Here is a 432,971-nt window from a genome sequence, read left to right on the forward strand (position 1 = left end):
CGGCACGGTCGGATAGTTGATCGGCTGCACATAGACGCCGTGGTCGGCCAGCAGCATGTCGCTGATCAGCTTGGTGTGGACGGGGTCGCCGACCAGCACCGGAACAATGTGGCTGTCGTTTTCCATGACCGGCAGGCCGGCGTCCTGGAACATCTTCTTCAGGGTGGCGGCGCGCTCCTGGTGGGCGTCGCGCACTTCGGGGTGCTGCTTGAGCCACTTGACGCTGGCCAGGGCCCCGGCGGTCAGGGCGGGCGGCAGCGAGGTGGTGAAGATGAAGCCCGAGGCCATCAGGCGCACGGCGTCGATCACCTCGGCGTCGCCGGTGATGTAGCCGCCCATGACGCCGAAGGCCTTGCCCAACGTGCCTTCGATGATGTCGATCTCGCCCATGACGCCGTCGCGCTCGGCGACGCCGCCGCCGCGCGGACCGTACATGCCGACCGCGTGGACCTCGTCCAGATAGGTCATGGCGCCGTATTTCTTGGCGAGAGCGGCCGTGGCGCCGATGTCAGCGATGTCGCCGTCCATCGAATAGACGCTCTCGAAGGCCACCAGCTTGGGCGCGTCGGCCGGGGCGGCCGCCAGCAGCTCTTCCAGGTGAGCCAGGTCGTTGTGGCGGAAGATGTGACGCGGACCGCCGCCGTTGCGGATGCCGGCGATCATCGAGGCGTGGTTCTGGGCGTCGGAGAAGATGATCAGGCCCGGCAGGATCTTCTGCAGGACGCTGAGCGTGGCTTCGTTCGAGACGTAGCCCGAGGTGAACAGCAGCGCGGCTTCCTTGCCGTGCAGGTCGGCAAGCTCGGCTTCCAGCTCCACGTGGTGGTGGTTGGTGCCCGAGATGTTGCGGGTGCCGCCCGAGCCCGAGCCGTGCTCGTCGATCGCCTGGTGCATGGCGTCCAGCACGACGGGGTTCTGGCCCTGGCCGAGATAGTCGTTCGAGCACCAGACCACGACTTCGCTCTCGCCGCCGTCGGCGCGAGTCCAGGTCGCGCGCGGGAAGGCGCCGCGATGGCGCTTCAGGTCGGCGAACACCCGGTAGCGGCCTTCGTTGCGGATCTGGGAGACAGCAGCGGTGAACGCGGCTTTGTAGTCCATGCTCGTATCTTCCCCCCGGACCGAGGCCCGGCGGTCCTTGTTCTTCTAGCCCGGCTTTTCGCACCGCGCCGACGTAGTGTCCACCTAAGGGCCTCTACCTACAAATTGGAATTAGCCTTGGTGTCGCATCGATTGGTTCTATGAGCGGCCAACTCAACCCTGCCTTGTTCAGGCAAGCTCCGCAAGACGTCCGCGCAACAGTTGCAGCACGGCCGAGAAGTCCTTGCCGCCGAAACCGTTGGCGTCGAACAGGGCGTAGAGGGCCTCGGCCTGGGCGCCCATGGGCGTGCTGGCCCCGGCCCGGGCGGCCGCTTCCTGGGCCAGCTTCAGGTCCTTGAGCATCATCGCCGTGGCGAATCCTCCCTCGTAGCCGCGGTCGGCCGGGGTGGCGGGGCCGACGCCTGGCACGGGGCAGTAGGTCGAGACCGACCAGCACTGGCCCGACGACTGGCTGGCGATCTCGAAGAAGCGGTCGGCGGCCAAACCGAGCTTCTCGGCCAGGGCGAAGGCCTCGCAGGTCCCAAGCATCGACACGCCCAGCAGCATGTTGTTGCAGATCTTGGCCGCCTGCCCCGCCCCGTGGCCGCCGGCGTGGATCACCGCCCGCGCCATCGGCTTCAGCGCGGCCTCGACGGCGGCGAAGTCGGCGTCGTCGCAGCCGACCATGAAGGCCAGGCTGCCGGCCTCGGCCGCCATGATCCCGCCGGACACCGGCGCGTCGGCGAAACGGAAGCCCGCCGCCCTCGCCTGCTGGGCCACGGCGCGGGCGCTGTCGACGTCGATGGTGGAGCAGTCGATCAGCAGGGCCGATTTCGGAGCGCTGGCCAGCACCTGCTCGCCATAGACCGCGCGGACGTGCGGCCCCGCCGGCAGCATGGTGATGACGATCTCGGCGTTCTTCACCGCGTCGGCCACCGACTCGGCGGCCGTGCAGCCCGCGCCGACCGCGCGCTCCAGCGCCAGGGCCGACAGGTCGAAGGCCGCCACGGCATGGCCGGCCTTGGCCTGGTTGGCGGCCATGCCGCCGCCCATGTTGCCCAGGCCGATGAAGGCGATCCTGGTCATCGCTACGCTCCCTAAATGCGAACCGCGCCTACGTGGGCGCGGTCCTTGTCGTTGCAGTCCGATGTCGGGGGCGCTTAACGCGCCCCGGCCGGCTTGCGGAACTTGTAGATGAACTGGTCGGTCTTGCCGCGGATCGACGGGTCGAACACCGAGACGTTGCGCTTGTCGGCGGCGTCGCGAAGCACGCGGCTCTCGCCCTCGAACACGAAGCCGGCGGCGGTGACCTCGGCCTTCACCGTCTCGGGATCGATGCGGTGCAGCTTCTCGGAGTCGCGCAGGCCCGAGCCCGGCTGGGCCGAGTGGTCGAGCACCAGATAGACGCCGCCCGGCTTGAGGGCCTGGAAGATCTTGCGGTTGACCACCGACAGGTCGGCCGGCCCCATCAGCGGGGTGTGCATGTCGTGATAGTTCTGGGCGGTGAACACCAGGTCCAGCTTCTCGGGTGCGTTGAAGTTGGGCAGGGTGTTGAGGATCACCGAGACGTTCTTGTAGGCCGGATCGGCGGCGATGGCGTTCACCGCCGGCTCGCGCTTGGCCAGCTTGGTCAGCTCGTCGGGCACATAGGCGTAGACGTGACCGCGCGGCCCGACGGCCTTCGACAGGATGCGGGTGAAATAGCCGCCGCCCGGGATCAAGTCGGCCACCTTGGCGCCGGTGCGCACGCCGGCGAAGGCCAGCACCTGGGCCGGCAGGCGATCGGCGTCGCGCTTGCTGTCGACCTCGGGACGCAGCGGGTTCTCGACCGCGGCGACGATGTTGGCCGGAATGGCGACGGGCGCGTCGGCCGGAGGCGGCGGCGGCGGCTCGGCCGGTCCCATCGGGGTCGTGGCGCAGGCGGTCAGGGCGAGCGCGGCGACGAGGCTGAGAAGCGGCTTACGCATGGTCTTCCTTCCGGAGGGTCTTCTTAGTTGCGGGCAAGCTAGCGACGCGAACCGCCACCGGCAATGCCGTTGGGGCATGTCTCGCCCCCGAACGCCGTCAGGCCTCGGCCAGGGGCGTCCACTCCTCGTCGGCCGGCAGCGGGGCGAAGAGCGCCTGGATATCGCCGTCATCCACCGCATCGACCGTCGGCGGGTCCCAGCGGGGGGCGTTGTCCTTGTCGACGATCACCGCCCGCACGCCCTCGATGAAGTCGTGACGGCGCACGACGCGGGAACCGATCCGGTACTCCATGGCCATGTGCTCGGCGAAGTCGGTCATGGCCTCGCCGCGCTTCAGCTGCTCGAAAGCGACCTTCAGGGTCTGGGGCGACTTGGTCTTCAGCACCGCCAGCTGGGCCTTGCCCCAGTCGCTGGAGTCGGCCTCCAGGAACTCGAAGATCTCCTCGACGCTTTCGCCGACGAACAGGCGGTTGAGGTCCTGCTCGAAACCGACCAGCGGCGCCTTGCCGGCGTCGGCGCGGTACATGCGCAGGGTCTCGTCGATGCGGCGATGATCGGCCAGGATCGCCTTCTTCAGCCCCTCGACCGCGCCGAACTCGACGAAGTGGGTGGCGATCCCCAGGCGCATGCAGTCCGCGCCCTTGATCCGCGCCCCGGTCAGGGCCAGCCACAGCCCCGCCTTGCCCGGCAGGCGCGGCAGGTACCAGCCGCCACCGACGTCGGGGAACAGGCCGATGCCGGTCTCGGGCATGGCGAAGGTCGTGCGCTCGGTGGCGATCCGGTAGTGGGCCGGCATCGAGATCCCGACGCCGCCGCCCATGACCACGCCGTCCATGATCGCCACGACGGGCCGGTCGTAGTGGAACAGCAGGTGGTTCAGCCGGTACTCGGTATGGAAGAACTTCCGCGCCTCGACGCCGTCGCCCGCCCCGCTTTCGGCGAGCATGCGGATGTCGCCGCCGGCGCAGAAGCCGCGCTCGCCGGCGTGATCGATCATGACCATGTCGATCTCGGGATCGGCCTGCCATTGCAGCAGGGCCTCGATCATCGTCTCGCACATGGAAAGCGTCAGGGCGTGCAGCGCCTGGGGCCGGTTCAGCGTGATCCGGCCAACGTTCTTCTTGGCGCTGATGAAAACTTCGCGGGCTTCGGTCATCTGGGATCTCAGGCGAATTCGGGGTCTTCGACGGGCGCGCAGTCGAAGCGGTCGATCTGGCCGGCCATCAGGCGATAGACCGCGTCCTGCGGCACCTCCTGGGCCAGGGTGTCGGCGCGCGACAGGCCGGCATAGGCGCCGCGCAGCAGCCGGCCGGCGACGCCGTGGCTGACCACGATCAGCCGGCGCTCGCCCTCAGGAGCCTGCTCGGCCAGCCAGCCGGCGACGCGGGCGGTGACGTCCTCGAAGGTCTCGCCGCCGGGCGCGCGGAAAGCCCATTCGTAGCTGGCGAACAGCTCCGGATTCTCGCGGCGGATGTCCTCGCGCAGACGGCCCGACCACTCGCCGACGCTGATCTCCAGCAGGCGATCGTCGAAGCTCAGCGAAAGACCGGTGCGCTCGGCGATGGCCTCGGCCGTATCGCGCGCGCGGCGCAGCGGGCTGGCGACGATGCGCCAGGCGTCGGACGGCTCGCGGGCGACCAGGTCGGCCAGCAGGTCGCCCATGGCGCGGGCCTGGGCGCGGCCGAGCACGGTCAGGTCGGACTCGGTCTGGCCCTGGAAGCGGGCCTCGCGATTGAACTCGGTCTGTCCGTGGCGGCAGAGATAGATCATGGCGGGTCCCGACGCTGAAACTGCGGCCTCGCGACGAAGCCTGCTCGGGCCTAGCCCGCTCGGCCTCGCCGAACAAGTCGCCTACTGCCGGAACATCTCGCGGGCGATGATCACCCGCATGATCTCGTTGGTGCCTTCCAGGATCTGGTGCACCCGCAGATCGCGGACGATGCGCTCCAGCGGATAGTCCTGCAGGTAGCCGTAGCCGCCGTGCAGTTGCAGGGCGTCGTTGGCGACCTGGAAGCCGGCGTCGGTGGCGAAGCGCTTGGCCATGGCGCACAGCTTGGTGGCCTGCGGGTCCTTGTTGTCGAGCGCATGGGCGGCGCGGCGCACCATCAGGCGGGCGGCCTCCAGCTCGGTGGCCATGTCGGCCAACTTGAACTGCAGGGCCTGGAAGTCCTTCAGCGGACGGCCGAACTGATTGCGGGTCTCCAGATAGGCCTTGGCGGTGTCGAGGGCGAACTGGGCGCCGCCCAGCGAGCAGGAGGCGATGTTCAGCCTGCCCCCGTCGAGGCCCATCATGGCGAAGCGGAAGCCCTCGCCCTCCCCGCCGATGCGGTTCTCGACCGGCACGCGGCAATCGTCGAAATTGACCTGGGCGGTGGGCTGGGCGTTCCAGCCCATCTTGCGCTCGTTGGCCCCGAACGACAGGCCCGGCGTTCCCTTCTCGACCACAAAGGCCGAGACGCCCTTGGGGCTTTCGCCGCCCGTGCGGGCCATGACGACATAGACGTCCGACACCCCACCGCCCGAGATGAAGGCCTTGCCGCCGTTCAGCACATAGCAGTCGCCGTCCAGGCGCGCCGTGGTGCGCATGCCCGCCGCGTCGGAACCCGAGCCCGGCTCGGTCAGGCAGTAGCTGGCGATCAGCTCCATCGTCGTCAGTCGCGGCAGGTAGCGCTGGCGCAGATCCTCGGAGCCGAAGCGGTCGATCATCCACGAGGCCATGTTGTGGATGGTGAGATAGGCCGCGACCGGCACGTCGCCGTAGCTGAGGGCCTCGAAGATGATCGAGGCGTCGAGGCGCGAAAGGCCGCTGCCGCCCAGGTCGTCCTGCACATAGATGCCGGCGAAACCCAGCGCGGCCGCCTCGCGCAGCACGTCGACTGGAAAGTGCTTCTGCTCGTCCCACCGGGCCGAATGCGGGGCAAGGCGTTCCGCGGCGAAGCTGGACGCCATCTCCTGAATGGCGCTTTGATCGTCGTTCAGCGCGAAATCCATGCGCCGTTTCCTCCCATGCGGGGCAGATCCGCCCTCATCGTCTTGGCCGCTGACGTGCCTCGCCGGGCGGAGTGTGTCAATCATATCTCAGTTGGCGAATATGAATGCGGCGCCGCAGCGAAATCGGGTGCGAAACGTCGCACCTCCCTTGATCCGGAACCCTCTCGGTATCAGATCGTCGCTGTCGGAGGCGTCGTCTCGGTTCCATGCAAAAGTTCATTACCGCTCTGGCCGCGGTCGCGGCCCTGTTCACCTTTGTGTCCGCGCCTGCTCACGCAGAGAATCTCGGCGTGTGGCGCAACCCCAAGGACAACATCCGCCTGCACATCACCGACTGCGGCAAGAGCATGTGCGGCTGGGTCGTCTACGCCAGCCGCAAGGCCGAGGCGGACGCCAAGAAGAGCGGCTACGACACCCTGGTCGGCCAGCAGGTGCTGCGCGACTTCGCGCCCACCGGCAACGGCAACATGCGGGGCCGCGTCTTTGTTCCGACGCTGAAGGTGACGCTGAACGGCACGGCCGAGTTCATCGACGCCCGCACCATGCGCGCCAAGGGCTGCGTCCTGGGCGGCCTGTTCTGCAAGTCGCAGGTCTGGACCCGCGTCGACGGCGTCCAGCAGGCCAGCGTCAACAAGACCGAGTAGTCGTGCATTCTCGCGCGGCTGGCGCCGCGCGGGTCCCTTAAGGGCCTTCCGGCCTTGCCTCCCGGGACAACGCGCGCGAAACCGTTCGCATGACCGTTCCGCCTCTCGCCCCCTACCCCGCCTCGCGCCTGCGCCGCCTGCGTCAGGCCGACTGGACCCGCCGCCTCGTCCGCGAGACCGAGGTGCGGCCATCCGACCTGATCTGGTCGATGGTGGTGCACGAGGGCGAAGGGACCGTTCCGGTCGCCTCCATGCCGGGCGTCGAGCGGCTGAGCGTCAAGGAAGCGGCCAAGGCCGCCGTCCGCGCCCGCGACCTGGGCATCCCCGCCATCGCCATCTTCCCGCACATCGATCCGTCGCGGAAGGACGCCACCGGCTCGATCGCCGCCGATCCTGACGGGGTGATCCCCCGCGCTGTGAAAGCCATGAAGGACGCCGCCCCCCAGGTCGGCATCATGTGCGACGTGGCGCTGGACCCCTTCACCGACCACGGCCATGACGGCGTGGTCGAGGGCGGCAAAATCCTCAACGACGCCACCATCGAGCGCCTGATCGAGCAGGGCCTAATGCAGGCCGCCGCCGGCGCCGACATCCTGGCCCCTTCGGACATGATGGACGGCCGCATCGGCCGCCTGCGCGGGGCGCTGGAGGGTCACGGCCACCACGACACCCTGATCATGTCGTACGCAGCCAAGTACGCCTCGGCGTTCTACGGCCCCTACCGCGACGCCATCGGCTCGGCCAAGCTCAGCGCCGGCCAGGGCGACAAGAAGACCTACCAGATGGATCCCTCCAACACCGAGGAAGCCATCCGCGAGGTCGCGCTCGACATCGCCGAGGGCGCCGACATGGTCATGGTCAAGCCCGGCCTGCCGTACCTGGACATCCTGCGCCGCCTGGTCGATGAGTTCCGCATGCCCACCTACGCCTTCCAGGTGTCGGGCGAGTACGCGATGATCAAGGCCGCCGGCGCCAATGGCTGGATCGACGAGGAGCGCGCCATCCTCGAAAGCCTGGCCGCCTTCAAGCGGGCCGGCGCGGCCGGGATCATTACCTATTTCGCCCCCTGGGCGGCGGAGAAGCTGGGCTGAGATGACCGCGCCGAGAACCGCCTTCGCACCGGGACGGTTCTACGGCGCGCCCACCGTCGAGCGTCAGCTGCCGGGCGTGCGCCTCGCTCACCTGGCGGCCACCACCAGCGCCGAACACGTGCACGAGCACAGCCACGACGACGCCCACTTCGTGCTGGCCACCCACGGCCGCTACGAGACCACGGCCTGGGGTCCCGCCACCGAGGGTCCGGTGCTGGTCTACAATCCGCCGGGCGTGATCCATCGCGACCGCTTCGTCGACGAGGGCGGCTACTTCCTGGCCGTCAGCTTCGGGGCGGGCGACTGGCGGGGCCTGGCCGACGGCCGGGCGGCGATCGACGCCCTGCGGCTGACGGGGCCGATCGCCCGCCGCGCGGCCCTGCGCCTGACCCGCTCGCTGCTGTCGACGGATCCCGAAACCCTGTCGCTGGAGGCCCTGAGCCTGGAACTGGCGGCCGAGGCCCTGGCGCCGGCGCGCGACAGCGACCATCCTCCGCCCTGGCTGGCCCTGGCCGAGACCTTCCTGGCCGACGCCTTCGACCAGCCGATCGGCGTGGCCGACCTGGCTCGCGTGGCCGGGGTGCATCCAGTCCACCTGGCGCGCGGCTATCGCCGCTGGCTGGGCGCCGCGCCGGGCGAGCGCCTGCGGACCCGGCGGCTGGAACGGGCGGCCGACCTTCTGATGCAGGGCCGCGTCTCCATCGGCGAGATCGCGCTCAGCGCCGGCTTCTGCGATCAGAGCCATCTCAATCGCCAGTTCCGCCTGGCCTATGGCGTGACGCCGGGCGAGTTCGCGCGGCTGTGCGGGCGGCGGCCATATGTTTCAAGCGTCCAAGACGAGGCCCCGGCCCTCGCCTAGAGCTTGGGCGTGCAAGTCGGAGTCGCTTTGTCGTGAAACGCTTTCTGTTCGCCGCCGCCCTGACGCTGGCCCCGCTTTCGTATGCTCACGCCGCCCCGGACTGGGCGACCGCCACGCCGGCCGCCGAGGGGATGTCGGCGCAAAAGCTAGAGGCCATGTCGGCGGCCATCAAGGCCGGCCAGTTCCAGAAGATCACCAGCGTGCTGATCGCTCGCAACGGCAAGCTGGTGTTCGAAGCCTATTACGATGACGAGGGCCCGGAAGCCCGCCGCAACACCCGCTCGGCCACCAAGACCGTCACCGCCATGCTGGCCGGCGCCGCCATCGCCCGCGGCGCCATTCCAAGCGTCGACGCGCCTATCAGGCCCTACCTGAAGGGCCGCCCGCCGGCCGCCAATCCCGATCCACGCAAGGACAAGGTCACGGTCGAGGACCTGATGACCATGAGCTCGATTGCCGAATGTGACGACGAGAACCAGTTCTCGCGCGGCAACGAGGAGCGGATGTATCTGATCGAAGACTGGGTCGGTTTCTATCTCGACCTGCCGGTGCGCGGCTTTCCCGAGTGGGCGCCCAAGCCCGAGGCCTCGCCCTACGGCCGGGCGTTCTCCTACTGCACGGCCGGGGTGACGACGCTGGGCGCCGTGGTGCAGGGCGCGGTCGGCAAGCCCCTGCCGGTCTTCGCCCACGAGGCGCTGTTCGGGCCGCTGGGGATCGAGGGCGAGCGCTGGCAGATCTCGCCCCTGGGCCTGGCCCAGGGCGGCGGCGGCCTTGGCCTGCGCAGCCGCGACCTGCTGAAGCTGGGCCAGCTCTATCTCAACGGCGGCAAGTGGGACGGCAAGCAGGTGCTGCCGGCCTCGTTCGTGGCCGCCGCCACTGCGCCGCACGCCAACGTCCGGCCGGATGTCGACTACGGCTATCTGATCTGGCTGCAGACCCTCAAGGGCCCCGATGGCGCCGGCCACAAGACCTGGCTGATGAGCGGTTCGGGCGGCAACAAGGTCGCCATCGTGCCCGATCTCGACCTGGTGGCGGTGGTCACCACGGTCAATTTCGACGTCCGCCAGCCGCATGCGATCAGCGAAAAACTGCTGGCCGAGCACGTGCTGGCGGCCGCCCAGCCCTGAGGTGCCGAATCTTCGAAGCGGCTATGCTGGGGCCATGACCAAGGTCCTCGACATCGTCACCGCCGTGATCCGCGACGAGGCCGGCGCCATGCTGCTGGTGCGCAAGCGCGGCACGGCGATCTTCATGAAGCCGGGCGGCAAGCGCGATCCCGGCGAGGACGACCTGACGGCCCTGGCCCGGGAACTCGACGAGGAACTGGGCTGTCGGCTGGTCTCGGCGACCTTGCTTGGCCGCTTCTCGGCTCCGGCCGCCAACGAGGCGGGCTTCACGGTGCAGTCGGCGACCTATCTCGCCACCGTGAAGGGCGACATCGCCGCCCGGGCCGAGATCGAGGAGCTAGCCTGGATCGATCCCGCCGCCCCGCCCGCCGGTCTGCCCCTGGCGCCGCTGCTGAAGGACGAAGTGATCCCCGCCCTGCTGGCCCTGGCCTGACACCGCACAACCCGTGCTATAGGGCGGCCATGACGACGATCTACATCGACGCCGACGCCTGCCCCGTGAAGGACGAGACCTACAAGGTCGCGGCCCGCAACGGTCTGAAGACCTATGTCGTCTCCAACAGCTGGATCCGCGTTCCCGCCACCCCCGCCATCGAGCAAATCGTGGTCGACGCCGGCCCCGACGTCGCCGACGACTGGATCGCCGAGCGCGCCGGTCCCGGCGACGTGGTGGTGACCAACGACATCCCCCTGGCCGACCGGGTGCTCAAGGCCGGCGGCGCGGCCATCGCGCCCAACGGCCGGGTGTTCACCAACGACATGATCGGCTCGGCCCTGGCCAGCCGCTCTATCGGCGAGCACCTGCGCTCGATGGGCGAGGTCACCAACGGCCCCAAGGCCTTCGGCCCGCAGGACCGCAGCAAGTTCCTCCAGGCGCTCGACCAGGCCGTGGTCAAGGCCCGCCGCGTGGTCCCGCGATGATCGAGATCACCTCCTGGCTGCGCATCGACGAGGACGAACTGGTCGAGCGCGCCGCCCGCGCCTCGGGCACCGGCGGCCAGCACGTCAACAAGACCTCGACGGCGATCGAGCTGCGCTTCGACGTCGCCAACTCCCCGACCCTGACCGACGAGATCAAGGCCCGGCTGACGGCGCTGGGCGGCAGCCGCATGACCCAGGAGGGCGTGCTGGTGCTGTTCGCCCAGGGCCATCGCTCGCAGGAGCTGAACCGCCAGGACGCCCGCGAGCGCCTGGTCGAGCTGATCCGTCGCGCCACCGAGAAACCGAAGCCGAGACGGCCGACCAAGCCGACCTATTCCAGCAAGCTCAAGCGGCTGGAGAGCAAGACCAAGCGGTCAGGCGTGAAGTCGATGCGCGGCCGCGTTCGTCACGACGACTGACCGCGCCGAAGTCGCCTAGTCGTTGACGCCCACGCCCAGACGGGTCCCGTCGGCCTGCTGCTGGACGAAGAAGGCGGCGTCGCCCTGGTTCAGTTGGGTGAGCTGGCCGCCCTCGATGGTCCCGGCGAGATTGGCCAGGACGATGTCACCCGACTCCGGGCCGCCGTCCTGGATCATCGTGTTCCAAGCCATCATGCGATAGGTGCTGCCGCCGGCCTGCACGTCGAAGCCGATGCTGCTTTCGGCGTAGGATCGGATGTGCTCGAAAACCTGTTCGACCGTCATGTGATAGACCTCCCCTTCGCGGCCCCTAGCGGCCGGAGAGCTCCACCATGGAGCGCAATCACTTAATCGGAGATTGCGCTCCAGACATGATCGGGAGCCGTCAGGCCATCGACGGGATCGGCGGGCCGAACGAGAGGATCTCGTCCTTCCAGTCGGGTTCCGGGATCAGGCCGCCCAGCATCTTCTTCAGATAGAAGGCCAGGGCCGACTGCTCGTCGGCGCTCAGCTCCGAACAGGCTTCCTGGTGCAGGGGCGCGAGCTCGCTGCGGATCTGCTCCAGCAGCGCCGCGCCGGTCTCGGTCAGGCGCACCACCACCTTGCGGCGGTCGTTCGGGGCGCCGCCGCGTTCGACCAGGCCGTCGCGGATCAAACCGTCGATCGAGCGGGTGAGCGTGGTGCGGTCGGCCGCCGAAAGCTTGGCCAGCCGCGTCATCGAACACTCGCCGAAGCGGGCCAGCGACAGCATCGCCACCCATTTCGGAAACGACAGACCGTGACTCGCAACATGGTCGGCCGCCAAGGCGCGCCGATGCTGCTCGGTCTGATACATCAAATAGCTCAAATAGCTGGGCAGGGGCATGGATTGCCCCTCCCTCAGGTCATGCTGTGGCATGGTGTCCCCCCGCGCCGTGCGTCTTGATCTCACAACCTCTGCTGTTGCGCAATCGCCGCGAGGTCCCTAGCCAACGCAGCGTTCACCATCTTAGCAAACGCGGCCGTGAGAACCGCGTTCCGGATGATGTTAGCGGAACCGCTTGGCGGTCAGTGCTTGGGGCGGTCAGTGCTTGGGATAGACGGGCGGGGCCGGAGGCGCGGGCGGCGCCGGCGGGGCGGGCATGCCCTGGATGATCGAGATCCGCGAACGGCTACGTCCGCAGGCCTTGATCGACAGGCCCGGCGGCAAGCGCGTGGCGGTGTCGCCGCAGGCCTCGTCGAGCTGATCCTGGGTCAGGCCCTTGGCGCCGCTGAGATCGACGCCGAACAGGCGCACGCCCGAGAAGTCCGCGCCCTTGAAGTCGGCGCCCGTGAAGCTGCCGCCGCGCAGGTTGGAAGCCGTCAGCGAGGCGTTGCGGAACTGGGCGCGGTCGAAACGGCCGCCGGTGAGGTTGGAGCCATTGATCTCGGCGTTGCTGAAGTCGGCGCCGCGGGCGTTGACCGAGACCAGGTTGCTGCCATGCATCTCGGAATTGGCCAGGCGCGCGTCGATCAGGCTGGCGGCCTCCAGATTGGCGCCGTGCAGTTCGGCCGAGGTCAGGTCGGCGCGGGCCAGGTTGGCGTTCTGGAAGTTGGCGGCGCTGGATTCCACGCCCGACAGGCGGGCCCCGGAGAAGTTGGCGTTCTGGAAGTTGGCGCCGCGCATCTCGGCCCCGCGCAGGTCCGCGCGCGTCAGATCGGCGGACTGGAAGTTGGAGCCGAAGAACACCGCGCCGCGCAGGTCGGCGCCGATCAGGTTGGCCTTGGCGAAGTTGGCGCCGGTGAACTTGGCGCCGGTCATCTTGCGACCGGCCAGATCGCAGCTGACGCACATGCCACCGAGCGACACCAGGCGCGCCACGTCCTTGTCCTCGATCGAGGCCTTGGCCTGGGCCTGTCCGGCCAGGGTCGTCAGACCCATGACCAGGGCGGCGGCGAGTGTCATGCCCATGCGGGCCATCGGCGGTCTCCGTGCGGTCCAATAAGCGACCTTGCTGGTTACGGTTTGAGCCGCCGACCGCCGCAAGACCACTTAAATCGCGGTAATGACGGGGATTCGTCATCCCCGTCGCCCGCCGAACGCTTGTTCCATTGGGGAGACAAGCGCTCGCCGCGTCAAACCGCCACGCCCCCGAAATCCGCCTGACGGACCTCGGAGAGACCTGCGAAACGGACCTCAGTAGAAGGTCACGTCGTCCAGTTCGAACCACAGCTTGGCGCCGGCCGGGCGCTCGCCCTCCACGCCCACCTCGAAGAGGTCGGTTCCGGTCCAGGCCTTCTTCTCGGCCTTGGTGGAGGCCGGCGTGAAGGCCGAGAACGGCAGCGTCACCTTGGTCCATTGCGGACCGGCCTTGACCTTGGCCTGCCAGCGGCCGCCGGCGGTGTTGAAGCCCACCACATAGGTCCCGCCGTCGCCGCGCAGGGACAGCGACAGGCCCTTGAACGCGCTGGCGTCCACCGGCGTCATCGAACCTCGGGTGAGCGGCAGCAGCACGCCGGCCGAGGCGTCGTCCTTGGTCGCCATGCGGGCGCCGACGCTCAGCACCTTGCCGCCGCCCTCGCGCTCGATGACCTGCGAGACCTCGAGGCTGCGGTCTCGGCCGCCGTCGAAATCGTCCAGGCGCAGGGTGTCGAGGCTGGTGCGGCCGTCGGCGCGCTCGAAGTCGTCGATCAGGGCGGTCGCCTTCACGGCCGGCGGCGTCATGCGGTCGTTGGCGGGCGAGCGCGCCAAGCCGGGGCCGAAGGCGGCCTGGCCGTCGATGAACACCCGCTCGACCTTGTAGACGTCGGCGATCGTCTCCCAAGGCTTGCCGCCGAGCAGCACGAAGTCGGCGCGCTTGCCGGCCTCCAGCGTGCCGCGATCCGCGATCAGGTTCATGGCCTTGGCGCTGCCGGCCGTGCCGACGGTCAGGGCCTGGGCCGGGGTCAGGCCGGCCTGGACCAGCAGTTCCAGTTCGCGCTGGCTGGACGAGCCGTGCGGCGTGCCGGTCATGCCGGCGTCGGTGCCGAGCGCCAGTTGCACGCCGGCGTCGTAGAGGGTCTTGGCGTTGGACAGCGCGTAGCCGAACTTGGCGCGGGCCTGGCGCGCGCGCGGGCTGTCGGGATCCGCCGGCGGCTTGGCGCCCGGCTTGACCGGCTCGTAGACGGCCAGGGTCGGGGCGTAGGCCATGCCCGAGGCCTTGATCGCCGCCACGGTCGCCACGTCGATCGGCTCGTCCTGCAGGCTGTGGGCGATGACGTCGACGCCGTTCTTGGCCGCGACCATGCCGCGCTCGACCGTGACGGTGTGGGTCAGGACCTTCAGGCCGTACTTGTGGGCCTCGTCGGTCAGGGCCTTCAGGGTCCAGGCGTCCATGCTGGTGTTGTCGGGCGCCGAGCCGTAGCGCCAGCCGTCGGTGAAGGCCTTGATGGCGTCGGGCTTGTAGGGGGCGATGGCGTCCACCGCCGCCTTGGCGCTTTCGGGGGTGTCGACCCAGCGGGTGGTGGCCTGGTCGGCCCAATCGGCGCCGTGGCCGCCGGGCGTGCTGATGCGGGCGACGAAGTTGACGTGCGGCGCGGTCAGGGTCCCCAGCCACTGGCGGCGCGGCGCGAAGGATTCCGGCTGCTGGTGGAAGTCGTTCACCGTGGTCACCCCGGCGGCGACATAGGCGTCGGCGATCTTCGGCACGAGACTGGGAATGCCGTTCGGGGTCCAGTGGGTGTGGACGTCGAAGAAGCCCGGCAGCAGGGCCGCGCCCTTGGCGTCGATGACGGTCGCGCCCTTGGGCGCCTTGACCCCCGCGCCGACGGCGACGATGCGGCCGTCCTTGACCACTAGCGTCCCGTGATAGGGCGCCGCGCCCGTGGCGTCGAAGATCTCGGCGTTGACGACGGCCAGCGGCCTGGTCTGGGCGACCGCCAGGGACGTCGAGAGCGCGGCGGCGGCGAGCCCTCCGAGCAGGATGCGGGGCAAGGTCATGGACGGGCGTTCCTCGTGCGGGTCGGGGTCCCCTCAGGGACGCTCACACCTCATGACGAACCAGCTTCGCAAAACCAGCAGTCGTCGGCGCCGATCGGCATGCCGGGCGGCAGGGTTTCGACCGCGCCGGCGCGTGGGGCGGCCAGGGCCTTGCGGTCTCCCGAGGTCAGCAGGCGCCAGATCCGCGCCACCTGGGCCGCCTCGGCCCCCTCGCCTTTCCAGGCGCCCAGGCGCTTGGCGTAGGCCAGCAGGGCCGCGTCGATCTGGGCGGCCGCGGTGGGCGACAGGGCCTTGTCGTCGAGCACCGCGACCAGGTCGCCGACCAGCCGCGCCCGCACCCGGCGGCGAAGCTCGCCCGTGCGCCCGCTAGCCTGGGGACCGCCGGGGGCGACCGCCGCCAGCAGGGTCTCGACCGTCTCGGCGACGTCCAGCTGGCCCGGATCGCGCCGGTTCTGCTCGACCAGGCGGTTGAGACGCGCCGGATTGAGCAGTTGCGACAGGGTGTGGTCGGCGGCGGTCTCGGTCGCCGTCGGCAGGTCGAACACCGCAGCCCCCGAGGTCGGGAAGATCTCGATGTCGTAGGCCTTGTCGCGCGAGCCCGACTGGCCCTGCGACAGCAGCGAGATCAGCGGGTCGGGCAGGTCGAGCACGGCCGGGTCCAGGGTGCGCACCAGGGCCGCAAGCGCCCGGCGCTGGTCGGCGGCCGGGGTGGCGGGCGCGGCTTCCTTGCCGTCGCCGACCACCGCATAGCCGTAGTCGACGCCGCCGACGAACTTCACCGCCGCATCCACCTGATAGCGATGGAAGAGATAGATCGGCACAAGCGCGCGGCGCAGGTCGGCGACGGGCGCGCCGGCCGGCACGCTGTTCAGGCCAAAACGCGACAGGGCGATGCGGCGCACGGCCAGCACGTTGTCCAACTCGACGACCGGATCGGCGCCGTTGTCCCACAGCGAGCCGTAGGGCTGGGCGGCCGACGCCCCTCGGGCGTCGGCGTCGGAGACGTAGCGATAGCCCTTGGCCTGGGCCTCGCGCGCCAGGGCGTCCAGACGCTTGGCCTCGTCGCTCCCGGGCGCTCCTTCGGAGTAGAGCCAGTCGATGGCGAAGGCGTCCCAGGCCCCGACGCCCTTCGCATAGGCTTCGGAGAGATCCAGCCGGTCGCCGTCGACCTTCACCAGCGGCGCGGGGTAGTCCATCACCGAGGCGCGGCCGTACACGCTGCCGGCGAAATTGTGCGACAGGCCGATGGCGTGGCCGATCTCGTGGGCCGACAGTTGGCGGATGCGCGACAGGGCGATCTGGATCGGATCGTCCGGCCCGCCCGTCCCCGTCTTGTCGGCGCCCACGAGGCCTTCGAAGATCATCCGGTCCTGGCGGATGCGCAGCGAGCCCAGTTGGACGACGCCGCGCACGATCTCGCCGGTGCGCGGATCGACCACCGTCGTTCCGGTCGACCAGCCGCGCGTCTGGCGGTGGATCCAGTTGACCACGTTGTAGCGGGCGTCCATCGGGTCGACGCCCTCGGGCAGCGGCTCGACGCGGAAGGCGTCGACATAGCCGGCCGCCTCGAAGGCCTGGTTCCAACAGCGTCCGCCCTCGACCAGGGCGCTGCGCACCGGCTCGGGCGCGCCGCGGTCGATGTAGAACACGATCGGCTTCTTGACCGGCGACCGGGCGGCCGTCGGATCGGTCTTCTCCAGCCGGAAGCGTCGCACCAGCCGCTGCACGGTCGGCTTGTCCAGCGGGGCGGCGTAGTCGGCGAACAGCACCTGGGCCGAGGTGCCGGTGCGCGGATCGAAGACACGCGGCGTAAAGCCCGGCCCCGGCAGGCGGATGAAGCTGTGATGGACGCCGAAGGTCACCGAGCGGGCGTCGGGCACGATGCCGACGACCTCGCCGCCCGCGTCGTCGGCGGTGAAGGTCTGGCGGGTGTCGAACTCCAGATTGTCGGGGAAGACGCCGACATGGGCCAGATCGACATAGCTGAGGGTCGGGGCGGGCTTGAAGCCGCCCTGCTTGGCGTCCTTCATCGCGCCGGGAATGTTGAAGGCGTCGCGCAGCAGGAAGCCGGCGATGTCGACGCTGAAGCCGCCACCGGCGGCTTCCTCGGCCACCTCGCCCGACCACACCACCGAGCCCGGGAAGCTGTCGCGGACCGTCCGCCGCTCTTCGGCGCTGCCGTCGACAGCGCGGAAGCCGAAGTTCTCGAACTCGGCCAGGACCCGCTTGCCGACGCGGCGGAAGACCAGCACCTGGGTGTCGCCGGTCGCCGCGCGGTCCAGGCCCACCGGCGTCGCGCCGAGGCCGCCGCTGAGGCTGGGCTGATAGAGGAAGCGGCCCGAGACGCCGTCCGCGTCGGGCGCCGGCAGGGTGACCAGCACGACGCCCTTGGCCGCGTCGGTCTTCACCGGCAGCAGGCCCGGCGCGGCGGCGGGACGTGCAGCCTCGACAGCGGGAGCGAGCGCCAGCGCGGGCGACAGGGACAGGCCGGCCATCGCGCCCGCCAAAGCCAGGACGCGCCACGAGGCGCCGCCGAAACCCGATTTTCTCATGCCCTGCTCCGTTTCCGCCCAGCCTGACGATGCTTGCCGGTTAGCACGCCGTCGCGTCGCGGCTCGCGGAATCGCGACGCCGCCCTCCTGGACGCCCCGGGCCGGACGGTTTCGCCCGGCCGGCATGCAGGCAAGCCACTTTTTGAGCGTGAGCTAGTGGATTTCCCGGGCCAGGGCGCGGGCGACCAGTTCGCTGGCCTGACGGCAGCGATCCAGCGGGGACCCACGGCGGGGCGCGAAGACGGCTTCGGCGCGGTCGGGGCGCTCCGCCCCTCGCTCCTGGCTCGGCGTAATCGTCGAACGGCCCGCTTCCGGAGGAGAGATCGACCTCATGGGCAGGCCGCGTCGAAGGCGCGGGTCTCGGCTTCGAACTCGCCCAGCGCCGCCTCGGCCTGATCGGCCATGCGCCGCCAGGCCGCCAGCACGCCGTCGATGTCGGCTTCAGCGGTCGCGGGCGCGTCGAGGCCGGCTTCCAGGTCGTCGAGCACGGCGTTCCAGTCGCCCCGCAGGCCGCGAACGCCGGCCACCGTGCGGGCCAGCTCCGCCGCCGAGGCGATCAGGTCGTAGAGGCCGGTCTCGCGGCGCGAGCGCGGCGTAGGCGTAAAGGCCCATTGCTGCGACGGCAGGCCGGTCTTCTCCCACAGCCGCAGCGCCGCCCCGGCCTGCACACCGCCCTCGCCGCCGACGTCAAGCGCGTGGCTGGGAAAGGCGACGTTCTCGATGCAGGCGCCCTGGCGCGGCGGGATCAGGAAGAGATCGGCGCGCTGCGGCAGGCCGTCCAGCGGCCCGACGCGCGGGCGCGGCCCCTCGCTGACCAGCGGGAAGCCGAACGGCGTCGAGGCGTTGGCCAGGGTCCACAGCTTGTCGTCGGGCGCGATGTGCAGGTGCAGCGCCGGCTCGGCCGCCGATTGCAGGCGATGGGAGTCGGAGGCCGCGTCGTGACGCAGGCGCCAGAACTGGCGGGCCGCGCCGCCCTTCACGGGCTCCAGATGGGCCTGGCCGTCGTCGTCATAGGCCAGGCAGAGTTCGGGAGCCTCGCGTAGCGAGATGCGCACGGCCGGATCGCGCTCGAAGGCGGCGAACAGGGCGGCGAAGGCCCCGGCGCGGGTGGCGAAGTCGCGCATGCGGGCGGCGAGCGCCGTGGCGCGGTCGGCGCGCATGCGCACCTGCAGGCGCAGGGCGTCCAGCGCGGCCTCGCGCTCCTGGCCTAGCAGCTTGCGATAGGACAGCGGCGCGACGTCCCGGCCGTAGGAGACGAGGTCGCGGGCGAAGGCCGCCATGCCCAGCTGCAGGTCTAGCCCCTGCCCTTCCAGCATGGCGTCGAGCTCGGTCCAGGCGTCGAACAGGCGCTGGCCCTCGGCCGACAGGTCGCCCGGCTCGATGCGCTCGGCGCCGCGGCGCGGCTCCAGCGCGGGGCCGACCACTTCTCCCAGGAAACCCACGATGTCACGGCGCTGGCGCGAGGCCTTCAGGGCCGCGCGGGTGTCGGCGGCCACACGGCCGAGGGCGGCGACGTCACGCCAGTCGGCGAGGCCCAGGTCGAACAGGGAACCGACAGCGCCCGACCGTCCGCTGGCGTCGCCCGCGAAAAGCAGCAGGCCGGTCATCCCCGCCCCCGCGTCTGGTCCTGAACCTGTCGCAAACCCCTCGTCTCCGCACTGGAGTCGGCGATGGGTCGCTCACGGCGCGCCGCAAGCGACCCCCGCCCCGCATGCGAGAAGCCCCCCAAGACTGTCTCGCGCGCCAATGGCCTGGAAAACCCGGAGCCGTCATGGCGGGACGGCTCCGGGTCCCTTCGATCGCGAGACGTCCGCTCTGGAGGCTTTTGGCCCGGCCGTCCGTGATCTGCGACACGATGTCTCAACCGCCGCTAGGCAGCTGTGCAATTTGTCACAGGGCCGAAGCTTCGCGCTCAGCGGCGCGAAAGATTGAAGATCGAGAGCGGCGGAAAGCTCTTACGCAGCTTGGTTCTGCCCACGTAGCCGCAGCGGAATCTGTCGGCGTGGCTGGTGGCCAAAGCGCCCGCCATCGCCTCGCTGACATAGACCGCGCCGGGGGCGACGTCCGGCTCGATTCGGGCCGCGACCACCACGTGGGCGCCGACCACAGCCTGGGCGCCGGTGATCGGATTCACCCGCAGGTGCACCGGTCCGTAGTGGCCGCCGATGCGCAGGCCCAGGTGACGGGGCAGACCCCGGGCGCGCAGGTTCAGCCGGCGGTGGGCCTCAAGCAGGCAAAGCGCCGCCTCGGCGGCGTCGGACGGCTGGCCGAACACCAGGAAGACGCCGTCGCCCCAGGTCTCGACATGCTCCGGCGGCGCGGCGAGGCCGCCGATCGCCTCGGCCATGCCGGCCATCACCACCTCGAAGAAGGCCGGCACCTGGTCGTCGCGCAGCGCGCCAAAGCCGCGCACGTCGATGAACAGCATGGCCTTGACCCCACGGCCGTCGGCGCCCCCTGCGGTTACGGCGCCGCCGACGTCGGATTCGGGACGCTCGAAGGGCAGGATCGCCTGTGGCCGGCCGGTCTCGCGCCAGTAGGCGACGTCGGCGGCGGCCCCGGCGGGGCCGACGGCCGGACGTCCGTCCCAGACCGCGAGCTGCACGGCCCGGGTCGACAGGCCCTCGGCCCGCAGAATGGCGCAGCCGGCGGCGAAGCGGCTGGCGTAGGCGAAGACCTCGTCGTCGCCGGCGTAAGGATCACGGGACGCAAAACGCACCGAGGCGGCGCGGGCCAGGCAGGCGTCGAATCGCTCCACCCAGCGCTCGCCGAACGGACGCACCGAGGTCTCCACATAAGAGGCCAGCGACACCGGCGCGACGACGTGCAGTTCGGCCCCGGCCTCCAGCAGGGCCTCGGCCCACAGGATGTCGGCCCCGGCGGCGAGGCCGCCATAGCCGAAGCCGATACGCTCGGCGCTCAGAACCTGCGCCATGCGGGCCTTCAGCCCCGCCTCCTCGGCGGGATCGCGGGCGGCGAACATGTGGCCGGTGAACTGGGCGGCGGCGGGCGGGCGCAGGATCTCCAGCCAGGCGGTCGGCCCGCCGGTCTCGGCGGCGATCATGGTCAGCTGCCGCAGGGTGGAGGCGTGGGACGAGACGCTGGCCGGCGCACAGGCCACGGCCTTGGCCAGCATGTCGGCGGCGGCCTCGCGCTTGCCGAGCAGGAACAGCGCCTCGGCCCGGCTGGCGCGGTCGAAATAGCCGGCCTCGCCCTCCCCCGCCTCACCGGCGTGCTCCAGGGCCAGGGCGGCAAGTTGGGTGGACAGGCGCGCGTCGCCAGCGACGAGGCTCATGGTGGCGGCGTTGACGAGGCCATAGCGCCCCCCGCCCTGGGCGGCGGCGGCGGAGTAGCCTCGGGCGGAAGCGCGGGCGAAGGCCCTGCGGCGCGCCCCGGCGGCGCCCAGCGCCACGTCCTTGAGAAGTCGTGCGCCGAGCGCAAGCGCTTCGGCGTCTTGGGAAGCGGCCAAGCCTAGCCGCACATATTCGGATCGGGCGAAGTCGGTCGCCCCGGCCCTGGCCAGCGACAGCACGGCGGCATGCGCCAGGACCAGCGAGCGGTCGCCGTCGTCCAGCGACCGCCGCGCCAGATCATAGGCCTGAAGATGCTCGCCGCGCCGAAGCAGCGCGGCGAGCTCGTCGAATGACGTCAGGTCGGACAGATCAGTTGCCGGTGCCGTTTTCGATCAGCGGATCCAGGTCGATGGCCTGGCCCAGCGCGTCGAGCATGAACAGGCTGTAGACGAAGATGCCCTGACGCTTGGCTTCGAAGACCACCTTGAACGCGGCGTAGGGAATGCCCTCCGCGTTCGGATCAGGATTGTACTTGGTCCAGGTGTAGCTGGAGAAGTTCTGGCCCCAGTCGTTCTCGAACGAGATCGGCGTCGGCTGGAAGCGCCAGCCCTTTTCCAACAGGTCGTCGCTGAGGCGGAACTTCAGGAGGCAGCGCTCCGAAAGGTCCAGGTCCAGGAGTTCGGGCGGGTTGGGCCCGACGTCCATGAAGCTCAGATTGTCGGGATTGAGACCGACGATGACTTCGACGATCTTATCGGGCTCGGGCCCGGTCACAGTGCTGCCTTGCATAGAAAAATTCCCCCTTGAGGCGAATTAACCTAGGGCTGAATCGCGCCAGAACGCAACAAAATCGGGTCTCGCATAACCTTGTGCGCGGAGTGAGCGAACGATCGCCGCAGCCTCGTCGGCGCGTCCCAGGCGGTGCAGTGCGCGGGCCAAGGTGTCCCGTCCCTCCGGGGTCAGACTATCCTGACGAGGACCCAGCAGGCGCTGCACCTCGTCCGGCCGCCCCTGCGCCAGATGCGCCGCGCCCAGCAGCAGGGCTTCGCGATCCGCATCGCCCTTCACGCCCGGACGCGCCGCCAGCGAGCGCTCGATCTCGGTCGCCGCGGCCTTGGCCAGATCGGGCCGGCCGTCGATGTCGGCGAGCCTGATGGTCTGGGCTCGCAGGCGACCGCTCAGCTTGGCGGTCCAGGCGTAGACCTCCGGATTCAGCGCCCGCAACTTCGCCGCCCGCTCGCTGGCGCGAACGTGAGCCGCGCGCGCCGCGGTCAGGTCGCCGGCCGCCACCGCCACGTCGAAGGCCTCCATGTCCGCCGTTGCGGCGAACTCCAGCCAATTGGCGTTCTGGGGGTCCAGCGCCACTAGTTCCATGAAGCCGCGACTAGCCTCGTCGATCAGCCTGTCAGCCTCCTCGACCCGTCCGAGATCCAGAGCGCGCCGCGCCAAGGCGAGTTGGCCGGCGAGGACCTTGGCCATCAGCGGCCGGTCGTCGGGCTGCTTCTTCAGCAATCCCGTCATCAGTTCGTGCACCGCCACCCGCTCGGCATAGGCCTCGCGGACCCGCCCCATTCGCAGCAGGCTGTCGGACACCCAGGCCCGGGTGTCGGCCAGGTCGAGCACGTGGGCCTTGACGTCGGGCGCGGCCTTGTAGGCGACCGTGAAGCGGTCGCGGGCGTCGATGAACGCCGCCAGGGCGTCCTTGGGCCTCCCCTGCTCGAACAGCAGGGTGCCCAGGTTGCTGCGGGCGTAGGCGACCTCCAGCCGCCAATCGGCGTTGGACGGATCCAGGCGCGTCAGCCGCTCGGCCAGTTCGCCGTAGCGCCGGAACCCGGCCTCGGCCTCGGTCGCCCGCGCCAGCCGCCAGTCCACATAGGCCAGCCAGAAGACGTTCTGGGCATGATCGTAGAGCCGCGCGCCGTCGTTGGGCTCGCGGTTCGACAGGGCCTCGGAGGTGCGCGCCGCCTGCGAGAAGGCCTGGCGCGCGCCCTTCAGATCGCCTCGCTTGACGCGGACCTCGCCCAGCAGGGTCTGGGCCTTGGCCTGCTGGGCCAGTTCCGTATCGTCCAGGTCGCCGGTGCGCACATGGGCGTAGTGGGCGAGCGCCCGGGCGCCGACGCCGTCGAGCACGTCCAGCCGGCCGACAGGCTCCAGCTTCTTGCGAAGATCGCCCAGCATGTAGGCCACCAGGTCTTCGGCCTCGGCCCGCTGGGCGTCGGCCTCGCGGCGAGCGTCGACGGCGATCAGGGCCAGGGCGCCGGTCACCACCGCCACGCCGAGCGCGCCGGTGGTGATCGCTGTCATCCAGCGCGTGCGACGGCGCGCGTCGCGTTGGATCAGGCTGTCCAGCCGCGTCCCCAGCAGGGTCGCGGCGATCTTCATGAAGGCCAGCCGGCGTCCGTCGCCGCCTGGGCGGATGTCGGCCGCCAGAGGTTCTCCGCCCGGCGGCAGGGCCTCGCGCAGGGCCTGCGGCAGACAGTCGACGACCTCTCCGCCGCCCTCGGGACTGTCGACCAGCAGGCAGATCACCCGCTGGGGTCCGTGGGAGGAGAGGAAATGCCGGATCTCTTCGCCGACCCATTTCGAACGGCGCGCCGCCTCCGAACAGACGACGATCAGGAACTCGGAATGGTCCAGGGCGGTGCGAATCGCCTCGCCCAGATCGGCGGCGGCGGAGAGTTCGGCGCGATCACGGAAGATCGGACGCAGCGGCCGGCCAGCCGCCGCCCCCACGCCCTTGGGAGGACGATAGGCCTCCAGGCCCTTGTGCAGCCAGTCGACGAGCTTGCCGTCGCCATGGCTGTAGCTGATGAAGGCCTTGTAGTTTAAGTCCCCCATTGCCCCTCGACTCTCCCCGTACGCGAACTCTGGAGCGGCGATTATGGACTCATCCGTCCCCGCGAGCACCCCGCACGCTGCAGCTTATGGCGATAACGCCTTTCGGCTGCAGGCGCTGACGGACAGTCGGCTCCTGCGCCACATGAGCCCGACCGAGATCGAAGCCCTGGTGCCGCGGGTCGAAATCCTGTCGGTGCGGCGCGGCGCGCGGCTGGTCCAGCGCCACGATCCGGGCGGCGCGGTCTACATCGTGATCAACGGCCTGCTGCTGGTGAATCAGTACGCCCGCTCGGGCCGCGAGGTCGGCTATCGCCGCCTGCAGCCGGGCTCGTACTTCGGCGAGATCGCCGCCATCGACCGCCTGCCGCGCTCGGCCAACGTCACAGCCCTGACCGAATCCACCGTCGGCCGCCTGCCCGAGCCGCTGGTCGCCGAACTGATGGCCGGCGCGCCCAACTTCACCCGCGCGGTGCTGGAGGACCTGGCGGCCATGGTCCGAGCGCTGAGCAGCCGGGTGTTCGAGCTGAACGCCGTCTCCGCTCCCTGCCGCGTGCAGATGGAACTGGTGCGCCTGGCCACCGAGGCCGGCATCGAGGACAATCAGGCGGTGCTCGGCAAGGCTCCGACGCACGCCGAGATAGCCGTCCTGGCGGGCGCCCAGCGCGAGGCCGTGACCCGCGAGCTGAACCGCCTGGAGGCCCGCCGGCTGATCGCCAAGCAGGGCCGCACCCTGACCATCCTCAACGTCGACGGCCTGGTCGAGGAGATCGAGCGGCTGGGCGGCGACGAGCCGGAGCTTTAGTTCGCCGCGCTCTCCTGGAGCGCCCGCGTCACGCCGTTGGTCCAGCCGAAGCCGTCCTGCAGCGGGTACTCCCCGCCCCCGCCGGCCTTGGCCTCCTCGACGTCGTACTTCTCCAGCATCTTGCCGCTGGCCCGGTACTCGCGCTCGACCGTGGCCAGCCAGCGATCCGAGATCTCCGACGCCAGGGCCGTCTCGCCGTAGCGGCGCAAGCCGGCGACGGCCACCCACTGCAGGGGCGCCCAGCCGTTGGGCGTATCCCACTGCTGGCCGGTGCGGCGGGTGGTGGTGCGCAGGCCGCCCGAGGCCAACAGTTGCGCCCGGGTCGCGATCGCCACCGCCTTGGCCTGCTCGGGCGAGGCCGCGCCGACGAACAGCGGATAGAGGGTGGCGGCGCTGAGGGCGTCGATCCGCTCGCCGCCGGTCCAGAGATAATCCAGATAGACGCCGCGCGAGGCGTCCCAAAGCACCGCGTCCATCGCCGCCTTGCGCGCCTTGGTCCGACCGTCGAACTCGGCGACGCACGGGCTGTCGGCGATCCGGGCGCAGCCGGTCGAGATCGCCATCTCCAGGCCGTACAGCAGGCTGTTGAGGTCGACCGGCACGATGGCGGTCGTGCGGATGGTCTTCAGATGTTCGCCGTCGGCCATCCAGCGCGAGGAGAAGTCCCAGCCGCTCTCGGCCCCGGCCCGCAGGTCGCGAAACACCTCGGCCGGCGGACGCCCCGTGGCCAGCGAGGCCTCGCGGGCGGTCTCCAGATCCTCGCGATAGGACTCGTCGCGCGGCGTGACGCGGTCGTCGTAGTAGCGGTTCAGCACCGCTCCGCCCGGCAGGGAGACCACGCGGCGATACGCCTTGCCCGGGGCCAGCGTCTTCTCGCCGTCCATCCAGAAGGCGTGCTCGCGCCGCATCAGGTCGACCCGGGCCTTGACCACCGCCGGGTCGGTCGCTTCGGAGAGGCCGACCATGGCGTAGAAGAACGGCGGCTGCGAACGGCTGAGATAGTAGGTGCGCGCGCCGTTGGGGATGTGGCCGTAGCCGTCGATCAGCCCGCCGAAGTCGTCGATCATGCTCTCGACCAGGTCAGAACGCCCGTCGAGCTTCAGACCCAGCATCGTGAAGTAGCTGTCCCAGTAGTAGATCTCGCGAAAGCGCCCGCCGGGCACGACGAAGGGCTTCTCCATCGCCAGAGCCGAACCGCCGGCCACCGGCCTGACGGGCTCGCGGGTCAAGTGCGGCCACAGGGCGGCGACGTGGGCTTTCAAGGTGGTGCGCTCGGCGCTGGGCGCGGGCGCCGCGCCGGCCTCGGGCACGACGAAGTTGGCCCGTACGAAGCGCTTCAGCTCGGCGTCGGTGAAGCGGGCATGGGCGCGGTAGGCCTTCAAGATGGCGGCCGGGTCGCGCTTCGGCGTGGCGTCGACGAAGGTCTTGCCGTCCGGGAACAGCCGCCGTGTCTGCACCTGGTGGAAAAGCTCCTGGTAGGTGTCGGCCGGCGTCGGGACCTCCGCCGCCGGGGTCTGCGCCAGGGCGAGCGGCGTCAGCGCCGTCCAGGCCGCTGCGGAGACGACGGCGAGCAGGCGGGCGCGGATCATCGGGGCCTCATCGAAAAAGACGCGGACCGGCAGGGAGGAAGCCGGCCCGCGCGCAGGAACCGTTGCAGGACAGAACCCGCGAGATGGCTAGAAGTTGTAGCCGACGCTCAGCCGCACCGACCGGCCCAGGATCGGCCGGGCGTTGGCGCCGCTGGTCGAGCGCGGGTCGCCTTCGGTCAGGCCGTGGCTGTCGGTGAGATTGTCGCCGGCCACCTGCACGTCGAAGGCCCCCACCCGGAAGATCGCGCCCAGATCGAGCTTCTCGTAGCCCTTCAGCACCTGGGTGTTGGCGTTGTCGGCGTAGCGGTCGTCGACGGCGCTGAGCGTGCCGTAGAAGGTGGCGTCCACCGTGCCGAGCGCGACGTCCCAGCTGGGCGTGAAGCGGATCTGCCAGTCGGGCTGACGCTGAGCGCTGTTGCCGGCGTTGGCCGGGATCGACGACTGCTTGATCTCGGTCTTCTGGAAGGTGCCGTTCAGGGCCAGCGACAGGCCGAAGTCCGACTTCCAGCGGCCGTCGAGCTCGACGCCCCGGGCGCGGTTGGTGTTGCTTTCCTGGATGCCGCCGACGTCGGCGAACTTGGCGCCCTTGAACTCGTTGGCGAAGCCGGTGGCGTAGAGTTCGAACGGCCCGCTGCGCAGCTTGTAGCCCAGCTCGTACTGGTCGACCTTCAGGGTGTCGGTAAGGTTTTCGCGGAAGTTGTCGAAGCTGGGGAACTTGTAGCCCCGCGAATAGCGCACGAAGACGCCCGAGACCTCGTTGAGGTCGTAGTTGGCGCCGGCCGTGTAGGACGTCTTGCTGTGGCTGTAGTCGGTGGTGCGGATGGCCAGGCCGTCCGGATAGCCATTGCCGTCATCGACGACATAGTCGGTCTTGAACCGCTCGCGACGGACGCCAAGGTCGATGCGCAGCTTCTCGGTGGCTTGCCAGGAATCAGCCAGGTAGAGCGCGTCCACCCGCCCGTCGCCGGCCGAGACCAAACCGTAGTTCCAGCAGCCCGAACCGCTGCCGGCGGTCGCCAGATTGGCGCAGGTGATTCCGGTCGCCAGGTAGTCGCCGTTGGCCTTGACCTGCATCGGGCGAAAGTTGCCGATCGTCCAGAAGTCGTCCGACGAGAAGCTGGAGGCGTAGTAGCCGGCCGAAAGCTCGTGCGTTCCGAAGCTCTTGGAGACGCTGAAGTCGTTGGTCAGCGCCTCGATCTCCTTCTCGACGATCCAGGCGCCCCAGTTCTGCACATAGTCGCTGGAGCCGAGGGTCGCGCCGCCGCGCGTGGTCACGGCAGAACCGGTGACCGCCGCCACCGACGCCGCCGTCACCGCCCCGCCGTCGGGCACTAGGCCGTAGGTATTGGCGTCGCCCTTGGTGAAGCTGAAGCGGTCGCGCACCGTCCAGCCGTCGCCGAACTCGTGCTCGAAGCTGCCCCCGACCACGTAGCCCTTCCAGCCGCGCCCGTCGGCCAGGTCGAACTGGCGGGTCGTGCCGTCGGCGTTCACCTGCAGGGTCTGGTGGCGCGAAAGCTCGCCGATCTGGGTGTAGGTCCCCTTGTCGACGCCCGGCACATTGATGGCGAACGGCAGGTACCAGGCGCCGTGGTCGTCGGTGGCGCGGGCGTAGAGGTTGATCTTGCCGTTCTCCAGCTTCCTGGTGAGGTTCACCGTGAACTGCTGGCCCTTCTCGCTGTCGAACTGGGTGTCGCGCACGCCGGGCGAGCGGGAGACGTAGCCGCCGACCATGAAGAAGAGGTCGTCGGCCAGCTTGCCGCTGACCACGCCGTCGACGCGGCGCAGGCCGTAGTCGGAGGTCGAGGCCTTGATCAGGCCCTTGGTGTCCTCGCCGCCCTCCTTGAGCATGAAGTTGGTCGTCAGGCCCGGCTGGCCGTTGGAGAAGATCGGGTTGGGACCGCCGCGCAGGGCCTCCATCCGCGAGATGGTCTCGTCGACGCGGAAGATCGACGAGTTCTCGAGGAACGACAGGGTCGAGGGCGGATAGATCGGCGCGCCCTGCAGCTGGATGGTCAGGAACTCCGCGTCGCCGGTGGCGGGGAAGCCGCGCACGAAGACGTTCGCGCCCGCAACGCCGCCCGAGGTCTCGACCCAGACGCCGGGCACCAAGGCCAGGAGCTCGGCGCTCGACTTGGGCGAGGCCTTGGTGATGTCGGCGGCGTTGACGGTGCTGACCGCGAAGCTGGCCGACAGCTTGTCGATGCCGGCGCCGCCGGGGGTGCCGACGACGATGACCTCTTCAACTTCGGACGGCGCTTCGGGCGGAGCGGCCTGCGGCTCGGTGACGACGGCCGGCGAGGCCTGGGCCGTGGCGCTGGCGGCGACCAGCAGGCTGCGGCCGCGGATGGCGTAGACGCCGCTGGCGGTGGGCTGGGCCACCATGTCGGAGCCGGCCAGCAGGCGCTTGAGGCCCTCATCGGCCGAGAAGCTGCCCTTCAGGCCGCCGCTGCGCTTGCCGCGGATCTGGGTCTCGTCGAAGGCCAGTTGCTGGCCCGACGCACGACCAAAGGCGCGCAGAGCGCCGCCCAGGTCCTGGGCCGGAATGTCGAAGCTGTAGGTCGCGCGCTGCTGGGCGTAGCCGGCGGTCGGCGCGGTCAGGGCCGCCAGGACGGCGGCGGTAGCGGTGGCGCCCCAGACGAGGCGGCGGTCGAAGCTCTTGCGCATCACTTCCCTCCCTCGCGCCGATCATTGTTCTTTGGCGGCGCTTTGGTGAGTGAGACGCCTCAGTCTGCGGAAGACTCACCAGCGCCGCTGATCTTTTTTTGCCCCCGGTCGTTTTGGCCCCGGTCGATCCGCAGCACCGTCTCGCCCGGCGACGGCTCGGCGCGCACCGGCAGCACGGCGGTGACACCGTCGACGAAGGCCCGGGTGTCGCCCGAGGTGAAGACGCCGCTGATCTTCAGCCGGCCCACGGCCGGATCGGCGATCCGCAGCTTCTCGCGGGCGTAGCGGTTCACCCGCTCGACGGCGAGATCCATGGGCTCGTCCTGGAACACCAGCTGGCCGTTCTCCCACGAGGCGGCGCGCGACGGGTCGGTGGGCGAGACCACCGTGGTGTCCGACGTCGTCGAGGCGACCAGTTCGTGGTCGGGGGTCAGCAGCCGCTCGGCAGGCGCACCATCGACCTTGACCGTGGGCGGCGGGCGACCGCGCGCCCCCTCCCCGTCCAGCACCGCCACATGGCCCTCGTAGAGCACCACGCGCATCTGGCCGGGCAGCTTCTCGACACTGAAGGTCGTGCCAGTGGCGACCACCAGCTTGCCGTCGGCGGCCACGGAGAACGGCCGCAACGGATCCTTGGCCACCGAGAACTTGGCGCGGCCCTCCTCGAGCCACAACCGCCGGCGGCCGCCGTCGTAGCGCACGCGCAGCACCGTGGCCGCGTCGAGCGAGGCGCGCGAGCCGTCGGGCAGTTCGACGATACGGCGCTCGCCCTCTGTGGTGCGGTAGACGTCGGGCAGGCTGGCGCGCCAGGCCACGCCGCCGCCGGCCAAGGCCGCGACGAAACAGGCGGCCAGCGCCGCGCCGATCACCGCACGGCGGCCGGGCCTGCGCGACCAGCGGCCGCGCTGGGCCCGGCGCAGGTCTTCCAGGGCCTCGCCGCGCAGGGCGACCATGCCCGGGCTCATCGCCTGGTCATCGACCGCGCGCCAGGCCGACACGGCGTCGTCCAGCAGCGCGCGATGCTCGGGATCGGCGGCGAACCAGGCTTCCAGCTGCGCCTGCTCGACGTCGGTCAGCTCGCCCTCCGCCAGGCGCACGCACCAGGCGGCGGCGACGTCCAGGGGCTCTTCATGCGGAGCGCCGGTCATGTCGTCGGGACCGTTCATTCGCCGGCCCTCGTGCGACGCGTCAGATGGCCCATGGCCTTGAGGATATGCTTTTGCACGCCGCTGGTGGTCATGCCGTAGAGTTCCGCCAGCTCGGCCTGCTTCATGCCCTCCAGGCGAAACAGCAGGAAGATGGCGCGGGTGCGGTCGGGCAGTTCGCGCAGGGCTTCGGACACCTCGCCCAGCCGCTCGCGGCCCATCAGCACCCGGGCCGGGTCCAGCGGCTCCAGGTCGATCGGCTCGGCGCGGACGGCGGCGGTGTAGCTCGACCGCACCCGCTCGCGCCGCGCCCGGTCGCGCAGCAGGTTGGCGGCCATCTGGAAGATGTAGGCGTCGGCGTTGTCCATGGTCCGGCCGGCTTCGGTCAGGGCCAGCTTGGCGAACAACTCCTGGGTCATGTCCTCGGCGTCGCTGTGGCTGGCGGCGCGACGCATGAAGAACGCCATCAGCGCGGGCCGATAGCGCCGATCGAGGCTCCCCAGGTCATGTTCGCTTTTCGGCCGCACGGTCCGTCTCGACAGGTTTCCCGGAGTGCATGACGCACATCCTGGCCCGAGGCACACCGAACAACGATGATTTTTCTTCAGAGCGCGTGCGTGACGCGCTTGAGCCAGGTGCGCAGCGGCGTCTCCACCCAGCGCCAGGCCGCCCACGAGGCGGCCGGCAGCACGAAGAAGGCCAGCACGCAGAACCACAGCGGCAGGTCGCGCTTCCAGCCGTTCGGATAGATCGAGATCATCACGTACCAGAACGCCCAGTGCAGGGCGTAGAGCGGGTACGACACCCCGCCCAGCCGCTCGCACCAGCGCGCCAGCCGCCCGCCGGGATCGTAAGCGCCCAGCAGCACCAGGACCGGGAACAGCAAGGTCGCGCAGGCGAAGTCGTAGAGGCCGTTGGCCACGCGGCTTGGCCACACCGGCAGCACCAACACGAACAGCAGCAGCGCCGCTGGAACCCAGGCCTTCCTCGCGGCGAAACTTCCCCGATGCCGCCAGCACAGCCAGCCTATGGCGAAGGGGAACGAGGCGCGCAGCACGCCCAGGCCGAAGGTCGCCTGGTCCCAGCCGGTCTGCAGCCCGCCCATGCCCACGGCGACGAACAGCAGGGCCGCGCCGGCCAGCAACACGAACATGATGATCGCCATGTCCGGCGCGCGGCGCAGCGGGAACCAGGCCAGGCTGACCAGCACCTCCAGGCACAGCGACCAGGCCAGCGGGTTGAACGGGAACAGCGACGGGAAGGTCCCCGCCACCATCGGCGCGAACTTGGGGATCAGCAGCAGGCCCTTGAGGACGTCGACCGCGGTCTCGACGTTCGGCCGGCCCGTCAGCAACGCGCCAGCCACCGTGGCGATGAACAGCATCGGCCAGACCCGCACCCAACGGGCCACCAGATAGGGCCAGAACCCGATCTTCCGCCGCTCGAAGGCGTGGGCCAGCACGAAGCCGCTGAGGCAGAAAAAGAAATCCACGGCCAGATAGCCGTGCGCGAAATGGCCGCGTCGGCCCGACCAGTCGGCAATGTGGTAGAGCAGCACGCCCAAGGCCGCGACGCCGCGCAGCCCGTCCAGCGCGGTGAACCGTCCTTCGTCCTTGGTCGTCGCAAGCGTCACCAAGCGGTGGTGTCATGGTGCGGGAGAAGGGGCAAGGGTTGCTCCCCCTATTCTCCGCTCCCCAAACTCGTCATCCCGGAAAGCGCGCAGCGCTTATCCGGGACCCAGGGGACTGGGCTCTGCGGCGCGCTCAGGCTGCCTGCGTCGCCAGCGCGTTGCGGCGGCCCCTGGGTCCCGGCTCTACGCTTCGCTTCGGCCGGGATGACGAAAGGGGGAGCGCGATAGTGATCACCCCAGCCGCTTGATCGCCGCCTTCAACGGCTTGCCCGCCTCGAAGTAGTCCGCCCAGGCCGTGCTCCTGGCGATCAGGTCCGGCGCCGTGCGGATCGTGAACCGCGACGGATCCAGCCCCGCCTTCACCTGCGTCCAGTTCAACGGCATCGACACCGTCGCCCCCGGCCGCGCCCGGGCCGACAGCGGGGCCACCGCCGTGCTGGTGCGGTCATTGCGCAGGTAGTCGAGGAAGATCCGTCCCGCCCGCGCCTTCTTGCTCATGGTGATCAGGTAGCGGTCCGGGTCGTCGGCGGCCAGGCGGGCGCAGACCTCGCGGGCGAAGGCCTTGGCCTGGTCCCAGGGGACCTTGTCCGACAGCGGCGTGACCACGTGCAGCCCCTTGCCGCCGGTGGTCTTGCAGAAGCTGGCGAGGCCCAGCTCCTCCAGCCGGTCGCGCATCTCCCGCGCCGCCTCGATCACCGCCTCGAACCCGACCTCCGGCGCAGGATCGAGGTCGAAGACCAGCCGGCCGGCGACCTCGGGATCGCCCGGCTGGCAGTTCCAGGGATGGATCTCGACGGCGGCGATCTGGGCGGCGGCGACCAGGGCCTCGACGCGGTCGAACCTGATGTAGGGCTGGCGGTCGCCGCTGACGGTGACCGTCTCGATCAGCGACGACATCCCGCGCATGGCGTGGCGCTGGAAAAAGGTCTCGCCGTCGATGCCGTCCGGGACGCGGATCACCGAGGCCGGCCGGCCCTGGATATGTGGCAGCATCCAGTCGCCGACGGCGGCGTAGTAGCGGGCCAGATCGAGCTTGGTCCCGGGCTCGCCGTCGCCGGCGTCGGGCCACAGGGGCTTGTCGGGCTTGGAGATCGGCACGCCCAGCACGACGCTTTCGCCCTTGGACCTCGCCGCCTTGACGGCCTTGCGCGTCGATTTGGCCAATTCCGCCTTGGCGGCCGGCACGGCGTCTGCCTCAACCTCCGAAGCCGGCTTGTCCTCGCGCAGGCCCTTGAAGGCGGCCTGGCGGATCGCGCCCTCGCCAGTGAAGCCGGCATATTCGATCTCGGCGACGAGTTCGGGTTTCACCCAGTGGATGTTGGCGGCCTTCTTCGGCGCGCCCTCGCCTTCGAATGGCGAGCGGTCGGTCTCCAGCGCCTTCAGCTTGGGCAGGAGTTTGGCGACCTTGTCCTTGCCGAAGCCCGTGCCGATGCGGCCGACATGCACGAGCCTGCCGCCGCGCATCACCCCGGCGATCAGCGAGCGGAAGGCCGTCCCCGTCGTCGTCCAGCCGCCGATCACCACCTCGTGGCCGGCCCGGCACTTGGACTTGGTCCAGGTCTCGCTGCGGCCCGAGCGATAGGTTGCGTCCAGCCGTTTGGAGATGATCCCCTCCAGCTCCAGCTTGCAGGCCGACAGCAGCACGGCGTCGCCCGCCGTCTCGAAGTGATCGACATAGCGCAGGCGGGGCTCATCCTGCCCCAGCAGCGCCTTCAGCCGCGTCTTGCGCTCGCGCAGGGTCTGGGACCGCAGGTCTTCGCCGTCGGCGAACAGCAGGTCGAAGGCGAAGAAGATGATCTCGCCCTCGCCGCCCTCGGCCTCCCCTACCTTAGCTAGCGCCGCCTGCAAGGCCGCGAAGTCTGGCTGGCCGGCCTCGTCGAGCACCACGGCCTCGCCGTCGATCAGGGCGTCGGGCAGGTCGGCGGCGGCCTCGGCGATCCCGGCGAACCGGTCGGTCCAGTCCAGGCCCTTGCGGGTGCGGAGCACAGCCCGGCCGTCCTCGACGCGCAATTGCAGGCGATAGCCGTCGAACTTGATCTCGTGCGCCCAGCCCGCCCCGGCCGGCGGCCGCTCGACCGACTTGCACAGCTGCGGCTCGACGAAGCCAGGCATGGCCGCGGGCTTGGCCTTTGATTTCGCGGTCGTTTTCTGGGGCTCGAAGCTGCGGGTCTCCTCGGCCTCCCTGGCCAGCGCCTCGCGCTCGGCCTTGGTGCGGGATTTCCAGACCGCGTCGGCCTTCCCCTTGGTCTTCAGGATGAAGGGCTTGGGCGACTTGCCCTTGCCGGCGGCGATGTCGGCCATGGACCGGTCCGAGGCGATCGAGCGGTCCTCGTCGAGGATCGCCGCGCCCTTACCCGGCCGCGCGGCCTCGTCCTGGTGCTTGATCAGCAGCCAGTTGGCGCGCTTACCCTTCCCGTCCTTCGCGTTGCGGTCCCAGTTCATCCGCACCAGCACCCAGCCGCCGTGCAGCCGCTCGCCCTCCAGCACGAACTTCAGCTCGCCCTTCTTCAGCGCCTTGCCGATATCCTCGAAGCCCGGTTCCGGCGCCCAGAAGCCGCGGTCCCACAGCTGCACCGTGCCGCCGCCGTACTGGCCCTTGGGGATCGTGCCCTCGAAGTCGCCGTAGTCGAGCGGGTGGTCCTCGACCTCGACCGACAGCCGCTTGTCGGCCGGGTCCAGCGACGGTCCCTTGGTCACGGCCCACGACTTCAGCACCCCGTCGACCTCCAGCCGGAAATCGTAGTGCAGCCGCGTGGCGTCATGCTTCTGGATGACGAATCGCAGGTGCGGTGACGCGGCCACCGCCCGCTCGCCGCTGGGTTCGGCGGTCTTCTGGAAATCGCGCTTGCGGCGATATTCGGCCAGCTGCGGCTGCATCATTTCCCGTTCCTCCGCTGAAAACAAGAGTCTCCGAGTTCGAGAACGGTTCCCCTAGCCCGTCCGACGTGTTTCAGTGGACCAATTGTCAATGACACCGGTTTCCATTAGAGACAGCGCAGGTCCGATCAACGGGCCGGCATTGAGTAATTCGAGGGAGGGTACGCGGCGTGACCGTTTCTGAGGCGCAGAGCGACCTATTCGCACCGGCGTCCATCGCCCCCCAATTCGTCGAAGCCCGCCGCAAAGGCGTCTCGGTTCCTGGCTATCCCGGCGGGGCCCTGCCCCAGACCATGGCCGACGGCTACGCGGTGCAGGACATCGCCATCGACCTGTGGCCCGACGAGCTGGTCGGCTGGAAAGTGGGTCTCGTCCCGCCGCAGCACCGCGAGCGCCTGGGCGTCGATCGCCTGGCCGGCTGCATCTTCAAGAACAACGTCTGGGACGCCGGCGCCGAGCCGACCCCGTTCCGCGCCATTCCCGGCGGCTTCTGCGCCGTCGAGGCCGAGTTCATCATCCGCCTGTCCAAGGACGCCCCCGAGGGCAAGACCGAGTGGACCGCCGAAGAAGCCGCCGACTATGTCGGCGAGCTGATCCTCGGCGTCGAGATCGCCGGCAGCCCGCTGAAGACCATCAACGAACTGGGCCCGCCCATCGTGGTCTCCGACTTCGGCAACAACGACGGCCAGATCCTGGGTCCGGTGATCGCCAACTGGCGTGAGCTCGGCTGGGAGGCCATGCCGGCCGAGACCTTCATCAACGGCGTCAGCGTCGGCAAGGGCGGCGCGACCTCGATCCCCGGCTCGCCCCTGGCGGCCCTGGCCTTCCTGCTGGGCCACGTCGCCTCGCGCGGTCGCCCGCTGAAGAAGGGCATGATCGTCACCACCGGCGCCAGCACCGGCATTCACGACATCGCCGCGGGCGAGGAATCGACCGTAAGCTTCGGCCCGCTGGGCGAGGTGCGCTGCAAGGCGGTCCCCGCCTGACGGGACCCCGCGTCCCAGGTCGAACAACGAAAAACAAAACTAGGGTAAGGAAGACGACGTCGATGGACATCCCCGCGGCTCCCGCGCCATCCGAGAAGATCGGTCGCTATCGCTGGGTGATCGTCAGCCTGCTGTTCGCGGCGATGGTCATCAACTATGTGGACCGGCAGACGATCGGGCTGCTGAAGGCCGATCTCTCCCATGAGTTCGGGTGGAACGAGAAGCACTACGCCGACCTCGTCTTCTACTTCCAGCTGGCCTACGCCGTGGCTTACCTCGCCTGGGGCAAGATCATGGACAGGATCGGAGCCCGCTGGGGCTTCGGCGTGGCCTTCGCCATCTGGCAGATCGCCCACATCGCCCACGCCGCGGCCAAGGGCTTCGGCGGCTTCGTCTTCGCCCGCATGGGTCTTGGGATCGGCGAGGCCGGCGGCTTCCCGGGCGGCATCAAGGCCGTGGCCGAGTGGTTCCCCAAGAAGGAACGGGCCTTCGCCACCGGCATCTTCAACGCCGGCACCAACATCGGCGCCATCGTGACACCCTTGGTCGTGCCCGGCATCGTCCTGGCCTTCGGCTGGCAGATGGCCTTCATCGTCACCGGCGTCGCGGGCCTGATCTGGCTGCCGATCTGGCTCCTGGTCTATCGCCGTCCGCGCGAGCACAAGAAGCTGGGCGCGGCCGAGCTGGCCCACATCGAGCAGGACCCCGCCGACCCAGTCGAGAAGATCGGCTGGAGCAAGCTGCTGACCAAGCGCGAGACCTGGGCCTACGCCCTGGGCAAGTTCCTTATCGACCCGATCTGGTGGATGTTCCTGTTCTGGCTGCCCGACTTCCTGGGCAAGCGCTACGGCCTGGATCTCAAGACCTTCGGCCCGCCGCTGATCGCCATCTATCTGCTCAGCGACGTCGGCTCGGTGGCCGGCGGCTGGCTGTCGTCCAACCTGATGAAGCGCGGGGCCACCATCAACCGGGCCCGCAAGCTGACCATGCTGATCTGCGCCCTGCTGGCCGTGCCGGTGATGTTCGCCTCGTTCGCCAGCAGCGTATGGGTCGCCGTGCTGATCATCGGAGTGGCCACCGCCGCCCACCAGGGCTTCTCGGCCAATCTCTACACCCTGCCGTCGGACGTCTTCCCGCGCGGCGCCGTCGGCTCCGTCGTCGGCATCGGCGGCATGCTGGGCGCCCTGGGCGGCATGGTGTTCTCCAAGTACATCGGCCAGGTCCTCGAGACGATCGGCACCTACACCCCGATCTTCATCGTCGCCGGCAGCGCCTATCTCGTCGCCCTGCTCGTCGTGCACCTGCTCGCGCCCAAGATGGAGCCGGTGAAGATCTGATCTTCGCGACCTGACTGAAACCCAAGCCCCCGGACGCAGCCGCGCCGGGGGCTTTTTCTTGAGCCTTTTCGGGGGATCATTCGTTCCTGGCGCCGTGACCTCGCCGCGATCACGGCCTAGATTGGATGTCATGACAACGTTGTCTCCGACCACCACCGCCCCGCTCAACGTCGCCCTCGTCGGCTACGGCTATGTCGGCAAGACCTTCCACGCCCCGCTGATTTCCACGACGCCGGGTCTGGTGCTGCACACCGTCGTGTCCAGCGACCCGGCCAAGGTCGCCGCCGACCATCCCGAGGCCAAGGTGGTCGCCGGCCTCGACGAGGCCCTGGCCGACGCCGAGATCGACCTCGTCGTCATCGCCACCCCGAACGAGTTGCACGCCCCGCAGGGCCAGGCCGTGCTCGCCGCCGGCAAGCACCTCGTCGTCGATAAACCGTTCACCGTCACCCTCGACGAGGCCCGGGCGCTGGTCGCCTCGGCCGAAACCGCCGACCGGCTGCTGTCGGTGTTCCACAACCGCCGCTGGGACGCCGACTTCCTGACGCTCAGGGGCCTGATCGCCGAGGGCGCGCTGGGCGAGGTCACGCAGTACGAAAGCCATTTCGACCGCTTCCGCCCGACCGTGCGCGACCGCTGGCGCGAGCGGGCCGGCCCGGGCGCGGGCGCCTGGTTCGACCTGGGCCCGCACCTGCTGGACCAGGCCCTGCAGCTGTTCGGTCAGCCGCTGGCGGTCAGCGCCGACATCGGCGTCCAACGCGAGGGCGCCGGGGCCGACGACTATTTCCACGTCGTGCTGCGCTATGACGCCCTGCGGGTGATCCTGCACGGCAGCCTGCTGACCGCCGCCGCCGACCTGCGCCTGGCCGTGCACGGCACGAAGGGCAGCTTCATAAAGCAGGGCCTCGACGCCCAGGAAGACGCCCTCAAGCGCGGCCTGACCCCGGCCGACGAGGGCTTTGGCCTGGATCCCCGCCCTGGAACCCTGACCCGCGCCGACGGTGACGTCCTGACCACCGAGACCGTGGCCGGCGCGCGCGGCGACTACGCGGCCTATTACGCTGGGATCCGCGACGCGATCCTGACCGGCGCCCCCAACCCCGTGCCGGCCCGCGAGGCCCTCCAGGTGATGGAGCTGCTGGACCTGGCCGCCCGCTCAGCCGCCGAGCGCCGCGAACTGAGCGTCGAGACCGCCTGATGAGCCACGAAGAAGACATCGCCCGCATCGCAGCCCAGGAGGCGGCGCTGGTCTTTCCGCACTTCGATCTCGACACCGCCTGGGCCCTGGGCGCTGGCCTGCGCGACGCGGCCCTGGCCCGCAAGGCGCCGCTGGCCATCGACGTGTCGTTGCGCGACCGGGCGCTGTTCCACGCCGCCCTGCCCGGCTCGACCGGCGAGAACGCCGATTGGCTGCGCCGCAAGCGCAACACGGTGCTGCACTTCTCCAAGAGCTCCTACGGCGTCGGCCTGGCCCTGGCCGCCAAGGGCGAAACGCTGGAGGCCAAGCACGGCCTGCCGACTCGCGACTACGCCACGCACGGCGGCGGCTTTCCGCTGCTGGTGCGGGGCCTCGGCTGCATCGGCGCGGTGACGGTCTCGGGCCTGCCCCAGCGGCAGGACCACGTGCTGGTGGTCGAGGCCCTGGCCCTGATGCTTGGCAAGGAGCTGGACGAGCTGGCGCTGGGGTAGAGATGGACGAACCTCCCCCTGTGGGGGAGGCGATCGCGTAGCGATCGGTGGGGGGGGTGTTCTCGCGGACTCCGCCACTGCCTCGAAAGCTGAAAACGTCCCCCCTCCGGCCCTCCGGGCCACCTCCCCCAGAGGGGGAGGATCTCGTCCGACGCCCAGCAGAGCAGATGCTCCCCCTCTGGGGGAGCTGTCGGCGAAGCCGACTGAGGGGGTCTTTCTCCCGCCCCCACCCACTTTTCGCGCAACGCCTAGCCTCCCTTCCCGGCCGCCCCTAGAAACGGACTCGCCGTTTTCGTGGGGATCTCGCTATGCGCCGCCGCACCTTCTTCGCCGCCCTGCCGGCCGCCGCCTTCGCCGGACAGGCCTACGCCCAGTCGCAGATCCTCGCCGGCCCCAATCCCAACCGGAAGCGGCCCGACGTGCACGGCGGCGACCGCGTCGATGGCGCGAGCTTCGCCTCGCGCTCGGCGGCCTGGGGGATCCACGGCGCGGCGGCCACGGCCCATCCGCTGGCCACCCAGGCGGCGATCGCGGTGCTCAAGAAGGGCGGCTCGGCCGCCGATGCGGCCATCGCCGCCAACGCCATGCTGGGCCTGTGCGAGCCGATCTCGTGCGGGATCGGCGGCGACTGCTACGTGCTGCTCTGGGATCCCAAGACCCGCAAGGTCGTGGGGCTGAACGGCTCGGGCCGCTCGCCCAAGGGACTGTCGCTGGAGACGGTGCGCAGCCGCGCCAAGGACGGCAAGATCCCCAGCTGGGGCGCGGTCAGCGTCAGCGTGCCCGGCGCGGTCGACGCCTGGCGGACCCTGCACGAGCGCTACGGCAAGCTGAAGTGGGCCGACCTGTTCGAGCCCGCCATCGCCACGGCCGAGGAAGGCTACCCGGTCACCCAGAACGTCGCCTATTACCTGGCCGGCAGCTATCGGCGCTTCACCAACCCGACCTCGAACATCGAGGAGGTCGAGAACTTCAAGAAGGTCTGGGCCCCCACGGGCAAGACCCCCGTCGAAGGCGAGATCTTCAAGAACCCGGCCCTGGCCCGCACCTACCGCCTGATCGCCCAGGGCGGCGGCCGCGCCTTCTACGAGGGCGAGATCGCCACCACCATCGAGGCCTATTTCAAGCGCATCGGCGGCTGGATGACCAAGGCGGATCTGGCCGCCAACAAGGCCGTCTGGACCAGCGTTCACACCACCGGCTATCGCGGCGTCGACGTCCACGCCCTGGCCGACAACACGCAAGGCCTCGCCACCCTGCAGATGCTCAATATCCTCGAGCAGTTCGACGTGGCCGGCATGGGCTTCCAGTCGGCGCAGGCGATCCACCACGCCGTCGAGGCCAAGCGCCTGGCCTATGAGGACCGCGCGCGGTTCTACGCCGACCAGGACTTCTACACCTCGCCGATCGACTGGCTGATCTCCAAGGACTACGCCAAGGAGCGGGCGAAGCTGATCCGTCCGGACAAGATCTGGACGCCGTCGTTCCCGGGCACGGCGCCGAGCAAGGGCGACACCACCTATTTCACGACCGCCGACAAGGACGGCATGATGGTGTCGATCATCCAGTCCAACTATCGCGGCATGGGTTCCGGTTTGTCGCCCGACGGCCTGGGCTTCATGTTCCAGGATCGCGGCGAGCTCTTCGCCCTGACCGATGGACATCCCAACATCTACGCGCCTGGCAAGCGGCCCTTCCAGACCATCATCCCCGGCTTCGCCACCCGCAAGGGCGAGCCGTGGCTGAGCTTCGGCGTCATGGGCGGCGACATGCAGCCCCAGGGCCAGACCCAGATCATCAGCAACATGGTCGACTTCGGCCTGGGCGTGCAGGAAGCCGGCGACGCCCCGCGCTGGCACCACGGCGGCTCGCCCGAACCGACCGGGATCGCGGCCGAGGACGTCGAGATGCTGGACCTGGAGAGCGGCGTGCCGGCGCAGACCCGCAAGGCGCTGGAGGCCATCGGCTGGAAGCTTAAGACCGACGCCGGCGGCTACGGCGGCTACCAGGCCATCGAGCGCTGGCCGGGGCGATATGCGGCGGCGACCGAGATGCGCAAGGACGGGGTGGCGCTGGGGTATTGAGGACGACTGCGGCTCGCCTTACCCCCAATCCGTAAAACCCCCGCGAAAGCGGGGGCCCAGGCGTTTTATCGTCGAGCGCTGTGGGTTGCAGAAAAAGCCTGGGTCCCCGCTTTCGCGGGGATTTTACGGAGGAAGTGAACCTCTGTCCGGGCCGCTTTCTCCAACCGCCCAGCAAGCGCCACAAGAATTAAGACCCGAATCCGGCAGAAACGGAACCATTCCGCGACAGTCGGAACCGTGATCGCAACCTCCCGTTACTTATCCCGACAAGGATAGCTGAGGAGGATCCAAATGCCTGCCTTGAATCTCGATGGTCCTGAGCCCGCAATCGCCGCTACCGGCGACGGTTCTGCACTGTTTCCGCAAGCGCCCGTCTATGCGCGCACCTCGACCCGCAAGCGGAAGACTTCGAACAACCTGCCGCTGCTGGTCGGCGTGCCGGTTCTGGCCCTGGCCGTCGGCGGCCTGGCCTGGGGGCTGATGAGCCAGCCGGCCCAGACGCCGGCCAGCCAAGACGAAAGCCTGAAGGTGGCTGAGGCCGAACCGATGGTGACGCCCGCCCCGGCGCCGACCCCGGCGGCCATGCCCGAACCGGCCGCCGCGACGCCCGCTCCCGCCCCGGCGCCGGTCGCGCGGACGGAAGTCGCCCGCGCCGAGCCGCGTCCGGCCGCCCGCCGCGTCGCCCGACCAGCGCCTTCGGCCCCGTCGGCTGAAGAGGCCTCGACCAATGTGAGCGCCACGGCCCCGGCCCCGACGCCGGCTCCGGCCGCGCCGACGGCGATCGTCGCCGAGCCGGCCCCGCTGGCCGTGCCCGCCCCGACGGCCCCGGCCGCGCCGGTCCCGGTCGTCCCCGCGACGCCCAACACGCCCCAGTAAGGGCTTGGCCAGTAAGGGCCTGGAATGACGAAGGGCGGCTCCATCGCTGGAGCCGCCCTTTTTCTTTTGATCTAGCCGAGGCTAGCTCACCACCACTTGTCGGCCTTGGCCGTGAAGCCGGCGGCCTTTTCGATGGCGCCGGCCACCGAGAACACCGTGCCTTCGTCCAGCGGCTTGCCGATGATCTGCAGACCCAGCGGCAGGCCGTTGGCGTCCAGACCGGCGGGCAGCGACAGACCGGGCAGACCGGCCAGGTTGGTCGTCACCGTGAAGACGTCGTTCAGGTACATGGCGATCGGGTCGTTGCTGTTCTCGCCCAGGCCGAACGCCGCCGAAGGCGCGGTCGGGGTGAGGATGGCGTCGATCTTCTGCCAGGCGTTGTCGAAGTCCTCGGCGATGCGGCGGCGCACCTTCAGGGCCTTCAGGTAGTAGGCGTCGTAATAGCCGGCCGACAGCACATAGGTGCCGATCAGGATGCGGCGCTTGACCTCGTCGCCGAAGCCCGACGCGCGGGTGTTCTCGTAGATCTCGGTCAGGTTGGCGCCGTCCTCCCGCAGGCCAAACCGCATGCCGTCGTAGCGGGCGAGGTTCGACGAGGCTTCGGCGGGCGCGACGATGTAGTAGGCCGGCAGGGCGTACTTGGTGTGCGGCAGGCTGATCTCGACGATCTCGCAGCCGGCGTCCTTCAGCCAGGCGATCCCGTCGGCCCAGAGTTTCTCGATCTCGGCCGGCATGCCGTCGACGCGGTATTCCTTGGGAACGCCGATCCGCAGGCCCTTGACCGACTTGCCGACGAACTGGGTGAAGTCTGGAACGGCGATGTCGAGGCTGGTGGAATCCTTCTCGTCGTGACCCGACATCGAGTTCAGCAGCAGGGCCGCGTCCTCGACGGTCTTGGCGATCGGGCCGGCCTGGTCCAGCGAACTCGCGAAGGCGACGACGCCCCAGCGCGAGCAGCGGCCGTAGGTCGGCTTGATGCCGACGGTGCCGGTGAAGGCCGCCGGCTGACGGATCGAGCCGCCGGTGTCGGTGGCGGTGGCGCCCAGGCAGAGGTCGGCGGCGACCGCGGCGGCCGAACCACCCGACGAGCCGCCCGGGGTCAGGGCCTTGTTGCTGCCCTTGCCGCGCCAGGGGTTGGTGACCGGGCCGAAGTAGCTGGTCTCGTTCGACGAGCCCATGGCGAACTGGTCGAGGTTCAGCTTGCCCAGCATCACCGCGCCGTCGCGCCACAGGTTCGACGTCACCGTCGACTCATAGGCCGGGACGAAGTTCTCGAGGATCTTCGAGCAGGCCGTGGTGCGCACGCCCTTGGTGCAGAAGAGGTCCTTCACGCCCAGCGGCGCGCCGTCCAGCGGACCGGCCTCGCCCTTGGCGCGACGGGCGTCCGAGGCGGCGGCCATCTCCAGCGCCTGCTCCGGGGTCTCCAGGATGTAGGCGTTGAGGCCGCGCGCGCCTTCGATGGCGTCGATGTGGGCCTTGGTCAGTTCGACCGAGGTGAACTCCTTGGCGGCCAGGCCGTCGACGGCGCCCTTCAGGGTGAGCTTGGTGAGGGCGCTCATTATTCGACCACCTTGGGCACGACGAAGAAGTTGGAGACGGATTTCGGCGCGTTGCCGGTCACCACTTCGGGCTCGCCGCCCATGGTGACGACGTCGTCGCGTAGCGGCAGGCCGGCGGCCACGACGCTGGTCAGCGGCTCGGCGCCGTCGGTGTCGACCTCGGCCAGCTGCTCGATCCAGGTCATGATCCCGTTGAGCTCCTGGGTCAGGGCCTCGATGCGCTCTTCGGGTTCGGCGATGCGGGCGAGCCGGGCGACCTTGCGGACGGTCGCGGCGTCGATGGCCATGGGGCCTTCTCCAAGCAGTAGTGTTGTTTGTCTGCAGTTACAGACAGTCGAGGGGTGGGTTACCCGCCTAGCGTCGTCTTTGACAAGCCCAGCCTCCCCTTCCCAGGGCCTTTTCGCATCGGCGGCGCTCTCGCTTCGGCGGGCGCAAAGGCGTAGAAGCCGCCCATGCCCGTTCTCGACATCGAAGAATTCACCGCCGCCATCCCCGACTACAAGCCGATCATCGGCCTGGATCCGGGCGAAAAGACCATCGGCGTGGCCGTGTCGGACGTCACTCTGACCGTCGCCAGCCCGCTGACCGTGATCCACAAGACCAAGTTCACCCAGGACGCCGAAGCCCTGTTCGACATCATCGACTACCGCAAGGTGGCCGGGATCGTCGTCGGCCTGCCGGTCAATATGGACGGCACCGAAGGCGTGCGCTGCCAGTCCAACCGCGCCCTGGCCCGCAACCTGCTGCGCCTACGTCCCGACCTGACCATCACCTTCTGGGACGAACGCCTGTCGACCGCCGCCGTCACCCGCGTCCTGATCGACGAGCACGACGTCAACCGCAAGCGCCGCGGCGAGGTCGTCGACAAGATGGCCGCCGGCTGGATCCTGCAGGGCGCCCTGGAGCGGATGCGGGGGATCCGGGGGGAGTGAGCATGGCCCCTTCTCCCCTTGCGGGAGAAGGTGTCGGCGAAAGCCGACGGATGAGGGGTCTCTCTGACCTCGAAGCTTCGCCCCGTCGATCCGCCCCAAGGCGGCTGACAGCGTCTTCAACCCCTCACCCGACCTCGCTCCGCGAGGCCACCCTCTCCCGCAAAGGGAGAGGGACCAGACTGTCCTTCCCTTCCCGCCCAAAGCCGCCTATGACGCGGGCTCATGACGGCTTCAGCCCATGACCCCAGCGCGGCGATCGAGACGATCCGCAAGCGCCTCTTCTCGTTCCCCAAGCGGCACTTCCTTTCGGCGGGCGATCTCAACGCTCCCCAGGCGGCCGACCTCCTGGACCTGGCCGACGCCTTCGTGGCGTTGAACCGGCAGACGTCCAAGTCCCTCGACCTGCTCAAGGGACGGACGCTGATGAACCTGTTCTTCGAGAACAGCACCCGCACCCAGAGCTCGTTCGAGCTGGCGGGCAAGCGGCTGGGCGCCGACGTCGTCAACATGAACCCCAAGACCTCGTCGGTGGCCAAGGGCGAGACCCTGATCGACACCGCCGTGACGCTGAACGCCATGCGGCCCGACCTGCTGGTCGTGCGCCACGCCTCGTCGGGCGCGGCCTCCCTGCTCAGCCAGAAGGTCAGCGGCAGCGTGGTCAACGCCGGCGACGGCCAGCACGAGCACCCGACCCAGGCCCTGCTGGACGCCCTGTCGATCCGGCGGGCTTTCGGCCGCGTGTCGGGCCTGACCGTGGCCATCTGCGGCGACGTGCTGCACAGCCGCGTGGCGCGCTCGAACGTCGCCCTCCTCCAGATCCTCGGCGCCAGCGTGCGCCTGGTCGGCCCGCCCACCCTGATGCCGGCCCAGGCCGAGCGCTGGGGCGTGACCGTGCACCACGACATGAAGTCGGGCCTGGCCGGGGTCGACGTGGTGATGATGCTGCGCCTTCAGCTGGAGCGGATGCAGGGCGGCTTCGTGCCCTCGACCCGCGAATACTTCCGCTTCTACGGCCTGGACCGCGAGAAGCTGTCGCGCGCCGCGCCGGGGGCCAAGGTCATGCACCCCGGCCCGATGAACCGAGGCGTGGAGATCGACAGCGACGTCGCCGACGACCCCGCCGTCAGCCTGATCCAGGACCAGGTCGAGATGGGCGTCGCCGCCCGCATGGCCGTGCTCGCCGCCCTCGCCCACCGTCTCGAGGAGGAAGGCCGATGAACGCGCCCCAGCCGCTCGCCTTCGTCAACGCCCGCCTGGTCGATCCGGAAAGCGGCTATGACGGCCCCGGCGGCGTCATCGTCTCCGAAGGCGTCATCGCCGACGTCGCCAAGGGCCGCGAGTTCGGCAAGCTCGGCAAGGGCGTGCGCGTCGTCGACTGCGGCGGCGCCATGCTGGCCCCGGGCCTGATCGACCTGCGCGTCAAGACCGGCGAGCCGGGCGCCGAGACCAAGGAAACCCTGGCCAGCGCCGCCCGCGCCGCAGCGGCCGGCGGCGTCACCAGCTTCGTCGTCCAGCCCGACACCGATCCGGCGGTCGATGATCCCAGCACGGTCGACTTCCTGCTGCGCCGGGCGCGCGACATCGACAGCGCCCGCATCCTCTGCGCCGGCGCGGCCACCAAGGGCCTCAAGGGCGAGGAGATGGCCGAGATCGGCCTGATGCGCGAGGCCGGCTGCGTCTACGTCACCGACGCCGACCGCCCGATCGCCGACAGCAAGGTCATGCAGCGCCTGCTGACCTATGCGAAGGGCTTCGACACCATCCTGGCTCACCGCCCGCTCGACCCCTGGCTGGCCAAGGGCGGCGCCGCGACCGGCGGCGAGTTCGCCGCCCGCATGGGCCTGCCGTCGATCTCGCCGATGGCCGAGCGGATCATGCTGGAGCGCGACGTCGCCCTGCTGGAAGCCACCGGCGGCCGCCTGCTGGTCGACCAGGTGACGAGCGCCCAGGCGCTGGAGACGCTCGGCCGCGCCAAGGCCCGGGGCCTGCGCATCCACGCCAGCGTGTCGATCAACCACCTGTGCTTCAACGAGCTGGACATCGGCGACTACCGCACCTTCGCCAAGCTCACCCCGCCCCTGCGCGGCGAGGACGACCGCCAGGCCCTGATCGAGGCCCTGGCCGACGGCCTGATCGACATCGTCGTCAGCGCCCACGCCCCCGCCCCCGCCGAGGACAAGCGCCTGCCGTTCGACCAGGCGGCTCCCGGCGCCGTGGGCCTGGAGACCCTGCTGCCGGCGCTGCTGGGCCTCTATCACGACGAGCGCCTGCCGCTGATCGACCTGATCAAGGCCGTAACCCTGTCGCCGGCCTCGTTGCTCGGCCTCCAGACCGGCCGCATCGCGCCGGGGGCTCCGGCCGACCTGGTGCTGTGCGACCTCGACGCCCCGATCATCGTCGACGCCGCCAAGCTGCTGTCGAAGTCTAAGAACTCGCCGTTCGACGGCCGCCGCCTGCAAGGCCAAGTGCTGATGACCGTGGTCGACGGCCGGGTGGTGCACCGCGCCGAGGGGTGAGGCCCGGCTAGCCCGGGCAACCCTCGGCAGGAACCAGGGCGACGCGGGCGTGGTCGAGCTTGATCTGGCGGGCCTCGCCCATGTCGCCATAGACGCCGACCTGGGCAGAGCCGGAGACGCCGACCGCCGAGGCGTCGCCAGCGACGACCTCGACCAGGGCAAGGCCGCGCAGGTCGCCGATATGGTCCCGGTCGAGGAAGGCGGCGCCGACCGAGGCCTGGCCGTCCAGCCCCGCTCCGCCGCGCGCGGGATCGACGGACCAGCCGGTCGGCTCACGGCAGACCTTGGTCACCTTCGCCCCGGAGAGCTTCAGACCGAAGGCGTCGACATAGTCGTCGGGTCCCAGCACGATCCCCTGGATCGACAACAGGAAGGTGCTCGGCGTAGCCGGCTCCGTGGCGACGTCAGCGGGCCTGGCCGGCGCCGGCTTGGGCGCGGGCGTCTCCGCGGGCTTGTCGGCGGAAGACGGCCCGCCCAGGAAATGGGCCAGGGCCAGGGCTCCGCCCACGCCGAGCACGGCGGCGGCGAGGATGGGAATCAGACGGGCGTAGCGCGGATCCTTCATGACGCCGTCCATTAGAGCACGCCGGCCCGGCCGCCCAAGCCCCGCTTCCTAAACGGAAGCATGAACCGGCGCGCGAAGCGGCTATAAGGAGCGCAAACGGGCTTGCCAGCGCTGGCAAGCTTGGCCATGGTTCGCTCGCGCAAAGGTAGCATTTCTTGGAAAGCCTCGCCCCCGTCGTCTATCTGACCCTCGCGATCGCCGTGATCGGGGGCTACCTGCTCGGCTCGATCCCGTTCGGCCTGATCGCCACGCGCCTGGGCGGGGCCGGCGACATCCGCAAGATCGGTTCGGGCAACATCGGCGCGACCAACGTGCTGCGTTCGGGCCGCAAGGACCTGGCGGCCATCACCCTGCTGGGCGACGGCGGCAAGGGCGCCGTCGCGGTGGGCCTCGCTCACCTGCTGAGCCACGGCAATCCGGCGATCGTCGCCCTGGCCGGCGGCGCGGCCTTCGCCGGCCACATCTTCCCCGTCTGGCTGAAGTTCAACGGCGGCAAGGGCGTGGCCACCTTCTACGGCGTGCTGCTGGCCGCCGCCTGGCCGGTGGGCCTGCTGGCCGCGGCGACCTGGCTGGCCGTCGCCGCCCTCTTCCGCATCAGCTCGCTGGCCGCCCTGACCGCCGCGGCCCTGGCCGCCCCCTTCGCCCTGGCCACCGACCGCCCCTATCCGATCCTGGGCCTCTGCCTGTTCATGGCGGTGCTGATCTACATCCGCCACAAGGACAACATCCGCCGACTGCTCAAGGGCGAGGAGCCCCGCATCGGCAAGAAGAAGACGGCCGAAACGCCGCCTCCGGAAGCCTGATGACGCGGGGCCTCTCGGACAAGGAACGCCTGGCCTGGCTTCGCCTGGCGCGCACCGAGACGGTCGGCCCCGTCGCCTTCGATCATCTTCTTCAGCGCTTCGGCTCGCCCGAGCGGGCGCTGATCGCCCTGCCCGACCTGGCCCGTCGGGCGGGCCGCGCGGCCCCGCTGCGGCCGCCGCCCGAAGACGAGGTCCTGCGTGAACTCGATGACGGCGCGCGCCTCGGCGCCCGCCTGATCTGCGCCTGCGAGCCTGACTTTCCGCACCGCCTGGCGAGCCTGGATCCCCCGCCGCCGGTGATCTGGGCGCTGGGCCACTACGAGCTCCTGCCCCAGTCCAGCATCGCCATCGTCGGCGCCCGCATCGCCTCGGCCGCCGGCCAGCGCTTCGCCCGCCAGCTGGCGGCGGAGCTGGGCCAGCACGGCCTCGTCGTGGTTTCGGGCCTGGCGCGCGGCGTCGACGGCGCGGCCCACGAGGGCTCGCTGTCGACCGGCACGATCGCCGTGCTCGGCGGCGGCGTCGCCGACATCTATCCGCCCGAGCACGCCTCCCTGCACGCCCGGATCGCGCAGGCCGGCTGCATCGTCAGCGAGAGCGCGCCCCTGCGCCGCGCCCAGGCCAAGGACTTCCCCCGCCGCAACCGCATCATCTCGGGCCTGTCGCTGGGCGTCGTCGTGGTCGAGGCCGAGCTGAAGTCGGGCTCGCTGATCACCGCCCGCCTGGCCGCCGAGCAGGGCCGCGACGTCTTCGCCGTGCCGGGATCTCCGCTCGACCCGCGCGCCAAGGGCCCCAACGACCTGATCCGCCAGGGCGCGATCCTGTGCGAGGGCGTCGAGGACGTACTGCGCTCACTGTCGGCCTCGCCCTCGATGCGCGAGCGCGACCGCACCTGGGATCCCGACGCCGCGGCCGACGACCTCGACCACGACGCCCTGCGCGAACGCCTGGCCGCCCTGCTCTCGCCCACGCCCGTCTCGCGCGACGAACTGGTGCGGGCGACCAAGGCCCCGACCTCGGCGGTTATGGCCGCGCTGGTGGAGCTGGCCCTGGCCGACCGGGCCGAGCTGCTGCCCGGAGGGATGGTGGCGGGGGTTTGAAAGACATTTGATTGCCCTAAGTACTGGATACCCGTACTATGGAAGTCACCTTCGATTGGGACATCGAGAAAGCTCGCACCAATCTCACCAAGCATGGCGTCAGCTTCGAGGACGCCTGTTTCGCGATTCTGGACGAGCACCGCATCGAGGAAATCGACGACCGTTCCGACTACGAGGAAGAACGACTGCGGATCATCGGCCTGAGTTCGCTAAACCTGTTGTTCGTGGTGACCATCGCCCATGACGAAACCCACTACCGGCTCATCTCGGCCCGCACCGCCTCCCGGGACGAAGCGGATCGTTATTTCAGCGGAAAATCCAATCCCACCCAAAGGTGACACGGACTGGGCGCGCCTGCGGTCGATGACCGAGGAAGAGCGGATGGCCGCGGCCCTGTCCGATCCCGACGCCCAGCCGCTCACCAAGGAGGAATTGGCGCGCTTCAAGCGGGTGAACCTGATCAAAGGCATCAGGATGAAGCTCTGCATGACCCAGGTCGAGTTCGCCGAGGCCTTTCAACTTCCGCTGGCCACCGTCCGCGACTGGGAACAGGAGCGCACGACGCCGGACGCGCCTGCCCGAGCCCTGCTGAAGGCCATCGCGGCCGATCCCGAAACCGTGCGCCGACTGATCAACGGTCAAGCCGCATGACGGTCTCTCTCTAAAGAGAGAGGTCGACAGGCGACACTTGGGCAATTGCGAAGGTTCGCACAGCCGCCGTTGACATTGTCATAGGCTCGCCCCCACTTTCCGGCGCTCGTCCCCTGGTTCGCTTCGGGGGCGATCCAACCTCCCAAGCCCAGAGTCGTAATGAACGTCGTCGTCGTCGAGAGCCCGGCCAAGGCCAAGACCATCAACAAGTACCTCGGGTCCGACTACACGGTTCTGGCCTCCTACGGGCACATCCGCGATCTGCCCAGCAAGGATGGCTCGGTCGAGCCCGACAACGACTTCGCCATGAGCTGGGAGGTCGACGCCAAGTCGTCCAAGCGCATCTCCGACATCGTCGATGCGCTGAAGAAGGCCGACCGCCTGATCCTCGCCACCGACCCGGATCGCGAAGGCGAGGCGATCAGCTGGCACGTGCTCGAGGTGCTGAACAAGAAGAAGGCGCTGAAGGACAAGCAGATCCAGCGCGTCACCTTCAACGCCATCACCAAGTCGGCGGTGACCGAGGCCATGCGCGCCCCGCGCGACCTCGACATGGAACTGGTCGAGGCCTACCTGGCCCGCCGCGCCCTCGACTATCTGGTCGGCTTCACCCTCTCGCCGGTGCTGTGGCGCAAGCTTCCCGGTTCGCGCTCGGCCGGCCGCGTGCAGTCGGTGGCCCTGCGCCTGGTCGTCGACCGCGAGATCGAGATCGAGCGCTTCCGGACCCAGGAATACTGGACCGTCGACGCCGACGTCTCGGCTGGCTCCGATCCGTTCCTGGCGCGCCTCGTCAAGCACGACGGCAAGAAGCTCACCAAGTTCGATCTCGGCAACGAGACCTCGGCGCTCGCCGCCAAGGCCGCCGTGCAGGCCGCCACCTTCAAGGTCGAGGCCGTCGAGAAGAAGCCCGGCAAGCGTTCGCCCGCCCCGCCCTTCACCACCTCGACCTTGCAGCAGGAAGCCTCGCGCAAGCTGGGCTTCTCGGCCCAGCGCACCATGCAGGCCGCCCAGAAGCTGTACGAAGGCATCGACATCGGCGGCGAGACCGTGGGTCTCATCACCTACATGCGTACCGACGGCGTCTCGATCGCGCCGGAAGGCATCGCCGACGCTCGCGAGGTGATCGGCAGCGTCTACGGCAAGGACTACGTGCCGGACGCCCCGCGCCTCTACAAGTCGAAGGCCAAGAACGCCCAGGAGGCCCACGAAGCCATCCGTCCGACCAGCATGCGCCGCAACCCCGGCTCGCTGCGCCTGGATCCGGACCTGGGCCGCCTGTACGAGCTGATCTGGAAGCGCACCATCGCCTCGCAGATGGAAAGCGCCCGCATCGAGCGCACCACGGTCGACCTGGAAAGCCACGACGGCCGCACCGGCCTGCGCGCCACCGGCCAGGTGGTGCTGTTCCCCGGCTATCTGGCCGTCTACGAGGAAGGCCGCGACGACGAGGAGGGCGAAGACAGCGCCCGCCTGCCGGCCATCGTCGAAGGCGCCGCGGCCAAGGTCATCGAGGCCCGCGCCGACCAGCACTTCACCGAACCGCCCCCGCGCTATTCCGAAGCCAGCCTCGTCAAGAAGATGGAAGAGCTGGGCATCGGCCGTCCGTCGACCTACGCCTCGGTCCTGACCGTGCTGCGCGACCGCGAATACGTGCGGATGGAGAAGCAGCGCTTCATCCCCGAGGACAAGGGTCGCCTGGTCACCGCGTTCCTCGAGCAGTTCTTCCGCCGCTACGTGGAATACGACTTCACCGCCTCGCTGGAAGAGCGGCTCGACCTCGTCTCCGACGGCCAGCTCGACTGGAAGGAATTCCTGCGCGAATTCTGGAAGGACTTCCACGCCGCCGTCGGCGAGATCGCCGAACTGCGCACCACCAACGTGCTCGACGCGCTGAACGACGCCCTGGGCCCGCACATCTTCCCCGACAAGGGCGACGGGTCGAACCCTCGCCTGTGCCCGACCTGCGGCACGGGGATGCTGTCGCTGAAGACCGGCAAGTTCGGCGCCTTCATCGGCTGCTCGAACTATCCGGAATGCCGCTACACTCGCCAGCTGGGCGTGGCCGAAGGCGACGGCGAGGCCGAGAGCGCCGACAAGGAACTGGGCATCAACCCCGCCACCGGCCGCGCCGTGTGGCTGAAGAACGGCCGCTTCGGCCCGTATGTCGAAGAGGTCGCGGCCGAGGGCGAGAAGCCCAAGCGCTCGTCCCTGCCCAAGGGCTGGACGCCGGCGGCGCTGGACCTGGAGAAGGCCCTGCGCCTCCTGTCCCTGCCGCGCGAGGTGGGCCAGCATCCGGACGACGGCAAGACGATCACGGCGGGCCTCGGGCGCTTCGGGCCGTTCGTGCTGCACGACGGCACCTACGCCAACCTGGAGAACGCCGAAGAGGTGTTCGACGTCGGTCTGAACCGCGCCGTCGCCATCCTGGCCGACAAGCGGGCCGGCGGCGGGCGTCCGCAACGCGCGGCCGCCGCGGCCCTGGCCGAACTGGGCGCCCACCCGGAAGACGGCAAGCCGGTGCGCGTGCTGTCGGGCCGCTTTGGTCCGTACATCAAGCACGGCGACACCAACGCCAACGTGCCCAAGGGCGCGGATCCGGCCGCCCTGACCCTGGCCGAGGCCGTGACCCTGCTGGCCGAGCGCGTCGCCAAGGGCGGCGGCAAGAAGCCGGCCAAGAAGGCGGCCGCGCCGAAGAAGGCTCCGGCCAAGGCTGCGAAAGCCGCAAAGGCCGAGGGCGACGACGCCGAGGCCAAGCCGAAGAAGGCCGCTGCAAAGAAACCGGCGGCCAAGAAGCCGGCCGCCAAGAAGGCCGCGGCCAAGACCGAAGCGTGACGAAGGGCAGTCGGGGGGAGTAGACTTTGGCCATGACCACGCTCGAACGTCCTCTGCCGCTGCCGCTGGTGGTGGTCTTGCTGTCGGCGGTCAGCGTCGTGGGCTTCGTCCTGGGGCTACGCGGCGCGCTGGACACCGGCAAGCCGGCCGACGCGGTCTCGACCGCGCCGCTGGCCGAAGTGTCGGGCGTGCCGGTCAAGGACGCCCTGCCGGCCGCGGTCGAGGTGGAGGCGCCGCCTCCCCCGCCCGTGACCAAGCCGGTCGAGGAGACCCCCGAGCCGGTGGCGGCCGAGACCCCGCCGGTGGTCGAGGCCCCGCCGGCCCCGACGACGCCCGCCCCGGCCGAGAAGAAGCCCGAGGTCCCGCCGGCCCAGCAGGCGCCGCAGCGGATCGAGGACCTCTACTAGGTTCTCCTCGTTTCCTTCGCCCGGGAAACGGCTTAGACGAGGGGAATGGCCAAACCTCGCCTTCCCAAGACCGCTTCTCCGAAGACCGCGCGCCCCAAGACCGCCTCCCACAAGGTCGCGGCCAAGGACCGTCCGCCCGCCGGCCTGCCCGACAAGGAAACCCTGCTGGCGTTCCTGCGCGACGCGGGCGAGGCCGCCAAGGCCGACATCGCCCGTCACTTCGGCCTGAAGGGCGCCGATCGCCGCGCCCTGCGCGAAATGATCCGCGAGATGGAAGCCCAGGGCCAGTTGGGCAAGCGCGGCCGTCGCGGCCTCGCCGAGGCCGGCGCCCTGCCCCCGGTCGGCGTGGCCGACGTCATCGAGCGCGACGCCGACGGCGACCTGTTCGTCAAGCTGACCAAGGCCGATGAGGACGTCCCCCTCGTGCGCCTGGCCCCCGACCGCCGCGAGGCCGCCGCCGGCGCGCCCGGCCTCGGCGATCGCCTGTTGGTGCGCTTCGAGAAGCTGGAAAGCGGCGAGTACGAGGCCCGCCTGATCAAGCGCCTGGGCCAGAGCGCCCACAAGGTGCTGGGCGTCATCCGCAAGGAGCGCCGCGAGATCCGCGTCCAGCCGGTCGATCGCAAGTCCAAGGACAGCTACGTCCTCGATCCCGGTCAGCCGGGCGTGACAGACCTGAAGGACGGCGACTTGGTGGTCGTGCAGCAGGCCGGCCACGCCGGCCGCTATGGTCCCAAGCCGTGCCGCATTCTGGAGAAGGTCGGCAACGAGGAAGACCCACGCGCCGCCTCGCTGATCGCCATCCACAGCCACGGCATCCCCACCGGCTTCTCCGAAGAGGCCGAGGAAGAGGCCAAGGCCGCCAAGGAACCGACGCTGGCGGGCCGCGAGGACCTGCGCGACCTGCCGTTCGTGACGATCGACCCGGTCGACGCCCGCGACCACGACGACGCCGTCTACGCCCATCCCGACGACGCCGAGAACAACAAGGGCGGCTGGATCGTCTGGGTCGCCATCGCCGACGTCGCCGCCTATGTGCGCCCGGGCTCGGCCCTGGACCGCGACGCCCGCGACAAGGGCAACAGCGTCTACTTCCCCGACCGGGTGGAGCCGATGCTGCCCGAGACCCTGTCGAACGGCCTGTGCTCGCTGCGCGAGGGCGAGAACCGCGCCACCCTGGCCGTGCGGATGGTGTTCGACAAGACCGGCCGCAAGACCAGCCACCGCTTCGTGCGCGGCCTGATGCGCAGCGCCGCCAAGCTGTCGTACGAGCAGGCCCAGGCGGCCATCGACGGAACCCCGCCGCCGGCTGGCCAGGATCCCGACAAGGCCCCGCCCCTGCTGGACGCGATCCTGACGCCGCTGTGGGAGGCCTTCCGCCTGATGGGCAGGGGCCGCGAGCAGCGCTCGCCCCTGGCCATCGAGAGCGACGAGCGCCGCATCGTCATCACCAAGGACGGCGAGATCGCCTCGATCACCCGCCGCGCCAGCCTTGAGGCCCACAAGCTGATCGAGGAGATGATGATCCAGGCCAACGTCTCGGCCGCCGAAAGCCTGGAAGCCAAGCGCTCGCCGCTGATCTACCGGGTGCACGACACGCCCAGCCTGGAGAAGCTGCAGAACCTCGCCGACTTCCTGCAGACCCTGGAGATCCGCTGGAACAAGGGCGAGGCGCCGCAGACCTCGCGCTTCAACAAGCTGCTGGAAGACACCCGCGAGAGCGCCCACGCGGCGATCATCAACGAGGTGGTCCTGCGCACCCAGATGCAGGCCCACTATTCCAGCGACAACATCGGCCACTTCGGCCTGAACCTGGCCAGGTACGCCCACTTCACCAGCCCGATCCGGCGCTATGCCGACCTGATCGTCCACCGCGGCCTGATCCGCGCCCTGGGGCTGGGCGACGACGGACTGACCGACCAGGACATCGCCCGCATCAAGGACACGGCCGAGGTCATCACCCATGCCGAGCGCCGGGCCATGGCCGCCGAGCGCGACGCCACCGACCGCTACATCGCCTCGTTCCTGGCCGACCGGGTGGGCGCGACCTTCAGCGGCCGGATCACCGGCGTGACCCGTTTCGGCCTGTTCGTGAAGCTGGACGAGACCGGCGCCGACGGCCTGGTGCCGATCTCGAACCTGGGCGAGGAATACTTCGTCCACGACGAGCGCCTGCACTCGCTGGTCGGCGAGCGCACCGGCAAGCGCTGGCCGCTGGGCCTGTCGGTCGAGATCCGCCTGCGCGAGGCCACGCCCGTGACCGGCGGCCTGCTGTTCGAGATGCTCAGCGACCCGGTGCCGGCCGATCCGAACCTGCCCCGGCCGAGGCTGGGCGCACGACGTCAGGCGGCGGTGAAGCCGCGCGGCGGATTGCCCAAGGGGGTAAGGCGCGGGAAGCGGCGGTAATCTCCTTCTCCCCTTGCGGGAGAAGGTGTCGGCGAAGCCGACGGATGAGGGGTCGCCCCCACGAAAAACGCCGCGACAGCCGATCAGCTGTCGCGGCGTTTTGCTTTTGAGAGACCCCTCACCCGACCTCCCTTCGGGAGGCCACCCTCTCCCGCAAGGGGAGAGGGATCAGTCCAGGGACTTCTCGATCTCGTAGACCACGTCGTCGAGCTTCTGCAGCATCAGGGTCTGCGCGTCGCGGACGCCCTGGTTGAAGAAGGCCGGGCCGAGCGTTTCGGACAGGAAGTCGAGCAGGAAGCCGACTTCCAGCCCGCTGACCGGCCGATCGAGCTCGTCGCGCATGTAGAGCGTCAGTTTGCGCAGGACAGCCTCGCGGACGTCCTTGTCGAGCTCGATCCTGGCCATGGTCAGCCGATCGCGCCGAAGCACCAGGCCAGGACGGACTTCTGGGCGTGGATGCGGTTCTCCGCCTCGTCCCAGGCCAGCGAGCGCGGGCCGTCGAGGACGGCGTCGGTGACTTCCTCGCCGCGGTGGGCCGGCAGGCAGTGCAGGAAGACGCCGTCGTTGGACAGGTCCATCAGGGCGTCATCGACCTGGTAGGGCTCCAGGGCCTTGAGGCGCTCGTCATGGTCGGTGTCGCCCATCGAGACCCAGGTGTCGGCCACGACCACGTCGGAACCGCGCACGGCCTCCTTGGGGTCTTCCATCATCGTCACCTTGCCGTTCAGGCCGGCGGCGCGGGCCAGGTCGTGCAGGTCGGCGTGATAGACGCTCGGGCAGGCGATCTTCAGCTCGAAGCCCAGCAGCGGGGCGGCGTGGATGAAGCTGGAGCAGACATTGTTGCCGTCGCCGACCCAGGCGATCGTCTTGCCGCCGATGTCGCCGCGATGCTCCTCGATGGTGAGGATGTCGGCCATGATCTGGCAGGGATGGCTCTTGTCGGTCAGGCCGTTGATCACCGGCACGGTCGAGACCTGGGCGAAGCGCTCGACGTCGGCATGGCTGTTGGCGCGGATCATCACCGCGTCGACCATGCGCGACAGCACCTTGGCGGTGTCCTCGATGGTCTCGCCGCGGCCCAGCTGCATGTCCGACGACGTCGAGATGATCGCCGAGCCGCCCAGCTGGCGCATGGCCGCGTCGAACGAGAAGCGGGTGCGGGTCGAGTTCTTCTGGAAGATCATCGACAGCACATGGTCCTTGGCCGGCGCGTCGGCGTCGACGCGGCCCTTGGGCCAGCCCTTGCGCGCGGTCTTGCGGGCCTTGGCGTCCTCCAGGATCAGGCGCAGCGTGGCGCCGTCGAGCTTCCAGAGGTCGATGAAGTGGCGGGGGGCGGTCATCTCAGGCCACCTTTCCGGAATGAGCTGAAGTGGACGCCTCCGCCGCAGGGACGGAGGCGTCGGGTCAGGGATGCGATCAGGCGGCCGCTTGGGCGCGGACGACCTCGCAGGTCTTTTCGAGCTTGGCCACGGCCTCCTGGGCCTCGGCCAGCGTCAGGTTCAGCGGCGGCAGCAGGCGCACGCAGTTGTCGCCGCCGCCGGCCACCAGCAGCTTCTGGTCGCGGGCCAGGGCCATGAACTCGCGGTTGTTCGAGGCCAGCTTGATGCCGATCAGCAGGCCCTTGCCGCGCACGTCGAGCACGACGTCCGGGAAGCGGTCCTTCAGGCCGTTCAGCTGCTGGGTGAAGTAGCCGGCGATGGTCTTCACGTTGTCGAGGATCTCGGGCGTGTTGATCGCATCGAAGGCCGCCGCGCCGACCGCCATGGCCAGCGGGTTGCCGCCGTAGGTCGAGCCGTGGGTGCCCGGCGTCATGCCGCGCGCGCCCTCGGTCGAGGCCAGGCAGGCGCCGACCGGGAAGCCGCCGCCCAGGGCCTTGGCCACGCACATGATGTCGGGCTCGGCGCCTTCGGCCCACTCGTGGGCGAAGAGCTTGCCGGTCCGGCCCATGCCGCTCTGCACCTCGTCGAAGATCAGCAGGACGCCGGCTTCGCGGGTGATCTCGCGCAGTTCGACCAGCTGGGCCTCGGTCAGCGACCGCGCCCCGCCCTCGCCCTGCACGGGCTCGATGATGACGCCGGCCGTGGTCGGGCCGATGGCGGCCTTCAGGGCCTCCAGGTCGCCGAACGGCAGCTGGATGAAGCCCGGCAGGCGCGGGCCGAAACCGTCCAGATAGCCGGCGTTGCCCGAGGCGTTGACCGCCGCGTACGAGCGGCCGTGGAACGAGCCGTCGAAGCCGATGATGTCGATCCGCTCCGGATTGCCGGCCACGGCGTGATAGCGGCGGGCGGCTTTCAGGGCGCACTCGATCGCCTCGGTGCCCGAGTTGGTGAAGAACACCACGTCGGCGAAGGTGGCCGCGCACAGCTTGTCGGCCAGCACTTCCTGCTCGGGGATCGTGTAGATGTTGGAGACGTGCCAGAGCTTCTCGCCCTGGGTCTTCAGCGCCTCGACCAGGGTCGGGTGGGCGTGGCCCAGGCCGCAGGTGGCGATGCCCGCCACGCAGTCCAGGTACTCTTCGCCGGTGGTCGAGAACAGGCGCGCGCCTCGGCCTCGCTCGAACGCCAGCTGGGCGCGGCTGTAGACGCCCATGATGTGGTGTTGCGAGGGGTTCGACGACGTCGCAGTGCTCAAAGCGGCCTCCCAAAAGGCAAGAAGCCCCCGGGCTTTCGCGCGGGGACTGGAAGGCCCGACGTTGTCGGCGGGAAGTCCCGGTCTGTCAATGAAATGACCGTGAATTTTGGACGTCAGGGCGCCGGAGACACACCCTGGCGACGCGGGACCGCTACCTTGCCACCGCCGAGCGATCCGTCCTAAGCCTTGGGCAGGGGGAGATGCTCGGAGGATCCGCGATGAAGGCCGCCCTCGCCCTGACCCTGCTCGCCTCGGCCGCCTTGATCGGCTGCGCCTCGACGACCGCCCCGCCCGCTCCGGCCGCCGTCACCGGGACCGTGGTCTGGCGCGAGCGGCTCATGCTGCCGCCGACGACCAAGGTGATCGTCCGCCTGCAGGACGTCAGCCTGGCCGACGCCCCGGCCAAGGTGCTGGCCGAGGACGTGATCGAAGGGACGCGCGCCCCGCCCGTGGCGTTCAAGCTGGCCTACGACCCGGCGTCGATCGTTCCCAACCACCGCTACTCGGTGTCCGCCCGCGTGGAGGTGGACGGCCAGCTGCGCTTCATCAACGACACCCACATCGCCGTCATCAACGACGGCCCGACCAGCGGGGTGGAAGTGCTGGTGAAGGGCGTGGGGCGGTAGGTTCACAACCCCTTCGCCCGCCAAAACGCGTCATCCCGGGCGAAGGCGCAATGCGCCGCAGACCCGGGACCCAGGGGCCGCCGCACCGCGACGGCCACCGCCCACAGCGCCTGACTTGACTGCTGAGCCCAGTCCCCTGGGTCCCGGATAAGCGCTACGCGCTTTCCGGGATGACGAACGTGGGGGTCTTTTTGGAGAGAGCCGCCTCAGCTCTTCAGACGATATCCGCTGCGGAACAACGCCCAGCACCACAGGAAGAGACCGACCGTCAGCACCGCCGTGACCACCACGCCAATGGCGATGCTGCCGTCCGCGTGGCCGATGAAGCCGTAGCGGAAGCCGTCGATCAGGTAGAAGAACGGGTTGAAGTGGCTGGCCGTGCGGAACGGCTCGGGCAGCTTGTCGACCAGGTAGAAGGTGCCCGACAGGAAGGTCATCGGCATGATGGCGAAGTTGGTCACCGCCGCCAGCTGGTCGAACTTCTCGGCCCACAGGCCGGCCAGCACGCCGGCCAGGCCCAGGATCAGGGCCGCGCCGATCGCGAAATAGAAGATCGCCCACAGGTGCGAGATCTGCAGGCCAGCCCCAGGCAGCACGCCGATCACGGCGGCCGTCACCGCGCCGACCACCACGCCCCGCGTCGCCGCGCCCAGGCCGAAGGCCGCCACCTGCTCCAGCGGGGTCAGGGGCGGCGTCAGGAAGTCCGAGGTCAGGCCCATCATCTTGGCCTGGATCAGCGACGAGGACGAGTTGGCGAAGGCGTTGTTGAGCACCGCCATCATGATCAGGCCAGGCGCCACGAAATGACCGAAGGTCACGCCCTCGACCGCCGGGCGGCTGGCGCCGACCGCGACCACGAACACCAGCATGTAGAGCAGCGTGGTCACCACCGGGGCGGCCACGGTCTGCATGCCCACCTTCCAGAACCGGCGGATCTCGCGCTGGTAGAGGGTGAGGAACCCGCTCCAGTTCCAGCCATGATAGTCGCGCGGCTGCGGCGGAACGACGCTGTCTGCCATGTCTCTCATCGGCTCGATCCTGGAAATTCCTTCGCCATGTGCGCCTGGGAAGGGTCGGGCGCAAGCGTCCCGCTTCGAGAATCAATATATTGTTTCTGTGGACAGAGTACCTGGCGCCTATTGTGCGTCTTAACGCATTCTTTACACTATGTGGTAGGTCAGCCGCCGGCGGGGCGTGCTGTACACCAGATGTAGGGTCATGGCGAGGTGGGGTTCTCGTCGTGGCGCCTTTTTTAGGCGGAGAAGGCCATGAGCTGGACTGACGAACGGGTCTCCACCCTCAAGAAGCTTTGGCTGGACGGGCTGTCCGCCAGCCAGATCGCCAAACAACTCGGCGGGGTCACCCGCAACGCCGTGATCGGCAAGGTCCATCGTCTGGGCCTGTCGGGTCGCGCCGCGCCGTCGCAACCGGCTCGCCCGGCCTTCAAGGCGCCGCGCCCGGCTCGTCCGGCCGCCACCGCCATGCCGGCCGCGCCGCGCCGCGTGGTCGCCGCCGAACCGGTCGCTCCGGCCCCGGCTCCGGTCGCCGCCCACCAGCAGCCGTCGGTTCCGGTCCTGCGCAACGAAGCCCCGGGCTCGGCCACCGTGCTGACCCTCGGCGCCCACATGTGCAAGTGGCCGATCGGCGACCCGTCGTCGGACGGCTTCACCTTCTGCGGGCGTCGCTCGTCGGAAGGCCCCTACTGCGTCGAGCACGCCCGAGTGGCCTACCAGCCGCAGCAGACCAAGAAGAAGGGCGGCGCCACCGAGCTCGCCCGCTCGCTGCGCCGCTACATCTAGAGCGCGCCAGGGTTAGGTGTAGGCGGCTAACCCGCCCGGGCGTGCTCTGCCTCAAGAGCGCGCCGAAGGCCCGGTCCGCCGGGCTTTCGAGAGGGATACGAACAAGAAGAGAAGCGTCGGCAAGGCGCTCTCGCCATGCAGCCCTCCCCGTTCCGCGGGGAGGGCTTTATGTTGTCCGCGATGACCGACCTCGCACCCGATTCCAACGCGCCCGCCTATTCCGTCTCGGAACTGGCCTTCGCGCTGAAGCGCACGCTGGAAGACCGCTACGGCTTCGTGCGGCTGCGCGGTGAACTCAGCAAGGTCACCCACCACTCCAACGGCCACGTCTACCTGACCATCAAGGACGACAAGGCCGCCATCGACGGCGTGGTCTGGAAGGGCAATGTGCGGGGCCTGGGCGTGCGGCCCGAGCACGGGCTCGAGGTCATCGTCACCGGCAAGATCACCACCTATCCGGCCGGCTCGCGCTACCAGATCGTCATCGACAGCATGGAGGCCGCCGGCGTCGGCGCCCTGCTCGCGCAGCTGGAGCGGCTGAAGGCCAAGCTGACCGGCGAGGGCCTGTTCGCGGCCGAGCGCAAGAAACCCCTGCCCTCGATGCCGGCCGTGGTCGGGGTGATCACCAGCCCCACGGGCGCGGTGATCCGCGACATCCTGCACCGCATCCGCGACCGCTGGCCCTGCCGGGTCATCGTCTGGCCAGTGGTCGTGCAGGGCGACGCCGCCGCCGGCCAGGTGGCCGGGGCGATCCGCGGCTTCAACGCCCTGCAGCCGGGAGGCCCGGTCCCGCGCCCCGACATCCTGATCGTCGCGCGCGGCGGCGGCTCGGTCGAGGATCTCTGGGCCTTCAACGACGAGGCCCTGGCCCGCACGGTGGCGGAAGGGACCATTCCGCTGATCTCGGCCGTCGGCCACGAGACCGACACCACCCTGATCGACTTCGTCTCCGACCGCCGCGCGCCCACCCCGACGGCGGCCGCCGAGATGGCCACGCCCGTGCTGGCCGAGCTGCGGGGCCTCGTTTCCGACTACGACCGCCGCCTGTCGCGCTGCGCCGGCCGGGTGGTCGAGGAGCGCCGCACGCGTCTTCAAGCCGCCGCGCGCGGCCTGCCCCGCCCCAACGACCTACTGGCGCTGGCCCAGCAGCGGTTCGACATCGCCGCCGGCCGGCTGGACGCGGCCCTGGCCCGCAACACCTCGGTCCACGCCCAGGACCTGCTCAAGGTCACCGCCCGCCTGTCACCCGAGGCCCTGGCCCGCCAACGCCAGGCCAAGGCCGAGCGCCTGTCCGACCTGTCGCGCCGCCTGGATCTCGCCGCCCGCCGCGCGCCCGAGCGCGCCGCCCAGCACGCCCGCCTGCCGGCCCTGTGGGATCGCCTCAACGCCGTCGCCCGCCGCCGCCTCGACCGCGAGGCCGACCGCCTGGCGGGCCTGGACAAGCTGCGCCAGTCGCTGAACCCGGAACGGCCGCTGGAGCTTGGCTTTGCTTTGGTCCGCAAGATGGACGGGACCCTGGCCCGCTCGGCCGCCGACCTGGCCGCCGGCGAGCGCGTGAACCTGAAGTTCAAGCTGGGCGAGCGCGACGCGGTGATCGACGGCGAAGGCTCGACGCCGCCGCCTCCCCCGCCCGCTCCCGCCGCGCAGGCGGCGCCCAAGCCCGCTCCGCGCCCGAAACCCGCGCCCCCGCCGTCGCCCGGCCAGGGCGATCTGTTCTAGTCCCGCGCTTTGGCGTAGAAGAGTCCCATGAACGCTTACGATCGCGACATCGGCAAATCCGGCCTGGCCGTCCTGCATTATGGCGACGGCGACTTCGCCGTTCTCAGCCCCGGCCAGTACGTGGTCTGCGCCGTCACCGGCGCCAAGATCCCGCTGGAGGCCCTGCGCTACTGGAGCCCCGAGCTGCAGGAAGCCTACGCCACGCCGAAAGAGGCGTTGAAGCGCTGGCAGGAGACCAAGGCCTGAACCGCCGGGGGCTTCTCGCCGTCCTGGTCGGCGCCGCCCTTCCCCTCGCCTTCTCCGCCCGCGCCGCGGCCCCCGGCCTGACGCTGAACGGCCGCCTGCAACAGGGCGGCTATGCGGTCGGCCGCACCGCGCCCCGCGCCGACGTGCTGGTGGACGGCGTTGCGGTCGCCCAGAGCTCGGCCGACGGCTGGTTCGTGGTCGGCTTCGACCGCGACGCCCCGCCGACCGCCGAGATCACCGTGCAGACGCCCGACGGCTCAGCCAGCCATCGCGTGGCGATCGCGCCCGGAACCTTCGACATCCAGCGCATCGACGGCCTGCCGCCGTCGCAGGTCACGCCCGACGATCCGGCCCTGCTGGCCCGCATCGCCGCCGAGGGCGCGCGCAAGGCGACGGGCTTCTTCAGCCGCGCCGACGGCGACTTCTTCCGCACCGGCTTCATCTGGCCAGTGAAGGCCACGCGCCGCTCCTCCAGCTTCGGCGGCCAGCGCATCCTCAACGGCGAGCCCAAGCGCCCGCACTACGGCGTCGACCTGGCCGCGCCGGTCGGCACGCCCGTGGTCGCCCCGGCGGCCGGCGTCGTCGCCTTCGCCGAGACCGGCCTGCACTTCGAGGGCGGGCTGATCCTGATCGACCACGGCCAGGGCCTGATCAGCGCCTATCTGCATCTTTCCCGCATCGACGTGACTCCCGGCCAGCGGGTGGCCCAGGGCGAGCGGATCGGCGCGGTCGGCAAGGAGGGTCGGGCGACCGGTCCGCACCTCTGCTGGCGCCTGAAGTGGCGCGACCGCAATCTCGACCCCAGTCTGTGGGTGGCTGACGCGGGAATGCGACAGTGAACGGCGCAAACTTCACCATTTGGGGACAGCCCCTATCGACAGCCCCCTGTCGTTATGGTTATCCCCAGCCCGCCCTGAATTTCGCGTATGAGGCGTAAACCCGCATGTCCGCGGTGCTAGACAAGCTCCGTTTCCTCCTGGTGGACGATAACCACCACATGCGGGCCATCGTCAGCACGATCCTGAAGGGCGTGGGCGTGCGCCACGTGCACGAGGCGATCGACGGGGCCGAGGGCCTGCAGATCCTCAAGGATCGGCAGATCGACATCGCCATCGTCGACTTCAAGATGTCGCCGCTGGACGGAGTGCAGTTCACCCAGCTGGTGCGCAACTCGCCCGACAGCACCGACCCGTTCCTGCCGATCATCATGCTGACCGGCTTCGCGGAGCGCCACCGGGTGTTCGAGGCGCGCGACGCCGGCGTCACCGAGATCGTCGTCAAGCCGGTCACGGCCCGCTCGCTGCTCGACCGCATCGACATGGTGATCTTCAAGCCTCGGCCGTTCATCCGCAGCAGCGACTATTTCGGCCCCTGCCGCCGCCGCCGCCAGGACCCGCACTACGGCGGCCCGTTCCGCCGCGGCACCGACAAGGGCGCGATCGAGCTTTAGCTCGACAGCCACCTACCTATTTTCCCGTCATTCCCGCCACAAGGGCGGGAATGACGGGAGTATAAGGTCTCAGTTCGTCGGGATCTCACCCGCCAGCAGCGCCGCATAGACCTCGTTGGGCCAGCGGCGGTGGACCCAGAACCACTCTTCCGGACGCTCGCGGATGCGGTCTTCCATGAAGGCGTTGATCATCCGCACGCCGGCCTCGATGTCGGCCGTGCGATCGCCGGTGCTGGGCGGGACGATGGGATCGTGGACCACGGCCCGGAAGCGCGCGCCCTTGGTGCGCTGCACCGACATCGGCTGCAGCACGGTGCCGAAGCGGATCGCCAGGCGCGTCGGCCCCGGCGCGGTGCGCGAGTCGTGGCCGAAGAACGGGGCCGCGACGCCGCCGTTGAACTTCTGGTCGTTCATCAGCGCCACCGACTCGCCGCGCTTCATGGCGTCGAGCAGCTCGCGGGCGCCGTCCCCGCCCTTGGGGGCGAACAGCCGCACGCCGTAGCGGAACCGGCTCTGCTTGATGCGCTCGTCGATATAGGGGTTGTTGGCCGCCCGGTAGGTCATCTGGCAGGTGACCCCGGAATCGACGATGGCCGCCGGCATCACCTCCCAGTTCGACAGGTGGCCCGAGACGAACACCACCGGCTCGCTGTCGCGGGCGATCTGGGCCAGGCGCTCGGCGTTGACCACTTCCACCCGTCCCGTGGAGGGCAGCAGCTTGTCCATCAGCGGGAACTCGCCGAACGTGCGGCCCAGCCCGTCCCACTGCTTGCGCAGCATGCCGGCGCGCCAGGCGGCGTCCTTTTCCGGGAAGGCCAGGCGCAGGTTGCGGTCGGCGACCTTGTGGGCCCCGCTCAGCGGACCGAAGGTGCGCCCGAACCAGCCGCCCAGGGCCGAGGCCGCGTCCACGCCCAGCATCCGGAACAGGCCCATGAACAGGTCGTAGCCGATGGCCTCGATACGCCACAGGAAATCTTGGGTGCGGGAAGCGCGGACTTGGGACATCGCCCCTTACTAGAGCGGGACAGCGCGGAACGGAAGTCACCCCAAGGCAACACCCGATCTTAAGTCTTTGAAATCGTCTGATTTTATCACCCAGAAATCGCCGCAATCGGGACCATGACTGGCTCCTTTCGGTGCTTTCAGGCGACTCGGCCTCGCTTGGCGCGCGACTTGCGGCTGTCAGGGCAGACCGTTCCGTTTCGGGACGGGGGAAAAGCCATCGGGGGTCAAGGGTCCATCATGGGCAATGACATCGACACTCACCTGGGCAAGCGTCTTCGCCGCCGTCGCCGGCTGCTGGGCCTGACCCAACAACAACTGGCCGGCGCCGTGGGCGTCCGTTTCCAGCAGATCCAGAAATACGAGTGCGGCGCCAACCGCATCTCGGCCGCGCGCCTGTGGCAGCTGTCCGAAGCCTTGGAAGTGCCGGTCGGCTACTTCTACGACGGGCTGTCGAACGTCGCCGCCCGCGAGACCGCGCCGGCGCACAACGACTCCGAAGGCGGCGAGATGTTCGCCCGCAAGGAGACGATCGACCTGATCCGGGCCTACTACCTGCTCGGCGAGCGTCCGCGCCGCCGCCTGCTGGACCTGGCCAAGTCGCTGAACGGCGTCGAGCAGATCGAAGCCTGACCCACGCTTCAGTTGGGCGGTTCAGTGGAGTAGCGTCGCGGGCCAGGGCAGGCTAAAGCCCTGCCCATGACGCTCTCCGCCGATCGCATCGCCGCCCTCGACGCCTTCATCGTCGAGCTCAACAGCGCCTCCGCCGGAGCGATCCTGCCGCTGTTCCGGTCCGACCATGGGCTGGAGGACAAGGCGGCGGGCAAGAACCTGCCGCGCGAAAGCCACGCGGCGTTCGACCCGGTGACCGAGGCCGACCGCGGCGCGGAAGCGGCGATCCGCAAGCTGATTTCCGAGCGCTATCCCGAGCACGGGGTGATCGGCGAGGAATACGGCGAGGACCGCCCGGACGCCGAGTTCGTCTGGGTGCTGGACCCCGTCGACGGCACGCGCGCCTTCATCTCGGGCCTGCCCCTGTGGACCACCCTGATCGGCCTGCGCCATCAGGGCCGTCCCGTGCTGGGCTCGATCGGCCAGCCCTATATCGGCGAGCTCTATGTCGGCTCGCCCGCCCTCGGCTCGCGCCTGCTGGCGCGCGGTGGCGAAAAGGCCCTGCGCGTGCGTCCGTGCGCCGTGCTGACCGACGCCATCATCGCCACCACCGATCCGGAAGCCTGCTTCGACGGCGCCGAGCTGGGCGCCTGGCGCCAGGTGCGCGCTGCCGCCAAGCTGGCCCGCCTGGGCTGCGACGCCTACGCCTACGCCATGGTCGCGGCCGGCACGATGGACATGGTCATCGAGGCCGGCTTGAAGAGCTGGGACGTCGAGGCCGCCATCCCCCTGATCGAAGGCGCCGGCGGCGTCGTCACCGACTGGCGCGGCGCTCCCATCGGCCAGCACGGCGGCCAGATGGCCATCGCCGGCGACCAGCGCGTGCTCGACGAGGCGCTCGTGGCGCTGAAAAGGTCGGCGAAATAAAGATCCTCCCCCTCTGGGGGAGGTGTCGGCGAAGCCGACGGAGGGGGGTGTGGCTGATGAGCCCGCCGCCGCCTCGAAAGCTGAAAACGTCCCCCCTCCGGCCCTCCGGGCCACCTCCCCCAGAGGGGGAGGATCTCAGAGCTTGAGCCCATCCGGCAGCAGCCGCTCACCGGCGGCGAACCGCTCCACCGCCAGCCATTCGACCCAGACGTCCTGGCTGTTCTCGTTGATCAGGAAGCGGTCGCGCTCGATCGCCTTGGGATCCGAGGTCGTGATCTCGTAGACGAACATGATCTCGTGGCCGATGTGGCCCTCATGCTCGTAGAGGTTCTCGATCACCGTCGGCGGGCCGGCGATCTCGATCGCAAAGCCCGTCTCCTCCAGGAACTCCCGGCGCAGCGTCTGTTCCGAGGTCTCGCCGAACTCGACGCCGCCGCCCAACGGCCGCCAGCCCTTCACCGAGCCGTCGTCGTTGCGCACCTCGGCGACCAGCAGCCGGTCCTCGAAGCGCAGCAGGCCGATGGCGACGACGCGCACCGCCTGCTTGGGCCGCCACGTGCTCATCGCGGAGCGACCGGATCGACCGTCTCGTCGAACGCCGCCCAGAAGCGGGCGCGGCGGTCGTCGGTCTCGATCAGGATCTCGTGGAAGGCGTCCTCGATCTCGAGGTAGCGGCCCTTGGGAATGCGGGCGGCGATCGCCTTCTGGGCCGAGGTCAGAACCCGGGTGTCGATCCCCGCCCCGACGATGGTCACCGGGATGGCGATGGCCTCGATGCCCGGCGCGCGGGCCAGCCAGTCGCAGGCGGTGAACGCAAAATCGGTCCAGCCCCAGGTGATGCCGCCGAGCGCGATATCCGGGTTGGCGCGGATCTGGGCCTGATGACGGGCGTAGCGAGCCGCATCGTGGGTCAGGGCGTCCTGCGGGAAGACGTGCTTGAACGGATCGCCCACGTCGCCCAGCACATAGTCGCCCCGCAGCGGCGTGCGGGCGGCCAGCCAAGCCAGGCCCCGCGCCAGGAAGGCCGGCGTGGCGCCGCTGTTCAGGCCCAGCATCGGGGCCGACAGCACGCAGGCGGAAAAGCGGGTCTCGCCATGGGCCAGAACGAGGCTCGTCAGGCAGCCGCCCATCGAGTGGCCGAGAGCGATCCAGGGCTTGGGCAGACGCGCCTCAAAGGCGGCCAGCAGAGCCTTGTAGTCGCCGAGAAAGTCGTGAAAGCCCGCCGCGTGGCCCTTCAGCCGGTCGGGCAGCATGCGGTGCGAGAGCCCCTGCCCTCGCCAGTCGTGCACCAGCACGACGAAGCCGCGCGCCAGAAGGTCGGAGACGACCTCGTAGTACTTCTCGATCGGTTCGCTGCGGCCGGGGCTGACGACCACCGATCCGCGCGCCTGGCCTTCAGGCGAAAAGATCGCGGCGCGGAGGGTCGCCCCATCCGCGCCGCGAAACCATTCGGCCTGGCCGTGATCGGGAACCGGCGCCTCGGGAATCGAGACCAGAGGCGCGGGCTCCCCCATCGGCTTAGCGCAGCTTGGAGAACAGCGCCGCCATCTTGGACTGCAGCGCCATCGCCGCGCCCATGTCCGACAGCTTCAGCTTGCCGGTCATGACGGCCATGGTCGGGTCCAGCGAACCGGCGCCGATAGCCAGGAAGTCTTCCTTCGACAGGGTCATGGTCAGGTCGGCCGGACCGTCGTCGTTGGTGACCGAACCGCCATCGATCAGGATGACGCCTTCGCCCTTCAGGTCGAACTTCAGGCTCTTGCCGAGGCCGCTGTCGTCGCCGACGGCGGTTTTGATCTTGTCGGTGATTTCCTGCAGAGTGGCCATGAAACGCGATCTCCCTCTTATTTGCGCGTTCAATAATGCGCGTGAGAACTTGGCGTGCACCCTGGCCGGGCGCGGCGCGCAAGTAAACACCGTTTAGACGCTCTCCACCCTATTTTTTGCTCTGGATGAAGCGCACCTGCGAAGGCGCGCCGGACAGGCGAATGCGGGTCGCGCCCTTGAAGTCGGAAAGCCGGTAGATCGGGGCTTTGCCCGACAGCGGCAGGGCCTGCGTCTTGCCGTCGGCGCCGACCACGACCCCGCCGGAAGCGCCCGGAAAGCTGAAGCCGGTCATCTTCGGCGCCAGCATGGCCATGGGCCCGGCCGCCCTGCCGATGACGCCGTTGGTGGAGTCCAGGACCACCTTCAGCTCGCCGGCCTCGTACTCGGCCGCCGGCTTCAGCACCGGTTCGATGATCAGGGTCGAACCGAACTTGGCGTCGGCCGGCGCGTCGAACTCGACCTTCGCCCCGCCCTGCAGCTGGGCCAGGGTCGGCAGGCGCTCGAAACGGCCGTCGGCGCTGATCGGCAGCGGCGTACGCGCCCCGCCCGCCTCGACCAGCATGGCCTTCAGACCCTCGGCGGGCTTGCCGTCGCGGGTCACGCGGTAGGACACGCGGGTGCGCGAACGCTCCGGTGCCGGGACCTTGAGGAAGTTCTCCAGGTAGCCGAACACCTTGTCCGCCGGGGCGACCTTGTTGCCCTGGGCCAAGGCGACCGAACCGGCCGCCAGGGTCAGGACGGCGGCGGCGACCAGCGCGCGCCTGGCGATGCGGCGGCTCATTTCGGCTTCACGAACTTGAGGGTCATGCGGTCGCTCTCCCCGATGGCGTCGTACTTGGCGTGGTCGAAGTCGGGCTCGGCCGGCTCGCCGCGCGGCGCCGACAGGCGGGTCGGCGGCAGGGTCCAGACGCCGAACGGATGGTCCTTGGTGTCTTTCGGATTGGCGTTGATCTCGCTGGATCCGGCCAGTTCGAACCCGGCCTCCTTGGCCAGCTGCTCGACATAGGCCTGCTGCACATAGCCGTCGGCGGCCAGCACATCCTGCACGCGGCCGGGCTCGCCCCGGTGCTCCTCGACGCCCAGGATCCCGCCGGGCTTCAGCGCCGCCAGCGCGTCCTTGAAGGCCTTTTCGGCGATGCCGCCGGCCATCCAGTTGTGCAGGTTGCGCAGGAACAGCACGCGATCGACGCTTCCCGCCGGCGCGACGGGGCCGCTGCCCCGGCCGAAGGTGGTGATCTCGACCTTGCCGTAGAGCCTGGGCTTGTCCTCCAGCTTGCGGCGATAGGCGGCGACGATCTCGGCGGCGGCGGGATCGGCGGGATCAGCCTCGAGCACAGCCTCGTAAAGCTTGCCGCCGGTGGACGCCAGGAACGGGGCCAGGATCTCGGTGTACCAGCCGGCGCCAGGCCAGAACTCGACCACGGTCTGGCCGGGACGGACGTCCCAGAACTCCAGGCTCTGCACCGGATGGCGCGCAGCGTCGCGGGCCTTGTCGGCGGGCGTGCGCCATTCGCCGGCCACGGCGCCGGCCAGGGTCGAGGCGCCGCCCTTGGGTTCAGCAGGCTTGGCGGCGGGCGCCTTGGCTGGTTCGTCCTTCTTGCGGCCGCAACCGACGAGGCCCGCCGCGCCGGCGGCTCCGGCAGCGGCGATCAGGCCGCGACGCGACCACGAATACGCTGGATCCATCACTCCCCCTCTACGCATGGATCCAGCCTAGGCCGCGACCTTGGCCAAAAGACGCCCGCCTCGACCGATCACGCCGGCTTCCGGAAGCGCAGGGTCATGCGGTCGCTCTCGCCGATGGCGTCGTACTTGGCGCGGTCGAAGTTCGGATCGGCCGGCTGGCCCGAGGGGGCCGACTGGCGCACCGGCGGCAGGGTCCAGACACCGAACGGGTGATCCTTGGTGTCCTTGGGATTGGCGTTGATCTCGGACTTGGCGTCGAGCTTGAAGCCGGCCCGTTCGGCCAGGGCCACGACGGTGGCGGTCGACAGATAGCCGTTGGCCCCGGCGCTCTTCTCGTCGGCCGGATCCGCGCGATGCTCCTCGATCGCCAGCACGCCGCCCGGCTTCAGCACGGCGAAGAAGTCGGCGAACAGCTTGTCGGCGACGCCCGGCTGGATGGTCCAGTTGTGGACGTTGCGGGCGGTGAGCACCAGGTCGGCCGAGCCCGGCGCGCCCAGCGGCGCGGCCACCGGTCCGAAATCGACGAACTTGACCTTGCCGTACTTGGCCTCGTCGGCGAACCGCGCCTCGAAAGCCGCGCGGCCCTTGCGGGCGCCGTCCGAGGTCTTGGGATTGGCCAGGTCGGCGACGCCGGCCACGTAGGTTCCCTTGGTGGCCTTGGCGTAGGGCGCTAGGATCTCGGTCCAGTAGCCGCCGCCGGGCGAGACCTCGATCACCGTCTGGCCGGGCTTCAGCCCCCAGAACACCAGGCTCTCATAGGGGTGACGGGCGCCGTCCCGGGCGACGCTGGCGGGTGTGCGGTCGGGCGCGGCGATGGCGGTCTTCAGAGCCGCGTCGGCGGCCAGGGCGCCGGTGGCGGGCGCGAGCGCGGCAAGGGCGGCGAGAATGAGCAAGTGGCGGCGGGCGGGCATGGCGTCTGTCTCCGTCGTCGGCCCGCGTTCCGGGCGCGCCGACCTTAGCCGCACGCGAACCGCGATCAAGCGATTCCGAAACTGAATGACGCACCCCTTGAAGTCGAAAATCGACCTCCCAACTATTCAACCGAAGGCGCTGGAAAACCGGGCCTTCCGGATCGCAGACGAGGCCGAGATCGGGTCGTCGAAGGTCCGAACACACATCGCAACCTTGCTTGAAGAGAAGGTTCTATATCTATGCGTACGATCGACCTGTCGCCCCTTTACCGTTCGCTCGTCGGCTTCGACCGCCTGGCCGCGCAACTCGACGCCGCCGCCAAGACCGAAGCCGCCTCCGGCTACCCGCCCTACAACATCGAGCGCACCGACGAGAATTCCTACCGCATCGAGATCGCCGTCGCCGGCTTCAAGCCGGAAGAACTGTCGATCGAGGCCAAGGAAGGCCTGCTGACCGTCTCGGGCCGCAAAGCGGCCAATGACGAAGCCAAGCGCTACCTGCATCGCGGCCTCGCCGAGCGCAATTTCGACCGCCGCTTCCAGCTGGCCGACTACGTGGTGGTGACCGACGCGGCCCTGGCCGACGGCCTGCTGACCATCTCGCTGAAGCGCGAACTGCCCGAAGCCCTCAAGGCCCGCACCATCCCGATCAACACCGGCGCCGACACCGCCAGCCTGATCGAGGGCGAGCAGGCCGCCTAAGGGCGCGCGACCACTTTCTTCCCTCTCTGTTCTAAGTCCCCTCCGACTTCGGGCGGCGCAGCGATGCGCCGCCCTTTTTCGTCTCTGCACCAGTTCTGCACGGCGATCGGGCGGGCCGTGCACGGCCTCGCCGCCGGGGCTGCAAGCCGCGCGGCTATCGGGAAGGCTCCGCTGATGGGGACCTCCGATGAAAGCCTTCCGCCCGCCGCCCGCCGCCGCGCCCTTCTGGATGAAGCCGGTGGCCGCCGCCCTGCTGGTGCTGGCGGCCGACCAGCTGTTCTGGGGCTATGCCGCCGGCGCCACCCTGGGCGGCTTCTGCCTGCTGGCGACCATCGCCGTCGTCCTGGTCCATCCGGCCGCGCGCCGCGCCTGGGCCTGGCTGCTGGCGGCGACGGTCTTCGGCGTCGTGATGATCGAGGCGCCCGGCCTGCTGGCCTTTGTCCTGTGGGCGATCGCCATCGCCGTGGCGGTGCTGTCGGCCCGCGCGGGTCGGCATGAGGACACCTGGCGCTGGCTGCAGCGGCTGGCAGCTCTGCTGGTCCTGGGCTTCGTCGCCCCGTTCCGCGACGTCCTGAAGGCCCGCAAGCGCGCGCCGGGATCGGGCGCGGCCCTGCGCCGCCTGCCCGTGCTGGTGCTGCCCATCGTCGGCGGCGCGGTGTTCCTGGCGCTCTTCACCATCGCCAATCCGGTGATCGCCCAGGCCGTGGCTCAATGGCGCGTCCCCCGGATCGACCTGCCCCGCATCGGCTTCGCCGTCATCGTGCTGTTCGGCGTCTGGATGCTTCTGCGGCCCAGCTTCAAGCGTCCCCTCTGGGGCCTGCCCGCCGCCAGGCCGGGCGCCGCGCCCCTGCCCGGCCTGAGCGTCGCCTCGGTGGGCCTGTCGCTGGTGGTGTTCAATACCATCTTCGCCCTGCAGAACGGCCTGGACCTGGCCTTCCTGTGGTCGGGCGCGCCGCTGCCGCAGGGCGTGACCCTGGCCGAATACGCCCATCGCGGCGCCTATCCGCTGATCGCCACCGCCCTGCTGGCCGGCCTCTTCGTGCTGGTCGCCCTGGCGCCCGGCTCGGCCACGGCGCGTTCGACCTGGCTGCGGCGGCTGGTGGTGCTGTGGGTGGCGCAGAACCTCTTCCTGGTCGCCTCGTCGATCCTGCGCACGGTGGACTATGTGGAGGTCTACGCCCTCACCCGCCTGCGGCTGGCGGCCCTGATCTGGATGGCGCTGGTCGGCCTTGGCCTGCTGCTGATCTGCTGGCGGATGCTGCGCGCCAAGAGCGCCGGCTGGCTGATCAACGCCAATCTCGCCGCCGCCGGCCTGGTGCTGGCCGCCTGCACGGTGGTGGACCTCGGCTCGGTCGCCGCCGCCTGGAACGTCCGCCACGCCCGCGAACTGGGCGGCGACGGCGAGGCGCTGGACGTCTGCTACCTGGAGCGCCTGGGCCCCGCCTCGGTCGTGGCCCTCAGCCAGCTCCGCGCCACCGCCCTGCCCCCGCTGCTGGCGGCCCGCGTGGCCTGGTCGCGCGAGACGGTGCTGAACGACCTTTCGCCCCGCCAGGCCCAATGGCGCGGCTGGTCCTGGCGCGGCCAGCGACGCCTGGACGAGGCCCTGCTGATCGCGCCGCGCGACCGGACAATCCTGGTTCCGGCCGGCACGCTGGACTGCCGCGGCCAGCAGATCGGCCCCAGCGCCCTCGAAACGCCGCCCCAACCCTACAGCGAACCGTTGACCCCGAACGTCGCAAGCGGAACATCTGCGCCATGACTCAGCCGATCCTGATCGTCGACGACGAGCCCCACATCCGCGAGCTGCTGGCCTTCGCCCTGGGCAAGGCCGGCTACGCCACGGTCGAGGCCGCCGACGGCGAGGCGGCCCTGGAGGCGATCGCCGCCCACAAGCCGGCCCTGGTGGTGCTGGACATCAACATGCCGCGCCTCAACGGCCTGGACGTCTGCCGCCGCATCCGCGCCGAGGGCCAGCTGCCGGTGCTGCTGCTGTCGTCGCGGGACGACGAGATCGACCGGGTGCTGGGCATCGAACTGGGCGCCGACGACTACGTGGTCAAGCCGTTCAGCCCGCGCGAGGTCACCGCCCGGGTCGCCGCGATCCTGCGTCGCGCCTCGGCCGCCGCCCCGCCGCCGGTCGAGGAGGCCAAGCTGGTCAGCCATGGCCGCCTCAGCCTCGAAGCCGACGCCTGGCGGGCGGCCTGGGGCGAGACCGAAACGACGCTGACCGTCACCGAGTTCGGCATCCTCTGGACCCTGGCCAGCGCCCCGCGCCGGGTGTTCACCCGCGACGCCATCATCGACCGCCTGCGTGGCCCGGGCTTCGCCCTCACCGACCGCACCATCGACAGCCACGTGCGCAACCTGCGCGCCAAGTTCGCCAGGCTGGGCGGGGTCGACGTCGTCGAGACCCGTCCCGGCGTCGGCTATCGCCTGGGGGCCTGCCAGGGCCAGGACGCCCAGGCGTGATCACGGCGCTGTCGGCCTTCAAGGACGCGGTCAAGCGCCGCTGGCCGGCCCTGCGCCTGCGCTCGATCCTGCTGGCGGTGCTGCTGTTCGCCGCCGCCATGCCGGCCCTGGGCGGGATCTTCCTGCGCAGCTACGAGAACACCCTGGTGCGCCAGACCGAGGCCGAGCTGAACGCCCAGGGCGCGGCCCTGGCGGCGACCGCGGCGGCCCTGTGGCCTGACGCGCCGCCGGTTTCCGCCCTGCCCGAACCGGATTCGGAAGACCCTGCCTACTACCGCCCCGAAAAGCCCAGCATCGACCTGTCGGCCGCCCGTATCCTGCCCGAGCGACCGACGCCGAAGCCCACCGGCGCGCCCCAGCCCGACGCCGTCTCAGCCGCCGCGCGCCTCGACCACATCTTCGCCGACACCACCCGCAGCACCCTGGCCGCCATCGTCCTGACCGACGCCCATGGCCGCGTGGTTCGGGGCCTGGGGACCGGCGGCGACCTGTCGGCCCTGCCCGAGGTGCGCGACGCCCTGTCCGGCCGGTCGGAGACCGTGCTGCGGCGGATCGGCCAGTACCGCCCACGCTATGTCTGGGAGTGGCTGAGCCGCGCCTCGGCCGTGCGCCTGCACCACGCCCGGCCGGTGGTGGTCGGCGGCCGAACCGTCGGCGTGCTGCTGCTGTCGCGCTCGCCGCGTGGCCTGTTCAAGGGGCTGCACGAGGATCGCGGCAAGCTGGCCCTGGGCGCCGGGATCATCGTGCTGGTGCTGTTCGGCTTGGCGGGCCTGGTGTCGCGCGGGGTCAGCCGGCCGATCGAGCAGCTCAGCGCCGCCACTCGCGCCATGGCCCAGGGCCGCGGCGAGCCGCCGGAGACCCCCACCACCGCCGCCGTCGAGATCCAGGCGCTGTACGACGACTTTCGGGCCATGGCCGCGGCGATCGACAAGCGCTCGCGCTATCTGCGCGACTTCGCCGCCGCCCTCAGCCACGAGTTCAAGACGCCCCTGGCCGGGGTGCGCGGGGCCATCGAGCTTCTGCAGGACCACTATCCGACCATGAGCGAGGCCGAGCGCGAGCGCTTCCTGGCCAACATCGCCGCCGACAACGCTCGCCTCTCGGCCCTGGTCGGACGGCTGCTGGAGCTGGCCCGCGCCGACATGGCCACGCCCGAGGCCGGCGTCGCCGCCGCGCCCGCCGCCGCCGCCCGCTCGGTAGCCGCCGCTCTTTCCGGCCCCGACCTCGCCGTGGCGCTGGACCTGCCGGCCGACCTGCCGCCGGTCGCCGCCCCCCTGGCGGTGATCGAGACGGTGCTGACCGTGCTGGTCGAGAACAGCCGCCAGGCCAGCGCCCGCACGGTGACGATCGCCGCCCGCAAGGACGGCGCCGAGGTCGTGCTCGAGGTCGCCGACGACGGTCCCGGCGTGACGCCCGCCGACGCCGCCCGCCTGTTCGAGGCGTTCTTCACCACACGCCGAACGCAAGGCGGCACGGGTCTTGGCCTGTCCATCGCCCGCTCCCTGGCCCGCGCCCACGGCGGCGAGACGGCCTATGTCGCTGGCGGGCCTGGCGCGCGCTTCACCCTGTCGCTGCCGAGGGCCTGAAGCCCCCTCCGCGCGTCTGCACGGAATCTCCACAGGCGGTTCATCACCGCGCCTTGGGCCGCGTTCAAAGTCTGATCTCGCCCCTACAGGAGATCACCCATGCTGACCGCCGCCCCGCCCGCTTCCGACTGCCAGGTCGAGCTCGACATCGCCGCCGGCCGCTACACCTGGAGCGTCGTGCGCCCCGACGGCATGCGCCTGTCGGGAACCGCCAGCGACCCGGCCTTCGCCCAGAGCCAGACCGCCCTGGCCGCCGTGATGCTGGACGCCTTCGCCTCGCTGAAGCGGCGGCGTTTTTAGAAGGGCCTGCCTCGTCTTGGCCATGGGGCGGGTGTAAGCGTCGCCTTCGCTTGTTTCGCAAAGGCCTTCCATGCGCGCGCTCGTTTCTCCCGCCCTGGCTCTCGCCCTGACGCTCGGCGTCTCGGTCGCCGCCCTCTCCTCCGCCCCGGCCCTGGCCGCGCCCGAGACCTACGCGACCATCCGCATGAAGACCGACACCGCCTTCCTCAGCCCCGAGGAGCGCAAGGTGGTGAACCTGCTGATCCAGGCCGCCGACCAGATGACGGCCATCTACGACAAGCAGGCGGTCGCCCAGGGCGGCCCCGACGGCCCCGGCCACGGCTTTTACCCGCCGGGCATGACCAAGGACGCGTTCGAGACCTATCTCGCCGCTCATCCCGACCAGAAGGCGTCGCTGATGGACGCCTACACCGTGGTCCGCCGCGACGGCGACAAGCTGGTCGCCGTGCCCTATTCCGAGGCCTATAAGCCCGAACTGACCAAGGCCGCCGCCCTGCTGGACGAGGCCGCCAAGGTCACTACCAACGCCAGCCTCAAGCGCTTCCTGACCCTGCGCGCCCAGTCGTTCCGCTCCAACGACTACTTCCAGTCCGAGATGGCCTGGATGGACCTGGAAGGCACGCCGATCGAGGTCGCCATCGGTCCGTACGAGACCTACACCGACGAGATGATCGGCCAGAAGGCCGCCTTCGAGGCCTTTGTCACCCTGAAGAACCCGACCGAGAGCCAGGCCCTCGACAAGTACAAGGCCTATCTGCGCGACATGGAGGCCAACCTGCCGGTCGCCGACAGCTACAAGAACTTCAAGCGCGGCGGGGCCTCGCCGATCGCCGTGGCCGAGCAGATCCGCGGCGGCGGCGACAATCTGCATGGACCCCAGACCGTGGCCTTCAACCTGCCCAACGACGAGCGGGTGCGCGAGGCCAAGGGCGCCAAGAAGGTGATCCTGTCCAACGTGCTGGCCGCCAAGTACGAGGGCATCCTCTCGCCCATCGCCTCGCGGGTGCTGGTCGCCGACCAGGCCGCCCTGGTCAGCCAGAAGTACATGACGCTGGAGACCCTGTTCCACGAGCTGTCGCACAGCCTGGGCCCGGGCTCGATCACCGTCGCCGGCCGCGCCACCACCGTCTCGGCCGAGCTGAAGGACATCGCCGGCACCGCCGAAGAGGCCAAGGCCGACGTCATGGGCGCCTGGAACATCCTGTTCATGATGGACAAGGGCGAGATCCCGGCCGCCGAGCGTTCGCAGCTGTTCGCCACCTACACTGCCGGCATCTTCCGCGCCGCCCGCTGGGGCGACGAGGAGGCCCACGGCCGGGGCGCGGCCCTGCAGTACGGCTACCTCAAGGCCAAGGGCGCCTTCGTCTACGATCCGACCGCCAAGCGCTACCGCATCGACGACGCCAAGATGGCCGCCGGCATCCGCGACCTGGTGGCCGACATCGTCAAGCTGCAGGGCGACGGCGACTATGCCGGCATGGTGGCCTTCTTCGACCGCTACGCCCACCTCGACGACGACGCCCGCGGCGTGATCGCCACGCTGAAGGACATCCCCGTGGACATCACCCCGGTCTATCCGGCGAAGGTGTGATGATCAGATGCTCCCTCTGAAGGGGGAGCTGTCGCGGAGCGACTGAGGGGGAAGTGATTGCGGCATCTCGGCAGCCGCTTCCCCCTCCGGCCCTTCGGGCCACCTCCCCCTTCAGGGGGAGGATCTTGCTAAGCCGCCGGCGCGAACTCCACGCCCTGCACCTGGTTCAGGTCGCAGTCGCGGAAGCTGGCCTTGGCGATGCGGGCGCCGGTAAAGTCGGCGCCGCGCAGATCGGCGCCGTCGAGGATGGCTTCGGAAAGGTCGGCGGTCTGCACCATGGCGTAGCGCATCCGGGCGGCCGCCAGGCTGACCTGGGTCTGGCGCTGGGGACCGAGCGGCAGCGGCGACAGATAGGCCTGGCGCAGGTCGGCCTTGGTCAGGTTGGCGCCGGTCAGCTTGGCCCCGCGCAGGTCGGCCCCGCGCAGATTGGCCGCGCGCAGGTCGGCGTTCTGCAGGTTCGCGCCCTGAAGCTGGGCGCCCGACAGGTCCATGCCGACCATGCAGGCGCCCTTGGCGGTCATGGCGGTCAGGCGCAGGCCCTTCAGCCGATCGCCGAGCGGACGCAGGTCCTCGCCGTCGAGACGGGCCGCCTGCCCTTCCTTGCCGCCGGTCTGGCACCATTGCTGGTTGGCCAAGCACCGGGCGTAGAGTTCGCGGGCCTTGTTCACGGCTTCCGGCGTCGAGGCCGTCAGGGCGCCGGTCATGTGCGCGCCGCTGGTCCGCGCGGTCGAGGTGTCGACCCCGGCCATCACCGAGCCCTGCAGGTTGGCGCCTTCCAGGTTGGCGCCCTTGATGTCGGCGTTATCGAGGATGGCGCCGGCCAGGTTGGCTTCCTTCAGGTTGGCGCCCGACAGCTTGGCCCCACGCAGGGAGCAGTCGGAGAAGTCGGCCTTGAAGGCCGAGACGCCGGTGAACTGCGAGCCGTCCAGGGTGGCGCCCGAGAAGTTGACCTCGTCGACCTCGCCGTTGCGGGTTTCGTGCTTGAGGGTGTCGAGCCCCTTGCGGGGGTGCGGGATGGCGATCTGGCCTTCGCGGAAGTCGGCCTGGGTCAGGTCGGCCTGCGAGAGGTTGGCGCCGCGCAGGCAGGCCCCGCGAAGGTCGGCGCGTTGCAGGCTGGCCTGGCGCAGGTCGGCCTTGCGCAGGTCGCAGCCGAACAGGCTGGCGCGGTCCAGCTTGGTGCGCACCATGCGGCAGCCGTCGAGGATAGAGGCCGACAGGTCGGCGTCGGTCAGATTGCGGAACGACAGGTCCAGGCCCGACAGGTTCATGAACCGCAGCGAGGCGCGCTTGCCGCCCTGCTTGCCGGTCACGAACTTCTCGTGGGCCGTGACGAGCATGTCGAGTTCGGCCTGGCTGAGCTTGCGGCGGCCCGCAAGATTCTGCACGGCGTTCATTGCGGGACCCCCTCCCGACTCTGCGTAAGTCTCTTGAATTTCATCGGATAACAGGAATCGACGAGCGAACGGTTAAGGCCGCGTCTTTTCGTCACAATTGCTCAGATGACGTCGTCCAACCCCCGCGCGCCCAGCCGGATCGCCCCGGTCAGGTCGACATCCTTGAGGTTGCCGTTGGTGAAGTTGGCGCGCGACAGGTCCGCGCCGGCCATGCAGGCGCCGCGCAGGTCGGCTCGGGCCAGATCGGCGTTGGTCAGCAGCACGCCGGTCAGGTCGGCCGGCAGCAGCCGGTCCTTGCCGATCAGCAGCGGACCGAGTTGGGCGTCGCGCAGGTCGGAGCCGGAAAGCTTGGCGCCCTTCAGGCGCGCCCCGCGCAGGTCGGCCCGGCGCAGGTTGCAGGCCCGAAGGTCCGCCCCTTCCAGCTGGGCGCCCTGCATCTGCACGCCTTCCATGTCGAGGCCGTAGAACACCGCGCCCTTGGCCGACAGGGCCGTCAGGTTGAAGCCGCGGATGCTCTTCAGATTGCGCAGGTCGGCCCGGTCGAACGACGAGGGCTTGCCCTCGGCGCCGCCGGTCTCGCACCAGCGGGCGTGGTCGGCGATCATCTGCTCGTAGGGCATGTCGGAAACGTCGACGCCCGAGGCCTTGTCGGTCAGCGCCCCTTCCATGCTGGCCCCGGTGACATTCCAGGACAGGGTCTTCACCCCCACCAGCACGGTGTTGCGCAGGTCGGCGCCGGACAGGTTGGCGCCCGAAAGGTCGGCCCCGGCCATGTTGGCGCCGTTGAAATTGGCCTGCTTGAGGTTGGCGCGCACCAGCTTGGCGTCCTTCAGGATCGCGTCGCTGAAGTCGGCCTTGGTGGCGACGATGCCCGACAGCCGCGAGCGCTCGAGGTTGGCCCCCGAGAGGTTGGCGCCGGCCGCATAGGCCTCGCGCTGCACCGGCTCGATGATGCGGAAGCCTTCCTTGCGGTCGGCGGCGGCGATCTGGCCTTCGCGCAGATCGGCCTCGAACATGTCGGCGCCGGTCAGGTTGGCGCCGCGCAGGCTGGAGCCGCGCAGGTCCGAGCGCCGCAGCGAGGAGTCGGTCAGGTCCGCCCCCTGCATGTCGGCGCCGTAGAGATTGGCGTTGTCGAGCTTGCAGCGGCGTAGGTCGGCGCCGACCAACAGCGCGCCGGTGAAGTCGGCGTCGCACAGGTTACGACCCGCCAGCACCAGTCCGGACAGGTCGCAGAAGGCGAACACCGCGCGCGCGCCACCGAGCCGAGCCGACCACAGGCGGTCGTGCTTGGCGCAGATCACGTCCACTTCTTGTTGCGTCAGGCGCCGGTATTCCTGGCCTGCCGCTGCCGGGGTGTTCATGCAAGCTCGCGTCTATTCCCCCTAAGGGTACGCCTACTTGATGCGCCTGGCAGCATTAACGTCGTGTTTCCAGGCACTTCCTGCGCGCAAGAAGCACCTGAAACGACCTAGGGTTCCTTTCGCCCTCGGACGAAAGGAACCCCGGAAGATCTTGCGTACGACCTGGATCAGCCGATGGCCGGCAGCTTCTCGGCGCGGGCCTCGTCGAGGTAACGGGCGCCCACCGGCTTCAGATCGGCGTCCAGCTCGATGGCCAGCGGGTTGCCGGTGGGGATCTCGACCTTGACGATCTGGTCGTCCGGCACCGCGAACAGGTGCTTGACGATGGCGCGCAGCGAGTTGCCGTGGGCGGCGACCAGGATGTTCTCGCCGGCCTTCAGCTTGGGGGCGATCGCCTCTTCCCAGTAGGGCAGCACGCGCACCAGGGTGGTGGCCAGGCTCTCGGTCGAGGGCAGGCTCGCGCCCTTGTAGCGGCGGTCGCTGGCGAAGTCGTACTCGCCGCCCGGTGCGAGCTCCGGGGGCGGAACATCGTAGGAGCGGCGCCAGATGGTGACCTGCTCCTCGCCGTGCTTCTCGGCGGTCTCGGCCTTGTTGAGGCCGGTCAGGCCGCCATAGTGGCGCTCGTTCAGGCGCCAGTCCTTGGTCACCGGCACGAAGCTTTGCGCGGCCGCGTCGAGCGCCAGGTTGCAGGTGCGGATGGCGCGGGTCTGGACCGAGGTGAAGGCCTCGTCGATGTCGAGGCCGGCGGCCTTGATCAGTTCGCCGCCCTTGCGGGCCTGGGCCTCGCCCTCGGCGGTGAGATCCACGTCCACCCAGCCGGTGAAGCGGTTCTCGAGGTTCCACTGGCTCTGGCCGTGGCGAAGCAGGACGAGGACGGGCATCGGAACTCCCTTGATTGGTCCAGCGCGGGCTAAGGCCGCGCGGGGCCGCCGTCAAGCGGCGCGACGCCCGGTGGCGCAAGGGCGGATGACGCCGCGTAAGCATCTGGCCGAGCATCGCCCCTGTCCCGCCACGAACGACGTGCTATAGCCGGACCATGCCCGATCGCATCTTCATGCCCCTCTGCGCGCTCGTCGCCCTGGCGATGATCGCCTTCGCCATGGTCTGGCCGCAGGGCTACGGCGACCGTTCGCCCGGCCCCTTCGGCTCCACGCCCCTGCAGCAGACCCCGGAGATGAAGGCGCTGATCGAGCGAGAGAAGGATTCGGCCCGCCGCAGCGACCAACGCCGCCAGCGCGAAGCCGACGCCGCGGCCGCCGCCACCGGCGGTCTCGCACAATAGGCGCCCGACGCGACGCCAAATCTCGATCAACCGTCACATTGATCGATCATCGTCATACGAAGAGGGTGGCAAGCAACCACTCCGACAGCTAAACGCACCCCACCACTCATTGAAGCGAGCTCCTATGTTCTCGACTCCCCGCGCCGATCTGGTTCCGAATACCGCCGCTTATGAAAACGAGCCGCTGGTCAAGGCGACGGGTTTCCGTGAATACGATGCGCGCTGGCTGTTCGGCCCCGAGATCAACTTGCTGGGCATTCAGGCCCTGGGCCTGGGCCTGGGCACCTACATCCAGGAACTGGGCCAGTCGAAGATCGTGGTCGGCCACGACTTCCGCTCCTACTCCTCGTCGATCAAGAACGCCCTGATCCTGGGCCTGCTGAGCGCCGGCTGCGAGGTGCACGACATCGGCCTGGCCCTGTCGCCCACCGCCTATTTCGCTCAGTTCGACCTCGACATTCCGTGCGTCGCCATGGTCACCGCCAGCCACAACGAAAACGGCTGGACCGGCGTGAAGATGGGCGCCCAGAAACCGCTGACCTTCGGCCCGGACGAGATGGGCAAGCTCAAGGACATCGTCCTGAACGCCAAGTTCGTCGAGCGTGACGGCGGCAAGCTGATCCGCGTCGAAGGCCAGGCCGAGCGCTACATCGCCAACGTCGCCACCCGCGCTCAGATCAGCCGTCCGCTGAAGGTGCTGGCCGCCTGCGGCAACGGCACCGCCGGCGCCTTCGCGGTCGACGCCCTGCAGCGCATGGGCGTGTCGGACGTCGTCGGCATGGACACCGACCTCGACTACACCTTCCCCAAGTACAATCCGAACCCGGAAGATCTGGAGATGCTGCACGAGATGGCCAAGGCCGTCCGTGAGCACGGCGCCGATCTGGCCTTCGGCTTCGACGGCGACGGCGACCGCTGCGGCGTGGTCGACGACGAGGGCGAAGAGATCTTCGCCGACAAGATCGGCCTGATGCTGGCCCGCGATCTCGCCCCGCTGCACCCGGGCGCGACCTTCGTCGTCGACGTCAAGTCGACCGGCCTCTACGCCACCGACCCGATCCTCAAGGAGCACGGCTGCAAGGTCATCTACTGGAAGACCGGCCACAGCTACATCAAGCGCAAGAGCGCCGAGACCGGCGCCCTGGCCGGCTTCGAGAAGAGCGGCCACTTCTTCATGAACGCCCCGCTGGGCTACGGCTACGACTGCGGCCTGACCGCCGCCGCCGCCGTGCTGGCCATGCTCGACCGCAACCCGGGCAAGAAGCTGTCGGACCTGCGCAAGGCCCTGCCGATCGCCTTCACCTCGCTGACCATGAGCCCGCACTGCGACGACGAGAAGAAGTACGGCGTCGTCGCCGAGGTGGTGAAGGAATACGAGGACCTGTTCGCGGCCGGCGGCTCGATCCTGGGTCGAAAGATCACCGAGGTGATCACCGTCAACGGCGTGCGCGTGCACCTGGACGACGGCTCGTGGGTGCTGGTCCGCGCCTCGTCGAACAAGCCCGAAGTGGTGGTCGTGGTCGAGAGCACCCAGTCGGAAGACGACATGAAGGCCCTCTTCCACCAGGAAGTGAAGCCCCGCCTGGGCGCCCGGGTGGGCAAGTACAACCAGGAAATCTGATCGGCCCCACGGCCCTGACGAACGAAAGGCCGGGGAGCGATCCCCGGCCTTTTTGCTATTTGGCTCCGGCATCCGCCAAGCGATAGCAACTCGCTTGACGCAACCCTGAGCTTTTGATCAAGCTTGACCTTGACATGCAAGGGGGCTGGCATGACGCGAAGGCTGGGCGTTCATATATCTGCGCCTCTGGCGATGGTTGGCCTGATCCTAAGCGGCGGTCTCGACCAATCAAAGGCGCAGGAACGCTTTCAACCTGTGCCAGCGATCGGCCCTATCAATCAGTTCGACAACTGGCATGGAGATACGGCCGGCTTCGACGCCATCCAGGCTGAGACAGCGCCTGCGGTCCTGCAACTGATGCAAACAATGACTGGCTCAGGCGCCATCAACCGCATCACCCGCTGGCGAGGTCAGGCCTACGAAGGCAGCGGCATCATCTATCCGCCGGAATTGAAGAACGGCCGCTGGGTGTTCAGTTACAATTTCGACGTGATCCCGACCCGAGGTCCGATGGGCGGCGGCCTCTATCGGATGCGGCTGCTTGGCGAACTGTGCGCGGAGGATCGCGCAGGCGGCGGCCTAGCCTACTGCGGGCGTCGCGATCGCCTGCTCTATGGACCCAAGCAGACCACCCAGACCTATGACGCACTCCTGGAGGACGCGCTCCACCGCACCACCCTCTTCTGGCAGCCGCGCTATGTCTATGACGCTGGCAGTCTGCGAGAGGTCGAGGTCCAGGCCAAGGACACCGCCGGACGTCCGGTGACGATCAGCCTGAAGGCAAGTTTCGGCAATAAGGCCTATACCCAGAATGTCCGGGTCAGCCTGTCCGAGGGACGCGTGACATGCCTGGACGTCGGCTACATGGGGCGCTGCAAGACGACGCCGCCCATGACCGACGACGTGCAGATCATCGCGGCTCGGCAGGAGCGCGAACGACGCGAAGCCGCCGCCGACCAAGCCTCCCGGGCCGCTCAAGAGGCGCAGCGCCTCAAAGATCTCGGCCCCTGCTTGCGTGACGCCGGTGTGCGGACACCCCAAGAGACTGTTCAGATCGTCGACGGTTACGGCGACCTCAAGCGCTTTGAAACCCGGGCCGGAACACCCGTTCAAGCCTATGAGAACATCTGCACGCGACCGGTGCGCTACACCGTGTCCTGCCTCGGCTTCCGCCAAGACGGCGCCGTCAGCGCCAAGTCGTCTTTCACGACGCCTTTGTTCTTCTGCCAGGTCGTCGCCAAGAACTAGACGCGGTCGGGAGCGGCCCTCTGACGACCCTACGCCTCGGCCCTCAAGACCTCGCCGATCCGGTCCAGCAACGCCTTGCCCGTGAACGGCTTCATCACGTAGCCGGCCGCGCCCAGCTGCAGGGCCTGGACGATGCGGTCCAGCCGCCCCTCCCCCGTCAGCATCAGCACCGGAATCTCGGCCCCGCCCGGCACGGCCTTCAGGCTGCGCAGGGCGTCCAGGCCGGAAAGCCCCGGCATGCGCACGTCGAGCAGGATCAGGGCCGGCGGCGCAGCCTCGACCGCCGACAGCAGGTCTTCCACCGTCGGATAGGTGCGCACGGCGTAGCCGCCGCGCCCGAGCTGGATCTCGACCAGCTCGCGCGTCAGGGCGTCGTCGTCTGCGACATAGATCAGCGGCGGCGTGACAAGCATGGCGTACCGAAAGGTTAACGCCGTTGCTTAACCCGCCTGAGGAGTCGCGCAAGTGCGCAGACGCACAAACAGCCCCGCTTTGGGGCCGACGCGCGCCGTCCGGTCAGCGGGTGCCGAAGGTGCGGTCCCCCGCGTCGCCCAGGCCCGGCACGATATAGCCGTGGTCGTTGAGCGAGGCGTCCACCGCCGCCGTCCAGATCTGCACGTCCGGGTGGGCCGCGCGCAGGGTCTCCACGCCCGGCACCGAGGCCAGCAGGCAGACGAACCGCAGGTCGCGCACGCCGCGCTTCTTCAGGAGGTCGATGGCGGCGACGGCCGTGTGGCCGGTGGCCAGCATCGGATCGACGACGATGACCAGGCGGTCGGCGATGTCTTCCGGGGTCTTGAAGTAGTACTCGACGGCCTCGAGGGTCTGCGGATCGCGATAGAGGCCGATATGGGCCACGCGGGCCGACGGCACCAGGTCGAGCATGCCCTCGGCCATCCCCAGGCCCGCGCGCAGGATCGGCGCGAACACCAGCTTCTTGCCGGCGATGACCTTGGCCTTGGTCGGGGCGACGGGGGTCTGAATCTCGACCTCGTCCATCGAGAGCTCGCGCGTAACCTCGTAGCAGATCAGGGTCGCGGTCTCGCGCATCAGGGCGCGGAAGGTCTTGGTGGAGGTTTCCTTGTCCCGCATCAGGGTCAGCTTGTGCTGCACCAGCGGGTGATCGACGATCGTGACGCCCTGGGCGGATTGGGTGGGCATGGGCGGCGGTATCCTGGTCTTGAAACGGCTTTGCCGCTCAAGTGCCGCCTTCTGGCCCGAAGGCCAAGCGATAATCAGCCGGCCAGACCGACGATCGTCCTGAAGGCCCACACGGTGCAGGCGATGCAGACCAGCAGCGTCATGAAGTCGGCCATTCCCGACCTCCGCTTGACTGCTTTGTCCTTCTTCGCCACGCCCGCCTCGCTGTCCCCTGCGTGCGAGCATCTTCGCGCATCAGGCTGAACGTGATGCTTCCAAACGCGGTTAAGCCGCCGTTTTCCAAAGAAAAACCGCGCCGCGCTTCCTGGGGGGAGGATGAAGCGCGACGCGGCGGTCAGGCCAGGTCGGGATGGGGGAGGAACCTGGCCCGGTCTCTTAGCCGTGCAGCTTGATAGCCGCGGCGGCGATCAGTTCGCCCTGGTGGCGGGCGCCGTCCAGGTCGATCTGGGTCGGCTGGCGGCTGCCGTCGCCGCCGGCGACGGTGGTGGCGCCGTAGGGCGCGCCGCCGACGATCTCGTCGTTGCTCATCTGGCCCTGGTGGCTATAGGGCAGGCCGATGATCGTCATGCCGAAGTGCAGCAGGTTGGTGATGATCGAGAACAGAGTGGTTTCCTGGCCGCCGTGCTGGGTGGCGGTCGAGACGAACGCGCCGCCGACCTTGCCGTTCAGCGCGCCGCGGGCCCACAGGCCGCCGGCCTGGTCGAGGAACGCGGCCATCTGCGAGCTCAAGCGGCCAAAGCGCGTGCCGGTGCCGATGATGATGGCGTCGTAGTCGGCCAGTTCGGCGACGGTGGCGATCGGGGCCTCTTGATCCAGCTTGAAGTGAGCGCCCTTGGCGATCTCTTCCGGCACGGTTTCCGGAACGCGCTTGATGTCGACGGTCGCGCCAGTGCTGCGAGCGCCTTCGGCGACGGCCTTGGCCATCGTCTCGATGTGGCCGTACGACGAGTAGTAAAGGACCAGAACCTTGGCCATGAGAGTCTCCTAGGGAAGTCTTCTTTGAGGTTGGGGAGGAAAAGACGCGGCGACCTGCGCCGCGTCTTGAAGGTTTAGGCGGCGTCGACCAGCACGAGTTCGGCGTCTTCCAGAGCCTTCACCCGGATGGTGTTCTCGTTGGCGATCGCCGCGCCGTCGCGGGTGTTCAGCGCCACGCCGTTGACTTCGACCTTGCCGGTCGAGGGCACGAGGTAGGCGTGGCGGCCGTCGCCCAGCGAATACTCGGTCTCTTCACCCGCCTTCAGCGTCGCGCCCAGGACGCGGGCGTCGGTGCGGATCGGCAGGGCGTCGGTGTCGCCTTCGAAGCCGCTGGCCAGGGCCACGAACTTGCCGGAGCGGTCGCCCTTGGGGAACGGCTTGGCGCCCCAGGCGGGCGGTTCGCCGCCGCGGTCCGGAATGATCCAGATCTGGAAGATCTTGGTCACGCCCGGCTCGAGGTTGTACTCCGAGTGACGGATGCCGGTGCCGGCGCTCATCACCTGCACGTCGCCCGCTTCGGTGCGACCCTTGTTGCCCAGGCTGTCCTGGTGGGTGATCGCCCCCTCGCGGACATAGGTGATGATCTCCATGTCGTTGTGCGGGTGCGGCGGGAAGCCGGTGCCGGCGGCGATGGTGTCGTCGTTCCAGACCCGCAGGGCGCCCCAGTGAACGCGCTTGGGATCGTGGTAGCCAGCGAACGAGAAGTGGTGCTTGGCGTCGAGCCAACCGTGATTGGCGCCGCCCAGGCTGTCGAACTTGCGAACTTCGATCATATCGATCTCCCGGTGTGTCAGGTGGGGAAGCCGTGTCGGCGTCTCCGTTGACGAGGAAGATGGAGACAGATCGCCCGAACCGAAATAGAAATGGTCGAAAGAAACCATTTCTAAAATTGACATGATGAAGCTTCCCGACTTCGAAGCCTGGGCCGTGTTCGCCAAGGTGGCCGAGACCGGCTCGTTCGCCCGGGCCGCCAAGGACCTGGGCCTGTCGAACGCCACCGTCTCCAAGGCCGTCTCGCGGCTGGAGCAGCGGCTGGGCGCCACCCTCTTCCACCGCACCTCGCGCCGGCTGTCGCTGACCGACAGCGGTCAGAGCTCGCTGGAGGCCGCCAGCCGCCTGCTGGCCGACGGCGAGGCGCTGGAGCTGGAGGCCTCGGCCCAGTCGGCCGTCCCCCGCGGCCTGGTGCGGATGGCCGCGCCGATGTCGTTCGGCATCGGCTATCTGGGCCCTGCCCTCTCCGACTTCTTCGCCCTCTATCCGGAGGTGTCGGTCGAGCTCTCCCTGTCCGACCAGCTGGTCGACATCGTCGAGGACGGCTTCGATCTCGCTTTGCGGATCTCGGCCCTGGAGGATTCCAGCCTGCTGGCCCGACGCCTGTGCCCGGTGCGGGTGATGCTGGTCGGCTCGCCGGACTATTTCGACCGCCACGGCCGGCCCCAGCACCCGAAAGACCTGACCGGCCACCGCGCCCTCTTCTACACCGGCGGCCGCTCGCGCGACGCCTGGCGGTTCGAGCACCCCCAGCAGGGCCAATACGCCATCAGCGTGCCGGCCCAGTTGCGCGCCAACAACGCCGACGTCTTCCGCGCCCTGCTGCTGGAGGGCCAGGCCCTGGCCATGCAGCCCGACTTCATGGTCTGGAACGACGTCGCCGACGGCCGCCTGGAGCAGGTCCTGGCCGACTGGACCCCGCCCCCCATCGCCATGCACCTGGTCACCCCGCCCAGCGCCATCCGCCCGGCGCGGGTGCGGGTGCTGATGGAGTTCCTGGCCGAACGGCTGGCGAAAGCGCCGTGGCTGGGGTGAGTGAAACGCCTCTGGAACTTCCGGGCGACCGCTGCTAGGAAGTCGCCTCTTCGCTTCGCCCCCGGGCAAGCAGCGAAGCGCGGGCGTGGTGAAACTGGTAGACGCGCCGGACTCAAAATCCGGTTCCGAAAGGAGTGTCGGTTCGACCCCGACCGCCCGCACCAGCTTATCTGACAAGAGTTTTGTGTCGTCAGGCGGTAGGCTTCCGCGAGGAGGCGCGCCTGTATGCGGCGCGTCCTTGCCCCCGATCGCCTCCCTCGCCCTCGTGGCGAGGGCCCATGCCGGCGACCGCTCAGATCCAGGCCGTCCTGCGAAGATCTGAGCAGCGGAACCATGGATCCTGGGCACAAGGCCCAGGAAGGCGATAGATGAATAGGCCCGACCGGCGAACGTCGCCCAGTCCAGGCCCCAAGCCTATTTCAGCCAGACCCGGACCTCCCACGCCGCGCCGTCGTCCTCGACGAACTCCGTCGCCCAGGCCAGCACGTCGGGGTGGGTGATCCAGAAGCCGTAAGGCGGCGAATGGCCGGTATTGCTGAAGCTCAGGTCATGTTCCCGGCCTTCCGGCACGTCGGCGTTAGGCATGGCCCATTGCTCTTCCGGCGGGGGCTCGATGGCGTCGACGAAGTGCAGGCTCGCCCGCAGCAGCCCCGCCTCCGTCGCCTCGGTCGCCACCTCGCGCGTGGCCGGATGGCGCTGCAGGAAGGCGACGCCGGCGTCGGTGGTCAGGACGATGGGCTTGAGGGCGGAAAGCGGCGTGGTCATGCCGGCAAGCTAGTCGAGCCCGCCGGCCGACGCCAGCACACGCCAAAGCGCGCCAAGGCCGCCAGCATCGGGCGGCCTTGGCGATCGATCAGATGAAATCTCGAAAGACTAGTCGAGGTCTTCCTCGGCCGCCGCGGGCGCTTCGCGCCAATTGCGGACCAGAATCACGCCGCCCCAAACCACGACGCCGACCGCCAACGCAATCAGCGCCGGCCATTGGACCAGTTCCATTCGTTCCTCTCCCCTTATTTTTCTCGATGCAATCACAGCTTGGCGAACAGCGCTACTGGGTTTGATCGTATGGGGACGAATTCGAAGATCGGCGTTACGAGCATCGGGACAGCCCGGCGGCCGATGAGGGCGGCCGCGGAGTTCCGGCTGACATGGGCTTCCCGCCATGCTCAAGCTGCACCATCCCACGTCCGAGACACCCAATGCCGCCCGCCCCCAAGATCGAGTTTTCCGGCCTCTATTCGCGCTGCGTCTTCGCCGACGGCCAGGCCGAGATCAGGATTCATCCGTTCGGCTACATCCAGGATCCGGACGCCAAACCGGTGTGGTCGCTTGTCTTCGAAGCTCCCGATTTCGACGCCTCCGCTCTGGAAGGGTTCTCGGACGAGGAACTCGAAGTCGAAATCTTCGAGCGACACGCCGTCCTCCATGACATCTGGAGCGACAGCCGGCGGACGCTCGGCGCGGAAAGGCTGACCGCGACAGAGACGGCCTACGACGCCGCCGACCTGCGTGACTATGTGCGAGCCTTGGAAGAACAGCTCACGCATCTGCACGAAAGCCTTCGCACCGGGCGCGCCAAGGACGATCAGGGCCGGGTCATTCTGCGCGAACTGCTGCGTCGCGCGGAGATCAAGGCTGCGGCTTCCGACCACCTTCGTGAGCGGCAGGCAGCCGCGATCGAGGTGTTGAAGCGCCTGACGAACCATTTCGGCGACTAGGCCGACCGGCGCGCTCCCCTACCCCGCCGACCGCAGCCCCTCGGCGTCCTGCGCCGGCGCGCCCCGCTCCGCCGCCAGATAGCCCGCAACCGCCTCGCCCGGCATGGGCCGCGCGAACAGGAAGCCCTGCACCACGCGGCAGCCCAGGGGCTGGAGCAGCACCAGCTGCTCGGGCGCCTCGACGCCTTCGACCACGCAGTCTAGGCCCAGGTTGCGGCAGAGGTCGAGGATGGTCTTGACGATGGCGCGGCGCTTGTCGGCCGCCTCCAGGCCGCGCATGAAGCTGCCGTCGATCTTCAGCTTGTCGATCGGCAGGCGGTGCACGTAGCTGAGGCTGGAATAGCCGGCCCCGAAGTCGTCGAGCGCGATGCGCACGCCCAGCGCCTTCAGCGCCGCCAGCGAGCGGGCCGCCTGGTCGAAGTCGCGCATGACGGCGGTCTCGGTGACCTCCAGGTCGATGCGGCCGGGATCGACGCCGCTGGCCTGGATGATCTCGATGATGCGGGCGATCTGCTCGGGCGAGGCGATGTCGCGGACCGACAGATTGAACGACAGCCGGATGTCCTCCGGCCAGGTCGCCGCCGCCTCCAGGGCCCAGCCCAGCAGCACCGGCGACATCCGCGCGATCAGGCCCGAACGCTCGGCCACCGGCACGAAGTCGCCCGGCGAGACGACGCCAAGCGTCGGGCTCGTCCAGCGGGCCAGGGCCTCGAAGCCGATGGTGCGCTCGTCCTTGATGTCGACCAGCGGCTGGAAGGCCAGGCGGAACTCGGCGTCCATGTCGGCGTGGCGCAGGGCCTGCTCGATCAGGCCGGCGGTCTTGATCGCCGTCTCGTGGTCGGCCGAGAACACCACCGCCGCGCCGCGAATGTTCTGCTTGGCGTGATAGAGGGCGTAGTCGGCGCGCTCGTAGAGCAGGTTGGGCGCGCTGGCGGCCTGCGGATAGACGGCAAAGCCCACCGAGCCGGAGACCTGGGCCGTGACGCCTGGAAAGCAGTAGGGCTCGCGCAGGGCCGCGCAGAGGTCGGCGCCCAGGCGCTGCAAGGCTTCGGGATCGAGGTCGGCCTCGATGATCAGGCCGTATTCGTCGCCGCCCAGCCGGGCCACGAACAGCGGCTGGCCGTGGTCGCGGGCCAGGCGGTCGCCGGCCTCGACCAGCACGCGGTCGCCCACGGCGTGGCCATAGGCGTCGTTGACCGGCTTGAAGCCGTCCAGGTCGATCACGCCGACGGCGAAGCGGCGGCCTTGGGCGGCGGCCTCGTCGGTCACCCGTTGCAGGCGCGCGAAGAACTGCCGGCGATTGGGCAGGCCGGTCAGGCCGTCCATGTTGGCCAGGCGCAGATAGTCGTCGCTGAGGCTCTGGATCTCGGCCTGGCGCTCTTCGAGCCCCCGTTGAGATTCCACGAGATTGGAGAAGTCGCGGTACGAAATCAGCAGGATGACCAGCATGGCCACCGCCACCAGGGCCATGTTGAAGCCGATGGCGGTCAGCACCGGATTGCCGCTGGCCAGCAGGAAGACGGTGATCGGCCCGACGACGATGGCGGTCAGCAGGAACGCCGCCGCCCGCATGTGCATCAGGCAGAACACGCAGCCGATGGCCGTGATGGCCATGTAGAACACCACGTGCGCCTTGGCGAAGGCGTCGCCGTAGGGAAACAGGTTGAACGCCCAGAAGGTGAAGCCCAGGCCCAGCAGCCCGGCGAACATCAGGGTCTGGCGCAGCATGCGCTTGGCCCCGGCCTGGTCGATGGCGGTCTTGCGCGCCCGCCACCAGGTCACCAGCCGCATCAGGCTGATCACGGTCAGCAGGCTGGGAAAGCCCAGGGTCAGCAGCAGCGGCGTGTTGTCGATGTGGGTCGCCGACAGGGCGATCGTGTTGACCAGCACCAGCGCGTACATCATCGGCACCTGCCTGGAGAAGGCGCGCACCTGCGCCTTCATCAGTTCAGGGGTCGAGGGTACGGGGCGGAACCAGGGCAATCGGGACATCGCGGCGGCTGCGGACGAGAACCGCCACCTCTGCGCCCCGTACGTTTAAGGCTTGCTTATCAGAGGCTTGTAGCAGGCCGCGTCGCTACGCCGCAGCCCCCAGTCGCTACAGCCGGCGGTAGCCCGCCACCCGCCGCGCCCAGGTCGGGTGATCGTCTATGGCCATATCGTCGGGCAGGCCCGGCGCCAGGGACTCGGCCTCCAGCACCCAGCGGGCGGCGTCGGCATAGCGGTCGGCCCGGCCGTAGCGCACCACGTCGTCGACCATGGCCCGCAGCAGCACGGTGGCGGCCAGCGGATGGCGGTGCTCCAGCAGGCGCGCGGCCGGCTCCAGCACCTGCGTCCGTTCTCCATGCAGCGCCGGTCCCCGCTCCATGACCAGCCGCGCCGCCCCGGCCGCCGAGGGCCAGGCGGTCAGGAAGGCCAGCGCCTTGTACGGATCGGGATAGCCTTGCGCGTAGTCCAGGGCCTGGTCCTCGGCCTCGACGTCCTCGAAGTCGGGCAGCCCCTTGAGGAAGGCCCGCAGCATCTCGACCGACAGGGTGGCCTTGAAGCTCGCCCAGCGCACGGCCTGGGCCTCCAGCGGCTCGCCGGCCGCTTCAAGAACGGCGATGCGGGCCTCGTTCCAGGCCACGGCCCCGACATCGGCCTGCTCGACGATCCCCGGGCCGGGGGCCGAGACGTCCAGCGCCGCCAGGGCGTCGGCGATGCGGCCGACGGCCAGGTAGCGGCGGGCGACCTGGGCGCCGATCGGCGGCAGCACCAGCTGCGAGGCCGTGAACAGGTCCGCGAAGCCCTCGACGTCGCCTTCCAGGTCGGCCAGCACCTGGGCGGCGGCGCGCAGGCGCGGGTCGGGACGGCGCTGGGCGGCCAGGCGCTCGCGCACCTTGCCCCGCAGCACCGCCACGGCGTCGCCGGCCAGGGCCGGGGCGGCGGCGCGCAGCAGATCGACCGACAGCTTGGTCGAGGCCCCCTCGACGAAGGCCAGCAGGGCGTCGGCCAGCGAGCGGCTGTCCAGCGTCAGGGCCTTGGGCGACAGGGCCGCGACGTCCACGACCGCCTGGTCGAACACCGCCGCCAGTTCGCCCTTGGGATCCTTGATCCGGCCTTCCAGGTCTTCCGACACCCGCACCAGCCGCACCAGCACCGGCACGGCGAGGTTGGGATCAAGCTCCCCCAGCCGCCCCGCGGCCGAGGCGCGGTGGGCGTCCAGATCGCGGACGAATTCCTTGAACTTGCGCCAGTTGATGCGGGCGCGGCTGTCGGCGATGGCGTCGATGCGCTTGTCGATCTCGGCCGCCAGATCGGCCGCCCCCACCTCTCCCAGCAGGGCCAGCTTCAGCCGGCGCTTGATGGCCGCGTGGCCCTCGGCCACCTCCATCAGCAGCTCGGCCAGGGCCTCGGGCCCCAGATGCGCCAGGTTGGCCGCGTTCACCGACTTGCGCGGCGCGGCCTTCTTGACGGCTTTCGGCTTGGGTTCGGCCATCCCCGCCCCTAGTGCGCCTTCTTGCGCGGAATGAAATGCAGCACGCCGGCGATGACGCCGCCGATCACCAGGCCGACCACCGCCGAAGCCAGGGCCATGGCCAGCCAGCCCGTCACCGGACCGACTGCCGGAACCAGGCCGGCCCAGTGCTGCACAGCCTCGACCCAACCGGGGATGGGCGTCAGGTGGAAGTGGTGCAGGCCGTGCACGATGATGCCGCCGCCGACCCACAGCATGGCCGCCGTGCCGATATAGCCCAGGCTGCTCATCACCACCGGCATGGCCTTGACCAGGCCGCGGCCGAACTTCTGCGTCGCCGCGCGCGGACTCTTGGCCATGTGCAGGCCGATGTCGTCCATCTTCACGATCAGCCCGACCACGCCATAGACCAGGATGGTGATCACCACGCCCACCACCGCCAGGGCGGCGGCCTGCACGGGGATCGACTGGTCCGACACGTCGGCCAGGGCGATGGCCATGATCTCGGCCGACAGGATCAGGTCGGTGCGGATCGCGCCGCCGACCTTCTCCTTTTCCAGTTCCGGACCGCTGAGCGCCAGTTCCTCGGTCTCCACCGCCTCGTCGTGATGGACGAAGATCTCAAGGATCTTCTCGGTCGCCTCGAACGCCAGATAGGCGCCGCCCATCATCAGGATCGGCGTCACCAGCCAGGGCGCGAAGGCGCTGAGCAACAGCGCGCCCGGCAGCAGGAACAGGAGCTTGTTGCGCAGCGAGCCGACGGCGATCTTGGCCACGATCGGCAGCTCGCGGTCGGGGGTGAAGCCCATGGCGTAGCCCGGGGTCACGGCCGCGTCGTCGACCACCACGCCCACGGCCTTGGTGCCCGCCTTGCCGGCGGCGGCCCCGACGTCGTCGATCGAAGCGGCGGCGATCTTGGCGATGCCGGCGACGTCATCCAGAAGCGCGACGAGACCCGAGGGCATGAAAGGACCTTGCGTGGATTCGGCCGCCCGTCGCGGCCGGTAAAGAGCGCCCTGCGTAAGGGCTCGCCGCCTAGTGGTAAAGGGGGCCGGGCAAAGGAGGAACGACGATCCGGCAGGAACGCGCGCCGCCAGCCCGCGTTGCTGCGCCATGGCCTCGACCGCGAACCGCAGCAGCGCCCACATCGTCGTCTACGCCGCCCTGGCCGGAAACCTGGCCATCGCCGCGACCAAGTTCGTCGCCTTCGCCCTGACCGGCTCGTCGGCCATGCTGACCGAGGCCATCCACTCCAGCGTCGACACCGGCAACCAGGGCCTGCTGCTTCTGGGCCTGGCCCGCGCCCGGAAGAAGCCCAGCGCCAGCCATCCGTTCGGCTACGGCATGGAGGTCTATTTCTGGTCGTTCGTCGTCGCCCTGCTGATCTTCGCCCTGGGCGGGGCCTTCTCGATCTACGAGGGCGTATTGAAGATCCGCAGCCCCGAGGCCATCGACCGGCCGTGGATCAACTTCGTGGTGCTGGGCCTGGCCGCCCTCTTCGAGGGCGGCTCGTTCCTAGTGGCGCTGAAGGAGTTCAAGACCCTGCGCGGCGACGCCCCGTTCTTCACCGCCATCCGCCGCAGCAAGGATCCGTCGATCTTCGCGGTGCTGCTGGAGGACGGCGCAGCCCTGGCCGGCCTGGCGATCGCCGCCTTGGGCGTGGCCGGCGCCATGCTGGGCCTGCCCTGGGCCGACGGCGCGGCCTCGGTGGCCATCGGCGTCCTGCTGGTGGTGGTGGCGGTCTTCCTGGCCAACGAGACCCGCAGCCTGCTGACCGGCGAGGCCGCCTCCCCGCGCATCGTCGAAGCCGTGCGCGAGACGCTGGAGGCCGACCCGCGCATCGAGAGCGTGACCGAAGTGCTGAGCATGCACCTCGGCCCCCAGGAGATCCTGCTGGGCGTCACCCTCGACTTCCAGGACGACCTGACCGCCGCCGACATCGAGGCCGCCAGCGATCACTTCGCCGACCTGATCCAGGGCGTCGACAAGCGCATCACCCGCGTCTTCGTGCGCTCGGGCCGAGCGCGCGAGGCCTACGCCAGACGCGCGGGCCTCGCCTGAGGCCCCTACTTGCGAGCCGAGGCGCTGGCCGCGCGGACCGGCTTGAACTCCGAGCCGGCGTTCCAGTCGGGCCAGGTGCGCGAATTGGCGATCGCCTTGCCGGCTTCGTAGACCAGGGCCACGTCCTGGGCCGCGCCGCGCAGGTCCCAGTCGGCGCTCCAGGCGTCGCAGGGCTGGTGGTAGCAGCGGCTGGTGTAGTCGGCGACCCAGGCGTCGCCGGCCGCGCGGCCGCCGTTCAGCAGGTCCGCCCCGCCGCCCAGCCCCATGACCAGCAGCACCGGCACGCCGCGCTTGGCCAGCGAGAAGTGGTCGGCGCGGTAGAACAGCGCCCGCTCCGGCTTGGCGTCCGGCGTCACCGTGCGCCCCTGCGCGGCCGCAGCCTTGGCCAGGCCCTGCTCCAGTTCGTTCTGGCCGGCCCCGACCAGCACGATGTCCTTGGCCGGCCCGGCGGTCTGCAGCACGTCGAGGGTGTAGTTGGCGGCCATCTTGCCCAGGGCGGCGTCGCCGGCCTTCACGGCATAGTATTCCGAGCCCAGCAGACCCCGCTCCTCGCCCGTCCAGGCGGCGAACAGGATCGAGCGCTGCGGCGCCGGGCCCTGCTTGAAAGCCCGTGCGACCTCGATCACGCCCGCCACGCCGATGGCGTCGTCGGCCGCGCCGGCCCGGATGGTCTTGCCCTGCGCGTCCGGCGCGCCGACGCCGTAGGCGTCCCAGTGGGCGGCGTACATCAGGCTCTCGTCGGCATGGGTCGTGCCCGGCAGGCGCGCGACCACGTTGTGGCTGACCATGGCCTCATGGGCCACCTTGTAGGCGGCCGAGAAGCTCGCCCCCTTCAGCGTGACGGGCTTGAACGACGGATTACGGGCGGACGTCTTCAGGGCCTCGAAATCCAGGCCCGAGCGCTTGAAGAGATCGACGGCCGTGTCGCGCTGGATCCAGCCTTGCAGCTGCAGCTTCTCCTTGGCCGGGTTCGGGCGGACGATATCGTAGCCCTCGCCGTTCGAGGCCTTGACCGTGCTCCAGCCGTAGCCGGCGCCGAGGGTCTCGTGGACGATCAGGGCGCCGACCGCCCCGCGCCGCACGGCCTCTTCGTACTTGTAGGTCCAGCGGGCGTAGTAGGTGGCCGCCTTGCCGCCGAACTTGCCGAAGGCGGGCTCGCCCTCCACGGCTTCCAGGTCCGGATCGCTGATCAGGAAGACGGCGACCTTGCCCTTCAGGTCCGCGCCCTTGAAGTCGTCCCAGCCGCGCTCGGGCGCGCTGACGCCGTAGCCGACGAAGACCAGCGGCGCGTCCTTGATCGCCACGGCGTCGACCGGCAGCAGGGTCATGACCTGGGCCTGCTCGCCCTGGGCGAGGGGCACCGCGCCGCCGGCGGTGGAAAAGCTCATGGCGATCGGCCCGTCGATGCGGGTGTGCACCAGCGGCACCTTCTGAGTGTAGGACCCTGCGTCCCCGGCCGGCTCCAGGCCCAGCGCCTTGAACTGGGCGGCGATGTAGTCGGTGGTCTTCTGCTCGGCCGGACCGCCGGGCGCGCGGCCCTGGAACTCGTCCGACGCCAGCACCCGGGTGATCTCCGACAGCCTGGCCGGATCGATCGGGCCGCTGTCGACGCTCTGCGCCAGGGCGAGACCCGGCAGGGCCAGGGCGGCGGTCAGCAGAAGGGCGGCGCGGGACATGGGCGAACTCCGAAAACTTGCGGGGCCGACCCTAGGAAGCTTGGCGAGCCAGGGCAAACTTCGCACGCTGTTCGGTGGATAGTGTCGATTCCCCGCCAGAAACAGAACAGGAACATGCTATAGCCCCGTCGATGGTTCCGGCCGACCTGCTTCCTCCGCGCTTTCAAGACTGGTTCGCCACCAGGGGCTGGGCCCCACGCGCCCACCAGCTGGCGATGGTCGAGAAGGCCAAGGCCGGCCGCGACGCCCTGCTGATCGCCCCGACCGGCGGCGGCAAGACCCTGGCCGGCTTCCTCCCCAGCCTGATCGCGCTGGCCGAACGGGCGCCCCGCAACACGCCGGCCGGCATCCACACCCTCTACATCTCGCCGCTCAAGGCCCTGGCCGTCGACGTCGAGCGCAACCTGATGACGCCCATCCGCGAGATGGGCCTCTCCATCGTCGCCGAGAGCCGCACCGGCGACACCGGCGAAAGCCGCAAGGCCCGCCAGCGCATCCGCCCGCCCGACATCCTGCTGACCACGCCCGAGCAGCTGGCCCTGTTCTGCGCCTGGGAAGGCGCCCGCGAATACTTCGCCGACCTGTCGTGCGTGATCATCGACGAAGCTCACGCCATGTGGCCCTCCAAGCGCGGCGACCTGCTGGCGCTGGACATCGCGCGCTTGCAGCAGTTCGCGCCGAGGATGCGCCGGGTGGGACTGTCGGCGACGGTGGATGATCCGGATCTGGTACGGAAGTGGCTGGGTAAAAACCCTCCCCCTGAAGGGGGAGGTGTCGCCAAAGGCGACGGAGGGGGAAGTACATCCACCTCAACAGTCCCTTCCCCCTCCGGCCCTCCGGGCCACCTCCCCCTTCAGGGGGAGGGTCTGGAAACCAAGGAACCTCCCCCCCTGGGGGAGGCGGCGCAAAGCGCCGGTGGGGGGGCGGTTTCAGCTTCCGAAACGCCGGACGCCCTCCCCCCTCCGATCGCTACGCGATCGCCTCCCCCACAGGGGGAGGTTCCTCTTTCCGTCGACCTCGTCCTCGGCTCCGGCGGCGCCCAGCCCGTGGTCGAGGTCCTGGTCTCCGGCGGCCGCGTGCCGTGGGCCGGCCACACCGCCCAGCACGCCATGGCCGAGGTCTATGCGATCATCGCCGCCAGCCGCACGGCCCTCGTTTTCGTCAACACGCGCTTCCAGGCTGAATTTGCGTTCCAAGAGCTCTGGAAGCTCAACGACGAGGGCCTGCCGATCGCCCTGCACCACGGCAGCCTGTCGGCCGAGCAGCGGCGCAAGGTCGAGGCCGCCATGGCCCGCGGCGAGCTGCGGGCCGTGGTCTGCACCTCGACGCTGGACATGGGCATCGACTGGGGCGACGTCGATCTCGTCATCCAGCTGGCCGCGCCCAAGGGGGCCTCGCGGATGGTCCAGCGGATCGGCCGCGCCAACCACCGCCTCGACGAGCCCAGCCGCGCTCTCTTCGTGCCGGCCAGCCGCTTCGAGATGCTGGAGTGCCGCGCCGCCGCCGACGCCATACTGGAGAACCACCTCGACGGCGAGCCGGCCCGGATCGGCGCCCTCGACGTCCTGGCCCAGCACATCATGGGCTGCGCCTGCTCCGAGCCCTTCAAGCTCGTGGACCTCTATGACGAGGTCCGCTCCGCCGGCCCCTATGCCGACCTCTCGTGGGAAGACTTCGAGACCGTCGTCGATTTCGTCTCCACCGGCGGCTACGCGCTCAAGACCTACGACCGCTTCCGCCGGATCGTGGAAGACGCCGACGGCTTCTGGAAGGCCCGCAACGCGCAAGTCATCCAGCGCCACCGCATGAACGTCGGCGCCATCGTCTCACCGGCCGTGGTCAATGTGAGGATCGGCGGCGGCAGAAGGCCCATGGGCGGCCGCAAGATCGGCGAGGCCGAGGAAGGCTATTTCGAGCAGCTGACGCCCGGCGACACCTTCATCTTCGCCGGCCAGGTCTGGCGGTTCAACAGTCTGGTGGGCGCCGACGCCTTCGTCACGCCCGCGCCGGACAAGGACCCGAAGATGCCCAGCTGGGGCGGGTCGAAGTTCCCGCTCTCGACCTATCTGGCGTCGCGCGTGCGCAAGATGATGCACGACGAAGCCGAGTGGCTGGCCCTGCCCCCCGACGTACAGGAGTGGATGGCCTACCAGAAGCTCCGCTCGCTGATCCCGGACGAGGACGAGATGCTGCTGGAGACCTTCCCGCGCGGGAAGCGGTTCCATATGGTCATGTATCCGTTCGAGGGGCGCCTCGCCCACACCACCCTGGCCATGCTGCTGACCCGCCGGCTCGACCGCCTGGGCGTCGGGCCGCTGGGCTTCGTCTGCAACGATTATGCGCTCAACATCTGGTCGCTGCGGCCGATGGACGAGCTCGACCTCTCAGACCTCTTCGACCAGGACATGCTCGGCGACGACCTCGAGGACTGGCTCAACGAAAGCTTCCTGATGAAGCGGGCCTTCAAGGCCTGCGCCCTGGTCGGCGGCCTGATCGAGCGACGCTATCCCGGCGAGGAGAAGTCCGGCCGCCAGGTCACCTTCTCGACCGACCTGATCTACGACGTGCTGCGCAAGCACCAGCCCGACCACCTGTTGCTGCGCTGCGCCCGCATGGATGCGGCGACCGGTCAGCTGGACGTGGCGCGGCTGGGGGATCTACTGGCCCGCATCAAGGGCCGCATCCGCCATGCGGCGCTGGACAAGGTTTCGCCCTTCGCCGTGCCGATCATGCTGGAGATCGGCCGCGAGCGCGCGCCCGGCGACGCGGCCAGCGACATGATCCTGGCCGAGGCGGAGGAAGACCTGATCGCGGAGGCTCTCTCTTGAGGTGTTCGGCTTGACGAAGTTCCAGCTCAGCGACTGCGGCGGCCTGACGGTCATGGTGTCCGAGCGGTTGGTGCTGCTGCGCGGCTCTGGCGCCCTGTGGCTGGAGGCAGAGCGCGCCCTGGTGGTCGCCGACCTGCACTTCGAGAAGGGCTCGTCCTACGCCGCCCGTTTCGGCCAGATGCTGCCGCCCTACGACACCCGCGAGACCCTGACCCGGCTTGAGGCCGAGGTGGCCGCGCTGACGCCCGCGACGCTGATCTTCCTGGGCGACAGCTTCCACGACGGCGCGGCCGAGGATCGCCTGGCCGCCGACGACGCCGAGCGCCTGCGCGCCCTGTCCGTCGGTCGCGACCTGGTCTGGGCGGTGGGCAACCACGACGCCGACGGCCCCCGCGCCCTGCCCGGCCAGGTCATCGACGAGCTTTCCATCGGCGGCCTGATCCTGCGCCACGAGCCCGAGCCCGGCGTCCAGCCCGGCGAGGTCGCCGGCCACCTGCACCCGGCCGCCCGCGTCTCCAGCGGACGCGGCAGCGTGCGCAAGCGCTGCTTCGTCACCGACGGGCAGCGCCTTATCCTGCCGGCCTTCGGCGCCTATACCGGGGGCCTCAACATCCTCGACCAGGCCTTCTCCAACCTGTTCGCCGCCCCGCCGCTGGCCGGGGCGCTGGGCGGCAAGCGGGTGCATGCGGTGGGTCCGAAGTCACTGCGGCCGGATTGAGACCTCGCCCAAGCCTCCCCCCACGTTCGTCATCCCGGAAAGCCCGCAGGGCTTATCCGGGACCCAGGGGCCGCCGCTACGCGCTTGCAACCGCCGGCGGATGAAGCCACCACCCAGCCCAGCCCCCTGGGTCCCGGCTCTCCGCTACGCTCCGGCCGGGATGACGATTTGAGGGGGCTACCCCTTCGCCAACCGCCGGCGGTTGGCCCTCACCTTGGCGCGGTAGTGCTTCACGACCGCCCGCGTCGCCGCGTCCGGAGCCTGAGGCAGGCCGCCGGTCCAGAACTTCAACCCGACGTCGGCGGCGGCCGCCATCTTTTCGGTGGTCATGCGGATCGCCTCGCTCTGCGCCCGCGCCCCTCCGCCGGCCAGGACCATGGTCCTAAGGCCGATGACGGCCGAAGCCTCCATCCCGAGCGCCCAGGCGTCGAGCATCGTCGAGGGCCAGTCTTCCTTGCGGCGCGCCATTGCGAACTCCCTTTTTCGTAAAGGGATCGCGCGAGCCGCCTGGCCGGTTCCGCGCCAAGTGCGACATCACAGAACTCGACGGAACAAATAGAGAACTATAGACTGTGCGGATGGCCGTTCTCGATATCCGCCGCAAGCTCTCCATCCTCGCCGACGCCGCCAAGTACGACGCCTCCTGCGCCTCATCGGGCGGGGAAAAGCGCGACTCCGTGGGCGGCAAGGGCGTCGGCTCCACCGAAGGCATGGGCATCTGCCACGCCTACGCCCCCGACGGGCGCTGCATCAGCCTGCTGAAGATCCTGCTGACCAACTTCTGCATCTACGACTGCGCCTACTGCATCAATCGGGTGTCGTCGAACACGCCCCGGGCGCGGTTTTCGGTGCAGGAAGTCGTCGACCTCACCCTCAACTTCTACAAGCGCAACTATATCGAGGGCCTGTTCCTGTCGTCGGGCGTGATCCGCAACGGCGACTACACGATGGAGGAGATGGTCCGTATCGCCAAGGCGCTGCGGCTGGACCACGACTTCCGCGGCTACATCCACCTCAAGCTCATCCCCGAGGCCTCGCCTGAACTGGCGGCCGAAGCGGGACTCTATGCCGACCGGGTGTCGATCAACATCGAACTGCCCCAGGACGAGAGCCTCAAGTCCCTGGCCCCGGAGAAGGACGTCGGCGACATCAAGCGGGCCATGGGCCGCATGCGTCTGGCCATCGACGAGCGCGCCGAGCCGGCCCGCACGGCGCCGCGCAAGACCTTCGCCCGCAGCCAGTCGACCCAGCTGATCGTCGGCGCCGACGCGGCCAAGGATGGCGACATCCTGGCCCGCAGCGCCTCGCTCTACGGCGCCTATCGCCTCAGCCGCGTCTATTACTCGGCCTTCAGCCCGATCCCGGACTCCAGTCACCGCCTGCCGTCCAGCCGCCCGCCCCTGCTGCGCGAGCATCGCCTCTACCAGGCCGACTGGCTGATGCGGTTCTACGGCTTCGAACAGCCCGAGATCATCGGCGCCGGCGAGGATCTCGACCTCTCCGTCGATCCCAAGACCGGCTGGGCGCTGCGCAACCGCGACAGGTTCCCCGTCGACGTCAACGCCGCCGACCGCGAGACCCTGCTGCGCGTGCCGGGCCTGGGCGCCAAGGCCGTCGACCGCATCCTGCTGGCCCGGCGCCAGGCGCGGCTGACGATCGACGACCTCAAGCGCGTCGGGGCCGTGGTCAAGCGCGCCAAGGCCTTCGTCGTCGCCGAGGGCTGGACGCCGGGCATGGCCACCGACGACGAACGCCTGAAGGCCCGCCTGGTCGAGCCGGCCCAGCTGAGCCTCTTCTGATGCGCGTGGTGCGGCTGGCCTCCGAGATCGACTTCGACGGCTGGCGAACGGCCGCGCGAGCGCTGCGGGCCGAAGGCGTTCCGCCCGAGACGGTGATCTGGACGGTGGAGCGCGACCTCTTCGAAGCCGCGCCCGTCACCCCGACCGCCGCGCCCACCGCCAGCGCCTTCACCGTCCCGCCCGCCTTCGTCGAACTAGCCAAGTCCGTCGTCCTGCACCGCTCGGGCGAACGGTTCGCCCTGCTCTATCGCCTGCTCTGGCGGCTGGAGCGCGAGCCCCGCCTGATCGACAACCCCGCCGATCCCGATGTCGCCAAGGCCCGCGACATGGAAAAGGCGGTCAGCCGGGCGATCCACAAGATGCACGCCTTCGTGCGCTTTCGCCTGATCGAGACCGAGCCGGAAGCCTACGCCGCCTGGTTCGAGCCGGCCCACCGCGTCACCGAGGCCGCCGCGCCGTTCTTCGCCCGCCGCTTCACCACCATGACCTGGACCATACTGACGCCCGACGCCTGCGTGGCCTGGGACGGCGAGAGCTTACAGGTCTCCGACGGCGCCGATCCGGCCGACGCGCCCGCCGAGGACGCCCAGGAAGAGCTCTGGCGCACCTACTACGCCTCGATCTTCAACCCGGCGCGGCTGAACGAGAAGATGATGCGCCAGGAGATGCCCAAGCGGTATTGGCGCAACCTTCCCGAGGCGCGGCTCATTCCGCAACTGATCGAAACCGCCCAGGAGCGCGCCGCCGCCATGGTCGCCGCCCCGCCCTCGCCCGCTCCCGACCGCGTGCTGAAGGCCGCCCTGCGCCAGGCCCGCGACGGATCCTACAACGGCGACGTTCCCACGAGCCTCGAAGCCGTGGCCGCCGGCGTGCAGCTGTGCCGCCGCTGCGACCTGTGGCGCGACGCCACCCAGGGCGTGCCCGGCGAAGGCGCGGCCCATGCCCGGCTGATGTTCGTCGGCGAGCAGCCCGGCGACCAGGAAGACCTCGCCGGCCGCCCCTTCGTCGGCCCCGCCGGACAGGTGTTCGACGAGGCGCTCGAACAAGCCGGCGTCCCGCGCGCCAAGACCTACGTCACCAACGCCGTGAAGCACTTCAAGCACGAGCCGCGCGGCAAGCGACGCCTCCACAAGACCCCCGACCGGGGCGAAGTCCAGGCCTGCCGCTGGTGGCTCGACGCCGAGCGACGCCTCGTCCGCCCCCGGGTGATCGTTGCCCTGGGCGCGACGGCGGCGCACGCGGTGATGGGCAAGTCCACCCCCATCGGCGCCAATCGCGGCAAGGCGCTGCAACTGCCCGATCAAACCCAGGCGGTGCTGACCTACCACCCGTCCTTCCTGCTGCGCCTGCCCGACCACGACGCCCGCGAGCGGGCGCGGGCCGAATTCGTCGAAGATTTGCGCCTTGCGGGCGAGCTCTCCGGACTGCTCGACCGAAGGAGGCGCGAGCGCCCGCCTGACGGACAGGCCGCGCAAAAAATCTGCTGAATCTTTTGGCGTCGCCCCACCGGGCGCAAGTCCTTGCCCCACCTGGCAATGTTACCTGCGGAAACACGGCGCATAAGCCCTCTCCGCCGTCGGGGCGCGTGTTCGCCTCTTGCCACGACGGCTTCGCCGGGGTTGGTTCCCGGCCGGGGAAACGAGGGCGATGACACCAGAAGACGAACAGCGCCGAGCTTGGTTCCGCAGGGAGATCCTGCCTCTGGAACCGCGCCTTCTGGCCTATGCGCGCAAGTTTTGCCGCAACGGCGAGGCCGATCCGGAAGATCTGGTCCACGACGCCTTCGCCCGGGTGATCGCCTGCAAGACCTGGCGCGAGATCACCAATCCCGCCGCCTTCGCCTCGCGCACCATCCGCAACATCGCCTTCGACGGCCTGCGTCGCCGCAAGGTGCTGACCATCACCGCCGTGGCCGATTTCGAGCAGATCGGCGGCATGGACGAGACCCCCGGACCCGAGGCCTCGCTGGTCTCGCGCGACGAGCTTCGCCAGCTGCGCGAGGCGATCGCCGAGCTGCCGACACAATGTCGGCGTGTATTCACCCTCAGGAAAGTCTATAGCCTGTCGCCGGGCGAGATAGCGGTTCGCATGGGCCTGTCCGTCTCGACTGTCGAGAAGCACCTGATCAAGGGGCTTCGCTACTGTTCCGAAAAGCTGGGCCGCCCGGGCGCGACCCAGCCAGTGCGTATCGACGAAGGACGTTCATGGGTCGGGAAGCGGGATCGCGACGCGAAGCAGTGAGAGCGGCCGCCGCCCAGTGGGTGGTGCGGCTGTCCGATCCTGCCTGCGCGCCTGACGAACGGGCCGCCTTCGAGGCCTGGCGCGCCGAAAGCTTCGAGAACGAGGCTTCCTTCGAGCGCGAGCACGCCGCCTGGGAGCGGGCCGATCGCCTGCGCGTCTTCAAGCCTGTGGCCGCCAAGCCTGACGCCGACCTGTTCGCGCAGGAAGAAGCCCGCCGCGTCTTCGACCGCCGCTCGCCCTGGACGATGATGGCGGCGGCCGTCGCCATCGCCGGCGTCCTCGGGGCCGGCATGCTCAGCGCCACCGCCTCGACCGCCTACGCCACCGACATCGGCGAGCGCCGCGTCGTGGTCCTGGCCGACAACAGCCGCATCGAGCTCAACACCGACAGCAAGGTCGTCGTCCGCTACCGCAACGGCGTGCGCGAGGTGAAGCTGGTCAAGGGCGAGGCCCTGTTCGAGGCCGCCCCCGACGCCCGCCCCTTCGTGGTCAAGGCCCGCGACGCCCGCATCGAGACCGGCGGCGGCGAGCTTTCCGTCCGCCTGGGGGCCGAGAACGCCGCCGTCACCGTCCGCCGCGGCGCGGCCGACATCGAGCCCGACGGCAAGGGTCCGGCCAAGGAAGTGCGGATCGCCGCCGGCACGGCCATGGTCTACGGCCCGCATGGCGGCCACGCCCAGCCGCTGTCCGACGCCGAGATCGACCGGGCCCTGGCCTGGCGCCAGGGGGCCATCGCGCTGAACGGCCAGTCGCTGAGCCAGGCCGTGGCCGAGTTCAACCGCTACAATCGCCAGAAGGTCCGCATCGCCGACCCTTCGATCGCCGACCTGCGCCTGGCCGGCTACTTCCAGAGCACCGAACCCCAGGCCTTCGTCACCGCCGTCACCAGCGCCTTCCCGGTCCGGGCCAGCGAAGGCGACGACGGCGTGATCCGCCTGGCGCGCAAGGGGTAGCTCGAGATCCTCCCCCTCTGGGGGAGGTGGCCCGAAGGGCCGGAGGGGGGCCGTTTTCAGCTTCCGAACCGCCTGCCGCCCTCTCCCCCGTAAAATCCCCGCGAAAGCGGGGACCCAGGCTTTCCCCGATCCCTCTCCCCTTGCGGGAGAGGGTGGCCCTGCGGAGCAGGGTCGGGTGAGGGGTCTCTTAGACCTCGAAGCTGCGTGCGGCGGTCAGGCCGGGTGAGGCGTCTCAAATTTGAGAGACCCCTCATCCGCCGGCCTTCGGCCGCCACCTTCTCCCGCAAGGGGAGAAGGATCTCGGACGGGGATAGAGCGCAGCCAATCCCCATCGCGCCCGAACCAAACCCCAACCAATCCAGTCCCTTGCAACTTTCTCACCGTCCTGGATCAGACGCGCTCAAACCACCCGCATAATCACTGGGTCTCGCCGCACCGAAGGGGCGCGCGGCCAGCGACCATGCGGCGGCGGGATGCGATCGAGCGGGACTGGGGCGGATTGGGAAGATCCGTCGCGTCCGGGGACCTGGCGCTGGCCAGGCCCGCCCGCCGTCGGCTTGGGCGAGGATTACAGAGCACACCCCCTCTCCTCGTCGCCGCCCGAAGAGGAAACTCCAAGGACGGTCCTGGTAAGGCGTTAAGAGCGCCGCCGCCCGGGAAGCCGGCAGCCAAACGACCGCGCGGAGCGTCTTGGCTTCGTCGAAACGGTATCCGTCTACACACCTCCGGGCGTAGCCCGGGCGCTCCGCTCCCCTTCATCAACTCAGCGGCCCGCCGCGTGAGGATGAGATCGCGCGCCTCTCGCCCCAGCGTTGCCTATGCGCCACACCCGTCACACCTCCGCCACAAATTTTACTCGGCGACTGGAGGTTTCCGTAACGCCCCCCGTCGAAGCCGGTAAGAACGTCGCGTCGAGGGGGCGCGGCGGACAAAGGGGACTCGAGAGCTTGTCCATGCGTACCGATCAACGCCGCCGGACCGTCCGCGGCCTGCTGCTGGCCTCGGCCGCCGTCCTGACCATCGCCGGTCAGGCCGCCGCCCAGGGCTCGCGCCACACCTTCAACATCCCGCCGCAGGACGCCATCTCGGCCCTGCAGACCTACGCCAAGCAGACCGGCAAGCAGGTCCTGTTCCCGTACGAGGCCGCCGCCGGCCGCAAGACCCCGGCCGTGACCGGCGAACTGCCGGACGCCGAGGCGCTGAAGCGCCTGTCCGAGGCCGCCGGCCTGGTCGTCGCCTCGGACGACGGCAAGACCATCACCCTGCGCGCCGCCCCGGCCGCCCGCCCCCAGTCGGAAGCCGCCGCGACTGAAGCGGCTCCCGAAGAAGTCGCCGAAGTCGAAGCCATCGTCGTCGTCGGCAGCCAGATCGAAGGCGCCAAGACCACCGAAGCCCTGCCGGTGACCGTGGTCGGCGAGGCCGAGATCGTCGCCACCGGCGCCGTCTCGGGCGACGAGCTGTTCCGCTCGATCCCGCAGGCCGGCGACGTCCAGTTCCAGGAAGCCCGCACCACCGGCAACCTCAACGACGCCCGCGGCGACGTCTCGTCGATCAACCTGCGCAACCTGGGCACCGGCAACACGCTGATGCTGCTGAACGGTCGCCGTCTGGTGCTGCACCCCGGCACCCAGACCGAGAACTTCGTCCCGGTGCAGACCGCCAACACCAACGCCCTGCCCGTCTCGGGCGTGAAGCGCGTGGAAGTCCTGCGCGACGGCGCCGCGGCCATCTACGGCACCGACGCCGTGGCCGGCGTGGTCAACACCGTGCTCGACACCAAGTTCCAGGGCCTGAAGATCGAAAGCCAGGTCGGCGGCTCGGAAGGCACCGGCTATCGCGAAGGCTCGTTCAACGTGAAGGCCGGCACGCGCCTGGACGACGGCACGCGCCTGACCTTCTTCGGCAACTACACCGCTCACAGCCGGATGATGGCCACCGAGCGCGACTACGCCGCCAGCGAAGACCACCGCAGCCAGATCGAGGACGAGCTGTTCGCCGGCTCGACCAGCTTCGACAACCGCTCGACCTCCAGCCCCTGGGGTTCGTTCACGGTGATCCCGTCCTCGACGGTGGTTCGCCAGAACGGCACGGCCCTGACCTCGTCGGGCGTGTTCCATATCGAGCCGGTGTCCAACACCGCCGCCGGCTGCAGCAGCGCCACGCTCAGCGGTGATATCTGCATCAAGTCGGGCACGATCACCGGCACGGCCGACCGCGTGCTGCGCTATGACGAGAACACCCAGCGCACCCTCAAGGGCGGGCTGGAGCGCACCAACCTGTTCTCGACCGCCGAGAAGGACCTGGACAACGGCCTGACCCTGTTCGGCGAAGCCGGCTTCTACCACGCCCTGTTCACCGGCCAGCGCGAGCAGTCGGCCCCGCTGTCGTCGGCGCCGATCAGCATCGCCGCCAACGCCTACTGGAACCCCTTCGGCCCGACCACGCTCAGCGACGGTTCGGCCAACCCCAACCGGCTCTCGGGCCTGACGGGCGTGCCGACCACGGGCCTGGCGATGACCATCAACACCTATCGTCCGGTCGACGCGGGTCCGCGCACCTACACCGTCACCGACAACAACTACCGCCTGCTGGGCGGCGTGAAGGGCAAGTGGAACGGCTGGAAATGGGAATCGGCGGTGCTGTATTCCGAGGCCAACACCAAGGACGCCACCCACAACGCCATCAGCAACACCCTCTTCCAGGCGGCCGTGAACCGCACGGACTCGACCGCCTACAACCCGTTCAACGGCGGCTCGCTGACCAACTATTCGGGTGAGGACGGCACGCCCAACAGCAAGGCGACGGTCAACTCGTTCCTGATCGACGTCTACCGCATCAGCAAGACCTCGCTGGCCCTGGCCGACTTCAAGGTCAACAAGGCCGACCTGTTCAGCCTGCCCGGCGGCGACGTCGGCGTGGCCCTGGGCGCCGAATGGCGTCGCGAGACCTTCAGCGACGACCGCGACGACCGCATGGACGGCACGATCACCTACACCAACTCGGTGACGGGCGTGACCTACGGCAGCGACGTCATGGGCGCCTCGGCGGCTCCGGACGTCTCGGCCCACCGCCAGATCTCGTCGATCTTCGGCGAACTGGCCGTGCCGATCATCTCGTCGGACATGAACATCCCGTTCGTCGAGGAAGTGACCCTGCAACTCGCCGCCCGCGACGAGTACTATTCCGACTTCGGCAACGTGCTGAAGCCCAAGGGCGCCCTGCTGTGGAAGGTCGGCCAAGGCCTGTCGTTCCGCACCTCGGTGTCGCAGAGCTTCCGCGCCCCGAACCTGCCGCAGTTCTACAGCGAAGGCGCGACCGTCTCGAACAGCCGCACCGACTACGCCGCCTGCCGGATCAACGCCGTCACCTGCTCCAGCGCCAGCACGCTGGAAGTGCGCATCGGCAACAAGGACCTGAAGCCGGAAGAAGCCGACAACGCCTCGATCGGCTTCGTCTACCAGCCGCGCTTCATCCCGATCGAGTTCGGCAAGGTCACCCTGACCACCGACTTCTGGTCGATCCGCGAAAAGAACGTCATCGGCATCCTGGGCGGCTACAACCAGATCGCCTACGACTACCTGCTGCGCCTGCAGGGCAGCTCGAACCCCAACGTGGTGCGTGAGGCCGCGACCGGCACCAACACCGTCGGCACGATCTCCTACATCAACGACACCTACATGAACCTGCAGCCGCGGGTCCTGCAGGGCGTCGACTTCAGCCTCGACTACGACCTGGACGACACCCCCTGGGGCGACTTCGGCGTCTCCGTCAACGTGGCCAAGCTGACCAAGTACGACCAGGCCGCCAGCCCGATCGAGCAGATCCTGATGAAGGCCGTCGCCGACGGCACGCTGTCGGGCCTGACGATCTCGAGCGCCGGCAGCCAGATCCGCCTGGACGGCAATCCCGAGTTCCGTGGCAGCGTCAGCATGACCTGGCGCAAGGACGGCTGGGGCGCCGGCGCCTTCGTCAACTACGTCGGCTCGGTCTACGACACCGGCGTGACCCAGGTGAACGGCCGCTACTACGAGGTTGATGACTGGACCACGGTCAGCCTCTACGGCCAGTACGCCTTCAAGAACGGCGGCCGCATGGACGGCACGACCTTCCGCGTCGGCGTGCGCAACATCGCCGACAAGGATCCGCCGCTGAACTCGTCGAACTTCGGCTACTACGGCTCGCTGGCCAACTCGACCGGCCGCTACTGGTACCTGAACGCCAGCAAGAAGTTCTGATCCTCCACCCAAGGGTGATCACGCAGGGCCCGCCCGTCGCCAGACGAGCGGGCCTTTCCGTATTCGGACCATGGCGGTCGGGATTTGCGTGACCCGAAAGTTGTTTTAGGAAATAGTTCCGCCAACGGCGACGTGAGCTTTCGACGCCGTACGAGTCGGGGCCTTTTCGAAAATCATGTCGCGCGTGGGCTCGTCCTCGATCGCTTTGCGCTACGCCTTGGCGGTCGCCGCCGCCGCGGCCGCCTTCTTCGTGCGCCTGGCGCTCAACAGCTGGTTCCCGCCCGGCTTTCCGTACCTGACCTTCTTCCCGGCCATCGTGCTGACCGCCTATTTCGCCGGCCGCGGTCCCGCGATCCTGTGCGCGACCCTGTCGGGCCTGGCGGCCTGGTACTTCTTCATCCCGCCGTACAACAGCTTCCGGTTCGACTTCGCGACAATGGTGGCGATCTCGTTCTACGTCTTCGTCACGGCGGTCGACATCTTCTTCATCGACGGCATGCGCCAGGCGATGAGCAAGCTGGCGGTCGAGCGCGAAAGCCTGGCCGACCTCGCCCGCAGCCGCGACCTGCTCTATCGCGAGATGCACCACCGGGTGAGCAACAACATCCAGGTGGTCGGCGCCCTGCTGCGCCTGCAGTCGTCGGGCATGAAGGACGAGGACGCCCGGCACGCCCTGACCGAAGCCGGCGGCCGCATCGAGACCATCGCCAAGATCCAGCGCCAGCTGCACGACCAGACCGGCGAGCCGACGCCCTTCCGGTCCTTCGCCGAGGCCCTGCTGGACGACGCGGGGCAAGCGGCCGGCGCCCGCCACGCCGTGCGCGTCGAGGGCGGCGAGACGGCCCTGCATCCCGAACAGGCCACCCCCGTCACCCTGGTCATGCTGGAGTGCTTCAACAACGCCCTGGAGCACGCCTTCGCGTCCGGTTCGGACGGCCGCATCGTCGTGGCCCTGGAGCAGGACGGCGCCGACCACGTGCTGACCATCTGCGACAACGGCGCCGGCCCGCCGGACGGCTTCGAGCCGGCCAAGTCGCAGAGCCTGGGCCTGCGCATCGTCCACGCCATGGCCCGGCAGCTCGGCGGGGCCTTCACCATGGCCCGCATGGACGGCTGGACCGTCTGCCGCCTGACCTATACGCCTATGCCCGCCTAGAGCGGAGTTCAGCCCCATGCCCCGTCCCGGTCCGCGCAACCTGATCACCGACGTCGCGGGCCTGACGGTGGGCCACGCCCAGGACGAGGCCGTGGCCTCCGGCGTCACCGCCCTGCTCTGCCCCGAGGCCTGGACGGCTGGCGTCGATGTGCGCGGCGGCGGGCCCGGCACGCGCGAGATCGACGTGCTGAGGCCGGAGAACAATTTCAGCAAGGCCCACGCCATCTGCCTGTCGGGCGGCTCGGTGTTCGGCCTGGGCGCCGCCGACGGCGTGGTCACGGCCCTGTCGGCGGCCGGACACGGCATCCGCCTGGCCCCGACCTCGCCGGCCATCCCGATCGTGCCGGCGGCCGTGCTGCACGATCTGGGCAACGACGGCGACAAGGACTGGGGCCTGGATCCGCCCTACCGCTGGCTCGGCATCGAGGCCGCCGCCGCGGCGAGCGAGGACTTCGCCCTGGGCTCGGTCGGCGCCGGCGTCGGGGCGATGGCGGGCCTCTCCAAGGGCGGCGTCGGCAGCGCTTCGCTCGACCTGGGCGAGGGCCTGGTGGTCGGCGCCCTGGCGGCGGTCAATCCGGTCGGCTCGGTGCGAATGGCCGACGGCGAAACCTTCTGGGCCTGGCCCTGGGAGATCGACGGCGAGTTCGGCGGCGTCCGCCCCGCGCCCGACGCGCCAACGCAGGTCGAGCCGATCCCGGACGATTCCAAGCTGGCGGCCCTGGGACGGCTGACGCAGGGCGCCAACACCACCCTGGCCGTGGTCGCGGTCACCGCCGACCTGACGACCGCCGAGTGCACCCGGCTGGCCATGATGGCCCAGGACGGGCTGGCCCGGGCCATCAGGCCCGTTCACACGCCCTTCGACGGCGACGTGGTCTTCGCCCTGGCTTCGGGCGCTCAAGCGCTGGGAGACGGCCCCGGCCGCGCCGTGGCGCTAACAAGACTGGGCTCGGCGGCGGCCGACACCCTGGCGCGGGCCATCGCCCGCGGCGTCTTCGAGGCTCAGTCTTCGGCGGGCGGCGCGGCGGCGGCGTCAGGCGGCGCGTCGGCGCCGTAGAGCTGCACGGCGGCGGCTTCGAGCCGGCCCATGAGCCGCTTCAGCGTCGCCACCTCGCCGGGGGCCAGGCCGGCCAGCAGGGCCGCCTCGTAGGCCAGCGCCAGGGGGCGGATCTCGGCGAACAGGCGACGGCCGGCGGCGGTCAGTTCCAACGTATGCGAGCGGCGGTCGGTGCGATTGGTGATGCGGGCCACCAGGCGGCGCTCGACCAGGTCCTGGGCGGCGCGGCTGACGCGGACCTTGTCCATAGCGGTGCGCGCCACGGCCTGGTGCTGGGTCAGCGGCCCCTCGATCAGGGTCGACATCAGCCGCCACTGCGGGATCGACAGGCCGAAGCGGTCTTCGTAGGCGCGGGCGATCAGGCGGCTGACGGCGCTGGAGGCCGTGGCCAGGCGGTACGGCACGTAGTCCGAGAGCGACAACTGCTCACTGGCGGCGTCCGGCGAACCCGGCGTCAGGGATGAGACCGTCGCGGCCATGCCTATTCCTTTCCTCCTGCTTCGGCCCGCGGCCCGCGAAGACGGAGCCGTCTCTACGCCGAATCACGCTCTGGCGACACACCGCGAGCGCCGATCGATCTGGCGCCGCGATGGAAACGCTCTCAATCGTCCGCCCTCGACCGTGGCGGAAACCGGGTATTTCGCCCTTGCCGTGAGCATACGCACCTAATCGCGCCCAACCAAGCGGCGCCGTTCAGTGGCCGTGGCCGCCCCCATGGCCGTCGTCATGTCCGTGGGCGGACTTCGGGGCCGGCTCGGTGTGGGTCAGCTGCTTCTGGCAGCGTTCGAGCAGGCGCAGGTTGTCGGGGCTGTTCCAGACGTCGGCGAACTCGACCACCACCAGGCGCAGGCGGCGCATGTGCTCGTTCCACTCCAGCGGCGGCTCGGGCTTGTCCTCGTCGTGCTCGTGGTCGTCGTGATCCTTGCCGTGGGCGTCGGCCCCGCAGGTGCAGCGATGCGGCGCGGCGGCCTGGGCCGGGCTGGCGCCGGCGTTGATGATCACGGTCTGCTTGCTGCTGATCTTCACCTGCGGCGTCGCCAGGGCCAGGCCGCCGACGGTGACCGGCGCGCAGCAGATCACGCACTGGCAGGGCGCGGGCGCCTTGCAGGTCGCCGGCTCGTGCGGCTTGGCATGGGGATCGTGGCCCGCCTTGGCCTCGTCGTGGCCGCCGCAGGTGCAGATCTTGGGCTTGGGTTTCGGTTTGTGCTCGGCCTTGACCTCGGGCTTGGGGAACTCGCCGACGCAGGCCTTGCTCAGCGCCTTCAGCGCCTTGCCGCCGGCGCCGAACTCGATCAGCGCCCCGACCCGGGCGTCGACCTCGGCGACCAGTTCTTCGGCGCGGCGCAGCAGTTCGCCCGTCGGCGCGCTGGTGGCGGCCACGCAGCGGGCCAGGATCGCCTTGTGAATGGTCTTGGGCACGTCGCGCCAGCGCTCGTCCCGGCCCTTGCGACCCGTGAAGCGCCCCGCGCAATAGGCCAGGGCGGCGACCGCGAGCGCGATCAGGACGATGCCGGCCAGCAGGGTCGGATCGAAGATCGGGACCGGCGTCTCGACCGGAAACTCGGATTGATACACCCCACCCCTCCCGCAAGCGCCATTCGACGAGCAGCGTTATGGTTAACGCATGCGCGCGACGCTTGCACGGCGAAGGTTGAGTTCAGCGGCGGGAAATCACGCCTCGGGCGCGGGCGCCCTGGTCATAGCGGCTCTCGCCGCCATAGACGGCGACTTCGCACAGGATGTCGCCGCCTTCCTGGGCGGCCCACAGGTAGTTCCGCTCGACCTCGACGTGGCGGCCGGCCGGCGAAATGCCCTCGAAGGTGTCTCCCCAGGGAATCACCTTCGAGAGCTCGCGCCAACTCAGGGTCATGCCGCGCGACAGCTCGTCGTCGGCCATGGCCTGGAGATCGGGATCGCTCACCCGCGTCCTACTCGGACGGGGCTTCGAGGTCGCGGAAGTACGGCACGACCTCGCCTTGCAGCTTGATGGTCATGGCGTTGCCCTTGCGGTCGACGGTCTTGCCGGCGGTCACCCGCACCCAGCCTTCGCTGACGCAGTACTCGTCGACATTGTTCTTCTCGACGCCCTTGAAGCGCACGCCCACGCCCCGCTCCATGGCGGCTTCGTCGTAGAAGGGGCTGTCGGGATTGGCGGACAGACGGTCGGGAGGGGTATCGCTCATCGGGTCGGCTTTCGAAGTCTGGAGGCGAGCAGGCCCGCCGAAGCGGGCGTGATAGCGAGGAAAGGCGGGAAAACCAAGCGCTTGGGGCTAGAGCCTCAGCGCGAGGCCGGCGCCCGGCCGGTCGACGGCCCCTTCGAGGGGCCGGCCGGGGGCTTGGCGGGCGCGGTCGCCGTGTTGGCCGCCTGGCGCACCGGCGGCTTCTCCAGCGCGTGATAGACCCACTTGCGGGTCTCGGCGTCGAGGCCGGGGCCCACCCCGCCAAGGCGCTGGATCATGCCGATGAAGAAGAGGTCGTTGGCCGGGTCGATCCAGAACCAGGTGCCGGCGCTGCCGCCCCAGCTGATCGTGCCCGGCCCCACCGGCGCGCCCGAGGCGGCCGGATCGACCGCCACCGCCACGTCGATGCCGTAGCCCATGCCCAGGGCGAACGGGAAAGCCTTCTGCTGGCCGGGCTTGAGCACGCCGGAGGTGCCGTCGGTGGTCACCTGGAAGCTCGGCGGCAGGTGGTTCAGCCGCATCATCGCCACCGTCTCCGGCTCGAGGATGCGCACGCCTTCCAGGTCGCCGCCGTTGAGGATCATCTGGGCGAAGCGGGCGAAGTCCTGGGCGGTGGAAAGCAGGCCCCCTCCCCCCGACGGCGCCAGCGGCGGCCGGGAGACGTCGCGCCAGCCGCCCTCGACGGCGGGCATGAGCTTGCCGGTGACGGGGTCGGCGTCATAGATCGCCGCCAGCCGCGCCAGCTTGTCCGGCGGCGTCCAGAAGGCGGTGTCCTTCATTTTCAGCGGCTTGAAGATCCGCTGGCGCATGAACTCCGGCAGGGCCTGGCCCGACAGCCGCTCGATGATCAGGCCCTGGATGTCGGCCGCGACGCTGTAGCGCCACAGCTTTCCGGGCTCCGAATACATCGGCAGGCTCGAGATCTTCTGCACCATCGAGAACAGCGAGTCCGACTGCAGCACGCCCGCCCGATAATAGGCCTGGTCGGCGAGGCTGCCCGGATCGTCGGCGATGCCGTAGGCGAAGCCGGCCGTGTGGGTCATCAGCTCGCGCATGGTCGGCGGACGGCTGAGCGGCGACAGGACCGGCCGGCCGCTGGCGTCGACGCCGTTGGCGACGCGCAGGTTCTCGAACTCGGGAATGAACTTGGTGACCGGATCGTCCAGCTTCCAGCGGCCCTCGTCGTAGAGGATCAGCATGGCCACGCCGGTGACCGGCTTGGTCTCCGAGCGAATGCGGAAGATGGCGTCTAGCGGCATCGGCTGGACGTCTTCCAGCGCGCGCTTGCCGAAGGTCTGCTCGCTGACGATCTTGCCGTGGCGGGCCAGCAGGGTCACGCCGCCGGCGATCTGGCCCTGGTCGACCAGGCGCTGCATGGTCTCATCGACCCGCTTGAGCTTCTCCGACGAGAAGCCCGCGGCCTCGGGCTTGGCGCGCGGCAGGCCGCCCGCCACCCCGGGATGGGCGGCGGCCAGACCCAGGAACCCGGCCAGGGCTCCGACGGACTTGCGCCACAAGCTCATAAGTCGACTTATCTCACAGGTGGTTGGCGAGAGCATGGCGCCTACCTACGCGCGCTACGCCCTCGCCGATATCACATCACTCAAGCCTACTTGGGCTTGAACCGCTTGGACGTCGGGAAGCCCTTGGGCGCCAGCTTGCCGGCGCCGGCGCGGCGGCCGACGAAGGTCTGCCAGTCGGCCCAGTCACGACGGCGCAAAGCCGAGTCGATCCAGAAGCCGCCGGTCTCGGCGTTGAACGACAGGCCGTCGCGCAGGCCGCCCTCGCGATAGGCCTGCAGCTTGACGCCCTTGCCACGCGGCATCTCCGGCAGCTCTTCCAGCGGGAAGATCAGGATCTTGCCGTTGTCGCCGATCACCGCGAACTGGTCGCCCACCGCTTCCAGGCAGAAGGCCGCGCCCGAGGCGTCTACGGTCAGCACCTGCTTGCCCGCCTTGCGGTTGGCCAGGGCCTCCTCCTCCGGCAGCAGGAAGCCGTAGCCCTGCTTGGAGGCCAGGATGCGCTTGCGGCCGGCCTTGAACGGGAAGACGTCGATGATCTTCACCTTGTCGTCCAGCTCGATCATCATCCGCACCGGCTCGCCATGCCCCCGCGCCGACGGCAGGTTGGCGCAGCCCAGCGTGAAGAACCGGCCGTCCGAGGTGAACAGCAGGAGCTTGTCGGTGGTCTCGGCCGGCACCAGGAAGCCGAGCTTGTCGCCTTCCTTGAACTTCAACTCCGACGGGTCCTCGATCTTGCCCTTGGCGGCGCGGATCCAGCCACGCTCGGACAGGATGATGGTGATCGGCTCGCGCACGATCATCGCCTCGATGGCGGCGTCGGCGTCGACCACCGGGGCCACGTCGAACACCGAGCGGCCGGTCACGCCGGTCGGGCGCGGCTTGTCCAGCGGATGCTTGATCTTGATCAAGGACGCGCGCACCTGGCGCAGGCCCGTGCCGACCAGGTCCCACTGCTTCTTGTCGCTGGCCAGCATGGCCAGGATGCCGTCGCGCTCTTCCACCAGTTCGGCGTGCTCGCGGCGGATCTCCATCTCTTCCAGCTTGGCCAATTGGCGCAGGCGGGTGTTGAGGATGGCGTCGGCCTGGATGTCCGAGAGCCCGAAGGTCTCGATCAGCTTTTCCTTCGGCTTTTCCTCGTAGCGGACGATGCGGATCACCTCGTCGAGATTGAGGTAGGCGATCAGCAGGCCGTCGAGGATGTGCAGTCGGGCTTCGATCTTGGCCAGGCGGTGGCGGGCCCGGCGGGTCAGCACCTCGCGACGGTGGGCCAGGAAGGCCATCAGGGCCGACTTGATGCCCATGACGCCCGGCGTGCCGCGCGCGTCCAGCACGTTGATGTTGACCGAGAACCGGCTTTCCAGCGCCGAGAGCTTGAACAGGCTCTCCATCAGCACTTCGGGTTCGACGTTCTTGGACTTGGGCTCGAGGACGAGACGGATGTCCTCGGCGCTCTCGTCGCGGACGTCGCCCAGCAGGGCCGCCTTCTTGCTCTCGATCAGGTCGGCCAGCTGCTCGACCAGATCCGACTTCTTCACCTGATACGGGATCTCGGTGACGACGATCTGGTAGGTCCCGCGGCCGGTCTCTTCCTTCTCCCACTTGGCGCGGGTGCGGACGCCGCCACGGCCGGTCTCGTAGGTTTCAAGCAAGGACGCGGCCGGCTCGACGATGACGCCGCCGGTCGGGAAGTCGGGGCCCGGCACGCGCTCGAGGATCTCGGCGGTCGTGGCTTCCGGGTTGCTCAGCAGCAGCAGGCAGGCGTCGATAAGTTCGGCCGGGTTGTGCGGCGGGATCGAGGTGGCCATGCCGACGGCGATGCCGGCCGAACCGTTGGCCAGCAGGTTCGGGAAGCCCGACGGCAGGACCACCGGCTCCTCGTCCTGACCGTCGTAGGTCGGGCGGAAGTCGACCGCGTCCTCATCGATGCCGTCGAGCAGAAGCGTCGCCGCCTCCGTCATCTTGCATTCGGTGTAACGCATGGCCGCGGCGTTATCGCCGTCGATGTTGCCGAAGTTGCCCTGCCCCTCGACCAGCGGGATGCGCTGGGAGAAGTCCTGGGCCAGGCGCACCAAGGCGTCATAGATCGACTGGTCGCCGTGCGGGTGGAAGTTACCCATCACCTCGCCGACCACCTTGGCGCACTTGCGCGCGGCGGACTCCGGGTTCAGGCGCATGTTGCTCATGGCGTAGAGCACGCGCCGGTGCACCGGCTTCATGCCGTCGCGCACGTCGGGCAGAGCCCGCGAGCCGATGGTCGACAGCGCATAGGCCAAGTAGCGCTTGGACAGCGCCTCGGTCAGCGGCTCTTCGAGGATGCGGTCGCCGTCGCCGGGACCGCCGGGGGGAGGAAGGACGGGCTTGTTCATCAATCAGATTCGTTTCGGCCCGCCAGCCTAGCAGATGTCGGCCGCTCGATTCGAGGCCGTGGGGGCTTTTTACGGCCTAACCGGCCGCCGGCGCCCCGAGAACGGCCCCGGCCCGCTCGACGAGGTCGATCACCGCCTCGTCGCGCCACACCTCGACGGCCTGGGCGCTGCCGTGGTCGCGCAGCAGCGACAGGGCGTGCCGGCGATAGCCGCCCTCGTCCAGGTCCTGGATATCGACGGCCGTGGCGACCTGGTTCGCGGCCAGACAGACGAACGTGTAGGTTTTCATCAACAGCCCTCGCCGTGACCCTAACAGATCGGCGCAGCTTGTTGGTCGCCTGGTCGACCGATCACGGGATTGGGATCGGCGCGTCAGCCCTCGGCGGTTTCGCCGATGCGCGCCGGCAGGGCCAGGGTGGCGCGCAGGCCGCCGATCGGCGCGCGCCCCAGGGTCAAGGCCCCGTCATGCAGCTCGGCCAGTTCCAGCGCGATCGGCAGGCCAAAGCCGTGGCCGGCTCCGCGTTCGTCCAGCCGGCTGCCTGGCACCAGGGCGGCGGCGGCGGCCTCGTCGGTCAGGCCCGGGCCATCGTCGTCGATGACCAGCACCGCCCTGCCCCCGTCGCGACTGGCGCTCACCCGCACGGTCCGCTCCGCGAACTTCCAGGCGTTGTCGAGCAGGTTGCCGGTCATCTCGTCGAAGTCCTGCGGATCGCAAGCCACGAACAGGTCGTCGGGTATGTCGAGCTCGGCCCGCACGCCGGCGGCGGCGTGGATGCGCGACAGGGCCGCGACCAGATCCTCGAGGCGCGGCCTGACGTGCAGGGCCGGACGCCCCGGCGCCCCCGGCGAGGCGGCGCGGGCCCGGCCCAGGTGATGGCCGATCGCGCCGTCGATCTGGGCGATCAGGCTGGCCAGGCTGCCGTCGGGATCGCGCCCCGGCTCGGCCAGCCTCACCGCCAGCGTCGCCAGCGGGGTCTTCAGGCCATGGGCCAGGTTGGAGACATGGCTGCGCGCCTTGGCCAGGGCCGCCTCGTTGTGGTCGAGCAAGGCGTTCAGCTCGGCGACCACCGGCTCCAGCTCCTTGGGTTGGCGGTCCTCTATGCGCTGCTGCTCGCCGGCCCGCACGGCGGCCAGCGAGGTTCCGAGCTTGCGTAGCGGCCGTAGGCCTAGCTCCAGCTGGCCGATCATCGCCGCCAGCAGGCCAACGCCCAGCACCGACAGCGACAGCAGTAGCGGCCGCAGCCCCTCGTCGCGCATGCGGTCGCGGATGTAGCGCGGCGCGCCGGCGGTGATCACCACCGGGCCGCGGCTGGAGTTCACCGTCAGGGTGCGGAAATAGAAGCTCTCGTTCCAGCCGCTGCGCGAGCGCCAGCGGCGCGACTCCTTCAGCGGACCGGTCGGCGGCTTTTCGAGATGGGCCTCGCGAGGCGGGCGTTCGCCTTGCGGGCCTTGGGCGCTCTGCGGTCCTTGAGGGCGATCACGATCGGGGCGCGGCCCCTCGGCCTTGGGCCAGGGCGACGGGCCCGCGCTCTGGCGCGGATCCATCATGGCCACGGTCTGCGAGCGCAGCGTCCCGGCCGGTCCCTTGACCACCCAGGCCCAGCCCGCCCCGCGTCGCACGAACGGTCCGACCGACTGGATGCGGTCCTGGTCCAGCGAGCCGTCGGGCTTCACCGCCCGGGCCAGCACCGAAATCTGGGATTCCAGGCTGGCGTCGACGTTGCGGCGGACGAACTGGTCGAGGGTCGGGCGGATGGTCAGGGCCGCCAGCACCACCGCCAGGATGGTGAACAGCACGCCGCTGATCAGCAGCCGGGCGCGGATCGAGGTCAGCGACGCGATCACGACGGCTCGCCCCCGGCGGTCAGGCGATAGCCCCGCCCGCGCACCGTCTCGATCATCTCGTGGCCGATCTTGCGCCTGAGGCGCCCGACGATGACCTCCAGCGAGTTGGAGTCGCCGCCAGCGTCGCCCTCATAGGCCTGTTCCAGAATGTCCATCCGCTCGACCACCACCTCCTTGCGCAGGATCAGGCACGACAACACCCGCCACTCGAAGCTGGTCAGCTTCAGCGGCATGCCGTCGAACTCGAACCCGCCCAACTGGGCGTCGTAGGTCAGCCGCCCGCAGGCGATCTTCGGACCATGATGGCCGGCCGCCCGGCGCATCAGAGCGCGCAGGCGCATGACCAGCTCCTCCACCCGAAACGGCTTGGTCAGGTAGTCGTCGGCGCCGGCCTTGAAGCCCTCGACCTTCTCGGTCCAGCCATAGCGGGCGGTGAGGATCAGCACCGGCAGCGGCCGGTTCTGCTCGCGCCAGGAGCGCAGCACCGACAGCCCGTCCTGCTTGGGCAGGCCCAGGTCGAGCACGGCGGCGGCGTAGGTTTCGGTCGAGCCCAGGTGCGCGCCGGTCTCGCCGTCGGCGGCGATATCGACCGCGAACTGCTCTTCGCGCAGGGCCTGGGCGATGCTCTCGGCCAACGGCGCGTCGTCTTCGACCAACAGGATGCGCATCCCCCATCCTTAGCCGATGAACCCAAACCGAACCTGAACCAGTTCGTTCAGGCTGCGTCGGGGTTGAGTGCGTTACAGAGGCTGAACTCGAGGGATTCGGCCTAGCCGTGGGGATTTAGGAAATGACGAGGAAGATGGCCCTGCTGGGCCTTCTGGGCTGCATCACGCCGTCGATGCTGTACGCGCAGGAGGCCGCCAAGCCCGCCCCCCAGACGCGCCAGGTCGCCCAGGAAGCCGAGGACGTCGAGGTCGAGGGCATCGTGGTCACCGGCCAGCGCCAGTACGGCGCGGTGCTGGGCGACATCCAGCCGGAAGAGACCTTCACCGCCGCCGACGTCCGCTCCCTCGGCGTCAGCTCGGTGACCGAACTGCTGTCGGAACTGTCGGCCCAGACCACCAGCGCCAGCGGCGGCTCGCCCGTCGTGCTGCTGAACGGCCGCCGGATCTCCGGCATGGGCGAGATCCGCGACATCCCCACCGAAGCCATCCAGCGGGTCGAGATCCTGCCCGAGGAAGTGGCCCTGAAGTACGGCTATTCGGCCGACCAGAAGGTGGTCAACGTCGTGCTGCGCCAGCGCTTCCGCGCCCGCACCGGCGAGGTCAGCCTGGCCGGTCCCACCGACGGCGGCCAGACCACCGAGCAGTTCGACTCCAGCACCCTGCGTCTCAACCGCCAGGGCCGCCTGAACAGCGCCTTCAAGTACAGCCACAGCGACAAGCTGCTGGAAAGCGACCGCGACCTCGAGCCGACCGAGACCGACCAGCGCTATGACGGCGACGTCTCATCCTACCGCACGCTGAAGCCGCGCACCGACAGCCTGTCGTACAACACCGTCTACAACCGCGTGCTCGACAACGGCGTCTCGGCCACGGTCAACGGCAGCCTGTCCTACGACCAGAGCCAGTCGCTGCAGGGCCTGTCGAAGGCCCGGCTGAACGTCCCCACGACCAGCCCGTTCTACGCCGGCGACACCACCCTCTATCGCTATGTGACCGACCTCGGCGCCATGGAGCAGTGGAACCGCTCGTGGAACGCCCACGGCGGCTTCACCCTGGACGGCGCGATGAAGTCGTGGCGCTGGAACCTGACCGGCAACTACGACCACGACGAAAGCCGCACCTCCAGCGACCGTGACGCCAGCGTCGTCGACCTGCAGGCGCGCCTGACCGCCCTGGATCCGACCTTCGATCCCTATGCCGACCTGCCGACCGGCAGCTTCCAGCGCAACACCGCCCACTCGATCAACGACACGGTCAACACCCAGCTGGTGATGAACGGCGCGCTGTATCGCCTGCCGGGCGGCGACATCTCCTCGACGGTCAAGCTTGGGGCCGAGGGTGCCTGGGTGGATTCCTGGTCGCGCCGTCTGGGCGTCGAGACCGACGCCGACCTGTCGCGCGGCACGGCCAACGCCCAGGTCAGCTTCGACGTGCCGATCACCAGCCGGAAGAACAACTTCATGGCCAAGGTCGGCGACCTGTCGGCCAACCTGAACCTGGCGGTGAACCAGCTGTCGGACTTCGGCACCCTCAGCACCGTCGGCGGCGGCCTCAACTGGTCGCCGATCAAGCCGGTCAGCTTCATCGTCTCCGGAACCCGCCAGGAGAACGCCCCCAGCATGTCGCAGCTGGGCGGGGCCCAGGTCACGACCACGGGCGTGCAGGTGTTCGACTACGTCAACGGCGAGAGCGTCGAGATCACCCGCGTCAGCGGCGGCAATCCCGACCTGAAGTCCGAAGAGCGCAACGTCCTGAAGTTCGGCGTCACGGTGAAGCCGCCGGTCATCGACGGCCTGTCGATCAACGCCAACTACACGCGCACCCGCATCGACAATCCGATCTCATCGTTCCCCAGCGCCACGGCGGCGACCGAGGCGGCCTTCCCCGACCGCTTCTTCCGCGACGGCGACGGCACGCTGATCCGCATCGACGCCCGCCCGGTGAACTACGCCAAGCGCGAGAGCGAGCAGATCCGCTGGGGCTTCAACTACTCCCACCAGATCGGCAAGACCCCGCCGCGTCCCACCCCGACGCCGGAAGAGATGCAGCGCTGGCGTGAACGCCAGGACGGCCAGGGTCGCCAAGGTCAGGGTCAAGGCCAGGCCGCTCAAGGCCAGCAAGGCCAAGCCCAGACCGCGGATCGCTCGACCCAGCCTCCCGGCATGGATCTGCTGCAAGGCCTCCAGCGCCAGGGCGGCGAGCAGCGCAGCGGCGACAACGCCAACGCCCAGACCTCGTCCGACCAGACCCGCACCGCCGGCGACCAGGCTTCCAGCAGCGGCGGCGACCGGGGTCCCGGCGGCGGCGATCGCGGTCCGGGCGGCTTCGGCGGCGGACCGGGCGGCGGCTTCGGCGGTCCCGGCGGCCCGGGCGGTCCCGGGGGCGGCGGCCTGGGCGCGGCGCGCCTGCAGCTGGCCCTGTTCCACACCGTGCGCCTGCGCGAGCGGATCTACATCTATGACGGCGGAACCCCGCTCGACCTGTTGAGCGGCGACGCCATCGGCAGCAGCGGCGGCACGCCCCGCAACGAGGTCGAGGCCCAGGTCGGCTTCACCAAGCAGGGCATGGGCGCGCGCCTGACCGCCAACTGGCGGGAGGCCACGCAGGTCGACGGCGGCACGACCGGCAGCTCGACCGGCACGCTGAAGTTCTCGGACCTGACGACGGTGAACCTGCGCCTGTTCGCCAATCTCGGCGCCCGGCGCGAACTGGTGGCCAAGTATCCGGTGCTGCGCGGCACGCGGGTGACCTTCGGGATCACCAACCTGTTCGACGAGAAGCAGACGGTGCGCGACGCCACCGGCGAGATCCCGACCAGCTACCAGGAGGACTACCTCGACCCCATCGGCCGCAGCGTGAAGCTGAGCGTCCGCAAGGTGTTCTTCTAAGACCTGGAAACGGCGGGCTCCTCGGATCCCGCCGTTTTTATTTCTCCGCCGGACATCCCCGGGCGGACGCAGGGGTCTAGGGTTCGAGCGTCCGGGCCGACTCCCATCCTCCGAAAAGGATATCCCGCCGATGACCACCCCCGCCGAAACCGCCGAAGCGACCGACCGCTGGGCCCTGCGCCGTGTGCGCCACGAGATCCGCCGCCGCGCGCTGACCGTCACCGCCGTCGAGCGCCTGTCGCCCGGCATGCTGCGCCTGGTCTTCGCCTCGCCCGATCTGGCCGATTTCGTCAGCGCCGGCTTCGACGACCACATCAAGCTGTTCTTCCCGGTCGAGGGCGGCGAGCCGGTGATGCGGGACTACACGCCCCGCAGCTTCGACAACGCCGCCCAGAGCCTGGTCATCGACTTCGCCGTGCACGAGGCCGGCCCGGCCACGGCCTGGGCCCTCTCGGCCAAGGTCGGCGACACGCTGAACATCGGCGGCCCGCGCGGCTCGGTCCTGCTTCCCGAGAACCTGCCCTGGCTGGTGCTGATCGGCGACGAAACCGCCCTGCCCGCCATCGGCCGTCGGCTGGAGGAAGCGCAAAGCGGCGAGACGATCACCACCCTGGCCATCGTCGACGCCGCGGACGACGCCCTGGCCGTCGAGACCAAGGCCGCCTGGACGCCGCACTGGCTGGTCCGCGACGGCGGCGAAGACACCGAAGCGCTCATTGCCGCGCTCGACGCCGTGCTGCCGGCCGACAAGGAAGGCTTCATCTGGCTCGCCGCCGAAGCCCGCGTGGCCAAGGCCCTGCGCGCGCATCTGGTCGAGGTTCGCGGCTTTTCGCCCAAGCAGATCAAGGCCGCCGGCTACTGGGTGCGCGGCGCCGAGGGCGTCCACGAGCGGATCGAGTAGCGAAACACCCTCTCCCCTTCTCCCGTCATTCCCGCCCTTGTGGCGGGAACCTCTCTGTCAGCCGCAAGTGCGGATGAGGCGGCGTGCCAAGCACGCCGCTGGCGCTTCACATGCGAGCGGAACCAGGGGTTCCCGCCACAAGGGCGGGAATGACGGGAGGTTGGAGTAGCGCGGCGTCGAAACCTAAAGCCGCCCCGCCTCGCCCAGCCGGTCCAGCAACCACATCCTCGCCGGCGGTAACGGCCTGTTCAAAGGCCCGAACACGAACTGCTCGAGGAAGTGGCCGGTGATGTCGAGGCCCGCCTTGACGTCGCCGTCGCTCAAGCCGCCCTGCGACGACAGCAGAAACGGCGGCAGCGGCAGCAGCTTGTCCTGATAGGGCGCGCCGGCCTTGCGGCTGACGGCCCGCCCCGTGCGCGGACTGACATAGACCAGGTCATCGACGTCGCCCGTGGCGGCGCACTTGGAGAGATCCAGGCCAAAGCCCAGGTCCTGAAGCAGACCCGCCTCGTAGCGCACATAGACCGCCGGCCAGATGTCGGGCATCTCCAGCACTCGGATCAGGGTCTCCAGCGCCAGGAACGCGCCCGGATGCGGCTCGCGCTCGGGCAGCGCACCAGCTGCGACCGAAGCGGCTGATTGCAGCCCGGCCAAAGCCAGGCGGTCGTCGAACAGCGACGAGGGCCCCTCGCCCATCGGCTCCAGCTGGGCCGAACCCATCTGGTCGGGACCGCGGGCGCGATAGCGGACGATCACCCGCGCCCCGGCCTGCAGGAACGGCTTCATCCGCCGCGACGCCGCCCCGGCCACGTGGGCGACGAACTTGCCCCGGTCCTGGGTCAAGAGCTCGACGATCGCCCCCGTCTCGCCGTGGGCGCGGGCCGACAGCACGAAGGCGTCGTCCTCCCATTCCATTTAGCGTAACCGGGCCATTTAGGCGGGCGTCCCCCAGCCCACGACCTTCTCCAGCACCGCGCGCCATTCCGGCTCGACCGGCAGGCCGATGACGTCGCGCAGCATCGTCTCCAGCTCGTCGACCGAGAGGTCGCGCTGCTCGACCAGAGCGCCGGTGGCGTCGCGGTGGGTCAGGCGGTTGTTCTTCAGGGCGTAGCGGGCGGTCGGCGTCGTGCGGCCCACCGTCATGCTCCAGGTGAAGTGGGAGCTGGGGTGGGTGTAGGTGAAGAAGTTGGCCGGCTCGTAGTCGACGTCGTCCCACGGCCCCAGCGCCACCTGGTAGAGCGGCGCCCACTTGCCCGACAGGTCGGCCAGCACCAGACGCTCGCCGCCCATCTCCGGCGCGGCCGGCTCGATGCGGAAGGCGCCGTTGGGCGTGGCCTGGACCTCGTCCGAGAACAGATCCAGCGGCGCGGTCAGCACGCAGCCGCCGAAACCGGCGTCAGCCAGCCAGTCCCTGCCGTCGATCGTGACCTTCAGGATCATGTGCGAGCGGGCGCGGGTCGGCGCTTCCGGCGGCTTCATCCACCAGACGCGCGCCATCAGCGACTGGACCTCAAAGCCCAGCGCCTTCAGCACCCGCTTCAGCAGTCCGTTCTGCTCGAAGCAGTAGCCGCCTCGCCGGGCCGTCAGCAGCTTGGCGTCGATGTCGGCCGGGATGATGCTGATCCCCCGGCCCAGCAGCACGTCGAGGTTCTCGAACGGAATGGCGTCCGGATGCTTCTGGCAGATCGCCCGCAGGGTCTCGAGCGTCGGCTCGCGCGGGCCGGCGTAGCCGATCCGCGCGAAATAGGCGTCGAGGTCCACGCTGGGAGCGACCTGTCCGTCAAACATCGAAATCGAGACCCATGTCGCTGAACAGGCCGCGTTCCTCGGCCCAGTTTTCCTTGACCTTCACGTGCAGGAAGAGGTGCACCTTGCGGTCCAGGATGTCCTGCAGTTCTTCGCGCGAGGCCTGGCCGATCCACTTCAGCACCTGGCCGCCCTTGCCCAGCACGATGGCCCGCTGGCCGTCGCGCTCGACATAGATGGTCTGCTCGATGCGAGCGCTGCCGTCGGCCCGTTCCTCGAACGAAGTGGTCTCGACGGTGGCCGCGTAGGGCAGCTCCTCGTGGACGCGCAGATAGATCTTCTCGCGGGTGATCTCGGCGGCCAGCAGGCGGGCCGGCAGGTCGGCGGTCTGGTCTTCCGGATAGAGCCACGGGCCTTCCGGCATCGCCTCGACCAGCTTGGCCATCAGGTCGTCGACGCCCGCGCCGGTCTCGGCGCTGATCATGAAGACGTCGGTGTAGACGCCGGCGTCGAAGAAGTCCTTGGCCACGCCCAGCAGGGTGTCGCGCTTGATACCGTCGATCTTGTTGAGCGCCAGGATCACCTTGCGCCCGCTCTCCTTGAGGGCCTCGATGATGGTCTGCACGTCCTGCACGGCGCGGTGCTCGGCCGGCGTGGCGTTGCGGGCGCGGTCGGCCAGTTCGGCCTGCACGTCGACGAGGTGCACGGTGACCTCGGCCTCTTCCGAGCCGGCCCAGGCCGAGCGCACCATGGCGCGGTCGAGCCGCCGGCGCGGGCTGAAGATCCCGGGGGTGTCGACGAGGATGATCTGGGCGTTGCCCGACAGGGCGACGCCGCGCACGGGGAAGCGCGTCGTCTGCACCTTCTGGGTGACGATCGAAACCTTGGCCCCGACCATGCGGTTGACCAGGGTGGACTTGCCGGCGTTCGGCGCGCCGATGATGGCGGCGAACCCGGCGCGGGTGTTCTGGGTGGAGTCAGTCATTGCGCGTGCGTGTAGCACAGCAGCGCCCAAAATCCTCCCCCCGAAACCCCCTCCGGCCCTTTGGGCCACCTCCCCCAGAGGGGGAGGATCTTCGCCGCGCCAGATGCTCCCCCTCTGGGGGAGCTGTCGCGGAGCGACTGAGGGGGTTTAACCCGCTCCCACCTGCTCCAGCAGCGCCTTCGCCGCGGCCTTCTCGGCTTCCTGGCGCGACTTGCCCTTGGCGATGGCTGGATCGACGTCCTTGACCAGGACCTCGACGGTGAACACCGGCGCGTGGTCGGGGCCGGTGCGCTCGAGCACGCGGTAGGTCGGCAGCGGCTTGCCCTTGCCCTGCGCCCATTCCTGCAGGGCGGTCTTCGGATCACGCGGACGCCCCTGCCCGGCCCGGTCGAACTCCTCCGACCACAGGTCGAGGAACACCTTGCGGGCCAGTTCCAGCCCGCCGTCCTGGTAGAGCGCGGCCATCAAGGCCTCGCAGGCGCCGGCCAGGATCGATTCCGTCTCGCGGCCGCCGATCTTGCTGGACGAGGCCGACAGGCGCAGGGCGGGACCAAGATCCGCGCCCTTGGCCACGCGGGCGCAGGTCTCGCGGCTGACCAGGGCGTTCAGGCGCGGGGCGAGCTCGCCCTCCTTGGCCTTGGGGAAGCGCTCGGCCAGGGCCTCGGCGGCCAGGAGCCCGAGCACCCGGTCGCCGATGAACTCCAGCACCTCGTTGTCGCGGACCTTGGCCTTGGCGCCGTCGCCGACGCTGGCGTGGGTCAGGGCCCGCTCGAGCAGTTCGCGATCTTCGAACCGATGACCGATCCGGCGCTCCAGGTCGCCGACGGCGGCGACCCGTCTGTCCTTCACGGCCATGGTGTTACTTCAGCACGCGGAAGAAGCGGCTCGGACGGGCGTCCAGGAACCAGGTCCAGGGCTTGAACAGGTGCGCGTCGGCGTTCCACGACAGCAGGATGATCTGGGCCTTGCCGACCAGGTTCTCGGCCGGGACGAAGCCCACGCCGATCGAGTCGCCCGTGTACTGGTCGTTCTCGTAGTTCCACTTGCAGGCGCCCGGATCCGTCTTGAACGGCGAGATGCCCGGGTTGAAGCGGCTGTCGGCCGAGTTGTCGCGGTTGTCGCCCATGAAGAAGTAGCAGTTCTCGGGAACGACATAGACCCCGGTGTTGTCGCCCTGGGTGTCCGGGCCGGCGTCGGCCTGGGTCAGGTAGGTGCGGCCCTCGGGCGTGGTTTCCTGGATGCGCTTCATCGGCTGGGTGAAGCCGTAGCCGCTGTCGACCAGCACGTCGGCCAGTTCCTGGCGCTTGACGGGCTTGTCGTTGATGTAGAGCGCGCCGCCGCGGACCTGGATGCGGTCGCCCGGCAGGCCGACCAGGCGCTTGATGTAGTCGACGTGGCCGTCGCGCGGCAGCTTGAAGACGATGATGTCGCCCCGCTTGGGCGTCGAGCCCAGGATGCGGCCCTTGAACAGCGGCGGGCTGAACGGGATCGAGTGCTTCGAATAGCCGTACGAGAACTTCGAGACGATGATGTAGTCGCCTTGATAGAGGTTGGGCTCCATCGAGGCCGACGGGATCGTGAACGGCTGGAACAGCAGAACCCGCAGCACCAGGGCGATGGCCAGGGCGTAGGCCACGGTCTTGATGATCTCGATGAATTCGTTGACGGCGCCGCCCTTTTCTTCTTCGGGGGGCGTGGTCTCGACGGCTTCGGTCATGCGCGCGGGGCTCTTTGCGAATGGGGTTCGGGCGAGCCCGACAGGTCTTGCTAGACGCGGTTGCCGCCGCGAGCAAGCATCGGCGCGATAGTGACGCTTCATGGCGACGATTGGGCGAACCGAACGATGGTCGCCTTAAAGATTATTCATTGGCCGCGACAGTCGACGAATGATGTTCTCCGGCGCGGTTCGTCAGGGGATCCGCCATGCGCCCGTCCATCCCGCTTCTCGCCCTCGCCGCCGGCCTGTGCGCCGTCTCGGTCGTCCAGGCCGCGCAGGTCGCGCCCCGCTCCGTGGTCGACGGCGTCGCCAAGGCCATCGCCGACAACTACTACGACGCCGCCAAGGGCGCGGCCGTCGCGGCCCAGCTGCGCGCCGAGGCCGCCAAGGGCGCCTACGACCGCCTGACCGACCCGCGCGACCTGGCCACCACGCTCAGCGAGCGCCTGCGGCCGCTGGATCACCACTTCAGCGTCTCCTGGTCGCCGCCCTCGGCCGACGGCCCGCCGCCGGGGGGCGCGGGATCGACACCTCGCCCCGCTCCTACCCAGGCGGGCTCGGACGTCACCCGGCCCGACCCGTTCCGTCGAGCCAACTACGGCGTGCGCCGGGTCGAGATCCTGGGCGGCAATCTCGGCTATATCGATCTGCGGATGTTCGCCGACTTCGAGTTCGGGCAGCCCGACCAACCTGCCCGCAAGGCCATCGAGGCGGCGCTGCAGACGGTGGCCAACGCCGACGCGGTGATCATCGACCTGCGCGACAACGGCGGCGGCTCGCCGGCCATGGTCGGCTACCTCTCCAGCGCCTTCACGCCCAAGGGCGCCGACATCTACAACACCTTCAAGTACCGCGAGGGCACGGCCAGCGAAGCCCCGACCGACTGGTACGCCGCCCCGCGCCTCGACGTGCCGCTCTATCTGCTCGTCAGCCCGCGCACCGGCTCCGCGGCCGAAGCCTTCGCCTACACCCTGAAGAACGCCAGGCGCGCCGTCATCGTCGGCGAGGCCAGCGCCGGGGCGGCCAATCCGGGCGGCCCCGTGCCGGTGGCCGGCGGCTTCGCGGTCTTCGTGTCCAACGGTTCGCCGATCAGCCCGATCACCAAGACCAACTGGGAAGGCGACGGCGTGCAGCCCGACGTCGCGGTTGTGCCCGCCAAGGCGCTGGAGACCGCCCGCGCCCTGGCGCTGGAGACGGTGCTCAAGACCGCCGCCGGCCCCGACGCTCAGGACGCCCGCTGGGCGCTGGAGGCGATCCGCGCCGAGGCCTCGCCGCCTGCGGCCAAGCCCCTAGCCGACTATGTCGGCGGCTACGGCGGCATCGATATCGTCCAACTCGACGGCCGCATCGGCATGAAGCGCGGCAAGCGTCCGGTCACCGTGCTGCTGCCATTGGGCGGCGAGAGCTTCACTGTTCTGGACGAACCCAGCCGCCGCGTGGTGTTCGAACGCGACGCCAAGGGCGCGGTGACAGCTTTCGAAGCCGTCAGCTCCGACGGCCGCAGCGCGCGCTATCGCCGCGAGGCGGCGCCGGCGAGCTGAAAGGCGGCGCCATCAGCAGCAGACGACTGGGCGCTCAGTCTTCAGTCCGGCCCCTAGTCGCAAACGATGTGAAATTGGCCGTTGGGCAACTTCACGACGTGGCATGACCCGCCCGCGACCCGGTCCGTTCGATTGACTGTCATGGCGCTGATCCGCAGATCCCCAAGGCCAAGCCCAGCCAAGGCCTGGTGCAGGTCCTGCATCTGTTTCTCCGACAATTCTGACGCTTCCGCGCTAGCGACGCGCGGTTCCCGTTTCTTGGACATGCGGCATCCTTTGCTCACTAGGGAATAGTCGTGACGGTCAGCGTCGTGGCGGTGTTAGACGGCGCCGTGTTCAAGGCCTGCATCTGCCGCAGGAAATTGAATACGTCCTTGGTGCTGTCGGCCGCACGAGGCACGCAATAATCGGCCTTTCGATACTCGACCTTCGTGAAGCAGTCCGCCTTGTCGGTGGTGATGTGCAGGAAGTTGGGATCGGCGGTAAGGTTGTCGATCGGCGCAGCACGGCCGTCGTAGAGGCGACCGATCAGGCCGAGATACGCGTAGATGCCGAAGATCGACCGCGTGTAGATTTCGTAGGTCATCCCATTGTGCGCGACCTTGAAGGCTCGCAGAGGCGAAGGTTTGGGGGTCTCCGCCTTTTTGGGCACGTTGATGTCGTAGTAATCCGTCTTCCCATCGCGGACGCGGACGAGCTTCCTGCCGCCATCGAGCGCCATCCAGGCCGCCCCATCGGCGGTCGCCACGATCGTCGGGGCGCTCGCGGTCCCACCACCGCTCTGCGAAGCTGAACCAGCGACAGCTTCCAGCCAATCGGCCTTGTCGCAGGTGGACGCCGCCGGATCAGCGACCCATGGCGTCTTCGACGTCAGCGCGTAGTACGGGGGGATGATCACCCCGTCGAAGCACAGGCGACTGCGCGGCAGCGAGCGCCCCGTCGGCATCGCCGTGACATCGATCTCCGCGGTCAGGCCCTGCCTGAGAAGTGAGAAGAGAAGTGCGCCAAACTCTACAAAATCACTGTCGCTGGAAGGGTCGTTCCGGAAGTCTTTGACGGTTGTTCCATCATCAACGCGGATGTGGTCGATGGCGAGCAGGAACAGCAGACTGCGATCGTAGCCCTGGTTGATGAAGAGGGCCAAGGAGGCGGGCGTGGTCGGCGTGAGCAGAGCGACGTACGACTCGGGCGTGTCGATCACGCTGACATTGACCGTGCTCTGCCCCGAACGGGTCAGCGTGTCCGGCCCGAGGAGAAAGCTCCTGGGATTGGTATGGAGATGCGGGCCGAGATTGAAGCCGCCAAAGCCAGCCTGTCCCGAAAGCGTGCTCGCGCCCTGCGCGGTCGTGATCGACACGAATGTCAGCGGCTCGTGGTGTCGCGCTCGGAGCACGTTCAGAAGAACGGCTTGGTTGCCGTAGTCGGCCGCCTGGTTGTTGATGGTACTGACCCGCGTGTCCTGAGGCTGCACAGTCGTGCAACCGGCCAGCACCGCCATCGCAAGCGTTGAAGCGATCGTTCGCGTGAATGCGGAAATGAAAGCCACGATCCGTCCCCCAACGGCGCGCCGGGCCTCTGGCGCTGAGCATTAACCATGCCGGAACAGAGGCCAAAATTCAACCTTAAGTTAAATCGAGAAGGAAAATTGCGAGATCCCGCTCCCCCTTTGGCCGACGTCGGATCGCCAAAGCCATCCTTGGATAGACTTTAGAGCGTCAAGGTCGCCAGGATCGCCACCAGCACCAGCGCCAGGAAACCCCAGCCGATGGCCAGCCAGGCGAACGGCCGCTGCTGCCAGGGCGCCAGATTGGAACGCTTGGGTTCGACGTCCTCGCCGGTCCAGATGGTCATGTTGCAGTCCCCCCGTTTCGAAACGGCGCAACGGCCGTTCCGGAAGGGGATCGCTGCAAGCCGCGCGCCGTCAGGACGCCGGCAGGGCCTCGATGATCACGAAGGCCTGGGCGTAGGGGTGGTCGTCGGTTAGCGAAAGATGGATCACCGGGACCATGCCCTCCGGGATCAGCTGCGCCAGCTTGGCCGCCGCCCCGCCGGTCAGGGCCATGGTCGGCTTGCCCGACGGCAGGTTGACCACGCCCATGTCGGCCAGGTGCACGCCCTGCTTCAGTCCCGTGCCCAGCGCCTTGGAGCAGGCCTCCTTGGCGGCGAAGCGCTTGGCGTAGCTGGAGGCGCGGTCGGGCTTGCGCTCGGACCGTTTGCGCTCGATCTCGGTGAAGACCTTGTTGGTGAAGCGCTCGCCGAAGCGTTCGAGGGTCTTCTCGATCCGGCGGATGTCGCTGAGGTCCGAGCCGATCCCGATAATCACGCCGCCAACTCCAGCCGCGCCGCGTCCATCAGAGTCCGCATCCGCAGGATCGCCTGCGGCAGGCCCACGAAGATCGCCTCGCCGATCAGGAAGTGGCCGATATTCAGCTCGACGATCTGCGGGATGGCCGCGATCGGCTTGACCGTGGCGTAGTCGATGCCATGGCCGGCATGCACCTCCAGCCCCAGCGAGGCGGCTAGGGCCGCGCCCGCCTTCAGGCGCTCCAGGATGGCGGCGGCGCGCTCGGTTTCGCCGGCCCGGGCAGCGTCGCAATAGGCGCCGGTGTGCAGTTCCACCACCTGGGCGCCGGCGTCGGCCGAGGCCTGGATCTGGGCGGGATCGGCCTCGATGAACAGAGACACCCGCGACCCAACACCGCGCAGGCGGCCGGTGGCGTCGGCGATACGGTTGGCGCCCTTGACCACGTCGAGACCGCCTTCGGTCGTCACCTCCTCGCGCCGCTCGGGCACCAGGCAGGCGGCGTGCGGCCGCGCCCCGATCGCGATGCCGACCATCTCGTCGGTGACCGCCATCTCGAAGTTCAGCGGTTTGCCGCGCTTGAGACAGAGGTCGGTCAGCACGACGATGTCGGCGTCGCTGATGTGGCGGCGATCCTCGCGCAGGTGCGCGGTGATGCCGTCGGCGCCCGCCGCGAGCGCCAGCTCGGCGGCCCGCACCGGTTCCGGATAGCTCGACCCGCGCGCGTTGCGGATCGTGGCCACGTGGTCGATGTTGACGCCGAGCCGCAGCATGGGTCTCAGCCCTTCAGCCGGCGGCTGCCCGGATCCTCGATCGGGATCGCGGCCAGTTCGGGCGGCAGGGCGTCGGCCGGATAGGCCGGCACGTCCAGGCTGGCCAGGGCGATCAGCGGCACGCCGACATCGGCCTTGCCGCCTGAACGATCGACGATGCAGGCGGCCGCCACAACGTCGCCGCCGGCGTCCTTGATCGCCTGGATGCATTCGCGCGACGACAGGCCGGTGGTGACGATGTCCTCGACCATCACGACCTTCTGGCCCGGCTCCAGGTGGAAGCCGCGGCGGAACTTGAAGCCGCCGCCCTCGCGCTCGACATAGATCGACGGCACGTTCAGATGACGGGCGGTCTCGTAGCCCGGGATGATCCCGCCGACGGCCGGCGAGACGGCGACGTCCACATGGCCCACCGTGGCGACGATCTTGTCGGCCAGGGCCTTGCAGAGGCGCTCGCACCGCTCGGGCCGCATGAACACCAGGTTCTTCTGCAGAAACACGGGGCTGTGCAGGCCGCTGGACAGCACGAAGTGACCTTCGCGCAGGGCGCCGGCGGCGCGGAATTCTTCAAGGACGTCGTCGTTGGTCATGAGCCGTGGATATAAGGCCAGCGCGGCGAGTCTACAAACCATCGACGAAGGGGCGTAGGACAGCGCCATGAGCGACTCCCCTCTCCGCCCCCGCGTCGGCTGCGGCGCGGCCATTCTCGACGGCCAGGGCCGCATCCTGCTGGTCCGGCGTCGCCGCGAGCCCGAGGCCGGCCATTGGGGCCAGCCGGGCGGCAAGCTCGACTGGGGCGAACCCGGCCGCGCCTGCGCCGAGCGCGAGATCCGCGAGGAACTGGGGATCGAGGTCAATGCCGGTCCGGTGCTGGCCGTCACCGACATGATCACCGCCGACAGCCACTGGCTGGCCGTCACCTACCGCGCCGACGGCTGCGTGGGCGAGCCCGCGATCCAGGAGCCGGACGCGATCGCCGACTGGGGCTGGTTCGCGCTCGACGCCCTGCCCTCGCCCCTGACCCAGGCCACCCGCGATGCGGTGGCGGCGCTGCGGAACGCGGCCTGAAACTTTTTTCGCGAGGCCGCGTCACACGCGCGGTCCTCGCCTCGTCATGACGGCGCAACCCTCTCAAAGGAGACCCGCCATGACCGCCAAGCTCGATCCCTTCGCCGCCGCTCCCGCCGTGATGAAGTCGTGGTTCACCGCCTCGACCGTCATCGCCGCCAGCCTGGAGCCCAGCCTGATCGAACTGGTCAAGATCCGCGCCTCGCAGATCAACGCCTGCGCCAACTGTATCAACATGCACACGGCCGAAGCCCGCGCCCAGGGCGAGACCGAGCAGCGCATCTACCTGCTGTCGGCCTGGCGCGAGGCGCCCTGCTACACGCCCCGCGAACGCGCCGCCCTGGCCTGGACCGAGGCCCTGACGCGCCTGTCCGAAGGCCACACCCAGGAGGCGGCGCACGCCGACCTCGCGGCCCAGTTCAGTGAAGAAGAGCAGGTCAAGCTGACCCTGATGATCAACGTCATCAACGGCTGGAACCGCCTGGCGGTGGGCTTTGGCCTCTGGATCGAGCAGCCGGTGAAAGCGGCTTGAAGAACCCTTCTCCCATAGGGAGAAGGAGGGGCCCGCGCCGCAGGCGTGGGAGGATGAGGGGTTACGAAGCCGGCCGGCGTGCCGGCACGGATCCGGGGCAATGCGGCGAGGGTGTACCCCCTCACCCTCCCATGCTTCGCATGGGCCCCTCCCTCTCCCTATGGGAGAGGTTTTCTAACCCCGCGTCCGGTCCACCGTCTCGACCGACGGGCAGGTGCGCAGCGCCGCCGAGATGTTGGTCAGGTGCTTGGCGTCGCGCACCTCGACATCGATGTCCGTGTCGAAGAAGTCGCTCTGCCGGTGGTGCATGCGCAGATTGACGATATTGCCGCCCGCCTCGCCGATGATCGTGCAGACCTGCCCCAGCACGCCCGGCGCATTGCCGATGGTGGCGTGCAGGCGGGCCAGCGAGACGGTGTCGCGCTCGGCTTCCGGCGTCCAGTTGAGGTCGCGCCAGAGGTCCTCGCGCTCCTCGAACTCGGCCAGCTTCGGGCAGTCGATGGTATGGACGTCCAGGCCCTCACCATCCTCGCGCAGGATGCCGACGATGCGGTCGCCCGGCACCGGGCTGCAGCAGTGGGCGAAGTGCAGCGACACGCCAGGGGTCAGCCCCCCGCCGCGCACATAGAGCCGCGCGCCCTTGCCGCCCTCGATCTTGCGACGGGCCGTGGCAGCCTCGCGCTCGGCGTCCTTCATGCCGGGGAAGGCAGTCTCCAGAACCTGGCTAGGCGTCACGCGGCCGCGGCCGACGGCGTCGAACAGGGCCTCTTCGCTCTCCAGCGCGAAGCGTTCAAGGATCGGCCGCAGCGACACGTCCTTCAGGCTCTTGCCGGCGCGCTCGAAGATCTGCTCCACCGAGGCCCGGCCCAGGCGCAGGAACTCTTCCTTCTCGGTCTGGCGGATGTGCCGGCGGATGGCCGAACGCGCCCGGCCGGTCACCGTCAGCGAGCGCCAGTCCGGCGGCACCACGGGCTTGGAGCCGCGGATCACCTCGACCACGTCGCCATTGGTCAGGATGGTGCGCAGCGGCTTCAGCTCGCCGTTGATCTTCACGCCGATGCAAGTGTCGCCGACGCTGGTGTGGACGGCGTAGGCGAAATCGAGCGGCATCGCGCCCCGCGGCAGGCTGACCAGCTTGCCCTTGGGGGTGAAGACGAACACCTGGTCGAGGAACATCTCGAGCTTGGCGTGCTCGACCAGCTCTTCGCTGTCGCCGCCGTGCTCGAGCACCTGGACCAGCTGGCGCAGGTTGGCCAGCGGATCGCGGCCGCCGGCGGCCTCCATGCCTTCCAGGTCGAGGCCGTACGAGGCGTCCTTGTAGCGGAAGTGGGCGGCCACGCCCTCTTCGTTCACCCGGTCCATCGACTCGGTGCGGATCTGCATCTCGATGCGCATGCCGCGCGGGCCGACCACCGTCGTGTGCAGCGAGCGGTAGTTGTTGCGCTTGGGAGTCGAGATGAAGTCCTTGAAGCGATCGGGCACGCTGGACCAGGCGCGATGGACGACGCCGAGCGCGCGGTAGCAGTCCTCCTCGCTGTCGACGATCACGCGGAAGGCGTAGATGTCCGACATCTGGGAGAAGCCGATCGATTTGCGCTGCAGCTTGCGCCAGATCGAATAGGGCGCCTTTTCGCGACCGAAGACGCGGGCCGGCAGGTTGGCCGACTCCAGGCGCGCCTGGATCTCCTGGCTTACCAGCTGGACCGCCCCGCCCTGCTCCTCGCGCAGCTTTTCCAGCCGGCGGACGATGGCGTCGCGGGCGACCGGGTTGGTGTGCTGGAAGGACAGCTCCTCCAGCTCGGTGCAGATGCGGTGACAGCCGATGTTGCGGGCCAGCGGCGCATAGATGTCGCGCGTCTCGCGGGCGATGCGCTCGCGCTTGGCCTGGGCCTTGATGAAATGCAGCGTCCGCATGTTGTGCAGACGGTCGGCCAGCTTGACCAGCAGGACGCGGACGTCCTTGGAGATGGCGAGGATGAACTTGCGCAGGTTCTCGGCCTGGCGGGTGTGCTCGGCCTGGAGTTCCAGCTTGGAAAGCTTGGTGACGCCCTCGACCAGCTCGGCGATCTCCTCGCCGAACAGCTTGCCGATCTCCTCCTTGGTGACCGGCGTGTCCTCGATCACGTCGTGCAGCAGCGCCGTGACGATGGTCGCGGTGTCGAGCCGGTATTCGGTGAGGATGCCCGCTACCTCGATCGGGTGGGCGTAGTAGGGGTCGCCGCTGGCCCGCGTCTGGCTGCCGTGCATGCGCATGGCGAAGACGTAGGCGCGGTTGAGCAGGGCCTCGTCGGCCGTCGGGTCGTAGGCGTGGACCCGCTCGATCAGCTCGTACTGGCGAAGGAACTTGCGCGGCTTGGGCGCGGGGGCCGGTTCGGCCGGGGTCTCGGCGCCATTGACGGGCGCCTGAGACGACGACGCGCCCGATTCGGAATCGGGCGCGCGTTCGGACGGAGCGGCGGCGGGCGCCGCTTCAATGATCAGAGGGTCTGCGCCGTCGGGGCTCAGTACCGCTCCTCCTGACCGCCGTCGCGGTCGCTTTGCAGCGCGCGAACGAGTTCCAGTTCGCTCATCTGCATGTGGGTCGGATCGGCCAGCAGGGCGAGGGTTTCGGCCTCTTCCTCGGCTTCCGAGTGCTCGTCGACGCGCTGCAGCGTGGTGATCAGGTGCTCCTTGAGCCCCTCGTGATCGATCACGTCGTCAGCGATCTCGCGCAGGGCGACGACCGGGTTCTTGTCGTTGTCGCGATCGACCATCAGGGCCGCACCGGCCGAGATGCCGCGAGCGCGGTGCGCCGACAGCAGGACGAGCGCGAAGCGGTTCGGAACCTTCTCGACGCAATCTTCGACGGTGACGCGGGCCATGAATTCCTCGGGCTGAGCGTTGGCTCTTGCAAAATAGGGCTCCGTGCGGCGTCACGCAACGCCGCTTCGGCTGTAACCCAGCTTTCGCGAGGCGGCGTGTATGCCCCCTCCCCGGCGCAAAGTCCAGTCGCAACAACGGTCACGATCGGGAAGTCGCTTCGATACAGGCCCGCGACAAGGTCCAGAATCCCGAAAATCGGCCGCAACAGCGTTCGCCGACCCTGTCGCCATGATCATTTCGCACCGCCACCGCTTCATCTTCATCAAGACTCGCAAGACCGCCGGCACCAGCATCGAGGCCTATCTGTCGGGCCTGTGCGGTCCGGACGACGTCGTCACCCCCGTCCATCCGCCCGAGCCCGGCCACCAGCCGCGCAACGCCCAAGGCTTCACCAACCACATGTCGGCGGCCCAGGTCGCCGCCAGGGTTCCCGACCTCTGGCGCGACTACTTCACCTTCTGCGTGGAGCGGAACCCGTGGGACAAGACGCTGTCGCACTACTTCATGAAGCGGAACTCGGCCTCCCACGGCGGCGATCGCGAGCTTTGCCTGGACCGCTACCTGGCCTCCGGCGACTACGCCCTGAACCTGCCGCTCTACGCCAGCCGGCTTTCCGGCAAACCCTTGGTCGACCGGGTGCTGCGCTACGAACACCTCGACCGCGAACTGGGCGACGTGTTCGAGACACTGGGCGTGCCGTGGTCCGGCCGCCTGCCGGTGAAGGCCAAGAGCGGCTGGCGACCGGATCGGCGATCCTACCGCGAGGTGCTCAGCCTGCGCCAAGCCGTGCGGATCGAGAAGATCTTCGCCCGGGAGATCCGCCTGCACGGCTATGCGTGGTGAGAGGCCCTCCCCCGTAAAATCCCCGCGAAAGCGGGGACCCAGGTGTTTTATCGTCGAGCGCCACGGGCTTCAGAAAAAGCCTGGGTCCCCGCTTTCGCGGGGATTTTACGGGTTAGGTGCGACTAAGCAGGCCGCGCATCCGCCCCCACGCTCGCCTCGGCCGCCAGCTCAGCCGCCGACCGCCCCAGCACCGGGTGAACCCACTCGGCCGCCACCTCCGCCAGCGGTCCCATGACGAACAATCGCTCGTGCGCCCTCGGATGCGGCAGGACGAGGTTTCCGTCGGTCACCGTCCGCCCATGGGCGATGAGATCCAGATCCAGCGTCCGGGCGGCGTTGCGCTCGGCCCGGGCGCGGCCGAACTCGGCCTCGATGCGATGCAGGGCCGCCAGCGCCTCGGCCGGCGCCAAGTCCGTCTCCACCAGCACGACGCCGTTCAGATAGGCCGGCCCGGTCGGATCGGGCCAGGCGGCCGAGGTCCACCAGCCCGAGCGGGCGACCACCGCCATGCCCTCGCCGGCCAGCGCCGAAACCGCCGCTTCCAACAAGGCCTCGCGACTCGTATAGGCTCCAGGCAGATTGCAGCCGAGGGCGACGACCACGGCCGCGTCCAGACCATTTCGATCAAGCCGATATTTCAAGGATTTACCCGTGACCTTCTATCCGACCGAGCGGTTGGCGCTGTTCATCGACGGGGCCAATCTCTATTCCGCCGCCAAGGCGCTGGGCTTCGACATCGACTACCGCAAGCTCCTCGACGAGTTCAAGAAGCGCGGCCTGCTGGTGCGGGCCTACTACTACACCGCCATCGCCGAGAACGACGACTATTCGCCGATCCGGCCGCTGGTCGACTGGCTCGACTACAACGGCTTCACCCTGGTGACCAAGCCGGCCCGCGAATACACCGACAGCCAGGGCCGCAAGCGCTGGCGCGGCGACATGGACATCGAGATCGCGGTGGACATGATGCAGATGGCCGACACGGTCGATCACCTGGTGCTGTTCTCGGGCGACGGCGACTTCCGCGCCCTGGTCGAGGCCGTGCAGCGCAAGGGCCGCCGGGTCACCGTGGTCTCCACGATGAAGAGCCAGCCGCCGATGACCAGCGACGACCTGCGCCGTCAGGCCGACAACTTCGTCGACCTCAACGACCTGGGCAACATCATCGGCCGCCCGCAACGCGCGCCGCAACAGCGCTACACCTCGACCGACGCCCGCACCCCGGCCGAGCGCGAAGCGGAAGACGAATACTAGGGGCCGCCGACATGCAGCATTCCAACATCGTCGGCGAGGTGGTCCCCTCCCCGGCCGAGCCGCCCCGCGACTGCCCGCTGTGCCCGCGTCTCGTGGCCTATCGCCGTGAGAACGAGGAACTCTATCCGGACTACTTCAACGGTCCGGCCCCGTCGTTCGGCGACAAGGACGCGCGCCTGCTGGTCGTGGGCCTGGCCCCTGGCCGCAAGGGCGCCAACCGCACCGGCCGCCCGTTCACCGGCGACTACGCCGGGACCCTGCTCTACGAGACCCTGATCAAGTACGGCTTCGCCACCGGCAAGTTCGAGGCGCGCATCGACGACTCGCTGAAGCTGGTCGGCAGCGCGGTGACCAACGCCGTCCGCTGCGCCCCGCCCGGCAACAAGCCCGAGACCTCCGAAGAGAACACCTGCCGCCCCTTCCTGAAGGCGCGGCTGGACATGTTCCCCAACCTCAAGGCCATCGTCACCCTGGGCGACGTCTCTCGCCGCAACGTGCTGAAGACCCTGGGCCTGAAGGCCTCGGCAGGGATCCCCGGCCACGGCTCGGAGTTCCAGGCCGGCCCCTATCGCATCTTCAACAGCTATCACTGCTCGCGGCTCAACACGAACACCGGACGCCTGACGACGCCGATGTTCGAGGAGCTGTTCGCGCGGGTGAGGGCTTACGTGGACGCGGCCGACTAGGAGAGTAAGTGACGGTCTTCACTGCCGGGATACAGCACGTCGCCAGAACTCACCCGCTCAACAATGCTGGCATTCATTCGATCGATCGTCGTTCTCAACACCTTTACGGGATCGGCCCCTAGGGCCTGAAACTGAACTAATACGCCTTGACCCGCCTCAGCGGTACCGCATTCAACCCAGAGACCCTCGCCTCGAAGCGTGACGGCCGTCGGAACGAGTCGCGACGCTGCATAAGCTTGAACTTCAGCCAACTGTGCCGGAGACGGCGGAATGGATGGTTCAGGTGGAGGCTCAACATTGACTCCACCGCCAACCCGGTCTGCTACCGCATCAATTTGGCTTTGGAAGGCTTTGAGCAAAACGCCCTCGCTCGGTGGCGTCCAAGGCTGAAAGCGCCATTCGAACGGCTCATCCCGTTCCAATGGCGAGTAGATATATCCAATCCCAGCATTCAGAACCATCGCGCCAGCAACCCCGACGCCCCGTAACCTGGCTCCCATTGCGTGGAATGCCCACTGCGTCATGCCGCTACGTTGATCGGCTAGATGTCGATCCGTCAAACCTGTGGACATATCGACTTTGTCCCAGTTCGCAACGGCGACGTGGGGCAGATAGCAATGCCCATATGGTGAGCCCAACAGCAGAAAGCTAAATCCACCCACGCCATCGTCTACGAATACGCCGTCGAAAAGGCGGAGGAAGGCCGACACAAAGACCCTTTCGGCCTCCTGGTCATGAGGAACAAATGAAAATGGCCCCCTCTTCTCTTCACTCGCCAATCGGCCGTTTAGATCCCGTTTTCCGATGCAGACATCATCCAAATCGAACGAGATTCTACCTTCCCAGACCCGCTTCAGGCTTGCCCCATGGCTGTGGGAGGCCAAAACGAATTCCAGATCACCACAGTGTTTTTTTGTAGCTTCAACAAGAAGCTGTTCGACATCCGATTGCGATCCACCCGCATCCAAACATTTCTTAGCGGCGCGCACTGTATCAGCACCTTGATTGGCGCCTCCTGCATAACCCACTGACATGCAAGAGTTGAGTATAACGGCCTTTAGCCGCCCTGGGATCATGTCGTGGCGCGCATCCTGGCTAGCTGAGATCATGGTGTCCGAAGCGATCACGATCCGCTCCCCAAAACGTTTGGCAGCGATAAATGTCATATTGTATTGATCCGCCCCTTTAGCGGCAATTGCACGGGATATGTCGTTTCCTGCTCTCGTCGCACTGGGTGAGTGAGCGTATGAGATCGCGCCAGAACATGTGCGGTATACGTCAGCGCGTCATCAAGGATATTAATTGCTGCGGACCGAGCATGACCGCTCTACAGCTTTTACCGACACGCGCCCCCGAAGTATTGCCCACCGAAACACGTTTACATTAAAAATGATGACCCCGAATGTCGAAATGTCCTAGCGCTTGCTCGTCCAGCCGTTGTCGGCCAGCCAGTCGCGCAACCGCTCCGGCCAGGCCTTGATCGCGGCCTTGTCGGTGCGGAAGCCCATGTTGAAGGCGTGGCCGCCGCTCTGGAACAGGTGGAACTCGACCGGGACCTTGGCGGCCCGGAACTTGGCCAGCAACTCCACCGGCGGCGCCGAGCAGCACTCGTCGTCGTCGGCCGCCAGGATGAAGGCCGGCGGCGTATCGGCCGGGATCTTGTCGGGAATGCCGGCCGGGCCGGGATAGATCAGCACCTGGAAGTCGGGCCGCCCGCTGACGGCGTCGACCGCATCGACCTTCGGGTCCTTGGCCGTGGAGCCGTAGACGGCCAGATCCACCACCTCGCCGCCGCCGGAAAAGCCCATCAGGCCGATCTTCTTCGGATCCACCCCGAACTCGGCGGCGCGCGAGCGCACCAGCCGCACGGCCCGCACCGCGTCCTGGCGGGCGTGGTCGATGGTGTAGGGCGAGCCCTCCTCTTGGCTGAGGCGGTACTTCAGCACGAACACCGCCACCCCCATCGGGTTCAGTACCTTGGCGACGTCGGTCCCTTCCGGATGGATGACCAGCATCTTGTGGCCGCCGCCCGGCAGGACGATCACCGCCGCGCCCGTGGCCTTGTCGGCCGGCGGCAGATAGGCCGTCACCGACGGATCGTTGATCGACTTGGCCCAGTATTCGGCCGCCTGTTCGGGGATGGCCTTGCGCGCCTCGAAGCCCGGCGCACCATTGGGCCACAGGGCCACGCGCTGCTGGGCGTGCGCCAGGGCGGGAAGCGACAGCGCGATACCCGCGGCGAGGATCAGGCGGCGCATCACAGCTTCACCGTCCGGCCTTCGCGGGCCGCCTGGTAGATCGCCTCGATGATCCGCAGGTCCTTCAGCCCCTCCTCGCCTGGCACGATCGGATCGCGATCGGTGAGGATGCATTCCGACAGGTGATCGAGCTGGCCGGCGAACTGGCTCTTCTTCACCGCCGGCGGCGTGCGCGGTTTGGCCTGGCCGTCGAGATTGGCCCGCATGGTCTGGCCCTCGTAGCTGGTGGCCGGATCAATCTCGACCCAGCCCTTGGGCCCCGACACCCGATAGCGGTTGCAGTTGGCGCTGTAGGTCGAGACGCAGTTGGCCGTCGCTCCCGAGGGGAACAGGAGCTGGAAGTTGATCGTGTCCTCGACCTCGGCGAACACCGGGTTGGAGCGGTCGGTCGACTCCATGGCGTTGACCGCGATCGGCTCCTCGCCGGTCAGGTAGCGGGCGGCGTTGAGGCTGTAGATGCCGATGTCCATCAGGCTGCCGCCGCCCGACAGCGCCTTCTTCACGCGCCACATGGTCGGATCGCTGGCGGTCCAGCCGTGGTCGGCGACGATGGTGCGCACCGGTCCCAGCGCTCCGCCGCGCGACAGGGCGATGGCGTCGAGGTTGTGCGGCTCGAAGCGGCTGCGGTAACCGATCATCAGCTTGCGGCCGGCGGCCTTGCAGGCGGCGATCATCGCCTCGCAATCGGCGACCGAAGTCGCCATCGGCTTTTCGCACATCACGTGCTTGCCGGCCCGCGCCGCCCGCTCGGTGAACGTCCGGTGCAGGCTGTTGGGGGTGATCACATAGACGATGTCGACCGCCGGATTGTCGGCGATGCGATCGAAGGTCTCGTAGGAATAGCGATTAGCCTCGGCGATCCCGTACAGGGCGCCGTATTTGGCCAACTTCTCCGGCGAGCCGCTGACCAGGGCCACCAGCTTGGAATGCTCACATTCGGCGAAACGCGGCATGATGATCTGGGTGGCGTAGTAGCCCAGGCCCAGCACCGCATAGCCCAGCTTGCGGTCCTCGGCTTTCGCCTGCGCCAGGGCGGCGGCCGGAGCCGTGGCGGCCATGGCGCCGGCGGCGAGGCCGGCGTGAAGGAACGTGCGCTTGTTCATCACCCAGCCCTCCATGGCTACCAGACCAGCCCGGTCGTCTTGAGCCGCACCCGCGCCAGGGTCTTGTCGGCAGTCAGGAACAGGGTCTTGCCGTCCTCGCCAAAAGCGCAGTTGGCGATCGGACCGCCGGTCTCGATGACGCCGATCAGCTCGCCCGCCGGGGTGATCACCAGCACCCCGCCCGGTCCCGTAGCGTAGAGGCGACCCTCGGTGTCCAGGCACATGCCGTCGGGCAGGCCAGGACCGCCGGCCTTGTGCAGGGCCGAAGCGTCGAAGAACACCTTGCGCGAGGTCGGCAGGCCGTCGGCGCCCAGGTCGTAGGCCATGATCACCGGCCCTTCCGGATCCGAGACCGCCACATAGAGGCGCTTCTCGTCAGGGCTGAGCGCGACACCGTTGGGGAAGGTCAGCTTGTCGTCGATCACCGCCAGCGAGCCGTCGGACCGCAGCAGATAGACGCCGTTGAAGCTCAGTTCCTTGGCCGGCGAGGCGTCCAGGCCCTCCAGGCCATAGGGCGGATCGGTGAAGTAGATCGCGCCGGACTTGGCTACGGCCAGATCGTTGGGGCTGTTGAAGCGCTTGCCCTGGTAGCGGTCGACGACGACCGACTTGGCCTTGGTCTTCAGGTCCAGTTTCGTGATCGCCCGATAGCCGTGATTGCAGACCAGCAGGTCGCCGTGCGCGTCCAGCGCCATGCCGTTCGAGCCCGGCTCGCGGAAGATCTTGGTCGGCGGGCCGTCATAGCCCGAGGGCTGCAGGAAGACGCTTTTGCCGTCCTTCTGGCTCCAGCGGTACATGATGTTGGCCGGCACGTCGGAGAAGACCAGGTACTGGCCGTCCTTCACCCAGACCGGCCCCTCCGACCAGACGAAACCGTCGGCCAGGATCTCGATCTTCGTATTGGGAGCGATCACCGCGTCGAGGGCGGGCGAGAGGCGACGAATGGCGCCCACGGTCGGGGCGGCGGCTTGGGCGGACATGGAAAGGCCTCCGGCGGCGAATGCGGCGCCGGCTCCGAGAGCCAGCGTGACGGTGCGGCGCGTCGCGGTCATGCGTGAGGCCTCCCTTATGCGGTTATTGCTTTTGACAGCGATGTCATAGCAATGCCCGCCCAGGTTGGCGAGACGCTTGTCGACACGTCTTGAGATTTGCGGCGCTCCCCTAGGAGCGCACGCGCGGCACACAGTCCAGCCAGCGGGCATAGGCCGCCTCGCGGGCGTGGACGGCCATGGCCGGCTTCAGGTCCTCGGCGGCCGGGCGCGCCTTGGCGGCCGTCTCCAGCGAATCGTAGACCCCAGCCCCCAGCCCCGCGAACAGGGCCGCGCCCAGGGCCGTGGTCTCCTGGTAGCTGGCCCTCGCCACCGGCAGGCCGGTCAGGTCGGCCAGGCGCTGGCTGAACCAGGCGCTCTTGGACATGCCGCCGTCGATGCGTAGCTGGGCCTCGCCGAGGAAGGCGTCCGGCGCGTCGGCGCGCATGGCCTCGATCAGGTCGCGGCTCTGCAGGGCGCAGGCGTCGTAGGTGGCCGAAGCGATCTCGGGCAGGCCGGCGTCGCGGGTCAGGCCGAAGATCGCGCCCCGCGCCTTGGCGTCCCACCAGGGCGCGCCGAGACCGGTGAAGGCCGGCACCACGACGACACCGTGATCGGCCTTGGCCGCACGGGCCAGGGCCTCGGCCGCGCGCGGACCGCCGGTGATCCCCAGCCCTTCGCCCAGCCACTGGATCGCCGCACCCGCCACGAAGATCGAGCCTTCCAGGGCGTAGGTCGCCTGGCCGTTCACCCGCGCCGCCACCGTCGTCAGCAGCCGCGAGGCCGAGACCGGCCGGGTGGTCCCGGTGTTGATCAGCATGAAGCAGCCGGTGCCGTAGGTGGCCTTCATCTCGCCGGGCCGGATGCAGCCCTGCCCCATCAGCGCCGCCTGCTGGTCGCCGGCCACGCCGCGGATCGGCAGCGGCTGACCCAGCACCTGGGCGCTCACCTCGCCGAAGTCGGCGGCGCAGTCCAGCACCTGCGGCAGCAGCGAGCGCGGCACGCCGAACAGGTCGAGCATCGGCTGCGACCAGTCCTGAGCCTGGATGTCGAACAGCAGGGTGCGCGAGGCGTTGGTGGCGTCGGTCACGTGCCGCGCGCCGCCGGTCAGCTTCCAGATCACCCACGTATCCATCGTCCCGGCCAGCAGTTGCCCAGCCTCGGCCCTGGCGCGGGCGCCGGGCACGTTGTCGAGCAGCCAGGCGATCTTGGTGGCCGAGAAATAGGGGTCGAGCAGCAAGCCGGTGACGGCCGTAACCTCGGCCTCCTTGCCGTCCTTGCGTAGCTTTTCGCAGGCTTCGGCCGTGCGGCGATCCTGCCAGACGATCGCCGGATGGATCGGCCGGCCGGTGGTCTTGTCCCACACCACCACCGTCTCGCGCTGATTGGTGATTCCCAGGGCCACGACCGCATCGAGGTCCGCGCCGGACTTCTCGACCGCCTCGCGGATCACGGCGACGCAGGCGGCGGCGATCTCGTCAGCGTCGTGCTCTACCCAGCCGTCCTTGGGGTAGCTCTGGCGCAGCGGACGCCCGGCCTCGGCCACGGCGGCCCCTTCGCTGTCGAACAGGATCGCCCGCGTGCTCGTGGTGCCCTGGTCCAGCGCCAGGATCAGTGCTCGCCCCATACGCGTTTCCTCTTTCAAGACGCCCGCTTCACCTGCGACAGAGCGCCGCTATTCTCTCGGTTCCGTGGCTTGACCTGTTTAAGCATGTTTTCATCTGGAAACACCAAGGTGCCCATAGTCTCGTTTGGCGCCCGAGGAGGGTCGTGAGCCAAGCCGTACAGACCGCCGAACTTCTAGCCCTGGCCCGCAGCCGCGAGCCGGAAGATCGCGAACGGCTGCTCTCCGGGGTGATCGATCTCTGCGAGACCGGCGAAGCCCAGGGCAAGCCCGCCGCGCCCGAAATCCAGATCCTGCTCGATTCGATCTTCATGACCCTGGTGGTCGAGGCCGAGCGCGACATCCGTCAGCGCCTGGCCGAACGCCTGGCCGACGCGGCCTGGGCGCCGTCGGCCCTGGTCAACATCCTGGCCCTCGACGAGATCGAGATCGCCCGCCCGATCATCGCCCGCAGTCCCGTGCTGCAAGACCACGACCTGATCCGCCTGCTGGTGCAGGCCACGCTGGAGCACCAGATCGAGGTCGCCCGCCGCCCCGGCCTGCGCGCCCCGGTGGTCGAGGCCATTCTTTCGCAGGCCGAGCCTGCCGTGCTGACCGCCCTGGCCGGCAACACCACCGCCCAACTCAGCCAGGACGCCATGGGCCGCCTCGTGAGCCACGCCAAGGACGTGGTGGCCCTGCGCTCGCCCCTGGTCCGCCATCCGGGCCTGTCGCCCCTGCTGGCCGAGCAGCTTTATCTGTGGGTCGGCCGCGCCCTGCGCGACTCCCTGGCCGAGCGCTTCGAGCTCGACCCGGTCAAGCTGCGCGCCGCCGTCGACGAAGCCACCCACGCCGCCCACCTTGGCCTGCAACCCACCGCCGTCGGCGCCCTCTCCGTCGAGGACGAGGCCGACCGCGAGGAGATGGAAGCGGCCCTGGTCGAAAAGCTCGACTCCGCCGGCCAGCTGCGCCCCGGCTACCTGCTGCGCGTGCTGCGCGAAGGCCGCCTGCCGCTCTTCGTCTTCGCCATGGCGCGGTTGGGCCGCTTCGACGTGCGCCAGGTGCGCCGCGCCATCGACAGCAACCGTCCCGAACTGCTGGCCCTGGCCTGCTCGGCCGTCGGCATCGACCGCAGCGTCTTCCCGACCATCCTGGAGCACGTGCGCCAGTTGAACGGCGGCCGTCCCGGCGGCGGCGCGGAAGCCGCCCGCAAGGCCAGCGGCGCCTTCGGCCCGTTCCGTCCGGACATCGCCGCCATGGCGTTCCGCCAGGCCGTCAGCGCCGCCTGACCTCGGTGCGCCTCCCCCGCCCCGCTTCGCTCGCACACGACGATCGGTACGGCTGGATGCTTCAATTCCGGGGCGAAGCCTGCGACTTCACGATCCCGTTTCGCGCTTGGCTGGACGAGATCGCGCGTCGGCTCGGCGGCGCGCTGAGCCTGCCCGCCCAGGTTCCCGACGAGGACTTCGTCGAAGGCTCGCTGACCGTCGAAGGCGAGACGATCGCGGTCTATTACGAATTCAGCCTGGGCTATCTGTCGCTCGCCCACCCCGACAAGGCGACGATGAACGCCATCCGCCGGCGCCTGGCGCAGCCTGCCAACGCCGCCTGACGAAGGCTTCGCCGCCTGTTGTTTGACAAGCACCCGGCGATCCCGCCACTTGGGCCGGCATGTTCCAAGCCCAGCCTTATTCGACTCGCCTGACCTTCCAGGCCAGCGACCGCCCCGAGGCCCAGGAGGCCCGCGAGCGCCTGGCCGCCCGCTATGGCGACGCCGGCGACGACGCCCAGATCGTCGTGGCCCTTGGCGGCGACGGCTTCATGCTGGAGATGCTGCACGAGACGCTTCTGAACCAGAAGCCGATCTACGGCATGAACCGCGGCTCGGTCGGCTTCCTGATGAACGAGTACAGCGAGGACGGGCTGCTCGAACGGATCAACTCGGCCGAGCGCGCCGTCATCCATCCGCTGGCCATGGTCGCCATCGATTCCCGCCGCCGCCAGCACCGGGCGCTCGCCATCAACGAGGTCTCGCTGCTGCGCCAGACCCGCCAGACCGCCAAGCTGCGTATCTCGATCGACGGCAAGGTGCGGATGGGCGAACTGGTCTGCGACGGGGCCCTGGTGGCCACTCCGGCCGGCTCGACCGCCTACAACCTGTCGGCCCACGGACCGATCATCCCGATCGGCGCCCAGGTGCTGGCCCTGACCCCGATCAGCGCGTTTCGACCCAGGCGGTGGCGGGGCGCGCTTTTGCCGCAGAACGCGAGGGTGACGTTCGAGGTCCTGGAATGCGATAAGAGACCCGTCAGCGCCGTGGCCGACAACTATGAAGTCCGCGACGTCGTCGAGGTGCACATTTCCGAAGACCGGGGTTCGACCCTGTCGATGCTGTTCGACGCGGGCCGCAGTCTCGAGGAGCGTGTGCTGACCGAACAGTTCTCTGCGTAAGCTTTCGTGTGGGTGAAATCGCGATCTCACTCATTCTTAACGCCTGGCATGTGACCGTTCCCGAAGTAACGCCGACGGGGAGGCGACCCGATGAATAAGCCCGCTGAGGTTATCCAGGTGCCGAACATGCTCAAGCTCAAGGTGGGCGGGCGTGGCGGTATCGACATGGCCGCCATCGCCAAGGCCGAAGCGGCCTTGAAGAGCCTGTCGGGCAATTTCGCCCAATGGCTCAACGACGAGATCACCAAGCTCGAAGCCGCCCGCCAGGGCGTGCGAGCCGACGGCCTCACCGCCCAGACGGTCGAGACCCTCTATCTCCGCGCCCACGACCTGAAGGGCCTGGGCGCCACCTACGAATTCCCGTTGATCACCCGCCTGGCGGCCTCGCTGTGCAAGCTGATCGACGATCCGGCCACCCGCCTGCAGGCGCCGATGTTCCTGGTCGATGCTCACATCGACGCGATCAAGGCCTGCGTGCGCGACGAGATCAAGACCGACGAGCACCCGGTCGGCCGCGCCCTGGCGGTCGAATTGGAAGGCCGCGTGGCGGAATATCTGGCCGGATAACACCGGCCAGAATCCCCATTTGCGTCAATGTCGTAACAAGCTCGACTGACGTCCGATACCAACACAACAAACTGCCGGCAGAGTTCTCCGGGAACCTGACGCTCCTTCCAACGGAGCGCCGTTCCCATGGGTCAGCACACCACCACCATCCGTCCCGCGCGCCGTGCCGCCTCGCCCGCGGCCGCCGACTGGAACCGGCCGCAGGTCTCGGTGGTCATCTGCACCCTCGACGAACATGAGGCCATCGGCGGCGTGCTCGAGGCGCTGAGCGCCGACCTCGCCGACGTCTTCCATGAGATCATCGTCGTCGACGACTCCGCCGACGACCTCACCGCCCGGGCCGTGCTGGACGTGGCCCTGCGTCGCCCCGCCATCCGCCTGCTCAAGCGCGACGGCGTCGGGGGCCTGGCCTCGGCCGCCATCGCCGGCTGGGACTCGGCGCGCGGCCAGACCCTTGCCGTGATGGACGGCGACGGCCAGCACGATCCGCGACTGATCGGCGCCATGCTGCGCCGGATGAGCGCCCAACAGCCCGACCTCGTCGTGGCCAGCCGCTATCTCGACGGCGCGGGCTCGGGCCTGTCGGGCGTGCGCCACGCCATCAGCCGCGGCGGCGTCAATCTGGCCGGCCTGCTGCTGGGCCTGCGCCTGGCCGATCCGATGAGCGGCTGCTTCATGATGAGCCGCGACTGGTATGAGGCCGTGCGCTCGCGCCTGTCGGGTGTCGGCTTCAAGATCCTGGTCGACGTGGCCGCCTCGGGCGCGCGCCGCCCCGCCGTCGTCCAGATCCCCACCTCCCTGCTGCCGCGCGCCGGCGGCGAGTCGAAGCTCGACCTGCGGGTGATCTTCGATCTTGCCGGCCTGCTGGCCGAAAAGCGGACCAACGGCGTACTGTCGGCGCGGCTCTTCCAGTTCCTGGCGGTCGGGGCCAGCGGCCTCGTCGTCCATTTGGGCGTGCTGGGCGCGACCCAAGCTGCCGACATGGCCTTCTGGAGCGGCCAGACCCTGGCCATACTGGCGGCCATGACCTGGAATTTCGGGCTCAACAACGTCCTGACCTTCCGCGACAAGCGCCTGCGCGGCGCGGCCCTGTGGCGCGGCCTGCTCAGCTTCTACGCCGCGTGCCTGGGCGGCGCTCTGATCAACGACGCGGCCGGCGCTGGCCTCAACGCCATCGGTGCGTCCTGGGCGCTGGCCGGGGCCGGCGGCGCGGTGCTGGGCGCGCTGTGGAACTATCACGCCTCGCGCCGGGTCACCTGGCGCGACGTTCCCGAAAGTGCCGAGACCGAGACCCAGACCGCCTCGCCCCTGGCCGGGGAGAGCCGCGCCTGACCTTCTCGCCCGCCCCCGACCGCCGCGCCTGGTTCCTGGCCGGCGGCCTGCTGCTCGCCGCCGCCTTCGCGATCCGCGCCTGGCAGTTCGGCAATCCGCTGCTCCATGTCGACGAGAACTTCTACCTGCTGGTCGGCGACCGCATGCTGCACGGGGCCCTGCCCTATGTGGACATCTGGGACCGCAAGCCGGTCGGCCTGTTCACGCTGTTCGCCGCCATTCGCCTGCTCGGCGGCGACGGCATCGTGCAGTACCAGGTCGTCGCGACCCTGTTTGCAGCCGCAACAGCCCTGCTGATCGCCCGCCTCGCCGCCCCGGCGGCCGGGATCGTCGCGGCGACGGCGGCGGGCGTGGTCTACCTGCTGATGCTGCCGTTGGCCGGCGGCTGGGGCGGTCAGGCCCCAGTGTTCTACAACCTGCTGGTCGCCGGCGCGGCCCTGGCGGCCTATCGCGCGCTCAACGCCGACCCGCGCAGGATCCGCAGGCTCGGCTGCCTGGCCATGCTGCTGATCGGCCTTGGCCTGCAGCTGAAATACACCGTGGTGTTCGAGGGCTTCGCCTTCGGCGTCTTGCTGCTGGGCGTCTCCTGGCGCGCCTCGCGGTCCTGGACGCGCCTGGCGGCCGACGCCGCGCTCTGGATCGGCCTGGCCCTGGCGCCTACCCTGCTGGCCCTGGCCTACTACGCCTGGCGGGGCGAGGCCCAGGCCTTCATCTACGCCAACTTCCTGTCGATCGGCGCCCGGGCCGAGGCCAGCGACGCCGAGCTGGCCCCGCGCCTGCTGAAGGCCGCCCGCCTGCTAGTCCCGCCGCTCCTGGCGGTGGGCCTGGCCGCCTGGATCGGCGGCTGGCGCACGCGTCCCGGCGGCCGGACGGCGTTCGGCTTCGCGATCGGCTGGCTGGCGGCGGCGCTGGGCGGCTACCTGATCTTCGGCACCTATTTCGACCACTACGCCCTGCCGCTGCTGGCGCCGCTGGCCCTGGCCATGGCCCCGCTGTTCGCGACCCGCTCCCGCCGGCTGGGCCTGGCGATCGCCGCCGTCTTCATCGCCCTGGGCGTCACGGCCGACGGCGTCGCCTATGTGAAGGGCAAGGCCAAGCGCGGCGACGCGCACGAGATGGAGCAGTTGCTGGCCGCCATCCGGCCGGGCCTGTCGCAAGGTCTGTGGGTCTGGAACGGCGACAGCATCCTCTATCACCTGACCGGCGCGCCCCTGCCCTCGCGCTGGCCCTTCGCCGGCCACCTGAACCTGCTGCGCGAACACGGCGCCGTCGGCATGGATCAGGAGACCGAGGTGCGCCGCGTCCTGGCCACCCGTCCCGGCGTCATCGTCGACCGCACGCCCCGCGCCAAGGACTTCAACTTCACCGTCGTGAGGATCGTCGACGCGCAGCTGGCCGCGCACTACCGGCCGGTGAAGACCGTCAAGCTCAGCAAGTCTTCGCTGATCGTCTATCGGCGGGCCGATTGAAGAAGATCCTCCCCCTCTGGGGGAGGTGCCCGGAGGGCCGGAGGGGGGGCCGTTTTCAGCTTCCGAGGCGCTGACAGTCCTCAGCCCTTCCCTCTCCGTCGGCTTCGCGGACACCTCTCCCTTCAGGAGAGGGTCTCGATCTTATTCCCCGATCCCGTTCAGCCGCTTGGCCGCCAGCACCGTGTTGGCCAGCAGGCAGGCGATCGTCATCGGCCCGACGCCGCCCGGCACCGGCGTGATCGCCGAGGCCACGGCCTTGACCTCGTCGAAGGCCACGTCGCCCACAAGGCGCGTCTTGCCGTCGTCCTTGGGGATGCGGTTGATGCCGACGTCGATGACCACCGCGCCCGGCTTGACCCAATCGGCCTTGACCATCTGCGGGCGGCCGACGGCGGCCACGACGATGTCCGCTTCGCGGACGACGGCCGGCAGGTCCTTGGTGCGCGAGTGGGCGATGGTGACGGTGCAGTCGGCGGCTAGCAGCAGCTGGGCCATCGGCTTGCCCATCAGGTTCGAGCGGCCGATCACCACGGCGCGCTTGCCCGACAGCTCGCCCAGTTGGCCGCGCAGCAGCATCATGCAGCCGGTCGGGGTGCAGGGCGTCAGGGCCGGCAGGCCGCTGGCCAGGCGGCCGGCGTTGGCCACGGTCAGGCCGTCGACGTCCTTGTCGGGCGAGATGGCGGCGACCACGGCGGCCTGGCTGATGTGGTCGGGCACCGGGAACTGCACCAGCACGCCGTGCACGGCCGGATCGGAGTTCAGGCGCTCGACCAGGGCCAGCAGCTCGGCCTGCGAGGTCTCGGCCGGCAGGCGGTGGGTTTCCGAATGCATACCCGCTTCCAGGGTCTGCTCGCCCTTGCTGCGCACATAGACCTGGCTGGCCGGATCCTCGCCCACCAGCACCACGGCCAGGCCGGGGGTGAGGCCATGCTCGGCCTTCAGGCCAGCGACCTCGGCGGCGATGGTCTCGCGCAGGCGGGCGGCGAAGGCCTTCCCGTCGATGATGGCGGCTTCTGTCATGTGGGGGCGCTCCTGTGCGCGCTCCCCTATCCCCTCGCCCGCCCAGGTGCAACCGGTGAACCCGCGCCAAGTTCATGCGAACGCTCTGGCGTGGACGTCGTTCTTTCGTGCTAGAGCCGAGGGGATGGAATCTCCGTCCGCCGCGTTGCGCGCCGACGTCGTCCTGGTGGGCGGCGGACTGGCCAACAGCCTGATCGCCCTGCGCCTCAAGGCGCTGCGGCCGGGCCTGCGCGTGCTGTTGCTGGAGCGCGGCCCGACCATCGGCGGCCAGCACACCTGGTGCCACTTCGAGACCGACGTCGACGCCGCCATCGGCGGCTGGCTGCGCCCTCTGATCGCCCATCGCTGGACCGGCTACGAAGTGCGCTTCCCCGCCCACAGCCGCCGCCTGCCCACGCCCTATCTGGCCATCACCTCCAGGCGCCTGCACGAGGTGGTCTCCCGCGCTCTCGGCCTCGACGCCTGGACCAACATCGCTGTGGTCGACGTCAATCCGCACCAGGTGACGCTGGCCGACGGCCGCCGCATCGTCGCAGGCGCGGTGATCGACGGCCGCGGCGCCCGCCGCAGCAAGCGCCTGGCCCTGGGCTGGCAGAAGTTCGTCGGCCAGGACCTTCGCCTTTCCGCGCCCCACGGCCTGACCGCCCCGATCATCATGGACGCCACGGTGCCGCAGACCGACGGCTACCGCTTCGTCTACGTGCTGCCGCTCGACGCCCGCCGCCTGCTGGTGGAAGACACTCGCTATAGCGACGGCCCCGCGCTGGACCGCATCGCCCTCTCCGAAGCCATCATCGACTACGCCAAGTCCCAGGGCTGGACCATCGAGGCGGTCGAGCGCGAGGAGCACGGCGTGCTGCCCATCGCCCTGGGCGGCGACATCGACGCCTATTGGGCGGAAGCCCGGCCCCAGGTGGCCGAGGTCGGCCTGCGCGCCGCCCTCTTCCAGCCGACCACCGGCTATTCCCTGCCCGACGCCGCGCGCCTGGCCGACAAGATCGCCGCCCTGCCCCGTATCACCAGCGCCAGCGTGCGCGTCTGCGTCGAAAGCCAGTCCAAGGCCGCCTGGCGCAAGCGCCGCTTTTTGCGCCTGCTGAACCGCATGCTGTTCCGCGCCTGCGCGCCGGAAGAGCGCTATCGGGTGCTGGAGCGCTTCTACCGGCTATCGGTCCCGCTCATTCAGCGCTTCTATGCAGCCCGACTGACCTGGCGCGACCGGGCGAGGATTCTGATCGGCAAGCCGCCGGTGCCGATCCCGGCCGCCATGAAGTGCATTCGCGAAAGTTCCGTGTTCGGAGGACAAGACGCATGAACGCCCACGCCTCGCTCCCGCCCCGTCCAAAGGCGGCCGTGATCGGCGCCGGCTTCGGCGGACTGTCCCTGGCGGTGCGGCTGCAATCGCAGGGCTTCGACGTCACCCTGTTCGAGGGCCGCGAGAAGCCGGGCGGCCGGGCCTATGTCTGGGAGCAGGACGGCTTCACCTTCGACGCCGGCCCCACCGTCGTCACCGACCCCGACTGCCTCAAGGAGCTGTTCGAGGTCTCGGGCAAGCGAATCGAAGACTATGTCGAGCTGCTGCCGGTCGATCCGTTCTATCGCCTGCTGTGGGAAGACGGCGACGTCTTCGACTACGTCAACGACCAGGAGGGCCTGGATCGCCAGATCGCCGCCCGCAACCCGGCCGACGTCGAAGGCTATCGCCGCTTCCACGACTATTCCGAAGAGCTGTACCAGAAGGGTTATGTCGAGCTGGGCGCCGTGCCGTTCCTCGACTTCGGCAGCATGATCGCCGCCGCCCCGTCGCTGATGAAGCTGCAGGCCTGGCGCAGCGTCTACGACAAGGTCGCCGGCTTCGTGAAGGACGAGCACGTCCGCCAGGCCCTGTCTTTCCACAGCCTGCTGGTCGGCGGCAGCCCCTTCGCCACCTCGTCGATCTACGCCCTGATCCACGCCCTGGAGCGGCGCGGCGGCGTGTGGTTCCCGCGCGGCGGCACCCACGCCCTGGTCCGGGGTCTGGCCAAGCTGTTCCAGGACCTGGGCGGCAAGCTGCACCTGTCCCTGCCGGTCGAGCGCATCGCCGTGCGCGAGGGTCGCGTCACCGGCGTGGTCACCAAGGAAGGCTTCGAGGCCTTCGACACGGTCGCCTCCAACGCCGACGTCATGCACACCTACCGCCACCTGCTGCGCGAGGACCCGCGCGGCAAGAAGGTCGGCAAGGCGCTGGAAGCCAAGCGCTGGAGCCCGTCGCTGTTCGTGGTCTATTTCGGCCTCAAGACCCAGCACCCCGAGATCCGTCACCACACCATCTGCTTCGGCAACCGCTATCGCGAGCTGATCGGCGAGATCTACGGCAAGAACGCCCTGGCCGAGGACTTCTCGCTCTATCTGCACCACCCCACCGCCAGCGACCCGGCCATGGCCCCGGAAGGCTGCTCGACCTTCTACGCCCTCTCCCCGGTGCCGAACCTGGAGACGGCCGACATCGACTGGTCGGTCGAAGGGCCGAAGTACCGCGACCGCATCCTGGCCTATCTGGAAAAGCACTACATCCCGGGGCTTTCGGCCGACCTAGTGACCAGCCGCTTCATCACCCCGGACGACTTCGTGAAAGATCTCAACGCCTGGAAAGGCGCGGCCTTCTCGCTGGAGCCAATCCTGACCCAGAGCGCCTTCTTCCGCACCCATAACCGCGACGACGTGATCCCCAACCTCTATTTCGTCGGCGCCGGCACCCATCCGGGCGCGGGCATCCCGGGCGTGGTCGGCAGCGCCAAGGCCACGGCCGGGCTGATGATCGACGACTTCGCCACCCTGGCCCCGGCCGCCGAATGAGCGCGCTCGAAGCCCAGGACATCGAGGCCCAGAGCCGCGAGGCGATCCAGAAGGGGTCCAAGAGCTTCGCCGCCGCCGCCGCCCTGTTCGACGCGGAAACCCGCGCCGACGCCGAGATGCTCTACGCCTGGTGCCGCCACTGCGACGACGTCATCGACGGCCAGACCCTGGGTCACGGCATGAGCCCAGTGGCCGACGCGCCGGCGCGCCTGGAAGCCCTCTACGCCCAGACCCGCGCCGCCCTGGCCGGCGAGACGCCGACCGATCCGGTCTTCGCCGCCTTCCAGGCCGTGGCCCTGGGGCGCGGCATCCCCGAACGCTACGCGCTCGACCTGATCGACGGCTTTTCCATGGACGTCGAAGGCCGCAGCTACGAGACGCTGGAAGACCTGCTGGCCTATTGCTGGGGCGTGGCCGGCGTGGTCGGCGCGATGATGGCCATCGTCATGGGCGTGCCCGCCGAGGACCTGCCGACGCTGCGCCGCGCCCAGGACCTGGGCCTGGGCTTCCAGCTGACCAACATCGCCCGCGACATCGTCGAGGACGCCCGCAACGACCGGGTCTACGTGCCCCGCGCATGGCTGGCGGAACTGGACCTTTCGGTCGAGCAGCTGACCGACCCGGCCCGTCGGGACGACGTCGCCATCCTCGCCCGCCGCCTGGTGGACGCGGCCGAGCCATACTACGCCTCGGCCCGCTGGGGCCTGCGCGACCTGCCCGTCCGCTCGGCCTGGGCCATCGCGGCGGCCCGCGGCGTCTACCGCCAGATCGGCCTCGACGTGGTCGCCGCCGGGCCCTCGGCCTGGGACGAGCGCGTGGTCGTCAGTGGACGAATGAAGGCCTGGCGGGCGCTGGAAGGCGGCGTCGTGGCCCTGCGCTCGGCGACGCTGGACCGGTTGGGACGAACGCCCGAGCGGCCAGCGATGTGGTCGAGGATCTAGGCTCCACTCCCCTATCCGCCCGTCATTCCCGCCCTTGTGGCGGGAAACCCTGGTTCCGTTCGCATGTGAGGCGCAAGCGGCGTGCTCAGCACGCCGCCTCATCCGCTCTTGCGGCCGATAGAGGGGTTCCCGCCACAAGGGCGGGAATGACGGGAGAAAAATTGGGGCGGCCGGAAGTAAGAACCCCCCCTACCGCTCCAGCTCCCGATCCGGGAACGCCAGCTTCGCCGCCAGGGCCACGAACAGCACCCAGCGGAAGTCGTTGTAGGCCACCGCGATGCTCTCGGTCAGGGCCACCAGGCTGTAGACGACCAGGAACGGGAAGGCGAGCAAGGCCCCCCGGTCGCGGAACACCGCCAGCAGGGCCAGGGCCATGGTCTGGATGTAGAACAGCCCCCAGGCCGCCAGGCCGAACAGGCCCATGCCCAGCCACTGCTCCAGCCACGAATTGTGCGCGTGCTGGGCCTGGAAGCCGGCGTTCTTGCTGATCCAGGCGAACGGCCCCCAGCCGCTCTTGTCGCCCCAGACGGCGTGATAGCCATAGCCCAGCCAGGGCCGGTCCTGGATCTCGACCATGGCCGCGCTCCAGATCTTGGTGCGGCCGGTCAGGGTGGCGTCCTTGCCGAGGATGGCGAAGAAGACGTCCGAGGCCAGCAGCAGGAAGGCCGCCAGCAAGACGACGCCGGTCACCGCCGTCCAGGTCGCCGCCGCTCCCGCCGCCGGTCCGCGTCGGGCGATCAGCACGAAGCCCAGCGCCGCCACGCCCAGCATCAGCGACACCAGCGAGGTCTTGGAGGTCGACATCAGCACCAGGCCCACGGCCAGGGCCGCGAAACCCCACCACAGCTTGGCCCGCGGCGGGTTCAGCAGGGCCGCCGCCGACAGGATGCAGAAGCCGAAGGCCATCATGCCGCCCAGGCCGTTCTTCTCGCGCCACAGGCCCCGCCAGGCGCCTGGGAAAAGCTCGGTCATCACCCCGATGCGCGGCACGGCGATGCAGACCACGTAGGAGGCGACGATCAGCACCGCGAAGGTCGCCGCCATCACCTCGGCCAACTCCCGCCAGCGGAAGCGTCCGGCCAGGGCGACGCCGCACAGGGTGGTGCAGGTCACGGCGAAGGCCCGGCGGGTGGTGACGTCGGGCGCGATCGACCACAGCACCGACAGGCAGACGATGCCGATCAGGGCGAACAGGAACGGCTGGCGCACCGAGACGCGCAGGCTGTTGCGCGGGTCGAGAGCGATCAGGCCGAAACCGGCCGCGTAGGCCGGCAGATAGGCCACGCGCAGGATGGCCGAGCCGGCCTCGTCGGCGTTCTCGCCCACCAGAGGCAGTTCCCAGCCGCCGCTGAACAGCAGGAGCAGCAGCACCGCGCCGGCGAAAATGGCGATCTGGGGGAAGAGGAGTCTCGGCGGCGCGACGCTGACCGGCCCGCCGTAGGACGAAGTCACGGCAGGATGGCCCGCAGGAAGCTCGGCGGCGTCACCGAGGCCTGGTTGAAGAACACCCCGGCGCAGCGGCCGCCCGCCGAGGCCAGGGCGTCGCGCAGCAGGCCCGGTGGCCGCACGTCGGCTTCCTGGGCGCTGACCACGAGGACCGTCTGGTCCATGTGCTGGGCGATGGTCAGGGCGGCCTGCGAGCGGTCGGCCGATGGGCAGTCGACGACGATGATCTCGGCATGCCGGCGCAGGGACGCCCAATATTCCACGCCGGGCAGGATGTGGGCCTTCTGGCGGCCGCGCAGGGCCTCGCGCTTGAAGCGGGTCACCCAGAAGCGCGGCCCGCCGACGCTGTGGGCGGCCACGTACTTGGCGTCGGGCCACACCCCGCCGTCCGGCTTCGGCGCCGGAGGCTGGACGGTGAAGAACATCGAGCCGTCGGGGCTGGCGGCCGCGCCCGAGCCCAGCGGACCATAGCGTTCCGGATCGGCGGCGATGGCCTGGTATTGCGGCGAGGTGGTCAGATCCAGGTCGATCAGCCAGGTGCGCCGGCCGGCGCGCTTGGCGGCGAAGCGGGCGAATTCGCGGGCGGCCGTCGAGGTCCCCTCCCCCCGCCGGGCCGAGACGAACTGGACGACGTGCGCACGGCCGGCCGCGGGGGCGCCGAGCGACCCCCACAGTTCAGCCATCTCGACGTTCAAATCCACCATTCGTCCGAATCGCCGCGCGTTGAAGACCGTAGAAACTAATGCCTAACCATGTTCGCGCGAAAGGCGACCAAATCGCCCATGCCGGAACGAACCTCTAGGCCGCTCGCTTGACGCCGGCCGTGGCCAGCACCGGCAGGCCCAGGGTGCGGGAGGCCGAGGCCGGGGTCTGCAGACCCGGGCGCAGCAGCATCCGCACCAGGCCCGCGCAGGCGGCGGTGAAGGCGGCGAACAGGATGGCCAGCACCAGCACCGGCTTCTTCAGGCTCTTGCCCTCCGACGGCGCCACCGCGCGCTGGACGATGCGGATGTTGTCGCTGCTCTCGGCCGACATCTGCCGCTGAGCCTCGTCCTGCTGTTCCTTGACCGTGAAGTCGCGGACGTTGGACGACAGCACGTCGCGGTCGCGGGTCAGCTGATTGAACTCCGGCTCCAGCTCGGCCAGGCGCAGCAGACGCTGGTTCACTTCCTGGGCCTGGAGGGCGTAGGCGCCCTGCGACTGCTTCAGGGCCGCGACCTCTGCGGCCAGGTCGTTGCGGGTCGAGGCCAGGGTCTGCCAGATCGGATTGGGGCCGCTGCGACGCGCGCCCTCGCCGTTGGTGCGGCCGCTGGCCACGCCCTGCTCCAGTTGGGCGATCTGGGCGTCGATGTCGCGCACCGGCTGGGCGGTCGGCAGGTAGCGCGACAGCAGGCCTTCGCGATCGAGCTTCAACTGCGCCAGCTTCGTCGAGGCCGACATGTCCTGGTCGCGATAGAGCACGGCTTCCGACGGCGTGCGCGCCAGCTCCGACTGCACCGAGGCCAGACGGCCCTCACGATCCTGGAGCTGGGCCTCGATCGAATACTTCTGCCCCTCCACCTGGGCCTGAAGCTGGGTCAGGGCCGTCTTCTGGGCGGTGAAGTCGCCGATGTCGTTGCTTTGCAGGAAGGCCTGATAGGCGGTGTCGGTCTCGGCCAGGCGCTGCTGGAAGCTGTCGCGCTGGCGCGACAGCACCTTGTCGTCGTCGTTGATCAGCAGGCTGCGGCGATAGATCAGGTACTCTTCCAGCAGGGTGTTGAGCACCTTCTCGGCCGTTTCCGGATCCTGGTGCTGGTAGGCCAGGCGGATGATCGAGTTGTCGGGCGCGGTCTCGATCTTCAGGCTGCGGCCGACGCTGTCGCGCCCCTGGGCGATCATCTTGCGCTTTTGCTCGGGATTGGCCGAGGCGAACTTGACGGCGGCGTCCGGGAACACGGTGGCGAAGCCCAGCTTGCGGATCACCCGCTCGCGCAGCTCGCCGCTGCCCAGGATCTCGCTTTCCGACTGGATCACCTGGTCGACGTCAGGCACCGCGCCGCGGGCGGCGTCGCCGGCGCGCGGCTCGTAGACGTATTCCTGGCCCAGGCGAACGAACAGGCTGGAGCTGGCGGTGTAGGTCTTCTTCAGCGTGAAGGCGAAGGCCGCCCCCAGGAACAGGATCACCAGGAACACGCCGAGCATGAGCCAGCGCTCACGCCACAGCAGCGTGATGAAGTCCGTCGGCGCATAGCGGGCCCGCGCCGCCCAGTCGCGTCGCGACGGCGGGTCGTGCGGCACGCTGGTCCAGGCGCTCGTCGACATGCGAATCCAATGGGTCCAATCTTCAATCGAACCCTGGGGCTTCCGGGCTTAAGGTTTGGTTACCTATGTTTGGTAAGAACCGTCGCATGGATCGGCGCATCGCTCTCTCCACCGCCCTGGCACTGGTGCTCGCGAGCACCGGCCTCTCGGCTTGCGGCCACATCGACGGCGAGCCGATCACGCCCGCCGCGCGCCCCACCGGCCAGTTTCCCAATATCGGTTACGCCGACTGGAGCGAGGCCGAGCCCGCCTACCGGTTCTATCCGGGCGACGAGATCGAGGTGAGCGTACCTTCGGCGACGGAGCTTAATAAGTCGGCCGTGATTCAGCCGGACGGCCGCGTCGCTTTGCCGCTGGTCGGTCCGGTCATGGCCGCCGACCGCACGATCGAGGAACTGGAAGGTTCGCTGACCCAGGCCTATGGCCGCCAGCTGCTGCGTCCGCAGGTGCAGGTCTCGGTCAAGAGCACGGCGCCGCTCAAGGTGTTCGTCGGCGGCGAGGTGGGCAATCCCGGCGTCTACGACATGACCGGCGACGGCGACGCCCTGCGGGCCGTCATCCAGGCCGGCGGCTTCAAGAGCTCGTCCAAGCGCAGCCAGGTGATCATCATCCGGCGGGGTCCCGACGGCCGGGCCATGATGCGTACGGCCAACCTGTTGCAGGGTCTGACCGATCCGCGCGGCGTGGACCTGGTGCCTCTTCGCCGCTTCGACATCGTCTACGTGCCCCGGAGCGGTGCGTCCGAAGCGGGCCTCTTCATGCAGCAGTATCTGCGAGACCTGCTGCCGATCAGCTTCAGCTACGCCATCAACGGGCTGAGCAACTAGTCACTTAAAGTCACGGCCGGATCCAGAGGCGTCCGGCCCGAGAGTTAGAACGGCTGAACCGTGGTTCAGCCGTGAGCCAGCCATTCGCGCGCCTGGCGCTGGGCTTCGGCGACGTCTTCGCTAGCCATCTCTTGCGACAGTTCCTTGCGATAGACCTTGGCCTCGACCGAACCGCGCATGGCGGCCAGGTTGAACAGCATGTGCGCCGAGACGTAGTCCAGCGGGGCGCCGCCCTGGCCGGTCGAATACAGCATGCCCATGCGGAACAGTTCGTCGCCGGTCGACTCGGCGCTCGGCAGCGGCAGGCCCATCACGGCGGCGGGCGGTTCGATGCTCATCATCATGACTTCAATTCCCCAGTCCTCCCGAGCTCACCCCAGTGGTTCAGCTCGGCCATGAACACAGAGAAAACCTCGCTCGCTGAACATATAGTTAAGCGCGCAGAGATCATGAATCGAGGCGCGAATACACGCCTCGTTCATTGAAGTTACGCCTGATAAACTCCGGTATATGGTTGGTTAACGCGCCCGTTGGCCAAACAGAACACTGCGGGCCTGTTCCGCAGCTTTTCCAGACGCTTGCAGGCCTCCGGCGCGAAGCTCCGCCCCCAGCTTGAAGCCGCGCTGCACGGCGTCGCGCTCGCCGACCCGGTCGAACCAGGCCTTCAAATCCGGAAATTCCTCGATCTGGATGCCCTGATTTTTCCACGGCACGACCCACGGCCAGATCGCGAAGTCGGCGATGGACAATTGGCCGCAGACGAAATCCTTCCCCGCCAGCTGCTTGTTGAGCACGCCGTACAGGCGGTGGGTCTCGTTGGTGTAGCGGATCGCGCCGTAGGCCAGCTGCCTCTGGTCGGCGATGATCGCGGGGGCGTACTGGCGGAAGTGGTGGGTCTGGCCGGCCATCGGGCCAAGGCCGCCCATCTGCCACATCACCCACTGGTCGATGCCGACCCGGTCACGCTCGGTCTCGCCATAGAACTGGCCGGTCTTGCGGCCCAGATACTGCAGGATCGCGCCGGACTCGAAGATCGAGAGCGGCTGGCCGTCGGGTCCCTGGGGATCGACGATGGCCGGCATGCGGTTGTTGGGGCTGATGGCCAGGAATTCCGGCTTGAACTGCTCGCCCGTGCCGATGTTCACCGGGATCATCTCGTAGGGCAGCCCCATCTCCTCCAGGGCGATCGAGATCTTCCAGCCGTTCGGCGTGGGCCAATAGTGCAGCTCGATGGGGCTGGTCATGCGCGTCTCCCGAGAACCTCTGTTCTTGCGCGCCAACATGGCCATGCGCGCGCGCGACGCCAAGACGCATCCTGACATGACCGTTCAGCGAGGGTTCAGACGGCGGAGCTCATCGTGGTCATCAAGGTCGAGGGACTTGGCCGCCGGAAGGCGACCGCTGACCACAAGGAGACGTCCACATGAAACGTCTGTTGCTCACCATCGCCGCCGTGGCCTCGGTCGCCGGCCCGATGGCCGCCATGGCCACCGACGCCTCGGCGCAGGGCCGCGGCAACTGGGACCGTCATGACGACCGCGGCGACCGCCGCGATGATCGTCGGGATGGCCGCTGGGATCGCCGCGACGACCGTCGTGATGACCGCCGCGACAGCCGCTGGGATCGTCGGGATGACCGTCGCGACAACCGCGGCTGGGACGACCGTCGCTACAACGGCTACTACTACCAGAACCGCTGGTACTACGGCGCCCCGCCGGCCCACTACTACGGCCGTCAGGACTATCGCCCCGGCTACAGCGCCTGGCGCCGCGGCGGCTACCTGCCGCCCTACTATCGCGGCGGCGGCTACGTCGTTCACGACTACGGCCGCTACCACCTGCGTCATCCGCCGCGCGGCTACTACTGGTACCGCACCGGCAACGACTACGTGCTGGCGGCCATCGCCACCGGCCTGATCTTCGAGATCATCAACAACTAGATCGTCGTTCACTGAACGGCATCTAGAAGCTCTTGCGGCGCCCCGGGAACTCCACCTGGGGCGCCGTTTTTGCGCCACGCTCGCCGCGCGTGCGTCACGCATGCGGCCGCAAAGCCCGATTGCGGGGTCATTTCGGCCGCAAGCCGCCCCCAGCGTTCGCTCCGCGTCACAGTCCGACGCCGCAGCCACGAAGGCGCTTACCGATGAAGAGCTTGCGCATTACCGCCGCCGTCCTCGCCCTCGCCGCCGCCGGTTACGCCGGATCGGCCCTCGCCCAGCAGACCCCCGCCGACCCGTCGTCCCAGACCCCGCCCTCGACCGGCGCCGGCAGCTGGGGCTCGTCGACCACCACGACCACCGATCCGTCGGCCTCGACCACGGCGCCGGCCACGACCGACAGCACGACGCCGCAGGCCGACAGCGCCGCGAGCGCGGGCTCGCCCACCTCGGCCACCGCCACGGGCGACACCTCGACCACCACCGCCCCGGCGGCCGAGGACGCGGCCAAGCCCGCCAAGAAGGCCAAGAAGCACAAGAAGTCGGCCGACGACGCGGCCGCCTCGTCGTCCGCGACGCCGCAGGACCCGTCCACGCCTCAATAGAGCGCGTCTGTTCGAGTCCCCCAAAGAGAAGGGCCCGCCGCTTTCGCGACGGGCCCTTTCGATATTCACCAAACTCCTCCCCCGTAGCGAAGCGTGCGGGGGAGGTGGCGCGGCGCGGATACGCGACGCGACGGAGGGGGCGACGGCCGGCACTGAGCCCAGTCTCGCCCCCTCCACCGCGGAGCCTGTCCTCGGGCGCGCGCTTCGCGCGACCCGGGGGCGGCCCCCTCCCCCGCAAGCGGGGGAGGAACAGGCCGTAAATCAGAGACCCAGCTTGGCCTTCAGCAGGTCGTTGACCGTGCCCGGGTTGGCCTTGCCGCCGGTGGCCTTCATCACCTGGCCGACGAACCAGCCGATGGCCTGGGGCTTTTCCTTCACCGCCGCGGCCTTGTCGGGATTAGCGCCGATCAGCTCGTCGATCGCCGCCTCGATGGCGCCGGTGTCGTTGATCTGCACCAGGCCGCGCTTCTCGACGATCTCGGCCGGGCGGCCCTCGCCGGCCCACATGTGCTCGAAGACCTCCTTGGCGATCTTCGACGAAATCGTGCCGTTCTCGATCAGCTCGACCAGCTGGGCGATGTCCGAGGCCGGCAGCGGCGAGGCGGCGATCTCGTGGCCGCCCGACGACAGCTTCGACAGCAGCTCGTTGGTCACCCAGTTCGACACCAGCTTGGCGTCGCGGCCCTTGGCGGCGGCTTCGAAGTAGTCGGCGCGGTCGCTCTCGATGATCAGCACGCCGGCGTCATAGGCCGACAGGCCGTACTGGCTCTGCAGGCGGGCCTTCTTGGCGTCCGGCAGTTCCGGCAGGGTCTCTTCGATCGACTTCACCCAGGCCGGGTCCAGCACCAGCGGCAGCAGGTCCGGATCGGGGAAGTAGCGATAGTCGTGCGCCTCTTCCTTCGAACGCATCGAGCGGGTCTCGCCCTTGGCCGGGTCGAACAGACGGGTTTCCTGGTCGATCACGCCGCCGTCTTCCAGAATCTCGATCTGCCGACGGGCTTCGTACTCGATGGCCTGCTGGATGTAGCGGTAGGAGTTGACGTTCTTGATCTCGCAGCGCGTGCCCAGGTGCTTGAAGCTGCCGGTCTCGCGGAACTTCTCGTAGTCGCCCGGACGGCAGACCGACACGTTGACGTCGGCGCGCAGGTTGCCCTTCTCCATGTCGCCGTCGCAGGTGCCCAGATAGACGAGGATCGTGCGCAGCTTCTTGACGTAGGCGGCCGCCTCTTCCGAGGTGCGCATGTCGGGCTTGGAGACGATCTCCATCAGCGCCGTGCCCGCGCGGTTCAGGTCGACATAGGTGGCGTTGGGGTCCTGGTCGTGCAGCGACTTGCCGGCGTCCTGCTCCAGGTGCAGGCGCTCGATGCGCACGTCGAAGGTCGTGCCGTCGTCGCGCTCGACCACCACCACGCCCTCGCCAACGATCGGCTGGTCGAACTGGCTGATCTGGTAGCCCTGCGGCAGGTCGGGATAGAAGTAGTTCTTGCGGTCGAAGCGGCTCTTCAGATTGATCTGCGCCTTCAGGCCCAGGCCCGTCTTCACCGCCTGCTCGACGCAGAAGCCGTTCAGCACCGGCAGCATGCCCGGCATCGCCGCGTCGACGAGGCTGACCTGCTCGTTGGGACCGGCGCCGAAGCCGACGGCCGCGCCCGAGAACAGCTTGGACTTGCTGGCCACCTGGGCGTGGACCTCAAGGCCCAGCACGATTTCCCAGTCGCCGGTGCGACCCTTGATGGTCTTGGAAGCAGCTTCGGTCATGTCTCTTATCCTCCCTCCGTCGCCGGAAGGCCGGTTAGTGCGGGGCGGCGAAGCAGGCCTCGCCGTTTCAGGGGTTCCTCATGCACCGTGGGGGTCGTTGAGCGCAAGGTTCAGAGCGGAATTCTCCTGCCCGCGCCGGCCGCGCCAACACTACTTGGCGGCGGGCTTGGCCGCCTCGTTGATCAGACCCTCGAACGCCTTCTCGTCCATGAAGCCCTGCAGCTCCGCCAGGCTCGCAGCGACCTTGGGGTCGCTCATCAGCCCTTCCATGGCCGTCCCGCCCAGAACCTCGAAGGCCTGCCCGATTGCGTCGGTACCATCCTCGCGCAACGCCTGGGCGGTTTCCTTGCGGCAGTCGACGAGCATCAGCCGCTGCATCATGGTCGCGGTCCGCTGCGACATCGCTGTCCGCTGTTCCGGCGTGATATTGGCGTAGGCCGCCACCGAGGGGTGCGTGCTCATCGCCGCGAAGATCCACACGACCAGCGCCTCGCGATCCTTCGGCGACGTCGAGTCGATCAGGCATTTTCCCATCGCGTCGCCTTGCTCGCCGGCCTGAGCCGAAGACACAGCTCCCGCCAGCGCCGCCACGACGCTCAGCGACATCAGAAACCTACGCATCCAATCCCCCAACGCTCCACGAACACGAAAGCTTAGCCATAAGCGCGCCCCAAGGTGGTGTCGAGCCCACGCTCGCTCCGAGGTGTAAGCCCGCGCCAGACTGACTGTCGCGATTGGACACTTTGTCCACGACACCTGAGCGAACAAAGTTGATAGACACCCACGCTTCAGAAAAGCGACACACGGCGCCTTTCGAAAATCCTGGTGGAGTGAAGTCGTGGACTGGGAAAACCTGTTTCCTATCGTTTTCTTCCCACTCAAGATCATAGTGCTGGGCGTCGGCATGTTCTTCTCGATCAAGTGGCATCACGACCAAGCCAAGAAGGACAAGCAGAAAGAGGCCGATCGCCGCGACGCCATGGACGGCGCTCCGGACGCCGGCGTGAAGACGACGCTGACCGCCGATCAGGCGCAATAGCGCAGGCGTTCACCTAGGCCGGCGCCGTCGGCCGCCCCTCACGTCCCCCGAGGCTTGGCCCGCGTCGTCGGCGCCGCGCTGGCCGGATCGTCCGGCCAGACGTGGCGGGGATAACGGCCCTTCATCTCGACCTTCACTTCGCGCCAGGAGCCTTTCCAGAAGCCCGGCAGATCCTTGGTGATCTGGATCGGGCGGTGGGCGGGCGACAGCAGGGCCAGGGTCAGGGGGACCTTGCCGTTCGCCACCGACGGGTGCTCGGCCAGGCCGTAAAGCTCGCCCACCCGCACCTCGACGCGCGGACCGCCCTCGGCGCCATAGTCGATGGCGAAGGTCGAGCCGGTGGGGGCGGTGAAGCGCGCCGGGGCCTGGGCCTCGATCTTGCCCTGCATGTCCCACGGGATCAGCGTCTTGATCGCCGCCTCCAGCGTGGCCTCGTCAAGGCTGACCAGCGACGAGCGGCCGGCCAGCAGCGGTTCCAGCCATTCGTCCAGCCGCGCGACCAGGGCCGCTTCCGACAGGTCCGGCCAGCTCTCTCCGTCGTGCGCGCGCAGGAAGGCCACGCGGTCGAGCAGCCCCCTGCCCCGCTCGCCCAGCTTCAGGGCCGCAAGGCCGTCGGCCCGCACCTGATCGGCCAGGGCGCCGGCGATCAGGGCCGGGTCGGGCCTGTCGATGATATTCTCGTCGACCACCAGCTTGCCCAGGCGCAGCAGGCGCTTGGCGCGCAGCTTGCCGCCGCCGCTGGTCTCCAGCCGGTCCTCGGCGACCAGGCGGTCGGCGAAGGCGGCGCGCAGGGCCTCCTCGTCGAGCGGCGCGGCCAGCAGGATGCGGTCGCGGGCCTCGCCCCCGCCCAGTTCGCCCACGGCCAACCAGGTCTCGCGGGCCAGGGCGTCGGTCGGCTCCAGATAGACGCCGCGGCCGCTGGCCAGCTGGTATTCGCCGGGCTTGCCGCGTGCGCGGGCCACCCGCTCGGGATAGGCCTCGGCCAGCAGCAGGGCGTCGTCCAACGGATCGGCCCCGCTGGGCTTGCCGGCCTGGCGCGACCAGCGCTCGGCCAGGGCCCGGGCGTCACGCGCCCGAGGCGTGCGGTCGCGGCCGAAGCCCTCCAGCCGCTGGCGCAGATCCACGCTGCGCCCGCCCAGACCCTGCTCGCTCAGCACGGCGGCGATCTCGGCGGCGCGGTGCGCTTGTCCGGAAGCGGCGGCGCGGGCGACCATGTGGGCCAGGCGCGGGGCCAGCGGCATGTTCGACAGCGCCTTGCCATGCGCCGTCAGCCCGCCGGCCGCGTCCAGCGCCTGCAAACGGGTCAGCAGCGAGCGCGCCTCGCTGAAGGCCGCGCGCGGCGGCGGGTCGAGGAAGGCCAGGCCCTCCGCGTCCTTGGCGCCCCAGCGGGCGAGGTCCAGGGCCAGACGCGACAGATCGGCCTCCAGGATCTCCGGCCGGGCGAAGGGCGTCAGGGCCCGGGTCTCCGGCTCGTCCCACAGGCGGTAGCAGACGCCGGGCTCGGTGCGGCCGGCGCGGCCCCGGCGCTGGTCGGCGGCGGCGCGGGCGACGCGCACGGTCTCCAGCCGGGTCAGGCCGCTGGACGGGTCGAAGCGCGGCACGCGCGAGAGGCCCGCGTCGATCACTACCCGCACGCCCTCGATGGTCAGGCTGGTCTCGGCGATCGAGGTGGCCAAAACCACCTTGCGGCGGCCGGCCGGCGCGGGCTGCACGGCGCGGTCCTGCTCGGCCGGGTCCAGCGCGCCGTAGAGCGGCGCCAGGTCGACGTCCGGACGCCGCAGCCGCTCGGCCAGCCAGCTCTCGGCCCGGCGGATCTCGCCCTGGCCGGGCAGGAAGACCAGCACGCTGCCGGTTTCCTCCGCGAGCGCCCGCTCGACGGCGCGGCCGACGCGCTCCTCCAACCGCTGCCGCTCGTCGCGGCCCAGATAGCGGGTCTCGACCGGGAACATCCGCCCCTGGCTCTCGACCACCGGCGCGTCGCCCAGCAGGGCCGAGACGCGGGCGCCGTCCAGGGTGGCCGACATTACCAGGATCTTCAGGTCGTCGCGCAGCAGCCCTTGAGAGTCGCGCGCGAGCGCCAGGCCGAGGTCGGCGTCGAGACTGCGCTCGTGGAACTCGTCGAAGATCACGCAGGCCACGCCGTCCAGGCCCGGATCGTCGAGAATCATCCGCGTGAAGACGCCTTCGGTCACCACCTCGACGCGCGTTCTGGCCGACACCTTCGACTGCAGGCGCACGCGGAAGCCCACCGTCTCGCCGACGGCCTCGCCCAGGGTCTGGGCCATGCGCGCGGCGGCGGCGCGGGCGGCTAGGCGGCGCGGCTCCAGCATGACGATCTTGCCCTCGCCGACCCACGATTCCCCCAGCAGCGCCAAGGGAACGGCCGTGGTCTTGCCCGCCCCGGGCGGGGCGACGAGAACGGCGGTCTCGCGGTGGCTCAAGGCGCCTTTGAGCGCGGGAATGGCCTGAAAAATGGGCAGCATCGCGCCGGCTTTAGCTGGGCTGGGGATCAACGCCAAGCAGGACTGGACTAGCCTGCCCCCGGGAGAACATTTACGCGCTTCGGCGGCGCGGCCTTGACCCCATGCTCATAAACGGGTCACCGTCCGCAAAATTTTCTAAAGGCGACCCCCGGGGGGGAGTCTTGCCTATCCAGGAGGAACTATGTGGCGCGTAAAATCGCTTGATGCGATCCTAGCGACGGCTGAGAAAAAATCCCTTCATCGCTCGCTCGGACCGGTCCAGCTGACGCTGCTGGGGGTAGGCGCGATCATCGGCACCGGGATCTTCGTTCTGACCGCCGCCGCCGCCCAGAAGGCCGGCCCCGGGATGATCTGGAGCTTCGTGATCGCCGGCGCCGTCTGCGCCATCGCCGCGCTCTGCTACTCCGAACTGGCCTCGATGGTCCCCGTCTCGGGCTCGGCCTACACCTACTCCTACGCCGTGATGGGCGAGCCGCTGGCCTGGATGGTCGGCTGGGCGCTGATCCTGGAATACGCCGTCGCCGCCAGCGCCGTGTCGGCCGGCTGGTCGGGCTACTTCCTCGGCCTCATAGAGAACGCCCTGGGCTTCCAGTGGCCAGCCCTGCTCAAGGCTGGACCGGCCTGGTCGATGCACGGCTTCCTGCCGGTGGCCGACTTCAGCGCCGGCATCGTCAATGTTCCGGCCATCATCGTGGCCCTGGCCGTGACCGCCCTGCTGGTCATCGGCACCACCGAAAGCGCCCGCGTCAACGCCGTGCTGGTGGCCATCAAGGTCACCGCCCTGACCGCCTTCATCGTGCTGACCATCCCGGCCATCAAGAGCGGCAACTTCTCGCCGTTCGCCCCCAACGGCTGGTTCGGCCCGCACGGCACCACCGGCATGGGCATCGTCGGCGCCGCGGCCTCGATCTTCTTCGCCTACGTGGGCTTCGACGCCGTTTCGACCGCCGCCGAAGAGACCAAGAACCCGCAGCGCAACGTCCCGATCGGCCTGATCGGCAGCCTGGCGCTCTGCACCGTCTTCTATCTGCTGGTGGCCTCCGGCGCGATCGGCGCCATCGGCGCCCAGCCGGTGCTCGGCGCCGACGGCTCGGCCGTCCAGCCCGGCTCGGCCGCCTTCCAGGCCGCCTGCGCCCTGGCCTCCAACAAGGACAGCCTGGTCTGCTCGAACGAGGCCCTCGCCCACGTGCTGCGCGAGATCAACTGGCCCGTGGTCGGCAACCTGCTGGGCCTGGCCGCCAACCTCGCTTTGCCCTCGGTCATCCTGATGATGATCTACGGCCAGACCCGCATCTTCTTCGTCATGGCCCGCGACGGCCTGCTGCCGGAGAAGCTCGCGGCCATCCACCCGAAGTTCAAGACGCCGCACATCGTGACCATGGTCACGGGCGTGTTCGTCGCGATCGCGGCGGCCTTCTTCCCGGTTGGTCAGCTGGCCGACATCTCCAACTCCGGCACCCTGTTCGCCTTCTTCATGGTGGCGATCGCGGTGATGGTGCTGCGGGTGAAGGATCCCAAGCGCCACCGTCCGTTCAAGACGCCGCTGGTCTGGGTCGTGGCCCCGCTGGCCATGGTCGGCTGCGCGGCGCTCTACTTCAACCTGCCGCTGGAAGCGATGCTGGTGCTGCCGATCTGGGGCGCGCTGGGCCTGGTGATCTACCTGGCCTACGGCATCCGCAAGAGCCACCTGGGCCGCGGCCTGATCGACGTGCCGGAACTGGCCGTCGAGGCGCCGGGCACCTCGGTGCCGCCGATGCCGGGCGCTCCGGCCCCGGGTTCGCCCGAGGAACGGTCTTGATCTTGAGGCCATAGCCTCTAGTTCAGACGGGCGGGATCTTCGGATCCCGCCCGTTTTCGTTTGGAGCTCGCCCCCGTGACCACCCAGTCGCCGATCAGCGCCGTCATCGCCCCGGTCACGCCGCTGCAGCAGAACTGCACGATCGTCTGGTGCTCCAAGACCAAGAAGGCCGCCGTCATCGATCCGGGCGGCGAGGTCGACCGCCTGCTGCGCGCCCTGGCCGACCAGGGCCTGACGCTGGAGAAGATCTGGATCACCCACGGCCACATGGACCACGCCGGCGGCGCGGCCGAGCTGAAGGTCCGGACCGGCGTCCCGATCGAGGGGCCGCACAAGGACGACCAGTTCTGGATCGACCGCATCCAGGAGAGCGGCGAGATGTACGGCGTGCCCGAGGCCCGCATCTTCGTGCCCGACCGCTGGCTGGAAGACGGCGACGTCGTCACCCTGGGCGAAACCCAGTTCGAGGTCCTGCACTGCCCGGGCCACACGCCGGGCCACGTGGTGTTCTTCCACCGCGAGACGAAGTTCGCCCAGGTCGGCGACGTGCTGTTCCAGGGCTCCATCGGGCGGACGGACTTCCCGCGTGGCAACCACCAGGACCTGATCGACGCCATCACCGGCAAGCTGTGGCCGCTGGGCGACGACGTGCGCTTCGTGCCCGGCCATGGCCCGATGTCGAGCTTCGGGGCCGAGCGCCGCAGCAATCCCTTTGTCGGCGACCGCGCGGTCGCCGCCATGAAGGGGCCCGGCTACACGGCTCCGGTGAACCGCTCGCCGGGCTGATCAGCGCCTACTGGGGCGGCCGGCCGCCGGGCGGACCCATGCGGAACTCGTCGCCGGTCAGCTTGCCGTCCGTGTTGCCGTCGGACTTGGCGAACTGCTCGCGGGCCGCGGCCAGGGCTTCGTCCTTGGTGATCTTGCCGTCGTGATCGGCGTCCTGCGCGGCCAACTGGGCCAGCATGCGCGCGCCAAAGCCGCCGCCCGCGCCTTCACGTTCCTCGAAGCGCTTCTTGATCGCGTCGATCTCGGCCGAGTCGATCACGCCGTCCTTGTTGGCGTCGAAGCGCTCGAAGCGCTGCAGAGCGAAAGCGTCGTATTCCGCGGCGGTCACGGCGCCGTCGCCGTCGGCGTCTGGACCGCGCCCCCCAGGCCCTCCCGGCCCGGGCTGGGCGAAGGCCGCGCCGGCGGCCAGCAGGGACAAGCCGAAGACGGCGGTAGCGAGTCGGTTCATGGAAAATGCTCCGTGGCGATTTGACGCTAGGGAGTCACGATCAGGTTGCGCGCCTGTTGCAAGCGTGAAATCTGACGGTGACAGGGGCATGAAAGGACGACCGTCATGGACACCTCCCCGACCACAGCACAGTCCGCCGCTGTCGCGGACACCACCAAGGGCGCCGGCGCCCGCATCCTGATCGTCGACGACGATCCGGGCATTCGCGACGTCGTGTCCGACTTCCTCGTCCGCCATGGCTATGTCGTCGACACCGCCCAGGACGCCCGCACGATGGAGCAGGCCCTGGCCAAGGGCCCGGTCGACCTCGTCGTGCTCGACGTCATGCTGCCGGGCGAAGACGGCCTGGCCATCTGCCGCCGCCTCGCGGCGCAGGACGGCCCCGCCATCATCATGCTCTCGGCCATGGGCGAGGAGACCGACCGCATCGTCGGCCTCGAGCTCGGCGCCGACGACTACCTGCCCAAGCCGTGCAACCCGCGCGAACTGCTGGCCCGCGTCCGCGCCGTCCTGCGTCGCCGCGCCGAGCCGCGCTCCAGCGACGACACCATGGGCGCGGCCTGCGAATTCGCCGGCTGGCGCCTCGACCTCGTCCGCCGCGAACTGCGCTCGCCTCAGTCGGTGGTGGTGAACCTCTCCAGCGGCGAGTTCTCGCTGCTGCGCGCCTTCGTCGAGCGTCCGCAACGGGTCCTGACCCGCGACCAGCTGCTCGACCTGGCCCGTGGCCGCGACAGCGACGCCTACGACCGCGCCATCGACGTCCAGATCAGCCGCCTGCGGCGCAAGCTGGACGACGGCGGCGGCGGCGAACTGATCCGCACGATCCGCAGCGAGGGCTACATGTTCACGCCCAAGGTCACTCGCACGCCATGAAGTTCGCAGTCCCGGGGCGACGCGACGCTCCCCTGTTCGCCCAGGCCCTGGGACTTGTGATCGTCACCCTGGTGGCGGCGCAGCTGATCGCCATCGGGGTCATCTTCAACCTGCCGCCGCCCCCGCCCGAGTTCTATCGCCTCAGCGAGATCACCCGGGCGCTGAAGACCGGCCAGATCGTGCATCCGCGCGACGGACGCCCCCTGGTCATCCGTCATCGCTCGGGCATGAAGCTCGACAACGACGACTCCCCGCGCCGGGCCGAGTTCAAGGCCGCCGTCGGCCGCGAACTGGGCGTGCCGGTCGAGCGCATCTCGATCCTCACCGACAACGGCCCGCGCTTCTTCGTGCGCACCCAACGGCAGAAGACCCCGCCGCCCCAAGGCGGCCCCGGGGGTGGTCCTGGCGGACCCGTCGGTCCGGGTCCAGGCCCCGGCCCAGGGCCGGATGGCGTGGGCGGCATGCCCGGTCCCGGCGGTCCTCCGCCAGCCGCCTTGCAGCGCAACGTCTCGCCCGTCGAGCGCCTGGCCGCGATGATGCGCGACGAGCCGTTCCTGTTTGGCGACTTCGAGCTGGGCGTGCGCCAGGCCGACGGCCGCTGGATGGTGGTCGAGCCCAAGCCGACCTTCCGCTTCGACAGCTGGCAGCAGCGCATCCTGCTGATCCTGGCCCTGTCGGTGCTGGCCGTCTCGCCGCTGGCCTGGCTGTTCGCGCGCCGCCTGGCCGGTCCGATCACCGCCTTCGCCGCCGCCGCCGAGCGCCTGGGTCGCGACCCGCGCGCGCCGCCGCTCAGCCTGTCGGGCTCGGCCGAGGTCAACGCCGCCTCGAACGCCTTCAACAACATGCAGGAGCGCCTGCGCCGCTACGTCGAGGACCGCACCGCCATGATCGGCGCGATCGCCCACGACCTGCGCACGCCGCTCACCCGCCTGCGCTTCCGCATCGAGGCCGCGCCGGAAGACGTCAGGAACAAGCTCGAGGTCGACATCGACCAGATGGAGGCGATGATCTCGGCCACCCTGGCCTTCGTCCGCGACACCAGCCGGGAAGCCGAGCGCACCAAGCTCGAACTGGCCTCGCTGCTGGAAAGCGTCATGGACGAGACGGCCGAGACCGGCGGCGACGCCACGGCCGAGGAGAGCGAGAAGATCGTCGTCGAAGGCGACCCGATCGCGCTGAAGCGCCTGGTCACCAACCTGGTCGAGAACGCCCTGAAGTACGGCGGCGCGGCCCGCGGCCGGGTCTATCGCGAGAACGACTGCGCCGTGATCGAGATCGACGACGACGGTCCTGGCGTGCCGGCCGCCGAACTGGAGCGGGTGTTCGAGCCCTTCTTCCGCGGCGAGCCCTCGCGCAACCGCGAGACAGGCGGCATCGGCCTTGGCCTGGCCGTCGTGCGCTCGCTGGCCCGCGCTCACGGCGGCGACGTCTCACTGTCGAACCGTCCCGAAGGCGGCCTGCGCGCCAAGGTCACCCTGCCGGCCTGAAGCCAGAGGCTTCAGGCCGCTATCGGGCGCGTGGCGGACGCCGAAACCGCCGACGCTTTCGGCCGCCACGCTCCGAGCCGCACTGTTGCGGCGGCGACATCAGAGCGCAACGCGGCGCGGCTTCAAGCGGTGGGAAGGAGTTCTTCCATGACCGCACGCGCCCTGCCTCTTCTGGCCCTCGCCGCCTTGTCGCTCGCTGCCTGCGCCAGCGCGCCCCCCGGCGGCGGTCCGGGCGGGCCCAATGGCGGCCCCGGCGGTCGCCCCGGCTTCGGCCCGCCTCCCGGCGAGGGCGGACGCGGTCCCGGCGGCCCGGGCGGTCCCAACGGGGGTCCCGGCGGCAAGCAGGTGTTCATCAGCCCGGCGGGCGAGCCGTTCCGCGCCGATCCTGGCCAGCCCTATCCAGTCGCGGCCTGGTTCGCCGGCGCCGACGCCAACCACGACGGCGCCCTGACCCGCGACGAGTTCGTCGCCGACTCCCTGCGCTTCTTCGACCGCCTCGACGTCGACAAGTCGGGCGTCGTCGACGGCTTCGAGGTCTCGGCCTACGAGCGCAACATCGCGCCCGAGATCGTCCAGGCCTCGGCCATGCCGCAGCAGGCCGTCGAAGCCCCGAGCGACGGCGAAGGCGGCGGTCCGGACGGCGACGGCCCGCGCCGGCGTCCCAATGGCCTGGGCAACATGCTGCTGGGCGCCACGCCCTTCGCCCTGCTGGCCGAACCCCAGCCGGTGATGGGGGCCGACGCCGACTTCAACCGTCGTATCACCCGCGACGAGGCGACCAAGGCGGCGATCTCGCGCTTCAAGCTCCTCGACAAGGACGGCGACGGCAAGCTGACCCTGGCCGAGCTGCCCAAGACAGCGATGCAGAAGATCCTCGACGGCGAAGGCGACGAGCGCGGCGGCAAGGGTCGTGGTCGCGGCCGCGGCGGTCCCCCGCCGCGGGGCTAGGGCCGGTCCGAAATACGTCCGATCGTCACGCCCAAAGAAACCGTTCCTCCCCGCGAAGGCGGGGATCCAAGCTGGCTTTCAGGATGTGGTGCGGCCGCGGATCATCTCTGACCTCGGCTTGGATCCCCGCCTTCGCGGGGACACTCGGGTAAGGGGGCAGAATCCCGGGGTGTCGATGAGCTCTAACCGCTCACCACCCCGGCGATGATGTTGATCCCCAGCGCCAGGATCGCGGTGTTGTAGAAATAGGCCGTCACCGCGTGGGCGGTGACGAGGTTGCGCAAGCTCCCGGTGCGCACGTCGTTGTCGGAGACCTGGAAGGTCGCCCCGATGCTGAAGGCCAGATAGACGAAGTCCTTGTAGGTGCGGGCCGGCTCTCCGGGAAAGCCGAACCCGCCCTTCCCCGCCCCGCCGCCGAAATGGCGGTGAGCGTAGTGCAGCACGAACACCGAGTGCAGCACGATCCATGACAGCAGCAGGGTCACCCCCGCGCAGGCCGCCGTCAGGTCCTTGACCGCGGCCGCCGCGGAGCGCGCGCCGATCATCGCCGCCACCACCGCCGCGAGGCTGGCGGCGATCGCCGACAGCACGATCAGCAGCATGATAGAACGTCCCTCGTCCTCGGCCGCGGCCTTGGCGCGAACCTTCGCCTCGTCAGCCGTGAGGAACAGGCGCCACAGCAAAACGGCGTAGATCAGCGCCCCGACGTCCCAGCCGATCAAAATATGCGTGCTTCCGGGCAGATTCATTTGGCGGGCCAAACCCCACCCTAAAAGCCCTGCCAGAAACCCCGCCAGAAGCTTCCAATGCCTTGTAAACACTGAAGTCTTCTCCACCCTCAAGGCGCCTTTGCTCATCACTCTCAACCTGCCTTCTCGCGCGACAATCGTCCCTAACGCCGCATTTGTCTCGCCTGACACGTGAAACCGAACTCGGCTTCACCGGTTACTTCACCGGAACACCGGAACGACGCCATGACCGACCCCGACTCCCCGCCGCCTCTGGAGCCGCAAACGCCGGACGATCCGCCGGGCTCGACGCCCGACGAAGTCCCGCAGCAGCCGCCTCCGGTGCAGCCGGGAGACGATCGGCCCTACGGCGCCGGACCGGGCCTGTTTCCTCCCGTGACCAGTCCCGATTAGGAGCAAGACATGGACCTCGACAGCGAACGGCCCCGGGGCCGCCGAGGCTTCGCCGCCATGGATCCGGAACGCCGCCGCGAGATAGCTCGCAAAGGCGGCGCCAGCGTCCCCAGCGAGAAACGCAGCTTCGCCAAGGACCGCGACCTGGCCGCTAACGCCGGCCGCAAGGGCGGTTCCTCGTCGCGCGGCGGCGGCCGCCTCGGCGCTCGCGACCTCTAGCAATGCCGCGGCCGAGGGGGGGACGGGCGGCGCGGCAGAGCGTAGCGGCGCACGTATCAGGATTTTAGGGCCCGGATCGGCTGACCGATCCGGGCTCTTGGGCTGTCTGCTCTCCAGAGCGCGCCAGCGCGCTCCGGATATTTGAACGCAAAGCCTGCAGGCAGGCTTTGGCGGCCAGCCGCAGTTTGCTGTTCTTCGTATTGAGGCCGTCTCTCCGGCCAATCCTCAGGACCGTAGCGCGAAGACGCCGAAGGCGGGATTCTCGCTGATCCAGCGCGCCTCGACGCGCCAGCCGGCCCGGCCCGCCATCTCGGCGAAGGTCTCGGGGTCGTACTTGTAGGAATTCTCGGTGTGGATGGTCTCGCCGGCCGCGAAGGCGATCGGCCGGCCCGCGACCTCCACCGTCTGGTCCTTCAGACTGACCAGATGCATCTCGATCCGGCTCTCGGCGGCGTTCCACACCGCCCGGTGCGCGAAGGCGTCGAGGTTGAACCGCCCGCCCAGCTCGCGATTGATCCGGACCAGCAGATTCTTGTTGAAGTCCGCCGTCACCCCGGCCGCGTCGTCATAGGCCGGGATCAGCACGTCCTGCCCCTTGGCGATGTCGGCTCCGACCACGAACAGCGCGCCGGGCCCCAGCAGGTCGCGCGCCGCCTTCAGGAATTCGACCGCCTCGTCGGTCGGGAAGTTGCCGATCGTCGAGCCGGGGAAGAAGCCGACCGTGGGCCGTCCCCGCGCCGCCGCTGGCAGGCCCAGCGGATGGGTGAAGTCGCCGAGGGCCGGCGCGACCTCCAGCTGCGGATAGTCGGCGCGGATCGCCGCCGCCGCCGAGTCCAGGGCCGAGGCGCTGATGTCCATCGGCGCGTAGACCGAAAGCTGCGGCGCGGCGTCCAGCACGATCCGCGTCTTGGTGCTGGCCCCGCTGCCGAACTCGATCATCGCCGCGCCCTGCGGAATGCGGGCGGCGATCTCCGGCGCGATGGCGCGCAGCAGCGCCGTCTCGGTGCGGGTCGGATAGTATTCCGGAAGCTCGGTGATCGCCTCGAACAGGCGCGAGCCCTCGGCGTCGTAAAAGTACTTGCTGGGCAGGCTCTTGGGGCTGGCGCCCAGGCCGGCCAGAACGTCGTCTCGAAAACTCGTGTCCATCGTCCGCTCGCGCCCGCCGGCCCCGTCGCGCGCCAGGCGCACGCCGGCGAACATCCAGCGCTGGCCGGGATGGAAGAAGTTGCGATAGCTGGCCCGCGCATGGCCCGGCGGCGTGCCGGCGGCCCCGCCGCGCAGCACCATCTGGCCGACCATGAACTTGCCGTTGTACTCGCCCAGCGCCCCGGCGCCCGGCCGGAAGCCGGGATAGGCCGCATAGGCGCTGGCCGTCCATTGCCAGGCCTCGCCCGACATCTGCTCCAGCCGCTCTCCCGAGCGCGCGGCCAGCTCCCACTCGGCCTCGGTCGGCAGCCGCGCGCCAGACCACACGGCGAAGGCGGCGGCCTCGTAATAGCTGACGTGCGCCACCGGCGCGGCCGGATCCACCGGGCGACGACCGGAGAGACCGAACTCGGTCCAGCCGCCGTCCTCCTCCCGCCGCCAGTAGAGCGGCGCCTCCCAGCCCTGGGCCTGGACCATGGCCCAGCCGTCCGACAGCCAGAACTCCGGCCGCTCGTAGCCGCCGTCCTCCATGAAGCCCAGCCATTCGCCGTTGGTGGTCAGTCGGTCGGCCAGGCGGAAGGGCTCGATGAACACGCGGTGGCGCGGGCGCTCGTTGTCGAAGGCGAAACCGCCCTCCTCCGCGCCGATCGTCGCCAGCCCGCCCTCGAAACCGACAAAGCCCAGGCTCTTGGCCGCCGGACGGGCCGGACCGGGCCGCTCGCGATAGGCCGGCTGCAGCGGCGACTGGGCGAAGAGGTGCTGGATGTCCATCAGGAGCAGCTCCTGATGCTGCTCCTCGTGGGCCAGGCCCAGTTCCAGCCGCTCCAGCATCTCCGGCGACAGCGGACCCGACAGCAGGCGGGCCATGGCCGCGTCGACATGGCGGCGATAGGCCCCGACCTCGGCGCAGGACGGACGGGTGATCAGGCCGCGCTGGGGCCTAGGTTGCCGCGGTCCCAGGGCCTCGTAGTAGGAATTGAAGATGTAGCCGAAGGCCGGGTCGTATGGCTTGTAGCCTGGCTGGAACGGCGCCAGCAGGAAGGTCTCGAAGAACCAGGTCGTATGGCCCCGGTGCCATTTGACCGGGCTGGCGTCCGGCATCGACTGCGCCGCCTGGTCCTCGGGCGACAGCGGGGCGGCCAGGGTCTCGGTCCGCTCGCGCACGGCGCGGTAACGGGCCAGAGGCGTGTCGGCGGTCGCGGCGACGGCGGACAGGACCAGGGTGTCGTCGGGACTCATGCACGCTCCTGGCGAAGACGCTCCGCTCGCGCGGACAGTTGATCACAACGGACCGGGAGCTTGGGCGTTCCGCGGGACGAGGGCAATGCGGTCTGCTGCCAGCGTGGTGTCATCAGCAGTTCTCAATTCCTATTGAATTGATCTGAATTGCTCCACGCGGCCTGCGAGAGCGACAAGCGGACAAAACCCGCTCCGGCGGCGCCCCGTCTTGAAGAGTTTAGCGATGTCCTTCGCCTCGCCGCCCTTTCCTCATTCGTCCCGCCCCGGCGACACGCCGTCGTCATCGATCCCGGACGATCCGCCGATCCTGATCGTGCCGGGCCTCTACAACTCCGGACCGGACCATTGGCAGAGCCACTGGGAGCGCGCCTTGCCCAACGCCGAGCGGGTGGACCAGACCGACTGGGAGCGTCCCACCCTCGGCGACTGGACCATCAGCTTGGCCGAGGCCGTGCGCAGCCGTCCCGGCGCGATCCTGGTGGCCCACAGCCTGGGCTGCGCCCTGGTCGGTCACCTTGCCCAGGTCACCGGCGGGCGCGGCGTGCGAGGCGCCCTGCTCGTGGCCCCGGCCGACGTCAATCGCGAAGGTCCGGCGGGCCGGCTGCTGATCGGCTTCTCGCCCATTCCCCGCAGCCGCCTGCCCTTCCCCAGCCTGGTGGTCGCCAGCCGCGACGACCCTTACGTCGCCATCGACCGCGCCGAGGCCTTCGCCCGCGGCTGGGGCTCGCGCTTCGTCGATCTGGGCCGGGCGGGCCACATCAACGTCGAGTCCGGCCACGGCGCCTGGCCGCGCGGCCGCGCCCTGCTGTCGGAGCTGATCCGCGCCACGGCCGGACACTCGAGCGCGCAGCCGCGCGACAATCCCGCATAGATTGCATTCTCAAAACATTGCGGCATAGTCGAACCCAACGACCGCAAAACGGGGGGATCGGCCATGGCCACGCGTCGCAACATGCTCAAACTCGTCGGCTTCGGCGGCGGCGCTGTCTTCGCCGGAACCGCGCCTGGCCTGTCGGCGCTGGCCGCGCCGCTGCCGGTGCGCAAGGAAATCAATTCTCTGAAGCTGAACGACCCGACGGTCGTGGCCTTGCGCGACGGGGTGCGGATCCTGAAGGCCCGCACCGCCGGCCAGGGCCCGACCTGGACCGACATGGCCAACATCCACGGCACCGACCGCGGCTTCAACAAGTGCCCGCACGGCAACTGGTACTTCCTGCCCTGGCACCGCGGCTACGTGACCATGTACGAGCGGATGATCCGCTCGGTCACCGGCTATCTCGGCTTCGCCATGCCCTACTGGGACTGGACGGCCAACCGCAAGGTGCCCCAGGCCTTCTCCGAGCCCACCTACAACGGCCAGACCAATTCGCTTTACGAGCCGACGCGCAACAACGGCGTGGTCCTGACCGACGACATCGTCGGCCAGGGGGTGATGGACCGGATCTACAACGAAACCAACTACGAGCTGTTCGGCACCTCGCGCCCGCGCGGCCAGAACAACCTCGACCCCAGCTGGATCACCACCCGCACCGGTACCCAGGGGGTGCTCGAATCCACGCCGCACAACCTCGTTCACGTGCGGCTGGGCGGCTGGATGCCGACGACCCGCTCGCCGATGGACCCGATCTTCCAGATGCACCACGGCAACATCGACCGCATCTGGTGGCGCTGGAACGGCCTGGGCCGCCAGAACACCCAGGAAGGCCTCTGGCAGAACATGGTCTTCCAGAACAACTACCTGGCCCCGAACGGCTCGTGGTGGTCGACCACCCCCAACCAGGTCCAGCAGGTCACGGCCCTGGGCTACACCTACGGCGCGACACCCACCCGCCTCGGCGTGGCCGCGGCCAGCCAGATCTCGGACAAGCGCGTCACCCAGATCTTCGCCCGCGGCTCGGCGACGGCGGCCTCCGACCTCGGCGTGCGCTCCCTGGCCGCCCGCAAGCGCTCGACCGACAACGGCGCCCAGTTCCTGGCCAGCGCCCAGGCCGGCGGCGACCGCCAGGCGCTGCTGGGCGCGACCAAGTCCCAGCCGGCGAGCACGCCGCAGGCCCTGCTGGGCTCGCGCGTCCTGGCCCTGATCAGCGGCCTGACCCCGTCGTCCGACAATGTCGAGGTGAAGGTCTATATCGACGGCCCGGGCAGCGGCGGCGGCTCGCGCGAAGGCGATCCCGGCTATGTCACGACCATCGGCTTCTTCGGCTCCGAGGGCCATGCCGGCCACGGCGGCGGCGGCGAAGGGATCTCGGCCTCGGCCGACCTCACCCCGTCCCTGCAGGCCCTGACCGCCGCGGGCGTCACGGTCGGCGACGACATCCGCGTGCGGCTGATCGCGATCGACACCAAGTCGGGCGCGGCGGCCCCCGAGACCGTCGCCAACGCCAAGGTCGAGGTCGTCATCGTTTGACCACAGGCGGGGGCGAAGCTGAGGCAGGAGACAGGATCATGTCGCGCTTCCTCGCCCTCGCCCCCACCCTTGCCGTTTCACTCGGCTTCTTCGCCTGCTCGGCGAGCGCCAACGCCACCGCCGTCGTCGGCCGCCCGGCCGAAGCGGCCCTGGCCCGCGACGCCGCGGCCGAACGCTGTCCCGGCCTGCAACTGGTGGCCCGCGTCGACGGCTACACCCCGCCCCGCTCGGGCCAGGTGGACCTCGTTTTCGCGCTGGTCACCGCCCAAGGCGTGCAGACCCTGGGCCGCACGGCCGTCTTTCCGCAGACCGCCTTCTCGACCGGCAAGGGCGACCCGGCCCAGAGCTTCGGCTTTCGGGTCGATCGCCAGGGCCTGGACGCCGTCAAGGCCCGCCTGCGCCTGACCCTCGAGGCGGTGTCGGGCGACGGTGCCGGCGCGACCGCGGTGCTGGGCGAGGCGCGCCTGGCCGCCATCGCCGAAGGCGGCTGCTGAGCTCACCCAAAAACGAACAAGCCCCGCGAGCCAGAGCGGCTCGCGGGGCTCGTACTGATACGGATACTTCGGCCGGGGTCGCGATCCTCAGCGCCTGCTCAAGCCTCCCTACGGGCGAGCGCGCTGTTCCGCGAAGATCCGGTCGTTACGCTATCTCACTAAGCAGCGGCCTGGCGGCTGCGCACGCGGCTCATCCAATCGTCCGGATAGGTTTCGCGGACGACGATCGACTTGAACTGGCCGACCGGGATACGGGCGGCGTCGCCCGGCTGCAGGTCGCGCGAGATCGAGTGACCGGCGAACTCTTCGATGATCGTGATCACCTGGCTGCTGCCGGCGGCGTTCTCGATGAGGATCATGGGATGTCCCTGAATTGGGAGGGTTTGTGAGAAGCTGTCGAGGCGCGTCAGAGGACGCGGCGTTCCTGCGGCAGGCTCTGGCGGGTCCAGGCGTCGATGTCGGACGGCGACTGGAAGCGGCGGAAGGCCCCCTGGGTGTGATCCGGGCAGTAGGAGGCGCGCTTGCTGGCGGTCTCGCGGCCGCAGAAGCCGAAGTCGCCGGCGTCCGGATTGCCGATCGGCCAGCGGCACGAGTGCATCGACAGGTCGAGAATGCCGGCGGTGGGGGTCAGGTCTTCCATCACCGCGGCCTGCGGGCGCAGGGACGGGCGGGCCTGGGCCGGAGCCGCGGCGCGAGCGCGCGGCGCCTGGCGGGAGACACGGACGGCGACGGTGCGCGGCCGGACCGGGGTCTCGCGGGCGGTGATGCCCAGACGGTGGATCTTGCCGATGACGGCGCTGCGGCTGACGCCGCCGAGCTGCCGGGCCACCTGGCTGGCGCTCAACCCTTCGAGCCACAGCTTCCTGAGCGTGGCGGTACGTTCCTCGTTCCAGTCCATGACGCTTTCCGCTTGTTTTGGCGCGGGATCAGCTCCCCGCCTCTCTTGGGTAGAATCATGGTTAACGGTGGTCAAATTCTTCCGTGCATACCCACGGTTCTCGAAATCACATTTCTCCTGCGAATCTCGCTAGATAGCGTGCGTTGTCGCAGGGAGCCCCAAAAGACTGCGGCAAGACCTTGACCGAATAACGTCGTTCCACGATGAATTCACGGGTCAGAAACCGGCTTGGATTTGAATGCGGCGCGGCGTCGCAAGCCTTGCGACATAACGCCTATCGGGGATTGTGATGCGTACCCTCACCGTCGTGGCCGCGGCCATGCTCTGCGTCTCTCTGGCTGCCTGCTCGCCCAAGGGGGAGACTTCCGGCGAAACCGCCTCGCCCCCCGCCGCGCCCGCGACCCCGCCGCCGACCGACGCCGAGAAGGCCGCCGCCGTGGCCGCCCTCCCCGCTCCCTACAACACCGGCGACCTGCTGAACGGCCAGAGCAAGTTCGCCCTCTGCCGCTCGTGCCACACCATCACCGAGGGCGGTCCCAACATGACCGGCCCCAACCTCTACGGCGTCTTCGGCCGCAAGGCCGGCGCGCATCCGGGCTACGCCTATTCCGACGCCGTGAAGGCCGCCGGCTTCACCTGGGACGCCGAGCATCTGGACCACTGGCTGGCCAATCCGCGCACCGCCCTGCCCGGCACCAAGATGACCTTCGCGGGGCTCGCCAATCCCAAGGACCGGATCGACCTGATCGCCTATCTGAAAGTCGAGACGGGCTACAAACCGACGCCCCCGGCCGCTCCCACTCAATGAACGACCGCATCGCCCTCCTGACCCGGCTCTACGCGGCCTTCAACCGCGGGGACTTCGAGGCCTTCTGCGCCGAGCTCGATCCGGCGATCGACTGGCCCGACCAGATCGGCGGCGGCCGCGTGCAGGGTCTGGAGGCGATGCGCGACTTCTGGTCACGGCGCGACGAGATGGTGCGCGTCGAGGCCAATCCGGTCGATTTCGTCCCGCTCGACGACGGCCGCATGGCGGTCGCCGCCAAACAGATCGTCACCAATCTGCAGGGCCGTCTCTGGTCCGACATCCTCGTGCGACATATCTACACCTTCCATGCGAGCCGGGTGGCGCGCATGGATGTCGCCGAAGAGCGTGACGAGGCGTGAGGCATGGCAAAGGCTGAAGTGTTGCTGACCCGGCACTTCGACGCGACGCGCCGCCGGGACCTCGAGGCCGTCGTCTCCCAACTCCACCCCGACATCGCCTTCGCCAACATCCTCGAGGGCGGCGACGTCGTGGGGATGGAGGCCGCGCGCGGCTATTTCCAGCGCCAGTTCGCCATGGCCGGCGTCGACATCGGCCTGATGCGCGTGCGGCCCCAGGCCGACGGCTGGGTCCACGCCGACGTCGAGATCACCCTGCGCCGCCCCGACGGCCGCCTGTGGTCGCAGAACAGCGCCGTGATCGCCTACCTGCTACGCGACGGCCTGATCGTGGGGATTGATCCTCAGCCGGATCCTGGGACGCGCTAAGGCGTCCACCTTCACGACCGATATTGTTCGTCATCCCGGCCGTAGCGAAGCGAAGAGCCGGGACCCAGGGGCCGACGCAATGCGCCGGCGACCGCTTGGGCGGTAAAGCAGCCACGGCGCCCAGTCCCCTGGGTCCCGGATAAGCCCTGCGGGCTTTCCGGGATGACGGCCTTTGTTGGCGCTGAAGCCTAAGCCAGCAGATCCGCGCAGGCGTCCAGCACCGCCTCCGCATCCAGCCGATACTTCCCATAGAGATCCGGCAGATCCCCCGACTGCCCGAAGGTCTCCAGACCCAGCGCCCGCAGGCGATGGCCGCGCACCGAGCCCAGCCACGACAGCGCCGCCGGCGCCCCGTCGATCAGGGTCACCAGGCCCGCCTCGCGCGGCAGGTCGGCGAGCAGCCGCTCGATCGTCGAGGTCCGCGCCGCGCCGTCGGTCCAGCGCGAGCGTCCCGCGGCCGTCCAGTCGCGGTGCAGCACGTCGGGCGAGGTGACGGCCAGCAGGCCCGCGCCCGGCTCGTCCTCCAGCAGGGCCGCATGGGCTTCCAGCGATTCAGGCGCCAGAGCCCCGCAATAGACGACCGCCAGCCGCGTATCGGGCGCCGGGCGCTTCAGCCAATAGGCCCCCTCGACCACGCCCTGCTTCCAGGTCTCGTCCGCCCGCTCGGCCTGGGCGATGGCCCGGGTCGAAAGCCGCAGATAGGTCGAGCAGCCGTCGGCCGCCTGGATCCGCTCGAAGGCGTGGGCCATCAGCACCGCCGTCTCGTCGGCGAAGGCGGGCTCGTAACTGTCCAGCCCCGGCTGGCTCATGCCGATCAGGGGCGACCCGATCGACTGGTGCGCGCCGCCTTCCGGTGCCAGGGTCAGGCCGGACGGCGTCGCGACCAGCAGGAACCGGGCGTCCTGGTAGCAGGCGTAGTTCAGGGCATCGAGGCCGCGGGCGATGAAGGGGTCGTACAGCGTGCCGACCGGGAACAATCGCTCGCCGAACAGCGGCGCGGTCAGGCCCAGGGCCGCAAGAGCGATGAACAGGTTGTTCTCGGCGATGCCCAGTTCGACGTGCTGGCCCGTCTCGCCCATCGACCACACCTGGGCCGAGGGGATGCGCCGACGCTTGAAGACGTCCTCGTGCGCGCGACGATGGAAGACGCCCCGCCGGTTCACGAAGCCGCCGAGATTGGTCGACACCGTCACGTCCGGCGAAGTGGTCACCACCCGGCCGGCGAACTCGTCCTTGCGGGCGGCGATGTCGAACATGACCTTGCCGAAGGCCGCCTGGGTCGACTGCTCGCCGCCGCCAGTCACGGCCGCCAGCAGCTCGTCGGCGGTCGGCGTCGCCACGCTCGGCGCGTCGTAATGGCGGTTGTTGGCGACCGCGAAGGGCGCGCGGGCCACCAGGCCCTTCAGGGCCGTGCGCTCGGCGGCGGACAGGCCCGACAGGGCGTCCCACTCCTCGCCCTCGACCACGCCCAGCCGCTCGCGCAGCTCGGCGACCTGGGTGGGGTTCATCAGGCCGGCGTGGTTGTCCTTGTGGCCCTGGAACGGCAGCCGCAGGCCCTTGACCGTGTAGGCGATGAAGAACCGCGGCGCGTCGTCCTGCGAGGCCCGCTCGAAGGCCTCCAGGATCGTCTCCAGGCAGTGGCCGCCCAGCTCGGTCATCAGCTCGCCGAGGTCGACGTCCTTGTAGCCGGCGATCAGCGCCAGGGCGTCTGCGTCGCCGGCCAGGTCGGCGGTCAGCCGCTCGCGCCAGGCCGCCCCGCCCTGATAGGTCAGGGCCGAATACAGGTCGTTAGGCGCCGTCTCGATCCAGGCCTTCAGCGCCGCCCCGCCCGGCCGCTCGAACGCTTCGCGCTGGCGCTTGGACCACTTCAGCGTCTCGACCGTCCAGCCGGCGGCCTCGAAGATCTCGCCGTAGCGGGTGAACATCCGGTCCTTGGTCGTCGCGTCCAGGCTCTGGCGGTTGTAGTCGACGATCCACCAGGTGTTGCGCAGGTCGTGCTTGCAGGCCTCGATCAGGGCTTCGTAGATGTTGCCCTCGTCCAGTTCGGCGTCGCCCAGCAGCGAGATCATCCGCCCCATGCTCTCGGGCTTCACCGAGCCCCGCGCGGCCAGATAGTCCTGGGCCAGCGAGGCGAAGGCCGTCACCGCCACGCCCAGCCCGACAGAACCGGTCGAGAAGTCGACGTCGTCCACGTCCTTGGTGCGCGAGGGATAGGACTGCGCGCCGCCCAGGGCGCGGAAGGCCTTCAGCTTGTCCAAGCTCTGGCGGCCGAACAGGTGCTGGATGGCGTGGAACACGGGGCTGGCGTGCGGCTTGACCGCCACCCGGTCCTGCGGCCGCAGCGCCTTCATGTAGAGCGCCGTCATCAGGGTGGTCATCGAGGCGCACGAGGCCTGGTGGCCGCCCACCTTCAGCCCGTCGCGGCTTTCGCGCAGGTGGTTGGCGTTGTGGATCGTCCACGACGCCAACCAGAGAATGCGTTCCTCGAGACGCCGCAGCAGCGCTATTTCCTGCCGCCTGGCCGTCAGAGACCCGTCAGCCATGCTTCCTCACCCGTTTTATACGGGTGAGGTATGCCCCTCGCCCGCCTTTTCGCGCGCTTCATAGTCCTCGATCTGCCGCGCCGTCCACTCCGGAGATTTCGTGAAGCGGGCGAGCAGGTTGTAGAACACCGGAACGATGAACAGGGTTAGCAGGGTCGCCACGATGGCGCCGAAGAAGATCACGGCCCCGATCGTCTGGCGGCTTCCCGCCCCCGCTCCTGTCCAGAGAAGCAGCGGCAAGGCGCCCATGGCCGTGGCGATCGAGGTCATGATGATCGGGCGCAGGCGCAGGGCCGCCGCCTCGATCACCGCCTCGGTGACCTTCAGGCCCTCGTCGCGCAGCTGGTTGGCGAACTCGACGATCAGGATGCCGTTCTTGGCGGCGATACCGACCAGGATGATCAGGCCGATCTGGCTGTAGGTGTTGATGGTCGAGCCGGCCATCAGCAGGCCGAACAGGCCGCCCAGCACCGCCAGCGGCACGGTCAGCATGATCACCGCGGGGTGGATCCAGCTTTCGAACTGCGCGGCCAGCACCAGGAACACCAGCAGCAAAGCGAGACCAAAGGCGATGGCGATGCCGCCCGAGCCTTCCAGATAGTCCTTGGCCTGGCCGCCCCACTTGACGCTGACGCCGGGGGTCGGATGGGCCGCGGCCTGGGCCTGGAAGAAGCTCACCGCGTCCTCGACCGTGAAGCCCGGCGACAGCTGGGTGGTCAGGGTCACCGAGCGCAGGCGGTCGACGCGTGGCCGGTCGGGGGTGTCGCCCCGCAGCTGGGTCTTCACCACCGTCGACAGCGGCACCAGGCCGCCAGAATTGGTGCGCACCTGCAGCTTGTCGAGGTCGGCCACGCTGCGACGCTGGTCGAGGTCGGTCTGCAGGATGACGTCGTATTCCTGGCCGTTCTTGATGTAGGTCGTCGCCTGGCGCGAGCCGAACATGGTCTCCAGGGCGCGGCCGACGGCCTGGGCCGAGACGCCCAGGGTGGCGGCCTTGTCGAGATCGATCTGCACCGACAGGCGCGGCGCGGTCGGCTCGTAGTCGATGCGCGGACGCGAGAAGCCCGGGTTTTCCTGAGCGGCCGCCAGGATCGGCTTCAGCCAGTCGGCCAGCTGGACATAGTCGTTGCCGACGGCGATCAGGTCGACATTGGTGCCGCCGCCACCGCCGCCGCCGCGCTGGAAGGCGCCGCGCACGCTGGCCACGGCCCGCACGCCGGTGATCTTCGAGAGGTCCTTGTTGAGCTCGGCGGCCACCTCGTCGGCGGTCTTGTTCCGCTCGCCCCAGCCCTTCAGCACCACCACGCCGTTGCCCGAGTTGAACTGGCTCTGGCCAAAGCGCGGGATGGTCAGGATGGTGCGCTCGGCGACGCCGTCCTCGCGATAGCGGCCCATGATCTTCTCGATCCGCGAGCCGATCGCCGAGGTGTAGTCGAAGCCGGCGCCTTCCGGGGCGCTGATCTGGATGTCGACGCGGCCGCGGTCCTCGGCCGGCACCAGTTCCTTGGGCAGGCTGACGAACAGCAGCGCCGCGAAGCCGGCCAGCAGGATCACCGCTCCGGCGGCCGCAAGTGAAGCCGCGCGCACGCCCAGCAGGCTTTCGAGCGAGGCGCGGTAGCTGTCGCGCAGCTTGTCCATCGCCCAGTCCATGCGCTTGTTGAACCAGCCGCCGCCGTGGGCGCCCTTCAGCAGCTTGGAGGCCATCATCGGCGACAGCGAGAGCGCCAGCAGGGCCGAGAAGGCCACGGCCGCGGCGATGGCCACGGCCAGCTCGACGAACAGCCGGCCGATATAGCCCGGCAGGAACATCAGCGGCGCGAACACCGAGATCAGCACGATGGTGGTGGCGACGACGGCGAAGAACACCTGGCGCGACCCGCGCTGAGCGGCGATCAGCGGCGGCTCGCCCTCGTCCACCCGGCGCTGGATGTTCTCGACCACGACGATGGCGTCGTCGACCACCAGGCCCACGGCCAGCACCAGGGCCAACAGCGTCAGGAGGTTCAGCGAGAAGCCCAGCGGGGCAAGGATGATGAAGGTCGACAGAATGCAGATCGGCGCGACGATCGAGGGGATCAGCGCCGAGCGCCAGCTGCCCAGGAAGATCAGGTTGACCAGCGCCACCAGGGCCACCGACATGCCCATGGTGATCCACACCTCGTGGATGGCCTCGGCGGTGAACACCGAGTTGTCCACGGCCACCACCAGCTTGGTGCCGGCCGGCAGGGTCTGGTTGATGACCTCGACTTCCTTGGCCACGGCCTTGGAGATGGCCACGTCGTTGGCCTGCGACTGGCGGGTCAGGCCGATGCCGACCTGGTCGACGTCGTTGCCGCGGAACAGGCGCCGGCGCTCGTCCGGCCCTTCCTCGATGCGGGCCACGTCCGACAGGCGCAGCACGAAGCCGCTGGCGTCCGCGGGCCGCAGCGGCAGGCGCGCGAACTCCTCGGGCTTGGCGTAGGCGCGGGCCACGCGGATCGTGAAGTCCTTGGCGCTGCTCTCCAGCGAACCGGCCGGCAGTTCCAGGTTCTGGGCGTTCAGCGCATCCTCGACGTCGCTGACCGTCACGCCGCGGGCGGCCATGGCGTCGGCGTTCAGCCAGATGCGCATGGCGTAGATCTTGGCCCCGAACAGGTTGGCCTGAGCCACCCCGTCGATGGTCGACATCCGCTCGACGAGATAGCGGTCGGCGTAGTCGGCCAGCTCGAGCGGGTCGAGCGTGGTCGAGGTCAGGTTCAGGATGATGATCGGCGAGCTGTCGGCGTTGGCCTTGGCGATCTGGGGCGGGTCGGCCTGGTCGGGCAGGTTGGCCGAGACGCGGCTGACGGCGTCGCGCACGTCGTTGGCGGCGGCGTCCAGGTCGCGGTCCAGCCGGAAGGTGATGCTGATCTGCGAGCGGCCGTCGCGCGAGCTGCTGTTGACCCGGTCGATGCCCTGGATGCCGGCCACCTGGCGTTCGATCACCTGGGTGATGCGCTCCTCGATGACCTCGGCCGAGGCGCCGCGATAGGCGGTCGAGATCGACACCACCGGCGGATCGACATTGGGCAGTTCGCGGATCGGCAGCGAGCCGAACGCGGCCAGGCCGATGACGCACAGGATGATCGCCGCGACGGCGGCGAATACCGGGCGGCGGACGGAGATGTCGGAAAGCATCAGCCGGCCTTGTGGGCTTGGGCGCCAGGCTGGCCCGCCGGCTTGTTGACGTCACGCACGGCGCCGCCGTCCTGCACGCGGTTGAGGCCGTCGGCCACGATCACGTCGCCGGCCTTCAGGCCCGAGCGGATCTCGACGAAGCCGCCGGCGGTCAGGCCCGTGGTCACGTTGGTGCGGCGGGCCACATGGCCCTTGTCGCCCTTGGCGACGACGAACACCGAGGCCTGCTGCCCCTCGAACTGCACGGCCGCTTCCGGCGCGGCCAGGCCCTGGCGCACGCCCTGGTCGATGGCGACCTTGACCAGCATGCCCGGCTTCAGCCGGCCGCCGGGATTGGGGAACTCGGCGCGGGCCTTGATGGCGCGGGTGGCCTCGTCGATGCGGGTGTCGATCTGGGCGATGCGGCCCTGGAAGGTCTCGCCCGGCAGAGAGTCCGGCGCGGCCTGGATCGGCAGGCCCTCGCGCAGGGTGGCCAGGTAGCGGTCCGGCACGGCGAAGTCGACGCGCACGACCGAGGCGTCGTCCAGGCTGACGATGGCGGTGCCCGGCGCGATCAGCGTGCCCGGGGCGACGTCGGAGATGCCCACCCGGCCGGCGAACGGCGCGCGGATCACGCGGTCCAGCCGCTGGGCCTTGGCCGAGGCGACGCTGGCCTTGGCCGTCTCGTAGGCGGCCTGGTACTGCTCGGCGGTGGCGCGCGGAGCGATGCCCTTGTCGGCCAGGGTCTTCCAGCGCTGATAGTTGCGCTCGGCCTGGTTCAGATTGGCCTGGGCCTCGGCGATGCCGGCGTTTTCCTGGTCGTCCTTCAGAGTCACCAGCACCTGGCCGCGGGCCACCTGCTGGCCGTCGCGGAAGTGGACGGCGGTGATCATCTCGGTGGTGTTCGAGGTGATGGTCACCGACTGGCGGCCCTTGGCCACGCCCAGCACCTCGATGCGGTCGGTGAACGGACGGCTGTCGACCTTGACCTGCGAGACGGCGGTGGCGCGAGCGCCCGGACCGCCCTGCCCCTCGGCCTTGCCGCCCAGCAGAAGCTTGGCGCCGCCGGCCACGATCATCAGAAGCAGGGCGACGCCGGCCGCCATGAGGAAGAAGTGCCTGCGGATCACTAAGCTACGCTCCGGCCCCGTTGAACCGGGCCTCAAAGTCTAGGTTGCGGCGACATATGACCTCACCCTAGACCCGCGTCTAGTGACACTAGAATTACGGTTTATTTCACTACCGCAACACTTTCATGGCGGCGCCTTGACGTAACGTCGGTCGCCAAAGCGCCGCCTTGAAGGCTCTAGTCCGCGTAGCCCGGGGACTCGCGATCCAGCTGCCTCAGGCAACCCGGCCAGGCCAGGCCCGCGATCATGCCCAGGCCCATGCCGGTCTGGCTGCGCACTTCGGCCTGGGCCGCCTCCGGAGCGAGCAGCACGTGCTCGCGTCCTGCGCTCAGCGCCATCACCTGCTGGGCGCAGGCGCGCTCCAGAAAGAACATCCCAAGCCAGCATTCGGCCGCCGTGCGGCCGGTCGACAGGGTGCCGTGGTTGCGCAGCATCATCAGCCGCTTGTCGCCGAGGTCGGCCACCAGCCGCTCGCGCTCGTCGAGGTTCAGGGCGATGCCTTCATAGTCGTGATAGGCCAGTTGCGGCGTCACGATCAGGGCGTGCTGGCTCAGCGGCAGCAGGCCCTCGGCATGGGCGGCCACGGCCACGCCCTGGTCGCTGTGCAGGTGCATGACGAACTGGGCGTCCTCCCGCGCGGCGTGGATCGCCGAGTGGATCGTGAAGCCCGCCGGATTGATGAAGTACGGCGTCTTGTCGATGACATTGCCTTCCAGATCCACCTTCACCAGGCACGAGGCGGTCATCTCGCCGAAGAACATGCCGTACGGGTTGATCAGGAAGTGGTGCTCGGGCCCCGGGATGCGGGCCGAGATGTGGGTGAAGATCATGTCGTCCCAGCCGTGCAGGGCGACCAGGCGATAGAGGGCCGCGAGGTCCACGCGGGCCTGCCATTCGGCCTCGCTGACCTTGTCCTTGATCGATGCGGCGATCGCGCCGGTACCGTCGGCCATGACGCTTGCTCCCGTAAGTTATCATTGTTGAGTTGAGCGTCGCGCCGACGGGCGCCCCCGTCAAGAGATCGGGTCAAGCGACCCGTGTTCCACGGGAACGGACTTGCCAGCGCCGCCGGCCCGTCGGACGGTCCATCCAGATTCGTATACGGGGGACGGCCGGCATGTTGCCCTTGATCGGCGTGGGCGTGATCGTCCTGGGCTTCGCCTTGAGATTCAATCCGTTGCTGGTGGTGGTCTGCGCCGCCATGGCCTCGGGCCTGGCTGCCGGTCTCGGCCCGCTGGAGGTGCTGGCCGCCTTCGGCAAGGCGTTCAACCAGAACCGCTATGTCAGCATCGTCTGGGTCGTCCTGCCGGCCATCGGCGTGCTGGAACGCTCGGGCCTGCAGGAGCGCGCCCGCACGGCCATTCGCGCCATGAAGGCGGCCACCGCCGGACGGATCCTGGTCGCCTATCTGCTGGCCCGCCAGCTGACCGCGGCGCTCGGCCTGATCTCGATCGCCGGCCACGCCCAGACCGTCCGCCCGCTGGTCGCCCCCATGGCCGAGGCCGCCGCCGAGGGCCAGGCGCCGCTGGACGAGCCGACCCGCGAAGAGGTCAAGGCGATGAGCGCGGCCACCGACAATGTCGGCGTCTTCTTCGGCGAGGACATCTTCATGGCCATCGGCTCGATCCTGCTGATCGTCGGCTTCCTCGACCAGAACGGCCTGATCGTCGAGCCGCTGCACCTGTCGGTCTGGGCCATCCCCACGGCGATCTGCGCCTTCCTGGTGCACGGCGCGCGCCTGCTGCTGTTCGACCGCAAGCTTTCGCGCCGAGGAGTGAAGGCATGATCGGCCTTCCCCTCGTCTATCTGCTCGCCGGCTTCATGTTCACGGCCTTCGCCGCCATGAGCGCCGGCGACAAGACCAATCCCAAGCGCTGGGGCAACGCCGCCTTCTGGGGCCTGTTCGCGATCAGCTTCCTGTTCGGCGACCGCCTGGGCGACCTCGGCAACGGCTTCCTCGTCGTCGCCCTGGCCCTGCTGGCCGGCACGGGCCGCCTCGGCGTCGGCCAGCCCAAGACCACCTCGGCCGAGGAACGGGTCGAACTCGCCCAGCGCTTCGGCCTCAAGCTGTTCCTGCCGGCCCTGCTGATCCCGGTCATCGTCCTCCTAGGCACCTTCGCCTTCAAGGCCCTGACCTGGCACGGCCAGCACGTGGTCGATCCCAAGCAGGCGACCCTGGTCTCCCTGGCCATCGCCGCCGTCGTCGCCGCGATCCTGGCTCAGCGCCTGTTCAGGCAGCCGGCCAGCGCGCCCCTTCAGGAAGGCCGGCGGCTGATGGACCTGGTCGGCTGGGCCGCCCTGCTGCCGCAGATGCTGGCGGCCCTGGGCGCGGTCTTCGCATTGGCCGGCGTGGGCCAGACCATCGGCGACATCACCCTGGCCATCACGCCGGTCGACAGCCGTCTGGCCGTGGTCGTCGCCTATTGCCTCGGCATGGCGATCTTCACGGTGATGATGGGCAACGCCTTCGCCGCCTTCCCGGTGATGACCGCCGGCATCGGCCTGCCGCTGGTGATCAACCGCTTCGGCGGCGACCCGGCCGTGGTCTGCGCCATCGGCATGCTGTCAGGCTTCTGCGGCACCCTGCTGACGCCCCTGGCCGCCAACTTCAACCTCGTTCCCGCCGCCCTCCTCCAGCTCAAGAACCGCTACGCCGTCATCCGCGCCCAGGCGCCGACGGCGGTGCTGATGCTGCTGATCAACATGGTCCTGATGTATGTCCTCGCCTTCCGCTGAGACCGCTTCGCGCTTCACCCAGGCCGCCCTGGGCCACGTCGTCCGCGAATATCCCAACAAGCTCGACCACGTGATGACCGGCGACGCCGACGCCCTCGGCCCGCGCGCCCTGCACCCGATCTTCTACGGCAGCTTCGACTGGCACTCCTGCGTCCACGGCTACTGGACCCTGGCCACCCTGCTGCGCCTGCATCCGGACCTGCCCGAGGCCCCCGCCATCCGCGCCCTGTTCGACGACGCCTTCACGCCGCAGAAGGTCGCCGCCGAGGTCGCCTATCTGGCCCGCCCCGAAAGCCGCGGCTTCGAGCGCCCCTACGGCTGGGCCTGGCTCTTGAAGCTGCAAGCCGAACTGCTGGCCCACGACGCCCCCTGGGCCGCGACCCTGCAGCCGCTGGCCGACGTCTTCATCGCCCGCTATCGCGCCTTCCTGCCGATCGCCGACTATCCGATCCGGGCCGGCGTGCATTCCAACACCGCCTTCGCCCTGGCCCTGGCCGCCGACTACGCCGACGCCACGAACGACGCCGACTTCCGCGCCCTGCTCGCGGCCAAGGCCGCCGCCTGGTACGGTGAAGATCGCGCCTGCCAGGCCTGGGAGCCGTCGGGCGATGACTTCCTCTCGCCCGCCCTGATCGAGGCCCTGGCCATGCGCCGGCTCCTCCCGGAAGGTTTCGCCGCCTGGTTCGCCGCCTTCCTGCCCGACCTCTCCCAGCGCCAACCCGCCACGCTGTTCGCGCCGCCCAGCGTCAGCGACCGCACCGACGGCAAGATCGCCCACCTCGACGGCCTGTCGCTGTCCCGCGCCTGGTGCTGGTGCGCCGTCGCCAAGGATGCGCCGGCCGAGGTGAAGGCCGTCGCGCTGGAAGCGGCCGATCTGCACCTTGAGACCGCCCTGCCCCACGTCACCGGCGACTACATGGGCGAGCACTGGCTCGCCAGCTTCGCCCTGCTGGCGATGCTGGAATAGGAAACCTCCCCCTCTGGGGGAGGCGATCGCTTAGCGATCGGTGGGGGGCGTATCTGCGAAATTGGCCGAACGCGGCGGAAGCTGAAAACTTCCCCCCGCCGGCCTTCGGCCGCCTCCCCCAGAGGGGGAGGTTCCTTTATCGTGCCCCGCCGACCGCAACCGGATTCGCCTGCCCGTGCCCCTGATCCCCGTCGCCGACCTCACCGAAGCCCAAGCCGTCGAGGAGCTGGAGCGTCTCGCCGACGAGATGGCCGGCCACGACCTGCGCTACTATCAGGACGACGCGCCGACGATCGACGACGCTGGCTACGACGAGCTCAAGCGCCGCAACGCCGACATCGAGGCCCGCTTCCCGCACCTGATCCGCGAGAACTCGCCGTCGCTGAAGGTCGGCGCCGCGCGCTCGGCGCAGTTCTCGCCGGTCGAGCACGGCGTGCCGATGCTCAGCCTCGACAACGCCTTCTCCAACGACGAGGCCACCGAGTTCGACGCCCGCATCCGCCGCTTCCTACGCATCGGCGCCGACGAGCCGGTGTTCTACACCGCCGAACCCAAGATCGACGGCCTGTCGGCCTCGATCCGCTACGAGAAGGGCGTGCTGGTGCAGGGCGCCACGCGCGGCGACGGCCGCGTCGGCGAGGACGTCACGGCCAACCTCAAGACCATCGCCGACATCCCCCACAAGCTGAAGGGCTCGGGCTGGCCGGACGTGATCGAGATCCGCGGCGAGGTCTATGTCGAGCTGGAGGCCTTCGCCGCCTTCAACCGGGCCGCCGAGGAAGCAGGGTCCCGCACCTACGCCAACCCGCGCAACTTCGCCGCCGGCTCGCTGCGCCAGATCGACCCGAAGATCAGCGCCACCCGGCCGCTGCGCTTCTTCGGCTACGCCTGGGGCCTGGCGTCGGAGCCCTTCGCCGCCGGCCAGTGGGAAGCGCTGGAAAAGCTCCAGGAATGGGGCTTCGTCACCACCGCCCCGCCGGCCCAGAAGGTCGAGGGCGCGCAGGGCCTGCTCGACGTCTACGCCCACTTCGAGGCCCTGCGCCCGCAACTGCCCTTCGACATCGACGGCGTGGTCTACAAGGTCGACGACCTGGAGCGGCAGCGCCGCCTCGGCTTCGTCTCGCGCTCGCCCCGCTGGGCCATCGCCCGCAAGTTCCCGGCCCAGCGCGCCAAGACCATCCTCGAAGCCATCGACATCCAGGTCGGCCGCACCGGCGCCCACACGCCGGTCGCCCGCCTGAAGCCCGTCACCGTCGGCGGCGTGTCGGTGACCAACGCCACCCTGCATAACGCCGACGAGATCGCCCGCCTCGACGTCCGCATCGGCGACACCGTCGTCCTGCAACGCGCCGGCGACGTGATCCCGCAGATCGTCGAGGTCGATGTCGAGGCCCGCCCCGATGGCGCGGCGCCCTACGAGTTCCCGCACGTCTGCGAGTGCCCGCTGAAGACGGCCCTGAACCAGGAGATCAACGCCAACGGCGTGGAGTCGGTCGTGCGCCGCTGCACCGGCGAGTTCGCCTGCCCGTTCCAGCGCGTCGAGCACCTGCGCCACTTCGTCTCCCGCCGCGCCTTCGACATCGAGGGCCTCGGCGAAAAGCAGCTGCAGGCCTTCTTCGACGAGGGCTGGATCAACGAGCCGGCCGACATCTTCCGCCTAGCCCGCGACGAGGAAAAGCTAGCGGCCCTGCGCGAACGCGACGGCTACGGCGAGACCTCAGTCAAAAACCTGATCGCCGGCATCGACGCCCGCCGCACCATCGGCCTCGATCGGATGATCTACGGCCTGGGCGCGCGCGATATCGGCGAGACCACCTCGACCGTCCTGGCCCGTCACTTCGACCAGTTCGCCGACCTGCAAGCCGCCTCCGAAGCCGCCGCCAAGGGCCTGCCGGGCGCGACCTATCTGGAGCTGTCGACCGCCGCCGGCGTCGGCCCCAAGGCGCTCGATCTTCTCGTCGAGGCCGGCCGCGCCGGCGTGCCCGCCGATCCCTGGCCGCAGTCGGAAGACCTGGAGCTGAAGATCGGCCAGGTGGTTCCCAAGCTGACCAAGCCGGCCCGCGCCGCCCTTGCCCAGCGCTACGGAACCTGGGACGCCTTCGCCGAAGGCCTGGCCGAGGCCGCCAAGGGCGCGCCGGGCGAGGACTACCTGCACCTGGCCGCCGTCGATGGCGTCGGCCCGGTCGCCGCTCAGTCCCTGGCCCGCTTCTTCGCCGAGGCGCACAATCGCCAGAAGGTCGAGAACCTGCTGGCCCAGCTCGACGTCCAGGCCGTGGCCAAGCCCAAGACCGACACGGCCGTGGCCGGCAAGACCGTGGTCTTCACCGGCTCGCTGGAGAAGATGACCCGCGACGAGGCCAAGGCCCAGGCCGAGGCCCTCGGCGCCAAGGTCGCCTCGTCGGTCTCCAAGAAGACGCACCTCGTGGTCGCCGGCCCTGGCGCGGGCTCCAAGCTGAAGACCGCCCAGGACCTCGGCATCCAGGTGATGACCGAGGACGAGTGGCTGGCCCTGGTCGCCGGCTGATGAAGATCGTCGCCATCGATTTCGAGACCGCCAACGAGACCCGCTCGAGCCCCTGCTCCATCGGTCTCGCCTGGATCGAGGACGGCGCGGTCGCCCGCGTCGACCACCACTACATCCGGCCGTGGGACATGCGGTTCGCGCCGTTCAACATCGCCTTCCACGGCATCGGCCCGGGCCACGTGCGCGACGCCGACGAGTTCCCGGCCGTGCTCGACCGGCTGCGCGAGGACCTGAACGGCGCCCTGGTGCTGGCCCACAACGCCGCCTTCGACATCAGCGTCATCCGCCGCACCTGCGAGCACTACGGGGTCGCGCCGCCGGCCTTCGACTACATGTGCACGGTGCAGGTGGCTCGCAGCGTCTGGCCCGACCTCGTGTCGCACAAGCTGAACGTGGTCGGCCGCCATCTCGGGATCGACTTCAAGCACCACGACGCGGCCGGCGACGCCTATGCCTGCGGCGCGGTGGCCCTGGCCGCCGCCGGCGAGACCGGCGCGGACGGCATCCACGCCCTGCCCGGCCGCATCGGCCTGACGCTCGGCCGGCTGGACCAGGGCGGCTACGCCCCCTCGCAGAGTCGCCATCTCCCCAGGAAGGCCCCGCCGCCGCCCCGCCCCGTCCTGCCGCCCGGCGCCGAGCGCCGGCTGGCCGGCCGCACTGTGGTGTTCACCGGACAGCTCGACACCATGAGCCGGCCCGACGCCCAGGACCTGGCCGCTGCGATGGGCGCGCGGGTGGTGCTCTCGGTGACCAAGGCCACAGATCTAGTGGTCGCCGGCCCGGGCGCGGGCGCCAAGCTGCGCACCGCCCGCGAGCGGGGATTGCAGATCATGAACGAAGAGGCCTGGCTGGCGCTGGTCAGCTAGCCCCCCTGCGCCTCCAGGAACCTCCCCCTTTGGGGGAGGCGGCCGAAGGCCGGTGGGGGGACGTTTTCAACCGCCGCGGCGCGAGCAAGCCCAGCAGCCACTCCCCCCACCGATCGCTTCGCGATCGCCTCCCCCACAGGGGGAGGTTCCTGAATGTCAGGCTGACCTACTTCTCCAGAAACGCCGCCAGCCGGTCCTTCCACAGCACCGCCCAGGTGTGGCTGCCATGCCCCTTGGTCTTCTCGTTGGCCGGCAGCAGCACGAACTCCCCGCGCTTCAGACGCTTCACCTCGCGCTCGGCGATGCCCAGCTCCGGCGGGTTGATGAAGTCGTCGGCCGAGTTGATCCACAGCACCGGAACCTCGATCTTCTCCAGGCCCGCCGACGGGTCGTAGTTGCGCGAGGCGTCCACCTGATAGAGCAGGTCGTTGGCGTCCAGCCCCGCGATGCGGCGGGCGAAGTCGGCCTCCAGGGCCTTGTCGGTCGCTTCGCGGGTGGGCAGGGCCAGCTGCATCGGCAGGGCCGAGGCGCCGGCGATGATCAGGAAGTCGGTGGCCGTGCGCAGGCCCTGCCTGGGCTGCTCGGTGTAGTCGCCGCCGTTCCAGGCCGGATCGGCCTTGATGGCGTCCATGGTCATCTTGCGCCACATGCGGTTGCGGCCGGCGATGGCCACGGGCTGGCAGGCGAACGGCGCCAGCTTCTGCGCGAAGCCCGGATACGCCTCGCCCCAGACGAAGGCGTGCATGCAGCCCATCGACGTGCCCATCAGCAGCCGCAGGCGATCAACCTTCAGCCCTTCGACCAGCAGTTGGTGCTGGGCCTGCACCATGTCGTCGTAGTCATAGTGCGGGAACTTCGCCCGCAGCCCGTCCGAGGGCTTCGACGACTTCCCGTGGCCGATCCCGTCGGGCAGGATCACGTACCACTTGGCCGGATCCAGCAGGCCGCCGGGAACCAGCAGCTCGTCGGCGAACTGCGGCGACAGGAACTGCTTTCCCGAGCCGCCCGTGCCGTGCAGCACCATCACCGCGTTGGTCACCTTCCCTTGCGCGTCGCGCTTCGGCTCGCCCAGGGTGGTGTAGTGCAGCCGCAGCTCCGGCAGGGTCTCGCCCGAGCGGAACTTGAAGTCCCGAACCACGAACTCGCCGTCTTTCGGCGCCGGGGCGGGAGCGGCAAAGGCGGGGGCCGAGGCCAGGCCGGCGCAAAGGGCCAGGCCGGCGGCGAACTTGCGGATCATGCGGATGCTCATGCTGGTCATCAGGCGCGAATGTCTTCGAAGGCTTGCCGCAGCTGCGCCTCGCGCGGCCCCTGCGAGCGGATCATCAGGAACTTGCCCGACCAGACGCCGGGAATGTTCCAGCGCCCTTCGATCTCGGTTCCGTCGTCGCTGACGGTCCCGGCGTAGAACACGTCGTGGTTCCAGCCGGCCGAGCCGTCATAGGTCTTGGTGAAGCTCACGTCGGCGCCCTCGCGCGTTCCCAGCAGGGTCGCGAACACCTCGACCGCACCGTGCTCGTCCTCGGCGACCTCGTGCACCGAGCCGCTGACCCACGCGCCGCTTTCCAGCAGCGTGGCGGTGAACGACACCGGCGCGAAGGCCTGGGGATACGAATAGAGCCCCTGCCAGACCCCGGTCAGGTTTGCGTTCGCCTGGTTGGGATTTCCGTCGCTCATGGCCCCCGCCCCTCGCCGTCGCCTACTTCTTGTCCAGCCGCGCCACGAGGCTCGACGTGTCCCAGCGATTGCCGCCCATGGCCTGCACCTCGCCATAAAAGCCGTCGATCATCCGGGTCATGTCGAGGGCCGCGCCGTTGCGGGTCGCCTCGTCCAGGGTGATGCCCAGGTCCTTGCGCATCCAGTCGACCGCGAAGCCGAACTCGAACTCACCGCGCGACATCGTCCCCCAGCGGTTCTCCATCTGCCAGGACTGGGCCGCGCCCTTGGAGATCGCCGCCAGCACGTCGTCGGTCGGCAGGCCCGCGCGCTTGGCGAAGTCCAGCGCCTCGGCCACGCCCTGCACGACGCCGGCGATGGCGATCTGGTTGCACATCTTGGTCAGCTGGCCCGCGCCCGACGGACCCATGCGGCGCATGGCCTTGGCGTAGACGTTGAGCACCGGCTCGGCGGCGTCGTAAACAGCCTGCTCGCCGCCGACCATGATCGTCAGCTGGCCGTTCTCGGCCCCCGCCTGGCCGCCGGAGACCGGCGCGTCGAGGAAGCCCACGCCCTTGGAGGCGGCGAGCGCGGCCATCTCCCGCGCCACCGTAGCCGAGGTGGTGGTGTGGTCGACGATGATCGCGCCGGCTTCCAGCGCCGGCAGGATCTCGGCTGTCACCGCGCGGACGTCGTCGTCATTGCCCACGCACAGGGCCACCAGTTGCGCGCCCTTGCAGGCGCCGGCGATGGTCGGATCGCTGCTTCCGCCGTGCTTTTCAACCCAGCGGGCGGCCTTCTCGGCCGTGCGGTTATAGACAGTCACGTCGTGGCCGGCGGCCTGCAGGTGGCCCGCCATCGGAAAGCCCATCACTCCCAGGCCGATGAACGCCGTCTTCATGCGCGAGACTCCTTGCCGCACCCTGTGGTTTCGGCCCCGTCTCTGGCCCCTCGGGCCTGCGATCGCAACGCCATTTTAACGTCCTGCCGTCAGGTTGCCCCGACAGGGTTAAGCAGGCTTAAGCACGATGGCGTCGACCGGCGAAGCGCCGATCATCATCAAGAAGATCAAGAAGGGCGGCGGTCATGGTCACCATGGCGGCGCCTGGAAGGTCGCCTATGCCGACTTCGTGACGGCGATGATGGCCTTCTTCCTGCTGATGTGGCTGCTCAACACCACGAGCCCCGAGCAGAAGCAGGGCATCGCCGACTATTTCGCCCCCGCCTCGATCTCGTCCAGCACCAGCGGCTCGGGCGGCATCCTGGGCGGCACCTCGCTCGGCGACGACGGCGCCAAGGCCGACGGCAAGATGTCGGTCGTCCAGCAGATGGCCCCCGAAGCCCCCGACCAGACAGATCAGGACGGCCAGTCCTCGACCACCGCCAGCCTCGACTCGGCCAGCGAGCAGGCCCTGCGCGACGCCCTGGCCAAGAAGGAACAGGACAGCTTCGCCTCGGCCGCCCAGTCGCTGCGCCAGTCGCTGCAGGACATGCCCGAACTGGCCGAACTGTCGAAGCAGATCCTCATCGACCAGACCCCGGAAGGCCTGCGCATCCAGCTGGTCGACCAGGAAGGCCGCTCGATGTTCAAGGAAAACAGCAAGGAGCCCAACGACCGGGCCCGCCTGCTGCTGCGCGCCGTGGCCAAGGTCATCAACCAGCTGCCCAACCGCATCACCGTCTCGGGCCACACCAGCGCCGACGCCCGCGGCCGCAAGGCCGACAGCGACTGGTCCCTGTCGGCCCAGCGCGCCGACGCCTCGCGTCAGATCCTGCGCGGAGCCGGCGTCGACGACGACCGCATCTACCAGGTGTCGGGCAAGGCCAATTCCGAGCCCCTCTACGCCGACGATCCCACCCTGGCCGGCAACCGCCGGATCTCCATCGTCCTGCTGCGCGAAAAGCCCGTCCTGCCCGACAACCTGTGACCGTATGACGCGTCACGCGTTTGTCCTGCTTGCACAACGGCTCGGCATGCCGCCTAATCCCTCCTGAGGCATAGGCGGGGGCCTGGCCGAAGGAAGGGGACAGGGACGACGTGACGCAGCATTTTCCGACGCGACAGCTTCGGTTCTTCCTGACGGCGCCGACCCCATGCCCGTACCTGGCCGGCCGCCAGGAGCGGAAGGTCTTCACGCACCTGCCCCTGTCCGACGGTCCCGGCGTCAACGACAGCCTCACCCAGGTCGGCTTCCGCCGCTCCCAGAACATCGCCTACCGCCCCGCCTGCGAGACCTGCCGCGCCTGCCAGTCGGCGCGCGCGCCCGCGGCCGACTACGAATTCTCGCGCTCGGAGCGCCGCGCCCTGAACCGCAACGGCGACCTCGTGCGCCATCTGGTCGAGGCCGAGGCCACGCTGGAGCAGTTCGAGCTGCTGCGCCGCTACCTCACCGCCCGTCACGCCGACGGTGGCATGGCCGAGATGACCTGGCCCGACTACGTCGCCATGGTCGAGGACACCGCTGTCCGCACCCACCTGATCGAGTATCGCCGCCCGTCCGTCGACCGCGGCCCGGGCGAACTGGTGGCCTGCGTGCTGGTCGACGTCCTCGCCGACGGCCTGTCGCTGGTCTACAGCTTCTACGACCCGACCGAGGTCCGCCGGAGCCTGGGCTCCTTCATCATCCTCGACCACATCGTCCAGGCCCGCCTGACCGGCCTGCCCTACGTCTATCTGGGCTACTGGGTGCCGGGCTCGGAGAAGATGGCCTACAAGGCCCGCTTCTCGCCGCTGGAGATCCTCAAGCCCGGCGGCTGGTCGCTGATGTCGGCCCGCGAACGCGGCGCCCGCCCGCCCAAGGCCGCTCCCGCGCCTGCCGTCCGCGAGGTCGAACTGTCGGACGCCGTGCCGCTGACCGAACTGCCGGCGGCGGGGAAGCCGTAGTTTAAACCCTCTCTCTTAGAGAGAGGGAGGGGCCCGCTGCGAAGCAGCGGGAGGGTGAGTGGTTTCGCCCTTGGCCGCCTAGCCCCCGGCCGATCTCGGACAGCGCCTCAATCGGCCAGATTTTACCCCCTCACCCTCCCTCTCCCCATGGGAGAGGGTCGTCTACCGCGACCAGGCCACCCCGCCGTCCACCGCCAGCGTGGCCCCCATCACATAGTCCCCCGCCCGCGAGGCCAGGTAGATCGCGGCCCCGGCCATGTCCTCGGGCTCGCCGATGCGGCCGGCGGGGATGTGCTTGGCCACGGCGTCGGCGTGGTCGCGGGCGACGCGGTTCATGTCGCTGGGAAAGGCGCCCGGCGCGATGGCCGAGACGGCGATGTTGTCGGCCGCCAGCCGCAGGGCCATCCGCTTGGTCATGTGGATCAGGCCGGCCTTGCTGGCGCCGTAGGGATAGGTCTCCTCCTTGGTCACCGACAGGCCGTCGATCGAGGCGACGTTGATCACCTTGGCCACGCGGGCCTTGGCCGCCTCGCGCAGCGGGCCGATCAGGGCCTGCGTGAGAAAGAACGGCGTCTTCATGTTGAGGTCGACGGTCTTGTCCCAGCCGGCCTCGGGGAACGCATCGAACTCCGCGCCCCAGGCCGCGCCGGCGTTGTTCACGAGGATGTCGAGCTTGCTTTCGCGCTCGATGATCCGCGCCGCCAGGCCCTGCACGCCCTCCAGGGTCGAGATGTCGCCGGGCAGCGACACGCACTCGCCGAATTCCGACAGCTCCTCGGCCGCCGCGTCGCAGGCGCCGGCCTTGCGGGCGGTGATGTAGACTCGCGCCGCGCCGTAGCGCAGGAAGCCCTCGGCGATCATCCGGCCGATGCCGCGCGACCCGCCGGTGACGAGCGCCACCCGGCCCTCGAGCGAGAACATTTCCAGCATGCGTTTCCTCCAGCCCTTTCGTGGGCCTTATTTTTCGGGGTTCGTCAGCGCCTGGTAGACCAGGGTCGCCGTGCGTTCGTCGAGATTGCGCAGGGCCGGATCGCCGTCCTTGGCCAGCACGTGGATCATGCCCAGGAAGATCACGTCGTTGGTCGGATCGATCCAGAACCAGGTGCCGGCCGCGCCGCCCCAGCTGTAGGTCCCCTTCCCCGCCAGCGTCCCCGCCCGGGCCGGATCGGTGACGACCATGAAGTCCAGGCCAAAGCCCTTGCCCGTCGCCTTCGAGAACCCGGCCTTGGGATCATCCAGGATCGCGTCGGGCAGATGGTCGGAGGCCATCAGCTTCACGGTGGCCGGCGACAGGATCCGCACCCCGTCCAGTTCGCCGCCGTTCAACAGCATCTGGGCGAAGCGGGCGTAGTCGGTGCTGGTCGAGACCAAGCCGCCGCCGCCCGAGGCCACGACCGGCGGCTTGGTGACGTCCAGCACCATGAAGCCCTCGGCCGGGACGATCTTCTTGTCCTTGCCGCTCCACATGTAGAGGTCGGCCAGGCGGGACAGTTTTTCCGGCGGCAGCGAGAAGCCGGTGTCCTTCATCTGCAGCGGCTCGAAGATGCGCTTTTGCATGAAGTCCGGCAGGCTCTGGCCCGACAGCTTCTCGACGATGAAGCCCTGGATATCGACGCCGACGCTGTACTTCCACTGCTTGCCCGGCGGGCCGTAGAGCGGCAGCTTGGCGACCTTCTCGACGAACTCCTGGCCGCTCTTGGAGCTCAGCACCCCGGTCGAGACATAGGCCTTGTCGACCGGGTTGTCGGGGTTCAGGCCATAGGCGAAGCCGGCCGTGTGGCTCATGATCTCGCGCATGGTCGGCGGCCGGTCGGCGGGTTCGGTGACGAACGAGCCGTCGGCGTTGAGGCCCTTGTAGACCCGCAGGTTGGCGAACTCGGGGATGTACTTGGTCACCGGGTCGTCGAGGCGCCACTTGCCCTCCTCGAACAGGATCATCATCGCCACGCCCGTGACCGGCTTGGTCTGGGAATAGATGCGGAAGATCGTGTCCTTGGTCATCGGCGGGCCGCCGAAGCCCTGGGCGCCATAGGTCTCGAGGCTGACCACCTTGCCGTGGCGGATGAGCATGGTCGTCGCGCCCGGCAGGTGGCCGGTGGCGACAAGGTCCTTCATCAAGGCGTCGAGGCTTTTGAGCCGCTGGGACGAGACCCCGACGCTTTCGGGCGCGGCGGCTGGCAGGACCGGCTTCGGGGCGGCCAGGACGGGCGATGCGCCCATCGCCAGAGAGATGGCCAGGGCTGTCGCCAACCCGAAACGCCGCCCCAAACCTCGCGTCGCCATGCTTCACCCCAAACAGCCGTTTGGAAGCGACCTTACCGGGGATTGCGACAGGCGCAATCGCGCTTGGAAGAGTGGGATGGTGTCAGGAAAGGCAGCGGAGGTTTTTCCGCGATCCCCTCCCCCTTGATGGGGGAGGGGCAGGGGTGGGGGTGGTGCGGCGTCAGACGCCACGCCGCCGCCAATGCGGCAGTCACCCCCATCCCCGGCCCTTCCCCCATCAAGGGGGAAGGGAGAAAGGAAAGACCGCCTACTTCTTCTTCGCTTTGCCGGCCGCCACGGCCAGGAACACCGTCCCCACGCCGCAGAACACCGCGAACAGGGCGATGAACACCGCCGACTTTTTCGAGTCGCCGTCGGCCGCATGGGCCAGGGTCGGCGCGGCCAGGACGAACGCGCCGGCCAGCAGCGACTTGATGGTCTTCATCGGAAAAGCCCCCTCACACGAGTACCGCAAGGAGCTAGCCCGCTTTCCACCATCGCGACAAGCCGACCCGCACCCGCTACTTCGCCGAGAACAGCGCCTTGTCGATGGCTTCGGCCATCAGGGCGTAGCCTGCGTCGTTGGGGTGCAGGTGATCGCCGCCGTGGGTCTCGACACGCAGCTGGCTGGGCCTGGCCGGATCACGCAGCACCGCGTCAAAGTCGACGATCCCGTCGAACTCGCCGCTGGTGCGGATCCAGGCGTTGACCGCCTGGCGCGTGGCCTCGCCCTTCTCGTGATAGTAGGCCGCGCCCTCGAACGGCGGGATGACGCCGCCATAGATCTTCACGCCGCGCGCATGTGCCCGGGCGATTAGCTGGCGATAGCCGGCGATCAGGTCCTCAGGCGTCACCGCGTCGGCGGAAAAGCCCGGCTGGGCCGGACGGCCGATGTCGTTGATGCCTTCCAGCAGCAGCACCGCCTTCAGGCCCGCCACGCTGAGCACGTCGCGGTCAAAGCGCGACAGCGCGCTGGGGCCGGAGACCTCGCGCAGCAGCCGCCCGCCGCCGATGCCCATGTTGACCACGCTCCAGCCCTCGCCGCGCGCGGCCAGGCGCTGGGCCAGCTGCTCGGGATAGCCCTTGTCGGCGTTGGCGGTCGAACCGGAGCCCTCGGTGATCGAGTCGCCGATCGCCACCAGCACCGGCGCCTCGCCGGCGCCGCGCACCTCGACCCCGCTGACCAGGCCAGGACCGCGCAGTGTCTCCTCGCCCGGGATCTGGCTCTTGGCCACGTGGTTGCCGGGCGGGGCCACGAACAGCCGCACGCGGTGGCCGGCCGGGGCCTGGGTCCCGACGTAGAAGATCGCCACCGACACCCGGTCCATGGCCTTGACCGGCAGAGCGATGGGATCGGTCAGCAGCGGCGCGCCCGGCGCGATCGTGAACTCGCTCTTGCCGCCCACGGTCACCGCGATCGGCGCGCCCAGGATCTTGCCGTCGGCGTCGGCCGGCGCGACGCTGATCGCCCCCACCGCCAGCGGACGCTCGTTCAGCTCATTAGAAAGCCGCAGGCGCAGCGCGTCGCCGCCGGCGTTCAGCCGCATCACCTGGCGCACCGTGACGTCGGTGAAGGCCCGCGCCTCGCCCGGCCGGGCCACGGCCTGCGGCGCGATCGGCGCATTGCCCCAGGCGCTGCGCCAAGCCGGCGCGGTCGCGACGGCGGCGGCGGGACGGGCTTTCGAAGCTTTCGAGGGGGCGGCCAGCAGCGGCGCGCTCGGGGCCAGGGCCAGGACCAGGGCGGCGGACAGCAGAAGTCGTTTCACGGCGTTTCCCCACGCAACGGCGGTTGACGTCCGCCACTTCAGTGATATTCTCAATATATCGATCAATTGTCCATATTATGAGAATTGATCATTGGATCGAGTTCGATCCTTCCCCGTTCTGCCTGACCTCGTTCCCCCTGAGGTCGCAGGAGCGCCGGCCTGGCCAGCGCTCCTTTCTTTTTGCCTGAACGGCTCCCCGCTCTCCCCTTTTCCGTAAAACCCCCGCGAAAGCGGGGGCCCAGGTGTTTTGTCGTCGAGCGCCGCGCGTTTCAGAAAAAGCCTGGGTCCCCGCTTTCGCGGGGATTTTACGGTGGAGAGAGCGCTAACGCCCCGCGCAGCTCGGCTCGCCGCGCGCCGAGGCGTCGGCGACGCCAGGCAGCACCAGCTTGGAGACCGGAACCTTCGCCCCCCGCAGCCCCTTGGCCACGATGCCGGCCGCCATGCGCGCGCCCAGCTCGTTGGGGTGGGTGGTGTCGTTGATGCCTTCGGGGTGGCTGGCGATCTTGTCGGCGGCCGAATAGATCATGAAGCGCTTGGCGCCCTCGGCCTCGCCCAGCTTCTGCAGGACGGCCTGGCTTTCCTTGTCCAGGTCGATCAGCGGGGTCTTGGTCTCGGCCGCCACCCGCCGCACGGTCGCCGAATAGGGACCGTGGGTGTCCTGGATCTGGCCGTCCTTGAAGATCAGCTTGGCGATCGGGGTGATCAGCACCGGCTTGGCCCCGGCCGTGCGCACGTCGGCCACGAACCGGCGCAGATTGTCGGCATAGGCCCCGTTCGGATCGGTGAAACGGACGATCTTCTTGGTGTCGGCGTCGTTGTGGCCGAACTGGATCAGGACGGTGTCGTCCTTCTTCAGCTGCGCCATCAGCACCGCCCACAGCCCCTCCTCCTGGAAGGTCTTGGTCGAGCGGCCGCCGCGGGCCAGGTTGACGATCTCCGCCTCTGGCTTCAGCGAGCACTTCAGCACCATGCCCCAGCCCATCTGCGGGAAGCTTCCCGAGTTGTAGTTGGCGGCGGTGGAGTCGCTGGCGATGACGATGCGGTTCGGATCGGCCAGGGCGGCGGGCACCGCCCCCAGCACGAGAGCGATGGCGAGGGCGGCGGCGGTTTTCATCAGCGGGTCTCCGCCAGGATTGAACGGTCGATCTCGGAGACGGAATTGACGCCGGTCAGCGCCATGGCCACCCGCATCTCCTTCTCCATCAGGTCGAGCAGCTGGGTCACGCCCGCCTGCCCGTTGGCCGCCAGGGCGTAGACGGCGGCCCGGCCCAAGAGGACGCCCTTGGCGCCCAGGGCCAGCATCCGCACCACGTCGAGGCCCGAACGCACACCGCCGTCGGCGAGTACGGTCAGCTTGTCGCCGACGGCCTCGGCGATGGCCGGCAGCGCCTTGGTCGAGGACAGCACGCCGTCCAGCTGGCGGCCGCCGTGGTTGGACACCACGACGCCGTCCGCGCCGATGTCGGCGGCGGCCTTGGCGTCCTCGGGATCGAGCACGCCCTTGATGACCAACGGCCCCTTCCAGGACTGCCGTATCCATTCCAGGTCCTTCCACTGGATCGAGGGGTCGAAGTTCGCCCCAAGCCAGCCCATGAAGTCCTCGAGGCCCGTATTGCCCTTCAGCACCGGAGCGACGTTGCCCAGGGTGTGGGGACGGCCCATCAGGCCGACGTCCCACGCCCATTGCGGCCGGCCCACGGCCTGCAGCATCCGGCGCACCGAGGCGTTCGGACCGCTCATCCCCGAATGGGCGTCGCGATAGCGAGCCCCCGGCACGGGCATGTCGACGGTGAAGACGAGCGTCGTCGCCCCCGCCGCCGCCGCCCGCGCCAGGAGGTCACGCATGAAGGCCCGGTCGCGCAGCACATAGAGCTGGAACCACAGCGCCCGGCTGGACGCCGCGGCCACTTCATCAACGTCGCACACCGACACCGTCGACAGGCACAGCGGCACGCCCTTGGCCGAAGCCGCGCGCACCGCCTGGCACTCGCCCCGCCGGGCGTACATGCCCGTCAGGCCGACCGGCGCCAGCACCACCGGCATGGACTGCTCCACGCCGAACAGGCTGGTCGCCGTCGAGACCCTGGACACGTCCTTGAGCACCCGCTGGCGCAGGGCCAGGTCGGCGAGATCGGAGACGTTGCGGGCCAGGGTCCGCTCGGCATAGGCGCCGCCGTCGATGTAGTCGAAGAGGAAGCGCGGCAGCTTGCGCCGCGCCGCCTCGCGGAAGTCGGTGGTCGACGAGATGATCACGGGACTACTGCAGGTTCACGAACGCGCCGCCGTCCACCAGCAGGGCCGCGCCGGTGACGTAGTTGGCCAGGTCCGAGGCCAGGAACACGATCGGGCCGGCCAGGTCGTCGGGCTCGCCCAGGCGGCCCAGCGGGATGCGGCCGCTCATGTATTCGCGCTTGGCGACGTCGGCCAGGTCTTCCTTGTTGATCGCGGTCTCGATCGTGCCCGGCAGCACCGAGTTGCAGCGGATGCCATGCTTGCCCAGCGCGATGGCGGTCGACTGCATCAGGCTGTGCACGCCGGCCTTGGTCGGGGTGTAGTGCGTCTGCATGCCGCCCCCGACCAGGGCGCTGATCGAGGACACGGCGATGATCGAGCCGCCGTGGCCCTGCTTCACCATCTGGTTGGCGGCCGCCTGCACCATGTAATAGGCGCCGAACAGGTTCACCTTCATGGTCCGCTCCATCACTTCCGGCGGCATGTCCAGGAAGGCGTGGAACGGGCAGATGCCGGCGTTGTTGACGAAGACGTCGACCTTGCCGAAGGCCGCGACGGCGGCGTCGACGAAGGCCTGGGCGGTTTCGACCTGGGCCACGTCGCCCTTCACGGCGATGGCGCGGCGGCCCAGGGCCTCGATCTGCGCCACGGCGTCGGCCGCGCCGGCCTCGTCGGAGTGGTAGTTGATCGCCACGTCGGCGCCATGACGCGCCGCGCCGATGGCGGCCGCCTTGCCGATGCCGCCCGAGGCGCCGGTCACCAGCACCACCTTGTCCTTCAGAAGCATAGTTCCTCCGTCATACACACGCGCGGGAGGCGTCAGGTCTTGGCGCCCGAACCCCGCTTACCGTTCCAGCCCAAATCGCGGCTGATCGCGTCGGCGGCCAGGCGGACGTCGTCCACCAGGCCGGTCATCCGGTCGTCGTCCATGTATTGAGCAGCGCCCGAGACGCTGATCGCGGCGACGATCTGACCGCCCGCCCCGCGCACGGGCGCGGCCACGCAGCGGATGCGGTCTTCGTTTTCTTCCAAGTCGAAGGCGATGCCGCGCTGGGAGTAGTCGCGCATCCACGCGATCCACTGCTCCTCGCTGGGCGCGCCGGCGGCGGCCGGGCCTTCCTTGCGATAGAGCGCCCGCCAGCGGGCTTCCTCGTCGTCCAGCACCAGGGCCTTGCCCAGGCCCGTCGAGCGGATCGGCTGGCGATCGCCCACGCGCGAGGAGATGTTGATGCGGCGGCGGCCGGTCAGCTTGTCCAGATAAAGAGCGCGGTCGTCGTCCAGCACGCCCAGGTGGACGGTGTCTTCCAGCTCTTCCCACAGCTTTTCCAGGTGCGGGCGCGCGACGCGCGGCAGGTCCATCTGCTGGCTGGCCAGATAGCCCAGTTCGAGCAGCTTGGAGCCAAGGCTATAGCCTTCGCGCGGGGTTTGGGTGAGCATACGCCGTTCGACCAACGCCGTGGCCAGACGGTGGGTGGTGCTGCGGGTCAGGCCGAGTCGCGCGGCCAGGGCCGGCAGGCCGATGGCGCCCGCGTCGGCCACCACGTCGAGCACGTCCAGGCCGCGAAACAGCGTCTGGCTGCCGCTTGGGCTCTTGGTCGCCGCGCCTTCGTCGTCAGCCACTGGTTCCGCTCCCCTTGACGTGCTGGGTTTCATTTTGTAGCACTACCTCTCATAATATGGAACGCAAGACAAGGGCTCGCTTCGCGACTCTTCGGGTCACGGATCTACCGCGGCGAGCGTGTCATACGATGTTCTGGGGAGGTAGCGCGAACATGTGTTCGCGCCGTTCGGCGGCCCCGCTGGCGCGCCCTCCCCCGGTTTGGGGTTGATCCGGTCGAGCGACCGGGCGTTGTTGGAGCACTAAGATGCCGCTTCCCTTGATCAAGCATGTCCGGGCCTTCGTGGTCCGCGGCGGCGGCGCTGATTATCACGACCAGGGCGAAGGCCACTGGATCGACGATCACATCGCCACCCCGATGTCGCGCTATCCGGAATACCGCCAGAGCCGCCAAAGCTTCGGCATCAACGTGTTGGGCACGCTGGTCGTCGAGATCGAGGCCGTCGACGGCACGATCGGCTTCGCGGTGACCACCGGCGGCGAGCCCGCCGCCTACATCGTCGAAAAGCACCTGGCCCGCTTCCTGGAAGGCCGCGACCCGACCGAGGTCGAGAAGATCTGGGACCAGATGTACTTCTCCACCCAGTACTACGGCCGCAAGGGCCTGGTCGTGAACGCCATCTCGGGCGTCGACCTGGCGCTCTACGACCTGCTGGGCAAGCTGCGCCAGGAGCCGGTCTACGCCCTGCTGGGCGGCAAGGTCCGTGACGAGCTGACCTTCTACGCCACCGGCGCCCGTCCGGACCTGGCCAAGGAGATGGGCTTCATCGGCGGCAAGATGCCCCTGCACCACGGCCCGGCCGAGGGCGAGGAAGGCCTGCACAAGAACATCCAGGAACTGGCCACCATGCGCGAGCGCGTGGGCGAGGACTTCTGGCTGATGTTCGACTGCTGGATGTCGCTGGACCTCAACTACGCCACCAAGCTGGCCCACAAGGCCCACGAGTTGGGCCTGAAGTGGATCGAGGAGGCCCTCAGCCCCGACGACTACTGGGGCTATCGCGACCTCAAGAAGAACGCCCCCAAGGGCATGCTGGTCACCACCGGCGAGCACGAAGCCACCCGCTGGGGCTTCCGCATGCTGCTGGAGATGGAATGCTGCGACATCATCCAGCCGGACGTGGGCTGGTGCGGCGGCGTCACCGAGCTGATCAAGATCGCCAACCTGGCCGACAGCAAGGGCGTGATGATGATCCCGCACGGCTCGTCGGTCTACAGCTACCACTTCGTCATCACGCGCCATAACAGCCCGTTCGCCGAGTTCCTGATGATGGCGCCCAAGGCCGACGAGGTCGTGCCGATGTTCCACCCGCAGCTGATCGGCGAGCCCGTGCCGGTCAACGGCAAGCTCAAGCTCGGCGACGCGCCCGGCTTCGGCGTCGAGCTGAACCGCGACATCGCCCTGCACCGTCCCTATCCGCGGTAAGCCGCGCCCCTTCCTCCCCCATTTCCCCTAGAGCCAGAAGATCATGAAACTGCTGCGTTACGGCCCGCGGGGCGCCGAAAAGCCCGGTCTGCTCGACGCCGAAGGCAAGATCCGCGACCTGTCGGGCCACGTGTCCGACATCACCGGCGCCGAACTGTCGCCCGAGGGCCTGGCCAAGATCGCCGCCATCGACCCGGCCACCCTGCCGGTGGTCGAAGGCTCGCCGCGCTACGGCGTGCCGATCGGCAATGTCGGCAAGTTCCTGGCCATCGGCCTGAACTTCGCCGACCACGCCAAGGAAGCCGGTCTGGAGCCCCCGCCCGAGCCGATCTTCTTCACCAAGGCGATCTCGTGCCTGAACGGCCCGAACGACCAGGTCATGCTGCCCAAGGGCGCCGAGAAGGGCGACTGGGAAGTCGAGCTGGGCGTCGTGATCGGCAAGCGCGCTCGCTATGTCGAGCAATCCGAAGCCCTGGACTACGTCGCCGGCTACGTGCTGGTGAACGACGTCTCCGAGCGCGCCTTCCAGAAGGAGCTCGGCTCGCAGTGGGACAAGGGCAAGGGCTGCGACACCTTCGGTCCGGTCGGTCCGTGGGTCGTCACCGCCGATGAGGTCGGCGACTGCCAGAACCTCGACATGTGGCTCGACCTCAACGGCAAGCGCATGCAGACCGGCAACAGCAAGACGATGATCTTCGGCGTCGCCGAACTGATCGCCTACATGAGCCGCTTCGTCACCCTGGAGCCGGGCGACATCCTGACCACGGGCACCCCTCCGGGCGTCGGCGAAGGCCAGAAGCCGGAAAAGATCTTCCTCAAGGCCGGCGACGTCATGGAGCTGGGCATCGAGAAGCTCGGCAGCCAGCGCCAGGAAGTCATCGCCTGGACTAAGGAAGGCGTCTCGTGACCGTCTACGCCAACCGCTTTGCAAACCGCGCCGCCGTCATCACCGGCGGAGCCTCGGGCCTGGGCAAGGAAACCGCCCGTCGCCTGGTCGCCGAAGGCGGCAAGGTCGCCCTGTGGGACGTCAACGCCGAAGCCCTGAAGGCCGCCGCCGAAGAGATCGGCGCGACCTTCACCTACGCGCTCGACGTCTCCGACGAAGCCCAGGTCGCGGCCGCCACGGCCGCCAGCCTGGAGGCCCTGGGCAAGATCGATGTGCTGGTCAATTCGGCCGGCATCACCGGCGCCACCGTGCCGGTGCACGAGTTCCCGCTCGACAGCTGGAAGCGCGTCATCGACATCAACCTGAACGGCCTGTTCTACTGCTGCCGTTCGGTGGTGCCGCACATGCTGGCGGCCGGCTACGGCCGCATCGTCAACGTCGCCTCGGTGGCCGGCAAGGAAGGCAATCCCAACGCCAGCGCCTATTCGGCGTCGAAGGCCGGCGTGATCGGCCTGACCAAGTCGCTGGGCAAGGAACTGGCCGGCAAGGGCGTGATCGCCAACGCCCTGACCCCCGCCACCTTCGAAAGCCCGATCCTCGAGCAGCTGCCCGCCAGCCAGGTCGAGTACATGCGCTCGAAGATCCCGATGGGCCGTCTCGGCGAAGTCGAGGAAAGCGCCGCCATGGTCTGCTTCATGGCCAGCGAAGAGTGCAGCTTCACCACCGCCGCCACCTTCGACACGTCCGGCGGCCGGACCACCTTCTAAGCTTTTGTATCCGGGCTCGCCCGCCCTTCGGGGCGGGCGGGTTCAAAGGGAGGAACCATGGCGTACGCGGGTCCGATCATCGACGCCCACATGCACCTGTGGGACCTCGACAAGCACTACTATTCCTGGCTGCAGGACGACCCGCTGCCCAACAATCCGGCCGGCGACATGAGCCTGATCGCCGGGAAGGACTACCTGCCCGCCGACTACGCCGCCGACGCCCTGCCCTGGCGCGTCCAGAGCTTGGTCCATGTCGAGTGCGGCCTGCCGACCGACAAGCAACTGTCCGAAACCGACTGGCTGGAAGGCCTGGCCGACGCCGGCGCGCCCATCGGCGCGATCGTCGCCGGCGCCAACCTGGACGATCCGAACGTCGAACTGCTGCTGGAAGCCCACGCCGAGCGCCCGCTTGTTCGCGGCATCCGCCAGATCGTCAATTTCCACCAGGACCCGGCCAAGACTTACGGTCCGTCCGACCTGCTGCTGAACCCGGCCTGGCGCCGTGGCTTCGCGCTGCTGGCCGACCACGGCCTGTCGTTCGACCTGCAGCTCTATCCTTCGCAGATGGCGACGGCGGCCGCGCTGGCCGACGCCCATCCCGACATCCCGCTGATCGTCAACCACGCCGGCATGCCGACCGACCGCGACGAGGCCGGCCTGGCCCTCTGGCGCGCTGGTATAGCGGACCTCGCCAAGCGTCCGAACGTCACCTGCAAGATCTCGGGCCTGGCCATGGTCGACCGCGCCTGGACGGTGGAAAGCCTGCGCCCGTTCGTCCTTTACGTGATCGAGGCCTTCGGCCCCGAACGCAGCATGTTCGCCAGCAACTTCCCGGTCGAGAAGGTGCACGGAAGCTTCGACGCCTTCTACAGCGCCTACGACGCCATCACGGCCGACTTCAGCGACGCCGAGCGCCAGCGCCTGTTCGCCGGCACGGCCGCCGACGTCTACCGCATCGCCTGACAACCATAAAAAGACGCCCGGAGGACACCCCCATGAGCAGCAAGATCGAAGGTCGCCCGATCGCCTTCCGCATGCAGCTGAAGGCCGGCGTCGCCGCCGAGTACGAGCGCCGCCACGACGAGCTGTGGCCGGACCTGGCCGAAGCCCTGCGCGGCGCGGGCATCTACGACTATTCGATCTTCCTCGACGAAGAGACCATGAGCCTGTTCGCCGTGCTGCGCCTGAAGCCGGACAACGACAAGGGCGCCCTGCCCCTGCAGCCGGTGATGAAGCGCTGGTGGGACTTCATGGCCGACCTGATGGAGGTCCACCCCGACAACAAGCCCGTCGAGTGGCCGCTGAAGCCCGTCTTCTTCTTCGAGGGCTGAGCTAGTGAAGCGCACCGCTTTCCTCGGCCTCGCCGCCGCCCTGCTTGCCAGCACCGCGCTGGCCGAGCCGACGCGCTACGTCATGACGGCGTTCACCAACGCCAGCCAGTCGAACATGAGCATCTACGACTCGGCCGACGGAACGCGCTTCACCCTGCAGAAGCCGCTCGCCTACACCCCGCCCAAGGGGCTGATCCGCGATCCCAGCGTGCTCAAGCGCAAGGACGGCTTCTACTACGTCGCCTACACCACTGGCTGGACCGGCAACACGATCGGCCTGGCCCGCAGCAAGGACCTGGTCGACTGGACCTTCCTGCGCGACGTGACGATCGACGTGCCCGGCGTCACCAACAGCTGGGCGCCCGAGTGGTTCGTCGACCAGGACGGCTCCGAACACCTGATCCTGTCGGTCTCGACCACCGGCATCGGCGGCCAGTTTCAGCCCTACCGCATCACCGCCCAGGACTCTGACCTGACCAGCTGGAGCGCCCCGCGCCCGCTGTCGGGCATGGGCCCCAACTACATCGACGCCTTCGTCGTGCGCGAGGGCTCGCAGTACCAGGCCTTCGCCAAGAACGAGACCACCAAGTACATCGAGCTGCTGACCGCCCCGTCGCTGGACGGCCCCTGGCAGGTCAAGGGCGGCGGCGACTGGGCCGGCTGGGGCAAGTTCCTCGAAGGCCCCGCCGTCACGCGTACCCCTGAAGGGGCTTGGCGCGTCTATTTCGACGAGTACATGGCCAAGCGCTACTGGTACTCCGACAGCAAGGACGGCTTCCGCACCTGGACCAAGAAGCAGGAACTGCCCGAGCTTTCCGGCACGGTCCGCCACTTCACCGTGCTGAAGGAAGGCGGCGACCAGGCGGTCGCGACCAAGCCGGCTGAAGCCCACAAGATCACCTGGGACAAGTACTCCCTGAAGGTCGACGGCGCCCGCATCTACTCCTGGGGCGGCGAGTTCCATCCCTTCCGCGTGCCCAGCCCCGACCTGTGGCGCGACATCCTCCAGAAGATGAAGGCCAGCGGCTACAACACCGTCGCGATCTACATCGACTGGGGCTACCACTCGCCCAAGCAGGGGGTCTACGACTTCAGCGGCGTGCGCGACATCGACCGCGTGCTGACCATGGCCAAGGAAGAAGGCCTCTACGTCATCACCCGCGCCGGGCCCTACGTGAACGCCGAGCTGACGCGCGGCGGCTTCCCCGGCTGGCTGGTCAACCAGCAGGCTCGCGCCCGCACCGACGCGCCGGAATACGTCCAGGCCGCCGACGAGTGGCTGAGCCAGATCAACAAGGTCATCGCCCGCCACCAACTGACCACCGGCCAGGGCACGGTCATCGCCCACCAGATCGAGAACGAGCTCGACGTCGTCGGCGCCCCGCAGCAGCGCTACATGCAATGGCTGGCCGACAAGGCCCGCGCGGACGGCATCACCGTCCCGCTGTTCCACAACGACAAGGGCCGCAACGGCTACTGGGTGCCCAAGGACTCCAAGGTCCCCGGCACGGTGGAAGGCCCGACCGACCTCTACGCCTTCGACGGCTATCCGGGCGGCTCGTGCAAGGTCGACTCCACGCCCTCGGCGGCGGGCGTCGCGCCCGACTGGGGCCTCTACGGCGCCGGCGGGGCCAAGGGCGGCGCCTCGGCCAGCCCCAACACCCCCGGCTTCGCGGCCGAGTTCGGCGGCGGCTGGTTCGACTACTGGGGCAGCAACGGCGACTACGACTGCACCGCCCTCCATCGCGGCGTCGGCTACCAGCGGGTGTTCTACGGCACCAACATCGCCAACGGCCTGACGATCCAGAGCTTCTACATGACCTATGGCGGCACCAGCTGGGGCTGGCTGCCGGCCCCGGTGGTGTTCAGCTCTTACGACTACGGCTCGGCCATCGACGAGGCCCGCGGGCTTCGCGACAAGGCCAAGGTCATGAAGCAGATGGGCCAGTTCCTGAACGCGGTTCCGGACCTGACCCGCATGGACAAGGGCGAGTTCGTCACCGTCTCGAACGACAAGGTCCGCGTCTATCACAACATCAACGCCGAGACCGGCAGCCACCTCTATGTGGTCGTCCACAATCCCAGCAGCGCCACCGGCGACGAGAGCTTCACCTTCAAGCTGAAGACCCGCGACGGCGAGTACGTGGTCCCCTCGCGGATCAAGGGCCAGGACAGCAAGATGCTGATGGCCAGCTACGACCTGGGCGGCCAGCGGCTGGTCTATTCGACCTCCGAGATCCAGACCCACCTGCCCTGGAACGGCGGCGATCTGGCCCTGCTCTACGGCCGCGCCGGCGAGGCTGGCGAGACCGTCCTGCGCTACGCTCAAGAACCCAAGGTCGAGGTGCTGGAAGGCCAGGTCACCTCGGCCTTCGACGCCGCCAAGGGCGACCTGAAGCTGACCTACAGCCACACGGGCCTGGCCCGCGTGCGCATCACCGGCGGCGGCCGTCCGCCCCTGGTGCTGCTGCTGGCCGACGAGGCGACGGGCCAGACCTTCTGGCGCCAGGACACGCCTGCCGGCCCGACCCTGCAGCGCGGCCCCGGCCTCGTCCGCACCGCCGCCGTCAAGGGCGGCGTGCTGTCCCTGACCGGCGACACCGAGGCCGAAAGCCCGCTGGAAGTCTTCGCCCCCAAGGGCGTGAAGTCCGTCCGCTGGAACGGCGCCGCCGTCGCCGCCAAGGCCACCGCTTCGGGCTCGCTGCTGGCGTCCAAGGCCCTGCCCGGCCCGGCCGCCGTCACCGTTCCGGACCTCGCCAAGCTCGAATGGAAGACCGCCGCCGGCTCGCCCGAGTCCGACCCGGCCTTCGACGACAGCGCCTGGGCCAAGGCCGAGGGCAAGCGCGGCGGCTCCACCGTGCGTCCGCCCACCGGCCAGCCGGCGCTCGACATGAGCACCCACGGCTTCCACAACGGCGACGTCTGGTATCGCGGCCGCTACAAGGGCCGCGCCGACATCGACACCCTGACCCTCCACTACGGCGCCGGCGGCGCGGGGATGCTGCAGGTCTGGCTGGACGGCAAGTTCCTGGGCCAGCACGAGCTGGACGGCGGCCTGCCCCGCCCGATCACCACGGGCGTGGCGACCTTCAAGCTGCCCGAAGCCCTGCGCGGCGACGGCGAGCACGTGCTGTCGGTGATGGTGCGCAACAACGGCCACAACTGGGACCTCGACGCCGACGACTTCCACAAGGAAGCCCGCGGCCTGGTCTCGGCCTCGCTGTCGAGCCCGACCAGCTACAGCTTCGCCGTGCCGATCGCCTGGAAGATCCAGGGCAACAAGGGCGGCGAGGACATCGCCGATCCGGTGCGCGGCTCGCTGAACGAAGGCGGCCAGTACGGCGAGCGCAACGGCTGGCACCTGCCGGGCTTCCCTGACCAGAGCTGGGCCAAGGCCGACATGGCCGCGACCCAGCCCTACGCCGGCACCACTTGGTATCGCACGAACTTCGACCTCGCCTTGCCCAAGGACCAGGACGTGACCCTGGGCCTGACGATCGGCGATCCGAAGACCCCGCGCTCGCCGGGCCGCTACCGCGTGCTGATCTTCGTCAACGGCTGGAACATGGGCCAGTTCATCGCCCACGTCGGCCCGCAGCGGACCTTCGTCCTGCCGAGCGGCATCATCGACGAGCACGGCAAGAACACCATCGCTCTCGCGGTGACCAGCGACGGCGCCCCCGGCGACGCCCTGGAAGCCGTCAAACTGGAAGTGCTGCGCAACGTGGAAGGCGGCGTGCCCGTCGCCCGCGTTCCGGCTCCCGACTACAAACAGTAGGCCCCCGCCTACCGCCAGACCTACCCTTTAGGAGACTACCGTGCCCAATCTCGCACACGGCATCGAGGCCAAGGACGTCAAGGCCAAGATCGCCCTTCTGATCAGCAACCTCGTCGACATCACCGACGAGACGGGCGAGTTCCTGCTGCGCCTCGACGACGGCCGCGTCATCGACACCAAGGGCTGGAACGACTGGGAATGGACCCACGGCGTGGGCCTCTACGGCCTGTGGAAGCAGTACGAGATGTACGGCGACGAGCGCGCCTTCGACATCATGACCAAGTGGTTCGCCGACCGCTTCGAGGCCGGCACCCCGACCAAGAACATCAACACGGTCTCGCCGTTCCTGACCCTGGCCTACCTCTATGAGGCCACCGGCGACCACACCTATATCCCCTACCTCGAGACCTGGGCCGACTACGTCATGTACGAGGGTCCGCGCACCGAGGAAGGCGGCTTCCAGCACATCGTCTTCAACAGCGAGAACCCGCAGCAGCTGTGGGACGACACGCTGATGATGAGCGTGCTGCCGCTGGCCAAGATCGGCCTGCTGCTCGACCGCCCCGACTTCGTCGAGGAGGCCAAGCGCCAGTTCATGGTCCACATCAAGTACCTGGCCGACCGCAAGACCGGCCTGTGGTTCCACGGCTGGACCTTCGAGGGCCGTCACAACTTCGCCGACGCCCTGTGGGCCCGCGGGAACTGCTGGGTGACGATCGCCATCCCGGAATTCATCGAGCTGCTCGACCTGAAGCCGGGCGACGGCCTGCGCGCCTTCCTGATCGACGCCCTGGAAGCCCAGATCAAGGCCCTGACCAAGTTCCAGGACCAGGAGTCGGGCCTGTGGCACACGATCATCGACGACAAGACCTCGTACCTGGAAGCCTCGGCCACGGCCGGCTTCGCCTACGGCGTCCTGAAGGCCGTCCGCAAGCGCTACATCGGCAAGGAATACGAAGCCGTCGCCATCCGCGCCATCAAGGGCGTGCTGGCCAACATCGACGACGCCGGTGAACTGCAGCAGGTCTCGTTCGGCACCCCGGTGTTCGACACGATCCAGGGCTACAAGGACATCCCGCTGACCTCGATGCCCTACGGCCAGTCGCTGGCCATGCTGGCCCTCGGCGAGTTCCAGCGCGCCTTCATCTAAGGCTCGCGCATCTTCGAACTACCCGGTCCGCTCCCTGGGAGCGGACCGGACTTGGGGGCGACAAGACCCCCTCTTCTTGGGAATGAAACGAACATGGCCACGCCAGACCCCCGCAAACCGTCCTGGGTCACCTATTGGGGCTGGGGCTCCGGCGACATGCTGGGGGCCGGCGCGCAAGCCGTGATCACCGGCTGGCTGGCCTATTTCTTCATCACCTTCTGCGGGCTGTCGCCGGTCGAGACGGGCCTGATCCTGGGCCTGCCGCGCCTGCTCGAGGCGATCACCTGCCCGCTGATCGGCTACATCTCCGACAACCTGCGCCACACCTGGATCGGCCGGAAGGTCGGGCGGCGGAAGATCTTCCTGCTGGCCACCATCCCGCTGCTGCCGGCCTTCGCCCTGATCTTCGTCACCGGCAAGCCGTTCCTCTACTACCTCCTGACCTTCATCTTCTTCGAGTTCGTCTACACGATGTTCCTAATCCCGTGGGAAACCCTCGCGGCGGAAATGACGAAGGATTACAAGGAGAAGGCCAAGTTCGCCGGCGTGCGCATGATGGTCGCCCAGACCTCGGCGATCCTGGCCTCGTACCTTCCGACCCTGATCATCAACCACTTCGGCGGCAAGGACAGCCCCAACACCTTCCTGATCATGGCGGCCATCTTCGGCGGCCTGTTCAGCCTGGTGGTGCTGCTGGTGGTGCTGTTCACCTGGGAGCGCCCCTACACCGAGGAAGAAAAGCTGATCCAGCCCGAGCCGATGGACTGGAGCAAGGCCGCCCTGATCCCGGTCAACATGTTCCGCGACCTGTTCTCGACCCTGAAGCTGAAGGCCTTCCGCCAGCACCTGTCGCTCTATCTGGGCGGCTACATCAGCCAGGACATCTTCAACACCGCCTTCCCGCTGTTCGTGGCCACGGTGATGGTCGGCTCGACCCTGGTGATCTCCCAGGCCATGACGATGATGTACGTGGCCCAGCTGATCTCGGTGATGGTCGCCATCCGCGTGATCATCAAGACCGGCCCGACCGCCGCCTACCGCATGGCCATCAGCTTCGTCGGCGCGGCCCTGCTGCTGTTCCTGGGCTTCTACCTGGTCAAGCCGGCCGGCTTCTCGGCCGGCGTGGCGGCGCTGAACGGCAACATCTTCCACGCCCTGCCCGGCGGCGCGAGCTACAACCCGACGGTCCTGCTGTGGCTGTTCCTGCCGATCATCCTGGCGGGCCTGGGCCGCGGCACGCTGAACTTCGTGCCCTGGGGCGTTTACAACTACCTGCCCGACGTCGACGAGGCCGTCACCGGCCTGCGCCGCGAAGGCATCTTCGCCGGGGTCATGACCTTCGTGCGCAAGATCGCCCAGTCGGGCGCCATCCTGCTGACCACCAGCCTGATCGGCCTGGGCGGCTTCGTCTCGGCCGCCAAGGGCGCTCCGCCTGTCCAGCAGTCGCCGGAAGCCATCCGCGCCCTCGTGCTGGTCATGGTCGGCGGCCCGCTGATCGTGATGATCGCCGGCATGCTGATCTCCTGGAAGTTCCGCCTCAACGCCAAGACCCACGAGGTCCTGGTCCACGAAGTCGAACGCCTCCGCGCCGGCGCGACGCAGGCCGAAAGCCCCGAGTCCAAGGCCATCGTCGAGGACCTCACCGGCTGGAAGTACGAAACCCTCTGGGGCCGCGGCGCCAAGGCCAAGCCGGCCGTCGGCGAAGACCACATCCCGGACATCACCTGACGCTGTTCCCTTGCGGGAGACGGTGGCCCCCGCGAAGGCGGGGGTCGGGTGAGGGGTCTCTCAGAAATCAGACGCCGCGACAGCCGATCGGCCGTCGCGGCGTTTTCGTTCGTGCAACCCCTCATCCGTCGGCTTCGCCGACACCTTCTCCCGCAAGGGGAGAAGGACGAGTCTAGAAACCTCCCCCTCTGGGGGAGGCGGCCGAAGGCCGGTGGGGGGACGTTTTCAGCTTTCGAGGGGCTGGAAGGGTCGCAACAACTCCCCCCACCGATCGCTTCGCGATCACCTCCCCCACGGGGGGAGGTTCCTTGAGATCTACGCCGCCTCGGCCTGACTCCACCGCGCCACCGTCTCCAGCAGCCGCATCGGGTTGATCGGCTTGCCCAGGTGGTCGTCCATGCCGGCGGCCAGGCAGTTGGCGACCTGTTCGGGCAGCACGTTGGCGGTCATGGCGACGATCGGCGTGTGGCGGCCGGCGTGCTCCAGGGCGCGGATGCGGCGGGTGGCGGTCAGGCCGTCCATCACCGGCATCTGCACGTCCATCAAAACAAGGTCGTAGGCCTTGCCGGCCTTGAAGGCGTCGACCGCCCCCACCCCGTCGACGGCCGTCTCGACCTCGACGTCGAACGGCGCCAGCAGCGCCCCGATCAGCTCGCGGTTGGCCGGATTGTCCTCGACCAGCAATACCCGCGCCGGCCGCTCCAGCGCCGCCGGCTGCGGCGCGACCGGAATGTCGGCGACGCTCTCGGTGATCGGCAGGTCGACCTCGAACCAGAAGGTCGAACCCTTGCCCAGGGTGCTCTCCACGCCGATGCGGCCGCCCATGGCGTCGATGATCCGCTTGCAGATCGCCAGACCCAGGCCCGTGCCGCCGAACCGGCGCGAGACGCCGGCGTCGGCCTGGATGAAGCGCTCGAACACCGCCTCGTGCATGTCGCCCGGCAGGCCGATGCCGGTGTCGCGCACCTCCATCCGCAGGCGCTGGCCAACGTCGCTGGCCTCCTGGCTGACCGAGATCAGGATCCGCCCCTCGCTCGTGAACTTCACGGCGTTGGACAGGAAGTTCAGCAGCACCTGATTCAGCCGCGCGGCGTCGCCGACCAGGGGCTTCAGGCCCGGCCCGAACTCGACCAGCACGGGCAGGCCCTTCTCCTGGGCCTGGGTCTCGATCAGGGCGGCGGCCGAGCGGGCCATGTCGCAGGGACGGAAGGGCTCGGCGTCGAACTCCAGCCCCGCCTCCAGGCGCGAGAAGTCGAGCACGTCGTTGATCACGCCCAGCAGGGTGTTGCTGGCCTCGTGGATCAGCCGCACCTGCCGCGCGTCGCCCTCGGCCAGGGCCGACGACTGCCGCAAGAGGCCCGAAAAGCCGATGATCGCCGTCAGCGGCGTGCGCAGCTCGTGGGTCATGTTGGCCAGGAAGTCGGCCTTGGCGGCGGCGGCCGACTGGGCCTCCTGCGCGGCCTGGGCCAGGTCCTGCGCCAAGCGCTTGCGCTCGGTGATGTCGCGGCTTGTGGCGATGAAACCGCCGCCGTCCTCGGGCGGCACCAGCGAATAGGTGCTCTCGATCCAGATCGTCCGGCCGTCCTTGTGCCGGAAGCGGTATTCCATCGTGCGGCTGTCGTTGGCGTCCTTCAGCTGGCGGATGGCCGCCACGGCCTTGGCGCCGTCCTCGGCGTCCACCCCGAAGATGTTGGGCGCGGCCAGGAACTCCTCCGACGTGTAGCCAGTCAGGCGTTCGATGGCCGGCGAGTTGTAGAGCCGCCGCCCCTTGGCGTCCCACAGCGACAGGGCGTCGGTCAGGTTGTTGGCCAGGATGCCGTACAGCGACTCCTGCTCGCGCAGCCGCGACAGGGCGCGCTCGGCCTCCAGCCGCCGCCGCTCGGCCTCCTCGGCCGACTGGCGCTGCACCTTCAGGCTCTCATAGAGGTCGCGCTTGGCCGCCTTCAGGTTCAGGCGCTGGCTATGCAGGAAATAGACGAGCGGCCCGCCGGCGACCGCGACGATGGTCATCGTCATCCACGGCGTGAAGATGTACGGCCGCGCCAGCAGCAACACGTTCACCACGTAGTCCGTCCCGACCGCCACGATCGCCACGACGGCGATGGTTGCGAGGGTGCGAAGGATGCTGGCTCTGAACATGGCCCCAGGATCGACGGCGCGACGGATCGAACGGCTCGATCCATCCCGTTTGTCCATCATCTAGGAGTCCGAGGTGCTAAAATCGAAGCCTCGGATAACGCTGAAACGCCCATCGCGACGCTAGGCCGCAGGGCCGGACGCACTCAAGGTGGCGCTTTTAGCCAAGCTCTCGCCTTCCAGCGTCGGCTATCCGACCGCCGTGCGGGAAAAGGCGTCCAGCGGCACGATCTTGCCGTCGATCCGCACCGGCGCGCGGGCGTCGGGATTCGTGGTCAGCGCCAGGCCGTCGATCGACAGGCCCTTCACGTGCCGCGCCCACAGGCCCCAGGCCGGCGGGTCGCCGAACATCCTGGGCTCGGGATAGGCGTCGGCCAGGTCCGCCGGTTCGACGCCCACCGCCTTGGCCCCGCCCAGGAACGACAGTTCCAGCCCCTCCAGCCGCACGTCCTCGATCGGCGCGTCCGGCAGGCCAGCCAGGATCACCGGCAGGTCGGCCCGCGCCTCGGATCCCGAAAGGTTGCGCACCCGCACCCGACGCAGCGCGCCCGCCTTGGTCCCCTCCGGCCCGCGCAGCCGCGCGCCCAGCCGCAGGAACAGCGGCGCGCTGGTCATCTCCACGAGGCGCACGTCCTCGATCTCGACGTCCTCGATGGTCCCGCCGTCGACCGTCTCCAGCGCCAGCCCGCGCGAGCGCTCCAGCACGCAGTCCTTGATGCGGATGCGGCGGAAGTCGCCGTTGCTCTCGGTGCCGATCTTGATGCGGCCGGTGACCCGGTCCTGGTCCGGCGCGATCTGCTGGACCCGCCCCAAGCTGCCGTCCAGCACCGTCCCCGCGTCGAAGCCCGAGACGTGGCAACCCACGATCTCGACGTCTTCCGTCGGCATGGCCTCGCCCAGGGCCATCGAGGCCTTCAGCACGATGGCGTCGTCGTTGGGGGTGTTGACCCGGCAGTGAGCCACCCGCACCCGCCGGCAGCCGTCGATGTCGAGTCCGTCGCGGTTGGTGTCGATCAGCAGGTTTTCGATCGCCAAGTCCTCGCAGCCCGTCGCCAGCAGGGCGAAATGCCCGCCGCGATGGAGCGTGAAGCCCGACAACCGGACGTTTCGGCAGCGCTTCAGGGCGATCGACTTGTTGCCCTGCCCGATCATCGCCGCGCGCTCGGGCACGAGCTCGGCCATGGCCTCGGCGGACAACCCCACCATGCTCAGCGGAAACTCGCCGGCCTGCCGGCGCCAGCGCGAGCCCGGCCCCTCGCGGGTCAGGCCCTCGCCGTCGATGCGGCCGGGACCGACGATGGCGACATCCTCCAGGTCCTCGCCCCAGATAAGGCTGTTGCGCCAATGGCTGTGACCGAAGTCCTGGTAGAGGTCGTGCGGATTGTCCTCCGGCGGATCATAGGCCCCGCCGTGACGGGCCGGATCGGCGGCGACCAGCACGCAGCCCTCGTCCAGCTGCAGGGTCACGCGGCTGGCCAGCCGGATGGAAAAGCTCAGATAGCGCCCCGCCGGCAGCCACACGGTCCCGCCGCCGGCCGCGCTCGCCGCCGAGATGGCGGCGTTGATCGCGTCGGTGTCCAGCGCCTGCCCGTCGCCGACGGCGCCGAAGGCCCGGACGTCGAAGGTCACGTATAGAGGCCGTGGCGGCGCAGGAACGGCGGCAGGAGCTGCGGCCAGCTCATGTCCAGCCCCTTGGGACCGGTCAGCCCGAACCCATGCCCGCCCTTCTCGAACATGTGCAGCTCGCTGGGCACGCCGGCCTTGCGCAGCGCCGAGTACAGCAGCAGCGAGTTGTCGGCCGGCACCACCTTGTCGTCGGCGGCGGTGGCGATGAAGGTCGGCGGCGTGTCGGCCGGCACGTCCAGCTCCAGCGAGATCGCCTTGCGCCGCGCTTCCGAGGCGTCGGCGCCCAGCAGCTCCTTCAGCGAGCCGCCGTGCGCGTACGGCGCCTGCATGGTCACCACCGGATAGAACAGCCCCGCCACCGACGGCCGGGTCGACAGCGTGTCGATGGCGTCGATCGGCGCATAGGTCTGGCGCTTGAACTGGGTCGACAGCCGCCCGGCCAGGTGCCCTCCCGCCGAGAAGCCCATCACGCCCACGCGCTCGGGATCAAGGCCCAGTTCCCCGGCCCGCGAGCGGATGATGCGCATGGCCCGCTGGGCGTCCTGCAAGGCCACGTCCGGCCCGGCCGCCCAGCCGTCGGCCGGCAGGCGGTAGGTCATGACGAAGGCGGTGACGCCCTGGTCGGCGATCCACTGGTCGATCGCTCCGCCGGCCTTGCTGACCGCTACGCGCACATAGCCGCCGCCCGGGATCATCAGGATCGCCGCGCCGTTGGGGTTCTTGGGCCGGCGCATCATCAGCACCGGGTCGTTGATGTGCAGGAAGGCCGTGTCGTTGGGATCGCCGCCCGGCGTGCGCAGGATCACCTGCTCCTTGGCCGTCACCTTCTCGCCCCCTGGCGCCCTGCCCGGCCAGATCGGCTGGATTTCCAGGGTCGGCTTGGCCGCCGCCGGGACGGCTTCAGGAGCAGCGCCTTGCGCCAGGGCCGGGCTGGCGGCGGTCGCGCCGGCCAGGGCCAGCAGGGAGCGACGATCGATCATAGGATACCTCAGTTTCCGCGCAGGGCCGCGTTGGAACGGGCCGCGCTGGGAGCCATGACGAAGCTGTCGGGCGGGGTGGGCCTGGCCGGATCAAACGATCCGACGTCGGCCGCCAGATGGCGCGCCAGGTCCGGAACGCCCGCCTTGATCCCCTCCACGATGCATCGCGCCAGTTCGTAGGCGCCGTAGTTGTCGTGGTGGGTGATGTCCTTGCCGCCGTCGGCGAAGGCCTTGGGCGATTCCGTCGGCCCCAGCGCCTCGTAGAAGGCCTTGCTCATGGCCGCCAGGTCGATGACCGGCACGCCCAATTCCTGGCCCACGGCCAGCACCGCGGCCGGATAGTCGCCGTGGGTGTTGATGATCTTGCCGTCCGCGTCAAAGCGCCGGCGGTGCATCGAGGTCACCAGCACGGGCGTGGTCCCCCGCCGCCGGAACTCGCCGACATAGGCCTTGAGGTAGTCGCGATAGGTCGTGGCCGCCTCGACATAGGTCTGGGGCCAGTTTTCCTTCTGGTCGTTGTGGCCGAACTGGATCAGCGCGAAGTCGCCGGCCCGCGTCTGGCTCAGCACCTTGTCCAGCCGATGCTCCATCAGGAACGACTTCATCGTCTCGCCGGACTCGGCGTGGCTGGCCACCGACACGGTCGGGGCGAAGAACCTGGGCAGCATCTGGCCCCAGCCGGCCGCCGGCTCGAAAGGCTGGTCGGTGACCGTGGAGTCGCCCAGCAGGAAGACGCGCGGCACGCTCGCCGGCTCCACGGTCATCCGCGCCACCTTGGGGGCCGGACCGCAGAACTCGACGGTCAGCCGGTCGTCCCAGTTGGGCGTGCCCTTCTCGCGCGGATTGAGGATCACCTCGGTCCCGCCCGGAGCATTCTTGGGCGGCGGCGGCAGGGCGGGGTTACGGGTGTTCACGACGAACACCACCTCGCGGCGCTCCTTGGCCTTGGTGCGGATCTGCTCGGCCACCAGCCGGCGGGACTCGGCCTTCACGGTCAGGTCGGCGCCGCCGTCGACCTCAAGGGTCACGCGCCAGTCGCCTTCCGGAACGGCGACCGAGAACGACCGCCCCTCCCCCGGTTCGAAGCCGTAGCCCGAGGCGGCGTCGTACAGACGGTCGGCGGCGACCGGGGTGAAACCTTCGCGCGGCTTGGCGGTGAAATCGAACCTACGGGCGGTCATCGGCGTCTCTCCCGCCAGGGCGGCGGTCGCGGGCGCCAGAATCAGGCCGGCCAGAACGCTGCGTCGCTTCAGCTGCATCCCCGTCGCCCCTCCCCATCGCCTGCGGCTGCTGGCCGCCATTCTGCGGCGGACCATTCCGAAGAACGGGCTCGGACGCAAGGAATTTCACATATCGCCACATCAAACCAATATGTGGGACAAATAATGCGGCAAGCTGCAGTGATCGGACGAAACCCCGCTTGCGACGCATGGGAGGCCCGACTATGGTCCGCGCCGCTTCTCACGGCCACCCCCGTGTCGACAGCGGGCCGGTAGCTCAGTGGTAGAGCATTCGACTTTTAATCGAATGGTCCTGGGTTCGAATCCCAGCCGGCCCACCACCCTTCCCTTTGAAATCCATAGCGTTTTAAGTTTCCCCTTCGGGGACCCAGACCCTTGTGGCGCGTCCGTCGCCCAAACTGCGCCTTGGTTCGAAGCCAACTCGGCTCAACCATTCGGAAGCGCCGCTCGATTCGTCTTCAACGGCGGATGACGACTTGGCTTTCCGCGCGTTAGGGTCACGTCATGCGAAGTCTGCTCCTCCTCGCCGCCGCGCTTCCCCTGCTCGCCGCCTGCGCCAGCACCCGTGAACCGGCTCCGGAGCCGCCGCCCGAAAAGATCCAGACCACCTCCGAGGCCAACAAGGACGGCATCGGCGGCGCGGTGACCGCGCCCCTGCGCGACGTCAACCTGATGCGCACCAAGATCCCGCCCGCCCTGCTGGAGGCCATGCAGGATCCCTACGCCCGGCCCATGCCCGCCAGCTGCGGCCAGCTAACCGCCCTGATCAAGCCGCTCGACGCGGCCCTGGGCATCGACATGGACCAGGTCCCGCCCGGCGAGGACGAGGACCTGATGGACCGGGGACGCAAGGCCGCCGGCGACGCCGCCCTCGGGGCCATGGCCAGCGCCGCCCAGGACCTGATCCCGATGCGCGGCTGGGTCCGCAAGCTGACCGGGGCCGAAAAGCACGACCGCCTCGTCCAGTCGGCCATGGCCTCCGGCGCCGTGCGTCGCGCCTATCTCAAGGGTCTGGGCGAGGCGCGCGGCTGCATGCCGCCGGCCACGCCCCAGCACCGTGGCGAGCCCCAGCCCGAGCCCAAGAAGCGCCGCTTCCCGTTCATGGGCGGCGCCGACGCGCCCCCGCCCCCGCCGCCCAAGCCGCCGCCCTCGGTGGTCGGCCCGACGGTGGAACCCATCCCCGACGTCCACGCCCCGCCGGCCGAGCCCGCAGCGGCCGAAACCGCCAAGACCAAGCGCAAACCCCGCTACCCCGTGGTTCCCGCCGCCCCGGCCCCGGTGCAGCCCGCGCCGCCGACCGGACCACAGGGACCGGTGGGGTAAAGATCCTCCCCCCTCTGGGGGAGGTGTCGCGGAGCGACGGAGGGGGGCCGTTCTCAGCTTCCAACCCGCCGACCGCCCCCTCCCGTAAAATCCCCGCGAAAGCGGGGACCCAAGCTTTTCACCGCCCACTCCGCCTCCCTCGCCCCTGTGGCGAGGGCCCATGCCGGCGACCGCTCAAACCTCGGCCGTCCTCGACAGGTCTGAGCAACTGAACGATGGATCCTGGGCACAAGGCCCAGGAAGGCGGTGTTGGGTTGGGCTGATGGGGATTGGTGAGCGTCTATCCCCGTCGCGCCCGAACCAAACCCCAACCAATCCAACCCCTTGCAACTTTCTCAGCGCTCTGGATCAGACGCGCTCAAACCCGCTGCATAATCAACGGGTCTCGCCGCACCGAAGGGGCGCGCGGCCAGCGACCATGCGGCGGCGGGATGCGATCGAGCGGGGCTGGGGCGGATTGGGAAGATCCGTCGCGTCCGGGGACCTGGCGCTGGCCAGGCCCGCCCGTCGCCTGCTTGGGCGAGGACTACAGAGCGCCCCTCTCCTCGTCGCCGTCCGAAGAGGAAACTCCAAGGACGGTCCTGGTAAGGCGTTAAGAGCGCCGCCGCCCGGGAAGCCGGCAGCCAAACGACCGCGCGGAGCGCCTAGGCTTCGTCGAAACGGTAACAACACAAAGCACTCCGGGCGTCGCCCGGGCGCTCCGCTCTCCTTCGATCAGCTCAGCGCAATCGCGCGTGAGGAAGAGAAGCCATGCGCTCAAGGAACCTCCCCCTCTGGGGGAGGCGGCCGAAGGCCGGTGGGGGGACGTTTTCAGCTTTCGAGGCCGTGGAAGGTTCGCTGTCACTCCCCCCTCCGATCGCTGCGCGATCGCCTCCCCCAGAGGGGGAGGTTCCTGCAGGGCCACCTTCTCCCGCAAGGAGAGAAGGGCTTACTTCTGCCGCGCCGCGAAATCGCGGCGGAACTGCTCGAACCGCCCTTCGGCGATCGCGGCGCGCATGGCCGCCGTCAGGGCCTGGAAGAAGGCGATGTTGTGCCACGACAGCAGCACCTGGCCCAGGATCTCCTCGGCCTTGAACAGGTGGCGCAGATAGGCCTTGGAATAGTCGCGGCTGGCCGGGCAGTCGCTGGTCGGGTCCAGCGGGCTCTCGTCCTCGGCGAAGCGGGCGTTCTTGATGTTGATCGCCCCGTCCCAGGTCCAGGCCTGGCCGTGGCGGCCCGAGCGGGTCGGCAGCACGCAGTCGAACATGTCGACGCCGCGCGCCACGGCCTCCACCAGATCGATCGGCTTGCCCACGCCCATCAGGTAGCGCGGACGATCGGCCGGCAGCAGGCCCGGCGCATAGTCCAAGACCTCGCACATCGCCTCGTGGCCCTCGCCTACCGCCAGCCCACCGATGGCGTAGCCGTCGAAGCCGATCTCCTGCAGCCGCTCCGACGACTCCCTGCGCAGGCTCTCGAAGGTCGAGCCCTGCTGGATGCCGAACAGGGCCTGCGTATCGCGCGTGCCGAACGCCGTCTTCGAGCGCAGGCCCCAGCGCGCCGACAGCTCCATGCCCTGACGCGCCCTGGCCTCTTCCGCCGGCCAGGCCACGCATTCGTCCAGCTGCATGACGATGTCGCTGCCCAGCAGGTCGGCCTGGATCTCCATCGACCGCTCGGGGCTCAAGACGTGCTTGGTCCCGTCGATGTGGCTGGCGAAAGTCACAGCCTCTTCGGTGACCTTGCTGATCCCCGACAGGCTCATCACCTGGAAGCCGCCGCTGTCGGTCAGGATCGGCTTGTCCCAGCGCATGAACTTGTGCAGCCCGCCCAGGCGCTTCACCCGCTCGGCCGTCGGCCGCAACATCAGGTGGTAGGTGTTGCCCAGGATGATGTCGGCGCCGGTGTCCTTGACCTGGTCGACCGTCAGGGCCTTCACCGTGCCGGCCGTGCCCACCGGCATGAAGGCCGGCGTGCGGATGTCGCCGCGCGGGGTCTTCAGCACGCCCGTCCGGGCCTTGCCGTCCGTGGCTTTGATCTCGAAGGGGAAGGCGGCCATCTAGACGGTCTCGGTTTCGGCGCGGAACAGCAACGAGCCGTCGCCGTAGGAATAGAAGCGGTAGCCCGTCGATATGGCGTGCTCATAGGCCGCGCGCATCACCTGGCGGCCGGCGAAAGCGCTGACCAGCATGAACAGGGTCGACTTGGGCAGGTGGAAATTGGTCATCAGCACGTCCACCGCGCGGAAGCGGTAGCCCGGCGTGATGAAGATCGCCGTCTCGTCGGCGAAGGGCCGGACCACCCCGTCCTCGCCCGTGGCGCTCTCGATCAGGCGCAAGCTGGTGGTGCCGACGCAGACGATGCGCCCGCCGGCGGCGTGCACGGCGTTCAGGGCGTTGGCCGTCTCTCCGCTGACCTCGCCGAACTCGGCGTGCATCTTGTGCTCGGAAACCTCGTCTGTCTTCACCGGCAGGAAGGTGCCCGCCCCCACGTGCAGGGTCACGAAGTGCAGCGAGACGCCCTTGGCCTTCAGGGCCTCCAGAAGGCCTGGCGTGAAGTGCAGGCCCGCCGTCGGCGCAGCCACCGAGCCGTCCTCGCGGGCGTAGACGGTCTGGTAGTCGGCGCGGTCGCGGTCGTCCTCGGCCCGCTTGGCGGCGATGTAGGGCGGCAGCGGCATCATGCCGTGACGGGCGATGCCGATGTCGAGGTCGGGGCCGGAAAGATCGAAGGCCAGCACCACCTCGCCGCCCTCGTGCTTCTCGACGACGGTGGCGTCCAGGCGCTCGGCTTCGCAGGGCGTCGAGCCGACGGCGGCGAAGGCCACGCGGTCGCCGGCCTTGAGGCGCTTGCCGGGACGCATGAAGGCGCTCCAGCGGTCCGGCGCGATGCGGCGATGCAGGGTGGCCTCGACGGCGACCGGCGTGCCGTCGGCCCCGCCGGTCGTGCGCCCCTCGCGCAAGCCCGACAGGCGGGCGGGGATCACCCGGGTGTCGTTGAACACCAGGGCGTCGCCGGGACGCAGGAAATCGGGCAGCTCGCGGACGACGTGGTCCGCCAGCTCCTGTCCCGGACGCACGACGAGAAAGCGCGCGCTGTCGCGCGGCTCGGCCGGGCGCAGGGCGATGCTGTCGTCGGGAAGGTCGAAGTCGAAGTCGGAAAGGCGCATGGGCCGGCTTCAAGGCCACGAAGGGGCGGCAAGGTCAAGGCGCGCCGCGGCCGCACGAGGCGCCGCGCGGTTACGCAGCACCGCCCTGCCCGGCCTTTCCGGCGCTTGCGGGCTTACGCAACCGTCGTCCACGCGTGCTAAGGCTGGAGCATGCAGTTGATCCTTCATCTCGTCCGACTGTTCTTCCGCGGCGCGGCCCTGACGCTGGCGCTCACCGGGCTGGCCATGGGCCTGGCGGGCCTCGGCGGCGCCTTCAGCGACCGGCTCGACATCGTCACCCACGTCGCGCCGCTCTGGCTGGCTCTGGGCGTGGTCGGCGGGATTCTGGCGGCCATCGTCTCGCGCCGTAGCGAGCGCTGGGCGATCGTGGCCTTCGGCGTCGCGGCCGTCCTGCTCAACAGCGGCCTGATGGCCCCGGAACTGATCGCCGCCCGCCGCCCGCACGACGCGGGTCCGGCGACGCTGAAGGTCGTGCAGTTCAACGCCTGGGCGCTCAACGAAGACCCCAAGAAGGCGCTGGCCTGGGTCCTCGCCCAGGACGCCGACGTAGTCTTCGTGGAGGAAGGCGGCGGTTGGTCCTGGCCGCTCATCTGGCCTCTGCGCAAGCTCTATCCGTTCTCGGTCTCCTGCGCCGGCAAGAAGCCCTGCGAGACCTGGATCTTCAGCAAGAAGCGGATGATCGACCGCGGCGGCTTCTACGAGGACGGCGATCACTTCTCGGGAACCTGGGCCACCCTGGCCGACGCCGACGGTCCCTTCACCGTGATCGCCGCCCACTATGTCTGGCCGATCCCGGCCGGACCTCAGCAGGCCCAGACCCGCCGCCTCGCCGACATCCTCACCCGCTTCGACAAGAAGGGCATGATCGTCGCCGGCGACTTCAACTCCACGCCCTGGTCGTGGAGCCTGCGCCGCCAGGACAAGATGTTCGGACTGGAGCGCCGCACCCGCGCCCTCGCCTCCTGGCCTGCCAAGGGCGGCCTGCGGATCGGCGACCTGCCCTCGCCGGTGCTCCCGATCGACCACGTCTACGCCGGCTCGCAATGGAAGACGGTCAGCGTGCGCCGCGGCCCGTCGATCGGCTCGGACCACCTGCCGGTGGTGATCACGCTCAAGCGCGGTTGAGGCGGAAAGGAAAAAGGCCCCTCCGTTTCCGAAGGGGCCCTCTCTGACTTAGGCGTCGGCGGCGATCTTGGCGCTGACGATCTTGCCCGGCGCGCGGGGCGGCTCGCCCTTCGGCAGGCCGTCGACGTGTTCCATGCCTTCGGAGACCACGCCCCAGACGGTGTACTGCTTGTCGAGGAAGGTGGCGTCGTCGAAGACGATGAAGAACTGGCTGTTGGCCGAGTTCGGATCCGGTGTGCGGGCCATCGAGCAGACGCCGCGCACGTGCGGCTCGGCCGAGAACTCGGCCTTCAGGTCGGGCTTGGAGGAGCCGCCGCGGCCGGTGCCGGTCGGGTCGCCGCCCTGGGCCATGAAGCCCGGGATCACGCGGTGGAAGACGACGCCGTCATAGAAGCCCTCGCGGACCAGTTCCTTGATCCGCTCGACGTGGCCGGGCGCCAGGTCGGGACGCAGGGTGATGGTGACCGGGCCGGTCTCCAGCGTCAGGATCAGGGTGTTTTCGAGGTCAGCCGACATGGTCGTCCCTTCGGATTGGAATATTGGGCGCTCTTTAGCCCGTCGAACGGCGGCTGTGAACCAGCCGGTTACCGAACCTCGACGGGAAGCTCGAGATCGCAGACCGAGAAGTCCGCCCCCCGCGCCTTGCGAACGGCGGCGATCTGGCCCTGGAACCAGGCGCCCTTCGGGTCGATCACCTTCACCTTGGGGCGCTCGGCCTCGGGGATGTCGGCCAGCAGCCGCACGGTGGTCATCTCGTCCTGCGGATCGGCCACCGGCTCGCCGGTCTTGATCGCCCGCACGACGTCGAGGCCCGAGATCACCCGGCCGAAGGCCGTGTAGCGCTTGTCCAGCGACGGATAGGGCTGGCGCATCAGGAAGAACTGGCTGTTGGCGCTGTCGGGCGCGTCGTCGCGGGCCATGCCGACCACGCCCGGGCAATAGGTCCCCCAGGCGGCGACCTTCTTGTCGCTGGTCATGGTGCTCCACGCCCAGCCCTGGCTGACCACCGGCAGCGACTTCAGGAAGCCGACCTCGGTCCCCGCCGGCGAAGCGGCGACGACGAACGGCAGGTCCTGGTCGCGGCGGAAGGTGAACTCGGCCTTCAGGTTGGGCTTGTCGGTATTGCCCTGGCCGGTGTCCTCCGGATCGCCGGTCTGGGCCATGAACCGGTCGATGACCCGGAAGAAGGTGCGGCGGTCATAGACGCCGGCTCGGGTCAGTTCCTGCAGGCGCGCCACGTGGGCCGGCGCGACCTCGGGGATCAGTTCGACCAGGATGCGGCCGCGGTTGGTGTCGATCACCATCACCGTGTCCGGCGCCGGCGTGCGCCAGTCCGACGTCTTCGGACCGGAAGCCGCCACGACCGCGACCGCCTTGGCCCGCTTGGCCTTGGACGCGGCCTGCGCCCCCGGGACGACCGCCGCGAAGGCGGCCAGGGAGACGGCGGCGACGGCGATCGGCAGGCGCATCAGGACCTCGGCTTACTTGCTGACCTTGGCGGGCACTTCCACGTCGCAGATGTTGAAGCCGACGCCAAGCTCAGCCTGACGTTTCTTCAGCACTTCGGCGAAGGCGGCGCTGCGGGTGTCCATCACCTGCACGGTCGGGCGCTTGTCGGCAGGAATGTCGGCCAGCACCTTCACGCTGATCATCTTGTCCTGCGGATCGGCCACCGGCTCGCCGGCCTTGATGGCCCGCACCACGTCCAGGCCCGACAGCACGCGGCCGAAGGCGGTGTAGGTCTTGTCCAGCGACGGATAGGTCTGGCGCATGAAGAAGAACTGGCTGTTGGCGCTGTTGGGATCGCCGGCGCGGGCCATGCCCAGCACGCCGGGACAGAAGTTGCCCCAGGCCTGCACCTTGCCGTCGGCGGTCATGGCCGCCAGCATCGACGACTGGCTGGTCACGGCCAGCGGGCCGACGAAGCCGGTCTCCAGCGAGCCGAGCTTGCCGGCCGGGGCGAACGCACCGCCGGTCCCAGCGCGACGGAAGGTGAACTCGGCCGTCAGGTCCGGCTTGTCCGAACCGCCCGTGCCGTCGTTCTTCGGATCGCCCGTCTGGGCCATGAAGGTGTCGATGACGCGGAAAAAGGTCAGGCCGTCATAGAAGCCGGCGCGGGCCAGTTCCCGCACCCGCTCGACGTGGCCGGGCGCGGCTTCGGGAACCAGTTCGGCGACGATGCGGCCCTTGTTGGTCTCCACCACCAGCACGTTCTGCGGGTCGGGCGTGCGCCATTCGGCGACTTGACCAGCGACTTGGGCCGACGCGGCGATGGGCGCGGCCGAGGCCGAAACGAGCGCCAGGGCGGCGACGCCGAGAACGCGGAACGCAGACTTCATGGATTTCCCCGAACAGATCTCCCGCTCCGCGTTAAAGCGCGCGAAGCGGTACGACAAGCGCTGCCGATATGCGCCGACGATTTCGACGACTTGTGGGCGAAAGACCCTCCCCATGAAGGGAGAGGATCTGGTCAGCGGTTCTTGATCTTCCCGATCAGCTCCGCCGCCACGCCTGGCGTGACGAACTTGCCGACTTCGCCGTCGAGGGAGGCGATTTCCTTGACCAGCCGGGAGGCGATGGCCTGGTGGCGCGGGTCGGCCATCAGGAAGACGGTCTCGATCTCGCGATCCATCTGCTGGTTCATCGCCGTCATCTGGAATTCGTACTCGAAGTCGGCCACGGCCCGCAGGCCGCGGACGATCATCTGGGCGCCGACCTCGCGGGCGAAGTGGATCAGCAGGCTGTCGAACGGACGGACCTCGATCACCGCGCCGCCCAGGTGGGCCGTCTCGCGCTGCAGCATGGCGACCCGCTCTTCGAGCGTGAACAGGGGGTTCTTGCCGATGTTCACAGCCACCCCGATGACCAGATGGTCGACCAGCTTGACCGCTCGACCGATGATGTCGAGGTGACCGTTGGTGACCGGGTCGAACGTCCCGGGATAGAGGCCAATGCGCATGAAACCCCCTGCGTCCTCTGACTTACGGGGTCTCATCCGCCCCGCTTGCGTCGCCCTGCCCTTCGTCGCCGCCGGCTTCCGCCAGACGCTCGACGCTCACGACATGCTCGTCGGCCGCCGTGCGGAAGACGGTTACGCCCTGAGTATTCCGCGCCGCAACACGAATTTGCGTGACGGGGCACCGTATCAGCTGACCGGCGTCGGTCACCAGCAGGATTTGGTCGCTCTCCTCGACGGGGAACGAGCCCACCAGCCTGCCGCCGCGCTTGGACAGATCCTGGGCCGCCAGGCCCTGGCCGCCACGGCCGGTGCGACGGAAGTCGTAGGCGCTGGTGCGCTTGCCGTAGCCTTCCGACGAGATCGTCAGGATGATCTCCTCGGCCGCGCCCAGCTCGGCGATGCGCTCGACCGTCAGGCTGGCCTCGCCGGCCTCCTCGTCGGCCTCCTCCGGCGCCGGGGCTTCGTCGCCCTCCTCGCCCGAGGCGGCGCGCAGCAGGGCGCGCTGGTGCTTGAGATAGGCGACGCGTTCGGCCGGGGTCGCATCGACGCTGCGCAGCACGGCCATCGAGATGACGGTGTCGCCATCGGCCAGCTTCACGCCACGCACGCCGGTCGAGTCACGGCTGGCGAACACCCGCACCTCGTCGACCGAGAAGCGGATGCAGCGGCCGGCCGCCGTGGTCAGCAGCACGTCCTGGTCGGCGTTGCAGACCGCCACGCCGACGATGCCGTCGCCGTCATCGAGCTTCATGGCGATCTTGCCGTTGCGGCGAACGTCGACGAAGTCCGACAGCTTGTTGCGGCGGACGCTGCCCGAGCGGGTGGCGAACATCACGTCCAGGCCGTCCCAGGTGGCTTCGTCCTCGGGCAGGGTCAGGATCGAGGTGATGGTCTCGCCCGGCTCGATCGGCAGCAGGTTCACGAACGCCTTGCCGCGCGAGTTGGCGGCGCCCAGCGGCAGCCTCCAGACCTTCAGCTTGTAGACCTTGCCGCCCGAGGTGAAGAACAGCAGCGGCGCGTGGGTCGAGGCCGAGAACACGCGGGTGACGGCGTCCTCGTCCTTGGTCGCCATGCCCGACTTGCCTTTGCCGCCCCGGTGCTGGGTGCGGTAGTTGGCCAGCGGCGTGCGCTTGACGTAGCCGCCCATGGTGACGGTGATGACCATGTCCTCGCGGACGATCAGATCCTCGTCTTCCATGTCGGCGTCGCCGTCGACGATCTGGCAGCGGCGCGGAATGGCGAACTTGTCCTTCACCTCGACAAGCTCTTCGCGGACCACGGCCATGATGTTGGCGCGGTCGGAAAGCAGTTCGAGATAGCCGCGGATGGCGTCGGACAGGCTCGCGGCTTCGTTGCCGATCTCGTCACGGCCCAGGCCCGTCAGACGCGACAGGGTCAGGGCCAGAATGGCGCGGGCCTGCTCGTCGGTAAGGCGGATCAGGCCGCCGTCTTCCTGCACGGTTCGCGGGTCGGCGATCAGGTCGACCAGCGGCAGCATGTCGCCAGCCGGCCAGGCCTTGGCCACAAGGCGCTCGCGCGCCTCGGCCGGGTCCTTGGACGAGCGGATGATGTGGATGAATTCGTCGATGTTGGCGACGGCGATGGCCAGGCCGACCAAGACGTGGCCGCGGTCACGGGCCTTGCCGAGTTCGAACTTGGTTCGGCGGACGACGACTTCCTCGCGGAACTCGACGAACACCTCGAGCAGCTTGCGCAGGCCCATCTGCTCGGGGCGGCCGCGGTTCAGGGCCAGCATGTTGACGCCGAACGAGCTTTGCAGCGCCGTGAAGCGGTAGAGCTGGTTGAGGATCACCTCGCCCGAGGCGTCGCGCTTCAGTTCGACCACGATGCGCATGCCGTCGCGGTTGGACTCGTCGCGGATGTCGGAGACGCCCTCGATCTTCTTGTCGCGAACCAACTCGGCGATGTGCTCGACCAGGTTGGCCTTGTTCACCTGATACGGGATCTCGGTGATGATGATGGCTTCGCGGCCGGTGCGGATCTCGTCGACCGAGGCCACGCCGCGCATGACGACCGAGCCGCGGCCGGTCAGCAGCGCGTTGCGCGGCGGCGAGCGGCCGATGATCTCGCCGCCGGTCGGGAAGTCCGGACCGGGCACGAGGTCGAGCAGTTGGTCGGTCGTCGCGTCCGGCTCGTCGATCAGCAGCAGGCAGGCGTCGATGACCTCGCCCAGATTGTGCGGCGGGATGTTGGTGGCCATGCCGACGGCGATGCCGCCCGCGCCGTTGACCAGCAGGTTGGGGATCCGCGACGGCAGGACGGTCGGTTCCTGCTCCTTGCCGTCGTAGTTGTCGGCGAAGTCGACCGTGTCCTTGTCGAGGTCGGCCAGCAGCGACATGGCCGGCGGCGCCATGCGGCACTCGGTGTATCGCATGGCGGCGGGCATATCGCCGTCGACCGAGCCGAAGTTGCCCTGGCCGTCGATGAGCACCAGGCCCATCGAGAACGACTGCGTCATGCGCACCAGGGTGAAGTAGATCGAGGCGTCGCCGTGCGGGTGATACTTACCCATGACGTCACCGACCACGCGGGCCGACTTGACGTACGGACGCTCGGGCGTCTGGCCCTGCTCGTGCATCGAGAACAGCACCCGGCGGTGCACCGGCTTGAGGCCGTCGCGCGCGTCCGGCAGGGCGCGGCTGACGATGACGCTCATCGCATAGTCGAGATACGAACGGCGCAGTTCGTCCTCGATGTTGATCGGGGCGATGTCTCCGCGCGGCCCTTCAGGGGGCAGAGTGTTTTGATCGTCGCTCAAGGGGATTTTTCGCCGTCAGAATCGAACACGGAACAGTCGGAAACAGTTAGCATTCCACCACGGACGGCGCCACCTTCGCGGCCCCATGCGTCCCTTTGATTGCAGGAGCAGTTTCATGCGTCTGACCGCCCTTTTCCTGGCCGCCGGCCTCGTCGCCGCCACCGCGGCCTCCGCCGCCGAAGCGCCCGCCACGGCGACCGCCGACATCAAGGGCGCTGACGGCAAGTCGATCGGCACGGCGACGCTCACCGAAGGCCCGCGCGGCGTTCTGCTGCGCATCGAGGCCAAGGGCCTGACGCCGGGCTGGCACGGCCTGCACTTCCACGAGAAGGGCGACTGCGGAACGCCCGACTTCAAGTCGGCCGGCGCCCACGTTCACGCGGCGACCACGGTGGTCCACGGCCTGCTGAGCGCCGAAGGCAACGACAATGGCGACCTGCCCAACCTCCACGCCGGGGCCGACGGTACGGCGAGCGCCGAGTTCTTCTCGCAGCTCGTCTCGCTCAAGGGCGGACGCGGCCGCCCCGCCCTGCTGGACGCCGACGGCTCGGCCATCGTCATCCACGCCAGCCCCGACGACTACACCAGCCAGCCGATCGGCGGCGCCGGCGCACGCAGCGCCTGCGGCGTGGTGAAGTAACCCTCCCTTCCGATTTTCGGGCGGAAACAAGAACGGCCTCCGGATCGCTCCGGAGGCCGTTGTCGTATGGGCTTGAGGCCGTCGCTTAGCGCGGGAGCACCAGGCCAGGATCGATCGGCTTGGCCTTGTCCTTCGGGGTCGGGGCGTAGCGGACCTCGAAGTGCAGCTTCGGCTCGCTGGCCCCGCCGGTCTGACCGACGGTGCCGATCTGCTCGCCCTGGCCGACCTGCTGGCGCATCTTCACGTCGGTGGTGGCCAGGTGGGCATAGGCCGTCACCCAGCCGTCGGCGTGCTTGATCAGCACGAGGTTGCCGAAGCCGGGCACCTGATTGCCGGCATAGACCACCTCGCCCGAGGCGGCGGCCTTGATCGGCGCGCCGGCGGCGGCGCGGATATCGACGCCGTCGTTGCGCTGGCCCGTGCCCTTGGGACCGAAGTCGGAGATCGTCTCGCCGCGCAGCGGCCAGATGAAGCGGCCGCGACCGGCGGCGGTGATCTCGGCCTCGGTGGGCGGCGCGCTGCTTTCGATGATCGGGCGCGACGGCGCCGGCGGCGGGGTCACCGGCAGGGCCGACACCGGGGCGCTCGGGCGCGAATAGGTGGTCGACGGGGTCGAACCCGACGGCGTGTAGGGACGCGGAGCCGACGGCAGGCCGGTGGTCGGCGGCGGGCTGGTCGGCGCCTGGGCCGTCGTGGTCGAACCGGCGGGACGCGGCGCGGGCGTGGTCACCGTCGTGCGGATCGGGCCGCGGTCCTTGTAGCCGTCGGGCAGGACGACCTTCTGGCCCTTCTTCAGCGACGCGCCGGCGCGCAGATTGTTTTCCTTCGACAGCGCCGAGACGCTGACGTTGAAGCGCTTGGCGACGCCGGCCAGGGTGTCGCCGCTTTCGGCCACATAGGCCTTGTCGGTGGTGGCCGGGCCTTTCAACTTCTGGCCCGGACGGATCACGTACGGGGCCTTCAGGTCGTTGTCCTCGACCAAGTCCTTGCGGGTGGTGCCGAGGTCGCGGGCGATGGAGTCGATGGCGTCGCCGGACTTCACCGTATGGATCTTCGGCTTGCCGGCCACCTCGATCACCTTGCCTGCGATCGAGACGGTGGTGGTCGTCGTGGCGGCCGGGGTCGGCTCCGGATCACGCTCGGCGACGACCGGACGCGACGGCGGCGGCGCGGACGGACGCGACGAGCCGATCGGCGGGGCCGAATAGGTCGGCGCGGGCGCGGCGCCGGCCAGCAAGGTCGAGCCGCCGGGAACCGGCTGCATGACCGTGGTCTTGGCCGGACCCTTGTCCTTGTAGCCCTGCGGCAGGCGGATCTTCTGGCCCGCGCGGATCGAGGCGCCCGACGACAGGTCGTTCTCCTCGGCCAGGGCGGCCGGGGTGACACTGAAGCGGCGGGAGATCGAGCTCAGGGTGTCGCCGCTCTCGACCACATACGCTTTCGCCTTGGTCGACTTGCCCTTCAGCTTCTGGCCGGGCTTCAGGCGATAGGGCTCGTCGAGGTCGTTCAGCTTGGCCAGTTCGGCGCGCGACAGGCCCATCTTGCGGCCGACGGCGTCGAGGCCCTCGCCCGACTTGACGACATAAACTTCCGGCGCGCCGCCGACGTCCACGACCTTGCCGTTCGTCGTGGTGACCACGACCGGGCGCAGGGCGGGCTGGGCGGGCGGCTGGTGCTGTACGGGCGGCGACAGCGGGCGGCTGTCGGCCGGCGGCGGGGGCGGCGGCGGAATCTCGGCGGTCGTCACCGGAGCCAGCGGCTGGCTCGACACGGCGCCGGCGCCGACCGGCGCGGTCACCGGCGGGGCGTCGTCCTCAGGCGGCGGCGCCTGGGTCGGAGGCGGCGTCTGGGCGGCCGGCGGAGCCTGGACGACGGGCGGGCTGACGCCCTCGCTGGCGCGGGTGGGATACTGCGCGCCGGTCGTCTCGCAGGCCGCGAGCGTTCCAGCCGTCAGGGCGATGACCGCCGCTTGCGTCCACAACTGCCTCATGACCTCTCCTTTCCTCGCGGAGCCTTCAAGTCGCCGCCGCAAGGGTGAATCAAACCTTAACCAAACACGCACGACGTCACCGAACCTGTGGACGCCGAACCCGCACTACTCGCGGGCGACGCCTTCCAGGATCGGGACGAAACGCACTTCGCACAGGACTTCGACCGTGAAGCCCCCCTTCCCGTCGCCGGCATAGCGGCGAAGGCTCTGGACCGGCCCACGTCCGACGGGTGCGACGAGCACGCCGTTGGGCTTGAGCTGGGCCAGGAGCCCCTTAGGTTCTTCTTGCGCCGCAGCCGTGACCATAATGCGGTCGAAAGGCGCCTGCTCGCGCCAGCCTTCCCAGCCGTCGCCGAATTTGGTGATGACGTTGGTCAGGCCGAGCACGGCGAAACGCGCCTCGGCCTCCTTCATCAGGGTGCGATAGCGCTCGACCGTGTAGACGAGGCGCGACACCCGGGAAAGGACCGCGGTCTGGTAGCCCGAGCCGGTGCCGATCTCCAGCACCCGGCAACGCGGCTCGACCGTCAGGGCCTGCGTCATCAGGCCGACGATGAACGGCTGGCTGATGGTCTGGCCGCAGGCGATCGGCAGGGCCGAGTCCTCCCACGACCGCTCCTTGAAGAGATCGGGGGTGAAGAGATCGCGCGGCGTCTTCTCGATCGCCGACAACACGTTGGGATCGGTCACGCCCTGCGCACGCAAAGCGTCGAGCAGCCGCTTCAGCAGCGCGTCAGGCGTTTCCGGTCGCTTGGCGCTCGCCATCACAGGCCGGGCTCCGGGCTGCTCTCCGACTTGGAGGCGAGCTTGGGCGGCGCGCCGCCCAACACGCCCTTGAGGGCGGCGACGGTGGCGTTGTGCGTCAGGTCGATATGCAGGGGCGTCACCGAGATGCGCCCTTCGTACACGGCCTTCAGATCGGTGCCCTCCGGCGGATTGGACGGCTTCACGGTGAACCCGGTCCAGTAGTAGTCGCGACCGCGCAGGTCCGTCCGCTTTTCCATGCGCCGCAAGTGCGAGTCGCGAAAGCCCTGGCGGGTCACTTCCACGGCATCGACCCGTTCCGGAGGCAGCGGCGGGAAGTTGACGTTCATGACGACGTCAGACGGCCAGCCGACCTCGAGCAGCCGGCGCACGATGCCGGGCCCGAAGTGCTCGGCGGTCTCCCAGTGGGCGACGACCTCGTCGGCGAAATAGGTCATGGCCTGCGACAGGGCGATCGACGGAACGCCCAGGACCATGCCTTCGATGGCGCCGGCGACGGTGCCCGACAGGGTGACGTCCTCGGCCAGGTTCTGACCGCGGTTGACGCCCGACAGCACCAGGTCGGGCTTCTTGCCCTCGATCAGTTCCTGAAAAGCCAGCGCCACGCAGTCGGTGGGCGTGCCCTCGACAGCGAAACGGCGGGCGTCGATCTTCCGCACCCGCAGGGGATCCGACAGGGTCAGCGCCCGGCTGGCGCCCGACTGCTCGTATTCCGGCGCGACGATCCAGACGTCGTCCGACAGGGCCGCGGCGATACGCTCCAGGCTTTGCAGGCCCGGAGCGTGGATGCCGTCGTCGTTGGTAAGGAGGATCCTCAAGCCGGGCCCCCGATGTGGGTCAGGCCGCCCATATAGGGCTGCAGCACGGCCGGGATATGGATGCGACCGCCCTCGTCCTGGTAGTTCTCCAGCACGGCCACCAGGGTGCGGCCGACGGCCAGGCCCGAGCCGTTCAGGGTGTGGACGTAGTGCGTGCCCTTCTCGCCGGCCTTCTTGAAGCGGGCGTCCATGCGGCGAGCCTGGAAGTCGCCGCAGTTGGAGCACGAGCTGATCTCGCGGAAGGTCGCCTGGCTCGGCAGCCAGACCTCCAGGTCGTAGGTCTTGCGCGCCCCGAAGCCCATGTCGCCCTTGCACAGGAGCATGGTGCGGAATTCCAGCTCCAGCTTTTTCAGCACCGCCTCGGCGCATTCGACCATGCGCTCATGCTCGGCTTCCGACTGATCAGGCGTGGTGATCGAAACGAGCTCGACCTTCTGGAACTGGTGCTGACGGATCATGCCGCGGGTGTCGCGGCCAGAGGCGCCGGCTTCCGAGCGGAAGCAATGGGTCAGGGCGGTCAGGCGCAGCGGCAGTTCTTCCTCGCCGGTGACCTGCTCGCGCACGATGTTGGTCAGCGAGACCTCGGCGGTCGGGATCAGCCAGTGGTCGCCGGTGGTGCGGAAGAGGTCCTCGGCGAACTTGGGCAGCTGGCCGGTGCCGAACAGGGCGTCGTCCTTGACCAGCACGGGCGGGCTGATCTCGGTGTAGCCATGCTCGACCGTCTGCAGGTCGAGCATGAACTGGCCGAGCGCGCGCTCGAGGCGGGCGACATCCTTCTTGAGCACCACGAAGCGCGCGCCGCTCATGCGGGCGGCCGCCTCGAAGTCCATCCCGCCGAGGGCCGCGCCGAGATCGACGTGGTCCTTGGGGGCGTTCAGTCGGCCGGCCGGCAGCTTGGAGCGATCGCCCCAGCGGCGTTGCTCGACATTGCCGGTCTCGTCCTCGCCTTCCGGCACTTCGGCGGCGGGGATGTTGGGCAGAGACGCCAGCAGGTCCTTCAGCTTGGCGCCGACAAGGGCTTCTTCTTCGCCGGCCTCGGCCATGCGGCCCTTCAGGGCCTCGACCTCGGCCATCAGGCGAGCGGCTTCGGCCTCGTCCTTCTTGGCCTTGGCCGCGCCGATCAGCTTGGAGCTTTCGTTGCGCTTGGCCTGGGCTTCCTGCAGGGCGGTCTGGGCGGCGCGCAGCTGGGCGTCGAGCTTGACGGCTTCCGACGCCGCGCCCGAACGGCCCTTGGCCGACCAGGCGGCTTCATAGGCTTCGGTGTTTTCGCGGATGGCCTTGATGTCGTGCATCGGGAGCGCTCGGAAGGAAGTCGTTAAGAAACGCCCTTCTCTAAGGCGCGTCGCCAAGGGCGCCAACCTTTTCGCACGTCCCCTCTCCCCTTGCGGGAGAGGGTGGCCTCCCGGAGGGAGGTCGGGTGAGGGGTCGCACGAACGAAAAACGCCGCGAAAGCGGATCGGCTTTCGCGGCGTCTGACTTTTGAGAGCCCCCTCATCCGTCGGCTATCGCCGACACCTTCTCCCGCAAGGGGAGAAGGAAGGCGGTTAGACCGCCACGACGTCCTTGCTCTCTTCGGCTTCGCGCTTCTTGCGGCCGCGCTCGATGATCCAGACGCACCAGATGCCGATCTCGTAGAGCAGGCACATGGGGATCGCCAGGGTCAGCTGGCTGATCGGATCGGGCGGGGTCAGGACGGCGGCGGCGATGAACACGCCGACGATGGCGTAGCGGCGGCCGGCGCGCAGCATCTTGGAGTCGATGATCCCGGCCATGCCCAGCAGCGACACCACGACCGGCAGCTGGAAGCACAGGCCGAAGGCCAGCAGCAGCGAGGTCACCAGGGTCAGGTAGTCCGACACCTTGGGCAGCAACTCGACCGATATGGCGTCGCCGAAGATCTGCTGGTTCATCGAGAACCAGACGATGAACGGCAGCATGACGTAGTAGACCAGCGCCGCGCCCATGACGAACAGCACCGGCGAGGCGATCAGGAACGGCAGGAACGCGCCGCGCTCGTTCTTGTAGAGGCCGGGCGCCACGAAGCGGTAGAGCTGCCAGGCCAGCACCGGGAAGGTCACGACGACGGCGCCGAAGGCCGACAGCTTCAGCTTGGTGAAGAACTGCTCCAGCAGCGCCGTGAACACGAACTTCTGATGGGCGATGTCCGCCGGCGGCGGCTTGATGCCGGTCAGCACCATGATCAGGTCGAACGGATTGTGGTGCGCGCCCCCCGCCTTGGCGGCCGCGACCATGCCGGCGGCCACCTCGAACGGGTGGATCAGGAACAGGAAGAGCTGGTTCGAGAAGTAGAAGCAGACGCCGAAACCGACGAACAGCGCCACCACGCAGACGATCAGGCGCGAGCGCAGCTCGGTCAGGTGCTCGAGCAGCGGCGCGCGCGAGGCCTCGATCTCCTCTTCGGGATCGTATCCGATCGAATTGGTCACGAGACGATGTCCGAGCTGGAAGAGGCGGTCTTGGTGGTGCGCTTGCGCGGCGGCTTGACGACGGTGGCGGCCGTCCCGCCGGCGGCGACGGCTTTAGCCGCCTTGGGGGCGGCGGCCTTCTTGGCCGGAGCCTTGGCGGCGACGCCGACGTCCTTGGACGCGGCCTTGGCGCGCGAGGTCTTGGAAACGATCTCGACGGTCGGCTCGGCGACAGTCTTGGCGGCGCGCTTGCGGGCCGGCTTGACCGGAACCTCGACTTCAGGCTCGGCGACCGGCTCGGGATTGTACCCGGCGTAGGGATGGGCCTGGACCGCGCCGCTGTTGAGGCTGGCGTCGATGTCGGCGAACACCTCGTCGACCGTGGCGTCCTTGGCCTGATCGACCGCGGCCTGCACCGGGTTGGCGTACTGGCCGGCGCGCATGGCCTCGACCTCGCGGCGCAACTCGTCCAGCTCCGACTGGCGGGCCATCTCGTCGAAGCTGGCGCGGAACTCGGCGGCCATGCCGCGGATCTTGCCGACGAACTGGCCGAGCTTGCGCAGGAGAACAGGCAAATCCTTCGGACCCACCACGATCAGGGCGACCGCGGCGATAACCAGAAGCTCAGCGCCGCCGATATCAGGAAGCATGAAAGCGCCTCAGACCGGCCCGGCGCTCCCCCGTGGAGACCTGGGCCGAGAGATTTGGAAAACAAAGCCGCGCCCTCCGGGGAAGGCGCGGCGAAAACAAACCTTACGACTTGCGCAGGTCTTCCTTCTCGGCCTCGGTGCGCGGCAGCGCGCCCGTGGACTTGTTGTCGGCGACTTCCTGGCTGGTGTCGTCCTTCAAGCCGTCCTTGAACGCCTTGATGCCCTTGGCCGCGTCGCCCATGATCCCGGACAGCTTGCCGCGACCACCGAAAAGCAGGGCGACGACCGCGATCACGATCACCCAGTGAATCCAGCTCATGCTACCCATAACGGCGGTGCTCCTTGCGACAGCGGCGCTTTAACCGCTGCGGCGTGTCGTTACAATGTCTCAGATAATATAGGCGTCCGCATGGCCATGAGCCAAGCGGTGCAAATCGCGGCCATTGCGCCCCGGCCAAGACAGGCTCAGCCTCAACGCCCCGGCTCTCCGCCCTCCAGTTCGCCCAGGAAATCCTGAGCGAATTCCGGCGTCTCGCCTTCGTCCAGCGGGTCCTCCTCCTCGCCGTCGGTCCGCAACCCCATCGGATCGGGCACGGAAAAGCCCGGCGGCAGGTTCAGATCGAGCAGCCCCGCGGCCTTCATTTCGGCCACGCCGGGCAGGTCGCCTAGATTCGCCAGGCCGTAGTGCTCGAGGAAAGCGTCCGTCGTCCCGAAGGTCACGGGGCGGCCCGGCGTGCGGCGACGGCCGCGCATGCGGATCAGGCCCAGCTCCAACAGCACGTCCAGCGTGCCCCGGCTGGCCTGCACCCCGCGCACGGCCTCGATCTCGGCCCGGGTGACGGGCTGGTGATAGGCGACGATGGCCAGGGTCTCCTGGGCGGCCTTGGAGAGGCGCCGCGGCTCCTCGCGCTCCTCGGTCATCAGGAAGGCGAGATCGGCGGCGGTCTGGAAGCGCCAGCGGCCGGCCACCTCGACGAGCTCGATCCCCCGTCCGTCCCAGCGGGCGCGCAGGTCGGCGATGCCGACGGGGATGTCGGCCCCGTCCGGCAGGCGCTTAGCGAGGTCGGCCACGCTCAGCGGCTCGGCCGCCGCGAACAGCAGAGCCTCGATGCAGCGTTCGGTGAAGAGAGGATCGAGGGTCATGCGCAGCGCCGGCCGGTGACGAGGAACCTCCCCCCGTGGGGGAGGCGATCGCGCGGCGATCGGTGGGGGGAATACTTGCGAAGTCGGCCAAGGGCGGAAGCTGAGAACTCCCCCCCGCCGGCCTTCGGCCGCCTCCCCCACAGGGGGAGGTTTCTTGAGAAGCGGGCCATCATCACGCCCCCTCCTCCACGTCCGTCCGGGTGCGCAGGTAGATTTCTTCGAACGCGCCCATCTGGCGCACCGTCAGCGCGCCTTCCTTGGCCAGCTCCAGGCTAGCCGACAGGGTCGAGGCCAGATAGCTGGCGGGCGTCGGACCGTCGGGATCTTCCTCCCAGCGCTCGACGGGGGCGACGCCGGACAGGGCCGTCCACTCCTCCATCCTGGGCAGGAAAGTGCGCAGGCGGTCGCGGGCGTCCTCCAGCGGATAGGCCTGGGGCGGACGCGGGGCGTAGTGGCGGCCGTGCTCGCGCTTTCGTTGGCTGATATAGGCGCTCATCAGGGCGTAGAGATCGCCCTCGAACCGGGTGGAGGAAACGATCTTCACCGCATCGGGATCGCCGCGCATGAAGACGTCGCGCTGGAGCTGCGGGCGCTCCTTCAGGGCCTCGACCGACCTGCGCATGGCGTCGAGCTTGGCGAGGCGGAAGGCCAGCAGGGCGGCCATCTCCTCAGCCGGCGGCTCCTCGGCCTTGGGGCGATCAGGCTTGGGCAGCAGCAGGCGGGACTTCAGATAGGCCAGCCAGGCGGCCATGACGAGGTAGTCGGCGGCCAGCGAGAAGCGCACGCGGCGGGCCTGCTGCACGAAGGCCAGGTACTGCTCGGCCAGCTTCGTGATCGACAGCTGGAGCAGGTCGACCTTCTGGTTGCGGGCCAGAGCCAGCAGGACGTGCAGCGGGCCTTCGTAGCCGTCGATGTCGATGACCAGGGCCGCGCCGTCTTCCGCCGCCTCCCGGGCGGCCGCGAAGTCGAATGTGGGCTGAAAGCCCGTGCTCACCCGGCGAACCGGCCGTCGAAGGCGGCGTCGAAGCGGGCGCGGGCCTCGGCGACGTCGAGCGGCTCGTGCACCTTGACCAGGCGGCCCATGACCGCCTGGGCGCGGCGGCGGGCTTCCTTGGACAACTTGCCGACGCCGGCCATCACGGCCTTCATCTCGTCCATGTCGCCGTTGCAGTGCAGGACCACGTCGCAGCCTGCCGACAGGCTGTCCTTGGCGCGCTGCTTGAAGTCGCCCGACAGCGCCTTCATCGACAGATCATCGCTCATCAGCAAGCCGTCGAAGCCGAGGCTCTCGCGGATGACCTTCTTGATGGCCTTCTTCGAGGTGGTGGCCGGGTTGCGGCGGTCGATGGCCGTGTAGACGACGTGGGCCGTCATCGCCATCGGCATGTCCGACAGCACCCGGAAGGGCGCAAAGTCGCGGGCTTCAAGATCGGCCAGCTTGGCCTTCACCACCGGCAGCTCCAGGTGGCTGTCGCTCATGGCGCGGCCGTGGCCGGGGATGTGCTTGATGATCGGCAGCACGCCGCCGGCCAGCAGGCCCTCGGCCGCCGCGCGGCCCAGGGTCGCCACCTGCTCGGGCGTGTCGCCATAGGCGCGGTCGCCGATGATCTCGTGGCCCTTGGGGTCGGGCACGTCCAGCACCGGCACGCAGTCGACGTTGACGCCCAGCGAGGTCAGGTCGTGGGCGATCAGGCGCGCGCCCAGGCGGGTGATCTCGCGGGCGACCAGCGGGTCGTTGGCGACCAGGTCACCGTAGGCGCGGCCCGGCGGATACTTTTTCCAGTGAGGTGCTCCAAGGCGGGCGACGCGACCGCCCTCCTGGTCGATCAGGATCGGCGCGTCGGAACGGCCAACCGTCTCGCGCAGGGCGGCGGTCAACGCCCTCACCTGGTCGGGCGTCTCGATGTTCCGCTTGAAGAGGATGAAGCCCCACGGCCGCACGTCGCGGAAGAAGGCGGCTTCTTCGGCGCTCAGGACGGTCCCGGCGCAGCCGAGGATGGCGGCGGACGACACGCTCATGGGGCTCCCCTCGCCTACTTCACGAAGCAGGATTTGCCGGCGGCCGTCAGGGCGTCGCAGAACGCCTTGGCGTCGGCGCGGCTGGAGAAGCCGGTGACCGAGGTGCGGTAGAGGGTCGAGCCGTTCTTGTCGATCGCCTCGACCTTCTTGCCCTTGCCGGCTGCCAGGCCCGGCGCGATGCGGGCGGCGTCGCCCCACGCCTTGTCGGCCAGGGCGGTCGACGAAAGGGCGCCGATCTGGACGCTGGCCGGACCCGAAGCGGTCGCGGCGGGCTTCGGCGCGGCGACGGCCGGCTTGGCCGGAACGGTCTTGGGCGGCGCCACGGCGGCGGTGGCCAGGCTCTCGATGCTGGGCGCCGGGGCCGGCTTGGTCGGCGCGGGCTTGGCCGGAGCGGCGGAAACCGGCGCGCTGGGCGCGGCGACGGGCGGCTTGGCCGGCGGCAGGCTGGCGCTCTGCACCGGGGCGGCCGGCGGCGGGGCGGTCGGACGGGCCATCGGCTCTTCCGGCGGCGCGGCGTAGGTCGGCGAGGCCGTCGGGTTCTCGTGGCTGTAGATCTGCAGGCCGGCGGCTTCGTCGGGCTTGTTCTGGTCCGGCGCCGGGGCGGCCTTCATCTCGGCCACCGGTTCGCCCACGGTGCGCGGCGGCTCGTTGGGACCGCGGATGCCGTTGCGATAGACCAGGAACACGCCGACCAGCAGGGTGCCGAGCACCACGGCGCTGATGATCAGGGTCAGAGGCAGCGGCCTCGACCCACGCACCGGCTGGCGCGCATCGAAGGACAGCGGCGCATCGGTGGGCGGCGCATAGGCGCCGCGGTGCGGGTCGGACATCTCACTAGGCTCCAGAATTCCGGCGCTCGCGTCGCCATCGGCGAATCACGCGCGCAAGTTCGTACTGTACTGGACCCGATCCCCGTTCAGAACTGTCGCACCCTCGGCGGTTGTGCATAGCCCTTCCGCGGCGGCAGCCTCTCAGTTCCAGACATCGAGATGGAAGAGCTTGCGGTGCTCCTCGATGGCGAAACGATCGGTCATGCCGGCGATGTAGTCGCACACCACGCGGGCCCTTCCGGCCTGGTCGCGGTTCTGCGACTTGGCGAACCATTCCGAGGGCAGGACCTCGGGTTCGGCCAAGAAAAGCGTGAACATCTCGGCCAGAATGCGGCGCGCCTGGCTGCGGGTGCGGTTCACCCGCCAGTGGCGGTACATCTTGGCGTGGAGGAACTGGCGAAGGCGGGCCAGGTCTTCCAGCATGTCGGCCGAGAACGAGACCAGCGCATGCGGCAGCGCCCGCACGTCATCGGCCGAGCCGACGCCGGTGGCGGCCGCCCGCTGCAGGGTCTCGCCCATGACGTCGTCGACCATGGCGCCGATCATCCGGCGCACGGCCTCCAGGCGGGTGATGCGGGCGTCGAGTTCCGGACGCTCGCTGCGCACGGCCGCCAGGATCGGGCCGATCAGAGGCACGTCCATCAACTCGTCCAGCGTGAAGAGCCCCGCCTCCACGCCGTCGTCTATGTCGTGGTTGTTGTAGGCGATGTCATCGGACAGGGCCGCGACTTGCGCCTCGGCCGAAGCCCAGGTGCCCAGCTTGAGACCGTATTCGGCGTCGTACTTGGAGATCGCCTTCCACGACGGCTCGCCCAGCTTATGGATCACCGGGCCGTTGTGCTTGATGATCCCTTCCAGGGTCTCCCAGGTCAGGTTCAGGCCGATGAAGTCCGGATAGCGGTGCTCCAGCTCGGTCACCACGCGGAAGGTCTGGACGTTGTGGTCGAAGCCGCCGAAGTCTTTGGTCTGCAGTTCCAGTTCGTCCTCGCCGGCATGGCCGAACGGCGGGTGGCCGAGGTCATGGGCCAGGGCGATGGTCTCGGCGAGGTCGGCGTCCAGCCCCAGGGCCGTCGCCAGCGAGCGGGCGATCTGGGCGACTTCCAGCGAATGGGTCAGGCGGGTGCGGAACTGGTCGCCCTCGTGGGCGACGAACACCTGGGTCTTTTCCTTCAGGCGACGGAAGGCCGAGGTATGGATGATGCGGTCGCGGTCACGAGCGAAGGGCGTGCGGCTGCGGCTCTCGTCTTCCTGGTATCGCCGGCCGCGAGACTTGGCCGGATCCTCGGCGTAAGGGGCGCGGGGGACGGCGAACGGAGACGTCGACATGAGCGGCCTTTGCTGATCGCCCCTTTTCCTGGGACGCGGACGTCCTCATATAGGCGATAGATGAAGTTTCCACAGCCATGACCGACACCACCGTTACGCTTTCTTCGAACGCCGCCCGCCGGCTGCACGCGCTTTCCGAGGCCGAAGGCCGCGAGGTGATGCTGCGCGTCGCCGTCGACGGCGGCGGCTGCTCGGGCTTCCAATATCGGTTCGATCTGGTCGAGGCCGCGCAGGACGACGACCTGAAGATCGAGCGCGACGGGGCCGCGGCCCTGGTCGACGTGATCTCCCTGGCCCTGCTGAAAGGCTCGGAGATCGACTTCGTCGACGAACTGGCCGGCGCCGAGTTCCGCGTGAAGAACCCCAACGCCAAGTCCAGCTGCGGCTGCGGCGTCAGCTTCTCGATCTGATCGCGAAGGCCCGCGGGCCAACGCCGACACCCGCTCGAAACGGGGGCGACTTGGCGCCCGTCGCGCTTTTCGGCGTCTGCGGCCTGGAGTCGCGGTCGTTGCGTGGCCATTGCATACGACGATCCACCCACCATATATCGGCGAGCGCTGATTGCTCGCGGCTGACCAAGCCGCTTGAAAGCGCCCTCTCGCCCATGCGCCGTTCAGCGGCGCGGGCGGGCTTTTCTCCACTAATTCGATCATCCGGAACGACCACATCGTCGTTCCCAAACTGGAACTCTATGAAAACCAACACCACTCGTGCGCCCATCGCTGTCCAAAAGCCGCGCACCCCGAACCTTTCGCCTGCCGTGACCTCCCCGCTCTCGCCCGCCACCCTCTGGGCGTGGCCCGGCCTCACCCGCGCCGAACTGCGGGAGCTGATCATCGATCAGATCGGCTAAGCGCCCTATCCCCCGAAATCTCCCTTCGGCCGCTTGAGCCCGAGGGCCGCGCCCCCTAGCCTCCGCGCGCCTGCTCGGAGCCCGCCATGCGCATCGCCACCTGGAACGTCAACTCGGTCAACGCCCGCCTGGACAACGTTCTGGCCTGGTTCGAGGCCGAGGCGCCGGATGTCGCGGTGCTGCAGGAGATCAAGTGCGTCGACGAGAAGTTCCCAGCCGAGGCCTTCGAGCGCCTGGGCTACAACGTCGTCGTCCACGGCCAGAAGACCTACAACGGCGTGGCCCTGCTCTCGAAACATCCGCTCGAGGACGTCCGCAAGGGGCTGCCGCTGCTCGAAGGCGACGCCGAGGACGAGCAGGCGCGCTATGTCGAGGCGGTGATCTCCGGACCCAAGCCCGTACGGGTTGTCGGCATCTACCTGCCCAACGGCAATCCGATCGGCACCGAGAAGTTCGCCTACAAGCTGTCGTGGATGCGCCGCCTGCACGAACACGCCAAGGGCCTGCTCGCCTTCGAGGAGCCGCTGGTGATCGCCGGCGACTACAATGTCATTCCCGAGGCCGAGGACGTGGCCAATCCCGAAGCCTGGCTGGGCGACGCCCTGTTCCAGCCCAAGAGCCGCGCCGCCTTCCGGGCGCTGAAGAACCTCGGCTTCACCGACGCTTACATGCAGTATGACGGCGCGCCGGGCGGCTACACCTTCTGGGACTACCAGGCCGGCGCTTGGCCCAGGAACCTGGGCATCCGCATCGACCACCTACTGCTGTCGCCCCAGGCCGCCGACATCCTCGAAGACGTCACGATCCACCGCGACGAGCGCGACAAGGAGAAGCCATCGGACCACGTTCCGGTGGTTGCGAAACTGAAGCTTTAAACTTCGGCGATCCGTGTTATTGTGAGTAAACGCTCACACCGGATCATGAACCCATGCTGACGTCCCTGTTGCTGGCCGCGCAGATCGGGGCCGCCGCCCCGACACCCGCCTACGCCGCGCTGGTCTCGCCGACCGCATCGACGCGCTACGCTTTCCAGTACGGGTGCCTGGCGGCGCGGCGGGCCGGAACCAGCATCGAGGCCCTCAACAACCCCTATATCCGCGTGCAGTCCTTCAAGGGCCCCGTGCTCCGCAGCTACCGGATGACCGGGGCGGGCACGGTCTATCTGGTCGACGGCGCCGGCTGCCACCTGCAGGTGTCGCACGGCGACGGCGCGAAGCTGCGCCAAGCGGTTCTGGACACCCTGGCCGCCGACGGGCCGCTGGTTTCGGTCCCCTCCCCATCGCCGTCGTACGACTCCACCGAGGAGGAGCGCACCGAGATCTATTGCTTCTCGATGGCCGGACGGCCCACCGCGCTGACCTTGACGACGGCGCTGAAACGCCGACGCCCCAGCCTGTCGGCGCATCTGGGCGACGGCGGTCAAATTTGCCGCGACGCCGCCCCCCTGTCGCGAATCCCAGACTCCCGCTAGCCTCCCGGGCCATGAGCGAGTTCTGGCGTCTCCTTGTTCTCGTGGCCATCGCCGGCTCGGCCGTCACCTTCATGGGCAGCGCGGCCATCTGGTTCATGGACGAAGAGCGGCGTATCCGCCGCGCCCTCCGCCACGTGCTGAAGGGCGAACCCGAGACCGTGATCATCGCTCACGGCCGCGGCAAGGGCGCGGGCTTCTCGTTCGACACCAACACCGCCGCCGTCGCCTGGGACAACGGGACCTGGTGCCTGCTCTACCGCATCGACGAACTGATGGGGGCCGAGCTGTCGGTCGACAACCAGGTCATCGGCCGCGTCTTCCGAGGCGAGCAGCGCCGGGCCATCGACCAGATCGTGCAGCAGGCCAGCCGCGTCTGCCTGCGCATGATCTTCGACGATCCCCGCCACCCCGACTTCGAGCTGGACCTTTGGCTGGAAGGCGACCAGCAGCAGCGCCAGAGCCGCTCGCCCGCCCAGGCGATCCAGGAGGCCAACCGCTGGCTGGCCCGGGCCGAGGCCATCGTGCGCCGCCCGCTGGCGCCGCGCGGCGCCTCGCCCGCTCCGGCCGCCAAGGCCGCCGAGCCCGAAATCGCCCGCCGTCCTGCGCCGGCCGAAGCCCTCGAGAAGCCCGCGCCCTATCGTTCGGCGCGCGAGGCCGTGACGGCCAGCGCCGGCGCGAGCGCGGCGGCCGTGGCCACCGCTCCGCTGTTCGAGGAGATCGACGACGGCCCCGAGGCTGCCGATCCGCCCTGGTCGGATCCCGAGGCGCCCATCCAGGCCTGGGCTGACGACGCCGACGATGGTCCCGCCTACCAGCCGCCCGAGCGGCCCTACAAGCCGGTCTCCAAGGCCTCGCGCTCGCCCAAGGACGACCAGGACGAGCTGCCCTTCGACCTCGACGACGAGGACTGACGCCTCTCGCCAGGGTTGCGCGCGGATCCGCTCTGCGTCACCTTGGGCCGTCCCGTTCGGGATCATCGTGGGAGACGCGTCATGATCCGCCTCGCCGTCCTCGCCCTGCCCCTGCTGCTGGCCGCCCCGGCCGTGGCCCAGACCCTGGCGCCGCAGAAGCTGGTGCTGAGCCGCGCCGATCGCGACGGAGACGGCGCGGTCAGCCAGATCGAGGCCGCCGAGCACCTGGCCCTCGTCGACGAACGCGAACTGCCGACCACCGAGCCGACCAACTGGTATCGCCAGCCCAAGATGCGCGAACCCGGGTCGGGGACCATCGACGACGGCCTGATGATGAAACGCCGCTTCGTGCCCGCCAGCGGCTTCGAACTGGAGAACGAGCGTCAGTTCGAAGAGACCCTGCGCCGGCGCAAGAAACGCTAACGCCGTTCGCCCGCGCCCATTTTTTGCCATTGCGGCCAGCACGTAGTTGCGAGTCGATCTCAACACCCGTATGACCCGCGCCCTTATTGCGATTGATACGCACAAGCGTGAGTACGGGGCGAGTGATGAAGCAAGCGATGTTGGCCACCGCGGCGATGGCCGTTGCGTTGGGCGCGGCCGGTCAGGCCTGGAGCCAGGACGAACAGGCCGAGCGCCTTCCCAAGGTCAGCATCGAGGCGACCGCCGCCCAGCCGCCGGCCGCGGCCTACCAGGCCGCCGACCCGGTCGACTCCGGCACCTCGAAGATCACCCGCCGCGCCATCGAGGACCGTACGCCCGGCAACGGCGACGTCATCGAGACCCTGAAGATCCTGCCCTACGCCAATTTCGACGCCGACCAGGGCCTGGCGACGCAGGACAGCATCCAGGACCTGCGGCCGGCCAACATCTCGCTCTCGGGCGGCCAGTACTACGACAACTACTTCTCGATCGACGGCGTCGGCGTGAACAGCCGCCTGAACGTGGTGGATCTGTCGAGCAACGCCCAGAACTACAACGAGACCGCCGGCGGCAGCGCCCAGTCGATCTGGCTGGACAGCAACCTGATCGAGAGCCTGACCGTCCGCGACAGCAACATCTCGGCCCAATACGGCGGCTTCACCGGCGGCATGGTGCAGATCGAGACGCGCCAGCCGGCCCACGTGTTCGGCGGCTCGGTCACCTTCGGCTGCACCAACGACAGCCTGACCTCGTTCAAGATCCCCAACGCCACGCGCGACGCCCTGGGCTCCAGCGTGCCGGCCCACCCGAACTACGAGAAGTGCAAGGTCAACGCGACGGTCGATCTGCCGATCAACGACAAGGTCAGGGTCCTGCTCGGCGCTGGCCGGCAGGAAACCGAGATGACCTACTACCGGGCCGCGGCCTATGGCGGCGAGGCGTTCGGCCTGAAGAGCCGCAGCGACAACGTGCTGGCCAAGGTCGAGGCCGATCTCGCGCCCGACCTCGTGCTGCGCGGCCAGATCGCCTACAGCCCCTACACCAGCGAGAACTCGGCCAACAATTCGCGCAACGCCGTCATGACCCAGAAGGGCGGCGGCCTGACCGGCAAGCTCGAACTGGCCGGCAAGCGCGACGAGGCCAACTGGTCGCTGGCGGCCACCTACGCCAAGGCCCAGAGCGGCCGCAAGGCGCCCGATCCCAACTTCTCCTGGCCCTCGGCCTCCAACTACGCCGACTGGTGCTCCAACACCAACTGCACCGAGGGCAGCTTCGGCGACCTCGACCAGTGGCAGGAAGACATCGGCCTGCAGGCCCGCTGGAGCCAGCCCCTGCTGGGCGGCGAACTGCGCGTCGGCGCCGACTACGGCCACGTCACGGCCCGCAAGCGCCGGCCCGAGGACAACTATGCCTACAGCCAGGGCACCGTCAGCAGCCTGGTCTCCTGCGCCACCGGCGACGTGGCCTGCAAGACCGGCGACGTCGTCTTGACCAGCGCCATCTACTATGCGGCCTATGACGCCGAGGCGAGCCTCGACTCCGTCTCGGCCTTCGCCGAGTACGAGGTCAGCCACGGCCCGCTGACCGTGCGCGGCGGCCTGCGCTACGACCACGAGAGCCTGCTCGACAACCACAGCTTCGCCCCGCGCCTGTCGGTGGTCTACGAACTGCCGTGGGCGGTCACCGCCACGGTCGGCGCCAACCGCTACTATTCGCGCGACTTCCTGGGCTACGCGATCAAGTCGCAGTACCCGGGCACCAAGGTCTATCGCCGCACCACCTCGACGGTGAACGGCCAGCTGGTGGCCGGCGACTGGTACCTCTATTCGCACTCGGTGACGGCCGGCGTGGCGGGCACCGGCGTCAAGACGCCCTATTCCGACGAGCTGACCTTCGCCCTCTCCAAGCCGGTGTTCGGCGGCGTGGCGCGGATCAAGGGCGTGGCCCGCGAGGCCCGCGACCAGTTCACCGCCGGCGTGGTCACGGTGCAGAGCTATGTCCGCGAGACCAACAACCAGACCTACACCTACAACACCACGCACCTGGGCAACGAGGGCGAGACCTCGTTCCGCGGCCTGTCGGCCGAATGGAGCCGGGGCTTTGGCCGCCACACGGTCACGCTCAACGGCTCGTGGTCGAAGACCGAGGACAACCTCAGCGACAACTACTACGAGGATCCGTCGGACGAGAGCGAGTACGCCGACGAGCTGATCTACTACAAGGGCGAGGTGCGCAGCCTGCTGGGCGTGATCTCCGAGAACCAGCGCCTCAACTACGCCGCGCCTGGCCTGGTCAACGCCGACTGGAGCGCCGACTGGTGGAACGGCCGCATCCGCACCAACCTGAACGCCCGCTGGCGCTCGGGCTTCGACCAGATCGAGGAGACGGGCACGTACCAGACCGTCAGCAGCGTGCGCTATGCGGTGTGGGACGTGGTCCGCTACAAGGCCCAGACGACCTTCAACGCCAACATCCAGGCGCTGATCGCCAAGACGGCGTACGGCGAGGCCCGCCTCGACCTGCGGATCACCAACCTGTTCGACGTGACGCCGCAGACGGTGACGGCCTCGTCGACCAGCCAGCCCTACAAGCTTGGCCGATCGTTCTGGGTGGGCATGAGCTACAAGTTCTAACCCATGAAGCGCGCGGCGAATCTCCTGCTCCTGCTGGGAACGGCGGCGGCCCTGATCGGGCTGGCGCCGCTTCCCGACGCGAACGCGGTTCGCCGCGCCGCCTTCTCCGGCAAGCCAGAGACCTGGCCGGCCCCTACCCTGCTGGCCGGAGCCTCGTTCACCCCGTTCGGCGCCCTGCCCGCTCCGGTCGCCCCGGCCGACAATCCGCAGACCCCGGAAAAGGTCGCGCTGGGCCAGAAGCTGTTCGAGGACCCCCGACTGTCGGCCTCGGGCCAGATCGCCTGCGCCTCGTGCCACAATCCCGAGCTGGCGTTCGGCGACGGGGTGAAGACCTCGTTCGGCCACGACCGCCAGCGCGGCCGCCGCAACGCCCCGACCCTGACCGTCGTGGCCTGGCGCACGCCGCTGTTCTGGGACGGCCGGGCCGGCAGCCTGGAGACCCAGGCCCTGGCCCCCCTGGTCGACCACAAGGAGATGGCCGCCGACCCGCGCGAGGTCGAGCGCCGGCTGAACGCCGATCCCGACTATCGCAAGGCCTTCACGCAGGTCTTCAGTACAAAGCGCGTCACCGCCCAGGACGCCGCCAAGGCGCTGGCCGCCTACCAGCGCACGCTCAAGCCGCGCAGCAGCAAGTGGGACCGGGTGCTCAGCCTCGGCGGCCGGGTGCTGAGCGACCAGGAACTGCAGGGGCTGGAACTGTTCCAGGGCAAGGCCGGCTGCGCCAACTGCCACAACGGCCCGCTGCTGTCGGACGGCAAGTTCCACAACATCGGCCTCAGCTTCTATGGCCGGAAACTGCAGGACCTGGGCCGCTACGAGGTCAGCGGCGACCCGGCCGACGTCGGCGCCTTCCTGACCCCGTCGCTGCGTGGGATCTCGCGCACTGGGCCCTACATGCACAACGGCATCTTCCCGACGCTGGAAGGCACCGTGAACTTCTACAACGAAGGCGGCGCCCGGCTGCGGCCCAAGCCCGACCAGGTCGGCGACCGCCTGTTCCCGACCACGACTCCGCTGCTGAAGCCGCTCGGCCTGACGCGCGAGGAGAAAGCGGCGCTGGTGGCGTTTCTGGAGACGCTTTGACGATGCTCCTGAAGGGGGAGCTGTCGCGAAGCGACTGAGGGGGAAGTTGCTGGTGCGCCAGCAGCGGTCTCGACGTCAGCAAAAACTTCCCCCTCCGGCCCTCCGGGCCACCTCTCCCTTCGGGGGGAGGGTCTGTTGCGGCGAACCTCCCCCTGTGGGGGAGGCGGCCGAAGGCCGGTGGGGGGACGGTTTCAGCTTTCCGAGTGGCGGCTGATTTCGCAGGTCACTCCCCCCACCGATCGCTGCGCGATCGCCTCCCCCACAGGGGGAGGTTCCTTGATGTATGGACACGGCTTCACAGGCTCCCGCGCGAAGGCGCGTTAGGTGTGGGGAGGCGCGGAGCGGCCGGGCGGAGCCCGGAGACCGTATGGTTTGTTTGCGTTTCGGCTTCGTCTGACCGCTCCGCCACATCGTAGGCTCGAAGGACCGGGGGCGCGGGTGCTTTTTCAACCCTGGACCCGGTTGTCCCTCGGACGGGCAGGACCAATAGCCCCGCGGTGATCCGGCGGCGGCCTCGGCTGATCCTGTTAGGCCGGTTTGAAACGATCCCGGCCCTGTCGACCCGCCTGTTTCGTCACGGAACGGCTGGCGGCCCAATCACGCCTTCTGAGCGATCCTGCAAACCCGCCCTTCCCATGACGCCCCAAGCGGCCCCGCTCGATGCGATCCGCAGCCGCTGACTCGGGCCGGTACCAAGAGCCCTCCCCATGGCTGGGATGGGGATGATTATGGGGGCGGTTGAGTGGGTGGGGATAAGTTGGGGTTATAAAGTTGTAGGACGTTGAATTGGTGGGACTCTTTTCCGACTACGCCGTGTGATCGGTGTGCGTTCACGGCCTTCGCCACACCCAAACATCGCCTTCCTGGGCCTTGTGCCCAGGATCTATCGTTCAGCCGCTCAGACCTGTCGAGGACGGCCGAGGTCTGAGCGGTCGCCGACATGGGCCCTCGCCACAGGGGCGAGGGAGGCGGGGTTGTGTTTGGGGTAGTGAAAAGCCTGGGTCCCCGCTTTCGCGGGGATTTTACGGGGAATGGCCGGCCAGCGCGGTGGAAGCTGAAAACGCCCCCCCTCCGGCGCTTCGCGCCACCTCCCCCAGAGGGGGAGGATCTTTCTCTACCCCTTCACCGCGTACGCAATCGGGGTCTCGAAGCGACGGCGGTTCCAGTCGGAGCCGCGGGGGGCCTTGGGGAACGGGGCGGCGGCGGTGAGGAGGTCCATGGCGGCGGCGTCGAGGGCGTGGTCGCCGCTGCTTTCGACCACCACCGCCCGCGACATCCGGCCGAAACGGTCGAGGGTGAAGGCCACGACGACGACGCCCTGGGAGCGACGGCGGCGCAGGGCCTCGGGCATGGTCTTGCGGGCCTCGATCCATGACAGCACCTGGGCGGCGTAGGGATCGTGCGACTTGGACGCATCGCCGCGCACCTGCACCGGCGCGCCGCCGCCGGCCGGGGCCGAAGCGGCCGCGGCGACCACCGCCACCGGGGTCACTGCGGACGACACCCGACTCTCGACCGGCTGGGGCGCGACCTGCGGGGCGGCGTACAGCGGCTCGGGCGCGGGGATCGGGACCGGACGCGGCCGGATCGGCGAGGCGCTGCGGGCCTCGCGCGGCACCTCCTGCGCCCGCCGCTCGCTCGACGCCGTAGACGGCGAAGGCTCGGGGCTTGGGGTCAGGGCCTCGAACAGCGCCGCCTCCATGGCGGGCGGCTCGGACAGGCCCGGCATGGTGCGCACGAAGCCGACGAGCGCCAGAACGGCGGCCGCGTGCAGGCCCAGGGAAACGCCCGTCGCGAGCGCCTTTTCCCCGCCTCGCCCGCCCGTCCGGGGTCGTCCCACGCCGATAGACTCCACGCACTCTCTAAGAATGCGTCGCATCTACAGGAAGGCGCACCTCGAAACAATGTCCGGACGGATACGGATCACGCGGCCCACAGAGTCTCCGCGGCCGCTTCCGGGCGGACCTCCGATACGAAGGCCGGATAAAAGGTCGCCAGCATCCGCTCGGCATAGGCCACGAGGTTGCCGAAGCCCTCGGCCCGCTGGCGGATCGGCGAGTCGAAGAACGGCGTCAGGATCTGGGCCAGCATGGAAAAGACGATGGCGTCGACGCTGGTCGGCCGCTCGCCCATCATGAAGGCCTTGTCGCCCAGCATCTCCGAGAGCGCGGTCAGCGACCAGGCGGCCAGCTCGACGATCGCGTCGGGGCCATGGCGGCCGATCCCGACGGCCTTGAGGTTGGCCTCGACCGCGTCGAGCAAGCCAGCCTTCAGGTCCTGGCGCATGGCCTCCGGGGCGCCGTCGAACCAGTGGGCCGGCCCCTTCTCGAAATTGTCGAAGTCGAAGAAGCGGAAGTAGCAGTTGGCCCAGCCTAGCTGGTTCTCGACCATCCGCTCGATCGCCCAGGCCTGGGCGCGCTCGACCCGGGTGAGGCCCGCATCGAGATCGACGCCGTAGCTGCGCTCCAGATAGGCGCGGATGAAGGTGGAGTCGGCGACCTTGACCCCGTCGTCGTCGATCCAGGGCAGCTGACCCTTGGGCGAGGTCTCGGGATGGGCCGGGACCTTCCGGTAGGCAAGGCCCGCCATCATCAGGTGGATCTCGGTCTTGGTGACGTAGGGGCTTCCCTCAGGCAGGCCGTAGGCCGGGCCGGCGGCGTAGAGCGTGATCATCTCGAGGTCCCTCTCGTGCGGTCTTGCGATGGAGAGAGACTGCCGCCACCCTGCTGCCAGCATGCTGTCAGCAACGATCCGGCACAGTTGGACCCATGAGACGCGCTGAACGCCTATTCCAGATCATCCAGATCCTTCGCCGCAGCCGGACGCCGGTCACCGCCGACTCCATCGCGGCCGAACTGGAGACCTCCAAGCGCAGCGTCTATCGCGACATCGCCGCCTTGGTCGGTCAGAGGGCGCCCATCCGCGGCGAGGCGGGCGTCGGCTACGTGCTGGAGGCCGGATACGACATGCCGCCCCTGATGCTGACGCCGGACGAGATCGAAGCCGCCGTGCTGGGCGCCCAATGGGTGGCCGGACGCGGCGATCCCGCCCTGGCCACCGCCGCCCGCGACCTCATTGCCAAGATCGCCGCCGCCGTGCCCGACAACCTGCGGCCCTATGTTCTGGAGCCGGCGACCCGCGCCCCCGCCCCCTGGAACCCGACGCCCGACAACATCGACATGGCCCAGACCCGGGCCTGGATCCACGCCGGCCGCAAGATCCGCCTGGACTATCGCGACGAGAAGGGCGCGGTCAGCCAGCGGATCGTGTGGCCGGTGACCGTCGGCTATCTCTCGACCGTGCGGATGCTGATCGCCTGGTGCGAGCTGCGGGCCGACTTCCGCAACTTCCGCACCGACCGAGTGGTGGCCGCGCAGTTCCTCGACGACCGCCACGGCCAGCGGCCGGCCGTGCTGCGGGCGCGCTGGCAGCGGCAGATGGAGGAGGAATGGGCCGCCTACGACGCGGCCAAGGCGGCGGGGCCGGCCCTGCCCTCCTCCTGAACCGGAACGTCAGCCATCGGAACTGAGCGCCCTGCGATTACTTTTGCGAATGAGTTTGCATTTGACTCGCAATTGAACGCCCGGTAGCTGCGACCCGTTCTTAGTAACGGGGGAAGTGCATGAGATCGCGGTTGATGATGGCGAGCGCCCTGGGCGCGTGGGCGGCGCTGGCGGGCGTGGTTCGAGCCGAGGAGCCGATCGCGACGGCCCCCGAAGCCCCCACCGCGGTCGACGCCGTGGTCGTGACCGGCGAGAAGACCGCCCGCTCCCTGCAGGACACCGTCACCAGCGTGGCCGTGACCACCGCCCGCACGATCGAGCGCGAGCAGATCCGCAGCTTCTACGACGTGGTCGCCAAGACGGCGAACATGAGCGAGACCTACGGCAAGAGCGGCTTCACGATCCGGGGCGTGGCCAACAACAACGTCTCGGGCGGCGGCACCAGCGGCCTGGCCACGGTCTATGTCGACGGCGCGGCCATTCCCGAACGCGCCATGTACGGCGGTCCGCTGGACATGTGGGACGTGGGCCAGGTCGAGATCTTCCGGGGTCCGCAATCGACCCTGCAGGGCCGCAACGCCCTGGCCGGAGCGGTGATCATCCGCACCACCGACCCGACCTTCGACTGGAACTTCAAGAGCCAGGTCGCCTTCGCCAGCGGCGACGACCGCTCGATCGGCCTGGCCGGCGGCGGCCCGATCATCGATGATCAGCTGGCCTTCCGGGCAGCCTTCCACGATCGCCAGGCCGACGGGTTCGTCTACAACACCGTGCAGAAGCGCGACGACGACGCCGTCGACACCCGCTCGTATCGCGGCAAGCTGCTGCTGACGCCGACGGCGCTGGAAGGCTTCAAGGCGATCGCCACCTACAGCCGCAACGAAAACAAGTCGGGCTATCTCTACACCTACGCCCGCACCGACACGCCGGACTTCTACGACCACCGGGTCAGCACGACCAACACGCCCAACACCAGCGACATCACCACCGACATCTTCAACCTGGAGCTCTCGCAGAGCCTGGGGGATCGCTTCACCCTGTCGGGCGCGTTCTCGTGGAGCAAGGTCGACTTGGTGCAGCGCTACGACGCCGACCTGGGCCCGCAGACCCTGTCCTACGGCGGCCAGGACGAGCTGACCAAGACCACCAGCCAGGAAGTGCGCCTGAACTACGACGGCGAGCGGCTGAAAGGTCTGGTCGGCCTCTATCACGCCAAGCGCGACTCCGACCGTAAGTCGGCCAGCCTGACCAACGTGGACTTCCCCACCGCCACCCTGGTCAGCGTGCTGACTTCGACCCTGGTGAGCGGCGGAACGCCGCTGGCCACGGCCCAGGCGCAGGCCAACGCCTTCGCCGCGCTCTATGTCGCCGCCCTGCCGGTGATCCCGGTCGACTATTCGTCGGACGCGCCCGAGATCGTCACCACCACCGCCCTGTTCGCCGACGGCAGCTTCGACCTGACCTCCAAGCTCAGCCTGCTGGCCGGCTTCCGCTACGACCACGAGGAGAACGAGCAGGAGTCGTCGCAGACGGCCGTGTTCGCCGGAACCTATCCGACCCCGGCCAGCTTCGGCGCCTACGCGCCGTACGTGGTGCTGGTGAACAACTTCGTCGCCTCGATGGTGGCCCAGGCCGGCGCGGCCTCGCCCGGCTCGACGCGCAAGTTCGACGCCTTCCTGCCCAAGCTCGGCGTCAAGTACGCCTGGACCGACGACCTCTCGACCAGCTTCGTCGTGCAGCGCGGCTACCGCTCGGGCGGCTCGACGGTCAACGTCGCCCGCGCCACCGTCGTGCCCTACGACCAGGAGTTCACCTGGAACTACGAGCTGTCGCTGCGCTCCTACTGGCCGCAGTGGGGCCTGACGGCCAACGCCAACGCCTACTATGTCGACTGGAGCGACCAGCAGGTGATCGTCAACCTGGGCCTCAACACCTACGACTACCAGGCCGAGAACGCCGGCGCCTCGCACCTCTACGGCTTCGAGGTGGAGCTGAACCAGCGCCTGTCGCCCAAGGCCAACTGGTGGGCGTCGCTGGGCCACACCCGCACCAAGTTCGACGAGTTCCGCGTCGACACCGGCTCGGACGTCCGCGACCTGTCGGGCTCGGAATTCCCCTACGCCCCGCACTGGACCTTTGCGATCGGCGGCGACTATCGCTGGGACAACGGCCTGGTCGCCAACCTCAACGCCAACTACCGCTCGCGCGCCTATACCGAGGCCGGCGGCGACCAGAACGGCCACAGCGCCGACGCCCGCACCCTGGTCAACGGCCGCTTCGGCTACGAGGCCGCGCACTGGGGGGCCTATGTGTTCGGCAAGAACCTGCTGGACGAGAAGTACAAGCAGTACGCCCGCGACGACGTGCCGGTGGCCCTGCTGGGCGAGCCACGCGTGCTGGGCGTGACGCTGGAGACCCGCTGGTGATCGGGGCCGGCGGCTTAGCTCTCGCCCCACTGGCCCTGGCCGGTGCGCTGCTGCTGCGGCGCGCCTGGACCCACGCCGACGCCCGCCGGCCCTGGCTGATCGTCGGCGGCTGGGCGCTGCTGGCGGCCACGCTCGTCGCCTCCGCGCCGATCCTGGGCGTGGTGCGCGGTCCGTCGATCATGCTGGCCCTGGCCTCGACGGTCGCCCTGGCCGTGGTCGCCGCCGGGGTCGAACTGCGGACGGCCAGGCGCAAGGCCCCGCGCGAACTGGCCCTGGAGCCGTCGGACCGCCGCCGCGTCGCCTGGCGCGGCTGGCTGCGCGGCTTTCTGGCCGGACCGCTGGGCGGCGCCGCGGCCATGGGCGTGGGCCTGGCCGTCGCCGTCTGCTTCCCGGCCGAGGTCAAGACCCGGCTGATCATCGGCGGCATGCTGGTGCCGTTCCTGTGGGCCGGCGGCATGGCCTGGACCCTGTCGGACGACAAGATCCTGCGCGCCCTGGCCGTGCTGGTCGGCGTCACCGTCATCGGCTTCGGCGCCGTGTTCCTGAAGGGCTCCCTCTGATGCACGCCCCGCAAGCCAAGCCCAAGCCCGGCAAGCCGATCTGGCCGAAGATCCCCGCCGCCTTCGTGCGCGCCATGCTGGCCGGCCACTCGGCGCTGGGTCTGGCCTTCGCCGCCCTGATCTATCTGGTCTGCTTCTCGGGCGCGGTGGCGGTGTTCACCAGCGAGTTCAATCGCTGGGAGCAACCCACGGCCCCGGTGCTGCACAGCGTGACGCCGGCCGCCGTCGGCGCGGCCTTCGAGGCGGTGCTGGCCAAGAACCCCAAGGCCCACGACCTCTTCATCCGCATGCCCGAGCCCGCCCTGCCCCGCCTGTCGGTGCACGGCGACGACGCCAAGGGCGGCGAGCACACCTGGTTCGCCGACGCTTCCGGCAGGATCGTCGCCGAGCAGATGACGCCGTGGAGCGAGTTCCAGGCCAAGCTTCACACCGCCCTGCACCTGCCGGGGACCTGGGGCTTCTTCCTGGTCGGGCTGACGGGCGTGGCCCTGCTCTCCTCCCTCGTTTCCGGCGTGCTGTCGCACCCGCGGGTGTTCAAGGACGCTTTCGCCTTCCGATGGGGCGGCTCCAAGCGCCTGCAGGAGGCCGACCTGCACAACCGCATCTCGGTGTGGGGCCTGCCCTTCCATGTGGTGGTGTCGCTGACCGGCGCCTTCCTTGGCCTCAGCGTGCTGATCGTCGGCGTGCTGGCCATGGTGGTGTTCGACGGGAACCGGGACAAGGTCTTCGCCCTGTTCAGCGGCCCGCCGGTGGCCGACGACGCCCGTCCCGCCCCGGTGATCGACGTCGCCAAGGGCCTGGCCGTGCTGCAGGCCCAGAACCCCAAGGCCGGCTTCAACTACATCTTCGTCGAGCACCCCGGCGAGACCGGCCAGCACATGAGCGTCAACCGCACCACGCCCGGCAAGCTGTCGCGCGGCGAGATCATGGTCGTCGACGGAAACGCCAAGGTGCTGGGCCCGGCCGGCTTCGAGAGCGGCAACCTGGGCATGGCCATCTATTCCAGCCTGACGCCGCTGCACTTCGGCTGGTTCGGCGGCTGGCCGGTGAAGGTCGCCTACTTCCTGCTGGGCCTGGGCCTCACGGCCGTGACCGCCAGCGGCGTGGCCATCTGGCTGGCCCGCCGGCGCGACAAGGGCCGCCCGGCCCCGCGCTGGGAGCGGGTGTGGGTCGCCTTCTGCTGGAGCCAGCCGCTGGCCTACGCCGTCTCGGCCATCGTCGCCCTGCTGGCGCCCAGCGTTCCGCCGGTCGCGGTGTGGGGCGGCGTCACCCTGGCGGCCAACGCCTGCGCCTTCCTGTGGACGCCGGCGACGCTGTCGATCCGCCTGCGCCTGGCCAGCGCCGTCGGCCTGGCCCTGGTGGCCCTGGTGCACCTGGGCCTCAACACCGGCCGGACGGTGGATCCGGTCGCCTGGATCCTCGACGCCTCGCTGGTGCTGGGGGCCTGCCTGCTGGCGGCGTCGGTCTGGACGTCGCGCCGGACGGCCAAGGCCTGACGGTAACAAATCCCAATATATGAGTCATTGACTCGTATATTGAAATAATGCCGCTATCTCGGGCGTGCGAGCAGGACGCGGGGGCCACGCCTCCGAACCCGTCCGGCGCACGCCCGACAACAAGAAACGATAGCGAGGAAACACTCCCATGCAGCGCACGAAGACCCTCGTCGCCCTGGCAGCCGTCCTGTCGGCCGGCGCCTCCCTCACCCTGGCCGGCCCGGCCCTGGCCGGCGAGCCCCTGAACGGCGGCCTGGCCCGGATCGACAAGGACGGCGACGGCAAGGTCAGCCCGGCCGAATGGACCACCGAGCGGGCCGGCCTGTTCAAGAAGCTCGACGCCGACCGCGACGGCAAGCTGACCCTGGACGAGATCACCCAGTTCTACCTGAAGGCCGCCCCGGCCGACGACCCCAAGACCCAGAAGCGCATCGACGCGGTCACCGCCGCCGACAAGGACGGGAACGGGGACGGCAAGGTCACCCTGGCCGAGATCACCGCCCTGGCCGACCGCGAGTTCAAGGGCCGCGACAAGGACGGCGACGGCTTCATCACCGGCGACGACAAGTAAGGATGCCAGCGCACTGAGAGTGTAAATCCTCTTGGTCATCCAACAGGGTTGCCCAAGCAGCTCATTGCGGTAGTCCCATGGTTGAGCTTAGGTTGTAACCATGGGACCACTCGGCCAATTTCTAGCCGCCGTCGCCTTACTGTTTCTGGCGGCCCTGATCTTCAGCGGCATAAACGGACACGGCAGCTTTGGGGCTACAGCGGATTGGGCGGCCGCCCTCGCCAATGTCGTCGTCGTCGTTGTTACCCTACATATTGCACGGCGAGGTGATCAGAGACTCCTCGAAGACCGAGCCCAACGTGATGAGGAAATCCGCGCGGTTAAACGTGACCTTATCGAAGCAATTTCTACGTCTGTCGACATGGCTTTGAACGACGTCGCGGCACTACGTGAGGCTATCAGAGCGGCGAACGTTCAAGCCAGCAAAGACAGCTACAAGGCTCTGGATGCAGAACGGCGCGTCCCCATCGCCAAGGTGCTGAAAATTTCTATCGAGAGCTGGCCAAATGCGCTGCTGTACATGCGGGTGCATGCTGTGCGGACCCGCTTGGAAGACCTCGTCCACTATATGGGCGTCAACTATGGAGCGGCTCACAGCACGGTGCCATTTACGCGTTTCGTTTCAGATCGCGAAAAATTGCTGGCTGATGCCGAAGAGGCCTATCGCCAAGCCGTCGCCGGCATCGTGATTGACTAAGCCGCTTACCGCGCCAAACGAAGCCCCGAAAGAATCGGCTAAGTGATTGAAAGTTTTGGAGCGGGCGGGGGGAATCGAACCCCCGACATTCAGCTTGGGAAGCTGACGTTCTACCTCTGAACTACGCCCGCGCGCGTCAATGTTTTCAAGAGCTTATCGCTCTACCCGCTGTTCTGAACCTGATCGGTTTACACAGCGATCTACAGAGACCGTTCCGAAGACGTCCCGTCTACCCGGTCTTCGCGGCGTGCTCAAGCGCAATGAGGTGTGTGGGCGGGATCATGGAAGCAGGCCGCTTCGCGTTGGGCCTTGAGCCCCCCGCGCCATTCATGCGCTGGGTGCTATCGCACAAACTATCGCTTAGATCGTATTTTTTAATATTCTCGCAAAAGTATGCTACCGCTTAGCGTGGCCGCTTTGGCTATCGCGTCACTTCACACGTATGAACAACAAGGGAGGTCTAAATGTATCGCGCTATCATAGTACTTTTGACCTGTTTGTTCTGCTGGGCTGGCTCCGCGCACGCAAGTGAGTACTGCTATGACAAATATAATGGTCGGATACGGCAAGCGAACGCGGAACTTGGCGGTATTGTGGACCGAGTTGCCGCCTTAGAGGCGTCAATCCGGGATCTCGGGGATAAACGTAACGGGGTAAGCAAGCAGCTCGCTGAGCTCGTTCAGTCAGACCCCACGCTATCGGCACCAGGTAGTAAAGAGAGGGCGGCTGCACTTTCGTCCCAGTACACCGAATTGGATAAACAGTACACCGTCGCTAAAAATGAAGCTTATGGCCTTCAAGAACGCGCCGTTCAGCTACGCACAACGGTGCCTGCTGATCTACAAGGCGAATTACGGGGGTGCATTCAGGCGACCGCACCCGCAAACTCAGTAGTCAACCTGACCATCCAGACGCTCGCAATTCTAACAACAGGTGGAGCGTCGTTAGCGCTTCCCGAGAAGACTCTCTATGTCGATATGGGTGCCGTATTGAACGGTTACCCGTTCGGAGGTGACAGCGCGCTAATTCCAAAAGCTAGGGATGACGCCCTAAATGCCCTCGGGATTGGTGGCGATGTCCGAAAGGTCATCACAGATCCGGTTCGTATAGTTCGGTGCATTTTCGGCTGTTAGCTAACTGGCGCGAGCGAAATCAGCTCGCTCGCGCCTCTATAGGCAATTGGCGTGCGCCGGTTCGAAGCGCTCTTAGCTGGCCCTGCAAATGTCCGAGATTAGCCAAAAACTGCCCCTGGCGCTTGAACGAGACGGCCACGAGGCCCCATCGCTCAGCCACCGAAACCGCCCTCCCCGCCCCGAAGTTGACGGCCGCCCCGCACGGGCGCAGCCTCCTCCTCAAACAGACGTTCGGGAGGAGGACGCCATGGCCGACGGTGAGGAGCATCCGCGGGCGCGGTTTCACGCCATGACCGAGGGCACGGCCGAGGACTGGGGGATCATCGCCCGGGCGGCCGGCGACTATGGGCGCGAGCTGCCCGAGCGGCTGATCGGGCACCTGAAGCTGCTGGCCGGCGATTGCGGCGGCTTCGCGGTGGACCGGCTGGAGCACAGCCTGCAGACCGCCACCCGCGCCCACCTGGCCGGCGAGGACGAGGAATACGTGGTCTGCGCCCTGCTGCACGACATCGGCGACATCCTGGGGCCGCGCAATCACGCCGACATCGCCGCGGCGATCGTCCAGCCCTTCGTGTCGGAGGCCAACCACTGGATGGTGGCCAACCACGCGATCTTCCAGGGCTACTACTTCTTCCATCACCTGGGCCTGGACCGCGACATGCGCGAAGCGTTCCGGGGCCATCCGCACTTCGAGCGGACGGCGAAGTTCTGCCACCAGTACGACCAGCCGGCCTTCGACCCGGCCTATGAGACGATGCCCCTTGAGGCGTTCGAGCCGATGCTGCGGCGGGTGATGAGCACGCCGAAACGCTCGATCTACCTGCGCCCGGAATGAGCACCCGCGCGGGTTGTCCGATCTCCCCCTGCGCCTAGGCTGCGCTGGTTCAATCGGGGGAAGGCATGGTCGGCATCCACGGCGCACGCTGCCTGCACTGCGGCACGCACAACAATTTCGACGCGGACGAGACGGCCATCGCCGTGCAGTGCGGGCGGTGCGACCGCAGGCTGTTCGAGGGCAAGGCCCATGAGGTCGGCGGCGACGCGTTCCTGGCGCACAGCCTGGCGGGCGAGCCGCCGCCCGGCAAGATCCCGCTGCTGCTGGTCTGTTTCGGGGTCGGCTTCGGCGTGCCCCGGATCGACGCCGACCGCTACGCCAAGCTCTACGAGCCCAACCTGCGGGTCCTGAAGATCAACGCCTTCAACCACCACGAGGCCCTGGCCGCCCATGCCGTCAACGCCGTGCCGACCGGCCTGCTGTTCCGGGCAGGAACCGTCGTGGCCAGGGCGCTCGGCGCGCCGATCCCCAAGGTCGACCCGGTCGCGCGCATGCTGGACGAGCATGGCGTGCAGCGGGCCGTCCCGTTACGCGGGGCGCCGGCGGCCGAGGCCTGAGCGGCCTTTACTGAACCCGCTCGGCCTTGATCCCGAGCTTGGCCAGTTCGGCCTGGACGCTGTCGGGACCGACCAGGTGGCCGGCGCCGACGGCGATGAAGCTGACGCCCTTGCCGTCCAGCTTGGTCTTGAGCTGGCCGGCCCAGGCGGTGTTGCGGGCGACGATCAGGCTCTTGTAGAGCGGCGGATACTTGCCGCGCATCTCGGTGACGAACTCGGCTTCCAGCGCCTTGAGGTCGCCGGCGGCCCAGGCGTTGACCAGGGCGTCGAGCTTGGCCGGGCCTTCGTCGATCTCCTCCAGGGTCGACTCCAGCAGGTCGACCTCGTCCTTGGTCGACAGGTCGGCGAAGAAGCGGATTTGCTGCTCGGGGGTCTCCAGGCTGCCCAGGGCCTTGCCGGCGTCCTTGGCCTGCGCGGTCAGCACCTGCTCGACGCCCTTCTTCGGATCGAAGCCGGCCTTCAGCATCGGACCAAGCGCCAGGGTGATCGAGGCCATCCACGGGCGAAAAGCGTCGAACGCGGCGGGCGGCAGGCCCATCTCGGCCGCATAGCCCTTGGCCTTGTCCCAGGCGGCGGGCGACAGCTTCTTCGACAGCGGCGTGGCGCGGTCGATGCCGTACTGGATCACCAGCGGCTGCATCACGGCCGGGTCGTCGGCGCCGGCGACCTCGGTGACCAGCTTGCTCGAGGTCTTCAGGGCCTCGTCCAGCTTCGGCGTGCGCCACTGGGTTTCCGGCCGCAGCACGTGGACCGTGCCGAAGAGGTAGATCGTCGAGTCCTTGTCCTTGACCACCCACAGGGCGGGATCGGCCAGGGACGGCGTCGCCGCCCCCAGGGCGAGGACCGAGACGAGGCCGACGACGGCGCGGCGCAGGGTCTTGATGGACGAATGAAACATGCAGCTCCCCTAGTGAAGGTCGGTCGGAAAGGAAAAAGGATCGGGTCGGCGGCTAGTCGGCGAAGCCGCGCCGCCAGCCGATGAGCATGGAGATCGCCAGATAGCCGATCATGGTGACGTTGAAGGCGTCCCACAGGGTCAGGGCCGGCAGCAGGGCCAGCTTCTCGCCGGCGGCCCACAGGAACAGCAGCCCCTGGAACAGGACGAACGAGACGGCGGCGGTCTCGGCCATGGTCCGGCGCATCAGCTCGTCGCTGCGGATCCACAGGGTGATGTTGCCCACGGTCTGGAACAGGAACAGGGCGATCAGGCCGGTCATGACGGCCGAAGCCAGCAGCGGCGACAGCGGGTCGAACAGGGCGACCGCGAGCGGCGGCGCGGCCAGCATCGCCCCGGCCAGCACCAGCACCAGTCCCTGGCCGGCGTAGAACCGGGCCTGGACCGAGGTGGCGGGCGTGACGGCGCGGACGTCGTCGCCGTTGATCCGCCGGCCCAGGGCCTTGCGGCTGCTGGCGAGGCCGGCGGTGACCAGTCCGGCGAAGACCAGGAACGCCGCCAGGAGGAAGGCCAGCATGTCGCCGCCCGACGGGTCGAACCCGCCCCACAGCCCCTCGCGCCTGAGGCCCAGCAGCCAGCGTCCGGCAAAGAAGCCGACGGGCAGGCCGGCGATCATCAAGATCAGGGCCCGGCGGGCGCGGGGCGAGACTTTCGAGGTTTGCGGCTCGTCGCTCATGTCAGGGCTCATGTCAGGCTTCGTCCTGGAAGATGGCTTCGATGGGTTGGCCGAAGAGACGGGCGATCCTGAAGGCCAGCGGCAGGCTGGGATCGTACTTGCCCGTCTCCAGGGCGTTGATGGTCTGGCGCGAGACGTCGAGCCGCTGGGCCAGGTCGGCCTGGCTCCAGTCGCGTTCGGCGCGCAGCACCTTGAGGCGGTTCTTCATCGGGGAATCATCGGACGGTCACGCGCCCTCCCCTCAGCGCCGCGCCAGCCACCAGCCGGCCCAGGCCAGGCAGTAGCCGATCGTCTGCGCCGACATCAGGGCCACCATGCCGAACAGGAACCAGGCGTTGACGCTCAGGCCCCCGAACATGGCGGTCAGGGTCTGGGAGGGCAGGAACACCGCCACGATCACGGCCGCCAGCCCGCCGAACGTGCCGCCCCACCACCAGGCGAACTTGTGGGCCTCGCGCGCGGCTTCGTCGAGGAGCCGCCAGTAGGCGACCCATCCCACGACGCCCCCGACCACCACCAGCAGCAGGACGCCGACGAAGATCCAGCCGATCAGCAACGGCGACGGGTCAATGTCGGCGGCCCGGGCGTAATTGAGCGACAGGCCGAGCACGGCGCCCACGGCCAGGCAGCTCCAGAACATGATCTTCATCACGCCAAGCGGCGTGAGCCGGCGACGAACCTTTTCCGACATGCCAAGCCCCCTCGTCAAAATGACAAGGAACATTGACATCGCAATCCAGAGTCGTGTCAAGGACCCTGTACAAAAATCGCGTTTAAGCCGCGTTCTGCTCCCCGCGCCAGTGGAGCGGCATCGGCGGGGTGACGCCCAGGGCCTTGGCCAGCCAGTGGGCCTTGGGGTCGGCGTGCAGCAGCCAGCCATATTGCGAGAAGCGGTCGCCGTAGTCGTCCCAGCGGATCACCCGGCCCTCGGCGTCGCAGCGCCAGACGGCCTTGTCGCAACCGGGGATGCGCTCGGCCCGCTCCCAGGCGGAGACGCGCTGGCTGTGGGTCGAGAACGGGCCGGAAAAGAGGCGGTTCATGACGCTATGGCTCCTGTCGACGCGTGCGGATCCGAAACCGAATCTGCGTGTAATCGCAACAACTGGACACTAGCACTTGATGACCGTTAACGTGACCAACACCATATGTAGTGCGACGCCGTGTCGCGCGACAGCTTGAGCAGGTCGGCCGACTTGCCTTTCAGGCGACTCGCGGTGGGGTAAGCGGCCGTCGGTTCGCATCCAGCCGAACGTGTATGTCGGCCCGCTCCGGCAGGTCGATGGCGCACCAGGCGGTCAGACGTTCGTAGTGGTCGAGGAAACGTTCCAGGGCCGCCGGATCGAGGCCCCCTCGCCTGCCCTGCGCGGCCAGGCGCGCCTGCAGCTTGGCCTCCTGCTCGCGCCGCCAGGCCCGCACGGTGGCGAAGTCGGGCGCGGTCAGCACGGCCAGCCAGTCGAGACGGCCGAAAAGATCGCGATAGGGACCGGCCAGGGCGGCGTCGATATAGCCGCGCCAGACGCCGTCGGGGTCTTCGTCACGCTCCAGGGCGTTGATGGGCTCGACCAGGGCCGCCGCGCCCTGCGGCCCCGCGCCCAGGCACCAGCCTTCCAGCAGCACGACGTCGGCTGGTCCGTCGAACACCGGCCAGGCCGGCGCCGGCGCACGGTCGTCTGCGGCCTTGTCGAAGCGCGGCAGGGCCGTGCTCCCCTCCCCGGCCAAGCTGTCGAGCGTGGCGAGGCCCAGGGCCACGTCGTGCGTGCCCGGCGGGCCGCGCGTCGCCAGCAGCGGATGAACCTCGGCGGCCAGCGCCTGACGCTCGGCGCGGGTCAGGTAGAGGTCGTCCAGCGACAGGACCGCGACCTTCAGCCCTTCATCCTGCAGCAGCCGGGCGACCACCGCGACCAGGGTGGACTTGCCGGACCCTTGCGGCCCCGACAGGCCGGCGACGAAGCCCGGGCGGTCGTGGGCGCGCGCGGCGGCCGCCAGGCGCTCGGCCAGCGGCGCGTGCAGCACGCGGAAGGTTTCGACGAAGTCCGGACCGAGCCGCTCGTCACGCATGAAGTCGGAAAGCCAGGACGGATCGGGCGCGCTCATGTCCCGACCATGCACCGCTTCGCGCGGTTACTGCACCCGCCGCACGCGATAGCCGCGCGCCTTCATCAGGGCCGGCAGCCCGTCGGGACCGGCCATGTGCAGGGCCCCGACCGTGACCAGCTCGACGCCGGAGCCGGCCATCTCGCGGTCGAGAACCTCGGCCCAGGCCAGGTTGCGGCGCTTGAGCAGGGCTTCGTAGAGCTCGGGACGGTCGCGGCGCATGCCGGCGACCAGGATCGCGCCCAGGCGATCGACGTCGCCCTTCAGCCAGGCCTTCTGCAAATCCACGCCCCGGCGCGGCGGTGCGTTCTGCTCGGCGGCGACGTCGTCGAGATACTGCACCTCGACGGCCTCGGGCAGGTCGGCGAACAGGCGCAGCTGCTGCTCGAAGCTCTCGAAGGCCAGGACGGGCTTTTCGGCGCGGACGGCCTGGCGGGTGACGGCCGCGTCGGCGCCGCTGGCCACCGAACCGCCGGCTTCCGTCATCGGCAGCACCGACAGCATCATCGCCGCCGCCCAGGGCCGCAGGTGATCGACGCGGTCGAGGCTGGCGCCGCGCTGGTCGAGCGCCGCGCGCAGGCTGGCGATGGTGCGCGGCGGCAGTTTCTCGGTCAGGGAGCGGTCCACATCGACGCCGTAGCGGTCGACCAGGGCCTTCACGGCGACGGGATCGGCGTCGACGCGGGTCTCAAACCACAGCTTGCCGGCCTGGGCGTAGGCGCGGTCAAAGGCCGGAGTGCGCCAGCGAACGTCGGGCGACAGCACGTGCATGGAGCCGAAGAGGTAGATGCGGGAGTCGCCGTCGCTGACTTCCCACATCGCGGGGGCGGCATGGGCGACGCCAGACAGCCCCGCAGCGGCCGTCATGACCGCCAGCAGGCGTCGCACGCCCTTCACCCACGCTGAAACCATCGCTTCCCCCGACAGGAATACGGTCTCAGCCTAGAGCGAAGGGGGTTAATCGCGCGAGCGGCAAGCGCCGCGGCCTAACGCCACGGCTTGAAGTGCTTCGAAAGCTTCAGCCCCTGCCGCTGATAGTGCGAACCGCCCTCGCCATAGAGGCGGGCCGGACGGGCGGTCAGCGGTTCGTAGACCAGGCGGGCGACGGTCTGGCCGTCCTCCAGCAGGAACGGGGTCTCGTGGCTGCGCACCTCAAGCACGCCCTTGGAGCCGACGGCCCCGGCCTCTTCGGTGCCAAAGCCCGGATCGAAGAAGCCGGCGTAGTGGACGCGGAACTCACCGACCGACGGATCGATCGGGGTCATTTCGGCGGCCTCCATGACCGGGATCTCGACGTCGTCCTTGGAGGCGAGAATGTAGAACTCGCCCGGATCGAGCAGCAGCTCGCCATGGCGGGTTTCCAGCGGCTCCCAGAAGTCGCGCGGGTCGTGGCCGTCCTCGTGGTCGAGATCGACGACGCCGGCGTGGCGGCGGCCGCGGAAGCCGACGATGCCGGTCTCACCCGGCGTCAGGTCGACGCCGACGCTGCGGATCGCCAGCTTGGCCGGCTCGCCGCGCTTGAGGCGCAGTTGGTTCAGGCGCGTGCCGGCGCGGACCAGCACCGAGAAGGTCTGGGGCGCGATCTCGATATAGAGCGGGCCCTCGTAGCCGGCCTCGATGTCGTCGAAGGCCTTGGAGCGGTCGCTGAGCAGGCGCACGAAGACGTCCACCCGGCCGGTAGAGCTCTTGGGATTGCCGCGCGCGGCGACATTGGCCGGCAAGGCCAGGCGCTCCTGGATCTCGGCGATGTAGACGCAGCCCTTTTCCAGCACAGCGCCCTTCGACAGGTCCAGCTCGTGCATGGCCACGTCCTTGAGACGCTCTGGCACGCGGCGCGCGACGCCCGGCAGGAACGAGGCCCGCACCCGCCAGCAGCGCACGCCCAGGCGCAGGTCGAGGCTGGCCGGCTGAACCTGGTCACGGTCGAACGGCGTCTGCGAGGTGATCGCCTCCTGGGCGATCAGGTCCTCGATGGTCTGGCAGGGCAGAATCCCCGCGAAATGGGCGTCGGTCATCGGCCGCACACTCTCTAAAGCGCCGCCGCGAGGCAAGGGCGCGATGGGAGGCGCCGCGAGAATCTGGGCGGCGTCAGGCCCGCGTGAGCAACTCGTCCAGATAGAGAGCGCCCGCCTCGGCGCCGTCCTCGGCTCGAAACACGGGCGCCAGGGCCTCGGCGGCGGCCGCATAGGCCGACTGTTCCAGCAACGCCCCCAACGCCGCAACCGCGCCGCCGCCCTCGTAGCGGTCGGGCCGGAGCCTGCGCCCCACGCCCAGCCGCTTCACGCGCCGGGCGTTGTCGGGCTGGTCGCCCAGGAACGGCGTCACCAGCTGCGGCCGCCCCGAACGCAGGGCCTGGGCGGTCGTGCCGATCCCGCCGTGATGGACGATGGCGGCGGCGCGCGGAAAGACCTGGGAATGGGGCGCATAGCCGGCCACGAACACGTCCCCTCCCCGCTCGCCCGCCAGGCGCTCGGCTTCCTCCGCCCCGGCCAGCAGCAGGGCGCGCCTTCCGAGAGCCCGCGCGGCCGCCAGGCTGACCCGATAGAAGTCGCCCGGCGCATGGACCGCGAAACTGCCCAGCGAGAAGACGATCGGCGGCGGGCCGGCGTCGAGAAAGGCGGCCAGCGCCGGGTCCGGCGCCGGCTCGCCGCCCGCCTCGCTGTCATAGGCCGGAAAGCCGACCAGGGTCAGACCGGCGGGGTGGTCGGGCTGCACCGGCGCGAAGCGCGGCGAATAGAGGCCCAGCATCGGCGCGCCGTCACCATGGCCGCAGTCGAACAGGGCGTCGGCGCCGGCATGGGCGACGCCCAGAGACCGGCCGAGCGCTCGCAGCGGCTTCAACGAGGCGGCGATCCGGTGGCGCACCAGCGCGCGGACGAACCGGTTCCAGCCTATCGCGGCGCCGGAAGGCGGCGAGAAGACGTAGGGCGCAGGTCCCGTCTCGGACGGGTCGGTCGCCGACTGCAGGAAGATCGGCGCCAGGGCCACGCGCACCAGCGGCAGGCCCAGCGTCCTTGCCGCGAGCGGCGCGCCGAAGACGATGTTGTGGGTCACGACCATGTCCGCTCCCCGGGCCGCAGTGCGGAGGTCCTCGTAGGTCTCCCCCAGGAAGGGCATCTGCAGGTCGCGCAGCAGGAAATCGGGATCGCGGCTCATGCGCTCGAACACATCGGCGATGTCGAGGCCCAGGCGCGCCCGGATCTGCTCGGTGCTCGGGCGCAGCGGGGCGAAGGCCAGACCCTCGGCCTCGACCTTGGCGCGGTGATCCTCGTGGGTGGCCAGCACCGGCTCGTGGCCGAGGCGCCGCAGCGCCAGGGCGAGAGCCAGGAAAGGGTGCAGATCGCCGAGCGAACCGGTCGTCGCCAGCACGATCCTTCGCCCCGCCGCCATCCAAGCCCCCTCAGCGCCGCCCGACAGGATGGGAACCGAAAGCGGCTCGCCAAGGCAAGGCTTGTCACCCCCATCAGGCGACCACGACCGGCTCTGCGCTCGCCCGACGCGCTCGGACCGTGACGAAACGGGGAAAGATCGCCTATACCCAGCCCGATTGCGTCGGCGCGGCCGTCGGCGCGGGCCTTTTCGTTGTCGGGAGTATCGCGTGTCCGAAGATCCGAAGAACTGGGACGTCGCCACCAAGCTGATCCGCGGGGGTCTTGCGCGCTCGCCGTTCATGGAGACCGCCGAGGCGCTCTACCTGACCCAGGGCTTCACCTACGACAGCGCCGAGGGCGCCGACCGCCGGTTCTCGGGCGAGGACCCGGGCTTCGTCTATTCGCGGTTCAACAATCCGACCGTGAAGATGTTCGAGGACCGCCTGGCCCTGCTGGAAGGCGCCGAGGTCTGCCGCGCCACGGCCACCGGCATGGCCGCCGTCCACTCCTCGCTTATGGGCCTGGTGCGGGCCGGCGATCACGTGGTGGCCGGCAACGCCCTGTTCGGCTCGTGCCGCTGGCTGGTCGCCGAGTGGCTTCCGCGCTTCGGGGTGGAGACCACCTTCGTCGACGCCACCGACATCAAGGCCTGGGAAGCGGCCATCCGCCCCAACACCAAGGCCGTGCTGATCGAGACCCCCTCGAACCCGGTGCTGGCGATCACCGACATCCGCGCGGTGTCGCAACTGGCCCACGCCGTCGGCGCCAAGGTCATCGTCGACAACGTCTTCGCCACCCCGATCTTCCAGCAGCCGCTGGAGCTGGGCGCCGACGTCGTCGTCTATTCGGCCACCAAGCACATCGACGGCCAGGGCCGGGTGCTGGGTGGGGCGATCCTGACCACCGAGGCGATCAACGAGGAATTCTACCGCGACAGCATGCGCCACACCGGCCCGTCGCTGTCGCCGTTCAACGCCTGGGTGATGCTCAAGGGCCTGGAGACCCTGGACCTGCGCGTGCGCCGCCAGACCGACAGCGCCTTCGCGCTGGCCAACACCATGGCCGAGCACAAGAAGGTGACGCAGGTGCTCTATCCCTTCCGCCCCGACCACCCCGGCCACAACGTCGCCAAGAGCCAGATGAGCGGCGGCGGCACAGTGATCGCGCTGGACCTCGGCTCGCGCGAGGCGGCCTTCAAGTTCCTGAACGCGTTGGAGATCGTCGACATCTCCAACAACCTCGGCGACGCCAAGTCGATGGCCACCCACCCGCCGACCACCACGCACCGTTCGGTGCCGGAAGAGATGCGCCCGCTGCTGGGCGTGACCGAGGGCGGCGTGCGCCTGTCGGTGGGCCTGGAAAGCCTCGAAGACCTGACCCGGGACGTGATCCGTGCGCTCGACCAGGCGTGAGTCCAGTCCGCCCCTGAAGCGGATCCGCCGGCGCCGCGGCGCCGACACCGGCATCTACGAGGCCCGCACGCGCGACATCGTCGTGCGGGTCGCGCCCTGCTACCTGCCCGAGGAATCCTCGCCCGAGCAGGGTCTCTACCTGTGGGCCTACACCGTCGAGATCGAGAACCACGGCGTCGAGACCGTGCATCTGGTGGCGCGCTGGTGGAAGGTCACCGACGCCATGAACCGCAGCAACGAGGTCGAGGGCTCGGGCGTGGTCGGCGAACAGCCGGAACTGCGGCCGCGCGAGGCTTTCCGCTACGTGTCCAACTGCCCGCTGCCGACGCCGTCGGGCACGATGGTGGGCCGCTACCAGATGGTCACCGAGGCCGGCGAGCCGTTCACCGCCGAGATCCCCGAGTTCTCGCTGCACCTGCCCGGAGCGGCGCGCCGCGCGAACTAAACTCGCGCGCGCCTCTTCCCAGCCTGCAACTTTGAGCTATTGAATCCCCCTGTCTCAGCCACAGGGGGAAGACCATGGCGACCACCTACACGATCCGCGTCGAGAACCATTCCGTAGCGCCGCAGAGCTACACGATCTTCGCCCAGCAGCCCGCGGCGACCGGGCCGGGCGTCTACACCAACGCCTGGGCCACCCTCCAGCACGTGACCAACGGCGGCTTCGACGTCGTCAACTACACGCCCGAAGACGGCGAGCCGGCGCCGCACTTCTACGTCAACGACATCGCCTATGAGGCCGGCGAAGAGATCGATCACAGCTCGGTGGCCAGCGCACCGATCGAGGTCGATTTCACCGGCAAGAGCGAGACGATCGCCACGGTGATCCAGCAGCCCAACCGGGCCTTCCTGGTCAGCTACGAATAGGCGGCCGGCCACGCCGCAACCTGCGCCGTTGCCAAGTAACGGCGTTACGCGTTTACTTCCTTTTGCGGCGTCAGACCGCGAAACTATAGGGAGGTTGCGGCGTGGCCGACTACGAGCTGACCCTCATCAACCGAAGCGACGACACCCAGAACTCGACCGTCGTGGTGTTTTCCAAGGCGGCGACCAGACCGGTCAGCCTAGCGCGCACGATCCCGCCGGGCGGCTCGTCGAAGATCAGCTTCAACAACCTCGAGCCCAACGCCCAGGCCTATCTGGTGCTGGGCGAGCCGCCGCACCTGGACGCATGCGAACCGCCGGCCGGCTCGGTACGGCTGGATCTCGACCTGACGCATGAATACGTGATCGGACGGGCTTAGGGCGGCAGCTCTCCCGACCCTACGGGAACCTCACCCTCTGGGGGAGGCGGCCGAAGGCCGGTGGGGGGCCGTTTTCAGCTTGCGGGGCGTCGGGAAGTCTTCAGCAACTCCCCCCACCGATCGCTACGCGATCGCCTCCCCCAGAGGGGGAGGTTCCTTGAGACAGCCTTACGCCTCGCCGTTCGGCTCCAGCGCGTAGACCCGCGAGCAGTATTCGCAGGTCACGTGGATCTTGCCGTCCGGCTCGATCATCTCGGCCTTCTCCTCCGGCGAGAAGGACTGCAGCACCACGCCGATCCGCTCTTCCGAGCAGCGGCAGAAGGCGCGCAGCGGCTTTTCCTCGATCAGGCGCACGCCGTCCTCGTTGAACAGGCGCCACAGCAGGGTGGTGGTCGGCACGGTCGGATCGACCAGCTCGTCCTCGCCCGTGGTCTCGAACAGCGCCTGGGCGTGGTTCCAGGCTTCCTTGGTCTCGCCGCGCGTCTCGTCGCCGGCGATGGTCTGGATCAGCACGCCGCCGGCGCGCCAGGTCGGGCCTTCGCCGGTGTCGACCTGGCCGACGGCCAGGCGCACGCGGGTCGGGATCTGCTCGGACTGCATGAAGTACTGCTCGGCGCACAGGGCCAGGCTCTCGCCTTCGATGGCCGTGACGCCCTGGTAGCGCTCCATGTCCGCGCCCTGGTCGAGGGTCATGATGAACACGCCGCCGCCCAGCAGGGTCTTGGCGCCCGGACGGGCGAAGCCTTCCGAGACGGCCGCCACCTCGGCCTCGTCGAACCGGCAGTAGCCGCGCAAGCCGCCGGTGGTGTCGTAGTCGACCACGACGTAGCGCACCGGGCCGTCGCCCTGGGCCTGGACGATCAGCCGGCCCTCGAACTTCAGGCTGGAGCCGACCAGGGCGGCCAGCGCGCAGGCCTCGCCCAGCAGGTTGGCCACCGGCTCGGGATAGGCGTGACGGGTCAGCACTTCGTTGACCGCCTCGCCCAGCCGCACGACGCGGCCGCGCACGGGCAGGCCTTCGATCTGGAAGGCGGAAACGAGGTCGTCGGGAACGGTGATCTGGGGGGCGGCGTCGGTCATGGGGCGGTTAGATAGGCGCTTTGTGGGAAAATCCAACCTCTCCTAAATCTGGTCCCTCTCCCCTTGCGGGAGAGGGTGGCCCGCGAAGCGGGTCGGGTGAGGGGTCGCACGTACAGAAACGCCGCGACAGCGGTGCGGCCGTCGCGGCGTTCGATGTTTGAGAGACCCCTCATCCGTCAGCTTCGCTGACACCTTCTCCCGCAAGGGGAGAAGGAATCTGGTCCTTACTTCTTCGCCAGATAATCCAGCGCCATGAACACCTCGGCCTTCACGCCGGTCTCCAACACCGCCTCGTCGATGTCGAAATAGGGCGAGTGGTTGGCCGGAGCGCCGGCGGCGGGGACGTCGGCCTTGCGACCGCCCAACTGGACGAACACGGCCGGCACCTTCTGGCCGTAGAGCGAGAAGTCCTCGGCCCCGGTGACCAGGGCGGCCTGGTCGTCGACCTTGCCCGGCGAGGCCTTCTCCAGCGGGCCCTTGACCCACTTCGACAGGGCCGCGTCGTTCCAGGTGACCGGATAGGGCTGGGTGAACACGGCCTCGGCCTTGGCGCCATAGCGGTCGCCGATGGCGGCCACGGCCTTCTGGGTCTTGGCGATCACCTCGGCCTTACGCTCGGGCGTGAAGGTGCGCAGGGTGCCGCTCATCACCAGGTCCTCGGGGATGATGTTGTTGCGCACGCCCATGTTGATGGTGGCGATGGTCAGCACCGTCGGCGAGGATCCGACGTCGATCTGGCGGGCGGCGATCTGGTTCAGAGCCTGGATGATGTCGGCCGAGACGCTGGCCATGTCGATGCCGGCCCAGGGGCGCGCGCCGTGGGTCTGCTTGCCCTTGACGGTGATGGTGAGGCGATCGGCGCCGGCGTAGAAGCCTTCGGGGCGGTAGTTCAGGGCGTGGGCGTCGCCAGGGCCGATGTGGACGCCGAAGATGGCGTCGACCTTCGGATTGTCGAGCGCGCCGTCGGCGATCATCAGCTTGGCGCCGCCTTCGTCGCCGGCCTGGGGCCCCTCCTCGGCCGGCTGGAAGATGAAGACGACCGTGCCGGCGATCTCGTTCTTCATGCCGGCCAGCACCGTGGCCGCGCCCAGCAGCATGGCCACGTGGGTGTCATGGCCGCAGGCGTGCATGACGGGGACGGTCTTGCCTTCCCAGGTGGCGGTGGCCTTGGAGGCGAACGGCAGGCCGGTCTTTTCCAGCACCGGCAGCGCGTCCATGTCGGCGCGCAGGGCCACGACCTTGCCGGGCTTGCCGCCCTTCAGGACGCCGACCACGCCGGTCTTGCCGACGCCCTCGCGGACCTCCAGGCCCAGGGCCTTCAGCTCCTTGGCCACCAGGGCGGCGGTGCGGACCTCCTGGTTGCCCAGTTCCGGATGCTCATGGACGTCGCGCCGCCAGGCCACGACCTGGGGCTGGACCGCCTTGGCGGCCGCCTCGACCTTGGCGTTGGAGGGCGCGGCCAGGGCGGGGCTGGCCGCCATCACCGCCAGGGCCAGAACCGAAACCATCGTGCGCGCGCCCATTCCCGACTCCTTGAGCAGACTTTGCGGGCGAGCTTGGCGGTTCCCGGGGCGGGGTCAAGGCCGTGCGCGCTTTCCCTAAGGAACGGCTTTGCAGAAGCGTCACGGAGACTAAGCTTCGTCCATGACCGAGCCTGCTTTCGACTCCAAGGATGACGGCGAGGCGCTGGATCCGAGTTCCGGCGTCATCCGCCCCCGCCACGCCGCCACCGTGATCGTGGTGCGCGACGACGGCCCGGCGCCCCGCGTGCTGATGGGCCGGCGCAATCGCGGCCACGCCTTCATGGCCAGCAAGTGGGTGTTTCCGGGCGGCCGCGTCGATCGCGGCGACTTCGACGCGCCTTCGGCCAGCGAGCTTTCCCCCGCGGTGGCCGAGCGCCTGGCCAAGCACCCCCGCCACGCCTCCCCCGCCCGCCTGGCTCGCGCCCTGGCCCTGGCGGCGGTGCGCGAGACCTTCGAGGAGACGGGCCTGCTGCTGGCCAAGGCCGCCCCGCCGCGTCCCGGCGCCGGCGCCTGGCGGCCGTTCCTGGCCCAAGGCGCCCTGCCCGACCTGGCGCCGCTGAGCTTCGTGGCCCGGGCCATCACGCCGCCCTATCGCCCGCGCCGCTTCGACGCCCGCTTCTTCATGGCCCCGGCCAGCGCCCTCCTGAGCCTGGAGCGCCAGCCCGACTGCGGCGAGCTGGACGAGATCGCCTGGGTCAGCTTCGACGAGACCCGCGACCTTGATCTGCCCAGCATCACCCGCATGGTGCTGCGCGAGACCGCCCAGCAGATGAAGGATCCAGGCCGCCCGGCGCCGTTCATGCGGTTCCTGCGCGGCAATGCGGTGATGACGGAGCTTTAGCTTTCATAATTCGTCATCCCGGGCGAAGGCGCATAGCGCCGCAGACCCGCGACCCAGGGGCGACCGCATTGCGCCGGCCCCTGGGTCCCGGCTCTCCGCTTCGCTGCGGCCGGGATGACGAGCTTTGTTGCGGAGTGAAGGAAACTACGGCTCAGAATAGCGCCTTCCCGTGGAGCCGCCCCATGCTCGCCTTCCTCCTCGCCCTGCAGACCGCCGCCGCCCCCATCGACCAGGCCGCCTTCCTGGCCGGCTGCTGGAAACAGGAAACGCCCAAGGGCGTGGTCGAGGAGCAGTGGCTGGCGCCCGGCGGAGGAATGATGCTGGGCATGAGCCGTACGGTCCGCGACGGCAAGGCGCGCGGCTGGGAGTTCACCCGAATCCAGGAGGTCGATGGACGACTCACCTTCATCGCGCTGCCCTCGGGCCAGGCCGAAGGCGCCTTTCCGCTAAAGAGCGCGAGCTCCGGCGAGCTGGTGTTCGAGAACCTGGCCCACGACTTCCCGCAAAGAGTGATCTATCGCAGCCAAGGCCCGAACGGGCTTGTGGGCCGGATCGAGGGGGAAATCGACGGCAAGGCGCGGTCGGTGGATTTCCCTTACAAGCGATGCGCAGCCGGCAATTGACTTTGCCCCGTTCATGAGTATGTTCCGCGCCTCTCATTTCGACCGCGCGGGGACCTGCGCGATTACCGCAGGGATTCGACCATGGCCAAACCGGCTTCGATCAAGATCCGCCTGAACTCGACGGCGGACACCGGCTTCTTCTACGTCACCAAGAAGAACGCCCGCACCAAGACCGAGAAGATGGTGCTGAAGAAGTACGACCCGGTCGTGCGCAAGCACGTCGAATTCCGCGAAGGCAAGATCAAGTAAGATCGCCTCGTCGCACCGACGAATTTCGAAAACGCCCGGCGGCAACGTCGGGCGTTTTTGTTTTTGGGGTTTTTGTTTTTCCGGGCCAACTCGGCTAGTGACGCAGTGGGCGCCTGCCCTGGCATAGGATTCCCCCGCGTGATCGTTCGCCTCGCCCTCGCCTTCTCGATCCTCGCCGCCGTGCCCGCCTGCTCGGCGCCGGAGCCGGTCCCGCACACCCAGGGCTACGAGGTCGTCCGCACCTACCCGCACGACCGCCAGGCCTTCACCGAAGGCCTGCTGTTCCGTGACGGCCAGCTCTACGAGAGCACGGGTCTGGAAGGCCGCTCCTGGGTGCGCCGGGTGTCGCTGGAGACCGGCGCCGTGCAGCAGCAGGCCGATCTCGAACCCAAGTATTTCGGCGAGGGCATCGTCGACTGGGGCGACAAGCTGGTGCAGCTGACCTGGAAGGGCGGCGTCGGCTTCGTGCGCGACCGCGCGACCTTCGCCGTCAAGTCGACCTTCAACTACACGGGCGAAGGCTGGGCCCTGACCCGCGACGACCGCCGCATCATCATGAGCGACGGCACTGACGAGCTGCGGTTCCTGGATCCGGAGACCCTCAAGGAAACCGGCCGCATCAAGGTCACCGAGTTCGGCCAGCCGGTCGACCAGATCAACGAGCTGGAATTCATCAAGGGCGAGGTCTGGGCCAACATCTGGCAGACCGACCAGATCATCCGCATCGACCCCAAGACCGGCAATGTGGTGGGGCGCCTGGACATGTCCGGCCTGCTGACGCCGCAGGAGGCCAGCCGCGCCGACGTGCTGAACGGCATCGCCTACGACGCCAAGGGCGACCGGATCTTCGTGACCGGCAAGTTCTGGCCGTGGCTGTACGAGATCAAGGTGGCCAAGTAGCCCCGCCTCTCCCTCCAGGAGAGAGAGAGATCAGGCCGCCTTGCCGACCACGGCGTTGCGGCCCGAGGCCTTGGCCTCGTAGACGCCGCTGTCGGCGCGCTTGAGCAGGGCTTCGGGCGTGTCGCCCGCCCCGGCCGTGGCCGAGACGCCGACCGAGATGGTCACCGTCAGCAGTTCCTGGCCGCCGGCCACGCGGAACGGCGAGCCAGCCACGTGCATGCGGATGCGTTCGGCGATGCGCACAGCGTCGACCAGCTGGGTGTCGGGCATGATCACCGTGAACTCCTCGCCGCCGAAGCGGCAAGGCAGGTCGATAGCGCGGACGTTGGAGGCCAGGCGCAGAGCGAACTCGCGCAGCACCTCGTCGCCGACGTCGTGGCCGAAGCCGTCGTTGATCTTCTTGAAGTAGTCGATGTCGATCATCAGCGCCGACACCGGGTCGCCGCCCATGGTGGCGCGATTGACCAGGGCCGACAGCTGGCCGGTCATGTAGCGGCGGTTGTGCAGGCCGGTCAGCGGATCGGTGACCGCCAGCTCCAGCGAGTGGTCGAGATTGTTGCGCAGATAGTCGGTGTAGCGCTTGAGGCGCACCTGGGTGCGGGCGCGGGCGGCCAGTTCCTGCGGGTCGATCGGGCGCGGCAGCACGTCGTTGACGCCCAGGTCCAGCGCCTTGACCATCCGCGGACGGTCATCGGGATCGACCACGGCCAGGATCGGCAGGTGCCGGGTGCGCTCGCTCGAGCGCAGGGTGGCGGCGAAGCGCAGGCCGTCGAAGCCGCGCGCGGCGGCGTTGACGATGACCAGGTCCACCGGACCGCTGGCGCTGACCTCGGCCTTGGCCGGATCGGTCTCGACCACCGGGCGGTGCTCGACCGCCAGTTCGGCGGCCACGCGCTGGGCCTGGCGTTCGTTGTCGTCGACGATCAGCACCCGGCCGCCGATGCCGTCGAGGCGGGTGGCGGCGCCGGCGATCACACCGATGCGGCGGCCCGAGGCCTCACGCTGGCGCAGTTCGTCGATGACCATCTTCAGGCGGGTCGAGCTGCGCACGCGGGCGAACAGCATGACGTCGTCGATGGGTTTCGTCAGAAAGTCGGCGGCGCCGGCCTCCAGGCCCTGGATGCGGTCGGCGCGGCCATCCAGCGCCGTGACCAGCACCACGGGGATGTGGCGGGTGGCGGGATCTTCCTTGAGCCTGCGGCAGACGGTGAAGCCGTCCATGCCGGGCATCATCACGTCGAGCAGGATGATGTCGGGCAGTTCCTCGGCCGCCTTGGCCAGGGCGGTCGGGCCGTCATAGGCGCAGGAGACCTGATAATACTCGGCCGAAAGCTTGGCCTCGAGCAGGCGCACATTGGCCTCGATGTCGTCGACGACGAGGATTCGCGCGCTCACGGCCTGTTACCTCTCCAGCAGTCGGCGGATGGTGTCGAGGAAGTGCGACACCGAGATGGGCTTCGAGATGTAAGCCTCGCAGCCGCCCTCGCGAATCCGCTCCTCGTCGCCCTTCATCGCAAATGCCGTAACGGCGACGACTGGGATATGTGACAGATCGTCGTCCTCCTTGAGCCACTTGGTCACTTCCAGGCCCGAAATCTCGGGCAGCTGGATGTCCATGAGGATCAAATTGGGGCGATGCTCACGGGCGATCGACAACGCCTGCAGGCCCTCGCGGGTCTGCAGGGTCTCATAGCCCTGGGCTTCGAGCAGATCATGAAAGAGCTTCATGTTCAGCTCGTTATCCTCGACGATGAGGACCTTCTTCGTCATCCTGACCCCGACCATACGGTCCGTGGCGACACGTGAGGGATTCGCGCCGCTTCTTCATCCTCAGATCGCACGAATATCCTTAAGCCCGCGCTAATCGCGTTTCCAACGCCCGATTGCAGAACATGGACCCCTGCTCCCTAGACCTTAAGGCCTGCACGCTCGATACGCACCGTCCGCTCGTCATCGTGGATGTCGACGAGGTGCTGGCCCAGTTCATGGCCGGCTTCGGCGCGTTCATCGGCCGGCACGGCTTCGAGCTGCGTATCGACCGCTTCGCGCTGTTCCAGAACATCTATCGCCCCGGCGAGACCGAGCACGTCGACCTGATCGCCGGCCGGGCCCTGTTCGACGACTTCTTCCGCGACGGCGGCGAGGACCTGGAGCCCGCCGAGGGCGCGGCCGACGCCTTGGCCGACCTGTCGCTGGGCGCCAATGTGGTGATCCTGACCAACGCCCCCGAGCACGGCCGCCAGACCCGGGCCAAGTGGCTGAAGGCCCACGGCTTCGACTATCCGCTGGTGATCAATTCGGGTCCCAAGGGTCCGTCGGCCGCGGAGTTGGCCGGACGGGTCGAGGCGCCGGCGGTGTTCATCGACGACCTGCTGCCGCAGCTCGAATCAGTGGCGGTGAGCGCCCCTTCGGTCGGCCGCTTCCAGATGGTCGCCGATACGCGCCTGCGCCCGCTCGCTCCCAGCGCGCCCGACCGCCACGCCCGCATCGACCTGTGGCCCGACCTGAAGGTCGCCATCCGCGAGGCGCTGGCGCTCGAAGGCCGATGAAAGCCCTCTGCCGCGATTGCCTGTGGACCGGCGAGCGCAAGGCGCCGCGCTGTCCGTCGTGCGGCTCGCCGCGCACGGTCTTCCATGAGGAGTTGGGCCAGCTGTCGATGGCGCATCTGGACTGCGACGCCTTCTACGCTTCGGTCGAGAAGCGCGACGATCCGTCACTGCGCGACAAGCCGGTGATCGTCGGCGGCGGCAAGCGCGGGGTCGTGACCACGGCCTGCTACATCGCCCGGATGAGCGGGGCGCGCTCGGCCATGCCGATGTACAAGGCGCTGCAGCTGTGCCCCGACGCGGTCGTGGTGAAGCCCAACTTCGCCAAGTACAAGCACGAGAGCGCCCTGATCATGGCGCGTCTCTCCAACCTGACGCCGCTGGTCCAGCCGCTGTCGCTGGACGAGGCCTGGATCGACCTTTCCGGCACCGAGCGTCTGCACGGCGCGCCACCGGCGGTAATGCTGGCCAAGGTGCAGAAGGAGATCGAGGCCGAGCAGAACCTGACGGTCTCGGTGGGCTTGGCGCCCAACAAGTTCCTGGCCAAGATCGCCTCGGAGTTGGACAAGCCGCGCGGCTTCTCGGCGATCGGCGCGGCCGAGGCGGTGGCGTTCCTGGCGTCCAAGCCGGTGTCGATCCTGCCGGGCGTGGGTCCGGCCACGGTGACCAGCCTGGCCGGGCTTGGCCTGCGCACCGTGGGCGACATCGCCAACGCCGACCTGAAGATGCTGGCCAAGGAGCTGGGTGCGGGCGGGCTGCGGCTGCACCGCCTGGCCCACGGCGAAGACGCCCGGGCCGTCGATCCCGACAGCGTGCGCAAGACGATCAGCGCCGAGACCACCTTCAACGACGACCTGTTCCGTCGCGAAGACCTTGAAGACCAGCTCTGGCCCCTGTGCGAGAAGGTCGCCCGCCAGGCGCGCCGCGAGGACGTGGCCGGCCGGGTGGCGACGCTGAAGCTGCGCACCCCCGACTTCAAGATCCACACCCGCCGCCGCACCCTGCCCGTCCCCACCCAGACGGCCCAGACCCTGTTCCAGGTGGCGCGCGAACTGCTGGCGGCAGAGCCGGCGGGCCGGTCCTATCGCCTGATCGGGGCGGGCCTGACCGAGTTCGTTCCCGCCGCCGGGGCGGCCGACGACTTCTTCGCCGGCGACGAGCGTCGGGCCCTGAAGAGCGAGACCGCCATCGACGCCCTGCGCGGCAAGTTCGGCCTGGGCGCCGTCGTCACCGGCCGGGCGCTGAAGAACCGCTAGGGCGGATCGATATTCATCTGTCCCCCAATCCGTCTTTCCCCGCGAAGGCGGGGACCCAAGCTGATTTTCAGGATGAGGCGAAGCCGTGGGTCGTCTGCGACCTCGGCTTGGATCCCCGCCTTCGCGGGGATGCACGGAGAAAAATCGGTTCAGGTTCGCGGCGATTGACCGGCGTCCGCGCCCGCCAGCGCCTCTCCCGCCGTCGTCCGCACCGCCAGGGTCAGCTGGTCGAGCAGCCGCGCGGACAGTCGCGTGCGCTGCCAGTAGAGCGCGACGGAGATGGACCGTTTGGGCGGCAGCTCCACCAGTCGCCCGGCGTCCAGATGCGGTCGCGCCAGTACGCGCGGCGTCATCGCCCAGCCGAGGCCGGCCAGGTTCATGTCGAGCATGCCCTGGGTGGCGGGCGTGAAGTGCACGGGTCCTTCGGGGCGCACGCCCAGCGCCTCCATCGCCCAGCGGGCCTGCAGGCCGTCGCGGCGGTCGAAGCGCAGCATCGGGGCCGTGCGCAGGCTCTCCCCATCCACCCCGCCGGCGAAGAACCGGGCGGCGAAATCCGGGCTGGCGGTGGCCAGATAGTCGATCGCCCCCAGCGGATAGGTGCGGCAGCCCTGGACCGGCGCGGGATCGGCGGTGACCGCCGCCAGCACCTGGCCGTCGCGCAAGCGCTCGGCGGTGTGGGCCTCGTCGTCCATCACGATGTCGAGCCTGGCCCCTGTCTGCGCCGCGAACCGGGCGGCGGCCAACGGGAACCAGGTGCTGACGCTGTCGGCGTTGACGGCGATCCGCAGCACGGCCGGGCCGGCGTCAGGGGCGGCCAGGCGCGGCAGGTCGGCGACGAGGTCGCTTTCCAGCAGGCGCACCTGCTCGACATGGGCGCACAGTCTGGCTCCGACTGCCGTCGGCCGGCAGGGCTGACCGCGGGTCAGCAGCACCGCGCCCAGGCGTTCCTCCAACCCCTTCACCCGCTGCGAGACGGCCGAGGGGGTGACGCCCAGCACGACGGCGGCCTTGTCGAAGGCGCCTTCGCGGGCCACCGCCGCCAAGGCGGCCAGGGACGCATAGTCCAGCATTAGCCAACCTAAATTCGATTTAGCATCCTTAGTTAGACTACAGCGGCGACGAGCGGCATCAAGCCGTCATGACCAGCGCCCTCCTCCCCGCCTTCATCAAGGGCTTCGCCCTCTCCGCCGGCCTGATCGTCGCCATCGGCGCCCAGAACATGTTCGTGCTGCGCCAGGGACTGAAGCGCGAGCACGTGCTGCCGATCGTGCTGTTCTGCGCCCTGGCCGACGCCAGCCTGATCGTCGCCGGGGTCAGCGGCCTTGGCCAGGTGCTGGCCCTGGTTCCCGCGCTGTCGCTGATCCTCAGCCTGGGCGGGGCGGCGTTCCTGGCCTGGTACGGGGTGAGCGCCCTGCGCCGCGCCGCCAATCCGACCGCCCTGGTGGTCGCCGACCAGGTGGGCCTGACCCTGGGCGCGGCCCTGGCCGGGACGGCGGCCTTCACCTTCCTGAATCCGCACGTCTACATCGACACCGTCATGCTGATGGGCGCGGTGGGGGCCAGCCTGCCGGTGGGCGAGCGGCCGCTGTTCATGGCCGGCGCGGCCCTGGCCAGCCTGTCGTGGTTCTCTGGCTTGGGCTTCGGCGCCCGCTTCCTGACGCCGCTGTTCGCGCGGCCGGCGGCCTGGCGCGTGCTCGACCTTGGCATCGGCGTGGTGATGCTGGCCCTGGCGGCCAGTCTCCTCGTCGGCGCGGCCAGCGCCTGACCGACTTCAGAGAACTCTGCTTGACAGAGCAACTAATCAGCATCACTCTGCGCCACAGAGGGCCTGATCGCCCCATGGAGGATGTGATGGTGCTGACCAAGGACGAGGCCGCCGCCGCGCTGGCCGAGATCGATACGACGAACCGCCGCAGCGGCCTGCTCAAGGGCTATCGCATCGGCGGGCCGATCCTGATGCTGTGGAGCGTGGTCTGGGCCCTGGGCTATCTGAACATGGCCCTGCTGCCCCCGCACTGGTGGGGCTGGACCTGGCTGGGGCTGGACGCGGTGGGCGTGATCGGCACCGTCATGCTGGCCCAGCGCGGGCAGCGCCTGGCCGGCGCCGGCGCCAAGGACTCTCCCAACACCCTGCGCATGCTGGGCGGCATGGCCGTGGTGATGATCTTCGTCTCGGCCGTCTTCTCGGTGCTGAGGCCGACGGACCCGGCCGGCTACGTCGCCTTCCCCGGCCTGCTGGTCGGCACGATCTACGCCGGGGTCGGCGTGTTCTTCGCCCGCCGCTATCTGCTGATCGGCGCGGTGATGTTCGCCCTGACCCTGATCGGCTTCTACGGCTTCAAGGAGCACCTGGCCTTCTGGATGGCCAGCGCCAGCGCGGCGCTGTTCGTCAGCGGCGTCTGGCTGGCGAGGGCCTGACCATGGCGCAACCAGACGACCTGATCCACCAGCCCCTGCGCCTGAAGATCATGGCCGCCCTCTATGCCGAGAGGAACGGCGAGCCGCTGGAGTTCTCGCGGTTGAAGACCATCACCGAGGCCACCGACGGCAACCTCGGCAGCCACCTGACGGCCCTGGAAAAGGCCGGCTATGTCGAGATCCTCAAGGACCACGTCGGCAAGCGCCCGCGCACCCGCGTGAAGGTCACCCAGACCGGATCCAAGGCCTTCCGCGGCCACGTCGCCTATCTGCGCGAACTGGTCGAGGGCGTTCAGGACTGACGACCGCAGATTGAACATCGGCATGGCGGGCGCCAGACTGGCGTCCGCCATGATCGCGTTCCTGCTCGCCGCCGCGCTGCAAGCGCCACCGCCGCCTCCACCGCCGCTGGTGCACACCTACGACGAGCTGCTGGTCTATTTCGGCCCCGGTCCCGAAGACATCCGGGCGCACTCGGCGCCGGCCATCGGCGAGGCCGTCCAGCAGATCGCACTCTACAAACCGCGCAGGATCATGATCCAGGGGCACACCGACACGCTGGGTCCGGCGGAGGACAACCTGCGGCTTTCCGCCCGGCGCGCCGAGATCGTGAAGGCGGCGCTGGTCAAGGCCGGCGTCGCGGCCGACCTGATCGAGCTTCAGCCGCGCGGAGAAACCCAGCCGGCCGTCGCGCGCGGCGACGAGGTCGCCGAGCCGCTCAACAACCGCGTGGTCGTGGTCCTGAGGGACGTGACCATCCCCCGGCCCTGATCACATCAGCGAGCCCTTGCCGCTGGTGACTTCGGTGTAGCGGTGCACGCGCACGGCCTGGACGAGGCCAAAGCCGATCATCACCGTCATCATCACGGTGCCGCCGTAGGACAGCATCGGCATAGGCACGCCCACCACCGGCGCAAGACCCATGACCATGGCCCCGTTGATCAGCACGTAGAGGGCGAAGGTCGCCGTCACGCCCGAGGCCGCCAGGCGTCCGAAGTGGCTGTGGCTGATCGAGGCGATGCGCAGGGCCATGAAGATCACCACCCCGTAGAGCGCCAGCACCCACAGGCAGCCGATGAAGCCGAATTCCTCGGCCAGGGTGGCGAAGATGAAGTCGGTCTGCTTTTCCGGCAGGAAGTTCAGCTGGCTCTGCGAGCCCAGGCCGAAGCCCTTGCCCAGCAGGCCGCCCGAGCCCAGGGCGATCTTGGACTGGTAGATGTGATAGCCCGAGCCCGACTGGTCGGCCTCGGGATTGAGGAAGGTCAGCACCCGCTTGCGCTGGTAGTCGTGCAGCACGAACAGCACGAACGGCGGGATGGCCACCAGGGCGCCGATGACGCCGGCGGCGATCACCCGCCAGGACAGGCCCGCGAGGATGACGATGGCCAGGCCCGTCAGGGCGATCAGCATGGCGGTGCCGAGGTCGGGCTGGTGAGCCACCAGCAGCACCGGCGCGCCGATCATCGCCGCCGGGATCAAGAGCCGCCACGAGAACCGGGCGCTGTCGGCCGACAGGCCGTGATAGTAGCGGGCCAGGGCCAGCACCACGCCCAGCTTCATGATCTCGGACGGCTGGAAGCGGAAGCCGCCAATCGACAGCCAGCGCTGGGCGCCCAGCGACACGTCGCCGATCGCCTCCACCGCCACCAGCAGCAAAAGGCCCACGCCGTAGACCGGATAGGCCAGCGAGAACCAGACCCGCAGGTCGATCATCGCCAGCACGATCATCATCACGAAGTAGAGGCCGAAACGCAGCAGGTGCTTGTCGGCCCAGGGCTCCCACGAGGCCCCGGCGATCGAGAACAGCATCAGCGCCCCGGAGCCCGCGATCAGGCACAGGAGCAGGCAGAAGGTCCAGTCGATCTCCATGAACTTGATGATCGGCCGGTCGCGTTCGCCGGGCCGGGAGAGGCCGCCGCTGAGGGTCATATGTGGCCTCCCTGAGGCGGCTGGCCGGTCGGCGGGGTCGCCTCCGGCGGCGACGGCGCGCCCAGTTCGGGCTCGTCGGGGGCCGCGCCCTCGACCACGCCGTCGACGGTTTCGACGGGAGCTTCCGGCAGCGGCATCGGCTTTTCGATGCGGGCGCGGATCTCCGGATCCTTCAGCAGGGCCACGCGCATCACCTCGCGGGCGCGCGGCGCGCCGGCGGTGGCGCCGCCCAGGCCGCCGTGCTCGACCAGCACCGCCACGGCGTAGCGCGGATCGTCATAGGGGGCGAAGGCCACGAACAGGTTGTGGTCCTTGAGCTTCCACTGCACCGAGGCGCTGTTGCGGCTCTTGACCTTGTCGTAGCTGCGGACCTGCGCGGTGCCGGTCTTGCCGGCCATCTGCACGTCGCCCAGGCCCAGCTGGCTCTGGCGATAGGCCGTGCCGCGCACGTCGTTGGCCACGGCGGCCATGCCGCCGCGCACGTAGTCGAGGTGTTCCTTGGAGAACGGCAGGTCGGGCACGTCGGCGCCGCTGGGCTGCTCCTCGCCGCCCACCGACTTCACCAGGCGCGGCACCAGGGCCTTCTTGCCGTTGGCCAGGCGCGCGGTCATCGTCGCCAGCTGCAGGGCGTTGACGTTCAGGGCCCCCTGCCCGATCCCGTAGCTGGGGGTCTCGCCCGGAAACCAGATCTGGTTGGCCGGATTGCGCTTGAAGGCCCGCTTCTTCCACTCGCGGTCGGGGACGATGCCCTTCTTCTGGCCGGGGATGCCGATGTCGAACACCTGGCCAAAGCCCATGCCGCGCGCGGCGGCTGCGATGGCGTCCGGGCCGATCTTCAGGGCCGTCTGGTAGAAGTAGATGTCGCACGAGTTCTTGATGGCGTCGTGCATGTTCTGGGCGCCGTGGCCGCCCTTCTGCCAGCAGCGCCAGGTGCGGCCGCCATAGTACCAGCTGCCCGGGCAGTTGATGCGGACCTCGGGATCGATGCCGGCCGTCAGCGCGGCCAGGCCCACCGTCGGCTTGAAGGTCGAGCCCGGCGGATAGGTGCCGGTCATGGCCTTGTCGAGCAGCGGCTTGCGCTCGTACTCCGACAGCGCCTTGTACTCGGCCCCCGACAGGCCCTTCACGAACCGGTTGGCGTCGAAGCTGGGGGCCGAGACCATGGCCAGCAGGTCGCCGTTGCGCACGTCCATCACCACAATGGCGCCGCTCTCCTCGCCCATCACCTCGAGGGCGCGGTTCTGGATGTCGGCGTCGAGGGTGAGGCGGACCTCCTTGCCGGGCGTGGCCGGAATGTCGCCGGCCGGATCCAGGCTGACCACGCGGCCTTGCGCGTCGACCTCGGCCTTGATGGCCCCCGCCCGCCCGCGCAGGGCCAGGTCGAAGGCCTTTTCCACGCCCTGGCGACCGATGCGGAAGCCGGGATTGTGCAGCAGTTCCTGGTCCTGGGTCAGGTCGGTCCTGGCCGCCTCGACGTCCTTGTCCGACACCTTGGCCACGTAGCCGATGACGTGGGCGAAGGCGCCGCCGAACGGATAGACCCGCACCTCGCCCATGTCGGCGCTGATGTTGGGGAGTTCAGGGGTGCGGATGTTGATCCGGGAGAACTCCTCCCAGCTCATATCCTCCATCACCACGACCGGCGCCTTGCGCGGGGCGTTGTTGACTTCCTTGAGCAGGCGGGCGCGGCGCGCGCCGTCGATCGGCACCAAGGTCGCCAGGTCGTCGAGGGTGGCCTCGACGTCCATGCCCTTCTCCTTGATCACCATCAGGCGGAAGTTGGGGCGGTTGGAGGCCAGGGCCACGCCGTTGCGGTCGAGGATCAGGCCGCGCGGCGGCGGCACCAGGCGGTAGTTGAACTGGTTGCCGGCCGAAAGCTTCTGGTAGCGCTGGGCTTCGACCAGCTGCAGCTGGGCCAGGCGGCCGGTCAGGGTCAGCAGGCCCAGGCCCGCGAAGCCGCCCAGCAGGAAGGCCCGGCGGTGGAAGACCCCCTGCCGCTCGTTGACCTCGAAGAAGAAGATCGACGGTTCGCTCATCGCCTCACCGGAACCGGACGTCGGCGTCTTCGAAGCGATCGATCAGCCGGTGCGCGAAGGGGAACAGCAGCGCCGTGACCAGGAACTGCCAGAACACCGCCACCAGGCTGGGCATGGCCAGGCTGTCCATCATCGTGAACAGGAAGCCGGCGCTCATCGAAACGGCGCAGGCCCCGGCGTACCAGGCCCACATCATCGGCCGGCTCTGGCCGGTCAGCATGTTGCGCGCCGCCAGCACCGAGGCGTAGGCGACCAGCAGCGACAGGCCCCACAGGCCGGTCGGACCGCCCCAGAAGGTGTCGAGGAACAGGCCCAGCACCAGCAGGGCGAACGGCGCCAGGATAGAGGGCCGGATCACCGCCCAGGCGAAGGCCGGGACCATGGCGAACACCGGCTCGGGCAGCTGCAGGCCCCACATGCGGATCGGCGCGGCGAAGGCCAGCGTCGCCAGGATCACGAACAGCATGGGGACGCCCAGCCAGCGCCCCGGATTGAGGGGCCGGGCGCCGGTCATTGCGGCGTCCTGGCCGGAGCGGCCGGCGGCGTCGTCGCGGCGGCCGGAGGCCTGGCGGCGGGAGGCTTGGCCGGCGTGGTGGTCGCCGCCGTGGCGGGCTTGGGCGCGGCGGGCTTCGGAGCCGTGGTCGTCGCGGGGGCGGAGGCCCCGGCGGCCGGCGCCGGCGCGGGGGTCGCGGGCTTGGCCGGACCCAGCATCGACTCTTCGGGGTTCTCGGTGATCACCGGCGGCAGCACCTTGGCGGCCAGGGCCTGCTGGTCGGCGAGCTGGGCGAAGTCCTTGAACAGCAGGATGCGGACGTAGTCGATCGAGGTGCTGTCGGCGAACAGCACCACCCGCCAGCGGCCGTCCAGGCCCTTGACGGCCGCGCCCACCGGCAGGCCGCGCGGCACGACGCCGCCGTCGCCCGAGGTCACCACCCGGTCGCCCGGCTGGATCGGATCGGCGCCGCGCAGATAGTCGAGCTTGGGATTTGGGCCGCCGTCGCCGGTCAGGATGGCGCGGGCGTTGGTGCGGTCGATCATCACCGGCGTGCGCGAGGCGATGTCGGTCAGCAGCAGCACGCGGCTGACGCCGGGCGCGACGCCGACCACGCGGCCGACCAGGCCGCGCTCGTTCATCACCGGATTGCCGACGACGACGCCCTTTTCCTTGCCGGCGTCGGCCAGGCGGGTGTTGGCGAAGGGGCCGCGGCTGTCGGCCACCACGCGGGCGGCGACCATCGGGATCGGCGGATCGGTCTTCAGGCCCAGCAGCGACTTGTAGCGGTCGTTCTCGTCGACCAGCGCCAGGTACTTGTCGCGATAGGCCCGCATCTCCTGAAGCTCGGCCTTCAGGCGGGCGTTCTCGGAACCGGCGAAGAAGTAGTTGCGCACCGCGCCGACGCCGACGCCGGTCCAGCGGCCGGGCGCGGCGATGACGCCGCTGACCGGCTTGGCCACCGTGTCGACGGTCTGGCGGGTGACGCCGTACGCCTGCTGCTGCAGCGTCTCGCGCCGGTCGGCCAGGAGGAAGGCCACCGCGATCACGACCGCGACGATGAGCGCCACGGCCGCGGTCCAGGTGAGCGGCACTTTCAGGTCGCCGAGCGGACCTTCACGAAAGGGCACGAACTGTTCTCCTGGCGCCCCCCGGCGCCGATACGGATTGTACTAGGCTTAGGCCAGGGTCGACTCGAGGACGCCCTTCATCCACTTGGGATGCTCGAGCACCTTGCCGCAGCCGAGGGCGACGCACGACAGCGGGTCGTCGGCCACGGTCACCGGCAGGCCGGTGTGGTCGCGGATCTCGGCGTCCAGGCCGCGCAGCAGCGCGCCGCCGCCGGTCAGCATGATGCCCTTGTCGGCGATGTCCGAGGCCAGTTCCGGCGGGGTGGCTTCCAGGGCCACCTTCACGGCTTCGACGATCTGCCCGACCGGTTCGGCCAGGGCGTCGGCGGCCTGCTTTTCGCTGATGCGCACTTCGCGCGGCACGCCCTGCATCAGGTCGCGGCCCTTGACGTCGATCGACAGGCCTTCGCCGTCGGCCGGCGCGCGGGCGGTGCCGATTTCCTTCTTGATGCGCTCGGCGGTCGTTTCGCCGATCAGCAGGTTATGGTGGCGACGCATGTAGCTGATGATCGCCTCGTCCATCTTGTCGCCGCCGACGCGGACCGAGCGCGAATAAACGATGCCCGACAGCGACAGCACGGCCACCTCGGTGGTGCCGCCGCCGATGTCGACGACCATCGAACCGGTCGGCTCGTGGATCGGCAGGCCGGCGCCGATCGCGGCGGCCATCGGCTCGTCGATCAGGCCGACGCGGCGGGCGCCGGCGTTCAGGCAGCTGTCGTTGATGGCGCGACGTTCCACGGCGGTGGCGCCCGACGGCACGCACACGATCACCTTCGGGTTCACGAAGCCCTTGCGGTTGTGAACCTTGCGGATGAAGTACTTGATCATCTCCTCGGCGACTTCGAAGTCGGCGATGACCCCGTCACGCATCGGGCGGATGGCTTCCATGTGGCCCGGCGTGCGGCCCAGCATCTGCTTGGCCTCGATACCGACGGCGTGCACGATCTTGCGGCCGCCGACGTTGCGCAGCGCAACCACCGACGGCTCGTTCAGCACGATGCCCTTGCCCTTCTGGTAGATCAGGGTGTTGGCCGTGCCCAGGTCGATGGCGATGTCGTTCGAGATGACGCCGAAGAGGGAAGAGAACATCGAAAACCCTGACTGAGGGGTAGAAGGGGCGAGACGTCAAAAACCACGGAAACCGTGGGCGAGGAGCCTTTTCCGCCGAGATGACGGAGCAGACGAGAAAAAGGCTCCTACTGCAAATCGAGGAGAGGACAACATGATTCCCCGCGTACGCGGATCATCGCCTTGCCCTGCCCTGCGCCTTCCTGCGGCGACGGGAGCGCAGCCGCCGGGCCGCGCCGTCGTCCAACCACCGGAAGAGTGTGGGAGACGCCGCCCGTTTGCACCGCGAAAGCGTTGATTTCAAGGTCTATTCGCCAAGCCTTCTCACCTGTTTCAAACTCGTGAGCGAAGCGGCAGGGGGAACGCATAAACGTGGCGAAAACTAGCCCAGGGCCGCCATGACGACTCCGAGCGCCGTGACCACGCCGGCAGCGATCTGAAACAGGGTCAACCGCTCGGCGAACAACCGGCGTCCCGCCAGCGCGGCAAGGGGAATCTCGACGACGCCGACCGCCCTCACCGGCCCCACGGGCGACAGCGCCATGGCCGTGAACCACAGGCCCGAGGCCGCCGCGCCGCAGAAACCGGCGCCCAGCGACTTGCGCCAGGCCGCCAGCACGGCGACCACGGCGTCGGGATTGCGCACCAGCAGGATGGCCGTCAGGGCGACAGACTGGATGGCCTGCACCACCATCACCGTCACGAAGGCCGAATAGGCCAGGTGGGCGGGATCGAAGGTCAGCGACGCCTGGCGGAAGCAGTTGGCGCTGAGCGAGAACATCGCGCCGGCGCCCAGCCCCGCCAGGGCAGCGCCGCGCTTCATCGTCACCGGCCCGCGCGGCCAGGACAGAGCGGCGAGACCCGCCGTGGCCACCAGGCCGCCGGCCCACTGCAGGCCGCTGATGTGGTCGCCGAACAGCACCGCGCCCCAGACCAGGGCGAACGGCAGGCCACTCTGCTGCATGGCCGTGCCCAGGGCGAAGGACGAGCGCTGCATGGCGACCAGCAGCGCGGCCGTCGCCGCCATCTGGAGGCCGGCGCCGGCGAAGGCGCCCAGCCAGAAGCGCGTCGTCAGATGCGCCTGAGGGTCCTTGGTGACCAGGAACGCGATCGCGGCGAAGACGATCGCGAACGGCAGGCCGAAAAGGAACCTAACGAGGGTCGCGCCCCAGGGGCCGGCCCCGCCCATCACCGATCGCTGCGCCGCGTTGCGGGCGACCTGCAGGGCCGCCGCGCCGATGGTGATGGGGATCCAGATCATGCCGCTCTCTTCGCCGCCACCAGAACGCCGGAGGCCCAATCCATGCCGACGATGGCCAGACGCGGATCGCTGGCCAGGCGCAGCACCAGGTCGTCGACCCGCGCCTGGTGGCCCTCGGGCCAGTTCGGCTGGGGCGACATGTCGTCGACCACATAGATCCCGCCGACCTGCAGCAGGCGCAGCGCGTCGTCCAGGCTCTCGTACTTGCCCGGAATGGCGTCGGCGAAGATCAGGTCGAAGCCGCCGTCGTTCTGGCCCGCCAGATAGGCCGCGCCATCCTCGGTGACGAAGTCGACCCGCGGATCCTCGCCCAGCACGTCGCGCGCCACGGCCTGGACCTCGGGGTCGTTGTCGACGGTGGCAAGGCGCGCGTCCTCGTCCATGCCGTCCAGCAGCCAGGCGGTCGCCAGGCCCGTGCCGGTGCCCATCTCGAGCAGCGCCTTGCGGCCGACGGCCAGCATGCGAAGCATCTCGCCGATGCGCGCCTCGGACGACATGTTGAAACCGGCCTCGATGGTGCGCATGGCGATTTCGTGCCAGCGAGGCGGCGTGGCGACGCTGCCTTCCAGGGTCGAGCTCATGGGTTCGGCTCCTTTATGCCGCCCTTACGCCGGCGGCGGGTTTACGAATAGCGCCCTGACGCGGCGCGGCGGCAGAACAGCGGGGTTGGCGCACTTAAGCTGCGTTCCCTAACAAGGTGTTCACCATGTCCGCCCATCCGCTTCGTCAAGCCGCGCAGTTCCTGCTGGGCGTTCCGACCGAGGGGATCGATCCGACGCTCGACCGGATGCTCGAGCTCGCCCAGTCCACCCCGCTATGCTTCGTCGCCGTGACCGGACCTGACGCGGCCGAGGCCATGGGCCAGCTGTGGCGGCGCGGCTACCAGCGCGTCGAGATCGCCCGCCGGGCCACCTGCTCGGCCGCCGACGAGCGCAACGACGTGCTGCTGGTCGTGGGCTGCCCCACGGCCGACGACATGCGCGCGACCGCGGCCTCGACCCTGGGCCTGCTGCGCCCGGGCGGGGTGATGGTGATCGACGTGAGCGCCGTGGTGGACGCGGAGGAACGCCTGTCGCTGTGCGAGGGCCTGGCCCAGCTGGGCCTGGACGTGCAGCCGCAGGCGCACCTCGCCGCCGAGATCCTGGCGACGCGACGCTGGGGCTGGCGCAAGGCGGCCTAGAGCCCGCTTAGCGGGCTCTAGATCTTAGAGAGCGCGCGCCCAGGCGGGTTAACCGCGCACACTTAACCCTGGCGCGCTCCAAGCCGCCCTGCCCCGTCAGCTAGGAAACAGGTGAGGCTCTAGAGCCTCAGAAGCCGCTGGCGATGGCCGCCGGCGCGCTCTTCTCCTTGCGGGCGAAGAGGTTGTTGAGGGCGTTGACGTACGCCTTGGCCGAGGCCGTGAGGGTGTCGGTGTCGGCGGCCGCGCCGGTGGCGATGCGGCCGTCCTCTTCCAGACGCACCGAGACCTGGGCCTGGGCGTCGGTGCCCTCGGTGACCGCGTGCACCTGGAACAGGCGCAGGGCGGCGCTGTGCGGCACGATCTTCTGGATGGCGTTGAACACGGCGTCCACCGGACCGTCGCCCGAGGCCTCGGCGCTCTTGGGCTGGCCGTCGACGTCCAGGGTCAGCTCGGCCGACTGGCCTTCGGTGCCGGCCACCACGCGCAGGTGCGAGACGCGGATCTTTTCCGAACCGCGCGCCAGGGCGTCGTCGACCAGGGCGATGATGTCGTCGTCGTAGACGTGCTTCTTGCGGTCGGCCAGGTCCTTGAAGCGGCCGAAGGCCTCCTTCAGGGCGTTCTGGCCCAGCTCGTAGCCCAGGTCCTTCAGCTTGGCGCGGAAGGCGTGGCTGCCCGAGTGCTTGCCCATGACCAGGCTCGACGGGGCCTGGCCCACCGATTCCGGCGTCATGATCTCGTAGGTCTCGCGGTTCTTGAGCATGCCGTCCTGGTGGATGCCGCTCTCGTGCGCGAAGGCGTTCTTGCCGACGATGGCCTTGTTGTACTGCACCGGGAAACCGGTGATGGCCGATACGTAGCGGCTGGCGCGGGTGATGTGGGTGGTGTCGATGCCGGTCGCGAAGGGCAGCTTGTCGCCGCGCACCTTCAGGGCCATCACCACTTCTTCCAGCGCCGCGTTGCCGGCGCGCTCGCCCAGGCCGTTGATGGCGCACTCGATCTGGCGGGCGCCGCCCTGCACGCCGGCCAGGCTGTTGGCCACGGCCAGGCCCAGGTCGTTGTGGCAGTGGGTCGAGAAGATCACCCGATCGGCGCCCTCGACGTTGTTGACCATCCAGTTGAACAGGTCGGCGTATTCCGACGGATAGGTGTAGCCCACCGTGTCGGGCAGGTTGATCGTCGTGGCGCCGGCCTTGATGGCGGTCTCGATGGCGCGGCGCAGGAACTGGCGGTCGCTGCGGGTGGCGTCCTCGGCCGACCACTCGACGTCGTCGCGCAGGTTGCGGGCGTGGGTCACCGAGCGGGCGATCACGTCGATGACGGCGTCCGGCTCCATCTGCAGCTTGTGCTTCATGTGCAGGTCGGAGGTGGCGATCACCACGTGGATGCGGCCGCGCTGCGTGGGGCGCAGGGCCTCCGCGCAGCGGTCGATGTCGACCTGGTGGGCGCGGCACAGGCCGGCGATCGTCGAGTTCTTGACGATCTTGGCGATCTCGTTGACCGACTGGAAGTCGCCGTTCGAGGCGATCGGGAAGCCGGCCTCGATGATGTCGACCCCCATCTCCTCGAGGATCTTGGCCAGTTCCAGCTTTTCTTCCAGCGACATCGAGGCGCCGGGCGACTGCTCGCCGTCGCGCATGGTGGTGTCGAAGATGACGACGTTGTCGCGGCCGGACTCTTTCTTGGAATCGACGGCGGCGGTGATCGGGGCGGTCATGGAGTTGTCTTTCGCGAGGTCCGGAGGGCTGAAGGGCGGTTCATCCCCTGAGCGACCGGCCGCGACGATTCGTACGCGCGGCTAGACGGACGCCCAGGGGCGGCTAAGCCCCAGCGCAAGGAGAAGGAGATTGTCGCGTTCGCGGCACATGACGGATTGTTTAGCGAACCGCGCCAAATCCAGCAAGCCGTTTGCTCGCAAGACGGGCATTTCGCCGCGCTAGGGGCAAGAAATGCCCCACTCGGAATTAAGCGTCGGTTTGTTCTTCCTTGGCCTTCAGCCAATTGCGGGCGACCCAACCCGCTCCGATCCAGATCGCGGCCGCGATGACCAGCATCACCACGTGCTGGATCCCGCCGCCCCGCATGGCCTGGACGATGGTGTTCCCGGCGAAGGCGGTCAGGGCGATCTTGGGGATGATCCCGATCGCGGTGCCGGCCGTGAAGTCGCGCACCTTCATCGGCGTGACGCCGGCGGCCATGTTGACGACGATGAACGGCGCGGACGGCACCAGGCGCACGATCAGGCTGGCCAGGAAGCCGTTCTTGCCGATCAGCTTCATGAACTTGTGCACGCCGTCGCTGGGCAGGCTGGCCAGCATCTTGCCGCCGAACGCCCGGCCGACCCAGAAACCGACCAGCGACGAAACGAGGGTGCCGATCCAGCTGTAGGCCAGGCCCGTCCACGGGCCGAAGGCGACCACCGCCGCGGCGATCAGCACGAACTGCGGCACGCCCACGAAGGCCAGGGCCGCGAAGGCCCCGACGGCCGCCGGCAGCGCCCAGGGGCCGTGCGCGGCGGTCAGCCACTGCTCGACCGTGGTCTCGCCATTGAGGCCCAGAAGCTGGGCGCCGAACAGGAAGACGATCCCCACCCCGCCGAACAGCACGAAGGAGACGGCCACCGCGCGCCAGGCGCGGGCGTCCATGTTGGTGAAGAAGTCGATGAGACGGCGGATGATCACGGGTCCTGCCTCGCGCATGGTCGGCGCCGGGTCAAGCGCCCCGATGGCGTCAAAAGCGTGGCCGCTGTGCATCGACGGGAAAAGTTCGCCCCGGCGGCGGGCGCCGAGGGGCCGGATTCCCGCGTGGCGACTTTGACGTTGCGATAACGTCGTATACCAACGCTAGTTATCCACAGGCCTGCAGGGGGACGCGGGCGCAGTGAGGAAACGAACGTGAAGACCTTGGCCGTCATCTCGCGCAAGGGAGGCGCGGGCAAAACCACTCTTTCCGTCAACCTGGCGCTCGCCGCTCATCTGGCCGGCCGCCGGACGATCCTGGCCGACATCGATCCGCAGCGCTCGGCCTCCGACGTGCTGCGCGGCCGCGCCGCCGACGGTCCCGTGCTGCTGGAAAGCAGCGCCGGCAAGCTGAACCAGGCCCGCTTCCACGCCGAGCACGAGGCCTTCGACCTGATGGTCGTCGACACGCCCGCCGCGCCCGACGCCGACGTCGTCACCGCCGTCAATGTCGCCGACCTGTGCCTGCTGGTCTGCCGCCCGACCTTCCTCGACATCGCCGCCGTCGCCCGCTCGGCCGAGGCCGTGCGGCGCCTCGGCAAGAGCGGTCTGATCGTGCTGAACCAGGCCCCGGCCAAGCGCGGCGGCGTCGAGCCGTCCAGCGTGGTCAAGGCGGCCGAGGCCCTGCGCTTCTGCGGCCTGCCGCTGGCCGTCGTCGGCCTGCGCTCGCGCACCGCCTTCCAGCAGTCGATCGCCCACGGCCGCTCGGTGCTGGAATGGGAGCCGGCCGGCGCCGCGGCCCAGGAGATCGGCCGCCTGTGGAGCCAGGTCGCCGCGCAGTTGCACCTGACCGAAGCCGACCTCGCCGCCGTTCGCGCCGGCTGAGGCTTGCCCCGGCCCGACGGCGACGGGCATGGTCGCGCCTCCCCTTCCCTCGGAGTCGCGCATGAACCTTCTCGGCGTCTCGGGCAGCCTGCGGGCCGCCTCGCTCAACACCGCCCTGCTTCGCGCGGCCCAGAACCTGGCGCCCGAGGGCGTGACGATCACGCCGTTTTCGCTGCGCGACCTGCCGTTCTTCGACCAGGACCTTGAGGACGAGGGCGATCCGCCCGCCGTCGTCGCCTGGAAGGAAGCGGTCCGCGCCGCCGACGGCCTGGTCATCGCCTGCCCGGAGTACAATGGCGGGATCACCGGCGTGCTGAAGAACGCCGTCGACTGGGCCTCGCGCGGCAAGCCCGCGCCCTTGGCCGGCAAGCTGTGCTGCCTGTTCGGGGCCTCGCCCGGCATGACCGGAACCGTCCGCGCCCAGGACGCCCTGCGCCTTAGCCTCCGCCGCGCCGGCGCCCGCACCGAGCCGCAGGGCGACGTGCTGGTCGGCCAGGCGCACCTGAAGATCATCGACGGCGTGCTGACCGACGAGCGCACGATCGAGGGCCTGCGCCGGCATTTGGCGGGGTTCGTGGAGGCGGTTCGGGGTTAAGGGAAGCCACTGCGGATTCCTTCCTCCCGTAAAACCCCCGCGAAAGCGGGGGCCTAGGCCTTTTCTGAAACGCGGGGCGCTCGACGATAAAACGCCTGGGTCCCCGCTTTCGCGGGGATTTTACGGGATGTCGGTCGGTTTGACCGGACGGCCCCCTACTTCAGCTGCGACGGATCGTAGTTCGGGCCGAAATCCAGCACGAACAGCGGGCCCAGCACGATCGTCTGCTTGGTCGAGCCCAGGTGCAGGGCGACGCCCGCCCCGCCCTTGTCGGCGTCCATCGTGGCGCGGCCGCTGACGCTGTAGATCTTCCACTCGGCGCCCTCGACCTTGACCGAGCCGCCCTCGACGATGCCGCCCCAGGGCTCGCTGGACTGCTGGACGCGCACCGAGGCGACGGTGGCCGCGGCCGGGCCGCCCTCCACCGCTTCGGCCTTGGCCCAGAAGGCCACGGTGATGACGTCGCCCTTGGTGATCTTGCCGTTGACCGCCTGGCCGCCCGAGACCCGCCAGGCCGCCGCCGGGTCGGGCGTGGCGACCACGACCCGCACCCCGCCGCCGCCGGCCACGGCCTTGTCCTTGACGTAGCCGTTGGTCTGGCCCGGGCCGTAGACGTTCCAGGCCGTCGAGGGCTTGTTGAGGGCGTATTTCATGATCCCCTCGTCGCGCGCAGAGGCGACCGGCGCGACAAGCGAGAGAGAAAGGGCCGCGACGGCGGCTCCGAGGATGGTCTTCTTCATCAGGTGTTCCCCCTTCCGAAAGGCGTGACTTGTGACCGCTCGCTCCAGCGAGTCGGCGGACCGTTTCCTTCCCAGGGGGATGTCGGATGCTCCGACCACGTCCCCCGACGCGTGGCTCCGCCGTACGCGCGGCGGACCCTTGTTATCGAATGGTAGCGGTAGCGCGACCGCCACAGCCTGGCAAGAAGCGCAGCTTTAGTCCGGTCTCGCGTTGCGCCGCGAAGGGGTCGGGCGTAAAGACCGCCGCAATCCTGAAACCGGTCCTTTCCAGGGGAGTCCAAGACCATGTCGCTCGAGTCCGCCGCCCTGCGGCGCATCGCACCTTCGGCCACCATCGCCATCAGCGCCAAGGCGCGCGCGCTGAAAGCCGCCGGTCGTGACGTGATCGCCCTCTCCGCCGGCGAACCGGACTTCGACACCCCGGACAACATCAAGGACGCGGCCATCGCCGCCATCAAGGCCGGCCACACCAAGTACACCGACCCGGACGGCATGCCGGCGCTGAAGCAAGCGATCTGCGACAAGTTCAAGCGCGAGAACGGCCTGGAGTACAAGCCGAGCCAGGTGCACGTCGCCCCGGGCGGCAAGCCGGTGATCTACAACGCCCTGGTCGCCACCCTGAACCCGGGCGACGAAGTGATCATCCCCGCGCCGTACTGGGTGTCGTATCCCGACATGACCCTGCTGGCCGGCGGCACGCCCGTCTCGGTCGAGACCACCGCCGAAAGCGGCTTCAAGATCACGCCGGAAGCGCTGGAAGCGGCGATCACGCCGAAGTCCAAGTGGCTGATCATCAACAGCCCGTCCAACCCCTCGGGCGGCGCCTACACCCGCGCCGAGCTGCAGGCGATCGCCGACGTGCTGCTGCGCCACCCGCAGGTCTGGGTGCTGACCGACGACATGTACGAGCACCTGGTGTTCGACGACTTCGAGTTCACCACCATCGCCCAGGTCGAGCCCAAGCTCTATGACCGCACCCTGACGATGAACGGCGTCTCGAAGGGCTATTCGATGACCGGCTGGCGCATCGGCTACGCCGCGGGCCCCGAAGCGCTGATCAAGGCCATGGGCAAGATGATCAGCCAGACGACCTCCAACCCCTGCTCGATCTCGCAGTGGGCGGCGCTGGAGGCCCTGAACGGCCCGCAGGACTTCATCAAGCCGAACGCCAAGCTGTTCCAGGAACGCCGCGACCTCGTCGTGTCGATGCTGAACCAGGCCCAGGGCCTGCACTGCCCGACCCCGGAAGGCGCGTTCTACGTCTATCCGTCCTGCGCCGGCGTGATCGGCAAGACGGCCCCGTCGGGCAAGGTGATCGAGACTGACGAGGACTTCGCCGGCGAACTGCTGGAAGCCGAGGGCGTGGCGGTCGTGCACGGCGCAGCCTTCGGCCTGTCGCCGTTCTTCCGCATCAGCTACGCCACCAGCAACGACGTGCTGGAAGACGCCTGCCAGCGCATCCAGCGCTTCTGCGCCAGCGTGAAGTAAGGTTGGTTGGAGCGCTAGATTGTCGATCTAGCGGTTTGATCAAAAGGGGATCGGCGCTCGCCGGTCCCCTTTTTTATTGCGCTCGTAGTTCAAGGATCGCCTTCCTGGGCCTTGTGCCCAGGATCCAGCGCTCAACCTGCTCAGACCCTGACGAAGATGCCGAAGGCCTGAGCTGTCGCCGGCATGGGCCCTCGCCACGAGGGCGAGGGAGGCGAGCGTGGGGAGGCGGAATGCCAAAACCACTCGCGCCTCGCCCTTGAATGTCGATTGCCCCTCAGTGCTTTTCGCGCCAGCGGGCCTTGGCGTCTTCCTGGGTGAGGCTGAGGTGCACCACCTCCTCGTCGACATATTCCACCCACGACAGCGGGATCATGTGGTGCTTGAGGCCGCCGCCGAGGTCGAACTTGGCCAGTTCGATCTCCGTGCCGACCACGTGGTCGACCCGGCCGACATGCTTGCCGTCCGAGCCGACCACTTCCAGGTGTTCGCGGATTTGAGATGCATCCATCATGGATGTGTCCTCCCATCGGCCGCGCCGTCATAGCGCGGCCCTGACCGCATCAACGGCCGTGAGCGACCGTTGGTTTCCCGATTGCCGAGCCCTCGCGTTCGCCATACGTTCGCCGGCGAGACCCGCGAAGAGACGGGCCCCAGGAGACGCCGCCATGCTCACCCTGTTCCACGCGCCGCGCTCGCGCTCGACCCGCTTCCTCTGGCTGCTGGAAGAACTGGGCGCGCCCTACAAGATCGAGAAGGTCGACATCTTCCGCAGCACCACGGGCACGGGCGCGCCCGATCCGCGCAATCCCCACCCGCACGGCCAGGTGCCGGCCCTGCTGGACGAAGACGTGCTGATCACCGAAAGCGCGGCCATCGCCCTCTACCTGACCGACAAGTTCCCGACCGCGGGCCTAGGGCCCATGATCAGCGACCCGCATCGCGGCCCCTATCTCAGCTGGCTGGCCTATTACGCCGGCGTGCTGGAGCCGGCGGTGACCAATCTCTGGAAGCAGCGGCAGGACGACCAGGACAAGGCCCAGTACGCCGCCCTCGACGAACGCCTGCGCACCACCCTGGAAAAGCAGCCCTGGCTGCTGGGCGAACATTTCTCGGCGGCCGACATCCTGTTCGTCAGCCTGCTGCAGTTCGCCCGCCAGATGCTGCCGCCCCACGCCGTCTACGACGACTGGCTGGCCCGGGCCAACGCCCGCCCCGCCCTCGCCCGCGCCCTGGCCAAGGACGACCTGTCTTGATCAAAAAAGCCGCCCTGCTCGCCGCCGCGCTTCTTACGCTCGCGTCGCCCGCCTTCGCCGGCCGCATCGACGCCGCGCTCAGCGACGACGCCATCACCGTGACCGAGGACGGCAAGACCGCCCTCGTCTACCGCACCAAGCCGCTGGACCCCGCCAAGGAGCCGGGCCGCGCCAACTACGTCCACCCGCTCTACGCGCCGGACGGAACGGTGCTGACCGAGGACCGGCCCGCCGACCACCTGCATCAGCGCGGGGCGTTCTGGAGCTGGCACCAGGTGCTGGTGAACGGCAAGAGCGTCGGCGACGGCTGGTTCATGCAGGGCCTGAGCTTCCACGTGCACGATCGCGGCTTCGAAGGCGACGCGGCCGGGCGCGGGATCGTGACGATCAAGGCCGACTGGCTGGTCAATTCCGGGCCGGAGGTGGTCTACGCCGCCGCCGAGACCACCAAGGTCACCGTCCATCGGCTGAAGGGCGGCGCGCGGCGGATCGATTTCGACACCACCATCACCGCCCGCGTCGACACCCTGGCCCTGGGCGGCAGCGACGACGCCAAGGGCTATGGCGGCTTTTCCATCCGCCTGATCCGTCCCGACGCCCTGGTGTTCGGCTCGGGCGGCAAGCAGATCAAGCCGCAGAACGAGCCGGTCGAGGCCGGCAAGGCCATGGGCTTCGCCTGGTCTTCGACGGCCCAAGGCGCGCCGGCCTGGACCGTGGGCCTCAGTTGCAAGGCCAACGACAAGCCGGTCACTCGCTGGATCCTGCGCAACTCGCTGTCGATGCAGAACTGCGTCTTCCCCGGACGCGCGCCCTATGTGATCAAGAAGGGTGAAAGCCTGCATCTGCAGGAGACCCTGATCATCCGCCCGGCCAGCAAGCGCGCTCCCAAGCCCGCCGCCGCGCCGGCGCCGAAGCCCTGAGACAGACCCAAGACCGAACCCATGGCCGAGATCCTCAACCTCAACCAGGCCCGCAAGGCCAAGGCCAAGACCGACGCCAAGCAGACGGCGGCCGAGAACCGCGCCCGCTTTGGCCGCACCAAGGCCGAAAAGACCCTCGACGCCGCCCGCGCCGAGAAGCTGACGCGCACGCTGGACGGCGCGAAACGCGAGGACTGATTGGCCCATTCTCCCTGGCCGTTCCAGGCCCTGGCCGTCCGCTTCGCGCCGGTTCTCGTCGCCGTCATCGGCTGGAACACGATCTGGACCTGGGCAACGCCGCTCGATCCGGCCTGGACGCCGCCGCCGCGCGACAAGACCGTGCTGACGATCGGCGTGCTCAGAAGTCCGACCGACAAGCCTCAGGCCGACGGCTACGACTACGAGACGGTCGACGGCCGCCGCCTGCGCCTGCGCTGCGCGCCGCTCGGCGCGGCGGCTGACGACTGCCTCAGCGGCGGCGGACGGATGGGCGACCATGCGGGCCGCTACGCCACCGTGCGCTACTATGAACTGGCCGCAGGTTCCGACGGCGCGCGACAGGTCCTGCTCGGCGCCAAGTCCGGCCCGGACTGGCTGCTGCGGCCCGAGGACCAGAAGGCGCGGCTGGCGGTCCAGGCCAAGAGCGAAAAGAACCGCAAGGTGCATTGGCGGGCGGCCGTCTCGGCGGCCCTGACCCTCGCGGCCGGCTTCGTCGGCCTCCTGCTCTACCGCCGCTTCCGGCGCTGAGCCCTCATCGCGGAACCAGGTAGCGCGCGCCCTTGGGCAGGGCGTCGCAGCCTATTACCGGCGCAGTCGGGACCGGCGGCGGCGCGGCCTGGCTCTTCCAGGCGGCGATCAGGCGCTCGATCGCCCACACCCAGCCGAACGTGGTTTCCTTATGGGTCTTATGGAACTCTTCCATGATCGCGCCTCCTGACGCCTTTCAGTGTCTGGAGGATCGGCGCGATCAGGCCGCGCGACAAACGCGGTTCGCTGAGCTATGGATAAGCCAGACTTATGGCAGACATCCTCGCATCCGTTCCGCTCGGCGCCGTCCGCGCCTTCGAAGCCGCCGCCCGGCTGAAGAGCTTCACGCGCGCCGCCGACGAGCTGGGCGTCACCCAGGCCGCCGTCAGCTGGCAGGTGAAGGCGCTGGAGCAGCGGCTGGGCCAGGCCCTGTTCGTGCGCAAGGTGCGCGAGGTCGACCTCACCCCGGCCGGCGAGCGGCTGTCGCGGGCGGCGACCGAGTCGATGGGCCTTCTGCGCTCTGCCTTCGCCGATCTGATCGAGGCCGACGAGGGCGTGCTGGCCCTGACCACCATGCAGAGCCTGGCCAGCCATTGGCTGGCGGCGCGCCTGGGCGCCTTCCAGTTGGCCCACCCCCGCATCGCCGTTCGCCTCGACACCACCTCGGCCATGCGCGACCTGACGCGCGGCGAGGCGGATCTGGCCATGCGCGCCGGCAACGGCGACTGGCCCGGCCTGGCCGCTCATTTCCTGATGCCGTACGTGCAGACGCCGCTGTGCTCGCCGGACTTCCTGGCTCGGATGGGCGGCTTCGAGCGCCCCGCCGACATCCTGGACGCGCCCCGCATCGGTTCGCCCGGCGAATGGGCCGTGTGGTTCGCCGCCGCCGGCGTCACGCCGCGCGAAGGCGCGCAGGCGCCGCGCCTGGCCGCCGACGCCCAGTCGGTGGAGGTGGCCACGGCGCTCGCCGGCCAGGGCCTGGCCCTGGGCTCGCCGATCTTCTTCGCCCCCGACATCGCCGCCGGACGCCTGGTGCAGCCGTTCGATATCGCGCCCCGCTACGGCGGCGGCTACTGGCTGGCCTATCCGGAGGAGCGCCGGCGCGTGCGCAAGATCGCCGCCTTCCGCGACTGGCTGCTGGAGGCCGTCGCCGCCGACCCGGCCGTCGCCCGCTACCTTTAGAACCGCGCCCTCAGCCGACGATCGCCGTCTCGACCTTTCGCGGCGTGCGCTTGAGCACCACCCGCAGGTCCAGCCGGTCGTGCGTCAGGATCAGCGCCCCGTCCTTGGCCAGGCGATAGTCGAAGACGAGCTCGGACTCCGGCAGCGACAGCTGGTCCTCGTTGGCTTCATAGCCCTCCGGCTCGTCGACCTTGAACGCGCCCCGCTGGCGGCGGCTGACAACCAGTTCCTCCTCGCCGAAGCGCAGCTGGTCGCCGCGCTTGATGTCGATCTGGCCCTCGCCGTCGATGCGCGCCACCGTCCAGCCGCCCAGCAGGCTGACCGGCCCCTCGGCCCGGGCCTCGCCGGCATAGCCCGCCAGGAAGGCCGCGCGGGTCAGCATCTCGGACACCAGCTTTCGCTCGGGCTCCAGGCGCGGATCGGCCTGGGCCCGCAGGCGGCCGTCGAAGCCCTTCAGCACCTGATAGGTCCCCTCCTCGTCGCCGTCCCGGTGGTGCAGGGTGGCGGCGCGGTGCAGCGACTGGAACTCGTCGAGCAGCAGGTGGCCCAGCTTCAGCCCCTCGGAGGCCTGCCCGCCCGGCGCGGCCACGGCCAGAACCTGGCGAGCCTCGGTCCCGTCGGCGGCGACCGTGTAGTTCAAATCCACGTCCAGCAGCCGATCGCCCGGGGCCAGCGCCGGTTCGGGCAGGAAGGCCTCGCCCTTGGCCAGGGCCACGAACAGCCCGCCGCCCTCGGTGCTTAGGAAGGCGGTCGGCACGGTCATCGAGACCGCCCCGTCCGGCCCCGACTTCAGCTCGTCGCCCGGCACGCCATAGACGCCGCTGATCCGGTAGCCAGGGCGCGGCTTGACGGTCAGGGTCAGGTCGTAAGCCAGTTCCGAGACCATGGTGTCGAGCTTGGCCGCGAACACCGTTTCGACGTCGGCCTTGTCGCGCAGGAAGTAGAGGTTGCCGCCCCGAACGCTGGAGACCTTGGTCGCCAGCGGCGCGTCGAACTGCGTTCCCACGCCGATCGTCGTCAGGCCGATCCCCTTGAACGAGGCCTCCCTGGCCATGCCCATGAAGCTGGCGGCGTCCGTGCGGCCGATATTGGGCTGCTCGTCGGTGAACAGCATCACCCGGGTGACGCCCTTGAAGCCGTCCTTGCTGGCGAAGGCGGTCTCGTAGCCGACCTTGAGGCCGGCCTCCATGTTGGTGGAGCCGGCGCTCTCGATGGCGTCGATGGCCAGGCGGATGGCGGCGCGCTTGTCGCCGACCACGGTCGGCTCCAGGTGGCGGTAGGAGCGGTCGCCGTAGAGCACGATGCTCAGCTGGTCGCCGGGCCGCAGCTGTTCGAGAATCTGGTGCAGGCTCTCGCGCACCCGCATCAGCGGGCCGCCCTGCATCGAGGCGGACTTGTCGACCACCGCCACGAGGTTCAGCGGCGCGCGCTTCCAGGTCTTGGCGTCGACGCCGCTGTCGAAGCCCAGGCCCACCAGCACCTTGTCGGCCGGCGACTGCGGCAGGTCGGCGCGCATGGCCTCGCCGGTGACGCACAGCACGCGGGCGCAGGCCTCCTTGCCGGGGATCTGCAGGTCGTAGCCGCCCATCAGCCCCTCGGGCGTCAGCGTATCCGGCAGCGGCATGCGCTGGGCCTGCGCCTCGCCGCGGAAGTGGTTGATGTCCTGGGCGCCGCCCTGGCGCACCCGCATGCCGCTGACGACGACCTCGTCGATGTCGATCTGCTCGTCCTGCGGCGGCGGGGTCTGGGCCCAGGCCGGGGCGGAAACGAGCGCAAGCGCCAAGATGGAGGCGGCGGACCAAAGGCGACGCGACATCGAAACCTCCCGTTTTGATTGCAGGAAGGCTAACGCCGCACGCTCAAGCGGTACAAGCGAAATTGCAGCGGTCGGCGAACGCTCAGGGGGCGCGATGGAAGTGCTGGCGCAGGTCCGCCGGAATGGCGTCGTAGGTGGTCGGCGGGACGATCTTCAAGACGCGGCGGGCCTCGTCCAGCGGCATGGCGAACAGGGCCGGATAGTCGACCTCGGGCAGCCAGGCGGCCTTGCGCCCGGCCCGCCAAGCCTCGCGCACGGCCCGGCCATAGGGCTGGCCGTCCTTGAGGCGGCGGAACTCGCGGGTCCCGGCCAGGGCGATGAGTGCGAAGCCCAGGCTGCGGGTCTGGGCGTAGGAGAAGGCCACGACGCAGACCTCGCCCAGCGCGTCCGTCCCATAGCCGGTCAGCACGTGCCAGACGTCATGCACGTCGCGCAGACGGCGGGCGTACCACAGCAGCGGATGGGCCGCGTCCATGTCGGCGTCGGCGACCTTGCGGCTCTCGTCGGCCAGGCCCTCGGCGGTCAGGCCGCGCGGGGCGATGAAGTCGCGATAGGCCGCGCCCACCGTGCCCGCCTCGAACCGCGCCAGCCACGCCGGGTCGGACAGCCGGTCGGCGAATTCCTCACGGCGATAGGCGATCGCCCCGCCCTGCGGCGTCTTCAGCAGGCGGGCGTAGCCGCGGGGGATCGCGCGGCCAGAAAGCGCCCGCATGATCTCGAACACCTGGGCGGTGTCCTCCTTGTCGGCGATCAACCGGCGGACGGCGCGAAACGCCCGCAAAGGCTGCAAGCGGAAGCTCGCATCGCGGGCGCCGAGCGGCGGACGCGCCGAACCGGCGTCAAGGGCTTGCGCGGCTGCGTTCATCAGGCATGCTCCCGGCGTGACGTGAGTAAAGATGACACGACGTCATTTTTATTCAAGGGCCGAACAGGCGATCACGGGGGACCCCAGCCGATGGGCAGTCTGAAAAAGCGATCGGTGAACCTCGCGGGCCACGCCACCTCGCTGGCGCTGGAGCCCGAGTTCTGGGCCGCGCTGGAGCGCATCGCCAAGCAGGACGCCGTCAGCATCGCGGCCCTGATCCAGCGCATCGACGTCGGCCGCGCCGACCGGCCGCTGGCCTCGGCGTGTCGGGTGTACGCGCTGGAACGGGCTGGGGGTTAGACCTGGAGGAACCTCCCCCTCTGGGGGAGGCGATCGCGAAGCGATCGGTGGGGGGCGTAACTACGAGCATGGCCGGCGCGGCGGAAGCTGAAAACTTCCCCCCACCGGCCTTCGGCCGCCTCCCCCGCAGGGGGAGGTTTCCCTCTCCCCTACCCCGGCCGCGGAACCGGCGCCGGCAGGGGCTCGGGATTGGGCGTCGGCATGGTCGGCGGCGCCAACTGGGGCAACCGCAGTTCGGCCAGGTCCGGCCGCACGGCCAGCAGGCCCGAACGCCAGATCGCATAGATCAGCAGCGCGACGAGCAGCAGCACGGCCAGCATGGCCGCGCCGCTCCAGGCGCCCTCGTGATGATTTTCATGATGGCGAGCCATGCCCGCCTCCTCTGCTCAAGCCTGTCCCGCTAGCCGGGGACCTTGGGCGCTTCTGGGACCTTCGGCGCGTCCGGCAGCTTGGGCGCGGAGGCCGAGATGTCGACGTCCACCGTCTTCTTCTGCGTGAAGCCGCCGGAGAACATCATGAAGGCCAGCACCGCGACGATCACCACCAGGGCGCCGACGATGAAGGCCAGCCCCGCATTGCCGCCCGATTTGGTTTCTTCCGCCATTCTTCCTGCTCCTGCTTCGTCCCTGCGGATCAACGGGAGCGTCGCGACCGGAGTTCCCTAAGCGGGCGTCACGGGGCTTAAGCCGGGGGAAGTTTGTGCTACATATGTTCCCATGTCTTCCGGCTTCGACTCGACCGACCCTTTCGGCGACCTCCCCGCTCCGCGCATCTCCGACCTGGCCCGCCCGCAGGCTCCCGGCGGCGGCGGACCCGCGCCCGACTATCTGAACGGCCTCAACACCGAGCAGCACGAAGCGGTCGTCACCACCGAAGGCCCGGTCCTGGTGCTGGCCGGGGCCGGCACCGGCAAGACGCGGGTGCTGACCACCCGCCTGGCCCACATCCTCTCGACCGGCCGCGCCCGGCCGTGGGAGATCCTGGCCGTCACCTTCACCAACAAGGCCGCGCGCGAGATGCGCGAACGGATCACCCACATCATCGGCCCGGAAGCCGAGGGCCTGCGATGGCTGGGCACCTTCCACTCGGTGGCCGCCCAGATCCTGCGCCGCCACGCCGAGCTGGTGGGGCTGAAGTCGAACTACACGATCATCGACACCGACGATAACGAGCGGCTGCTCAAGCAGCTGATCGAGGCCGAGAACATCGACGCCAAGCGCTGGACGCCGCGCATCCTGTCGGGCCTGATCGACGCCTGGAAGAACCGCGGCTGGACGCCCGACCGCGTGCCGCCCAGCGAGGCCGGCGAGTTCGCCAACGGCAAGGGCATCAGCCTCTATCGCCAGTACCAGGAGCGCCTGCGCATCCTGAACGCCTGCGATTTCGGCGACCTGCTGCTGCACAACATCACGATCTTCACCAGCAATCCCGACGTGCTGGCCGACTTCCAGCGCCGCTTCCAGTACGTGATGGTCGACGAGTACCAGGACACCAACGTCGCCCAGTACCTGTGGCTGCGCCTGCTGGCCCAGGGCCGCCAGAACGTCTGCTGCGTGGGAGATGACGACCAGTCGATCTATGGCTGGCGCGGGGCCGAGGTGGACAACATCCTGCGCTTCGAGCGCGACTTCCCCGGCGCCAAGGTGGTGCGGCTGGAGCGCAACTACCGCTCGACCGAGCACATCCTGGCGGCCGCCTCGACCCTGATCACCGCAAACAAGGGACGCCTGGGCAAGACCCTGTGGACCGAGGCGACCGGCGGCGAGAAGGTCAAGGTCAGCGGCGTCTGGGACGGCGAGGCCGAAAGCCGGATGGTCGCCGACGAGATCGAGAAGGCCAAGAAGGCCGGCCGCCGCTACAACCAGATGGCCATTCTCGTTCGCGCCTCCTTCCAGATGCGCGCCTTCGAAGAACGCTTCGTGATGCTGCAGATCCCCTACAAGGTGGTCGGCGGCCCGCGGTTCTTCGAACGGGCGGAAATCCGCGACGCCCACGCCTATCTGCGCCTGATCCAGTCGCCGGACGACGATCTGGCGTTCGAGCGCATCGTCAACACGCCCAAGCGCGGCATCGGCGACACCTCGGTGCAGAAGCTGCTGCAGATCGCGCGCGGCGAAGGCATCTCCACCGTCGAGGCGGCCCGGGTGATCATCGGCAGCGACGACCTGCCGGCCCGCACCCGCACGGCGCTCAGCAACTTCATCCGCGACCTCGACCGCTGGCGCGCCCAGATCGGCAACATGCACCACCAGCGGGTGCTGGAGATGGTGCTGGAGGAAAGCGGCTACACCGACGCCCTGCGCCTCGACAAAGGCCCGCAGAGCCAGACGCGCCTGGAAAACCTCAAGGAACTGGTCCAGTCGATGGGCCAGTTCGACAGCCTGGAGGCCTATCTGGAACACGTGTCGCTGGTCATGGACCTCGACCGCGAGGCCACCGGCGACGCCGTCTGGATCATGACCCTGCACTCGGCCAAGGGGCTGGAGTTCCCGCTGGTGTTCCTGCCCGGCTGGGAGGAAGGCGTGTTTCCCAGCCAGCGCAGCATGGACGACAAGGGCGAGAAGGGCCTCGAGGAAGAGCGTCGCCTAGCATACGTGGGCATCACCCGCGCCCGCGAAGAGGCCCGCATCAGCTTCGTGGCCAACCGGCAGGTCTATGGCCGCTGGACCAGCCAGCTCCCTTCCCGCTTCGTCGACGAACTGCCGCTGGAGCACGTCGATGCGGGCTCGGAGACCGGCTATTACGGCGGCGGGCCGGGCATGCAGCAGACGGCCTCGTCGCGCTGGGACGATCCCGGCACCAGCGCCTTCCAGAGCGGCAGCTACGACAGCCCCGGCTGGAAGCGTGCCCAGGACCGGGTGCAGGCGCGCGGCTTCGCCGAAAAGGGCGGCGGTCACGCGGCCTGGCGCGGCGGCGGCTCGGCGGCACGGGCCAAGCCGATCGAGGGCGAAGGCCGGCTGGTGGCCGTCTCGGCCCCGACCAACAGCGCCTACAGCCGCGGCGACCGCGTGTTCCACGTCAAGTTCGGCTACGGCAAGGTCGCCTCGATCGAGGGCAACAAGCTGACCGTCAACTTCGACAAGGCCGGCGAGAAGAAGGTCATCGACAGCTTCGTCGAGAAGGCCTGATGGCGGCGGGGGCCAGGCGCGGGATCAACCCCGACAGCCCCCTCGCCCGGCTGATCGCCGGACCGATGCGCCCCGGCCGCCTGACCTGGATCGGCCTGCGCCCCGCCCGCCGCGCGGCCCTGGTCGCCGTCGATCGCGCCGAGATCACGCTCGAAGCCGGCCTGGTGGGCGACCACTATGCCGGCCGGCCCGGCGGTCCGCGTCAGGTGACGCTGATCCAGGCCGAGGACCTGGCCACCATCGCCGCCTTCCTCGGCCGCGCCGAACCCGCCTCCCCGTTCGACCTGCGCCGCAACCTGGTGGTCGAGGGGATCAACCTGCTGGGCCTGGCCGACAAGCGCTTCCGGGTCGGCTCCGTGCTGCTGGAAGCCACGGGAGGCTGCCACCCCTGCAGCCGCATGAACGAGATCCTCGGCGAAGGCGGCTACAACGCTGTCCGAGGCCGCGGCGGCCTCACCGCCCGGGTGATCGAGGGCGGCGAGGTCGCGTTGGGAGATGCAGTGTCGGTGGAGGGTTAGGCCCTCCCCCTACGGCGTGATCGTCACCGTCACGCGGCGATAGCGCGTCACCGGCGGGGAGCCCTTGTCGGTCACGGCCACGACGAACTGCGCCGTCTCGGGTTTCGTCACCGCCGGCGCCTTGAAGGCCGCGCGATAGACATTCTCAGCCCCGGCGGGCGGGATCGGCGTCTTCCAGCCGCTCGCTTCGGGATAGTGGAACCAGAGGAACGACAGGCTGTCGCCGTCGGGGTCGGTGCTGGGGCTGGCGTCGAGCACGAAGGTCTCGCCGGCCTTCACCGTCAGGTGGTCCGGATGGGCCAGGCGCGCCCCGGGCGGATGGTTGGCCTTGTCGTACGGCAGGGTCGTCCAGCCGATACGGGCGGCGAAGTCGTTCTGGTAGGCGTCGCGCCAGCGCCAGAGCGTCACGCCGAAGTCCTCGAAGGTCTTGCCGCCCGCCTTGATCGGCCGGCCGTGCGCCGAGGCCTCGTAAGGGGTGTAGCGATCGACGGCGTTGGTCCAGATCGGCCGCGTCTCCGGCTCCACCGGCACGCCGCCGTTGAAGCCCTTGGGATCGGTGTCCTCGATCCTCGGCGTGCGGAGTTCGTAGCGCCCGCCCCAGCCGCCGAGGTCGGGCCGCTCGGGATCCGACAGGCCGTTGGGGATCAGGGCCAGGAACGACGGCGTGTCGCCCTCCATGCCGTAGGCGACGTCGGGATAGGCCGCGCCGAGCGGACCGTGGCCCTGCTGGATGTTGGCCGCCAGCCAATCGTTGGAGACCGTGGCGTTGTCCAGCCCCTCGGCGGAGAAGCCCATGCCCATCCAGGTCGCCGCGCCGTAGCCGCCGGGGCTGACGATGTAGAACAGCTTGGGGAAGGTTTTGCGGATCCAGGCGCCGGTGTCGTCCTGGTCGGAGATGGCGTAGACGCGCAGCTTGGCGACCAGGCGTTCGACCTCGGCAGGCCCGCGGGTCGCCTGGAGGGTCTGCAGCGCCTGGGCCAGGGTGTTGGTCCCGCCCCAGGCGGCGATCCACAGCGGGCGCTCGTCGGGCCGGTCGAGCGCGGCGATGATCGCCCGCGAGCCGTCGGTGTCCCTGCCCGGGCCGATGGCGGCCATGCCGTAGGCCGGCTGGCCGACGCTGACCTTGGACAGCAGGGACTGGGCGGTGGGGTAGCCGGCGGCGTGTTTCAGCAGGTTCGGCTGCACCCGGCCGTAGGCGCCGATGATCCGGCGCATGGTCTCCGGATGCACCTCGCCACGCATGTGGGTCGAGGTGATGGCGACCAGCCCCTCGATGTCGATCTCGTTGGCGTAGAGCAGCAGGCGCACGAGCGACTGGCTGTCGTCCGGGTCGGCCTCGATGTCGCTGAGTACGATCAGTCGCGCCTTCTGGGCGGACGCCGACGCGGGCGCGGCCTGCGCCGAGGCGGCGGCGACGGCCGGCGGGAGGACGGCCAGGGCCGCCGCCAGAACCAAGGACCTCATGCCGTCTCACTCCCCGCTGCGCTCATGTTAGCGCTCACATGCGCTTATGGCGTCGGAAGGCGGACAGCCGCAACCCGCTTTTGGCTAGGCCTGGACCGTCGCCGGCTCTGGCGCCGGCTTGGCCTTCACCGCCGGCTTCTTGCGGCGCTTTGGCAGGCCCGAGGGATTGCCCCAGAAGGTCATCACCGCCAGCGTGCCCAACAGGGTCAGGGCCAAGCCCGAGACGGTCATGACCAAGCGATAGGCCAGGCCGCCGACCTTGGCCGCGTGCAGCGGGAAGTCGGCGTTGGTGATGCGCGAGCCCAGCGGCATGGTCTGCGCGTCGCGCGCGGCGACCATCTTGCCCGTGGCAGGATCGAACCAGGCCATGCTGCGGCCGTTGGGCAGCCACTCGGCCTGCTGGCGCAGGCGGATGGAGATCAGGCCGCCGGTCTTGGCCGGCAGGCCGATGGTCCGCACCTCGGCGCCGGGGAAGCGGGCCTGGGCCTGGCCGATCACGCCGGCCCAGTCGAGATCCTTGGCCAGCTTGCCGCCCTTGATCTTGGGCGCGGCGGCGGCCTTTTCCATCACGGCGGACGACGAGAACGGCGCGCGCAGGGCCTGGGAGAACCATTTCAGGTTCATGGTCGCGCCGGTCGCCAGCGACAGGATCAGCAGCGGCGCCACCACCACGCCAAGGTCGCGATGGTGATGGACGATAGCCGCCCGCTTGGCCATCCGCGGCCAGAGGCGCAGGTGGAACATCCGCCGGGTCGGCCACCACAGGATCAGGCCCGTGACCACGAAGCCCAGTCCGACCAGCCCGGCGATCCCGCCGACGATCTCGCCCGTGTCGCCTGCGAAGAGATGGTGGTGCAGGTCGAACAGCCACACCTCCGGCCGGGCCCAGTTGCTGGTCCAGGCCTGGACGATCGCGCCGTCCTGGTCGGCATAGGCGCCCTTCTGCGTCTCGCCGGGATAGGACAGCTTGTGCAGCCCCTTGCGTTCGCTCGCCAGGACGATGGAACGCGGGCGGTCCTGCGCGGCGAAGATCCGCGTGGCGGCCGCCGCCAAGGTGGCCGTGTCCTGCCGCTGGGCGTCGGCGGCGTGGGGCACGGTGGCGCGCAGGAACGCGTCCTCGTGCACCAGCAGCGCGCCGGTGAAGCCGAGGACGGCCAGCAGCAGGCCGATCAGTCCGCCGGCCCAGCGATGCAGGAGACGCAGGGTCTTCATCAGAAGCGCGCTTCCCAGCCCAGCGTCGCGGTGCGGCCGCGCCCGGCGTAGAACTTGTCCTTGGCCGGCAGCACGGTGTCGGAGTTGTAGGTGATGTACTGCTCGTTCAGCAGGTTCTGGACCCCCAGCGACAGCGCCCCCACCGGCAGTTCGTAGCGGGCGAAGGCGTCCACCAGCGTGTAGCCCGAGAAGTCGTCCTTCACGAGGGCGTGGCTCATGTCGCGTTGCAGGTAGGACTGCACCTGCAGGCGCAGGGTCAGTTTGCCCGTACGGTAGTCGGCCGCCAGGTTCACCCGGTCAGGCGAGATGTTGGCGCCGTCGAGATCGGTGTCGAGCTTGCCGTCGCCGTTGGCGTCGGTCTCACCGCGCAGGCGGGCGTAGCCGGCCAAGACGCCCAGGCCCGGGACCGGGGTCCTGGCCTTCACGTTCAGCTCCAGGCCCTCGATCGCCACCTTCTGGCGCTGCACGTCGAAGATGCCGCCGGTGTTCTTGACCAGCAGTTGGCCCAGCTTCGACGACGACCAGAAATAGGCGACGCTGGCGTCGAACGGCCCGCGCTTCCACTCGCCGCCGATCTCGCGGTTGTTCGACACGATCGGCTCGATGTTGAGGTAGCTGTCCACGTCCACGCCGGCGACGTTGATGCTGCGCAGGATCCGGCCGACGTCGGGCACGGTGTAGCCCTCGGCGTAGCTGGCGTAGAGGCGCAGGCCCGAGGCCGGCTCGAACACGATCCCGCCGTTGGCCAGGGTCGACTTGAAGTCCGGATCGCCGCCCGCGACCTTGCGCGAGCCGTAGGAGGCCAGGGTGGTGAAGTCGTCGACCTTCAGCTGGACGTTCTCGAAGCGCAGGCCGCCGGCCAGACGCAGCTTGCCGTCCAGCAAGGCGTAGTTGCCCTGGACGAAGGGCGCGACGCTCTGGAACTTGGTCGGCGGCACCCAGGCGCGGCCGGTGGCGATCAGCAGCTGTTCGGTGCGGTCGTTCATGGCGTCCAGGCCGACGGTGGCGGTCAGGCCCTCGATCCCCGGCACCTCGCGCTCGTAGTTCAGGCGCGCGCCCAGCTTGCGCGAGCGGTTCGACGACTGGTCGAACAGCGTGCCCGACGGGGCGATGCTGACGTCCTGGAAGGTGGCGTTGCGGTCGCCGCCGAAGGTGTCGCGCGAGCGGTTGAAGAAGACCTGGGCGGTGAAGTCGCCGCCGAGCACCTCGCCGCTGGTCAGCGAGGCCGACAGGGTCTCGACGCGGTTGGCGGCCGGCTTGCCCGGGACGGGACCGCGCACCGAGGTGGTGGGCAGGCGGGTGGCGCGATTGCCGTCGGTGACCGCGGCGGCCGTGCCGGTGACGGTCACATAGTCGCCGTCGCCCTTCAGCTCGAAACGGTTGGCGACCACGTCCAGGCGGGTGCTGTCGCCCAGCTGCCAGCCAAAGCGGCCGAAGATCGACAGGCTTTTGGAGTCCTGGACGTCGCCCTGGGTGTTGTCCATGCCGATGCGGCGGCCGTCGGCGTCGTAGAAGGCGCCGCGCTTCTCGTAGGCCACGCCGCCGGTGGCGTCGAACGCCCCGCCGCGCCAGGCCAGAAGGCCCGCGACCTTGCCGCCGACGCTGTCGCCCAGGTCATGACCGAGCGTGGTCTGCACCAGGGTGCGGCCCGAGACGCCATCGTTCTTGGGCGGGCCGACCGTCACCTGATTGACCACGCCGCCGGTGGCGCCGATGCCCTGCAGGGCGTTGGAGCCGTAGATCAGCTCGACGCGGTCCACGAAGAACGGGTCGATCGTGTAGCCGTCGCGCGAGCCGTCGCGGATCGGGGTCGACTGCGGGATGCCGTTGATCGCGAACAGCGGCGAGCGGCCGCGCAGGCTCTCGCCCGAACCCGACAGCTTCTGGCGGGTGGGCGAGAACGACGGCGACAGGGTCGACAGGGCGTCGACGATCGAGCCGCTGATGGCCACCTGCTGGTTCAGGGCCTCTGCGCCGACCACGTCAACGGTCAGCGGCAGGGCCGTGACCGGCAGCTTGGTGCGGGCGGCCGTGACGACCACCTGTTCGACGTCGTCGGCCTGGGGCGCCTGGGCGTGGGCGCTGGCGGCGATCGACAGCGCCGCCAGGCTGAGCGTCGAGAACAGGGCGCGCCGAGCGGCGGCGCGCGAGAAGCAAAGTCGCATGACCATCCCCAGAAAGAGAGGGCCGGCTATTGACGCAACTGCGACTGAGTTTCAATCCTGAAATGATCTCCGACAGGCGATCAGCCGCCCCCAAGCCGCCCGACCGATACGTCCCTGGCCGCCCCCCCCCCCCTGACGAGCTTGAACCACTTTTCTACCGAGCCTCCCCGCGAAGGCGGGGATCCAAGCCGAGCCGGCGGATCGCCCGCGGACGCGCCTCATCCTGAAAATCAGCTTGGATCCCCGCCTTCGCGGGGAAACACGGACTTGGGGGAGCGAGCAGGCGAATGTCGCTTCCGGCCTAGCCGTGATCAGCCGCCCTGCCCCATCGCCGCCATGTCCATGAACATCACCTCCCAGACGTGGCCGTCGGGGTCCTGGAAGCTGGCGCCGTACATAGGGCCCATGTCCATGACCGGCTTCCATTCGCGGCCGCCGTTGGCCAGGGCGTTGGCCAAGAGGCCGTCGACTTCGGCCCGGCTGTCGGCCGACAGGCAGGTCAGGACCTCGGTGGCCTTGAAGGCGTCGGCGATGTCGCCGTTGATGAACTGGCGGAACTTGTCGTGGGTCAGCAGCATGACGTGGATCACGTCGGACACCACCACGCAGGCGGCGGTCTCGTCGGTGAACTGCGGATTGATCGAAAAGCCCAGGGCCTCGAAGAAGGCCTTGGAGCGGGTAAGGTCGGCGACCGGCAGGTTGACGAAGATCATGCGCATGAGGCGGCTCCCTAAGCTGTGTCGGCCAGAGGACGTTTAGCCCTCGACGCTCCCGACATCCTGCCGGATCTTTTTGTCAGCCTTTCACGCGGGCCGGATTGCCCACCGCCGTCGCGCCGGCCGGCACGTCGCGGGTGACCACAGCCCCGGCCCCGATCACCGCGCCGTCACCGATGGTGACGCCCGGAACGATGATCGCCCCGCCGCCGATCCAGACGTCCTTGCCGATGGTCACCGGGCGGCCGAACTCCAGTCCCGAACGGCGGGTCTCGGCGTCGCGCGGATGGTCGGCGGCGAAGATCTTCACGTGCGGGCCGATCATCGTGCGGTCGCCGATCGTGACCGTGGTCACGTCGAGGATCACACAGCCGAAGTTCATGAACACCCCGTCGCCCAGCACGATGTTGTAGCCGTAGTCGCAGTGGAACGGCGCGCGGATGTTGGCGCCGAGGCCGACGCTGCCGAACCGCTCCTTCAGCAGGGCCATGCGCTGGGCCAGGGTCTGGCCGGGGGCGTTGTAGCGCTCCATCCAGGCCAGCGCTTGCTCCTGGTCGGCGACGATCTCGGCGTCCAGCGGGTCGTAGAGGTCGCCGGCCAGCATGCGCGCTTTGTGGGTGCGATCGTCGGTCAAGGCGGAGCTCCGGAAGTTGCGAACAGACCCCGGATGGACCGGCGGCGGCCTGCAAACAATGAAAACCATGCGACGAAGAGGGATATCACTGCTCGCCCGAGCGACAGGTTCGCGAGACCCCGCGCGACCGCTCGTCCGAAAGTTGCCTGCGCCGCAAGCTCGGCTATTGTCCCGCTTCGAGTAGCGGGGGCGTGAAATGCGAGTCTGGGGTATTGCGGCGACGGCGCTTCTGGCCGCGGCCGGCGTGGCGCATGCGGGATCGAACGTGGTCAAGTACGGCCCCGCCCCGGCCTGGGTCGCCGCGCCCCCCGCCCCGACCGACACCGCCCCGCCCGAAGGCGCCGCCGCCCAGTTCGTCTACAACGACGTGCAGACCAAGCTCGGCGCCGACCACGACGAGTTCTACACCAGCTACCGGATCAGGATCCTCAAGCCCGAGGCCCTGGCCCTGGGCAACGTCATGGCGGTGTGGAACCCGTCGTCCGACGAGATCCGCGTGCACACGCTGAAGATCCTGCGCGACGGCCGCGAGATCGACGTGCTGGCCAAGACCAAGTTCGGCGTCATCCAGAGGGAGAACAATCTCGAGGCGGCCATGCTGGCCGGCGACCTGACCGCCAATCTGCAGGCGCCGGGCCTGCAGGTCGGCGACGAGCTGCAGTTCGCCGCCACCATCAGCCGGCGCGACCCGACCCTGGGCGACCGCTCGCAGGGCGGCATGATGCTGCCGTCGGTCGGCGCGGCCGGGGCCTATCGCACCCGGCTGGTCTGGCCGGTCGAGCGGCCGCTGCAATGGTCGGCCTCGCCGGACCTCGGCAAGCTGGAGCCCGTGCGCCAGGGCGCCGACAACGTGCTGACGCTGGAGATGCGCGATCCCAAGAGCGCCATCGCCGCCGACGGCGCGCCGCTGCGCTACAACATCCGCCGCCTGGTGCAGTTCAGCAGCTTCGGCGGCTGGAGCGAGGTGTCGAACCTGCTCTGGCCGATCTACGACAAGGCCGCTCAGCTGCCGCCGACCTCGCCGATCAAGGCCGAGGCGGCCAGGATCGCCGCCGCCCACAAGGACCCGACGACCCGCGCCGCGGCGGCCCTGGCCCTGGTCCAGGAGCAGATCCGCTACGTCTATATCGGCCTGGACGACGGCAACTATCGCCCGGCCTCGGCCGAGGACACCTGGTCGCGGCGGTTCGGCGACTGCAAGGCCAAGACCGTGCTGCTGCTGGCCCTGCTGCGCGAACTGGGGATCGAAGCCGAGCCGGTCCTGATCCAGAGCCAGAACGACGACGGCCTGGACAAGCGCCTGCCGATGGTCAGCGCCTTCGACCACATCCTGGTGCGCGCCGTCATCGGCGGCCGCGCCTACTGGCTGGACGGCACGCGCATGGGCGACCTGGATCTTGAGTCCATCCCCGAGCCCGACTTCCACTGGTTCCTGCCCGTCCGCGCCGGCGCGACCAGCCTGACCGCCTTCAAGCCCGAGGCGCCGCTGCTGGCGCAGGAGGGCTTCCTGCTCGAAATCGACGCCTCGGCGGGTTTCGACACCCCGGCCAAGGTGACCGGCGAGAACATCGTCCGCGGCGACCAGGCGTTCGCCTTCAAGACCGCGCTGGCCCAGCTCTCCAAGGACGACGCCGACCGCGCCCTCAAGGGCTACTGGCGCAAGGCCAACGATTGGATCGAGCCCGAGACCGTCGCCTGGACCTATGACGCGCTCCGCAAGCAGATGCTGCTGACCATGACCGGCGAAGGCGAGCTGGACTGGGAGGGCGACGCGACCGACGGCCGCGCGCTGGACATCGTCGGCGCCGGCTTCAGTCCGCCCGCCCCATACAAGCGACCCAAGGAGCAGGACCAGACCGCCCCCTGGCTGACCGAATTCCCGACCTATCGGCGCTGGACCACCCTGATCCGCCTGCCGCCGGAAGCCGACGGCTGGAAGTGGAGCTTCATGGCCAATCCGGTCGACGAGCGGCTGGGCGGAACCGCCTACTGGCGCCAGGCCGACCTGGAGCGCGGCGTCATGCGCACCACCATGACCCGCCGCGTCTACGAGCCCGAGGTCTCGGCCGAAGAGGCCAAGCTGCTCAACAAGAAGCTTCCGAAGTTCGACAACAAGGTCTCGCGCGTCTTCCAGTACCGCGCGACGGACGAGAGCCCCGCCAAGCCGGCCGAGGAAACGGCGCAGGACCCGGCCGACCTGGTGGGGATCGGCGCCTACTACCAGACCACGGGCAAGCCGGAGAAGGCGATCGCCGTAGCCGACAGGGCTCTGGCCAAGAGCCCCGGCTTCCGCCCGGCCGTCCGCCTCAAGGCCCTGGCGATCGCCGCGACCTCGCCCGCCAAGGGTCTGGCCTTCGCCGACAAGGCGCTGAAGACCGACGACGACCCGGTGCTGGCGATCCAGCGTGGCAGGATCCTGGCCGGTCTTGGCCAGACCGACGCCGGCCTGGCGGCCATGGAGGCGACGTTCGCGTCGCGCAACGACGAACTGGAGGTCGCCGAGGCCTTCGCCGATACGGCCCAGGCCATGGGCCGCAGCGACCTCGCGCTGAAGGGCGCCGAGCGGGCCGTGAAGCTGGCCCCCGACAACATCGTCGCCCTGCGCCGCCGGGCCGCGCTCAACATCCAGCTGGGTCACATGCAGGCGGCCCTCGCCGACTTCGAGACCGCCGTGCGCCTGCAGCCGGAGGACCCGATCAACCTGCGTAACCGGGCCTACGCCCTGCGTCGCATGGGCCGGACCGACGAGGGCCTCGCCGATCTCGACGAGGCTTTGCGGATGAACCCGGTCGACGTCGACACCCTGAACGCCAAGGCCCTGGCCCTGCGCGCCGCCGGCCGCGGCGCCGAGGCGGCCGCGCTTTACGACGCCTCGATCGCGCGGCGACGCGACAGCTGGGCCCTGAACAGCCGCTGCTGGGAGCGCGCCCTGGCCAATGTCGAGCTGAAGGCCGCCGAAAGCGACTGCGCCGAGGCGGTCAAGCTGGAGCCCAAGGACGCCGCCTATTGGGACAGCTACGCCCTGGTGGCCCTACGCGACGGTCGCTTCGACGAGGCCTTGAAGCGTTACGACCAGGCGCTCAAGCTCGAGCCTCGGCAGGCCCCCAGCCTCTATGGTCGCGGCCTGGTGAAGCTGCGGCGGGGCGACGAAGCCGGCGGGCGCGGCGACATCGCCGCCGCCAAGGCCCTGAGCGCCAAGGCCGGCGAAGAACTGGACGAGGCTGGCCTGGCGCCGGCCGCCAAGGGCGACTGAACGCTCAGACCCCTCCTCAGGGCTCGCCCAAACCCTCGCCCAGCCGCTCGGCCAGGGCTGCGACGAACAGGCGGACCTTGGGCGGGGCCAGACGCGCGGTCGGATAGACGGCCCAGATCGACCAGCCGGGCAAGGCGGCGTCGGCCAGCGGCAGCTCGACCAGCCGGCCGCCGGCGACCTCGTCGCGCACGTCCCAGGCCGACAGCGGCGTGATCCCCAGCCCGCCGAGGCAGGCCTGGTGAAGGCCTTCGATCCCCGAGGCGGTGAAACGGCCGGCGACCTTCTGCTGCACGGCCCGGCCGCCGGCCTCGAACGACCAGTGGGTGGTTCCGCTCATCGCCAGGCACTCGTGTTCGGCGAGGTCAGCCAGGCGGCCCGGCGCCCCGCGACGCTCCAGATAGTCGGGCGCGGCATAGAGGGCGCGGGGATTGCCGGCCAAGCGGCGGGCGACCAGCGAATTGTCGCGCAGGGGCGCGATGCGGATGGCCAGGTCCAGGCCCGCGGCGACGATGTCGACCACGCTGTCGGTCAGCAGCAGGTCGATGGCGACCTCGGGATTGGCGTGCATGAACGCGGCCGCCGCCGGGGCCACGACCTTGCGGCCGAAAGCCGCCGAGGCGGTGACGCGCAGCAGGCCCGAGGCCCCGGCGTCGGACGGCCGGATGGCGGCGCGGGCGGCGACCTCGCCTTCCAGCATGGCCTGGGCGTGAGGCAGGAAGGCCTCGCCCTCGGGGGTCAGCGACAGGGCGCGGGTGGTGCGATGGACGAGGCGCGCCCCGACCTCCTGCTCCAGGGCCGCCATCCGGCGCGAGGCGGCCATGGGCGTGACGCCCAGCCGCCGGGCCGCGCCCGCCAGGCTGCCGGCCCGCGCCGCCTCCACGAAGACGCCGACGTCCGCGAGATCCATTCTATCGAATTCCGTTATGCCGACTTAACGCAAGACCGTACTATAAACGGATCTGGGATGCTCTATATAGCCGGGCGACTGACACGGAACGCCGCCCCTCCGCCGGGCGGCCTGGAGCCGATGATGAGCGCAGCCGCCCTTCCCGCCGACACGTCCAATACCCACGCCCTGAGCAAGGGACTGACCTTCGCCATGGCCGCCGCGGCCGGCCTGGCCGTGGCCAACATCTATTACAACCAACCGATGCTGGGCCTGATCGAGCGCGACCTGCCCGGGACCTTGACCGCCTTCGTGCCGACCGCCACCCAGCTGGGCTACGCCGCCGGCCTCTTCCTGCTGACGCCGCTGGGCGACCGAATGGAGCGCAAGAGCCTGATCGTCGTGCAGTTCCTGGTGCTGGCCCTGGCCCTGGTCGCCGCCGCCCTGGCGCCGAACACCGGCCTGCTGCTGGTCGCCTCGCTGCTGGTCGGGGCCGGCGCGACCGTGGCCCAGCAGATCGTCCCCTTCGCCGCCCATCTTTCGGCGCCCGAACGCCGGGGGCAGACCGTGGGCACGGTGATGGCGGGGCTGCTGTGCGGCATCCTGCTGTCGCGCACCCTGGCCGGCTTCGTCGGCGCGCATGCCGGCTGGCGGGCGATGTTCTGGCTGGGCGCGCCGATCGCCCTGGCCGCATCCGGCCTGATGGCCCTGGCCCTGCCGCGCAGCAAGCCGGATACGGACCTGACCTATGCCGGCCTGCTGGCCTCGCTGGGCAAGCTGTGGCGCGAGTTCCCGGCCCTGCGCCGCGCCGCCCTGACCCAGGCCTGCCTGTTCGCCGCCTTCACCGCCTTCTGGACGATCCTGGCCCTGCAGCTGCAGGCCCGCTTCCACCTGGGGGCCGACGTCGCCGGCCTGTTCGGGATCGTCGGCGTTGTCGGCGTGCTGGCCGCGCCGATCGCCGGCCGCATCGCCGACAAGCGCGGCCCGCACCTGACCATCGCGCTCGGGGCCGTGCTCACCCTGGCCTCGTGGATCCTGTTTGGAACCTGGATCTCGATCGCCGGCCTGGTCGCGGGCGTCGTCCTGCTCGACTTCGCCATTCAGGGGGCGCTGATCTCGAACCAGCACCTGGTCTACGCCCTGCGGCCCGAGGCCCGGGCGCGGCTCAACACCCTGTTCATGGGCGGGATGTTCCTGGGCGGCGCGGCGGGTTCGGCGGCCGCCGCGGCGGCCTGGAAGACCGGCGGCTGGACCGGCGTGGCGCTGCTCGGCGCGGGCCTGGCGGCGGTGGCCAGCGTGCTGCAGGTGGGAAGCCTGCTGGGGCGGAAGGGGTAGGCCCTTCCAGTTCCCCAACTTCGTCATCCCGGAAACGGCGAAGCCGTTATCCGGGACCCAGGGGGACCGAGCTCGACGAACGACGCCGCAACCCCGCGGTCGCCCGCGCAATGCGGCGGCCCCTGGGTCCTGGCTCTACGCGCTGCGCGCTTCGGCCGGGATGACGATCAAAGGGAAGCGATCAATCCACCGAGTGCTCGACCGCCAGGGCCAGGTCGAGCGCCCGGGCGGCTTCCTCGCCGGTGACCACCGGACGCGGGGCCTCGCCACGCACGGCCTTCAGGAAGCCGGCGACGCTCTGGCCCAGGGGGTCCTTGCCGGCCGGGGTCTCGGTGAAGTCCTCGATCAGCGGGAACGGCGTGGTGTTGCGGAAGGTGCGCGCCAGGAAGTCGATCTCGACCTCGCCCGACGGGAAGACGACCTTCATCGTCCGCTCCCGGGCTTCCGCAACGCGGGAGCTGTCGAACACGGCGGTGAACCCATTCGCGAAAGTGGCCTCCACCTTCACCCAGTCCAGGCCGTAGCCGCGATCGGCCTCGCCCTCGCCTTCGACGGCCACCGGATCGGCGGCGCATAGCGCCAGGGCCAGGTCGATGTCGTGGATCATCAGATCGAGCACCACGGAAACATCAAGGTTGCGGTCCGACGGCGTGCCGCGGCGCACCGCTTCCAGGCGCGTCGGCTGTTCGGGAATGTCCAGCAGGCCCATGGCCTGGAACACCACCCGCTCCTGGTGGCCGCAGGCCAGGGGCACGCCGGCCTTGGCGGCGGCGGCGATCAGGGCGTCGGCGTCTTCCGGCGACACGGCCAGGGGCTTTTCCGAATAGACCGGCTTGCCGGCCTCCAGCGCCGCCAGCGCGGCCTTGGCGTGATGCACGGCCGGGGTGGCGACGGTGACGACGTCGACCGCGGCCAGGAAGGCGTCCATGTCGTCATAAGCCTTGGCGCCTAGCGGGCCGGCCAGAGCTTCGGCCCGGGCAAGGTCGATGTCGAACACGCCGACCAGCTCGACGCCCGGCAGCTCGACATACTTCTTGGCGTGATAGCCGCCAAACACGCCGGCGCCGACGACACCAGCCTTGAGAACTTGGACTTGAGCTTCTTGGGTCATGGGCGCTGTCTCTAGCCGCTTCGGGAGGCCGCGAAAAGCTTTGCGGGAGGGCGCGAGGCGGCGCTAAACATTCGTTTGAACCAGAACATAAGGGAGGTCGCCATGACCACGTCGCGTGAGATCCGCCTCAAGAGCCGTCCCGTCGGCGTGCCGACCGCCGAGAACTTCGAACTGGCCAGCGTCGACCTGCCCCCGCCCGGCGACGGCGAGATCCAGGTCAAGAACCTCTACATGTCGGTCGATCCCTACATGCGCGGGCGCATGACCGACCGGAAGAGCTACGTGCCGCCGTTCGAGCTGGGCAAGGCCCTGCAGGGCGGCGCGGTCGGCGAGGTGACTGCCTCCAACGATCCGGACTTCAAGGTCGGCGACCTGGTCAGCTCGATGTTCGGCTGGCGCGAGGCCTACAACGCCCATCCGAAGGCCCTGGCCGCCGCCGGCCCGATGGGCGGGATCATGAAGCTTTCCACCCACGGCATGCCGCCCCAGGCGTTCCTGGGCGTGGCCGGCATGCCCGGCATGACCGCCTACGCCGGCCTTCTGCGCGTGGCCGCCCTCAAGGAAGGCGACGTCGTCTTCGTCTCGGCCGCCGCCGGCGCGGTGGGCTCGGTCGTCTGCCAGATCGCCAAGATCAAGGGCCACACCGTGATCGGCTCGGCCGGCGGACCGGAAAAGGTCGCTTTCCTCAAGGAGATCGGCGTCGACCACGTGATCGACTACAAGGCCACGCCCGACGTGGTCGCGGAACTGGCCAAGGTCGCCCCCAAGGGCATCGACGTCTATTTCGAGAACGTCGGCGGCGCGCACCTGGAAGCGGCCCTGAACTCGGCCCGTCCGTTCGGCCGCTTCGCCCTGTGCGGGATGATCTCGCAGTACAACGACACCGGCCGTCCGACCGGACCGGCCAACATCATCCAGGCGGTGGGCAAGAGCCTTCGCCTCGAAGGCTTCATCGTCTCCAACCACTACGACCTCTTCCCCGCCTTCGTGCGCGACATGGCCGACTGGATCAGTTCGGGAAAGCTGACCTGGAAAGAGACCGTGCTGGAAGGCGTCGACCGCGCGCCCGAGGCCTTCATCAAGCTGTTCTCGGGCGAGAACCTCGGGAAGATGCTGGTGAAGCTGTAGGGGGCGGAAGGCCCCCTCAGTCGGCTTCGCCGACAGCTCCCCCAAAGGGGGAGCATCTGCGGCGTAGATCCTCCCCCTCTGGGGGAGGTGGCCCGGAGGGCCGGAGGGGGTTCACCGCCCCCGCATCTCCGTCAGTTCCCAGCCTTCGCCGACGGCGACCTTGCGGAACTTGAACGTCACCCGCGCGCCGGGCTCGAGCGGGGCTTCGGCCAGGACGTCGCCATAGGCCTGGAAGGTCGTGCGACCGGCAGGGAGCGGCGCGGCGCTCGCGCCGTCGTGATCGAGCGTGAGGACCTGGCCGTCGATCGTGGCGATCACGCCTTGAGTCTCGTGCTCCGGCGCGGTCGAGATCGGCGGCGCGGGCCGGGCGGCGGGCGGCGTGGCGCTGTCGCCCTTCGGGGCCGGACCGCAGGCGGCCAGGCTCGCAACCGCGAGAAACGCCAAAACTGCCTTGAACTTCATAGCCTTACCCAATCCCATGACGACTTCCGGCCGCGCCGTTGAGCGCATTTGCACAGTTTTTTCATCGCACCTGCGAAATCGATCACATTTTCGATAGCGATTTCGTGATCGAAGTTTTACTCTAGATGCGTCGGCGGCTTCCCGCCGGACTTCGTGCAACGCCAGACCCCTCCCTGAACGCAGCCGATCCCTAGCGGACCGGAGGCGTCCCGTGAAGGCGTTCGGCGTGAAATCGAAGCTCTGCATTTCGTCCGACCACGGTCGGATCACCGAGACGGAACCGATGACCGAACGCGGCGCCTTCTTCGACCTGGCCACCTCCACCCCGGTGGCCTTCGAAACCGTGATCTCTCCGCGCGACCGGGTCGAAATCCCGACCGAGGCGCCGCTGGCCATGCCGGTCCAGCCGCTGGGCTTCTGGCAGGGCGCGGCCCGCGCCGTCAGCACCCCGGGCTCGGAAACGGTCATGCGCCGCTGGGTGGTGTTCATCGCCACCGCCATCATGGGCGCGGCCGGCTGGAAGGCCACCTTCGACACCGTGGCCCTGGGCGGCGTCACCCGCCTGGAAGCCGTCTGCCTGACCCTGCTGGCTCCGCTGTTCCTGGCCCTGGCCCTGTGGTTCGTCACCGCCGTCGCCGGCTTCGTGGTGCTGCTGCGCACGCCGAAGGATCCGCTGGGCATCGATAGCTCGAAGCCCATGCCCAAGCCGCGCGCCCGCACGGCGATCCTGATGCCGGTCTACAACGAGGACGCCCAAGCGGTGTTCGCGCGCCTTCGGGCCATGGACGCCTCGATCGCCGAGACCGGCAACAGCCGCGCCTTCGACATCTTCATCATCTCCGACACCCGCGACGCCGCCGTGGCCCTGGCCGAGCAGGCCTGCTTCGCCCGCTTCCGCCGCGAGGCCTCGAGCCACGCCTTCTATCGCCGCCGCCCCGACAACACGGGCCGCAAGGCCGGCAACGTCGCCGACTGGGTCGCCCGCTGGGGCGGCGACTACGAGCACATGCTGGTGCTCGACGCCGACAGCCTGATGACCGGCGACGCCATGGTGCGCCTGGCCGACGCCATGGAGCGTCACCCCGGCGTGGGTCTGATCCAGACCATGCCGACGATCATCAACGGCCAGACGATCTTCGCCCGCACCCTGCAGTTCGCCACCAAGCTCTATGGCCGCGTGGCCTGGACGGGCCTGGCCTGGTGGTCGGGTTCGGAAAGCTCGTTCTGGGGCCACAACGCCATCATCCGCACCAAGGCCTTCGCCCAGACCTGCGGCCTGCCCTCGCTGAACGGCCCCAAGCCCTTCGGCGGCGAGGTGATGAGCCACGACGCCCTGGAAAGCGCCCTGCTCCGCCGCGGCGGCTGGGCCGTGCACCTGGCCCCCTATCTGGAAGGCTCGTACGAGGAGAGCCCCTCGAACCTGCTCGACTTCGCCACCCGCGACCGTCGCTGGTGCCGGGGCAACGTCCAGCACGTGCCGCTGATCGGCCTGCCGGGCCTGCACTGGATGAGCCGCCTGCACCTGGTGATCGGCGTGCTCAGCTACGCACTGTCGCCGATCTGGTTCGTGGCCCTGTCGGCCGGCGTGATCTCGCGGGCCCTGATGCCCGAGGTCAAGAAGGCCGCCTTCACCATGGCCGACCTGCAGGCCGCCGCCCACGCCCTGATCGACTGGCGCGAGATCCAGGCCACCGCCTGGGCGATGATCATCACCTTCGTGCTGCTGTTCGGCCCCAAGATCATGGGCGCCACCCTGATCTTCATGCGCAAGCACGAGATCAAGGGCTTCGGCGGCCGTCGCCGCGTGATGGCCGGCCTGGGCGTCGAGATGCTGCTCTCGGCCCTGGTCGCCCCGATGCTGATGTTCACCCAGACCCGCGCCCTCGTGGAAATCCTCGCCGGCCGCGTCGGCGGCTGGAGCGCCCAGCGCCGCGACGCCGACAAGGTCGCCTTCAAGGAAGCCTGCGCCGCCATGGGCTGGATCAGCGCCACGGGCCTGGCCCTGGCCGCCATGTTCTGGTTCACGCCGGACCTGCTGACAGCTACCGCCCCGATCCTGGCCGGCCTGATCCTGGCCGTGCCGCTGACCATGCTGGGCGCCAGCAAGGCCGCTGGCCTGGCCCTGAAGGCCAACGGCCTGTTCATGACCCCCGACGAGCGCACCCCGCCGGCCATCGTCCGCGCCGCCCTCGGCCCGGTCTGCGAGCCGCCCGCCCGCTGGAAGGTCGGCAAGGCCCCGGCCGCGCCCCTGGCGACCGCCGAGCAGAACGCGGCCTGATCGCCCTTCGCCACAATGTGAAAAGCCCCGCCCTCGCCGGCGGGGCTTTTTGTTTTCGGCCGCCCAGAAACAGCTACTCAAGCTCCGCAACGTCTGGCGGCTCGCCCTCCGGGGGAGTAGAAGCGCGCTTCGTTTGGATTTGACGGAGCCTCCGCCGTGTCGCGGCTTTTCAGCGCCTATGTGATCGTCGACTGGAGCGCGGCGGCCAAGCCGACCACGGGCGCGGATTCCGTCTGGATCGGCGTGCTCAAGCGCGACGTGCGCTTCCGCCTGACCTTCGAGAGCTACAACCCGGCCACCCGCAACGAGGCCGAGGCGAAGCTGGCCGTGATCCTCGACGACCTGAAGAAGCGCGGCGAGCGCGCCCTGCTGGGCTTCGACTTCCCGCTGGGCTTTCCGCGCGGCTTCTCCCAGGCCCTGAACCTGCCGGGCGAGACGCCCTGGCGCGCGGTCTGGGACCAGCTGAACAAGATGGTCAAGGACAAGGCCGACAACACCAACAATCGGTTTGGGGTCGGCTCGGAGATCAACCGCCGCCTGACCGGCGGGCCGTTCCCGTTCTGGGGCTGCCCGCCCAAGGACGCCCTGACCACCCTGCAGCCCAAGCGCACGCGCGAGCATGGCCCGGACGACCTGCCGGAATTCCGCCATGCCGACGTGGCGGCCAAGGGCGCGCACTCGATCTGGAAGCTCTATTACAACGGCTCGGTCGGCGGCCAGGCGATCATGGGCATTCCGGCCGTGCGCCGCCTGAAGGACGCTCGCGGCGAGACCCTGCGGGTGTGGCCGTTCGAGACCGGCTTCAAGACCCTGACCGAGGCCGACCTCGACGGCGTCGAGGTCGTGGCCGCCGAGGTCTATCCCTCGCTGGTCAAGGCCGTGCCCGGCCCTGGCGAGATCAAGGACCTGGCCCAGGTGCGCACCCTGGCCGAACACTTCGCCAAGCTCGACGAGGCCGGCAAGCTGGCCGCCCTGTTCGGGCTTGGCAAGGACGCGCCGGAGGCGCTCGTGCAGGAGGTCCAGACCGAGGAAGGCTGGATCCTGGGGGCCTCGATCTAGCGGAAGACCAGGGCCAGCACCGGCGGCAGCCCCACCGACCGCCGGCTCTGGTTGACGGCGGCGGCGCAATCCACCAGCGCCTCGTACTGCTCGGGGCAGCGACGGCGGAAGTCTTCGACGCCGTCGATCGCCAGCGCCAGCAGGCCGCCGGGCTCGACCGTGACGGCGGTCATGCCGGCGGCCGCGTCGTCCAGCGAGACCATGCAGTCGATCCAGGCGTCGAGATTGCGTCCGTAGAATTCAGGGAAGCCCATCGCCACGCGGAAGACCGTGTGGAAGCTGTCCCAGTCGACGATCTCCTCGACCGGAATCTCGGCCAGCGTCGCGTTCATCCGCGCTCCCTCAGATCCAGCATCCGATACCGCCCCAGCAGCATCGCCGCCGCCGCGAAGCTGGTGACGATCACCGACCAGACGATGCCGTTGACACCCATCTTCATCGGCAGGGCCAGCCACCAGGCCAGCGGGCCCATGATCAGGGCGTAGGCGACCATGTGGGTGCCGGCGGGGATCCAGACCTCGCCGCGCGCCCGCAAAGCCTGGGCGCAGACCACCTGCACGGCGTCGGGAACCAGGAACAGGCAGGTCAGCACCAGGGCCGGCGCGATCAGGGCGATGGCGGCGGGATCGGCGGTATAGGCGCCGGCCACCAGGTGGCGCAGCGGATAGAGCAGCAGCGCCACGATCAGCGAGAACGCGGCGGTGACGCCGAAGGCGATCCAGCCGGCGCGGCTCATGCCCGCCGGATCGCGCGCGCCATGCGCCCGGCCGACCTGCACCGCAGTGGCCGTGGCCAGGCCCAGCGGGACCATGAAGATCACCCCGGCGACGTTCAGCACCACGGCCCAGGCCGCGACGTTCAGCCCGCCCAGCCAGCCGGCCACCAGGCTCATGCCGGCGAAGGCCGAAACCTCGAACAGGTTGGACGTGCCGGCCCCGTAGCCGACGCGGCGCTGGTCCTTCTCGGCGGCGCGATCCCGGGCCGGCTTGTCGAACACGCCCAGTTCGCGCGCGTCCTTCAGCCGGACGATGACCAGCGCCAGCATGATCGTGAAGGCGGTGCGGGCCACGAAGGTCGCCCAGGCCGCGCCGACCGCGCCCAGGGCCGGCAAGCCCATGACGCCGGGCACCAGCAGCAGGTTGACCCCGAGGTTGATCAGGTTGGCGATCCACATGGTCACCGTCACCAGCCCCGGCCGGCCCAGGCCCTCCAGCCAGAAGCTCAGCGCCACGCTCAGCGCGTAGGGCGTCAGCGACAGCGAGAAGACGATCAGCGGCGCGGTGGCGCCGTCGGCCAGGGCCTTGTCGATGCCGACATGGTGCAGCAGCGGCGGCGCGGCCAGAGCCAGCAGCACCGAGCCGGCCAGACCCAGCCACAGGCCGTACTTCACGCCCCGGTGCAGCACCGCCCCGGCCTCGTGCAGCCGCCCCGCCCCCAGCGCCCGCGAGCCCATCACCTGGGTTCCGACCAGCAGGCCCACCGTCACGGTGACGAACACCGAGGTCGGGGCCCAGGCCATGGCGTGGAAGCCCAGCTGCTTTGCCGAATAATGCCCCACGACGATGGCGTCGGTCAGGCCCATCACCATGATGCCCAGGCGCGACAGCACCACCGGCCCGGCCAGGCGCAGCAGTTCGATCAGATCCTGGGCGATGACGCCGCGCGACTTCCCGGAAGCCGGCGCGGCCGCGGGACGCGACATGGAAGGGCCTTTCTAAGAGGGGCGGGAAAGTGGCCGATGCCCGGGCTTTGGGCAAGTGATGCTTGGAACGGCGCGCGCGCCCATCGGTTGGTCCGTCTCCCAGCCGCCGGAGACGCGCCATGACCGACACCGCCAAGGACTTCGAAGCCGCCGGCGAGCGCGCCGCCCAGTCCGAGCGCGACATCCAGGCTCCGCTGGACGCCAAGGAGCAGCGCTCGTTCAAGGAGGACGACGGAAAGGAAAAGAAGCCGGAGGCCATGCAGGCCGGCGCCCGTCCCTACCCGGCCCCGCCGTTCCCCGAACAGCACCAGAAGAAGCCCGGCCAGGAACACCAACTCGATCCCGCCCCGATGTACGACGCCCCGTTCTACAAGGGTTCGGGCAAGTTGGAGGGCAAGGTCGCCCTCATCACCGGCGCCGACAGCGGCATCGGCCGGGCCGTGGCGGTGCTGTTCGCCCGCGAAGGCGCCGACGTCGCCATCGCCTATCTCGACGAGGACCGCGACGCGCAGGAGACCCGCCTGGCCGTCGAACTGGAAGGCCGCCGCGCCATCCTGCTGCCCGGCGACGTGGCCGATCCGGCCTACGCCAAGGCGGCGGTGGAGAAGACGGTGCGGGAGTTGGGCAAGCTCGACATCCTGGTCAACAACGCCGCCTTCCAGGAGCACGTCACGGCCTTCGAGGACCTGACGCCCGAGCATTTCGACCGCACCCTGAAGACCAACCTCTACGGCTATTTCCACATGGCCCAGGCGGCGGTGAAGGTGATCCCGCCCGGCGGGGCGATCGTCAACACCGGCTCGGTGACGGGCCTGCTCGGCAACAAGGACCTGCTGGACTATTCCCTGACCAAGGGCGGCATCCACGCCTTCACCCGGTCGCTGGCCACGCATCTGGTGGACAAGGGCATCCGGGTCAACGCGGTGGCCCCCGGCCCGGTCTGGACGCCCCTGAACCCGGCCGACAAGCAGGCCCCGCAGGTCGCCCAATTCGGCGCCAAGACCCCGATGAAGCGCCCCGCCCAGCCCGAGGAGATCGCCCCGGCCTACGTGTTCCTGGCCTCTCCGCAGACGGCCAGCTACATCACCGGCGAGGTGCTGCCGATCATTGGGGGTTATAACGGGGGATGATCCTTCTCCCCTTGCGGGAGAAGGTGGCGGCCGAAGGCCGACGGATGAGGGGTCGAAAGGCCTCTCCGCCGATTTCTGAGAGACCCCTCACCCGACCTCCCTCTGGGAGGCCACCCTCTCCCGCAGGGGGAGAGGGATTTACTCGGCGTAGAGCCTCAGCGCCTGAAGGCACATCTCCAGCCCGGTCAGGTCGTGCAGCGGCTCGGGCGTCACGATCACGAACAGTCGCCGCGCCTCGGCCCACAGCATGACGCTTTCGGGCAGGCCCAGGTCCTCGACCACGCAGCCGTCCTCGTCGCGCCAGATCCCGTCCTCGCCGCGCTCGGCGCCGACCAGCACCTCGACCCGGTCGACATATTCGGCCAGGCTTTCGTCCTCGACGTTGAGATAGGCGAAGATCGGCTTGCCCAGCCCCGCCAGCACCCCGGCCTCGAAGGCCGTGGCCGCGTCGCAGGACGGCCCGCGCCAGGGGGTCAGGTTGACGATCGCCGCGTCGGCCCGACGCAATTGGGCCATCCGCTCCATGTAGAGTTCACGGGCCTGGATCTCGGAGCTGAACTCGTCGCCCGGCGCCGGTTGGGCGCCGGAAAAGGCCGTGAAGCCGGCGTCCAGGCACAGGGCCTTGCGCCGCAGGTCTTGGGCTTCTGCATCGGGGAGCCAGGCCTCGGGGCCGGCCAGCCAAAGGGAACGGACGGGTCGCATCCGGCCTTAGAGCGGACGACCGGCCTGTCCTGTCAACTGTATTGGAGCCAAAGCCCGCCCCGATGACCGCCCTTCCCCGCCGAACCGTCCTCAGCCTTGGCGTCGCGGCCCTCTTCCTGCCTGGGCTCGCGCAAGCCGCCCCGGCCCAGACCTGGCTGGCCTATGAGCGCCGCCTGCGCGACCAGCTGGCCGCCCGTCGCGGCGACTTCGACGCCGATTTCGAGCGCGAGTTGCTCGACCAGGGCGACGCCTTCCGCGAGGCTAGGCGCCTGTCGCCGCTGACCTTCGATCCGGGTCTGGCCCAGGCCGCCCGCGCCCACGCCGCCGACATCGCCCGCACCCGCATCTACGACCACATGACCCGCGAAGGCTTCGGCCCCGCCGCCCGCGTCGGCCTGCTGGCCCGCGACCTGGTCGGCGCCCCGGCAGAGAACATCGCCATGCGCCGCAACGCCTCGGGCGCCGTGCGTCCCGACCAGATCATGGGCCAGTGGAAGTCGAGCCCCGGCCACCGCGCCAACCTGCTGGCGCCGGGCCTGACCCACGTGGGCTACGCGGCCCTGCGCGACGGACCGGAGGTCATCGCCGTGGGCGTCTATGCCGAGGTCTCGGCCCGCCTGGCCGCTCCCGCCCCGCTGCGCGCGCCCTCGGTCGAGGCCATCGCGACCGCCCTCTCTCGCGCCAGCCCACGCATCGACCAGTTCTCGCTGTCGGATCCCGGCGGCGAAGTGCTGACCCAGACCTATGTCGAACGCCCCCAACCGGTCGCTATCCCACCCGGCGCCTGGCAGCTGCGCCCACACCTGTCCAGCGGCGCGCACCGCTACCAGGTGGCCTGGGGACCTGTGGTGGTGCTGGGCTAGCCGGACCGGGCTCAGGACTTCGGCGCGGCGGCCGAGCACGAAAACTTTTGGATCTCCAGCCGGTCGGCCGAGCGCGGCAGGCGGTGGCCCAGGCCGTCGGCGAACAGCCCGCGACGGACCTCGAAATCACAGCTCTCTCCCGGCGCCGGCAGATGGGCGTCGGGGTTGGCGATGAGGAACAGGTCCAGCGACGGCTGATCCTTTGTCGCCACCGTGATCCGAGCGTAGCAGGCCAGGAGCCCGTAACTACAGGGCGACGGGGCGACCGAGGTCACACGTGCGCGCTCAAGCACCTGCTTCGGCGGATCGGCGAGGTCCGGCGTGGCGAATGCGAGGGCGAAGACGAGCGAGGCGATCATGCCGCCAGACTGCCGCGACGGACGACGCTCCGCAACGCCAGCCTCACCCCTCCACGAACGCCTTCAGCCGCCCGAGCGCGTCGTCCCAGCGGGCCGAGACCGTATCCAGCCAGACCCGCGCCTGCCGCACCTGTTCGGGGCGATAGGCGAAGCGGCTTTCGCGGCCTTCGCGCAGGCTGGCGACAAGCCCCGCGCCCTCCAGCACCCGCAGGTGCTTGGTCACGGCCTGGCGGGTGATGTCGCCGCCGCTGGCCAGGGCCGAGATCGAGCGGGGCCGGCCGTCGCTCAGCCGGTCCAGCAGGGCCAGGCGGGTAGGATCGCCAAGGGCGGCGAAAACCACCGCCGGGTCGGGCGCGGCGGCGTCCGCCGCCTCACCCCTCGACATGGGCCTTGATGTTCTCGACCTGCTGGGCCCAGCCGCCCTCGTTCATGCGGAAGGCCTCGTCGCGGCGATGGGCCGGCACGGCGTCGAAGCCGCTCTCGACCACGTCCAGCCGCACGCCCTGCCCCTCCGGCGTCAGCAGGAACTCGACCAGGGTTGGGGTCTCGCCCGAATAGTCGATCTCGGGATCGATGGCGTAGGGATGCCAGTGAAAGGCCAGCCGTCGCATCGGCTCCACGGCCACGACCTGCGCGCGCCACTGGATGTGCTCGTAACCCGGATAGGTGATGTGGCCGGTCGAGTCCTCTCCCGGCACGAACGGCCCGTCCAGCTTGACCCGGAACCAGGCCCCGAACTGCTCGTGGTCGGCGATGGCGTTCCACACGCGCTCCAGCGGCGCGTTCAGCACTATGGTCTTCTCGATGCGGTCGGTCATTTCAGCAACCTCCTGGTTGCTGAACCATGACTCCGCCCAACGGAACACGCAACCAGTTGATTGCGCGATAGCCCAAACGAAAAACGGCGGGCCCTTGCGAGCCCGCCGTTGCCGTCTTCAGCCGTGAGGCGGAAGCTTAGTTCTTGGTGACGTCCACCAGCTTGTTCTTGGCGATCCACGGCATCATGCCGCGGAGACGCGCGCCGACTTCCTCGATCTGGTGCTCGGAAGCGCGACGGCGGGTCGCCTTGAAGGACGGCTGGCCGACGGCGTTTTCCAGCATGAAGTCGCGGACGAACTTGCCCGACTGGATGTCTTCCAGCACGCGCTTCATCTCGGCCTTGGTCTCGGCGGTCACGACGCGCGGGCCGGTGACGTACTCGCCGTACTCGGCGGTGTTCGAGATCGAGTAGTTCATGTTGGCGATGCCGCCTTCGTAGATCAGGTCCACGATCAGCTTCAGCTCGTGCAGGCACTCGAAGTAGGCCATTTCCGGCGCGTAGCCGGCTTCAACCAGCACTTCGAAGCCGGCGCGGATCAGCTCGACCGTGCCGCCGCAGAGGACGGCCTGCTCGCCGAACAGGTCGGTCTCGCACTCTTCACGGAAGTTGGTCTCGATGATGCCCGAGCGGCCGCCGCCGATGGCCGAGGCGTAGGCCAGGCCGAGGTCCAGCGCGTTGCCGGTGGCGTTGTGGTGCACCGCGATCAGGCAGGGCACGCCGCCGCCCTTCTGGTATTCGCCGCGGACCGTGTGGCCCGGGCCCTTCGGAGCGACCATCAGGACGTCGATGGTGTCCTTCGGCTCGATCAGGCCGAAGTGGACGTTCAGGCCGTGGGCGAACAGCAGGGCCGCGCCGTCACGGATGTTCGGGGCGATGTCGTTCTTGTAGATCGCGGCCTGGTGCTCGTCCGGCGCCAGGATCATGATCAGGTCGGCCCAGGCGGCGGCTTCGGCCACCGACAGAACCTTCAGGCCTTCGCCTTCGGCCTTCTTGGCGCTGGGCGAACCCGGGCGCAGGGCGACGGCGACGTTCGAGGCGCCGCTGTCACGAAGGTTGAGCGCGTGGGCGTGGCCCTGGCTGCCATAGCCTACGATGGCGATCTTCCGGTCCAGGATGCGGGCGAGGTCGGCGTCGCGGTCGTAGTAGACGCGCATGATTTCTTCTCCAGGACTGGTCAATCTGCCCGCCTCACGCAAGCTGGAGGCGGGAAAGGCCGGCGTTTGAGCGTTTTTTTGCCGCCTCGTCAAGGCGGGGCGCGCCCATGAGCGATGTCGGCGACGCTTAATACCGCGACTGAGGCGAAAAAGCCCCCGGAAAGGCAAGGCGGATCGCGACGAAGCCTTTTCTCGCTTCGCCTTCGGCGAAGAATGTGCAAAAACAACCTCAGATTTATAAATATGCTAAATTGACTCAAAGTTGCATAAACAACACCTTCAACCCGCCTCCACAACCCGGAGGCGAGAACGGGAGGGCATCCCCATGAGCGAGATCATCGACATCCAGATCGTCGTCGACACCGCGAACCTGATCGCGAGCGTCCAGAACCCCAGCCAGAACCAGAACGCCCCCACCCCGATCGGGCACAACTACGCCTACATGGTCGCGCCGAACGAATATGTCCGCAGCGGCCAGGCCTCGGGCGACCTGTCGATCTCGGCCGACGTGGGCGACACCGTGCGCTGGCGGATGGTCTCGCAGTCGGGCAACACCAGCTACTCGGCCGACCTGCAGAACATCGCGATCTTCTCGGGCGCGCAGGTCACCTCCACGACGGGCGGCAAGCTGCTGAACGTCGAGACCCCGGTGCCCGGCACCACCCCGGGGAACATCGCCCTGCCGCCGACCTACTCGGTGACGCCGCAGTACGACTTCTACCTGACGGCCGACATCGTCCAGAGCGGCACGGGCAACTACAACGTCTCGTTCGCCGTGCTGCAGTACCACAGCGGCTCGCTGCAGGTGCTGGGCTACTTCGTCTGGGATCCGACCATCACCGCTTCCTGAGCCCTTCCCCCGCTCGGAAAGTGAGAAAGCCGCGCCTCCTTCCGGAAGCGCGGCTTTCGACTTTTCGGCAAGGCCGGTCTCTTACCAGAAGAGGTCGTAGTAGACGCTCAGCACCTGGCCAGACCAGACGTCGACCAGGACGGCGTCGTCGCCGACCCGCACCCACTCGCAGCCGATCGGCGGCATGGGCAGGCCATAGCGGTACCAGTCGAGATAGTACGAGCTGCCGTACCAGCCGCCCGGCAGATAGTCGCCGAAGCTCCAGCGGAACGAATACCAGCCGCGCGGATAGCGGTAGGCCGGGGCGCGATAGCGCTGGGCCGAGCGGTAGCTGGGCCGCCAGCGACGCTGGTCGTACTGCGGACGGCCGTTGTCGCGGTCGCGCCAGCGCTGGTCGCCGGGGCGTTGCGCGCCGGGACGGGAGCCGCCGCGATCGCCCTGCCAGCCGCCACCGGGACGGCCGGCGTTGGGACGCCCATCATTGGGACGGCCATCATTGGGACGGTCGCCGCGGTCGGGACCGCGATCGCCGCGATCCTGGCCGCCCCGGTCTTGCCCGCCACGATCCTGGCCGCCTCGATCCTGCCCGCCACGATCGGGACGACCGCCGCGATCGTCGCGGCCTTGCCAGCCGCCACGGTCCTGGCCGCGATCGGCCTGGGGCGCCTGGGGCGCTTGTTGAGCCGGGCGCGGCTCGGCGGCGCGCGGCGCCTGGGGCGCGCTGTCGTTCACCCGGCCGCCGCCGCCGCGCCAGCCGCCTTCCTGGCGATCGCCGCGATCAGGGCGGTCGGCGCGATCGGGACGCGCGGCCTGCTCGCCGCCACGCTGCTGCTGGGCGCGGCCGCCTTGCTCGCCGCCGCGCGAGCCACGATCCTGGCGCGCGGGGCGATCGCCGCGATCGTTCTGTTCTTGCTGGGCGACGGCGAACGCCCCGTTGCCAGCCTGCGCCGCCGCGCCGCCCGTCAGCGACAGGATCATGGCGACGGTGATCAGACGTTTCATTTCTAGCTCCAATAGGCCTTGCGCCGGCCCGTGGCTCATCCCTTGATGACAGTGTCGCGCTCGGTGCATGAACCGCAATTGAACGAAACCCGCAGCGAGGATTCGATGGCCGCTCAGCCCCAGGACATTCTCGGCTTCTGGACCCAGGCGGGGCCCAAGAAGTGGTTCGAGAAAAACCACGCCTTCGACGAGGCGATCCGCCTGAAGTACGAGCCCACCCACCACAAGGCCGCGCGGGGCGACTACGACGACTGGCTGGAAAGCGCCGACGGCGCCCTGGCGCTGGTCATCGTGCTCGACCAGTTCCCGCGCAATCTCTATCGCCGCAGCGGCCACGGGTACGCCACCGACGGCAAGGCTCGCGCCGTGGCCCGCGCCGCCATCGCCGCCGGCTTCGACCAGGAAGTCGCCCCCGAGCTGCGCTATTTCTTCTACCTGCCGTTCGAGCACTCCGAATCCCTGGCCGACCAGGAGCTGTGCATCGAGTTGTGCGCCGGCCTGCAGGCCGACACCGGCGACGAGGGGCCGATGAAGTGGGCCCTGATCCACCGCGACATCATCGCCCGCTTCGGTCGCTTCCCCCATCGCAACGTCGCCCTGGGCCGCGAGACCACCCCGGCCGAACAGGCCTTCCTCGATGAGGGCGGCTTCGCCGGATAGGCTTCGCCCCCTATCCGGAGAGCCCGAAGATTGTAATTGCTCCCCACTTTTGGGGATCAGCCTCAGGGCGAGCTTGGCTTGCGTGCAATCGGTACTGTAGTGTCCGCACGCAGTTTTCGAGGGCTCTGGAGGCCAAGTTCATGTCGATGAAGAAATGCCTGCTGGCGGCGGGCGCGATCGTCTGCGCCGTCGTTCCGGCCGAGGCCTTCGCCCAGGCCAAGGCCAGCAAGGCTCAGCAGGCGCAGACCCAGGCCGTGGCCGAGGTGCCGCGCTGCTCGCGCAAGCTGGGCACCCTGTCGATCATCGACGGCGATGATCCCCGCGGCTGGACCCAGTACAACCTCGCCTCGCCGCAGAAGCTGCTGCGGGCCATCGTGCAGAAGTCGGGCTGCTTCAACCTCGTCGACCGGGGCGCGGGCCTGAACGCGGCGCAGATCGAGCGCAACATCGGCGGCAATCTGGGCCTTCAGCGCGGCTCCAACGTCGGTCAGGGCCAGATCAAGGCGGCTGACTACGTGCTGGTAGCCGAGGTCCAGGCCAGCGACAGCAACGCCAGCGGCGGCGCGGTGGCCGGCGCCATCGGCGGCCTGATCGGCGGCCGCGCCGGCGCGCTGGTCGGCGGCATCAAGACCAAGAAGCTGGAAGCCAACACCGTCCTGTCGCTGACCAACGTGCGCACCACCGAGACCGTGGCCGTGCAGGAAGGCTACGCGGTGAAGAACGACATCGGCTGGGGCGCGGGCGGCGGCATCGGCTTCGGCGGCGCCGTCGGCGGCGGCTACGAGGACACCGAGATCGGCCGCATCATCACGCTGTCGTTCATCAACAGCTACTCGAAGATGGTCGGCGAGCTGGGCCTGGTCGGCGACAGCCCGGCCGCCGCCCAGAACGCCCCGGCCAAGACCTTCGTGGCCACCCGCGTCGTCAACATGCGCGCCACCCCGGTGGCCGCCGGCAAGCTGATCCGCGCCCTGCCCGCCGGCGCCATCGTCTACCCGACCGGCAAGAAGCAGGACCTGTGGTGGGAAGTGGCCGACGAGAACGACAACGTCGGCTGGGTGCTGAACACCGGCCTGGAACCGTCGAAGTAAGCGACACTCTGGCCCCTTCCCCCTCGCGGGGAAGGGGTTGGGGATGGGGGCGCCGGCGCGGCGATCAGCCGATACGGCGCAGACACCCCCACCCCTGCCCCTCCCCGCAAGGGGGAGGGGGTCCCAGGGCGAAAGGGATCGTGTCGCACTGGCGAGCGCCTCGATTCCACGTCACAATCGCCCCATGACCACCGCCGTCCTCGACGCCCCGAAAGCCGCCGCCGACCATCCCGAGCGCCAGTACCTGGCCCTGCTCGCCGACATCCTCGAGAACGGCGTGCAGCGCGGCGACCGCACGGGCACCGGCACGCTGGGCGTCTTCGGCCGCCAGATCCGCTTCGACCTGTCGAAGGGCTTCCCGGTCCTGACCACCAAGAAGCTGCACCTGCGCTCGATCATCATCGAGCTTTTGTGGTTCCTGAAGGGCGAGACCAACATCGCCTATCTCAAGGACAACGGCGTGCGCATCTGGGACGAGTGGGCCGACGAGAACGGCGAGCTCGGCCCCGTCTACGGCAAGCAGTGGCGCTCGTGGGCGACCCCGGACGGCGGTTCGATCGACCAGATCGTCAATCTGGTCGAGGGCCTGAAGACCAATCCCAACAGCCGCCGCCACATCGTCTCGGCCTGGAACCCGGCCGACGTCGAGGACATGGCCCTGCCGCCCTGCCACTGCCTGTTCCAGTTCTTCGTCGCCGACGGCAAGCTCTCCTGCCAGCTCTACCAGCGCAGCGCCGACGTGTTCCTGGGCGTACCGTTCAACATCGCCAGCTACGCCCTGCTGACCCTGATGGTCGCCAAGGTCGTCGGCCTGCAGCCGGGCGAGTTCGTGCACACCTTCGGCGACGCCCACCTCTATCTGAACCACCTGGACCAGGCCCGCGAGCAGCTGACGCGCGAGCCCTACGCCTTCCCGACCATGAAGATCGCCGACAAGAGCGACCTCTTCGGCTTCGAGTACGAGGACTTCACGCTGGAGGGCTACGAGGCCCACCCGCACATCAAGGCGGCGGTCTCGGTCTGAAACCCGACCTTCCGGATCGGGCTGCGGGCGGCTAAGAGTCGCCCATGACCGCCCCCATCCTCACGCTCGGCCCCGTGGCCCGCTCGCTCAACGGCGTCATCGGCCGCGACAACGACCTGCCCTGGCGACTGAAGTCCGACCTTCAGATGTTCAAGGCCGCCACCCTGGGCAAGCCGGTGATCATGGGCCGCAAGACCTGGGACAGCCTGCCCCGCAAGCCCCTGCCCGGCCGCCTGAACATCGTGCTGACCCGCGACCACAAGTTCGAGGCCGAGGGCGCCGTGGTCTGCGACACCTGGTCGGAAGCCGTGCAGATCGCCAAGGAGCAGGCCGCCGACGACGGCGTCGAGGAGGTCTGCGTGATCGGCGGCGCGGCCCTGTTCGAGTTGGCCCTGCCCCGCGCCAAGCGCATCTACGTCACCGAGGTCCAGGCCGAGGTGGAAGGCGACGTCCACTTCCCGGCCTTCGACGAGAACGCCTGGACCGAGGTGCGCCGCGAGGAGCGCCCGGCCGGCGAAGGCGACGACTTCCCGTTCGTCTTCCGCGTGCTGGAACGCAAATGAGCGGCCCGCTGATCGCGGCGGTCCTGCTGGCCCAGGCGGCGACGCCCGCCCCGCCCTTGGCCGCGGACGCCCGCCAGGCCGCGCGCGACAAGGCCGCCGAGATCGCCGTGGTCCAGGTGCAGCACGTGGGCGTGCCGCGCGGCGTGCGCGGCCGCTGCCTGGTGGTGGCCAAGGTCTATCGCGCCGAGCCGGGCGTGAAGCTGGCCGTCGGCCGCACCCTGCGCCTTTACGTGCCCTGCGCCGCGCCCGGCGCCAGCGGATCCGACGTCGAGCACGGCGTCGACCAGATGGCCCTCGAGCGCTCCAGCTACGGCCGGGCCTTCTTCGACGCGCGGCTGAAGCTGATCGCCTACGACCTGTTCGACCTGAACTGAGAGCGCCCATGACCTCCTGGACCGACCGGCGGCTGATCGACCTTCTGGGCGTGGCGGCGCCGGTGCTCCAGGCGCCGATGGCGGGCGCCAGCACGCCGGCCATGGCCATCGGCGCGGCCCGTGGCGGCGGCCTGGGGTCCCTGCCCTGCGCACAATACACGCCCGACCAGGCCCGCGAGGCGATCGCGGAGTTCCGCGCCGCCATCGACGCGCCTCTGAACCTCAACTTCTTCGCCCACACGCCGCCCGATCCGGATCCGGCGCGGATGATGGCCTGGCGAGCCCGCCTTGCGCCCTACTATGTCGAGGCGGGTCTGGATCCTGCCCCGCCGCCGCCCGCCGGCGGCCGCGCGCCCTTCGACGAAGCCTTCTGCGCCCTGGTCGAGGAGCTTCGCCCCGAGGTCGTCAGCTTCCATTTCGGCCTGCCCGAGGCGGGGCTGCTCGACCGGGTGAAGGCGGCCGGAGCCAAGGTGCTGTCCTCGGCCACCACGGTCGCCGAAGCCGTCTGGCTGGAGGTCAACGGCGCCGACGCCGTCATCGCCATGGGCGCCGAGGCCGGCGGCCATCGCGCCGTCTTCCTGCCGGGGTTTGGCGATGCGATCGACAATCGCCTGGACAGCGCCGCCCAGCCCGGTCTCTTTTCCCTGCTGCCGCAGGTGGTCTCGGCCGTCTCGGTTCCGGTGATCGCGGCTGGCGGCATCGCCGAGGCGCGCGGCGTGGCGGCCGCCCGGGCCCTGGGCGCGGCCGGCGTGCAGGTTGGCACGGCCTATCTGTTCACGCCCGAGGCCAGGATCCCGCCGGCCCACCGCGCCGCCCTGGACGAGGCCCGCGACGACAACACCATGATCACCGACCTCTTCACCGGCCGCCCGGCCCGGGGCGTCGCCAACCGGCTGATGCTTGAGCTTGGACCGATCGGCGGCGGGATTACGCCGCCCTTCCCCCTGGCCGGCGGCGCCCTGACGCCGCTGCGCCAGGACGGGACCAACCCCGACTTCACCAACCTCTGGGCCGGCCAGTCGGCGCGCCTGGCCCCGCGCGGCCTCAACTCGGAAGACCTGACACGCCTGCTCGCTGACACCTGAGTGGGTTGCGGCCCGGTTCAAACGAACGTTTACTCGACTTCCAGACACCCGCAGAGGTGCAGCAAGGGAGCGAGACGACATGGATCTGACCCTCGTCGCCGAAGGCCTGCAATTCCCCGAAGGCCCGATCGCCATGGCCGACGGCTCGGTGCTGCTGGTCGAGATCCAGCGCCAGACCCTGACCCGGATCGCGCCGGACGGAACCCGCACCACCGTCGCCGACCTGCCCGGCGGCCCCAACGGCGCGGCGATCGGCCCGGACGGCGCGGTCTATGTCACCAACAACGGCGGCAGCTTCGAGTTCTTCGACATGGGCGGGCTGAACATTCCCGGCCCCACGCCCGCCAGCCACCAGGGCGGCTCGATCCAGCGGGTGGATCTGGCGACCGGCGCGGTGACCACGCTCTACGAGGCCTGCGACGGCAAGCGGCTGGTCGGCCCCAACGATCTCGTTTTCGACAAGCAGGGCGGCTTCTGGTTCACCGACCACGGCTGCTCGACGCCGGAGGGCCGCAAGTACGGCGCGCTCTACTACGCCCGGACCGACGGCAGCCACATCGTGCGCGCCCGCGACCACCTGATCTCGCCCAACGGCGTGGGCCTGTCGCCAGCCGAGGACGTGGTCTATGTGGCCGACACCATGCTAGGCCGCCTGTGGGCCTTCGACGTCGTCGCCCCCGGCGAACTGGCCCCGCCCGCCCCGCTCCAGCCCGGCCGCGTGGTCTGCAACCTGCCGGGCTACCAGCTGCTCGACAGCCTGGCGGTCGAGGCCGACGGACGGGTGTGCGTGGCGACGATCATCAACGGCGGGATCACCGCGTTTGCGCCCGACGGGACGACAGAGCACGTGGCGGTCCCGGACGTGATCGTGACCAACCTCTGCTTCGGCGGGGCGGATCTGCGGGACGTGTGGATCACCGGGTCAGGGACCGGGAAGCTGTGGCGCGGACGGTGGGAGCGGCCGGGGCTGAGGCTGAACTATAACCAGTGATCCTTCTCCCCTTGCGGGAGAAGGTGTCGGCGAAGCCGACGGATGAGGGGTCTCTCAAACGCAAAACGCCGCGACAGCCGATCAGCTGTCGCGGCGTTTCTGTACGTGCAACCCCTCACCCGACCTCCCTCCGGGAGGCCACCCTCTCCCGCAAGGGGAGAGGGATCGCGTTCGGTCAATAAAGCACCCCCAGCGCCTCGCGGGAGAAGCTCTGCAGCTCGTCGTTGCGCCCGTCGCGGATCTTCACCACCCACTCGGGATCCTGCAGCAAGGCCCGGCCGACGCCCACGAGGTCGAACTCGCCGCGGTCCAGGCGCTCGAGCAGGCCGTCGATCGAGGCCGGCTGGCTGCCCTCGCCGCCGAAGGCCGCGATGAACTCGCCCGACAGGCCCACCGAACCGACGGTGATGGTCGGGGCGCCGGTCAGCTTCTTGGTCCAGCCGGCGAAGTTCAGGTCGCTGCCCTCGAATTCCGGCTCCCAGAACCTGCGTTGCGAGCAGTGGAAGATGTCGGCGCCGGCGTCGGCCAGCGGCTGCAGCCAGGCCTCCAGAAGTTGCGGGGTCTCGGCGTTCTTCACCGCGTAGTCCTGCTGCTTCCACTGCGACAGGCGGATGATCACCGGATAGTCGGGACCGACGGCGGCGCGGACGGCTTTGAGGATCTCGGCGGCGAAGGCGCTGCGTTCGGCGATGCTCGGGCCGCCGAAGCCATCGTCACGCAGGTTGGTGCCGTTCCAGAAGAACTGATCGATCAGGTAGCCGTGGGCGCCGTGCAGCTCGATGGCGTCGAAGCCCAGGCGCTTGGCGTCGGCGGCGGCCGTGGCGAAGGCGGCGATGGTGTCGGCGATCTCGGCGTCGGTCATCGGCTCGGTGAATTGCGAACCGCCGGCCTTGGACACGCCCGAGGGGCTGTCGATCTTGCCCAGCACGTCCTTGCCCTTGGCCGAACCCACGTGCCACAGCTGCGGCGCGATCAGGCCGCCGGCCGCGTGGACGTCGTCGACCACCTTCTTCCAGGCCGCCAGTTCCTTCTCGCCATGGAAGCGCGGGATGTTGGCGTCGTTCAGCGAGGCGGCGCGGGCCACGCCCGTGCCCTCGGTGACGATCAGGCCCACCTGGGCGGCCGCGCGGCGGGCGTAATAGGCGGCCACGTCGTCGGTGGCCACGCCGCCGGGCGAGAACGACCGCGTCATCGGCGCCATCACCACCCGGTTGGGCAGTTTCAGCGACTTGAACTCGAAGGGCTTGAAGAGGGCGTCGAGGGCCATGCGGGCGCTCCGGCAGGAGTATGAACCGACGCGATCCAAACATTTGTTCGGACCGATCGCCATGCAGAAATACTGCAACGGTCGTTGTATCTGGTGAAGCCCGTACGGAAAGAAAACCCCTACCCGCCAATTAGCCCGTCATCCCGGGCGAAGGGCCGCGCAGCGGACCGTAGACCCGGGACCCAGGGGCCGCCGCAATGCGATAGCCGCCGCCGGTTGCTTGACCCTGCCGCCGAGCCCGGTCCCCTGGGTCCCGGCTCTCCGCTGCGCTACGGCCGGGATGACGACGGTGGGCGCTACCCCAGGATTTCGTCCAGCGCCCCCAGAAGACGGTCGATCTGGCCGTCGGTTCCCACGGTGATCCGCAGGTGGTCGCCGATGCGCGGGGCGTCGAAGCGGCGAACGATCACGCCGCGCTTGCGCAGTTCCGCCGCCAGCTCGGCGCCAGGCCGCGCGGCGTGGCGGGCGAAGACGAAGTTGGCCGACGAGGCCGGGGCGGTAAAGCCGCGCGCCTCCAGCCCCTCGACCAGGCGACGGCGGCCGGCGATCACCTTGGCGCAGCTTTCCTGGAAGAAGGCCTCGTCCTCGATCGAGGCCACGGCGCCGGCCTGGGCGGGACGACCCAGCGGATAGGAGTTGAAGCTGTCCTTCACCCGGGTCAGCCCCTCGATCAGGGCCACATCGCCGATGGCGTAGCCGACCCGCAGGCCGGCCAGGGCCCGCGACTTCGACATGGTCTGCACGACCAGCAGGTTCGGGTGATCGGCGACCAGCGGGATGGCGCTCTCGCCACCGAAATCGACATAGGCCTCGTCGATCACCACTGGCTTGTCCGGGTGCTCGGCCAGCAGCTGGGCGATCTGCGCGCGGGTCAGGGCCACGCCGGTCGGGGCGTTGGGGTTGGCGATGATGATCGCGCCGGCCGGACGGCGGTAGTCCTCGATCCGCACGCCGAGGTCCTCGGCCAGCGGCACGGTCTCGTAGGCCACGTCGAACAGCCGGCAATAGGTGGGATAGAAGCTGTAGGTGATGTCGGGGAACAACAGCGGCGCGTCGTGGCCCAGCAGGGCGCGGAAAGCGTGAGCCAGCACCTCGTCCGAGCCGTTGCCGGCGAACACCTGCTCTACGGCCACGCCGTGATAGGCCGCCAGGGTCTCGCGCAGCGCGCTCGAGGTCGGATCGGGATAGAGCCGCAGAGCCTCGCCCGCCGCCGTCGCGATCGCCTCGACGGCCTTGGGCGAAGGCCCATAGGGGCTCTCGTTGGTGTTCAGCTTGACCAGGTCGGCGATCTTCGGCTGCTCGCCCGGCACATAGGGCGACAGCGTGTGGACCAGCGGGCTCCAGAAACGGCTCAAGGTCTTGCTCCCAGCGACTTGCGGTCGCCGGGATGCGCGAAGCCTGGGCCGTCCGTCAAGCGCGGGCTTGCGCCCTACTCCACCGCGTCGAGATATTCGATCTCCGGACGGCCGGCCATGAACGGCCCCATGGCCGCGCCAGCGGCCTTGAAATAGTCGGTGCCGCCGTGATGCTTGAGGGCGTCTTCCGAGGCGTAGAGCTCCAGCACCTTGTAGACGCCGGCCTCGGTCTTGGATTTGGTCAACTGATAGACGATCGCGCCGGGCTCATTGGCCTTCACCCTGGCGGCCAGGCCCAGGAACACCGCTTCGAACTCGGACGTCTTGTCCGGCTGGACCTTCAGGGTCGCCACCACGCCGATCATGCTCACCTCCCAACGTTTGTTTGAAAGGCAGGTTGGACGAGCGGGGGCGCGTAAGGCAAGCGTTTTGGAGTTCCCCTCCTCCCGTCATTCCCGCCCTTGTGGCGGGAAACCCTGTTTCGGCTGATACGTGAGATGCAAGCGGCGTGCTGAGCACGCTGCCACTACCGCCCTTGCGGCTGGCAGAGGGGTTCCCGCCACAAGGGCGGGAATGACGGACGATGAGGAACTGAAGGAGTAGGGCCCTACCGCCGCTCGTTCCAGCCGTAGGCGACCCACGAGTGGCCGCCGACGTTGCGGGCCTCGATCAGGTTGGGATCGGCGTTGGCCTTGGCGTGGGCTTGGCGGCGGCCGCGCAGGGCGAAGGCGGCCAGGCCCAGAAGCGCGGTGGCCATGAAGCCGACGACCACCAGGGTCGCGGCGAACACGACGGCGACGATGGCGGCCACCGAGACGGCGATCGCCGTGGCCACGCCGCCGATCAATCCGACCAGGCCTCGCCAGGCCGAAGACTGCGTCGCGCCGATGTTCGCGCCCAAGGTCATGGTCATCGTCGTCCTCGATCGGCGCCGGAGCGCCCAGAATCTCCGTCCTCGCCCCTTAGGTTGGCTTCGGAGGTCTGAACGTCAACTGAACACCCATTGGGTTCAATCACAAAGACTTTTCCGCTCAACCCGCGGCGGCCAGTCCAAGTTCCCTGCGCTCGCGCATGACGGTGGTGAAGGCGGCGTTGATCGCGGCCGCCTTGGCCTCGGCCACCTCGATGAACTCGGCCGGCAGGCCGCGGGCCCGGGCCCGGTCGGGGTGGGCGTCCGACAGCGCCAGCTTCCAGGCGCTGCGCACCGTGGCGTCGTCGGCGTCGGCCGGCACGTCCAGGATCACATAGGGGTCGTCCGCTCCCGCCCCCAGGTGGGTGGCGCTGAGACGGCGGAAGGCCAGCGGCGACAGGCCGAACAGCTCGGCCACCCGCTCCAGGTAGTCCAGCTCGTCCTGGGTCACAGCCCCATCGGCCTTGGCGATGTGGAACAGGCCGTCGAGCACGTCTTCCAGCAGCTGCGGGCACGAGCGATAGCGCTTGGCCAGCCGCTTGGCGTAGCTCTCGAAGCCGTGGGTGGTCTGGCGGGCCAGGTCGTACAGGCGATGAATGTTCTGCTCGGAGGCCGGATCCGGGTGGAAGACCTGAGAGAAGGCGGCGAACTCGTGGCCGTCGGCGCTGCCGTCGGCCTTGGCCAGCTTGGCGCCCAGCGCCGTGACCGCGGTCGAGAAGGCCGGGTCCTGCCCCGGCGGTCCCGGCGGGCACTCGGCGCACTCCGCCAGGTCCAGACGGCGGGCCGCGATGCTTGCGATGTTGCGCCAGAAGGTCATGCGGAGGGGTCTTAAAAGCCGGCCGGTCCTGGGAGATACGGATCCGAACGTCTCCAGGATGACGCTCCGGAAGCGCCTCATAGCACACGCCTCGCGGCGGACCCACCCGGCGATTGCTGCGCCGCACATGTAAACTTGTTCAGAATCGCCGCGAACTTCGGAGCCATCCGGCGCTTGGGTCGTTATGGCTGAGCTTGAAGCGCCGCTTCGTCCTGCTGGCGCCATGCTGCGGTCCCATTGCGGCCCGAAATGATCTAGTCAGTCCGCTGACGCTACCGAAAGGATTCCCGGCCGTATGGCGACCGCTCTTCTCTTCGCCCTCGCCCTGATGGCGCAGGACGCGCCCGTGACCACCGCCGCTCCGCCGCCGCGCACCCAGCCCGCGGCCACGCCGCCGTCGGACGAGTACGGCTACATCGCCTGGTGCTACGGCGCGCTCGGCGGCTACATCGACCTCTACGATCGGGTCATGCCCGAGGTGACCCGGATCGAGAAGGCCTTCCCCGGCCCCGACGGCGCCGCCGCGGCGTTGAAGGAATATCCGGCCATGCGCACCCAGGCGCGCTCGGACCTCAAGCTCTACGCCGGCGCCATCACCGCCGCCGAGAAGGCCAGCCCGCGTCCGATCTCGGAATACGGCGCGGCGGCCATGAAGAAGGGCCGTTCGATCTGGGGCGGCTCGGAAACCGTCGACAAGGCTCGCCTGGCCCAGGTGTGGATGAGCTGGTCGCCGCCCGGCGACTGCGAGACCCGCGCCAAGGCCCTGGAGAAGAAGTCGAACCTGTTCGGCCAGGCCCTGAACTACAACATCAAGAGCGCCGTGCCGGCTCAGCCGGAGCCGGAAGCCGCGACGCCCGAACCGGCCCCGCCGCCGCCCGTCGAGGAGCCCGCCGCGCCGGTCGCCGCGCCGCCGGAAGCCCCGGCCGCCAAGGTCGAGGTCTCGGCCCCTGCGCCGGCGCCCAAACCCGCGGTTCAGAAGCCGGCCGCGACCAAGCCGGTCGCCGCCAAGCCCGTGGCCGCTCCGGCCGTCAAGAAGCCCCTGGCCCCCATCGGCGCGACCCCGGCCAAGCTGCCGGCCAGCCGCGAGATCATCATCGACCCCGCCAACCCGCAGGCCTGCGCCGGCAGCCTCCTGCCCGCCAAGCGCGGCGGCAAGGACGTGCTGATCTGCAAGCCGGACTGAGGCCTCTCCCTTCCCCCTGGAGGGGGGAAGGGCCGGGGATGGGGGTGGAAGCGTTCCGGTTCGCTTTGACTCGCCTTGCACCCGCCGACGGCGCACCCCCTCCCCTGCCCCTCCCCCCTCCAGGGGGAGGGATTTCAGTCAAGGCGCCGTCGGCAGCGCCCCGCTCCGCGCCAGCGCCGCGTACCAGGCGTACGACGCCTTGGGCGTTCTTACCCCGGTCGCCCGGTCGTGGGTCACCAGGCCGAACTTCGAGCGATAGCCCAACGCCCATTCCCAGTTGTCGATCAGGCACCAGGCGAAGAAGCCCTTCACCGGCGAGCCCGCCTCCATGGCCGCCTTCACCGCCTGCAGGTGGCGGCGCAGGAAGGCGATGCGGAAGGTGTCGGCCTGGATGCCCGGTCCGTCGCCGAACGGATCGGAGCAGCCGTTCTCGGTGACGAACACTGGCGGGTTGCCATATTCGGTGCGCAGCCGCGCCAACACCTCGGCTAGGCCCGACGGATCGACATGGCGGCCGAAGGCGTCCAGCTCCACGCCCTTGGGCGGCGCGGCGGGCGCGATCTTGCCGGGCGACATCGGCGCCAGGCGCATATAGGCCGGCGCGTAGTAGTTCACCCCCATGAAATCGACCTTCTGGCGGATGGTCGAAAGATCCTCCGAGCGCACCCGGTCGCCCAGGAACTCGTTCATGGCGTCGGGATATTCCCCCTTCAGCAGGGGATCGAGCCACGCGCGGTTCCACAGCGCGTCGAGCCCGTCCGACGCCAGCCGGTTCCAGAACGCCAGGCCGCCGCCAGCCGGCCGGCAGGGCTGTAGCGCCAGTGTGGTGCCGATCGACAGATCGTTCTTAGCCGCGCGCAGGGCCTGGATGGCCAGCCCCTGGCCGAGGTTCATGTGGTGGGTCACCGGCCCCAGCAGGGCGACGTCCTTGAGGCCCGGCGCGTGCTCGCCGGTGACGTGGCCGAACACCGCGTGCACGGCCGGTTCGTTGAGCACGATGATGCGTTTCAGCCGATCGCCCAGCCGCTCGCCCACCAGGGCGGCGTAGTCGGCGAAGGCCTGGGCCGTGTCGCGCGCCGCCCAGCCGCCGCGATCCTGCAGGGCCTGGGGCAGGTCCCAGTGAAACAGCGTGGCGTAGGGCGTGACGCCCTTCTCCAGCAGGCCGTCGATCAGGCGGCTGTAGTGATCCACCCCGGCCTGGGCGATCGCCCCCGCGCCGGTCGGCAGCAGCCGCGACCACGAGATCGAGAACCGGTAGCCGCCCAGCCCCGCCCCGGCCACCAGGTTCACGTCGTCGGCCCAGCGCCGATAGCTGTCGGTGGCGACCTTGGCGTTGGAGCCGTCGACGATCTTGCCCGGCAGGTCCTGGAACACGTCCCAGACGCTGGGACCGCGCCCGTCGGCTTGCGGAGATCCTTCGGTCTGGAAGGCCGCCGTGGCCGTGCCCCAGACGAAGTCCTTGGGAAAGTCGCGCGACTTCGGCTGCACCTCGCCGGACTTCGGACCGGCGCATCCCGCCAGCCCTCCGGCCAGACCCGCCGTCGCTCCACCAATCGCCAGCGCACCCAGCGCCCGGCGGCTCACGCCCCCGTCGTCCATGCTCCACCCCCAGCTTTGGATCGGAGGCTCACAACCTCCGTTGGGGGGAAGAATGCAGCTATAACCGGATACTTGGCCAGCCCGCGATTTTGTCACTTCAAACGCCACACAGTTTGTCCGGGCGGACATAGGTCGGGAAAGAACGGCGTTCACCCCTGGGTCCCAGAACATCGCATTTTGGGAAGAACCCATGGCCCTCGAAGGCGCCCGAAAACTCTCAGCCCTGACCGCGGCCGTCGTCGCCATGGCCCTGACCGCGGGCCTGGCCGCCTGCGGAGGCGGCGGCGGCGGCTCCAGTTCCAGCAGCTCCAGCAGCAGTTCCTCGTCGAGCAGCTCGTCCAGCAGCAGCAGCTCGAGCAGCTCCAGTTCCAGCAGCACGGCCTCGACGTCCTGCTCGGAGAGCACGCAGGGCGCGCAGCTGGTCTGCCTGGCCAATGTGTTCCGCGCCACGCTCAGCAGCAGCCAGCTCAGCTCGGTCAGCTACAGCCTGACCTCGTCCAACGCGACCCAGCACTGGTCGAACCTGCCGGTCGGCTCGGTCAGCCGCCTGGGCCTGGCGCTCAGCGCGCTCAGCACCGACCAGAAGACCGCCGCCGAGGCCCTGATCGCCGCGGCCCTGACCACCCAGGGCCAGTCGACCATGACCGGCCTGCGCGCCGCCGACGGCTACCTCGCCACCGCCGCCAGCGGCTACGGCCAGAACCTCTATTACATCGCCTTCCTCGGCACGCCCTCGACCTCCAGCCCGTGGATCCTGGAGTTCTCCGGCCACCACTACACCTTCCTGGCCAGCGTCACCGGCGACTATGTCAGCATGACCCCCAACTTCGTCGGGGTGGAGCCGCTGTCGTTCACCTATGGCGGCACGGCCTATACGCCGATGCAGACCCGGCACGACACCCTGGCGGCGATGCTCAGCGGCCTGTCGTCGACCCAGCTGGCCTCGGCCAAGCTGTCCCAGGCCTATGACGACGTGCTGGTCGGCCCGCAGGAGGACGGCGACTTCCCCTCCACCCAGTCGGGTCTGGCGGTCTCGAGCCTGAGCTCGACCCAGCAGGCCCTCGTGAAGGCCGCGATCAACGCCTACGCCGCCGACGCCAACGGCACGGGCCAGTCCGACGCCTACACCACCGACACGGCCCTGGCCTCGACCTACATCGCCTGGGCCTCGTACTCGGACCTGTCGACCAAGGGCTCCTACGTCCGCATCGACGGCCCGCGCGTCTGGATCGAACTCAGCGTCCAGAGCGGCGTCGTGTTCAGCGCCAACCACTACCACAGCATCTGGCGCGACAAGACGGCGGACTATGGCGGCAACTTCACGTTCTGAGGCGGGTCAGAAGATGGTTCGCGCCGCCGCCCCTCTCACTCCCGTCATTCCCGCCCTTGTGGCGGGAACCCCTCTGTCAGCCGCAAGGGCGGATGGGGCGGACCGCCGGCGGTCCGCTGGCGCTTCACCTGCGAGCGGAACCAGGGCTTCCCGCCACAAGGGCGGGAATGACGGGAAGAAGGTGGGCGTTTGGCTGGCGATCCTCATCGCCGGCCTCGCCCTCATCACAACCGGCCTGGCCATCGCCCACCCGATGGCCAAGTCGTTCGTCCAGATCCGCGTGCTCGACCACGCCTGGCGGCTGCATCTGCGGCTGCCGGCCGACCGGCTGGAGGTGGCCTTCCTCCAGGCTGGGCTGGTTCCCAAGCCGCTCGGCGACGGTCGACCCACCCTGACGGCGGCGGGCGTGGCGGCCTATGTCCAGGACCGCATCCACCCGCGCGCGCCGAACGGAACGGCCTGGGGCGTGCAGGTCCTCAGCGTCAACGAGGTCCCCTTCCCCACCGACGAATGGACGGTGGAGGTCGATCTCGTCCCGCCAACAGGGCCGAGGCCTGACTCGTTGGTACTGGACTACGAGGTCATCGTCCGCGAGATCGCCACCCACTCGGCGGTGCCGACCCTGGAGCAGGACTGGGAGCGCAACGTCCTGCCGCACAAGCCGCGCCTGCTGGGCACCCTGCGGGCCGAGCATCGCGAGATCCGCATCGACCGCGCCCAGGGCTCGCCCTGGCCGGCCTGGACCAGCATGGTCGTGATGGGCGCGCGCCACATCCTGGAGGGCGCCGACCACCTGCTGTTCCTGGTCACCCTGATCCTGACCGCGCCGCTGGTCGCCGAGAACGGCCGCTGGCGGCCGGTCGGCGACGCCCGCAAGGCGCTGTGGGCCACCTTCGCCCGGGTCAGCGCCTTTACGGTCGGCCACTCGATCTCGCTGCTGGGTGCGGCCCTGGGCTGGCTGCCGCCGGGCGGCAAGGTCGTCGAGGCCCTGATCGCCCTGTCGGTCGGGATCTCGGCCCTGCACGCCCTGCGGCCGATCTTCCCCCGGCGCGAGGCCTGGATCGCCGGCGGTTTCGGCCTGGTCCACGGCCTGGCCTTCGCCGAGACGCTGAGCGCGCTGCAGCTCTCCACCGGTCAGCTGGTGGCGGCGACGCTGGGCTTCAATCTGGGGATCGAGCTGGTGCAGCTCCTGATCGTCGCGGCCGTGGCGCCGGTGGTGTTCGTGCTGCGGCGGCGGGCGGCGGGCGTGTGGACCCGCTGGGCTCTGGGGGCCGGCGCGCTCGTGGCGTCGATGGTGTGGCTCTACGCGCGGTTGGCGTAGAGCCTTCTCCCTTCCCCCTTGATGGGGGAAGGGTCAGGGATGGGGGTGAACTACTGAGCTGGAGGCGGTGCGCGGCCTCAACCGCCGTAGCCACCCCCACCCCTGCCCCTCCCCCATCAAGGGGGAGGGAAAGTGGGTTACGCCGCCGCGCCCCGCGCCCGGGCGAGCGGGTCGTAGTTGAGGATCGGCGACAGCCAGCGCTCGGTCGTGGCCAGGTCCCAGCCCTTGCGGCGGGCGTAGTCCTCGACCTGGTCGAAGTCGATCTTGCCGACCCCGAAATAGTGGCTCTGCGGGTGGCTGAAATAGAGGCCCGACACGGCCGCGCCGGGGCTCATGGCGAAGCTCTCGGTCAGGGCCATGCCGGTGGCGGCCTCGGCGTCGAGCAGGCGGAACAGCGTGCCCTTCTCGGTGTGGTCGGGCTGGGCCGGATAGCCGGGGGCCGGGCGGATGCCCTGGTACTTCTCGGCGATCAGGCGATCGGCGTCGAAGCCCTCTTCCGGCGCGTAAGCCCACAGCTCGACGCGGGCCTTGTGGTGCAGCCACTCGGCGAAGGCTTCGGCCAGGCGGTCTGCGAGCGCGGAAGCCATGATCGCCGAATAGTCGTCGCCGGCGTCCTTGAAGCGCTTGACGATCTCGTCCTCGCCGTGGCCGGCGGTGACGGCGAAGCCGCCCACATAGTCGGCCGGACCGCCCACGGGCGCGACGAAGTCCGACAGGGCCAGGTTAGCCTTGCCCTCGCCGGGTCCCTTGTCGATCTGCTGGCGCAGGGTGTGCAGGCGGGCGATCTCGACGTTACGGCTCTCGTCCGAATACAGCACCACGTCGTCCTCGACCGCCTGGGCCGGCCAGAAGCCGATCACGCCCTTGGCCCCGAACCACTTCTCGGCGATGACCTTGTCGAGCATGACGCGGGCGTCGCGATAGAGGTCGGTGGCGGCCTGGCCCACCACGTCGTCCTCAAGGATCTGCGGATAGCGACCGATCAGCTCCCAGCTGGCGAAGAACGGCGACCAGTCGATGAACGGCTCCAGCTCGGCCAGGCTCGGCTCGAACACCCGCGTGCCGGTGAACAGCGGCTTGGGCGGCGCATAGCCCTTCCAGTCGATGGCGTACTTGCGCTTGCGGGCCTCGCCGATGGCCGTGCGGGCCTTGACCGTCTGGCCCCGGGCGTACTGCTCGCGCACCTTGACGTATTCGGCGCGGGTGTCGGCCACGACCCTGCCCTTGTCGGTCGGCGACAGGAGCGAGGAGACCACGCCGACGGCCCGGCTGGCGTCGACGACATAGGTGGTGGGGCCACGGCGATAGGCGGGCTCGATCTTCACCGCGGTGTGGGTGCGGCTGGTGGTGGCGCCGCCGATCAGCAGCGGGATGTCGAAGCCCTGGCGCTCCATCTCGGCGGCCACGAACACCATCTCGTCCAGCGACGGGGTGATCAGGCCCGACAGGCCGATCATGTCGACCTGGTGCTTCTTGGCCTCTTCCAGGATGCGGTCGGCGGGCACCATCACGCCCAGATCGACGACCTCGTAGTTGTTACACTGCAGCACGACGCCGACGATGTTCTTGCCGATGTCGTGGACGTCGCCCTTGACGGTGGCCATCAGCACCTTGCCGGCGGCCTTGCGCTCCTGGCCTTCCTTTTCGGCTTCCATGAACGGCATCAGCCAGGCCACGGCCTGCTTCATGACGCGCGCCGACTTGACCACCTGCGGCAGGAACATCTTGCCCGCGCCGAACAGGTCGCCGACGACGTTCATGCCGTCCATCAGCGGGCCTTCGATGACGTGCAGCGGACGGTCGAAAGACAGGCGCGCCTCTTCGGTGTCGGCCTCGATGAACTCGGTGACGCCGTTGACCAGGGCGTGGGTGATGCGCTCGCCCACCGTGCCTTCGCGCCAGGCCAGATTGACCTGCTGGGTCGCGCCCTTCTCCCCCTTGTAGCCGGGCGCCATGTCGACCAGGCGCTCGGTGTTCGACACGTTGGTCCGCTGCGGGCGGTTGAGGATCACATCCTCGACGGCTTCGCGCAGCACCGGGTCGATGTCGTCATAGACCGGCAGATCGCCGGCGTTGACGATGCCCATGTCCATGCCGGCGTTGATGGCGTGGTACAGGAACACCGAGTGGATGGCCCGGCGCACCGGCTCGTTGCCGCGGAAGCTGAACGACACGTTCGACACCCCGCCCGACACCCGAGCCCAGGGGCAGCGCTTCTTGATCTCGCGCGTGCCCTCGATGAAGTCGACGGCGTAGTTGTCGTGCTCCTCGATCCCCGTCGCCACGGCGAAGATGTTGGGGTCGAAGATGATGTCCTCGGGCGGGAAGCCCACCTTGTCGACCAGAATGCCGTAGGCCTTGGTGCAGATCTCGATCTTGCGGGCGGCGGTGTCAGCCTGGCCGACCTCGTCGAAGGCCATGACCACCACGGCCGCCCCGTAGCGCAGGCACAGCTTGGCCTGCTCGATGAACTTGGCCTCGCCTTCCTTCATCGAGATCGAATTGACGATCGCCTTGCCCTGCACGCACTTCAGGCCGGCCTCGATCACCTCCCACTTGGAGCTGTCGATCATCACCGGCACGCGGGCGATGTCCGGCTCGGCCGCCATCAGGTTCAGGAAGGTGATCATGGCTTGCTCGCTGTCGAGCAGGCCCTCGTCCATGTTGACGTCGATGACCTGGGCGCCGGCTTCCACCTGCTGGCGGGCGACCGACAGGGCCTCGCTGAAGTTGCCCTCGACGATCAGCTTCTTGAACTTGGCCGAGCCGGTGACGTTCGTCCGCTCGCCGATGTTGACGAAGACAGGTCTCATTGGAATGCGCTCAGAATAGCTTGCAGGCCGGCGATGTGGGTCAGCCAGCCGTCGTGACCGTCGCCCTCCTGCCAGAGTTCGTCGAGTTCGGAGGCCGGGCCGACCACGCGGGCCAGGGCGGCCTTGGCCAGACGCGCCGCGCCTTCCGGCGGCGCGCCCAGTTCCGCCTTCAGGCCCTGATGGTCGGCCGGCAGCAGCGCGGCTTCGCTCAAACTGGCGGCGACCACCGCGGCGGCGGCCACGGCCATCTCGGCCTCGGGCGCTTCCAGATAGCCGGCGGCCTTGGTCACGTGGTCGAGGATCAGCACCACCGCGCGCCAGTCGGGCGCCTCGGCCAGGTCGGCGATGAAGTCGGCGGCTTCGTCGTTTTCGAAGGGTCCGTTGTCCCAGGCCATGGTCAGGCCGCCGTCGCGGCTTGCTTGGCGCGCGCCTCGGCCAGGGCCAGCTGGCCCCGAAGGAAGTCCGCGACATCGATCCCCTGCGCCTTCAGCGCCTTGGGATAGAGCGACGAGGCGGTCAGGCCCGGCAGGGTGTTGGTCTCCAGATAGACGAGGCCGTGCTCGGAGACGATGAAGTCCGAACGCGAATAGCCGCGGCAGCCCAGGGCCTTGTGGGCCTTCAGCGCCTGGTCCTGCAGGGCGGCGTTGATCTCCGGCGCGAAGGTGGCCGGGCAGATCTCCTCGGTGTCCTTGGCCAGGTACTTGGACTTGTAGTCGAACTTGCCGGCCGACGGGCGGATCTCCACCGGCGGCAGGGCGATCAGTTCGCCGCTGGCCAGTTCCAGCACGCCGCAGGTCGATTCCAGCCCCTGCACGAAAGGCTCGATGACATAGGCCTGCTCGGTCGCCGCCTTCAGGGCCGCGTCCAGGTCAGCCGACGTGTCGACGAAGATCAGGCCGTAGCTGGAGCCGTCCTCCGACGGCTTGGCGATCAGGCGGCCGTACTTGGTCAGCGCCGCCTGCGCGTCTTCGGGCGCGATGTTCTGGGGAACCGAGACGCCGGCCTGCGCGACCACGTCCTTCGCCCGCGTCTTGCTGAACGCCAGCCAGCTGGCGTGCGAGCCCGAGCCGGTGAAGGCGACGCCCCGCGCCTCGCACAGCTTCTGCAGGCCGCCGTCCTCGGCGAAGCCGCCGTGCAGGCTCAGCAGCAGGGCGCGGTCCTCGCGGGCGGCGACGTCCAGCGCCGTCTCGATGTCGCCGATCGGCGCGCCTTCGGTCGGCAAATCGAGCTCGAACGGACGATCGTGGCCCAGCAGCACGGCCTGGCTGGCCGGATAGACCTGGCCGTCCGGCGCCCAGAACCACAGGTCGGCGTCCGGCAGCTGCCGGGTCAGGCTCTGGGCGCTGGCCACGGCCACGAGACGCTCGCGGCTGGGGCCGCCGAAAAGGATGGTGGTGCGCATCGGTCTCGTACTCGATCAGGCCAGTTCGAAGGGTTCGAGGCCCGACAGGCGCATGGCCTTCGGGCGCTCGGGGATGGCGCGGGGCGCGACGCCGCGCACCTCGTCGGCCACGTGGCGGATGTGGTCGGGGGTGGTGCCGCAGCAGCCGCCCAGAATGTTGACCAGACCGTCCTTGGCCCATTCGTGCAGGGCGTGGCCGGTCTCGTGCGGCTCCTCGTCGTACTCGCCCATGGCGTTGGGCAGGCCGGCGTTGGGATAGGCCGCCACGAGCGTATCGGCGATGCGGGCCATCTCGGCGATGTGCGGACGCATCAGGTCGGCGCCCAGGGCGCAGTTGAAGCCGACCGCGAACGGCTTGCAGTGCTTGATCGAGTTCCAGAACGCCTCGGCCGTCTGGCCCGACAGGGTGCGGCCCGAGCGGTCGGTGATCGTGCCGCTGATCCAGATCGGCAGCTCCTCGTGGCCCTCGTCGCGCCAGTCGAGGATCGCCTTGATGGCGGCCTTGCAGTTCAGGGTGTCGGTGATCGTCTCGATCAGGAAGAGGTCGACCCCGCCCTGGTAGAGGGCGTCCACCTGCTGGCGATAGGCCTGGTAGACCTGGTCGAAGGTCACCTTGCGCGCGCCTGGATCGTTCACGTCCGACGACATCGATAGCATGACGTTCAGCGGCCCGATCGAGCCGGCGATGAACTTCGGACGGTCGGGGTTTTCAGCGTTCCAGCGATCGGCGACCTGGCGGCCGATTTTCGCGCCTTCCAGGTTGATGTCCCAGACGTCCTGTTCGCCCAGCCGATAGTCGGCCTGGGCGATGGTGGTGCCCGAGAAGGTGTTGGTCTCGGAGATGTCGGCGCCGGCCGCGAAATAGGCGTCGTGAAGCTCGGCCACGAGATCCGGCCGGGTCAGGCACAGGATGTCGTTGTTGCCCTTCATCTGGCCGTCGAAGTCGGCGAAGCGTTCGGCGCGGTAGTCGGCCTCGCTCAGCTTCTTCTTCTGGAACATCACGCCCCAGGAGCCGTCGAGGATCAGGATACGTTCCTTGGCGGCGGCCTTCAGGGCGGCCACACGGTTGGCGCGGATGGTCAGGTCGGTCATTTCGCGGCTCCTTGCTGGCGCGCGAGTTCCTTGTTGAACGCCGTCTCGGAGGCGTTGACGAAGCGGCCCAATTCGGCCGGATCGACGAAGGCGTCGGCGTCGCCGCGCAGCTGCTTCTGGCGCTTGGCCAGCAGGCCGCCCTGCTCCTCGTGGCTGGGCAGCATGACGTCGGTCGGCAGCGTCCGCAGGGTCGCGAAGCTGGCCCGATAGTCGGCGACGATGGTCTTGTGGGTCTTGTTGCCGACCAGCACGTTGCCGGCCACCGACAGCGAGCACGGGAAGGTCACGTTCAGCGGCCGGTCCTTCTCGACCACCTGGGTGGTCCAAGTGGTGCAGCCGACGGTGTGGCCGGGCGTCAGGTGAGCGACCAGGGTGGTCCCGCCCATCTTCAGCTTGGTCTCGTCGCCGAACGCCTTGTCGACCTTCACGGCCGGAAATTGGGTAAGGCCGTTGGCGTTGTCGCCAAAGTGCTGGCCCTTCTCCAGGGCCGGCTTGTCGGCGCGCGAGGCCCAGACCTTGGCGCCGGTGTCGGCCTTCAGTTGGGCCAGGCCCCCGGCGTGGTCGAAGTGGGCGTGGGTGTTGATCAGCACCTTCACGTCGGTGAGCTTGAAGCCCAGCGACTGGATGTTGCGCTCGATCAGCTTGCCGCCCTCGGCCGACGGGCCGCCGTCCAGCACCACGTGGCCTTCCGGCGAGGTGATCAGCCAGGCCGACAGCCCCTCGGAGCCGACGTAATAGATGTTGCCCACCACCCGGTAGGGCCGGTTCGGCTTGGTCCAGGAGGCGTTGTCCTGCGCGCCGGCCGGGGAAAGCCCAGCCAGCCCCAGGGCCAGGGCGAGGGTCAGGATCCGCTTCACGCCGCGGCCTCCGCCGCCGGGGCCGGCGCGGTCTCGCGCACGCCCAGCACGCGGCAGATGGCGTAGACCAGGTCGGCCCGGTTCAGGGTGTAGAAGTGGAAGTCGTTGAAGCCCTGCTCCTGCAGCTTGGCGCACATCTCGGCGGCCACCGAGCAGGCGATCAGGCGCCGGGTCTCGGGATCCTCGTCCAGCCCGTCGAACAGGTTGGCCAGCCACGACGGCACCGAGGTCTGGCAGGCCACCGACATCTTCTTCAGGCCGTTGAAGTTGGTCACCGGCATGATCCCCGGCACGATCGGGATCGTGATCCCGGCCGCGCGGGCCTTGTCGACGAAACGCAGGAAGGCGTCGATGTCGAAGAAGAACTGGCTGATGCCCAGGGTCGCGCCGGCGTCGACCTTGGCCTTCAGCACCTCGATGTCGTGGTCGAGCGAGGGGCTCTCGGGGTGCTTCTCGGGATAGACCCCGACCAGCACCTCGAACGGCGCGATCCCGCGCAGGGCCGCCGTCAGCTCGGTGGCGTTCCTGTAGCCGTCCTCGCGCGGAACATAGACGCCGCCGATGCCGCCCTCGCCGGGAGGCGGGTCGCCGCGCAGCGAAACGATGTGGCGCACGCCGATGTCCCAGTAGTCGTGGATCACCTCGTCGACCTCGGCGCGGCTGGCGCCGACGCAGGTCAGGTGGGCGGCCGGCTTCAGGCTGGTCTCGTCGAGGATGCGCTTGACGGTGCGGTGGGTGCGTTCGCGGGTCGAGCCGCCGGCGCCGTAGGTCACCGACACGAAGGCCGGGTCCAGCGGGGCCAGACGGGTGATCGCCTCCCACAGGCTGGCTTCCATCTTCTCGGTCTTGGGAGGAAAGAACTCGAACGAGACGCGCGGACGCACGGCGCCGACGGGGCGCTCGCCGGCGCGGGCGACGGGACCGATGACGCGGCGGGTGGGCGGCAGGGTCATGCGGCGGTCCTTTCGGCGAGCGCGGCCGCCGGGCGGCGCGCGGTCCAGATCTTCACGGTGAGCCCCTCGGCCGTGGTCGGCGGCAGGGCGATATTGGCTTCGGCGACCAGGCCCGCGGCCGTGATCCACGGCAAGATCTCGTCGTCGGCGAAGCCCAGGCGGCGATGCTGGTGGGCCTCGCGCAGGAACTCGTGGTCGTGCGGGGCGAAGTCGGCGATCAGCAGCAGGCCGCCGGGCGCGACCAGGCGCGCGGCCTCGCCCACGGCGGCGGCGGGATCGCCCAGATAGTGCAGCACCTGGTGGACGGTGACGAGGTCGGCGCAGCCGCCCGGCAGGCCGGTGTCGAAGATGTCGCCGTGGCGCAGCTCGCAGGCCGTGAGGCCGGCCTTGGCCACCTCGTCGCGGGCGATGTTGAGCATCTGCTGCGACAAGTCGAGGCCCAGGGCGTTGACCACCCGCTTGCCCAGCAGGGTGAGCATGCGGCCAGCGCCCGCGCCCAGATCGACCATCTCGTCGAACGGCCCTTCGCCGATCGCCCGCAGGATGGCCGCCTCGACCTCCTGCTCGTCGACATAGAGCGAGCGGATCTCGTTCCAGCGCGCGGCGTTGCGGGCGAAATAGGCCTGGGCGCCGGCCGAGCGCTCGGCTCGCACTGCGGCCAGCTGGCCGGCGTCGGCCTGGATGACGGCGTCGTCGCGGTCGATCAGCCCCAGGGCCGAAGCCACCACCGCCCCGCCGCCCGAGGTTCCCGCCAGGCGGTAGAACACCCAGGCGCCGTCAGGAAAGCGCTCGACCAGTCCGGCCTCGGCCAGAAGCTTCAGGTGGCGGGAGACGCGCGGCTGGCTCTGGTCGAGGATCCGGCACAGTTCGAGCACCGAAAGCTCGTCCGCCGCCAGCAGCGCGAGGATGCGCAGACGGGTGCTTTCGCCCGCCGCGCGCAAAACGTCGACAACCTGTTCGCTCGATAGCGCCATAGGGACATAAAGATATCTTTATGTCCGATTTGGCAAGCGGTTTCTACGCTGCGACGGCCGTCCTTATCCCGCCGCGCGGAGATCAAAAAGCCCCGCCGACGCTCCAAACGCACGGCGCAGGGGATAAATCTTCCCCTGCCCGCCCCGCGCCTATTCGGCCGGCTGCCACAGCTCGATCTTCATTCCTTCGGGATCGACCAGCCAGGCGAACTTGCCATAGCCCTCGTCCTGGCGGCCGGTCGGCTCGACGCCCGCCGCGGCGGCCTTGGCCAGCACGCCCTCCAGGTCGTCGACCACGAAATTGACCATGAACGGCGCGGCCGACGGCTCGAAATAGCGGGTGTCCGCGGGGAACGGCGACCAGTTGCCGGTGAACGGCTTCTTCGAAGGCTCGAACACCGCCCCGCCCCACTCCTCGATCTTGAAGCCGAGCACCCGCGCGTACCAGTCGGCCAGCGCCTTGGGATCGCTGGCCTTGAAGAACACGCCGCCCAGACCCAGCACCTTGGCCATGACTTCCCCTCCACTCGCAATGAGCAGAGGGGACTACATCACGCCGCCACCGGGCTCGCCAGGGGCTCGCCGAGGAAGTAGCGGCGCAGGTTCTCCAGGGTCAGGTTGACCATGGCCGGCAGGCTGTCGAGCGTGGCGCCGGCCATATGCGGGGTCAGCACCGTGTGGGGCACGTCGGCCCAGCGGGCCGGCGAGGTCGGCTCGTGCTCGAAGACGTCGAGCGCCGCCATGCCCAGGCGGCCGGTCTTCAGGGCGTCGATCAGGGCGTCCTCGTCGACCAGCGACCCGCGCGAGACGTTGACCAGCAGACCCTGCGGCCCCAAGGCGTCGATCACCCCGGCGTTGACCAGGTGACGGTTGGAGGCGTCGGGCCGGGCGCAGACCACCAGGATGTCGCTGTCGCGGGCCAGGGCCAGCAGGTTGTCGGCGCGCGGCCATTCGGTCTCCTTGGGGCGCGGCCCCCACCAGGCGACCTTGACGTCGAAGGCGGCCAGCCGGCGGGCGACGGCCTCGCCGATATGGCCCAGGCCCACGATCCCGGCCTTGCGGCCGCGCAAGCCGTAGCGCGCGCCCATCCGGTCCATCGAACTCCAGCGGCCGCCGCGCACGCGGCGGTCGCCCTCGGCGATCCCCCGCCAGGCGCCCAGCAGCAGCCCCAGGGCGTGGTCGGCCACGTCGCCGGCGTTGAGGCCGACCGAGTGGGTGACCGCCAGCCCATGGGCCCGGCACCAGGGCACGTCGACGCCGTCATAGCCGGCGCTGACGCAGGCGATCAGGCCCAGGCGCGGCATTTCCGACAGCAGGTCGCGCGGCAGCACCATCTCGCCGGCGTGGACGATGGCCTGCACCTGCTTGCCCGGTCCCTCCAGGAAGGCCAGGCGATCAGGATAGTCCCACAGGCGGTGCACCTCGTAGGCGCCCTCCAGCAGCGGCTGCATCGGCAGCAGCATCTCGTGCGAAAGAACGATGTGGGGCTTTACGACAGGGCGCTTTTCAGCGGTTTGGGGCATTGGCGGCGGCTCCGGTCCCGGCGCGCGGCGGAAGGTCTCCGTCGCCGATCCGCGGGACGATCATCTCCAAGGGACAAGCTACTCTTCTGGCGGCCGCGCGCCAGCACGTAGCGCGCGACGCACGAATATCTGAAGTCGTCCGGCCGCGGCTTGCGCGAACGCCTCTCCCCGGCCGGACTGCCGCAGACAACCCGCCGCGCCGACCACCGGTTCCCGCACCGCAACAGGCAAGGCCAAGCTGTGAACGCCCTGACGTCGAAAGGGTTTTATTCCCTGGCGCCGAGCACGACGCCTTAGGGAGAGCTCCCCATGTTGACGAAACCCCTTCTGGCGGGCGCAGCGCTCGCCATGATCGTCTCCGGCGCGGCCGTCGCCAATCCGAAGATCAAGGCCGGCGCCGCCGTGGCCGCGCCCAAGCAGCCGATCCCCTACAGCCAGCTCGACGCCTATCTGAAGGCCTCGCCCAAGCAGCGCGCGGCCAAGGACTGGTGGGCCGGCGAGGCGGCTGTCGGCATGCAGACCGACACCTCGGCGACCATGCCCCCCGCCTCGATGCCCCCCGCCTCGATGAACGGCTCGATGTCGGGTGACGCGGCGGCCAGCACCCAGGTCAATCCGCCGACCACCGACGCCCCGGCCTCGATGCCGACCACGCCGCCGACCAACAGCACGCCGCCCGACGACATGGCCCCGCAACCCGGCTCGAACCTGCCTGGCGCCGACCCGAACCTGCCGCCGAAAGAGCCGAAGTAGACCAACCGCCAAGGCGCAACTAAAGCGCGACTATTCGCTTTACCATGAGCCCCCTCTGCCCCTATCGTGAAGAGGCAGGGGGGTCTGCAAGTGCAACGTCGTCGCGAGCTTTTGGCTTGTCTGATCATCGCCGTCTTCGCGACGGTGAGCGCGGCCCTGTTCGCCATCATCGACCCGATGGGCCTGGACCAGGCTTCCGACGACCATAGCGCAGGGGTCGTGTCGCGCGTCTTCGCCGCCGACTACGACGGCGGCGCCCAGGACCAGCCCGACCGCCCCACCGTCCTCGAGATCACCGACTACACCCTGGCCCGTCGCGCCGGTCCCGACGGCGAGGTCGAGTGGCCCCCGCCCCGCGACTTCTACACCGACGTCATCGTCACCATCGCCCGGGAACGGCCCGCGGCCATCTTTCTCGACTACATGCTGGTGTCGAAATACCAGCCCGATGAGCGGGATCGCTTCCTGGGGGTGCTCGGCCAGGTCACCGCCGCCGACAAGTGGCAGGGCGACAAGCAATGCCGCGCCTCTCCCCTCGCCAAGCTTCGGTGCATCATCGCCGCGGGCGGCACGCCGGTGATCCTGGGCAAGGCCTTCGCGCCCGACCAGTGCGGCCCCAACGCGGGCCGCTTCCTGTCGGCGGACATGGCCGATCAGGACGGCGTCGCGCTGCTGACGCCGCTGGGCTGGACCAAGCTGCCCGAGGTCTATCGTCCGGTGATCGGCAAAGACGTCTATGTCGACGCCATGCAGGCCGCCTACGGCGGCGAGGACGACCCGACGGGCGGGCGGGGCAAGGCGCTTTTCGACGTCTGCCGCTACGTGAAGCGGCTGCCCCCTCTCGGCGAAGGGCGGACGGGCTGGATGGGATCGGAGGCCTACGACCTGTCGCCGGCGATGGCGCTGTTCGCGGTCCAATGCCTGAGGGGCGCCCCCATGGCCTCACGGGCCAAGGCCCTCTGCCATGACCTGCTGGCCGCCAGGGAAGACAAGGCGCCGAACCTCCCAAACCTTCCGGACGAGATGGTCGTGCGCTGGGGTTCCCTGCCGCTGACGCGCAAGCTCGATCTCGACCACCGCCTCTATCCCGACGACAAGACGGCGGAGGACTGCCGCAGCGAGACCAACCGCCCGCTGCGCCGCCTGCAGGTCGGGGGCGTGCAGTTGGCCTCGGCCCTCGGCGACATGACGGCCGCGGTCCGGGTCCCCTGCCCCTATAGCCCCGCTTTCGACTACGGCGTGCTCGAACAGGCGCTGATCGAACCCGGAGCGCCGGACGTGACCGGCTATCTGCGTGATCAGGTCGTGCTGGTCGGCGCGGCCTACGCCGACAGCAACGACGTCGTCGAGGACGTGGTCCACGGCCGGCAGGCCGGCGTGCACCTGCACGCCATGGCCTACGACAACCTGCTCCGCTACGGCGCCGATCAGCTGCGCCAGCCTCCCGACCTGACCGAAGACCCCTTGCTGTCGTTCTTCGGCGTCGACTGGGGCGAGATCCTCGAGTTCGCCTGCGCGCTGGTCGTGGCCTTCATGATCGAGGTGGTCCGGCGACGCATCTCCCGGGGCGACCTCTCGACTCGGCGGGTCTACGGGCTCTCGACGCTGGCCTTCGCCCTGTGCGTGCTGCTGCTGGCCGGAGCCGTCGGACTGACCCAGGCCCTGCACTGGGCGCCGGTCAACGTGGTCGGGCTGTTCGGCTTCATCATGCTCGACGGCGCGGTCAGCCTCTGGTCGGTCGAAGGCGCGATCCGCATCGCGCGCCTGGCCGTACGGATCGCCACCTTCGTCGCGCGCCGCGCCGGACGGTTCGTCGCCGCCGTGCTGCGCCTCGCCGTTCGCCGCCTCAAGCGCCTGCGAAAGCCCAAGCCGCCCCCGCCCGCACCGCCGGACGCACCGGCCGAAGGGGCGCCGCCCGCCTCGTCAAAACCCGAACTGGAGACCGCGCCATGATCCGCCTCAGCCACCTCGCCGGCCTCGCGGCCGCGACGGCCCTCGCCGCGCCGGCCGCCGCAGAACCCGTCAAGTTCAACGGCCCGACGGTGAAGCTCTACGACAAGAACTGCATCTCCGGCGAGAAGGCGCAGGTCAGCAAGCTGCCGCCGCTCACGGTTGACGAGACCGTCCAGAAGAAGGCTGGCTGCATCACCCTGAGGGACGCCGCCGGCAACGCCTATTACGTGATGCAGGTCCCGACCACCGACGGCGGCTGCGGCCTGACCGGCCTGCGCTCCCCCGACCGCCCCACGGGCTCGTCGAACGCCGGTTCGCGCGGAGCGGGGTGCTGATGCGCCTTCGCGCTCTATCGGCGGCGGTGGTCGCCATTTCCGTCGCCGCCCCCTCGGCCGACGCCTGGGCCCAGACCCGCAGGCGCCCGGCCGCCGCCAGGCCGGCGGCGGCGGCTCCCGCCGCTCCGGCCGAACCGCCCTATCGGCAGCCGCCCCCGCCGCCGCCCGCCACGGCCCTGCTGGCCAAATGCGCCGCCGCCCGAGCGCCGGAGGCCGAGGGCAAGTCGCGAGGCCGCCTGCGCGGGGTGATGACCAGCATCCGCAGCGTCGGATTCGACACCTTCTCGATCAGCGGCGACGACGGCGTGTTCACCTGCCTGCCCGCGACCGCAGCCAAGGTCCAGGTCGAGCGCGCGCCGGTCGATCCCTCCGCCCGCAACCGGGTCAAGGCCCTGGCCGAGCAGGCCGACGTCCGGGGCGACATGCGCCCTTCGCTGTTCTCGATGCCCCAGACCCAGAAGCGCCTGCAGGCCATGGTCGATCGCATCGCCGACGCCTGGCCCTATCCCAACGGACCGCGCCCCAAGGTGCTGATCAGCGCCAACATGCCCTTCAACGCCGAGGCGCGCGTCGACAACACCCTGACCGTCTGGCTCGGCGTCTTCGAAGGCGAAAACGGCGAACCGACCAAAGACCTGATGGACAACGACCTCTACTGGCTGCTGGGCCACGAGTACGCCCATCTGGCCATGGATCACGCCCGGCGCGACGAGGTCATGCAGGGGCGCCTGGGCACCATGCGCTCGGCCTTCAGCCTCTATCAGCGCGGCGTGGTCTTCGACGCCCGCATGAACTACGCCGAGCCCGGCGCCACCGACGAGATGCGCCGCAAGATCGAGGAATCGAAGGAACTGCACCGCAACCTCCGCTTCGTGGTGGAGGAAGTCGCCACGCCCTACTGGGGCCGCATCCAGGAAGACGAAGCCGACGCCATCGGCTTCGACCTCACCGCCCTTGCCGGCTACGTGCCGCGCACCGACTACGCCATCACCAGGATCGGGAAGGGCGAGAAGAGCATGGAGGATCGCTTTGCGGCGGCTGCCGCGGACATGCAAAAGCAGATGTCGGCCACACTGGCCGACCCCCGCTACCAGAACGCCATCCAGCAAAGCCAGTTCGGGGCGGCAGCCAAGACCGTCGGCGGCGTGGCCCTCGACTCCCTTTGGGAGGGTCTGAAGAAGCAGGGCGCCGATTGGCTCAAGCGCAAGCACCGCGCCGCCGACGCCCGCGCCGAGGGCATGGATCGCTACCGAGGGACGGCCTACACCAGACCGCAGATCGCCCCGACCAGCGAGATGACCAGCGTCGAGGTCGAAAGCATCACCCGCCTCCCCGAACTGAGGCGCGGCCTGAACGCGGCCCGCGCCGCCAACCAGGCCCAGAAATTCATCCTGGCCGGCGACCTCGTCCGGGCCCGGACCGAGATCGCCGTGGCGCTGAACCAGCCGCAGTTCTCGCGCGAGGCCTGGGTCCGCTTCGTGGCCGCCCGCATTGAGATGCAGGACGGGCGCTATGGCGAGGCCGTGGAGCACCTGGAGGTGGCGCGGCGTTCGCCCAACGCCGCCCCCGATGTCTATCGCGAGCTTGCGCGTTCCTACTCCAAGCTGGGCCGGACCGCCGCCGCCCGCCCGGTCATCGACGAGGGCAAGATCAAGAGCGGCGATCCGGACTTCTTCCTGCCCGAAGAGATCCGCATCCTGGCCCGAAGCCGCCAGTTCAAGGCCATGCCGCCCCTGCTGGAAGCCTGCCGCCGCACCGAACGCGAGGAGTTGATGTTCGACTGCCAGCACGCGGCCAAGGACGTCGACATGAGCAAGCTGACCGCCGCCCAGGTGAAGGAATTCGAGGATAACAGCTACTTCGGCGTCACGCCCAACAGCGCCAAGGGCGACACCGCGCGCGGCCAGCCCACCATACCGTCGCTGTTCGAAGGCCTGTTCAGCCGACCCTGAAATCGGGGCCGGACACGAAAACGGGCGGCTCCGGAAGGAGCCGCCCGCGATCGTCTCGACCGAAGTCCCCCGCGCTTAGCGGGCGAACTTCTGGAACTTGATCCGCTTGGGGATCAGGCTGTCGGCGCCCAGGCGGCGCTTCTTGTCTTCCTCGTACATCTCGAAGTTGCCTTCGAACCATTCGACGTGGCTGTCGCCTTCGAAGGCCAGGATGTGGGTCGCCAGGCGGTCCAGGAACCAGCGATCGTGGCTGATGACCACGGCGCAGCCGGCGAACTCTTCCAGCGCCTCTTCCAGGGCCTGCAGGGTTTCGATGTCCAGGTCGTTGGTCGGTTCGTCGAGCAGCAGCAGGTTGCCGCCGGTGGCCAGGGTCTTGGCCAGGTGGACGCGGTTGCGCTCACCACCCGACAGCAGGCCGACCTTCTTCTGCTGGTCGCCGCCCTTGAAGTTGAACGAGCCCACGTAGGCGCGGCTGTTGATCTCGCGCTTGCCGACCACCATCACGTCGGTGCCGCCGCTGATCTCTTCCCAGATGGTCTTGTTCGGGTCGAGGGCGTCGCGCGACTGGTCGACATAGGACAGCTTCACGGTCTCGCCGACCTTGACCGTGCCTTGGTCGGGCTGCTCGCGGCCGGTGATCAGCTTGAAGAGCGTCGACTTGCCGGCGCCGTTCGGGCCGATGACGCCGACGATGCCGTTCGGCGGCAGGCGGAACGACAGGTCCTTGAACAGCACCTTGTCGCCGTATTCCTTCTCCAGGCCGGTGACTTCCAGCACCAGGTTGCCCAGGCGCGGGCCGGGCGGGATCTGGATGTGGGCCTGGGTCTGGGCGGCGCGGGCGTTCTCCTGCGCGGCGACCATTTCGTCGTACGAGGCCAGGCGGGCCTTCGACTTGGACTGGCGGGCCTTGGGCGAGGAGCGGACCCATTCCAGTTCGCGGGTGAGCGCGCGCTGGCGGGCTTCGGATTCCGACTGCTCCTGGACGACGCGCTTCTGCTTCTGCTCCAGCCAGCCGGAGTAGTTGCCCTCGTAGGGGATGCCCTTGCCGCGATCCAGTTCCAGGGTCCACTTGGTGACCTGATCCAGGAAGTAGCGGTCGTGGGTCACCAGGATGACGCAGCCCGGGAACTCTTCCAGGTGGTGCTGCAGCCAGGCCACCGACTCGGCGTCCAGGTGGTTGGTCGGTTCGTCGAGCAGCAGCATGTCGGGCTTGCTGAGCAGCAGGCGGGCCAGGGCGATGCGGCGCTTTTCACCGCCCGACAGGCTTTCGATGTTGCTGTCGTTGGGCGGGCAGCGCAGGGCGTCGATCGCCATCTCGATCTTGGAATCGATGTCCCACAGATCCTTGGCGTCGATGATCTCCTGGAGCTTGGTCATCTCCTCCATCAGTTCGTCGGTGTATTCCTCACCGAGCTGAACCGCGAGGGCGTTGTACTTGTCGAAGACGTGCTTGTCTTCGCAGTCGGCGATGACATTGCCCCAGACGTCCTTGGTCGGGTCCAGCACCGGCTCCTGCGGGAGGTAGCCGCGCTTGACGCCGTCGGCGGCCTTGGCCTCGCCCGAGAATTCCTTGTCGAGGCCGGCCATCACCTTCAGCAGGGTGGACTTACCCGAGCCGTTGACGCCCACGACGCCGATCTTGGCGTCGGAGTAGAACGACAGCCAGATGTTCTCGAAGACCTTCTTGCCGCCGGGATAGGCCTTGGTCAGGCCCTGCATCTGGAAAATGTATTGCTGCGCCATGAGGGGCTTTTCGTCTCTCGGGTCGGGGTGCGGGGGTCGGGCGCTCAAATAGCGGTTGGGGGCGATTTGCGCAATCGCGACCCCTTCACGCATTCGTCGCCAGACTGTCGGCGAGACGACAAATAACCGTCGCGGCGGTGTCGTCGATCAACGTTAGGCGAGCCCACTAGACGCGCCCCGGCGGCCTCCCCGCCCTCGGCGCACTAGGGGATAGTTCAGATGAAATCCGCTCTTCTGCTGAGCGCCGCCTTCGGCGCGCTCCTGCTGGCCGCTCCCGCCCTCGCCGCCGAAACCCCGGCCGAACCCGCGCCGGCCGCCGATGCGGCCACCGAAGTCGACGCCGTCATCGTCATCGGCCAGGGCCAGAGCCGCCAGGTCCAGACCGTCAACGACGCCGCCCTGGCCCTGGAAGCCTCCGGTTCCAGCCCGCTGAAGGCGATCGCCAAGCTGCCCGGCGTGTCGTTCCAGTCGGCCGACGCCTTCGGCGCCTACGAGTGGTCGACTCGCATCTCGATCCGCGGCTTCAACCAGAACCAGCTGGGCTTCACCCTGGACGGCGTGCCGCTGGGCGACATGAGCTACGGCAACCACAACGGCCTGCACATCAGCCGCGCCGTCGCCAGCGAGAACATCGGCAAGGTCGAACTGGCCCAGGGCGCCGGCGCGCTGGGCGTGGCCTCGACCTCGAACCTGGGCGGCACGCTGCAATTCTTCTCGCGCGATCCGTCCGAAACGCTCGGCGGCCAGCTGAACGTCACCGGCGGCTCCGAAGCCATGCACCGGGTGTTCGGCCGCTTCGAAACCGGCGCCATCGAGCAACTGGGCGGCCTGCGCGCCTACGTCTCGATCGCCGACCAGAAGAGCGACAAGTGGAAGGGCGGCGGCGAGCAGAAGCAGCGCCAGTACGACGCCAAGGCCGTGCTGCCGATCGGCGAAGGCGAACTGACCGGCTTCTACCACCGCTCGGAACGCCGCGAGCAAGACTACCAGGACATGTCGTTCGAGATGATCAAGCGTCTCGGCCGCGACTGGGACAACACCCAGCCCAACTGGGCCCTGGCGATCGCCGCCGCCCGCGCCTACCAGACCGGAACCGCCCTGCCCTCGCCGTTCACCTCGGTCGACGACGCCTACTACGCCGGCGCCGGCATCCGTGACGACGACCTCTACGGGGCCAGCCTCAGCCTGCCGATCGGCGAGCGCGTGAAGTTCGACGCCACCGCCTACCAGCACAAGAACCAGGGCCAGGGCCTTTGGTACACGCCGTACCTGGCCAGCCCCGGCTTCGGCACGATCGGCTCGAACGCCGCCCCGCTGTCGATCCGCACCACCGAATACGACATCGACCGCGGCGGCCTGATCGCCGGCCTGTCGGTCGAGCTGGGCGCCCACACCATCAGCGGCGGCTTCTGGACCGAAACCAACCACTTCAACCAGGCCCGCCGGTTCTACGCCGAGACCGCCTCGGCACCGTCTCGCGACCCGCTGGACTTCCAGGCCAACCCCTTCGCCACCCAGTGGCAGTACCGCTTCGAGACCAAGACCCTGACCGGCCACATCGAAGACAGCTGGGCCGTCACCGAAGCCCTGAAGATCAACTTCGGCTTCAAGGCGGTGAAGGTCGAAAACAGCGTCGAGACCGTGGTCGGCAGCGCGCTGTCGGGCAAGATCGAGAGCAAGGACACGTTCCTGCCGCAGGTCGGCTTCGTCTACGACCTGGGCAGCGGCGTCGAGTTCTTCGGCGGCTATACCGAGAACATGGCCGCCTACGTCTCGGCGGCGACGGCCGGCCCGTTCGCCTCACAGAGCCAGACGGTCGTCGACTACGTCGCCAAGACCCTGAACCCGGAAAGCTCCAAGACCTTCGAAGCCGGCGCCCGCTATCACCGCGGTCCGTTCCAGGGCGTGGTCGCGGTCTATGACGTCAACTTCGAGGACCGCCTGCTCAGCGCCTCGACGGCCTCGCCGATCCTGGGCCTGCCGGCCGTGCTGTCGAACGTCGGCTCGGTGAAGACCCAAGGCCTGGAGCTGGCCGGCGAATACCGCGTCAGCGACGCCTGGTCGGTCTACGCCGCCTACACTCACAACAAGTCGGAATACCAGGACGACGTCATCAACGGCAGCGGCGCCGTCGTCGCCCACACCGCGGGCAAGACCGTGGTCGACACGCCCGAGAACATCTTCAAGGGCGAGGTGAAGTTCGAGCAGGCCGGCTTCTACGCCAAGCTCGGCGTCAGCTACACCGGCGAGCGCTACTACACCTACGAGAACATCGGCGGGAAGGTCGACAGCGCCACCGTGGCCGACCTCACCCTCGGCTACAGCTTCGACGGCGAGGGCTGGACCAAGGGCCTCGAGATCCAGGCCAACGTCACCAACCTGTTCGACGAGGACTACATCTCGACCGTCGGCTCGGGCGGCTTCGTCAACAACGACACCGCCGGCACGGCCATGACCCTGCTGCCGGGCGCGCCCCGCCAGGGCTTCGTGACCATCAAGAAGGCGTTCTAAGACTCGCCTTCGCACCTGAAAGACGCGCGGCCGGGAGGCGACTCCCGGCCGCGTTTTCGTTCTAACCCTTCAACCGCATGGCCACGTCGCAGCGCTCGTAGCGCGCGCCGAACAGGGCCATCACCTCGGCGTCGTGTTCGAAGCCCAGCTTCTCGTAGAGGTGCACGGCGGGACCGCACTTGGTGTTGGTCAGCAAGTAGAGCTTCTCGCTCGCCCCCATCGCCTTCGCCCGCCTGATCACCTCGGCCAGCAGGAACTCGCCGACCTTACGGCCGCGCGCCGACTTCGACACCGCCATCTTGGTCAGCTCGAACCAGCCGTCCTTGGACTTCATCAGCGCGCAGGTCCCGACCACGCCCAGGTCGGGCGTCTGGGCGAACAGGATCGCCCCGCCCTTGTCGATGATCCGCTCGCGCGGGTTGGACAGCAGGTCGACGTCGTTGGCCTCCAGCGCGAACATCTCCTCGATCCATTCGGCGTTGATGCGATGGAACGGCTCGGCCAGCTCGTCGGAGAAGTCGCGCACGGTCATCGGCGGCGCCAGGGTGCGGTCGGTCAGGGTGCGGTCCGTCAACGAGCGTCGGTCCAGTTCGGCCTCGATTTCGGCGAGAGCGGCCATCAGTTCTTGATGACGTCCGCCGCACAGAGACCCGGCGGCGGCCTCCACCCGCGGCCAGAGATCCCGCTCCAACCGGTCCATCAGGACCTCGCCGGCGGGGGTCAGGGACAGCAGCTTGTGACGCTGGTCACGCCCTTCCCTGCTGGCCTCGACCAGCCCCTGCTCGATCAGCGCCTGCAAAGCGCGTGTGGCGGTGGGCTGGCTGATGCGCAGGTGCTGGGCGATGGCTCCCACGTTGCGCGGCCCCTCGCGGCGCAGCACCGCCAGCAGCGGCTGCTGGGCCGGCTGCACCGGCAGATCCATCGCCTGCAGGATCGCCCCCGCCTCGGTCTGCAACCGCTCGCCCAGGCGCTTCAGCCGGCTGCCCAGGAACAGCACGCCGAGATCGGAAAGGGTGTCGGAAGTCATGAGCGCTATCCTGCCAGAATATGTATAGCATGCTATATATCTAGCTATGCGTATCACGGTCAAGACGACGTCAGGAACGCCAGCTCGGCTCGGCGGTGTTGTTGTCGATGTCGCGGAAGGACGCCCTCGCCCACCCCTACTGCGTCGGCTTCAGGCGTTCGGCGCGGCGGCGCATGGCGGCCGCCAGTTGCAGCAGGGCCAGGGCCGAGGCCTCGTCGCGCTCGGCCGCGCGCATGGTGTAGACCCGCGCCAGCACCACCAGCGCTTCGGGCCGGTCCAAGCCCTCGGCGCCGAACATGTCGGCGATCGACTGGTCCAGTTCGATCAGCTGGTCGTCGCTCAGCAGAGCCAGCAGTTCGTCGTCGGAGAAGTCTTCGGGCGCGTTGCTCATGCGCCCGACATAGCAGACCTTTCGGCCGCTAGGCGACCTCGGCCGGCTTGGCCAGGGCCGGACGCGGCTCGGCCAGCAAGGGCTTCAGCAGTTTCGAGAAGCTGCCGTAGGTGAAACTGCCCGAGTCGGCGTGGCGCACCACGCCCTGGCGGTCGATGACGAAGCTGGTCGGCACGGCGTTGTCGATCTTGCCGTAACCCTTGCCGGTCAGCCGCTTGGCCAGCGGGAACGCCAGCACCTTGGCGAGATCGCGCAGGGCGCGCTCCGGCGGCGAATCCTCGACGCTGATGGCGTAGATCCGCAGGCCCGCACCGCTACGCTCGCGCATGAACTGGTCCATGGCCGGCATCTCGGCGCGGCAGGGGCCGCACCATGTGGCCCAATAGTTCAGCACCACGACATCGCCGGCCATCTCGCTCGACTTGATGACCTGGCGATCGAAGGTCGTCACCGAGAACGGCGGGGCGACGTCGCCGACGGCCGCCTGCTTGCTCCCGGCCCAGGTCAGGCTCGGCGTCGCCAGGCCCATGGCGGCGCCCGTCCCGGCCCCCATCGCGGCCAGGGCCGTCATCACTTCGCGCCGCCGCATGTCCCCTCCGTACGCCACCTGCTCAAGCGGCGTTATCGCCAGGGTTGCTCGCGGTCAAGCTTACTCGCGCCCAGCCTCGACAACCACCGAACCGTGACGAAGCGCGTTCACAGGGGCAAGCAAACCGCCTAGGTTCTGTCCATGGACCGTCATGCTTCCCTCGCAGCCATGTCCGCCATCGGCCGTCGCGGCCTGTTCCGCGAGGTCGAACCGTTCTCCTTCGGCTGGTTGTCGGTCGGCGGGCCGCACGAGATCTATTACGAGGAATGCGGCGCGCCGCGTGGCAAGCCGGCGGTGATCCTCCACGGCGGCCCCGGCGGGGCGATCAACCCGACCATGCGGCGGTTCTTCGATCCCGGCCGCTGGCGCATGGCCCTGTTCGACCAGCGCGGCTGCGGCCGCTCGCGCCCCAACGCCAGCCTCGACGACAACACCACCTGGAGCCTGATCGCCGATATCGAGAGGCTGCGCGAGCACCTGGGCGTCGAGAAATGGACCGTGTTCGGCGGTTCCTGGGGCTCCACCCTCGCCCTGGCCTACGCCATCAAGCATCCCGACCGGGTCGAGGGCCTGGTGCTGCGCGGCGTCTTCCTGCTGACCGAGAAGGAACTGGCCTGGTTCTACCAGGACGGCGCCTCGATGCTGTTCCCCGACGCCTGGGAGCGTTTCCTGGCGCCGATCCCGGTGGAAGAGCGCGGCGACCTGATGGCCGCCTATCACAAGCGCCTCGTCCATCCCGACCGCCGCGTCCAGGCCGAGGCCGCCAACGCCTGGAGCCAGTGGGAGGGCGACACCATCTCGCTGCGCGGCCCCGAGGCCCGCCCCCCCAAGTTCAACGAAGAAGACTTCGCCATCGCCTTCGCACGGATCGAGAGCCACTTCTTCGTCAATCGCGGCTTCTTCCCCGAAGACGGCTGGATCCTGAAGAACATCGACACGATCCGGCACATCCCGGCCTGGATCGTCCAGGGCCGCTTCGACGTCGTCACGCCCCTGGCCAGCGCCTGGGCCCTGCACCGCGCCTGGCCCTCTGCCCATTTCGAGATCGTCTGGGACGCCGGCCACGCCTCGACCGAGCCCGGCGTCATCGACGGCCTGGTGCGGGCCACCGACGCGGCGTTCGGGCGGTAGCCCTCCCCCTAGACTCCCGTCATTCCCGCCCTTGTGGCGGGAAACCCTGGTTCCGCTCGCACGGGAAGCGCCAGCGGATGGCCTGCGATCCGCCCCACTCGCCCTTGCGGCTGACAGAGGGGTTCCCGCCACAAGGGCGGGAATGACGGGAAGAAGGGGGTACCCCCCTCAAGCCCCCAGGTGCTTCCCCCGCCGCTTGATCGCCAGGCTCTCCCAGCTCGCCACCGCCAGCAGCACCAGTGTCGTCAGCAGCGACAGCACCAGCGGCGACACGCTCATTGCCGCCAGGGCCAGCAGCGCCAAGGCCGCCATCCCCGCGATCCGCGACGGCGACCAGATGCGGAACACCGCCTTCTTGAACAGAACCCCGCCCAGCAGGAACAGGAGCGGCCCGCCGATCAGGGCGGCGGCGGTCTTGAGGTCGGCATGGCCGACCGGATGGTGGATCACCCACTCGTCGCCGACCGCCGCCACGATGATCCCCGCCACCGGCAGCAGGTGGCTGTAGGTGTAGGCCACCCGCGCCACCCGGCCCGGATCGTCGGAATGGCTGATCGCCTCGCTGGCGGCCTCGGCGGTGAACGAGAAGTAGATCCACCACATGGCCAGGCTGGCCACGAACGACGAGGCGAAGGCCGCCGTCACGGCCGGCGTCCATTCCAGGCCAGCGGCGGTCGCGCCCATCACCAGGATCGACTCGCCCAGGGCGATGATCGTGAACAGGGCGCAGCGCTCGGCCAGGTGCGCGCCTTCCACCGTCCAGTCGGCGGTTTTCGACCGGCCCAGGCCCGGGGTCCAGAAACCGGCCGCCGGCGAGGCGTATTCGATGGCGATGGCGGCGGCCCAACAGGCCAGACGCAGCTCGTCATGCAGCAGGCCGCCGGCGATCCACAGCACGCCCGAAACGCTCAGCCAGGCGCTGATCCGCAGGAAGTTCAGCTTCAGGCCCTGGTCGCGCCGCACGCACCACACGGTGAAGACGCTTCGCCCCACCTGGATGCCGACATAGGCCAGGGCGAACAGCAGCCCCCGCCCCTCGAAGGCCTGCGGGATCGACATCGCCAGCACCATGCCCGCGGCCATCACCACGAACAGCATGATCCGCACCGGCGGCCGCTCGGGGTCCAGCCAGTTGGTGACCCAGGCGGTGTAGACCCAGGCCCACCAGACGGCCATCAGCAGCAGGCCCGTCTCCAGCAGGCCCAGCAGGCTCGGATGGCCGATCAGGCCGTGCGACAGCTGGGTGATGGCGAAGACGAACACCAGATCGAAGAACAGCTCGACATAGGTCACCCGCGCATGGCCGCCCTCGCGCGCCCGCAGCAGGCCGCCGCCCTTCTTGCTCGTCATCTCCGCTCCTTCGTTCTTTCGCCCAGGCTTTCGCCTGGAATCGGAAGCTAGCCAGAACGAATTGGCGGCTGAAGCGCTATCCTCGCATGACGCCGTTCGATCTCCTGAAAACCCGCGCCGCCATCGTCGGCCTCCCCCTCGCCCTGACCCTGGGCGCGGTGGCCGGCGTCGTCATGCAGATCGGTCCGCAGGAGGCCGAACCCGGCGCCTTCGCCGAGGTCCACGGCAGTCAGTACGCCGAAGCCGCGCCCATGGTCTGGCCGGCCGGCAAGGTCCCCGACTACGTCATCGGCCAGGACTTCCTGCGCCCGCCGCAGGACCAGACGCCGGTGGTGCTGACCTCGGCCGATCTCGTCGGCATGGGTCCCGAGATGAGCCTGATCGAACCGGCCAGCTACGAGCCCGCCGACCAGGACATCGTCTCGGCCTCCGGCGCCACAGCCGCTATGGACCAGCCGGCGACCCCCACCGAACCCGCCGACGCCCCCCGCGCCAGCTACGCCTCGACCAGCGGTGACATTCTGAACACGCGCCTGCCGGAAGAGGTGGTCGCCGGCCCGCCGACGGAAATGGCGGCGTCGAGCTACTGAACCTCCCCCTCTGGGGGAGGCGATCGCGCAGCGATCGGTGGGGGGCGTGACTGCGAAATCCGCCAACACCTCGAAAGCTGAAAACGTCCCCCCACCGGCCTTCGGCCGCCTCCCCCACGAGGGGAGGTCCTCTCATTTCGGCCCCCGCCTTGCACCCATCCCGCCAAGCGAAGCGACACTGTGCCGTTTCGCGCCACACGGGAACGCGTATGGACGCCTCCGCGCCGGAACGGGACGAGCACGAGCAAGGGATCCTGCGCACGCTGGAGGCCTGGGCCTGCGGCTTCGTGCTGTTCATGCTGTCCAACGCCCTGATCGGCCCGCTGCTCGACCCGGAACAGGCCGGCGGCGAGGACATGCCGCTTCTTCGCCTGATGTGGCTGCCGGTCTACGCCCTGATCCTGGGCCTAGTGATGTGGCGCGCGCCGCGGCTGATGAAGTTCTGGCTGCCGGCCAGCGTGCTCAGCCTGCTGGTCTTCTGGGTGTTCGCCTCGTCGTCCTGGTCGTTCGACCCGGGCACCACCAACCGCCGGGCCCTGGCCGCGGCCTTCACCACCCTGTTCGGCTTCTATTTCGCCGCCAGCTTCGACGGCCGCCGCATGGCCGAGATCCTGGCGACCACCTTCCTGATCCTCGGCGCCGGCGGTCTGCTGGCGGCGATCGCCTATCCCAAGATGGGCGTGCAGCACGACATCAACGCCGGCGACTGGCGCGGCCTGTGGTTCGAGAAGAACCAGATGGGCGCGATGATGGTCTACGGCGCCCTGGCCTCGATGGCCGCCATCCTGGCCGGCACCAAGCACCGCAAGCTCTTCATCACCGCCATCGTGCTCTGCGCCTTCATGATCGTGATGAGCAAGTCCAAGACCTCGCTGATGGTGCTGATGATCGGCCTCGCCGGATCGGGCCTGCTGGGCATGATGCGGCGCGGTCCGGCCACGGCGATCACCATGGTCTGGCTGGGCGTCACCGTGATCGGCGGCGCGGCCATCGTCATGTGGCTGGCCCCCGAGCTGCTGTTCAAGGCCCTGGGCAAGGACCCCACCCTGACCGGCCGCACCGAGATCTGGGACGCCCTGCTGCGCCAGTCGGCCAAGGCCCCGATCACCGGCTACGGCTACGCCGTGTTCTGGCGCGACGAGTCGGTGCCGGCCATGTTTATCCGCAAGGAGACCGGCTGGAACGTGCCGACCGCCCACAACGGCTGGCTCGACGTGCTGGCCCAGTTGGGCTGGGTGGGCGTGGGGCTGTCGGCCCTGGTGCTGGGCTTGCCGCTGCTGGTCGCCCTGTTCCGGTTCGACAAGGTGCGCGACGGCTATTGGGCGACGCTGTTCCTGGTCATTTTCCTGATCACCACCTTCTCGGAAAGCTTCATCCTGGAGCGCAACGGCATCGCCTGGGCCCTGGCCTGCGCGGCCGCCACGCGCCTGCTCGGTCCCGCCCTCGGCTTCGCCCGCGGCGTCGACCCCAAGGCCGCGCGAGCCCCGCGCGAAGAGGCGCCGCTGAGCTGGCGCCTGGCTCCGCCCGAGCCGATCCCGGAAATTTGGAGCCCCGCCCCCGTCTTCGGACGACGCACGGTCTCGCCTTTGGCGGCGCGTACGACTATTGGAGCGGCATGACCGACTACACGCCCCAGCAGATCGTCGCCCGCGGCGCCCGCGCCGACGCCGAAGCCGCCGCCGACGCCATCGACAACATGCCCGGCCTCGAAGGCGCGACCTACTCGATCCTGGAAGAGGACGAGGACAAGAACATCTGGCGCATCGACGCCTTCCCGACCACCGACGAGGAAGACGCCGGCCTGCTGGAGCTGCTGGGCGGCTACGACCTGAAGGTCGTGCGCGAGACCCTGGCCGACGCCGACTGGCTGGCCATGGCGCTGTCGGGCCTGCCGCCGGTGCGCGCCGGCCGCTTCTTCGTCTACGGCATGCACGACCGCGGCCGCCTGCCGGCCAGCACCGTCAACCTGCGCATCGAAGCCGGCGCGGCCTTCGGCACCGGCCACCACGGCACCACCGTCGGCTGCCTCCAGGCCTATGACCGCCTGATCAAGGCCAAGAAGTTCAACAAGGTGCTCGACGTCGGCGCCGGCACGGGCCTGCTGGCCATCGCCGCCGCCCGCACGGGTTCGAAGCTGGCCGTCGGCACCGACATCGACAAGCCGTCGGTGCGCATCGCCCGCGAGAACGCCGTGGTGAACAAGGCCAACGCCAAGTTCGTCCACGCCTCGGGGCTGGGCCACCGCCTGGTCGCCGACAACGCCCCCTACGACCTCGTCTTCGCCAACATCCTGGCCCGACCGCTGATCAGCCTGGTGCAGGACATCAAGCGCGCGCTGGTTCCCGGCGGCACGGTCATCCTGTCGGGCCTGCTGCGCACCCAGGAACGGATGGTCAAGGCCGCCTACCTGTCGCGCGGCTTCCGCGTGAAGACCCGCATCCATCGCGACGCCTGGGCGACGCTGGTGCTCGAGCGGCCGTAAGGTCGCTCGACGCACAAGGCGGAACACCTCCGCTTGGCTCCACGTTTCCTCGAACAACGACGTTCGAGGAAACTTAGCCATGACCTATACCGATCCTTCCCTCCCCCCGGCCCAGCGACAGCCCGCGCCCGAGCGCGTCGTGGAAGTCCGCCGCGAGTCGAGCCCGCTGGGCTGGCTGGTCGCCGGCGTGGTGGCCATCGTGGCGGTGATCGCCGTGGCCTTCATGCTCACCTCGCGGCCGATGGACGCCAGTTCCGACCAGATCGCCCAGGCCCAGGAACAGGGCCGCACCGCCGGCCTGCTCGAAGGCGCGCAGGTCGGTCTGCAGACCGGCGCCCAGCAGGCCCAGGCGGCCGCCGAAAGCTCGGCCCGTGACGCCGCCGCGGCCGCCGACGCCGTCCGCCGCCAGACCGAGGCCCAGGCCCAAGCCGCCGCCGACGCCGCCCACGATGCCGCCGCCAACGCCCCGGCGACCACCGACGGCAAGGCGCCGTCGCCCGACCCCGACCGCCCGCAATAAGTCCCCTTCCAAGTCCCGCGCTGGAGGCCTAAATCGGTCTCCATGCGCCAGACCTTCGATGAATCCACCGATCCGGGCTTTGGCCCGCGCCACGTTCCGCTGATCCGCGAGGCCATGGCCCGCCAGGGTCTGGACGGCTTCCTTGTGCCCCACGAGGACGAGCACCAGAACGAATACCTGCCGGCCGCCAACGACCGCCTGGCCTGGGCCAGCGGCTTCACCGGCTCGGCCGGCGCCGGCGTCATCATGAGCGACCGCGCCGCCGTGTTCGTCGACGGCCGCTACACCCTCCAGGTCCGCGAGCAGGTCGACCAGGGGGTGTTCGAGATCCGCGACCTCGTCGAGGGCGGCGTCCCCGCCTATCTCGAAACCGCCAAGACCGGCGCCGTCATCGGCTACGACGCCCGCCTGCACAGCCCCGCGGCGCTGGACGCCCTGAAGGCCGCCGCCGCCCGCGCCGGCGCCACGCTGAAGCCCGTCGCCGCCAACCCGCTGGACGAGGCCTGGGGCCAGCAGCGCCCGGCCCAGCCGCAGGCGCCGGTCGTGCCGCATCCGACGCAATACGCCGGCGAAGAGTCCTCCGCAAAGCGCGCCCGCGTCGGCGCGGGCCTCGGGGCCGACGCCGCGGTCATCACCGCCCCGGCCTCGATCGCCTGGCTGTTCAACATCCGCGGCGGCGACGTCATCCGCACGCCCCTGCCCCTGGCCCAGGCCGTGCTGCGCGCCGACGGCAGCGCCCGCCTGTTCCTCGATCCGGCCAAGGTCACCGAGGAACTGCCCGCCTGGCTCGGCAACGAGGTCTCGCTGGAAGCGCCGGAAGCCCTGGAAGGCGCCCTGGCCGAGCTGTCGGGCAAGTCGGTGCTGGTCGATCCGGCCCAGTCCTCGGCCTGGTATTTCGACACCCTGGTCGCCGCCGGCGCCAAGGTCGTGCGCGGCATGGACCCCTGCACCCTGCCCCGCGCCTGCAAGAACGGCGTCGAGCTGGACGGCACGCGCGAAGCCCACCGCCGCGACGGCGCCGCCCTCACCCGGTTCCTGCACTGGCTGGCCACCGAGGGCCAGGTCAGCCCGCCGGACGAGAAGGAGGCCGTCGCCAAGCTGGAAAGCTTCCGCGAAGCCACCGGCGTGCTGAAGGACCTCAGCTTCGACACCATCGGCGCGGCCAACGGCCACGGCGCCCTGCCCCACTACCGCCCGACCGAGCGCAGCAACGAACGCGCCGCCCTCGGCTCGCTGCTGCTGGTCGACAGCGGCGGCCAGTACCTGGACGGCACCACCGACGTCACCCGCACCGTGGCGATCGGCGAGCCCACGGCCGAGATGGTCCAGCGCAACACGCTCGTCCTGAAGGGCCACCTGGCCATCGCCCGCCTGCGCTTCCCAGCAGGCACCACCGGCTCGGCCATCGACGCCCTCGCGCGCATGGCGCTTTGGGCTCACGGCCTCGACTACGACCACGGCACCGGCCACGGCGTCGGCGTCTATCTGGGCGTGCACGAAGGCCCGCAGCGGATCAGCAAGGCGCCCAACACCATCGCCCTGCAAGCCGGCATGATCGTCTCCAACGAGCCCGGCTACTACAAGGACGGCGAATACGGCATCCGCATCGAGAACCTGGAAGTGGTCATGCCGGCCGAAGCCGTCGGCGGCGGCGACCGCCCGATGCACCGCTTCGAGGCCCTGACCCTCGCCCCCATCGACCGCCGCCTGGTCGACAAGGCCCTGCTGACGGCCGAGGAGGTCGCCCAGTTCGACGCCTACCACGCCCGGGTGCTGCGCGAGATCGGCCCGCGGCTCGAGCCGGAGGTTCGGGCTTGGCTGGAAGAGGTGTGTAAGCCCCTCTGATCCCTCTCCCCTTGCGGGAGAGGGTGGCCCCACGAAGTGGGGTCGGGTGAGGGGTCGCACATACAGAAACGCCGCGACGGCTGGTCAGCTGTCGCGGCGTTTTGCGCCCGAGAGACCCCTCATCCGTCAGCTTCGCTGACACCTTCTCCCGCAAGGGGAGAAGGAGAGTTCTACTTCAACCGCGTCCAGGTCTGCGTCTTGCACAGCGGCGCGACGATGCAGCCCTTCAGTTTGAGCTTGTCGGGCGAGGTCATGGTGATGGTGCCCGAATAGGTGCCGCCGTCGTCGGCGTTGTAGACCTTGCCGCCGGTCCACTTCTCGGGACCGCCGCTGAAGCCCCACAGCATCTGCATGCCCTTCAGCGGGCGCGTGCGCAGCGAGGCGTCCTTGTTCTTGGCGTCCTTCTTGGACGGGTCGGTCTTGATGTGGTCCGAGGTCACCAGCTTGCCGCACAGGCTGTTGCCGCAGCGGCTGATCTCGACCTGGCCGCCGTTGGTCTCGGTCAGCCAGAGGCCGGTGATGTCCGCGGCCATGGCCGGCGCGACGAAGGCGGCGCTGGCGACGGCGGCGAGAATGGCGGTCCTGAGCATACAGTTACGACTCCCTATGCGCGTAGTGTTTGGAACGCGCGTTTTATCCCTCGTCGCCTATCTCGCCGCGAACGGCAAGGCGATTTCAGGGCCGTGCTTTTCACGGCAGGGTCGTAACCATCGTTTGGCTGCCGGAGTTCCGTGCACCCTTCTTGCTCCAGCCGGCGGTGAGGCGCTCCAGGCGCGGCTTCAGCCAGTCCTGCAGCGGGGCGTCGACCAGGCGCTCGAACACCCAGGCGAAGGCGATCGCTGCCGGGAAGGCCATGGCCCAGATCACCCAGTGCGCGGCTTGGTGCAGCTCGACCTTCTGATCGAGCAGGCGTTGCATGGCGAACCACACCACGCCCACGAACTGGTTGGTCAGGTACAGCGAGAACGACAGGCGGCCGCCGGTCTTGGCCCAGGTCCAACCGTTCTGGGCCGAGCCGCTGGCGGCGAAGATCAGCAGGCCCAGCAGGGCCAGGCTCGGATAGGCGTATTCGCCGACCACGTTCAGGGCCACGAAGCCGACGATGGCGAAGGCCGCCAGGGCGTCGGCCAGCTTCGGGCCGATCACCACCTCGCGGGCCAGGCGGGCGATCAGCACGCCCATCAGGAACAGCGGAATGGCGCGGTAGAGGCCGTTGCGCAGATGCAGGTGGAACGACGGCAGGCCGAAGGCGGCGCGGGCGAAGGCGTCGACGGCCACGAAGATCGCCAGGCCGATCGCCAGGGCCAGCCACGGCGAACGGACCTTGCCGAACACCCGCCAGATGGTCGGGAACAGGGCGTAGCAGACCAGCAGGGCCGACAGCGTCCAGGTCGGCATGTTCCAGCCCGACGGTCCCTGGAAGCCCCAGGTCTGGATGAGGAAGATCTGCTGGGGCAGCTGGTCCCACTGGTACCATTGCGGATTGCGGGCCGGCAGGCCGAGGAACGAGGTGGCCAGCACCAGGGCCACGAAGGCGGCGATCATCACCAGGTGCGCCGGCCACACCCGGGCCACGCGCTTGAGCAGGAAGGCCCGGTCGTCGACCTGGCCGGCGGTGAACCGCGGCCCATAGGCCCGGCCCAGCACATAGCCCGACAGCATCAGGAAGAAGTCGGTGGCCAGATAGCCGCGCCCGAACGCCGGATGGATCGAGAACAGCGAGACCGGCGCCTGCTCGGCGTAGTGATAGACCACGATGAAGAAGGCCGCGAAGAACCGCAGCGCATCCAGCGGCCCGCCACGGGACAGCGGGCGCGCGGCCTTGGCCGGTTTCGTACCAGTATCGGACATGGCGGACTCCTTCGCGGAAGGAGGAGCAAGGTTGGGGCCAGTATCCAGATCCTCCCCCTGAAGGGGGAGGTGGCCCGAAGGGCCGGAGGGGGAAGTTCCTGCTGATTTCAACGAAATCGCCGACACTGCAGCCACTTCCCCCCCTCAGTCGCTCCGCGACAGCTCCCCCTTCAGGGGGAGCATCTTGAACGAAGGACCCTCCCCCTCTGGGGGAGGCGGCCGAAGGCCGGTGGGGGGACGTTTTCAGCTTTCGAGGCATCGGCGGGGCCAGCAACCACTCCCCCCACCGATCGCTTCGCGATCACCTCCCCCACAGGGGGAGGTTCTCAATCCCCCCGGTCGCCCTTCATCAGCCGCGCCTTGTCGCGCGCCCAGTCACGAGCCGCTTCCGTCTCGCGCTTGTCGTGGTTCTTCTTGCCCTTGGCCAGGCCGATCTCGAGCTTGGCCAGGCCCTTCTCGTTCCAATAGAGCTTGAGCGGAATCAGCGTGCGGCCGTCGCGCTGCACCGCGCCGATCAGCTTTTCGATCTGCTTGCGGTGCAGCAGCAGCTTCCGGTGCCGGCGCGGCTCGTGGTTGAAGCGGTTGGCGTGGCCGTAAGGGGGAATGTCGGCGTTGATCAGCTTGATCTCGCGCCCTTCGACCGACGCATAGGACTCGGCGATGTTGGCCCGGCCGACGCGCAGCGACTTGACCTCGGTGCCGGTCAGCATGATGCCGGCCTCGAAGGTCTCCTCGATGAAGTAGTCGTACCGGGCGCGCCGGTTCTCGGCGATCGGCTTGGTCATCAGACCAGACCCGCCTCGCGCATCGCTTCCAGGATCGCGGGACGCACGGCTTCGCTGCACGGCGTGATCGGCAGGCGCACGTCTTCCGTGGACAGGCCCAGCTGCGCCAGGGCGAACTTGGTCGGGCCGGGCGATGAGTCGAGGAACAGCGCCTTGTGCAGCTTGATCAGGCGGTCCTGCCAGTAGCGGGCCGTCTCCCAGTCGTCGTTGAAGCAGGCGTTCATGAAGGTGGCGCAGGCGTCCGGGGCGACGTTCGAGGTCACCGAGATCACGCCGTGGCCGCCGTGGGCCATGTAGCCCAGCGCCGTCGGATCATCGCCCGTCAGCAGCACCCAGTCCTCGCCGCAGGTGATGCGCTGCAGGCTGATGCGGGTCAGGTCGCCGGTGGCGTCCTTGATGCCGACGATGTTGGGCAGCTTCGACAGGCGCACCAGGGTGTCATTGGAGATGTCGACGCCCGTGCGGCCCGGCACGTTGTAGACGAACACCGGCAGCTCCACGGCGTCGTTGATCGCCTTGTAGTGCTGGTACATGCCCTCTTGGCTCGGGCGGTTGTAGTACGGCGTCACCACCAGGGCGGCGTCGGCGCCGACCGTCTTGGCGTGACGCACCAGGTCGATCGCCTCGTCGGTCGAGTTGGAACCGGCGCCGGCCATCACCGGCACGCGGCCGCGGGCGGTCTTCACGCACAGTTCGACGACGCGCTTGTGCTCGTCGTGCGACAGGGTCGAGGTCTCGCCCGTGGTGCCGACCGGCACCAAGCCGTGCACGCCGCCGGCGATCTGGCGCTCGACCAGCGCGACGAAGCCTTTCTCGTCGACCTCGCCGTTCTGGAACGGGGTGACCAGGGCCGGGATGACGCCCTTGAACGGGGAATGGACCATGACTTGCAATTTGCCGTGAGCAGACGCCGCGAGAGTTGCGGCTGAAACGTGGGGGCGGACAATATGTCCGGGCGCCGCCCGACCGCAACTGGCCGAGCTGACCTTTTCGAGGGTTACGCCCGCCTGGACGGGTCGATCCGGCGGCGAACCGGGCTATAGAGCGTGCATCGTCTCGGTTCCGGCCCCAAATCGGCCCTCGAAGCCGTCGTAGACAAGATAGGGGCTCCGGCCCCGCTCGTGAAGGAGACCGCGTTTTGGCTTTTGGGATTCGTCGGCTTCTCCTCGGTTGCGCCAGCCTGGTCCTGATCTCGGGCGTCGCCGACGCCCAGACTGGCCAGACCGACGAAGAGGGCCTGCCGACCGCGCCCCAGCCCTATACTGGCTCGGCCCGTCCCGGCCTGATCAGCACGCCCTACACCGCCAACAATTCCAGCCTGTCCGACAGCGACGCGGCCAATCTGCGCGCCGCCGTCATGGGTCAGCGCTCGGCCGCCACGGTGCGCGCGGCCATGACCGGCATCTCCGATCCGCTGGCCCGCAAGATCGCCCTCTGGGCCCTGGCCGACGTCGGCGCCGAGAGCATGAGCTTCTTCGAGCTCGACCAGGCCCGTCGCGACCTCGTGGGCTGGCCCCGCGCCTCGCGCCGCGATCTGCCGGCGGAGAAGGCTCTGTCCACCTCGGGCCTGACGCCGGCCCAGACCATCGCCTGGTTCGGTGGTTCCGAGCCTCAGACCGCCGAAGGGGCCATGGCGCTGGCCTCGGCCTACCAGGCCAGCGGCCGGGCCCAGGACGCGACCAACCTCATCCGCCGGTTCTGGCGCGGCAAGAGCTTCGAGGTCGACGCCCAGCGAGCGATGCTGGCGCGGTTCGGCGCGGTGCTGACCGCCGACGACCACGCCCGCCGCGCCGACGTCCTGCTCTACGGCCAGCAGGGCCCGGCCGCGCGCGACATGATCGCCCTGCTGCCCGCCGATCAGCAGGCCGCCGCCCTGGCCCGCATCGCCCTGCGCTCGGGCGCGAGCAACGCCAACGACCTGGTGGCCGCCCTTCCCCCGGCCCAGCAGCTGTCGCCCGGCGTCGCCTTCGAGCGCGCCTCGGCCCTGCGCCGCAAGGGCATGGACGTGACGGCGCTGGAACTGGTGCGCTACTTCCCCGCCCCGCCGCCGTCCGACGACGTCGCCGGCGCCATCTGGCGCGAGCGCAAGCAGCTCGTGATGTCGGCGATCAAGAACGGCGACAGCCGCGGGGCCTACGCCGCCGCCAACGCCGGCCTGCCCGGCGGCGCCGACGCGGCCGAGGCCGAGTTCTTCGCCGGCTGGATCGCCCTCTCGCGCCTCAAGGACGCCGACGCCGCCGCCGACCACTTCGGCCGCATCGCCGAGATCGGCGCCTCGCCGATCACCCGCGGCCGCGCCCTCTACTGGCAGGGCCGCGCGGCCGAAGCGCAGGGCGACGTCATCGCCGCCCAGGCCTTCTACGGCGACGGCGCCAAGTACATCACCACCTTCTACGGCCAGCTGGCCGCCGAGAAGGCCGGCATCAAGGAGATCCGGCTCGACAAGGACCCGGTGATCACCGAGGCCGACCGCGCCCGCTTCGAAAGCCGCGAACTGGTGCGCGCCGCCAAGCTGCTGCGCGATGTCGGGGCCAACGACGCCTTCCGCGCCCTGGTGCTCTATATCGACGACCAGCTGCCGACCGCGGCCGAGGAGGCCCTGCTGGTCGACTTCGCCCGCAACACGGGCGACCAGGACCTGGCCATGCGCGCGGTCCGCACCGCCGCCCAGCGCGGCTTCATCCTGCCCGAACGCGGCTATCCCCTGCTCGACCACCACTTCACGCCCATTCCGGGCGCGGCCGAGACGGCGTTCGTCTATTCGATCTCGCGCCAGGAAAGCAATTTCGACCCCCGCGCCCGTTCGGGCGTCGGCGCGCGCGGCATGATGCAGCTGATGCCGCCCACCGCCGCCGGCGTCGCCCGCAAGCTGGGCGAAAGCCACAGCGTCGATCGCCTGTTCGAGCCCGACTACAACATGCGCCTGGGCTCGGTATATCTGGGCGACATGATCAACCGCTTCAGCGGCTCCTACATCATGGCCGCCGCCGCCTACAACGCCGGCCCCGGCCGTCCGCCGCAATGGGTGGCCCTGTGCGGCGACCCGCGCGGCGCCAGCACCGACCCGCTCGACTTCATCGAGTGCATCCCGTTCAGCGAGACCCGCAACTACGTGATGCGCACCCTGGAGACCACCATGGTCTACCGCGCCCGCCTGGGCGGCGGCGTCGCCCCCCTGACCCTGTCGACCGACCTCAAGCGCGGCGGCTACAGCTACGTCCCGGGCGCGGCGACGATGGACCCGATCGGGGGAAGGTAGGGGCTCCCCAAACCCTCTCTCTGAGAGAGAGGGAGGGGCCCGCCGCGAAGCGGTGGGAGGGTGAGAGGTTTCACCGTTAGCCGGGAAACCCCTACACCCTCACCACGCTTCCAAGTGAAGAAGCGAGCCCGTTATCCGGATACGTCGGCGATCGAATGCCCGCGTCTCATCCTGAGAGTTTGTTACCTCTCACCCTCCCACGCCTGCGGCGTGGGCCCCTCCCTCTCTCAAAGAGAGAGGGATCTAAATCCCCTTCTTCTTCGCGTAGGTCTCGAACAGCCCCGGCCAAGCCGCCACCGGCTTGCCGGCGATCGAGCGCAGGCCGAAGCCGTGACCGCCTTCCTCGAAGACGTGCAGTTCGGCCGGGATCGCCTTGGCCTTCAAGGCGGCGAACATCATCAGGCTGTTCTCGACCGGCACGGCCTTGTCGTCGGCGGCGTGGACCAGGAACACCGGCGGCGTGCGCCCGCCCACCCCGGCCTCGGGCGAATAGGCCTGCACCGTCTCGAACGACGGCGCCGCGCCCAGGAGCTGCTTGCGCGAACCGGCGTGGGTCAGGCCGGCGGTCATGGTGATCACCGGATAGATCAGGGCCGACAGGTCCGGACGCGCCGACAGGTCGTCGGCGGCGTCGACGCGGTCATAGACCTCGGCCTCGAAGCGGGTCGTCAGGCTGGCGGCCACGTGGCCGCCGGCCGAGAAGCCCATGATGGCGATGCGGTTCTGCGCGAACTTCATGCCCAGCGCCCACGAGCGCACGAGGCGCAAGGCCCGCTGGGCGTCCTGCAGCGGCGCGTCCGGCCCCGCGCCCCAGCCGTCGCCCGGCAGGCGATAGAGCAGCACGAAGCAGGTGTAGCCGCGATCGGCCAGCCACTGGGCGGTCTCGAAGCCCTCCTTGTCCATGACGACGCGCTCGTAGCCGCCGCCGGGGATCAGGATCACCGCCGCGCCGTTGGGCTTGCGCGGCCGGAACAGGCTGAGCGTGGGCTTGCGGGTGTGGGTCACGGCGCGGTCGCGCGGACCCTTGCCATCGCTGCGCTCGGTCACCGTCTCCTGGGCGGTCACGCCCTGCGAGCCCGGCGGATCGGTCGGCCACAGCGGCCGCACCTCGCTCGGCTCCGGCACGGCCGGCTTACGGGCCGCGCTGGCCATGCTCGCGGTCGACAGGGCGGTGATCCCGGCCAGCAGGGCGAAGGCGCCCCGGCGGTTCAGTTGCGGCATGACGTTCCCTCCAAGCTTTACAAGTTGGTCCGGACCTTAAGGCCCTCGGTAACCGGTGGACAAGATCAGCGGCGAGCCCCGCCAAACCTTAGGTGATGCAGCACGATCCCGCTGGTCGTCGCCACGTTCAGCGAGTCGAAGCCATTGGCCATGGGGATGCCGATCCCCTCGGCCCGGGCGATGACGCTCGCCGACAGGCCCGGCCCTTCCGTGCCCAGCAGCACGGCCGCCCGGGCCGGCGGGTCAAGTTCCGCCAGCGTCCGCCCCGCCGACGGCGTCAGGGCCAGCGGCGTGAAGCCGGCGCCGGCCAGCAGGTCCACGGCGTCCTCGCCCTTGCCGATGTAGCCCGTCGGCACGCTCAGCGTCGCGCCCACCGAGACGCGGATGGCCTTGCGGTAGAAGGGATCGCAGCAATCGGCGTCCAGCAGCACCGCGTCGGCCCCGAAGGCGGCGGCGTTGCGGAAGATGCCGCCCAGATTGTCGTGGTTGGCGATGCCGAACAGCGCCACCACCACCGCCCGCTCTGGCAGCCCCACCAGCAGGTCGGCCGCCGGCGTCGCCCGCGGCTTGCGCCCCACCGCCAGCACGCCGCGATGCAGGTGGAAGCCGGCCACCGCGTCCAGCACCGCCTGCTCGACCAGATAGACGGGCGTCTCCGCCTCCAGGCCGTCGAACACGTCGGAGAGCTTGTCGCGGCGCTTGGGATCGATCAGCAGCGACTCCACCCGCTCGGGCGCATCGCGCACGAAGGCCCGCAGCACCGTCTCGCCCTCGGCGATGAACCGCCCTTCCCGCCCCACCAGGTCGCGCTCGCGGATGTCGCGATAGGCCGCAAGACGCGGGTCGGCGGGGTCGGTGATGGTGACGAACTGCGGCACGGTGGCTCTGGCGGGTCTGTTGAGTTCGAGGGGTGATGGCCTGCAATCTCACCGCCCCCTCCGTCGTCATCCCGGCCGCAGCGCAGCGGAGAGCCGGGACCCAGGGGCCGGCGCAGTGCTGTCGCCCCTGGGTCCCGGGTCTACGGCGCTTTGCGCCTTCGCCCGGGATGACGATCGAAGAGAACGATCTTGATCGAGTCCAAACCTACCGCACGCCCCGTATCGGAAGGATCGCCAGACCGCCAGCCGCCGCCAGGCACGCGGCCACGACAAACAGCGAGTGGTAGTCCGTGCGGCTGGGCCCCAGGAACCACACCGCCAGCACCGGGGCCAGGGCTTGCGGCAGGGTGTTGGCCAGGTTGATCACCCCCAGGTCCTTGCCGGCGTCGGCCTGCGAGGGCAGCACCTGGCTGACCAGGGCGATGTCGACGGCGTAGTAGCAGCCCGCCCCGCAGCCGAAGACCACGAACCCCACCAGCACCACCGGCCAGCCCGGCACCAACGAGAAGGTCAGCATCGCGGTGGCCAGGATCATCGCCGCCCCGGCCGCGAACAGCTTCCGCCGTCCCAGCCGGTCGCTCAGCATGCCGAAGATCATCGCGCAGCAGACATTGGCCACGGTCGCCACCGTGGTCAGCAGGGCCAGCCCCTGCTCGGCCCGCTGGCCCGGAAACAGGGTCGGATACCGCAGCGCGTCCTGCAGGTAATAGAGCATGTAGCACTGGGTCAGGGTGATCGCGACCAGCACCATGAACCGGCTCACCCAGGCCAGGGCGAAGTCGGGATGCTTGCGCGGATCGACCCACAGCCCCTTGAGGAAGCCGACCAGGCTGAAGCGCTCGGCGTCGTCGGCCGTGATCGGCGTGTCCTTCAGGCGCAATGCAAAGGGTGCGATGGCCACGGCCAGCACCACCCCGATCGCCAGGTAGCGCGAGCCTTCCGAGGTCAAGAGGCCGCCGACCAGCACCGCGCCCGCCACCGCCCCGATCGGGTGCCCCAGGCTCAGGAACGCCGCCACCCTGCCCTTCTGGGCGTCGGGCACCCGGTCGGGCAGCAGCGCCAGCAGGGCTGCGAACATCATGTTGAAGGCCAGCTGGAAGCCGATGACGCCGGCGATCAGCTCCAGCCGGCTGTCGGCCAGCATGATCGCCACGTACGAGGCCAGGGTGCCCACCAGTCCGATCAGCAGCCACGGCCGCCGCCGGCCGAAGCGCGAGGTCGTGCGGTCGCTGATCGCGCCGGCCAGCAAGTTGGCGACGCTGGCGATCAGTGCGCCCCAGAACGCCGTCTGGCTCAGAACCAGCGCCTTCTGGGCCGGATCCAGCGCGGCCGCCTTCAGCGGCAGCAGCACCTGGATCAGCGGCATGAAGCTGACGAAGGCGCCCATCTGGGCGAAGGTGAAGGCGGCGATGAAACTCGGCCGGACCGGTTCGACCGGCCGGCTTGCGCCGCGATGCGACATGACTGCTCCCTGTGACCGACGCGGTCTTGCCGCCGCGTTCGCCTGCCCGGCGACCTTCGCCGCGCCGTTGCGGCCCGGCAAGAGGCGCCGGCGCCCCTGCCTCAGTTTTTTCGCACGCTCCGGGGTCGCGTTCGGTACGCCAAATGTTCTAGGCTGGTCAGAACGGTTGAGTCCAAGCGGCCCGACCAAACGACAGTTCAGTCGTGCTTAGCGGGGGGAAGCGGCAAACCGATGGCGTCGGTGACCATCTACGACGTGGCGGCGCGCGCCGAGGTTTCGATCAAGACCGTCTCGCGGGTCATGAACAACGAGCCCAACGTGCGGCCGGTGATGCGCGAAAAGGTGCTCGAGGCCGCCCAGGCCCTGGGCTACAGCCCCAACCTCTCGGCCCGCAGCCTGGCCGGCTCCAAAAGCTTCGTCATCGCCGTCTTCGTCGACGCGGCCCTGACCATCGACCACTGGCGCAGCGAGCGCGGCGCCGACTATCTCTCGCGCATCCAGCTGGGCGCCACGCTCCAGTGCCGCGACGCCGGCTACCACCTGCTGGTCGAGCTGATCGACCACGAGGCCCCGCAGATCCGCCAGGAGGTCGGCGCCCTGCTGGCCGCCCTCAAGCCCGACGGCGTGATCCTCACCCCGCCCAGCTCCGACAACGAGATCGTGCTGGAGCTGCTCAACAAGTCCGGCACCCCCTATGTCCGCCTCGGCCCGGAGGAGACCGACGGCCCCGGCCCGCGCGTGCACATGGACAACTTCGCCGCCGCCCGCGACGTCACCGAGCACCTGGCCGGCCTTGGCCACAAGCGCATCGGATTCGTGGTCGGCGAGCCGCGCCACGGCGCCAGCCAGGCCCGCCGGGCCGGCTACATGGCCGCCATGGAGGCCCGCGGCCTCTCCGTCGACGCGGGCTGGGTCAAACAGGGCGACTTCACCTTCCAGTCGGGCCACGACGCCGCCAAGGCCCTGCTGGCCCTGCCCGACCGCCCGACCGCCATCTTCGCCTCCAACGACGACATGGCCCTGGGCGTCCTGGCCGCCGCCGCCGAGGCCGGCGTCCTCGTCCCCGGCGAAGTCTCCGTCGCCGGCTTCGACGACAGCCCCAGCGCCCGCTTCTCCCGCCCCCAGCTGACCACCGTCCGCCAACCCGTCGCCGAAATGGCCGAACTGGCCACGCGCCTGCTGATCAAGGGCCAGGTGAAAGGCGGCGCGGCGGGGGCGATGGCGGCGCCGATCGACGAACTGCTGCCGTTCGAACTGATCCACAGGGCATCCACGGCCCCGCCGCCGGTGGGGTGAGGGGGCCAGACGGAACGCACCCGTGGCCGGCGTTATAAATCTTACCCTTAGAAATTAGTTATCCGGTCGCTCTGCTAAATGCCGCTGCCCATAATCGCTAGGTGTTCGCCTTGGCGCAGATCAGAGATCGAAGCGGCTAAGGTAGCGGCTAGTCGCCATCAACTGATGATAAGCGCTTGTTAAGCTAACACTCTACTTTTGGATCGCCACATTCGTGCGAACGCTTTGGGCAGGCTGACTTTGCTCAATCCGATCCTATCTATCCGAGCTTGAAGACGCGTTGGCCGCGAGCGACTGACGGTCGTGCGAGTTTCCTGCGGCTTCATGAGTCGTGATTGAAGGCTGTGAATCGTGATAAATTTGTGGTTCTTGTTTTGTTCCAGAAGGCAGCCAGGGTCGAAATGATGCCGCGCACCGGTATTCCCACGATTGATCTCTTTGCTGGTGCAGGCGGCCTCAGCGTGGGGGCGTCTAACGCTGGCTGTGACGTTCGCGCCGCGTTCGAATTGGACGCCGTCGCCTGTCAGACGCTCAAGCGCAACGTTCGCTATCATGGCGAGTCGGTGACAGCGGATGTCTCGAGTCTAAGCGGCGAGGATCTGCGACGTGTGGCAAAGCTGGAACCACGAGATCCTTTGATTGTTGTCGGTGGTGCACCATGTCAGCCTTTTTCGAAGGCGGCCTATTGGGTCGAAGAAGGCGAAGAGTCGCGCTACCGGCGCGCAAGAGCGTCCGGTGAACTTGTGTCTAGGCCCGCAGCGCCAACTGAGGCCCGGCCCGATGAGCGCCGCACGTTAGTCGAGGAATTCTGGCGTCTGATCTTCGAGTCCAACGCCGACGGTTTCGTATTCGAAAACGTTCCCTCCATCAAACATCCGCGGAATCGCCCTGTTCTCGAGGGGTTTAGAACTGCAGCGATCAAGGCGGGGTACGAAGTGACCGAGACTACTGCCAACGCGGCCACATTTGGCGTCGCCCAGACGCGCGAACGGGTGTTTCTGCTAGGATCGCGTAAGTCCAAGCCTGTCGCGCCTGCCTCAACCCACGCCATCGGCGACGGCCCGTCGCCATTGAAACGCGCCGTGACTGCGGCTGAAGCGCTCGAAGGTTTCGAGGGGGAGGAGTTCTTTGAACCGGAGGAGGTCGTCAGCGGCCGCTGGGCCGAGCACCTACGTACCGTTCCCCCGGGCTGGAACTATAAAGCTCATACCTCTTGGGCCGGTCACCCTGAGCCAACGTTCGTTACAGAAACGCGGTTCTGGAATTTCCTGTTGAAGCTTGCGCCAGAACGTCCGTCATGGACAATCGCAGCTTCTCCCGGCCCCTGGACGGGGCCGTTTCACTGGGATTCGCGTAGGTTACGCACTGTTGAGATGGCTGCCCTCCAAGGCTTTCCCCGCGGCTATGAGTGGTCGGGATCGAGGCGCGACCGTGTACGTCAAATCGGTAATGCCGTACCTCCGCCTTTGGCGCAGGTTATGGCCAAAGCTGTTCTGGAAGCGGTGGCGTGATGTCTGAACGACTGCGTAGTCTTAGCCTCTTCAGCGGTTGCGGCGGCCTTGATCTGGGCTTGCATGCGGCCGGTTTCGATACGGCGCTGGCGACTGACGCTGAGCGCCTATGTTGCGACACCTTCAAAGAAAACTTCCCGAACGTGCCGTTTTTAACCGGACGCATCGGTGCCTTGGAGCGTAAGGACCTCGCTGAGGCCCTAGGCTCGTCAGTCCGCGATCTGGACCTGCTGGCTGGCGGCCCCCCCTGCCCCCCCTTTTCCAAGAGCCGCTTCTACCGCCAAGACATGCCTCGGGCGCTGGACGATCCCAATGGTTGGGAGACCGTCGATGGGTATCTGAACGTCCTCGACTGGTTTCGTCCTCGAGCCTTCCTAATGGAGAACGTCAAGGGCCTCGCCTATACAGTTCATCGCGACGCGCTGGAAACGATTGTCCGCCGAGCCGAAAAGCTCGGCTACAAGGTGACGTGGGGGGTACTGAACGCCGCCGACTTCGGCGTCCCTCAAATCCGCGAGCGGTGCTTTGTACTCGGCTCGCTTGAGGGCACACCAGAACTGCCCCCCCCTACACATCACAAGGACGGCGCCAACGGGCTTTCCCGATGGACCACGGCCGGCTCTGTGCTTGCAGACATCGATACCGAGGCAGCCGCTTGCGACAAAGGGCATTTCGCTGGCGGCCAGCATAATGATCTGTTGAGGCTTGTCCCCCCTGGCGACAATTATCTATTTTTTACGGAGAAACGCGGACATCCGGAACCTCGGTTCAAATGGCGCGGCCGCTACTGGTCGTTTCTGTTGAAGCTTAGTCCCGACATGCCGTCTTGGACGATCCAAGCTCGGCGCTCGAATAACATGGGTCCCTTTCATTGGCGAAACCGCATCCTCCGCATCGAGGAGATCAAGCGGCTGCAAACCTTCCCGGATAAGTTTTGCCTTGCTGGCACGGTTGAACAGCAATGGCGTCAGATCGGCAATGCAGTGCCGCCGATGCTGGCGCAGGCGGTCGGTCAAAAATTGGCGGAACATCTGAAAAATCGCCTGGGGGTCGCAGCGTGAGTCGACTGCCATCCTTCAATGATTTTTCTCCCGGCATTATACGTGATATTCGAACGCCGCTGCAGATCGTCAAAGATAACGTCGGCGATTTTGATGCTGTGGCCTTGGCTTGGGCGGATGCTTTTTTCCGGAGCGACCTAACCAATAAACGCGCGCGCACCAATGTTTCCGCGACTCTCGGCAATTTGGGTCTTTTCGATCGCAAAGCGATTAGTCTGACCGACGCTGGCGAGCATGTCCTGGCAGCAGCGTCATCGGTCGAAGCCAGCGAGCGGCTGGTGGCCCATATAGTGGAACACCACAATGGCATGAGGATGATCGAGGCGGTACGCGCCCTCAACCGACGCGCCGAGAAGGTGACGAAAGATAGCCTCAAGCGCGAACTTCAACTCCTCGGTGTTGAAGGTCTGTCGCCGGGTACCACCGATCATACAACCTTAGCCAACTGGATGGCGGCGGCAGGGCTGTTGAATAAGGTCGAGAACTACGCGCCGGAAGATCAAGCGCTCAAACGTGTGTTGGGACTGTCGTCGGAGGAACGTGCGGAACTAGCATCCCTACCGCTCGAGCAGCAGATATTCCTACAGATTACGCGACGTCTCGCAGAGGCAAATCCCGATCGCACAGTGGCCTCCAAGCTAATCACGAACGAATGCCTACGTGATTACCCGCACCAGTTCGATGAAGACCAACTCAGTAAAAAGGTTCTTAGACCGCTTGAGGAAGCCGGTTGGATCAGCCTTGGAGGGCGTTCCGAAGGTCGTGGAGCCAAGAGCGGCAACGTCACGGCCTGCAAAAAGCTTCTTCAAGTTCCTTTCTCGGCAATCATACCGGATTTCAATGAAGTGGTTCCGGCCGACCTACGCGACAAGATCGACTTGCCGCGTGCCGAGATCCAAAAACTTTTGCAAAGCGAAGCTCCATATGATCGGGGCCTTGGCCTTGAACTTCTCTCTCTGCGCATGCTCATCGATTTGGGCTTGCAGCCCCGGTCGTTCCGGCAGCGAAGCCGTGACACGGCTTATGCTGAGGTCGATCTGACTGCAGAGGGTAAACAACTTTTGTTCTCGCGTTGGAATATCCAGTGCAAATGCGTGAAGACCAAGGTCGGCCTGGGAGACGTCGCCAAAGAGGTCGGACTAGCCATCTATTCTAAGTCTCATGTCGTGGCAGTCGTAACCACATCAGATTTTTCACGTGAGGCTATCAACTATGCGCGCGAAATCTCTCTAGACACACACCTTCAGTTCCTGCTGATTAACGGCAAAGCCGTAACAGATTATCTGGAAAAAGGTCCGGTCGCCCTCCATGCTTTCGTGATCGCCAATGCAGCCCGTGTCATGCTCGAGAAGCGCAAGCAACCAATCGCACCCGACGAAGAGCGTTAGAGGTCGATCGAGCCCCCCGCATGGAGTGGCCACCCGGAATGTCCGCGCGGAGGCGAAAGTAGACAGCAGGATCGCAAGCCATCGTCAATTTAGCGACCAGCAAAACAAGAAAGGCGCGGCCATCACGGCCGCGCCCCTCTCAAAACCCCAGAGCTAGAAGACCCCCTCACCGCCCCGGCCGCGCAAACGCCGCGACCTTGGCCCTCGCCGCATGCACCGGGTGTTCCGGCTCGGCGTAGCGCTGGGTCGGCGCGGCGTGCGTCCCGATGCGGAAGCCGCCGACGTGGTTGGCCAGGTCCGCCGCTTCGGCGCGCAGGGCGCGGGTGGCGTCGGTGGAGCGCTGGGCCATGGCGGTGTTGCGCTGGGTGACCTGGTCGAGCTGGCCGACGGCGCTGTTGACCTCGTTCAGGGCCGTGGCCTGTTCGTTGGCGGAGGCGGCGATCTCGTTGACCAGGCTGTCGATGGCGCCGACCTTGTCGACGATGCCGCGCAGGGCGTCGCCCGTCTGGCGGACCAGCTCGACGCCCTCGCCGACCTGGCGGCTGGAGTCGGAGATCAGGCTCTTGATCTCCTTGGCGGCGTCGGCCGAGCGCTGGGCCAGCGCGCGGACTTCCTGGGCGACGACCGCGAAGCCCTTGCCCGCGTCGCCGGCCCGGGCGGCTTCGACGCCGGCGTTGAGGGCCAGCAGGTTGGTCTGGAAGGCGATCTCGTCGATGACGCCCAGGATGTGATTGACCTGGTTGGACGAGCTTTCGATCTGGCTCATGGCCTCGGCGGCGCGGGTGACCACGGCGCCCGAGCGCTGGGCCTCGGTGGCGGCCTCGCCGACGCGGCTGGAGACCTCGCGGGCGCTCTGGGCGGTCTTGGCGACGGTCGAGGTCAGCTGTTCGACCGCGGCGGCGGTCTGTTCCAGGGTGGCGGCCTGCTGCTCGCTGCGCAGGGCCAGGTCGTCGGCGGCCGAGGCGATCTCGTCGGCGCCCGAGCGGATGCCGCGGGTGGCGCGGTCGACCGCGCCCATGGCTTCGGCGAGGGCGGCGGCGGCCTGGTCGAAGTCGGACTTCAGGCTGACAAACTCGGGCGACAGGGCGCCGTCGACGCGGGCCGACAGGTCGCCGGCCGCCAGGCGCGAGAGGGCGTCGCCCACGGCGCGCACGGCGTCGGCCTGGCGCTGCTCGGCGCTGGCGCGCTCGGCCTCCAGCTGGTCGCGCTCGTCCTGCAGCAGCTCCAGATAGGTCGAGATGGCCAGGTCCATGTCGAGCATGACGGCCTTGTTGAGGGCCACCAGGCCGTCGGCCAGCTCGGCGTCGTTCTTGGCGCTGGCGAACAGACCCTTGGCGCGCTTTTCGACCATGGCGCGGATCAGCTTCTCGGCCACCAGGGCGTAGCCGCCGATGTACCAGCGCGGCTCCAGGCCGATGACGGCGTGGGCCTTGCCGATGCGGGCGACGTCCTGCTGGTAGTCGGCGCCGTATTCGGCGGTCGCCAGGCGGCGCCAGTGCGAGGACTGGCGGGTCTGGGCGTTGCCGATATGGGCCTCGTTGGAGAACATCTTGCGGGTCTCGGGGAAGGCCCGGACCTGGCTGTAGAAGGCGTCGAGCGCCCCGTTGATCTCGGCGTCGATCAGCGGCTTGGCCGCGCGCAGGGCGGCGCGGTCCTTGTGGTCGAACCGCATGAAGCTCATGCGCTGGTCGAGCTGGTTCTGCGCGCTCATGCCGTCACCCCGAGTCACTGAAAATCCTGGTCGGAAGAGCCGTGACGGCAATTCATTAACCAAGATTGAAACCCGGGCCGACCTTCCGCAAAAGGTCGGATGTCGAGCCCTTAAGGGCGCGCGGGCGTGCGGCGGAAGGTCGCTTTCGAGGCCAGTTTCGCGCTTGCGGTCAGGCCATCCAGAGGTAGCGCCACGTCTCCGAGATCGGCGTGTCGCCGCGCACCAGCCGCAGGCTGAGCTCGGCCTGGCTGGCCGTCGGCTTGAGGCCGAAGGCGGCCCGCACCGTGGCCTCGCGCGGATAGGGGGTGATGTTGCTCCAGGTGGTCTGGCCGCCCTTGGCCTCGATCTGCAGCTTCACCCCGTCCAGCCCGTCGGCCAGCATCGGACCGGAAAGGTCGATGGTGAACATCCGCAGGCCCGCCTGGGCGTCGGCGCCGGTGCGGGTGCGCACCACCCTCGCCTCCCCGTCGCCGATCCGCTCGCGGCCCCAGTGCAGGCGATAGGCGAGATCCACGCGCGAGCCGGCCTCCCACGGGGCGTCCGGCCGCCAGAAGACGGCGATGTTGTCGTCGCTCTCCTTGCGGGTGGCCAGCTCGGCCAGCACCACCGCGCCCTTGCCCCAGGCGCCCAGGGGTTCGACCCACAGGCTGGGGCGCAGGTCGTAGCGGGCCTCCAGATCCCCGTAGTCCTCCAGCCGCCGGGCGCGCTGCACCAGGCCGAAGCCCCTGGGGTTCTCGTCCTGGAAGTACGACAGGCGGTGGGCGGTCGGGTTGGTCAGCGGCCGCCAGATCTGCTCGCCGGTCCCGGTCAGCATGGCCAGGCCGTCGCTGTCGTGCACGGCGGTGCGGAAGTCGTCGCCGCGCGGACCGTCCGACACGTTGAACAGGAACATGCTGCTCTGGGCCGCCACGCCCATCTTGGTCATCTTCACGCGCGGGAAGATGGTGGCGGTCACGTCGAACACCACCGACTGGCCCGGCCGGATCAGGAAACTGTAGGCGCCCGTGCAGCTGGGGCTGTCCATCAGGGCGTGGACGGTGACGGTCTCGGCGTCGTCGGCCGGACGTTCCAGCCAGAAGCGCTCGAAGCTGGGGAACTCCTCGTTGGGCTCGCCGGCGCCGATGGCCAGGCCGCGCGAGGACAGGCCATAGAACTGGTCGCGGCCCAGGCTGCGGAAATAGCTCGCGCCCTGGAAGACGGCGATCTCGTCCAGCTTGTCGGCCCGGTTCAGCGGCCACAGCAGGCGCAGGCCCGAGAAGCCGCCGATGGCCTTGGCCGCGCCGGCGTGCTCGCCGGGCACGTCGAACATCTCCGGGTCGAACGGCACCGGGCGCGCCACACCGTCTTGCACCTCATGGATCGGGAAGACGCGCGGATAGAGATAGGCCGGCGGGAAGAACTCGGCCCGGAACGGCGGCTGGCGATCGGCCCACAGGGCGTGTTCGGCCCGGAAGCGGATGCGGAAATAGTCGTCGTAGGACAGGCCGGCCAGGCCCTTGCTCCCGCCCGTGGCCGGGGCGCGGTAGGGTTTCTTGGCCAGGGCCTGGGCCATGTCGCGCAGGATGTCCGGCGAGAACGGCTCGCCGGCCGAACCCGTGTCGGTTTGCGCTGCGGCAAGACGGGGGAGCATGGCGACCAGAGCTCCGAGAGACAGCGCGCCGAGCGCGCCGCGACGGCTAAACGTACCGAATTCCATGCGGCCCCTTCTATGCCGCGCGCCGCTTCGGCGCTACGAACCGTACGGTGAATTAACGCGGTTTGACGGCGCCATTGCGGCGGCGCCGCATAAAGCTGCAAGACCGATCGTCCGGGCCGCGCCACGATTACGACGCAACAAGCTGCGCCTTGACGCGTTTGAGCCGGCGGCGCAGTCCCTGTTAGGCTGAGTCACAAGCATCAAGGGATCAGCGCGGTAGATGGGCGTACGGGCGGAATTCACCCTGGAAGACAAGGACGACGGCAAGTCGGTCGTCCTGTCCGGGGACTGGACGGCGCGCGGCATGGCCGACGCGGGCCTGCGCCTCGCCGAGGCGATGAAGGGTTCGGACCAGTTCCACCTCGACCTGACCGGCATGAACCGCTGCGACACGGCCGGCGCCTACGCCATCATCCGCGCCGCCGACGGCCGCCTGACCGCCGGCAATCTCAAGGCCCGCAAACAGACCCTGCGCCTGCTGGAGCTGGTCGGCGACGCCATCCAGGTCGAGTGCCCGCCCGACAACCGCCTGCACGGCTTCGTCGCCCTGCTCGACCGCATCGGCCGCGGCCTGTTCGGCCTGCTGCACGACGGCTACGGCACGCTGGTGTTCCTGGGCCATCTGCTGACGGCCATCGGCCGCTGCATCGTCAATCCGCGCAAGATCCGCTGGGCCCCGATCATCTCCCTGTCCGAGCGCGCGGGCCTGGACGCCATGCCGATCGTGGCCACCACCACCTTCTTCATCGGCGCGGTCGTCGCCCTGCTGGGCGCCAACCTGCTGACCGACTTCGGCGCCCAGGTGTTCAGCGTCGAGCTGATCGGCGTGTCGGTGCTGCGCGAGTTCAACATCCTGATCACCGCCATCCTCCTGGCCGGCCGCTCGGCCTCCAGCTTCGCGGCCGAGATCGGCTCGATGAAGATGAACCAGGAGATCGACGCCATGCAGGTGATCGGCGTCGATCCCTACGAGGCCCTGGTCCTGCCGCGCTTCGCCGCCCTCCTGATCACCATCCCGCTGCTGACCTTCGTGGCCACGCTGGCGGGCCTGGCCGGCGGCATCGTCGTGGTCTGGGTCGTACTCGACCTCTCGCCCAGCTTCTTCCTGCAGCGGATGACCGACTATGTCGGCGCCACCCACTTCTGGATCGGGATGTCGAAGGCGCCGGTCATGGCCATGGTCATCGCCGCCATCGGCTGCCGCCAGGGCATGGAGGTCGGCAACGACGTCGAGTCGCTGGGCCGCCGGGTCACCGCCGCCGTGGTCCACGCCATCTTCGCCATCATCCTGATCGATGCGGTCTTCGCCCTGCTCTACATGGAGCTCGACATTTGACCGCCGCTCACGCTCAAGCGACCAAGCCCGAGGAAGCCGCACCGCCGATCCAGGTCGACGGCCTGGTCTCGCGCTTCGGCGACAACACCGTGCACGACCACCTCGACCTGACCGTCGAGCGCGGCGAGGTGCTGGGCGTGGTCGGCGGCTCGGGCACCGGCAAGTCGGTGCTGCTCAACAGCATCATCGGCCTGAAGAACCCCGACGGCGGCGTCATCCGCCTGTTCGGCGAGGACATGCAGGAGGCCTCGCGCCGCAAGTGGACGGCGCTGGAGCGCCGTTGGGGCGTGCTGTTCCAGCAGGGCGCGCTGTTCTCGAACCTGACCGTGCGCGAGAACGTCGCCGCCCCGCTGTTCGAGCACACCCGCCTGCCCAAGAGCGAGATCCTCGAGCTGGCCGACCTGAAGATCGCCCTGACCGGCCTGCCCGCCCGCGCCGGCTCGCTGAAGCCGGCCGAGCTGTCGGGCGGCATGCGCAAGCGCGCGGGCCTGGCCCGGGCCCTGGCGCTCGATCCCGAACTGCTGTTTCTCGACGAGCCCACCGCCGGCCTCGACCCGATCGGGGCCGCGGCCTTCGACGAGCTGATCAAGGACCTGTCCGACAGCCTCGACCTGACCGTCTTCATGATCACCCACGACCTCGACAGCCTCTACGCCATCACCGACCGCGTCGCCGTCCTGGCCGACAAGCAGGTGATCGCCCAGGCCCCCGTCGAGGAGCTCGAACACTCCGACCACCCCTGGATCAAGGAATACTTCCTCGGCCCGCGCGGACGCGCGGCCGGGAAAGGCGCTGCTACGGCGAGGAGCCGCTGATGGAAAGAAACGCCAACTACGCCCTCGTCGGCGCGGCCTGCCTGATCCTGTTCATGGGTCTGGTGGTGTTCGTGGTCTGGCTGGCCAAGCTGCAGTTCAACAAGGACTACGACCTTTACGACGTGCTGTTCGTCGGGGCGGTGCGCGGCCTGTCGGAAGGCGGCGAGGTGCACTTCAACGGCATCAAGGTCGGCGAGGTCACCAAGATCGAGCTCGACAAGGCCGATCCGAACCGCGTGATCGCCCATACGCGCCTGACCTCCGACGTGCCGGTGCGCGCCGACAGCTACGCGACGCTGGAGCCGCAGGGCATCACCGGCGTCAACTACATCCAGCTGACCGCCGGCACCCCGACCAAGCCCCTGCTCAAGGACACGGTCAAGAAGGGCGACATCCCGATCATCCGCAGCCAGCGCAGCGCCCTCTCCGACCTGCTGGAAGGCGGCGGCACGGTGCTGACCCGCACCATCGAGGCCCTGGACCGCGTCAACCGCGTGCTCTCCGACCGCAACATCAAGACCTTCAGCGCCAGCCTGTCCGACGTCCAGTCGGTCACCGCCGAACTGCGCGAGCGCAAGGAGATCATCGCCGACGCCCAGAAGGCGCTGCAGAGCATCGACACCACCGCCCAGGAGATAGCCAACCTGTCGCGCTCGACCCAAGGCGTGGTCGATGGCGACGGCCGCAAGGCGATCAAGGACCTCGGCGCGGCCGCCGACGAGATCAAGGCCGCCGCCAAGGACGTGCGGACCATGGTCAGCAACCTGGAAGGCCCGACCAGCGACTTCGCCTCCACCGGCCTGCCGCAGCTGTCCTCGGCCATCGTCACCCTGCAGTCGGCCGCCGAGTCGCTCGACCGGCTGGTCGGCGAGGTGGAGCAGAACCCGCGCGGTCTGGTGGGCAAGGCCCCGGCCAAGGAAGTGGAGATCAAGCCGTGAGCGCATTCCGGATCAAGACCCTGGTCGCCGGCGCGGCGGCCCTCGGCCTGGCGCTCAGCCTCTCGGCCTGCATCAGCGTGTTTCCCAAGGCCAAGCCCTCGGGCATGTACCGTTTCGGAACCACGGCCCCGGCGGCGACCAAGGGCCCGCCCGGCGCGATGTTCGGCGTGCTCAAGGCCCCCACGGTCTTCACCCGGCCCTCGGCCGGCGACCGCATCCTGACCACCAGCCCCGGCGGCGAGGCGGCCTATGTCGCCGGCGCCCGCTGGATCGCCCCGGCCAGCGTGCAGTTCGACGAAGCGATCGCCCGGGCCTTCGACGCCGATCCCGGCCGCGCCCGCCTGATCGGCCGCGGCGAGGTGGCCAAGGCCCAGATGGTGGTCCGGCTCGAGGTCCGCGTCTTCGAAGCCGCCTATCTGAACGGCCCCAAGGCCCCGCCCGAGGTCATCGTCCAGGTGCGCGGCGTCATCAACCGCACCGGCGACCGCGCCCTGGTCGGCGACCAGCTGTTCGAAGCCAAGGTGAAAGCCGCCGACAACCGCGTCGGCGCCATCGTCGCCGCCTTCGATCAGGCCAATGCGAAAGTCATCGGCGACATCGTCGGCTGGATCAACGCCGCGGGGGCCGGGCTGCCGGCCGAATAAAGATCCTCCCCCTCTGGGGGAGGTGTCGCGGAGCGACGGAGGGGGGCCGTTTTCAGCTGCCGCAGCGCCAGCCGCCCCCTCCCCCGTAAAATCCCCGCGAAAGCGGGGACCCAGGTGTTTGAGCCCTTCGCCCTTGATGGGGGAAGGGTTGGGATGGGGGTGACACGGCGTGTCCACCTGCACGGCCTCATCAGGCCTTGCCGCCGCAATCACCCCCAACCCCGGCCCTTCCCCCATCAAGGGGGAAGGGAGAAGAAGGGTTGACGGGGATAGAGCGCTGCCAGTTCCCGTCGCGCCCGGATCAAACCCCAACCAATCCAGCCGCTTACAACTTTATCAGCGCTCTGGATCAGACGCGCTCAAACCACCCGCATAATAACCCCGTCTCGCCGCACCGAAGGGGCGCGCGGCCAGCGACCATGCGGCGGCGGGATGCGATCGAGCGGGATTGGGGCGGATTGGGAAGATCCGTCGCGTCCGGGGACCTGGCGCTGGCCAGGCCCGCCCGCCGTCGGCTTGGGCGAGGATTACAGAGCCCCCCTCTCCTCGTCGCCGTCCAAAGAGGAAAACTCCAAGGACGGTCCTGGTAAGGCGTTAAGAGCGCCGCCGCCCGGGAAGCCGGCAGCCAAACGACCGCGCGGAGCGAACGGGCTTCGTCGAAACGGTACACACAACAGAACCTCCGGGCGTGGCCCGGGCGCTCCGCTCTCCTTCACCAGCTCAGCGCGATCGCGCGTGAGATCGCCCACCCGTTCCCTCTCCCCTTGCGGGAGAGGGTGGCCTCCCGGAGGGAGGTCGGGTGAGGGGTCTCTCAGAAATCAAAGCTGCGTGCGACGGTCAGGCCGAGTGAGGCGTCCCAAGTTTGAGAGACCCCTCATCCGACGGCTTCGCCGCCACCTTCTCCCGCAAGGGGAGAAGGAACCTGATCAACCCGCCGCGCGGGCCTTGAAGCCGGCCAGGCGGTCCAACTTGTCGAGGAGGTAGTCGTGCTCTTCGCGCGAAACGGCCTGGGACGAGGTCAGGAACCGCTGCAGCATGTGTTCCTGGAAGCGCTCGCGCTCGCCGGGGCGGCCGTCGAACTCCATGCCGTGATAGGCGTCGACCCCGGCGCGGAAGGCCGGGAACAGACGCGACGGCAGGCCGGCCCGCTCGTAGACGGCCTTCAGGCCCAGGGCGCCGGCGTCGTGCACCATCAGCCAGGTGCGGTGATGCGGCACGCCGGCCAGTTCGGAGAGGCCCCACTCGAAGAAGGTCATGTGCCCTTGGGCCACGGCCCGCAGCAGCAGCGACGGCGTCAGCCGCCCGGCGCGGTGCAGGTGGGCGGCGAAGGCCTGCGGGTCGGCGGTGCGGCCGGCCTGGTCCACCAGGTCGATTGTCGCCCGCTCCTTGGCGCCGACGATGATCTCCAGCGCCCGCTCGGCCGAGAGGGCGTGGTTGTCGAGGATGTGCTCGCGCAGTTGGTCGCCGACCATGTCGATCAGGCGCTCGGTCACCGACAGCGGCAGCACCGAGCGATACGCGACGGCTTGAAGCACGGTCTCCGACTTGGCGAAGCGATCCAGGGCCTTCTGCAGGGCCATGTCCGAGAAGCGGGCGTTGTCGTTGGCGCAGGCCGCGGCCACCACCTCTTCCGGCGCCTGGTCGACCAGCAGGCCGGTGACCTTGCTCGACAGCTTGGGCCGGCGGGCGATGGCCATCTGGCGCACCGGTCCGCCCAGGCGGATGATCTCGGCCAGGTCGTTGTCGTTGAACACCGGCGAGAAGCTGATCACCGGCAGCGACACGCTCTCGACGTCGCGGGCCAGGCGGTTGGCGACGTCCGGCGGCAGCAGCGGCGAGGTCTTCAGCGTCACGGCCAGGGCGCGGCGCACCAGTTCGGCGGCGTCGGCGGCCATGACCCGCAGGATGTCCTGGGCCTGGAGGCGCTCGTCCTCGCTCAGTTCGGCGCGGTCGATCTTGCGGCACAGCTTGTGCGCGGCCAGCGCGCGCTCGTCGGGCGTCGCGCCCTTCACGAGCATGCGGATGTCGTCGGTGGTGAGCGCGGCGCGGGTCGTGGCCATGGGCCTGGCCTTCTGCGAATGAACGGTCGAATCAAACAATGTGACGGTTAGCGTTAACGATTGTTTGCCCTGGATACCTCCCCGATTAACGATACCGCGTAACCAGCCGCAAACCGTGAGCGCATAGCGTCCTCCCCTGACTGTCCGAGGATCCGATTCTTGCTCGCCGAGCGCCGAACCCAAGACCTGACCAGGCCCGGGGCCGACACCGCGCTCGCCCTCGGCGTGCAGCGGGCGTTGCTGCCCTACGCCCTGGCCATCTTCGCCGTAAGCCTGCCGTTCTTCGTCTGGGCGGGTTCGCACGCGGCCAACGCCATGTGGATGACGATGACCTTCGCGGTCTTCGCCATCAACTGGGGCGTGTTCTACGGCGTCACCAACTGGCTGAAGACCCCCGAGGCCGAGGATCTGACCCGCCGCATGCGGCTTCAGGTCGCGGGCGGTCTTTTGTGGGCGCTGGCCGTCGTGCAGATGTCGGCCTTCGCGGAAGGCGCCGGTCCGGCCCGCGAGACCCTGCTGCTGCTGGCCGCCGCCGCCGGCATGGTCTGCATCTTCTTCGCCGCCCCCGTGCTGCCGTGCCTGATGGTCGTGGCTCCCGTGGCCGCGGCCGGTCCGCTGGTCGCCCTGTTCAGCCGGCCCGAGAGCCGCTCTGCCGGGGTGATGGCCTGGGGCGGCCTGGCGCTGGCCATGGCCATGGCCCTGATCTTCAACCGCATGCTGCGCCGCCAGCACGCCCTGGCCGTCGCCCACGAGGCCCTGATCGAGGAGCGCCTGCGCGTGCTGGAGGCCGCCGAGCGCACCGCCCGCTCGAAGTCCGACATCGTCGCCACCCTCAGCCACGAGATCCGCAACGGCCTGACCGGCGTCACCCACGTGCTGGCCGCCGCCGCCGGCAAGGGCGGCCGCGCCGCGCCCTCGCGCGAGCAGCTCAACGCCGCCCTCGACGCCGCCCAGGACCTGATCTCGGTGCTGAACGCCACGCTCGACGCCGAGACCGCCGAGGCCGGCCGCCTGGCCGTCGAGCGCCAGGCCTTCGAGCCCGTCCGCCTGGTCCGCGATCTCGCCTTGCTGGAACGCCCCCACGCCCTGGCCAAGGGGCTGGAGCTGGCCGTCCACGTCGATCCGACGCTGGAGGCCCGTCTCCTGGGCGCCGCCGTCGCCGACCCGATGCGCACCCGCCAGATCATCGCCAACCTGGTCGGCAACGCGGTGAAGTACACCGTCCGCGGCCGGGTCGAGGTGCGGATCGAGCCGCGCGGCGACCGCATCGCCATCGAGGTCGCCGACACCGGCCCCGGCCTCTCGCCGGAAGAGCTGGAGCAGGCCTTCGAACCCTTCCGTCGGGTCGAGCGCACCGGCGCCGGCGTCAACGGCGCGGGCCTTGGCCTGTCGCTGTCGCGCCAGCTGGCCAAGCTGATGGGCGGCGCGCTTGAGACCAGCAGCGCCCTGGGCGTCGGCAGCTGCTTCACCCTGCTGCTGCCCTACGACGTCGCCGCCCCCTGCCCGCAGGAGCCGGTCGAGGAGACCCTGGCCGCCGCCGATCAGGCCCCCGACGTCCAGCGCAGCCTGCGCGTGCTGATCGCCGAGGACGACGCGCTGAACGCCGCCATGCTGCGCGCCATCCTCGAGCAGCTGGGCCACCAGGTCGTGCACGCCCAGAACGGCCGTCGCGCCGTCGATCTGGCCAAGGTCTGCGAGTTCGACCTGTTGATGCTCGACGGCCGCATGCCGGTGCTGGACGGTCCGGAGACCGCCGCGGAGATCCGCGCCCTGCCCGGCGCCAACGGCCACATGCCGATCATCGCCGTGATCGGCGGCGACGCCGACGAGGCCCGCGAGTGCACCGAGGCCGGCGCCGACACCGTGCTGCGCAAGCCGGTCAGCGTGGCGGGCGTCGCCCGCGCCGTGGCCGACGCCGCCGCCCTCACCCGCCAGCCACGCGCCGAAGGGGTTCGCGGCGCGGCCTGAGCGGGCTTTCCAACATCCGTTTGAACTTCCATCCTGCCCGCCCCATTCTCTCGGCAACGAGAAAAGCGGGAGGAAGCGGATGCTGCGGGACCTCAAGGTCGTCGAGCTGGCCACCTACATCGCCGCCCCCGGCGCGGCCGGGATCATGGCCGACTGGGGCGCCGACGTGGTCAAGGTCGAGTCTCCCGAGGGCGACCCGATGCGGCGCTTCTTCGAGACCATCGGCGCCGACCAGGCCGCCAACCCGATCTTCGAGCTCGACAACCGCGGCAAGCGCTCGATCGTGCTCGACATCCGCAGCCCCGCCGGGGCGGAGGCCCTGAAACGCCTCGTGGCCACGGCCGACATCTTCCTGACCAATGTCCGCCCCGCCGCCCTGCGCCGGGCGGGACTGGACCACGAAACCCTGCTGAGCGCCTTCCCGCGCCTGATCTACTGCAGCCTGACCGGCTACGGCCTCACCGGTCCCGACGCCGACAAGCCGGGCATGGACGTCGCCGCCTTCTGGTCCCGCGCCGGGGTCGGAGCCCTGACCGCGCCCAAGGGCGCCGAGCCCTTTCCGATCCGCACCGGCATGGGCGACCACGTCACCTCGCTGGCCACGGTCTCGGCCATCCTGGCGGCCGTGCACGAACGCCATCGCACCGGCGTCGGCCGACTGGTCGAGACCTCGTTGCTGCGCACCGGCGCCTACGCCATCGGCTCGGATCTCGCCATCCAGCTGCACTTCGGCAAGCTGGCCTCGACCCGCCCGCGCCGCGAAGCCGTGCAGCCTCTGGCCAACTTCTTCCAGACCCGGGACGGCCGCTGGATCTGCCTGCTGGCCCGCCAGGGCGCGACCGACTGGCCGCGCATCGCCGCCGCCGTCGGCCGGCCCGAACTGGTCGACGACCCGCGCTTCTCCGGCGCCCGCGCCCGGCGCGAGAACACCGCCGCCCTGGTCGACATCCTCGACGCGGCCTTCGGGTCGATGGACTACGAGACCGCCGCCACCGCCCTCGACGAAGGCGACATCACCTGGGCGCCCTGGCAGACCCCGCGCGACCTGGTCGAGGACCCGCAGGCGCACGCCGCCGGCTGCTTCGTCGAGACGACCGCCGGCGTTCGCTCGCCCGCCGCCCCGGCCCGCTTTCCTGGGATCGAAGAACACGCGCGCATCCCCGCCCCGGCGCTCGGCGCGGACGCGGCGGCCGTGCTCGCGGAGCTCGGCTATTCGGAGGAAGAGATCAGAGAGATGACGCACAGGCCCTCCCCCTGAAGGGGGAGGTGTCGGCGAAGCCGACGGAGGGGAAAGCGACTGCTGAATTCGAGGCGGGCTGAGAGGCCTACGCCTCTTGCCTCTCCGGCCCTCCGGGCCACCTCTCCCTTCGGGGAGAGGGTCTTGATGCTCTAGCGCGCCTTGCCGCTCGAGCCGACATTGGCGTCCGACAGCATGCGCAGCATCTCGGCCGAGAACAGGCTGTTGGCCACGCGGCTCGTGCTGCTGCCTTCACTCTTGCCGGCCCCGAAGGCGCCGTCGAAGCCCTGCGAGCCGCGCAGCACCAGGTCGACCACCGCCTGCTGCTGCTGGATGCGGTCCATGCGGCGGCCGGTGGCGTACTGCAGGAAGCCTTCGCCGTCGTCGGCCTGGCTCTCGCGCGGGGCCGGCGCGGCGACCGCGCCGCCGCCGCCGGCGGTCTTGGTCAGGTTGGCGTAGACCTCGCCCACCGTGGCGGCGCGGCCGTCGCGGTAGAAGATCGAACGGTTGGCGGCGGCGGCCTCGGGGAACATCGAGGCGGCGCTGGCGCCGGGATTGTTGTTGGCGGCCTCGATCAGCCGCGCCGAGCCCTGCGGACCCAGGAAGTGGGCGGCGTAGAGCTCGCCCGAGGTCGGCGAGCGGCCGACCCGGCCGCGCAGGTAGGAGGCGTGGTCCGAAGCCAGTTCGCCGGCCATCAGCGAGGCGGCGTGCGGATCGAGCTTGAGGCCCAGCACGGCCTTGCGGGCCTCGTCGCCGGCCACCCGGTACTTACCGTCCGAGCCCTGCTGAATGAGATCGGCGTAGCGGGCGTAGCCATACTTGGCGCCGTGCTTCTTCAGCGTGGCCAGCCAGGTCTGGTCGACGAACTGGAACAGGCCCGAGGCCGAGGAGGTGCGGGCCTTGGCGGCGGGGTTGTAGCCGCTCTCGCGCTTGGCGGTGCCCATCAGGAACGTGAAATCCACCCCCGTCGCGCTGGAAGCGCGCTGGATCGCCGACTCGACGACGTTGCGGATGGATTGGACGGCCATGCCCCGAATATCTGAACGAGCATGGTTAATGCGTCCTTAACCACGTTTAACGACCCCGCCCCTGCGCGCTCCGGTCGCACCCGGACCTTACGCCCGGCGACAAAATATCACGATCGTAATTTTATCTATTTACACACGTCATTCATCGTGTGAGCGTCGGGGTGTCGAAGTTGATCGACGCCGCTCTTTGGAGGTCGCCATGATCGCCCAACCCGCCGACTTCAATCCGCGCATCGCCGGCCTGGACCGCGACGACAAGCGCAAGCTCTCCAAGGGACTGGTCGCCGCCCTGGCGATCTCCGGCGCGGCGCACGTGGCCCTGTTCGCCTACATCGCGGTGCAGAAGTACATGCCGATGCCGACCGAGATCGTCGATGACGGCGGCTTCGAGTTGCAGCCGTTCGTCCCCAAGCCGCCGCCTCCGCCGCCGCCGGAAAAGCCGGCGCCGACGCCGCCCCGGGCCGCCAATCCGATCCCGGTGCATCCGCCGCTGCCCACGCCGTTCCCGACGCCCGAGCCCCTGCCCGTGCCGATCCCGGAGAACCCGGGCCCGCCGACCAACGCCGAGCCGCCGCGCTTCACCGCCGATCCGCCGGCCCCTCCGGGACCGCCCGCGGCCCCGGCGCCGAAGACCATCACCCGGGCGACCTGGCTGAGGATGCCCAGCGCCGACGACATGTCGCGCTACTACCCCGAAAGCGCCCAACGGCGCGGGGTGTCGGGTGGGGCGACGCTGAACTGCGCGGTCACCGTCAAGGGCACGGTGGAGAACTGCATGGTGATCGATGAAAACCCGGCCAGCGAGGGCTTCGGCTCCGCGGCCCTGAAACTGGCGCGGTTCTTCAAGATGAAGCCGCAGCTCGAGAACGGCCAGGCGGTCGGCGGCGCGCAGGTGAGGATCCCCATCCGCTTCAACGCCGCTGACTGAGGGGGCGTCGGACGGGCGACCGCGTATCGGGTCGCCCGTCCGAGTTTTCTAGTAGCTTTTAGGCAGGCCGAGCACGCGCTCGGCGATGAAGTTCAGGATCATCTCGCGGCTGACCGGCGCGATGCGGGCGATCATCGCCTCGCGGAAATAGCGTTCGACGTCGTACTCCTTGGCGTAGCCCATGCCGCCGTGGGCCAGCACCGAGGCCTCGCAGGCCGTGAAGCCAGCCTCCGCGCCCAGGTACTTGGCGGCGTTGGCCTCGGCCCCGCAGTCCTTGCCGGCGTCGTAGAGGGCGGCGGCCTTGAAGGCCATCAGGTTGGCCGCCTCCAGCTCCGCCCACGACTTGGCCAGCGGATGGGCCACGCCCTGGTTCTGGCCGATCGGCCGGCCGAACACCACGCGCTCCTTGGCGTAGGTCGAGGCCTTGGCGAGCGCCGCGCGACCCAGGCCAATGGCCTCGACCGCGAACAGAACCCGCTCGGGATTGAGGCCGTGCAGCAGGTACTGGAAGCCCTTGCCCTCCTCGCCCACCAGGTCCTCCTGGGCCACGAACAGGTCCTCGATGAAGAGCATGTTACACTCGACGGCCTTGCGGCCCATCTTCGGGATCGGCTTGGCCTCGATCTGCTCGCGGTCGGTGTAGAAGAGGCTGAGGCCGCCCGTCGGCTTGGCGCACTGGTCCTTGGGGGTGGTGCGGGCGATGATCAGGATCTTGTTGGCGCGCTGGGCGCCGGTCGTCCAGATCTTGCGGCCGTTCAGGCGATAGCCGCCGTCGACCTTCTCGGCCCGGGTCTCCAGGCTGGAGGTGTCGAGGCCCGAATTGGGCTCGGTGACGGCGAAGCACATCTTGTCCTCGCCGGAGATGATGCGTGGCAGCAGGCGTTCGCGCTGCGCGTCGCTGCCGAACTTCACCAGCGGCATCGGGCCGAAGATGTTGAGGTGGATGGCCGAAGCGCCGGAAAAGCCCGCGCCCGACTGGGCCACGGTCTGCATCATCACGGCCGCCTCGGTCAGGCCCAGGCCCGCGCCGCCGACGCTCTCGGGCATGGCCACGCCCAGCCAGCCGCCCTCGGCGATGGCGGCCACGAATTCCTCGGGGAAGTTTCCGGTCTCGTCGGTCCGCCGCCAGTACTCGTCGTCGAAGGCGGCGCACACCTTGGCCACGCCTTCGCGGATCGCTTCCTGCTCTTCGGTCAGCCAGAAACCGGCCATGTCGTCCCTTCCCTGCGCTCTGTCGTTCTTTTCTAGCCTTCGAAACGCCGTGGGTCGAAGGCGGCCGCGTCCTCTCCGGGATCGGCGCCCGTCAGATACGCCGCGACCATGTCGGCCACAAGCGGAGCGAGCAGCCAGCCGTTGCGACGCGCTCCAGCCGCCAGGATCACGCCCGCAGCGCGGCTTTCGCCGACCAGCGGCAGGCCGTCCGGCGTCGAGGCCCGCACCCCGACCTCGATGCTGGCCGAGGCGCCGGCCAGTTCCGGGCGCAGGCGCACGGCGGCGGCGCGCAGCGGCTCGACCACGGCCGGGTCGACCTCGCGGTCGTCGCGCCCGGCCTCCATCGTCGCCCCGATCGCGGGCCTGGGTCCCGGCGCGACATAGACCCCCTTGCCGCGCAGCACTGGACCTTCGGCCATAGGCGCGTCCGAGCGCAGGATCTGGCCCTTGATCGGGGTCAGGGCCGAAAGTTCGGGCGCCAGCCCCTCGCCGCCCGCGCCGGTCGCCACGACCAGGGCGTCAAAGGCCAGGACCGCGCCGTCAGACAGGGTCAGCCGACCGTCCGCGAAGGCGGTCGCGGCGCGGGGATCGAAGACGGCGCCCGCTTCCGAAGCGGCGTCACGCAGGATCGCCAGGGCCTGGCGCGCGTCCAGCCGCCAGTCCTCGTCGCTGAACAGGCCGTCCGGCGTACGCGAAAAGTCCGCGCCGGCCTCGACCAGGGCGGCCTCGATCTCGGCCAGAAAAGACGCTTCGCCCTCGATGGAGAGACCGCCGCGATCAAGCGCGATCCCCAGGTCCTCGGCGAAGGTCGTCCAGCGATCACGGCCTCGCCGCAGCACCGGCATGTGCCCGCGCGACACCGGATCGAACACCGCCTCGGCCGCCGGCGCCAGCATGCCCGCGGCCACGCCGGAGGCGTTGTCGCCCGGCGCCGCGGGGTCGAACACCGTCACCTGGAAGCCGAGTCGGGAGAGAATCAGCGCCGTCGCCGACCCGAAGGCCCCGGCTCCGGCCACCGCCACGGGCGCGCCTGACTGCAAAATCATGGGCGGCAGACACCGCCCGGCGACCGAAAGGTCAAGTCAGAATGCTTTTACGTCGTCCAGACGACGTTTCAGGGGCTGCTTTTGTGTCGAGTTAGCGACATGCGACGTCGTGGCGACGTGACGGAATACGATCAGCGGTCTATTCTGCCCATTAAACAACCGCACCACGTGCATCGCGGTCCGCCGAGGACGAGACAGAATGACCCAGAAGCCCGCCGTCGATCCCGCCCATCCCGTCGACATCTATGTGGGCGCCCGTATGCGGATTCGACGCAAGGTCCTCGGCTTGAGCCAGACGCAGCTCGCCGACGCCCTGGGCATCACCTTCCAGCAGATCCAGAAGTACGAGCGCGGCGCCAACCGCATCAGCGCCAGCAAGCTCTATGACGCCGCCCGCCTGCTGCAGTCGCCGGTGTCCTACTTCTTCGAAGGCCTGGACGAGACCGACAACGGCGAGGACGACGGCGTCGCCCAGCGCATGACCCAGTTCGTGGCCACGCCCGAGGGTCTGGAACTGGCCGACCTGTTCCCCCGCCTCGGCGACCGTCGCCTGCGCCGCCGCGTGGTCGACCTGGTCAAGGCCATGGTGGACGACGAACCGGCCTGAGGTCGGGTTCCGTTCCACGCGCGATCCCAATCCCATGCCTTCCTCGCCCTTGTGGCGAGGATCCATGCATCCGCCCGCTCAGCACATTCAGGATGAGCAACGGACGCCCAGCTTCTTCGACCCAAGTCTGAGATCGTCCCACCATGGATCCTCGCCACAAGGGCGAGGAAGGCGACTATTGGAAATGGCTGGAGGCCGCTTTTCCTAACGAGTAGCGCCCACTACAGCGCCGCCCGCAGCGTCAGCCCCCCCACCCAGGCGTCCGGGATCGAACCCGTCGCGCCGGGACGGTGGATGAACTGCAGGTTCGGCCGCACCACCAGCCAACCCGTGGCCTGGGCCGCATAGAAGGCCTCGACCGAGCTCTCGCTGGTCTGCACGCCGCTCCAGTCGCCGGTCAGGGTCGCTCGCTCGCGCTGGGCCGCCTCCAGCCGCTCATTGACCCGCACATAGGCGACGGCGACGCCGGCCTTGTCCTTCGGACGACTGGCGAACGGCGCGGTGCGCACCAGACCGGCGCTGTAGAAATGGCTGTAGCGCGCCGTCGAGCGGTCGAAGGCCAGGGCGTTGGCGAAGACGCTCAAGGCCGCCGGTCCCTTGCGCCAGACCATCTGCTCGCCCATCGCCCAGGCGCCCCAGCGGCTATCCTCCAGCGCCGGGCTCGTGCCGTTCAGCACATAGGAGCGGCCCAGGGCGTCGCTGTAGACGTTCGATCGCTCGGCCGTCTCGTAGTAGCCGCCCACGTGATAGAAGCCCGGCAGGCCGCCTTCGCCCTTGTCGGGCTTGGTCCAGCCGATCTCGACCGGCAGCAGCACGCCGTTGGAGTCGATGGCCAGGTTCCAGCCCTTGTTCTCCAGAACGCGATAGGCGTTGACCTCATAGACGCCGGCCGTGACCGTCCAATCCTTGGCCGGCCGCAGCCGCGCCCGCGCCGCCCAGCGCGGGGCCGGATAGCCCGAGAAGCCGCTGTTGTAGAGCAGCGCGGGCGAGCGCGGGCAGAAGGCGAAATTCTGGAAATTACAGTTCAGGGCCGACGAGCCGAAGTCGTCGCCCGTGTGCATCAGGCCGGCCTTCACGTTGAACTTGTCGCCGGCAAAGGCCTGCGCCCAGGTCAGCTCGGAGATGCGGAAGTCCATGCCCGCGCCGTAGAGCTCCTGCACCATGAAGAGGTTGCCGACCCCCTCGGTCGAGAGGTTACGGCCGGTGCGCTCCTCGACGGCGATGTTGACCACCGCGCCGTCGATCCCGGCCAGCTTGCCCATGTCGAGCACAGCGCGGGCGTTGAGTTCCTGGGTGTAGCCGCCAACGCCGCCGCCCTCCTTGCCGCCCGACAGGGTCAGGGCGCTTTCGGAGGCGTAACCCAGGCTGAGGGTCACGCCCTTGGCCTTGAGCCGCGAGCGCAGGCCGCCCCAGTCGCCGGTCAGGGTGGAGCGGACCTTCCAGTCCGACTGGACTGGTTCAGCCGCCTGGGCCGCGCCAGTCAAAGCCAGCATGGAGGGGGCCAGCATCAAGGCGGCCAGCATCAGGATCCGCGACATGGGACCTCCTTCGCGGTCCGGCAGGATCCGCGTCTCTAAAGTCGATGGGGGGACCGGGCTCCGCCGTTGGGGGGCACGCGGAGCCCGGTCGATCAGCGCGCCAGGGGGGATGGCGCGCTGAAGTTGGACGTCGCGCCGCCGGCCGAGGTGGCGGTGGCGGTCAGGGACTGGGCGGACAGATCCTTTGGCAGCGGGATGGCGAACCGCGCCTCCCCGTCCGCATTGGCGGCGACCACCTGGTCGGCGACGAAGTTTTCGCCCTGCGAGGCCTCGGCCGTGCGGTTGGCGAACAGCTCGATGGTGACGGTCTGGCCGGGCGCGGCCTTGACCGTTCCCTCGGCGGCGCCCGCCTTGACGCCTTCGATGACGGGCGCGGCCTGGCCGCCGTTGGGCAGGCCCTGGCAGGGCTGCGCCTCGGGGCAGATGCGGGCCATCTTGCTGGTGTCGGTCGAAACGCCGTAGCCGCGCTTGCCGACGAAACTGGCGTGCTCCAGGCCCGGCAGGCCCAGCACGATCCCGCCCTTGACCAGCTTGGGATCACAGCTGCCGCCGGCCGAGCAGCGGCTGATCGGGGCGGCGTTGGCGAAGATGCGGTTGCGGCTGATGCGGTTGGCGGTCGCGCCGGCCTCGGACCGCACGGCCACGCCCACGGCGTTGCCGTTGATGACGTTGCCGTCGACGATGTTACCGTCGCCGGTCAGGCTGATCCCGAAGCCGTTGGCCCGGAAGACGTTGGCGCCGAGATAGTTGCGGCTGCCCCAGTTGATCTGCAGGCCGTCGGTGTAGTTCTGGAAGAGGTTGCGCACGACGGTGTTGTCGTTGCCGCGCAGGATCTCGATGCCCTGCGAGGGCTCCAGATTGTCCTCGCCGGCGTCGAACACGTTGTCGGCCACCAGGTTGAAGGCCGCGCCGCGGGTCAGCTCCAGCCCGTCGCCGTTCTCGTAGAAGACGTTGCGCAGCACCTTGTTGTTGATCGTGGTGGTGGCGGTCGAACCGCCCTGCCCGTCGTCGCCGCTGAACATCACGCCCGCCCCGCCGATGTTCCGCACGAAGCGGTTGTCATGGAAGACCGAGTTGCTGGTCCGCAGCACCAGCACGCCGATGCAGAAATTGCGCACCTCAAGGCCCGTCAGCTCGACCTCGCGGGTGTCGATCAGGGCCAGGCCCGGCTTGGTGGTGGTGCGGATGTTGGTGCCGTATTCGGCCGGATTGGCCCCGGGGCAGTCCTTGAGGTCGCGCTTGACGTAGCCCGAGCCGTCGATGACGGCGTAGCGGCCGTCGGCCTTCCAGGCCGTACCCTCGATCTTCACCGGCCCCTTGATGGGCGGCAGCGGCGAGTCGATGTGCAGCTCGATGGGGCCCGGACCTGTCGGCACGATCTCGATGCGGTAGCGACCCGGCGTGGCGTTGCTGGTCTCCAGCGCCCAGCGCAGCGAGCCGGGCTGGCCGTCGTCGGCCGGGCGGTCGACCTTCAGCGCTTCGCGCGTGTCGGGCGTGACTGCGGTCTGGGCCTGGGCGGCCGCCGGAAGGATGGCGGCGACGGCGGCGAGCAGGAGGAGCTTTCGCATGGCGTCTTCCTTGTGTTTCCGCGTCAGGCCGAAGCCAGGGCGCGCGGGGCGTGCCGGCGGATGAGCGCCAGGCTGACGAGGGTGAAGGTCATGGTCAGGGCGATGGCGCCGAAATAGGCCGCGCCTCCGGTCGAGACGACCGCCGCCCCGACGAAGGAGCTGACGATCGCGCCCAGGCGGCCGACGGCGGCGGTGGCCCCGACGCCGGTGGCCCGCACCGCGGCCGGATAGACCTGGGCCGCCAGGGCGTAGAGCGTGGTCTGCACGCCGTTGATGAAGGCGCCCGCCACGAACAGTTCGGCCAACAGGCGGGTCGCGCCATGCCCGGCGTCCAGCGGGGTCAGGGCCAGCAGGGCGCACGAGATCACCGCTCCCGCCGCCATGACCAGCATCGAGACCCGCGAGCCGTAGCGCAGGATCGCCCAGGCCCCGGCCACCGCGCCCAGCACGCCGCCGAGGTTGAAGGCCGCCAGGCCGTTGCTCGACACGGCGAGGTCGAAGCCGGCGGCCGACAGCATCGACGGCGCCCAGCTGAACACGACATAGGTCGACAGGATGCAGAAGAAGAACGCGCCCCACAGGGCCACGGTGTCGAGGCGGAAGGCCTTGTCGAACAGCTGGCCGAACGAGGCGCGCTTGACTTGAGCGTCCCTTGGGGTCTCGCCGTGGTCGGTGAAGCCGGCGCCGTCATGGGCATGACCCATGCGGGCCATGACCTTGTCCAGCTCGCCGGCGCGGCTCGGACGGCCGGCGAGGTAGCGCGGCGATTCCGGCAGCCACACCGCCAGCACGCCCGTCAGGATCAGCGGCGCGATGCCGCCCATCAGGAATAGCGCCCGCCATCCGAGGCTCGGCAGGGTGTGGGCGGCGATCAGCCCGCCGATCAGACCGCCCAGCGGGATGCAGACGATGCCCAGGGTGACCGCCAGGCTTCGGCGACGGGTCGGGCTGAACTCGGCGATCAGGGTGGTCGCGTTGGGCATGGCCGCGCCGAGGCCAAAGCCCGAGATCGTCCGCAGCACGCCCAGCCAGACGAGGTTCGGTGCGAAGGCCGAAGCCAGGGTCGAGACGCCGAACAGGGCCACCGCCGCGATCAGCGCCGTGCGCCGTCCGGCCCGATCGCCGAGCATGCCGCCCAGGGCCGTGCCCAGGCTCATGCCCAGGAAGCCGATGGCGAAGATCGGAGCGAAGGCGGCGCGGCTGACGCCCCACTCCTTGACGATGGCCGGAATGGCGAAGCCCAGAACCTGGTTGTCGAAGCCGTCGAGGATCACCGCCAGGGCGGTCATGAACAGGACGAGCTTCTGGTAGCCGCCCCATGGGCCGTGATCGAGCAGCGGGCCGATCTCGACGGGCTTGGACTTTGTCATGGAGACGTTCCTCAAACGATCGAGACGATCTTGCCGGCCGCTTCGCGCAGCACCGGCAGGACGGTGTCGATCAGTTGCTGGGGCGTGGTGCGGCTGGCATGGGTGGAGACGTTGATCGCCGCGACCACCCGGCCGGCGCGGTCGCGCAGCGGCACGGCGATGGACAGAAGACCGATCTCCAGCTCCTGGTCGGTCAGCGACCAGCCCTGCTGGGCGGTGCGCCTCAGGATCGCCCGCAGCTCCTCGATGTCGGTGACGGTGTTGGGGGTCAGCTTCTCGAAGGTGCGGCCTTCGAGCATGCGGTCCAGCTCGGCCGGCGGCAGGTGCGCCAGCAGCATGCGGCCCATCGAGGTGTGGAAGGCCGGCAGGCGGCTGCCCACCCGCAGGCCGACGGTCATGATCCGGCTAGCCGCGACCCGGGCGACATAGACGATCTCGTCGCCGTCCAGAACGCTGGCCGAGCACGACTCGCCGATCCGGCGGGTGACGTCGGTCAGCACGGTCTGGGCCGACTCCCACATGCCCAGGGTGGACAGGTAGGCGAAGCCCAGGTCCAGCACCCGCGGGGCCAGGCCGAAGGTCTTGCCGTCGCTGAAGGCGTAGCCCTCTTCCACCAGCGTCAGAAGGAAGCGGCGGGCGGCGGCGCGGGTCAGGCCCGTGCGCTCGGCCACCTGGCTTAGCGTCATCCTGGGGTGATCGGCGTCGAAGGCCCGGATCACGTCGAGGCCGCGGGCGAACGCCTGCACGTAGTCCTTGCCTGGGGCCGAAGCCGTCACGTTTCTCACCCTTTTTGTCATCTTTGTCAGAGATTTCGACATTTGTGCGCAATGCGAACATTTGTGCGAAATTTCGATGTCGGGGATTGAAAGCGCAAAACGAAGCCGACCGCAAGCGCCGTGTCTTCCCCAACGGAAACTTCCAGATCCGTCAAAAAAGGCGGCCGCGAGGATCCCTCGCTCGGCTCTGCTTCAATCGGCCGCAGCGGCAAACAACGTTCGTTCAGGAGATATGAAGCGGCAGGGAGGCAGGTTGCTCGCCTCTAGATAGCGACGCGTTCCGATGCTCGAACAAGACCGATTGGCGGCCCTGGCCTCCTACCGCATCCTCGACACGGCCCCCGAGCCGTCGTTTGATCAGTTGACCGCCTTCGCCGCGGAACTGTTCGGCGCGCCCATCGCCCTGATCTCGCTCGTCGACGAGCACCGGCAGTGGTTCAAGTCCCGCCACGGTCTGGACGCTGAATCCACCCCGCGCGAACTGGCTTTCTGCGATCACGCCCTGCGGCAGGAACCGCATTCGGTGATGGTGGTCGAGGACGCCACACGCGATCCGCGTTTCGCCGCCAATCCCCTGGTCACCGGCGCGCCGGACATCCGTTTCTACGCCGGGGCCGTTCTCAGCGATCGCGACGGCGCCAATCTCGGCACGCTCTGCGTCATCGACACCGATCCCCGCCCGCGGCCCAGCGACGACGAACTCGACCGCCTGCGCATCCTGGCCGACGCGGTCGTGGCGCGCATGGAGAAGAGCCGGGCCGAGCGCCAGGCCGCAGAACAGCGCCGCATCCTGTCGATGACCGAGACCATTTCCGGCGTCGGTCACTGGCGCTGCGACCTGGTGAACCGCACCATCGGATGGTCGGACGAGGTCTACCGGATCTATGGCCGCGACCCGGCGCAGTTCACGCCGACCTTCGACAACTGGCTGGAGATGTACCATCCCGAAGACCGCGCGGCCGCCCAGGCGCGCGCCTATCAGGTGGTCGTCGATCGGACGGTGATCGAGCACGAGGTGCGCCTGCTGCGCGCCGACGGCGCCATCCGCCAGGGCCACTCGCGCGCCACCTGCGAACTCGACGAGAACGGCCGCGTGATCGCCGTGTTCGGCGTGCTGCGCGACATCACCGAGGAACGCGCCCTGCGCCGCAAGCTGGAAGCCAGCGAAGCCCGCGCCCGCCGCGTCATCGCCGACGCCTACCAGGCCATCGTCGGTATGGACGAGCACGGCGTCGTCACCGACTGGAACCGCTTCGCCGAGACCACCTTCGGCTGGCGCGCCGAGGAGGCGATCGGCCGCCGCCTGGCCGACCTGATCATCCCCGAAGGCCTGCGCGAGTCCCACCAGCGCGGCCTGCAGCGCTTCCTTTCCACCGGCGAGGGCGTGGTCCTGGACCAGCGGATCGAGGTGCCGGCCATCCGCCGCGACGGCCTGAGCTTCCCGATCGAACTGGCGATCAGCGCGGCCCGCGGCAACGAGGGCTGGCAGTTCACCGCCCTGATGCACGACATCAGCGCCCGCAAGGCGCAGATGGAGGAGTTCGAGACCGCCTTCCACAGCGCCTCGGTCGGCATGGCCCTGGTCACGCTCGACGGCGGCTTCAACAAGATCAACGCCGCCTTCTGCGGCATCGTCGGCTACAGCGAAACCGAGATGCTGCGGACCGACTTCCAGACGATCACCTACCCGTCCGACCTCGACAAGGACCTGTCGCTGCTGGGCCGGCTGATCGACGGCGAGATCACCAGCTACGCCATGGACAAGCGCTACATCCACAAGGAAGGGCGCATCGTCTGGGTGCACCTGTCGGTGTCGCTGGTCCGCGCGCCGGACGGCTCGCCCCGGCACTTCATCGCCCAGGTCCAGGACCAGACCGCCCGGGTCGAGGCCCAGGAAGCCCTGGAGCGCCAGACCCTGGAACTGGCCGCCATGGCCACTCAGCTGGCCTCGGCCCGCGACGCCGCCGAGGCCGCCAACCACGCCAAGGCCGAGTTCCTGGCCAATATGAGCCACGAACTGCGCACGCCGCTGAACGGGGTGATCGGCTTCTCGCGGCTGCTGGCCGAAAGCCCCAATCTCGGGCTCGAGGACCGTCGGCGCGCCGAGCGGGTGCGCGGCGCCGGCGAGGCGCTGAACGCCCTGATCAACGACGTGCTCGACTTCTCCAAGCTCGAGGCCCGCGCCGTCACCCTGGAAAGCGACCCCTTCTCCCTGAAGGACATGATCGTCGAGACCACGGCCATGGTCGAGCCGCAGGCCGGCGAGCATCAGGTCGATCTGCGCATCGTCGGCGACCTGGACGGCCGCTATGTCGGCGACCGCCATCGCCTGCGCCAGGTGCTGCTGAACCTGCTGTCCAACGCCGTGAAGTTCACCCGCCAGGGCACGGTGACCACCCGCGTCGAGCTGCTCGGCTGCGAAGGCGGCCGCGCGCGCCTGCGGGTCAGCGTCGAGGACAACGGCGTCGGCATCGCGCCAGACAAGCTGGACCGCCTGTTCAAGCGCTTCTCCCAGACCGACAGCTCGGTGACCCGCACCTTCGGCGGCACGGGCCTGGGCCTGGCCATCTCGCGCGAACTGGTCGAGCTGATGGGCGGCCGCATCTGGGTCGAGAGCGAGGTCGGCGAAGGCTCGACCTTCGCCTTCGAGATCGCCCTGCCCCTGGCCCATGGCGAGGCCGCGACGCCGTCGACCGAGACCTCGGTCCGCGCCGTCTTCCCCGGCCGTCGCATTCTGCTGGTCGACGACGTCGAGCTGAACCGCGAACTCTTCCGTGAACTGCTGGAGCGCCGCGGCTGCACGGTCGAGACCGCCGCCGACGGCGCCGAGGCCCTGAAGGCGTTGGAGAACGCCGCCTTCGACCTGGTGCTGATGGACGTCCACATGCCGGTGATCGACGGCCTGACGGCGACGCGCGAGCTCCGCCGCCGGGGTCTGACGACCGCCCCGGTGCTGGCCCTGACCGCCAGCGGCGCGCCGCAGCAGATCGCCGCCTGCCTGGACGCCGGCATGGTCGGCCACCTGCTCAAGCCGCTGAGCGAGCGCGACCTCGACCAGGCCCTGTCCCATCACCTGTCCGTCGCCGCCGGCTTCGTCGTCGAGCGCTCGGCGCAGGACGCCGACGAGGCCGCCACCCGCAACGCCCTGGCCGCCACCATGGGCGCGGCGCGCACCGCCCGCCTGGCCGACATGCTGCGCCAGCAGCTGGACGCCCGCTTCCTCGACGAGACGCCCGAGGTGCTGCGCGAGGACGCCCACCGCCTGGCCGGCTCGGCCGGCATCCTGGGCTTCATGCAGCTCAGCCACATGGCCGCCGACCTGGAGACGGCCTGCGTCGAGGACCTGCCGCTGGACGAGCCGCTGGCCCGCCTGCGGGCCGGCGTCAGACGAGCCCGGGCCGATCTCGACGCCTGGATCGAGGACCTGTCGCGACAGGCGGCCTGACACTAGGCGTCGGTGAAGTTGCAGGCCGTCGAGCCGCAGGTCTATGGTGAGCGCCAGACCCTTCGGGAGAGCCTCGTCATGCGCCGCTCCGTCACCGTTCTCAGCGCCCTCGTCCTGACCGCCGCCCTGACGACGCCGGCCCTCGCCGCCGACGCCGCCAAGGCCAAGCCGTCCCGGGGCGACGGCTGCTTCTTCGCCGACCAGGTGCGCGGCTATCAGGTCGTCGACGCCAAGACGATCAACGTCAACATCCGCCAGGACGAGGCCTATCAGCTGACGCTGATGCGCTCGGCCTTCGACCTGGAGACCTCCACCCGCATCGGCGTCAAGTCGCGCGTCGGCTCCTGGATCTGCGCGCCGCAAGACGCCTCGGTGGTCGTCCCCGAGACCAACGGTTCGGGCCGCTACCAGGTCCGCGATATCCGCCGGCTGACGCCCGAGGAATATGCCGAGGCCTGGCCGCGGCTGAAGAAGAAGCCGAAGTCCTGACCGTCCGCGCGGCCGCCACAATCGGCCGCAAATCGGCAATGCGGCGATAAAAACGCCGGTCTATGATCACCCCACGTCCAGTTTTGGAGAGCCTCGCATGCGCCGCTCCGTCTCCGTTCTCAGCACCCTGGTCCTGACGGCGGCCGTAACCCTGGCGAATTGGGCCGCGCCGGCCCTGGCCCAGACCCCCGCCCCCGAAGCCGCTCCCGCCGCCAAGGCCAAGCCGAGCAAGGCGTCCGGCCGCGACAGCTGCTTCTTCGCCGACAACATCCGCGGCTACCAGGTCGTCGACGACAAGACCCTGAACGTCGAGATCAGCCGCAAGGAAGTCTACGAACTGAAGCTGTTCTACTCCTCGTTCGAGCTCGACACCGCCCTGCGCATCGGCATCAAGTCGCGCGGCGGCTCCTGGATCTGCTCGCCGCTCGACGCCGAGGTGATCGTGCCCGAAACGATCCGCCACTCCTATCCGGTCCAGTCGATCCGTCGGCTGACGCCCGAAGAGGTCGAGAAGGCCTATCCGCCGATCAGGAAGAAGCAGCCGAAGTCGTAAGGCTCCGAACAGACCCGCCTTTCGAAAGCACTTGCCGGAGCGCGCGGCGGCGGGACATCTATGCCTCGCCGCAGCGGCGTCGGGGGTCGGCGACGGCGGCCCCGGAGACGAGCCATGCTTCCCGCCGCCGCAGCCCCGCCGCGCCATGGCCCCTGGTACACGCACCTCTACGTCCAGGTGCTGGTCGCCATCGCCGCCGGCGCCCTTATCGGACACTTCTGGCCCGGTTTCGGCGAGGCCCTCAAGCCCCTGGGCGACGCCTTCATCAAACTGGTGAAGATGGTCATCGCCCCGGTGATCTTCCTCACGGTCGTGACGGGCATCGCCGGCATGCGGGATCTGGGCCGCTTCGGCCGCGTGGCGCTGAAGGCCTTCGCCTACTTCCTGACCTTCTCGACCCTGGCCCTGATCATCGGCCTGATCATCGCCAACGCCGTGCATCCCGGCGCGGGCATGAACGTCGATCCCAGCACGCTGCACAACGCCAAGGTCGCCGACTACGCCGCCAAGGCTCATGAGACCACCATCGTCGGCTTCCTGATGAACATCATCCCGGCCACGGTGGCCGGGGCGTTCGCGGATGGCGACATCCTGCAGGTGCTGTTCTTCTCGGTGATGTTCGGCATCGCCCTGGCCCTGGTCGGCGATCGCGGCCAGCCGGTGATCGACCTGCTGGAAGCCGTCGCCCACGCCTTCTTCAAGCTGGTGGCCATCCTGATGAAGGCCGCCCCGATCGGCGCCTTCGGGGCCTTCGCCTTCACCATCGGCAAGTATGGCATCGGCTCGGTGATCAACCTGGCCGCCCTGGTCGGAACCTTCTATCTGACCTCGCTGATCTTCGTGCTGGTGGTGCTGGGGGCGGTGGCCCGGTTCAACGGCTTCTCGATCCTCAAGCTGATCCGCTACCTGAAGGGCGAGCTGCTGCTGGTGCTGGGCACCAGTTCGTCGGAGTCGGCCCTGCCCAGCCTGATCGAGAAGCTGGAGCGCGCCGGCTGCGCCAAGCCGGTCGTCGGCCTCGTCGTGCCGCTCGGCTATTCGTTCAATCTGGACGGCACCAACATCTACATGACCCTGGCCGCCCTGTTCATCGCCCAGGCCACCGGCGTGCACCTGTCGCTGGAGGAGCAGGTCCTGCTGCTGGGCGTGGCCATGCTGTCGTCCAAGGGCGCGGCGGGCGTCACCGGCGCGGGCTTCATCACCCTGGCGGCGACGCTGTCGGTGGTGCCCAGCGTGCCGGTCGCCGGCATGGCGCTGATCCTGGGCGTCGACCGGTTCATGAGCGAGTGCCGGGCCCTGACCAACTTCATCGGCAACGCCGTGCCACCATCGTCGTCGCCCGCTGGGACAACGCCCTCGACAAGGACGCCCTCGACTTGGCGCTGGCTGGCGGCGAGCCGACGCCGGTGCTGCTGACGACCGATCCGGCCCTGCACGACGCGGATTAGCTCCTTCTCCCCTTGCGGGAGAAGGTGGCGGCGAAGCCGTCGGATGAGGGGTCTCTCAGACATGGGACGCCTCGCCCGGCCTGACCGCCGCACGCGGTGTTGAGGTCTGAGAGACCCCTCACCCGCCCCTGCTCCGCAGGGCCACCCTCTCCCGCAAGGGGAGAGGGCATGGAGAGGCGATCTCCCGTGGCGAACCACGAAAGCTGATGGGGAGGCGCGGAGCGGCCGGGCGGAGCCCGGAGACCGTGATGTGTTTTAGCGTTTCGGCTTC

404 protein-coding genes, 3 tRNA genes and 5 pseudogenes (1 of these 412 cut by a window edge) are annotated in these 432,971 nt (G+C 69.1%); 196 read left to right on the forward strand and 216 right to left on the reverse strand.

Annotated features, from left to right (window positions below; translation table 11 throughout):
• The 6 genes from hemA to AC07NS_RS10140 all read right to left on the reverse strand — a co-directional run.
• Positions 1-1,095: the 5' portion of a 5-aminolevulinate synthase gene (hemA, locus tag AC07NS_RS10115; RefSeq protein ID WP_494602977.1), read on the reverse strand. It extends 132 nt beyond the left edge of the window; 1,095 of the gene's 1,227 nt are visible here — the first part of the coding sequence; it begins with the start codon at positions 1,093-1,095; the stop codon falls past the left edge of the window.
• A 168-nt stretch (positions 1,096-1,263) separates the two neighbouring features.
• The gene (mmsB, locus tag AC07NS_RS10120) at positions 1,264-2,217 is read right to left on the reverse strand and encodes a 3-hydroxyisobutyrate dehydrogenase (protein WP_494603469.1); all 954 of its coding nucleotides are present in this window, start codon (positions 2,215-2,217) and stop codon (positions 1,264-1,266) included.
• A gap of 17 nt (positions 2,218-2,234) precedes the next feature.
• Positions 2,235-3,041, reverse strand: a complete 807-nt coding sequence (locus AC07NS_RS10125) for a class I SAM-dependent methyltransferase (protein WP_494602978.1) — start codon at positions 3,039-3,041, stop codon at positions 2,235-2,237.
• Positions 3,042-3,138: 97 nt separating this feature from the next.
• Entirely contained in the window at positions 3,139-4,197 is a 1,059-nt protein-coding gene (locus AC07NS_RS10130; protein ID WP_494602979.1) for an enoyl-CoA hydratase/isomerase family protein, read from the reverse strand.
• An 8-nt stretch (positions 4,198-4,205) separates the two neighbouring features.
• A complete protein-coding gene (locus AC07NS_RS10135) occupies positions 4,206-4,811 on the reverse strand; it encodes a histidine phosphatase family protein (RefSeq protein ID WP_494602980.1) in 606 nt (201 codons plus the stop codon).
• 81 nt (positions 4,812-4,892) lie between these two features.
• Complete coding sequence (locus AC07NS_RS10140) at positions 4,893-6,032, reverse strand: isobutyryl-CoA dehydrogenase (protein WP_494602981.1); 1,140 nt, start codon at positions 6,030-6,032, stop codon at positions 4,893-4,895.
• Between the two features lie 206 nt (positions 6,033-6,238).
• Here AC07NS_RS10140 and AC07NS_RS10145 point away from each other — a divergent pair, with 206 nt between their 5' ends.
• From AC07NS_RS10145 to arfB, 7 genes are all read left to right on the forward strand, one after another.
• Positions 6,239-6,676: a DUF2147 domain-containing protein gene (locus AC07NS_RS10145; protein WP_494602982.1), complete on the forward strand. Its 438-nt coding sequence runs from the start codon at positions 6,239-6,241 to the stop codon at positions 6,674-6,676.
• Positions 6,677-6,765: 89 nt separating this feature from the next.
• A complete protein-coding gene (gene hemB / locus AC07NS_RS10150; RefSeq protein ID WP_494602983.1) occupies positions 6,766-7,767 on the forward strand; it encodes a porphobilinogen synthase in 1,002 nt (333 codons plus the stop codon).
• 1 nt (position 7,768) lies between these two features.
• Entirely contained in the window at positions 7,769-8,626 is an 858-nt protein-coding gene (locus AC07NS_RS10155; RefSeq protein ID WP_494602984.1) for a helix-turn-helix domain-containing protein, read from the forward strand.
• A 32-nt stretch (positions 8,627-8,658) separates the two neighbouring features.
• Positions 8,659-9,753: a serine hydrolase domain-containing protein gene (locus AC07NS_RS10160; protein ID WP_494602985.1), complete on the forward strand. Its 1,095-nt coding sequence runs from the start codon at positions 8,659-8,661 to the stop codon at positions 9,751-9,753.
• Positions 9,754-9,787: 34 nt separating this feature from the next.
• A complete protein-coding gene (locus AC07NS_RS10165) occupies positions 9,788-10,186 on the forward strand; it encodes an NUDIX hydrolase (protein WP_494602986.1) in 399 nt (132 codons plus the stop codon).
• A 29-nt stretch (positions 10,187-10,215) separates the two neighbouring features.
• Complete coding sequence (locus tag AC07NS_RS10170) at positions 10,216-10,674, forward strand: YaiI/YqxD family protein (protein WP_494602987.1); 459 nt, start codon at positions 10,216-10,218, stop codon at positions 10,672-10,674.
• Positions 10,671-11,093 carry an alternative ribosome rescue aminoacyl-tRNA hydrolase ArfB gene (gene arfB, locus AC07NS_RS10175; protein WP_494602988.1) on the forward strand — a complete coding sequence of 141 codons (423 nt, stop codon included), beginning with the start codon at positions 10,671-10,673 and terminating at the stop codon, positions 11,091-11,093. The genes AC07NS_RS10170 and arfB overlap by 4 nt, the downstream gene beginning before the upstream one ends.
• A gap of 15 nt (positions 11,094-11,108) precedes the next feature.
• Here the strand turns inward: arfB and AC07NS_RS10180 are convergent, their stop codons facing one another.
• The 9 genes from AC07NS_RS10180 to AC07NS_RS10220 all read right to left on the reverse strand — a co-directional run bounded on the left by AC07NS_RS10180 (position 11,109) and on the right by AC07NS_RS10220 (position 23,713).
• A complete protein-coding gene (locus tag AC07NS_RS10180) occupies positions 11,109-11,378 on the reverse strand; it encodes a hypothetical protein (RefSeq protein WP_494602989.1) in 270 nt (89 codons plus the stop codon).
• Between the two features lie 100 nt (positions 11,379-11,478).
• Positions 11,479-11,928, reverse strand: coding sequence for a MarR family winged helix-turn-helix transcriptional regulator (locus AC07NS_RS10185; protein WP_494602990.1), 450 nt, complete (start codon positions 11,926-11,928; stop codon positions 11,479-11,481).
• A gap of 228 nt (positions 11,929-12,156) precedes the next feature.
• Positions 12,157-13,032 (reverse strand): pentapeptide repeat-containing protein, encoded by an 876-nt coding sequence (locus AC07NS_RS10190; RefSeq protein ID WP_494602991.1) that lies wholly within the window; start codon positions 13,030-13,032, stop codon positions 12,157-12,159.
• Between the two features lie 216 nt (positions 13,033-13,248).
• Positions 13,249-15,030 (reverse strand): CIA30 family protein, encoded by a 1,782-nt coding sequence (locus AC07NS_RS10195; protein WP_494602992.1) that lies wholly within the window; start codon positions 15,028-15,030, stop codon positions 13,249-13,251.
• 50 nt (positions 15,031-15,080) lie between these two features.
• On the reverse strand, positions 15,081-17,582 hold the full coding sequence (locus AC07NS_RS10200) for a zinc-dependent metalloprotease (protein ID WP_494602993.1): 2,502 nt from the start codon (positions 17,580-17,582) through the stop codon (positions 15,081-15,083).
• Between the two features lie 329 nt (positions 17,583-17,911).
• Complete coding sequence (locus AC07NS_RS10205) at positions 17,912-19,189, reverse strand: RICIN domain-containing protein (protein ID WP_494602994.1); 1,278 nt, start codon at positions 19,187-19,189, stop codon at positions 17,912-17,914.
• A gap of 305 nt (positions 19,190-19,494) precedes the next feature.
• Positions 19,495-21,114, reverse strand: a complete 1,620-nt coding sequence (locus tag AC07NS_RS10210; RefSeq protein WP_494602995.1) for an adenylate/guanylate cyclase domain-containing protein — start codon at positions 21,112-21,114, stop codon at positions 19,495-19,497.
• Between the two features lie 130 nt (positions 21,115-21,244).
• Complete coding sequence (locus tag AC07NS_RS10215; protein ID WP_494602996.1) at positions 21,245-21,664, reverse strand: hypothetical protein; 420 nt, start codon at positions 21,662-21,664, stop codon at positions 21,245-21,247.
• Between the two features lie 24 nt (positions 21,665-21,688).
• Positions 21,689-23,713, reverse strand: a complete 2,025-nt coding sequence (locus AC07NS_RS10220; protein WP_494602997.1) for a TIR domain-containing protein — start codon at positions 23,711-23,713, stop codon at positions 21,689-21,691.
• 43 nt (positions 23,714-23,756) lie between these two features.
• Here AC07NS_RS10220 and AC07NS_RS10225 point away from each other — a divergent pair, with 43 nt between their 5' ends.
• Positions 23,757-24,515: a Crp/Fnr family transcriptional regulator gene (locus AC07NS_RS10225; protein ID WP_494602998.1), complete on the forward strand. Its 759-nt coding sequence runs from the start codon at positions 23,757-23,759 to the stop codon at positions 24,513-24,515.
• On the opposite strand, the gene treF is transcribed toward AC07NS_RS10225, so the two are convergent.
• The 6 genes from treF to ligD all read right to left on the reverse strand — a co-directional run bounded on the left by treF (position 24,512) and on the right by ligD (position 34,423).
• The gene (gene treF / locus AC07NS_RS10230; RefSeq protein ID WP_494602999.1) at positions 24,512-26,104 is read right to left on the reverse strand and encodes an alpha,alpha-trehalase TreF; all 1,593 of its coding nucleotides are present in this window, start codon (positions 26,102-26,104) and stop codon (positions 24,512-24,514) included. The genes AC07NS_RS10225 and treF overlap by 4 nt on opposite strands.
• A gap of 87 nt (positions 26,105-26,191) precedes the next feature.
• Positions 26,192-28,768, reverse strand: a complete 2,577-nt coding sequence (locus tag AC07NS_RS10235) for a TonB-dependent receptor (RefSeq protein WP_494603000.1) — start codon at positions 28,766-28,768, stop codon at positions 26,192-26,194.
• Positions 28,769-28,827: 59 nt separating this feature from the next.
• Positions 28,828-29,934 carry a FecR family protein gene (locus tag AC07NS_RS10240; RefSeq protein ID WP_494603001.1) on the reverse strand — a complete coding sequence of 369 codons (1,107 nt, stop codon included), beginning with the start codon at positions 29,932-29,934 and terminating at the stop codon, positions 28,828-28,830.
• On the reverse strand, positions 29,931-30,497 hold the full coding sequence (locus AC07NS_RS10245) for an RNA polymerase sigma factor (protein WP_494603002.1): 567 nt from the start codon (positions 30,495-30,497) through the stop codon (positions 29,931-29,933). The genes AC07NS_RS10240 and AC07NS_RS10245 overlap by 4 nt, the downstream gene beginning before the upstream one ends.
• A gap of 20 nt (positions 30,498-30,517) precedes the next feature.
• Positions 30,518-31,546, reverse strand: coding sequence for an acyltransferase family protein (locus AC07NS_RS10250; protein ID WP_494603003.1), 1,029 nt, complete (start codon positions 31,544-31,546; stop codon positions 30,518-30,520).
• 228 nt (positions 31,547-31,774) lie between these two features.
• Positions 31,775-34,423 carry a DNA ligase D gene (ligD, locus tag AC07NS_RS10255; RefSeq protein ID WP_494603004.1) on the reverse strand — a complete coding sequence of 883 codons (2,649 nt, stop codon included), beginning with the start codon at positions 34,421-34,423 and terminating at the stop codon, positions 31,775-31,777.
• Between the two features lie 167 nt (positions 34,424-34,590).
• Here ligD and AC07NS_RS10260 point away from each other — a divergent pair, with 167 nt between their 5' ends.
• The 6 genes from AC07NS_RS10260 to AC07NS_RS10285 all read left to right on the forward strand — a co-directional run bounded on the left by AC07NS_RS10260 (position 34,591) and on the right by AC07NS_RS10285 (position 41,389).
• Positions 34,591-35,406 carry a 2-keto-4-pentenoate hydratase gene (locus tag AC07NS_RS10260; protein ID WP_494603005.1) on the forward strand — a complete coding sequence of 272 codons (816 nt, stop codon included), beginning with the start codon at positions 34,591-34,593 and terminating at the stop codon, positions 35,404-35,406.
• Between the two features lie 62 nt (positions 35,407-35,468).
• A complete protein-coding gene (locus AC07NS_RS10265; RefSeq protein ID WP_494603006.1) occupies positions 35,469-36,743 on the forward strand; it encodes an MFS transporter in 1,275 nt (424 codons plus the stop codon).
• Positions 36,744-36,873: 130 nt separating this feature from the next.
• Positions 36,874-37,941, forward strand: coding sequence for an oxidoreductase (locus tag AC07NS_RS10270; protein ID WP_494603007.1), 1,068 nt, complete (start codon positions 36,874-36,876; stop codon positions 37,939-37,941).
• Entirely contained in the window at positions 37,941-38,432 is a 492-nt protein-coding gene (locus AC07NS_RS10275) for a heme-degrading domain-containing protein (protein WP_494603008.1), read from the forward strand. The genes AC07NS_RS10270 and AC07NS_RS10275 overlap by 1 nt, the downstream gene beginning before the upstream one ends.
• Before the next feature lie 308 nt (positions 38,433-38,740).
• Positions 38,741-40,513 carry a gamma-glutamyltransferase family protein gene (locus AC07NS_RS10280; protein WP_494603009.1) on the forward strand — a complete coding sequence of 591 codons (1,773 nt, stop codon included), beginning with the start codon at positions 38,741-38,743 and terminating at the stop codon, positions 40,511-40,513.
• A 291-nt stretch (positions 40,514-40,804) separates the two neighbouring features.
• Entirely contained in the window at positions 40,805-41,389 is a 585-nt protein-coding gene (locus AC07NS_RS10285) for a hypothetical protein (protein ID WP_494603010.1), read from the forward strand.
• Between the two features lie 86 nt (positions 41,390-41,475).
• On the opposite strand, the gene gatA is transcribed toward AC07NS_RS10285, so the two are convergent.
• Both gatA and gatC read right to left on the reverse strand, forming a co-directional pair.
• A complete protein-coding gene (gatA, locus tag AC07NS_RS10290) occupies positions 41,476-42,948 on the reverse strand; it encodes an Asp-tRNA(Asn)/Glu-tRNA(Gln) amidotransferase subunit GatA (RefSeq protein ID WP_494603011.1) in 1,473 nt (490 codons plus the stop codon).
• Positions 42,948-43,235: an Asp-tRNA(Asn)/Glu-tRNA(Gln) amidotransferase subunit GatC gene (gene gatC / locus AC07NS_RS10295; RefSeq protein WP_494603012.1), complete on the reverse strand. Its 288-nt coding sequence runs from the start codon at positions 43,233-43,235 to the stop codon at positions 42,948-42,950. The genes gatA and gatC overlap by 1 nt, the downstream gene beginning before the upstream one ends.
• Before the next feature lie 165 nt (positions 43,236-43,400).
• On the opposite strand from gatC, the gene ruvX reads away from it, so the two are divergent.
• From ruvX to pyrC, 3 genes are all read left to right on the forward strand, one after another.
• Positions 43,401-43,880: a Holliday junction resolvase RuvX gene (ruvX, locus tag AC07NS_RS10300; RefSeq protein ID WP_110119069.1), complete on the forward strand. Its 480-nt coding sequence runs from the start codon at positions 43,401-43,403 to the stop codon at positions 43,878-43,880.
• Positions 43,881-44,102: 222 nt separating this feature from the next.
• Complete coding sequence (locus tag AC07NS_RS10305; protein ID WP_494603013.1) at positions 44,103-45,098, forward strand: aspartate carbamoyltransferase catalytic subunit; 996 nt, start codon at positions 44,103-44,105, stop codon at positions 45,096-45,098.
• The gene (gene pyrC / locus AC07NS_RS10310; protein WP_494603014.1) at positions 45,095-46,396 is read left to right on the forward strand and encodes a dihydroorotase; all 1,302 of its coding nucleotides are present in this window, start codon (positions 45,095-45,097) and stop codon (positions 46,394-46,396) included. Before AC07NS_RS10305 ends, pyrC begins: the two co-directional genes overlap by 4 nt.
• Before the next feature lie 7 nt (positions 46,397-46,403).
• Here pyrC and AC07NS_RS10315 read toward each other — a convergent pair whose 3' ends face one another.
• On the reverse strand, positions 46,404-46,961 hold the full coding sequence (locus AC07NS_RS10315; RefSeq protein ID WP_494603015.1) for a hypothetical protein: 558 nt from the start codon (positions 46,959-46,961) through the stop codon (positions 46,404-46,406).
• 155 nt (positions 46,962-47,116) lie between these two features.
• On the opposite strand from AC07NS_RS10315, the gene plsY reads away from it, so the two are divergent.
• From plsY to rnr, 7 genes are all read left to right on the forward strand, one after another.
• Positions 47,117-47,764 (forward strand): glycerol-3-phosphate 1-O-acyltransferase PlsY, encoded by a 648-nt coding sequence (gene plsY, locus AC07NS_RS10320; RefSeq protein WP_494603016.1) that lies wholly within the window; start codon positions 47,117-47,119, stop codon positions 47,762-47,764.
• Complete coding sequence (gene dprA / locus AC07NS_RS10325; protein ID WP_494603017.1) at positions 47,764-48,861, forward strand: DNA-processing protein DprA; 1,098 nt, start codon at positions 47,764-47,766, stop codon at positions 48,859-48,861. The genes plsY and dprA overlap by 1 nt, the downstream gene beginning before the upstream one ends.
• 38 nt (positions 48,862-48,899) lie before the next feature.
• Positions 48,900-49,199 carry a BrnT family toxin gene (locus AC07NS_RS10330; RefSeq protein ID WP_494603018.1) on the forward strand — a complete coding sequence of 100 codons (300 nt, stop codon included), beginning with the start codon at positions 48,900-48,902 and terminating at the stop codon, positions 49,197-49,199.
• A 43-nt stretch (positions 49,200-49,242) separates the two neighbouring features.
• Entirely contained in the window at positions 49,243-49,512 is a 270-nt protein-coding gene (locus AC07NS_RS10335) for a helix-turn-helix domain-containing protein (protein ID WP_494603019.1), read from the forward strand.
• A gap of 159 nt (positions 49,513-49,671) precedes the next feature.
• A complete protein-coding gene (gene topA, locus AC07NS_RS10340) occupies positions 49,672-52,344 on the forward strand; it encodes a type I DNA topoisomerase (protein WP_494603020.1) in 2,673 nt (890 codons plus the stop codon).
• A gap of 32 nt (positions 52,345-52,376) precedes the next feature.
• The gene (locus AC07NS_RS10345; protein WP_110119059.1) at positions 52,377-52,751 is read left to right on the forward strand and encodes a hypothetical protein; all 375 of its coding nucleotides are present in this window, start codon (positions 52,377-52,379) and stop codon (positions 52,749-52,751) included.
• Positions 52,752-52,796: 45 nt separating this feature from the next.
• Entirely contained in the window at positions 52,797-55,154 is a 2,358-nt protein-coding gene (gene rnr, locus AC07NS_RS10350; protein ID WP_494603021.1) for a ribonuclease R, read from the forward strand.
• A 168-nt stretch (positions 55,155-55,322) separates the two neighbouring features.
• On the opposite strand, the gene AC07NS_RS10355 is transcribed toward rnr, so the two are convergent.
• The 3 genes from AC07NS_RS10355 to AC07NS_RS10365 all read right to left on the reverse strand — a co-directional run bounded on the left by AC07NS_RS10355 (position 55,323) and on the right by AC07NS_RS10365 (position 57,785).
• Positions 55,323-55,559 carry a DUF2164 domain-containing protein gene (locus AC07NS_RS10355; RefSeq protein WP_494603022.1) on the reverse strand — a complete coding sequence of 79 codons (237 nt, stop codon included), beginning with the start codon at positions 55,557-55,559 and terminating at the stop codon, positions 55,323-55,325.
• A 2-nt stretch (positions 55,560-55,561) separates the two neighbouring features.
• Positions 55,562-56,494, reverse strand: coding sequence for an ornithine carbamoyltransferase (argF, locus tag AC07NS_RS10360; protein ID WP_487292453.1), 933 nt, complete (start codon positions 56,492-56,494; stop codon positions 55,562-55,564).
• A 76-nt stretch (positions 56,495-56,570) separates the two neighbouring features.
• On the reverse strand, positions 56,571-57,785 hold the full coding sequence (locus tag AC07NS_RS10365; protein ID WP_494603023.1) for an aspartate aminotransferase family protein: 1,215 nt from the start codon (positions 57,783-57,785) through the stop codon (positions 56,571-56,573).
• Positions 57,786-58,003: 218 nt separating this feature from the next.
• Here AC07NS_RS10365 and AC07NS_RS10370 point away from each other — a divergent pair, with 218 nt between their 5' ends.
• The gene (locus AC07NS_RS10370; RefSeq protein WP_494603024.1) at positions 58,004-58,411 is read left to right on the forward strand and encodes a YbaY family lipoprotein; all 408 of its coding nucleotides are present in this window, start codon (positions 58,004-58,006) and stop codon (positions 58,409-58,411) included.
• A 206-nt stretch (positions 58,412-58,617) separates the two neighbouring features.
• On the opposite strand, the gene AC07NS_RS10375 is transcribed toward AC07NS_RS10370, so the two are convergent.
• Entirely contained in the window at positions 58,618-59,439 is an 822-nt protein-coding gene (locus tag AC07NS_RS10375) for an ABC transporter permease (RefSeq protein ID WP_492854675.1), read from the reverse strand.
• A 240-nt stretch (positions 59,440-59,679) separates the two neighbouring features.
• Here AC07NS_RS10375 and gcrA point away from each other — a divergent pair, with 240 nt between their 5' ends.
• The 5 genes from gcrA to AC07NS_RS10400 all read left to right on the forward strand — a co-directional run bounded on the left by gcrA (position 59,680) and on the right by AC07NS_RS10400 (position 63,625).
• A complete protein-coding gene (gene gcrA / locus AC07NS_RS10380; protein ID WP_492854676.1) occupies positions 59,680-60,210 on the forward strand; it encodes a cell cycle sigma 70 cofactor GcrA in 531 nt (176 codons plus the stop codon).
• Between the two features lie 180 nt (positions 60,211-60,390).
• Positions 60,391-61,929 (forward strand): exodeoxyribonuclease VII large subunit, encoded by a 1,539-nt coding sequence (gene xseA / locus AC07NS_RS10385; protein WP_494603471.1) that lies wholly within the window; start codon positions 60,391-60,393, stop codon positions 61,927-61,929.
• 27 nt (positions 61,930-61,956) lie between these two features.
• Entirely contained in the window at positions 61,957-62,175 is a 219-nt protein-coding gene (locus AC07NS_RS10390) for a DUF2093 domain-containing protein (RefSeq protein WP_494603025.1), read from the forward strand.
• Positions 62,154-63,014 (forward strand): M23 family metallopeptidase, encoded by an 861-nt coding sequence (locus tag AC07NS_RS10395; protein WP_494603473.1) that lies wholly within the window; start codon positions 62,154-62,156, stop codon positions 63,012-63,014. The genes AC07NS_RS10390 and AC07NS_RS10395 overlap by 22 nt, the downstream gene beginning before the upstream one ends.
• A gap of 104 nt (positions 63,015-63,118) precedes the next feature.
• Positions 63,119-63,625, forward strand: coding sequence for a response regulator (locus AC07NS_RS10400; protein ID WP_494603026.1), 507 nt, complete (start codon positions 63,119-63,121; stop codon positions 63,623-63,625).
• A gap of 69 nt (positions 63,626-63,694) precedes the next feature.
• On the opposite strand, the gene AC07NS_RS10405 is transcribed toward AC07NS_RS10400, so the two are convergent.
• Complete coding sequence (locus tag AC07NS_RS10405) at positions 63,695-64,630, reverse strand: lysophospholipid acyltransferase family protein (protein WP_494603027.1); 936 nt, start codon at positions 64,628-64,630, stop codon at positions 63,695-63,697.
• 237 nt (positions 64,631-64,867) lie between these two features.
• On the opposite strand from AC07NS_RS10405, the gene AC07NS_RS10410 reads away from it, so the two are divergent.
• Both AC07NS_RS10410 and hisN read left to right on the forward strand, forming a co-directional pair.
• Positions 64,868-65,260, forward strand: coding sequence for a helix-turn-helix domain-containing protein (locus AC07NS_RS10410; RefSeq protein ID WP_494603028.1), 393 nt, complete (start codon positions 64,868-64,870; stop codon positions 65,258-65,260).
• Positions 65,261-65,326: 66 nt separating this feature from the next.
• Positions 65,327-66,166 carry a histidinol-phosphatase gene (gene hisN, locus AC07NS_RS10415; protein WP_494603029.1) on the forward strand — a complete coding sequence of 280 codons (840 nt, stop codon included), beginning with the start codon at positions 65,327-65,329 and terminating at the stop codon, positions 66,164-66,166.
• A gap of 135 nt (positions 66,167-66,301) precedes the next feature.
• On the opposite strand, the gene AC07NS_RS10420 is transcribed toward hisN, so the two are convergent.
• The 6 genes from AC07NS_RS10420 to AC07NS_RS10445 form a co-directional block, all read right to left on the reverse strand.
• Positions 66,302-66,730 carry an NUDIX hydrolase gene (locus AC07NS_RS10420; RefSeq protein WP_494603030.1) on the reverse strand — a complete coding sequence of 143 codons (429 nt, stop codon included), beginning with the start codon at positions 66,728-66,730 and terminating at the stop codon, positions 66,302-66,304.
• Positions 66,727-67,680, reverse strand: a complete 954-nt coding sequence (locus AC07NS_RS10425; protein WP_494603031.1) for an alpha/beta fold hydrolase — start codon at positions 67,678-67,680, stop codon at positions 66,727-66,729. The genes AC07NS_RS10420 and AC07NS_RS10425 overlap by 4 nt, the downstream gene beginning before the upstream one ends.
• A gap of 4 nt (positions 67,681-67,684) precedes the next feature.
• A complete protein-coding gene (locus AC07NS_RS10430; protein WP_110119043.1) occupies positions 67,685-67,993 on the reverse strand; it encodes an SCP2 sterol-binding domain-containing protein in 309 nt (102 codons plus the stop codon).
• Between the two features lie 109 nt (positions 67,994-68,102).
• Positions 68,103-68,774: a hypothetical protein gene (locus AC07NS_RS10435; protein WP_494603032.1), complete on the reverse strand. Its 672-nt coding sequence runs from the start codon at positions 68,772-68,774 to the stop codon at positions 68,103-68,105.
• Entirely contained in the window at positions 68,771-69,679 is a 909-nt protein-coding gene (locus AC07NS_RS10440; RefSeq protein WP_494603033.1) for a class I SAM-dependent methyltransferase, read from the reverse strand. The genes AC07NS_RS10435 and AC07NS_RS10440 overlap by 4 nt, the downstream gene beginning before the upstream one ends.
• Positions 69,680-69,747: 68 nt before the next feature.
• Positions 69,748-70,590, reverse strand: coding sequence for a class I SAM-dependent methyltransferase (locus AC07NS_RS10445; protein WP_494603034.1), 843 nt, complete (start codon positions 70,588-70,590; stop codon positions 69,748-69,750).
• 240 nt (positions 70,591-70,830) lie between these two features.
• Between AC07NS_RS10445 and AC07NS_RS10450 the strand changes: the two genes are divergently transcribed.
• The 6 genes from AC07NS_RS10450 (at position 70,831) to AC07NS_RS10475 (ending at position 77,238) form a co-directional block, all read left to right on the forward strand.
• Positions 70,831-71,292, forward strand: a complete 462-nt coding sequence (locus AC07NS_RS10450) for an Hsp20 family protein (protein WP_110119039.1) — start codon at positions 70,831-70,833, stop codon at positions 71,290-71,292.
• 187 nt (positions 71,293-71,479) lie between these two features.
• Complete coding sequence (locus AC07NS_RS10455; RefSeq protein ID WP_494603035.1) at positions 71,480-73,051, forward strand: DUF4153 domain-containing protein; 1,572 nt, start codon at positions 71,480-71,482, stop codon at positions 73,049-73,051.
• Positions 73,048-73,761 carry a response regulator transcription factor gene (locus AC07NS_RS10460; RefSeq protein ID WP_494603036.1) on the forward strand — a complete coding sequence of 238 codons (714 nt, stop codon included), beginning with the start codon at positions 73,048-73,050 and terminating at the stop codon, positions 73,759-73,761. The genes AC07NS_RS10455 and AC07NS_RS10460 overlap by 4 nt, the downstream gene beginning before the upstream one ends.
• The gene (locus AC07NS_RS10465; RefSeq protein WP_494603037.1) at positions 73,758-75,347 is read left to right on the forward strand and encodes a sensor histidine kinase; all 1,590 of its coding nucleotides are present in this window, start codon (positions 73,758-73,760) and stop codon (positions 75,345-75,347) included. Before AC07NS_RS10460 ends, AC07NS_RS10465 begins: the two co-directional genes overlap by 4 nt.
• 99 nt (positions 75,348-75,446) lie before the next feature.
• The gene (locus tag AC07NS_RS10470; RefSeq protein WP_110119686.1) at positions 75,447-75,647 is read left to right on the forward strand and encodes a hypothetical protein; all 201 of its coding nucleotides are present in this window, start codon (positions 75,447-75,449) and stop codon (positions 75,645-75,647) included.
• Between the two features lie 70 nt (positions 75,648-75,717).
• Positions 75,718-77,238 (forward strand): DUF8614 domain-containing protein, encoded by a 1,521-nt coding sequence (locus AC07NS_RS10475; protein WP_494603038.1) that lies wholly within the window; start codon positions 75,718-75,720, stop codon positions 77,236-77,238.
• Between the two features lie 128 nt (positions 77,239-77,366).
• Here the strand turns inward: AC07NS_RS10475 and AC07NS_RS10480 are convergent, their stop codons facing one another.
• The 3 genes from AC07NS_RS10480 to gpmA form a co-directional block, all read right to left on the reverse strand.
• Positions 77,367-78,632 carry a pentapeptide repeat-containing protein gene (locus AC07NS_RS10480; protein ID WP_494603039.1) on the reverse strand — a complete coding sequence of 422 codons (1,266 nt, stop codon included), beginning with the start codon at positions 78,630-78,632 and terminating at the stop codon, positions 77,367-77,369.
• Positions 78,633-78,733: 101 nt separating this feature from the next.
• Positions 78,734-79,993, reverse strand: coding sequence for a pentapeptide repeat-containing protein (locus AC07NS_RS10485; RefSeq protein WP_494603040.1), 1,260 nt, complete (start codon positions 79,991-79,993; stop codon positions 78,734-78,736).
• Between the two features lie 167 nt (positions 79,994-80,160).
• Positions 80,161-80,874: a 2,3-diphosphoglycerate-dependent phosphoglycerate mutase gene (gpmA, locus tag AC07NS_RS10490; protein ID WP_494603041.1), complete on the reverse strand. Its 714-nt coding sequence runs from the start codon at positions 80,872-80,874 to the stop codon at positions 80,161-80,163.
• 155 nt (positions 80,875-81,029) lie between these two features.
• Between gpmA and AC07NS_RS10495 the strand changes: the two genes are divergently transcribed.
• The 3 genes from AC07NS_RS10495 (at position 81,030) to AC07NS_RS10505 (ending at position 84,144) form a co-directional block, all read left to right on the forward strand.
• Positions 81,030-81,275, forward strand: a complete 246-nt coding sequence (locus tag AC07NS_RS10495; protein WP_494603042.1) for a hypothetical protein — start codon at positions 81,030-81,032, stop codon at positions 81,273-81,275.
• Positions 81,276-81,399: 124 nt separating this feature from the next.
• Positions 81,400-82,896 (forward strand): phosphomannomutase/phosphoglucomutase, encoded by a 1,497-nt coding sequence (locus AC07NS_RS10500; RefSeq protein ID WP_494603043.1) that lies wholly within the window; start codon positions 81,400-81,402, stop codon positions 82,894-82,896.
• 192 nt (positions 82,897-83,088) lie between these two features.
• Positions 83,089-84,144, forward strand: a complete 1,056-nt coding sequence (locus tag AC07NS_RS10505) for a hypothetical protein (protein ID WP_494603044.1) — start codon at positions 83,089-83,091, stop codon at positions 84,142-84,144.
• Between the two features lie 29 nt (positions 84,145-84,173).
• Here the strand turns inward: AC07NS_RS10505 and AC07NS_RS10510 are convergent, their stop codons facing one another.
• The 4 genes from AC07NS_RS10510 to AC07NS_RS10525 all read right to left on the reverse strand — a co-directional run bounded on the left by AC07NS_RS10510 (position 84,174) and on the right by AC07NS_RS10525 (position 87,053).
• Entirely contained in the window at positions 84,174-84,557 is a 384-nt protein-coding gene (locus AC07NS_RS10510; RefSeq protein ID WP_494603045.1) for a response regulator, read from the reverse strand.
• A 103-nt stretch (positions 84,558-84,660) separates the two neighbouring features.
• Positions 84,661-85,305: a uracil phosphoribosyltransferase gene (gene upp / locus AC07NS_RS10515; RefSeq protein ID WP_494603046.1), complete on the reverse strand. Its 645-nt coding sequence runs from the start codon at positions 85,303-85,305 to the stop codon at positions 84,661-84,663.
• Between the two features lie 375 nt (positions 85,306-85,680).
• Positions 85,681-86,280 carry an NAD(P)H:quinone oxidoreductase gene (wrbA, locus tag AC07NS_RS10520; protein ID WP_494603047.1) on the reverse strand — a complete coding sequence of 200 codons (600 nt, stop codon included), beginning with the start codon at positions 86,278-86,280 and terminating at the stop codon, positions 85,681-85,683.
• 74 nt (positions 86,281-86,354) lie between these two features.
• Entirely contained in the window at positions 86,355-87,053 is a 699-nt protein-coding gene (locus tag AC07NS_RS10525) for a pirin family protein (RefSeq protein WP_494603048.1), read from the reverse strand.
• A gap of 124 nt (positions 87,054-87,177) precedes the next feature.
• Here AC07NS_RS10525 and AC07NS_RS10530 point away from each other — a divergent pair, with 124 nt between their 5' ends.
• Both AC07NS_RS10530 and AC07NS_RS10535 read left to right on the forward strand, forming a co-directional pair.
• Positions 87,178-88,086, forward strand: coding sequence for a LysR family transcriptional regulator (locus AC07NS_RS10530; protein WP_494603475.1), 909 nt, complete (start codon positions 87,178-87,180; stop codon positions 88,084-88,086).
• A gap of 79 nt (positions 88,087-88,165) precedes the next feature.
• Positions 88,166-88,250, forward strand: a tRNA-Leu gene (locus AC07NS_RS10535).
• 250 nt (positions 88,251-88,500) lie between these two features.
• Here AC07NS_RS10535 and AC07NS_RS10540 read toward each other — a convergent pair.
• The gene (locus AC07NS_RS10540) at positions 88,501-88,851 is read right to left on the reverse strand and encodes a hypothetical protein (protein WP_494603049.1); all 351 of its coding nucleotides are present in this window, start codon (positions 88,849-88,851) and stop codon (positions 88,501-88,503) included.
• Positions 88,852-88,959: 108 nt separating this feature from the next.
• Positions 88,960-89,082 (reverse strand): hypothetical protein, encoded by a 123-nt coding sequence (locus AC07NS_RS10545; RefSeq protein ID WP_494603050.1) that lies wholly within the window; start codon positions 89,080-89,082, stop codon positions 88,960-88,962.
• A gap of 203 nt (positions 89,083-89,285) precedes the next feature.
• Between AC07NS_RS10545 and AC07NS_RS10550 the strand changes: the two genes are divergently transcribed.
• On the forward strand, positions 89,286-89,804 hold the full coding sequence (locus AC07NS_RS10550; RefSeq protein WP_494603051.1) for a hypothetical protein: 519 nt from the start codon (positions 89,286-89,288) through the stop codon (positions 89,802-89,804).
• A gap of 18 nt (positions 89,805-89,822) precedes the next feature.
• On the opposite strand, the gene AC07NS_RS10555 is transcribed toward AC07NS_RS10550, so the two are convergent.
• The 3 genes from AC07NS_RS10555 to AC07NS_RS10565 all read right to left on the reverse strand — a co-directional run bounded on the left by AC07NS_RS10555 (position 89,823) and on the right by AC07NS_RS10565 (position 94,226).
• Complete coding sequence (locus AC07NS_RS10555; RefSeq protein ID WP_494603052.1) at positions 89,823-91,796, reverse strand: putative bifunctional diguanylate cyclase/phosphodiesterase; 1,974 nt, start codon at positions 91,794-91,796, stop codon at positions 89,823-89,825.
• Positions 91,797-91,902: 106 nt separating this feature from the next.
• On the reverse strand, positions 91,903-93,282 hold the full coding sequence (locus AC07NS_RS10560; protein ID WP_494603053.1) for a DUF6880 family protein: 1,380 nt from the start codon (positions 93,280-93,282) through the stop codon (positions 91,903-91,905).
• Between the two features lie 8 nt (positions 93,283-93,290).
• A complete protein-coding gene (locus tag AC07NS_RS10565; RefSeq protein WP_494603054.1) occupies positions 93,291-94,226 on the reverse strand; it encodes a DUF808 domain-containing protein in 936 nt (311 codons plus the stop codon).
• A gap of 148 nt (positions 94,227-94,374) precedes the next feature.
• On the opposite strand from AC07NS_RS10565, the gene AC07NS_RS10570 reads away from it, so the two are divergent.
• Positions 94,375-95,322 carry a cation diffusion facilitator family transporter gene (locus AC07NS_RS10570; RefSeq protein WP_494603055.1) on the forward strand — a complete coding sequence of 316 codons (948 nt, stop codon included), beginning with the start codon at positions 94,375-94,377 and terminating at the stop codon, positions 95,320-95,322.
• 5 nt (positions 95,323-95,327) lie between these two features.
• Here AC07NS_RS10570 and AC07NS_RS10575 read toward each other — a convergent pair whose 3' ends face one another.
• A complete protein-coding gene (locus AC07NS_RS10575) occupies positions 95,328-96,998 on the reverse strand; it encodes a M28 family metallopeptidase (protein ID WP_494603056.1) in 1,671 nt (556 codons plus the stop codon).
• A gap of 131 nt (positions 96,999-97,129) precedes the next feature.
• Between AC07NS_RS10575 and AC07NS_RS10580 the strand changes: the two genes are divergently transcribed.
• Positions 97,130-99,826 carry a ligase-associated DNA damage response DEXH box helicase gene (locus AC07NS_RS10580; RefSeq protein WP_494603057.1) on the forward strand — a complete coding sequence of 899 codons (2,697 nt, stop codon included), beginning with the start codon at positions 97,130-97,132 and terminating at the stop codon, positions 99,824-99,826.
• 10 nt (positions 99,827-99,836) lie between these two features.
• Positions 99,837-100,544, forward strand: a complete 708-nt coding sequence (pdeM, locus tag AC07NS_RS10585; RefSeq protein WP_494603058.1) for a ligase-associated DNA damage response endonuclease PdeM — start codon at positions 99,837-99,839, stop codon at positions 100,542-100,544.
• Positions 100,545-100,721: 177 nt separating this feature from the next.
• On the opposite strand, the gene AC07NS_RS10590 is transcribed toward pdeM, so the two are convergent.
• Complete coding sequence (locus tag AC07NS_RS10590; RefSeq protein ID WP_494603059.1) at positions 100,722-101,012, reverse strand: hypothetical protein; 291 nt, start codon at positions 101,010-101,012, stop codon at positions 100,722-100,724.
• A gap of 110 nt (positions 101,013-101,122) precedes the next feature.
• On the opposite strand from AC07NS_RS10590, the gene AC07NS_RS10595 reads away from it, so the two are divergent.
• From AC07NS_RS10595 to AC07NS_RS10625, 7 genes are all read left to right on the forward strand, one after another.
• Positions 101,123-102,343 carry a putative DNA modification/repair radical SAM protein gene (locus AC07NS_RS10595; RefSeq protein WP_494603060.1) on the forward strand — a complete coding sequence of 407 codons (1,221 nt, stop codon included), beginning with the start codon at positions 101,123-101,125 and terminating at the stop codon, positions 102,341-102,343.
• On the forward strand, positions 102,343-103,830 hold the full coding sequence (locus tag AC07NS_RS10600) for a UdgX family uracil-DNA binding protein (RefSeq protein WP_494603061.1): 1,488 nt from the start codon (positions 102,343-102,345) through the stop codon (positions 103,828-103,830). The genes AC07NS_RS10595 and AC07NS_RS10600 overlap by 1 nt, the downstream gene beginning before the upstream one ends.
• Before the next feature lie 160 nt (positions 103,831-103,990).
• Positions 103,991-104,584: an RNA polymerase sigma factor gene (locus AC07NS_RS10605; RefSeq protein WP_110119596.1), complete on the forward strand. Its 594-nt coding sequence runs from the start codon at positions 103,991-103,993 to the stop codon at positions 104,582-104,584.
• Positions 104,581-105,537, forward strand: a complete 957-nt coding sequence (locus AC07NS_RS10610; RefSeq protein WP_494603062.1) for a FecR family protein — start codon at positions 104,581-104,583, stop codon at positions 105,535-105,537. The genes AC07NS_RS10605 and AC07NS_RS10610 overlap by 4 nt, the downstream gene beginning before the upstream one ends.
• A gap of 953 nt (positions 105,538-106,490) precedes the next feature.
• Positions 106,491-109,772: a TonB-dependent receptor gene (locus tag AC07NS_RS10615; RefSeq protein WP_494603063.1), complete on the forward strand. Its 3,282-nt coding sequence runs from the start codon at positions 106,491-106,493 to the stop codon at positions 109,770-109,772.
• A 175-nt stretch (positions 109,773-109,947) separates the two neighbouring features.
• Positions 109,948-110,928, forward strand: a complete 981-nt coding sequence (locus AC07NS_RS10620) for a sensor histidine kinase (protein ID WP_494603064.1) — start codon at positions 109,948-109,950, stop codon at positions 110,926-110,928.
• A gap of 16 nt (positions 110,929-110,944) precedes the next feature.
• The gene (locus AC07NS_RS10625) at positions 110,945-111,985 is read left to right on the forward strand and encodes a P1 family peptidase (protein ID WP_494603065.1); all 1,041 of its coding nucleotides are present in this window, start codon (positions 110,945-110,947) and stop codon (positions 111,983-111,985) included.
• On the opposite strand, the gene AC07NS_RS10630 is transcribed toward AC07NS_RS10625, so the two are convergent.
• The 9 genes from AC07NS_RS10630 to AC07NS_RS10670 all read right to left on the reverse strand — a co-directional run bounded on the left by AC07NS_RS10630 (position 111,931) and on the right by AC07NS_RS10670 (position 120,567).
• Complete coding sequence (locus AC07NS_RS10630) at positions 111,931-112,464, reverse strand: MarR family winged helix-turn-helix transcriptional regulator (protein ID WP_494603066.1); 534 nt, start codon at positions 112,462-112,464, stop codon at positions 111,931-111,933. The two genes, AC07NS_RS10625 and AC07NS_RS10630, sit on opposite strands and share 55 nt — an antisense overlap.
• Before the next feature lie 214 nt (positions 112,465-112,678).
• Entirely contained in the window at positions 112,679-113,560 is an 882-nt protein-coding gene (locus tag AC07NS_RS10635; protein ID WP_494603067.1) for a hypothetical protein, read from the reverse strand.
• 82 nt (positions 113,561-113,642) lie between these two features.
• Complete coding sequence (locus AC07NS_RS10640) at positions 113,643-113,882, reverse strand: hypothetical protein (protein WP_487288429.1); 240 nt, start codon at positions 113,880-113,882, stop codon at positions 113,643-113,645.
• Between the two features lie 31 nt (positions 113,883-113,913).
• Positions 113,914-114,168, reverse strand: coding sequence for a DUF3297 family protein (locus AC07NS_RS10645; protein ID WP_494603068.1), 255 nt, complete (start codon positions 114,166-114,168; stop codon positions 113,914-113,916).
• Between the two features lie 95 nt (positions 114,169-114,263).
• Complete coding sequence (locus AC07NS_RS10650; RefSeq protein ID WP_494603069.1) at positions 114,264-115,688, reverse strand: serine hydrolase domain-containing protein; 1,425 nt, start codon at positions 115,686-115,688, stop codon at positions 114,264-114,266.
• Positions 115,689-115,774: 86 nt separating this feature from the next.
• Positions 115,775-118,054: a DNA topoisomerase IV subunit A gene (gene parC / locus AC07NS_RS10655; RefSeq protein ID WP_494603070.1), complete on the reverse strand. Its 2,280-nt coding sequence runs from the start codon at positions 118,052-118,054 to the stop codon at positions 115,775-115,777.
• 76 nt (positions 118,055-118,130) lie between these two features.
• Positions 118,131-118,343: a hypothetical protein gene (locus tag AC07NS_RS10660; RefSeq protein ID WP_494603071.1), complete on the reverse strand. Its 213-nt coding sequence runs from the start codon at positions 118,341-118,343 to the stop codon at positions 118,131-118,133.
• 83 nt (positions 118,344-118,426) lie between these two features.
• Positions 118,427-119,899 (reverse strand): ATP-binding protein, encoded by a 1,473-nt coding sequence (locus AC07NS_RS10665; protein WP_494603072.1) that lies wholly within the window; start codon positions 119,897-119,899, stop codon positions 118,427-118,429.
• Positions 119,896-120,567 carry a response regulator gene (locus tag AC07NS_RS10670; RefSeq protein ID WP_494603073.1) on the reverse strand — a complete coding sequence of 224 codons (672 nt, stop codon included), beginning with the start codon at positions 120,565-120,567 and terminating at the stop codon, positions 119,896-119,898. The genes AC07NS_RS10665 and AC07NS_RS10670 overlap by 4 nt, the downstream gene beginning before the upstream one ends.
• Positions 120,568-120,689: 122 nt before the next feature.
• Between AC07NS_RS10670 and AC07NS_RS10675 the strand changes: the two genes are divergently transcribed.
• Both AC07NS_RS10675 and AC07NS_RS10680 read left to right on the forward strand, forming a co-directional pair.
• Positions 120,690-123,455: a TonB-dependent receptor plug domain-containing protein gene (locus tag AC07NS_RS10675; RefSeq protein WP_494603074.1), complete on the forward strand. Its 2,766-nt coding sequence runs from the start codon at positions 120,690-120,692 to the stop codon at positions 123,453-123,455.
• A gap of 130 nt (positions 123,456-123,585) precedes the next feature.
• Positions 123,586-124,356: a siderophore-interacting protein gene (locus AC07NS_RS10680; RefSeq protein WP_494603075.1), complete on the forward strand. Its 771-nt coding sequence runs from the start codon at positions 123,586-123,588 to the stop codon at positions 124,354-124,356.
• Positions 124,357-124,539: 183 nt separating this feature from the next.
• On the opposite strand, the gene recO is transcribed toward AC07NS_RS10680, so the two are convergent.
• From recO to lepB, 5 genes are all read right to left on the reverse strand, one after another.
• Entirely contained in the window at positions 124,540-125,271 is a 732-nt protein-coding gene (gene recO / locus AC07NS_RS10685; protein ID WP_494603076.1) for a DNA repair protein RecO, read from the reverse strand.
• Positions 125,272-125,289: 18 nt separating this feature from the next.
• Positions 125,290-126,144 carry an arylamine N-acetyltransferase family protein gene (locus AC07NS_RS10690; RefSeq protein WP_494603077.1) on the reverse strand — a complete coding sequence of 285 codons (855 nt, stop codon included), beginning with the start codon at positions 126,142-126,144 and terminating at the stop codon, positions 125,290-125,292.
• A complete protein-coding gene (era, locus tag AC07NS_RS10695; protein WP_487288203.1) occupies positions 126,137-127,087 on the reverse strand; it encodes a GTPase Era in 951 nt (316 codons plus the stop codon). Before era ends, AC07NS_RS10690 begins: the two co-directional genes overlap by 8 nt.
• A gap of 147 nt (positions 127,088-127,234) precedes the next feature.
• Complete coding sequence (gene rnc / locus AC07NS_RS10700; protein WP_487288204.1) at positions 127,235-127,942, reverse strand: ribonuclease III; 708 nt, start codon at positions 127,940-127,942, stop codon at positions 127,235-127,237.
• Between the two features lie 4 nt (positions 127,943-127,946).
• Complete coding sequence (lepB, locus tag AC07NS_RS10705; protein ID WP_494603078.1) at positions 127,947-128,804, reverse strand: signal peptidase I; 858 nt, start codon at positions 128,802-128,804, stop codon at positions 127,947-127,949.
• A gap of 206 nt (positions 128,805-129,010) precedes the next feature.
• Here lepB and AC07NS_RS10710 point away from each other — a divergent pair, with 206 nt between their 5' ends.
• Positions 129,011-130,345 carry a S41 family peptidase gene (locus AC07NS_RS10710; RefSeq protein WP_494603079.1) on the forward strand — a complete coding sequence of 445 codons (1,335 nt, stop codon included), beginning with the start codon at positions 129,011-129,013 and terminating at the stop codon, positions 130,343-130,345.
• A gap of 283 nt (positions 130,346-130,628) precedes the next feature.
• Here the strand turns inward: AC07NS_RS10710 and AC07NS_RS10715 are convergent, their stop codons facing one another.
• The 5 genes from AC07NS_RS10715 to pyrE all read right to left on the reverse strand — a co-directional run bounded on the left by AC07NS_RS10715 (position 130,629) and on the right by pyrE (position 134,010).
• Positions 130,629-131,891: a hypothetical protein gene (locus AC07NS_RS10715; protein ID WP_494603080.1), complete on the reverse strand. Its 1,263-nt coding sequence runs from the start codon at positions 131,889-131,891 to the stop codon at positions 130,629-130,631.
• A 161-nt stretch (positions 131,892-132,052) separates the two neighbouring features.
• On the reverse strand, positions 132,053-132,196 hold the full coding sequence (locus AC07NS_RS10720) for a hypothetical protein (protein ID WP_494603081.1): 144 nt from the start codon (positions 132,194-132,196) through the stop codon (positions 132,053-132,055).
• 70 nt (positions 132,197-132,266) lie between these two features.
• On the reverse strand, positions 132,267-132,668 hold the full coding sequence (gene acpS / locus AC07NS_RS10725; protein WP_494603082.1) for a holo-ACP synthase: 402 nt from the start codon (positions 132,666-132,668) through the stop codon (positions 132,267-132,269).
• Positions 132,665-133,420 (reverse strand): pyridoxine 5'-phosphate synthase, encoded by a 756-nt coding sequence (locus tag AC07NS_RS10730; protein ID WP_494603083.1) that lies wholly within the window; start codon positions 133,418-133,420, stop codon positions 132,665-132,667. Before AC07NS_RS10730 ends, acpS begins: the two co-directional genes overlap by 4 nt.
• A gap of 5 nt (positions 133,421-133,425) precedes the next feature.
• The gene (gene pyrE, locus AC07NS_RS10735) at positions 133,426-134,010 is read right to left on the reverse strand and encodes an orotate phosphoribosyltransferase (protein ID WP_494603084.1); all 585 of its coding nucleotides are present in this window, start codon (positions 134,008-134,010) and stop codon (positions 133,426-133,428) included.
• Positions 134,011-134,077: 67 nt separating this feature from the next.
• Between pyrE and AC07NS_RS10740 the strand changes: the two genes are divergently transcribed.
• Together AC07NS_RS10740 and AC07NS_RS10745 are read left to right on the forward strand one after the other, a co-directional pair.
• Positions 134,078-134,488: an NUDIX domain-containing protein gene (locus tag AC07NS_RS10740; RefSeq protein ID WP_494603085.1), complete on the forward strand. Its 411-nt coding sequence runs from the start codon at positions 134,078-134,080 to the stop codon at positions 134,486-134,488.
• Between the two features lie 79 nt (positions 134,489-134,567).
• On the forward strand, positions 134,568-135,020 hold the full coding sequence (locus AC07NS_RS10745) for a carboxymuconolactone decarboxylase family protein (protein ID WP_494603086.1): 453 nt from the start codon (positions 134,568-134,570) through the stop codon (positions 135,018-135,020).
• 174 nt (positions 135,021-135,194) lie between these two features.
• Here AC07NS_RS10745 and AC07NS_RS10750 read toward each other — a convergent pair whose 3' ends face one another.
• Positions 135,195-137,345, reverse strand: coding sequence for a RelA/SpoT family protein (locus AC07NS_RS10750; protein ID WP_494603478.1), 2,151 nt, complete (start codon positions 137,343-137,345; stop codon positions 135,195-135,197).
• A gap of 176 nt (positions 137,346-137,521) precedes the next feature.
• Positions 137,522-137,881 carry a DNA-directed RNA polymerase subunit omega gene (gene rpoZ / locus AC07NS_RS10755; protein WP_058350513.1) on the reverse strand — a complete coding sequence of 120 codons (360 nt, stop codon included), beginning with the start codon at positions 137,879-137,881 and terminating at the stop codon, positions 137,522-137,524.
• A 229-nt stretch (positions 137,882-138,110) separates the two neighbouring features.
• Between rpoZ and AC07NS_RS10760 the strand changes: the two genes are divergently transcribed.
• Positions 138,111-138,725: a sulfotransferase family 2 domain-containing protein gene (locus AC07NS_RS10760; protein ID WP_494603087.1), complete on the forward strand. Its 615-nt coding sequence runs from the start codon at positions 138,111-138,113 to the stop codon at positions 138,723-138,725.
• Positions 138,726-138,847: 122 nt separating this feature from the next.
• On the opposite strand, the gene folK is transcribed toward AC07NS_RS10760, so the two are convergent.
• A complete protein-coding gene (gene folK, locus AC07NS_RS10765) occupies positions 138,848-139,327 on the reverse strand; it encodes a 2-amino-4-hydroxy-6-hydroxymethyldihydropteridine diphosphokinase (protein WP_494603088.1) in 480 nt (159 codons plus the stop codon).
• A 49-nt stretch (positions 139,328-139,376) separates the two neighbouring features.
• Between folK and AC07NS_RS10770 the strand changes: the two genes are divergently transcribed.
• Together AC07NS_RS10770 and AC07NS_RS10775 are read left to right on the forward strand one after the other, a co-directional pair.
• The gene (locus tag AC07NS_RS10770) at positions 139,377-139,979 is read left to right on the forward strand and encodes a LabA-like NYN domain-containing protein (protein ID WP_494603089.1); all 603 of its coding nucleotides are present in this window, start codon (positions 139,377-139,379) and stop codon (positions 139,977-139,979) included.
• An 11-nt stretch (positions 139,980-139,990) separates the two neighbouring features.
• Entirely contained in the window at positions 139,991-140,665 is a 675-nt protein-coding gene (locus tag AC07NS_RS10775) for a uracil-DNA glycosylase (protein WP_494603090.1), read from the forward strand.
• Here AC07NS_RS10775 and AC07NS_RS10780 read toward each other — a convergent pair.
• The 5 genes from AC07NS_RS10780 to glpK all read right to left on the reverse strand — a co-directional run bounded on the left by AC07NS_RS10780 (position 140,662) and on the right by glpK (position 146,681).
• Positions 140,662-141,831 carry a hypothetical protein gene (locus AC07NS_RS10780; protein ID WP_494603091.1) on the reverse strand — a complete coding sequence of 390 codons (1,170 nt, stop codon included), beginning with the start codon at positions 141,829-141,831 and terminating at the stop codon, positions 140,662-140,664. The two genes, AC07NS_RS10775 and AC07NS_RS10780, sit on opposite strands and share 4 nt — an antisense overlap.
• A 249-nt stretch (positions 141,832-142,080) precedes the next feature.
• Positions 142,081-142,923: an alpha/beta hydrolase gene (locus AC07NS_RS10785; RefSeq protein ID WP_494603092.1), complete on the reverse strand. Its 843-nt coding sequence runs from the start codon at positions 142,921-142,923 to the stop codon at positions 142,081-142,083.
• A complete protein-coding gene (locus AC07NS_RS10790; protein ID WP_494603480.1) occupies positions 142,923-144,137 on the reverse strand; it encodes a Gfo/Idh/MocA family protein in 1,215 nt (404 codons plus the stop codon). The genes AC07NS_RS10785 and AC07NS_RS10790 overlap by 1 nt, the downstream gene beginning before the upstream one ends.
• Positions 144,044-145,006 (reverse strand): SMP-30/gluconolactonase/LRE family protein, encoded by a 963-nt coding sequence (locus AC07NS_RS10795; protein WP_494603093.1) that lies wholly within the window; start codon positions 145,004-145,006, stop codon positions 144,044-144,046. The genes AC07NS_RS10790 and AC07NS_RS10795 overlap by 94 nt, the downstream gene beginning before the upstream one ends.
• A 181-nt stretch (positions 145,007-145,187) precedes the next feature.
• A complete protein-coding gene (glpK, locus tag AC07NS_RS10800) occupies positions 145,188-146,681 on the reverse strand; it encodes a glycerol kinase GlpK (protein ID WP_494603094.1) in 1,494 nt (497 codons plus the stop codon).
• Between the two features lie 143 nt (positions 146,682-146,824).
• On the opposite strand from glpK, the gene AC07NS_RS10805 reads away from it, so the two are divergent.
• From AC07NS_RS10805 to AC07NS_RS10830, 6 genes are all read left to right on the forward strand, one after another.
• Positions 146,825-147,946: a DUF2336 domain-containing protein gene (locus tag AC07NS_RS10805; RefSeq protein ID WP_494603095.1), complete on the forward strand. Its 1,122-nt coding sequence runs from the start codon at positions 146,825-146,827 to the stop codon at positions 147,944-147,946.
• Positions 147,947-148,002: 56 nt separating this feature from the next.
• Positions 148,003-148,269: a hypothetical protein gene (locus AC07NS_RS10810; protein ID WP_494603096.1), complete on the forward strand. Its 267-nt coding sequence runs from the start codon at positions 148,003-148,005 to the stop codon at positions 148,267-148,269.
• 59 nt (positions 148,270-148,328) lie between these two features.
• A complete protein-coding gene (locus tag AC07NS_RS10815) occupies positions 148,329-149,108 on the forward strand; it encodes an NAD kinase (RefSeq protein WP_494603097.1) in 780 nt (259 codons plus the stop codon).
• Between the two features lie 90 nt (positions 149,109-149,198).
• Entirely contained in the window at positions 149,199-149,675 is a 477-nt protein-coding gene (locus AC07NS_RS10820; protein WP_110121973.1) for an Hpt domain-containing protein, read from the forward strand.
• A 126-nt stretch (positions 149,676-149,801) separates the two neighbouring features.
• A complete protein-coding gene (locus AC07NS_RS10825) occupies positions 149,802-151,007 on the forward strand; it encodes a glycosyltransferase (protein ID WP_494603098.1) in 1,206 nt (401 codons plus the stop codon).
• A complete protein-coding gene (locus AC07NS_RS10830; RefSeq protein ID WP_494603099.1) occupies positions 150,902-152,476 on the forward strand; it encodes a hypothetical protein in 1,575 nt (524 codons plus the stop codon). The genes AC07NS_RS10825 and AC07NS_RS10830 overlap by 106 nt, the downstream gene beginning before the upstream one ends.
• Positions 152,477-152,617: 141 nt before the next feature.
• On the opposite strand, the gene folD is transcribed toward AC07NS_RS10830, so the two are convergent.
• Positions 152,618-153,496 carry a bifunctional methylenetetrahydrofolate dehydrogenase/methenyltetrahydrofolate cyclohydrolase FolD gene (folD, locus tag AC07NS_RS10835; protein ID WP_494603100.1) on the reverse strand — a complete coding sequence of 293 codons (879 nt, stop codon included), beginning with the start codon at positions 153,494-153,496 and terminating at the stop codon, positions 152,618-152,620.
• Between the two features lie 124 nt (positions 153,497-153,620).
• Between folD and crtY the strand changes: the two genes are divergently transcribed.
• The 3 genes from crtY to AC07NS_RS10850 are packed head-to-tail and all read left to right on the forward strand — an operon-like array spanning position 153,621 to position 157,269.
• Positions 153,621-154,808, forward strand: coding sequence for a lycopene beta-cyclase CrtY (gene crtY / locus AC07NS_RS10840; protein ID WP_494603101.1), 1,188 nt, complete (start codon positions 153,621-153,623; stop codon positions 154,806-154,808).
• Complete coding sequence (locus AC07NS_RS10845; RefSeq protein ID WP_494603102.1) at positions 154,805-156,328, forward strand: phytoene desaturase; 1,524 nt, start codon at positions 154,805-154,807, stop codon at positions 156,326-156,328. Before crtY ends, AC07NS_RS10845 begins: the two co-directional genes overlap by 4 nt.
• Positions 156,325-157,269: a phytoene/squalene synthase family protein gene (locus tag AC07NS_RS10850; protein ID WP_494603103.1), complete on the forward strand. Its 945-nt coding sequence runs from the start codon at positions 156,325-156,327 to the stop codon at positions 157,267-157,269. The genes AC07NS_RS10845 and AC07NS_RS10850 overlap by 4 nt, the downstream gene beginning before the upstream one ends.
• A 189-nt stretch (positions 157,270-157,458) precedes the next feature.
• On the opposite strand, the gene AC07NS_RS10855 is transcribed toward AC07NS_RS10850, so the two are convergent.
• The 3 genes from AC07NS_RS10855 to AC07NS_RS10865 form a co-directional block, all read right to left on the reverse strand.
• On the reverse strand, positions 157,459-158,721 hold the full coding sequence (locus tag AC07NS_RS10855) for an O-antigen ligase family protein (protein WP_494603104.1): 1,263 nt from the start codon (positions 158,719-158,721) through the stop codon (positions 157,459-157,461).
• The gene (locus AC07NS_RS10860) at positions 158,718-159,419 is read right to left on the reverse strand and encodes a P-loop NTPase family protein (protein ID WP_487288228.1); all 702 of its coding nucleotides are present in this window, start codon (positions 159,417-159,419) and stop codon (positions 158,718-158,720) included. Before AC07NS_RS10860 ends, AC07NS_RS10855 begins: the two co-directional genes overlap by 4 nt.
• A gap of 94 nt (positions 159,420-159,513) precedes the next feature.
• Positions 159,514-161,016, reverse strand: a complete 1,503-nt coding sequence (locus AC07NS_RS10865) for a GumC family protein (protein WP_494603105.1) — start codon at positions 161,014-161,016, stop codon at positions 159,514-159,516.
• 86 nt (positions 161,017-161,102) lie between these two features.
• On the opposite strand from AC07NS_RS10865, the gene AC07NS_RS10870 reads away from it, so the two are divergent.
• Positions 161,103-161,843 (forward strand): polysaccharide biosynthesis/export family protein, encoded by a 741-nt coding sequence (locus AC07NS_RS10870; RefSeq protein WP_494603106.1) that lies wholly within the window; start codon positions 161,103-161,105, stop codon positions 161,841-161,843.
• A gap of 65 nt (positions 161,844-161,908) precedes the next feature.
• On the opposite strand, the gene AC07NS_RS10875 is transcribed toward AC07NS_RS10870, so the two are convergent.
• Entirely contained in the window at positions 161,909-162,187 is a 279-nt protein-coding gene (locus tag AC07NS_RS10875; protein WP_110121985.1) for an SEL1-like repeat protein, read from the reverse strand.
• Between the two features lie 174 nt (positions 162,188-162,361).
• On the reverse strand, positions 162,362-163,087 hold the full coding sequence (locus AC07NS_RS10880) for a glutathione S-transferase N-terminal domain-containing protein (protein ID WP_494603107.1): 726 nt from the start codon (positions 163,085-163,087) through the stop codon (positions 162,362-162,364).
• Between the two features lie 179 nt (positions 163,088-163,266).
• Here AC07NS_RS10880 and AC07NS_RS10885 point away from each other — a divergent pair, with 179 nt between their 5' ends.
• Both AC07NS_RS10885 and AC07NS_RS10890 read left to right on the forward strand, forming a co-directional pair.
• On the forward strand, positions 163,267-163,782 hold the full coding sequence (locus tag AC07NS_RS10885) for an RcnB family protein (RefSeq protein WP_494603108.1): 516 nt from the start codon (positions 163,267-163,269) through the stop codon (positions 163,780-163,782).
• A gap of 203 nt (positions 163,783-163,985) precedes the next feature.
• The gene (locus AC07NS_RS10890; protein ID WP_494603109.1) at positions 163,986-164,384 is read left to right on the forward strand and encodes a proteophosphoglycan 5; all 399 of its coding nucleotides are present in this window, start codon (positions 163,986-163,988) and stop codon (positions 164,382-164,384) included.
• 97 nt (positions 164,385-164,481) lie between these two features.
• On the opposite strand, the pseudogene AC07NS_RS10895 reads toward AC07NS_RS10890, so the two are convergent.
• From AC07NS_RS10895 to AC07NS_RS10905, 3 genes and pseudogenes are all read right to left on the reverse strand, one after another.
• A pseudogene (locus tag AC07NS_RS10895) lies at positions 164,482-164,618 on the reverse strand (TPM domain-containing protein); the annotation flags it as partial.
• 27 nt (positions 164,619-164,645) lie between these two features.
• Complete coding sequence (gene gatB, locus AC07NS_RS10900; RefSeq protein ID WP_494603110.1) at positions 164,646-166,142, reverse strand: Asp-tRNA(Asn)/Glu-tRNA(Gln) amidotransferase subunit GatB; 1,497 nt, start codon at positions 166,140-166,142, stop codon at positions 164,646-164,648.
• A 150-nt stretch (positions 166,143-166,292) separates the two neighbouring features.
• Complete coding sequence (locus tag AC07NS_RS10905) at positions 166,293-166,748, reverse strand: hypothetical protein (protein WP_494603111.1); 456 nt, start codon at positions 166,746-166,748, stop codon at positions 166,293-166,295.
• Positions 166,749-166,980: 232 nt separating this feature from the next.
• On the opposite strand from AC07NS_RS10905, the gene AC07NS_RS10910 reads away from it, so the two are divergent.
• A complete protein-coding gene (locus AC07NS_RS10910; protein WP_494603112.1) occupies positions 166,981-167,181 on the forward strand; it encodes a hypothetical protein in 201 nt (66 codons plus the stop codon).
• A gap of 38 nt (positions 167,182-167,219) precedes the next feature.
• Here the strand turns inward: AC07NS_RS10910 and hrpB are convergent, their stop codons facing one another.
• Positions 167,220-169,664, reverse strand: coding sequence for an ATP-dependent helicase HrpB (gene hrpB, locus AC07NS_RS10915; protein WP_494603113.1), 2,445 nt, complete (start codon positions 169,662-169,664; stop codon positions 167,220-167,222).
• A gap of 181 nt (positions 169,665-169,845) precedes the next feature.
• On the opposite strand from hrpB, the gene AC07NS_RS10920 reads away from it, so the two are divergent.
• Both AC07NS_RS10920 and AC07NS_RS10925 read left to right on the forward strand, forming a co-directional pair.
• Positions 169,846-171,462 (forward strand): amino acid permease, encoded by a 1,617-nt coding sequence (locus AC07NS_RS10920; protein WP_494603114.1) that lies wholly within the window; start codon positions 169,846-169,848, stop codon positions 171,460-171,462.
• Positions 171,463-171,537: 75 nt separating this feature from the next.
• Positions 171,538-172,248, forward strand: a complete 711-nt coding sequence (locus AC07NS_RS10925; RefSeq protein WP_494603115.1) for an MBL fold metallo-hydrolase — start codon at positions 171,538-171,540, stop codon at positions 172,246-172,248.
• 7 nt (positions 172,249-172,255) lie between these two features.
• On the opposite strand, the gene AC07NS_RS10930 is transcribed toward AC07NS_RS10925, so the two are convergent.
• Positions 172,256-172,696 carry an EF-hand domain-containing protein gene (locus tag AC07NS_RS10930; RefSeq protein ID WP_494603116.1) on the reverse strand — a complete coding sequence of 147 codons (441 nt, stop codon included), beginning with the start codon at positions 172,694-172,696 and terminating at the stop codon, positions 172,256-172,258.
• A 105-nt stretch (positions 172,697-172,801) separates the two neighbouring features.
• On the opposite strand from AC07NS_RS10930, the gene AC07NS_RS10935 reads away from it, so the two are divergent.
• The 3 genes from AC07NS_RS10935 to AC07NS_RS10945 all read left to right on the forward strand — a co-directional run bounded on the left by AC07NS_RS10935 (position 172,802) and on the right by AC07NS_RS10945 (position 176,004).
• Positions 172,802-173,569, forward strand: a complete 768-nt coding sequence (locus AC07NS_RS10935) for a response regulator (RefSeq protein WP_494603117.1) — start codon at positions 172,802-172,804, stop codon at positions 173,567-173,569.
• Positions 173,566-175,056, forward strand: coding sequence for an ATP-binding protein (locus AC07NS_RS10940; protein ID WP_494603118.1), 1,491 nt, complete (start codon positions 173,566-173,568; stop codon positions 175,054-175,056). Before AC07NS_RS10935 ends, AC07NS_RS10940 begins: the two co-directional genes overlap by 4 nt.
• A gap of 147 nt (positions 175,057-175,203) precedes the next feature.
• Complete coding sequence (locus tag AC07NS_RS10945; RefSeq protein WP_494603119.1) at positions 175,204-176,004, forward strand: EF-hand domain-containing protein; 801 nt, start codon at positions 175,204-175,206, stop codon at positions 176,002-176,004.
• 182 nt (positions 176,005-176,186) lie between these two features.
• Here AC07NS_RS10945 and AC07NS_RS10950 read toward each other — a convergent pair whose 3' ends face one another.
• Positions 176,187-176,726 (reverse strand): DUF1345 domain-containing protein, encoded by a 540-nt coding sequence (locus AC07NS_RS10950; protein ID WP_494603120.1) that lies wholly within the window; start codon positions 176,724-176,726, stop codon positions 176,187-176,189.
• A gap of 429 nt (positions 176,727-177,155) precedes the next feature.
• Here AC07NS_RS10950 and AC07NS_RS10955 point away from each other — a divergent pair, with 429 nt between their 5' ends.
• Positions 177,156-177,365: a KGG domain-containing protein gene (locus AC07NS_RS10955; RefSeq protein ID WP_058350544.1), complete on the forward strand. Its 210-nt coding sequence runs from the start codon at positions 177,156-177,158 to the stop codon at positions 177,363-177,365.
• Positions 177,366-177,590: 225 nt separating this feature from the next.
• On the opposite strand, the gene egtB is transcribed toward AC07NS_RS10955, so the two are convergent.
• Entirely contained in the window at positions 177,591-179,750 is a 2,160-nt protein-coding gene (gene egtB, locus AC07NS_RS10960; protein ID WP_494603121.1) for an ergothioneine biosynthesis protein EgtB, read from the reverse strand.
• Between the two features lie 223 nt (positions 179,751-179,973).
• Between egtB and AC07NS_RS10965 the strand changes: the two genes are divergently transcribed.
• The 3 genes from AC07NS_RS10965 (at position 179,974) to AC07NS_RS10975 (ending at position 182,651) form a co-directional block, all read left to right on the forward strand.
• Entirely contained in the window at positions 179,974-180,621 is a 648-nt protein-coding gene (locus AC07NS_RS10965) for an alpha/beta hydrolase (RefSeq protein WP_494603122.1), read from the forward strand.
• A gap of 63 nt (positions 180,622-180,684) precedes the next feature.
• On the forward strand, positions 180,685-182,157 hold the full coding sequence (locus tag AC07NS_RS10970; RefSeq protein ID WP_494603123.1) for a tyrosinase family protein: 1,473 nt from the start codon (positions 180,685-180,687) through the stop codon (positions 182,155-182,157).
• Positions 182,158-182,195: 38 nt separating this feature from the next.
• Positions 182,196-182,651, forward strand: a complete 456-nt coding sequence (locus AC07NS_RS10975; protein ID WP_494603124.1) for a hypothetical protein — start codon at positions 182,196-182,198, stop codon at positions 182,649-182,651.
• 158 nt (positions 182,652-182,809) lie between these two features.
• Here the strand turns inward: AC07NS_RS10975 and AC07NS_RS10980 are convergent, their stop codons facing one another.
• Entirely contained in the window at positions 182,810-183,010 is a 201-nt protein-coding gene (locus AC07NS_RS10980; protein WP_110122000.1) for a hypothetical protein, read from the reverse strand.
• Positions 183,011-183,057: 47 nt separating this feature from the next.
• On the reverse strand, positions 183,058-183,549 hold the full coding sequence (locus AC07NS_RS10985; protein ID WP_494603125.1) for a GcrA family cell cycle regulator: 492 nt from the start codon (positions 183,547-183,549) through the stop codon (positions 183,058-183,060).
• A gap of 289 nt (positions 183,550-183,838) precedes the next feature.
• Here AC07NS_RS10985 and AC07NS_RS10990 point away from each other — a divergent pair, with 289 nt between their 5' ends.
• Genes AC07NS_RS10990 through AC07NS_RS11000 form a run of 3 tightly spaced genes read left to right on the forward strand, consistent with a single transcriptional unit; the run spans position 183,839 to position 185,082 of the window.
• Positions 183,839-184,357 (forward strand): c-type cytochrome, encoded by a 519-nt coding sequence (locus AC07NS_RS10990; protein WP_494603126.1) that lies wholly within the window; start codon positions 183,839-183,841, stop codon positions 184,355-184,357.
• A complete protein-coding gene (locus tag AC07NS_RS10995; protein WP_494603127.1) occupies positions 184,354-184,716 on the forward strand; it encodes a nuclear transport factor 2 family protein in 363 nt (120 codons plus the stop codon). Before AC07NS_RS10990 ends, AC07NS_RS10995 begins: the two co-directional genes overlap by 4 nt.
• Positions 184,717-184,719: 3 nt before the next feature.
• Entirely contained in the window at positions 184,720-185,082 is a 363-nt protein-coding gene (locus tag AC07NS_RS11000; RefSeq protein WP_494603128.1) for a nuclear transport factor 2 family protein, read from the forward strand.
• A 188-nt stretch (positions 185,083-185,270) separates the two neighbouring features.
• Here the strand turns inward: AC07NS_RS11000 and AC07NS_RS11005 are convergent, their stop codons facing one another.
• The 4 genes from AC07NS_RS11005 to AC07NS_RS11020 all read right to left on the reverse strand — a co-directional run bounded on the left by AC07NS_RS11005 (position 185,271) and on the right by AC07NS_RS11020 (position 192,843).
• Positions 185,271-187,625 carry a thiamine pyrophosphate-binding protein gene (locus AC07NS_RS11005; RefSeq protein ID WP_494603129.1) on the reverse strand — a complete coding sequence of 785 codons (2,355 nt, stop codon included), beginning with the start codon at positions 187,623-187,625 and terminating at the stop codon, positions 185,271-185,273.
• Positions 187,626-187,640: 15 nt separating this feature from the next.
• Complete coding sequence (locus AC07NS_RS11010) at positions 187,641-190,781, reverse strand: efflux RND transporter permease subunit (RefSeq protein WP_494603130.1); 3,141 nt, start codon at positions 190,779-190,781, stop codon at positions 187,641-187,643.
• On the reverse strand, positions 190,781-191,890 hold the full coding sequence (locus AC07NS_RS11015; protein ID WP_494603131.1) for an efflux RND transporter periplasmic adaptor subunit: 1,110 nt from the start codon (positions 191,888-191,890) through the stop codon (positions 190,781-190,783). The genes AC07NS_RS11010 and AC07NS_RS11015 overlap by 1 nt, the downstream gene beginning before the upstream one ends.
• Positions 191,891-192,066: 176 nt before the next feature.
• Positions 192,067-192,843 carry a class II aldolase/adducin family protein gene (locus tag AC07NS_RS11020; protein WP_494603132.1) on the reverse strand — a complete coding sequence of 259 codons (777 nt, stop codon included), beginning with the start codon at positions 192,841-192,843 and terminating at the stop codon, positions 192,067-192,069.
• A gap of 164 nt (positions 192,844-193,007) precedes the next feature.
• Here AC07NS_RS11020 and AC07NS_RS11025 point away from each other — a divergent pair, with 164 nt between their 5' ends.
• The 5 genes from AC07NS_RS11025 (at position 193,008) to AC07NS_RS11045 (ending at position 198,983) form a co-directional block, all read left to right on the forward strand.
• On the forward strand, positions 193,008-193,676 hold the full coding sequence (locus AC07NS_RS11025) for a DUF969 domain-containing protein (protein ID WP_494603133.1): 669 nt from the start codon (positions 193,008-193,010) through the stop codon (positions 193,674-193,676).
• Positions 193,673-194,626 carry a DUF979 domain-containing protein gene (locus AC07NS_RS11030; protein ID WP_494603134.1) on the forward strand — a complete coding sequence of 318 codons (954 nt, stop codon included), beginning with the start codon at positions 193,673-193,675 and terminating at the stop codon, positions 194,624-194,626. The genes AC07NS_RS11025 and AC07NS_RS11030 overlap by 4 nt, the downstream gene beginning before the upstream one ends.
• Entirely contained in the window at positions 194,607-195,593 is a 987-nt protein-coding gene (locus AC07NS_RS11035) for a DUF2891 domain-containing protein (protein WP_494603135.1), read from the forward strand. Before AC07NS_RS11030 ends, AC07NS_RS11035 begins: the two co-directional genes overlap by 20 nt.
• A 175-nt stretch (positions 195,594-195,768) precedes the next feature.
• On the forward strand, positions 195,769-198,117 hold the full coding sequence (gene ligA, locus AC07NS_RS11040) for an NAD-dependent DNA ligase LigA (protein WP_494603136.1): 2,349 nt from the start codon (positions 195,769-195,771) through the stop codon (positions 198,115-198,117).
• The gene (locus tag AC07NS_RS11045) at positions 198,093-198,983 is read left to right on the forward strand and encodes an exonuclease domain-containing protein (RefSeq protein WP_494603137.1); all 891 of its coding nucleotides are present in this window, start codon (positions 198,093-198,095) and stop codon (positions 198,981-198,983) included. The genes ligA and AC07NS_RS11045 overlap by 25 nt, the downstream gene beginning before the upstream one ends.
• Positions 198,984-199,149: 166 nt before the next feature.
• On the opposite strand, the gene AC07NS_RS11050 is transcribed toward AC07NS_RS11045, so the two are convergent.
• From AC07NS_RS11050 to AC07NS_RS11060, 3 genes are read right to left on the reverse strand one after another with little or no spacing between them, the layout of a single operon-like run.
• Positions 199,150-200,241 carry an alpha/beta fold hydrolase gene (locus AC07NS_RS11050; RefSeq protein WP_494603138.1) on the reverse strand — a complete coding sequence of 364 codons (1,092 nt, stop codon included), beginning with the start codon at positions 200,239-200,241 and terminating at the stop codon, positions 199,150-199,152.
• Positions 200,241-200,657 (reverse strand): hypothetical protein, encoded by a 417-nt coding sequence (locus AC07NS_RS11055; RefSeq protein ID WP_494603139.1) that lies wholly within the window; start codon positions 200,655-200,657, stop codon positions 200,241-200,243. Before AC07NS_RS11055 ends, AC07NS_RS11050 begins: the two co-directional genes overlap by 1 nt.
• A 22-nt stretch (positions 200,658-200,679) precedes the next feature.
• The gene (locus AC07NS_RS11060) at positions 200,680-201,537 is read right to left on the reverse strand and encodes an NAD(P)-dependent oxidoreductase (protein ID WP_494603140.1); all 858 of its coding nucleotides are present in this window, start codon (positions 201,535-201,537) and stop codon (positions 200,680-200,682) included.
• Positions 201,538-201,664: 127 nt separating this feature from the next.
• Here AC07NS_RS11060 and AC07NS_RS11065 point away from each other — a divergent pair, with 127 nt between their 5' ends.
• Together AC07NS_RS11065 and AC07NS_RS11070 are read left to right on the forward strand one after the other, a co-directional pair.
• Complete coding sequence (locus tag AC07NS_RS11065) at positions 201,665-202,564, forward strand: flagellar motor protein MotB (protein ID WP_494603141.1); 900 nt, start codon at positions 201,665-201,667, stop codon at positions 202,562-202,564.
• A gap of 110 nt (positions 202,565-202,674) precedes the next feature.
• Positions 202,675-203,520: an arginyltransferase gene (locus AC07NS_RS11070; RefSeq protein WP_494603142.1), complete on the forward strand. Its 846-nt coding sequence runs from the start codon at positions 202,675-202,677 to the stop codon at positions 203,518-203,520.
• A gap of 162 nt (positions 203,521-203,682) precedes the next feature.
• On the opposite strand, the gene AC07NS_RS11075 is transcribed toward AC07NS_RS11070, so the two are convergent.
• The 8 genes from AC07NS_RS11075 to AC07NS_RS11110 all read right to left on the reverse strand — a co-directional run bounded on the left by AC07NS_RS11075 (position 203,683) and on the right by AC07NS_RS11110 (position 211,433).
• Positions 203,683-204,450, reverse strand: a complete 768-nt coding sequence (locus AC07NS_RS11075) for an SDR family oxidoreductase (RefSeq protein ID WP_494603143.1) — start codon at positions 204,448-204,450, stop codon at positions 203,683-203,685.
• 27 nt (positions 204,451-204,477) lie between these two features.
• A complete protein-coding gene (locus AC07NS_RS11080; protein ID WP_494603144.1) occupies positions 204,478-205,803 on the reverse strand; it encodes a serine hydrolase domain-containing protein in 1,326 nt (441 codons plus the stop codon).
• Between the two features lie 247 nt (positions 205,804-206,050).
• The gene (locus tag AC07NS_RS11085) at positions 206,051-206,227 is read right to left on the reverse strand and encodes a hypothetical protein (protein ID WP_494603145.1); all 177 of its coding nucleotides are present in this window, start codon (positions 206,225-206,227) and stop codon (positions 206,051-206,053) included.
• A gap of 76 nt (positions 206,228-206,303) precedes the next feature.
• The gene (locus AC07NS_RS11090; protein ID WP_494603146.1) at positions 206,304-207,548 is read right to left on the reverse strand and encodes an SGNH/GDSL hydrolase family protein; all 1,245 of its coding nucleotides are present in this window, start codon (positions 207,546-207,548) and stop codon (positions 206,304-206,306) included.
• Between the two features lie 322 nt (positions 207,549-207,870).
• Positions 207,871-208,662, reverse strand: a complete 792-nt coding sequence (locus tag AC07NS_RS11095) for a rhamnogalacturonan acetylesterase (RefSeq protein WP_494603147.1) — start codon at positions 208,660-208,662, stop codon at positions 207,871-207,873.
• A complete protein-coding gene (gene lldD, locus AC07NS_RS11100) occupies positions 208,662-209,801 on the reverse strand; it encodes an FMN-dependent L-lactate dehydrogenase LldD (RefSeq protein WP_494603148.1) in 1,140 nt (379 codons plus the stop codon). The genes AC07NS_RS11095 and lldD overlap by 1 nt, the downstream gene beginning before the upstream one ends.
• A gap of 4 nt (positions 209,802-209,805) precedes the next feature.
• Positions 209,806-210,567 (reverse strand): L-rhamnose 1-dehydrogenase Lra1, encoded by a 762-nt coding sequence (gene lra1 / locus AC07NS_RS11105; RefSeq protein WP_058350571.1) that lies wholly within the window; start codon positions 210,565-210,567, stop codon positions 209,806-209,808.
• Positions 210,568-210,599: 32 nt separating this feature from the next.
• Positions 210,600-211,433, reverse strand: coding sequence for an IclR family transcriptional regulator (locus tag AC07NS_RS11110; protein WP_494603149.1), 834 nt, complete (start codon positions 211,431-211,433; stop codon positions 210,600-210,602).
• Between the two features lie 212 nt (positions 211,434-211,645).
• Here AC07NS_RS11110 and rhmD point away from each other — a divergent pair, with 212 nt between their 5' ends.
• The 8 genes from rhmD to AC07NS_RS11150 all read left to right on the forward strand — a co-directional run bounded on the left by rhmD (position 211,646) and on the right by AC07NS_RS11150 (position 222,464).
• Positions 211,646-212,824, forward strand: coding sequence for an L-rhamnonate dehydratase (gene rhmD, locus AC07NS_RS11115; RefSeq protein WP_110122025.1), 1,179 nt, complete (start codon positions 211,646-211,648; stop codon positions 212,822-212,824).
• 43 nt (positions 212,825-212,867) lie between these two features.
• The gene (locus AC07NS_RS11120) at positions 212,868-213,731 is read left to right on the forward strand and encodes a 2,4-didehydro-3-deoxy-L-rhamnonate hydrolase (RefSeq protein ID WP_110122026.1); all 864 of its coding nucleotides are present in this window, start codon (positions 212,868-212,870) and stop codon (positions 213,729-213,731) included.
• Entirely contained in the window at positions 213,728-214,477 is a 750-nt protein-coding gene (locus tag AC07NS_RS11125) for an SDR family NAD(P)-dependent oxidoreductase (protein ID WP_110122027.1), read from the forward strand. Before AC07NS_RS11120 ends, AC07NS_RS11125 begins: the two co-directional genes overlap by 4 nt.
• Before the next feature lie 57 nt (positions 214,478-214,534).
• Entirely contained in the window at positions 214,535-215,440 is a 906-nt protein-coding gene (locus AC07NS_RS11130; protein ID WP_494603150.1) for an amidohydrolase family protein, read from the forward strand.
• Positions 215,441-215,472: 32 nt separating this feature from the next.
• Positions 215,473-215,808, forward strand: coding sequence for an L-rhamnose mutarotase (locus AC07NS_RS11135; protein WP_494603151.1), 336 nt, complete (start codon positions 215,473-215,475; stop codon positions 215,806-215,808).
• Positions 215,809-215,812: 4 nt separating this feature from the next.
• Positions 215,813-219,586 carry a beta-galactosidase gene (locus AC07NS_RS11140; protein WP_494603152.1) on the forward strand — a complete coding sequence of 1,258 codons (3,774 nt, stop codon included), beginning with the start codon at positions 215,813-215,815 and terminating at the stop codon, positions 219,584-219,586.
• 40 nt (positions 219,587-219,626) lie between these two features.
• Positions 219,627-220,736, forward strand: coding sequence for a beta-galactosidase BglB (bglB, locus tag AC07NS_RS11145; RefSeq protein ID WP_058350578.1), 1,110 nt, complete (start codon positions 219,627-219,629; stop codon positions 220,734-220,736).
• Positions 220,737-220,829: 93 nt separating this feature from the next.
• Positions 220,830-222,464 (forward strand): MFS transporter, encoded by a 1,635-nt coding sequence (locus tag AC07NS_RS11150; protein ID WP_494603153.1) that lies wholly within the window; start codon positions 220,830-220,832, stop codon positions 222,462-222,464.
• Between the two features lie 315 nt (positions 222,465-222,779).
• Here the strand turns inward: AC07NS_RS11150 and AC07NS_RS11155 are convergent, their stop codons facing one another.
• The 4 genes from AC07NS_RS11155 to AC07NS_RS11170 all read right to left on the reverse strand — a co-directional run bounded on the left by AC07NS_RS11155 (position 222,780) and on the right by AC07NS_RS11170 (position 228,465).
• Complete coding sequence (locus tag AC07NS_RS11155; RefSeq protein WP_494603154.1) at positions 222,780-224,603, reverse strand: hybrid sensor histidine kinase/response regulator; 1,824 nt, start codon at positions 224,601-224,603, stop codon at positions 222,780-222,782.
• Between the two features lie 186 nt (positions 224,604-224,789).
• Complete coding sequence (locus tag AC07NS_RS11160; RefSeq protein ID WP_494603155.1) at positions 224,790-226,229, reverse strand: rhamnogalacturonidase; 1,440 nt, start codon at positions 226,227-226,229, stop codon at positions 224,790-224,792.
• A complete protein-coding gene (locus AC07NS_RS11165) occupies positions 226,226-227,206 on the reverse strand; it encodes an alpha/beta hydrolase (RefSeq protein WP_494603156.1) in 981 nt (326 codons plus the stop codon). The genes AC07NS_RS11160 and AC07NS_RS11165 overlap by 4 nt, the downstream gene beginning before the upstream one ends.
• An 8-nt stretch (positions 227,207-227,214) precedes the next feature.
• Entirely contained in the window at positions 227,215-228,465 is a 1,251-nt protein-coding gene (locus tag AC07NS_RS11170; RefSeq protein WP_494603157.1) for a rhamnogalacturonan acetylesterase, read from the reverse strand.
• Positions 228,466-228,692: 227 nt separating this feature from the next.
• Here AC07NS_RS11170 and AC07NS_RS11175 point away from each other — a divergent pair.
• Positions 228,693-228,767 (forward strand) — tRNA-Lys (locus tag AC07NS_RS11175).
• Between the two features lie 184 nt (positions 228,768-228,951).
• Positions 228,952-229,770, forward strand: a complete 819-nt coding sequence (locus AC07NS_RS11180; protein ID WP_494603158.1) for a hypothetical protein — start codon at positions 228,952-228,954, stop codon at positions 229,768-229,770.
• A gap of 928 nt (positions 229,771-230,698) precedes the next feature.
• Here AC07NS_RS11180 and tgt read toward each other — a convergent pair.
• Together tgt and queA are read right to left on the reverse strand one after the other, a co-directional pair.
• Positions 230,699-231,808, reverse strand: a complete 1,110-nt coding sequence (gene tgt / locus AC07NS_RS11185) for a tRNA guanosine(34) transglycosylase Tgt (protein ID WP_494603159.1) — start codon at positions 231,806-231,808, stop codon at positions 230,699-230,701.
• Positions 231,809-232,915, reverse strand: a complete 1,107-nt coding sequence (gene queA, locus AC07NS_RS11190) for a tRNA preQ1(34) S-adenosylmethionine ribosyltransferase-isomerase QueA (protein ID WP_494603160.1) — start codon at positions 232,913-232,915, stop codon at positions 231,809-231,811.
• A 150-nt stretch (positions 232,916-233,065) separates the two neighbouring features.
• Between queA and AC07NS_RS11195 the strand changes: the two genes are divergently transcribed.
• Positions 233,066-234,040 carry an endonuclease/exonuclease/phosphatase family protein gene (locus tag AC07NS_RS11195; protein WP_494603161.1) on the forward strand — a complete coding sequence of 325 codons (975 nt, stop codon included), beginning with the start codon at positions 233,066-233,068 and terminating at the stop codon, positions 234,038-234,040.
• Between the two features lie 48 nt (positions 234,041-234,088).
• Here AC07NS_RS11195 and AC07NS_RS11200 read toward each other — a convergent pair whose 3' ends face one another.
• The 5 genes from AC07NS_RS11200 to gyrA all read right to left on the reverse strand — a co-directional run bounded on the left by AC07NS_RS11200 (position 234,089) and on the right by gyrA (position 239,778).
• Complete coding sequence (locus AC07NS_RS11200) at positions 234,089-234,556, reverse strand: peptidylprolyl isomerase (RefSeq protein ID WP_494603162.1); 468 nt, start codon at positions 234,554-234,556, stop codon at positions 234,089-234,091.
• 68 nt (positions 234,557-234,624) lie between these two features.
• Positions 234,625-235,509: a peptidylprolyl isomerase gene (locus AC07NS_RS11205; RefSeq protein WP_494603163.1), complete on the reverse strand. Its 885-nt coding sequence runs from the start codon at positions 235,507-235,509 to the stop codon at positions 234,625-234,627.
• A gap of 12 nt (positions 235,510-235,521) precedes the next feature.
• Positions 235,522-236,379 (reverse strand): peptidylprolyl isomerase, encoded by an 858-nt coding sequence (locus AC07NS_RS11210; RefSeq protein ID WP_494603164.1) that lies wholly within the window; start codon positions 236,377-236,379, stop codon positions 235,522-235,524.
• Positions 236,380-236,510: 131 nt separating this feature from the next.
• Complete coding sequence (gene coaD / locus AC07NS_RS11215) at positions 236,511-236,999, reverse strand: pantetheine-phosphate adenylyltransferase (protein WP_110120905.1); 489 nt, start codon at positions 236,997-236,999, stop codon at positions 236,511-236,513.
• 22 nt (positions 237,000-237,021) lie between these two features.
• Positions 237,022-239,778, reverse strand: coding sequence for a DNA gyrase subunit A (gene gyrA, locus AC07NS_RS11220; RefSeq protein WP_494603165.1), 2,757 nt, complete (start codon positions 239,776-239,778; stop codon positions 237,022-237,024).
• A gap of 115 nt (positions 239,779-239,893) precedes the next feature.
• Here gyrA and sodC point away from each other — a divergent pair, with 115 nt between their 5' ends.
• Entirely contained in the window at positions 239,894-240,418 is a 525-nt protein-coding gene (gene sodC / locus AC07NS_RS11225; protein WP_494603166.1) for a superoxide dismutase[Cu-Zn], read from the forward strand.
• An 85-nt stretch (positions 240,419-240,503) separates the two neighbouring features.
• Here the strand turns inward: sodC and AC07NS_RS11230 are convergent, their stop codons facing one another.
• From AC07NS_RS11230 to AC07NS_RS11285, 12 genes are all read right to left on the reverse strand, one after another.
• The gene (locus tag AC07NS_RS11230) at positions 240,504-242,408 is read right to left on the reverse strand and encodes a LysM peptidoglycan-binding domain-containing protein (protein ID WP_494603167.1); all 1,905 of its coding nucleotides are present in this window, start codon (positions 242,406-242,408) and stop codon (positions 240,504-240,506) included.
• 105 nt (positions 242,409-242,513) lie between these two features.
• On the reverse strand, positions 242,514-243,173 hold the full coding sequence (locus AC07NS_RS11235) for a protein-L-isoaspartate(D-aspartate) O-methyltransferase (protein ID WP_110120908.1): 660 nt from the start codon (positions 243,171-243,173) through the stop codon (positions 242,514-242,516).
• Positions 243,173-243,991, reverse strand: coding sequence for a 5'/3'-nucleotidase SurE (gene surE, locus AC07NS_RS11240; protein WP_494603168.1), 819 nt, complete (start codon positions 243,989-243,991; stop codon positions 243,173-243,175). Before surE ends, AC07NS_RS11235 begins: the two co-directional genes overlap by 1 nt.
• Positions 243,988-245,283: a serine--tRNA ligase gene (gene serS, locus AC07NS_RS11245; RefSeq protein WP_494603169.1), complete on the reverse strand. Its 1,296-nt coding sequence runs from the start codon at positions 245,281-245,283 to the stop codon at positions 243,988-243,990. Before serS ends, surE begins: the two co-directional genes overlap by 4 nt.
• 252 nt (positions 245,284-245,535) lie before the next feature.
• A complete protein-coding gene (tatC, locus tag AC07NS_RS11250) occupies positions 245,536-246,438 on the reverse strand; it encodes a twin-arginine translocase subunit TatC (RefSeq protein ID WP_494603170.1) in 903 nt (300 codons plus the stop codon).
• Positions 246,435-247,067, reverse strand: a complete 633-nt coding sequence (gene tatB, locus AC07NS_RS11255) for a Sec-independent protein translocase protein TatB (protein ID WP_494603171.1) — start codon at positions 247,065-247,067, stop codon at positions 246,435-246,437. The genes tatC and tatB overlap by 4 nt, the downstream gene beginning before the upstream one ends.
• A 103-nt stretch (positions 247,068-247,170) precedes the next feature.
• Entirely contained in the window at positions 247,171-247,395 is a 225-nt protein-coding gene (locus tag AC07NS_RS11260; RefSeq protein ID WP_101711345.1) for a twin-arginine translocase TatA/TatE family subunit, read from the reverse strand.
• Between the two features lie 143 nt (positions 247,396-247,538).
• A complete protein-coding gene (gene scpB / locus AC07NS_RS11265) occupies positions 247,539-248,210 on the reverse strand; it encodes an SMC-Scp complex subunit ScpB (RefSeq protein WP_494603172.1) in 672 nt (223 codons plus the stop codon).
• Positions 248,211-248,382: 172 nt separating this feature from the next.
• Positions 248,383-249,204, reverse strand: coding sequence for a segregation and condensation protein A (locus AC07NS_RS11270; protein WP_494603173.1), 822 nt, complete (start codon positions 249,202-249,204; stop codon positions 248,383-248,385).
• Positions 249,201-250,229: a beta-N-acetylhexosaminidase gene (nagZ, locus tag AC07NS_RS11275; RefSeq protein WP_494603174.1), complete on the reverse strand. Its 1,029-nt coding sequence runs from the start codon at positions 250,227-250,229 to the stop codon at positions 249,201-249,203. Before nagZ ends, AC07NS_RS11270 begins: the two co-directional genes overlap by 4 nt.
• Positions 250,230-250,243: 14 nt before the next feature.
• The gene (gene ftsN / locus AC07NS_RS11280) at positions 250,244-251,059 is read right to left on the reverse strand and encodes a cell division protein FtsN (protein WP_494603175.1); all 816 of its coding nucleotides are present in this window, start codon (positions 251,057-251,059) and stop codon (positions 250,244-250,246) included.
• 141 nt (positions 251,060-251,200) lie between these two features.
• Positions 251,201-252,385, reverse strand: a complete 1,185-nt coding sequence (locus AC07NS_RS11285) for a deoxyguanosinetriphosphate triphosphohydrolase (protein ID WP_494603176.1) — start codon at positions 252,383-252,385, stop codon at positions 251,201-251,203.
• A gap of 77 nt (positions 252,386-252,462) precedes the next feature.
• Here AC07NS_RS11285 and erpA point away from each other — a divergent pair, with 77 nt between their 5' ends.
• The 8 genes from erpA to AC07NS_RS11325 all read left to right on the forward strand — a co-directional run bounded on the left by erpA (position 252,463) and on the right by AC07NS_RS11325 (position 259,759).
• Entirely contained in the window at positions 252,463-252,795 is a 333-nt protein-coding gene (erpA, locus tag AC07NS_RS11290; protein WP_110120917.1) for an iron-sulfur cluster insertion protein ErpA, read from the forward strand.
• 281 nt (positions 252,796-253,076) lie between these two features.
• Positions 253,077-253,238, forward strand: a complete 162-nt coding sequence (locus tag AC07NS_RS11295) for a hypothetical protein (protein ID WP_494603177.1) — start codon at positions 253,077-253,079, stop codon at positions 253,236-253,238.
• Between the two features lie 86 nt (positions 253,239-253,324).
• On the forward strand, positions 253,325-254,113 hold the full coding sequence (gene xth / locus AC07NS_RS11300; RefSeq protein WP_494603178.1) for an exodeoxyribonuclease III: 789 nt from the start codon (positions 253,325-253,327) through the stop codon (positions 254,111-254,113).
• Between the two features lie 53 nt (positions 254,114-254,166).
• The gene (locus AC07NS_RS11305; protein WP_494603179.1) at positions 254,167-254,709 is read left to right on the forward strand and encodes a hypothetical protein; all 543 of its coding nucleotides are present in this window, start codon (positions 254,167-254,169) and stop codon (positions 254,707-254,709) included.
• Between the two features lie 11 nt (positions 254,710-254,720).
• Entirely contained in the window at positions 254,721-255,620 is a 900-nt protein-coding gene (locus AC07NS_RS11310; RefSeq protein WP_494603180.1) for a hypothetical protein, read from the forward strand.
• Between the two features lie 81 nt (positions 255,621-255,701).
• Positions 255,702-256,043 (forward strand): hypothetical protein, encoded by a 342-nt coding sequence (locus AC07NS_RS11315; protein ID WP_494603181.1) that lies wholly within the window; start codon positions 255,702-255,704, stop codon positions 256,041-256,043.
• Positions 256,044-256,168: 125 nt separating this feature from the next.
• On the forward strand, positions 256,169-258,676 hold the full coding sequence (locus AC07NS_RS11320) for a TonB-dependent receptor (RefSeq protein ID WP_494603182.1): 2,508 nt from the start codon (positions 256,169-256,171) through the stop codon (positions 258,674-258,676).
• Positions 258,677-258,679: 3 nt separating this feature from the next.
• Complete coding sequence (locus AC07NS_RS11325; RefSeq protein ID WP_494603183.1) at positions 258,680-259,759, forward strand: cytochrome c peroxidase; 1,080 nt, start codon at positions 258,680-258,682, stop codon at positions 259,757-259,759.
• A 1,114-nt stretch (positions 259,760-260,873) separates the two neighbouring features.
• Here the strand turns inward: AC07NS_RS11325 and AC07NS_RS11330 are convergent.
• Both AC07NS_RS11330 and AC07NS_RS11335 read right to left on the reverse strand, forming a co-directional pair.
• Positions 260,874-261,599 (reverse strand): energy transducer TonB, encoded by a 726-nt coding sequence (locus AC07NS_RS11330; RefSeq protein WP_494603184.1) that lies wholly within the window; start codon positions 261,597-261,599, stop codon positions 260,874-260,876.
• Positions 261,600-261,682: 83 nt separating this feature from the next.
• Positions 261,683-262,432 (reverse strand): glutathione S-transferase family protein, encoded by a 750-nt coding sequence (locus AC07NS_RS11335; RefSeq protein ID WP_494603185.1) that lies wholly within the window; start codon positions 262,430-262,432, stop codon positions 261,683-261,685.
• A 95-nt stretch (positions 262,433-262,527) separates the two neighbouring features.
• Here AC07NS_RS11335 and AC07NS_RS11340 point away from each other — a divergent pair, with 95 nt between their 5' ends.
• The 6 genes from AC07NS_RS11340 (at position 262,528) to AC07NS_RS11365 (ending at position 269,012) form a co-directional block, all read left to right on the forward strand.
• Positions 262,528-263,262 carry a helix-turn-helix transcriptional regulator gene (locus AC07NS_RS11340; RefSeq protein WP_494603186.1) on the forward strand — a complete coding sequence of 245 codons (735 nt, stop codon included), beginning with the start codon at positions 262,528-262,530 and terminating at the stop codon, positions 263,260-263,262.
• 119 nt (positions 263,263-263,381) lie between these two features.
• The gene (locus AC07NS_RS11345) at positions 263,382-265,688 is read left to right on the forward strand and encodes a TonB-dependent receptor (protein WP_494603187.1); all 2,307 of its coding nucleotides are present in this window, start codon (positions 263,382-263,384) and stop codon (positions 265,686-265,688) included.
• A complete protein-coding gene (locus AC07NS_RS11350; protein ID WP_494603188.1) occupies positions 265,685-266,248 on the forward strand; it encodes a hypothetical protein in 564 nt (187 codons plus the stop codon). The genes AC07NS_RS11345 and AC07NS_RS11350 overlap by 4 nt, the downstream gene beginning before the upstream one ends.
• The gene (locus AC07NS_RS11355) at positions 266,248-267,744 is read left to right on the forward strand and encodes a PepSY-associated TM helix domain-containing protein (RefSeq protein ID WP_494603189.1); all 1,497 of its coding nucleotides are present in this window, start codon (positions 266,248-266,250) and stop codon (positions 267,742-267,744) included. The genes AC07NS_RS11350 and AC07NS_RS11355 overlap by 1 nt, the downstream gene beginning before the upstream one ends.
• A 148-nt stretch (positions 267,745-267,892) precedes the next feature.
• Complete coding sequence (locus tag AC07NS_RS11360) at positions 267,893-268,315, forward strand: EF-hand domain-containing protein (protein ID WP_494603190.1); 423 nt, start codon at positions 267,893-267,895, stop codon at positions 268,313-268,315.
• Positions 268,316-268,415: 100 nt separating this feature from the next.
• Complete coding sequence (locus AC07NS_RS11365) at positions 268,416-269,012, forward strand: hypothetical protein (RefSeq protein ID WP_494603191.1); 597 nt, start codon at positions 268,416-268,418, stop codon at positions 269,010-269,012.
• A 56-nt stretch (positions 269,013-269,068) separates the two neighbouring features.
• Here AC07NS_RS11365 and AC07NS_RS11370 read toward each other — a convergent pair.
• A tRNA-Gly gene (locus tag AC07NS_RS11370) sits at positions 269,069-269,143 on the reverse strand.
• 1,249 nt (positions 269,144-270,392) lie between these two features.
• On the opposite strand from AC07NS_RS11370, the gene AC07NS_RS11375 reads away from it, so the two are divergent.
• The gene (locus AC07NS_RS11375; protein WP_494603193.1) at positions 270,393-270,980 is read left to right on the forward strand and encodes an HD domain-containing protein; all 588 of its coding nucleotides are present in this window, start codon (positions 270,393-270,395) and stop codon (positions 270,978-270,980) included.
• A gap of 65 nt (positions 270,981-271,045) precedes the next feature.
• Positions 271,046-271,537: a hypothetical protein gene (locus AC07NS_RS11380; protein WP_494603195.1), complete on the forward strand. Its 492-nt coding sequence runs from the start codon at positions 271,046-271,048 to the stop codon at positions 271,535-271,537.
• Positions 271,538-271,544: 7 nt separating this feature from the next.
• On the opposite strand, the gene AC07NS_RS11385 is transcribed toward AC07NS_RS11380, so the two are convergent.
• From AC07NS_RS11385 to AC07NS_RS11425, 9 genes are all read right to left on the reverse strand, one after another.
• Positions 271,545-272,435 carry a TraB/GumN family protein gene (locus AC07NS_RS11385; RefSeq protein ID WP_494603197.1) on the reverse strand — a complete coding sequence of 297 codons (891 nt, stop codon included), beginning with the start codon at positions 272,433-272,435 and terminating at the stop codon, positions 271,545-271,547.
• A 52-nt stretch (positions 272,436-272,487) separates the two neighbouring features.
• Positions 272,488-273,168 (reverse strand): hypothetical protein, encoded by a 681-nt coding sequence (locus AC07NS_RS11390; protein ID WP_494603199.1) that lies wholly within the window; start codon positions 273,166-273,168, stop codon positions 272,488-272,490.
• A gap of 13 nt (positions 273,169-273,181) precedes the next feature.
• A complete protein-coding gene (locus AC07NS_RS11395; protein ID WP_110119977.1) occupies positions 273,182-273,376 on the reverse strand; it encodes a helix-turn-helix transcriptional regulator in 195 nt (64 codons plus the stop codon).
• A gap of 33 nt (positions 273,377-273,409) precedes the next feature.
• Positions 273,410-273,859 carry a hypothetical protein gene (locus AC07NS_RS11400; protein WP_494603201.1) on the reverse strand — a complete coding sequence of 150 codons (450 nt, stop codon included), beginning with the start codon at positions 273,857-273,859 and terminating at the stop codon, positions 273,410-273,412.
• Between the two features lie 82 nt (positions 273,860-273,941).
• Complete coding sequence (locus tag AC07NS_RS11405) at positions 273,942-274,208, reverse strand: hypothetical protein (protein ID WP_494603203.1); 267 nt, start codon at positions 274,206-274,208, stop codon at positions 273,942-273,944.
• A 160-nt stretch (positions 274,209-274,368) separates the two neighbouring features.
• Positions 274,369-275,262, reverse strand: coding sequence for a kinase (locus AC07NS_RS11410; protein ID WP_494603205.1), 894 nt, complete (start codon positions 275,260-275,262; stop codon positions 274,369-274,371).
• 27 nt (positions 275,263-275,289) lie between these two features.
• The gene (locus AC07NS_RS11415; protein WP_494603207.1) at positions 275,290-276,174 is read right to left on the reverse strand and encodes a TraB/GumN family protein; all 885 of its coding nucleotides are present in this window, start codon (positions 276,172-276,174) and stop codon (positions 275,290-275,292) included.
• A 74-nt stretch (positions 276,175-276,248) separates the two neighbouring features.
• Positions 276,249-277,277, reverse strand: a complete 1,029-nt coding sequence (locus tag AC07NS_RS11420; RefSeq protein WP_110119971.1) for a 2'-deoxycytidine 5'-triphosphate deaminase — start codon at positions 277,275-277,277, stop codon at positions 276,249-276,251.
• Positions 277,278-277,350: 73 nt separating this feature from the next.
• The gene (locus AC07NS_RS11425) at positions 277,351-278,652 is read right to left on the reverse strand and encodes a glycosyltransferase (RefSeq protein WP_494603210.1); all 1,302 of its coding nucleotides are present in this window, start codon (positions 278,650-278,652) and stop codon (positions 277,351-277,353) included.
• 208 nt (positions 278,653-278,860) lie between these two features.
• Here AC07NS_RS11425 and metZ point away from each other — a divergent pair, with 208 nt between their 5' ends.
• The 4 genes from metZ to AC07NS_RS11445 all read left to right on the forward strand — a co-directional run bounded on the left by metZ (position 278,861) and on the right by AC07NS_RS11445 (position 281,289).
• Entirely contained in the window at positions 278,861-280,045 is a 1,185-nt protein-coding gene (metZ, locus tag AC07NS_RS11430) for an O-succinylhomoserine sulfhydrylase (RefSeq protein ID WP_494603211.1), read from the forward strand.
• Positions 280,026-280,490: a Co2+/Mg2+ efflux facilitator ApaG/CorD gene (apaG, locus tag AC07NS_RS11435; protein WP_110133203.1), complete on the forward strand. Its 465-nt coding sequence runs from the start codon at positions 280,026-280,028 to the stop codon at positions 280,488-280,490. The genes metZ and apaG overlap by 20 nt, the downstream gene beginning before the upstream one ends.
• Before the next feature lie 74 nt (positions 280,491-280,564).
• Positions 280,565-280,912: a hypothetical protein gene (locus AC07NS_RS11440; protein WP_494603214.1), complete on the forward strand. Its 348-nt coding sequence runs from the start codon at positions 280,565-280,567 to the stop codon at positions 280,910-280,912.
• Positions 280,913-281,013: 101 nt separating this feature from the next.
• The gene (locus AC07NS_RS11445; RefSeq protein ID WP_110119967.1) at positions 281,014-281,289 is read left to right on the forward strand and encodes a hypothetical protein; all 276 of its coding nucleotides are present in this window, start codon (positions 281,014-281,016) and stop codon (positions 281,287-281,289) included.
• A gap of 168 nt (positions 281,290-281,457) precedes the next feature.
• On the opposite strand, the gene AC07NS_RS11450 is transcribed toward AC07NS_RS11445, so the two are convergent.
• Positions 281,458-282,369, reverse strand: coding sequence for an Hsp33 family molecular chaperone (locus AC07NS_RS11450; protein WP_494603216.1), 912 nt, complete (start codon positions 282,367-282,369; stop codon positions 281,458-281,460).
• A gap of 224 nt (positions 282,370-282,593) precedes the next feature.
• On the reverse strand, positions 282,594-283,877 hold the full coding sequence (locus AC07NS_RS11455; protein ID WP_494603481.1) for an amidohydrolase: 1,284 nt from the start codon (positions 283,875-283,877) through the stop codon (positions 282,594-282,596).
• A 136-nt stretch (positions 283,878-284,013) separates the two neighbouring features.
• Here AC07NS_RS11455 and AC07NS_RS11460 point away from each other — a divergent pair, with 136 nt between their 5' ends.
• The 5 genes and pseudogenes from AC07NS_RS11460 (at position 284,014) to AC07NS_RS11480 (ending at position 286,505) form a co-directional block, all read left to right on the forward strand.
• Positions 284,014-284,733: an NUDIX hydrolase gene (locus tag AC07NS_RS11460; RefSeq protein ID WP_494603218.1), complete on the forward strand. Its 720-nt coding sequence runs from the start codon at positions 284,014-284,016 to the stop codon at positions 284,731-284,733.
• Between the two features lie 14 nt (positions 284,734-284,747).
• Positions 284,748-284,852 (forward strand): annotated as a pseudogene (locus AC07NS_RS11465) (hypothetical protein); the annotation flags it as partial.
• A 63-nt stretch (positions 284,853-284,915) separates the two neighbouring features.
• Positions 284,916-285,356, forward strand: coding sequence for a DUF6265 family protein (locus AC07NS_RS11470; protein ID WP_494603220.1), 441 nt, complete (start codon positions 284,916-284,918; stop codon positions 285,354-285,356).
• An 81-nt stretch (positions 285,357-285,437) separates the two neighbouring features.
• Positions 285,438-285,605 carry a 50S ribosomal protein L33 gene (gene rpmG, locus AC07NS_RS11475; protein ID WP_004620056.1) on the forward strand — a complete coding sequence of 56 codons (168 nt, stop codon included), beginning with the start codon at positions 285,438-285,440 and terminating at the stop codon, positions 285,603-285,605.
• Between the two features lie 141 nt (positions 285,606-285,746).
• The gene (locus AC07NS_RS11480; protein ID WP_494603483.1) at positions 285,747-286,505 is read left to right on the forward strand and encodes a glutaminyl-peptide cyclotransferase; all 759 of its coding nucleotides are present in this window, start codon (positions 285,747-285,749) and stop codon (positions 286,503-286,505) included.
• 30 nt (positions 286,506-286,535) lie between these two features.
• On the opposite strand, the gene AC07NS_RS11485 is transcribed toward AC07NS_RS11480, so the two are convergent.
• Positions 286,536-287,900: a PleD family two-component system response regulator gene (locus AC07NS_RS11485; RefSeq protein ID WP_494603222.1), complete on the reverse strand. Its 1,365-nt coding sequence runs from the start codon at positions 287,898-287,900 to the stop codon at positions 286,536-286,538.
• A 6-nt stretch (positions 287,901-287,906) separates the two neighbouring features.
• On the reverse strand, positions 287,907-288,275 hold the full coding sequence (locus AC07NS_RS11490; RefSeq protein WP_101711412.1) for a response regulator: 369 nt from the start codon (positions 288,273-288,275) through the stop codon (positions 287,907-287,909).
• Positions 288,276-288,397: 122 nt separating this feature from the next.
• Between AC07NS_RS11490 and AC07NS_RS11495 the strand changes: the two genes are divergently transcribed.
• Together AC07NS_RS11495 and AC07NS_RS11500 are read left to right on the forward strand one after the other, a co-directional pair.
• Complete coding sequence (locus AC07NS_RS11495) at positions 288,398-289,054, forward strand: hypothetical protein (RefSeq protein ID WP_494603224.1); 657 nt, start codon at positions 288,398-288,400, stop codon at positions 289,052-289,054.
• Positions 289,051-290,307, forward strand: coding sequence for a DNA polymerase IV (locus AC07NS_RS11500; protein WP_494603226.1), 1,257 nt, complete (start codon positions 289,051-289,053; stop codon positions 290,305-290,307). The genes AC07NS_RS11495 and AC07NS_RS11500 overlap by 4 nt, the downstream gene beginning before the upstream one ends.
• Before the next feature lie 149 nt (positions 290,308-290,456).
• Here AC07NS_RS11500 and AC07NS_RS11505 read toward each other — a convergent pair whose 3' ends face one another.
• On the reverse strand, positions 290,457-291,377 hold the full coding sequence (locus tag AC07NS_RS11505) for a LysR family transcriptional regulator ArgP (protein WP_494603228.1): 921 nt from the start codon (positions 291,375-291,377) through the stop codon (positions 290,457-290,459).
• A gap of 68 nt (positions 291,378-291,445) precedes the next feature.
• Between AC07NS_RS11505 and AC07NS_RS11510 the strand changes: the two genes are divergently transcribed.
• The 4 genes from AC07NS_RS11510 to AC07NS_RS11525 all read left to right on the forward strand — a co-directional run bounded on the left by AC07NS_RS11510 (position 291,446) and on the right by AC07NS_RS11525 (position 293,496).
• Positions 291,446-292,072, forward strand: coding sequence for a LysE/ArgO family amino acid transporter (locus AC07NS_RS11510; protein ID WP_494603230.1), 627 nt, complete (start codon positions 291,446-291,448; stop codon positions 292,070-292,072).
• Positions 292,073-292,158: 86 nt separating this feature from the next.
• Complete coding sequence (locus AC07NS_RS11515; RefSeq protein WP_494603232.1) at positions 292,159-292,725, forward strand: hypothetical protein; 567 nt, start codon at positions 292,159-292,161, stop codon at positions 292,723-292,725.
• A 2-nt stretch (positions 292,726-292,727) separates the two neighbouring features.
• Positions 292,728-293,027 carry a winged helix-turn-helix domain-containing protein gene (locus AC07NS_RS11520; protein WP_494603234.1) on the forward strand — a complete coding sequence of 100 codons (300 nt, stop codon included), beginning with the start codon at positions 292,728-292,730 and terminating at the stop codon, positions 293,025-293,027.
• 49 nt (positions 293,028-293,076) lie between these two features.
• Entirely contained in the window at positions 293,077-293,496 is a 420-nt protein-coding gene (locus tag AC07NS_RS11525) for an OmpA family protein (protein WP_494603236.1), read from the forward strand.
• On the opposite strand, the gene rodA is transcribed toward AC07NS_RS11525, so the two are convergent.
• The 7 genes from rodA to AC07NS_RS11560 all read right to left on the reverse strand — a co-directional run bounded on the left by rodA (position 293,497) and on the right by AC07NS_RS11560 (position 301,226).
• A complete protein-coding gene (rodA, locus tag AC07NS_RS11530) occupies positions 293,497-294,654 on the reverse strand; it encodes a rod shape-determining protein RodA (protein WP_494603238.1) in 1,158 nt (385 codons plus the stop codon).
• Positions 294,651-296,690, reverse strand: a complete 2,040-nt coding sequence (gene mrdA, locus AC07NS_RS11535) for a penicillin-binding protein 2 (RefSeq protein WP_494603239.1) — start codon at positions 296,688-296,690, stop codon at positions 294,651-294,653. The genes rodA and mrdA overlap by 4 nt, the downstream gene beginning before the upstream one ends.
• Before the next feature lie 4 nt (positions 296,691-296,694).
• Positions 296,695-297,204 (reverse strand): hypothetical protein, encoded by a 510-nt coding sequence (locus AC07NS_RS11540; RefSeq protein WP_487288365.1) that lies wholly within the window; start codon positions 297,202-297,204, stop codon positions 296,695-296,697.
• A complete protein-coding gene (gene mreC, locus AC07NS_RS11545; RefSeq protein ID WP_494603241.1) occupies positions 297,201-298,313 on the reverse strand; it encodes a rod shape-determining protein MreC in 1,113 nt (370 codons plus the stop codon). The genes AC07NS_RS11540 and mreC overlap by 4 nt, the downstream gene beginning before the upstream one ends.
• Before the next feature lie 48 nt (positions 298,314-298,361).
• A complete protein-coding gene (locus AC07NS_RS11550) occupies positions 298,362-299,405 on the reverse strand; it encodes a rod shape-determining protein (RefSeq protein ID WP_056761599.1) in 1,044 nt (347 codons plus the stop codon).
• Between the two features lie 361 nt (positions 299,406-299,766).
• Entirely contained in the window at positions 299,767-300,645 is an 879-nt protein-coding gene (locus AC07NS_RS11555) for a DMT family transporter (RefSeq protein ID WP_494603243.1), read from the reverse strand.
• Entirely contained in the window at positions 300,642-301,226 is a 585-nt protein-coding gene (locus AC07NS_RS11560) for an O-methyltransferase (RefSeq protein WP_494603245.1), read from the reverse strand. Before AC07NS_RS11560 ends, AC07NS_RS11555 begins: the two co-directional genes overlap by 4 nt.
• Before the next feature lie 125 nt (positions 301,227-301,351).
• Between AC07NS_RS11560 and AC07NS_RS11565 the strand changes: the two genes are divergently transcribed.
• The gene (locus tag AC07NS_RS11565) at positions 301,352-301,825 is read left to right on the forward strand and encodes a hypothetical protein (protein ID WP_110119945.1); all 474 of its coding nucleotides are present in this window, start codon (positions 301,352-301,354) and stop codon (positions 301,823-301,825) included.
• 127 nt (positions 301,826-301,952) lie between these two features.
• Here AC07NS_RS11565 and AC07NS_RS11570 read toward each other — a convergent pair whose 3' ends face one another.
• Together AC07NS_RS11570 and AC07NS_RS11575 are read right to left on the reverse strand one after the other, a co-directional pair.
• The gene (locus AC07NS_RS11570) at positions 301,953-303,539 is read right to left on the reverse strand and encodes a 2-isopropylmalate synthase (protein ID WP_494603247.1); all 1,587 of its coding nucleotides are present in this window, start codon (positions 303,537-303,539) and stop codon (positions 301,953-301,955) included.
• Positions 303,540-303,786: 247 nt separating this feature from the next.
• Entirely contained in the window at positions 303,787-304,500 is a 714-nt protein-coding gene (locus AC07NS_RS11575; RefSeq protein WP_494603485.1) for a TVP38/TMEM64 family protein, read from the reverse strand.
• Positions 304,501-304,716: 216 nt separating this feature from the next.
• Between AC07NS_RS11575 and AC07NS_RS11580 the strand changes: the two genes are divergently transcribed.
• Together AC07NS_RS11580 and AC07NS_RS11585 are read left to right on the forward strand one after the other, a co-directional pair.
• Entirely contained in the window at positions 304,717-305,385 is a 669-nt protein-coding gene (locus AC07NS_RS11580; RefSeq protein ID WP_494603248.1) for a nucleotide-binding protein, read from the forward strand.
• Positions 305,386-305,446: 61 nt separating this feature from the next.
• Positions 305,447-305,980 (forward strand): NADPH-dependent FMN reductase, encoded by a 534-nt coding sequence (locus AC07NS_RS11585; protein WP_494603250.1) that lies wholly within the window; start codon positions 305,447-305,449, stop codon positions 305,978-305,980.
• Between the two features lie 155 nt (positions 305,981-306,135).
• Here AC07NS_RS11585 and AC07NS_RS11590 read toward each other — a convergent pair whose 3' ends face one another.
• Positions 306,136-306,720, reverse strand: coding sequence for a hypothetical protein (locus tag AC07NS_RS11590; RefSeq protein WP_494603252.1), 585 nt, complete (start codon positions 306,718-306,720; stop codon positions 306,136-306,138).
• Positions 306,721-307,005: 285 nt separating this feature from the next.
• On the opposite strand from AC07NS_RS11590, the gene AC07NS_RS11595 reads away from it, so the two are divergent.
• Positions 307,006-308,208 carry a pyridoxal phosphate-dependent aminotransferase gene (locus AC07NS_RS11595; protein ID WP_494603254.1) on the forward strand — a complete coding sequence of 401 codons (1,203 nt, stop codon included), beginning with the start codon at positions 307,006-307,008 and terminating at the stop codon, positions 308,206-308,208.
• A 274-nt stretch (positions 308,209-308,482) separates the two neighbouring features.
• On the opposite strand, the gene AC07NS_RS11600 is transcribed toward AC07NS_RS11595, so the two are convergent.
• Positions 308,483-308,719, reverse strand: coding sequence for a DUF2171 domain-containing protein (locus AC07NS_RS11600; protein ID WP_198578532.1), 237 nt, complete (start codon positions 308,717-308,719; stop codon positions 308,483-308,485).
• 154 nt (positions 308,720-308,873) lie between these two features.
• Here AC07NS_RS11600 and AC07NS_RS11605 point away from each other — a divergent pair, with 154 nt between their 5' ends.
• From AC07NS_RS11605 to AC07NS_RS11620, 4 genes are read left to right on the forward strand one after another with little or no spacing between them, the layout of a single operon-like run.
• Complete coding sequence (locus AC07NS_RS11605; RefSeq protein ID WP_494603257.1) at positions 308,874-309,461, forward strand: glutathione S-transferase family protein; 588 nt, start codon at positions 308,874-308,876, stop codon at positions 309,459-309,461.
• The gene (locus AC07NS_RS11610; RefSeq protein ID WP_494603259.1) at positions 309,458-310,381 is read left to right on the forward strand and encodes a DUF6807 family protein; all 924 of its coding nucleotides are present in this window, start codon (positions 309,458-309,460) and stop codon (positions 310,379-310,381) included. Before AC07NS_RS11605 ends, AC07NS_RS11610 begins: the two co-directional genes overlap by 4 nt.
• Before the next feature lie 21 nt (positions 310,382-310,402).
• Positions 310,403-310,579, forward strand: coding sequence for a DUF4169 family protein (locus AC07NS_RS11615; RefSeq protein WP_494603261.1), 177 nt, complete (start codon positions 310,403-310,405; stop codon positions 310,577-310,579).
• Positions 310,580-311,128 carry a hypothetical protein gene (locus AC07NS_RS11620; RefSeq protein WP_494603263.1) on the forward strand — a complete coding sequence of 183 codons (549 nt, stop codon included), beginning with the start codon at positions 310,580-310,582 and terminating at the stop codon, positions 311,126-311,128.
• A gap of 4 nt (positions 311,129-311,132) precedes the next feature.
• Here AC07NS_RS11620 and AC07NS_RS11625 read toward each other — a convergent pair whose 3' ends face one another.
• The gene (locus tag AC07NS_RS11625; protein ID WP_494603265.1) at positions 311,133-311,303 is read right to left on the reverse strand and encodes a hypothetical protein; all 171 of its coding nucleotides are present in this window, start codon (positions 311,301-311,303) and stop codon (positions 311,133-311,135) included.
• 95 nt (positions 311,304-311,398) lie between these two features.
• On the opposite strand from AC07NS_RS11625, the gene AC07NS_RS11630 reads away from it, so the two are divergent.
• Complete coding sequence (locus tag AC07NS_RS11630; protein WP_494603267.1) at positions 311,399-312,310, forward strand: LysR substrate-binding domain-containing protein; 912 nt, start codon at positions 311,399-311,401, stop codon at positions 312,308-312,310.
• A gap of 10 nt (positions 312,311-312,320) precedes the next feature.
• Here the strand turns inward: AC07NS_RS11630 and AC07NS_RS11635 are convergent, their stop codons facing one another.
• Positions 312,321-314,126 carry a vWA domain-containing protein gene (locus tag AC07NS_RS11635; protein WP_494603269.1) on the reverse strand — a complete coding sequence of 602 codons (1,806 nt, stop codon included), beginning with the start codon at positions 314,124-314,126 and terminating at the stop codon, positions 312,321-312,323.
• A gap of 82 nt (positions 314,127-314,208) precedes the next feature.
• Complete coding sequence (locus AC07NS_RS11640) at positions 314,209-314,991, reverse strand: Coq4 family protein (RefSeq protein ID WP_494603271.1); 783 nt, start codon at positions 314,989-314,991, stop codon at positions 314,209-314,211.
• 90 nt (positions 314,992-315,081) lie between these two features.
• Between AC07NS_RS11640 and AC07NS_RS11645 the strand changes: the two genes are divergently transcribed.
• Positions 315,082-315,291: a ribbon-helix-helix domain-containing protein gene (locus AC07NS_RS11645; protein WP_110121631.1), complete on the forward strand. Its 210-nt coding sequence runs from the start codon at positions 315,082-315,084 to the stop codon at positions 315,289-315,291.
• A 149-nt stretch (positions 315,292-315,440) separates the two neighbouring features.
• Here the strand turns inward: AC07NS_RS11645 and AC07NS_RS11650 are convergent, their stop codons facing one another.
• Positions 315,441-315,662 (reverse strand): hypothetical protein, encoded by a 222-nt coding sequence (locus tag AC07NS_RS11650; protein ID WP_494603273.1) that lies wholly within the window; start codon positions 315,660-315,662, stop codon positions 315,441-315,443.
• Between the two features lie 29 nt (positions 315,663-315,691).
• On the reverse strand, positions 315,692-315,895 hold the full coding sequence (locus AC07NS_RS11655; RefSeq protein WP_494603275.1) for a hypothetical protein: 204 nt from the start codon (positions 315,893-315,895) through the stop codon (positions 315,692-315,694).
• A gap of 112 nt (positions 315,896-316,007) precedes the next feature.
• Between AC07NS_RS11655 and AC07NS_RS11660 the strand changes: the two genes are divergently transcribed.
• The gene (locus tag AC07NS_RS11660) at positions 316,008-318,419 is read left to right on the forward strand and encodes a UvrD-helicase domain-containing protein (RefSeq protein WP_494603277.1); all 2,412 of its coding nucleotides are present in this window, start codon (positions 316,008-316,010) and stop codon (positions 318,417-318,419) included.
• Positions 318,419-318,937 (forward strand): MOSC domain-containing protein, encoded by a 519-nt coding sequence (locus AC07NS_RS11665; protein ID WP_494603279.1) that lies wholly within the window; start codon positions 318,419-318,421, stop codon positions 318,935-318,937. The genes AC07NS_RS11660 and AC07NS_RS11665 overlap by 1 nt, the downstream gene beginning before the upstream one ends.
• A gap of 9 nt (positions 318,938-318,946) precedes the next feature.
• On the opposite strand, the gene AC07NS_RS11670 is transcribed toward AC07NS_RS11665, so the two are convergent.
• From AC07NS_RS11670 to AC07NS_RS11690, 5 genes are all read right to left on the reverse strand, one after another.
• Entirely contained in the window at positions 318,947-320,401 is a 1,455-nt protein-coding gene (locus AC07NS_RS11670; protein WP_494603281.1) for a DUF1593 domain-containing protein, read from the reverse strand.
• Between the two features lie 84 nt (positions 320,402-320,485).
• Positions 320,486-321,613, reverse strand: a complete 1,128-nt coding sequence (locus AC07NS_RS11675; RefSeq protein WP_494603283.1) for a PepSY-associated TM helix domain-containing protein — start codon at positions 321,611-321,613, stop codon at positions 320,486-320,488.
• Entirely contained in the window at positions 321,613-323,778 is a 2,166-nt protein-coding gene (locus AC07NS_RS11680) for a TonB-dependent receptor (RefSeq protein WP_494603285.1), read from the reverse strand. Before AC07NS_RS11680 ends, AC07NS_RS11675 begins: the two co-directional genes overlap by 1 nt.
• A gap of 311 nt (positions 323,779-324,089) precedes the next feature.
• Entirely contained in the window at positions 324,090-324,497 is a 408-nt protein-coding gene (locus AC07NS_RS11685; RefSeq protein ID WP_494603287.1) for a VOC family protein, read from the reverse strand.
• A gap of 76 nt (positions 324,498-324,573) precedes the next feature.
• Complete coding sequence (locus tag AC07NS_RS11690; protein WP_494603289.1) at positions 324,574-325,128, reverse strand: sugar O-acetyltransferase; 555 nt, start codon at positions 325,126-325,128, stop codon at positions 324,574-324,576.
• 196 nt (positions 325,129-325,324) lie between these two features.
• On the opposite strand from AC07NS_RS11690, the gene AC07NS_RS11695 reads away from it, so the two are divergent.
• On the forward strand, positions 325,325-328,381 hold the full coding sequence (locus AC07NS_RS11695) for a DUF3857 domain-containing protein (protein WP_494603291.1): 3,057 nt from the start codon (positions 325,325-325,327) through the stop codon (positions 328,379-328,381).
• 16 nt (positions 328,382-328,397) lie between these two features.
• On the opposite strand, the gene AC07NS_RS11700 is transcribed toward AC07NS_RS11695, so the two are convergent.
• Entirely contained in the window at positions 328,398-329,288 is an 891-nt protein-coding gene (locus AC07NS_RS11700; protein WP_494603292.1) for a LysR family transcriptional regulator, read from the reverse strand.
• 123 nt (positions 329,289-329,411) lie between these two features.
• On the opposite strand from AC07NS_RS11700, the gene AC07NS_RS11705 reads away from it, so the two are divergent.
• On the forward strand, positions 329,412-330,602 hold the full coding sequence (locus tag AC07NS_RS11705) for an MFS transporter (RefSeq protein ID WP_494603293.1): 1,191 nt from the start codon (positions 329,412-329,414) through the stop codon (positions 330,600-330,602).
• Positions 330,603-330,783: 181 nt separating this feature from the next.
• Here AC07NS_RS11705 and AC07NS_RS11710 read toward each other — a convergent pair whose 3' ends face one another.
• A complete protein-coding gene (locus tag AC07NS_RS11710) occupies positions 330,784-331,713 on the reverse strand; it encodes a Gfo/Idh/MocA family protein (RefSeq protein WP_494603295.1) in 930 nt (309 codons plus the stop codon).
• Positions 331,714-331,815: 102 nt separating this feature from the next.
• Between AC07NS_RS11710 and AC07NS_RS11715 the strand changes: the two genes are divergently transcribed.
• Positions 331,816-332,841, forward strand: coding sequence for an NADP-dependent oxidoreductase (locus tag AC07NS_RS11715; RefSeq protein ID WP_494603297.1), 1,026 nt, complete (start codon positions 331,816-331,818; stop codon positions 332,839-332,841).
• 111 nt (positions 332,842-332,952) lie between these two features.
• Here the strand turns inward: AC07NS_RS11715 and AC07NS_RS11720 are convergent, their stop codons facing one another.
• Positions 332,953-333,303: a copper-binding protein gene (locus AC07NS_RS11720; RefSeq protein ID WP_494603299.1), complete on the reverse strand. Its 351-nt coding sequence runs from the start codon at positions 333,301-333,303 to the stop codon at positions 332,953-332,955.
• A gap of 283 nt (positions 333,304-333,586) precedes the next feature.
• Here AC07NS_RS11720 and mdoH point away from each other — a divergent pair, with 283 nt between their 5' ends.
• Positions 333,587-335,581 carry a glucans biosynthesis glucosyltransferase MdoH gene (gene mdoH / locus AC07NS_RS11725; RefSeq protein WP_494603301.1) on the forward strand — a complete coding sequence of 665 codons (1,995 nt, stop codon included), beginning with the start codon at positions 333,587-333,589 and terminating at the stop codon, positions 335,579-335,581.
• Between the two features lie 156 nt (positions 335,582-335,737).
• Positions 335,738-336,640 (forward strand): cobalamin biosynthesis protein CbiG, encoded by a 903-nt coding sequence (locus tag AC07NS_RS11730; protein WP_494603303.1) that lies wholly within the window; start codon positions 335,738-335,740, stop codon positions 336,638-336,640.
• Here the strand turns inward: AC07NS_RS11730 and AC07NS_RS11735 are convergent.
• A complete protein-coding gene (locus tag AC07NS_RS11735; protein ID WP_494603305.1) occupies positions 336,637-336,972 on the reverse strand; it encodes a barstar family protein in 336 nt (111 codons plus the stop codon). The genes AC07NS_RS11730 and AC07NS_RS11735 overlap by 4 nt on opposite strands.
• Entirely contained in the window at positions 336,969-338,342 is a 1,374-nt protein-coding gene (locus AC07NS_RS11740; protein ID WP_494603306.1) for an MATE family efflux transporter, read from the reverse strand. The genes AC07NS_RS11735 and AC07NS_RS11740 overlap by 4 nt, the downstream gene beginning before the upstream one ends.
• A gap of 119 nt (positions 338,343-338,461) precedes the next feature.
• Between AC07NS_RS11740 and AC07NS_RS11745 the strand changes: the two genes are divergently transcribed.
• Positions 338,462-339,472, forward strand: coding sequence for an SDR family oxidoreductase (locus AC07NS_RS11745; RefSeq protein WP_494603308.1), 1,011 nt, complete (start codon positions 338,462-338,464; stop codon positions 339,470-339,472).
• A gap of 138 nt (positions 339,473-339,610) precedes the next feature.
• On the opposite strand, the gene AC07NS_RS11750 is transcribed toward AC07NS_RS11745, so the two are convergent.
• A complete protein-coding gene (locus AC07NS_RS11750; RefSeq protein WP_494603310.1) occupies positions 339,611-340,174 on the reverse strand; it encodes a nucleoside 2-deoxyribosyltransferase in 564 nt (187 codons plus the stop codon).
• A gap of 62 nt (positions 340,175-340,236) precedes the next feature.
• Between AC07NS_RS11750 and AC07NS_RS11755 the strand changes: the two genes are divergently transcribed.
• Complete coding sequence (locus AC07NS_RS11755) at positions 340,237-341,037, forward strand: CAP domain-containing protein (RefSeq protein WP_494603312.1); 801 nt, start codon at positions 340,237-340,239, stop codon at positions 341,035-341,037.
• A gap of 11 nt (positions 341,038-341,048) precedes the next feature.
• Here AC07NS_RS11755 and AC07NS_RS11760 read toward each other — a convergent pair whose 3' ends face one another.
• From AC07NS_RS11760 to ilvC, 4 genes are all read right to left on the reverse strand, one after another.
• Positions 341,049-341,396 (reverse strand): hypothetical protein, encoded by a 348-nt coding sequence (locus tag AC07NS_RS11760; RefSeq protein ID WP_494603314.1) that lies wholly within the window; start codon positions 341,394-341,396, stop codon positions 341,049-341,051.
• Positions 341,397-341,439: 43 nt separating this feature from the next.
• On the reverse strand, positions 341,440-341,781 hold the full coding sequence (locus tag AC07NS_RS11765) for an ArsR/SmtB family transcription factor (RefSeq protein ID WP_494603315.1): 342 nt from the start codon (positions 341,779-341,781) through the stop codon (positions 341,440-341,442).
• Complete coding sequence (locus AC07NS_RS11770) at positions 341,768-342,214, reverse strand: SRPBCC family protein (RefSeq protein WP_494603317.1); 447 nt, start codon at positions 342,212-342,214, stop codon at positions 341,768-341,770. Before AC07NS_RS11770 ends, AC07NS_RS11765 begins: the two co-directional genes overlap by 14 nt.
• A 136-nt stretch (positions 342,215-342,350) precedes the next feature.
• A complete protein-coding gene (gene ilvC, locus AC07NS_RS11775; RefSeq protein WP_110117938.1) occupies positions 342,351-343,370 on the reverse strand; it encodes a ketol-acid reductoisomerase in 1,020 nt (339 codons plus the stop codon).
• 325 nt (positions 343,371-343,695) lie between these two features.
• Between ilvC and AC07NS_RS11780 the strand changes: the two genes are divergently transcribed.
• On the forward strand, positions 343,696-344,220 hold the full coding sequence (locus tag AC07NS_RS11780; protein ID WP_494603319.1) for an inclusion body family protein: 525 nt from the start codon (positions 343,696-343,698) through the stop codon (positions 344,218-344,220).
• Positions 344,221-344,301: 81 nt separating this feature from the next.
• Here the strand turns inward: AC07NS_RS11780 and AC07NS_RS11785 are convergent, their stop codons facing one another.
• Positions 344,302-345,222, reverse strand: a complete 921-nt coding sequence (locus tag AC07NS_RS11785; RefSeq protein WP_494603320.1) for an RcnB family protein — start codon at positions 345,220-345,222, stop codon at positions 344,302-344,304.
• A gap of 105 nt (positions 345,223-345,327) precedes the next feature.
• Here AC07NS_RS11785 and AC07NS_RS11790 point away from each other — a divergent pair, with 105 nt between their 5' ends.
• The 7 genes from AC07NS_RS11790 to AC07NS_RS11820 all read left to right on the forward strand — a co-directional run bounded on the left by AC07NS_RS11790 (position 345,328) and on the right by AC07NS_RS11820 (position 351,010).
• Positions 345,328-345,882: a DUF924 family protein gene (locus AC07NS_RS11790; protein ID WP_494603322.1), complete on the forward strand. Its 555-nt coding sequence runs from the start codon at positions 345,328-345,330 to the stop codon at positions 345,880-345,882.
• Positions 345,883-346,028: 146 nt separating this feature from the next.
• Positions 346,029-346,973 (forward strand): CsgG/HfaB family protein, encoded by a 945-nt coding sequence (locus tag AC07NS_RS11795; RefSeq protein ID WP_494603487.1) that lies wholly within the window; start codon positions 346,029-346,031, stop codon positions 346,971-346,973.
• A gap of 184 nt (positions 346,974-347,157) precedes the next feature.
• Positions 347,158-347,997, forward strand: coding sequence for a thymidylate synthase (locus tag AC07NS_RS11800; protein WP_494603324.1), 840 nt, complete (start codon positions 347,158-347,160; stop codon positions 347,995-347,997).
• A 44-nt stretch (positions 347,998-348,041) separates the two neighbouring features.
• A complete protein-coding gene (locus AC07NS_RS11805; RefSeq protein ID WP_494603327.1) occupies positions 348,042-348,560 on the forward strand; it encodes a dihydrofolate reductase in 519 nt (172 codons plus the stop codon).
• Positions 348,557-348,934, forward strand: coding sequence for a hypothetical protein (locus tag AC07NS_RS11810; RefSeq protein ID WP_494603329.1), 378 nt, complete (start codon positions 348,557-348,559; stop codon positions 348,932-348,934). Before AC07NS_RS11805 ends, AC07NS_RS11810 begins: the two co-directional genes overlap by 4 nt.
• Before the next feature lie 8 nt (positions 348,935-348,942).
• On the forward strand, positions 348,943-350,019 hold the full coding sequence (locus AC07NS_RS11815) for an NAD(P)H-dependent flavin oxidoreductase (RefSeq protein WP_494603331.1): 1,077 nt from the start codon (positions 348,943-348,945) through the stop codon (positions 350,017-350,019).
• Between the two features lie 79 nt (positions 350,020-350,098).
• Positions 350,099-351,010 carry an SMP-30/gluconolactonase/LRE family protein gene (locus tag AC07NS_RS11820; protein WP_494603333.1) on the forward strand — a complete coding sequence of 304 codons (912 nt, stop codon included), beginning with the start codon at positions 350,099-350,101 and terminating at the stop codon, positions 351,008-351,010.
• A 175-nt stretch (positions 351,011-351,185) separates the two neighbouring features.
• Here AC07NS_RS11820 and AC07NS_RS11825 read toward each other — a convergent pair whose 3' ends face one another.
• The 6 genes and pseudogenes from AC07NS_RS11825 to AC07NS_RS11850 form a co-directional block, all read right to left on the reverse strand.
• The gene (locus tag AC07NS_RS11825) at positions 351,186-352,277 is read right to left on the reverse strand and encodes an NADH:flavin oxidoreductase (RefSeq protein ID WP_494603335.1); all 1,092 of its coding nucleotides are present in this window, start codon (positions 352,275-352,277) and stop codon (positions 351,186-351,188) included.
• Positions 352,278-352,415: 138 nt separating this feature from the next.
• Positions 352,416-352,560: pseudogene (locus AC07NS_RS11830) on the reverse strand (hypothetical protein); the annotation flags it as partial.
• Positions 352,561-352,573: 13 nt separating this feature from the next.
• Positions 352,574-353,632 (reverse strand): histidinol-phosphate transaminase, encoded by a 1,059-nt coding sequence (gene hisC, locus AC07NS_RS11835; protein ID WP_494603337.1) that lies wholly within the window; start codon positions 353,630-353,632, stop codon positions 352,574-352,576.
• A gap of 74 nt (positions 353,633-353,706) precedes the next feature.
• Positions 353,707-353,997, reverse strand: a complete 291-nt coding sequence (locus tag AC07NS_RS11840; RefSeq protein WP_494603339.1) for a putative quinol monooxygenase — start codon at positions 353,995-353,997, stop codon at positions 353,707-353,709.
• Between the two features lie 242 nt (positions 353,998-354,239).
• Positions 354,240-354,539 (reverse strand): hypothetical protein, encoded by a 300-nt coding sequence (locus tag AC07NS_RS11845; protein WP_494603489.1) that lies wholly within the window; start codon positions 354,537-354,539, stop codon positions 354,240-354,242.
• A 124-nt stretch (positions 354,540-354,663) separates the two neighbouring features.
• On the reverse strand, positions 354,664-355,359 hold the full coding sequence (locus AC07NS_RS11850; RefSeq protein WP_494603341.1) for a TerB family tellurite resistance protein: 696 nt from the start codon (positions 355,357-355,359) through the stop codon (positions 354,664-354,666).
• A gap of 295 nt (positions 355,360-355,654) precedes the next feature.
• Here AC07NS_RS11850 and AC07NS_RS11855 point away from each other — a divergent pair, with 295 nt between their 5' ends.
• Complete coding sequence (locus tag AC07NS_RS11855; RefSeq protein WP_494603343.1) at positions 355,655-356,542, forward strand: hypothetical protein; 888 nt, start codon at positions 355,655-355,657, stop codon at positions 356,540-356,542.
• Between the two features lie 138 nt (positions 356,543-356,680).
• Here AC07NS_RS11855 and AC07NS_RS11860 read toward each other — a convergent pair whose 3' ends face one another.
• Entirely contained in the window at positions 356,681-358,141 is a 1,461-nt protein-coding gene (locus tag AC07NS_RS11860; protein ID WP_494603345.1) for a GH1 family beta-glucosidase, read from the reverse strand.
• Positions 358,142-358,331: 190 nt separating this feature from the next.
• Between AC07NS_RS11860 and AC07NS_RS11865 the strand changes: the two genes are divergently transcribed.
• Complete coding sequence (locus tag AC07NS_RS11865) at positions 358,332-359,471, forward strand: DUF3500 domain-containing protein (RefSeq protein WP_494603347.1); 1,140 nt, start codon at positions 358,332-358,334, stop codon at positions 359,469-359,471.
• A gap of 181 nt (positions 359,472-359,652) precedes the next feature.
• Positions 359,653-360,792, forward strand: coding sequence for a HupE/UreJ family protein (locus AC07NS_RS11870; RefSeq protein WP_494603348.1), 1,140 nt, complete (start codon positions 359,653-359,655; stop codon positions 360,790-360,792).
• Between the two features lie 137 nt (positions 360,793-360,929).
• On the opposite strand, the gene metH is transcribed toward AC07NS_RS11870, so the two are convergent.
• The 9 genes from metH to AC07NS_RS11915 form a co-directional block, all read right to left on the reverse strand.
• Positions 360,930-363,605 carry a methionine synthase gene (gene metH / locus AC07NS_RS11875; RefSeq protein ID WP_494603350.1) on the reverse strand — a complete coding sequence of 892 codons (2,676 nt, stop codon included), beginning with the start codon at positions 363,603-363,605 and terminating at the stop codon, positions 360,930-360,932.
• A complete protein-coding gene (locus tag AC07NS_RS11880) occupies positions 363,602-364,000 on the reverse strand; it encodes a DUF4259 domain-containing protein (RefSeq protein ID WP_494603352.1) in 399 nt (132 codons plus the stop codon). The genes metH and AC07NS_RS11880 overlap by 4 nt, the downstream gene beginning before the upstream one ends.
• A 2-nt stretch (positions 364,001-364,002) precedes the next feature.
• On the reverse strand, positions 364,003-365,007 hold the full coding sequence (locus AC07NS_RS11885) for a D-alanine--D-alanine ligase family protein (protein ID WP_494603354.1): 1,005 nt from the start codon (positions 365,005-365,007) through the stop codon (positions 364,003-364,005).
• A gap of 15 nt (positions 365,008-365,022) precedes the next feature.
• Positions 365,023-366,099 carry a homocysteine S-methyltransferase family protein gene (locus AC07NS_RS11890; protein WP_494603356.1) on the reverse strand — a complete coding sequence of 359 codons (1,077 nt, stop codon included), beginning with the start codon at positions 366,097-366,099 and terminating at the stop codon, positions 365,023-365,025.
• Entirely contained in the window at positions 366,096-366,956 is an 861-nt protein-coding gene (gene blaCAU / locus AC07NS_RS11895) for a CAU/MBL1b family subclass B3 metallo-beta-lactamase (protein ID WP_494603358.1), read from the reverse strand. Before blaCAU ends, AC07NS_RS11890 begins: the two co-directional genes overlap by 4 nt.
• Positions 366,953-367,909 carry a methylenetetrahydrofolate reductase [NAD(P)H] gene (gene metF / locus AC07NS_RS11900; protein ID WP_494603360.1) on the reverse strand — a complete coding sequence of 319 codons (957 nt, stop codon included), beginning with the start codon at positions 367,907-367,909 and terminating at the stop codon, positions 366,953-366,955. Before metF ends, blaCAU begins: the two co-directional genes overlap by 4 nt.
• On the reverse strand, positions 367,906-368,883 hold the full coding sequence (locus AC07NS_RS11905) for an ArsR/SmtB family transcription factor (RefSeq protein ID WP_494603362.1): 978 nt from the start codon (positions 368,881-368,883) through the stop codon (positions 367,906-367,908). The genes metF and AC07NS_RS11905 overlap by 4 nt, the downstream gene beginning before the upstream one ends.
• Before the next feature lie 150 nt (positions 368,884-369,033).
• Positions 369,034-369,396: a VOC family protein gene (locus tag AC07NS_RS11910; protein WP_494603364.1), complete on the reverse strand. Its 363-nt coding sequence runs from the start codon at positions 369,394-369,396 to the stop codon at positions 369,034-369,036.
• A gap of 38 nt (positions 369,397-369,434) precedes the next feature.
• On the reverse strand, positions 369,435-370,406 hold the full coding sequence (locus AC07NS_RS11915; RefSeq protein WP_494603366.1) for a 2-hydroxyacid dehydrogenase: 972 nt from the start codon (positions 370,404-370,406) through the stop codon (positions 369,435-369,437).
• A gap of 309 nt (positions 370,407-370,715) precedes the next feature.
• Here AC07NS_RS11915 and AC07NS_RS11920 point away from each other — a divergent pair, with 309 nt between their 5' ends.
• The 4 genes from AC07NS_RS11920 (at position 370,716) to AC07NS_RS11935 (ending at position 375,399) form a co-directional block, all read left to right on the forward strand.
• Positions 370,716-371,159: a hypothetical protein gene (locus tag AC07NS_RS11920; RefSeq protein ID WP_494603367.1), complete on the forward strand. Its 444-nt coding sequence runs from the start codon at positions 370,716-370,718 to the stop codon at positions 371,157-371,159.
• A gap of 90 nt (positions 371,160-371,249) precedes the next feature.
• Positions 371,250-373,112, forward strand: a complete 1,863-nt coding sequence (locus AC07NS_RS11925) for a hypothetical protein (protein WP_494603369.1) — start codon at positions 371,250-371,252, stop codon at positions 373,110-373,112.
• Positions 373,109-373,447: a hypothetical protein gene (locus AC07NS_RS11930; protein WP_494603371.1), complete on the forward strand. Its 339-nt coding sequence runs from the start codon at positions 373,109-373,111 to the stop codon at positions 373,445-373,447. The genes AC07NS_RS11925 and AC07NS_RS11930 overlap by 4 nt, the downstream gene beginning before the upstream one ends.
• Positions 373,447-375,399, forward strand: coding sequence for a M48 family metalloprotease (locus AC07NS_RS11935; protein ID WP_494603373.1), 1,953 nt, complete (start codon positions 373,447-373,449; stop codon positions 375,397-375,399). The genes AC07NS_RS11930 and AC07NS_RS11935 overlap by 1 nt, the downstream gene beginning before the upstream one ends.
• Positions 375,400-375,474: 75 nt before the next feature.
• Here the strand turns inward: AC07NS_RS11935 and ettA are convergent, their stop codons facing one another.
• A complete protein-coding gene (gene ettA / locus AC07NS_RS11940; protein ID WP_494603375.1) occupies positions 375,475-377,142 on the reverse strand; it encodes an energy-dependent translational throttle protein EttA in 1,668 nt (555 codons plus the stop codon).
• Between the two features lie 219 nt (positions 377,143-377,361).
• Here ettA and AC07NS_RS11945 point away from each other — a divergent pair, with 219 nt between their 5' ends.
• On the forward strand, positions 377,362-379,653 hold the full coding sequence (locus AC07NS_RS11945; RefSeq protein WP_494603377.1) for a TonB-dependent receptor: 2,292 nt from the start codon (positions 377,362-377,364) through the stop codon (positions 379,651-379,653).
• A gap of 61 nt (positions 379,654-379,714) precedes the next feature.
• Here AC07NS_RS11945 and AC07NS_RS11950 read toward each other — a convergent pair whose 3' ends face one another.
• The 3 genes from AC07NS_RS11950 to AC07NS_RS11960 all read right to left on the reverse strand — a co-directional run bounded on the left by AC07NS_RS11950 (position 379,715) and on the right by AC07NS_RS11960 (position 381,660).
• Complete coding sequence (locus AC07NS_RS11950; protein ID WP_494603379.1) at positions 379,715-380,680, reverse strand: bifunctional helix-turn-helix transcriptional regulator/GNAT family N-acetyltransferase; 966 nt, start codon at positions 380,678-380,680, stop codon at positions 379,715-379,717.
• A gap of 136 nt (positions 380,681-380,816) precedes the next feature.
• Positions 380,817-381,071 (reverse strand): low temperature requirement protein A, encoded by a 255-nt coding sequence (locus AC07NS_RS11955; protein WP_494603381.1) that lies wholly within the window; start codon positions 381,069-381,071, stop codon positions 380,817-380,819.
• A 28-nt stretch (positions 381,072-381,099) separates the two neighbouring features.
• Positions 381,100-381,660, reverse strand: a complete 561-nt coding sequence (locus AC07NS_RS11960; RefSeq protein ID WP_494603383.1) for a TlpA family protein disulfide reductase — start codon at positions 381,658-381,660, stop codon at positions 381,100-381,102.
• A 141-nt stretch (positions 381,661-381,801) separates the two neighbouring features.
• Here AC07NS_RS11960 and pip point away from each other — a divergent pair, with 141 nt between their 5' ends.
• Positions 381,802-382,791 (forward strand): prolyl aminopeptidase, encoded by a 990-nt coding sequence (gene pip / locus AC07NS_RS11965; protein ID WP_494603385.1) that lies wholly within the window; start codon positions 381,802-381,804, stop codon positions 382,789-382,791.
• Positions 382,792-382,959: 168 nt separating this feature from the next.
• On the opposite strand, the gene AC07NS_RS11970 is transcribed toward pip, so the two are convergent.
• Positions 382,960-384,141, reverse strand: a complete 1,182-nt coding sequence (locus tag AC07NS_RS11970) for a low temperature requirement protein A (protein WP_494603387.1) — start codon at positions 384,139-384,141, stop codon at positions 382,960-382,962.
• Between the two features lie 86 nt (positions 384,142-384,227).
• Between AC07NS_RS11970 and AC07NS_RS11975 the strand changes: the two genes are divergently transcribed.
• From AC07NS_RS11975 to AC07NS_RS11995, 5 genes are all read left to right on the forward strand, one after another.
• Positions 384,228-384,731, forward strand: coding sequence for a hypothetical protein (locus AC07NS_RS11975; RefSeq protein WP_494603389.1), 504 nt, complete (start codon positions 384,228-384,230; stop codon positions 384,729-384,731).
• Between the two features lie 209 nt (positions 384,732-384,940).
• Positions 384,941-386,350: an O-antigen ligase family protein gene (locus AC07NS_RS11980; protein WP_494603391.1), complete on the forward strand. Its 1,410-nt coding sequence runs from the start codon at positions 384,941-384,943 to the stop codon at positions 386,348-386,350.
• Positions 386,347-387,213: a 50S ribosomal protein L11 methyltransferase gene (locus AC07NS_RS11985; protein WP_494603393.1), complete on the forward strand. Its 867-nt coding sequence runs from the start codon at positions 386,347-386,349 to the stop codon at positions 387,211-387,213. The genes AC07NS_RS11980 and AC07NS_RS11985 overlap by 4 nt, the downstream gene beginning before the upstream one ends.
• A gap of 79 nt (positions 387,214-387,292) precedes the next feature.
• Positions 387,293-387,733 (forward strand): hypothetical protein, encoded by a 441-nt coding sequence (locus tag AC07NS_RS11990; protein WP_494603395.1) that lies wholly within the window; start codon positions 387,293-387,295, stop codon positions 387,731-387,733.
• 42 nt (positions 387,734-387,775) lie between these two features.
• Positions 387,776-389,578 carry an aminopeptidase P family protein gene (locus AC07NS_RS11995; protein WP_494603397.1) on the forward strand — a complete coding sequence of 601 codons (1,803 nt, stop codon included), beginning with the start codon at positions 387,776-387,778 and terminating at the stop codon, positions 389,576-389,578.
• A gap of 170 nt (positions 389,579-389,748) precedes the next feature.
• Here AC07NS_RS11995 and AC07NS_RS12000 read toward each other — a convergent pair whose 3' ends face one another.
• The 4 genes from AC07NS_RS12000 to dapA all read right to left on the reverse strand — a co-directional run bounded on the left by AC07NS_RS12000 (position 389,749) and on the right by dapA (position 393,098).
• Positions 389,749-390,168 carry a DUF2147 domain-containing protein gene (locus tag AC07NS_RS12000; protein ID WP_494603399.1) on the reverse strand — a complete coding sequence of 140 codons (420 nt, stop codon included), beginning with the start codon at positions 390,166-390,168 and terminating at the stop codon, positions 389,749-389,751.
• Positions 390,169-390,268: 100 nt separating this feature from the next.
• Positions 390,269-391,429 carry an acyltransferase family protein gene (locus AC07NS_RS12005; protein WP_494603401.1) on the reverse strand — a complete coding sequence of 387 codons (1,161 nt, stop codon included), beginning with the start codon at positions 391,427-391,429 and terminating at the stop codon, positions 390,269-390,271.
• Between the two features lie 326 nt (positions 391,430-391,755).
• Positions 391,756-392,214 carry an SsrA-binding protein SmpB gene (gene smpB, locus AC07NS_RS12010; protein WP_058349779.1) on the reverse strand — a complete coding sequence of 153 codons (459 nt, stop codon included), beginning with the start codon at positions 392,212-392,214 and terminating at the stop codon, positions 391,756-391,758.
• Entirely contained in the window at positions 392,214-393,098 is an 885-nt protein-coding gene (dapA, locus tag AC07NS_RS12015) for a 4-hydroxy-tetrahydrodipicolinate synthase (protein ID WP_110121218.1), read from the reverse strand. The genes smpB and dapA overlap by 1 nt, the downstream gene beginning before the upstream one ends.
• 254 nt (positions 393,099-393,352) lie before the next feature.
• On the opposite strand from dapA, the gene AC07NS_RS12020 reads away from it, so the two are divergent.
• Positions 393,353-395,473: a lytic transglycosylase domain-containing protein gene (locus AC07NS_RS12020; protein ID WP_494603403.1), complete on the forward strand. Its 2,121-nt coding sequence runs from the start codon at positions 393,353-393,355 to the stop codon at positions 395,471-395,473.
• 243 nt (positions 395,474-395,716) lie between these two features.
• Here AC07NS_RS12020 and AC07NS_RS12025 read toward each other — a convergent pair whose 3' ends face one another.
• Together AC07NS_RS12025 and AC07NS_RS12030 are read right to left on the reverse strand one after the other, a co-directional pair.
• Entirely contained in the window at positions 395,717-396,694 is a 978-nt protein-coding gene (locus AC07NS_RS12025) for an alpha/beta hydrolase (RefSeq protein ID WP_494603405.1), read from the reverse strand.
• 65 nt (positions 396,695-396,759) lie between these two features.
• Positions 396,760-397,572 carry a TrmH family RNA methyltransferase gene (locus AC07NS_RS12030; protein ID WP_494603407.1) on the reverse strand — a complete coding sequence of 271 codons (813 nt, stop codon included), beginning with the start codon at positions 397,570-397,572 and terminating at the stop codon, positions 396,760-396,762.
• 67 nt (positions 397,573-397,639) lie between these two features.
• On the opposite strand from AC07NS_RS12030, the pseudogene AC07NS_RS12035 reads away from it, so the two are divergent.
• Positions 397,640-397,765: pseudogene (locus tag AC07NS_RS12035) on the forward strand (hypothetical protein); the annotation flags it as partial.
• A gap of 12 nt (positions 397,766-397,777) precedes the next feature.
• On the opposite strand, the gene AC07NS_RS12040 reads toward AC07NS_RS12035, so the two are convergent.
• Positions 397,778-399,034, reverse strand: a complete 1,257-nt coding sequence (locus AC07NS_RS12040; RefSeq protein WP_494603409.1) for an MFS transporter — start codon at positions 399,032-399,034, stop codon at positions 397,778-397,780.
• A gap of 231 nt (positions 399,035-399,265) precedes the next feature.
• Between AC07NS_RS12040 and AC07NS_RS12045 the strand changes: the two genes are divergently transcribed.
• From AC07NS_RS12045 to AC07NS_RS12060, 4 genes are all read left to right on the forward strand, one after another.
• Entirely contained in the window at positions 399,266-400,330 is a 1,065-nt protein-coding gene (locus AC07NS_RS12045) for a LacI family DNA-binding transcriptional regulator (RefSeq protein ID WP_494603411.1), read from the forward strand.
• Between the two features lie 344 nt (positions 400,331-400,674).
• The gene (locus tag AC07NS_RS12050) at positions 400,675-401,841 is read left to right on the forward strand and encodes a DNA cytosine methyltransferase (RefSeq protein WP_494603491.1); all 1,167 of its coding nucleotides are present in this window, start codon (positions 400,675-400,677) and stop codon (positions 401,839-401,841) included.
• Positions 401,841-402,902, forward strand: a complete 1,062-nt coding sequence (locus tag AC07NS_RS12055; protein ID WP_494603413.1) for a DNA cytosine methyltransferase — start codon at positions 401,841-401,843, stop codon at positions 402,900-402,902. Before AC07NS_RS12050 ends, AC07NS_RS12055 begins: the two co-directional genes overlap by 1 nt.
• The gene (locus tag AC07NS_RS12060) at positions 402,899-404,290 is read left to right on the forward strand and encodes a restriction endonuclease (protein WP_494603415.1); all 1,392 of its coding nucleotides are present in this window, start codon (positions 402,899-402,901) and stop codon (positions 404,288-404,290) included. The genes AC07NS_RS12055 and AC07NS_RS12060 overlap by 4 nt, the downstream gene beginning before the upstream one ends.
• 166 nt (positions 404,291-404,456) lie before the next feature.
• Here AC07NS_RS12060 and AC07NS_RS12065 read toward each other — a convergent pair whose 3' ends face one another.
• Positions 404,457-406,001 carry a globin-coupled sensor protein gene (locus AC07NS_RS12065; RefSeq protein ID WP_494603417.1) on the reverse strand — a complete coding sequence of 515 codons (1,545 nt, stop codon included), beginning with the start codon at positions 405,999-406,001 and terminating at the stop codon, positions 404,457-404,459.
• Positions 406,002-406,170: 169 nt separating this feature from the next.
• A complete protein-coding gene (locus tag AC07NS_RS12070; RefSeq protein ID WP_494603419.1) occupies positions 406,171-407,631 on the reverse strand; it encodes a glucan biosynthesis protein G in 1,461 nt (486 codons plus the stop codon).
• Positions 407,632-407,917: 286 nt separating this feature from the next.
• Here AC07NS_RS12070 and AC07NS_RS12075 point away from each other — a divergent pair, with 286 nt between their 5' ends.
• Genes AC07NS_RS12075 through AC07NS_RS12090 form a run of 4 tightly spaced genes read left to right on the forward strand, consistent with a single transcriptional unit; the run spans position 407,918 to position 411,430 of the window.
• A complete protein-coding gene (locus AC07NS_RS12075; protein ID WP_494603421.1) occupies positions 407,918-409,033 on the forward strand; it encodes an ABC transporter permease in 1,116 nt (371 codons plus the stop codon).
• The gene (locus AC07NS_RS12080; protein ID WP_494603423.1) at positions 409,030-409,848 is read left to right on the forward strand and encodes an ABC transporter ATP-binding protein; all 819 of its coding nucleotides are present in this window, start codon (positions 409,030-409,032) and stop codon (positions 409,846-409,848) included. The genes AC07NS_RS12075 and AC07NS_RS12080 overlap by 4 nt, the downstream gene beginning before the upstream one ends.
• On the forward strand, positions 409,848-410,786 hold the full coding sequence (locus AC07NS_RS12085; protein WP_494603424.1) for an MlaD family protein: 939 nt from the start codon (positions 409,848-409,850) through the stop codon (positions 410,784-410,786). The genes AC07NS_RS12080 and AC07NS_RS12085 overlap by 1 nt, the downstream gene beginning before the upstream one ends.
• Positions 410,783-411,430, forward strand: coding sequence for an ABC-type transport auxiliary lipoprotein family protein (locus AC07NS_RS12090; RefSeq protein ID WP_494603426.1), 648 nt, complete (start codon positions 410,783-410,785; stop codon positions 411,428-411,430). The genes AC07NS_RS12085 and AC07NS_RS12090 overlap by 4 nt, the downstream gene beginning before the upstream one ends.
• 926 nt (positions 411,431-412,356) lie before the next feature.
• Here AC07NS_RS12090 and spbR read toward each other — a convergent pair.
• On the reverse strand, positions 412,357-413,490 hold the full coding sequence (spbR, locus tag AC07NS_RS12095) for a pole-localized protein SpbR (RefSeq protein WP_494603428.1): 1,134 nt from the start codon (positions 413,488-413,490) through the stop codon (positions 412,357-412,359).
• A gap of 159 nt (positions 413,491-413,649) precedes the next feature.
• On the opposite strand from spbR, the gene AC07NS_RS12100 reads away from it, so the two are divergent.
• Both AC07NS_RS12100 and AC07NS_RS12105 read left to right on the forward strand, forming a co-directional pair.
• Positions 413,650-415,458, forward strand: a complete 1,809-nt coding sequence (locus AC07NS_RS12100; protein ID WP_494603430.1) for an ATP-binding protein — start codon at positions 413,650-413,652, stop codon at positions 415,456-415,458.
• 79 nt (positions 415,459-415,537) lie between these two features.
• Positions 415,538-416,716, forward strand: a complete 1,179-nt coding sequence (locus AC07NS_RS12105) for a CaiB/BaiF CoA transferase family protein (protein WP_494603432.1) — start codon at positions 415,538-415,540, stop codon at positions 416,714-416,716.
• Between the two features lie 131 nt (positions 416,717-416,847).
• Here AC07NS_RS12105 and AC07NS_RS12110 read toward each other — a convergent pair whose 3' ends face one another.
• Positions 416,848-417,723, reverse strand: coding sequence for a lytic transglycosylase domain-containing protein (locus AC07NS_RS12110; RefSeq protein ID WP_494603434.1), 876 nt, complete (start codon positions 417,721-417,723; stop codon positions 416,848-416,850).
• A 199-nt stretch (positions 417,724-417,922) separates the two neighbouring features.
• Between AC07NS_RS12110 and AC07NS_RS12115 the strand changes: the two genes are divergently transcribed.
• Entirely contained in the window at positions 417,923-418,651 is a 729-nt protein-coding gene (locus AC07NS_RS12115) for an energy transducer TonB (RefSeq protein WP_494603436.1), read from the forward strand.
• Positions 418,652-418,699: 48 nt separating this feature from the next.
• On the opposite strand, the gene AC07NS_RS12120 is transcribed toward AC07NS_RS12115, so the two are convergent.
• Both AC07NS_RS12120 and AC07NS_RS12125 read right to left on the reverse strand, forming a co-directional pair.
• Positions 418,700-419,863, reverse strand: coding sequence for an acyl-CoA dehydrogenase family protein (locus tag AC07NS_RS12120; RefSeq protein WP_494603438.1), 1,164 nt, complete (start codon positions 419,861-419,863; stop codon positions 418,700-418,702).
• A gap of 32 nt (positions 419,864-419,895) precedes the next feature.
• Complete coding sequence (locus tag AC07NS_RS12125; RefSeq protein WP_494603439.1) at positions 419,896-420,909, reverse strand: NAD(P)/FAD-dependent oxidoreductase; 1,014 nt, start codon at positions 420,907-420,909, stop codon at positions 419,896-419,898.
• Positions 420,910-421,108: 199 nt separating this feature from the next.
• On the opposite strand from AC07NS_RS12125, the gene AC07NS_RS12130 reads away from it, so the two are divergent.
• Positions 421,109-421,516: a helix-turn-helix domain-containing protein gene (locus tag AC07NS_RS12130; RefSeq protein ID WP_494603441.1), complete on the forward strand. Its 408-nt coding sequence runs from the start codon at positions 421,109-421,111 to the stop codon at positions 421,514-421,516.
• Positions 421,517-421,737: 221 nt separating this feature from the next.
• Here AC07NS_RS12130 and AC07NS_RS12135 read toward each other — a convergent pair whose 3' ends face one another.
• The 4 genes from AC07NS_RS12135 to AC07NS_RS12150 all read right to left on the reverse strand — a co-directional run bounded on the left by AC07NS_RS12135 (position 421,738) and on the right by AC07NS_RS12150 (position 426,768).
• Positions 421,738-423,054 (reverse strand): carbohydrate porin, encoded by a 1,317-nt coding sequence (locus tag AC07NS_RS12135; RefSeq protein ID WP_494603442.1) that lies wholly within the window; start codon positions 423,052-423,054, stop codon positions 421,738-421,740.
• A gap of 92 nt (positions 423,055-423,146) precedes the next feature.
• A complete protein-coding gene (locus tag AC07NS_RS12140) occupies positions 423,147-424,622 on the reverse strand; it encodes a NosD domain-containing protein (RefSeq protein ID WP_494603444.1) in 1,476 nt (491 codons plus the stop codon).
• Positions 424,623-424,645: 23 nt separating this feature from the next.
• Positions 424,646-425,992: an MFS transporter gene (locus AC07NS_RS12145; protein WP_494603445.1), complete on the reverse strand. Its 1,347-nt coding sequence runs from the start codon at positions 425,990-425,992 to the stop codon at positions 424,646-424,648.
• Positions 425,993-426,003: 11 nt separating this feature from the next.
• Complete coding sequence (locus AC07NS_RS12150; protein WP_494603447.1) at positions 426,004-426,768, reverse strand: IclR family transcriptional regulator; 765 nt, start codon at positions 426,766-426,768, stop codon at positions 426,004-426,006.
• A gap of 283 nt (positions 426,769-427,051) precedes the next feature.
• Between AC07NS_RS12150 and AC07NS_RS12155 the strand changes: the two genes are divergently transcribed.
• From AC07NS_RS12155 to AC07NS_RS12170, 4 genes and pseudogenes are all read left to right on the forward strand, one after another.
• Positions 427,052-430,213: a PAS domain S-box protein gene (locus tag AC07NS_RS12155; RefSeq protein ID WP_494603449.1), complete on the forward strand. Its 3,162-nt coding sequence runs from the start codon at positions 427,052-427,054 to the stop codon at positions 430,211-430,213.
• A 78-nt stretch (positions 430,214-430,291) separates the two neighbouring features.
• Entirely contained in the window at positions 430,292-430,702 is a 411-nt protein-coding gene (locus AC07NS_RS12160; RefSeq protein ID WP_494603451.1) for a DUF6491 family protein, read from the forward strand.
• Between the two features lie 97 nt (positions 430,703-430,799).
• Complete coding sequence (locus AC07NS_RS12165) at positions 430,800-431,255, forward strand: DUF6491 family protein (RefSeq protein ID WP_494603453.1); 456 nt, start codon at positions 430,800-430,802, stop codon at positions 431,253-431,255.
• 114 nt (positions 431,256-431,369) lie between these two features.
• Positions 431,370-432,700, forward strand: a pseudogene (locus AC07NS_RS12170) (dicarboxylate/amino acid:cation symporter).
• The last annotated feature ends 271 nt before the right edge of the window (positions 432,701-432,971 follow it).

The organism is Caulobacter sp. GW821-FHT10A10, assembly GCF_059415745.1.

What these genes read in the sequence shown, in the direction of transcription:
- scpB (WP_494603172.1), bottom strand. Translation starts at nt 248,210, where the DNA reads ATGACCCTCGATCCTCTCTTCACCGAACGCTGCATCGAGGCTCTGCTG.
- AC07NS_RS10930 (WP_494603116.1), bottom strand. Translation starts at nt 172,696, where the DNA reads ATGAACCGACTCGCTACCGCCGTCTTCGGCTTGTCCCTGCTGGCCGCC.
- AC07NS_RS10355 (WP_494603022.1), bottom strand. Translation starts at nt 55,559, where the DNA reads ATGGCCAGGATCGAGCTCGACAAGGACGTCCGCGAGGCTGTCCTGCGC.
- AC07NS_RS10995 (WP_494603127.1), top strand. Translation starts at nt 184,354, where the DNA reads ATGAACGACCGCATCGCCCTCCTGACCCGGCTCTACGCGGCCTTCAAC.
- AC07NS_RS11320 (WP_494603182.1), top strand. Translation starts at nt 256,169, where the DNA reads ATGAAGCAAGCGATGTTGGCCACCGCGGCGATGGCCGTTGCGTTGGGC.
- AC07NS_RS10220 (WP_494602997.1), bottom strand. Translation starts at nt 23,713, where the DNA reads ATGGGGGACTTAAACTACAAGGCCTTCATCAGCTACAGCCATGGCGAC.
- AC07NS_RS10485 (WP_494603040.1), bottom strand. Translation starts at nt 79,993, where the DNA reads ATGAACACCCCGGCAGCGGCAGGCCAGGAATACCGGCGCCTGACGCAA.
- recO (WP_494603076.1), bottom strand. Translation starts at nt 125,271, where the DNA reads ATGGAATGGGAGGACGACGCCTTCGTGCTGTCGGCCCGCGCCCACGGC.
- AC07NS_RS11515 (WP_494603232.1), top strand. Translation starts at nt 292,159, where the DNA reads ATGGTGCTGACCAAGGACGAGGCCGCCGCCGCGCTGGCCGAGATCGAT.
- AC07NS_RS11205 (WP_494603163.1), bottom strand. Translation starts at nt 235,509, where the DNA reads ATGCGCCTGCCGATCGCCGTCGCCGCCGTCTCCCTGGCCGCCTTCGCG.
- AC07NS_RS10605 (WP_110119596.1), top strand. Translation starts at nt 103,991, where the DNA reads ATGACACCAGAAGACGAACAGCGCCGAGCTTGGTTCCGCAGGGAGATC.
- AC07NS_RS10540 (WP_494603049.1), bottom strand. Translation starts at nt 88,851, where the DNA reads ATGACCACGCCGCTTTCCGCCCTCAAGCCCATCGTCCTGACCACCGAC.
- AC07NS_RS10870 (WP_494603106.1), top strand. Translation starts at nt 161,103, where the DNA reads ATGGATCGGCGCATCGCTCTCTCCACCGCCCTGGCACTGGTGCTCGCG.
- AC07NS_RS11955 (WP_494603381.1), bottom strand. Translation starts at nt 381,071, where the DNA reads ATGAGCAACGCGCCCGAAGACTTCTCCGACGACGAACTGCTGGCTCTG.
- AC07NS_RS11625 (WP_494603265.1), bottom strand. Translation starts at nt 311,303, where the DNA reads ATGGAAGAGTTCCATAAGACCCATAAGGAAACCACGTTCGGCTGGGTG.
- AC07NS_RS10780 (WP_494603091.1), bottom strand. Translation starts at nt 141,831, where the DNA reads ATGACATTTATCGCTGCCAAACGTTTTGGGGAGCGGATCGTGATCGCT.
- smpB (WP_058349779.1), bottom strand. Translation starts at nt 392,214, where the DNA reads ATGACCAAGCCGATCGCCGAGAACCGGCGCGCCCGGTACGACTACTTC.
- AC07NS_RS11630 (WP_494603267.1), top strand. Translation starts at nt 311,399, where the DNA reads ATGGCAGACATCCTCGCATCCGTTCCGCTCGGCGCCGTCCGCGCCTTC.
- AC07NS_RS11295 (WP_494603177.1), top strand. Translation starts at nt 253,077, where the DNA reads ATGAAAACCAACACCACTCGTGCGCCCATCGCTGTCCAAAAGCCGCGC.
- AC07NS_RS10580 (WP_494603057.1), top strand. Translation starts at nt 97,130, where the DNA reads ATGGTTCCGGCCGACCTGCTTCCTCCGCGCTTTCAAGACTGGTTCGCC.
- AC07NS_RS12130 (WP_494603441.1), top strand. Translation starts at nt 421,109, where the DNA reads ATGACCCAGAAGCCCGCCGTCGATCCCGCCCATCCCGTCGACATCTAT.
- AC07NS_RS11915 (WP_494603366.1), bottom strand. Translation starts at nt 370,406, where the DNA reads ATGCCCCAAACCGCTGAAAAGCGCCCTGTCGTAAAGCCCCACATCGTT.
- AC07NS_RS12155 (WP_494603449.1), top strand. Translation starts at nt 427,052, where the DNA reads ATGCTCGAACAAGACCGATTGGCGGCCCTGGCCTCCTACCGCATCCTC.
- AC07NS_RS10975 (WP_494603124.1), top strand. Translation starts at nt 182,196, where the DNA reads ATGTCGCGCTTCCTCGCCCTCGCCCCCACCCTTGCCGTTTCACTCGGC.
- rhmD (WP_110122025.1), top strand. Translation starts at nt 211,646, where the DNA reads ATGCCGCTTCCCTTGATCAAGCATGTCCGGGCCTTCGTGGTCCGCGGC.
- AC07NS_RS10240 (WP_494603001.1), bottom strand. Translation starts at nt 29,934, where the DNA reads ATGAACGGTCCCGACGACATGACCGGCGCTCCGCATGAAGAGCCCCTG.
- AC07NS_RS11340 (WP_494603186.1), top strand. Translation starts at nt 262,528, where the DNA reads ATGAGACGCGCTGAACGCCTATTCCAGATCATCCAGATCCTTCGCCGC.
- AC07NS_RS11315 (WP_494603181.1), top strand. Translation starts at nt 255,702, where the DNA reads ATGATCCGCCTCGCCGTCCTCGCCCTGCCCCTGCTGCTGGCCGCCCCG.
- AC07NS_RS10850 (WP_494603103.1), top strand. Translation starts at nt 156,325, where the DNA reads ATGAGCGCGCTCGAAGCCCAGGACATCGAGGCCCAGAGCCGCGAGGCG.
- gcrA (WP_492854676.1), top strand. Translation starts at nt 59,680, where the DNA reads ATGAGCTGGACTGACGAACGGGTCTCCACCCTCAAGAAGCTTTGGCTG.
- folD (WP_494603100.1), bottom strand. Translation starts at nt 153,496, where the DNA reads ATGACAGAAGCCGCCATCATCGACGGGAAGGCCTTCGCCGCCCGCCTG.
- mdoH (WP_494603301.1), top strand. Translation starts at nt 333,587, where the DNA reads ATGACCGAACGCGGCGCCTTCTTCGACCTGGCCACCTCCACCCCGGTG.
- AC07NS_RS11130 (WP_494603150.1), top strand. Translation starts at nt 214,535, where the DNA reads ATGGCGTACGCGGGTCCGATCATCGACGCCCACATGCACCTGTGGGAC.
- AC07NS_RS10955 (WP_058350544.1), top strand. Translation starts at nt 177,156, where the DNA reads ATGGACCTCGACAGCGAACGGCCCCGGGGCCGCCGAGGCTTCGCCGCC.
- AC07NS_RS12045 (WP_494603411.1), top strand. Translation starts at nt 399,266, where the DNA reads ATGGCGTCGGTGACCATCTACGACGTGGCGGCGCGCGCCGAGGTTTCG.
- AC07NS_RS10375 (WP_492854675.1), bottom strand. Translation starts at nt 59,439, where the DNA reads ATGAGAGACATGGCAGACAGCGTCGTTCCGCCGCAGCCGCGCGACTAT.
- AC07NS_RS11230 (WP_494603167.1), bottom strand. Translation starts at nt 242,408, where the DNA reads ATGAGGCAGTTGTGGACGCAAGCGGCGGTCATCGCCCTGACGGCTGGA.
- AC07NS_RS11510 (WP_494603230.1), top strand. Translation starts at nt 291,446, where the DNA reads ATGACCAGCGCCCTCCTCCCCGCCTTCATCAAGGGCTTCGCCCTCTCC.
- AC07NS_RS10235 (WP_494603000.1), bottom strand. Translation starts at nt 28,768, where the DNA reads ATGCGCAAGAGCTTCGACCGCCGCCTCGTCTGGGGCGCCACCGCTACC.
- AC07NS_RS11800 (WP_494603324.1), top strand. Translation starts at nt 347,158, where the DNA reads ATGACCACCGCCGTCCTCGACGCCCCGAAAGCCGCCGCCGACCATCCC.
- gatA (WP_494603011.1), bottom strand. Translation starts at nt 42,948, where the DNA reads ATGAGCGCCCTCACCAAGCTCACCCTGAAGGGCGCCGTCGACGGCCTG.
- AC07NS_RS11365 (WP_494603191.1), top strand. Translation starts at nt 268,416, where the DNA reads ATGGGACCACTCGGCCAATTTCTAGCCGCCGTCGCCTTACTGTTTCTG.
- AC07NS_RS11815 (WP_494603331.1), top strand. Translation starts at nt 348,943, where the DNA reads ATGACCTCCTGGACCGACCGGCGGCTGATCGACCTTCTGGGCGTGGCG.
- AC07NS_RS11680 (WP_494603285.1), bottom strand. Translation starts at nt 323,778, where the DNA reads ATGCGACTTTGCTTCTCGCGCGCCGCCGCTCGGCGCGCCCTGTTCTCG.
- AC07NS_RS12125 (WP_494603439.1), bottom strand. Translation starts at nt 420,909, where the DNA reads ATGATTTTGCAGTCAGGCGCGCCCGTGGCGGTGGCCGGAGCCGGGGCC.
- AC07NS_RS11165 (WP_494603156.1), bottom strand. Translation starts at nt 227,206, where the DNA reads ATGATCGATCGTCGCTCCCTGCTGGCCCTGGCCGGCGCGACCGCCGCC.
- xseA (WP_494603471.1), top strand. Translation starts at nt 60,391, where the DNA reads ATGACCGACCTCGCACCCGATTCCAACGCGCCCGCCTATTCCGTCTCG.
- AC07NS_RS11570 (WP_494603247.1), bottom strand. Translation starts at nt 303,539, where the DNA reads ATGACCGCCCCGATCACCGCCGCCGTCGATTCCAAGAAAGAGTCCGGC.
- xth (WP_494603178.1), top strand. Translation starts at nt 253,325, where the DNA reads ATGCGCATCGCCACCTGGAACGTCAACTCGGTCAACGCCCGCCTGGAC.
- AC07NS_RS10265 (WP_494603006.1), top strand. Translation starts at nt 35,469, where the DNA reads ATGGACATCCCCGCGGCTCCCGCGCCATCCGAGAAGATCGGTCGCTAT.
- AC07NS_RS11605 (WP_494603257.1), top strand. Translation starts at nt 308,874, where the DNA reads ATGCTCACCCTGTTCCACGCGCCGCGCTCGCGCTCGACCCGCTTCCTC.
- AC07NS_RS10945 (WP_494603119.1), top strand. Translation starts at nt 175,204, where the DNA reads ATGACCGCACGCGCCCTGCCTCTTCTGGCCCTCGCCGCCTTGTCGCTC.
- rodA (WP_494603238.1), bottom strand. Translation starts at nt 294,654, where the DNA reads ATGACCCTCAGCGGCGGCCTCTCCCGGCCCGGCGAACGCGACCGGCCG.
- AC07NS_RS12025 (WP_494603405.1), bottom strand. Translation starts at nt 396,694, where the DNA reads ATGCCGCAACTGAACCGCCGGGGCGCCTTCGCCCTGCTGGCCGGGATC.
- AC07NS_RS11085 (WP_494603145.1), bottom strand. Translation starts at nt 206,227, where the DNA reads ATGAAGACCATCAAGTCGCTGCTGGCCGGCGCGTTCGTCCTGGCCGCG.
- AC07NS_RS10330 (WP_494603018.1), top strand. Translation starts at nt 48,900, where the DNA reads ATGGAAGTCACCTTCGATTGGGACATCGAGAAAGCTCGCACCAATCTC.
- AC07NS_RS11505 (WP_494603228.1), bottom strand. Translation starts at nt 291,377, where the DNA reads ATGCTGGACTATGCGTCCCTGGCCGCCTTGGCGGCGGTGGCCCGCGAA.
- AC07NS_RS10410 (WP_494603028.1), top strand. Translation starts at nt 64,868, where the DNA reads ATGGGCAATGACATCGACACTCACCTGGGCAAGCGTCTTCGCCGCCGT.
- AC07NS_RS10180 (WP_494602989.1), bottom strand. Translation starts at nt 11,378, where the DNA reads ATGACGGTCGAACAGGTTTTCGAGCACATCCGATCCTACGCCGAAAGC.
- AC07NS_RS10625 (WP_494603065.1), top strand. Translation starts at nt 110,945, where the DNA reads ATGCCCCGTCCCGGTCCGCGCAACCTGATCACCGACGTCGCGGGCCTG.
- AC07NS_RS10435 (WP_494603032.1), bottom strand. Translation starts at nt 68,774, where the DNA reads ATGAGCCGCCGCATCGCCAGGCGCGCGCTGGTCGCCGCCGCCGTCCTG.
- AC07NS_RS11355 (WP_494603189.1), top strand. Translation starts at nt 266,248, where the DNA reads ATGCACGCCCCGCAAGCCAAGCCCAAGCCCGGCAAGCCGATCTGGCCG.
- AC07NS_RS11920 (WP_494603367.1), top strand. Translation starts at nt 370,716, where the DNA reads ATGTTGACGAAACCCCTTCTGGCGGGCGCAGCGCTCGCCATGATCGTC.
- AC07NS_RS11655 (WP_494603275.1), bottom strand. Translation starts at nt 315,895, where the DNA reads ATGGCGGAAGAAACCAAATCGGGCGGCAATGCGGGGCTGGCCTTCATC.
- metH (WP_494603350.1), bottom strand. Translation starts at nt 363,605, where the DNA reads ATGAGACCTGTCTTCGTCAACATCGGCGAGCGGACGAACGTCACCGGC.
- glpK (WP_494603094.1), bottom strand. Translation starts at nt 146,681, where the DNA reads ATGGGGCGAGCACTGATCCTGGCGCTGGACCAGGGCACCACGAGCACG.
- AC07NS_RS11035 (WP_494603135.1), top strand. Translation starts at nt 194,607, where the DNA reads ATGTCCTCGCCTTCCGCTGAGACCGCTTCGCGCTTCACCCAGGCCGCC.
- AC07NS_RS10135 (WP_494602980.1), bottom strand. Translation starts at nt 4,811, where the DNA reads ATGATCTATCTCTGCCGCCACGGACAGACCGAGTTCAATCGCGAGGCC.
- AC07NS_RS11770 (WP_494603317.1), bottom strand. Translation starts at nt 342,214, where the DNA reads ATGACCGACCGCATCGAGAAGACCATAGTGCTGAACGCGCCGCTGGAG.
- AC07NS_RS12065 (WP_494603417.1), bottom strand. Translation starts at nt 406,001, where the DNA reads ATGAGCGCGCAGAACCAGCTCGACCAGCGCATGAGCTTCATGCGGTTC.
- AC07NS_RS10965 (WP_494603122.1), top strand. Translation starts at nt 179,974, where the DNA reads ATGTCCTTCGCCTCGCCGCCCTTTCCTCATTCGTCCCGCCCCGGCGAC.
- AC07NS_RS11520 (WP_494603234.1), top strand. Translation starts at nt 292,728, where the DNA reads ATGGCGCAACCAGACGACCTGATCCACCAGCCCCTGCGCCTGAAGATC.
- AC07NS_RS11970 (WP_494603387.1), bottom strand. Translation starts at nt 384,141, where the DNA reads ATGACGAGCAAGAAGGGCGGCGGCCTGCTGCGGGCGCGCGAGGGCGGC.
- AC07NS_RS10710 (WP_494603079.1), top strand. Translation starts at nt 129,011, where the DNA reads ATGCGCCCGTCCATCCCGCTTCTCGCCCTCGCCGCCGGCCTGTGCGCC.
- hrpB (WP_494603113.1), bottom strand. Translation starts at nt 169,664, where the DNA reads ATGCTGCCCATTTTTCAGGCCATTCCCGCGCTCAAAGGCGCCTTGAGC.
- AC07NS_RS11095 (WP_494603147.1), bottom strand. Translation starts at nt 208,662, where the DNA reads ATGAAAACCGCCGCCGCCCTCGCCATCGCTCTCGTGCTGGGGGCGGTG.
- AC07NS_RS10555 (WP_494603052.1), bottom strand. Translation starts at nt 91,796, where the DNA reads ATGTCCCGATTGCCCTGGTTCCGCCCCGTACCCTCGACCCCTGAACTG.
- AC07NS_RS11410 (WP_494603205.1), bottom strand. Translation starts at nt 275,262, where the DNA reads ATGAGCGCGCCCGATCCGTCCTGGCTTTCCGACTTCATGCGTGACGAG.
- AC07NS_RS11260 (WP_101711345.1), bottom strand. Translation starts at nt 247,395, where the DNA reads ATGGGTAGCATGAGCTGGATTCACTGGGTGATCGTGATCGCGGTCGTC.
- AC07NS_RS11075 (WP_494603143.1), bottom strand. Translation starts at nt 204,450, where the DNA reads ATGCTGGAAATGTTCTCGCTCGAGGGCCGGGTGGCGCTCGTCACCGGC.
- AC07NS_RS11450 (WP_494603216.1), bottom strand. Translation starts at nt 282,369, where the DNA reads ATGACCGACGCCGCCCCCCAGATCACCGTTCCCGACGACCTCGTTTCC.
- AC07NS_RS10280 (WP_494603009.1), top strand. Translation starts at nt 38,741, where the DNA reads ATGCGCCGCCGCACCTTCTTCGCCGCCCTGCCGGCCGCCGCCTTCGCC.
- dprA (WP_494603017.1), top strand. Translation starts at nt 47,764, where the DNA reads ATGACGCGGGGCCTCTCGGACAAGGAACGCCTGGCCTGGCTTCGCCTG.
- egtB (WP_494603121.1), bottom strand. Translation starts at nt 179,750, where the DNA reads ATGAGTCCCGACGACACCCTGGTCCTGTCCGCCGTCGCCGCGACCGCC.
- AC07NS_RS10590 (WP_494603059.1), bottom strand. Translation starts at nt 101,012, where the DNA reads ATGGCGCGCCGCAAGGAAGACTGGCCCTCGACGATGCTCGACGCCTGG.
- AC07NS_RS10980 (WP_110122000.1), bottom strand. Translation starts at nt 183,010, where the DNA reads ATGATCCTCATCGAGAACGCCGCCGGCAGCAGCCAGGTGATCACGATC.
- AC07NS_RS11565 (WP_110119945.1), top strand. Translation starts at nt 301,352, where the DNA reads ATGTCCGCCCATCCGCTTCGTCAAGCCGCGCAGTTCCTGCTGGGCGTT.
- AC07NS_RS10130 (WP_494602979.1), bottom strand. Translation starts at nt 4,197, where the DNA reads ATGACCGAAGCCCGCGAAGTTTTCATCAGCGCCAAGAAGAACGTTGGC.
- AC07NS_RS12165 (WP_494603453.1), top strand. Translation starts at nt 430,800, where the DNA reads ATGCGCCGCTCCGTCTCCGTTCTCAGCACCCTGGTCCTGACGGCGGCC.
- AC07NS_RS10745 (WP_494603086.1), top strand. Translation starts at nt 134,568, where the DNA reads ATGACCGCCAAGCTCGATCCCTTCGCCGCCGCTCCCGCCGTGATGAAG.
- metF (WP_494603360.1), bottom strand. Translation starts at nt 367,909, where the DNA reads ATGACCCTGCCGCCCACCCGCCGCGTCATCGGTCCCGTCGCCCGCGCC.
- AC07NS_RS10615 (WP_494603063.1), top strand. Translation starts at nt 106,491, where the DNA reads ATGCGTACCGATCAACGCCGCCGGACCGTCCGCGGCCTGCTGCTGGCC.
- AC07NS_RS10285 (WP_494603010.1), top strand. Translation starts at nt 40,805, where the DNA reads ATGCCTGCCTTGAATCTCGATGGTCCTGAGCCCGCAATCGCCGCTACC.
- sodC (WP_494603166.1), top strand. Translation starts at nt 239,894, where the DNA reads ATGCGTCTGACCGCCCTTTTCCTGGCCGCCGGCCTCGTCGCCGCCACC.
- AC07NS_RS10460 (WP_494603036.1), top strand. Translation starts at nt 73,048, where the DNA reads ATGACTCAGCCGATCCTGATCGTCGACGACGAGCCCCACATCCGCGAG.
- AC07NS_RS11645 (WP_110121631.1), top strand. Translation starts at nt 315,082, where the DNA reads ATGGGCAGTCTGAAAAAGCGATCGGTGAACCTCGCGGGCCACGCCACC.
- AC07NS_RS11555 (WP_494603243.1), bottom strand. Translation starts at nt 300,645, where the DNA reads ATGATCTGGATCCCCATCACCATCGGCGCGGCGGCCCTGCAGGTCGCC.
- AC07NS_RS10270 (WP_494603007.1), top strand. Translation starts at nt 36,874, where the DNA reads ATGACAACGTTGTCTCCGACCACCACCGCCCCGCTCAACGTCGCCCTC.
- nagZ (WP_494603174.1), bottom strand. Translation starts at nt 250,229, where the DNA reads ATGAGCGTGTCGTCCGCCGCCATCCTCGGCTGCGCCGGGACCGTCCTG.
- AC07NS_RS11860 (WP_494603345.1), bottom strand. Translation starts at nt 358,141, where the DNA reads ATGGACGACGGGGGCGTGAGCCGCCGGGCGCTGGGTGCGCTGGCGATT.
- AC07NS_RS10165 (WP_494602986.1), top strand. Translation starts at nt 9,788, where the DNA reads ATGACCAAGGTCCTCGACATCGTCACCGCCGTGATCCGCGACGAGGCC.
- AC07NS_RS11670 (WP_494603281.1), bottom strand. Translation starts at nt 320,401, where the DNA reads ATGAGGTCCTTGGTTCTGGCGGCGGCCCTGGCCGTCCTCCCGCCGGCC.
- AC07NS_RS10525 (WP_494603048.1), bottom strand. Translation starts at nt 87,053, where the DNA reads ATGATCGAAGTTCGCAAGTTCGACAGCCTGGGCGGCGCCAATCACGGT.
- AC07NS_RS10550 (WP_494603051.1), top strand. Translation starts at nt 89,286, where the DNA reads ATGCCGCCCGCCCCCAAGATCGAGTTTTCCGGCCTCTATTCGCGCTGC.
- AC07NS_RS10420 (WP_494603030.1), bottom strand. Translation starts at nt 66,730, where the DNA reads ATGAGCACGTGGCGGCCCAAGCAGGCGGTGCGCGTCGTCGCCATCGGC.
- AC07NS_RS12000 (WP_494603399.1), bottom strand. Translation starts at nt 390,168, where the DNA reads ATGCTCAGGACCGCCATTCTCGCCGCCGTCGCCAGCGCCGCCTTCGTC.
- AC07NS_RS10905 (WP_494603111.1), bottom strand. Translation starts at nt 166,748, where the DNA reads ATGTCGCTGAGCGTCGTGGCGGCGCTGGCGGGAGCTGTGTCTTCGGCT.
- AC07NS_RS11705 (WP_494603293.1), top strand. Translation starts at nt 329,412, where the DNA reads ATGAGCGCAGCCGCCCTTCCCGCCGACACGTCCAATACCCACGCCCTG.
- AC07NS_RS11420 (WP_110119971.1), bottom strand. Translation starts at nt 277,277, where the DNA reads ATGACCGACGCCCATTTCGCGGGGATTCTGCCCTGCCAGACCATCGAG.
- AC07NS_RS11335 (WP_494603185.1), bottom strand. Translation starts at nt 262,432, where the DNA reads ATGATCACGCTCTACGCCGCCGGCCCGGCCTACGGCCTGCCTGAGGGA.
- AC07NS_RS10730 (WP_494603083.1), bottom strand. Translation starts at nt 133,420, where the DNA reads ATGCTGCGGCTCGGCGTCAACATCGACCACGTGGCCACGATCCGCAAC.
- AC07NS_RS11740 (WP_494603306.1), bottom strand. Translation starts at nt 338,342, where the DNA reads ATGTCGCGTCCCGCGGCCGCGCCGGCTTCCGGGAAGTCGCGCGGCGTC.
- AC07NS_RS11820 (WP_494603333.1), top strand. Translation starts at nt 350,099, where the DNA reads ATGGATCTGACCCTCGTCGCCGAAGGCCTGCAATTCCCCGAAGGCCCG.
- AC07NS_RS12105 (WP_494603432.1), top strand. Translation starts at nt 415,538, where the DNA reads ATGCTGCGGGACCTCAAGGTCGTCGAGCTGGCCACCTACATCGCCGCC.
- AC07NS_RS11385 (WP_494603197.1), bottom strand. Translation starts at nt 272,435, where the DNA reads ATGTTTCATTCGTCCATCAAGACCCTGCGCCGCGCCGTCGTCGGCCTC.
- AC07NS_RS11935 (WP_494603373.1), top strand. Translation starts at nt 373,447, where the DNA reads ATGCGCCTTCGCGCTCTATCGGCGGCGGTGGTCGCCATTTCCGTCGCC.
- AC07NS_RS11285 (WP_494603176.1), bottom strand. Translation starts at nt 252,385, where the DNA reads ATGTCGACGTCTCCGTTCGCCGTCCCCCGCGCCCCTTACGCCGAGGAT.
- AC07NS_RS10145 (WP_494602982.1), top strand. Translation starts at nt 6,239, where the DNA reads ATGCAAAAGTTCATTACCGCTCTGGCCGCGGTCGCGGCCCTGTTCACC.
- rpmG (WP_004620056.1), top strand. Translation starts at nt 285,438, where the DNA reads ATGGCCAAACCGGCTTCGATCAAGATCCGCCTGAACTCGACGGCGGAC.
- argF (WP_487292453.1), bottom strand. Translation starts at nt 56,494, where the DNA reads ATGACCGCCCCCCGCCACTTCATCGACCTCTGGAAGCTCGACGGCGCC.
- treF (WP_494602999.1), bottom strand. Translation starts at nt 26,104, where the DNA reads ATGATCCGCGCCCGCCTGCTCGCCGTCGTCTCCGCAGCGGCCTGGACG.
- serS (WP_494603169.1), bottom strand. Translation starts at nt 245,283, where the DNA reads ATGCACGACATCAAGGCCATCCGCGAAAACACCGAAGCCTATGAAGCC.
- AC07NS_RS11155 (WP_494603154.1), bottom strand. Translation starts at nt 224,603, where the DNA reads ATGTTCAGAGCCAGCATCCTTCGCACCCTCGCAACCATCGCCGTCGTG.
- AC07NS_RS11425 (WP_494603210.1), bottom strand. Translation starts at nt 278,652, where the DNA reads ATGGCGGCGGGGCGAAGGATCGTGCTGGCGACGACCGGTTCGCTCGGC.
- AC07NS_RS11020 (WP_494603132.1), bottom strand. Translation starts at nt 192,843, where the DNA reads ATGGCCGACGGTACCGGCGCGATCGCCGCATCGATCAAGGACAAGGTC.
- lepB (WP_494603078.1), bottom strand. Translation starts at nt 128,804, where the DNA reads ATGACCGAAGCCGTCGAGACCACGCCCCCCGAAGAAGAAAAGGGCGGC.
- AC07NS_RS11960 (WP_494603383.1), bottom strand. Translation starts at nt 381,660, where the DNA reads ATGCGGCGGCGCGAAGTGATGACGGCCCTGGCCGCGATGGGGGCCGGG.
- AC07NS_RS11010 (WP_494603130.1), bottom strand. Translation starts at nt 190,781, where the DNA reads ATGCTTTCCGACATCTCCGTCCGCCGCCCGGTATTCGCCGCCGTCGCG.
- AC07NS_RS11005 (WP_494603129.1), bottom strand. Translation starts at nt 187,625, where the DNA reads ATGGCTGACGGGTCTCTGACGGCCAGGCGGCAGGAAATAGCGCTGCTG.
- arfB (WP_494602988.1), top strand. Translation starts at nt 10,671, where the DNA reads ATGATCGAGATCACCTCCTGGCTGCGCATCGACGAGGACGAACTGGTC.
- AC07NS_RS12115 (WP_494603436.1), top strand. Translation starts at nt 417,923, where the DNA reads ATGATCGCCCAACCCGCCGACTTCAATCCGCGCATCGCCGGCCTGGAC.
- AC07NS_RS10440 (WP_494603033.1), bottom strand. Translation starts at nt 69,679, where the DNA reads ATGGATCCAGCGTATTCGTGGTCGCGTCGCGGCCTGATCGCCGCTGCC.
- AC07NS_RS11500 (WP_494603226.1), top strand. Translation starts at nt 289,051, where the DNA reads ATGAAAGCCCTCTGCCGCGATTGCCTGTGGACCGGCGAGCGCAAGGCG.
- AC07NS_RS12070 (WP_494603419.1), bottom strand. Translation starts at nt 407,631, where the DNA reads ATGCTCCCCCGTCTTGCCGCAGCGCAAACCGACACGGGTTCGGCCGGC.
- AC07NS_RS11310 (WP_494603180.1), top strand. Translation starts at nt 254,721, where the DNA reads ATGAGCGAGTTCTGGCGTCTCCTTGTTCTCGTGGCCATCGCCGGCTCG.
- AC07NS_RS11785 (WP_494603320.1), bottom strand. Translation starts at nt 345,222, where the DNA reads ATGAAACGTCTGATCACCGTCGCCATGATCCTGTCGCTGACGGGCGGC.
- AC07NS_RS12055 (WP_494603413.1), top strand. Translation starts at nt 401,841, where the DNA reads ATGTCTGAACGACTGCGTAGTCTTAGCCTCTTCAGCGGTTGCGGCGGC.
- AC07NS_RS10560 (WP_494603053.1), bottom strand. Translation starts at nt 93,282, where the DNA reads ATGGCCGAACCCAAGCCGAAAGCCGTCAAGAAGGCCGCGCCGCGCAAG.
- AC07NS_RS10155 (WP_494602984.1), top strand. Translation starts at nt 7,769, where the DNA reads ATGACCGCGCCGAGAACCGCCTTCGCACCGGGACGGTTCTACGGCGCG.
- AC07NS_RS11695 (WP_494603291.1), top strand. Translation starts at nt 325,325, where the DNA reads ATGCGAGTCTGGGGTATTGCGGCGACGGCGCTTCTGGCCGCGGCCGGC.
- rnr (WP_494603021.1), top strand. Translation starts at nt 52,797, where the DNA reads ATGGCCAAACCTCGCCTTCCCAAGACCGCTTCTCCGAAGACCGCGCGC.
- coaD (WP_110120905.1), bottom strand. Translation starts at nt 236,999, where the DNA reads ATGCGCATTGGCCTCTATCCCGGGACGTTCGACCCGGTCACCAACGGT.
- AC07NS_RS11495 (WP_494603224.1), top strand. Translation starts at nt 288,398, where the DNA reads ATGGACCCCTGCTCCCTAGACCTTAAGGCCTGCACGCTCGATACGCAC.
- AC07NS_RS12110 (WP_494603434.1), bottom strand. Translation starts at nt 417,723, where the DNA reads ATGGCCGTCCAATCCATCCGCAACGTCGTCGAGTCGGCGATCCAGCGC.
- AC07NS_RS11345 (WP_494603187.1), top strand. Translation starts at nt 263,382, where the DNA reads ATGAGATCGCGGTTGATGATGGCGAGCGCCCTGGGCGCGTGGGCGGCG.
- AC07NS_RS11135 (WP_494603151.1), top strand. Translation starts at nt 215,473, where the DNA reads ATGAGCAGCAAGATCGAAGGTCGCCCGATCGCCTTCCGCATGCAGCTG.
- AC07NS_RS10775 (WP_494603090.1), top strand. Translation starts at nt 139,991, where the DNA reads ATGCAGCATTCCAACATCGTCGGCGAGGTGGTCCCCTCCCCGGCCGAG.
- AC07NS_RS11460 (WP_494603218.1), top strand. Translation starts at nt 284,014, where the DNA reads ATGACCGAGCCTGCTTTCGACTCCAAGGATGACGGCGAGGCGCTGGAT.
- rnc (WP_487288204.1), bottom strand. Translation starts at nt 127,942, where the DNA reads ATGGCCGTGAAGGACAGACGGGTCGCCGCCGTCGGCGACCTGGAGCGC.
- AC07NS_RS11675 (WP_494603283.1), bottom strand. Translation starts at nt 321,613, where the DNA reads ATGAAGACCCTGCGTCTCCTGCATCGCTGGGCCGGCGGACTGATCGGC.
- AC07NS_RS11395 (WP_110119977.1), bottom strand. Translation starts at nt 273,376, where the DNA reads ATGAAGAACCGCCTCAAGGTGCTGCGCGCCGAACGCGACTGGAGCCAG.
- AC07NS_RS12085 (WP_494603424.1), top strand. Translation starts at nt 409,848, where the DNA reads ATGGAAAGAAACGCCAACTACGCCCTCGTCGGCGCGGCCTGCCTGATC.
- AC07NS_RS10200 (WP_494602993.1), bottom strand. Translation starts at nt 17,582, where the DNA reads ATGAGAAAATCGGGTTTCGGCGGCGCCTCGTGGCGCGTCCTGGCTTTG.
- AC07NS_RS10495 (WP_494603042.1), top strand. Translation starts at nt 81,030, where the DNA reads ATGCCCGATCGCATCTTCATGCCCCTCTGCGCGCTCGTCGCCCTGGCG.
- AC07NS_RS12145 (WP_494603445.1), bottom strand. Translation starts at nt 425,992, where the DNA reads ATGACAAAGTCCAAGCCCGTCGAGATCGGCCCGCTGCTCGATCACGGC.
- AC07NS_RS11195 (WP_494603161.1), top strand. Translation starts at nt 233,066, where the DNA reads ATGCAGTTGATCCTTCATCTCGTCCGACTGTTCTTCCGCGGCGCGGCC.
- AC07NS_RS11150 (WP_494603153.1), top strand. Translation starts at nt 220,830, where the DNA reads ATGGCCACGCCAGACCCCCGCAAACCGTCCTGGGTCACCTATTGGGGC.
- ettA (WP_494603375.1), bottom strand. Translation starts at nt 377,142, where the DNA reads ATGGCGCAGCAATACATTTTCCAGATGCAGGGCCTGACCAAGGCCTAT.
- AC07NS_RS11025 (WP_494603133.1), top strand. Translation starts at nt 193,008, where the DNA reads ATGTTGCCCTTGATCGGCGTGGGCGTGATCGTCCTGGGCTTCGCCTTG.
- AC07NS_RS10305 (WP_494603013.1), top strand. Translation starts at nt 44,103, where the DNA reads ATGACGGCTTCAGCCCATGACCCCAGCGCGGCGATCGAGACGATCCGC.
- AC07NS_RS11080 (WP_494603144.1), bottom strand. Translation starts at nt 205,803, where the DNA reads ATGGCGACGCGAGGTTTGGGGCGGCGTTTCGGGTTGGCGACAGCCCTG.
- AC07NS_RS11525 (WP_494603236.1), top strand. Translation starts at nt 293,077, where the DNA reads ATGATCGCGTTCCTGCTCGCCGCCGCGCTGCAAGCGCCACCGCCGCCT.
- AC07NS_RS11905 (WP_494603362.1), bottom strand. Translation starts at nt 368,883, where the DNA reads ATGGCGCTATCGAGCGAACAGGTTGTCGACGTTTTGCGCGCGGCGGGC.
- rpoZ (WP_058350513.1), bottom strand. Translation starts at nt 137,881, where the DNA reads ATGGCCCGCGTCACCGTCGAAGATTGCGTCGAGAAGGTTCCGAACCGC.
- AC07NS_RS11980 (WP_494603391.1), top strand. Translation starts at nt 384,941, where the DNA reads ATGGACGCCTCCGCGCCGGAACGGGACGAGCACGAGCAAGGGATCCTG.
- AC07NS_RS11405 (WP_494603203.1), bottom strand. Translation starts at nt 274,208, where the DNA reads ATGAACCGCCTCTTTTCCGGCCCGTTCTCGACCCACAGCCAGCGCGTC.
- AC07NS_RS10370 (WP_494603024.1), top strand. Translation starts at nt 58,004, where the DNA reads ATGAAGGCCGCCCTCGCCCTGACCCTGCTCGCCTCGGCCGCCTTGATC.
- AC07NS_RS10405 (WP_494603027.1), bottom strand. Translation starts at nt 64,630, where the DNA reads ATGTCCCAAGTCCGCGCTTCCCGCACCCAAGATTTCCTGTGGCGTATC.
- AC07NS_RS10660 (WP_494603071.1), bottom strand. Translation starts at nt 118,343, where the DNA reads ATGAAAACCTACACGTTCGTCTGTCTGGCCGCGAACCAGGTCGCCACG.
- AC07NS_RS10650 (WP_494603069.1), bottom strand. Translation starts at nt 115,688, where the DNA reads ATGAGCTTGTGGCGCAAGTCCGTCGGAGCCCTGGCCGGGTTCCTGGGT.
- AC07NS_RS11600 (WP_198578532.1), bottom strand. Translation starts at nt 308,719, where the DNA reads ATGATGGATGCATCTCAAATCCGCGAACACCTGGAAGTGGTCGGCTCG.
- AC07NS_RS10505 (WP_494603044.1), top strand. Translation starts at nt 83,089, where the DNA reads ATGGTTGGCCTGATCCTAAGCGGCGGTCTCGACCAATCAAAGGCGCAG.
- AC07NS_RS11715 (WP_494603297.1), top strand. Translation starts at nt 331,816, where the DNA reads ATGACCACGTCGCGTGAGATCCGCCTCAAGAGCCGTCCCGTCGGCGTG.
- AC07NS_RS11120 (WP_110122026.1), top strand. Translation starts at nt 212,868, where the DNA reads ATGAAACTGCTGCGTTACGGCCCGCGGGGCGCCGAAAAGCCCGGTCTG.
- tatB (WP_494603171.1), bottom strand. Translation starts at nt 247,067, where the DNA reads ATGCTTCCTGATATCGGCGGCGCTGAGCTTCTGGTTATCGCCGCGGTC.
- AC07NS_RS12075 (WP_494603421.1), top strand. Translation starts at nt 407,918, where the DNA reads ATGGGCGTACGGGCGGAATTCACCCTGGAAGACAAGGACGACGGCAAG.
- AC07NS_RS11985 (WP_494603393.1), top strand. Translation starts at nt 386,347, where the DNA reads ATGACCGACTACACGCCCCAGCAGATCGTCGCCCGCGGCGCCCGCGCC.
- AC07NS_RS10475 (WP_494603038.1), top strand. Translation starts at nt 75,718, where the DNA reads ATGCGCGCGCTCGTTTCTCCCGCCCTGGCTCTCGCCCTGACGCTCGGC.
- AC07NS_RS11470 (WP_494603220.1), top strand. Translation starts at nt 284,916, where the DNA reads ATGCTCGCCTTCCTCCTCGCCCTGCAGACCGCCGCCGCCCCCATCGAC.
- AC07NS_RS10720 (WP_494603081.1), bottom strand. Translation starts at nt 132,196, where the DNA reads ATGACCATCTGGACCGGCGAGGACGTCGAACCCAAGCGTTCCAATCTG.
- AC07NS_RS10740 (WP_494603085.1), top strand. Translation starts at nt 134,078, where the DNA reads ATGAGCGACTCCCCTCTCCGCCCCCGCGTCGGCTGCGGCGCGGCCATT.
- AC07NS_RS10215 (WP_494602996.1), bottom strand. Translation starts at nt 21,664, where the DNA reads ATGCAAGGCAGCACTGTGACCGGGCCCGAGCCCGATAAGATCGTCGAA.
- AC07NS_RS10455 (WP_494603035.1), top strand. Translation starts at nt 71,480, where the DNA reads ATGAAAGCCTTCCGCCCGCCGCCCGCCGCCGCGCCCTTCTGGATGAAG.
- AC07NS_RS11380 (WP_494603195.1), top strand. Translation starts at nt 271,046, where the DNA reads ATGGTCGGCATCCACGGCGCACGCTGCCTGCACTGCGGCACGCACAAC.
- AC07NS_RS12040 (WP_494603409.1), bottom strand. Translation starts at nt 399,034, where the DNA reads ATGTCGCATCGCGGCGCAAGCCGGCCGGTCGAACCGGTCCGGCCGAGT.
- AC07NS_RS10815 (WP_494603097.1), top strand. Translation starts at nt 148,329, where the DNA reads ATGTTCCAAGCCCAGCCTTATTCGACTCGCCTGACCTTCCAGGCCAGC.
- AC07NS_RS10470 (WP_110119686.1), top strand. Translation starts at nt 75,447, where the DNA reads ATGCTGACCGCCGCCCCGCCCGCTTCCGACTGCCAGGTCGAGCTCGAC.
- AC07NS_RS10530 (WP_494603475.1), top strand. Translation starts at nt 87,178, where the DNA reads ATGAAGCTTCCCGACTTCGAAGCCTGGGCCGTGTTCGCCAAGGTGGCC.
- AC07NS_RS11845 (WP_494603489.1), bottom strand. Translation starts at nt 354,539, where the DNA reads ATGACCTTGGGCGCGAACATCGGCGCGACGCAGTCTTCGGCCTGGCGA.
- AC07NS_RS11910 (WP_494603364.1), bottom strand. Translation starts at nt 369,396, where the DNA reads ATGGCCAAGGTGCTGGGTCTGGGCGGCGTGTTCTTCAAGGCCAGCGAT.
- AC07NS_RS11745 (WP_494603308.1), top strand. Translation starts at nt 338,462, where the DNA reads ATGACCGACACCGCCAAGGACTTCGAAGCCGCCGGCGAGCGCGCCGCC.
- AC07NS_RS11050 (WP_494603138.1), bottom strand. Translation starts at nt 200,241, where the DNA reads ATGACCAGCATGAGCATCCGCATGATCCGCAAGTTCGCCGCCGGCCTG.
- AC07NS_RS10885 (WP_494603108.1), top strand. Translation starts at nt 163,267, where the DNA reads ATGAAACGTCTGTTGCTCACCATCGCCGCCGTGGCCTCGGTCGCCGGC.
- dapA (WP_110121218.1), bottom strand. Translation starts at nt 393,098, where the DNA reads ATGGTCCATTCCCCGTTCAAGGGCGTCATCCCGGCCCTGGTCACCCCG.
- AC07NS_RS10785 (WP_494603092.1), bottom strand. Translation starts at nt 142,923, where the DNA reads ATGCGCCGCCTGATCCTCGCCGCGGGTATCGCGCTGTCGCTTCCCGCC.
- pyrC (WP_494603014.1), top strand. Translation starts at nt 45,095, where the DNA reads ATGAACGCGCCCCAGCCGCTCGCCTTCGTCAACGCCCGCCTGGTCGAT.
- AC07NS_RS10990 (WP_494603126.1), top strand. Translation starts at nt 183,839, where the DNA reads ATGCGTACCCTCACCGTCGTGGCCGCGGCCATGCTCTGCGTCTCTCTG.
- crtY (WP_494603101.1), top strand. Translation starts at nt 153,621, where the DNA reads ATGGAATCTCCGTCCGCCGCGTTGCGCGCCGACGTCGTCCTGGTGGGC.
- AC07NS_RS11590 (WP_494603252.1), bottom strand. Translation starts at nt 306,720, where the DNA reads ATGAAGAAGACCATCCTCGGAGCCGCCGTCGCGGCCCTTTCTCTCTCG.
- AC07NS_RS11440 (WP_494603214.1), top strand. Translation starts at nt 280,565, where the DNA reads ATGGCGACCACCTACACGATCCGCGTCGAGAACCATTCCGTAGCGCCG.
- AC07NS_RS10645 (WP_494603068.1), bottom strand. Translation starts at nt 114,168, where the DNA reads ATGAGCGATACCCCTCCCGACCGTCTGTCCGCCAATCCCGACAGCCCC.
- AC07NS_RS10760 (WP_494603087.1), top strand. Translation starts at nt 138,111, where the DNA reads ATGATCATTTCGCACCGCCACCGCTTCATCTTCATCAAGACTCGCAAG.
- AC07NS_RS10810 (WP_494603096.1), top strand. Translation starts at nt 148,003, where the DNA reads ATGCTTCAATTCCGGGGCGAAGCCTGCGACTTCACGATCCCGTTTCGC.
- AC07NS_RS10480 (WP_494603039.1), bottom strand. Translation starts at nt 78,632, where the DNA reads ATGAACGCCGTGCAGAATCTTGCGGGCCGCCGCAAGCTCAGCCAGGCC.
- AC07NS_RS10425 (WP_494603031.1), bottom strand. Translation starts at nt 67,680, where the DNA reads ATGGGGGAGCCCGCGCCTCTGGTCTCGATTCCCGAGGCGCCGGTTCCC.
- pip (WP_494603385.1), top strand. Translation starts at nt 381,802, where the DNA reads ATGGACCGTCATGCTTCCCTCGCAGCCATGTCCGCCATCGGCCGTCGC.
- AC07NS_RS10125 (WP_494602978.1), bottom strand. Translation starts at nt 3,041, where the DNA reads ATGCGTAAGCCGCTTCTCAGCCTCGTCGCCGCGCTCGCCCTGACCGCC.
- ligD (WP_494603004.1), bottom strand. Translation starts at nt 34,423, where the DNA reads ATGATGCAGCCGCAGCTGGCCGAATATCGCCGCAAGCGCGATTTCCAG.
- gpmA (WP_494603041.1), bottom strand. Translation starts at nt 80,874, where the DNA reads ATGCCCGTCCTCGTCCTGCTTCGCCACGGCCAGAGCCAGTGGAACCTC.
- AC07NS_RS11210 (WP_494603164.1), bottom strand. Translation starts at nt 236,379, where the DNA reads ATGAAGTCTGCGTTCCGCGTTCTCGGCGTCGCCGCCCTGGCGCTCGTT.
- AC07NS_RS11700 (WP_494603292.1), bottom strand. Translation starts at nt 329,288, where the DNA reads ATGGATCTCGCGGACGTCGGCGTCTTCGTGGAGGCGGCGCGGGCCGGC.
- AC07NS_RS11110 (WP_494603149.1), bottom strand. Translation starts at nt 211,433, where the DNA reads ATGAAACCCAGCACGTCAAGGGGAGCGGAACCAGTGGCTGACGACGAA.
- AC07NS_RS12140 (WP_494603444.1), bottom strand. Translation starts at nt 424,622, where the DNA reads ATGCGAAAGCTCCTCCTGCTCGCCGCCGTCGCCGCCATCCTTCCGGCG.
- AC07NS_RS10670 (WP_494603073.1), bottom strand. Translation starts at nt 120,567, where the DNA reads ATGCGCATCCTGTTGGTCGAAGACGACGCGCCGTTGGCCGAGAGCATC.
- AC07NS_RS11885 (WP_494603354.1), bottom strand. Translation starts at nt 365,007, where the DNA reads ATGCGCACCACCATCCTTTTCGGCGGCCCCAGCCGCGAGCGTCTCGTG.
- AC07NS_RS11825 (WP_494603335.1), bottom strand. Translation starts at nt 352,277, where the DNA reads ATGGCCCTCGACGCCCTCTTCAAGCCCTTCGAGTTCAAGTCGCTGAAA.
- AC07NS_RS12135 (WP_494603442.1), bottom strand. Translation starts at nt 423,054, where the DNA reads ATGTCGCGGATCCTGATGCTGGCCGCCTTGATGCTGGCCCCCTCCATG.
- AC07NS_RS11060 (WP_494603140.1), bottom strand. Translation starts at nt 201,537, where the DNA reads ATGAAGACGGCGTTCATCGGCCTGGGAGTGATGGGCTTTCCGATGGCG.
- AC07NS_RS10190 (WP_494602991.1), bottom strand. Translation starts at nt 13,032, where the DNA reads ATGGCCCGCATGGGCATGACACTCGCCGCCGCCCTGGTCATGGGTCTG.
- AC07NS_RS11635 (WP_494603269.1), bottom strand. Translation starts at nt 314,126, where the DNA reads ATGTCGCGTCGCCTTTGGTCCGCCGCCTCCATCTTGGCGCTTGCGCTC.
- AC07NS_RS10600 (WP_494603061.1), top strand. Translation starts at nt 102,343, where the DNA reads ATGCGCGTGGTGCGGCTGGCCTCCGAGATCGACTTCGACGGCTGGCGA.
- parC (WP_494603070.1), bottom strand. Translation starts at nt 118,054, where the DNA reads ATGAACAAGCCCGTCCTTCCTCCCCCCGGCGGTCCCGGCGACGGCGAC.
- AC07NS_RS10545 (WP_494603050.1), bottom strand. Translation starts at nt 89,082, where the DNA reads ATGGAACTGGTCCAATGGCCGGCGCTGATTGCGTTGGCGGTCGGCGTC.
- AC07NS_RS11850 (WP_494603341.1), bottom strand. Translation starts at nt 355,359, where the DNA reads ATGACCTTCTGGCGCAACATCGCAAGCATCGCGGCCCGCCGTCTGGAC.
- lra1 (WP_058350571.1), bottom strand. Translation starts at nt 210,567, where the DNA reads ATGCTTCTGAAGGACAAGGTGGTGCTGGTGACCGGCGCCTCGGGCGGC.
- AC07NS_RS10450 (WP_110119039.1), top strand. Translation starts at nt 70,831, where the DNA reads ATGCGTACGATCGACCTGTCGCCCCTTTACCGTTCGCTCGTCGGCTTC.
- AC07NS_RS11055 (WP_494603139.1), bottom strand. Translation starts at nt 200,657, where the DNA reads ATGAGCGACGGAAATCCCAACCAGGCGAACGCAAACCTGACCGGGGTC.
- tgt (WP_494603159.1), bottom strand. Translation starts at nt 231,808, where the DNA reads ATGGCCGCCTTCCCCTTCGAGATCAAAGCCACGGACGGCAAGGCCCGG.
- AC07NS_RS11665 (WP_494603279.1), top strand. Translation starts at nt 318,419, where the DNA reads ATGGCGGCGGGGGCCAGGCGCGGGATCAACCCCGACAGCCCCCTCGCC.
- AC07NS_RS10140 (WP_494602981.1), bottom strand. Translation starts at nt 6,032, where the DNA reads ATGGATTTCGCGCTGAACGACGATCAAAGCGCCATTCAGGAGATGGCG.
- AC07NS_RS11840 (WP_494603339.1), bottom strand. Translation starts at nt 353,997, where the DNA reads ATGATCGGCGTGGTGGCGACCCTGAAGGTCCAGCCGGACAAGACGTCC.
- pyrE (WP_494603084.1), bottom strand. Translation starts at nt 134,010, where the DNA reads ATGACCAACGACGACGTCCTTGAAGAATTCCGCGCCGCCGGCGCCCTG.
- AC07NS_RS11790 (WP_494603322.1), top strand. Translation starts at nt 345,328, where the DNA reads ATGGCCGCTCAGCCCCAGGACATTCTCGGCTTCTGGACCCAGGCGGGG.
- AC07NS_RS11990 (WP_494603395.1), top strand. Translation starts at nt 387,293, where the DNA reads ATGACCTATACCGATCCTTCCCTCCCCCCGGCCCAGCGACAGCCCGCG.
- AC07NS_RS11585 (WP_494603250.1), top strand. Translation starts at nt 305,447, where the DNA reads ATGAACCTTCTCGGCGTCTCGGGCAGCCTGCGGGCCGCCTCGCTCAAC.
- upp (WP_494603046.1), bottom strand. Translation starts at nt 85,305, where the DNA reads ATGCCCACCCAATCCGCCCAGGGCGTCACGATCGTCGATCACCCGCTG.
- AC07NS_RS11930 (WP_494603371.1), top strand. Translation starts at nt 373,109, where the DNA reads ATGATCCGCCTCAGCCACCTCGCCGGCCTCGCGGCCGCGACGGCCCTC.
- AC07NS_RS11550 (WP_056761599.1), bottom strand. Translation starts at nt 299,405, where the DNA reads ATGTTCTCTTCCCTCTTCGGCGTCATCTCGAACGACATCGCCATCGAC.
- AC07NS_RS10400 (WP_494603026.1), top strand. Translation starts at nt 63,119, where the DNA reads ATGTCCGCGGTGCTAGACAAGCTCCGTTTCCTCCTGGTGGACGATAAC.
- AC07NS_RS10575 (WP_494603056.1), bottom strand. Translation starts at nt 96,998, where the DNA reads ATGTCCCGCGCCGCCCTTCTGCTGACCGCCGCCCTGGCCCTGCCGGGT.
- AC07NS_RS11720 (WP_494603299.1), bottom strand. Translation starts at nt 333,303, where the DNA reads ATGAAGTTCAAGGCAGTTTTGGCGTTTCTCGCGGTTGCGAGCCTGGCC.
- AC07NS_RS11750 (WP_494603310.1), bottom strand. Translation starts at nt 340,174, where the DNA reads ATGCGACCCGTCCGTTCCCTTTGGCTGGCCGGCCCCGAGGCCTGGCTC.
- AC07NS_RS10865 (WP_494603105.1), bottom strand. Translation starts at nt 161,016, where the DNA reads ATGTCGACGAGCGCCTGGACCAGCGTGCCGCACGACCCGCCGTCGCGA.
- AC07NS_RS11710 (WP_494603295.1), bottom strand. Translation starts at nt 331,713, where the DNA reads ATGACCCAAGAAGCTCAAGTCCAAGTTCTCAAGGCTGGTGTCGTCGGC.
- AC07NS_RS11400 (WP_494603201.1), bottom strand. Translation starts at nt 273,859, where the DNA reads ATGTCGGAAAAGGTTCGTCGCCGGCTCACGCCGCTTGGCGTGATGAAG.
- AC07NS_RS11755 (WP_494603312.1), top strand. Translation starts at nt 340,237, where the DNA reads ATGACCGCCCTTCCCCGCCGAACCGTCCTCAGCCTTGGCGTCGCGGCC.
- AC07NS_RS11735 (WP_494603305.1), bottom strand. Translation starts at nt 336,972, where the DNA reads ATGAACGCGACGCTGGCCGAGATTCCGGTCGAGGAGATCGTCGACTGG.
- AC07NS_RS11950 (WP_494603379.1), bottom strand. Translation starts at nt 380,680, where the DNA reads ATGACTTCCGACACCCTTTCCGATCTCGGCGTGCTGTTCCTGGGCAGC.
- AC07NS_RS10205 (WP_494602994.1), bottom strand. Translation starts at nt 19,189, where the DNA reads ATGACCGGCCTGCTGCTTTTCGCGGGCGACGCCAGCGGACGGTCGGGC.
- hemB (WP_494602983.1), top strand. Translation starts at nt 6,766, where the DNA reads ATGACCGTTCCGCCTCTCGCCCCCTACCCCGCCTCGCGCCTGCGCCGC.
- AC07NS_RS10570 (WP_494603055.1), top strand. Translation starts at nt 94,375, where the DNA reads ATGGCCTCGACCGCGAACCGCAGCAGCGCCCACATCGTCGTCTACGCC.
- AC07NS_RS10445 (WP_494603034.1), bottom strand. Translation starts at nt 70,590, where the DNA reads ATGCCCGCCCGCCGCCACTTGCTCATTCTCGCCGCCCTTGCCGCGCTC.
- AC07NS_RS10640 (WP_487288429.1), bottom strand. Translation starts at nt 113,882, where the DNA reads ATGGCCGACGACGAGCTGTCGCGCGGCATGACCCTGAGTTGGCGCGAG.
- AC07NS_RS10935 (WP_494603117.1), top strand. Translation starts at nt 172,802, where the DNA reads ATGGACACCTCCCCGACCACAGCACAGTCCGCCGCTGTCGCGGACACC.
- AC07NS_RS11615 (WP_494603261.1), top strand. Translation starts at nt 310,403, where the DNA reads ATGGCCGAGATCCTCAACCTCAACCAGGCCCGCAAGGCCAAGGCCAAG.
- AC07NS_RS10335 (WP_494603019.1), top strand. Translation starts at nt 49,243, where the DNA reads ATGGCCGCGGCCCTGTCCGATCCCGACGCCCAGCCGCTCACCAAGGAG.
- AC07NS_RS10315 (WP_494603015.1), bottom strand. Translation starts at nt 46,961, where the DNA reads ATGAAGGATCCGCGCTACGCCCGTCTGATTCCCATCCTCGCCGCCGCC.
- AC07NS_RS10390 (WP_494603025.1), top strand. Translation starts at nt 61,957, where the DNA reads ATGAACGCTTACGATCGCGACATCGGCAAATCCGGCCTGGCCGTCCTG.
- AC07NS_RS10185 (WP_494602990.1), bottom strand. Translation starts at nt 11,928, where the DNA reads ATGTATCAGACCGAGCAGCATCGGCGCGCCTTGGCGGCCGACCATGTT.
- AC07NS_RS11995 (WP_494603397.1), top strand. Translation starts at nt 387,776, where the DNA reads ATGCGCCAGACCTTCGATGAATCCACCGATCCGGGCTTTGGCCCGCGC.
- AC07NS_RS10680 (WP_494603075.1), top strand. Translation starts at nt 123,586, where the DNA reads ATGACCACCCCCGCCGAAACCGCCGAAGCGACCGACCGCTGGGCCCTG.
- AC07NS_RS11030 (WP_494603134.1), top strand. Translation starts at nt 193,673, where the DNA reads ATGATCGGCCTTCCCCTCGTCTATCTGCTCGCCGGCTTCATGTTCACG.
- AC07NS_RS10845 (WP_494603102.1), top strand. Translation starts at nt 154,805, where the DNA reads ATGAACGCCCACGCCTCGCTCCCGCCCCGTCCAAAGGCGGCCGTGATC.
- AC07NS_RS12120 (WP_494603438.1), bottom strand. Translation starts at nt 419,863, where the DNA reads ATGGCCGGTTTCTGGCTGACCGAAGAGCAGGAAGCGATCCGCGAAGGC.
- wrbA (WP_494603047.1), bottom strand. Translation starts at nt 86,280, where the DNA reads ATGGCCAAGGTTCTGGTCCTTTACTACTCGTCGTACGGCCACATCGAG.
- AC07NS_RS10630 (WP_494603066.1), bottom strand. Translation starts at nt 112,464, where the DNA reads ATGGCCGCGACGGTCTCATCCCTGACGCCGGGTTCGCCGGACGCCGCC.
- mrdA (WP_494603239.1), bottom strand. Translation starts at nt 296,690, where the DNA reads ATGAGCGAACCGTCGATCTTCTTCTTCGAGGTCAACGAGCGGCAGGGG.
- AC07NS_RS10970 (WP_494603123.1), top strand. Translation starts at nt 180,685, where the DNA reads ATGGCCACGCGTCGCAACATGCTCAAACTCGTCGGCTTCGGCGGCGGC.
- AC07NS_RS12005 (WP_494603401.1), bottom strand. Translation starts at nt 391,429, where the DNA reads ATGTCCGATACTGGTACGAAACCGGCCAAGGCCGCGCGCCCGCTGTCC.
- AC07NS_RS11540 (WP_487288365.1), bottom strand. Translation starts at nt 297,204, where the DNA reads ATGACCGGCGCCCGGCCCCTCAATCCGGGGCGCTGGCTGGGCGTCCCC.
- erpA (WP_110120917.1), top strand. Translation starts at nt 252,463, where the DNA reads ATGACCGACACCACCGTTACGCTTTCTTCGAACGCCGCCCGCCGGCTG.
- AC07NS_RS11170 (WP_494603157.1), bottom strand. Translation starts at nt 228,465, where the DNA reads ATGCAGCTGAAGCGACGCAGCGTTCTGGCCGGCCTGATTCTGGCGCCC.
- AC07NS_RS11235 (WP_110120908.1), bottom strand. Translation starts at nt 243,173, where the DNA reads ATGGCGAGCGCCAAGCGACCGGAAACGCCTGACGCGCTGCTGAAGCGG.
- AC07NS_RS11945 (WP_494603377.1), top strand. Translation starts at nt 377,362, where the DNA reads ATGAAATCCGCTCTTCTGCTGAGCGCCGCCTTCGGCGCGCTCCTGCTG.
- AC07NS_RS10860 (WP_487288228.1), bottom strand. Translation starts at nt 159,419, where the DNA reads ATGGTGGATTTGAACGTCGAGATGGCTGAACTGTGGGGGTCGCTCGGC.
- AC07NS_RS11795 (WP_494603487.1), top strand. Translation starts at nt 346,029, where the DNA reads ATGAAGAAATGCCTGCTGGCGGCGGGCGCGATCGTCTGCGCCGTCGTT.
- AC07NS_RS11360 (WP_494603190.1), top strand. Translation starts at nt 267,893, where the DNA reads ATGCAGCGCACGAAGACCCTCGTCGCCCTGGCAGCCGTCCTGTCGGCC.
- AC07NS_RS11660 (WP_494603277.1), top strand. Translation starts at nt 316,008, where the DNA reads ATGTCTTCCGGCTTCGACTCGACCGACCCTTTCGGCGACCTCCCCGCT.
- AC07NS_RS10510 (WP_494603045.1), bottom strand. Translation starts at nt 84,557, where the DNA reads ATGCTTGTCACGCCGCCGCTGATCTATGTCGCAGACGACGACGCCCTG.
- AC07NS_RS10890 (WP_494603109.1), top strand. Translation starts at nt 163,986, where the DNA reads ATGAAGAGCTTGCGCATTACCGCCGCCGTCCTCGCCCTCGCCGCCGCC.
- gatC (WP_494603012.1), bottom strand. Translation starts at nt 43,235, where the DNA reads ATGGCCATCGACGCCGCGACCGTCCGCAAGGTCGCCCGGCTCGCCCGC.
- AC07NS_RS11305 (WP_494603179.1), top strand. Translation starts at nt 254,167, where the DNA reads ATGCTGACGTCCCTGTTGCTGGCCGCGCAGATCGGGGCCGCCGCCCCG.
- queA (WP_494603160.1), bottom strand. Translation starts at nt 232,915, where the DNA reads ATGCGCCTTTCCGACTTCGACTTCGACCTTCCCGACGACAGCATCGCC.
- AC07NS_RS11490 (WP_101711412.1), bottom strand. Translation starts at nt 288,275, where the DNA reads ATGACGAAGAAGGTCCTCATCGTCGAGGATAACGAGCTGAACATGAAG.
- AC07NS_RS11855 (WP_494603343.1), top strand. Translation starts at nt 355,655, where the DNA reads ATGGCGACCGCTCTTCTCTTCGCCCTCGCCCTGATGGCGCAGGACGCG.
- AC07NS_RS11650 (WP_494603273.1), bottom strand. Translation starts at nt 315,662, where the DNA reads ATGGCTCGCCATCATGAAAATCATCACGAGGGCGCCTGGAGCGGCGCG.
- AC07NS_RS10690 (WP_494603077.1), bottom strand. Translation starts at nt 126,144, where the DNA reads ATGTTTGACGGACAGGTCGCTCCCAGCGTGGACCTCGACGCCTATTTC.
- AC07NS_RS11685 (WP_494603287.1), bottom strand. Translation starts at nt 324,497, where the DNA reads ATGCGCATGATCTTCGTCAACCTGCCGGTCGCCGACCTTACCCGCTCC.
- AC07NS_RS10920 (WP_494603114.1), top strand. Translation starts at nt 169,846, where the DNA reads ATGTGGCGCGTAAAATCGCTTGATGCGATCCTAGCGACGGCTGAGAAA.
- AC07NS_RS11760 (WP_494603314.1), bottom strand. Translation starts at nt 341,396, where the DNA reads ATGATCGCCTCGCTCGTCTTCGCCCTCGCATTCGCCACGCCGGACCTC.
- AC07NS_RS11780 (WP_494603319.1), top strand. Translation starts at nt 343,696, where the DNA reads ATGAGCGAGATCATCGACATCCAGATCGTCGTCGACACCGCGAACCTG.
- AC07NS_RS11065 (WP_494603141.1), top strand. Translation starts at nt 201,665, where the DNA reads ATGGCGTCGACCGGCGAAGCGCCGATCATCATCAAGAAGATCAAGAAG.
- AC07NS_RS10170 (WP_494602987.1), top strand. Translation starts at nt 10,216, where the DNA reads ATGACGACGATCTACATCGACGCCGACGCCTGCCCCGTGAAGGACGAG.
- AC07NS_RS11975 (WP_494603389.1), top strand. Translation starts at nt 384,228, where the DNA reads ATGACGCCGTTCGATCTCCTGAAAACCCGCGCCGCCATCGTCGGCCTC.
- AC07NS_RS10985 (WP_494603125.1), bottom strand. Translation starts at nt 183,549, where the DNA reads ATGGACTGGAACGAGGAACGTACCGCCACGCTCAGGAAGCTGTGGCTC.
- AC07NS_RS10565 (WP_494603054.1), bottom strand. Translation starts at nt 94,226, where the DNA reads ATGCCCTCGGGTCTCGTCGCGCTTCTGGATGACGTCGCCGGCATCGCC.
- gatB (WP_494603110.1), bottom strand. Translation starts at nt 166,142, where the DNA reads ATGACCGAAGCTGCTTCCAAGACCATCAAGGGTCGCACCGGCGACTGG.
- AC07NS_RS10595 (WP_494603060.1), top strand. Translation starts at nt 101,123, where the DNA reads ATGGCCGTTCTCGATATCCGCCGCAAGCTCTCCATCCTCGCCGACGCC.
- AC07NS_RS11890 (WP_494603356.1), bottom strand. Translation starts at nt 366,099, where the DNA reads ATGACCGACCTGACCATCCGCGCCAACCGTGTGGCCGCCCTGAAGGCC.
- AC07NS_RS11765 (WP_494603315.1), bottom strand. Translation starts at nt 341,781, where the DNA reads ATGTCGAGGGGTGAGGCGGCGGACGCCGCCGCGCCCGACCCGGCGGTG.
- AC07NS_RS10430 (WP_110119043.1), bottom strand. Translation starts at nt 67,993, where the DNA reads ATGGCCACTCTGCAGGAAATCACCGACAAGATCAAAACCGCCGTCGGC.
- era (WP_487288203.1), bottom strand. Translation starts at nt 127,087, where the DNA reads ATGACTGACTCCACCCAGAACACCCGCGCCGGGTTCGCCGCCATCATC.
- AC07NS_RS10825 (WP_494603098.1), top strand. Translation starts at nt 149,802, where the DNA reads ATGGGTCAGCACACCACCACCATCCGTCCCGCGCGCCGTGCCGCCTCG.
- AC07NS_RS11805 (WP_494603327.1), top strand. Translation starts at nt 348,042, where the DNA reads ATGACCGCCCCCATCCTCACGCTCGGCCCCGTGGCCCGCTCGCTCAAC.
- AC07NS_RS10345 (WP_110119059.1), top strand. Translation starts at nt 52,377, where the DNA reads ATGACCACGCTCGAACGTCCTCTGCCGCTGCCGCTGGTGGTGGTCTTG.
- hisN (WP_494603029.1), top strand. Translation starts at nt 65,327, where the DNA reads ATGACGCTCTCCGCCGATCGCATCGCCGCCCTCGACGCCTTCATCGTC.
- AC07NS_RS10275 (WP_494603008.1), top strand. Translation starts at nt 37,941, where the DNA reads ATGAGCCACGAAGAAGACATCGCCCGCATCGCAGCCCAGGAGGCGGCG.
- AC07NS_RS11000 (WP_494603128.1), top strand. Translation starts at nt 184,720, where the DNA reads ATGGCAAAGGCTGAAGTGTTGCTGACCCGGCACTTCGACGCGACGCGC.
- AC07NS_RS10675 (WP_494603074.1), top strand. Translation starts at nt 120,690, where the DNA reads ATGACGAGGAAGATGGCCCTGCTGGGCCTTCTGGGCTGCATCACGCCG.
- ilvC (WP_110117938.1), bottom strand. Translation starts at nt 343,370, where the DNA reads ATGCGCGTCTACTACGACCGCGACGCCGACCTCGCCCGCATCCTGGAC.
- AC07NS_RS11865 (WP_494603347.1), top strand. Translation starts at nt 358,332, where the DNA reads ATGGCCCTCGAAGGCGCCCGAAAACTCTCAGCCCTGACCGCGGCCGTC.
- AC07NS_RS12160 (WP_494603451.1), top strand. Translation starts at nt 430,292, where the DNA reads ATGCGCCGCTCCGTCACCGTTCTCAGCGCCCTCGTCCTGACCGCCGCC.
- ruvX (WP_110119069.1), top strand. Translation starts at nt 43,401, where the DNA reads ATGCCCGTTCTCGACATCGAAGAATTCACCGCCGCCATCCCCGACTAC.
- ftsN (WP_494603175.1), bottom strand. Translation starts at nt 251,059, where the DNA reads ATGTCCGACCCGCACCGCGGCGCCTATGCGCCGCCCACCGATGCGCCG.
- AC07NS_RS10195 (WP_494602992.1), bottom strand. Translation starts at nt 15,030, where the DNA reads ATGACCTTGCCCCGCATCCTGCTCGGAGGGCTCGCCGCCGCCGCGCTC.
- AC07NS_RS10225 (WP_494602998.1), top strand. Translation starts at nt 23,757, where the DNA reads ATGGACTCATCCGTCCCCGCGAGCACCCCGCACGCTGCAGCTTATGGC.
- spbR (WP_494603428.1), bottom strand. Translation starts at nt 413,490, where the DNA reads ATGGCCACGACCCGCGCCGCGCTCACCACCGACGACATCCGCATGCTC.
- AC07NS_RS11640 (WP_494603271.1), bottom strand. Translation starts at nt 314,991, where the DNA reads ATGAACGCAGCCGCGCAAGCCCTTGACGCCGGTTCGGCGCGTCCGCCG.
- AC07NS_RS11810 (WP_494603329.1), top strand. Translation starts at nt 348,557, where the DNA reads ATGAGCGGCCCGCTGATCGCGGCGGTCCTGCTGGCCCAGGCGGCGACG.
- AC07NS_RS10500 (WP_494603043.1), top strand. Translation starts at nt 81,400, where the DNA reads ATGTTCTCGACTCCCCGCGCCGATCTGGTTCCGAATACCGCCGCTTAT.
- AC07NS_RS10940 (WP_494603118.1), top strand. Translation starts at nt 173,566, where the DNA reads ATGAAGTTCGCAGTCCCGGGGCGACGCGACGCTCCCCTGTTCGCCCAG.
- AC07NS_RS11390 (WP_494603199.1), bottom strand. Translation starts at nt 273,168, where the DNA reads ATGAGCGACGAGCCGCAAACCTCGAAAGTCTCGCCCCGCGCCCGCCGG.
- AC07NS_RS10795 (WP_494603093.1), bottom strand. Translation starts at nt 145,006, where the DNA reads ATGTCCGCCCAAGCCGCCGCCCCGACCGTGGGCGCCATTCGTCGCCTC.
- AC07NS_RS11325 (WP_494603183.1), top strand. Translation starts at nt 258,680, where the DNA reads ATGAAGCGCGCGGCGAATCTCCTGCTCCTGCTGGGAACGGCGGCGGCC.
- AC07NS_RS11200 (WP_494603162.1), bottom strand. Translation starts at nt 234,556, where the DNA reads ATGTCGGCTGACCTCGAAAACACCCTGATCCTGACGCTGGAGACCGGC.
- AC07NS_RS11180 (WP_494603158.1), top strand. Translation starts at nt 228,952, where the DNA reads ATGCGAAGTCTGCTCCTCCTCGCCGCCGCGCTTCCCCTGCTCGCCGCC.
- AC07NS_RS10880 (WP_494603107.1), bottom strand. Translation starts at nt 163,087, where the DNA reads ATGACCAGCCCCATCGAGCTGCACTATTGGCCCACGCCGAACGGCTGG.
- AC07NS_RS11375 (WP_494603193.1), top strand. Translation starts at nt 270,393, where the DNA reads ATGGCCGACGGTGAGGAGCATCCGCGGGCGCGGTTTCACGCCATGACC.
- AC07NS_RS11880 (WP_494603352.1), bottom strand. Translation starts at nt 364,000, where the DNA reads ATGGCCTGGGACAACGGACCCTTCGAAAACGACGAAGCCGCCGACTTC.
- AC07NS_RS10620 (WP_494603064.1), top strand. Translation starts at nt 109,948, where the DNA reads ATGTCGCGCGTGGGCTCGTCCTCGATCGCTTTGCGCTACGCCTTGGCG.
- AC07NS_RS10875 (WP_110121985.1), bottom strand. Translation starts at nt 162,187, where the DNA reads ATGATGATGAGCATCGAACCGCCCGCCGCCGTGATGGGCCTGCCGCTG.
- AC07NS_RS11560 (WP_494603245.1), bottom strand. Translation starts at nt 301,226, where the DNA reads ATGAGCTCGACCCTGGAAGGCAGCGTCGCCACGCCGCCTCGCTGGCAC.
- topA (WP_494603020.1), top strand. Translation starts at nt 49,672, where the DNA reads ATGAACGTCGTCGTCGTCGAGAGCCCGGCCAAGGCCAAGACCATCAAC.
- AC07NS_RS11415 (WP_494603207.1), bottom strand. Translation starts at nt 276,174, where the DNA reads ATGGTTTCAGCGTGGGTGAAGGGCGTGCGACGCCTGCTGGCGGTCATG.
- AC07NS_RS11595 (WP_494603254.1), top strand. Translation starts at nt 307,006, where the DNA reads ATGTCGCTCGAGTCCGCCGCCCTGCGGCGCATCGCACCTTCGGCCACC.
- AC07NS_RS11455 (WP_494603481.1), bottom strand. Translation starts at nt 283,877, where the DNA reads ATGGTTTCGGTTCTGGCCCTGGCGGTGATGGCGGCCAGCCCCGCCCTG.
- AC07NS_RS10820 (WP_110121973.1), top strand. Translation starts at nt 149,199, where the DNA reads ATGAATAAGCCCGCTGAGGTTATCCAGGTGCCGAACATGCTCAAGCTC.